422 protein-coding genes, 15 tRNA genes, 3 rRNA genes, 1 other RNA gene and 7 pseudogenes (2 of these 448 cut by a window edge) are annotated in these 459,738 nt (G+C 59.4%); 275 read left to right on the top strand and 173 right to left on the bottom strand.

Annotated elements, in window-relative coordinates; genetic code table 11:
* Positions 1–88, top strand: the 3' end of a protein-coding gene (locus ACLI1O_RS09935) for a DUF4411 family protein (RefSeq protein ID WP_284849509.1). Its footprint begins 398 nt before the window's first position; 88 of the gene's 486 nt are visible here — the last part of the coding sequence; its start codon lies off the left edge, out of view; it ends in the stop codon at positions 86–88.
* On the opposite strand, the gene ACLI1O_RS09930 is transcribed toward ACLI1O_RS09935, so the two are convergent.
* Positions 85–1,071, bottom strand: coding sequence for a GIY-YIG nuclease family protein (locus tag ACLI1O_RS09930; protein ID WP_284849508.1), 987 nt, complete (start codon positions 1,069–1,071; stop codon positions 85–87). The genes ACLI1O_RS09935 and ACLI1O_RS09930 overlap by 4 nt on opposite strands.
* A gap of 155 nt (positions 1,072–1,226) precedes the next feature.
* On the opposite strand from ACLI1O_RS09930, the gene ACLI1O_RS09925 reads away from it, so the two are divergent.
* Positions 1,227–2,435, top strand: a complete 1,209-nt coding sequence (locus ACLI1O_RS09925; RefSeq protein ID WP_349819779.1) for an alpha/beta hydrolase — start codon at positions 1,227–1,229, stop codon at positions 2,433–2,435.
* Here the strand turns inward: ACLI1O_RS09925 and ACLI1O_RS09920 are convergent.
* Positions 2,432–3,439 carry a TDT family transporter gene (locus ACLI1O_RS09920; protein WP_284849506.1) on the bottom strand — a complete coding sequence of 336 codons (1,008 nt, stop codon included), beginning with the start codon at positions 3,437–3,439 and terminating at the stop codon, positions 2,432–2,434. The two genes, ACLI1O_RS09925 and ACLI1O_RS09920, sit on opposite strands and share 4 nt — an antisense overlap.
* A 70-nt stretch (positions 3,440–3,509) precedes the next feature.
* On the opposite strand from ACLI1O_RS09920, the gene ACLI1O_RS09915 reads away from it, so the two are divergent.
* The 3 genes from ACLI1O_RS09915 (at position 3,510) to trhA (ending at position 10,475) form a co-directional block, all read left to right on the top strand.
* Positions 3,510–4,514 (top strand): LysR family transcriptional regulator, encoded by a 1,005-nt coding sequence (locus tag ACLI1O_RS09915; protein WP_411706835.1) that lies wholly within the window; start codon positions 3,510–3,512, stop codon positions 4,512–4,514.
* Positions 4,515–4,669: 155 nt separating this feature from the next.
* Positions 4,670–9,646 carry a DEAD/DEAH box helicase gene (locus ACLI1O_RS09910; protein WP_284849505.1) on the top strand — a complete coding sequence of 1,659 codons (4,977 nt, stop codon included), beginning with the start codon at positions 4,670–4,672 and terminating at the stop codon, positions 9,644–9,646.
* A gap of 169 nt (positions 9,647–9,815) precedes the next feature.
* Positions 9,816–10,475 carry a PAQR family membrane homeostasis protein TrhA gene (gene trhA, locus ACLI1O_RS09905; protein WP_284849537.1) on the top strand — a complete coding sequence of 220 codons (660 nt, stop codon included), beginning with the start codon at positions 9,816–9,818 and terminating at the stop codon, positions 10,473–10,475.
* Positions 10,476–10,734: 259 nt separating this feature from the next.
* Here the strand turns inward: trhA and ACLI1O_RS09900 are convergent, their stop codons facing one another.
* From ACLI1O_RS09900 to ACLI1O_RS09890, 3 genes are all read right to left on the bottom strand, one after another.
* On the bottom strand, positions 10,735–11,340 hold the full coding sequence (locus tag ACLI1O_RS09900; protein ID WP_284849504.1) for a Panacea domain-containing protein: 606 nt from the start codon (positions 11,338–11,340) through the stop codon (positions 10,735–10,737).
* Positions 11,341–11,378: 38 nt separating this feature from the next.
* Positions 11,379–12,617: an asparaginase gene (locus ACLI1O_RS09895; protein WP_411706834.1), complete on the bottom strand. Its 1,239-nt coding sequence runs from the start codon at positions 12,615–12,617 to the stop codon at positions 11,379–11,381.
* Between the two features lie 89 nt (positions 12,618–12,706).
* Positions 12,707–13,717 (bottom strand): acyl-CoA thioesterase, encoded by a 1,011-nt coding sequence (locus ACLI1O_RS09890; protein WP_284849502.1) that lies wholly within the window; start codon positions 13,715–13,717, stop codon positions 12,707–12,709.
* A gap of 33 nt (positions 13,718–13,750) precedes the next feature.
* On the opposite strand from ACLI1O_RS09890, the gene ACLI1O_RS09885 reads away from it, so the two are divergent.
* Genes ACLI1O_RS09885 through purM form a run of 3 tightly spaced genes read left to right on the top strand, consistent with a single transcriptional unit; the run spans position 13,751 to position 16,740 of the window.
* Positions 13,751–14,155, top strand: a complete 405-nt coding sequence (locus ACLI1O_RS09885; protein WP_284849501.1) for a sterol carrier family protein — start codon at positions 13,751–13,753, stop codon at positions 14,153–14,155.
* Between the two features lie 10 nt (positions 14,156–14,165).
* Positions 14,166–15,662, top strand: a complete 1,497-nt coding sequence (gene purF / locus ACLI1O_RS09880) for an amidophosphoribosyltransferase (protein WP_411706833.1) — start codon at positions 14,166–14,168, stop codon at positions 15,660–15,662.
* A gap of 25 nt (positions 15,663–15,687) precedes the next feature.
* Positions 15,688–16,740 (top strand): phosphoribosylformylglycinamidine cyclo-ligase, encoded by a 1,053-nt coding sequence (gene purM / locus ACLI1O_RS09875; protein ID WP_239268332.1) that lies wholly within the window; start codon positions 15,688–15,690, stop codon positions 16,738–16,740.
* 66 nt (positions 16,741–16,806) lie between these two features.
* On the opposite strand, the gene ACLI1O_RS09870 is transcribed toward purM, so the two are convergent.
* On the bottom strand, positions 16,807–17,004 hold the full coding sequence (locus tag ACLI1O_RS09870) for a DUF3073 domain-containing protein (protein WP_023023830.1): 198 nt from the start codon (positions 17,002–17,004) through the stop codon (positions 16,807–16,809).
* A 141-nt stretch (positions 17,005–17,145) separates the two neighbouring features.
* Positions 17,146–18,210 (bottom strand): YgfZ/GcvT domain-containing protein, encoded by a 1,065-nt coding sequence (locus ACLI1O_RS09865; protein ID WP_239268329.1) that lies wholly within the window; start codon positions 18,208–18,210, stop codon positions 17,146–17,148.
* 30 nt (positions 18,211–18,240) lie between these two features.
* Between ACLI1O_RS09865 and ACLI1O_RS09860 the strand changes: the two genes are divergently transcribed.
* Positions 18,241–19,110, top strand: coding sequence for an aminodeoxychorismate lyase (locus tag ACLI1O_RS09860; protein ID WP_239268327.1), 870 nt, complete (start codon positions 18,241–18,243; stop codon positions 19,108–19,110).
* A gap of 8 nt (positions 19,111–19,118) precedes the next feature.
* On the opposite strand, the gene ACLI1O_RS09855 is transcribed toward ACLI1O_RS09860, so the two are convergent.
* A complete protein-coding gene (locus ACLI1O_RS09855; RefSeq protein ID WP_005279614.1) occupies positions 19,119–19,814 on the bottom strand; it encodes an FABP family protein in 696 nt (231 codons plus the stop codon).
* A gap of 65 nt (positions 19,815–19,879) precedes the next feature.
* Between ACLI1O_RS09855 and ACLI1O_RS09850 the strand changes: the two genes are divergently transcribed.
* On the top strand, positions 19,880–20,905 hold the full coding sequence (locus tag ACLI1O_RS09850) for a diacylglycerol/lipid kinase family protein (RefSeq protein WP_255716773.1): 1,026 nt from the start codon (positions 19,880–19,882) through the stop codon (positions 20,903–20,905).
* Here the strand turns inward: ACLI1O_RS09850 and ACLI1O_RS09845 are convergent.
* The gene (locus ACLI1O_RS09845; RefSeq protein WP_411706832.1) at positions 20,902–21,726 is read right to left on the bottom strand and encodes a DUF2993 domain-containing protein; all 825 of its coding nucleotides are present in this window, start codon (positions 21,724–21,726) and stop codon (positions 20,902–20,904) included. The genes ACLI1O_RS09850 and ACLI1O_RS09845 overlap by 4 nt on opposite strands.
* A gap of 33 nt (positions 21,727–21,759) precedes the next feature.
* Between ACLI1O_RS09845 and mshD the strand changes: the two genes are divergently transcribed.
* From mshD to pstB, 5 genes are all read left to right on the top strand, one after another.
* A complete protein-coding gene (gene mshD / locus ACLI1O_RS09840) occupies positions 21,760–22,662 on the top strand; it encodes a mycothiol synthase (protein ID WP_239268323.1) in 903 nt (300 codons plus the stop codon).
* A gap of 226 nt (positions 22,663–22,888) precedes the next feature.
* Complete coding sequence (pstS, locus tag ACLI1O_RS09835; RefSeq protein ID WP_023023815.1) at positions 22,889–23,995, top strand: phosphate ABC transporter substrate-binding protein PstS; 1,107 nt, start codon at positions 22,889–22,891, stop codon at positions 23,993–23,995.
* A 133-nt stretch (positions 23,996–24,128) separates the two neighbouring features.
* Positions 24,129–25,181 carry a phosphate ABC transporter permease subunit PstC gene (pstC, locus tag ACLI1O_RS09830; protein WP_023029516.1) on the top strand — a complete coding sequence of 351 codons (1,053 nt, stop codon included), beginning with the start codon at positions 24,129–24,131 and terminating at the stop codon, positions 25,179–25,181.
* Positions 25,182–25,193: 12 nt separating this feature from the next.
* Positions 25,194–26,108 (top strand): phosphate ABC transporter permease PstA, encoded by a 915-nt coding sequence (pstA, locus tag ACLI1O_RS09825; protein ID WP_005279624.1) that lies wholly within the window; start codon positions 25,194–25,196, stop codon positions 26,106–26,108.
* 51 nt (positions 26,109–26,159) lie between these two features.
* Complete coding sequence (gene pstB / locus ACLI1O_RS09820; RefSeq protein WP_005279626.1) at positions 26,160–26,933, top strand: phosphate ABC transporter ATP-binding protein PstB; 774 nt, start codon at positions 26,160–26,162, stop codon at positions 26,931–26,933.
* A gap of 106 nt (positions 26,934–27,039) precedes the next feature.
* On the opposite strand, the gene phoU is transcribed toward pstB, so the two are convergent.
* The gene (phoU, locus tag ACLI1O_RS09815) at positions 27,040–27,768 is read right to left on the bottom strand and encodes a phosphate signaling complex protein PhoU (protein WP_284849498.1); all 729 of its coding nucleotides are present in this window, start codon (positions 27,766–27,768) and stop codon (positions 27,040–27,042) included.
* Positions 27,769–27,826: 58 nt separating this feature from the next.
* Positions 27,827–28,972: a tRNA dihydrouridine synthase DusB gene (dusB, locus tag ACLI1O_RS09810; RefSeq protein WP_284849497.1), complete on the bottom strand. Its 1,146-nt coding sequence runs from the start codon at positions 28,970–28,972 to the stop codon at positions 27,827–27,829.
* 192 nt (positions 28,973–29,164) lie between these two features.
* Between dusB and ACLI1O_RS09805 the strand changes: the two genes are divergently transcribed.
* On the top strand, positions 29,165–30,667 hold the full coding sequence (locus ACLI1O_RS09805) for an acetyl-CoA hydrolase/transferase family protein (protein ID WP_284849496.1): 1,503 nt from the start codon (positions 29,165–29,167) through the stop codon (positions 30,665–30,667).
* Positions 30,668–30,793: 126 nt separating this feature from the next.
* Positions 30,794–30,866 (top strand) — tRNA-Lys (locus ACLI1O_RS09800).
* 31 nt (positions 30,867–30,897) lie between these two features.
* On the opposite strand, the gene ACLI1O_RS09795 is transcribed toward ACLI1O_RS09800, so the two are convergent.
* Complete coding sequence (locus tag ACLI1O_RS09795) at positions 30,898–31,230, bottom strand: metal-sensitive transcriptional regulator (RefSeq protein ID WP_284849495.1); 333 nt, start codon at positions 31,228–31,230, stop codon at positions 30,898–30,900.
* Positions 31,231–31,312: 82 nt separating this feature from the next.
* Between ACLI1O_RS09795 and ACLI1O_RS09790 the strand changes: the two genes are divergently transcribed.
* The 5 genes from ACLI1O_RS09790 (at position 31,313) to ACLI1O_RS09770 (ending at position 32,193) form a co-directional block, all read left to right on the top strand.
* A tRNA-Glu gene (locus ACLI1O_RS09790) sits at positions 31,313–31,388 on the top strand.
* A 35-nt stretch (positions 31,389–31,423) separates the two neighbouring features.
* Positions 31,424–31,497, top strand: a tRNA-Asp gene (locus tag ACLI1O_RS09785).
* A gap of 192 nt (positions 31,498–31,689) precedes the next feature.
* A tRNA-Asp gene (locus ACLI1O_RS09780) sits at positions 31,690–31,763 on the top strand.
* A gap of 19 nt (positions 31,764–31,782) precedes the next feature.
* A tRNA-Phe gene (locus tag ACLI1O_RS09775) sits at positions 31,783–31,855 on the top strand.
* Positions 31,856–31,911: 56 nt separating this feature from the next.
* A complete protein-coding gene (locus tag ACLI1O_RS09770) occupies positions 31,912–32,193 on the top strand; it encodes a GNAT family N-acetyltransferase (protein WP_284849494.1) in 282 nt (93 codons plus the stop codon).
* Between the two features lie 49 nt (positions 32,194–32,242).
* Here the strand turns inward: ACLI1O_RS09770 and epsC are convergent, their stop codons facing one another.
* Both epsC and cysK read right to left on the bottom strand, forming a co-directional pair.
* Positions 32,243–32,806 (bottom strand): serine O-acetyltransferase EpsC, encoded by a 564-nt coding sequence (gene epsC, locus ACLI1O_RS09765; RefSeq protein WP_284849493.1) that lies wholly within the window; start codon positions 32,804–32,806, stop codon positions 32,243–32,245.
* 85 nt (positions 32,807–32,891) lie between these two features.
* Positions 32,892–33,827, bottom strand: a complete 936-nt coding sequence (cysK, locus tag ACLI1O_RS09760) for a cysteine synthase A (protein WP_284849492.1) — start codon at positions 33,825–33,827, stop codon at positions 32,892–32,894.
* 265 nt (positions 33,828–34,092) lie between these two features.
* On the opposite strand from cysK, the gene ramA reads away from it, so the two are divergent.
* The 6 genes from ramA (at position 34,093) to ACLI1O_RS09730 (ending at position 43,279) form a co-directional block, all read left to right on the top strand.
* The gene (gene ramA / locus ACLI1O_RS09755) at positions 34,093–34,932 is read left to right on the top strand and encodes an acetate metabolism transcriptional regulator RamA (protein ID WP_005279642.1); all 840 of its coding nucleotides are present in this window, start codon (positions 34,093–34,095) and stop codon (positions 34,930–34,932) included.
* A 21-nt stretch (positions 34,933–34,953) separates the two neighbouring features.
* Positions 34,954–36,222, top strand: coding sequence for a UDP-N-acetylglucosamine 1-carboxyvinyltransferase (gene murA / locus ACLI1O_RS09750; protein ID WP_284849491.1), 1,269 nt, complete (start codon positions 34,954–34,956; stop codon positions 36,220–36,222).
* 604 nt (positions 36,223–36,826) lie between these two features.
* Positions 36,827–38,344: ribosomal RNA gene (locus ACLI1O_RS09745) — 16S ribosomal RNA — on the top strand.
* Positions 38,345–38,864: 520 nt separating this feature from the next.
* Positions 38,865–41,937, top strand: a 23S ribosomal RNA gene (locus ACLI1O_RS09740).
* 150 nt (positions 41,938–42,087) lie between these two features.
* Positions 42,088–42,205, top strand: a 5S ribosomal RNA gene (rrf, locus tag ACLI1O_RS09735).
* The 16S, 23S and 5S rRNA genes sit together here, the layout of an rRNA operon.
* 273 nt (positions 42,206–42,478) lie before the next feature.
* Positions 42,479–43,279, top strand: a complete 801-nt coding sequence (locus ACLI1O_RS09730; protein ID WP_349819666.1) for a hypothetical protein — start codon at positions 42,479–42,481, stop codon at positions 43,277–43,279.
* 16 nt (positions 43,280–43,295) lie between these two features.
* On the opposite strand, the pseudogene ACLI1O_RS09725 reads toward ACLI1O_RS09730, so the two are convergent.
* A pseudogene (locus tag ACLI1O_RS09725) lies at positions 43,296–43,505 on the bottom strand (integrase core domain-containing protein); the annotation flags it as partial.
* 48 nt (positions 43,506–43,553) lie between these two features.
* On the opposite strand from ACLI1O_RS09725, the pseudogene ACLI1O_RS09720 reads away from it, so the two are divergent.
* Together ACLI1O_RS09720 and ACLI1O_RS09715 are read left to right on the top strand one after the other, a co-directional pair.
* A pseudogene (locus ACLI1O_RS09720) lies at positions 43,554–44,780 on the top strand (IS3 family transposase).
* A complete protein-coding gene (locus ACLI1O_RS09715; protein WP_255342555.1) occupies positions 44,749–45,084 on the top strand; it encodes a recombinase family protein in 336 nt (111 codons plus the stop codon). The pseudogene ACLI1O_RS09720 and the gene ACLI1O_RS09715 overlap by 32 nt, the downstream one beginning before the upstream one ends.
* Positions 45,085–45,453: 369 nt before the next feature.
* Here the strand turns inward: ACLI1O_RS09715 and ACLI1O_RS09710 are convergent, their stop codons facing one another.
* Positions 45,454–46,488, bottom strand: a complete 1,035-nt coding sequence (locus tag ACLI1O_RS09710; protein ID WP_005277667.1) for a YeiH family protein — start codon at positions 46,486–46,488, stop codon at positions 45,454–45,456.
* A 70-nt stretch (positions 46,489–46,558) separates the two neighbouring features.
* Here ACLI1O_RS09710 and ACLI1O_RS09705 point away from each other — a divergent pair, with 70 nt between their 5' ends.
* Entirely contained in the window at positions 46,559–47,455 is an 897-nt protein-coding gene (locus ACLI1O_RS09705) for a LysR family transcriptional regulator (RefSeq protein ID WP_034654218.1), read from the top strand.
* 255 nt (positions 47,456–47,710) lie between these two features.
* Here the strand turns inward: ACLI1O_RS09705 and ACLI1O_RS09700 are convergent, their stop codons facing one another.
* Positions 47,711–47,872: a zinc-binding dehydrogenase gene (locus ACLI1O_RS09700; protein ID WP_284849560.1), complete on the bottom strand. Its 162-nt coding sequence runs from the start codon at positions 47,870–47,872 to the stop codon at positions 47,711–47,713.
* A gap of 110 nt (positions 47,873–47,982) precedes the next feature.
* Positions 47,983–48,270, bottom strand: a pseudogene (locus tag ACLI1O_RS09695) (zinc-binding dehydrogenase); the annotation flags it as partial.
* 106 nt (positions 48,271–48,376) lie between these two features.
* Here ACLI1O_RS09695 and ACLI1O_RS09690 point away from each other — a divergent pair.
* On the top strand, positions 48,377–49,105 hold the full coding sequence (locus ACLI1O_RS09690) for an ABC transporter ATP-binding protein (protein WP_023023749.1): 729 nt from the start codon (positions 48,377–48,379) through the stop codon (positions 49,103–49,105).
* Positions 49,106–51,649, top strand: a complete 2,544-nt coding sequence (locus ACLI1O_RS09685; RefSeq protein WP_284640208.1) for an ABC transporter permease — start codon at positions 49,106–49,108, stop codon at positions 51,647–51,649.
* 3 nt (positions 51,650–51,652) lie between these two features.
* Here the strand turns inward: ACLI1O_RS09685 and ACLI1O_RS09680 are convergent, their stop codons facing one another.
* From ACLI1O_RS09680 to ACLI1O_RS09670, 3 genes are read right to left on the bottom strand one after another with little or no spacing between them, the layout of a single operon-like run.
* A complete protein-coding gene (locus ACLI1O_RS09680; protein WP_005284578.1) occupies positions 51,653–51,775 on the bottom strand; it encodes a hypothetical protein in 123 nt (40 codons plus the stop codon).
* A gap of 53 nt (positions 51,776–51,828) precedes the next feature.
* Positions 51,829–52,188, bottom strand: a complete 360-nt coding sequence (locus ACLI1O_RS09675) for a FluC/FEX family fluoride channel (protein WP_005284575.1) — start codon at positions 52,186–52,188, stop codon at positions 51,829–51,831.
* Entirely contained in the window at positions 52,185–52,499 is a 315-nt protein-coding gene (locus ACLI1O_RS09670; RefSeq protein WP_411706831.1) for a fluoride efflux transporter family protein, read from the bottom strand. The genes ACLI1O_RS09675 and ACLI1O_RS09670 overlap by 4 nt, the downstream gene beginning before the upstream one ends.
* A 74-nt stretch (positions 52,500–52,573) precedes the next feature.
* Here ACLI1O_RS09670 and ACLI1O_RS09665 point away from each other — a divergent pair, with 74 nt between their 5' ends.
* The 3 genes from ACLI1O_RS09665 (at position 52,574) to ACLI1O_RS09655 (ending at position 53,948) form a co-directional block, all read left to right on the top strand.
* A complete protein-coding gene (locus ACLI1O_RS09665; RefSeq protein ID WP_284849541.1) occupies positions 52,574–53,020 on the top strand; it encodes a MauE/DoxX family redox-associated membrane protein in 447 nt (148 codons plus the stop codon).
* A gap of 53 nt (positions 53,021–53,073) precedes the next feature.
* Positions 53,074–53,799: a DsbA family protein gene (locus ACLI1O_RS09660; RefSeq protein WP_284637717.1), complete on the top strand. Its 726-nt coding sequence runs from the start codon at positions 53,074–53,076 to the stop codon at positions 53,797–53,799.
* 76 nt (positions 53,800–53,875) lie between these two features.
* Positions 53,876–53,948, top strand: a tRNA-Ala gene (locus ACLI1O_RS09655).
* 49 nt (positions 53,949–53,997) lie between these two features.
* Here ACLI1O_RS09655 and ACLI1O_RS09650 read toward each other — a convergent pair.
* Positions 53,998–54,795, bottom strand: coding sequence for a GDSL-type esterase/lipase family protein (locus ACLI1O_RS09650; protein ID WP_411706830.1), 798 nt, complete (start codon positions 54,793–54,795; stop codon positions 53,998–54,000).
* Between the two features lie 114 nt (positions 54,796–54,909).
* On the opposite strand from ACLI1O_RS09650, the gene ACLI1O_RS09645 reads away from it, so the two are divergent.
* Positions 54,910–55,647, top strand: a complete 738-nt coding sequence (locus ACLI1O_RS09645; protein WP_023030293.1) for a fructosamine kinase family protein — start codon at positions 54,910–54,912, stop codon at positions 55,645–55,647.
* On the opposite strand, the gene nadE is transcribed toward ACLI1O_RS09645, so the two are convergent.
* Positions 55,644–56,465 (bottom strand): ammonia-dependent NAD(+) synthetase, encoded by an 822-nt coding sequence (gene nadE / locus ACLI1O_RS09640; RefSeq protein ID WP_411706829.1) that lies wholly within the window; start codon positions 56,463–56,465, stop codon positions 55,644–55,646. The two genes, ACLI1O_RS09645 and nadE, sit on opposite strands and share 4 nt — an antisense overlap.
* 27 nt (positions 56,466–56,492) lie before the next feature.
* On the opposite strand from nadE, the gene ACLI1O_RS09635 reads away from it, so the two are divergent.
* From ACLI1O_RS09635 to nrdE, 5 genes are all read left to right on the top strand, one after another.
* On the top strand, positions 56,493–57,842 hold the full coding sequence (locus ACLI1O_RS09635) for a sugar porter family MFS transporter (protein ID WP_023016965.1): 1,350 nt from the start codon (positions 56,493–56,495) through the stop codon (positions 57,840–57,842).
* A 127-nt stretch (positions 57,843–57,969) separates the two neighbouring features.
* Entirely contained in the window at positions 57,970–58,092 is a 123-nt protein-coding gene (gene ykgO / locus ACLI1O_RS09630) for a type B 50S ribosomal protein L36 (protein WP_003847162.1), read from the top strand.
* A gap of 369 nt (positions 58,093–58,461) precedes the next feature.
* The gene (gene nrdH, locus ACLI1O_RS09625) at positions 58,462–58,701 is read left to right on the top strand and encodes a glutaredoxin-like protein NrdH (RefSeq protein ID WP_284771043.1); all 240 of its coding nucleotides are present in this window, start codon (positions 58,462–58,464) and stop codon (positions 58,699–58,701) included.
* A gap of 24 nt (positions 58,702–58,725) precedes the next feature.
* A complete protein-coding gene (gene nrdI, locus ACLI1O_RS09620) occupies positions 58,726–59,157 on the top strand; it encodes a class Ib ribonucleoside-diphosphate reductase assembly flavoprotein NrdI (RefSeq protein WP_284771044.1) in 432 nt (143 codons plus the stop codon).
* 54 nt (positions 59,158–59,211) lie between these two features.
* Positions 59,212–61,374, top strand: a complete 2,163-nt coding sequence (nrdE, locus tag ACLI1O_RS09615) for a class 1b ribonucleoside-diphosphate reductase subunit alpha (RefSeq protein WP_284771045.1) — start codon at positions 59,212–59,214, stop codon at positions 61,372–61,374.
* On the opposite strand, the gene ACLI1O_RS09610 is transcribed toward nrdE, so the two are convergent.
* Positions 61,371–62,057: a FadR/GntR family transcriptional regulator gene (locus ACLI1O_RS09610; protein ID WP_411706827.1), complete on the bottom strand. Its 687-nt coding sequence runs from the start codon at positions 62,055–62,057 to the stop codon at positions 61,371–61,373. The two genes, nrdE and ACLI1O_RS09610, sit on opposite strands and share 4 nt — an antisense overlap.
* A 130-nt stretch (positions 62,058–62,187) precedes the next feature.
* Between ACLI1O_RS09610 and nrdF the strand changes: the two genes are divergently transcribed.
* From nrdF to ACLI1O_RS09590, 4 genes are all read left to right on the top strand, one after another.
* Complete coding sequence (gene nrdF / locus ACLI1O_RS09605; RefSeq protein ID WP_239269910.1) at positions 62,188–63,177, top strand: class 1b ribonucleoside-diphosphate reductase subunit beta; 990 nt, start codon at positions 62,188–62,190, stop codon at positions 63,175–63,177.
* A 329-nt stretch (positions 63,178–63,506) separates the two neighbouring features.
* Entirely contained in the window at positions 63,507–65,201 is a 1,695-nt protein-coding gene (gene ctaD / locus ACLI1O_RS09600) for a cytochrome c oxidase subunit I (RefSeq protein ID WP_284771047.1), read from the top strand.
* An 81-nt stretch (positions 65,202–65,282) separates the two neighbouring features.
* Positions 65,283–66,404 (top strand): phosphoserine phosphatase SerB, encoded by a 1,122-nt coding sequence (serB, locus tag ACLI1O_RS09595; RefSeq protein WP_284771048.1) that lies wholly within the window; start codon positions 65,283–65,285, stop codon positions 66,402–66,404.
* Complete coding sequence (locus ACLI1O_RS09590; protein WP_284783334.1) at positions 66,397–67,119, top strand: peptidyl-tRNA hydrolase; 723 nt, start codon at positions 66,397–66,399, stop codon at positions 67,117–67,119. The genes serB and ACLI1O_RS09590 overlap by 8 nt, the downstream gene beginning before the upstream one ends.
* Here the strand turns inward: ACLI1O_RS09590 and ACLI1O_RS09585 are convergent.
* Both ACLI1O_RS09585 and ACLI1O_RS09580 read right to left on the bottom strand, forming a co-directional pair.
* Entirely contained in the window at positions 67,085–69,049 is a 1,965-nt protein-coding gene (locus ACLI1O_RS09585) for an ATP-dependent DNA helicase (RefSeq protein WP_411706826.1), read from the bottom strand. The genes ACLI1O_RS09590 and ACLI1O_RS09585 overlap by 35 nt on opposite strands.
* 18 nt (positions 69,050–69,067) lie before the next feature.
* Positions 69,068–70,396 carry a nicotinate phosphoribosyltransferase gene (locus ACLI1O_RS09580; RefSeq protein ID WP_239269905.1) on the bottom strand — a complete coding sequence of 443 codons (1,329 nt, stop codon included), beginning with the start codon at positions 70,394–70,396 and terminating at the stop codon, positions 69,068–69,070.
* Positions 70,397–70,513: 117 nt separating this feature from the next.
* Here ACLI1O_RS09580 and clpS point away from each other — a divergent pair, with 117 nt between their 5' ends.
* The 8 genes from clpS (at position 70,514) to rdgB (ending at position 75,895) form a co-directional block, all read left to right on the top strand.
* Positions 70,514–70,840: an ATP-dependent Clp protease adapter ClpS gene (clpS, locus tag ACLI1O_RS09575; RefSeq protein WP_239269904.1), complete on the top strand. Its 327-nt coding sequence runs from the start codon at positions 70,514–70,516 to the stop codon at positions 70,838–70,840.
* A gap of 4 nt (positions 70,841–70,844) precedes the next feature.
* On the top strand, positions 70,845–71,381 hold the full coding sequence (locus ACLI1O_RS09570; protein ID WP_023029180.1) for a DUF2017 domain-containing protein: 537 nt from the start codon (positions 70,845–70,847) through the stop codon (positions 71,379–71,381).
* A complete protein-coding gene (locus ACLI1O_RS09565) occupies positions 71,381–72,295 on the top strand; it encodes a P1 family peptidase (RefSeq protein ID WP_239269903.1) in 915 nt (304 codons plus the stop codon). The genes ACLI1O_RS09570 and ACLI1O_RS09565 overlap by 1 nt, the downstream gene beginning before the upstream one ends.
* 13 nt (positions 72,296–72,308) lie before the next feature.
* A complete protein-coding gene (locus ACLI1O_RS09560; protein ID WP_239269902.1) occupies positions 72,309–72,941 on the top strand; it encodes a rhomboid family intramembrane serine protease in 633 nt (210 codons plus the stop codon).
* Positions 72,941–73,720: a glutamate racemase gene (murI, locus tag ACLI1O_RS09555; RefSeq protein WP_239269901.1), complete on the top strand. Its 780-nt coding sequence runs from the start codon at positions 72,941–72,943 to the stop codon at positions 73,718–73,720. The genes ACLI1O_RS09560 and murI overlap by 1 nt, the downstream gene beginning before the upstream one ends.
* Positions 73,721–73,793: 73 nt before the next feature.
* Positions 73,794–74,555, top strand: coding sequence for an MBL fold metallo-hydrolase (locus ACLI1O_RS09550; protein WP_239269900.1), 762 nt, complete (start codon positions 73,794–73,796; stop codon positions 74,553–74,555).
* 15 nt (positions 74,556–74,570) lie between these two features.
* The gene (gene rph / locus ACLI1O_RS09545) at positions 74,571–75,299 is read left to right on the top strand and encodes a ribonuclease PH (protein ID WP_005277773.1); all 729 of its coding nucleotides are present in this window, start codon (positions 74,571–74,573) and stop codon (positions 75,297–75,299) included.
* Positions 75,293–75,895 carry an RdgB/HAM1 family non-canonical purine NTP pyrophosphatase gene (gene rdgB / locus ACLI1O_RS09540; protein ID WP_239269899.1) on the top strand — a complete coding sequence of 201 codons (603 nt, stop codon included), beginning with the start codon at positions 75,293–75,295 and terminating at the stop codon, positions 75,893–75,895. The genes rph and rdgB overlap by 7 nt, the downstream gene beginning before the upstream one ends.
* On the opposite strand, the gene ACLI1O_RS09535 is transcribed toward rdgB, so the two are convergent.
* Both ACLI1O_RS09535 and ACLI1O_RS09530 read right to left on the bottom strand, forming a co-directional pair.
* Positions 75,896–76,246: a DUF3817 domain-containing protein gene (locus ACLI1O_RS09535; protein WP_005277777.1), complete on the bottom strand. Its 351-nt coding sequence runs from the start codon at positions 76,244–76,246 to the stop codon at positions 75,896–75,898.
* Between the two features lie 3 nt (positions 76,247–76,249).
* Positions 76,250–76,750 carry a hypothetical protein gene (locus tag ACLI1O_RS09530; RefSeq protein ID WP_239269898.1) on the bottom strand — a complete coding sequence of 167 codons (501 nt, stop codon included), beginning with the start codon at positions 76,748–76,750 and terminating at the stop codon, positions 76,250–76,252.
* 96 nt (positions 76,751–76,846) lie between these two features.
* Between ACLI1O_RS09530 and ACLI1O_RS09525 the strand changes: the two genes are divergently transcribed.
* Positions 76,847–76,928 (top strand) — tRNA-Leu (locus ACLI1O_RS09525).
* Between the two features lie 52 nt (positions 76,929–76,980).
* Here the strand turns inward: ACLI1O_RS09525 and ACLI1O_RS09520 are convergent.
* A complete protein-coding gene (locus tag ACLI1O_RS09520; protein ID WP_411706825.1) occupies positions 76,981–78,888 on the bottom strand; it encodes a solute carrier family 23 protein in 1,908 nt (635 codons plus the stop codon).
* Between the two features lie 311 nt (positions 78,889–79,199).
* Between ACLI1O_RS09520 and pflB the strand changes: the two genes are divergently transcribed.
* The 5 genes from pflB to ACLI1O_RS09495 are packed head-to-tail and all read left to right on the top strand — an operon-like array spanning position 79,200 to position 84,646.
* Positions 79,200–81,287, top strand: coding sequence for a formate C-acetyltransferase (gene pflB / locus ACLI1O_RS09515; protein WP_255716699.1), 2,088 nt, complete (start codon positions 79,200–79,202; stop codon positions 81,285–81,287).
* A 23-nt stretch (positions 81,288–81,310) separates the two neighbouring features.
* Positions 81,311–81,562 (top strand): autonomous glycyl radical cofactor GrcA2, encoded by a 252-nt coding sequence (gene grcA2, locus ACLI1O_RS09510; protein WP_255716700.1) that lies wholly within the window; start codon positions 81,311–81,313, stop codon positions 81,560–81,562.
* A gap of 2 nt (positions 81,563–81,564) precedes the next feature.
* A complete protein-coding gene (pflA, locus tag ACLI1O_RS09505) occupies positions 81,565–82,434 on the top strand; it encodes a pyruvate formate-lyase-activating protein (protein WP_284849544.1) in 870 nt (289 codons plus the stop codon).
* An 11-nt stretch (positions 82,435–82,445) separates the two neighbouring features.
* Positions 82,446–83,684: an alpha/beta fold hydrolase gene (locus ACLI1O_RS09500; protein ID WP_239269896.1), complete on the top strand. Its 1,239-nt coding sequence runs from the start codon at positions 82,446–82,448 to the stop codon at positions 83,682–83,684.
* A 56-nt stretch (positions 83,685–83,740) separates the two neighbouring features.
* Positions 83,741–84,646, top strand: coding sequence for an SPFH domain-containing protein (locus tag ACLI1O_RS09495; protein ID WP_239269895.1), 906 nt, complete (start codon positions 83,741–83,743; stop codon positions 84,644–84,646).
* Between the two features lie 4 nt (positions 84,647–84,650).
* On the opposite strand, the gene ACLI1O_RS09490 is transcribed toward ACLI1O_RS09495, so the two are convergent.
* Entirely contained in the window at positions 84,651–86,045 is a 1,395-nt protein-coding gene (locus ACLI1O_RS09490; RefSeq protein ID WP_284849545.1) for a peptide MFS transporter, read from the bottom strand.
* A gap of 41 nt (positions 86,046–86,086) precedes the next feature.
* On the opposite strand from ACLI1O_RS09490, the gene ACLI1O_RS09485 reads away from it, so the two are divergent.
* Positions 86,087–87,361: an adenosylmethionine--8-amino-7-oxononanoate transaminase gene (locus tag ACLI1O_RS09485; RefSeq protein WP_239269919.1), complete on the top strand. Its 1,275-nt coding sequence runs from the start codon at positions 86,087–86,089 to the stop codon at positions 87,359–87,361.
* Positions 87,358–88,032: a dethiobiotin synthase gene (bioD, locus tag ACLI1O_RS09480; RefSeq protein ID WP_284849546.1), complete on the top strand. Its 675-nt coding sequence runs from the start codon at positions 87,358–87,360 to the stop codon at positions 88,030–88,032. Before ACLI1O_RS09485 ends, bioD begins: the two co-directional genes overlap by 4 nt.
* 21 nt (positions 88,033–88,053) lie before the next feature.
* Here bioD and ACLI1O_RS09475 read toward each other — a convergent pair whose 3' ends face one another.
* From ACLI1O_RS09475 to bcp, 3 genes are all read right to left on the bottom strand, one after another.
* Positions 88,054–89,040 (bottom strand): HNH endonuclease signature motif containing protein, encoded by a 987-nt coding sequence (locus ACLI1O_RS09475; RefSeq protein ID WP_239269892.1) that lies wholly within the window; start codon positions 89,038–89,040, stop codon positions 88,054–88,056.
* Between the two features lie 84 nt (positions 89,041–89,124).
* On the bottom strand, positions 89,125–89,742 hold the full coding sequence (locus ACLI1O_RS09470) for a TetR/AcrR family transcriptional regulator (protein ID WP_239269891.1): 618 nt from the start codon (positions 89,740–89,742) through the stop codon (positions 89,125–89,127).
* A gap of 4 nt (positions 89,743–89,746) precedes the next feature.
* Entirely contained in the window at positions 89,747–90,214 is a 468-nt protein-coding gene (gene bcp / locus ACLI1O_RS09465) for a thioredoxin-dependent thiol peroxidase (protein WP_239269890.1), read from the bottom strand.
* Between the two features lie 97 nt (positions 90,215–90,311).
* On the opposite strand from bcp, the gene ACLI1O_RS09460 reads away from it, so the two are divergent.
* From ACLI1O_RS09460 to ACLI1O_RS09440, 5 genes are all read left to right on the top strand, one after another.
* Positions 90,312–90,590 carry a DUF3618 domain-containing protein gene (locus tag ACLI1O_RS09460; RefSeq protein WP_239269889.1) on the top strand — a complete coding sequence of 93 codons (279 nt, stop codon included), beginning with the start codon at positions 90,312–90,314 and terminating at the stop codon, positions 90,588–90,590.
* A gap of 58 nt (positions 90,591–90,648) precedes the next feature.
* Entirely contained in the window at positions 90,649–91,926 is a 1,278-nt protein-coding gene (locus ACLI1O_RS09455) for a glutaminase (RefSeq protein WP_239269888.1), read from the top strand.
* A gap of 83 nt (positions 91,927–92,009) precedes the next feature.
* Entirely contained in the window at positions 92,010–93,179 is a 1,170-nt protein-coding gene (locus tag ACLI1O_RS09450; protein WP_239269887.1) for an ABC transporter substrate-binding protein, read from the top strand.
* Positions 93,179–94,234 (top strand): FecCD family ABC transporter permease, encoded by a 1,056-nt coding sequence (locus ACLI1O_RS09445; RefSeq protein WP_239269886.1) that lies wholly within the window; start codon positions 93,179–93,181, stop codon positions 94,232–94,234. The genes ACLI1O_RS09450 and ACLI1O_RS09445 overlap by 1 nt, the downstream gene beginning before the upstream one ends.
* Positions 94,225–94,986, top strand: coding sequence for an ABC transporter ATP-binding protein (locus ACLI1O_RS09440; protein ID WP_239269885.1), 762 nt, complete (start codon positions 94,225–94,227; stop codon positions 94,984–94,986). The genes ACLI1O_RS09445 and ACLI1O_RS09440 overlap by 10 nt, the downstream gene beginning before the upstream one ends.
* A 100-nt stretch (positions 94,987–95,086) precedes the next feature.
* Here ACLI1O_RS09440 and ACLI1O_RS09435 read toward each other — a convergent pair.
* Positions 95,087–95,159 (bottom strand) — tRNA-Lys (locus ACLI1O_RS09435).
* A gap of 209 nt (positions 95,160–95,368) precedes the next feature.
* Here ACLI1O_RS09435 and ACLI1O_RS09430 point away from each other — a divergent pair.
* Positions 95,369–96,574, top strand: a complete 1,206-nt coding sequence (locus ACLI1O_RS09430; RefSeq protein ID WP_239269884.1) for an Ig-like domain-containing protein — start codon at positions 95,369–95,371, stop codon at positions 96,572–96,574.
* A 20-nt stretch (positions 96,575–96,594) separates the two neighbouring features.
* Positions 96,595–97,539: an MsnO8 family LLM class oxidoreductase gene (locus ACLI1O_RS09425; RefSeq protein WP_370658450.1), complete on the top strand. Its 945-nt coding sequence runs from the start codon at positions 96,595–96,597 to the stop codon at positions 97,537–97,539.
* Positions 97,540–97,567: 28 nt separating this feature from the next.
* Here the strand turns inward: ACLI1O_RS09425 and ACLI1O_RS09420 are convergent.
* Both ACLI1O_RS09420 and orn read right to left on the bottom strand, forming a co-directional pair.
* Positions 97,568–97,643 (bottom strand) — tRNA-His (locus ACLI1O_RS09420).
* Positions 97,644–97,692: 49 nt separating this feature from the next.
* Positions 97,693–98,334, bottom strand: a complete 642-nt coding sequence (orn, locus tag ACLI1O_RS09415; protein ID WP_411706824.1) for an oligoribonuclease — start codon at positions 98,332–98,334, stop codon at positions 97,693–97,695.
* Between the two features lie 160 nt (positions 98,335–98,494).
* Here orn and ACLI1O_RS09410 point away from each other — a divergent pair, with 160 nt between their 5' ends.
* Complete coding sequence (locus tag ACLI1O_RS09410) at positions 98,495–100,039, top strand: alanine/glycine:cation symporter family protein (protein ID WP_239268767.1); 1,545 nt, start codon at positions 98,495–98,497, stop codon at positions 100,037–100,039.
* On the opposite strand, the gene cmrA is transcribed toward ACLI1O_RS09410, so the two are convergent.
* The 3 genes from cmrA to ACLI1O_RS09395 all read right to left on the bottom strand — a co-directional run bounded on the left by cmrA (position 100,036) and on the right by ACLI1O_RS09395 (position 101,998).
* Entirely contained in the window at positions 100,036–100,836 is an 801-nt protein-coding gene (cmrA, locus tag ACLI1O_RS09405; protein ID WP_239268765.1) for a mycolate reductase, read from the bottom strand. The genes ACLI1O_RS09410 and cmrA overlap by 4 nt on opposite strands.
* Before the next feature lie 124 nt (positions 100,837–100,960).
* Positions 100,961–101,034, bottom strand: a tRNA-Arg gene (locus tag ACLI1O_RS09400).
* 40 nt (positions 101,035–101,074) lie between these two features.
* Positions 101,075–101,998 (bottom strand): LysR family transcriptional regulator, encoded by a 924-nt coding sequence (locus tag ACLI1O_RS09395; protein WP_239268763.1) that lies wholly within the window; start codon positions 101,996–101,998, stop codon positions 101,075–101,077.
* A gap of 66 nt (positions 101,999–102,064) precedes the next feature.
* On the opposite strand from ACLI1O_RS09395, the gene ACLI1O_RS09390 reads away from it, so the two are divergent.
* From ACLI1O_RS09390 to ald, 6 genes are all read left to right on the top strand, one after another.
* Complete coding sequence (locus tag ACLI1O_RS09390; protein WP_370658451.1) at positions 102,065–104,116, top strand: cytochrome c oxidase assembly protein; 2,052 nt, start codon at positions 102,065–102,067, stop codon at positions 104,114–104,116.
* Positions 104,117–104,308: 192 nt separating this feature from the next.
* Positions 104,309–104,905 carry a single-stranded DNA-binding protein gene (locus tag ACLI1O_RS09385; protein WP_239268759.1) on the top strand — a complete coding sequence of 199 codons (597 nt, stop codon included), beginning with the start codon at positions 104,309–104,311 and terminating at the stop codon, positions 104,903–104,905.
* 110 nt (positions 104,906–105,015) lie between these two features.
* The gene (gene ettA, locus ACLI1O_RS09380) at positions 105,016–106,686 is read left to right on the top strand and encodes an energy-dependent translational throttle protein EttA (RefSeq protein ID WP_005277855.1); all 1,671 of its coding nucleotides are present in this window, start codon (positions 105,016–105,018) and stop codon (positions 106,684–106,686) included.
* A gap of 12 nt (positions 106,687–106,698) precedes the next feature.
* Positions 106,699–107,112: an acyl-CoA thioesterase gene (locus ACLI1O_RS09375; protein ID WP_239268757.1), complete on the top strand. Its 414-nt coding sequence runs from the start codon at positions 106,699–106,701 to the stop codon at positions 107,110–107,112.
* A 42-nt stretch (positions 107,113–107,154) separates the two neighbouring features.
* Entirely contained in the window at positions 107,155–107,793 is a 639-nt protein-coding gene (locus ACLI1O_RS09370) for a hypothetical protein (RefSeq protein ID WP_284849548.1), read from the top strand.
* A 259-nt stretch (positions 107,794–108,052) separates the two neighbouring features.
* Positions 108,053–109,144: an alanine dehydrogenase gene (gene ald / locus ACLI1O_RS09365; RefSeq protein ID WP_284849549.1), complete on the top strand. Its 1,092-nt coding sequence runs from the start codon at positions 108,053–108,055 to the stop codon at positions 109,142–109,144.
* A gap of 131 nt (positions 109,145–109,275) precedes the next feature.
* On the opposite strand, the gene ACLI1O_RS09360 is transcribed toward ald, so the two are convergent.
* Complete coding sequence (locus tag ACLI1O_RS09360) at positions 109,276–109,659, bottom strand: globin (RefSeq protein ID WP_284849550.1); 384 nt, start codon at positions 109,657–109,659, stop codon at positions 109,276–109,278.
* Complete coding sequence (locus ACLI1O_RS09355; RefSeq protein ID WP_034659037.1) at positions 109,660–110,664, bottom strand: mechanosensitive ion channel family protein; 1,005 nt, start codon at positions 110,662–110,664, stop codon at positions 109,660–109,662.
* 155 nt (positions 110,665–110,819) lie between these two features.
* Between ACLI1O_RS09355 and ACLI1O_RS09350 the strand changes: the two genes are divergently transcribed.
* The gene (locus tag ACLI1O_RS09350; RefSeq protein ID WP_034658136.1) at positions 110,820–111,977 is read left to right on the top strand and encodes a cystathionine gamma-synthase; all 1,158 of its coding nucleotides are present in this window, start codon (positions 110,820–110,822) and stop codon (positions 111,975–111,977) included.
* 26 nt (positions 111,978–112,003) lie between these two features.
* Here the strand turns inward: ACLI1O_RS09350 and ACLI1O_RS09345 are convergent, their stop codons facing one another.
* Positions 112,004–113,875 (bottom strand): FAD/NAD(P)-binding protein, encoded by a 1,872-nt coding sequence (locus tag ACLI1O_RS09345; RefSeq protein WP_411706823.1) that lies wholly within the window; start codon positions 113,873–113,875, stop codon positions 112,004–112,006.
* Between the two features lie 79 nt (positions 113,876–113,954).
* Between ACLI1O_RS09345 and ACLI1O_RS09340 the strand changes: the two genes are divergently transcribed.
* Positions 113,955–114,644, top strand: coding sequence for an SDR family oxidoreductase (locus tag ACLI1O_RS09340; RefSeq protein WP_239268745.1), 690 nt, complete (start codon positions 113,955–113,957; stop codon positions 114,642–114,644).
* A 3-nt stretch (positions 114,645–114,647) separates the two neighbouring features.
* Here the strand turns inward: ACLI1O_RS09340 and pepN are convergent, their stop codons facing one another.
* Positions 114,648–117,164: an aminopeptidase N gene (gene pepN / locus ACLI1O_RS09335; RefSeq protein WP_239268743.1), complete on the bottom strand. Its 2,517-nt coding sequence runs from the start codon at positions 117,162–117,164 to the stop codon at positions 114,648–114,650.
* A 98-nt stretch (positions 117,165–117,262) separates the two neighbouring features.
* Between pepN and ACLI1O_RS09330 the strand changes: the two genes are divergently transcribed.
* The gene (locus ACLI1O_RS09330; protein WP_239268741.1) at positions 117,263–117,886 is read left to right on the top strand and encodes a disulfide bond formation protein DsbA; all 624 of its coding nucleotides are present in this window, start codon (positions 117,263–117,265) and stop codon (positions 117,884–117,886) included.
* On the opposite strand, the gene ACLI1O_RS09325 is transcribed toward ACLI1O_RS09330, so the two are convergent.
* Entirely contained in the window at positions 117,887–118,288 is a 402-nt protein-coding gene (locus ACLI1O_RS09325) for a hypothetical protein (RefSeq protein WP_239268739.1), read from the bottom strand. It abuts the gene before it with no gap.
* Between the two features lie 119 nt (positions 118,289–118,407).
* Here ACLI1O_RS09325 and ACLI1O_RS09320 point away from each other — a divergent pair, with 119 nt between their 5' ends.
* Complete coding sequence (locus tag ACLI1O_RS09320; RefSeq protein WP_005277878.1) at positions 118,408–118,887, top strand: ribose-5-phosphate isomerase; 480 nt, start codon at positions 118,408–118,410, stop codon at positions 118,885–118,887.
* Positions 118,888–118,976: 89 nt separating this feature from the next.
* Here the strand turns inward: ACLI1O_RS09320 and ACLI1O_RS09315 are convergent, their stop codons facing one another.
* The 4 genes from ACLI1O_RS09315 to ACLI1O_RS09300 all read right to left on the bottom strand — a co-directional run bounded on the left by ACLI1O_RS09315 (position 118,977) and on the right by ACLI1O_RS09300 (position 120,869).
* A complete protein-coding gene (locus tag ACLI1O_RS09315; protein ID WP_239268737.1) occupies positions 118,977–119,810 on the bottom strand; it encodes an aldo/keto reductase in 834 nt (277 codons plus the stop codon).
* A 139-nt stretch (positions 119,811–119,949) separates the two neighbouring features.
* Positions 119,950–120,177 (bottom strand): hypothetical protein, encoded by a 228-nt coding sequence (locus tag ACLI1O_RS09310; protein WP_237799855.1) that lies wholly within the window; start codon positions 120,175–120,177, stop codon positions 119,950–119,952.
* On the bottom strand, positions 120,167–120,331 hold the full coding sequence (locus tag ACLI1O_RS09305; protein WP_237799856.1) for a hypothetical protein: 165 nt from the start codon (positions 120,329–120,331) through the stop codon (positions 120,167–120,169). The genes ACLI1O_RS09310 and ACLI1O_RS09305 overlap by 11 nt, the downstream gene beginning before the upstream one ends.
* Positions 120,332–120,794: 463 nt before the next feature.
* Positions 120,795–120,869 (bottom strand) — tRNA-Gly (locus tag ACLI1O_RS09300).
* Between the two features lie 121 nt (positions 120,870–120,990).
* Between ACLI1O_RS09300 and ACLI1O_RS09295 the strand changes: the two genes are divergently transcribed.
* From ACLI1O_RS09295 to ACLI1O_RS09255, 9 genes are all read left to right on the top strand, one after another.
* Positions 120,991–121,845, top strand: a complete 855-nt coding sequence (locus tag ACLI1O_RS09295; RefSeq protein WP_239268735.1) for a DUF1542 domain-containing protein — start codon at positions 120,991–120,993, stop codon at positions 121,843–121,845.
* Positions 121,846–121,979: 134 nt separating this feature from the next.
* A tRNA-Pro gene (locus ACLI1O_RS09290) sits at positions 121,980–122,053 on the top strand.
* Between the two features lie 94 nt (positions 122,054–122,147).
* A complete protein-coding gene (gene tig, locus ACLI1O_RS09285; RefSeq protein ID WP_411706822.1) occupies positions 122,148–123,503 on the top strand; it encodes a trigger factor in 1,356 nt (451 codons plus the stop codon).
* A 191-nt stretch (positions 123,504–123,694) separates the two neighbouring features.
* On the top strand, positions 123,695–124,306 hold the full coding sequence (locus ACLI1O_RS09280; RefSeq protein ID WP_023023580.1) for an ATP-dependent Clp protease proteolytic subunit: 612 nt from the start codon (positions 123,695–123,697) through the stop codon (positions 124,304–124,306).
* Positions 124,307–124,326: 20 nt separating this feature from the next.
* Positions 124,327–124,950 carry an ATP-dependent Clp protease proteolytic subunit gene (locus tag ACLI1O_RS09275; RefSeq protein ID WP_239268731.1) on the top strand — a complete coding sequence of 208 codons (624 nt, stop codon included), beginning with the start codon at positions 124,327–124,329 and terminating at the stop codon, positions 124,948–124,950.
* Between the two features lie 272 nt (positions 124,951–125,222).
* Entirely contained in the window at positions 125,223–126,725 is a 1,503-nt protein-coding gene (locus ACLI1O_RS09270) for a peptide MFS transporter (protein WP_239268729.1), read from the top strand.
* A 322-nt stretch (positions 126,726–127,047) separates the two neighbouring features.
* On the top strand, positions 127,048–128,352 hold the full coding sequence (locus ACLI1O_RS09265) for an anion permease (RefSeq protein WP_411706821.1): 1,305 nt from the start codon (positions 127,048–127,050) through the stop codon (positions 128,350–128,352).
* A gap of 3 nt (positions 128,353–128,355) precedes the next feature.
* Positions 128,356–128,646 (top strand): hypothetical protein, encoded by a 291-nt coding sequence (locus ACLI1O_RS09260; protein WP_023023571.1) that lies wholly within the window; start codon positions 128,356–128,358, stop codon positions 128,644–128,646.
* Between the two features lie 163 nt (positions 128,647–128,809).
* A complete protein-coding gene (locus ACLI1O_RS09255) occupies positions 128,810–129,064 on the top strand; it encodes a hypothetical protein (protein WP_239268725.1) in 255 nt (84 codons plus the stop codon).
* Between the two features lie 82 nt (positions 129,065–129,146).
* On the opposite strand, the gene fabG is transcribed toward ACLI1O_RS09255, so the two are convergent.
* Complete coding sequence (gene fabG / locus ACLI1O_RS09250; RefSeq protein WP_239268723.1) at positions 129,147–129,911, bottom strand: 3-oxoacyl-ACP reductase FabG; 765 nt, start codon at positions 129,909–129,911, stop codon at positions 129,147–129,149.
* 231 nt (positions 129,912–130,142) lie between these two features.
* On the opposite strand from fabG, the gene clpX reads away from it, so the two are divergent.
* A complete protein-coding gene (clpX, locus tag ACLI1O_RS09245) occupies positions 130,143–131,438 on the top strand; it encodes an ATP-dependent Clp protease ATP-binding subunit ClpX (RefSeq protein WP_239268721.1) in 1,296 nt (431 codons plus the stop codon).
* Between the two features lie 39 nt (positions 131,439–131,477).
* On the opposite strand, the gene ACLI1O_RS09240 is transcribed toward clpX, so the two are convergent.
* On the bottom strand, positions 131,478–132,236 hold the full coding sequence (locus tag ACLI1O_RS09240) for a TetR/AcrR family transcriptional regulator (RefSeq protein ID WP_239268719.1): 759 nt from the start codon (positions 132,234–132,236) through the stop codon (positions 131,478–131,480).
* A gap of 408 nt (positions 132,237–132,644) precedes the next feature.
* Here ACLI1O_RS09240 and ACLI1O_RS09235 point away from each other — a divergent pair, with 408 nt between their 5' ends.
* On the top strand, positions 132,645–133,607 hold the full coding sequence (locus ACLI1O_RS09235) for a malate dehydrogenase (RefSeq protein WP_239268717.1): 963 nt from the start codon (positions 132,645–132,647) through the stop codon (positions 133,605–133,607).
* On the opposite strand, the gene panC is transcribed toward ACLI1O_RS09235, so the two are convergent.
* Together panC and panB are read right to left on the bottom strand one after the other, a co-directional pair.
* Positions 133,604–134,425 carry a pantoate--beta-alanine ligase gene (panC, locus tag ACLI1O_RS09230; protein ID WP_411706820.1) on the bottom strand — a complete coding sequence of 274 codons (822 nt, stop codon included), beginning with the start codon at positions 134,423–134,425 and terminating at the stop codon, positions 133,604–133,606. The two genes, ACLI1O_RS09235 and panC, sit on opposite strands and share 4 nt — an antisense overlap.
* 10 nt (positions 134,426–134,435) lie before the next feature.
* The gene (gene panB / locus ACLI1O_RS09225; RefSeq protein ID WP_239268713.1) at positions 134,436–135,257 is read right to left on the bottom strand and encodes a 3-methyl-2-oxobutanoate hydroxymethyltransferase; all 822 of its coding nucleotides are present in this window, start codon (positions 135,255–135,257) and stop codon (positions 134,436–134,438) included.
* A gap of 57 nt (positions 135,258–135,314) precedes the next feature.
* Here panB and ACLI1O_RS09220 point away from each other — a divergent pair, with 57 nt between their 5' ends.
* From ACLI1O_RS09220 to ndk, 5 genes are all read left to right on the top strand, one after another.
* Entirely contained in the window at positions 135,315–138,047 is a 2,733-nt protein-coding gene (locus ACLI1O_RS09220) for a valine--tRNA ligase (RefSeq protein ID WP_239268711.1), read from the top strand.
* The gene (folC, locus tag ACLI1O_RS09215) at positions 138,047–139,618 is read left to right on the top strand and encodes a bifunctional tetrahydrofolate synthase/dihydrofolate synthase (protein WP_370658452.1); all 1,572 of its coding nucleotides are present in this window, start codon (positions 138,047–138,049) and stop codon (positions 139,616–139,618) included. The genes ACLI1O_RS09220 and folC overlap by 1 nt, the downstream gene beginning before the upstream one ends.
* Positions 139,615–140,100, top strand: a complete 486-nt coding sequence (locus tag ACLI1O_RS09210) for a DUF4233 domain-containing protein (protein ID WP_239268709.1) — start codon at positions 139,615–139,617, stop codon at positions 140,098–140,100. The genes folC and ACLI1O_RS09210 overlap by 4 nt, the downstream gene beginning before the upstream one ends.
* Positions 140,101–140,105: 5 nt before the next feature.
* Entirely contained in the window at positions 140,106–140,417 is a 312-nt protein-coding gene (locus ACLI1O_RS09205) for a hypothetical protein (protein WP_239268707.1), read from the top strand.
* Between the two features lie 86 nt (positions 140,418–140,503).
* Positions 140,504–140,914: a nucleoside-diphosphate kinase gene (gene ndk, locus ACLI1O_RS09200; protein ID WP_005277934.1), complete on the top strand. Its 411-nt coding sequence runs from the start codon at positions 140,504–140,506 to the stop codon at positions 140,912–140,914.
* Positions 140,915–141,061: 147 nt separating this feature from the next.
* On the opposite strand, the gene ACLI1O_RS09195 is transcribed toward ndk, so the two are convergent.
* Complete coding sequence (locus tag ACLI1O_RS09195; protein WP_239268705.1) at positions 141,062–141,412, bottom strand: ArsR/SmtB family transcription factor; 351 nt, start codon at positions 141,410–141,412, stop codon at positions 141,062–141,064.
* A gap of 109 nt (positions 141,413–141,521) precedes the next feature.
* Here ACLI1O_RS09195 and arsB point away from each other — a divergent pair, with 109 nt between their 5' ends.
* On the top strand, positions 141,522–142,586 hold the full coding sequence (gene arsB, locus ACLI1O_RS09190) for an ACR3 family arsenite efflux transporter (protein WP_239268703.1): 1,065 nt from the start codon (positions 141,522–141,524) through the stop codon (positions 142,584–142,586).
* On the opposite strand, the gene ACLI1O_RS09185 is transcribed toward arsB, so the two are convergent.
* Positions 142,583–143,350 (bottom strand): hypothetical protein, encoded by a 768-nt coding sequence (locus ACLI1O_RS09185; protein WP_239268701.1) that lies wholly within the window; start codon positions 143,348–143,350, stop codon positions 142,583–142,585. The genes arsB and ACLI1O_RS09185 overlap by 4 nt on opposite strands.
* Positions 143,351–143,571: 221 nt before the next feature.
* Between ACLI1O_RS09185 and ACLI1O_RS09180 the strand changes: the two genes are divergently transcribed.
* The 7 genes from ACLI1O_RS09180 to ACLI1O_RS09150 all read left to right on the top strand — a co-directional run bounded on the left by ACLI1O_RS09180 (position 143,572) and on the right by ACLI1O_RS09150 (position 153,127).
* On the top strand, positions 143,572–147,399 hold the full coding sequence (locus ACLI1O_RS09180; protein ID WP_239268699.1) for a translation initiation factor IF-2 N-terminal domain-containing protein: 3,828 nt from the start codon (positions 143,572–143,574) through the stop codon (positions 147,397–147,399).
* Positions 147,400–147,623: 224 nt separating this feature from the next.
* Positions 147,624–147,929 carry a 50S ribosomal protein L21 gene (gene rplU, locus ACLI1O_RS09175; RefSeq protein ID WP_023023542.1) on the top strand — a complete coding sequence of 102 codons (306 nt, stop codon included), beginning with the start codon at positions 147,624–147,626 and terminating at the stop codon, positions 147,927–147,929.
* Positions 147,930–147,972: 43 nt separating this feature from the next.
* Positions 147,973–148,251 carry a 50S ribosomal protein L27 gene (rpmA, locus tag ACLI1O_RS09170; protein ID WP_005277951.1) on the top strand — a complete coding sequence of 93 codons (279 nt, stop codon included), beginning with the start codon at positions 147,973–147,975 and terminating at the stop codon, positions 148,249–148,251.
* Positions 148,252–148,423: 172 nt separating this feature from the next.
* A complete protein-coding gene (gene obgE, locus ACLI1O_RS09165; protein WP_023023539.1) occupies positions 148,424–149,956 on the top strand; it encodes a GTPase ObgE in 1,533 nt (510 codons plus the stop codon).
* Between the two features lie 140 nt (positions 149,957–150,096).
* On the top strand, positions 150,097–151,329 hold the full coding sequence (proB, locus tag ACLI1O_RS09160; protein WP_023023537.1) for a glutamate 5-kinase: 1,233 nt from the start codon (positions 150,097–150,099) through the stop codon (positions 151,327–151,329).
* A 22-nt stretch (positions 151,330–151,351) separates the two neighbouring features.
* A complete protein-coding gene (locus ACLI1O_RS09155) occupies positions 151,352–152,281 on the top strand; it encodes a D-isomer specific 2-hydroxyacid dehydrogenase family protein (protein WP_239268697.1) in 930 nt (309 codons plus the stop codon).
* Between the two features lie 171 nt (positions 152,282–152,452).
* Entirely contained in the window at positions 152,453–153,127 is a 675-nt protein-coding gene (locus ACLI1O_RS09150; RefSeq protein ID WP_034659051.1) for a metal-dependent transcriptional regulator, read from the top strand.
* 59 nt (positions 153,128–153,186) lie between these two features.
* On the opposite strand, the gene ACLI1O_RS09145 is transcribed toward ACLI1O_RS09150, so the two are convergent.
* The 4 genes from ACLI1O_RS09145 to ACLI1O_RS09130 are packed head-to-tail and all read right to left on the bottom strand — an operon-like array spanning position 153,187 to position 156,567.
* Positions 153,187–153,969 (bottom strand): metal ABC transporter permease, encoded by a 783-nt coding sequence (locus tag ACLI1O_RS09145; protein WP_411696971.1) that lies wholly within the window; start codon positions 153,967–153,969, stop codon positions 153,187–153,189.
* A 2-nt stretch (positions 153,970–153,971) separates the two neighbouring features.
* The gene (locus ACLI1O_RS09140; protein ID WP_237800918.1) at positions 153,972–154,796 is read right to left on the bottom strand and encodes a metal ABC transporter permease; all 825 of its coding nucleotides are present in this window, start codon (positions 154,794–154,796) and stop codon (positions 153,972–153,974) included.
* Positions 154,793–155,491, bottom strand: coding sequence for a metal ABC transporter ATP-binding protein (locus ACLI1O_RS09135; RefSeq protein ID WP_239268695.1), 699 nt, complete (start codon positions 155,489–155,491; stop codon positions 154,793–154,795). The genes ACLI1O_RS09140 and ACLI1O_RS09135 overlap by 4 nt, the downstream gene beginning before the upstream one ends.
* Positions 155,488–156,567 carry a metal ABC transporter substrate-binding protein gene (locus ACLI1O_RS09130; protein ID WP_239268693.1) on the bottom strand — a complete coding sequence of 360 codons (1,080 nt, stop codon included), beginning with the start codon at positions 156,565–156,567 and terminating at the stop codon, positions 155,488–155,490. Before ACLI1O_RS09130 ends, ACLI1O_RS09135 begins: the two co-directional genes overlap by 4 nt.
* A gap of 224 nt (positions 156,568–156,791) precedes the next feature.
* On the opposite strand from ACLI1O_RS09130, the gene ACLI1O_RS09125 reads away from it, so the two are divergent.
* From ACLI1O_RS09125 to ACLI1O_RS09075, 11 genes are all read left to right on the top strand, one after another.
* Complete coding sequence (locus ACLI1O_RS09125) at positions 156,792–158,060, top strand: glutamate-5-semialdehyde dehydrogenase (RefSeq protein ID WP_239268691.1); 1,269 nt, start codon at positions 156,792–156,794, stop codon at positions 158,058–158,060.
* A 75-nt stretch (positions 158,061–158,135) separates the two neighbouring features.
* Positions 158,136–158,993, top strand: a complete 858-nt coding sequence (locus ACLI1O_RS09120) for a cutinase family protein (RefSeq protein ID WP_239275181.1) — start codon at positions 158,136–158,138, stop codon at positions 158,991–158,993.
* A gap of 18 nt (positions 158,994–159,011) precedes the next feature.
* Positions 159,012–159,629 (top strand): nicotinate-nucleotide adenylyltransferase, encoded by a 618-nt coding sequence (gene nadD, locus ACLI1O_RS09115; RefSeq protein WP_411706819.1) that lies wholly within the window; start codon positions 159,012–159,014, stop codon positions 159,627–159,629.
* A gap of 117 nt (positions 159,630–159,746) precedes the next feature.
* Positions 159,747–160,190, top strand: a complete 444-nt coding sequence (gene rsfS, locus ACLI1O_RS09110; protein ID WP_198010486.1) for a ribosome silencing factor — start codon at positions 159,747–159,749, stop codon at positions 160,188–160,190.
* 7 nt (positions 160,191–160,197) lie between these two features.
* The gene (locus ACLI1O_RS09105) at positions 160,198–160,896 is read left to right on the top strand and encodes a histidine phosphatase family protein (RefSeq protein WP_005277992.1); all 699 of its coding nucleotides are present in this window, start codon (positions 160,198–160,200) and stop codon (positions 160,894–160,896) included.
* Positions 160,896–161,693 carry a DegV family protein gene (locus ACLI1O_RS09100; protein ID WP_239268687.1) on the top strand — a complete coding sequence of 266 codons (798 nt, stop codon included), beginning with the start codon at positions 160,896–160,898 and terminating at the stop codon, positions 161,691–161,693. The genes ACLI1O_RS09105 and ACLI1O_RS09100 overlap by 1 nt, the downstream gene beginning before the upstream one ends.
* Before the next feature lie 158 nt (positions 161,694–161,851).
* Positions 161,852–162,529 carry a ComEA family DNA-binding protein gene (locus tag ACLI1O_RS09095; RefSeq protein ID WP_239268685.1) on the top strand — a complete coding sequence of 226 codons (678 nt, stop codon included), beginning with the start codon at positions 161,852–161,854 and terminating at the stop codon, positions 162,527–162,529.
* A gap of 20 nt (positions 162,530–162,549) precedes the next feature.
* On the top strand, positions 162,550–163,962 hold the full coding sequence (locus ACLI1O_RS09090; protein ID WP_284771600.1) for a ComEC/Rec2 family competence protein: 1,413 nt from the start codon (positions 162,550–162,552) through the stop codon (positions 163,960–163,962).
* A gap of 7 nt (positions 163,963–163,969) precedes the next feature.
* Positions 163,970–164,938, top strand: a complete 969-nt coding sequence (gene holA / locus ACLI1O_RS09085) for a DNA polymerase III subunit delta (RefSeq protein ID WP_239268681.1) — start codon at positions 163,970–163,972, stop codon at positions 164,936–164,938.
* A 10-nt stretch (positions 164,939–164,948) separates the two neighbouring features.
* Positions 164,949–165,338 carry an ankyrin repeat domain-containing protein gene (locus tag ACLI1O_RS09080; protein ID WP_034659054.1) on the top strand — a complete coding sequence of 130 codons (390 nt, stop codon included), beginning with the start codon at positions 164,949–164,951 and terminating at the stop codon, positions 165,336–165,338.
* Positions 165,335–165,982, top strand: a complete 648-nt coding sequence (locus ACLI1O_RS09075) for a LysE family translocator (protein ID WP_239268680.1) — start codon at positions 165,335–165,337, stop codon at positions 165,980–165,982. The genes ACLI1O_RS09080 and ACLI1O_RS09075 overlap by 4 nt, the downstream gene beginning before the upstream one ends.
* Here ACLI1O_RS09075 and ACLI1O_RS09070 read toward each other — a convergent pair.
* Together ACLI1O_RS09070 and ACLI1O_RS09065 are read right to left on the bottom strand one after the other, a co-directional pair.
* Complete coding sequence (locus ACLI1O_RS09070; RefSeq protein ID WP_239268678.1) at positions 165,979–167,340, bottom strand: type II restriction enzyme; 1,362 nt, start codon at positions 167,338–167,340, stop codon at positions 165,979–165,981. The two genes, ACLI1O_RS09075 and ACLI1O_RS09070, sit on opposite strands and share 4 nt — an antisense overlap.
* Complete coding sequence (locus ACLI1O_RS09065; RefSeq protein WP_239268676.1) at positions 167,333–168,175, bottom strand: DNA adenine methylase; 843 nt, start codon at positions 168,173–168,175, stop codon at positions 167,333–167,335. The genes ACLI1O_RS09070 and ACLI1O_RS09065 overlap by 8 nt, the downstream gene beginning before the upstream one ends.
* A gap of 342 nt (positions 168,176–168,517) precedes the next feature.
* On the opposite strand from ACLI1O_RS09065, the gene ACLI1O_RS09060 reads away from it, so the two are divergent.
* Complete coding sequence (locus ACLI1O_RS09060; RefSeq protein ID WP_239268674.1) at positions 168,518–169,096, top strand: TetR/AcrR family transcriptional regulator; 579 nt, start codon at positions 168,518–168,520, stop codon at positions 169,094–169,096.
* An 85-nt stretch (positions 169,097–169,181) separates the two neighbouring features.
* On the opposite strand, the gene rpsT is transcribed toward ACLI1O_RS09060, so the two are convergent.
* Both rpsT and ACLI1O_RS09050 read right to left on the bottom strand, forming a co-directional pair.
* Positions 169,182–169,445, bottom strand: coding sequence for a 30S ribosomal protein S20 (rpsT, locus tag ACLI1O_RS09055; protein ID WP_023023493.1), 264 nt, complete (start codon positions 169,443–169,445; stop codon positions 169,182–169,184).
* A gap of 221 nt (positions 169,446–169,666) precedes the next feature.
* Positions 169,667–170,203 (bottom strand): type II toxin-antitoxin system PemK/MazF family toxin, encoded by a 537-nt coding sequence (locus ACLI1O_RS09050; RefSeq protein WP_239268672.1) that lies wholly within the window; start codon positions 170,201–170,203, stop codon positions 169,667–169,669.
* A gap of 18 nt (positions 170,204–170,221) precedes the next feature.
* Between ACLI1O_RS09050 and lepA the strand changes: the two genes are divergently transcribed.
* The 4 genes from lepA (at position 170,222) to efeB (ending at position 176,575) form a co-directional block, all read left to right on the top strand.
* A complete protein-coding gene (gene lepA / locus ACLI1O_RS09045; protein WP_239268670.1) occupies positions 170,222–172,072 on the top strand; it encodes a translation elongation factor 4 in 1,851 nt (616 codons plus the stop codon).
* A 250-nt stretch (positions 172,073–172,322) separates the two neighbouring features.
* Entirely contained in the window at positions 172,323–174,224 is a 1,902-nt protein-coding gene (locus ACLI1O_RS09040; RefSeq protein WP_239268668.1) for a phospholipase C, read from the top strand.
* Positions 174,225–174,227: 3 nt separating this feature from the next.
* Positions 174,228–175,349, top strand: a complete 1,122-nt coding sequence (locus ACLI1O_RS09035; RefSeq protein ID WP_411706818.1) for an EfeM/EfeO family lipoprotein — start codon at positions 174,228–174,230, stop codon at positions 175,347–175,349.
* Positions 175,349–176,575, top strand: coding sequence for an iron uptake transporter deferrochelatase/peroxidase subunit (efeB, locus tag ACLI1O_RS09030; protein WP_239268664.1), 1,227 nt, complete (start codon positions 175,349–175,351; stop codon positions 176,573–176,575). The genes ACLI1O_RS09035 and efeB overlap by 1 nt, the downstream gene beginning before the upstream one ends.
* A 403-nt stretch (positions 176,576–176,978) precedes the next feature.
* On the opposite strand, the gene ACLI1O_RS09025 is transcribed toward efeB, so the two are convergent.
* Positions 176,979–177,968: an HNH endonuclease signature motif containing protein gene (locus ACLI1O_RS09025; protein WP_239268662.1), complete on the bottom strand. Its 990-nt coding sequence runs from the start codon at positions 177,966–177,968 to the stop codon at positions 176,979–176,981.
* Between the two features lie 156 nt (positions 177,969–178,124).
* On the opposite strand from ACLI1O_RS09025, the gene ACLI1O_RS09020 reads away from it, so the two are divergent.
* Positions 178,125–179,501, top strand: a complete 1,377-nt coding sequence (locus ACLI1O_RS09020) for a M20 family metallopeptidase (RefSeq protein ID WP_239268660.1) — start codon at positions 178,125–178,127, stop codon at positions 179,499–179,501.
* A 67-nt stretch (positions 179,502–179,568) separates the two neighbouring features.
* Here the strand turns inward: ACLI1O_RS09020 and ACLI1O_RS09015 are convergent, their stop codons facing one another.
* The 11 genes from ACLI1O_RS09015 to ACLI1O_RS08965 all read right to left on the bottom strand — a co-directional run bounded on the left by ACLI1O_RS09015 (position 179,569) and on the right by ACLI1O_RS08965 (position 194,487).
* Complete coding sequence (locus tag ACLI1O_RS09015; protein ID WP_239268659.1) at positions 179,569–179,949, bottom strand: hypothetical protein; 381 nt, start codon at positions 179,947–179,949, stop codon at positions 179,569–179,571.
* Complete coding sequence (locus ACLI1O_RS09010; RefSeq protein WP_239268771.1) at positions 179,949–181,748, bottom strand: BCCT family transporter; 1,800 nt, start codon at positions 181,746–181,748, stop codon at positions 179,949–179,951. Before ACLI1O_RS09010 ends, ACLI1O_RS09015 begins: the two co-directional genes overlap by 1 nt.
* Positions 181,749–181,892: 144 nt before the next feature.
* Positions 181,893–183,584 (bottom strand): FUSC family protein, encoded by a 1,692-nt coding sequence (locus ACLI1O_RS09005; RefSeq protein WP_284771597.1) that lies wholly within the window; start codon positions 183,582–183,584, stop codon positions 181,893–181,895.
* Between the two features lie 60 nt (positions 183,585–183,644).
* Positions 183,645–185,093, bottom strand: coding sequence for an ATP-binding cassette domain-containing protein (locus ACLI1O_RS09000; RefSeq protein WP_239268655.1), 1,449 nt, complete (start codon positions 185,091–185,093; stop codon positions 183,645–183,647).
* Complete coding sequence (locus ACLI1O_RS08995) at positions 185,090–185,911, bottom strand: ABC transporter permease (RefSeq protein ID WP_239268653.1); 822 nt, start codon at positions 185,909–185,911, stop codon at positions 185,090–185,092. Before ACLI1O_RS08995 ends, ACLI1O_RS09000 begins: the two co-directional genes overlap by 4 nt.
* Positions 185,908–186,873 (bottom strand): ABC transporter permease, encoded by a 966-nt coding sequence (locus tag ACLI1O_RS08990; protein ID WP_023023469.1) that lies wholly within the window; start codon positions 186,871–186,873, stop codon positions 185,908–185,910. Before ACLI1O_RS08990 ends, ACLI1O_RS08995 begins: the two co-directional genes overlap by 4 nt.
* Entirely contained in the window at positions 186,870–188,390 is a 1,521-nt protein-coding gene (locus ACLI1O_RS08985) for an ABC transporter substrate-binding protein (RefSeq protein ID WP_284849554.1), read from the bottom strand. The genes ACLI1O_RS08990 and ACLI1O_RS08985 overlap by 4 nt, the downstream gene beginning before the upstream one ends.
* Positions 188,391–188,578: 188 nt before the next feature.
* Positions 188,579–189,598, bottom strand: a complete 1,020-nt coding sequence (locus tag ACLI1O_RS08980; RefSeq protein WP_239268649.1) for an LLM class flavin-dependent oxidoreductase — start codon at positions 189,596–189,598, stop codon at positions 188,579–188,581.
* Positions 189,599–189,786: 188 nt separating this feature from the next.
* Positions 189,787–191,214: a branched-chain amino acid transport system II carrier protein gene (gene brnQ, locus ACLI1O_RS08975; RefSeq protein WP_284771595.1), complete on the bottom strand. Its 1,428-nt coding sequence runs from the start codon at positions 191,212–191,214 to the stop codon at positions 189,787–189,789.
* A gap of 213 nt (positions 191,215–191,427) precedes the next feature.
* Positions 191,428–192,558, bottom strand: coding sequence for a MalY/PatB family protein (locus tag ACLI1O_RS08970; protein ID WP_239268645.1), 1,131 nt, complete (start codon positions 192,556–192,558; stop codon positions 191,428–191,430).
* Positions 192,559–192,600: 42 nt separating this feature from the next.
* On the bottom strand, positions 192,601–194,487 hold the full coding sequence (locus tag ACLI1O_RS08965) for an ABC transporter ATP-binding protein (protein WP_239268643.1): 1,887 nt from the start codon (positions 194,485–194,487) through the stop codon (positions 192,601–192,603).
* A gap of 169 nt (positions 194,488–194,656) precedes the next feature.
* Here ACLI1O_RS08965 and ACLI1O_RS08960 point away from each other — a divergent pair, with 169 nt between their 5' ends.
* Together ACLI1O_RS08960 and idi are read left to right on the top strand one after the other, a co-directional pair.
* Positions 194,657–195,205, top strand: coding sequence for a hypothetical protein (locus ACLI1O_RS08960; protein WP_239268641.1), 549 nt, complete (start codon positions 194,657–194,659; stop codon positions 195,203–195,205).
* Positions 195,202–195,753: an isopentenyl-diphosphate Delta-isomerase gene (gene idi, locus ACLI1O_RS08955; RefSeq protein ID WP_239268639.1), complete on the top strand. Its 552-nt coding sequence runs from the start codon at positions 195,202–195,204 to the stop codon at positions 195,751–195,753. Before ACLI1O_RS08960 ends, idi begins: the two co-directional genes overlap by 4 nt.
* A 3-nt stretch (positions 195,754–195,756) precedes the next feature.
* On the opposite strand, the gene ACLI1O_RS08950 is transcribed toward idi, so the two are convergent.
* Positions 195,757–197,019, bottom strand: coding sequence for a carboxylesterase family protein (locus tag ACLI1O_RS08950; RefSeq protein ID WP_239268638.1), 1,263 nt, complete (start codon positions 197,017–197,019; stop codon positions 195,757–195,759).
* Positions 197,020–197,057: 38 nt separating this feature from the next.
* Here ACLI1O_RS08950 and ACLI1O_RS08945 point away from each other — a divergent pair, with 38 nt between their 5' ends.
* From ACLI1O_RS08945 to ACLI1O_RS08930, 4 genes are all read left to right on the top strand, one after another.
* Positions 197,058–197,261, top strand: a complete 204-nt coding sequence (locus ACLI1O_RS08945) for a hypothetical protein (RefSeq protein WP_005278067.1) — start codon at positions 197,058–197,060, stop codon at positions 197,259–197,261.
* Positions 197,254–197,529 carry a hypothetical protein gene (locus tag ACLI1O_RS08940; RefSeq protein WP_239268636.1) on the top strand — a complete coding sequence of 92 codons (276 nt, stop codon included), beginning with the start codon at positions 197,254–197,256 and terminating at the stop codon, positions 197,527–197,529. The genes ACLI1O_RS08945 and ACLI1O_RS08940 overlap by 8 nt, the downstream gene beginning before the upstream one ends.
* A gap of 151 nt (positions 197,530–197,680) precedes the next feature.
* Entirely contained in the window at positions 197,681–199,513 is a 1,833-nt protein-coding gene (locus ACLI1O_RS08935) for an AMP-dependent synthetase/ligase (RefSeq protein WP_239268634.1), read from the top strand.
* 224 nt (positions 199,514–199,737) lie between these two features.
* Positions 199,738–200,418, top strand: coding sequence for a hypothetical protein (locus ACLI1O_RS08930; protein ID WP_239268632.1), 681 nt, complete (start codon positions 199,738–199,740; stop codon positions 200,416–200,418).
* A gap of 139 nt (positions 200,419–200,557) precedes the next feature.
* Here ACLI1O_RS08930 and ACLI1O_RS08925 read toward each other — a convergent pair whose 3' ends face one another.
* The 4 genes from ACLI1O_RS08925 to ACLI1O_RS08910 all read right to left on the bottom strand — a co-directional run bounded on the left by ACLI1O_RS08925 (position 200,558) and on the right by ACLI1O_RS08910 (position 205,384).
* On the bottom strand, positions 200,558–201,508 hold the full coding sequence (locus ACLI1O_RS08925; RefSeq protein WP_239268630.1) for a hypothetical protein: 951 nt from the start codon (positions 201,506–201,508) through the stop codon (positions 200,558–200,560).
* Positions 201,509–201,672: 164 nt separating this feature from the next.
* Positions 201,673–202,827 carry an ATP-binding protein gene (locus ACLI1O_RS08920; protein WP_239268629.1) on the bottom strand — a complete coding sequence of 385 codons (1,155 nt, stop codon included), beginning with the start codon at positions 202,825–202,827 and terminating at the stop codon, positions 201,673–201,675.
* A gap of 110 nt (positions 202,828–202,937) precedes the next feature.
* The gene (locus ACLI1O_RS08915) at positions 202,938–203,996 is read right to left on the bottom strand and encodes a CNNM domain-containing protein (protein ID WP_239268627.1); all 1,059 of its coding nucleotides are present in this window, start codon (positions 203,994–203,996) and stop codon (positions 202,938–202,940) included.
* The gene (locus ACLI1O_RS08910) at positions 203,996–205,384 is read right to left on the bottom strand and encodes a hemolysin family protein (protein ID WP_239268625.1); all 1,389 of its coding nucleotides are present in this window, start codon (positions 205,382–205,384) and stop codon (positions 203,996–203,998) included. The genes ACLI1O_RS08915 and ACLI1O_RS08910 overlap by 1 nt, the downstream gene beginning before the upstream one ends.
* A 149-nt stretch (positions 205,385–205,533) precedes the next feature.
* Between ACLI1O_RS08910 and hemW the strand changes: the two genes are divergently transcribed.
* From hemW to ACLI1O_RS08850, 12 genes are all read left to right on the top strand, one after another.
* Positions 205,534–206,673, top strand: coding sequence for a radical SAM family heme chaperone HemW (gene hemW / locus ACLI1O_RS08905; protein WP_239275175.1), 1,140 nt, complete (start codon positions 205,534–205,536; stop codon positions 206,671–206,673).
* Between the two features lie 109 nt (positions 206,674–206,782).
* Positions 206,783–207,955 carry an ATP-binding protein gene (locus ACLI1O_RS08900; RefSeq protein WP_239268621.1) on the top strand — a complete coding sequence of 391 codons (1,173 nt, stop codon included), beginning with the start codon at positions 206,783–206,785 and terminating at the stop codon, positions 207,953–207,955.
* Between the two features lie 12 nt (positions 207,956–207,967).
* Entirely contained in the window at positions 207,968–209,008 is a 1,041-nt protein-coding gene (hrcA, locus tag ACLI1O_RS08895; RefSeq protein WP_239268619.1) for a heat-inducible transcriptional repressor HrcA, read from the top strand.
* Between the two features lie 80 nt (positions 209,009–209,088).
* Positions 209,089–210,234, top strand: a complete 1,146-nt coding sequence (gene dnaJ, locus ACLI1O_RS08890) for a molecular chaperone DnaJ (protein WP_239268618.1) — start codon at positions 209,089–209,091, stop codon at positions 210,232–210,234.
* Positions 210,234–210,977 (top strand): 16S rRNA (uracil(1498)-N(3))-methyltransferase, encoded by a 744-nt coding sequence (locus ACLI1O_RS08885; protein WP_239268617.1) that lies wholly within the window; start codon positions 210,234–210,236, stop codon positions 210,975–210,977. The genes dnaJ and ACLI1O_RS08885 overlap by 1 nt, the downstream gene beginning before the upstream one ends.
* Positions 210,978–210,987: 10 nt before the next feature.
* Positions 210,988–211,965: a PhoH family protein gene (locus ACLI1O_RS08880; RefSeq protein WP_005284200.1), complete on the top strand. Its 978-nt coding sequence runs from the start codon at positions 210,988–210,990 to the stop codon at positions 211,963–211,965.
* Complete coding sequence (ybeY, locus tag ACLI1O_RS08875; RefSeq protein WP_239268616.1) at positions 211,966–212,586, top strand: rRNA maturation RNase YbeY; 621 nt, start codon at positions 211,966–211,968, stop codon at positions 212,584–212,586.
* 51 nt (positions 212,587–212,637) lie between these two features.
* Positions 212,638–213,486, top strand: coding sequence for a pyridoxal kinase PdxY (pdxY, locus tag ACLI1O_RS08870; RefSeq protein WP_284771590.1), 849 nt, complete (start codon positions 212,638–212,640; stop codon positions 213,484–213,486).
* Positions 213,487–213,613: 127 nt separating this feature from the next.
* The gene (locus ACLI1O_RS08865) at positions 213,614–214,633 is read left to right on the top strand and encodes a formamidase (RefSeq protein WP_023023423.1); all 1,020 of its coding nucleotides are present in this window, start codon (positions 213,614–213,616) and stop codon (positions 214,631–214,633) included.
* A gap of 913 nt (positions 214,634–215,546) precedes the next feature.
* Positions 215,547–216,584 carry a GTPase Era gene (gene era, locus ACLI1O_RS08860; RefSeq protein ID WP_023023416.1) on the top strand — a complete coding sequence of 346 codons (1,038 nt, stop codon included), beginning with the start codon at positions 215,547–215,549 and terminating at the stop codon, positions 216,582–216,584.
* A 6-nt stretch (positions 216,585–216,590) separates the two neighbouring features.
* Entirely contained in the window at positions 216,591–217,307 is a 717-nt protein-coding gene (recO, locus tag ACLI1O_RS08855; RefSeq protein WP_239268613.1) for a DNA repair protein RecO, read from the top strand.
* Positions 217,308–217,317: 10 nt separating this feature from the next.
* Positions 217,318–218,070: an isoprenyl transferase gene (locus ACLI1O_RS08850; protein WP_239268611.1), complete on the top strand. Its 753-nt coding sequence runs from the start codon at positions 217,318–217,320 to the stop codon at positions 218,068–218,070.
* A gap of 31 nt (positions 218,071–218,101) precedes the next feature.
* On the opposite strand, the gene ACLI1O_RS08845 is transcribed toward ACLI1O_RS08850, so the two are convergent.
* Positions 218,102–218,521 carry a Fur family transcriptional regulator gene (locus tag ACLI1O_RS08845; protein ID WP_370657781.1) on the bottom strand — a complete coding sequence of 140 codons (420 nt, stop codon included), beginning with the start codon at positions 218,519–218,521 and terminating at the stop codon, positions 218,102–218,104.
* A gap of 68 nt (positions 218,522–218,589) precedes the next feature.
* Positions 218,590–218,880: pseudogene (locus ACLI1O_RS08840) on the bottom strand (ArsR/SmtB family transcription factor).
* Between the two features lie 189 nt (positions 218,881–219,069).
* Here ACLI1O_RS08840 and ACLI1O_RS08835 point away from each other — a divergent pair.
* The 3 genes from ACLI1O_RS08835 to ACLI1O_RS08825 are packed head-to-tail and all read left to right on the top strand — an operon-like array spanning position 219,070 to position 221,490.
* Positions 219,070–220,449: a glycine--tRNA ligase gene (locus tag ACLI1O_RS08835; RefSeq protein ID WP_239268607.1), complete on the top strand. Its 1,380-nt coding sequence runs from the start codon at positions 219,070–219,072 to the stop codon at positions 220,447–220,449.
* A 4-nt stretch (positions 220,450–220,453) separates the two neighbouring features.
* Positions 220,454–220,963: a hypothetical protein gene (locus tag ACLI1O_RS08830; protein WP_239268605.1), complete on the top strand. Its 510-nt coding sequence runs from the start codon at positions 220,454–220,456 to the stop codon at positions 220,961–220,963.
* Positions 220,963–221,490, top strand: a complete 528-nt coding sequence (locus tag ACLI1O_RS08825; protein ID WP_411706817.1) for a hypothetical protein — start codon at positions 220,963–220,965, stop codon at positions 221,488–221,490. The genes ACLI1O_RS08830 and ACLI1O_RS08825 overlap by 1 nt, the downstream gene beginning before the upstream one ends.
* A gap of 47 nt (positions 221,491–221,537) precedes the next feature.
* Here the strand turns inward: ACLI1O_RS08825 and ACLI1O_RS08820 are convergent, their stop codons facing one another.
* On the bottom strand, positions 221,538–223,556 hold the full coding sequence (locus ACLI1O_RS08820; protein ID WP_239268601.1) for a TPM domain-containing protein: 2,019 nt from the start codon (positions 223,554–223,556) through the stop codon (positions 221,538–221,540).
* A 71-nt stretch (positions 223,557–223,627) separates the two neighbouring features.
* On the opposite strand from ACLI1O_RS08820, the gene ACLI1O_RS08815 reads away from it, so the two are divergent.
* A complete protein-coding gene (locus ACLI1O_RS08815; protein ID WP_239268599.1) occupies positions 223,628–224,215 on the top strand; it encodes a YdcF family protein in 588 nt (195 codons plus the stop codon).
* Positions 224,216–224,226: 11 nt separating this feature from the next.
* Positions 224,227–225,519 carry a deoxyguanosinetriphosphate triphosphohydrolase gene (locus ACLI1O_RS08810; protein WP_239268597.1) on the top strand — a complete coding sequence of 431 codons (1,293 nt, stop codon included), beginning with the start codon at positions 224,227–224,229 and terminating at the stop codon, positions 225,517–225,519.
* Between the two features lie 173 nt (positions 225,520–225,692).
* Here the strand turns inward: ACLI1O_RS08810 and ACLI1O_RS08805 are convergent, their stop codons facing one another.
* Together ACLI1O_RS08805 and ACLI1O_RS08800 are read right to left on the bottom strand one after the other, a co-directional pair.
* Positions 225,693–225,926, bottom strand: a complete 234-nt coding sequence (locus ACLI1O_RS08805) for a hypothetical protein (protein ID WP_005284161.1) — start codon at positions 225,924–225,926, stop codon at positions 225,693–225,695.
* Between the two features lie 2 nt (positions 225,927–225,928).
* Complete coding sequence (locus tag ACLI1O_RS08800) at positions 225,929–226,351, bottom strand: ribonuclease domain-containing protein (protein ID WP_239268595.1); 423 nt, start codon at positions 226,349–226,351, stop codon at positions 225,929–225,931.
* Positions 226,352–226,576: 225 nt separating this feature from the next.
* On the opposite strand from ACLI1O_RS08800, the gene dnaG reads away from it, so the two are divergent.
* The gene (gene dnaG, locus ACLI1O_RS08795; protein ID WP_239268593.1) at positions 226,577–228,496 is read left to right on the top strand and encodes a DNA primase; all 1,920 of its coding nucleotides are present in this window, start codon (positions 226,577–226,579) and stop codon (positions 228,494–228,496) included.
* A gap of 67 nt (positions 228,497–228,563) precedes the next feature.
* Here the strand turns inward: dnaG and ACLI1O_RS08790 are convergent, their stop codons facing one another.
* The gene (locus ACLI1O_RS08790) at positions 228,564–228,845 is read right to left on the bottom strand and encodes a hypothetical protein (protein WP_023023385.1); all 282 of its coding nucleotides are present in this window, start codon (positions 228,843–228,845) and stop codon (positions 228,564–228,566) included.
* Between the two features lie 138 nt (positions 228,846–228,983).
* Between ACLI1O_RS08790 and ACLI1O_RS08785 the strand changes: the two genes are divergently transcribed.
* Together ACLI1O_RS08785 and ACLI1O_RS08780 are read left to right on the top strand one after the other, a co-directional pair.
* Positions 228,984–229,109 (top strand): hypothetical protein, encoded by a 126-nt coding sequence (locus ACLI1O_RS08785; RefSeq protein WP_255716704.1) that lies wholly within the window; start codon positions 228,984–228,986, stop codon positions 229,107–229,109.
* A 144-nt stretch (positions 229,110–229,253) separates the two neighbouring features.
* Entirely contained in the window at positions 229,254–230,540 is a 1,287-nt protein-coding gene (locus tag ACLI1O_RS08780; RefSeq protein WP_239275171.1) for an acid phosphatase, read from the top strand.
* Between the two features lie 44 nt (positions 230,541–230,584).
* Here ACLI1O_RS08780 and ACLI1O_RS08775 read toward each other — a convergent pair whose 3' ends face one another.
* Together ACLI1O_RS08775 and ACLI1O_RS08770 are read right to left on the bottom strand one after the other, a co-directional pair.
* Positions 230,585–231,802, bottom strand: a complete 1,218-nt coding sequence (locus ACLI1O_RS08775) for an acetyl-CoA C-acetyltransferase (protein ID WP_239268589.1) — start codon at positions 231,800–231,802, stop codon at positions 230,585–230,587.
* 9 nt (positions 231,803–231,811) lie between these two features.
* Positions 231,812–232,585 (bottom strand): IclR family transcriptional regulator C-terminal domain-containing protein, encoded by a 774-nt coding sequence (locus ACLI1O_RS08770; RefSeq protein WP_023029078.1) that lies wholly within the window; start codon positions 232,583–232,585, stop codon positions 231,812–231,814.
* Positions 232,586–232,701: 116 nt separating this feature from the next.
* Between ACLI1O_RS08770 and ACLI1O_RS08765 the strand changes: the two genes are divergently transcribed.
* A complete protein-coding gene (locus ACLI1O_RS08765; protein WP_239268587.1) occupies positions 232,702–233,445 on the top strand; it encodes a CoA transferase subunit A in 744 nt (247 codons plus the stop codon).
* Complete coding sequence (locus ACLI1O_RS08760; RefSeq protein ID WP_005278126.1) at positions 233,445–234,086, top strand: 3-oxoacid CoA-transferase subunit B; 642 nt, start codon at positions 233,445–233,447, stop codon at positions 234,084–234,086. The genes ACLI1O_RS08765 and ACLI1O_RS08760 overlap by 1 nt, the downstream gene beginning before the upstream one ends.
* A 73-nt stretch (positions 234,087–234,159) precedes the next feature.
* Here the strand turns inward: ACLI1O_RS08760 and ACLI1O_RS08755 are convergent, their stop codons facing one another.
* A complete protein-coding gene (locus ACLI1O_RS08755) occupies positions 234,160–235,506 on the bottom strand; it encodes an MFS transporter (protein WP_239275169.1) in 1,347 nt (448 codons plus the stop codon).
* Between the two features lie 425 nt (positions 235,507–235,931).
* Between ACLI1O_RS08755 and ACLI1O_RS08750 the strand changes: the two genes are divergently transcribed.
* The 4 genes from ACLI1O_RS08750 to ACLI1O_RS08735 all read left to right on the top strand — a co-directional run bounded on the left by ACLI1O_RS08750 (position 235,932) and on the right by ACLI1O_RS08735 (position 240,511).
* Positions 235,932–237,488, top strand: coding sequence for a pyruvate carboxylase (locus ACLI1O_RS08750; protein WP_239268583.1), 1,557 nt, complete (start codon positions 235,932–235,934; stop codon positions 237,486–237,488).
* A gap of 2 nt (positions 237,489–237,490) precedes the next feature.
* Entirely contained in the window at positions 237,491–238,048 is a 558-nt protein-coding gene (gene accB, locus ACLI1O_RS08745; protein ID WP_239275167.1) for an acetyl-CoA carboxylase biotin carboxyl carrier protein, read from the top strand.
* Between the two features lie 17 nt (positions 238,049–238,065).
* Entirely contained in the window at positions 238,066–239,442 is a 1,377-nt protein-coding gene (accC, locus tag ACLI1O_RS08740; RefSeq protein ID WP_005284133.1) for an acetyl-CoA carboxylase biotin carboxylase subunit, read from the top strand.
* Positions 239,443–239,587: 145 nt separating this feature from the next.
* Positions 239,588–240,511: a DMT family transporter gene (locus ACLI1O_RS08735; RefSeq protein WP_239268579.1), complete on the top strand. Its 924-nt coding sequence runs from the start codon at positions 239,588–239,590 to the stop codon at positions 240,509–240,511.
* 73 nt (positions 240,512–240,584) lie between these two features.
* Here ACLI1O_RS08735 and ACLI1O_RS08730 read toward each other — a convergent pair whose 3' ends face one another.
* A complete protein-coding gene (locus ACLI1O_RS08730) occupies positions 240,585–241,637 on the bottom strand; it encodes a PDR/VanB family oxidoreductase (protein WP_239268577.1) in 1,053 nt (350 codons plus the stop codon).
* A 404-nt stretch (positions 241,638–242,041) separates the two neighbouring features.
* Here ACLI1O_RS08730 and ACLI1O_RS08725 point away from each other — a divergent pair, with 404 nt between their 5' ends.
* From ACLI1O_RS08725 to ACLI1O_RS08710, 4 genes are all read left to right on the top strand, one after another.
* Positions 242,042–243,400, top strand: coding sequence for an oxygenase MpaB family protein (locus ACLI1O_RS08725; protein ID WP_239268575.1), 1,359 nt, complete (start codon positions 242,042–242,044; stop codon positions 243,398–243,400).
* Positions 243,401–243,458: 58 nt separating this feature from the next.
* Positions 243,459–244,835: an oxygenase MpaB family protein gene (locus ACLI1O_RS08720; protein WP_239268573.1), complete on the top strand. Its 1,377-nt coding sequence runs from the start codon at positions 243,459–243,461 to the stop codon at positions 244,833–244,835.
* Positions 244,836–244,869: 34 nt separating this feature from the next.
* Positions 244,870–246,075: an oxygenase MpaB family protein gene (locus tag ACLI1O_RS08715; RefSeq protein WP_239275161.1), complete on the top strand. Its 1,206-nt coding sequence runs from the start codon at positions 244,870–244,872 to the stop codon at positions 246,073–246,075.
* 124 nt (positions 246,076–246,199) lie between these two features.
* On the top strand, positions 246,200–247,573 hold the full coding sequence (locus tag ACLI1O_RS08710) for an NAD-dependent succinate-semialdehyde dehydrogenase (RefSeq protein ID WP_239268569.1): 1,374 nt from the start codon (positions 246,200–246,202) through the stop codon (positions 247,571–247,573).
* A 315-nt stretch (positions 247,574–247,888) separates the two neighbouring features.
* On the opposite strand, the gene ACLI1O_RS08705 is transcribed toward ACLI1O_RS08710, so the two are convergent.
* The 7 genes from ACLI1O_RS08705 to ACLI1O_RS08675 form a co-directional block, all read right to left on the bottom strand.
* Positions 247,889–248,686, bottom strand: coding sequence for an ATP-binding protein (locus ACLI1O_RS08705; RefSeq protein ID WP_349837246.1), 798 nt, complete (start codon positions 248,684–248,686; stop codon positions 247,889–247,891).
* A 2-nt stretch (positions 248,687–248,688) separates the two neighbouring features.
* Positions 248,689–250,323 (bottom strand): IS21 family transposase, encoded by a 1,635-nt coding sequence (istA, locus tag ACLI1O_RS08700; protein WP_239275901.1) that lies wholly within the window; start codon positions 250,321–250,323, stop codon positions 248,689–248,691.
* Positions 250,324–250,642: 319 nt separating this feature from the next.
* The gene (locus tag ACLI1O_RS08695) at positions 250,643–251,611 is read right to left on the bottom strand and encodes a tyrosine-type recombinase/integrase (RefSeq protein WP_411706816.1); all 969 of its coding nucleotides are present in this window, start codon (positions 251,609–251,611) and stop codon (positions 250,643–250,645) included.
* Positions 251,612–251,699: 88 nt separating this feature from the next.
* Entirely contained in the window at positions 251,700–252,653 is a 954-nt protein-coding gene (locus ACLI1O_RS08690) for a P63C domain-containing protein (protein WP_239268565.1), read from the bottom strand.
* A 768-nt stretch (positions 252,654–253,421) separates the two neighbouring features.
* Positions 253,422–253,793, bottom strand: a complete 372-nt coding sequence (locus ACLI1O_RS08685; protein WP_255716714.1) for an ImmA/IrrE family metallo-endopeptidase — start codon at positions 253,791–253,793, stop codon at positions 253,422–253,424.
* The gene (locus tag ACLI1O_RS08680) at positions 253,793–254,737 is read right to left on the bottom strand and encodes a DUF3800 domain-containing protein (protein WP_411706815.1); all 945 of its coding nucleotides are present in this window, start codon (positions 254,735–254,737) and stop codon (positions 253,793–253,795) included. The genes ACLI1O_RS08685 and ACLI1O_RS08680 overlap by 1 nt, the downstream gene beginning before the upstream one ends.
* A 134-nt stretch (positions 254,738–254,871) precedes the next feature.
* The gene (locus ACLI1O_RS08675) at positions 254,872–255,408 is read right to left on the bottom strand and encodes a hypothetical protein (protein WP_239275159.1); all 537 of its coding nucleotides are present in this window, start codon (positions 255,406–255,408) and stop codon (positions 254,872–254,874) included.
* A gap of 108 nt (positions 255,409–255,516) precedes the next feature.
* On the opposite strand from ACLI1O_RS08675, the gene ACLI1O_RS08670 reads away from it, so the two are divergent.
* Entirely contained in the window at positions 255,517–255,786 is a 270-nt protein-coding gene (locus ACLI1O_RS08670; RefSeq protein WP_239275157.1) for an XRE family transcriptional regulator, read from the top strand.
* A 64-nt stretch (positions 255,787–255,850) separates the two neighbouring features.
* On the top strand, positions 255,851–256,615 hold the full coding sequence (locus ACLI1O_RS08665) for a phage antirepressor N-terminal domain-containing protein (protein WP_239275155.1): 765 nt from the start codon (positions 255,851–255,853) through the stop codon (positions 256,613–256,615).
* Positions 256,616–256,755: 140 nt separating this feature from the next.
* Here ACLI1O_RS08665 and ACLI1O_RS08660 read toward each other — a convergent pair whose 3' ends face one another.
* Together ACLI1O_RS08660 and ACLI1O_RS08655 are read right to left on the bottom strand one after the other, a co-directional pair.
* The gene (locus tag ACLI1O_RS08660; protein ID WP_284772326.1) at positions 256,756–257,415 is read right to left on the bottom strand and encodes a hypothetical protein; all 660 of its coding nucleotides are present in this window, start codon (positions 257,413–257,415) and stop codon (positions 256,756–256,758) included.
* Between the two features lie 28 nt (positions 257,416–257,443).
* Entirely contained in the window at positions 257,444–258,028 is a 585-nt protein-coding gene (locus ACLI1O_RS08655; protein WP_239270146.1) for a hypothetical protein, read from the bottom strand.
* Between the two features lie 470 nt (positions 258,029–258,498).
* Here ACLI1O_RS08655 and ACLI1O_RS08650 point away from each other — a divergent pair.
* A protein-coding gene (locus ACLI1O_RS08650) for an IS3 family transposase (RefSeq protein WP_232208497.1) occupies positions 258,499–259,712 on the top strand; the annotation gives its coding sequence in 2 pieces (ribosomal slippage) (positions 258,499–258,772 and positions 258,772–259,712; 1,215 coding nt in all).
* Between the two features lie 83 nt (positions 259,713–259,795).
* On the opposite strand, the gene ACLI1O_RS08645 is transcribed toward ACLI1O_RS08650, so the two are convergent.
* Entirely contained in the window at positions 259,796–260,290 is a 495-nt protein-coding gene (locus ACLI1O_RS08645; protein ID WP_239270147.1) for a hypothetical protein, read from the bottom strand.
* A gap of 343 nt (positions 260,291–260,633) precedes the next feature.
* Between ACLI1O_RS08645 and ACLI1O_RS08640 the strand changes: the two genes are divergently transcribed.
* Positions 260,634–260,810 carry an excisionase family DNA-binding protein gene (locus ACLI1O_RS08640; protein WP_349819955.1) on the top strand — a complete coding sequence of 59 codons (177 nt, stop codon included), beginning with the start codon at positions 260,634–260,636 and terminating at the stop codon, positions 260,808–260,810.
* A 419-nt stretch (positions 260,811–261,229) separates the two neighbouring features.
* On the opposite strand, the gene ACLI1O_RS08635 is transcribed toward ACLI1O_RS08640, so the two are convergent.
* A protein-coding gene (locus tag ACLI1O_RS08635) for an IS3 family transposase (RefSeq protein ID WP_232208497.1) occupies positions 261,230–262,443 on the bottom strand; the annotation gives its coding sequence in 2 pieces (ribosomal slippage) (positions 261,230–262,170 and positions 262,170–262,443; 1,215 coding nt in all).
* Between the two features lie 166 nt (positions 262,444–262,609).
* On the opposite strand from ACLI1O_RS08635, the gene ACLI1O_RS08630 reads away from it, so the two are divergent.
* From ACLI1O_RS08630 to ACLI1O_RS08610, 5 genes are all read left to right on the top strand, one after another.
* Positions 262,610–262,852: a hypothetical protein gene (locus ACLI1O_RS08630; protein WP_239270148.1), complete on the top strand. Its 243-nt coding sequence runs from the start codon at positions 262,610–262,612 to the stop codon at positions 262,850–262,852.
* Entirely contained in the window at positions 262,839–263,750 is a 912-nt protein-coding gene (locus ACLI1O_RS08625) for a YqaJ viral recombinase family protein (protein WP_239270149.1), read from the top strand. Before ACLI1O_RS08630 ends, ACLI1O_RS08625 begins: the two co-directional genes overlap by 14 nt.
* A 172-nt stretch (positions 263,751–263,922) precedes the next feature.
* Entirely contained in the window at positions 263,923–264,129 is a 207-nt protein-coding gene (locus ACLI1O_RS08620) for a hypothetical protein (protein WP_411706814.1), read from the top strand.
* Positions 264,130–264,131: 2 nt separating this feature from the next.
* Positions 264,132–264,938 (top strand): hypothetical protein, encoded by an 807-nt coding sequence (locus ACLI1O_RS08615; RefSeq protein ID WP_239270151.1) that lies wholly within the window; start codon positions 264,132–264,134, stop codon positions 264,936–264,938.
* Positions 264,938–265,423, top strand: a complete 486-nt coding sequence (locus ACLI1O_RS08610) for a single-stranded DNA-binding protein (RefSeq protein WP_239270152.1) — start codon at positions 264,938–264,940, stop codon at positions 265,421–265,423. The genes ACLI1O_RS08615 and ACLI1O_RS08610 overlap by 1 nt, the downstream gene beginning before the upstream one ends.
* Before the next feature lie 494 nt (positions 265,424–265,917).
* Here ACLI1O_RS08610 and ACLI1O_RS08605 read toward each other — a convergent pair.
* The 11 genes from ACLI1O_RS08605 to ACLI1O_RS08555 all read right to left on the bottom strand — a co-directional run bounded on the left by ACLI1O_RS08605 (position 265,918) and on the right by ACLI1O_RS08555 (position 274,475).
* A protein-coding gene (locus tag ACLI1O_RS08605; protein WP_349819951.1) for an IS3 family transposase occupies positions 265,918–267,110 on the bottom strand; the annotation gives its coding sequence in 2 pieces (ribosomal slippage) (positions 265,918–266,831 and positions 266,831–267,110; 1,194 coding nt in all).
* Between the two features lie 135 nt (positions 267,111–267,245).
* A complete protein-coding gene (locus tag ACLI1O_RS08600; RefSeq protein ID WP_411706813.1) occupies positions 267,246–267,629 on the bottom strand; it encodes a phage head-tail connector protein in 384 nt (127 codons plus the stop codon).
* Positions 267,630–267,647: 18 nt separating this feature from the next.
* On the bottom strand, positions 267,648–268,706 hold the full coding sequence (locus tag ACLI1O_RS08595; RefSeq protein WP_239269781.1) for a major capsid protein: 1,059 nt from the start codon (positions 268,704–268,706) through the stop codon (positions 267,648–267,650).
* A 2-nt stretch (positions 268,707–268,708) separates the two neighbouring features.
* Positions 268,709–269,134 carry a hypothetical protein gene (locus tag ACLI1O_RS08590; protein ID WP_239269780.1) on the bottom strand — a complete coding sequence of 142 codons (426 nt, stop codon included), beginning with the start codon at positions 269,132–269,134 and terminating at the stop codon, positions 268,709–268,711.
* 30 nt (positions 269,135–269,164) lie between these two features.
* Positions 269,165–269,701: a hypothetical protein gene (locus ACLI1O_RS08585; protein WP_239269778.1), complete on the bottom strand. Its 537-nt coding sequence runs from the start codon at positions 269,699–269,701 to the stop codon at positions 269,165–269,167.
* A 92-nt stretch (positions 269,702–269,793) separates the two neighbouring features.
* Complete coding sequence (locus ACLI1O_RS08580) at positions 269,794–270,519, bottom strand: hypothetical protein (protein WP_239269777.1); 726 nt, start codon at positions 270,517–270,519, stop codon at positions 269,794–269,796.
* Positions 270,520–271,209, bottom strand: a complete 690-nt coding sequence (locus tag ACLI1O_RS08575; protein ID WP_411706812.1) for a hypothetical protein — start codon at positions 271,207–271,209, stop codon at positions 270,520–270,522.
* 45 nt (positions 271,210–271,254) lie between these two features.
* Complete coding sequence (locus ACLI1O_RS08570) at positions 271,255–271,701, bottom strand: hypothetical protein (protein ID WP_411706811.1); 447 nt, start codon at positions 271,699–271,701, stop codon at positions 271,255–271,257.
* Positions 271,702–271,991: 290 nt separating this feature from the next.
* Positions 271,992–273,608, bottom strand: coding sequence for a hypothetical protein (locus ACLI1O_RS08565; protein WP_239269774.1), 1,617 nt, complete (start codon positions 273,606–273,608; stop codon positions 271,992–271,994).
* Positions 273,609–273,612: 4 nt separating this feature from the next.
* Complete coding sequence (locus ACLI1O_RS08560; RefSeq protein WP_411706810.1) at positions 273,613–274,077, bottom strand: hypothetical protein; 465 nt, start codon at positions 274,075–274,077, stop codon at positions 273,613–273,615.
* Between the two features lie 325 nt (positions 274,078–274,402).
* Positions 274,403–274,475 (bottom strand) — tRNA-Asn (locus ACLI1O_RS08555).
* Between the two features lie 254 nt (positions 274,476–274,729).
* On the opposite strand from ACLI1O_RS08555, the gene ACLI1O_RS08550 reads away from it, so the two are divergent.
* From ACLI1O_RS08550 to ACLI1O_RS08540, 3 genes are all read left to right on the top strand, one after another.
* A complete protein-coding gene (locus tag ACLI1O_RS08550; protein ID WP_239269772.1) occupies positions 274,730–275,446 on the top strand; it encodes a 6-carboxyhexanoate--CoA ligase in 717 nt (238 codons plus the stop codon).
* Entirely contained in the window at positions 275,443–276,612 is a 1,170-nt protein-coding gene (locus ACLI1O_RS08545) for an aminotransferase class I/II-fold pyridoxal phosphate-dependent enzyme (protein ID WP_239269771.1), read from the top strand. The genes ACLI1O_RS08550 and ACLI1O_RS08545 overlap by 4 nt, the downstream gene beginning before the upstream one ends.
* A gap of 61 nt (positions 276,613–276,673) precedes the next feature.
* Positions 276,674–277,057, top strand: coding sequence for a hypothetical protein (locus tag ACLI1O_RS08540; protein WP_239269770.1), 384 nt, complete (start codon positions 276,674–276,676; stop codon positions 277,055–277,057).
* A 785-nt stretch (positions 277,058–277,842) separates the two neighbouring features.
* Here the strand turns inward: ACLI1O_RS08540 and ACLI1O_RS08535 are convergent.
* The 8 genes from ACLI1O_RS08535 to ACLI1O_RS08500 form a co-directional block, all read right to left on the bottom strand.
* On the bottom strand, positions 277,843–278,979 hold the full coding sequence (locus tag ACLI1O_RS08535) for a DUF3322 domain-containing protein (RefSeq protein WP_411706809.1): 1,137 nt from the start codon (positions 278,977–278,979) through the stop codon (positions 277,843–277,845).
* Positions 278,972–282,343 carry an ATP-binding protein gene (locus ACLI1O_RS08530; RefSeq protein WP_239269767.1) on the bottom strand — a complete coding sequence of 1,124 codons (3,372 nt, stop codon included), beginning with the start codon at positions 282,341–282,343 and terminating at the stop codon, positions 278,972–278,974. Before ACLI1O_RS08530 ends, ACLI1O_RS08535 begins: the two co-directional genes overlap by 8 nt.
* Positions 282,336–282,986 (bottom strand): DUF4194 domain-containing protein, encoded by a 651-nt coding sequence (locus tag ACLI1O_RS08525; protein WP_239269766.1) that lies wholly within the window; start codon positions 282,984–282,986, stop codon positions 282,336–282,338. The genes ACLI1O_RS08530 and ACLI1O_RS08525 overlap by 8 nt, the downstream gene beginning before the upstream one ends.
* Positions 282,986–284,455 (bottom strand): DUF3375 domain-containing protein, encoded by a 1,470-nt coding sequence (locus ACLI1O_RS08520; RefSeq protein WP_284849762.1) that lies wholly within the window; start codon positions 284,453–284,455, stop codon positions 282,986–282,988. The genes ACLI1O_RS08525 and ACLI1O_RS08520 overlap by 1 nt, the downstream gene beginning before the upstream one ends.
* Positions 284,456–284,590: 135 nt before the next feature.
* Entirely contained in the window at positions 284,591–285,010 is a 420-nt protein-coding gene (locus ACLI1O_RS08515) for an organic hydroperoxide resistance protein (RefSeq protein WP_239269763.1), read from the bottom strand.
* A 153-nt stretch (positions 285,011–285,163) separates the two neighbouring features.
* Positions 285,164–286,753: a PTS ascorbate transporter subunit IIC gene (locus ACLI1O_RS08510; protein WP_239269762.1), complete on the bottom strand. Its 1,590-nt coding sequence runs from the start codon at positions 286,751–286,753 to the stop codon at positions 285,164–285,166.
* 10 nt (positions 286,754–286,763) lie between these two features.
* Positions 286,764–287,579 (bottom strand): PTS sugar transporter subunit IIA, encoded by an 816-nt coding sequence (locus ACLI1O_RS08505; RefSeq protein WP_239269761.1) that lies wholly within the window; start codon positions 287,577–287,579, stop codon positions 286,764–286,766.
* Between the two features lie 457 nt (positions 287,580–288,036).
* Positions 288,037–288,978: a DUF5067 domain-containing protein gene (locus ACLI1O_RS08500; protein WP_239269760.1), complete on the bottom strand. Its 942-nt coding sequence runs from the start codon at positions 288,976–288,978 to the stop codon at positions 288,037–288,039.
* Between the two features lie 95 nt (positions 288,979–289,073).
* On the opposite strand from ACLI1O_RS08500, the gene ACLI1O_RS08495 reads away from it, so the two are divergent.
* Positions 289,074–289,147, top strand: a tRNA-Ile gene (locus ACLI1O_RS08495).
* Positions 289,148–289,189: 42 nt separating this feature from the next.
* Here the strand turns inward: ACLI1O_RS08495 and ACLI1O_RS08490 are convergent.
* Positions 289,190–289,795 (bottom strand): hypothetical protein, encoded by a 606-nt coding sequence (locus ACLI1O_RS08490; RefSeq protein WP_239275814.1) that lies wholly within the window; start codon positions 289,793–289,795, stop codon positions 289,190–289,192.
* A gap of 30 nt (positions 289,796–289,825) precedes the next feature.
* Between ACLI1O_RS08490 and ACLI1O_RS08485 the strand changes: the two genes are divergently transcribed.
* Both ACLI1O_RS08485 and ACLI1O_RS08480 read left to right on the top strand, forming a co-directional pair.
* A complete protein-coding gene (locus tag ACLI1O_RS08485) occupies positions 289,826–290,881 on the top strand; it encodes a trimeric intracellular cation channel family protein (protein WP_039886008.1) in 1,056 nt (351 codons plus the stop codon).
* Positions 290,882–290,988: 107 nt separating this feature from the next.
* Positions 290,989–292,587, top strand: coding sequence for a mechanosensitive ion channel family protein (locus tag ACLI1O_RS08480; RefSeq protein WP_239269756.1), 1,599 nt, complete (start codon positions 290,989–290,991; stop codon positions 292,585–292,587).
* A gap of 3 nt (positions 292,588–292,590) precedes the next feature.
* Here ACLI1O_RS08480 and ACLI1O_RS08475 read toward each other — a convergent pair whose 3' ends face one another.
* Positions 292,591–293,178, bottom strand: coding sequence for a hypothetical protein (locus tag ACLI1O_RS08475; RefSeq protein ID WP_239269755.1), 588 nt, complete (start codon positions 293,176–293,178; stop codon positions 292,591–292,593).
* Between the two features lie 155 nt (positions 293,179–293,333).
* Here ACLI1O_RS08475 and ACLI1O_RS08470 point away from each other — a divergent pair, with 155 nt between their 5' ends.
* On the top strand, positions 293,334–294,422 hold the full coding sequence (locus ACLI1O_RS08470) for an alkene reductase (protein WP_239269754.1): 1,089 nt from the start codon (positions 293,334–293,336) through the stop codon (positions 294,420–294,422).
* A 126-nt stretch (positions 294,423–294,548) separates the two neighbouring features.
* On the opposite strand, the gene ACLI1O_RS08465 is transcribed toward ACLI1O_RS08470, so the two are convergent.
* On the bottom strand, positions 294,549–296,249 hold the full coding sequence (locus ACLI1O_RS08465) for an alkaline phosphatase D family protein (protein WP_411706808.1): 1,701 nt from the start codon (positions 296,247–296,249) through the stop codon (positions 294,549–294,551).
* Positions 296,250–296,394: 145 nt separating this feature from the next.
* Between ACLI1O_RS08465 and ACLI1O_RS08460 the strand changes: the two genes are divergently transcribed.
* From ACLI1O_RS08460 to ACLI1O_RS08450, 3 genes and pseudogenes are all read left to right on the top strand, one after another.
* Positions 296,395–297,189 carry a serine hydrolase domain-containing protein gene (locus ACLI1O_RS08460; protein ID WP_239269752.1) on the top strand — a complete coding sequence of 265 codons (795 nt, stop codon included), beginning with the start codon at positions 296,395–296,397 and terminating at the stop codon, positions 297,187–297,189.
* 796 nt (positions 297,190–297,985) lie between these two features.
* Positions 297,986–298,399, top strand: a complete 414-nt coding sequence (locus ACLI1O_RS08455) for a hypothetical protein (protein ID WP_239269751.1) — start codon at positions 297,986–297,988, stop codon at positions 298,397–298,399.
* Between the two features lie 247 nt (positions 298,400–298,646).
* A pseudogene (locus ACLI1O_RS08450) lies at positions 298,647–300,126 on the top strand (IS1634 family transposase).
* A 38-nt stretch (positions 300,127–300,164) separates the two neighbouring features.
* Here the strand turns inward: ACLI1O_RS08450 and ACLI1O_RS08445 are convergent.
* Positions 300,165–300,305, bottom strand: coding sequence for a hypothetical protein (locus tag ACLI1O_RS08445; protein WP_239269708.1), 141 nt, complete (start codon positions 300,303–300,305; stop codon positions 300,165–300,167).
* Between the two features lie 316 nt (positions 300,306–300,621).
* Between ACLI1O_RS08445 and ACLI1O_RS08440 the strand changes: the two genes are divergently transcribed.
* Complete coding sequence (locus tag ACLI1O_RS08440; RefSeq protein ID WP_239269709.1) at positions 300,622–301,059, top strand: hypothetical protein; 438 nt, start codon at positions 300,622–300,624, stop codon at positions 301,057–301,059.
* Positions 301,060–301,111: 52 nt separating this feature from the next.
* Here ACLI1O_RS08440 and ACLI1O_RS08435 read toward each other — a convergent pair whose 3' ends face one another.
* Together ACLI1O_RS08435 and ACLI1O_RS08430 are read right to left on the bottom strand one after the other, a co-directional pair.
* Entirely contained in the window at positions 301,112–301,471 is a 360-nt protein-coding gene (locus ACLI1O_RS08435) for a hypothetical protein (RefSeq protein WP_411706807.1), read from the bottom strand.
* Between the two features lie 134 nt (positions 301,472–301,605).
* Entirely contained in the window at positions 301,606–301,812 is a 207-nt protein-coding gene (locus tag ACLI1O_RS08430) for a PadR family transcriptional regulator (RefSeq protein ID WP_349819893.1), read from the bottom strand.
* Positions 301,813–301,841: 29 nt separating this feature from the next.
* Between ACLI1O_RS08430 and ACLI1O_RS08425 the strand changes: the two are divergent.
* Positions 301,842–303,059: pseudogene (locus ACLI1O_RS08425) on the top strand (IS3 family transposase).
* 3 nt (positions 303,060–303,062) lie between these two features.
* Here ACLI1O_RS08425 and ACLI1O_RS08420 read toward each other — a convergent pair.
* The 4 genes from ACLI1O_RS08420 to aceE all read right to left on the bottom strand — a co-directional run bounded on the left by ACLI1O_RS08420 (position 303,063) and on the right by aceE (position 307,731).
* Positions 303,063–303,503 carry a hypothetical protein gene (locus tag ACLI1O_RS08420; protein WP_284772322.1) on the bottom strand — a complete coding sequence of 147 codons (441 nt, stop codon included), beginning with the start codon at positions 303,501–303,503 and terminating at the stop codon, positions 303,063–303,065.
* 245 nt (positions 303,504–303,748) lie between these two features.
* Positions 303,749–304,537: an HAD-IIA family hydrolase gene (locus ACLI1O_RS08415; protein ID WP_239269712.1), complete on the bottom strand. Its 789-nt coding sequence runs from the start codon at positions 304,535–304,537 to the stop codon at positions 303,749–303,751.
* The gene (locus tag ACLI1O_RS08410; RefSeq protein WP_239269713.1) at positions 304,534–304,833 is read right to left on the bottom strand and encodes an acyl carrier protein; all 300 of its coding nucleotides are present in this window, start codon (positions 304,831–304,833) and stop codon (positions 304,534–304,536) included. The genes ACLI1O_RS08415 and ACLI1O_RS08410 overlap by 4 nt, the downstream gene beginning before the upstream one ends.
* Positions 304,834–304,986: 153 nt before the next feature.
* On the bottom strand, positions 304,987–307,731 hold the full coding sequence (gene aceE, locus ACLI1O_RS08405; RefSeq protein ID WP_239269714.1) for a pyruvate dehydrogenase (acetyl-transferring), homodimeric type: 2,745 nt from the start codon (positions 307,729–307,731) through the stop codon (positions 304,987–304,989).
* Positions 307,732–308,089: 358 nt separating this feature from the next.
* Between aceE and ACLI1O_RS08400 the strand changes: the two genes are divergently transcribed.
* The 4 genes from ACLI1O_RS08400 to ACLI1O_RS08385 all read left to right on the top strand — a co-directional run bounded on the left by ACLI1O_RS08400 (position 308,090) and on the right by ACLI1O_RS08385 (position 309,735).
* Entirely contained in the window at positions 308,090–308,488 is a 399-nt protein-coding gene (locus ACLI1O_RS08400) for a DUF3052 domain-containing protein (RefSeq protein WP_005278208.1), read from the top strand.
* A 67-nt stretch (positions 308,489–308,555) separates the two neighbouring features.
* A tRNA-Val gene (locus ACLI1O_RS08395) sits at positions 308,556–308,631 on the top strand.
* A gap of 310 nt (positions 308,632–308,941) precedes the next feature.
* Positions 308,942–309,271, top strand: a complete 330-nt coding sequence (locus ACLI1O_RS08390) for a hypothetical protein (RefSeq protein ID WP_237791676.1) — start codon at positions 308,942–308,944, stop codon at positions 309,269–309,271.
* A gap of 104 nt (positions 309,272–309,375) precedes the next feature.
* Complete coding sequence (locus ACLI1O_RS08385; protein WP_411706806.1) at positions 309,376–309,735, top strand: hypothetical protein; 360 nt, start codon at positions 309,376–309,378, stop codon at positions 309,733–309,735.
* On the opposite strand, the gene ACLI1O_RS08380 is transcribed toward ACLI1O_RS08385, so the two are convergent.
* Positions 309,732–310,679 (bottom strand): SURF1 family protein, encoded by a 948-nt coding sequence (locus ACLI1O_RS08380; protein ID WP_411706805.1) that lies wholly within the window; start codon positions 310,677–310,679, stop codon positions 309,732–309,734. The two genes, ACLI1O_RS08385 and ACLI1O_RS08380, sit on opposite strands and share 4 nt — an antisense overlap.
* A gap of 10 nt (positions 310,680–310,689) precedes the next feature.
* Complete coding sequence (locus ACLI1O_RS08375) at positions 310,690–311,181, bottom strand: low molecular weight protein-tyrosine-phosphatase (protein ID WP_005285561.1); 492 nt, start codon at positions 311,179–311,181, stop codon at positions 310,690–310,692.
* Positions 311,182–311,274: 93 nt separating this feature from the next.
* On the opposite strand from ACLI1O_RS08375, the gene ACLI1O_RS08370 reads away from it, so the two are divergent.
* The 4 genes from ACLI1O_RS08370 (at position 311,275) to rnpB (ending at position 314,763) form a co-directional block, all read left to right on the top strand.
* Positions 311,275–312,417: a Nif3-like dinuclear metal center hexameric protein gene (locus ACLI1O_RS08370; protein ID WP_239269717.1), complete on the top strand. Its 1,143-nt coding sequence runs from the start codon at positions 311,275–311,277 to the stop codon at positions 312,415–312,417.
* Positions 312,418–313,137 (top strand): zinc ribbon domain-containing protein, encoded by a 720-nt coding sequence (locus ACLI1O_RS08365; RefSeq protein ID WP_239269718.1) that lies wholly within the window; start codon positions 312,418–312,420, stop codon positions 313,135–313,137.
* A complete protein-coding gene (locus ACLI1O_RS08360) occupies positions 313,134–314,294 on the top strand; it encodes a bifunctional RNase H/acid phosphatase (protein WP_239269750.1) in 1,161 nt (386 codons plus the stop codon). The genes ACLI1O_RS08365 and ACLI1O_RS08360 overlap by 4 nt, the downstream gene beginning before the upstream one ends.
* A gap of 15 nt (positions 314,295–314,309) precedes the next feature.
* Positions 314,310–314,763: RNase P RNA component class A (gene rnpB, locus ACLI1O_RS08355), an RNA gene on the top strand.
* A 3-nt stretch (positions 314,764–314,766) separates the two neighbouring features.
* On the opposite strand, the gene ACLI1O_RS08350 is transcribed toward rnpB, so the two are convergent.
* On the bottom strand, positions 314,767–316,041 hold the full coding sequence (locus ACLI1O_RS08350) for a galactokinase family protein (protein ID WP_239269719.1): 1,275 nt from the start codon (positions 316,039–316,041) through the stop codon (positions 314,767–314,769).
* A gap of 251 nt (positions 316,042–316,292) precedes the next feature.
* Here ACLI1O_RS08350 and ACLI1O_RS08345 point away from each other — a divergent pair, with 251 nt between their 5' ends.
* Entirely contained in the window at positions 316,293–316,487 is a 195-nt protein-coding gene (locus tag ACLI1O_RS08345; protein WP_023023202.1) for a hypothetical protein, read from the top strand.
* A 62-nt stretch (positions 316,488–316,549) separates the two neighbouring features.
* Here ACLI1O_RS08345 and ACLI1O_RS08340 read toward each other — a convergent pair whose 3' ends face one another.
* Together ACLI1O_RS08340 and ACLI1O_RS08335 are read right to left on the bottom strand one after the other, a co-directional pair.
* Complete coding sequence (locus ACLI1O_RS08340) at positions 316,550–318,307, bottom strand: CYTH and CHAD domain-containing protein (protein ID WP_239269720.1); 1,758 nt, start codon at positions 318,305–318,307, stop codon at positions 316,550–316,552.
* Positions 318,308–318,481: 174 nt separating this feature from the next.
* Positions 318,482–319,522 carry a DUF2786 domain-containing protein gene (locus ACLI1O_RS08335; RefSeq protein WP_411706804.1) on the bottom strand — a complete coding sequence of 347 codons (1,041 nt, stop codon included), beginning with the start codon at positions 319,520–319,522 and terminating at the stop codon, positions 318,482–318,484.
* A gap of 195 nt (positions 319,523–319,717) precedes the next feature.
* Here ACLI1O_RS08335 and ACLI1O_RS08330 point away from each other — a divergent pair, with 195 nt between their 5' ends.
* The 5 genes from ACLI1O_RS08330 to ACLI1O_RS08310 all read left to right on the top strand — a co-directional run bounded on the left by ACLI1O_RS08330 (position 319,718) and on the right by ACLI1O_RS08310 (position 326,276).
* Complete coding sequence (locus ACLI1O_RS08330) at positions 319,718–321,055, top strand: glutamine synthetase family protein (protein WP_239269722.1); 1,338 nt, start codon at positions 319,718–319,720, stop codon at positions 321,053–321,055.
* A 7-nt stretch (positions 321,056–321,062) separates the two neighbouring features.
* Positions 321,063–324,122 carry a bifunctional [glutamine synthetase] adenylyltransferase/[glutamine synthetase]-adenylyl-L-tyrosine phosphorylase gene (locus tag ACLI1O_RS08325; protein ID WP_239269723.1) on the top strand — a complete coding sequence of 1,020 codons (3,060 nt, stop codon included), beginning with the start codon at positions 321,063–321,065 and terminating at the stop codon, positions 324,120–324,122.
* Between the two features lie 97 nt (positions 324,123–324,219).
* The gene (locus ACLI1O_RS08320) at positions 324,220–324,591 is read left to right on the top strand and encodes a hypothetical protein (protein WP_239269724.1); all 372 of its coding nucleotides are present in this window, start codon (positions 324,220–324,222) and stop codon (positions 324,589–324,591) included.
* The gene (locus ACLI1O_RS08315; protein WP_034659092.1) at positions 324,584–325,051 is read left to right on the top strand and encodes a hypothetical protein; all 468 of its coding nucleotides are present in this window, start codon (positions 324,584–324,586) and stop codon (positions 325,049–325,051) included. Before ACLI1O_RS08320 ends, ACLI1O_RS08315 begins: the two co-directional genes overlap by 8 nt.
* Before the next feature lie 448 nt (positions 325,052–325,499).
* Positions 325,500–326,276 (top strand): AAA family ATPase, encoded by a 777-nt coding sequence (locus ACLI1O_RS08310; RefSeq protein WP_239269725.1) that lies wholly within the window; start codon positions 325,500–325,502, stop codon positions 326,274–326,276.
* A gap of 6 nt (positions 326,277–326,282) precedes the next feature.
* On the opposite strand, the gene ACLI1O_RS08305 is transcribed toward ACLI1O_RS08310, so the two are convergent.
* Complete coding sequence (locus ACLI1O_RS08305; protein ID WP_239269726.1) at positions 326,283–327,590, bottom strand: MFS transporter; 1,308 nt, start codon at positions 327,588–327,590, stop codon at positions 326,283–326,285.
* A 38-nt stretch (positions 327,591–327,628) separates the two neighbouring features.
* Here ACLI1O_RS08305 and thrC point away from each other — a divergent pair, with 38 nt between their 5' ends.
* From thrC to ACLI1O_RS08285, 4 genes are read left to right on the top strand one after another with little or no spacing between them, the layout of a single operon-like run.
* Complete coding sequence (gene thrC / locus ACLI1O_RS08300; RefSeq protein WP_239269727.1) at positions 327,629–329,071, top strand: threonine synthase; 1,443 nt, start codon at positions 327,629–327,631, stop codon at positions 329,069–329,071.
* 7 nt (positions 329,072–329,078) lie between these two features.
* Positions 329,079–329,225, top strand: a complete 147-nt coding sequence (locus tag ACLI1O_RS08295; RefSeq protein WP_005278279.1) for a hypothetical protein — start codon at positions 329,079–329,081, stop codon at positions 329,223–329,225.
* A gap of 25 nt (positions 329,226–329,250) precedes the next feature.
* Positions 329,251–330,045 carry a trypsin-like serine protease gene (locus ACLI1O_RS08290; protein ID WP_284849667.1) on the top strand — a complete coding sequence of 265 codons (795 nt, stop codon included), beginning with the start codon at positions 329,251–329,253 and terminating at the stop codon, positions 330,043–330,045.
* 30 nt (positions 330,046–330,075) lie between these two features.
* Positions 330,076–330,621, top strand: coding sequence for an NUDIX hydrolase (locus ACLI1O_RS08285; RefSeq protein ID WP_239269729.1), 546 nt, complete (start codon positions 330,076–330,078; stop codon positions 330,619–330,621).
* Here the strand turns inward: ACLI1O_RS08285 and ACLI1O_RS08280 are convergent.
* From ACLI1O_RS08280 to glnA, 3 genes are all read right to left on the bottom strand, one after another.
* Entirely contained in the window at positions 330,618–330,992 is a 375-nt protein-coding gene (locus tag ACLI1O_RS08280) for a hypothetical protein (protein ID WP_239269730.1), read from the bottom strand. The genes ACLI1O_RS08285 and ACLI1O_RS08280 overlap by 4 nt on opposite strands.
* A gap of 30 nt (positions 330,993–331,022) precedes the next feature.
* Complete coding sequence (locus tag ACLI1O_RS08275) at positions 331,023–331,967, bottom strand: hypothetical protein (protein WP_239269731.1); 945 nt, start codon at positions 331,965–331,967, stop codon at positions 331,023–331,025.
* A 233-nt stretch (positions 331,968–332,200) separates the two neighbouring features.
* Positions 332,201–333,634, bottom strand: coding sequence for a type I glutamate--ammonia ligase (gene glnA, locus ACLI1O_RS08270; RefSeq protein WP_239269732.1), 1,434 nt, complete (start codon positions 333,632–333,634; stop codon positions 332,201–332,203).
* A gap of 118 nt (positions 333,635–333,752) precedes the next feature.
* On the opposite strand from glnA, the gene ACLI1O_RS08265 reads away from it, so the two are divergent.
* Positions 333,753–334,226: an RDD family protein gene (locus tag ACLI1O_RS08265; RefSeq protein ID WP_239269733.1), complete on the top strand. Its 474-nt coding sequence runs from the start codon at positions 333,753–333,755 to the stop codon at positions 334,224–334,226.
* 153 nt (positions 334,227–334,379) lie between these two features.
* Here ACLI1O_RS08265 and ACLI1O_RS08260 read toward each other — a convergent pair whose 3' ends face one another.
* The 7 genes from ACLI1O_RS08260 to sucB all read right to left on the bottom strand — a co-directional run bounded on the left by ACLI1O_RS08260 (position 334,380) and on the right by sucB (position 344,158).
* Complete coding sequence (locus tag ACLI1O_RS08260) at positions 334,380–335,165, bottom strand: DUF4191 domain-containing protein (protein WP_284772035.1); 786 nt, start codon at positions 335,163–335,165, stop codon at positions 334,380–334,382.
* A gap of 82 nt (positions 335,166–335,247) precedes the next feature.
* Positions 335,248–336,312: a lipoyl synthase gene (gene lipA / locus ACLI1O_RS08255; protein WP_005278301.1), complete on the bottom strand. Its 1,065-nt coding sequence runs from the start codon at positions 336,310–336,312 to the stop codon at positions 335,248–335,250.
* 136 nt (positions 336,313–336,448) lie between these two features.
* A complete protein-coding gene (gene lipB, locus ACLI1O_RS08250) occupies positions 336,449–337,252 on the bottom strand; it encodes a lipoyl(octanoyl) transferase LipB (protein ID WP_411706803.1) in 804 nt (267 codons plus the stop codon).
* A 118-nt stretch (positions 337,253–337,370) separates the two neighbouring features.
* Positions 337,371–337,763 (bottom strand): glycine cleavage system protein GcvH, encoded by a 393-nt coding sequence (gcvH, locus tag ACLI1O_RS08245; protein ID WP_239269736.1) that lies wholly within the window; start codon positions 337,761–337,763, stop codon positions 337,371–337,373.
* 45 nt (positions 337,764–337,808) lie between these two features.
* Complete coding sequence (gcvT, locus tag ACLI1O_RS08240; protein ID WP_239269737.1) at positions 337,809–338,921, bottom strand: glycine cleavage system aminomethyltransferase GcvT; 1,113 nt, start codon at positions 338,919–338,921, stop codon at positions 337,809–337,811.
* 2 nt (positions 338,922–338,923) lie between these two features.
* Positions 338,924–341,767, bottom strand: coding sequence for an aminomethyl-transferring glycine dehydrogenase (gcvP, locus tag ACLI1O_RS08235; protein WP_239269738.1), 2,844 nt, complete (start codon positions 341,765–341,767; stop codon positions 338,924–338,926).
* Positions 341,768–342,064: 297 nt separating this feature from the next.
* Positions 342,065–344,158, bottom strand: a complete 2,094-nt coding sequence (gene sucB / locus ACLI1O_RS08230; RefSeq protein WP_284849666.1) for a 2-oxoglutarate dehydrogenase, E2 component, dihydrolipoamide succinyltransferase — start codon at positions 344,156–344,158, stop codon at positions 342,065–342,067.
* Positions 344,159–344,283: 125 nt separating this feature from the next.
* Here sucB and ACLI1O_RS08225 point away from each other — a divergent pair, with 125 nt between their 5' ends.
* Positions 344,284–344,694: a hypothetical protein gene (locus tag ACLI1O_RS08225; protein ID WP_005283964.1), complete on the top strand. Its 411-nt coding sequence runs from the start codon at positions 344,284–344,286 to the stop codon at positions 344,692–344,694.
* Between the two features lie 5 nt (positions 344,695–344,699).
* Here ACLI1O_RS08225 and ACLI1O_RS08220 read toward each other — a convergent pair whose 3' ends face one another.
* Together ACLI1O_RS08220 and ACLI1O_RS08215 are read right to left on the bottom strand one after the other, a co-directional pair.
* Positions 344,700–345,236, bottom strand: a complete 537-nt coding sequence (locus ACLI1O_RS08220; protein ID WP_239269740.1) for an isochorismatase family protein — start codon at positions 345,234–345,236, stop codon at positions 344,700–344,702.
* 38 nt (positions 345,237–345,274) lie between these two features.
* Entirely contained in the window at positions 345,275–346,771 is a 1,497-nt protein-coding gene (locus tag ACLI1O_RS08215) for a leucyl aminopeptidase (RefSeq protein WP_239269741.1), read from the bottom strand.
* A 105-nt stretch (positions 346,772–346,876) separates the two neighbouring features.
* Between ACLI1O_RS08215 and ACLI1O_RS08210 the strand changes: the two genes are divergently transcribed.
* On the top strand, positions 346,877–347,971 hold the full coding sequence (locus ACLI1O_RS08210) for a branched-chain amino acid aminotransferase (RefSeq protein ID WP_239269742.1): 1,095 nt from the start codon (positions 346,877–346,879) through the stop codon (positions 347,969–347,971).
* Positions 347,972–348,016: 45 nt separating this feature from the next.
* On the opposite strand, the gene ACLI1O_RS08205 is transcribed toward ACLI1O_RS08210, so the two are convergent.
* A complete protein-coding gene (locus tag ACLI1O_RS08205) occupies positions 348,017–348,793 on the bottom strand; it encodes a nicotinate-nucleotide--dimethylbenzimidazole phosphoribosyltransferase (protein ID WP_239269743.1) in 777 nt (258 codons plus the stop codon).
* 12 nt (positions 348,794–348,805) lie between these two features.
* Positions 348,806–349,486: a DUF3043 domain-containing protein gene (locus ACLI1O_RS08200; RefSeq protein ID WP_239269744.1), complete on the bottom strand. Its 681-nt coding sequence runs from the start codon at positions 349,484–349,486 to the stop codon at positions 348,806–348,808.
* 142 nt (positions 349,487–349,628) lie between these two features.
* On the opposite strand from ACLI1O_RS08200, the gene ACLI1O_RS08195 reads away from it, so the two are divergent.
* Positions 349,629–349,973, top strand: a complete 345-nt coding sequence (locus ACLI1O_RS08195) for a HesB/IscA family protein (protein ID WP_005283948.1) — start codon at positions 349,629–349,631, stop codon at positions 349,971–349,973.
* Between the two features lie 92 nt (positions 349,974–350,065).
* On the opposite strand, the gene asnB is transcribed toward ACLI1O_RS08195, so the two are convergent.
* Positions 350,066–351,988 carry an asparagine synthase (glutamine-hydrolyzing) gene (asnB, locus tag ACLI1O_RS08190; RefSeq protein ID WP_284772037.1) on the bottom strand — a complete coding sequence of 641 codons (1,923 nt, stop codon included), beginning with the start codon at positions 351,986–351,988 and terminating at the stop codon, positions 350,066–350,068.
* Between the two features lie 388 nt (positions 351,989–352,376).
* Between asnB and ACLI1O_RS08185 the strand changes: the two genes are divergently transcribed.
* The 12 genes from ACLI1O_RS08185 to ACLI1O_RS08130 all read left to right on the top strand — a co-directional run bounded on the left by ACLI1O_RS08185 (position 352,377) and on the right by ACLI1O_RS08130 (position 366,258).
* Positions 352,377–353,450: a cytochrome c oxidase subunit II gene (locus ACLI1O_RS08185; RefSeq protein ID WP_239269746.1), complete on the top strand. Its 1,074-nt coding sequence runs from the start codon at positions 352,377–352,379 to the stop codon at positions 353,448–353,450.
* Positions 353,451–353,469: 19 nt separating this feature from the next.
* Positions 353,470–353,901, top strand: a complete 432-nt coding sequence (locus tag ACLI1O_RS08180) for a cytochrome c oxidase subunit 4 (RefSeq protein ID WP_023023132.1) — start codon at positions 353,470–353,472, stop codon at positions 353,899–353,901.
* A 566-nt stretch (positions 353,902–354,467) separates the two neighbouring features.
* Positions 354,468–355,052 (top strand): heme-copper oxidase subunit III, encoded by a 585-nt coding sequence (locus ACLI1O_RS08175; protein WP_197719670.1) that lies wholly within the window; start codon positions 354,468–354,470, stop codon positions 355,050–355,052.
* A 56-nt stretch (positions 355,053–355,108) separates the two neighbouring features.
* The gene (locus tag ACLI1O_RS08170; RefSeq protein ID WP_239269747.1) at positions 355,109–355,996 is read left to right on the top strand and encodes a c-type cytochrome; all 888 of its coding nucleotides are present in this window, start codon (positions 355,109–355,111) and stop codon (positions 355,994–355,996) included.
* Positions 355,993–357,213 (top strand): ubiquinol-cytochrome c reductase iron-sulfur subunit, encoded by a 1,221-nt coding sequence (locus ACLI1O_RS08165; protein ID WP_239269748.1) that lies wholly within the window; start codon positions 355,993–355,995, stop codon positions 357,211–357,213. Before ACLI1O_RS08170 ends, ACLI1O_RS08165 begins: the two co-directional genes overlap by 4 nt.
* Complete coding sequence (locus tag ACLI1O_RS08160) at positions 357,213–358,835, top strand: cytochrome b (RefSeq protein WP_005278357.1); 1,623 nt, start codon at positions 357,213–357,215, stop codon at positions 358,833–358,835. Before ACLI1O_RS08165 ends, ACLI1O_RS08160 begins: the two co-directional genes overlap by 1 nt.
* Before the next feature lie 1,632 nt (positions 358,836–360,467).
* Entirely contained in the window at positions 360,468–361,097 is a 630-nt protein-coding gene (locus tag ACLI1O_RS08155) for a C40 family peptidase (RefSeq protein ID WP_239269954.1), read from the top strand.
* A 121-nt stretch (positions 361,098–361,218) separates the two neighbouring features.
* Positions 361,219–362,262 carry a C40 family peptidase gene (locus ACLI1O_RS08150; protein WP_239269953.1) on the top strand — a complete coding sequence of 348 codons (1,044 nt, stop codon included), beginning with the start codon at positions 361,219–361,221 and terminating at the stop codon, positions 362,260–362,262.
* Positions 362,263–363,366 (top strand): glycosyltransferase family 4 protein, encoded by a 1,104-nt coding sequence (locus ACLI1O_RS08145; RefSeq protein ID WP_239269952.1) that lies wholly within the window; start codon positions 362,263–362,265, stop codon positions 363,364–363,366.
* 38 nt (positions 363,367–363,404) lie between these two features.
* Positions 363,405–364,337 carry an ROK family protein gene (locus ACLI1O_RS08140; protein WP_239269951.1) on the top strand — a complete coding sequence of 311 codons (933 nt, stop codon included), beginning with the start codon at positions 363,405–363,407 and terminating at the stop codon, positions 364,335–364,337.
* Positions 364,338–364,360: 23 nt separating this feature from the next.
* A complete protein-coding gene (locus ACLI1O_RS08135; RefSeq protein ID WP_239269950.1) occupies positions 364,361–365,101 on the top strand; it encodes a lysophospholipid acyltransferase family protein in 741 nt (246 codons plus the stop codon).
* A gap of 62 nt (positions 365,102–365,163) precedes the next feature.
* Positions 365,164–366,258 carry an acyltransferase family protein gene (locus tag ACLI1O_RS08130; protein ID WP_239269949.1) on the top strand — a complete coding sequence of 365 codons (1,095 nt, stop codon included), beginning with the start codon at positions 365,164–365,166 and terminating at the stop codon, positions 366,256–366,258.
* On the opposite strand, the gene ACLI1O_RS08125 is transcribed toward ACLI1O_RS08130, so the two are convergent.
* Positions 366,164–367,351, bottom strand: a complete 1,188-nt coding sequence (locus tag ACLI1O_RS08125) for a glycosyltransferase 87 family protein (RefSeq protein WP_239269948.1) — start codon at positions 367,349–367,351, stop codon at positions 366,164–366,166. The genes ACLI1O_RS08130 and ACLI1O_RS08125 overlap by 95 nt on opposite strands.
* A 75-nt stretch (positions 367,352–367,426) precedes the next feature.
* On the opposite strand from ACLI1O_RS08125, the gene ACLI1O_RS08120 reads away from it, so the two are divergent.
* On the top strand, positions 367,427–367,936 hold the full coding sequence (locus tag ACLI1O_RS08120) for a polyadenylate-specific 3'-exoribonuclease AS (RefSeq protein ID WP_239269947.1): 510 nt from the start codon (positions 367,427–367,429) through the stop codon (positions 367,934–367,936).
* 44 nt (positions 367,937–367,980) lie between these two features.
* Positions 367,981–369,369 (top strand): class II 3-deoxy-7-phosphoheptulonate synthase, encoded by a 1,389-nt coding sequence (locus ACLI1O_RS08115; protein ID WP_239269946.1) that lies wholly within the window; start codon positions 367,981–367,983, stop codon positions 369,367–369,369.
* An 8-nt stretch (positions 369,370–369,377) separates the two neighbouring features.
* On the opposite strand, the gene ACLI1O_RS08110 is transcribed toward ACLI1O_RS08115, so the two are convergent.
* A complete protein-coding gene (locus tag ACLI1O_RS08110) occupies positions 369,378–370,733 on the bottom strand; it encodes a protein kinase domain-containing protein (RefSeq protein WP_284772039.1) in 1,356 nt (451 codons plus the stop codon).
* A 10-nt stretch (positions 370,734–370,743) separates the two neighbouring features.
* On the opposite strand from ACLI1O_RS08110, the gene ACLI1O_RS08105 reads away from it, so the two are divergent.
* Positions 370,744–371,148 (top strand): Rv2175c family DNA-binding protein, encoded by a 405-nt coding sequence (locus ACLI1O_RS08105; protein ID WP_284772040.1) that lies wholly within the window; start codon positions 370,744–370,746, stop codon positions 371,146–371,148.
* Here the strand turns inward: ACLI1O_RS08105 and ACLI1O_RS08100 are convergent.
* The 3 genes from ACLI1O_RS08100 to ACLI1O_RS08090 are packed head-to-tail and all read right to left on the bottom strand — an operon-like array spanning position 371,117 to position 374,334.
* The gene (locus ACLI1O_RS08100) at positions 371,117–372,640 is read right to left on the bottom strand and encodes an alpha-(1->6)-mannopyranosyltransferase A (RefSeq protein ID WP_239269943.1); all 1,524 of its coding nucleotides are present in this window, start codon (positions 372,638–372,640) and stop codon (positions 371,117–371,119) included. The two genes, ACLI1O_RS08105 and ACLI1O_RS08100, sit on opposite strands and share 32 nt — an antisense overlap.
* Before the next feature lie 8 nt (positions 372,641–372,648).
* Positions 372,649–373,728 (bottom strand): polyprenyl synthetase family protein, encoded by a 1,080-nt coding sequence (locus ACLI1O_RS08095; protein ID WP_411706802.1) that lies wholly within the window; start codon positions 373,726–373,728, stop codon positions 372,649–372,651.
* 51 nt (positions 373,729–373,779) lie between these two features.
* Positions 373,780–374,334, bottom strand: coding sequence for a GNAT family N-acetyltransferase (locus tag ACLI1O_RS08090; RefSeq protein ID WP_239269941.1), 555 nt, complete (start codon positions 374,332–374,334; stop codon positions 373,780–373,782).
* Between the two features lie 235 nt (positions 374,335–374,569).
* Here ACLI1O_RS08090 and ACLI1O_RS08085 point away from each other — a divergent pair, with 235 nt between their 5' ends.
* From ACLI1O_RS08085 to ACLI1O_RS07985, 21 genes are all read left to right on the top strand, one after another.
* A complete protein-coding gene (locus ACLI1O_RS08085) occupies positions 374,570–375,013 on the top strand; it encodes an SAV_6107 family HEPN domain-containing protein (protein WP_239269940.1) in 444 nt (147 codons plus the stop codon).
* A gap of 130 nt (positions 375,014–375,143) precedes the next feature.
* Positions 375,144–375,545, top strand: a complete 402-nt coding sequence (locus ACLI1O_RS08080) for a DUF3040 domain-containing protein (protein ID WP_239269939.1) — start codon at positions 375,144–375,146, stop codon at positions 375,543–375,545.
* 440 nt (positions 375,546–375,985) lie between these two features.
* Complete coding sequence (mraZ, locus tag ACLI1O_RS08075; RefSeq protein ID WP_034654127.1) at positions 375,986–376,420, top strand: division/cell wall cluster transcriptional repressor MraZ; 435 nt, start codon at positions 375,986–375,988, stop codon at positions 376,418–376,420.
* A gap of 168 nt (positions 376,421–376,588) precedes the next feature.
* On the top strand, positions 376,589–377,629 hold the full coding sequence (rsmH, locus tag ACLI1O_RS08070; RefSeq protein ID WP_239269938.1) for a 16S rRNA (cytosine(1402)-N(4))-methyltransferase RsmH: 1,041 nt from the start codon (positions 376,589–376,591) through the stop codon (positions 377,627–377,629).
* Complete coding sequence (locus tag ACLI1O_RS08065) at positions 377,626–378,456, top strand: hypothetical protein (RefSeq protein ID WP_239269937.1); 831 nt, start codon at positions 377,626–377,628, stop codon at positions 378,454–378,456. Before rsmH ends, ACLI1O_RS08065 begins: the two co-directional genes overlap by 4 nt.
* 211 nt (positions 378,457–378,667) lie before the next feature.
* Positions 378,668–380,536, top strand: a complete 1,869-nt coding sequence (locus ACLI1O_RS08060; protein WP_239269955.1) for a peptidoglycan D,D-transpeptidase FtsI family protein — start codon at positions 378,668–378,670, stop codon at positions 380,534–380,536.
* A 9-nt stretch (positions 380,537–380,545) separates the two neighbouring features.
* On the top strand, positions 380,546–382,081 hold the full coding sequence (locus tag ACLI1O_RS08055; RefSeq protein WP_239269936.1) for a UDP-N-acetylmuramoyl-L-alanyl-D-glutamate--2,6-diaminopimelate ligase: 1,536 nt from the start codon (positions 380,546–380,548) through the stop codon (positions 382,079–382,081).
* Positions 382,082–382,083: 2 nt separating this feature from the next.
* Entirely contained in the window at positions 382,084–383,613 is a 1,530-nt protein-coding gene (locus ACLI1O_RS08050; protein ID WP_239269935.1) for a UDP-N-acetylmuramoyl-tripeptide--D-alanyl-D-alanine ligase, read from the top strand.
* 30 nt (positions 383,614–383,643) lie between these two features.
* Complete coding sequence (gene mraY / locus ACLI1O_RS08045) at positions 383,644–384,756, top strand: phospho-N-acetylmuramoyl-pentapeptide-transferase (protein ID WP_239269934.1); 1,113 nt, start codon at positions 383,644–383,646, stop codon at positions 384,754–384,756.
* 39 nt (positions 384,757–384,795) lie between these two features.
* Positions 384,796–386,193, top strand: coding sequence for a UDP-N-acetylmuramoyl-L-alanine--D-glutamate ligase (murD, locus tag ACLI1O_RS08040; RefSeq protein ID WP_284849663.1), 1,398 nt, complete (start codon positions 384,796–384,798; stop codon positions 386,191–386,193).
* 24 nt (positions 386,194–386,217) lie between these two features.
* Positions 386,218–387,621 carry an FtsW/RodA/SpoVE family cell cycle protein gene (locus ACLI1O_RS08035; RefSeq protein WP_239269932.1) on the top strand — a complete coding sequence of 468 codons (1,404 nt, stop codon included), beginning with the start codon at positions 386,218–386,220 and terminating at the stop codon, positions 387,619–387,621.
* 20 nt (positions 387,622–387,641) lie between these two features.
* Positions 387,642–388,751 carry an undecaprenyldiphospho-muramoylpentapeptide beta-N-acetylglucosaminyltransferase gene (gene murG, locus ACLI1O_RS08030; RefSeq protein ID WP_239269931.1) on the top strand — a complete coding sequence of 370 codons (1,110 nt, stop codon included), beginning with the start codon at positions 387,642–387,644 and terminating at the stop codon, positions 388,749–388,751.
* A complete protein-coding gene (murC, locus tag ACLI1O_RS08025) occupies positions 388,752–390,215 on the top strand; it encodes a UDP-N-acetylmuramate--L-alanine ligase (RefSeq protein WP_284869840.1) in 1,464 nt (487 codons plus the stop codon). It begins immediately after the preceding gene.
* Positions 390,215–390,886: a cell division protein FtsQ/DivIB gene (locus ACLI1O_RS08020; protein WP_349819903.1), complete on the top strand. Its 672-nt coding sequence runs from the start codon at positions 390,215–390,217 to the stop codon at positions 390,884–390,886. Before murC ends, ACLI1O_RS08020 begins: the two co-directional genes overlap by 1 nt.
* A gap of 310 nt (positions 390,887–391,196) precedes the next feature.
* Positions 391,197–392,549, top strand: coding sequence for a cell division protein FtsZ (gene ftsZ / locus ACLI1O_RS08015; protein WP_239269928.1), 1,353 nt, complete (start codon positions 391,197–391,199; stop codon positions 392,547–392,549).
* A 24-nt stretch (positions 392,550–392,573) separates the two neighbouring features.
* The gene (gene pgeF / locus ACLI1O_RS08010; protein ID WP_239269927.1) at positions 392,574–393,311 is read left to right on the top strand and encodes a peptidoglycan editing factor PgeF; all 738 of its coding nucleotides are present in this window, start codon (positions 392,574–392,576) and stop codon (positions 393,309–393,311) included.
* Complete coding sequence (locus tag ACLI1O_RS08005) at positions 393,304–394,002, top strand: YggS family pyridoxal phosphate-dependent enzyme (protein WP_239269926.1); 699 nt, start codon at positions 393,304–393,306, stop codon at positions 394,000–394,002. Before pgeF ends, ACLI1O_RS08005 begins: the two co-directional genes overlap by 8 nt.
* A 102-nt stretch (positions 394,003–394,104) precedes the next feature.
* Positions 394,105–394,578 carry a cell division protein SepF gene (locus ACLI1O_RS08000; protein ID WP_239269925.1) on the top strand — a complete coding sequence of 158 codons (474 nt, stop codon included), beginning with the start codon at positions 394,105–394,107 and terminating at the stop codon, positions 394,576–394,578.
* A gap of 94 nt (positions 394,579–394,672) precedes the next feature.
* On the top strand, positions 394,673–394,963 hold the full coding sequence (locus ACLI1O_RS07995; RefSeq protein ID WP_005278444.1) for a YggT family protein: 291 nt from the start codon (positions 394,673–394,675) through the stop codon (positions 394,961–394,963).
* Positions 394,964–395,171: 208 nt separating this feature from the next.
* Complete coding sequence (locus ACLI1O_RS07990; RefSeq protein WP_239269924.1) at positions 395,172–396,368, top strand: DivIVA domain-containing protein; 1,197 nt, start codon at positions 395,172–395,174, stop codon at positions 396,366–396,368.
* Positions 396,369–396,507: 139 nt separating this feature from the next.
* A complete protein-coding gene (locus tag ACLI1O_RS07985) occupies positions 396,508–396,714 on the top strand; it encodes a hypothetical protein (protein ID WP_005278448.1) in 207 nt (68 codons plus the stop codon).
* Positions 396,715–397,050: 336 nt separating this feature from the next.
* Here ACLI1O_RS07985 and ACLI1O_RS07980 read toward each other — a convergent pair whose 3' ends face one another.
* Positions 397,051–398,049: an HNH endonuclease signature motif containing protein gene (locus ACLI1O_RS07980; protein ID WP_239269923.1), complete on the bottom strand. Its 999-nt coding sequence runs from the start codon at positions 398,047–398,049 to the stop codon at positions 397,051–397,053.
* A 285-nt stretch (positions 398,050–398,334) separates the two neighbouring features.
* On the opposite strand from ACLI1O_RS07980, the gene ileS reads away from it, so the two are divergent.
* On the top strand, positions 398,335–401,499 hold the full coding sequence (ileS, locus tag ACLI1O_RS07975; RefSeq protein WP_239269922.1) for an isoleucine--tRNA ligase: 3,165 nt from the start codon (positions 398,335–398,337) through the stop codon (positions 401,497–401,499).
* Positions 401,500–401,691: 192 nt separating this feature from the next.
* On the opposite strand, the gene ACLI1O_RS07970 is transcribed toward ileS, so the two are convergent.
* From ACLI1O_RS07970 to ACLI1O_RS07955, 4 genes are all read right to left on the bottom strand, one after another.
* A complete protein-coding gene (locus ACLI1O_RS07970; protein WP_349837246.1) occupies positions 401,692–402,489 on the bottom strand; it encodes an ATP-binding protein in 798 nt (265 codons plus the stop codon).
* Between the two features lie 2 nt (positions 402,490–402,491).
* Positions 402,492–404,126: an IS21 family transposase gene (gene istA, locus ACLI1O_RS07965; protein ID WP_239270169.1), complete on the bottom strand. Its 1,635-nt coding sequence runs from the start codon at positions 404,124–404,126 to the stop codon at positions 402,492–402,494.
* A gap of 143 nt (positions 404,127–404,269) precedes the next feature.
* Positions 404,270–405,487, bottom strand: coding sequence for an MFS transporter (locus tag ACLI1O_RS07960; RefSeq protein ID WP_239269956.1), 1,218 nt, complete (start codon positions 405,485–405,487; stop codon positions 404,270–404,272).
* Complete coding sequence (locus ACLI1O_RS07955; RefSeq protein ID WP_239269957.1) at positions 405,484–406,128, bottom strand: GntR family transcriptional regulator; 645 nt, start codon at positions 406,126–406,128, stop codon at positions 405,484–405,486. The genes ACLI1O_RS07960 and ACLI1O_RS07955 overlap by 4 nt, the downstream gene beginning before the upstream one ends.
* A 79-nt stretch (positions 406,129–406,207) precedes the next feature.
* On the opposite strand from ACLI1O_RS07955, the gene ACLI1O_RS07950 reads away from it, so the two are divergent.
* On the top strand, positions 406,208–407,593 hold the full coding sequence (locus tag ACLI1O_RS07950) for a DNA polymerase IV (RefSeq protein ID WP_239269958.1): 1,386 nt from the start codon (positions 406,208–406,210) through the stop codon (positions 407,591–407,593).
* Here ACLI1O_RS07950 and ACLI1O_RS07945 read toward each other — a convergent pair.
* Entirely contained in the window at positions 407,590–408,504 is a 915-nt protein-coding gene (locus tag ACLI1O_RS07945; protein WP_239269959.1) for an asparaginase, read from the bottom strand. The two genes, ACLI1O_RS07950 and ACLI1O_RS07945, sit on opposite strands and share 4 nt — an antisense overlap.
* 107 nt (positions 408,505–408,611) lie before the next feature.
* On the opposite strand from ACLI1O_RS07945, the gene ACLI1O_RS07940 reads away from it, so the two are divergent.
* A complete protein-coding gene (locus ACLI1O_RS07940; RefSeq protein ID WP_239269960.1) occupies positions 408,612–409,247 on the top strand; it encodes a hypothetical protein in 636 nt (211 codons plus the stop codon).
* Between the two features lie 6 nt (positions 409,248–409,253).
* On the opposite strand, the gene ACLI1O_RS07935 is transcribed toward ACLI1O_RS07940, so the two are convergent.
* Positions 409,254–410,198: a hypothetical protein gene (locus ACLI1O_RS07935; protein WP_239269961.1), complete on the bottom strand. Its 945-nt coding sequence runs from the start codon at positions 410,196–410,198 to the stop codon at positions 409,254–409,256.
* A gap of 32 nt (positions 410,199–410,230) precedes the next feature.
* Between ACLI1O_RS07935 and lspA the strand changes: the two genes are divergently transcribed.
* The 4 genes from lspA to ACLI1O_RS07915 are packed head-to-tail and all read left to right on the top strand — an operon-like array spanning position 410,231 to position 413,269.
* On the top strand, positions 410,231–410,731 hold the full coding sequence (lspA, locus tag ACLI1O_RS07930) for a signal peptidase II (RefSeq protein ID WP_411706801.1): 501 nt from the start codon (positions 410,231–410,233) through the stop codon (positions 410,729–410,731).
* Positions 410,724–411,650 (top strand): RluA family pseudouridine synthase, encoded by a 927-nt coding sequence (locus ACLI1O_RS07925; RefSeq protein ID WP_284769533.1) that lies wholly within the window; start codon positions 410,724–410,726, stop codon positions 411,648–411,650. The genes lspA and ACLI1O_RS07925 overlap by 8 nt, the downstream gene beginning before the upstream one ends.
* Positions 411,647–412,186, top strand: coding sequence for a hypothetical protein (locus ACLI1O_RS07920; RefSeq protein ID WP_284769534.1), 540 nt, complete (start codon positions 411,647–411,649; stop codon positions 412,184–412,186). The genes ACLI1O_RS07925 and ACLI1O_RS07920 overlap by 4 nt, the downstream gene beginning before the upstream one ends.
* A 60-nt stretch (positions 412,187–412,246) precedes the next feature.
* Positions 412,247–413,269 (top strand): HNH endonuclease signature motif containing protein, encoded by a 1,023-nt coding sequence (locus ACLI1O_RS07915; protein WP_411706800.1) that lies wholly within the window; start codon positions 412,247–412,249, stop codon positions 413,267–413,269.
* On the opposite strand, the pseudogene rarD reads toward ACLI1O_RS07915, so the two are convergent.
* A pseudogene (rarD, locus tag ACLI1O_RS07910) lies at positions 413,266–414,224 on the bottom strand (EamA family transporter RarD). The gene ACLI1O_RS07915 and the pseudogene rarD overlap by 4 nt on opposite strands.
* Before the next feature lie 45 nt (positions 414,225–414,269).
* On the opposite strand from rarD, the gene dnaE reads away from it, so the two are divergent.
* Positions 414,270–417,842, top strand: coding sequence for a DNA polymerase III subunit alpha (dnaE, locus tag ACLI1O_RS07905; protein ID WP_239269964.1), 3,573 nt, complete (start codon positions 414,270–414,272; stop codon positions 417,840–417,842).
* Between the two features lie 450 nt (positions 417,843–418,292).
* Here the strand turns inward: dnaE and ACLI1O_RS07900 are convergent.
* Positions 418,293–419,530 (bottom strand): IS3 family transposase gene (locus ACLI1O_RS07900; RefSeq protein WP_411701846.1). Its coding sequence is split into 2 segments (ribosomal slippage): positions 418,293–419,203 and positions 419,203–419,530, totalling 1,239 coding nucleotides; the frame shifts between segments, so codons are not numbered across the junction.
* A gap of 62 nt (positions 419,531–419,592) precedes the next feature.
* Entirely contained in the window at positions 419,593–421,335 is a 1,743-nt protein-coding gene (locus ACLI1O_RS07895) for a choice-of-anchor I family protein (RefSeq protein ID WP_411706799.1), read from the bottom strand.
* Positions 421,336–421,457: 122 nt separating this feature from the next.
* On the opposite strand from ACLI1O_RS07895, the gene ilvA reads away from it, so the two are divergent.
* Genes ilvA through ACLI1O_RS07875 form a run of 4 tightly spaced genes read left to right on the top strand, consistent with a single transcriptional unit; the run spans position 421,458 to position 423,995 of the window.
* Positions 421,458–422,726: a threonine ammonia-lyase IlvA gene (gene ilvA / locus ACLI1O_RS07890; protein WP_239269966.1), complete on the top strand. Its 1,269-nt coding sequence runs from the start codon at positions 421,458–421,460 to the stop codon at positions 422,724–422,726.
* Positions 422,726–423,370, top strand: coding sequence for a YigZ family protein (locus ACLI1O_RS07885; RefSeq protein ID WP_239269967.1), 645 nt, complete (start codon positions 422,726–422,728; stop codon positions 423,368–423,370). The genes ilvA and ACLI1O_RS07885 overlap by 1 nt, the downstream gene beginning before the upstream one ends.
* Complete coding sequence (locus ACLI1O_RS07880; RefSeq protein WP_005278507.1) at positions 423,367–423,606, top strand: hypothetical protein; 240 nt, start codon at positions 423,367–423,369, stop codon at positions 423,604–423,606. Before ACLI1O_RS07885 ends, ACLI1O_RS07880 begins: the two co-directional genes overlap by 4 nt.
* On the top strand, positions 423,606–423,995 hold the full coding sequence (locus ACLI1O_RS07875; protein WP_005283779.1) for an RNA-binding S4 domain-containing protein: 390 nt from the start codon (positions 423,606–423,608) through the stop codon (positions 423,993–423,995). Before ACLI1O_RS07880 ends, ACLI1O_RS07875 begins: the two co-directional genes overlap by 1 nt.
* Here the strand turns inward: ACLI1O_RS07875 and ACLI1O_RS07870 are convergent.
* The 4 genes from ACLI1O_RS07870 to ACLI1O_RS07855 all read right to left on the bottom strand — a co-directional run bounded on the left by ACLI1O_RS07870 (position 423,992) and on the right by ACLI1O_RS07855 (position 427,679).
* The gene (locus ACLI1O_RS07870) at positions 423,992–424,990 is read right to left on the bottom strand and encodes a GTP pyrophosphokinase family protein (RefSeq protein ID WP_239269968.1); all 999 of its coding nucleotides are present in this window, start codon (positions 424,988–424,990) and stop codon (positions 423,992–423,994) included. The genes ACLI1O_RS07875 and ACLI1O_RS07870 overlap by 4 nt on opposite strands.
* Before the next feature lie 10 nt (positions 424,991–425,000).
* Positions 425,001–425,618, bottom strand: a complete 618-nt coding sequence (locus tag ACLI1O_RS07865; RefSeq protein ID WP_239269969.1) for a hypothetical protein — start codon at positions 425,616–425,618, stop codon at positions 425,001–425,003.
* 72 nt (positions 425,619–425,690) lie between these two features.
* On the bottom strand, positions 425,691–427,043 hold the full coding sequence (locus ACLI1O_RS07860) for an exonuclease domain-containing protein (protein WP_239269970.1): 1,353 nt from the start codon (positions 427,041–427,043) through the stop codon (positions 425,691–425,693).
* Between the two features lie 102 nt (positions 427,044–427,145).
* Positions 427,146–427,679, bottom strand: coding sequence for a TetR family transcriptional regulator (locus tag ACLI1O_RS07855; protein ID WP_239269971.1), 534 nt, complete (start codon positions 427,677–427,679; stop codon positions 427,146–427,148).
* A 161-nt stretch (positions 427,680–427,840) separates the two neighbouring features.
* Between ACLI1O_RS07855 and ACLI1O_RS07850 the strand changes: the two genes are divergently transcribed.
* A complete protein-coding gene (locus tag ACLI1O_RS07850; RefSeq protein ID WP_239269972.1) occupies positions 427,841–428,611 on the top strand; it encodes a hypothetical protein in 771 nt (256 codons plus the stop codon).
* A 106-nt stretch (positions 428,612–428,717) separates the two neighbouring features.
* The gene (locus tag ACLI1O_RS07845) at positions 428,718–429,149 is read left to right on the top strand and encodes a hypothetical protein (protein ID WP_411706798.1); all 432 of its coding nucleotides are present in this window, start codon (positions 428,718–428,720) and stop codon (positions 429,147–429,149) included.
* Here the strand turns inward: ACLI1O_RS07845 and ACLI1O_RS07840 are convergent.
* The gene (locus ACLI1O_RS07840) at positions 429,136–430,035 is read right to left on the bottom strand and encodes a YbjN domain-containing protein (RefSeq protein WP_239269974.1); all 900 of its coding nucleotides are present in this window, start codon (positions 430,033–430,035) and stop codon (positions 429,136–429,138) included. The two genes, ACLI1O_RS07845 and ACLI1O_RS07840, sit on opposite strands and share 14 nt — an antisense overlap.
* 138 nt (positions 430,036–430,173) lie before the next feature.
* Between ACLI1O_RS07840 and hisD the strand changes: the two genes are divergently transcribed.
* The 14 genes from hisD (at position 430,174) to pyk (ending at position 442,111) form a co-directional block, all read left to right on the top strand.
* The gene (gene hisD / locus ACLI1O_RS07835; RefSeq protein WP_239269975.1) at positions 430,174–431,484 is read left to right on the top strand and encodes a histidinol dehydrogenase; all 1,311 of its coding nucleotides are present in this window, start codon (positions 430,174–430,176) and stop codon (positions 431,482–431,484) included.
* Positions 431,485–432,597, top strand: coding sequence for a histidinol-phosphate transaminase (locus tag ACLI1O_RS07830; RefSeq protein ID WP_239269976.1), 1,113 nt, complete (start codon positions 431,485–431,487; stop codon positions 432,595–432,597).
* Positions 432,598–432,600: 3 nt separating this feature from the next.
* Positions 432,601–433,203, top strand: a complete 603-nt coding sequence (gene hisB / locus ACLI1O_RS07825; protein ID WP_239269977.1) for an imidazoleglycerol-phosphate dehydratase HisB — start codon at positions 432,601–432,603, stop codon at positions 433,201–433,203.
* A 3-nt stretch (positions 433,204–433,206) separates the two neighbouring features.
* On the top strand, positions 433,207–433,374 hold the full coding sequence (locus tag ACLI1O_RS07820; RefSeq protein WP_172596685.1) for a hypothetical protein: 168 nt from the start codon (positions 433,207–433,209) through the stop codon (positions 433,372–433,374).
* On the top strand, positions 433,371–434,621 hold the full coding sequence (locus ACLI1O_RS07815; protein ID WP_284849578.1) for an MFS transporter: 1,251 nt from the start codon (positions 433,371–433,373) through the stop codon (positions 434,619–434,621). The genes ACLI1O_RS07820 and ACLI1O_RS07815 overlap by 4 nt, the downstream gene beginning before the upstream one ends.
* A 3-nt stretch (positions 434,622–434,624) precedes the next feature.
* The gene (gene hisH, locus ACLI1O_RS07810; protein WP_411706797.1) at positions 434,625–435,257 is read left to right on the top strand and encodes an imidazole glycerol phosphate synthase subunit HisH; all 633 of its coding nucleotides are present in this window, start codon (positions 434,625–434,627) and stop codon (positions 435,255–435,257) included.
* A 13-nt stretch (positions 435,258–435,270) separates the two neighbouring features.
* Positions 435,271–436,059 (top strand): bifunctional 1-(5-phosphoribosyl)-5-((5-phosphoribosylamino)methylideneamino)imidazole-4-carboxamide isomerase/phosphoribosylanthranilate isomerase PriA, encoded by a 789-nt coding sequence (gene priA / locus ACLI1O_RS07805; RefSeq protein WP_239269980.1) that lies wholly within the window; start codon positions 435,271–435,273, stop codon positions 436,057–436,059.
* Positions 436,060–436,062: 3 nt separating this feature from the next.
* Positions 436,063–436,833, top strand: a complete 771-nt coding sequence (locus ACLI1O_RS07800; RefSeq protein WP_239269981.1) for an inositol monophosphatase family protein — start codon at positions 436,063–436,065, stop codon at positions 436,831–436,833.
* Between the two features lie 32 nt (positions 436,834–436,865).
* Entirely contained in the window at positions 436,866–437,636 is a 771-nt protein-coding gene (hisF, locus tag ACLI1O_RS07795; protein WP_239269982.1) for an imidazole glycerol phosphate synthase subunit HisF, read from the top strand.
* On the top strand, positions 437,633–437,995 hold the full coding sequence (gene hisI / locus ACLI1O_RS07790; protein ID WP_023022973.1) for a phosphoribosyl-AMP cyclohydrolase: 363 nt from the start codon (positions 437,633–437,635) through the stop codon (positions 437,993–437,995). Before hisF ends, hisI begins: the two co-directional genes overlap by 4 nt.
* Positions 437,995–438,630, top strand: a complete 636-nt coding sequence (locus ACLI1O_RS07785; RefSeq protein ID WP_239269983.1) for a TIGR02234 family membrane protein — start codon at positions 437,995–437,997, stop codon at positions 438,628–438,630. Before hisI ends, ACLI1O_RS07785 begins: the two co-directional genes overlap by 1 nt.
* Positions 438,631–438,716: 86 nt before the next feature.
* Complete coding sequence (locus ACLI1O_RS07780; protein ID WP_239269984.1) at positions 438,717–439,547, top strand: indole-3-glycerol phosphate synthase TrpC; 831 nt, start codon at positions 438,717–438,719, stop codon at positions 439,545–439,547.
* Between the two features lie 52 nt (positions 439,548–439,599).
* Entirely contained in the window at positions 439,600–440,571 is a 972-nt protein-coding gene (lgt, locus tag ACLI1O_RS07775; protein ID WP_239269985.1) for a prolipoprotein diacylglyceryl transferase, read from the top strand.
* Positions 440,572–440,692: 121 nt separating this feature from the next.
* Positions 440,693–442,111 (top strand): pyruvate kinase, encoded by a 1,419-nt coding sequence (pyk, locus tag ACLI1O_RS07770; RefSeq protein ID WP_175279200.1) that lies wholly within the window; start codon positions 440,693–440,695, stop codon positions 442,109–442,111.
* An 82-nt stretch (positions 442,112–442,193) separates the two neighbouring features.
* On the opposite strand, the gene ACLI1O_RS07765 is transcribed toward pyk, so the two are convergent.
* Positions 442,194–443,396 (bottom strand): amidohydrolase, encoded by a 1,203-nt coding sequence (locus ACLI1O_RS07765; protein ID WP_239269986.1) that lies wholly within the window; start codon positions 443,394–443,396, stop codon positions 442,194–442,196.
* A gap of 36 nt (positions 443,397–443,432) precedes the next feature.
* Here ACLI1O_RS07765 and ACLI1O_RS07760 point away from each other — a divergent pair, with 36 nt between their 5' ends.
* A complete protein-coding gene (locus ACLI1O_RS07760) occupies positions 443,433–443,831 on the top strand; it encodes a hypothetical protein (protein WP_239269987.1) in 399 nt (132 codons plus the stop codon).
* Here ACLI1O_RS07760 and ACLI1O_RS07755 read toward each other — a convergent pair.
* Complete coding sequence (locus tag ACLI1O_RS07755; RefSeq protein WP_239269988.1) at positions 443,828–444,913, bottom strand: glycerate kinase; 1,086 nt, start codon at positions 444,911–444,913, stop codon at positions 443,828–443,830. The two genes, ACLI1O_RS07760 and ACLI1O_RS07755, sit on opposite strands and share 4 nt — an antisense overlap.
* Before the next feature lie 201 nt (positions 444,914–445,114).
* Here ACLI1O_RS07755 and gdhA point away from each other — a divergent pair, with 201 nt between their 5' ends.
* The gene (gene gdhA / locus ACLI1O_RS07750; RefSeq protein ID WP_239269989.1) at positions 445,115–446,461 is read left to right on the top strand and encodes an NADP-specific glutamate dehydrogenase; all 1,347 of its coding nucleotides are present in this window, start codon (positions 445,115–445,117) and stop codon (positions 446,459–446,461) included.
* Positions 446,462–446,702: 241 nt separating this feature from the next.
* Positions 446,703–447,470: a DivIVA domain-containing protein gene (locus tag ACLI1O_RS07745; RefSeq protein WP_239269449.1), complete on the top strand. Its 768-nt coding sequence runs from the start codon at positions 446,703–446,705 to the stop codon at positions 447,468–447,470.
* Positions 447,471–447,571: 101 nt separating this feature from the next.
* Here the strand turns inward: ACLI1O_RS07745 and ACLI1O_RS07740 are convergent, their stop codons facing one another.
* Positions 447,572–448,189 (bottom strand): hypothetical protein, encoded by a 618-nt coding sequence (locus ACLI1O_RS07740; RefSeq protein ID WP_239269450.1) that lies wholly within the window; start codon positions 448,187–448,189, stop codon positions 447,572–447,574.
* A gap of 150 nt (positions 448,190–448,339) precedes the next feature.
* Here ACLI1O_RS07740 and ACLI1O_RS07735 point away from each other — a divergent pair, with 150 nt between their 5' ends.
* The 8 genes from ACLI1O_RS07735 to ACLI1O_RS07700 all read left to right on the top strand — a co-directional run.
* Positions 448,340–448,888 (top strand): YceD family protein, encoded by a 549-nt coding sequence (locus tag ACLI1O_RS07735; protein ID WP_239275467.1) that lies wholly within the window; start codon positions 448,340–448,342, stop codon positions 448,886–448,888.
* The gene (gene rnc / locus ACLI1O_RS07730; protein ID WP_239269452.1) at positions 448,885–449,655 is read left to right on the top strand and encodes a ribonuclease III; all 771 of its coding nucleotides are present in this window, start codon (positions 448,885–448,887) and stop codon (positions 449,653–449,655) included. The genes ACLI1O_RS07735 and rnc overlap by 4 nt, the downstream gene beginning before the upstream one ends.
* A 3-nt stretch (positions 449,656–449,658) precedes the next feature.
* Positions 449,659–450,474 carry a bifunctional DNA-formamidopyrimidine glycosylase/DNA-(apurinic or apyrimidinic site) lyase gene (gene mutM / locus ACLI1O_RS07725; RefSeq protein WP_239269453.1) on the top strand — a complete coding sequence of 272 codons (816 nt, stop codon included), beginning with the start codon at positions 449,659–449,661 and terminating at the stop codon, positions 450,472–450,474.
* 53 nt (positions 450,475–450,527) lie between these two features.
* Positions 450,528–452,030, top strand: coding sequence for an alanine/glycine:cation symporter family protein (locus ACLI1O_RS07720; protein ID WP_239269454.1), 1,503 nt, complete (start codon positions 450,528–450,530; stop codon positions 452,028–452,030).
* An 18-nt stretch (positions 452,031–452,048) separates the two neighbouring features.
* Positions 452,049–452,327, top strand: a complete 279-nt coding sequence (locus ACLI1O_RS07715) for an acylphosphatase (protein WP_239269455.1) — start codon at positions 452,049–452,051, stop codon at positions 452,325–452,327.
* Positions 452,328–452,384: 57 nt separating this feature from the next.
* Positions 452,385–455,897: a chromosome segregation protein SMC gene (gene smc / locus ACLI1O_RS07710; RefSeq protein WP_411706796.1), complete on the top strand. Its 3,513-nt coding sequence runs from the start codon at positions 452,385–452,387 to the stop codon at positions 455,895–455,897.
* Between the two features lie 54 nt (positions 455,898–455,951).
* Entirely contained in the window at positions 455,952–457,979 is a 2,028-nt protein-coding gene (gene ftsY, locus ACLI1O_RS07705) for a signal recognition particle-docking protein FtsY (protein WP_239269457.1), read from the top strand.
* Positions 457,980–458,228: 249 nt separating this feature from the next.
* On the top strand, positions 458,229–459,738 hold the 5' portion of the coding sequence (locus tag ACLI1O_RS07700; protein ID WP_239269458.1) for a DUF4040 family protein. Its footprint extends 1,466 nt past the window's final position; 1,510 of the gene's 2,976 nt are visible here — the first part of the coding sequence; its start codon is at positions 458,229–458,231; the stop codon falls past the right edge of the window.

Below are 459,738 nucleotides of genomic sequence, written 5' to 3'. Positions count from 1 at the left end.
AGTGAAGATTCCGGATGTAGCACAGTACTTTGGCGTCGAGTGTTTGGGTGGTATTGATTTCTTAAGAAAACTTAATATCAGTATTTAGTCTCCTGTATGTGGTATAGAACTTTGTGGAGCTAAAACCGCGTGTATGTAGGTGAATATCTCGTCCGCGAGAGCGTCGCTATGGTACTTCGAAAACATCGTCGTGCCCTTTCGCATTTGGCCGAGCGCCAATTCACGAGCAGCAAGCAGGATCGAATCTTCCATCAAAAGCTCATCGATTGCGAAGTCTCCGGGATACAGGATGGTCTTAACAGGGCCTGCTGAACGATAACTACTTCTGAACGTGTAGCCGCGCATATACGCCGGCGGCTCGTAGGTATCAGCGATATTTAATGTCGTGCAGGGCTTCCAAGTTCCGCCTTTGGAATTGCGACTAATTCTTAGGAAGAGCATTTCCACGTTGTTAATGCTCAAAGTGGCCACGCGGCGATCGATAGCGGACCTGTTTGTAGAGGGCATCGCCGTGACGGTCCAGATTTTCTTCTCCGTCAGATGTGGATAGGGGATGACATATGCCACGTAAGCGGACAGCGACCTTAAAATGTCCTCCCATCCAGGCTGCTTTCTAAGCTCCTCGAACTTTTTATTTGAAAGGTTTCGCTTTTTAGCGGTAACGGCTCGGTCGCCGATTTCGACCTCTCCTTCATCGGTAGCTTCTACGTCGAGCCATTTGGCTTGGACTTGCTGATCTATGAGCGCATCGAGTGGGGAATCGCCCAAAGGCTGTGCGAGGAGTGTCTTATTGCGCAGTAGAATTCCTGCTTTTCGGCGGCGTTGAATCTCGCCATATTCTGCCATGTTGAGGTCCCTCGCAGGAACCGGACAGAAATTTACGGCAACGATGTCAGGGTAGGTTCGCCGGTGGTCCGCTAGGCGCGAGGGAAAATTCACTGACTGACCCACGTATTGCTCGCCATTGGAAAACTCAAGCACATAGATGCCGCATGGATTTTTCAGCGTCAAGACTGCCGAGGGAGCCACATCGGAGGTGTAGTCCCACCTTTTGAATCGGAGATTACTCATTGCTTTCCCACTTTATTCGTCTGGTTCAAGTTAATCAGGCTGTGGTCGTGACTTCCTCGTAAAAGCGCGGAAACACTTGCGAGTGACTCCGGTTCTCTTACTGAAAGCAGAATCTCCACCATGCATTTCCGGAAACGAGGACTAACGTTGCCGGTATGAAGATCGTTGCCCGGTTGCTGTCCGTCCCGCTTGCGCTTGTAGCTTTCCTCTCGCTGTGGCTTGCGGTGGCGCCGTTTACGCCGCATATCCCGTACTGGGGCGCCGGTGCGCTTATTGGCCCGCAGTACGTAGGGCCGGTGATTATCTTTTCCCTTATTCTCTTGCTGCTTGCGGTGCTAGGAAGGTTCGCCTCCCGCAGCTTTTACGTGCCAGGCGCGTTCGCGGCGGTTGCGCTCATTGCAGGAATAGCGCTTTTTGGGACGCAGATTCATGCTGCGAAGGAGCAGGGGACCGACGTAGATATTCGCGCCGCGTTGAGCTGGGCCGGTGTGGAAAGCACCGATGAAGGCCCCGATCACACGGTGGCCTACGATTTCTTCCATGGCGAGGACCTAGACATGGATATTTATACGCCCAATGATGGCGGCACCCACCCGGTGATGATGTATGTCCACGGCGGCGGCTGGGATCAGATGAACAAGCACTCCCAGGCGTTCAATATGCGGCAGATGGCGCAGCGCGGCTACCTCGTATTATCCATCGATTACACGCTGTCCAGCTGGGATCAGCCCACGTGGAAGGTGGTAGCGGGGCAGGTGGGCTGCGCGATGAACTGGGTCAACGCCCATGCCGCAGATTATGACGGCGACCCAGGGCGTTTCTTTACATACGGCGAATCCGCCGGCGGCCAGTTGGTGCTGAATGCGACTGCCGATGCCGCCGCGCACCCCAACCACTTACCTTCCGCCGATTGTCCCGGCACGCCGGCCGTTCCCCGCGCCGTGTATGCGGACTCACCGGCCCTCGATGTCCGCCACATCTATGATTCTGACGATCCTTATGCCGCGCAGGGTTCCCGCGATACCGTGCAGAAATACCTGGGTGGAACGCCCGAGGAATATCCCGACCGTGCAGATTTCGTCACCTCAGCTACGCACCTCACCAAGGACATGCCACCCATCAAGATTGTCCGCAGTGACCACGACCGCCTTGTTCCACCGGAAAGCTATGATGATTTCCGCCGCTTAGCGCACCAGAAAGGCATCGAGCTTAGCGAGTATGTGCGTCCGCACGCCGATCATGCTTCCGCCCTTAGCGCGCACGGGGTGTGGAACCAACATCTTCTCCAGGCGATGCCCGCGTTTTTCAGCGAGCACGACCCGAAGAAACAATGGTTGGTTGGTAAACCTTGGTTTCGTGTTTAGGCCGCCTGAAGGAAAGAGTGCCCGTGGTTCAGATTGCTGACCTTGATGGCTCCAAAAGCTGCCCAGGTGACGTGGAGGAGGAGCAGAATTAGCAGGGCGGCGCTGACGGTATTCATCCACCTCATACCCCACTCGAGCGCGGCGGGTTGCGTGGATAAGGTCTGTGTGCCGAGGCAGCAGGTGCCCACGGGGAAGGTGCTGGCCCACCACGTGGGGTTATAGGACATTGGGGTGTTACTAAGGGCTGTTCCCCAATGCTTGATAATTGCATAGATCGATAGAGGGACACCGACGCTGAGCATCGCGACACCGTAGACCATGGCGCGGAAGTGCCATTGGTCGCCGGCGAGTAGTTGTGCTGCCGCGGTGGATTGGCCGACAAGACCCAGTGGGATCCAGGTGGTGGCAACCAAGCTGGTGGGAACCGTGGAAAAGACTCGCCGATAAACGAGGACGAACATGGGCAGTCCTGTGACCAAAGCCAGGAAAAAGCAGAACACGCCAATACCGTGGACAATCGAACCCCACTCGCCTGCTTGCGGTGCCAGCTGCGCCGAGGAAGTTGCAGTAACCATGGGCGCTACTAGTGGCAGTCCCCAGGTAAAGGCCGGAGAGTCGGGGCGTTTGAGGACAAGGAACTTTAGATACTTTATACAGGTAATTACGCTTAAAACGCCTCCTATTGCCCAACACACTGTGTGGATCAGCCAGGCATCCAAGATGAGAGAGTAGGCACTACCCAAAGCTAGGATGCCCATGGAGACCATGCCCCACGCAGGCATGGCTTTGGCGTTAAACCCTGGCTTACGGTACTTAATGAAACTTATTGAGAGCGCTAGGGCGACAAGCGTTGCGACGCTGAGCATGATTTCTGCGGGAAGGTGGCCCAGGGTTGGGCTCAGGTGAGCATCGATGAGAGACGAGGAGATTCCGAGCCCCATTACCGCTCCGGCCCAGCCAGGACCCAGCGGAGGAAGTTCTATCTCATTGCGAACCTTTAACATATTTTTCAGGTTAGGCACTGCTTGATGTGCGCGGGAGAGCGCATAATCCGAACGGGGTTACAATAAATGAATGTACCCCTCACGAGAAGATGGTAACGATGGATTCTCTCCCGTTCGACGCAGCTACGTTCCCGATGCTTTGACGGTTGATGCCGTCCTTGCTGTAGCTCGATATGGGGGTATGAACCAGGCTGCGAAACACCTGAATGTCTCCCAACAAACGGTTAGTACGCGCATCGCCAAGTTTGAAAAACGCCTCAATAATCGCATTTTTTGGCGCGGAGCCGCGGGTAGTTCCGTCACAGAAGTAGGCAGCCAAGTCGTCCGTGTGCTCGAGGGGTTAGAAGGCGCCTTGAACGAATGCGCGCGTGGCCTCGAAACAGCCGTTGGGGTTGGGGCCACCGAGGATATTAACTTGGTGGTTTCTCATACTGTGGCCGAAGTGGACTACCCCCGCTGGGCCGCGGCCTACCAACGCGCTCACCCACACGCTTATCTGCACATGCGCCAGCTCAATAGTCGAGAGGCGCAGCGCCACGTGGTTCAAGGGCAGGCAGAATTAGCGATTGTTGAGGGCCACTGGGTGGCCCACGAACTGCACGAGCGTGTGGTCGGACACGATGAACTCGTGGTTGTTGTCCCCGCAGAACACCGCTGGGCAAAGCCACACAATCACAATCAGCCAGCGATCCCCTCAGCGTCAGCATCGGAAACGAGGGTAGCTCCAGTGACGAAGGAGGAGCTGCAATCCACGCCCTTGGTGCTGCGTGAACAGGGAAGCGGCACACGAGAGGTGGTGGCGGATATTCTGGGAATGCTCGCCCCGCCGGCAGGGGAGTTCAGGTCTCTGGGAGCTCAACGTACTGCGATAGGCGCTCTGGGTGCGCCGGGGATTATCGCACGGCGAGCGGTGGAGCCACAGCTAGCCACAGGTGAATACGTAGAGGTTCCGGTGGTGGGAATCAGCTTTGACCGGCCGCTACGGGTGGTGTGGAGTGCGCAGAATCGCCTTTCTGATCCGGCCCAACAGTTTGTGCGCTTCCTTGTGGACTATGCGGGTGGGTGCGGAGACTAAAACACCCAAAGATTCAAAATATATCCAGCTCTGCGTAATCAGTCTCCGTACACAAACGGGCTGAAGCACTTGAGCCAGTCATTTCATCGGGATACAGCTAGCGAAATGCAGCAATAGCGAAGGAAACCTGAAGCACCGTCAGGCATAATACTTCTATGTCAAAGTTCTCTGAGGTCCTTGAACAGCTGCGCGAAAACCAACCACAGGCGAAGTACGGCATCGCCTTTGAAAAGCTCATGGTGAATTTTTTCCGTACCGATCCGACTTTGAGAACGCAATTTGATGAGGTCAGCCGCTGGGTTGATTGGCGCTATAACGGCGGCAAGGCGGATACGGGAATTGACTTGGTTGCCCGCCGGGTGGATGACGGCACGTGGATGGCCATCCAGTGCAAGTTCTACGCTTCCAATGCGCGCATCCAGAAATCTCATCTCGATTCTTTCTTTGAGGCCTCAGGGCATTCCTTTGAGACCGAAAACGGCAGCGAATACTTTGGCAGCCGCATGATTATCTCCACCACGGATCATTGGTCTTCACATGCGGAAACGGCGTTGGCCAACCAGATGATTCCCACCAGCCGCATCGGCCTTTCGACCATTGCAGAGTCCCCGATCAACTGGGATGTGGCCTTTCCCGGCTCTGAGGTGCAGGATAAAAATATCCAGATTAACCTCTCCCAGCGCGAAACTTTCGAACCGCGCCCGCACCAGCAAACGGCCATTGATAAGGCCATCGAGGGATTTAATACCCATGACCGCGGCAAGCTCATCATGGCCTGCGGTACTGGTAAGACGTTTACCGCGCTGCGCCTGGCGGAGCGCGTCGCAGAAGAGAATGGTGGCAAAGCCCGCATTCTGTTCCTCGTTCCTTCCATCTCCTTGTTGTCGCAGACACTAAAGGAGTGGACTGCTCAAGGCCGCCTAGACATGCGTGCCTTCGCGGTGTGCTCGGATTCGAAGGTTTCGAAGAAGGCGGAAGACATTGCGGTCTATGACCTCGAGGTTCCTGTATCTACGGACGGTGAGGAGATTACGCAGCGCTTTGCTTCTGGCAAGCGCGCCAAGGGCCTCAATATCGTCTTTTCTACCTATCAGTCCCTGCCGGCGGTCCATGAAGCGCAGCAGCAGGGCCTAGATGATTTTGATCTGGTCATTTGCGATGAGGCCCACCGCACCACAGGCATTACCTTGGCTGGGGAGGACTCCAGCAACTTCGTGCGCGTGCACGATTCGGATTACATCAAGGCTGCTAAGCGCTTGTATATGACTGCAACGCCACGGCTTTTCGATGACGCTGTTAAAGGCAAAGCCGCAGAGCACTCGGCGGAGCTGACCTCCATGGATGATGAGGGAATCTATGGACCGGAGTTCTATCGTTTGGGCTTCGGCGAGGCCGTGGACAAGGGCTTGCTTACGGACTACAAGGTCCTCGTGATGACCGTCGATGAATCCGTGGCAGCTAACGCCATGGCTCATAGTGAAAACAACCAGATCAACCTGACGCTGGCTTCTGCGATGATCGGTGCGTGGAATGGCCTGGCTAAACGCTCGGGTGAGTTGCAGGGAAAGAAGGGCGGTTTCGACGAAAACGCGCAGCCCATGCAGCGCGCGGTGGCCTTTGCCAAGGATATTAAGACTTCTGAGCAAATTGCGGAGAGCTTTCCTTCCCTGATTAGGACTCATCAAGAGTTGCTCAAGGACAAAGCGGCGCTTAGTGATGTCTCCTTAACCAACGTCGACCTGAACATTTCCGCTCAGCACGTCGATGGTGGCATGAACGCCATGGAGCGCGGGACGAAGTTGTCCTGGATTGAATCGCCCGCGGCCGAAAATGAAGCCCGGATACTTACCAATGCGCGCTGTCTTTCGGAGGGCGTGGATGTACCGGCGCTGGACTCGGTCATCTTCTTCAACCCCCGCAATTCCATGGTGGATGTGGTCCAGTCCGTGGGTCGCGTGATGCGTAAATCGGCGGGCAAGGATTACGGCTACATCATCTTGCCGGTCGCTGTCGCACAGGACGTGTCACCCTCGCAAGCCCTGAATGACAACCAACGCTTCAAGGTGGTCTGGCAGATTCTCAACGCACTGCGTGCACACGATGATCGCTTCAATGCCAAGATCAATTCCATTGCGCTCAATGGTGCAAACGCGCAAGATGAATTGCCTATTGACGTCAACCATGTTGGCGGTGACGAGGAGAAAAGCGATAAAGAAAAGCTTGCTGAGGCAGATCGCACCAAGTCCCCTGAGGCTTTTGAAGATTCCTCGGCCATGACGCAGCAGATTGCGTTATTCTCTCTGGAGCAATGGCAAGAGGCCATTTACACCAAGCTAGTGGATAAGGTCGGTACCCGCACCTACTGGGAAGACTGGGCCGATGACGTGGCCACCATCGCAGAAAACCAAGTCACCCGTATTACCGCGCTGGTAGACAACGCCGATGAGGATCTGCGCCAAGAATTCGATGAGTTTGTCGAGGGCCTGCGCAATAACTTGAACGATGGCATCACCGCTGATGATGCCATCTCCATGCTCTCGCAACACCTAATTACTGCACCGGTGTTCAATGCGCTATTTGAAAACCATGACTTCATTACGCACAACCCCGTAGCCCAAGTCATGGAGAAAATGGTTGCGGCTCTATCCCGGGCGAACCTTGATACAGAAACCGAATCGCTGGAAAAGTTCTACGAGTCCGTGCGCGTGCGTGCGTCCGAGGTAACCTCTGCTTCCGGTAAACAGCAGGTGATTAAGGAACTGTATGAGCGTTTCTTCCGCAAGGCCTTTAAGAAGCAAGCAGAAGCCCTTGGCATTGTTTATACCCCAGTGGAAATCGTGGACTTTATCCTGCGCGCTGCCGATGAGGTCTCCCGCAAGCACTTCGGCAAGGGGCTTAGCGATGAGGGCGTGAGCATCCTCGATCCTTTCGCTGGGACCTCGACGTTTATGGTGCGCTTGTTGCAGTCTGGGCTGATTAAGCCAGAAGACATGGCACGCAAATATGCCAACGAGCTATTCGCCACCGAGATTATGTTGCTGGCGTACTACGTCTCCACCGTCAATATCGAGACCACCTACAACGCCCTGCGTGAGGAAGCCGCGCAGCGCAATGGTGAACCAACACCGGACTACGTGCCGTTTACGAATATTGCCTTGGCGGATACCTTCCAAGTCCACGAAGATGGCGATATTCCAGACCTCAACATTTTCCGCGAGAACAACGCCACCATCGAGCGTCAAAAGAACGCGCCCATCAACGTGGTCATTGGTAATCCGCCATACTCCGCCGGCCAAAAGTCCGCGAACGACCTCAACGCTAACCAGAAGTATCCCAGCCTGGATAAGCGTATCGCTGATACCTACGCGGCCAAATCCACGGCACAGTTAAAGAATTCACTTTATGATTCTTATCTGCGCGCTTTCCGATGGGCTACCGACCGCATCGGTGACCAGGGCGTCGTAGCATTTGTCTCGAACGGCGGGTGGATCGACGGCAATACGGGTGACGGCGTGCGCTTGTCGATGGCCGAGGACTTCACCGATCTTTATATTTTTAACTTACGCGGCAACCAGCGCACTGCTGGTGAACAGTCACGAAAGGAAGGCGGAAAAATCTTCGGTTCTGGTTCTCGTAGCACTGTAGCCATCACCATCGGCATCAAAGATCCCACAAAGTCTGGTTTCCAGCTGCACTACCGAGACATCGGTGACTACCTCACCGCTGAAGAAAAACTAAGTATCGTCGATTCCTCCTCGATAGAAACCATTGACTGGCAATCTATCAAACCGAACAAAGAAGGCGACTGGTTGAACCAACGCTCTGAAGAGTTCGAGACTTGGCCCGCTATAGGTAGTAAAGGTGAGGTGGCCCAGAAGATCTTCGGAAAACTTTCATCGGGCGTCGCAACTAGCCGTGACGCATGGGTGTATTCATTGTCGATGAAACACTTGCGAGACAATATGCAGGTTTTTCTCGATAATTATTCAAAGGCGACAAAATCTTACAATAGCGAAGAAAGCTCAGTTCCCTTTAAGGATTGGTTGAAAGAAAATGACCAATTCTTAAACGGAATTAAGTGGACTGACATTCTTCAAAAGCGGGCTCAGAAGAACGAAAAAATCGAGCTAGATATGAGGGTTACAGCAAATGCTTATTATCGACCGTTCTTCCCTCAAAGGTTGTATCGAGACCCGAGATTGATGCACCGCCAGTATCAACTCCCCTCAATGTTCCCGACTCCAGAGCACTCCAATGTTGGGTATCTGCAACCCACGGTTGGTGCAAGCAAGCCGTACACCATGCTCGCGGTGGACCAGATTCCAGATCTCAATTTCTATGGTTCTGAAGGATCGCAATTCTTTACCCGCTTTACCTGGTCGCCGGTCGATGCGGAAGACGGTGGCCTGTTCGGTAAAGGAGGCATCGTTAAGCAGGGCGAAGCCAGTACGTACGGCCAGGTCGGTGAGGTTGTTGATGGGTATGTGCGGGTAGACAACATCACGGATGAGATTAAGCAGATTTACCGGGATGCGTTGGGCGGTGATGTCTCGGGTGATGACATCTTCCACTTTGTGTATGGAAAGTTGCATGACCCGGCCTATCGCACGCAGTATGCGGCGGATTTGAAGAAGATGTTGCCGCATATTGAAACGCCAAGCTCGCGTGCGGAGTTCGATAAGTTTGTCGCGGCGGGTAAGGAACTCATGGCGTTGCACGTGGATTATGAGTCTGTGGAACCGTGGCCGCTGGATATCCAGGTCAAGGGTGATGAGTCCAACCGTGAGACTTGGCGCGTGCAGAAGATGAAGTGGGCCAAGCGCAAGGACCCGGAAACGGGCAAGAACGTCAACGATGTGACGAAGCTGATCTACAACAAGCAGGTGACCATCTCCGGTATTCCGGCAGAGGCGGATCAGTACATGCTGGGCTCGCGCTCAGCGGTGGCGTGGTTGATTGACCGGTATCAGGTGAAGAAGGACAAGGCCTCCGGGATTGTGAATGACCCGAACGATTGGGCCGATGAGGTGGGCAACCCGCGCTACATCGTGGACCTGATTGGCAAGGTTACTCGCGTGGCGATGGAGACCGTGCGGATCGTGGATGACTTGGATTCTGATACAGGTGCATAGTTGTGGTTTGCACCCTTGAAGCTTCCCGCCTACGCCCGTAGACTTACGGTATCGTAACTTAGCTTTAGTGGGAGAAAGAAGTATCGCTGTGGCTCAGATACATACTGAAGGCAGTCAAGAAGCGGGGAAGTATTCCTTTAAGGAAGGCTTGGTGCAGCGCACCTATTGGATGGCGGACCGCGGCGAGCGGCCGCTGACCCGTGGCTGGGGTCATGCGCTGGCGGCGTTGCTTTCTGTCATTGCCTCCACCGTGCTTATTACGTATGCGTGGATGACGCTGCAGTGGTGGCAGGGACTAGGCGTTACTGTCTACGGCTTGGGCTTGGTGGGCCTTTTTGGTGTATCCGCGCTCTACCACCGCTACCCGTGGGCTAGTCCCCGGGCGGTGCAGTGGTGGCGCCGAGCGGATCACGCCACGATTGCGGTGTTCATTGCCGCGACCTACACACCGTTGTGCTTGATTGCGTTATCCCCAGGCCAGGCTGCCTGGATGCTAGCCACTGCGTGGGCGGGTGCGATTTTGGGCGTGATATTGAGCCTGGTGTGGATTGAGCACCCGAGATGGTTGGACGTTGTGGTCTATTTGGCGCTGGGCTGGCTGGTGCTACCGCTATTGCCCACGCTGTGGAGCCAGGCTGGTCCGGCGGTGGTCTGGCTGCTGCTGGCCGGCGGGGTGGTCTACTCCGTGGGTGCGCTGGTCTATGGCTTTAAGTGGCCAGGGCGCAACGCGCGTTATTACGGCTATCACGAGCACTTCCACACCGCGACCATCGCGGCGGCGGTGGTGCACCTCGTGGCGGTGTGGCAGGTTGTCGTAGGGGCTAGCTAAACCACGTTCTTCATCGTAATCCGAAGTGCCTGGGTGAGCGCGTATACGAATCTCTTACTTAAGCAACACTAAGCCGGTACCGTCCATTTTCTGAAAATAGCGCTGGCTCGTAATACGAGGTTGTCAAGATCGTCTTCAGAAGCGGTTATAGAAGTAACTAAATCTGCCCCAGCTTCTGCATTTTGCATGCGACACGGACGAGGAAGTTGGCGACCTTTTCCTCGTCCGTTGGTACTTCTTCATTAGATGGCATGCCTGTTTAGCGGTTCGCCAAAATCCGGAAAGTTTCCCGCCAGTCGTGTTCGACTTGCTTGGCTTGTGGTGAAGCTAAAATCTGCTCCACGTCCTCGTCGAGTTCGACATTGGGTAAGAGAACTTCTGGTGATTGAAGCGGAGATTGAGGAGTGGGCTTGCGCGAGTCTAATGCTTGGGAAAACTCTTGAAGTATTGCCGTAGCTTGGAGAACCTCGTTCGATTTTTGATCTTTCGCAATGCCACGACGGGCCTTGTTCCAGGCAAGTCCATGACTCAAATCAGACAGCTCGGTGGAGTCAACGCCACCGTAGAAAGTAATAATGCTATCTACTACTTCGCGCTCGTATGCACTTAGATTTTCGCTAAGGCCCCCAGGCACGCAAGGAACCGGCCAAGGACGGTGGGAGCCCGCTACCTGCCATGTCCGAGCGTGTAGCTCACGGGAGACGGGGCCATGCCGCCAAGCCTGAAACTCTTCGCAAAACATTGGCCGCCCTGTCCACGCGAAATGCCAGCCTTGGGAAAAGTAGCACAGCTTGTACAGCTTAAGCTTATCTACATTGGGAATACGTTCAGTGATGTATTGTCCCGCATCTACAATGCTAGCCATGCTCTCCTCCTTTCAGTGCTGCGACAAATTATACGGCCTCATCCGTTAGCAGGAAAGAGCGCTTGTGCATCGGTTCCGGTGGCCACGGCGGCAGCCAGCAGCATGCGGGATTGCGGCGCGCGGAGATCGCCGGAGGTGATAACACCGGCATCGGCAAGCGTGGCGCCGCCACCGGCACCGCCGTAAATACCGGCGACGGGGCCGTGATCCACGCGGGTGGTAAGTACAACCGGAACGGTCTTGGCGGCTTCCATGGCGGCGTTGGCCAGATCCGGGCCGATGTTGCCGGAACCCATGCCCTCAATCACGATGGCCTGTGCGCCTTTGGCCAGGGACTGCTCAATCAGATCGGCGGGCGCGTCGGGGTAGGCGGCGATGATGTCGACGCGAACATCGCGAAGAGGCGAGTAGTCGAGGGCTGCTGGGCGCTCGGGGAACTTCTCTTCGCTATTGGTGGCAAAGCCGTCGGCCTTTTCCGTATCGGATTTGAATGCGCCGCGGGCGGGGATGACCTTACCGCCAAAGGCGATGAACGTCCCGTGGCCCGCGTAATCAGGGTTCGTGACGGTCTCTACTGCGGTGGCGAGGTTTTCTGGCCCATCTGGGTCGGAGTCATCGAAGGGGCGCATCGCGCCGGTGAGCACCACGGGCTTGTCGCTGTCGTGGAAGGTATCGAGCGCGATGGCGGTTTCTTCCATGGAGTCCGTGCCGTGGGTGACGATGATGCCATCGACGTCATCGCGCTGCAGCTGTTCGTGCACGGCGGTGATGATCTTATCGGTATCAGCCAAGTTCATCGCGGAAGAATCGAGATTAGCGATGTCTTTGACCTCAAGATCGAGCTTGTCTTTATCGAATTCGCCATACAGTGGCTCTACCAGGTCAGAGCCGGTGACGGTGGGAACCACCGCGCCCTTGTCATCATGGGTGCTGGCGATGGTGCCGCCGGTGGAAAGAACCACGACGTGGCCTTCAATGGCGGAGCGCTCCTTGGCCGCTGCGCCAGCCGCCTTGGAGGAGGTGGCGCTGCTGGAGCTCGAACTCGTAGCGGAGCTGCTGGCGCTACTGGAGCTGGTCGCGGAGTTGGAGCTCGACGCCGTGGTGGATGACTCCGAGGTTTCTTCCGTGGTGGACGCAGACGAGCTGGTCGTCTGCGTGGCGGAGGCATCATCCTTGTCTGTCTGGTTGGCCGGGTTCTGACAGGAGGCCAACAATAATGCGGAGGCAACTAATGCGGCGGAGTTCTGCACCCTGCGGCGCAGGCGTGGGTTAGACATATCAGCTCATTTCTCTAGCGTGGTTTCTGTTACCTATTTAATACCACGCTAGGGTATAAGCGCCGCGCCATAGAAAATGTATTGAAAATTTAATCCACGTGTTGGTGATGCGGCGCCACAATGAGCGGCTTAGGGGAGTACTCGCCGCGCAGTTCGCGCAAGATATTGGCGTGTTCGGCCAAGCGGATGTCCTCCTCCGTCTGCGGGGTGAAGGTGCGCGCGGTCATCGGCTGCCCATCGCGGTCCATGCCAATATAGGCCACGGTGGCGTGGATGGCGGTCTTTAAATTGTCGCGGCCGCCGCGGGGATCGTCGGCGCGGACGTGGATGGACATCTGCATGGAGCGGGTATCGGTGCGCATCATGCGGGCATCGACCTCAATGAGATCCCCGATGGAAATGGGCCGATAAAAGCGGATACCGCCGGCATAGACGGCCACGGTGCGCTCGCCGGACCACTCCATGGTGCAGGCCGTGCCGGCCTCATCGATCCACTGCATCGCGGTGCCACCGTGTACCTTGCCGCCCCAGTTGACGTCGGTGGGCTTGGCTAAAAAGCGGTTGACCATGCGCGGGGCATCGGATGGCCCATCGTAGGTCTGCTTGTCCATTTCCTGCTCAATGGCCTTGCGCAGCTCGATGCGGGATTTCGCGGCCTCGGCCACGCGCAGGTGCTCATCGGAATCCGGCACGAAGGTGGGCACCGGGGTGGTCTTATTGCTCTCGGGGTCCTTGGCTACGAAGATCACCAAGCAGTCGCAGGCGCGGGTGAAAATGCCTTCGCGGGGATCAGCAGAAAGCACCTCGTTGATGATGTGCATGGAAGACCGGCCGGTCATCGCAATGCGCGAGCGCACCTCTACGATGTGCCCGGAGGGAATGGGGCGGGTGAAGTGGATATGGCCCACATATGCGGTCACGCAGTATTGGCCGGACCACTGCACGGCGCAGGCATAGGCTGCCTTATCGATCCATTCCAGCACGCGCCCGCCATTGATGCCGGGGGCGCCGGCCATGGTGACATCGGTAGGCGATGCCATAAAGCGCAGCGTGAGAGCAGGGGACTTTGGGGAATCCGCAGCGGAGTCAGTAGATGACATAAACAACAAGATAACAGTCGCTATGCTGTGGCTATGCATAAACCCGTTGATCCCGCCGCCACGCGCGCGGCCGTCATCGCCATCAAGGACTGGATTCAGGACCCGGACGGGCAACAAAAGCCAGGCAGGGCCCTGCTTGCCGATGCCGTCCGTCGCACCGCCCGCACCCTCGAGGCCGACGCGCCGGGGCATTCGGTGGAGCTGCGCGTACCCCCATTTGTTGCGGTGCAGTGCATTGAAGGCCCCCGTCACACGCGCGGCACCCCACCCAATGTGGTGGAAATGGATGCGGAGACCTGGCTGCGTTTGGCCACCGGTGTCACGGACTGGGACGAGGTCAAAAACACAGGTCGCGTTGATGCTTCCGGGTCGCGTTCAGGGGAGATTGCACAGTGGCTGCCGATTATTCCGTTAGTTTTCGACGGCCCAACGCGCTAATATAAACGCCGTGGTAGAAGTACATACTCCTAGTATCACTGACCTTGACGATCGTAACGAGGAGGAACCCCGCGAAGAGTGTGGCGTCTTTGGCGTCTGGGCTCCCGGGGAGGAAGTCTCCAAACTTACCTACTTTGGCCTTTTTGCTCTCCAGCACCGCGGCCAAGAAGCCGCCGGCATTGCGGTGGGCGATGATGACCGCATCGTCGTCTTCAAAGACATGGGCCTAGTGGCCAATATTTTCGATGAATCGACCCTTTCTGCCTTAAACGGCAATGTGGCGGTGGGCCATACGCGCTATTCCACGGCCGGTGGCAAGGAATGGTCCAACGTGCAGCCAATGTTTTCCACCTCCTCTACGGGCGTGGATATTGCCTTGGGCCACAACGGCAACCTGGTCAATTACCTCGAGCTGCGCGCAGAGGCCGTCGAGCGCGGCCTGATTAAGCCGCACGAGGAATCGGTTTCTGACTCGATGTGCTTGTCCATGCTGCTTGCCGATGGCGTCGATGACACCACCTCCGTCTTCGACTCCGCCCGCGAGCTCCTGCCGCGGGTGAAGGGCGCATTCTGCTTGACCTTTACCGATGGCCATACCATGTACGCCGCGCGCGACCCGCAGGGCGTGCGCCCGCTCGTCTTGGGCCGTCTGGCCAAAGGTTGGGTCGTCGCCTCCGAGACCTGCGCGTTGGATATCTGCGGTGCGCAGTTTATTCGCGAGATCGAGCCGGGCGAGCTCGTTGCCATCGATGAGGCGGGCATTCGCTCTGAAAATTTCGCGCCCGTCAAGCGCAGCGGCTGCGTTTTCGAGTACGTGTACTTGGCCCGCCCGGATAGCGATATCAACGGCCGCTCCGTCAATGCCTCCCGCGTGGAGATCGGCCGCCGCCTGGCCCGCGAATACCCGGTTGAGGATGCAGACCTGGTCATCCCCGTACCGGAATCCGGCAACCCGGCCGCGGTGGGCTACGCCCGCGAATCCGGCATCACCTTTGCACATGGCTTGGTAAAAAATGCGTACGTGGGCCGCACCTTTATTCAGCCCACGCAGACCCTGCGCCAGCTGGGTATCCGGCTAAAGCTCAACCCGTTGCGCGAGGTCATCGACGGCAAGAAGCTCGTCGTGGTGGATGATTCCATCGTGCGAGGCAATACCCAGCACGCGCTTATCCGCATGCTGCGCGAGGCCGGCGCCGCCGAGGTCCACGTGCGGATTGCCTCCCCGCCGGTGAAGTGGCCGTGTTTTTATGGCATTGACTTCGCCTCGCCCGGCGAGCTCATTGCCAACGCCAGTCCGTCCGATGACCCGGAAGAGATTTGCTCCACCATCTGCGAGACCATCGGCGCTGACTCTTTGGGCTTTGTCTCCATCGATGAAATGGTCGCCGCCACAGAGCAGCCTCGCTCCGAGCTGTGCACCGCCTGCTTCTCCGGCGATTACCCCCTTGGCCTTCCCGCCGGAAACCCCAATGCCGATGCCATGCGCACCCTGCTCGGAACCCAATAAAAACACTTAAGGAACTTTCAAAAACATGAGTGACAACACCTACGCCGCAGCCGGCGTCAATATCGAAGAAGGCGACCGCGCGGTAAGCCTATTTGCCCCACACGCCAAGCGCGTCACCCGCCCGGAGGTCATGGGCGGCCTCGGCGGCTTTGCGGGGCTCTTCAAGCTGGGCGATTACAAGGAACCCATCCTCGCCGCTGGCTCCGATGGCGTGGGCACCAAGCTCGCCGTTGCGCAGGCCATGGATAAGCACGACACCATCGGCATCGATCTGGTGGCCATGTGCGTCGATGACCTAGTCGTCTGCGGCGCCGAGCCACTATTCCTGCAGGACTACATCGCCGTGGGCAAGGTCGTGCCGGAAAAGGTAGCCGAGGTAGTTAAGGGCATTGCCGAGGGCTGCGTGCAGGCAGGCGCTGCGCTGCTCGGCGGCGAGACCGCCGAACACCCAGGCATGATGGGGGAGAACGAATACGACGTCTCCGCTACCGCCGTCGGCGTGGTTGAGGCCGATGGCGTGTTGGGCCCAGACAACGTGCGCGAGGGCGATGTACTCATCGCCATGGGCTCGTCTGGGCTGCACTCCAATGGCTACTCGCTCGCGCGCCACGTCTTGCTGGAGCAGGCGGGCATGCCGCTAGACGGGTACGTGGAAGAGCTCGGCCGCCCGCTAGGGGAGGAGCTTTTGGAACCCACTCGCATCTACGCCAAGGAATGCCTGGCGCTGGCGCAGGAATGCTCCGTATCCACCTTCTGCCACGTCACCGGCGGCGGGTTGGCCGGCAATCTGGAGCGCGTTATTCCAGAGGGCCTGAGCGCTGAGGTCAACCGCTCCACGTGGAATCCGGGCCAGATCTTTAAGCTCATCTCGTCCATGGGCAAGGTCGAGCTGGCGGAGATGGAAAAGACCTTCAACATGGGCGTGGGCATGATTGCCGTGGTCAATCCGGAGGACCGTGACCGCGCCTTGGCCATGCTCACCGCCCGCCACATCGACGCGTGGGAGCTGGGCAGCGTCCGCGAAGCAGACGGCGAAGAACCGCGCGTTATCATGCAGGGCGAACACTCAAACTTCTAGGTACAAGAGGAAGGCCTTAGGTTAAAAACCTAAGGCCTTTTGTGGATTTATCCGGCGAGCGGAAGATTAGCGCTCGTCGTCGTTGTCCTCATCCCATTCGTCGACATACTCGGCGTAGGGATCATCCTCTTCGTAGTCGTGGGAGTCACCCTCCTGCTGAGCAGCGAGTTCCCGCTGAAGGGACTCGATATCCATCTCGGGTGAGTTGTACTTGAGCTGGCGTGCAACTTTGGTCTGCTTTGCCTTAGCGCGTCCGCGTCCCATGTGCATGACCCCCTTGGGCTAGTAGGGCGCTCCAGGGATTCTTGGGCGCCCCATCGGCTTGTCAATTGTGTATCTTCCTGTAAGACACAATAGCGCGTGTGACGAAAAAATTCCGCACCGGCCCCCCGATGAGTGGAAAATCTACCGCCCGCGCAGCCGGTTTACCGCCTCGCGCCCGGCCTTTGGGCCCTCATCTTCGGGGATGGAGGACGCATCGATCGACGCCGCGGTATCGCCGATATCCAATGTGCCTGCATCTAGCGCAGAACGCTTGACTAGCCCTAAGGCAATGGGGCCGAAATCGCAGTCATCCACGATGGTGCCGATGCGACCTACCTTACGTCCATTAAATGAAATGTCATCGCCCACATTCGGCCGTTCCGGCGCGGATCCGTCGAGGTGGAGGAGCACCAAGAGGCGGGGAGAACGGCCCAGGTTCTCCACGCGCGCCACGGTTTCTTGGCCGCGGTAGCAGCCCTTATTCAGGTGCACGTGGGCGGGATTGGCATCGCTGCGGCTAATCCACTGCGGAACCTCGTGCGGGATGGATTTATTGTCCAAGTCGGCGGCAAGTTCCGGCTCGCGGGCGCGCACGCGCTCGGCGGTAAAGGCCATGAGCCCGGCCAGCCGCGCGCCCTCGGCCTCCAGGGCAGCCATGGATTCCACCAACTTTTCGCGCGGAACGGCGAGGTCAACCCGCTTGATTCCCGGCCACTGCACCTCGCGGGAAAAGACCACGGTGGGTGGGGTAGGAATATCGGCTTCACCCAGCAACGTCACGATGGCGATATCGGCTTCCTCGACCGTGACCTCAGACCAAAAGACCATCTTGGTCAAAAAGTCCTGGGCGGATTCGAACTGCGCGGCGGGCAGATCGAGGTAAAGGTCCTCGCCCGCGCGGGTGATATCCATGTGGTGCAAAATGTGGCCCTGGATATCTAGGTCGAGGGCGCCGGCGGAGAAGCCGGAGGGGGCATCGTCAAGCTTCTGCGAGAGCAGATTATTAAGAAAACCCGGTGCATCCGCACCGCTGACGCGCAGCACGCGGCGCTGCGAGCGGTCGATGGCGATGGTCCCGGTCTCGGCCGCACGCTGTTCCCCGAGGGGGTTGCCATAGTGCCAGGCCACACCTTGGGCATCGAGTACAGTCGCGTCCTGGTGCTCGGCGGCACCGGCGCGTTGAAGAAGTGGCGAAGAATAACTCACATCTACCGATGGTAGGGCATAATCGAGTCTATGAAACCCTCCCCGCGAAAAGAGCCGGTCATCTACGTCGTGGAACCCTTTGGTGGGTCGGTGCGCAAGCATTCGCCCTCCCTGCCGCTGGTTTATGCCGATGACGCCGCCGTGACCCGCGGCGATGGCATCTTTGAATCGCTCCTGGTCCGCGGCGGTAAGGCAGCTAACCTCGCCCGCCACGCGCAGCGCTTTCGCGATTCGGCGCGGGCGCTCGATTTGCCGGAACCGCCGATGCACAAGTGGGAGGAGGCGACCCGGCTGGCGATCGCGGATTATTGCGGTACCGATGCCGATCATCCCGATGCCAAATGCACCTGGACCTATACCCGCGGCCGGGCTTCGACCGGCGTGCCCACCGCGTGGGTGACGGTGCAGCCGCTTGGCGATGCCCCTCTTCGCCAACGCACCACCGGCGTCACCGTCCTGACGAGCCCGCGCTTGTGGCACGTGGCCGAAGAGCTACCGGCCAAGACACTCAACTACGCCGCGACGATGGCGATGCTGCGCATGGCCAAGGACAAGGGCTACGACGATCTCATCCTCACGGATCCAGATACCGGCGAAATCTTAGAGGGCGCTACCTCTACCGTCGTGGCGGTGCGGGGAAAGAAGCTGCGCACCGCCGCCGGCCGCGGCATTTTGCCCGGCACCACGCAGGCCGCGCTCTTTGATTACGCCCAGGATCGCGGCTACCGCTGCAAGGCCAAGCCGCTGACGGTGGAGTACTTGGAAAAGTCCGATTCGGTGTGGCTGGTCTCTTCCGTGCGCGTGGCGGTGCGGGTGACCAAGCTGAATGAAAAAACGTTAAAAGCCCCGGATAACGAGGAAGAAATCCGGGGGCTTATCGATGCCGCGCTAGGGGCCTAGCCAGCTTTTTAGCCGGCGATGCGGGTGAGCTCGGCGGACATGTAGGGGCGCATTTCGCCATCGACCATGCGCTCGTCTACCCAGCCCAGGTTGTTATTGGGCATGAGTCCGTACATGCGCTTGCCGGGGCCCAGGTTCTTCGGGCCGGTCTCGGTGACCATGGTGGAGGCGGATTCGAGCTGCCAAGCGCGCTCGTTGAAGGGCTCGCCGTAGAAGATTTCCACGATGCCGGTTGAAGAGGTGTAGGTGACCTCGATTTCATCCTTGGCGGAGATGCGCCAGAAACCGGTCTCGCGGGTAGACGGGCCCTGCGGCTTGCCCTCGGTATCGATCTTCCAGGTGCGCGAGCTAAAGGTCAGGTAATTCTCGCCGTCGTGGGCGACGACCAGCTGCTGGCCAAAGGTGTATTCGCTGCCATCGGTGTCGTGGGCCTGGCCCTCGCCCTGCCAGACGCCGACGAGGGGGAGGAGTCCTAGCAATCCATCGTGTAGCGACGGGCCCTGGCGCAGGTTGGCGGTATCGGCGGGAACGGGGGCATCGCCAAGCTCGATGGCGGGGATATTGTGGCTGGCCGCATCCTTCCATTGCTCGGCGGCCTGGTTGACCGCGTCATTGCCATTGAGCGCGCCGGAGGTGTTTTCCGGGTGGGACGCGGCGGCGGTCTCGACGTTCGGGGTATTGGTGTTCTCGGTATTTTCGCTCATGGGCGTCCAGCCTAGTCGTGCCGGGGCCGCTTTAACTACTAGACTGGTCCTTTGTGCATGCACTGATGATTTCCAATCCCAATTCGACCTCGCAATCCAACGGGCTCTTTCGCCAAATCGTGCCCGCCCTGCGGGCCGTAGAAGGCATGCACCTATTGGTGAAATTCACCCATTACCCAGGGCATGCAGAAGACATCGTCCGGGGGCTTACCAGGGATGATTATGATGTCATCATTGCTGTGGGCGGCGATGGCACCGTCAATGAGATTGTCAACGGCCTGCTGGGGCCGGCCGGTGGAGATCTCCCCAGCCCGCACGATGTGCCGGCGCTCGCCGTCATTCCCACCGGATCCGCGAACGTCTTCGTCCGCGCCCTTGGCTTCCCCAATACTCCGGTTGAGGCCATCCACGTTCTGGCTCGCATGCTAGAGCGCGATCTGCGCCGCACCATTTACCTGGGCACCTGGAACGAACGCTGGTTTGCCGTCAACGCCGGTTTTGGCATGGATGCGGACGTCCTCGCGCGCGTGGACCGCGCCCGTGAACAAGGCTTTTCCGCCACCCCGCTGCGCTACCTCAACGTGGCCATTCGGGCTTGGTTGCGGGCTCGCCGCAACCCGCCACAGATCACGGTGCACGCGGAATCCCGCTTGGGGCAGACGCTTCATAAGAAGGATTTCCCACTCTTGTTTACGTCTAATACCAACCCCTGGACTTTCTTGGGCCCCTTGCCGGTGGTGACCAACCCGCGCAATTCCTTTGATGAGGGGCTGGCGCTTTTCGGCCTGGAAAAGCTCAGTGGCGTGCGTGGGGTTATCGGCCTGCTGCACCTCTTTGGTGCCGATAAGCACGGCTGGCTCAAGCGGCTGGTGAAGGAGAAGACCCTAGGCTTTGATGATGCCAAGCGCGTCGAACTCGATTGCCACTCCCCGCAGCGCTTCCAGGCCGATGGCGAATCCGAGGGGACCTTCCGCCACGTGACGCTGACCTCTGTGGCCGATGCCATCGAGGTCTACGCGCCGCAAGACAGGCGGCAGGTGGCCCAGCGCTCCGTGCAGGAAGTGCTGCGGGACTTTATTCGCCTTCGTTAGGATTCCTCCTCATCTGGGGCAGGACCTACCTTATTGGCGGTATCGGCCGCCTTCTTTTCGGCCTCTTCAACGGCCCGTTGCTCCGAACCCTCGATTTCCAGCGGGGATAGCTGAGCCATCTGGACCTTGATATTGCGGCGCTGGACCTCAAAGTAAAGGGTTCCGCCCTGCAGCCTTACCATCGTGGCCTGCGCCGGCAGCGGGAGCTCGCGCGTATCGAAGTTGAGGGAAAACGCCTCCTTGAGGCGCGGATCATCGGTGCCGTAGACCTCCATGCGAAACTCCGGGCCCACTAGCCGCAGCGTGACCATCGCGGTGGACTTTTCCTTATCGCCGGGCAGGGTGCCGGTAAGCTCTGCCTCGGCAGAAACGCCGCCGGAGGGCGAAATATCATCCGGGTTGGCAATGGAGAGATCGGTAATGCCCAGAAGGCGCCCTAACGCCACGCCGTCCAGGGAAATGCCGCGCGAATATGTGGATACGGGCGCGCCTTCAATATCGCCGTTTACTACCTGCTCAGGGGTAACGGTGATATCGCGCAGCACGGTCGAGGCATTGACCATGCCCAGCTTGGGAACCTCCACGTCGAGCGCCTTGACCTGCAAGTAGGGGATTTCTTTAGAGCCTGCCGCCAACAGGTACGGGGTGCCGCCGATATACACCTGGGGGGAGTTTTCCAGCCGCGAGTTCTCCTTTACCTCCTGGGCAATCTTGTGCTCAGAATGCATGGCCACGCAGGCATCGGCCACCCATGCGGCAAAGACCACGCCCACCAGGATGAGGACGTGGACAATGCGCCGGTCGACTTTGACTACACTCACGCCTTCAAATTTAGCCTACGTATTATGGACACCATGAATATCACCGAAGAAAACCTCCCCGCCTCCCCAGAGCTGGCGGGCAGCCTGGAAGAACTAGCAGCGCACGCAGAAAAAGCCGACGGCATCGCCCCGCTGTCGGAGCAATTCCTCAACGGCCTGCGCGATGAGCGCCTGCACCACAAGCATTTGGTGGCTTGGCTGGACGGCGAGCCCATCGGCGTATCCAGCTGCGAGGATTCCACCGCGGAGCTTTTTATCGCCCCCGATTATCGCGGCAAGGGCTATGGCACCGCGCTTTACGATGCCACCGCTAACGCCACCACCAACCTCGAGACCTGGGCGCATGGCAACGGCAAGCCGGCTCAGGCCCTGGCTAATTCCCGCGATCTGAAGGTCACCCGCACCCTCGTGGTCATGGGCATCGAGGGCGGCGATCTGGATAGTGCAGCCCAAGTAGGCGAGCTTCCGCTGCAGGCCGCCAATTACAGCGAAGCGGTGGACAAGTGGGGCAAGGACACCGTGGAAAACGAGTGGCTGCGCGTGAATAATGAGGCCTTTAATTGGCACCCAGAACAAGGCGGCTGGGATTTAGAGCGCCTGCACCGCGGCATGGAGGCCGAATGGTTCGATCCTAAGGACGTTTTGTTCTTCTGGGACGAAAAAGAACAGGGGCACCCGACCCTGGCCGGTTTCCACTGGACCAAGTGGCACGAGGAGGAAGATCCCGGTTTTGGCGAGGTCTACGTGGTGGGCCTTGCGGAGGCGTACCGCGGCCAAAAATTAGGCGGACCATTGCTGCAGATTGGCCTGCGCCGCATGGTAGAAAAGGGAGCTCAGCGGGTTATTTTGTACGTGGAAGCGGACAATGAACCGGCACTGAAGGCCTACAAGCGCCTAGGCTTTTCCGTTGATGAAGAGCATGTCGTCTGGGGCTAGTGTGATTAAGGTCATGTCAACTTTCTAGCTTGTTCATTAATTGTTTACCTCACGGCACCCTGCTGGTTAATTCCTCCGGTTAGCTTTACTGATTGTGAGAAAGCCGCACCTGCGCACCTGCACCCCGCTTCCGAAGAGCGGACGTGGGATGTAGGTTCCCCTTTTTTATGGGGATGCGGTTTCCTCGGACAATCAATCTCTGATCTGCACCGGAAAGGGTTTTCCCGTGATTCGCAACTTCAAGCGCTCTGCCGCTATCTTCGGCCTCGTGGTCGCTACCTCTACCGCTCTCGTAGCTTGTTCTGAGGACACCTCCTCTGACTCCTCGGGTTCCTCCGACGGCAGCGGCGTCGCTGGCGAGCTTGTTGGTGAGGGCGCATCCTCCCAGCAGAACGCAATGTCCTACTTCGGCACCGCCTTCGCAGAGGACAACCCAGACGCAAACCTGTCCTACACCGCTTCCGGTTCCGGTAAGGGTGTTGAGGCTTTCATCAACGGCCAGGCAGACTTCGCTGGTTCTGACTCCCCGTTGAAGGAAGACGACGGCCAGATTGAGGCCGCCAAGGAGCGTTGCGACGGCAACGACGCATGGCACCTGCCTTCCACCATCGGCCCGGTTGCCATTGCTTATAACCTGGGTGACCAAGAGATCAACCTCTCCACCGATACCATTGCCAAGATCTTCAAGGGCGAGATCAAGAAGTGGAACGACGAGGCCATCGCCGCTGATAACGAGGGCGCAGACCTGCCGGACACCGACATCCACGTCATCTTCCGCTCTGACGAGTCCGGTACCTCCGATAACTTCCAGAAGTTCCTGAACGCCTCCACCGGTAACTGGGACGGCGAAGGCAAGCAGTTCCCTGACGCTGTAGGTGAGGGCGCAAACGGTTCCTCCGGCGTTGCTGACCAAGTAGCAAACATCGAGGGTGCCATCACCTACGTTGAGGCCGGCTTCGCTGACCAGAAGGAAGCTGACGGCGTCAAGAAGGCCAAGATCGACTTTGGCAACGGCCCGGTTGAGCTGAATGACGACACCGTCAACAAGGCACTGGAGAACCTGGAGTTCAAGGACACCGCTTCTGAGAACGACATGGTCGTTGACTCCAAGGCTCTCTTCGCTTCCGATGTTGAGGGTGCATACCCGCTCATCCTGACCACCTACAACATCGTCTGCTCCGCTGGCTACGATGACGAGACCGCTGAACTGGTCAAGACCTTCTTCAACGACGTTCTGGATCACCAGGATGACCAGTTGGCAGAGCAGGGCTTCATCCCAGTTAAGGGTGACCACCTTGACCGCCTGAAGAGCGCCGTTGACGCACTACAGTAAGGCGTAAACCGCGCTTTACCTCGCGAAATAACGTTCCGCCCGCCCCCACTGCCGCCCTCGAGACGCGCTTTGGGGGCGCAGGCATGTAACGCATGACCCTTTGTTCCACTTTAAATAAGGATTAGTACGTCTCATGGCAGACAATAATCTCACCAAGGCATCGACCTCGGAGACCCTCCCCGTCTCTGGCGTTGAACAGCCTCATACCCGTGGCGATAACGAGAATGACTTGGCTACCTCCAGCTCCGGTAGCTCCGTCAAGCGCCCCGGTGACCGCATTTTCGAATTCCTCTCCACGGCCTCTGCCACGCTGATTACCGTGATGATCGCGGCGATTGCCGCCTTCCTCATCTGGCGCGCCGTCCCGGCACTCAGCGTGAACGAGAACGGCCTGCTGGGCTTTTTCACCCACGGTGAGCGGTGGGAGACCACCGATACCTCCGCGATGAAGTTCGGTATCCCGACCATGTTCGGCACCACCGTCCTCATCTCGGTCTTCGCCCTGATCCTGGCCATGCCAGTGGCGCTTGCGATTGCCATCTTCTTGTCCAACTACGCCCCTGCACGCTTGGTTAAGCCGCTGGGTTTCTTGGTGGATATGCTGGCCGCCGTGCCGTCCATCGTTTACGGCCTGTGGGGTTGGCAGGTCCTCGGCCCGGCCCTGTCCAGCTTCTATACCTGGCTGGAATCCTGGGCCGGCGGGTTCTTCCTGTTTACCCATTACGATAATTCGCCCGCCTTTGCTACCGGCCGCAACCTCTTTACCGGTGGCATCGTGCTCGCCGTGATGATCCTGCCAATTATCGCCGCCACCGCCCGCGAGGTCTTCGTGCAAACCCCTCCCGGCCAGATCGAGTCCGCCCTGGCACTGGGCGCTACGCGCTGGGAAGTCATCCGCATGACCGTCCTGCCCTTCGGTATGTCCGGCTACGTCGCCGGCTCCATGCTGGGCTTGGGCCGCGCTTTGGGTGAAACCATGGCGCTGTACATGGTGGTCTCGCCGCTGGTGGACTTCCGCTTCTCGCTTTTCGATGGCGGCACTACCTTCGCCACGGCCATCGCCCTCGCAGCTGCCGAGTTCGGTAACGAGACGCGCGCCGGTGCATATATCGCTGCCGGTTTGATGCTGTTCTTGCTGACGTTCGTGGTCAACGCCATTGCCCGCGCCATCGTGAAAAGCAAGTAAGGAAGGACAACAATGACTACTACGACAAATAACAAGCCCGCCTCCGCCGGTGGGGCAACCTTCCTGGAAATCTCCGGTTCCCGCAAGGCGGCCAATAGTATTGCCACCGTCGTTGTATGGGCCGCTATGGCCTTGGCGATGGTCCCTTTGATCTGGGTCCTCTGGGAGCTGATCTCGCGCGGTAGCGGCGTGATTTTCTCCGCTGACTGGTGGACGCTGTCCCAGCGCGGCGTGATGAATAGCGCCGAAGGTGGCGGTGCCGCCCACGCCATCGTCGGTACCTTTGTCCAGACCGCCCTAGCATCCATCCTATCCATCCCGATCGGCATCTTTACCGCCATCTACCTGGTGGAATACTCCAAGGGTGGCTGGCTGGGCCGCACCACCACCTTCATGGTGGACATCCTGTCCGGTGTGCCCTCCATCGTCGCGGCGCTGTTTATCTTCGCCATGTGGATCACGCTCTTTGGCTTTGGCCGCTCCGGCTTTGCCGTCGCCCTGTCCCTGGTCCTGTTGATGATTCCCATCGTGGTGCGCAATACCGAAGAGATGCTGCGCGTGGTTCCCATGGACTTGCGCGAGGCTTCCTATGCGCTCGGCGTGCCCAAGTGGAAAACCATCGCACGCATCGTGCTGCCAACCGCCCTGTCCGGCATTGTGACCGGCATCATGCTGGCCATTGCCCGCGTGATGGGTGAATCCTCCCCAGTGCTGGTCTTGGTTGGTTCCTCCTCGGTCATCAACTGGGACGCGTTTAAGGGCTCGCAGTCTTCGCTGCCGCTGATGATGCTTGATATGTACAAGGCCGGCGCGCAGCCTGCCGTGCTGGATAAGCTGTGGGGCGCAGCGCTGACGCTGGTTATCCTCATCGCCATCCTCAATATTGCGGCGCGCGTAATTTCCGCGAAGTTCTCGGTCAAGAAATAGCCGCACTCGATTCCGCCACTTTTACACCCCTTAAGAGGAGAAACCTCCACAATGTCTAAGCTCGAGCTCAATGACGTCGATATTTTCTACGGCGATTTTCACGCCGTGCAGAACGTAAATATGCAGATCCCAGCGCAGGCCGTGACCGCCTTCATCGGTCCCTCCGGCTGCGGTAAGTCCACCGTGCTACGCACCTTGAACCGCATGCACGAGGTCATCCCTGGCGCATCCGTCAAGGGCGAGATCCTGCTCGATGGCACCAATATCTACGGCCCCAAGGTGGACCCCGTATCCGTGCGCAATACCATCGGTATGGTCTTCCAGAAGGCCAACCCATTTCCCACCATGTCCATTGAAGACAACGTGGTTGCCGGCCTGAAGCTATCCGGCGAAAAGAATAAGAAGAAGCTCAAGGAAGTCGCCGAACAGTCCCTGCGCGGCGCCAACCTCTGGGACGAGGTCAAGGACCGCCTGGATAAGCCGGGCGGCGGCCTCTCCGGTGGTCAGCAACAGCGCCTGTGCATCGCCCGCGCGATTGCCGTGGAGCCGGAAGTTCTGCTGATGGACGAGCCCTGCTCCGCACTGGACCCAATTTCTACCTTGGCTGTGGAGGACCTCATCCACGAGCTGAAGGAAAACTTCACCATCGTCATCGTGACCCACAACATGCAGCAGGCCGCCCGCGTGTCCGATAAGACCGGCTTCTTCTCCTTGGAAGCTACCGGTAAGCCGGGCCACCTGGTGGAATTCGATGAAACCACCCGCATCTTTGAGAACCCTTCCCAGAAGGAGACCGAAGACTACATTTCCGGTCGCTTCGGCTAATACGTAGCCTCTGATTGTCCGACAAGGGCGGTACCTCCAGCGCAGGGAGGTACCGCCCTTGTGGCAGTTTTAGTCCTATGGTCCTAGCGGCTTTAGGTCTATGGTCCTAGCGGCGGAATTGGCGTTCCAATTCGCTCATGCGGGCCTCGAACTCGGCATCCTTTTGGTCCTCTTGGAGCTTCTTTTCAAACTCTTCCGGCAATAGGCCGGTGGCAAAGTAAATGATGCGGCCAGCCACGGAGACGCAGTGATCCGCGTAGCGCTCGTAGTAGCGGGTAATCTGCGCCGTCTCTACGGCCTCGCGCACCGTTCCCTCCCAGTCGCGCTGGGTGAGAATGCGCAGCAGGTGGTGGTTAATATCGTCTACCGCATCATCATCGGAACGCAGGTTAACGGATAGCTCGGCATCTGGGGTGACCAAAATATCGTGTACCACCGAGCCCATTTCCTGGGTCAGGCGAAACATTTCCTCCATGAACCCGAGGTATTCAGCGGGTACGACGGCATCTGGGTGGCGGCGGCGCGCGGCATCGGCAATGTGCTGGGCCAGCTGGCCCATGCGGAAGAGGTCTTCGACAATGTAGATGGAAGAGACCACTTGGCGCAGATCCTGGGCCATGGGATTTTCCAGCGCCAAAAGCTTTACCGCGCGTTCGGAGCAGCGTGAGCGGATGTCATCGAGCTCCTCGGTGAGGCTGAGCGCATCCTCCGCGGGTTCCAAGGCGCGTTCGAGCAGCGCCTGGGAGGCCTTATCCATGATGGTGCGGACGGTATCGCACATGACAATGAGGTCGTGCGAGAAGTTGTCCAGATGCTCACGGTAGGCAGTACGCATGCAGAAAATGATAGCTCAGAAACCGCGCAAATGCTTGCTGAGTCACACCGGCGCGATTTTAGCCGCCGGAGTTATAAATATCGGCGCCGACCGGAACGAATTCATCCTCGGGGTCATCAAGCCAGCCATCGGGAAGCGCGACCTTGGAGGGCGAGCCCTGGCGCCCGCGCGCACCATCGGCATCGGCAGCCAAAGCATCAGAATCCGCCCAAGGGGCCAGCAATTCGCGCAGGCTCTCTAAGGAATCTACCTTGGCTAGGCCGGCGCGCACCTGCCCGCCGACGGGGAAGCCGCGCAGGTACCAGCCAATGTGCTTGCGGATGTCCCTGGATGCGTGATCCTCGCCCTCGTGCTGTGCGAGCAGCTCCGCATGGCGCAGGATTACCTGGGTGACCTCGCCTAAGGTGGGCTCGGCGGGGATAGACTCGCCGCGCAGGGCAGCGCCCAGCTCTGCGAAAAGCCACGGCCGGCCCAGGCAACCTCGGCCCACCTGCACGCCATCGCAGCCGGTGGCCTCCATCATGCGGCGGGCGTCATCGGCGCGGAAAATATCGCCATTGCCCAGTACCGGAATACCGGTATCCGCGAGGTGTTCCTTGAGCCGGGCGATCTCATCCCACCGGGCATCGCCGGAATAGCGCTGTGCGGCCGTGCGACCGTGCAGGGTTACGGCGGCGGCGCCGGAATCCACGGCAATGCGCCCTGCATCGAGGTGCGTATGGTGCTCGTCATCGATGCCTACGCGCATCTTCACCGTGACGGGGATATTCGTGCCCTCGGTGGCCTTGACTGCAGCGGAGACGATATTGCCAAAGAGGCGGCGCTTATAGGGCAGGGCAGAGCCGCCGCCACGCCTGGTTACCTTGGGAACGGGGCAGCCAAAGTTCATGTCGATGTGGTCCGCCAAATTCTCATCCACGATGATCTTGGCTGCTTTATAGGTATATTCCGGATCCACCGTATAAATCTGCAGGGAACGCGGATCTTCATTCGGGGCAAAGGTGGTCATGTGCATGGTTTTCTCGTTGCGCTCCACCAGGGCCCGCGCGGTGACCATCTCGCAGACATACAAGCCCGACACCGTCCCGGTGCGGGCCAGCTCCTGTTCCCTGCACAACGTGCGGAAGGCAACGTTGGTTACCCCCGCCATGGGGGCGAGGATGACGGGGGAGGAGAGATCATAGTTTCCAATGCGCAAATTCACGCCCTAATTGTGCTCGTTAACCGCAGAATTTAGCAACTGAAACGAAGGTGGCGGTTACTGAGGAATCCCATTATTGGGGTGAACGTCACAAAATGATGGTGGCGAAAACGTTAATTTTCGCTACTGTGGTCTGTGTAACTAAATTGGGTTGGCCGTAACAGCGGTCTACTCGTATATGAAGGAGGATGACAGTTGTCCGATAGAATCGCATACGCCCCGTTTGAGAAGCTCGTAGTTTCTGCAGAGGAGGCTGCGAAGTACGTCAACAATGGTGACCGCGTAGGAATCTCCGGCTTCACCGGTGCCGGTTACCCTAAGGGCTTGCCTACCGCCATTGCAGATAAGGCGAAGGCGCTGCACGAAAAGGGCGAAGAGTTCAAGATCGACCTCTTCTCCGGTGCTTCTACCGCCCCTGACTGTGACGGTGTTTTGGCAGAGGCAGAGGCCATTAACTTCCGCTCCCCATACAACTCTGACCCGCTGCTGCGTAAGCAGTTCAACGACGGCACCGCGCTTTACCAAGATATTCACCTGTCCCACTTGGGCCAGCAGGTAGAAGAGGGCTTCTACGGTGACTTCCAGGTAGCCATTATCGAGGCCGTACGCATTACCGAGGAAGGCAATATCGTGCCGTCCTCCGCAGTGGGCAATAACCTCGAATTCGTCGAGGCTGCAGACAAGATCATCATTGAGATCAACGAGTGGCAGTCCGAGAACCTTGAGGGCATGCACGACATCTACCGCATCGACAAGCTGCCTAACCGCCAGCCCATCCCGATTAACAAGCCTGGCGACCGTATCGGTACCACCTACATGGAGATCCCGGAGGAGAAGGTCGTTGCAGTTGTCAAGACCAACTCGGCAGACCGCAACGCTCCATTCCGCGAGCCAGACGAGACTTCTGAGAAGATCGCCGCTAACTTCATCGAGTTCTTGGAGGGCGAGGTTGCTGCAGGCCGCCTCGAGTACGACAAGTTCATCATGCAGTCCGGTGTGGGTAACGTGCCGAACGCCGTGATGGCAGGCCTTTTGGACTCCAAGTTCGAAAACATTCAGGCATACACCGAGGTTATCCAGGACGGCATGCTGGACCTTATCGATGCCGGCAAGATGACCGTGGCCTCTGCAACCTCCTTCGCGCTGTCGCCGGAGTACGCAGAAAAGATGAACGCGGAGGCAGACCGCTACCGCAACCACATCATCCTGCGCCCGCAGCAGATTTCCAACCACCCTGAGGTCATCCGCCGCGTCGGCCTGATTTCTTCCAACGGCATGATCGAGGGAGATATCTACGGCAATATCAACTCCACCAACGTGTCCGGTTCCCGCATCATGAACGGCACCGGTGGCTCTGGTGACTTCACCCGTAACGCGTACATCTCCACCTTCGTGTCCCCGTCCATCGCGAAGGATGGTGCCATCTCCGCTCTGGTTCCGTTCGTGTCCCACACGGACCACACCGAGCACGACACCATGGTCATCATCACCGAATACGGTGTGGCTGACCTGCGTGGCTTGGCTCCAAAGCAGCGCGTAGAGAAGATCATCGCCGTGGCTCACCCAGACTACCGTCCGCTGTTGGAGGAGTACTACGAGCGTGCGAAGCAAAACAAGTTCCAGCACACCCCGCACGACTTGAAGACTGCCTTCGATTTCCAGGTTAACTTCATGGAAAAGGGTGACATGCGCGGTTAATCCCCACCGCCACGGCAAAGGAGGGCCTCCCAGCTGGGAAGCCCTCCTTCTGCTTTGTGTGGATACTCTCAGGCGAGGGGTTAATTAGGAGATCTAAAAGTCAACACGCTAATATAGAGCGACGTTGGGCCTTTAGCTCAGTTGGTAGAGCTACGGACTTTTAATCCGCAGGTCGTGGGTTCGATCCCCACAGGGCCCACATCAGGAGCCGCCTTCGGGCGGCTCCTTTTCTAGTTTTTCACGAGCTTCTTAATGGCGTGCATAGCCTCCGCTAGCTTCTCCTTAGCCACCTCGCCGTCCTCGGCCGCCGCGCCGGCCACGCAGTGCTCTATGTGGTCTTCTAGGAGCGCCAGAGAGACGTTTTCTAGCGCTGATGTCACCGCGGAGATTTGGGTGATGATATCGATGCAGTACTGGTCCTCATCGACCATCCGGTGAATCCCGCGCGTTTGGCCTTCGATGCGCTTTAAGCGCGCCAGATAACGCGCTTTGCTCTTACTATCGGCGTTGTATCCGTGTACATCTGGTTCGTGGCACGAACAGGTTTTCTGCTGCTCAGACATGGTTAAAACTCCTTCTGGGGGAGCGATTTTGTTTCTTGGTGATGTCTCCAGTATATTTCTAGAAGTCGCCAAGAAGCGACTGGCCCCCATCGTCTAGCGGCCTAGGACACTGCCCTTTCACGGCAGCGGCACGGGTTCGAATCCCGTTGGGGGTACCAACACCCTTGTGTTGGTACGAAATAATTTTTCGTTTGGCCTTGTGGCGCAGTTGGTTAGCGCGCCGCCCTGTCACGGCGGAGGTCGCGGGTTCAAGTCCCGTCAAGGTCGCATTCTGAACAGTACACGCTTCGGCGGGTACTGTTCTTTTTTGGTTTTGGACGGTTGCTTGCAGGTGCCACACCGCTAACGGGGCATCGGCAAGCGCAGCGGAAAAATAGGCATTGTAGTGCTGATTTGTGTTGTTTCCTGACGCCTGTGTAAAGTAACTACCCGTGCCCAAGGGGCACAAAAACTGAAAATGGCCTTGTGGCGCAGTTGGTTAGCGCGCCGCCCTGTCACGGCGGAGGTCGCGGGTTCAAGTCCCGTCAAGGTCGCGGAAACCTTCGGGTTTCTGGCCAGATAGCTCAGTCGGTAGAGCACACGCCTGAAAAGTGTGGGGTCGCCAGTTCGATCCTGGCTCTGGCCACAACTATGGTCCTTCCTTATTATCAAGGAGGGGCCATTTTTGGTTTAATGGGGGACATGGAAAAAGCAATTTCTCATCAGACCGATCTGTCCCGTTTCGTGCTTACCGTTGATGGTGTGGAAGCGGGGATCTGCGAGTATGTAGATTCCGGTGATACCCGCGAGTTCAACCACACGGTCATCGGGGATGACTTCCGTGGACAGGGCTTGTCCTCACCGCTGATTAAGGCTGCCCTGGATAAAACCCGGGAGTCCGGCATGAAGGTCATCGCCACCTGCTCTGCTGTGGCGCACTTTATGGAAAAGAACCCCGAATACCAAGATCTGCTGCGCGGTTAAGCACAGCAAAAAGCGGCCCACACAGGACTGTGGGCCGCTTTTAGTCTATTTAGATGTAATAGTCCGGATCCACGAGCTTGACCCGCTCATGCCTATTTGAAGGCCGATTCTTGGCGGGGATGCCCACCGCGATGTGATCTGCCGGTACGTCCTTCGTCACAACGGCGTTGGCCCCGATGGCGGAACCGGCCCCGATGGTGATGGGGCCTAAGACCTTGGCGCCCGCGCCGATGGTGACGTTATCTTCCACCGTGGGGTGGCGTTTGGTCTGGGTGAGCACCTGACCGCCCAGCGTCACGCCGTGGTAGAGCATGACGCCATCGCCAATTTCCGCGGTTTCGCCGATGACAATGCCCATCCCGTGGTCGATAAAGAAGCGGCGCCCGATGGTGGCGCCTGGGTGGATCTCAATGCCGGTAAAAAAGCGGTTAATTTGGGCCAGGATGCGCGCAGGACCCCGCAGGCTACGCTTCCACAGCCAGTGAGATACGCGGTGCGACCAGATGGCGTGCAGGCCTGAATAGACGATCGCGTTCTCAACGTCGCCGCGGGCGGCCGGGTCGTGGTCGCGGGCATTGGCTAAATCTTCGCGGATATATTTAATAATGCTCATGCGGACTATAGTACTGATCACAAAAAGGCACCCGCCAAGATTGGCGGGTGCCTTTTATTCACGGACTAGGCTGGGGGGGGGCTAATTATGCCTCGCGGATGTCCTCGAAAAGAACGGTGGAAACGTAGCGCTCACCAAAGTCCGGCAGGACAACGACGATGGTCTTGCCCTCGAACTCGGGGCGCTCAGCCAGCTTCAGTGCGGCCGAGAGGTTTGCACCGGCGGAAATACCAACAAGCAGGCCCTCCTCGGTAGCAAGGGCGCGGGAGAGCTTGATGGACTCCTCGAGGGAGGCGGTCAGAACCTCATCCAGCTGCTCGCGGTCGAGCACGTCCGGTACGAAGTTGGCGCCCAGGCCCTGGATCTTGTGCGGACCAGCCTGGCCTTCAGACAGCACAGGGGAGTCAGCCGGCTCAACAGCAGCGAGGTGGACGTCTGGGTTCTTGGACTTCAGGTAGCGGCCTGCACCGGTGACGGTGCCGCCGGTGCCGACGCCTGCGACGAAGGCATCGACATTGCCCTCGGCGTCTTCCCAGATCTCCGGGCCGGTGGTGTCCTCGTGGATCTTGGGGTTGGCCTCGTTAGCGAACTGGGAAGCCAAGATGGCGTTGTCGCGCTCGGCGACGATTTCGTTGGCCTTATCAACCGCACCCTGCATACCGGCAGCGCCCGGCGTCAAGATGATTTCTGCACCGTAAGCGCGAAGCAGGACCTTGCGCTCATTGGACATGGTCTCTGGCATGGTGAGGACAACGTCGTAGCCCAAGGTGGCGCCGGCCAGAGCCAAGGCAATACCGGTATTACCGGAGGTGGCCTCAACGATGGTGCCGCCTGGCTTCAGGTCGCCGGACTCCTCGGCGGCCTTGATGATGGCCAGACCGATGCGGTCCTTAACGGAGTTACCAGGGTTAAAGGACTCCACCTTGGCCAGCACGGTGGCACCCTTGCCCTCTGCCAAGCGGTTAATGCGGATGAGGGGGGTACCGCCGATGGTCTCTAGGACATTGTTGTAAATAGCCATTTATTAGGACTCCTTTGGGAATCATATTCGTGGTCAAATCAGGTACAAGCGTAAGGATACACTATTTAAGTAGACAGAGTGGTATATTTATTACAGACAACCTATTCGGGCATGAAATGTGGGATTCGCAGCCGCGGAGGCAAAGGGACGATTTCGAATTACCCCCACTTGCTGTCTATAATTCCACGTAGTTACCCGCTGGTCCCCAAGTTTTCGGGGATATCGGGTGCACCTACTTGGTTACCCCCGACGAGGAAAGAGTCTCATGGAGTCGCATCGCCTCAAAGATGATGAAGAATCCGTACGCGCGGCACTGTCGTCTCTCAAAACCGCCACCGGAATCCCAGTGACGATGTACGCAACATTATTGGCGGATAATCGCCTACAAATTACCCAGTGGGTGGGCCTGCGTACACCGGCGCTGCAGAATCTGCTTATCGATGCCGGCGTGGGCGTCGGCGGGCGCGTCATCACCACCCGCCGCGCGGTGGGCGTTTCGGACTACACGCGTGCCACCACCATTTCCCACGAGAACGACAGCGTAATCCAAGACGAAGGCCTGCACTCGATTGTTGCGGTACCGGTTACCGTGCAGCGTGAAATCCGCGGAGTGCTTTACGTTGGCGTGCACTCCCCAGTGCGCTTGGGGGATAAGGTCATCGAGGAAGTTACGATGACGGCGCGGACCCTGGAGCAAGACCTCGCGGTCAATTCCGCGATGCGCCGCGCCGATGGTGGAAAGGGGGGCGCCTCCCGCGGCCATGCCATGAACGGTGCGGAATGGGAACAGGTTCGTTCCACCCACTCCAAGCTGCGCATGCTGGCCAACCGCGTCGAGGACGAGGAGTTGCGCAAGGAACTTGAGGCACTCTGCGATCAGATGGTCTCCCCCGTGCGCGTGAAGCAATCGACCAAGCTTTCCGCCCGCGAACTCGACGTCCTCTCTTGCGTGGCACTCGGCCACACCAACGTGGAAGCGGCGGAAGAAATGGGCATCGGCGCCGAAACCGTCAAATCCTACCTGCGCTCTGTAATGCGCAAGTTGGGGGCGCACACTCGCTATGAAGCCGTCAATGCCGCCCGCCGGATCGGCGCGTTGCCCTGATAACCGGTAGCGTAGAAAGCTGTGAAAGATCAGTTTATTGTTTCCGGCGGTGCCCGCCTTGCAGGCACCGTCAAAGTAGATGGCGCCAAAAACAGCGTCCTTAAGCTCATGGCCGCCGCATTGCTGGCGGAGGGGACGACGACGCTGACCAATTGCCCAGAGATTCTGGACGTACCTTTGATGAAGAAGGTGCTCGAGGGCTTGGGCTGTGAGGTGACAATTGATGGCAGTACCGTCCGCATCACCACCCCCGCGACGCCGCAATCGAACGCGGACTTTGATGCGGTCCGCCAATTTAGGGCATCGGTATGCGTCCTAGGCCCACTGACCTCGCGCTGCGGGCATGCGAAGGTTGCGTTGCCCGGCGGTGATGCGATTGGCTCGCGCCCGCTCGATATGCACCAGACCGGCCTAGAAAAACTCGGCGCCACCACCCGCATTGAACACGGCGCTGTGGTTGCTGAGGCCTCCGAGCTTCGCGGTTCCACAATCCGTTTGGACTTTCCGTCCGTTGGCGCGACCGAAAACATCTTGACCGCCGCCGTCTTGGCCGAAGGCACCACCGTCCTCCACAATGCCGCCCGCGAGCCCGAGATTGTGGACCTGTGCGAGATGATGAAATCCATGGGCGCCAATATCGAAGGCGCAGGTACCTCCGAGGTCACCATCCACGGCGTGGACCGGCTTAACCCCACGGAGCACGAGGTCATCGGTGACCGCATCGTGGCCGGCACTTGGGCTTATGCCGCCGCCATGACGCAAGGCGATATCACCGTCGGCGGCATTGCCCCGCGCCACCTGCACCTTCCGCTGGAAAAGCTGAAGTCCGCCGGTGCGGATATTGAAACCTATGAAAACGGCTTCCGCGTGCGCATGGAAAAGCGCCCCACCGCGGTGGATTACCAGACGTTGCCTTTCCCAGGCTTTCCGACGGACCTCCAACCCATGGCCATCGGCATTTCCGCCATCGCCGAAGGAACCACCGTGATCACGGAGAACGTCTTTGAATCCCGGTTCCGCTTCGTTGACGAGATGCTGCGCCTGGGTGCCGATGCCCAAGTTGATGGCCATCACGTGGTGGTGCGAGGTAAGGAGCATCTTTCCTCTACGCATGTATGGAGTTCCGATATCCGCGCCGGCGCTGGCCTGGTTCTTTCTGCACTGTGTGCCGACGAAGCCACGACCGTTCACGATGTCTTCCATATCGACCGCGGCTATCCCCACTTTGTGGAGAACCTTTCGCGGCTTGGAGCCACCATCGAAAGGACGCAGGAAGAAGAAATCTTCTAATTAACCTCTCCCCAGTACGCATTTTCACGGTGTGTACTGGGGATTTGTGTGTTTTCTGGAGTGGGGTGTAACTTTATCGAAGTCGCCGAGAGGTAGCCGGTTGGTTACTTTTGAGTGACTTTTTGTACTGACTTGGTTCGAGGATTTGACTTGGTTCAGGTTGTTGGGTAAGTTGGTACGAGCCGCCGATGAGAGGTTAACGTTTGGTTAATTTTCTTGTGGTGTGTGGATGTTGTTTGAGAACTCAATAGTGTGCCAATGTACTTATTTTTTATTTTTGTGTGCATGGTTGTGTGTTGATTGGTCTGTTGGCCAGCGAATCTTGTGTGGTTTGTTGGTTGGTGTGTGCCGGTAAGGTGTTGGAATACGCATCTTTTTGAATACTGTTTAGTGTTTCGGCTGCATTGATGGATTGGTTGGCATGTGATTGTGTTCAACTTTTTGTCTCCCTTTTTTGCCCCGTCGGGTTGGGGAGGCAATGATTTTTCTTTGTAGTAATTTTTGGACGCCAGCATGGGCCTGCTTTTGTGTGGTTTGTGGTGGTTTGTTCTTTTGGTTAGGTTTGGGCTTTTCACGGCCTTTTCAGTGTTTTGCTGAAATTCTTTTTGTGGAGAGTTTGATCCTGGCTCAGGACGAACGCTGGCGGCGTGCTTAACACATGCAAGTCGAACGGAAAGGCCCTGCTTGCAGGGTACTCGAGTGGCGAACGGGTGAGTAACACGTGGGTGATCTGCCCTGCACTTCGGGATAAGCTTGGGAAACTGGGTCTAATACCGGATAGGAGCCATCTTTAGTGTGGTGGTTGGAAAGTTTTTTCGGTGTAGGATGAGCTCGCGGCCTATCAGCTTGTTGGTGGGGTAATGGCCTACCAAGGCGGCGACGGGTAGCCGGCCTGAGAGGGTGTACGGCCACATTGGGACTGAGATACGGCCCAGACTCCTACGGGAGGCAGCAGTGGGGAATATTGCACAATGGGCGCAAGCCTGATGCAGCGACGCCGCGTGGGGGATGAAGGCCTTCGGGTTGTAAACTCCTTTCGCTAGGGACGAAGCTTTGTGTGACGGTACCTAGATAAGAAGCACCGGCTAACTACGTGCCAGCAGCCGCGGTAATACGTAGGGTGCGAGCGTTGTCCGGAATTACTGGGCGTAAAGGGCTCGTAGGTGGTTTGTCGCGTCGTCTGTGAAATTCTGGGGCTTAACTCCGGGCGTGCAGGCGATACGGGCATAACTTGAGTGCTGTAGGGGTAACTGGAATTCCTGGTGTAGCGGTGAAATGCGCAGATATCAGGAGGAACACCGATGGCGAAGGCAGGTTACTGGGCAGTTACTGACGCTGAGGAGCGAAAGCATGGGTAGCGAACAGGATTAGATACCCTGGTAGTCCATGCCGTAAACGGTGGGCGCTAGGTGTGAGGGTCTTTCTACGACTTTCGTGCCGTAGCTAACGCATTAAGCGCCCCGCCTGGGGAGTACGGCCGCAAGGCTAAAACTCAAAGGAATTGACGGGGGCCCGCACAAGCGGCGGAGCATGTGGATTAATTCGATGCAACGCGAAGAACCTTACCTGGGCTTGACATACACTAGATCGCTGCAGAGATGTAGTTTCCCTTTGTGGTTGGTGTACAGGTGGTGCATGGTTGTCGTCAGCTCGTGTCGTGAGATGTTGGGTTAAGTCCCGCAACGAGCGCAACCCTTGTCTTATGTTGCCAGCATTTGGTTGGGGACTCATGAGAGACTGCCGGGGTTAACTCGGAGGAAGGTGGGGATGACGTCAAATCATCATGCCCCTTATGTCCAGGGCTTCACACATGCTACAATGGTCGGTACAATGCGCTGCGACACTGTGAGGTGGAGCGAATCGCTGAAAGCCGGCCTTAGTTCGGATTGGGGTCTGCAACTCGACCCCATGAAGTCGGAGTCGCTAGTAATCGCAGATCAGCAATGCTGCGGTGAATACGTTCCCGGGCCTTGTACACACCGCCCGTCACGTCATGAAAGTTGGTAACACCCGAAGCCGGTGGCCTAAACGTGTTAGGGAGCCGTCGAAGGTGGGATCGGCGATTGGGACGAAGTCGTAACAAGGTACCCGTACCGGAAGGTGCGGGTGGATCACCTCCTTTCTAAGGAGCTTTTTATTGGGCTGCAGTTGCAGCCAATGGCCCACTGTTTGTGGGTTGCCCACTGTTGTTTGATGGTGGGTTGGTGGTTGAGTAGGCGAGTGTTCTGCTGCCACCGCATTATGGAAATTCCGGGTAGGACATACACCTTAATCAGCAGGACCGAGTGTTGAGACAGTGCTTTGTGACATGCGTAAAAGTGTCCATGCATACAAAAATGAGTGTTTAGTGGTAAGTCGTTGGTGCATTGTTGGGTGTCTGGGGCATTATCCCCTTTTTTGTGTGCCTGACTGGTTGATGGATGCTGCCTTTGTTGGTGGTGTTGGTTGCTGGTTCGGGGTGTTGTGTGAGAACTGTATAGTGGACGCGAGCATCTGCATGGTGCCACTTGCTTTGTGTGGGTGGTGTTTCATGTGTGTGATGTGATTTTTCTTTTTGTTTATTTTGTCAAGTTCACTTGTTGCTACCGCACGTGGGCTGCGTGACCTTTTGTTGGTTGTGTGGTTTGTGTGTGGTGGTTGGTGTGTTCGTTATTTAGGGCGCATGGTGGATGCCTTGGCATGCTGAGCCGATGAAGGACGTGTAAGGCTGCGTTAAGCCTCGGGGAGTTGTCAATAAAGCGTTGATCCGAGGATGTCCGAATGGGGAAACCTGGCCCTGGTTATGTGGGGTTACCCTTCAGTGAATTCATAGCTGTTGTGGGGGTTACGCGGGGAAGTGAAACATCTCAGTACCCGTAGGAGGAGAAAATAATAATGATTCTGCTAGTAGTGGCGAACGAACGTGGATGAGGCTAAACCGTGTGCATGTGATACCTGGTAGGGGTTGTGTGTGCGGTGTTGTGGGGCCTGATTTTGTGTCATCTACCAGTGGCACGCCCTGTGCATTGTTGTTAGGTGAAGTGGTTTGGAATGATCTACCGGAGTAGGTGAGAGTCCTGTAGCTGAAGATGATGATGTGGGGGTTGTTGGGTTCCCGAGTAGCAACGGGCTCGTGGAATCTGTTGTGAATCTGCCGGGACCACCCGGTAAGCCTAAATACTCAGTGTGACCGATAGTGGATAGTACCGTGAGGGAATGGTGAAAAGTACCCCGGGAGGGGAGTGAAATAGTTCCTGAAACCATGTGCTTACAATCCGTCAGAGCACCTTGTGTGTGTGATGGCGTGCCTTTTGAAGAATGAGCCTGCGAGTCAGCGGCATGTCGCGAGGTTAACCCGTGTGGGGTAGTCGTAGGGAAACCGAATCCTAATGGGGTGGTTAGTGGCATGTCCTGGACCCGAAGCGGGGTGATCTACCCATGGCCAGTGTGAAGCAGCTGTAAGAGGTTGTGGAGGCGCGAACCCACGTAGGTTGAAAACTGCGGGGATGAGCTGTGGGTAGGGGTGAAAGGCCAATCAAACTCCGTGATAGCTGGTTCTCCCCGAAATGCATTTAGGTGCAGCGTCGTATGAGCTTGGTGGAGGTAGAGCGACTGGTTGGTTGAGCGGGACTACAATCTTAGCAATGTCAGCCAAACTCCGAATGCCATCAATTGTGTTGTGCGGCAGTGAGACTGTGGGGGATAAGCTTCATAGTCGAGAGGGAAACAGCCCAGATCGCCGGTTAAGGCCCCTAAGGGTGTACTAAGTGGAAAAGGATGTGGGATCGCGAAGACAGCCAGGAGGTTGGCTTAGAAGCAGCCATCCTTGAAAGAGTGCGTAATAGCTCACTGGTCGAGTGGTTCTGCGCCGACAATGTAGTGGGGCTCAAGTACACCGCCGAAGCCGCGGCAAGCAACAGTTTTTGTTGTTTGGGTAGGGGAGCGTCGTGCATGGGTGGAAGCGTTACCGTGAGGAGGCGTGGACTGTGTGCGAGTGAGAATGCAGGCATGAGTAACGAATTGTAAGGTGAGAATCCTTACCGCCGGATGACTAAGGGTTCCTGGGTCAAGTTCGTCTTCCCAGGGTGAGTCGGGACCTAAGGCGAGGCCGACAGGCGTAGTCGATGGATAACCAGTTGATATTCTGGTACCCGTACATGTGCGCCCATGATGAAGCACTGATACTAACCACTGCGGATACGCTACCTAGCATTCTTTGAGTGTTGGTGGTGTTGATGTCGTGGGGCCTGATGTGTGGTTCAAGTGATGGGGTGACGCAGTGAGGTAGCCGCGCCACTTAGTGGATTGGTGGTGTAAGCGTGTAGGCCGTGTGGTAGGTAAATCCGCTACACATGTGGTTGAGGCGTGATGCGTAGACCCTAAAGGGGTTGATGGTGGTGATCCTGTACTGTCGAGAAAAGCCTCTAGCGAGTGTGTGTATGGCCCGTACCCTAAACCGACACAGGTGGTCAGGTTGAAGATACTAAGGCGTTCGGGTGAACTGTGGTTAAGGAATTCGGCAAAATGCCCCCGTAACTTCGGGAGAAGGGGGGCCCTGTGATGTGAAGACCCTTGCGGTTGGAGTGTTGTGGGGTCGCAGAGAATAGAGGGAAGCGACTGTTTATCAAAAACACAGGTCCATGCGAAGACGTTAAGTTGATGTATATGGACTGACGCCTGCCCGGTGCTGGAAGGTTAAGAGGACCGGTTAGTGACTTTTTTGTTGCGAAGCTGAGAATTTAAGCCCCAGTAAACGGCGGTGGTAACTATAACCATCCTAAGGTAGCGAAATTCCTTGTCGGGTAAGTTCCGACCTGCACGAATGGCGTAACGACTTCTCTGCTGTCTCGACCACAGGCCCGGTGAAATTGCATTACGAGTAAAGATGCTCGTTACGCGCGGCAGGACGAAAAGACCCCGGGACCTTCACTATAGCTTGGTATTGGTGTTTGGTTCGGTTTGTGTAGGATAGGTGGGAGACTGTGAAGCTATCACGCTAGTGGTGGTGGAGTCGTTGTTGAAATACCACTCTGATCGGATTGAGCATCTAACCTTGGCCCATGATCTGGGTTGGGGACAGTGCCTGGTGGGCAGTTTAACTGGGGCGGTTGCCTCCCAAAATGTAACGGAGGCGCCCAAAGGTTCCCTCAGCCTGGTTGGCAATCAGGTGGTGAGTGTAAGTGCACAAGGGAGCTTGACTGTGAGACAGACATGTCGAGCAGGGACGAAAGTCGGGACTAGTGATCCGGCACCTACTTGTGGATGTGGTGTCGCTCAACGGATAAAAGGTACCCCGGGGATAACAGGCTGATCTTCCCCAAGAGTCCATATCGACGGGATGGTTTGGCACCTCGATGTCGGCTCGTCGCATCCTGGGGCTGGAGTAGGTCCCAAGGGTTGGGCTGTTCGCCCATTAAAGCGGCACGCGAGCTGGGTTCAGAACGTCGTGAGACAGTTCGGTCTCTATCCGCCGCGCGCGTTGAAACTTGAAGAAGGCTGTCCCTAGTACGAGAGGACCGGGACGGACGTACCTCTAGTGTGCCAGTTATCCCGCCAGGGGTATCGCTGGTTGGCTACGTACGGAAGGGATAACCGCTGAAAGCATCTAAGCGGGAAGCCTGTTTTAAGATGAGGTTTCTTTTGAGGTCCCCTAAAGACTATGGGGTAGATAGGCCAGACTTGGAAGCACTGTAAGGTGTGAAGGCTACTGGTACTAATTGACCAAAACAAACACACCACAACAACCCAAACAATGTTTGGATATGTTGGGTGGACTTGTGAAGCGAGTAAACAAATAAATGAACACATTATTGTGTGTCGCGTCCACTATGCAGTATCTGACACAACACCCGCACACAGTGTGGTGGGTAGTGTTCTTTTAGGTTTGTCGGTGGTTTATAGCTACAGGGAAACGCCCGGTCCCATTCCGAACCCGGAAGCTAAGCCTGTACGCGCTGATGGTACTGCAACCGGGAGGTTGTGGGAGAGTAAGTCACCGCCGACACCAAACAACAAACAACAAAATAGTGTTTATACGGTAGTCCCCGAAAGACCACCACCCCGAATAATTGTGGGTGGTTGGTGTTTCGGGGACTACTTGTCGTTTCACCCCTGCTTGTATTTGCGACGTGTACTCTGTCGAGCAGGGGGAATGTGTGGTGGGGTGTCGTGGTTTTACCCCCTAGTGTCAGGTGTGGTGGGTAGGGTGAATCCCTGTTAGACGAAAACACATTCGACATTTATGAGGGTGTAGTACACCCCGGGGGATACGACCACGATGACAAGTAGCACACCACCACCCACCACGACAGACCACGAGCTAGTAGGCGAGTCCATGACGGCAGATACCCGTAAAGCCGGCGCGCCACTGGACTACGACACCAACACTGATCCTGATTACGACTCTGATGGTGAGGCTGAGGGGGAGGTACCGGTAGTCTTTTATGCCACCAACACACCCGGCAACCCTATTGCCGCAGCTGGAGCACACGCCCGAAAAAACTCCTGGTTTTTCTACCAATCACTTTTGCCAGACCTCGACGACGACGTGGACTTGACACTGACCAGCCTGGCTAAAGACCTAGGCCTAACCTATAGCACCCTGTCGGGGATTATCAGGGCACACTTCCGCATGCAAGAACTACCGCTAGTGGCAGCCACGAATTCTGAGCAGTGGATCCTGGATACACCACGCCTGAGGGTTATCGACAGGGAAATAGAACGTATAGGCGACAACCACGACCACATAGGCCTAGTCGATGCCGCCCTAGCAGACTTCCTCACCCCGACAGCACCGTGCCAGCATGTACCCACAGTGGCAGAAATCCGCCGGTTTATCCGCGACTTCATCGACACCCACAATCTCACAGACGAAGACACCGACGAGGTCGAGCCCACCCTTAACGTGTCAGTGCATAACAACCGCGCCACTATCAGTCTGACGTGTGATAAAGCTACGGCCGCTATTATCGCCCGCCACATCGATTCCCAAGCCGACAATAATCAGTGTGGTGCCGGTGAGGCGCTTATCCAACTCATCCTGGATGACACGCATACGGGCCTGACCCCCGGAAAGTAGACACGACGCGGGTTAGCTATGCTGCTTGGGTCAGTGTAGCTGATGTGAGTGCTTCGAAGTCATCGGGGGCTAGAAGGTTGCACCAGGAATGCCGTCTGCGGGTGTTGTAGCGCATGCACCATCGAAAGACTTCCTGCCGGCAGATAATGGGATTATCAAAGACTTTCCGATCACGCAGAACTTCACGCTTTAAGGTGGCGTTAAATGACTCTGCCAGGGCATTATTGAAGCGTCCTGGGTTTAGTTCCTACCTCAGCTAAGGAAGGATTGAACTATGCCTAGAAAGTATTCCGTCGAGTTCAAGGAGAAGGCGGTCCATCAGATCATCGAAATGGTCCGCCTGGAGTCTTGCTCACTGCAACGCGCCTACACGGAGGTCGGTGAGCTGCTTGGAGTATCTCACCACACGTTGCGGGCTTGGTACCGTGACAGCGCTTCAGTACGTGATGACTCTGACGCTTCAGGCGGCGAAACAATGGAAGAAGAGCTCAAGCGTCTGCGCCGAGAAAACCGCGAACTGAAACGAGCAAACGGGATTCTTAAGACTGCTTCGGCTTTTTTCGCAGCGGAACTCGACCGACCCACGACCAAATGATCTCTTACATCGACGCGTATAAAGATCAGTTTGGGGCCCGGGTCCATCTGCAGAGTCCTTAAACAAGCAGATCGTGGATTCATCACCTCACGCGGCTACCGCAAAGCCACCACACGTGTTCCCAGCGCAAGAGCCTTAAGCGATAGCCTGCTCATCCCAGAGATACAGCGTGTGCATGCGGAAAACTTCTCGGTCTACGGCATCCGCAAAATGTGGCACGCCATGAACCGTGAAGGCTTTCATATCGGCCGCGACAAGACCGCACGTCTGATGAAACTCGCAGGTGTTTCCGGCCGCCGACGTGGACGAACCCCTGTGACAACGATTAGCCCGAAGGCACCGGATCATCGCCCAGACCTAGTGCGCCGAAACTTCCGTGCGCAGGCACCAGGCAGGCTTTGGGTTGCCGACATTACCTACGTTCGCACCCTGTCAGGATTCGCCTACACCGCGTTTGTCGTGGATGTCTTCAGCCGAAAAATTGTTGGTGTTGCTACACGCTCGACAATGCGCACCGACGCGCTGCCCATGGAGGCATTGGAACATGCGTTAACGACTGCAGGACGAATCCATGGAAACCAACTAATTCACCACAGCGATCGGGGCAGCCAGTACGTGTCACTGAAGTATTCCACCGCGCTAGCTGAGTCAGGAATCCGCCCGAGTGTGGGAACAATCGGCGATTCTTACGACAATGCACTAGCCGAAACAGTCAACGGTCTCTACAAGGCTGAACTGATTCATGTCCAAGGCCCGTGGACGTCGGTCGGAGAAGTCGAACTGGCCACCTTGCGGTGGGTGCATTGGTGGAACACCAAGCGGCTTCATGAAGCTTTGGACTACGCCACCCCACAGGAAGTAGAAACCGAGTACTATCTCACCCAGCCCATCAACACAGGGCCGTAAAAGAAGCGGAACTAAACCCAGGACGCTTCATGCGAAAGACACCACAGATCCACGCGCGGATTTAATGCTAGGCATTTTAGGTTCGTTTGCGGAGTTTGAGCGGGCCATTATCCGCGAACGCCAAGCAGAGGGGATTGCGCTGGCGAAAAAGGCAGGAAAGTACAAAGGCCGCAAGCCTGCTCTTAGCCCGCAGCAAGTAGCGGAGATTAAGCAGCGCACAATGGCAGGGGAGTCGAAAGCAGCCTTGGCACGGGAATTCGGAGTCACTCGCCCTACTGTGTATCGGGCGTTGAAGAACGCATAGATGCGGCGATGGGGGCGGGTGAATATACGCCCCACGGCGCTTGCCACATGGCAGGACATTTACGGTTCCAGGCACGCCTACAGGTAGCCTTACGCACATTTCCCCTCGTGGGCGGCTTTTACAAGGGCTGGCGAAGGCACGCCCCCAGGTCTCGCTAGCGTGTGGTTTTACCTGCACTTTCTCCGCCTGGGCAACGTTCACCGAATAAAGAGAAAGGGCGCCCCCACCTTGAAGAATCGGAGCTGTCGACGCCGACGATAATCGGAGCTGGACCGGTGAGAAATGTCAAGTCAGGTTCCTTCCTAAAAGGTCATGTGGTGGGCGGACGAGGTATCAGCTTGGGCGGAGACTGCAGGATGTGGTTCCCTATCAGAGGTGGACGAGTTCGATGCCTGCAAGTGCGATGCCTGTGACGAGAATGGTTGAGGCTGCGGCCAGGATGAAGGGTCGGGCTCCGACCCGGATGAGGTTGCGGATCTTCACCCCACATCCCAGTCCAAACATTGCGGCGGACAACAAAGCCGTTTGCGCGAGGCTTCCTGCGTGGATGAGGCCCTCGGGCAGGTCCAGTGTGGAACGGAGCACGATCATGACCAGGAAGCCAATGATGAACAGTGGGACGATCGCAGGACGCTTTTCATCGGGTTTGACGTTTCCTGACCGGCGTTGGCGAATGCTCAAAATCGCGACGATCGGGGCGAGCAGCAGGACGCGGGCGAGTTTGACGATGACGGCGACAGCCAGCGCCCCGCCGCCGATTATTCCTCCGGCGGCGACAACCTGAGCGATCTCGTGGATGGAGCCACCGGCCCACATGCCGTTGAGTTCAGGCTCCATGCCCAGCAGCTGGCCGAGCAAGGGAATCGCCGGAATCATGAGTGTGCCGAAGATGACCACCAAGGCCACGGCGGTGACCACGTCCTCTTCGTCTGAGTCGGTGACCCCTTCGACTCCGGCCACAGCGGCGGCGCCGCAAATAGAGAAACCACATGCTATGAGCAGAACCTGGGCGGAACGCATCTTCATCAGCCGCCCGATCAGGATGGTTCCGAAAATGCCTCCGGCCACGATGCACACGATGACCACGAGCATGGGCGCACCGAGGGAGACAATGTCTGAGAGCACCAGTTGCAGGCCCAGGAAGACGATTCCCAATCGGAGCAGCTTCTTGGAAGCCAGCGTCAGTCCCGGTGCCGTGGACTCGGGTAGGCGAACCACGTTGGTCAGGGCGATGCCGAGCACGATCGCGACGATCAGTGGGCTGACACCGGGAAGGAAGACGTTAACGGTCATCGCGATTGCCACAGCGACCGCACACAAAAGCAACCCGGGGGAATATTTTTTCAGTGCGTAGGAGCCGCGGCGGGCTGTTATGGGATCTGTCTGTTGTATTTGCGTTGACATACTTCCATACTTCACTGATCCCCGTCAGCCCGCTAGACGGCAATTTCGCATCATGGTATATGCTTTTGATATGAGCGAAGCTTGGCCGAACCTTCAAGTACTGGAACTCTTCGTTGCCGTGGTGGACGAAGGCAGCGTGGGGGCAGGCGCACGGAAAGTGGGGATGGCGCAGCCCAACGCAAGCCGAGCCATCGCGGAGCTGGAGACGGGGATGAAAACGGCTTTGCTTGAGCGCAGCCCCCGCGGTTCGGAACCGACGGCACTGGGGTTGTTGCTGGCTGTTCAAGCCCGTGAACTACTTGATGCCGGGCAACGCTTCAACGATTGGTCACGGTCTAGCCGCAGCAACGAAACGTTGGAACTTCGTGTGGGGGCCAGCATGACCATCGCAGAAACCCTGCTACCGGTCTGGCTGACAGAGTTGAAACGTCGATTGCCGCCGGTCCGCATCGAGGTGCAGGTGCTGAATTCGGCGCAGGTTCTCCAAGAAGTGCAAAGGGGCATTCTTCAACTGGGTTTCGTTGAGACCCCGAACGTTCCCATGCGGTTGAATGCCCGGGTCGTCCAAGAGGATGAGTTGCTGGTAGTTGTCGCTCCCAACCATGAATGGGCGAACCGTACGAGCAGGATCGGTTTGCAAGAGCTGGCGGAAACCCCCTTGGTTGTCAGGGAGCCTGGCTCAGGTACCCGCGAGGCGCTGCAAGAGGTGTTGGCTGGGGCCGTCACTGTCGAGCCGATGCAGGTGCTTGCCAGCAACGCCGCGGTGCGCGTTGCTGTTGCTTCCGGGGCGGGTCCTGCTGTCCTGAGCGAACTCGCCCTTCGTAGCCAGCTCGAGAGCGGGGACCTGTTGCGCGTTCCCTTTGAGGGTCAAGGGATCAGCCGCCCCCTGACGGCCGTCTGGTCAGGACCTCGACGATTGACAGGAGTCGCGGCCGAACTGGTCGCTGTGGCCGCTGCCAAACCGTAGCCGGTGGCAGCAAGTCCCGTCTTCGAAGAAGTCATCAGCATCCGTACAAGATGCTCCCCCTGTAGTCCCGAGCCCCAAGCAGTGCCCGTGCCTTGGGCGGTCTGACATGCCAACCCTTCCGGCTCAACATCGTCCGCCTCTTACCCGCAAGCCATGAATTAAATACGGGGTAGAGAGTTGTAAATAACCCGGACCGGCTGAGAATTCGGCAAGGCAGCACCTTCTTGAATCCGCATGGTTCCTCGGCCATGTGCTTTACTCTCGTCTGAGCGCGAGTTTGCCTCGAGCCCTCCGGGTCTGTACTTTCGCCAGGGCAGCCAGGGCATCTGCAAACGGATAAACCTGCTCAAGCTCCAAATGAATCTCCCCTGCGGCGATCTGCTCCATGAGTTGCACCAAATCATCGAGAACGTCCATTTGATAGGGGACCCCGTTATGTGTATGCCACGTTCGGAGATGTGTGCATCTCCGGAGATCGACACCAATGTTCCACCGTCCTTCACGACGGGCAAACTTTCCGCCGAGGTGCCCGGTTGCACCGCCAAGACAGCGTCGACGCCATTGGGCATCCACTCCAGGATCTGCTCGCGCCAATGGGGGTTGCCGTAGTCAACTACCTTGTGCGCGCCGAGCGAAAGCATGTAGTCGTGATTGGGTTTCGACGCGGATGCGGCAACGTGCCATCCGCGTTGGCGTGCAAGTTGGATGGCGACCGTGCCGATCGCCCCCGAGCCACCAGCAATGAAGAGCGACCCGTCAACGGGCGCTGAACTGCAGGTTTGGCTTCCAAACGAAAAGGACGCCCCACCCGCCAAAAAATTGAACTGGCCCCCAAATCAGCCCATGGGATGATGGGACACTGCGACCAGGCGGGTTACTATGTAGAAAGGTAATTTCCCATTTACAAGGAGAACACGCTTTATGACTGATGCCGCGGCGCGCGCCGTTGACTTGTTTAAGCAATACGGAAGCGATGATACGGCGGTTATCGCCCTTGATCACGTTTCCATTGAGTTTGGAAAGAACCAATTCACGGCCATTATGGGCCCTTCGGGCTCGGGCAAGTCCACGTTGATGCACACGATGGCAGGGTTGGACTCTGCTAGCTCTGGTTCGGCGTTTATCGGTGATACCGATATGTCGCACCTCAATGACAAGGAAATTACGGCGTTGCGTCGTGACCGCTTAGGATTTATTTTCCAGTCCTTCAACTTGGTCCCTACCTTGACGGCTGCGGAAAACATCACGCTGCCGACTGATATCGCGGGCAAGGACGTCGACAAGCAATGGTTTGAAGAAGTCACCCGTCGCCTGGGGCTGGCGGAGCGTTTGGAGCACCGCCCGGCTGAGCTGTCTGGTGGTCAGCAGCAGCGTGTCGCCTGTGCTCGCGCCTTAGTGTCGCGGCCGGAGATTATTTTTGGCGATGAGCCTACGGGTAACTTGGATTCCAATTCTTCGGCCGAGGTATTGGATATTCTGCGCACTGCGGTGGACCAGGATAACCAGACTGTGGTCATTGTGACGCACGATGCTAAGGCGGCGTCGTACGCCGATCGTGTTGTTTTCCTTGCTGATGGCAAGCTCGTTAATGAACTGCAGGATCCAACGATGGAGGCCATTCACAATGTAATGGCAGAGATTGAGGGTTAAATGGCACGCGGAAACGCAATGCGCAGGGTATCCGTGCGCAATATTTTGGCGCATAAATTGCGCCTTGGCCTGACAATTTTGGCGGTGGTCTTGGGCACCGCCTTTATTGCAGGCTCTTTCATGTTCACTAACTCATTGAAGGCCACTTTTGATTCTGCGGTGGATAACCAGTTCCGCGGGGTAGACGCGGTGGTTAGTGAGAACGATGACAGCGACCAGAAGCTGGATGAAGGGCTGCGCAAGCAGCTGCTTGATGATGACGACGTTAAAAACATCAACGTCGCTGACTCGCAGACTGTGGTTGTAGCCGATGAAAACTCGGAGGCTTTCCAAACCCAAAGCGGTACTGCGAGCCTCGTGCCATACTATCCCGCGGATAAAACGGTCGGTGGCGCGAGCGAACTCACTGAAGGCGATGAGCCAAAGGCCAAAGATGAGGTGACGATCAATTCTTCTGCAGCGGAGAAATACGATATCTCCGTTGGCCAGAAGCTTCTGGTAGTCCATTCGGATAGCCAGGATGAGGTTAAGGTCACGGGCATCGTGGAGCCGCCGGTGGAGCAGGGCGATAGCATCGAGCTGCGCATGGACGAGTCGGATTACCTGGAGCGCTTTGGTGATCCTTCCCAGCTGAAGGTCTCTGCCGCCGATGGCGTGGATGCGAATGCGCTTGTCGATGACCTGAATGACAAATTCGACATCAAAGCAGAGTCCGGCGAACGCCTTGCAGAGCAGACCAGTGAGGCAATGACCGAGGCGTTGAAGTTTGTGAACTACTTCCTCGTTGCCTTTGGTCTAATCGCCTTGTTGGTGGGCACCTTTATTATTGCCAATACCTTCTCCATGATCGTGGCCCAGCGCATTAAGGAGTTCGCGCTCTTGCGTGCATTGGGTGCGTCGCGCCGCCAGATCACCAATTCCGTTGTGGTGGAATCCGTCATCGTGGGCGTGCTGGGGTCCATCGTCGGCGTTGTTGCCGGCGTGGGATTGGTCGCCGTAATCAAGGCGGTGATGGGCGCCAACGGTATGGACATTGGCGGCGGTCTGGGACTGAGCGTTTCCGCCGTGGTAGTTCCGATCATTTTGGGCACGATTGTCACCGTGGTCTCTGCGTGGGCCCCGGCGCGGCGCGCGGGTGCCGTGGAGCCGGTCGAAGCGATGCGCACGACGGAATCGGCCTCCGGTTCTTCGCTGAAGGTCCGGACGATTTTCGGTGCGATCCTCATGATCGGCGGCATTATTGCGGCGTTTGCGGGCGTGCTTAGCGATGCCGAAACGAACGTCCGCGCCATCCTCGTCGGCCTCGGCGCCGTCGGGGTGATTATCGGTTTCTTCTTGGCAGGACCGGCGCTCTCTTTGCCGCTAGTACCAACGCTGGGCAAGGCTATTGGAGCGCCTTTCGGGTCCATCGGCAAGCTGGCTGCTACCAACTCGCGGCGTAACCCGCGCCGCACTGCCGCCACGGCCTTTGCCCTGACCTTGGGCGTGGCATTGGTCACGAGCATCGGCATGCTGGGCCAGACGATGAAGGCCTCCATCTCGGATACGGTGGACCAAACTATTACGTCGGACTACATTTTGTCCGGCCCGAGCTCCGGAAACTTCCCGACGCCGAAGGAAACCGGCGAGCGTGCCGCAGAGGCAGACGGTGTGGATAAGGTCATTACCGTTGGCTCGGCCCCGGTTGCCGTGGACGGTCAGGCCTCCTTGGACTTTGGCGCCGGCGGGTTGTTCACCGTGACGGTGGATGCTGACCCCACCTCGATGCTGGCGATGAACATGGTGGAAGGCGATGCCAATATTGAAGGCGGCTTTGCCGCCACGGAAGACTTCGCCAAAGAAAATGGCTGGAAGGTAGGAGAGACCTACGAGGTCACCGGCAGCAAGCCGGGCAAGACTGCGGAAGCCAAACTGGTCGGCACCTTTGAGCCCATCGAGACCATTCAAAATATGGTGGTTTCGCAGGACGTGGCAGAAGAAGTCGCCGCTGACGGAGAATTCTCTGTGCAGATGGTGGGCGTATTAGGTAAAGAAGGCTACGACAAGGAAGAGCTACGCCAGAACCTCGAGGATGCCGTCAAGGATCTCGTGGTGGTGCAGGTCAACACCGGTAAGGAATATGCGGGTCAGGCCGCTGGCTTCATCGACCAGATGCTGGCCATTCTCTACGGTCTTCTCGCACTCGCCGTGATCATTGCCGTGCTGGGCATTGTCAATACCTTGACCTTGGGTGTTATCGAGCGCCGCCAGGAGATTGGCATGTTGCGTGCGGTGGGTACGCAGCGCCGCCAAATCCGCCGGATGATCACGCTGGAGTCGGTGCAGATTTCGCTCTTTGGCGCAATCATGGGCATCCTCATCGGCCTCGGCTTGGGCTGGTCCTTCATCGAGATCCTGAATGACCAAGGCCTTGGCGGTGCCGAGGTTCCGTGGGGCATGCTGGTGATCATGCTGCTGGGATCCGCGGTTGTGGGCGTCATCGCAGCGGTATGGCCATCGCAACGCGCGGCAAAGACGCCGCCGCTGGAGGCGATTGCGGATTAAGGCTTAGGCATCTAGGCCTTGACTGATATTAAGAAGTTTCAGCTCGTCGTCGTAGCACAGGAACCATGGGTGCGCTTCGGGCTGGAACTTCTTTGCCGCCGGATCCAAGTACAGGAAGAAGTGCACGCAGAGAAATCGTAGGGGTCACTGTAGCTAGGAGCGAGCTGGGAATTGTGTACTTAGATTCCGTGATAGATAAGTTCGGCCCACATCACCCCGCGCCAGGCTAGGACCACGCCGATCCCGATGGTCCAAAATAGGTACTTACACAGCGGCCACCAGTGCCGCTGCTTGACCATTTCCCCTAGCTCTTTCGCCATGGTGGACCAGGTGGATAGGCCACCGGCGAGGCCGAGGGCGAAGAGGGGATGGGCGAAGGGGGCATCGGCAAGCTGCGCAAAGCCCACCGCCAGGCCGAAGATCAAGGAACCCAGGATATTGGATGCGAAGGTGCAATACGGCGAGGGCAACAGGCGGGTAAAGCCGTAGCGCGCCGCGCCGCCGAAAAAGCCGCCGATAAGGACGAAGAGCAGGTTCATCGCAGCTTATCCCCAGCAAGGTAGGCGGCGGTGCAGCCCACGAGCGTGGCCGCGACATAGGCCAGGGCGATGCTCCAGTGGGACTCCGCGGTGAAGAAAGCAAAGCTGGCGAAGCTGGTAAACCCACCCAAGAATCCGGTTCCCCAGAAGGGGCCGGGGCGGGTATATCCCATCAGCGCGCTGCCGACGATATTAAGGATGAGGAGCGGGAGCATTCCGCCGCCGAGAGCGATGGTTAAGAGGTAGCGGGCACCGGCGCCGAGTGCGGCACCGGAACCGAAGATGAGGGAGTGCGGCATGGGGTACATCATAGTGGGCGAAGTCTCAGGAAAAAGCACAGGGGTTTGTATCCGAAAAGGGGAGGTTAAACGCTAAACTAATCGGCGTGAATAACGCGTTTGATGTGGTGAGCTTTATCGCCCGCTTTGGCATGGCCGTGGTGTGGATCATCGCCGGTGTAGAAAAGATGGCGCACCCGCTGGATACCATGCAATCCATCAAGGCCTATGAGATTTTCACGCCGGAATGGTCTGGGTATCTGGCCCAGCTCATTGGGCCGCTGGAGCTAGTGGGTGGAATGCTGCTCTTGCTGGGGATTTTCCTTCGCGAGTCTTCCAAGGTAGCGGCCGTGGTCATGGTGCTTTTCATGGTCGGCATCCTGCAGGCATGGCTGCGTGGGCTGGATATCGATTGCGGGTGCTTTGGTGCTGGTGACGCTACTGCGGAGCCGGGCATGAACTATGGGCTGACGCTGCTTCGCGATGCCGCCTTCCTCGCCCTTACCGCATGGATCATCAAACGCCCGTTCACGAAATTTGCGCTCCACCCGTAGCGGTGGGCACAGTAGGTTGCAAGAGTCCGAAAGTATCAACAGGCAAGGTTTAAATGAGCAAAGTAAGTGACCCGAATGCCAAGTCTGGCAATGGTTTCATCTGGGGCGTCGGCGTCCTACTCGTCATTATCGCCGTGGTCATTGGCTACATCGTGTGGAATGGCAAGCAGGCCAATGAAATCGAGGTGCAAGACGTCAACATGTCCATGGACTATAAGGACAACGCGATTACCCTGAAGTCCGATGCGGCCGATGACGATACTCCAGAGGTTGACCTGTACGAAGACTTCTCCTGCCCCCACTGCGCGGACCTGGCGAAAAGCACCGATGAGGAGATGAAGCAGGCAATTGAGGATGGCAAGCTGGTCGTCCACGTGCGCACGCTGAACTTCCTAGACGGCGAGGATGTCGAAAACGAGGACGGTTACTCCACCAAGGCCGTCGCAGCCATGTCAGAGCTGGCTAAGTCTGGCGACGTAAAGACCTACTGGAATTTGCGCGACTACATGATGAAGAACCAGCAGAGCATCGCCACTAAGTGGGATATGGAGGACATCGCTGACCAAGCCAAGGAACTCGGCGCCGAGGATGACGTGGTTGATTCCATCAAGAACGTGGATATCAAGCAGGGCAATAAGGTGGCCAAGGCCAACTACGATAAGCTGAATAAGGCAACCGGCTCGGTTTCCTCGCCGCGCATTGTCCAGGATGGCAAGGATATTCCGGACCGTGAATCCGGCGAGTCCTTGAATGACTGGGTAGACATCGCCACCAAGTAGCAGGCGATTTGGTGAGTTAAATACTTGCCATGTATATTCATACGAGTTGCGGCCCACAGGGTTGCACCTCGTATATGGGGCTATGGCGCAGCTGGTAGCGCACCACACTGGCAGTGTGGGGGTCACGGGTTCGAATCCCGTTAGCTCCACAAATTAAGAGTCTCGAGAGGCTAGATAGCTTCTCGAGACTCTTTTTTCTTACTTCAGCGAGTGGCCGATGAGCTCGCCCAGCGCGTGGGTGCCGTTGGCGTTAAGGTGCAGCGGCAGGTTGCCTGGCGCCGGTGGAAGCGGGTCTACTAGGTTGATCCACCAGCGGTCAGGAGAGCAGTTATCGTGGCCCGTGGATATCGGGTGGGCGTCCAAGAAGGAAGCACCGTTCTGCTCAGCTACCTCGCGCAGGGTGTTTTGCAGGCGCTCTTCGGTAGAAGCAACCCTGCTAGCCGGAATCGGGATGGTGGCAGAGGTCAGGCACGCGGAGTTGTTATTGGAGACCCGCGGGTATCCCACGATGGTTACCTTCGCATTTGGCGCAAAGTGGTGGGCGACATCGATGGCGCTGCGCATGCCGGTGCGCAGGAAGTGCTCGGAAGCCGCGATATTGTCCTTGTGCGGGTAGGTGTCATTGGCGCCGGCATGGATGACAACATTGCGGGTCTCGGGATTGAGATCGCCGTTGCGGGCGGCCGTGCGCAGGGTGTCATCGATGTGCTGGCCGCCGGTGCCGAAGGACGCACCAGCGCACTGGTACTGATCCACATGCGCACCGGATACCCGCGTCATTTCGTTGGCGATGGAGTTATCGGTAATGCAACCGACCTTGGTGTTTGCTTTTATACCGGCGCGGTTTTGCGCGTAATCAAGGAAATTAGGGTTGGCGACGACGCTATCGCCAGTCAGGACCGTATTGCCAGGCACGGCCGCGGTAGCGACGGTGCTACCTCCCACGAGTGCGGCAGTGCAAGCGGCAATCGCGGCAAGTTTACTGAAGTTTTTCATGGTGTACCTCAAGGCTTCCGCAGGGACGGAAGCCACACTGATAGGGGATGATTAAGGCCACGATGATCCTAAAGGTTTTCTGAGACAAGCAAAAATGGAGTAGCGAAAATCGTTATGCTGGCGGGTATGCAGACTTTCTCGAAGCGAGTACGCGATGAAGATCAAGCAGGCGCCGAAGCCGCCGGATTGCGGTGGCTGGCGGAAGCCACGGATGCGGTAGTCACCGTCGTGCGCGCGGACGGGAAGGAAATCGTAACCAAGCGCATTGACGAGGTAGCGCCCACCCCAGAGGCCGCGCGGAAGTTTGGTGCGGAGCTCGCGCGCATGCACCGCGCCGGGGCCGCGGCTTTTGGCAGCGCGCCGGAGGGATGGGAAGGCAAAAACTTCATCGGCACCATTGAACAGGAGTGCACGCCCACCGATGACTGGGGTGAATTTTATACCCAGCAGCGCGTGCTGCCCTTTGCGGAGCCGGCCGGAATCAGCACCGCGCAGCGGGACCTGGTCAAGCGGGCCTGCGATGCCATTGCCGCCCGTAGCTGGGACGTGGCGCCCGCGCGCATCCACGGTGACCTGTGGGCGGGCAACCTGCTTTTCGATGCCCAGGGTGGCATCATGATCGATCCCGCCGCCCACGGCGGGCACCCGCACACTGATTTGGGCATGCTGGCCCTATTCGGCGCGCCCTATATAGAAGAAATCTTCCGCGGCTATGGGGCGCCGAAAGATATTGAAACCTGGATTCCCATGCACCAACTGCACCCGCTGGCCGTGCACGCGCTGACCCACGGCTCGGCGTATAACCGGCCGCTGGAGCGCGCGGCTCTTGCCACGCTGGAGGCGCTGGCCTAGGCGGTTGGCCCTTGCGGCATCTGGCGCTTGTGGATGCCGCGGTGCCACAGGGTCTCGATGCGCTCGCGGGCGGCATCGGGAACCGCCTTGCCCTCTAAGTAGTCATCGATGTGGGCGTAGGTGACGCCGAGCGCCTCTTCATCGGGAAGCTGCGGCTTATCGTCTTCCAAATCCGCGGTAGGGACCTTGGACCAGGTGGACTCTGGCGCGCCCAGGTGCTTGAGCAATGCCGCGCCTTGGCGCTTATTCAGCCCGGCCAGGGGGAGTAGGTCTGCCGCGTCATCGCCCCACTTGGTGTAGAACGCGGTGACGTTTTCGGCGGCGTGATCCGTGCCCACAACGAGCGCGCCCACCTCGCCGGCGATGGCATATTGCGCGGTCATGCGCAAGCGCGCCTTGGCATTGCCGCGGTTGAAATCGTTCAAGGAATCTTGGCCTACCGCACGGGCGACCTCGTGGCTTAGCGCCGCGGTGGCCGGTTGAATATCAACGGTGAGCCGGTGATCGGGCTGGATGAAATCGAGGGCGATTTGGGCATCATCCTCATCCGCCTGCGTGCCGTGGGGCAGGCGCACGGCCCAAAATTCGGCGCCTTCTACCCGCTCTACTGCTAGCTGGGTGAGTTTTCCCGCCAAGGTGGAATCCTGGCCGCCGGAAATGCCTAGCACGTAGCCTTTGGCATGGGTCATTTCCAAGTATTCCACGAGGAAATCCACGCGACGGGCAATTTCCTCTTCTGGATCGATAAAGGGGCGTACATCCAGCTGTTTTATGATGGATTGTTGCAAGTTTTCGGCATCGGGTGACATGACGTTCATCGTAGTCTCCTGACACAATTGCGTGCTGTGAATAAAGAAAGTTATGTCAAGGTAGTTGCAGGAATTGCCGCCCTTGGCGGTTTATTATTTGGATACGACACCGGCGTGATGTCCGGTGCTTTGCTGTATATCACCCCGGAATTTAATATGACCGCCCACCAAGAGGGCTGGGTGACCTCCATGCTGCTGGTGGGTGCCGCGGTGGGCGCGTTGACCGCAGGCCGCATCGCGGACCGTTTTGGCCGCCGCTTTACGCTGATTGCCGGCGGCATCATTTTCGTTTTGGGCTCCATCTGGTGCGCGCTGGCTGGATCGGTGACCATGCTGGCCACGGCCCGTACCTTCTTGGGCTTTGCCGTCGGTGCGGTATCCATTGTCTCGCCCATGTATATCTCAGAGATGGTGCCGGCCAAGATCCGCGGGCGCATGGTCTCCCTGAATACCTTGCTGATCGTGGTGGGCCAGCTCTTGGCCTACCTTGTAAATTCTGCCCTCGCGCCCACGGAAAGCTGGGAATGGATGCTGGGGCTTGCGGCCGTACCGGGCGCGGCCCTCGCCGTGGGCATGCTCTTCTTGCCAGAGACCCCAGTCTGGCTGGCCACGCACGACAAGATGTCGCGGGCCCGTGAGGTTGCAGGCCGCGCCGGGATGGATCTGGCAGAGCTTACCTCCCAAGAAACGGCGCGCCGTTCCAGCGGCTCCGAGTGGAAGGCACTGAAGGCCAATCGCTGGATGCAGGTGACGGTATTGCTCGCCATGCTGATGGGCCTGACCCAGCAGATTACCGGCGTTAATGCCATCGTCTACTTCGCGCCCACCATGATGAGCCAGGTAGGAATTTCCACCACCAACTCGGTCTATACCTCGATTGTCATTGGTGTGGTCTCCGTCATCGCCTGCTGGGTGGGCCTCAAGGTGGTCGACCGTATTGGCCGCAAGCGCCTGCTGCTTATCGGCCTGACCGGCAACGTGATTTCGCTATTCATCTTGTCCGTGGCGTACTCGCACGCAGCCGATTCCACCACGATGGCGATGGTCTCACTGGTATTCATGGCCTCGTTCATTGCCTTCCAGCAAGCAGCGGTCTCGCCGACGACCTGGCTGCTCATCTCGGAGCTCGTGCCCCTGCAGGTACGCGGCTTGGGCATGGGCATCGCCGGGCTCTCGCTGTGGGCCACCAACTGGGCCGTGGCCCAGTACTTCCTGCCGCTGGTGGAGTGGCTCACCGGCCCGGTGGCCTTTGGAGTCTTTGGCGTGCTGGGGCTCATCGCCATCGGCTACACCCGCATTTTGGTACCAGAGACCATGGGACGTAGCCTGGATGAGGTAGGCGAGGAGATGAAATCCCGCTACTCGCGGGAATCCGCACCCCATTAAGTCCTAGTGTTTTGGTCTTAATGGCCGCGTGAGGTAAAATTATTCCTCGTGTCATGGCTGGGGATTCCCAGTCCGTGCTTTATTTACTCAACCGCATGTAGATTGCGCATAACGAAAGGAGCGCCCGATGAAGGTCCGTAAGTCCCTTCGGTCGCTGAAGAAGAAGCCGGGCGCCCAGGTTATTCGCCGCCACGGTAAGGTCTTCGTGATCAACAAGAAGGATCCCCGTTTCAAGGCCCGTCAGGGCTAATTGAAACTTAAGAAAGTCCGCCTCCTCCGAGAATTTGGAGCGGGGCGGATTTTTTATTTCTACGCTTCGACGCCAGAATGTGAACTTTGCCACATGTTTAGGTGAATAGAAGGTAAACCCGCAGGAATGTCAGGCGTGTAGTTTCACGGTTGGGTGCCGGGGCGGTCAACATGTGGGGTCTCGCTCCTGGCCCTCCTGGGAATATCATGGGTGTAACTACTATATGTTGTGTTAGTTGCGGTCAATTCCCCCAAAGTATAGTGTCGTTGGTGTCGCTCAGAGCGGTGCAGGAAGTGGCCTGAAAAGGGGTCAGAACCTCCGCTTTCTACGAGCAAAAGCTATCTCGCAAAAGGATTTTAGGGAGTTATTATGTCTATCACCGTCTACACCAAGCCTGCTTGCGTTCAGTGCAATGCCACCAAGAAGGCCCTTGACCGCGCGGGTCTGGATTACAACGTGGTAGATGTCACCGTGGACGATGAGGCCCGTGACTACATTATGGCTCTGGGCTACGTCCAAGCACCCGTCGTAGAAGCCAACGGCGGGCACTGGTCCGGCTTCCGCCCCGACCGCATCAAGAACCTTGCCGAGCTAGCCGCCTCTGCGTAAGTAGCCGAGGAGGGAGGTGCCGTCATGTTGGTCGTGTATTTTTCCTCTACTACGGAAAATACGCACCGGTTCGTGCAGAAGCTAGGTTTCCCTAGCGCGCGAATCCCCCTGCGCCGCACCGATGAGCCGCTAGTGGTCAACGAGCCTTTCGTCTTGGTGTGTCCCACCTACGGCGGAGGAGCTTCCATTAGCCACCAAAACTCCCGGCCCGTACCGGTGCAGGTAATTAGATTCCTTAATAATGAGCACAACCGCAGTTTTATTCGGGCGGTTATCGCCGGAGGAAATAGCAACTTCGGCGCCGATTTTGGCAAGGCTGGTGACGTCATCAGCGCCAAATGTAAGGTGCCCTATGTATATCGTTTCGAATTGCTCGGAAACGATGAAGATATAAAAATTTGTCGCGAAGGCCTGCTGGCTAATGCTTCCCAGTTGGGACTGGATGGGGCAGCCTAGCCGCGGTGCGACACACCTAATAGAATCCTGATTTTAAGAAAGGTCGCGTCAGCTGTGAGTACGCAATTGGGAAAGACCGTAGCAGAGCCAGTATCGCAGGAAGAGCAGCTGGATTACCACGCGCTCAACGCAATGCTGAATCTCTACGACGGAGACGGCAAGATTCAATTTGATAAGGACCGCGAGGCCGCCAATCAGTTCTTCTTGCAGCACGTTAATCAGAACACGGTCTACTTCCACGACTTGGAAGAGAAGATCGATTACCTGGTGCGCAATAAGTACTATGACCCAGCGGTCATTGAGGCTTATGACTTCGAGTTCATCAAGTCCCTATTCAAGCGCGCCTACTCTTATAAGTTCCGCTTCAAGTCCTTCCTTGGCGCCTATAAGTACTACACCAGCTATACGCTGAAGACCTTCGACGGCCGCCGGTACCTGGAGCGCTTTGAGGACCGCGTCTCCATGACGGCGCTTTTCCTTGGTGATGGCGATGGTGAGCTGGCAGAGCGCCTCGTCGATGAGATCATGACCGGCCGCTTCCAGCCGGCTACGCCAACCTTCCTGAATGCCGGCAAGCAGCAGCGCGGCGAATTGGTTTCCTGCTTCCTGCTCCGCATCGAAGACAATATGGAATCCATCGGTCGTTCCATCAACTCCGCGCTGCAACTGTCCAAGCGCGGCGGCGGCGTGGCCCTGCTGCTGTCCAATATCCGCGAATCCGGCGCGCCGATTAAGCACATTGAGAACCAGTCTTCTGGCGTCATCCCTGTGATGAAGATGCTGGAGGATGCATTCTCCTACGCTAACCAGCTCGGTGCGCGCCAGGGTGCGGGCGCGGTGTACCTCAACGCCCACCACCCGGACATCATGAACTTCCTCGACACCAAGCGCGAGAACGCGGATGAAAAGATCCGCATTAAGACCCTGTCCTTGGGCGTGGTGATCCCGGATATCACCTTCGAGCTGGCCAAGAACAACGACGACATGTACCTGTTCTCGCCGTACGACGTCGAGCGCGTCTACGGCAAGGCCTTCGGCGATATCTCCGTTACCGAGCATTACGAAGAAATGGTGGAGGATCCGCGCATCCGGAAGAAGAAGATCAACGCGCGCCACTTCTTCCAAACCGTGGCGGAGCTGCAGTTCGAGTCCGGCTACCCGTACATCATGTATGAAGATACGGTAAACCGCGCCAACCCGGTCAAGACCTCCCGCATCAATATGTCCAACCTGTGCTCGGAGATATTGCAGGTCAACTCCGCTTCCGAGCTCAACGCGGATCTTTCTTATGACCAGGTGGGCAACGATATTTCCTGCAACCTGGGTTCGCTGAATATCGCCATGACCATGGACTCGCCGGACTTCTCCCAAACGGTGGAGACCGCGATTCGGGGGCTGACCTCGGTGGCGGATAAGACCTCCATCGATTCCGTTCCATCCGTGCGCAAGGGCAACGATGACTCACACGCCATCGGCTTGGGCCAGATGAACCTGCACGGTTACTTGGGTCGCGAGAACATCGAGTACGGATCCGAGGAGGGGTTGGACTTCACCAACGCCTACTTCGCCGCCATCATGTACGCAGCCCTGCGCGCCTCCAATAAGATTGCCCGCGAGCGCGGCACGACCTTTACCGAGTTCCCCGAATCCGATTACGCCAGTGGCGAGTTCTTTGACTCCTACGATCCGGCGGAGTTCCAGCCGCGCACGGAGAAGGTCAAGGCTCTTTTCGATGCCTCCTCCATCTACACTCCCACCGCAGAGGACTGGGCGGAGTTGAAGGAGGACGTTGCCAAGCACGGCCTCTACAACCGCAACCTGCAGGCGGTGCCGCCGACGGGCTCGATTTCCTATATCAACAATTCCACCTCGTCCATTCACCCGATTGCCTCCAAGATTGAAATCCGCAAGGAAGGCAAGATCGGCCGCGTATACTACCCGGCTGCGCATATGGATAACGACAACTTGGAGTACTTCAAGGACTCGTACGAAATTGGTTACGAGAAGATCGTTGATACCTATGCTGAGGCCACCAAGTACGTGGACCAGGGGCTATCGCTGACGCTGTTCTTCAAGGACACCGCTACCACCCGCGATGTGAATAAGGCGCAGATTTACGCTTGGCGCAAGGGCATTAAGACCTTGTACTACATCCGCGTGCGCCAGATGGCGCTGGAAGGCACCGAGATCGAGGGCTGCGTTTCCTGCATGCTCTAAGCGCGGGCGCGGTCCAGGATAGCGCGGGAGGTGCGCTCGGCGGCTTCGGCCTCGCCGGCGTCAATCTCCCGCGCTAAATCCATATGTAGCTGAGTGGTGCCGCGAATTGGATCCCGTTTGCGGGAGCCAAAAACGGATTTGCCCTTCAAGATAGTCAGCAACGCCGGTGCCAGCGCCGCGATCATCTCATTGCCGGAGGCCTCCAAGATAAGGGTATGAAATTGCAGGTCGGTTTCGAGTTCTTCGCCTACCCGGGGGGAAGGGGTGGTCTCGAGCTCGCTGAGCCGGCCCGCCAGTCGCAGCAATTCGCGGCGCTGCTGTGGGCTGGCATTGCGCGCGGCAAGCTGCGCCGCCACCGGCTCGATACCAAGGCGCAGCTCGTTGAGTCGCGCCACCTGTTCCGCGCGCGTCTTATCGTGCGCCAGCCGCCACGAAATAACGGCGGGATCATAGACCGCCCAACTGCTGCGCGGCAGCACCTTGAGCCCCACTCGGCGCCCAGAAGAAACCATCCCTAAGTGCTCGAGGGTGCGCATGGCCTCGCGCGCCACGGTGCGGGAGATGCCAAAGCGCTTTTCGATGTCCCCAAGGCGAAACCGCGTGCCTTCCGCCATGTCCCCGCTGACGATATCCGTGCCCAGCTGGTCTACTACAGGGCCTAAAAGGGGAGTGGTTTCTGCCATGGCGCGGGCGTCCTTTCCTGGCTGTGTACTGCGCTTTTATTATAGGTGCGGTGCGGCGGGATGATGCGGGTTGGCATTGGGTATGCTGGGACTCGAAATTCTACACAGTGAAGCATTGGAGTGACATCGCGTGTCGCACGAATACGATGACTACGTTGCTAGTCATGACAGCCCGGTAAAAGCTATCAACTGGAATACCATCCCCGATGACAAAGACCTCGAGGTATGGGAGCGGTTGACCGGTAACTTCTGGCTCCCGGAAAAGGTCCCAGTCTCTAATGATCTCCCCAGCTGGAAGACGCTGACGGAAAAGGAAAAAGAAACCACCATGCGGGTCTTTACTGGCCTGACGTTGCTGGATACCATCCAGGGCACGGTCGGTGCGATCTCCCTGCTTCCGGATTCGCAGACCCTGCACGAGGAGGCGGTGTATACCAATATCGCCTTCATGGAGTCGGTGCACGCCAAGTCCTATTCCAATATCTTTATGACCTTGGCTTCCACCCCGATGATCAATGATGCCTTCCGCTGGTCCGAGGAAAACGAGAACCTGCAGAAGAAGGCGAAGATCATCTTGGCCTACTACAACGGTGATGATCCGTTGAAGAAGAAGGTGGCCTCTACGCTGCTGGAGTCCTTCTTGTTCTACTCCGGCTTCTATCTGCCGATGTACTTCTCTTCCCGGGCGAAGCTGACCAATACTGCCGATATCATCCGCCTGATCATCCGCGATGAGGCCGTGCACGGGTATTACATTGGCTATAAGTTCCAGCAGGAATACAAGAAGCTGGATGAAAAGCGCCAGGAAGAATTGAAGGACTACACCTTTGATCTGGCCTTTGAGCTCTATGACAACGAGATCGACTACACCGAGGACCTCTACGACGAGCTGGGCTGGACCGAAGACGTCAAGCGCTTCTTGCGCTATAACGCCAATAAGGCCCTGAATAACTTGGGCTTTGAGGGCCTCTTCCCAGCCGATGAGACCCGCGTCTCGCCGGCTATCCTGTCCTCTCTTTCTCCCAACGCCGACGAGAACCACGACTTCTTCTCGGGCTCGGGTTCGTCCTATGTCATTGGCAAGGCCGAGGACACCACGGACGATGACTGGGACTTCTAGCCGTTCTTAGTCCCCGCGCACCTTCGCTTCGGACTCAACCGAAAGGTTGATAACGAGCGGGGGTGCGTTTTCCGGTTTTTGACCTGCATATCTCGCAACCGCTGTGACATGCGACACCCATACCTAGCCCAAAGAATGTAAACCTTAAATGATGCCCGCCCCACGTGCAGGGGGTATGTGACGGTTGTGGTTATTGAGGGAATACCCCCAAGCTGGAGGACCATTAAGAGAAGCTGGCAAGAACGGGGGAAAATGTCCTAATATAATCGAAGTAAACCTAGGTGTAGGTGGACCCAGTCCGCTGACACTCTGTTATTCAGGAGGATTCTATGACCGCTGTGGCGCCACGGGTCGACGATTACGTCGCTCCCACACGTCCAGAGCCAACCGGTAGGGAAAAGACCGGTTCAAAGGCTTGGGTATTTTTAACCACCACCGACCACAAGCAGCTCGGCATCATGTACTTGATCATGGCCTTCAGCTTCTTCTTCCTTGGTGGCTTTATGGCATTGCTGATCCGTGCGGAGCTTTTCACCCCGGGTCTGCAGTTCCTGTCCAATGAGCAGTTCAACCAGCTGTTCACTATGCACGGCACCGTGATGCTGCTGCTGTTCGCTACGCCAGTTGTTTGGGGCTTTGGTAACTACATCCTGCCTCTGCAGATCGGCGCGCCGGACGTGGCCTTCCCACGTCTGAACTCCTTTGGTTTCTGGGTAACCCTGCTCGGCGGTGTCGTCATGCTGCTGGGCTTTATCACTCCTGGTGGTGCGGCTGACTTCGGCTGGACCATGTACATGCCGCTTGCCGATGGCGTACACACCCCCGGCATCGGCGCCGATATGTGGATCGTCGGTGTGGGCGCTACCGGTGTCGGTACCATTGCCTCCGCCATCAACATGATCACCACCATCTTGACCCTGCGCGCACCGGGCATGACCATGTTCCGCATGCCGGTCTTCTGCTGGGGCATCTTCACCGCCTCCGCCATCGTGCTGATGATCTTCCCGCTGCTGACCGCAGCCGCCTTGGGCGTGCTGTATGACCGCAAGCTGGGCGGCCACATCTACGATTCAGCTAACGGCGGTGCCATCCTGTGGCAGCACCTGTTTTGGTTCTTCGGCCACCCTGAGGTCTACGTCCTCGCACTGCCGTTCTTCGGCGTTGTCTCCGAAATCGTTCCGGTCTTCTCCCGCAAGCCGGTCTTCGGCTACATCGGCTTGGTCTTCGCCATTCTGGCCATCGGCTCGCTGTCCATGGCCGTGTGGGCACACCACCTGTTCGTCACCGGCGCCATCCTGCTGCCGTTCTTCTCGTTCATGACGTTCCTTATTGCGGTGCCTACCGGTGTGAAGTTCTTCAACTGGGTCGGCACCATGTGGAAGGGCCACATCACCTGGGATACCCCGATGATTTGGGTCATGGGCTTCATGGCTACCTTCCTTTTCGGTGGTATGACCGGTGTTATGCTCGCTTCTCCGGCGCTGGACTTCCACTTGGCTGAGTCCTACTTCCTGATTGCGCACTTCCACTACACCCTGTTCGGTACGGTTGTGTTCTCCGCCTTCGGTGGCCTGTACTTCTGGTTCCCGAAGATGACCGGCCGCATGCTGGACGAGCGCTTGGGCAAGATTCACTTCTGGCTGACCTTCATCGGCTTCCACGGCACCTTCCTGATTCAGCACTGGGTCGGCAACATGGGTATGCCGCGTCGCTACGCCGACTACCTGGAGTCCGATGGCTTCACGGTCTTCAACCAGATTTCCACCATCTTCTCCTTCGTCCTCGGCGCTTCCGTTATCCCGCTGGTCTGGAACGTCTTCAAGTCCTGGCGCTACGGTGAGGTCGTTACCGTGGATGACCCATGGGGCTACGGCAACTCTCTGGAGTGGGCAACCTCCTGCCCGCCTCCGGGCCACAACTTCACCTCCTTGCCACGCATCCGTTCCGAGCGTCCGGCATTCGAGCTGCACTACCCGCACATGGTTGAGCGCATGCGCGAGGAAGCTCACGTGGGCAAGCACTAAGGCCGCACTTTAACTCCTGACTACAGCCGCCTTCCCCAGCCTCTTAGAGGTAGGGAGGGCGGCTTTGGCGCGTGTGGGATAATGGTCGTTGTGAATACTCAAGCTGACACCACGACCATTACTAGTCTCGGACCAGACGCTCCCGGAGCGGCCGCCGCTTTCTTTACTGCGTTGGCTGATTTTCCCGTCCCGCTTGCCGATGTCCACCTCGCCACCGCCTCCAACCACCTCGCCCTCACCGCGCAGTGCGATCTGTCCAGCACCGATACCGCAGCACTAGGGGATCGCGTGCGCGAGGCCATGGCGCCGTTCGAGCATGAGGTGTCTATTGCACAAAGCTATGCTGTTGCCATTATTGGTGAGGAGATAAACGCGGGGGATATTAGCGCGGTGCAGAGCGCCGTGAATGGGGAGACGGTCCGCATGCGCCGGATAGCGCTGGATTCCCTTTTCGCCGTGGAACTTACCGTGGCACTAGAAGATGCCGCCGCGGCGCGGCGGGCTCTGCGGGAGATTGCCGCTGAACGCGGTATCGATATCTCCCTCGAGGGCCTAGGCCATCGCGGCAAGCGTTTGGTGTGCTTCGACTGCGATTCGACCCTGATTGAAGGTGAGGTCATCGAGATGCTCGCCGCCCACGCAGGCAAGGAAGCAGAAGTGGCCGCCGTAACCGAGCGCGCCATGCGCGGCGAATTGGACTTTGAGGAGTCCCTGCGCGAGCGCGTCGCGGTGCTGGAGGGCCTGGATGCCTCGATTATCGATGAGGTCGCCCGCGATATCGAGCTGACACCCGGCGCTAAGGAAGCGATCGGAACCCTCCACCGTCTGGGCCACCGCACCGCCGTGGTCTCGGGTGGCTTTATTCAGGTGCTCGAGGGCTTGGCCACAGACCTCCAGCTCGACTACGTGCGGGCCAATACTCTGGAAATCCGCGATGGCAAGCTGACCGGTAAGGTCATTGGGAAGGTGGTCGACCGCCAGGCCAAGGAAGACTTTCTGCGCGAATTCGCCGCGGATTCCGGAATCGGGATGGAGTCCACCGTTGCGGTGGGCGATGGCGCCAATGACATCGCCATGGTCACCGCCGCCGGGCTGGGCGTCGCTTTTGATGCGAAGCCGGCGCTGCGCGAGGCCGCCGATGCCTGCATCACACCGCGCCGCCTCGACGCCGTCCTACCGATGTTGGGAATTGCCAATGTCTAAGTTCGAGATAGCGCACCAACGCCTCGTTGCCGCCTGTACCGCTCGGGATTCCCACGAGGACCCCGCGGATCCGTCGACCGTGCAGGCGATGCAGATAGCCCTCCACCTCCCCAAGCAGGATCCCCCGGCGCGCAGCGAGGTGCTTACCGCGGCCGCCCGCGCCGTGGTGGCCGCCTGTCTAGATGACCGCGCCGGCGAGGACGGTGCCTTCGCCGCGGCGCTCGCGCAGTGGTACGGCCACCGCATCCGCAAGATTGCCCGCCGGGCGCGCAATAAGGCGTGGCGCGATGTGCAGCTGCTGCCTGGTGTCACCGTGGATGACCGCGCGCGTGCCTTTGCACCTTCAGCGGTGGGGGAGGTGGACCCGCTCATTAGCAAGCTGCAGATCGGCCACACCGACCTCGCGATGGACGAGTCAGGGCCTCCGCTTGCCGATGCCCCCATTATCTACGTCGACCGCAGCCTCGCCATGACCGCGGGCAAGGCCGCCGCCCAAGTGGGCCACGGCTCGATGATGCTCGCCGCCGCCATGAGCCAAGAGGAGGCTGCGGCTTGGGCGGCAGAAGGTTTTCCGCTCTCTGTCCGCGAGGCGGACGCAGAGACATTTCGCACCGCCTGCGCGCAGGAGGACGCGGTAGTCATCATCGATGCCGGGTTTACTGAGATCGCCCCGGATTCGGCTACCGTGTGTGCGCTGCGGCGACCAATCGCTTAAGGGCACCGCGCACCGTTTCTGGGTTCGTGGTTTGCCAGAACCGCGGCATGGATGCCTTGAGGAATGCGCCGTAGCGCTTGTATTCCAGCCGGTTATCCAGCACGGCGACGACCCCACGGTCCGTTACGTGGCGCAAAAGCCGCCCGGATCCCTGCGCCATGAGGAGCGCCGCGTGATTGGCGGAGACCTCCATGAACCCGGAGCGGCCGGCGGCGTCGGCTGCCTGGGAGCGGGCCTGCAGCAGTGGGTTATCGGGTCGCGGAAAGGGGATGCGGTCAATGAGGACTAGCGAGCACGATGGCCCCGGCACATCCACGCCTTGCCAAAGCGTCAAGGTGCCAAAGAGACAGGAGTTCTCCTTCGTGGAGAACTTATCTACCAGCGTGCCGATGGCATCTTCGCCCTGCACATACAGGTCAAACGGCAAACGCGGCGCCAGGGCCTCCGCGGCCTCTTCCGCCGCCCGGCGCGAGGAGAATAACCCCAGCGTGCGCCCGCCGGCGGCCATGATGAGCTCGTATATTTCTTCCAAGGTTTCGGAGGACAGGCCATCGCGCCCCGGTGCCGGGAGGTGTTTGGCGGTATATAAGATGCCGGATTTTGCCGGTTCAAAGGGCGTTCCCGCATCGAGAGTGTCATACGTGCCGGACGGTAGGCCCCATTGTGCTGCCATGGCGTCGAATCGCCCGCCTAGGGCCAGCGTGGCCGAGGTAAGCACCACCGTTTGCTCCCCAAATAGGTTCTCGCGCAGCATATGCGCGATAGACAGCGGCGCGACGGCGAGCGTATCGGTGCCCTCCAGCCACACGACATCGTCCTGTGCGGCGGGATCGTCGGTGGCGAAGACCTCCAAGATCCTCCCGATCGCCTCGGCCAGGTCCGTGAGGTGATTACTTAAGTTTTGGCGCTCGGCATTCTTTTCGGGGTCATCGTTGGCCTCGCCTTCTGGGGCGCGGGAGATGAGGGATTTGACGCGCAGGAACTCGTCGGCAAGCGCGCGCAAATGCGCCTGCGACGTCTCATCCAAATCCGTCCACCTGCCGGGCTCCTGCACGCGCAGCAGATCATCGAATTCATCCGCCAACTCCGCCAGGTTGCCGGCATTGCCCAGTGACTTTGCCCGGTTCGCCGCCATCTTAATGGAGCGGGAAGTAATCTCCGCCGTGGACACGGAGGTAATGCGCCCATCGAGCTCGTGGGCCTCATCGATGATCGCCACATCGTGGTCGGGCAGGATATTGGCCTCAGAGATAGCGTCGATGGCGAGCATGGCGTGGTTGGTGACGATGATATCGACATCGGCAGCCGCCCGGCGGGCCTCTTCGGCGAAGCAATCCGCACCGTGCGGGCAGCGCCCAGCCCCCAAGCACTCATTCGAGGTCACCGATACCGCCCGCCACACCAAATCCGGCACGCCGAAGTCTAAATCGTCCCGGTCACCGGTTTCGGTCTCCTGCGCCCAGTCGTGGATGCGGCGCACGGCCTTGCCGCGGTAGGAGATATCGGACTCATCGATAAGAGCCTCCGGATCATCCGGGGTGGCCGCGATCTTATTCAGGCATACGTAATTATTGCGGCCCTTCATGATGGCGAAGGTGGGGGTGCGCTCCATGACATCGGCTAGCGCCTCCGTCAGCCGCGGGAGGTCGCGCTCCACCAACTGGCGCTGCAAGGCCAGCGTGGCGGTGGAGACGACGACGGTGGAACCCGAGTTCATTGCATGCCGGATAGCCGGAACCAGGTAGGCCAGGGATTTACCCGTTCCCGTGCCCGCCTGGACGGCGAGGTGGCGCTCGGATTCCAAGGCCTTGGATACCGCGTTTGCCATGCGAACCTGGCCGGCGCGGCGGGAGCCGCCGAGCGCATCCACCGCCGCGCCGAGCAGCGTTTCCGTGTCGTGGTTTAGGGGATCATCTGCGGGGTCACTCACCCCACACAGTCTAGCGACCTAGTCCTTAAAGCCCACCATTCGCGTGGGCACGGCGGCGTCGTCGCGCGAGAGCGCCAGGCCCTCCCATGGCAGGGTCTTGCGGGCCTCGTCCAGGTAGGTGCGGGAGGCCTCAAGATCGGGCAGGTCCTCCACGATGTGCCCATCGCGCATCAAGGGAATGGTCAACTCGCGGGTGGTCAGCTGGCCCGTATCCGGCGCGTCTGCGGCGAAGGGGTAGACCACCTCTTCTACCGCCACGCCGGAAGACCGGTAGGTGCGCAGCGCGCGCTTGGCTCCGCCCACCGATTGCTTGGACGACGAGCGCTTGGCCACCGGGACCCCGTCGACCTCGACGACCTTGTAGACCATGCCCGCGGTCGGGGCACCGGAGCCGGTGACCACGGAGGTGCCCACGCCGTAGACATCGACGGGATCGCCGCGCAGACCCGCGATGGCAAACTCGTCCAAATCGGAGGAAACAACGATATTGGTATTGTGATTGCCTAGCTCATCGAGCTGCTTGCGCACGCGGCGGGTCACCGCGCCCAAGTCACCGGAATCGATGCGCACCCCGCCAAGCTCCGGGCCACCGACCTTGACCGCGGTCTCGACGCCCTTGGTGATGTCATACGTATCCACCAGCAGGGTGGTATCGATGCCCAGGGTATCGATTTGCGCGCGGAAGGCCGCCTCCTCATTGCTCGTGCCATCCGGGTTCGTATGCGCCAAGGTCCAGGCATGGGCGGCGGTGCCAGATACCGGGATGCCGTAGCGGAAGCCGGCCTCCAGGTTGGAGGTGGCGGTAAACCCGGCGAGGTAAGCGGCACGGGCGGCGGTCACGGCCGCGTACTCGTGGGTGCGGCGGCTGCCCATCTCCAGAATGGGGCGGCCATCGGCGGCGGTGACCATGCGGGATGCGGCAGAGGCGACGGCGGAATCGGCGTTGAGGATAGAAAGCACGATGGTTTCGAGCACCACGCACTCGCCAAAGGTGCCGCGCACCGTCAAGATAGGAGAGTTGGGAAAATACAGCTCGCCTTCGCGGTAGCCGTCGATCTGCCCGGAAAAACGCCAGTCGCGCAGGTACTTGCGGGTATCTTCATCCAGGAAATCCATCTGTTCCAGCTGCTCGGGGGAGAAGCGGAAGTCTTCCACCGCGCGCAGCACGCGGTCGGTGCCGGCGACGACGCCGTAGCGACGCTCATTGGGCAGGCGGCGGGAAAAGACCTCGCAGGTCACGTTGCGGTGGGCGGTGCCATCGCGAAGCGCGGCTTGCAGCATGGTGAGCTCGTATTTATCCGTGAGCAAAGCGGTGGAGCGATCGATAGGGCGTGCTATGTCATTCATGAGCCTGATACTACTCACAGGTTAAGAAGCTTTCAGCATACCCGGGCCACCACCCTAGTGAGCTGTGGGGAGACCCAATGCCCAAAATGCCAGCGAAAAATGATTAGGCTATAAGGCATGAAGCCGCAAAACCCCGAAGTCCGTATGAGCTCTCCCATGGCCACGCCCGACTTGGATGAAGGAATCGAAGTTGATGTGGCCGCGAGCGAGAACCTGCCGTGGATGTGCATCGTCTGGGACGATCCCGTCAACTTGATGAGCTACGTGTCCTACGTATTCCAAACCGTTTTGGGCTACGACAAAAAGCGGGCCAACGAGCTGATGATGCAGGTCCACACGGAGGGCAAGGCCGCCGTGTCCAGCGGCGAGAAGGACAAGGTTGAGGCGGACGTTAAAAAGCTCCAGATCGCGGGTCTGTGGGCGACAATGCAACAGGCAGGGTAGATAGATGCAACCGTGGAAAAAGAAGAAATCGCTCATGCGCGGGTCCAAAATCACGGCGGTATTCGAGCCCATGGAGCGCGAAGTCATCGGCAACCTCACCGCCACCGTCTCTGAGGCGATCATCGGCCGCGCCCAGTCCGCGCCGAAGGATGAGCTCGCGGAAATGCTGGACATGCCCACCGGCCATACCGAGGCCCCCGAGGATCCCTCCCTGGCGCGGCTGTTCCCGGACTTCCAAAAGCCCGGCGATGAGGAATACGACGGCGACGCCTCCCTCTTGCGCTCGCTGCACGAAAACGACATCGCGCGGGCGAAGCTGCAGAACCTGCAGGTCATCGGCAATGCGCTGGGCCCCACCGGCGGGGTAGAGGTCTCCATTTCGGAGCAGGAAGCCCAAGCCTTCGTGGCGGGGCTCAATGATCTGCGCTTATACGTCGCGGCTGGGGACGCGACCGACGAAAACCTCATGACGGACCGCGATACCTTGGTGGAATGGCTGGCCTATTGCCAGGATTCCCTGCTGGAAGTGTTGATGGATTAATGATTGACGGCATTAGCATTGGCCATTTTTCCGCCGAGGACACTGGTGCCACCGTGCTCTACTGCGGCCCGAAGGGCGCGCTAGCCAGCGTGGATGTGCGCGGCGGCGGGCCCGGTACGCGCGAGACCGATCTGTTGCAGCCGCACAATACCGTCGAGCGCGTCCATGCGATCGTGCTTGCGGGTGGGTCCGCCTTTGGCTTGGCCGCCGCGGATGGCGTCATGCGCGAATTGGAAGCGCACGGGGTGGGTTTCCCCGTCTTTGGCGAGGACAAGCCCGGCCCGCGCGTGCCCATTGTGCCGGCGGCGGTGATTTTCGATCTGCTGGCGGGCCCTTCTCGCCCTGGGCCGGAGGATGGCGCGGCGGCGCTGCGGGCGGCAATGGCCGGCCACGACGACACGGTGGGCACGGTCGGCGCGGGCGTGGGCGCTACGGCGGGCAAGCTGCGCGGCGGCTTCGGCCTGGCCACCCGCAAGGTGGGAAACTACGAGGTCAGCGCCGCGATGGTGGCCAATCCCGTGGGCGAGGTCATCGACCCGCACTCCGGCCGCCTCTACGGCGCGCCGGGCCGCACGCCGGTCAACGCGGACGCCTACCGCGACCTGCCGCACGCTGCCGCGAAGCTGAATACGACGATTGGCGCGGTGCTTACCGATGCCCCCGTTACCACCGCCCAAGCCCAACGCCTCGCCATGACGGCCCACGACGGGATTGCGCGCGCCGTTCGGCCCGCGCATTCGCCGCTGGACGGAGATACCATTTTCGCCTTGTCGACGGCGCAGGAACCCGCCGAGGTGGACAAGATCCAGCTGTGCGCTGCGGCAGCCGACGTGGTGGAGGAGGCCATCGTCACCGCGGTCACCGCCGCACGCCCTGGCCTGGGGCTTCGCGCGTATCGCGACTTGCTCGGCTAAGATATTGCCCATTATGACTATGGGTGGAACTTCACGTAATCAGCTGGCGTCGACCAGCACGAACAACCGCGGCCGTGGCCGCATCAGCACCGGCCTATCCTTGGCCCTGGGGTTCCTCGCAGTGGAGTGGTCGGTCCACCTCATCAACGCCGTCGTCTTCGGCGGCGGGCTGTCCAATTACGGCATCCGCCCGCTCGACGTGGATGGCCTGTGGGGCATTATCACGGCGCCGCTCTTGCACGGCAGCCTGGAGCACTTGATGTCCAACTCGTTGCCGGGTGCCCTGTTTTGCTTCCTCATTGGCTTGTCCGGGCGCAGGGTGTGGTGGGAGGTCACCTTGATCACCACCGTGGTAGCGGGCCTTGGAACGTGGTTCTTGGGCGGGGCCGGTACCTCGCATATCGGCGCGTCCGGGCTGGTCTATGGTTGGCTGGCCTACCTCGTGGTGCGCGGCGTCTTCAATCGCTCCCTGCTGCAGATCATTTTGGGCATTATCCTGGGCTTTTCCTATTCCGGACTGATTTGGGGCGTGCTGCCCGTCGCCGAGGGTATTAGCTGGCAAGGCCACCTCTTCGGCGCCCTGGGCGGCGTACTGGCCGGTATGTTCATCACCTCCGATGATCCGGCAAAGGCAGGGAGGAAATAATGCCTAACGCATCGTCTCCCATCGGCATCTTTGACTCGGGCGTCGGCGGGCTGACCGTGGCCCGCGCGGTGATGGAGCAGCTGCCGCAAGAATCCGTTATTTATATGGGCGATACCGCCCACGGCCCCTACGGGCCGCGGCCCATCTCGCAGGTGCGGGCCTTTTCCCAGGATATTGCCGATAAGCTGGTAGAGCGTGGCTGCAAGATGCTCGTCATAGCCTGCAATACCGCCACCGCAGCCTTCCTGCACGATGCCCGCGAGCGCTACGATATCCCCATCGTGGAGGTCATCCACCCGGCCGTGCGCCGCGCCATGTCCACCACGCGCAATGGCAAGATTGGCGTTATCGGCACTGAGGGCACCATCAAATCCGGCGCGTACCAGGACCTTTTCGCGGTTAACCCCAATGTTGAGGCGGTAGCCGCCGCCTGTCCGGACTTCGTGCCCTTTGTCGAGCGCGGGATTACGGCAGGCCGCCAAATCCTCGGCGTCGCCGAGGGGTACCTTGCGCCCCTGCAGGCCCAGGGCGTGGACACCTTGGTGCTGGGATGCACGCACTACCCGCTGCTTACCGGTATCATCCAGCTCGCCATGGGCGAAAACGTGTCCCTGGTGGCCTCCTCAGAGGAGACCACGAAGGACGTCATGCGCCTTCTTACGGAAACGGACATGCTCGCCCCCGAGGGCAACCAGCCGGTCCATTCCTTCGAATCCACCGGCGATCCAGAGGTCTTCGCCCAGCTGGCCACGCGCTTTTTGGGCCCGCAGATCGGCTAAGACAGCCGAATTTCCTCCCCCTTTTTGCGCGCGGTACCAGCATTCGGTCCGGATTCATGGAACTATTGGTTCCATGAAGCTGACCATCCTAGGCTGCTCCGGTAGCGTACCCACCGCAGACAATCCTGCCTCCGGCTATGTCGTGTCCTTCGACAATGCACCGTCCATCATCCTGGATATGGGCTCGGGCACGCTGGGCCAGCTAGCTCAACTGCAGGATCCGTGCGATGCCCACGTAGCCTTTAGCCACCTGCACGCGGATCACTGCGCGGATTTTCCCTCCCTCATGGTGTGGCGCCGCTTCCATCCCACCGCCCCGGCAGCCTCGCGCAACTTCTGCTTCGGCCCGTCTGCCACGCCGACGCACTTGGGCCGCCTGTCCTCCGACGAGGTAAATGGGATCGACGATATGTCCGATACCTTGGCGTTTAGCCCGTGGGTGGCGGGGGAGCGCCAGCTTGTCGATGACGTCTTTATCACCCCCTTCCCCGTCAACCACCCGGTAGAGGCCTATGCGCTGCGCATCGAGCACGCCAAGACCGGCCAGACCATTACCTATTCCGGCGATACGTCTTATACGCCTGCGCTTGTCGATGCCGCCCGGGGCGCCGATCTCTTCCTCTGCGAGGCCACCTGGGGTGCTTCCTCCGAGGGCATGGCACCCGGCATGCACATGTCGGGCGCGGAAGCGGGGCGCGCGGCGCGGGAAGCGGGCGTTGGCACGCTGGTGTTGATCCACATCCAGCCCTGGGGCGATGCTAAGGCCACCGTGGCGGCGGCGCGGGAGGAATTCGACGGCGAGATCGTGCTGGGTACTGCGGGCATGCAGTTCTAAGTTACGCTGGAGGGCATGACTGAATTTACTCGTGCCGATGGGCGCGCGCTCGACCAAATGCGCAGCGTCCGCATTACCCGCAATTTCACCACCAACCCGGCCGGATCCGTCTTGGTGGAATTTGGCAATACCCGCGTGATGTGCACCGCCTCCGTCGAACTCGGGGTGCCGCGTTTCAAGCGCGATTCCGGCGAGGGCTGGCTAACCGCCGAGTACGCCATGCTGCCATCCGCCACCCACGACCGTATGCCGCGCGAGTCCATGCGCGGCAAGGTCAAGGGCCGCACCCACGAGATTTCCCGCCTAGTCGGCCGCTCCCTGCGCGCCGCCGTGGACTTGGAGGAGCTGGGCGAAAACACCATCCAGCTCGACTGCGACGTGCTGCAGGCCGATGGCGGCACCCGCACCGCCTCCATCACGGGCGCCTACGTTGCGCTTGCCGATGCCATCGCCCACCTCAAGTCCGAAGGCGTCGTCCCCGGCGAGCCGCTGCTCGATCCCATCGCCGCGGTGTCCGTGGGCATCATCGACGGCGAAATCTGTCTGGATTTGCCCTATGAGGAAGATTCCCGCGCCGAGGTGGACCTCAACGTGGTGATGCAGGAATCCGGCGACTTTGTAGAAATCCAGGGCACCGGCGAGCACGGCCTCTTTGGCCGCGAGCAGCTCAACGGCATGCTGGATGTGGCCCAGAAGGGCTGCAGCGAGCTCATCGCGGCGCAGAAAGCGGCGCTGGGATGGTAATCCTCGTCGCATCCGGCAATCCGAAGAAGCTGGCCGAGCTCGATCGCATCCTGTCCGAGGCCGGCATCGAGGGCGTGGAGCTGCGCCTGCTTTCCGAGGTCGAACCCTACCCAGAGCCCGTCGAGGACGGCCGCACCTTTGCCGATAACGCGCTCATCAAGGCCCGTGCCGGCGCCTCCGCCACGGGTCTGGTGACCATCGCGGATGATTCTGGGCTGGCCATCGAGGAACTCAACGGCATGCCCGGCGTGCTCTCGGCCCGCTGGTCCGGCGAACACGGCAACGACCAGGCTAATAATGACCTAGTCTTGGCGCAGATGGCGGATGTGCCGGATGATCGGCGCGCCGCTGCCTTCGTCTCCGTGTGCGCCCTCGTGACCCCCGAAGGCACAGAGCGCGTGGCCGAGGGCCGCTGGGAGGGCAAGCTTTTGCGCGAGCCGCGCGGCGCTAATGGTTTTGGCTACGACCCACTCTTCCAACCAGAAGGCGAGTCGCGTTCTGCGGCGGAAATGTCGCCTGCGGAAAAGAACGCGGTCTCGCACCGCGGCCGCGCCCTTTCCCAGCTAGCCCCGTTCATCGCGGAGCTGGCCGGCTAATTAGGCGTTGAGCTGGAATTGCTCCTCGATTTCCTTGCGGCGCTTGTGCTCCATCCAGAAGGACAGGAAGGGCACCACGCCGGCGAGCGCGGTGGTAATCAGCTTGCCGGCGGGCCACAGCGCGCGCGGGCCCAGAATCAGGATGGACAGCAGGTAGGTCATGTACGCGATGCCGTGCACGATGGCGATATAGGTCGCCCATTCCGGGATCTCTGCTCCCATGACGTATTGGAAGAACATGCGGATGACCAGGATGATCAGGAAGATACCGGTCACCGTGGCCGCGATGGAAAAGAACTTCAGCGGGCCGCGGATGCGCGCCTTGCGGTCTGGGTGTACCTGGTTTGTCATGATTTACTTTCTCCTTTTATCTGTTGTGCCTTCGTCGCGTCCCTCTGCGGGGGAACCGCGGCGGCGCCGAGGCTGATTCAACGCATTAAACTCTTCCACATTCAGCTGCGGGCGCTGCGGCAAGAAATCCTCATCGATGGCGGTTTTCTCCGCCGAGTCCCTCACCTCAGAACCATCGGTCGAATTTGTTATTCCGTCGGCGGTTTCGCCGACATTTTCAGAGGCGTTTCCTGAGGCCTGCAGCGAATCCATCTCGCGGGCTTCGTTTTCCGCGGCGAGGCGCTCATTTTCATAGCGCAGCGTGGTGCGATAAGCATAGATCACGAACACGGCAAAAAGCGGCCACTGGAAGGCGTAGCCCAAGTTTTGGAAGGTGCCCGAGCCGGAGCGGAAGCGCGTCCACTGCCAATAGGCGAGGAAGAGGAAAAGCACCACGAAAAATATGACGAGGGCGATGTGCCACCACCGCACCTTCACGCGCCGTTTCTTCTGATCCTCGTGCATACTCACCCCACCCAGCCTACCTATCCACCGCCGCAATACGGAATGCCCCTGGTTTCTTGTTTATCAGCCCGCCGTGTACACTATTCAACGTTGCTCGCGCCCGTGGCGGAATTGGCAGACGCGCTAGATTTAGGTTCTAGTGTCTTATGACGTGTGAGTTCAAGTCTCACCGGGCGCACAAGAAAAGCACCGCAGTACTTGCTTGAAGAACTGCGGTGCTTTTGCGGATCTTAGTCCACCTCGGTGAACTTGCGGTCCCAGGAGGAGCGGACGGGGTTGGCATCGGCAAGCAGGATATCGAAGCGGTCATTAGCGATCTCAACGATTTCGCTGAGAGCAATGCGGTATTCCTGCGCATCGGAATTGGCCAGGCGCCGCACGCCGGCATCGATGACGCGCTCCACCGTGTCATTGGTATCCAAATAAGCCACAAACGGCATGCCAAAGCGCTCGCGGTAGGCGGCGGACAGCTCGGTAATGCGCTCGGTTTGCACGTCGTCAAGCTCGCTGAGTCCCAGCGAGCCGCGGTCGGCGGAAATATTCGCCGCCTCATCGGCCGAGGCCAAAAGCAGCTCGTCCATCGCGGGGTAGTCGTGGATGAGCGCATCGCGGCGTTCAGCATCCGCGGTCAGCACGGCAACCTGGATGGCGGCGCGCAGCTCGTTGACATCGCTAAACGGCCGGGACTGCCAGGCCAGATCCAGCGGCCAGGTCTCATTATTAAAGAGCGGGCGCAGCGCGGCGGTGAACTCCTCGCGCGAGGCCTCGTTCAGCTCGTTGAGGCTCACGCCCTTGCCATCGGCGCGCGAGACCTGTGCGCTCGCGCTGCCGGTGTGGAAGAACAACAAGTTGAGCAGGATGGCGGTAATCGCGCCGATGGACATGCCAGAAGAGACGAAGGTCTGCGCCCACTCCGGGAAGGCAGTGGCAACCTCCGGCTTGAAGGTCACCAGCATGGCCAGGCCCAGGGCGGAGGTGACGATGACGGAGTTGCGGCCATCGCTGAGATCCGACTTTGCGATGGTCTGCAGGCCCACCCACGCCACGTTGGCAAAAAGCGCGAGCGATGCGCCGCCGAGCACCGGCGACGGAATCGCGGCAACCACCGCGCCGGCCTTCGGCAACAGGCCCAGCACGATCATGAACCCCGCAGCCGCTACGGCCACCCAGCGCGATTTCACATTGGTCAGGCGCACCAGGCCCACGTTTTGCGCAAAGCAGGTATAGGGGAAGGAATTCATGACGCCGCCCACTAGGGTGGAAACGCCATCGGCGCGGATGGCGCGCACCACGTCATCGCGGTGGATGCGCTTTTTGACGATTTCACCGGTGGCAAACACATCGCCGGTCGTTTCCACCATCGTGATGATCATGACGATAATCAGCGAGAAGATCGCCACGAGGTCAAATTGCGGCATGCCGAAATAAAACGGCGTCGTAATGCCGAGGGCGGGGGAGGAGGAGACTTCGCTAAAGGAGGCATCGCCAAGCGCGAGCGCCACGCCCGTGCCCAGGACCAAGCCGATGAGCACCGCCAACGTGCCCACGAAGCCGGAGGAAAAACGCTGCACCATAATGATGACCGCGAGCGTGCCAAAGCCATAGAGCAAATCGCGCGTGGCCGGCACACCCTCGGCATAATTGACAAAGTCATTGGCCGATACCGCCAGCAGTGAGGTACCCATCACCAGCAGCACTGAACCGGTAACCACCGGCGGGAAGAAGCGCAGCACCTTGCCAAAGACCGGCGCGGCGAAGAAGGTAAAAAGGCCCGCGACGATGATGGCGCCGTAAATCGTGGGCAGCGATGCCACCCCGCCCTCGCCGTCGGTGGCACCCAGCCCAATCGCGATGATGGGCGATACCGCCGTCGTCGTCACGCCCTGCACGATGGGCAGGCGCACGCCAATATGCTTGCCGATGCCCACCGACTGAATGATCGTTGCAATGCCGCAGGTCAAAAGGTCTGCATTGATGAGGTGGATGGTAGTTTCCGCGTCCAGGTTTAACGAGCTGGCGATGAGCAGCGGGACGATGACCGCCCCGGCATAAAACGCGAGGACGTGCTGCAGCCCAAGGGCGGCGAGTTTCGGCGCGGGGGGAACGATGTCTACGGGGTGCTTGGGCTGGGACGCCACGAAGTCCTCCTTGTTACGGAAGCGAAGCTGACCGCCTTAACAGTAGAGGTACACGCAGGTCGGCGCCAAAGTGTACGTGAGCAAAGCCACGATCGGGGCTAGATTGCCCCCGAACAAAAACGTACGGGTGGTTTATATGAATCGGGTAACCAGCAAAGTATGACGACCGGTTTATAACTGGTGCTCAAAGGGAAGTTTACGGTTGTTAATTTCGCGAATCGAGCCGACAATTAAGAGGTGACGGGGCTTGATGCTGCGGGAAGAAAAAGGCGGCATGCGCCCCGGGAAATTTGACCCAGAAGAAGGGAATTATGACTACCGCAACTAAGCCCCAGCAGTATCAAGGGTGGGAAGGTTTTGCGCCCGGCCCTTGGACCGAGGGCATCAACGTCCGCGATTTCATCCAGCGCAATTACACGCCTTATAACGGCGACTCCAGCTTCCTCGCTGGCCCCACCGATAAGACGCTACGCGTGTGGGACACCCTGGAAAAGGACTACCTGTCAGTCGAGCGCGAAAAGCGCATTTACGATGTCGATACGCACACCCCGACCGATATCGATGCCTTCCCGGCCGGTTACATCTCAGAAGACGATGACGTCATCGTCGGCCTGCAAACCGATACACCGCTCAAGCGCGCCATGATGCCGTTCGGCGGCTGGCGCATGGTGAAGCAGGCCATCGGCGAGGCGGGCAAAGAGGTTGATCCCGAGGTGGAGAAGATCTTCACCCGCTACCGCAAGACCCACAATGATGCGGTCTTCGATATCTACACCCCGCGCATCCGCGCCGCCCGTTCATCACACATCATCACCGGCCTGCCCGATGCCTATGGCCGCGGCCGCATCATCGGCGATTACCGCCGCGTGGCGCTGTACGGCGTGGACTATCTCATCCAGGAAAAGATTGAGGCCCGCGATGCCATTGCCGATGCCGGCTTTTCCGAGCACTGGGCCCGCTACCGCGAGGAGCACTCCGAGCAGATCAAGGCCCTGAAGAAGCTCAAGGCGATGGCCGAGTCCTACGGTTTTGACATCTCCGAGCCGGCGCGCACCGCCCACGAGGCCGTGCAGTGGACCTACTTTGGCTACCTCGCCTCCATCAAGTCCCAGGACGGCGCAGCCATGTCCATCGGCCGCCTGTCCGCATTCTTCGACTGCTACTTCGAGCGCGATTTGGCCGCTGGCATCATCACCGAGGAACAGGCACAGGAAATCATCGACGCGCTCGTGCTGAAGCTGCGCATCGTCCGCTTCCTGCGCACCATCGACTATGACCAGATTTTCTCCGGCGATCCGTACTGGGCCACCTGGTCCGATGCCGGCTTCGGCAGCGACGGCCGCCACATGGTCACCAAGACCTCCTTCCGCCTCCTGCAGACCCTGATCAACCTGGGTCCATCACCGGAGCCGAATATCACCATTTTCTGGGATCCGGAGCTGCCTGCAGGCTACAAGGAATTCTGCGCGCACATCTCCATTGAAACCTCCTCCATCCAGTACGAGTCTGATCGCCAGATTCGCGACGAGTGGGGCGATGACGCTGCGATTGCCTGCTGCGTGTCCCCGATGGAAGTGGGCAAGCAGATGCAGTTCTTCGGCGCCCGAGTCAATGCCGCCAAGGCCCTGCTCTACGCCATGAACGGCGGCCGGGATGAGGTCTCCGGCAAGCAAGTCGTTGAAGGCTACGAGCCGATTCAAGGCGATGGCCCGTTGGATTTCGACGAGGTCTGGCAAAAGTACGAGGAGATGCTGGACTGGGTGGTTGGCACCTACGTCGAGGCGCTAAACATCATCCACTACTCGCACGATAAGTACGCCTACGAGGCCGTGGAAATGGCGCTGCATGATTCCAATATCATCCGCTCCATGGGCTGCGGCATCGCGGGGCTTTCCATCGTCGCCGATTCGCTATCCGCCATCAAGTACGCCAAGGTCACCCCGGTCCGGGATGAGACCGGCCTGATTACGGATTACATCACCGAAGGCGAATTCCCGTTCTACGGCAACGACGACGACCGCGCTGATGACATCGCCGCCACCATCGTGCACACCGTGATGGAGAAAATTAAGGCCATCCCGATGTACCGCAATGCCATCCCCACCCAGTCCGTGCTGACCATTACCTCCAACGTGGTCTACGGCAAGGCAACAGGCTCCTTCCCGTCGGGCCACAAGGCCGGCACCCCCTTCTCCCCGGGCGCTAACCCCGAAAACGGCGCGGATAACCACGGCATGGTTGCCTCCATGCTGTCGGTGGGCAAGTTGGATTACAAGGATGCCCTGGACGGCATCTCGCTGACCAATACCATCACCCCGTCCGGTTTGGGCCGCACCCCAGAAGAGCGCATCACCAACTTGGTGGGCGTGCTGGATGCCGGCTTCATCATGGAACAATAAGAATCACGACAAGGAGAACCATCATGGCAACCCCAACCTTTGCAGAACGCCTTTCAGACATGAAGGCCAGCCGCGACGAGCACAAGATGAACTCTGGCCTGTACCACGCCAATATCAACGTGCTGGACAAGTCCACGCTGGAAGATGCCGTCGAGCACCCAGAGAAATACCCGAACCTCACCGTTCGCGTCTCTGGCTATGCGGTCAACTTCGTCAAGCTCACCAAGGAGCAGCAGCTTGACGTCATCTCCCGCACCTTCCACCAGGGTTCATAATCATGGCTGATGGCATTACTGGTGTGGTCACCCTGTCGCCGGAATCCGGCGAGCGCGTTCGCGGTGTTGCCGCGGGCCTGGGAACCGACCACGAACTCGATGAGATTACCCGCCCCGAGCTAATGGAGGCGCGCCGCACCGGCGATATCGCCCTCGTGCACTCTTGGGAGCTGGTAACCGCCGTCGACGGCCCGGGCACCCGCATGACCATGTTCATGTCCGGCTGCCCCCTGCGCTGCCAGTATTGCCATAACCCGGACACCATGGAGATGAAGACCGGCACCTTGGAGCGGGTCGACGATGTGGTCAAACGCATCAAGCGCTATAAGCCCATCTTCCAAGCTTCCGGTGGCGGCCTGACCATCTCCGGTGGTGAGCCCCTCTTCCAAATTGCGTTTACCCGGCGTGTGCTCAAGGAAGTCCACGACGCCGGCATCCACACCACAATCGATACCTCTGGGTTCTTGGGCTCGCGCCTGCGCGATGAGGACCTAGACAATATCGACCTGGTCCTGCTGGACGTGAAGTCGGGCGACGAGGAAACCTATCAGCGCGTAACGAGGCGCCAGCTGCAGCCCACGCTCGATTTTGGCGACCGCCTCAACGCGATAGGCAAGCCGGTGTGGATTCGCTTCGTCGTCGTGCCGGGCCTGACGGATTCGGCCGAGAACGTCGAAAACGTCGCCTCCATCGTGGCGCGGTGGAAGTCCAATGTGGAGCGCGTCGAGGTCTTGCCCTTCCACAATATGGGTAAGGACAAGTGGGAGGGGCTCGATATGACCTACCACTTGGCAGATACCAAGCCGCCAAAGCCGGAAGACGTGGAAAAAGTCCGCGACGTTTTCCACGCGAAGGGTCTGGAGGTTTACTAACCTGGGTGGGCATGACTCACTACCGCCGCTTCGGCCACGATATTATTGAACACACCCTGGAAGTCCCGTGGGATTATGACAATCCGCGCGGGACTTTTGCTCTCTATGCCCGCGAAATCATCCCGCCAGGCGGCGAGGACTTGCCGGCGCTGCTGTACCTGCAGGGAGGCCCAGGTTTTCCGGCCCCGCGGCCGGTGAAACCGACGGGGCTTATCGGCAAGGCGCTCGAGCGCTACCGCGTCATCCTCCTCGATCAGCGCGGCACGGGGCGCTCGCACCGCATCGATAGGCTAAGCCCCGCAGAAGAGCGCAGCGCCGAGCACCTGGCCTTATTGCACCAGGACAGTATCGTGCGCGATGCCGAGCGCCTCCGCGAACACCTGGGGCTTGAGACCTGGTCCCTGTTCGGCCAATCCTTCGGCGGCTTTTGCATCACTGCGTACCTGTCTCAGGCTCCTGAGTCCGTCAAGCACGCGTTTTTCACCGGTGGCATCCCCACGCTGCAGGGCGCGGATCACCTTTACCGCGCGACTTTTAGCAAGCTCAAGGCCCGCCAGGAGCGCTTCTACCGAGAGTTCCCCTGGGTGCAGCGCCGCATCGAGGAAATCATCGCCCACCTCGATAATTCCGACGAGCGCCTGCACACCGGCGAGCGGCTGTCCTCGCTGCGTTTTCGCACCATCGGCACCGATCTGGGGCGGGGCACCGGCTTCGACGGCCTGGCTTACCTCCTGGAAGAGCCCTTCCGCACCGTGCGGGGAGAGAAGGTGCTGCGGGATGATTTCCTGTGGGGCATCGGCGAGCGCGTGAGCTTTGCGGAGGCGCCGCTTTATGCGGCGATCCACGAGTCCATTTATGCCGGCAGCGGCGGGCAGGCGTCGACGCAGTGGTCGGCGCACCGCGTGCGCGAGGAGTTCCCGGAGTTTGCCGAGTCCGGCACCTGGCTGACCGGCGAGCATATTTCCCCGTGGCAGTTCGACGAGGACCCGGCGCTGCAGGCCTTCAAGGAGGGTGCGCACGGCTTGGCGGAGCGGGAATTTAGTGCGCCTTATGCGCTTGCCGATGCCCCCACCACCGCCGCCGCCATCTACCTCGACGATATCTTCGTTCCCCTGGAGGAATCTTTGGCCACCGCCGCGCACTTGGGCGATCTGCGGCCGTGGGTGACGAATGAGTACCAGCACAATGGCATCGGCGAGAACGGCGCGGAGGTGATGGGCAAGCTCTTTGCGCTTATCGATGACCACTAGCGAACGCTTTCCGCCTGTGCGAAAATTAATTTCACATACGTAGTTAGGGAGAGGAAATGTTGAGCTTAATCATCATCGGTATCATCATCTTGCTGATTCTCGCCACCGTATTTGATGGCTATTACATCGTGCGTACCCGCGAGGCGGCCATCTTGGAGCGTTTGGGTAAATTCCAGACGGTCGCCCACGCGGGCTTGCACTTCAAGATGCCCTGGATCGACCGCGTGCGCGATAAGATTTCGCTGCAGGTGCGCCAGCTAGACGTGATGGTAGAAACCAAGACGAAGGATAATGTCTTCGTCCAAATCCCGGTCGCGGTGCAGTACGAGGTCGTAGAGGGCCGCGAGCGCGAGGCCTTTTATATGCTCTCCAACCACGAGCAGCAGATCGTGGCCTATGTGCAAGATAATGTGCGCTCGTCGGTGGCGAATATGGGCTTGGACGAGTCTTTTTCCTCCAAGGACACCATCGCGCAGAACGTGGCGGCCTCGCTGCGGGATAATATGGCCGAATACGGCTGGAACTTCGTCAATACGCTGGTAACCGATATTCGCCCGGATTCCCGCGTGCGCGAGTCCATGAACTCCATTAACGCGGCGCAGCGCGAGCGCGAGGCGGCCATCGCCCAGGCGGAGGCGGAAAAAATCCGCGTGGTCAAAGAAGCCGAGGGTGCCGCGGAGGCAAAGAAGCTGCAGGGTAGGGGTGTTGCCGAGCAGCGCAAGGAGATTGTAGAGGGCATCGCCCAGCAGTACGAGCTACTGCGCGATGCCGGGGTCCAGGAATCCCCCGAGGTCCTCATGCTGGTATCGCAGTACCTCGACGCGATGGTCGATGTCTCGAATAACGGCCGAGCCTCCGTGCTCTACATGCCGTCCAATCCGCAGGGCATGGGCGACCTGTTCAGCGGCATGCGCGACGTGCTCATGGCGGACCGCGCCCTGGATGAGTCAGCCGGGCGATAGGAGCCTACCTGCGCCGCAGGAGGAGGACCAGCCCCAGGAGGACGGGGACGCCGCCTATGATGATGAGGTAGGTCGTTTCGGCAGATGCCGAGGTAGGGTCGTACAGCTGCGACATCGAACCAGCCAGCGAGGTGCCGATGGCCATGGTGAGGAAGTACAGCGCGGAAAAGCGGGTGGCATATGCCCGCGGGGCGTGGGCGGCGGATGCGGCCATGCCCACCGGGCCGATGAAGAGCTCGCCGAGCGACATGAACAAGATGGTGCCCGCTAGCACCAGGAACGGCGTGGAATTTTCCCCGCCTCCCACAAAGGGCAGTAGGAGGAACATGCCTGCGCCGGCGAAGATGATGCCGCAACCCATGAGCGCGCGCCGCGAGTTGGCCCAGCGCGTCATGCCCGCGGCCAAGGGTAGCGAGAGCAGGAGGATGAATAGCGGGTTGAGCGATTGCGTCCACGCCGGCGGGATTTCGAATCCCCCGATGGATCGGTTGAGGCGCTGATCCGAGTAGACCGCGAGGACTCCGTAGATTTGCGGTTGCAGGGTCCAGTAGGCCGTTGAGCAAGCGAAAAGCGGAATAAAATCCAGGATGCGGCGTCGCTCGTCTGCGCTAATCTGCGGGGATCGCAGCATGCTGGCAAAAAGCCCCGCCGCGGCCGCCACCGTGGCGATAAGAAGCAGCACCGTCAGCGTTGCTGGAGAAACGGTGATAATGAGCAGCACGCCGGCTAGGAGCGCCGCCAGCGCGACCAGCCCCGCCTTGCCTGGGGCCTGGGTGGGGTGAGGCGGGCGCGATGGCACATCTATCTTTTTCCGCAGCGCGCCGTAGGTGGCACACCCGCAGCACATGAGCACCGCTGCGGCGAAGAATCCGGCGTGGTAGCCGTATTCCTCGGCTAGCCAGCCTGTCAACATGGGGCCAAAAAGCGCGCCGACATTGATGCCGAGGTAGAAAATCTGAAAGGCCCCGTCGCGCGCGCCGGCCTCGGCGGGGAAGGCGGCGCCCAGAATCGTTATCGCGGCGGTCTTGAGCAGCCCCGAGCCAAGCGCGAGCGGCAAGAGCCCGATGATGAGCCCAGCGGTGCCGGGGATAAACGAAAGGGCAAAGTGTCCGCACACCAACAGCCCAGCGCCGGTAAGCAAGGTGCGCTCGGCGCCCAAGAGGCGGTCGCTGACCCAGCCGCCCACAAACGTGAAAAGATAGAGCAGGCTGCCGTAGGCGCCGACGAGCGCGGTGGCCTGCGTTTGCTCCATGCCGAGCCCGCCGGAGGTGGAGTAGAGGTAGTACGCGAGGATGGCTTGCATGCCATAAAAGCTGAAGCGCTCCCACATTTCGATGCCCGCAACCGCCGGCAAAACCACGGGTACGCGGCGAATTGAACGCCGTTCAAGAACTTTCATAAAAAGGACTATAGCGGCCGACAGTGTGTGCTAGATCTAATTTGGTGGATATTTCTACTAACGACATAGCTACAATCGATGCCCACCACATCTGGCACCCCTACGCCGAGCCCGGCGCGCCCACGCGCGTCGTGGAGTCGGCTGCGGGAGTCCACCTCACGCTTGCCGATGGCCCCCACCTCATCGACGCCATGTCCTCCTGGTGGGCCGCCGCCCACGGCCACAGCCATCCGCGGCTCACCGCTGCCGCCAAGGAGCAGATCGATCGCATGAGCCACGTGATGTTCGGCGGGCTCACGCACGAGCCGGCGGCGCGGCTGACGGCCAATCTCATGGAGCTTACGTGTCACGACTTCGCGCAGGTCTTTTATGCGGACTCGGGATCGGTCTCGGTAGAGGTCGCCATCAAGATGGCTCTGCAATACCAGCAGGGGATCGGCCACCCGGAGCGCACCAAGATGCTGACCTGGCGCTCGGGTTATCACGGCGATACCTTTGCCGCGATGAGCGTGTGCGATCCCGATGGCGGCATGCACTCGATGTGGACCGGCACCCTGGCGCAGCAGGTTTTCGCCCCAGCACCGCCCACGCGCGGGGCGAGCGAGAAGGCGCGCGCGGATTACCTACGCGAGCTGGAAGGCTGCATTACGAACGAAGTCGCAGCCTTGATCATCGAGCCCGTCGTCCAAGGCGCCGGCGGCATGCGCTTCCACGACCACGAGCTGGTGCGCGGGGCGCGCGAAATCTGCGACCGCCACGGAATCGTGCTGATCGCGGATGAAATAGCCACGGGTTTTGGGCGCACCGGGGACCTCTTTACCACCCAGGCGGCGGGAGTGGTGCCGGATATCATGTGCGTGGGTAAGGCGATGACCGGCGGTTTCATGACGATGGCCGCCACGCTCGCCACCGCCCGGGTTGCCGAGGGTATGCACCCACGCGCGCTGATGCACGGCCCGACCTTTATGGCCAACCCGCTGGCCTGCGCGGTATCTGCCGAGGCGACCTCCATGATCCTGGAGGGAAGGTGGCGGGGGCAGGTTGCGGGCATCGAGAAGCAGCTGCGCGCCGGGCTTTCCGGGCTAGAGGACGAGCCGGGCGTGGCGGACGTGCGGGTGCTGGGGGCTATCGGCGTGGTGGAGATGGAGCGCGACGTCGATATGTCAGGTGCTACGGACGCGGCGGTGGACCAAGGCGTGTGGCTGCGCCCGTTCGGCCGCCTTATCTACACCATGCCGCCTTTTATCAGTACCGAAGACGAGGTCGCGCAGATTTGCCGCGGTGTGCGCGCTGCGGTAGGAGGAGGAAAGCGATGATTATCTTTGTCACCGGCACCAATACCGACGTGGGAAAGACGGTGGCCACGGCGGTGCTCGCCAGCGCCCTTGCCCAGAGTGGGCGCGAGGTCGTCTATGCCAAGCCCCTGCAGACCGGCGAGCCGGGCAATAGCGGCGATGCGGCGACGGTGCGGGCCCTGGCCGGGGTCGAGGTCACGGAGATGGTGCGTTTTCCCGAGCCGCTGGCACCGAACCTTTCGGCGCGCCGGGCCCGCATGACTCCGCCGAGCAAAGAGGAACTCTGGGACTGGATCGCAGGGTTGGACGCACCAGGCCGGGTGGTGCTGGTGGAAGGTGCCGGCGGCCTGCTGGTGCGTTTGGCAGACGACTACACGCTTGCCGATGTCGCCACCAACCTCCTCATTGTCACCTCCCTCGGTCTTGGCAGCCTCAACGCCGCCGAGCTCACCGTCCGCGAGGCGCAGCGGCGCAGGATTAACGTGATGGGGCTTATCGGCGGCAGTTTGCCCGCGAGGCCGGATCTGGCGACGCGGTTGAACGTGGACGAGCTTCCTGCGGTCACGGGCTGCCGGTTGTGGGGCAGCGTGCAGGAGGGGGCCGGAGCGCTGGGCCGGGAGGACTTCGCCCGGATGACCCGAGAGCTCTTTCCCGGTGATGTGTGTGCGGAGTTGCTTGCGCACGCCGAGTAGCGCTACCTCGATGAGGCAGCGCTAGCGGACCCAGCGGACCTTGCCGTTTACCCGGGCAAGGCGGCCGCGCAGGGGAGGGGCGTTCGGATCGTCTTGGTTCACCCCGTTGTGGTACGGGCAGCACACGGTGAGGTTGTCCGCGTTGGTCATCCCGCCGTGCTTCCACGCCTGCAGGTGGTGGATTTGAGACTTATCCGCCGGGTGATTGCACGGCGGCCACGGGCAGGTGGGGTTTTCGGCGGCGGCCATCAGCCGCTGTTTTTCCGAGGCGAACCGCGAGGTCCGATACAGGTTGACCGGGCCCTTCACTGGGTGGATAAGCGTGGCTAGCCCGTGTTCGCTAAAGGTGCGCTCGACGAGCTGCGCGCCGGTAATGGTCGAGCCGTTGGTGAGCCGAAGCGTGACCTCGTCGCCATCGCCTTCCAGTATTTGATCCAGTGCGTTGAGCGGGATAATCACGTTCGTCGTGGTCTGTACCGTGGCAGCGCCCTCGCCGCGGAGGAGTTCGCGGAAGGATGCGAGTGGGTTATCGGGGTCGAGGGCGGAATCGAGATCCGCGAGGAAGGACGAGGGCGCAGTAATGCGCATCGTCCACGGGCCATCCGGGCGGCGCAGGAGTTGTACGCCCTCGCGCGGCGGCCGGCGGCGCGGGCGCCATTCGCGCAGGCGTTTTTTAGCGAGCTGGGCAATCTCGGAGGCCGGTCCGTGTTGCCGGCACAGCTCTACGCGCAGGTTCCACGCGGCGCGCTTGGTGGCAGCACGGGTGGCGTACTTCTCGATGAGCTTCAGGGTCACCAAATCGTGGTGGCGCGCGCCCGCGGCGGCAAGGCGCTGCTTGCGGCTAAAGGAAGTGGTGCCGAAATAAACCTCTGCCAGCGCGAGCAGCTCGCGGGCCTCGACATCCGGCAATCCGAGCTCGATGAGGTCGCTCTCAGGCATGCCGTGGGCCTCGGCGAGGATATCCATCGCCGAGGAAATCTGGGTGGCATAGGCCTGCAGTGCGTTCATGCCTGCAAATCTAGGCGCGCGCTACCGCAGTACCAATCGGGCGCGGCGCCCACCTGTGGATAACTTGTATAAACGTCTACAAAGTTATCCCGCGGCCACCGCAAAAAGATACGAAATCAACATGCGCTTTAGCTCCATGACCACGGAATCGAACTTGTCTGGTTCGCCCGAAATAGCGTAATTGAGCAGAGAAACCACGGTGTGGATAAGGAAGCGCGCCAGCTCAATGCGTTGCGCATCGCTGTGCTCGGTGGCCAGCGGGCGGAGGATCTCGGCGAGCGGCTCCAAGAGCTGCAGCTCGGTATCGGCGGCCGTAGCCCGTGTCGCCGGGGTGGATTGGATGGCGTGCCAAACGGCGCGCCGGGAAGGATCCTCGCGCCACATCCGCGCCAAGTGGTCGATGAATTCATCCAAGACATCCGGCCACTGCGGGGCCGGCACGAGGCGCGAAAAGCGCTCGATTTCGGCCAGGCTGGTGGCAGTATCTTGCCGGTCGAGCTCGCAGATGAGCACGTATTTATTGGCAAAGAACTGATACAGCGTGCCGATCGGGACCCCAGCACGGTGGGCGACTTCATCGAAGGTGAAGGATTCAAAGCCGACATCGACAAGCACGGCGCGCGCCGCCTGCACGATGCGAGCAAAGCGCTCCCGGCTGCGCGCCTGCGCTGGCCGGCGCCGCGGGACGAGGATTTCCTCCACCGGCTTACTCGAGGCCCTTCATCACGCGCGCGACGTGCCCGGTGGCCTTCACGTTGTAGTGGGTCTGGCCGATGGTGCCATCCGGCTCCACGAGGAAGGTAGAACGGATAACGCCCTGGACCACCTTGCCGTAGTTCTTCTTCTCCCCGAAGGCGCCATACGCAGTCATGACGGACTTATCTGGATCAGAAAGCAGCGGGAAGTTGAGATCGTGGTCATCGCGGAACTTCGCCAGCGCCTCGGGCTTATCGGGGGAGATGCCCACCACCGCGATATTGAGCTCATTGAGTTCTTCTAGTGAATCGCGAAAATCGCAGGCTTCCTTGGTGCAGCCTGGGGTATTGGCGCGCGGGTAGAAGTACACCAGCACGCGCTGGCCTGCGTAATCGGAAAGGGAAACGGTGTTGCCGGTGGCATCGGCAAGCGAAAAAGCGGGGGCGGTATCTCCTACGTTCAAACGAGTTTCAGTCATGGACCCCACTTTACGTGCTCCCCAGCCTGCGCGGTGGAGACCCTGCACGGTAAGATAAGCTCGTTAAGAGCGAAACTTAAGCTAAGAGGAGAATTCCGTGGCACGCAATATTGAAGATATTCAACGCGATATCGAACGCACCCGGCGCCAGCTGGCTAGCACCCTGGATGAAATTGCGGATCGCAGCAAGCCGCAAAACCTCGTCGATGACGCCAAGGATGCCGCCACCGAAAAGTTGCAGGACCGCAACGTGCAGCTGGTACTCGGTGGCGTCGGCGCCGCCGTCGTTGGGCTGATTGCCTTTTCCGTGTTCCGCTCGCGTCGCCGCAAGAGCGACCTGAAGGAATTGCAGCGCCTGCTGTCTGAGCGCCACTAATTTTCCCCGCCTTACCCCCACGCGCGCCGTGGGGGCTTTTTTCGTATGCTAGGTCGCGATGAAAACTCCAATTCCTTTTTATTTGCAGGAAATTTTGACTCGGGTGCGAGGAAATCGCAGCGGCGCGGTGGCGGACTATATTCCCGAGCTCGCGAAGGCGGAACCGGACTACCTCGGCGTGGCCATCTGCACCACGACGGGGCATGTGTATTCCGCCGGCGATGCTGAGGTGGAATTCACCCTGCAGTCCGTGTCGAAGCCTTTTGCGTATGCCCTAGCGCTGCAGGAGCTCGGTTTGGATGCGGTGCGCGAGATCGTCGGCATGGAACCGTCCGGCGAGGCCTTCAATGAGCTTTCGCTCAACCGCGATGATCACCGGCCGGTGAATCCGATGATTAATGCGGGCGCGATCGCGGTAACGCAGCTAATTAATGGCGTGGATTCGGATCCGGCCGAGCGCGTGGAACAGCTGCGCACCTACTTTTCGCGGCTGGCGGGCCGCGAGCTGAAACTCGATGAAAAGGTGCGCGATTCCGAGCTGCAGGTCTCTGATAGGAACCTGTCTTTGGCGCACATGCTGCGCAATTACGACATCATCCAGGACGAGGCCCACGATGCGGTTTCGACCTACGTGGAGCAGTGCTCGATTAAGGTCACGGTGCGCGACCTCGCCGTGATGTCTGCCACCTTGGCCAATGGTGGCACGCAGCCGGTGACGGGGGAGAAGATCCTCGATGCCGATGTCTGCCGCCTGACGCTTTCTGTCATGAGCTCTGCGGGCATGTACGACGGCGCTGGGCGATGGATGGCCGAGGTCGGAATCCCAGCGAAATCCGGCGTTTCGGGCGGCCTGCTGGGAACCCTGCCCGGCCAATTGGGGGTCGCGACCTTCTCGCCGCGGCTTAATAAGGAGGGCAATTCCGTCCGCGGAGTGGATGCCTTGACCTTGCTGTCGAAGGATATGGGGCTGCACTTGATGTCCACGGATGAGCGCTACGGCGTGCACCCCGTGCGCAGGATGGAGACCGAGGACGACCTCACGGTGATCTTCCTGCAGGGCCTTATCAACTTCAACGCGGCGGAGACCATCTTGCATCAGCTCACCGAATGCGAATTTGGTGAGGGCACGGTGGTGCTGGAGCTATCCCATATCACCGGATCCAACCGGATGGGCCGGCGCATGCTGAAGGAAGGCCTCCGGCGCATCCGCGAGGCTGGTTTCGATATCGCCATCGTGGATCCGGACGGCGAATTGGAGGACCGTACCATGGCGGACGGCACTGAGGTGCCCAAGGGTGAGCCGGAAGATTACGCAATCGCCGAGGAGGTAGTTTAGGTTTGGTTCACCTTACTTGGTTAAGCTAGGATAAGCTCGCACTTATCCTCAATTCGAGGAATCCGACTAACCAAGGACTCAAGATGGCATATAGATTCCCCAAGGTAATGGCCGTGGTGGCGGCCTCCGCCACCGCACTTGTAGGCTGCAGCACCGACGAAGAAACAACCAACAACGGCGGCGGCAGCGACGATGCTGCCCTGTCCTTCACCGACCTCGCGGGCCGCGACGTAGAACTCGACAAGGCCCCCGAGCGCGTCCTGTTAGGCGAGGGCCGCTCCATCTTCGCCACCGGCATCCTCAATACCGAGGATCCGCTGGATAAGGTCGTAGGCATCGGATCCGACCTGAAGAAGAACGTGCCGGACTACTACAACGTCTTGGAAGAAAAGCTGCCCAAGGTCAATGAATTGCCGGAAATCGGCGGGTTCACCAAGGGCGATGTCACCGTGGAAAACCTGGTGAGCTTGGATCCAGACCTCATCGTGTTGTCCAAGGACCAGTACGACGCCTCGCAAGAGGCAGGCCTGACAGAGAAGATGGATCAGGCAGGCCTCAAGTACGCCGTGACCGATTTCCGCGCCAAGCCGCTGGAAAACACCACCAAGTCCATGGATATTTTCGGTGAGATCTTCGGTAAAGAAGAGCGCGCCAAGGAATTCAACGAAGAGTGGCAAGAAACCGTGGACCTGGTCAAGGAGCGTGCGGACAAGGTAAAGGACAAGCCCAAGACCTTCGTTTGGCGCGCGGCCGGTGTCTCGGACTGCTGTGGCTCGTGGAATGACTCCAATATCTCGCAGCTGGTCAACGTCGCCGGCGGCGAAAACGTGGCCGACGGCATCATCCCAGGCGAATCCGGTGCCCTGACCCCAGAAAAGGTCCTCGAGACTGACCCAGACATGGTGATTGCCACCGGCGGCGATTGGTCCGAAATGAAAGACGATGAGGGCAACCCCGTGGGCTACGCCGCGGTGGGCTATGGCATCGGTGAAGATGAGGCGGAGTCGAGCGTTACCAAGCTGCCGAGCCACCAGCCCGGTTTTGAGAACCTGCGCGCGGTCAAGGAACACAAACTGCACAGCATGTGGCACCAGTTCTACAACTCGCCGTTCAACTACCTGGCGCTGCTGCAGATCGCGGAATGGATCAACCCGGAGGCGTATGAGGATATGGACATCGACAAGCAGTGGATGCAAGCGCAAGAAAAGTACTCGCCGGTTGCTGGCGAGGGAACCTTCTTTAGCACGAATTAATGGTGAGTGCGGAGGTAGCTGCCCTTACGCAGCAACACAAGAAGCTCACCTGGCAGCGCATCAGCATCGTCGCGGGCCTGTGCCTCATTGCGGCGGTGGCGTTTGTGGTCAGCAACTTCGTCGGCGCCATCGACATCAGCCCCGGCGAGGTCATCAGGGGCATCGTGAATCCCTCGAGCCTGGATGACCAGACGCATACGGTGCTGTGGAAGCTGCGCTTGCCGATGGCCGTTATGGCCCTGCTCATCGGCGTCAGCCTCTCGCTGGCCGGCGCGGAGATGCAGACCATCTTGAATAACCCGCTGGCGGAGCCGTTTACCCTCGGTATTTCCGCCGCGGCGGCCTTCGGCGGCGCTAGTTCCATCGTGCTCAAGTGGCAGCTGCTAACCCAGCCGCAGTTCAACCTGGCGCTGGTGGCGTGGTTGTCTGCGGCGGTGGCGACGGCGATCATCGTCGTGGCGGCCATTATCCGGGGTGCGAAAGCGGAGACCATGGTGCTGCTGGGCATTGGTTTGGTCTTTTTCTTCCAGGCCATGCTCGCGCTTATCCAGTACCAGTCTTCGGCCGAGGCGCTCCAGCAGATCGTCTTTTGGTCCATGGGGTCGCTCACGCGTGCGAACTGGGCCGCCAACGGCGTGCTGGCGGGTGTGCTGCTGGTTGCCCTGCCCATTTTGTGGGCGCTGTCGTGGCGGCTTACGGCCTTGCGGCTTGGCGATGCCCGCGCTGCCGCCATGGGCATTAATACCGCGCGGCTACGCGTGGTGGTGCTCATCGTGGTCTCCCTCGTGGCGGCAACGACGGTGGCCTTCGCCGGCATCATCGGCTTTATCGGCCTCGTGGGCCCGCACATCGCTCGTATGCTGGTGGGCGAGGACCAGCGCTATTTCGTGCCCGCCTCCATGGCCGCCGGTGCGGCCGTGATGTGCGCGGCGCACGCGGCGAGTCTGATGATTAAGCCGGGTCTGGCCATTCCGATTGGCATCGTGACCTCGCTTTTGGGCGTGCCGTTCTTTATCGCCATCGTGATGACTCGAAGGAGGGCGCTGTGGACGTAGAACTTACCCTGCGCGGTATAAGCGCGGCCTACGGCAAGCACACCGTGCTCGAAGCGGTAGACGTGGATACGCTGCAAGGCGGTCAACTGGTCGGCCTCTTAGGTCCCAACGCGTCCGGTAAAACCACGCTGATCAAGTCCCTTGCCGGCGTGCACCGCGGGTACAAGGGCGAGGTGGATTTCCTGGTGGAAGGAGAAAGCCCGCGGGGCAAGCGCCGCCGCCAGCTGATTGGCTACGTCCCGCAGGATTTGCCCAGCACCGCGGCGCTGCGGGCGTTTGAGACGGTGCTGATCGCGGCGCGTCGGGAAGCGTGCGAGGACCCTATTACCCGCACCGGCGAGGTGCTGAACGCGATGGGGCTGGACGCCATTGCCTCGCGCTACCTCAACGAGCTATCTGGCGGCCAGCGTCAGCTCGTCGCCGTGGCGCAGATGCTGGTGGGAAATCCCGGCCTGATGCTCTTGGACGAGCCGACGTCCGCGCTCGACCTGCATCGCCAGTTCTTCGTCCTCGAGGAGGTGCGCGAGAAGGCTAGGCGCGAAGGCAGCCTGGGGCTGGTGGCCATCCATGACATCAACCTGGCCGCGCGCATGTGTGACCAGCTGGTGGTACTCAAATCCGGCCGTATTCGTGCCCAGGGCACGCCTGGAGACGTGCTCACGCGCGAACTGGTGGAAAGTGTTTATGGGGTAGAGGCGGACATCGTGGAGCACCGCGGTGTTCCCGTCGTCGCGCCCCAACGCGTGAAATAAGCAAAGGCCGAGCGAGATGCTCGGCCTTTTTGCTAGCCTTGAACTGCTAGCTTTGAAAACGAAAAAATCGCGAGGTACTTGCCTCGCGATTTTGCTGTTGTGCGCCATCAGGGAATCGAACCCCGAACCCACTGATTAAGAGTCAGTTGCTCTGCCAATTGAGCTAATGGCGCAGTGTCGACGTCCTGCCGTGTGGCTCTCTGTGCAACGAGTAGAAACTTTAGCACTCCGGTTGAAAAACTGTAAAATCGCCAGCTCATAGTACATTTCTGGGGGAATATAACAGTTTGGATAATGGTGCGCTTGTTTCTGGTATTTGGGGTGGCAAGGCGATAGTCTGGATTGGTCTTGAAAGAACTACTGTATTTCTAAGGTCTACTTAGTGATTATTTCCCTCCCTAAACCCCGCCGCATTGCTGCTGCGAGCATTGCGTGCATTTCCCTGGTAGTAGCCTCGTGCTCCGTTAATTCCGCCGCTGAAAACCGCTCGGGGGACCAGGAATCTACCTCGAGCTCAGCAGAGAAGTCTGAGCAGAAAGAAAAGTCGAAGCTTTCGGCCTCCGTGAAGGATGGGGCAGAAGACGTCGATCCATCCAAGCCCGTCACCGTGGAATCCACCACCGAGCTCAAGAGCGTGACCATGACCAATGAGCTGGGCGTGGAAGTTGAAGAAAAACTCTCTGAGGACGGCAAGAAGTGGACTACGGCGGAGGATCTTGGCTATAACCACACTTATTCCATCGTGGCCACTGACAAGGATGGCAATAAGAAGAACCTGAGCTTTTCCACCTCCCAGGCGGCGGGCGTCGCCCAGGTGGCGATGACGCCTATCCCCGGCTCTGAGGTGGGTGTGGGCCAGGTTATCGGCGTCAATTTCGGCACCTATATCACCGACCGCAAGGCGGCAGAGGACACGATTACGGTTAAGACCAACCCAGAGGTGGAAGGCGCGTTCTACTGGGTGAATAACCAAGAGGTGCGCTGGCGCCCCAAGGAGTATTGGGAGCCGGGCACCAAGGTTGAGGTCAAGGTCGATCAATACGGCAAGGACCTCGGTGGCGGCATCTACGGCGGGGAAAATACCGGGACGGATTTCACCATCGGGGATCGCACCGTCACGCTGGTGGATAATGCCACCAAGACCATGAAGGTCTACAAGAACAAGGAGCTCTTGCGCACCATTCCGGTATCGCTGGGTCGCGATTATCAATATGACACCCCGAATGGGCGCTATGTCATTGGCGATCAGCACCAGTCGCTGCTGATGGATTCTGAGACCTTCGGGCTTGCGCACGATGCGGGCGGCTACAGCACCGAGGTGGACTGGGCTACCCAGATGTCCTATTCCGGCATTTACGTGCACTCCGCACCGTGGTCCGTGTGGGCGCAGGGTAATTCCAATACCTCTCACGGCTGCATCAACGTCACGCCAGAGGCCGCGCAGTGGTTCCAGAACACCGTCAAGCGCGGCGATATCGTCCACGTAATCAATACTTATGGTGGGACGCTTAACCCCTTGGACGGCTTGGGCGATTGGAATATGCCCTGGGAGGAATGGTCCAAGGGCAACGCGGACGCTAATCAATAATCCGCACAATTTTTAGGCGCATGGCTACAGTGGTGGCCATGCGCTTTTCTATTTTGGACCGCGGGGCGGCAGGCAGACTCGATGGGATAGCCGAGCATGCGCAGCATGTGGAGCGGCTGGGTTTTCGCAGGTTTTTCCTCGCCGAGCACCACGGGGTGCCGGGCATCCCAGCGGGCCAGCCGGGCATGTTGGCTTCGCACGTGGCGGCGCGCACGCAGCGCATTCGCGTGGGTACCGCAGGAATTATGGTGCTCAACCACCCGCCGTTTCTAGTCGCGGAACAGATTAACCTCTTGGAGGCGCTGTACCCCGGCAGGATCGATATTGGGTTGGGCTCCTCGGTGGGCTTTACGGCGCCAGTGCGCAAGGCGCTGCGCCAGGGCGATCCGCTGGAGCTCAAGCCGCAGTTCGAGAACGAGGTCGAGGCCCTGTTGCGCTACCTGCGCGGAGAGGCGGCGGTGACGGTGCGGCCCGAGTATGCGGGCACGCCCATCTATATCCTCGCCGGCTTCCGGTCGGTCAGGGTGGCCGCGCGGCTGGGATTGGGTGTCATCCTGGGCGGGCCCGTAGAAATGCAGGAAAAGGCGGCGCGGCTCTACCGCGAGCATGCGCTTGCCGATGCCCCACCTATCATCTCCTCCCTCAATATCGCCGTGGCCGATACCGCGGACCAAGCGCGGGACCTTTTGCTGCCGGAGTCCTATGCAAAGGTCATGGCCCAGTCCACCGGGGAATTCGCGCCGCTGCGCCCAGCCCGCGAATTGGATCTGGAGGGGCTAACGAGCCAGCAACAGCGCCGCATCGACGAGTCCCTGGGCCACGACGTCTGGGGGACGGTGGGGGAAGTGGGGGAGGAACTAAGGGGCATCGGCAAGCAGCTGGGCGTCGATGAGTTCCTGATTACCGGAGACATGCCGGATCTCGCGGGGAGGGCCCGCTCGGAGGAAATGGTGGTGGAGATATAAAAAATCCCGAGCACGGGGCTCGGGAGATTGGGGTGGCTGACGGGACTCGAACCCGCGACAACCAGGATCACAACCTGGTGCTCTACCAGCTGAACTACAGCCACCATCGTTGCGCGAAAGCAACGAGATATAGGTTAACTCACGCCGCGTAAATTACAAAAACGCCTGGTAATCGGCGGTGGTTTCGGCCTTGAGCTCCTTGGCTTCGGTAGAAGTTGGGCCCTCATCGGTGCGAAAGACGCTGCGGCGATAGAAATCGAGCTCGCGGATGGACTCGATGATGTCCTGCAGCGCGCGGTGGGCCATGCCCTTATCGGGCTGGTTGTAGTAGGCCCGCGGGTGCCAGCGCCGGGCGAGCTCCTTGATGGTTGAGACATCGATCATGCGGTAGTGCAGCGCCTCATCTAGCCGCGGCATATAGGTGCGGATGAAGGTGCGGTCGGTGGCGATGGAATTGCCGGCTAGGGGAGCCGGGTGCTCGCAGTGCTCGTTGATGAGCGCCAGTACCGCGTCCTCGGCCTCGCGGATGGTCGTGGTGGACTGGCGGATTTCCTTATCGAGGCCGGAGTTTGCGTGCATTTCGGTGACGAAGGAATCCATCTGGGATAGTTCCTCTTCGGTGGCGTGGACGACGAGATCGATGCCCTTGCCAAGGATGTTGAGGTTGCCGTCCGTGATGACTGCGGCCACCTCGACGATGACGTGGCGTTCCGGGTCGAGGCCGGTCATTTCCAGGTCGATCCACACGAGGCGATCATATTTTGCGGCGATTTCGGGAGAAGACATGCGTTCCATTCTAACCCCGACTGACGGGGCCCTCCGCGCGCCCCGATCTGCACCCCGAAAAGCAAAAGAAAAATTTACCTATCGTTTTACCGACACGGGGGAGTGATTTACGGCATACTTTCTATATCGTGCTTCACAAGGGAGGTGCGAATGACTAAGGAGTTTCTCGATGGCAAACTTTCTCGATGCCCTCAATTCCATAATTTGGTCGCCCGCCCTCGTGTTTTTGTGCTTGGGTGCGGGTGTTTATTTCACCGTGATAACGCGGGGCCTGCAGGTCCGTTGCCTACCGGATATGCTGCGGCAAATTTCCAAGGGCGAAAAATCTGACGACGGTGTTTCTTCCTTCCAATCGCTGATGGTCTCTCTATCCGGCCGCGTGGGCGTGGGTAATATCGCCGGCGTGTCCACGGCCATTGCCTTCGGTGGCCCGGGTGCGGTGTTCTGGATGTGGGCTGTGGCGCTTTTGGGCTCGTCCACCTCCTTCATCGAGTGCACCCTGGCGCAGATTTATAAAGAAAAGGACCAGGACACCGGCGAGTACCGCGGTGGCCCGGCTTATTACATCGAAAAGGCGTATAAGCACACCAAGGCTGCGCCGTTCATGATGGTCTATGGCATCCTCTTTGCCATCGCCATGATTTTGGCCACCAGCTACTTCCTGCCGGGCATTCAGGCCAATGCTGTGGCCGCAGCGGCCGATACCGCGTGGGGTATCAATTCCACCTGGGCCGCGGTAGTCCTGGCCGGCATTTTGGCCACCATCATTATCGGTGGCGTCAAGCGCATCGCTAACTTCGCCACCCTAGTCGTGCCGTTTATGGCTGCGATCTACATCGGCATCTCCATCGTCGTGATGCTCATCAACTACTCGCAGATCCCAGAGGTCTTTGGCCTTATCTTTAAGTCTGCCTTTAACCTCGAGGCCGGGTTCTCCGGCATGCTGGGTGTGGCCATCATGTGGGGCGTTAAGCGCGGTATTTACTCCAACGAGGCTGGCCAGGGCACCGGCCCGCAGTCCGCTGCCGCCGCGGAGGTCTCCCACCCGGCCAAGCAAGGCTTCGTGCAGTCCTTCGCCGTGTACATCGACACCCTCTTCGTGTGCTCCGCAACGGCGTTTATGATCATCTCCACGGATATGTACACCGTCTTCCGCGGCGAATCCGAGGATGGCGAGGTTGTCTACCAAGGCTCGCTTCCCGATGACGTCGCAGTCGGCCCCGGCTTCGTCCAATCCGGCCTCGATAGCGTCTTTGCTGGCTGGGGCCCGACGTTTATCGCCGTGTCCATTGCCTTCTTCGCCTTTACCACCGTGCTGGCGTACTACTACATGTCCGAGGTCAACCTGACCTACTTCAACCGTTGGGTCAAGTCCCGCGCGGTTCGTCGCGGCCTAGTATGGGCGCTGCGCATCCTGATTATCGTCTCGGTCATCGTGGGTGCTACCACGACTCCGGGCTCGGCCTGGGCGCTGGGCGATATCGGCGTGGGCACCACCGCATGGCTAAATATCATCGCCGTCCTCTTCCTGCAGGTGCCGGCGCTCAAGGTCCTGAAGGACTACGAGAAACAAAAGAAGGCGGGCAAGGATCCGGAATTCGACCCAGAGGCGGTGGGCATCAAGAATGCCGATTTCTGGGTGGACCGCAAAAACGCCCGTGCGGCGGCACAAGCGGCCAGCAAGCAAGCCGCCGGCGAGAATGCGGAACGCTAGCTCATCTGGGAATAAAACCGCCCAATGAGCGGCGCGATGACTGGGGTCGGCAGCACCTTGCTGACCACGTTCATCGCCTTTGACAAGGGGCCAGGGACCACGCGTCGCTGGCCTTTTTGCATGGCCGCGATGGTCTCTTTGGAGCAGGACTCATACGTGGTCCACAGCGCATCGGGCACGACCTTATCCACGATGGTCTGGTCCTCTTCGGCGATGGTCGCCTCACGTACCGGCCCAGGAGCTAGCAGGGTACAGCTGATGCCAGAGCCCTTGAGCTCATAGTGCAGCGCCTCCGTAAACGCATTCACCCCGGCCTTGGTAAAGACGTAGGTCGCGTTATTGGGGATGGGGATATTGCCGGCCGTTGAGCCCACATTGCAGATGGCGCCCGCACGCCGCGGGAGCATGTGTTCCAGCGCGGCGCGGGTCAGGCGGTGCACGGCGGTGCCGTTTAAGGCGAATTGGGAGGTCTCGTAGCCCCAGTCCTGGTCCATGAAGGGCCCGAAGCTGGCGATGCCGGCGGAATTGACCAAGATGGAGACTTTCTTGGAGGAGATGGTGTCAATGACCGCCTCGACGCCCTCATCGGTGGCCAAATCCGCGGGTAGGGCACTGGCCTCAATGTGGTGGCGGCGCTGAAGTTCTGTGGCTAAATCTTCCAAGATTTCGCCGCGCCGGGCAACGAGGATGACGTTATAGCCCATCGCCGCGAAATCGTGGGCCATCGCCTTGCCGATGCCCTGGCTAGCGCCCGTAACTAGGGCGTAGGAGGTACGAGATGGTGCCGGAAGTGACATTGTCGAGCCTTTCGAGGGGGGGGCTAGGTTCTAAAGACCCCAGCGTAGACAAAAAGCCGGCACGCTGCGAAAAAGTCTCGAGGCATCGTAGCTTTAAGAAACGATGCCTCGAGACTTCAGACGGTGCCCCCAGCAGGACTCGAACCCGCGACACATGGGGTAGAAACCCACTGCTCTAATCCGCTGAGCTATGGGGGCTGGACAGCACACTCATATTAGCCCACAGCCACGGCGATTCCTAAGCCAGGGGGCGGGCGGAATCGTGCGCGCGCAGAATTTCGATCAATTCTTGGGCGGCAGGGGTCAGTTCGCGGTCGGAGCGATACGCCAAGATGGCATGGAATCGTGGAAGATCCTCTTTGACCGTTAGTTTAGCGATGCCCTGCGGATGCAGTGCGGGGGCGCATCGCGGCATGAAGCTGATGCCAAAGCCGCTGGAAATCATCGGGATGGCGGCATGCAGCGATGCGACGTCTTGAATGTGATCCGGCTTGTAGGAGGGGTGGTGTTCCCACAGTTCATCGTAAAGCTCCGCCATGCCGGGAAGCTCGCGGCAGTGGGGAGGAACCAGCCAGGTTTCCTCGCGCAAGTCCTGCAAGGAGACGGGGGAAGGAAGATCTGCCATGCTCTCTGGCACCGCAAGGGAGTAGTCGAATTCGGCGACGTCGTGGACGGTGAGCTCGGGGGAGTAGCGGCGGATGAAGGCTTTGGGGTCGGACGTCGGCAAGAGCGCGAGGTCCACCTGGCCCTCCAAGAGCCGCTTGATGGCGGTGGCGGCGGTGGAATCATCCAGGCTGATGCGAGCTGAGGGGTGGATTTCGGTGAGCTCGGAGAGGATGGAGGGGGTAAATTCCCAGTTCAAAATGGGACACGACGTCAGGGAGACGGTATTGGCGTTATCGCCGGTGATTTCGCTGATGTGGCGCTGGGCATCGGCCAGCAGGGCATCGACCTTAAGGGCGGTGTCATAGACATAATCACCTGCCTCCGTGGTGGTTACGCCCGAACGACCCCGGGACAGCAACTGGGTATTGAGCTCCTTTTCCAATTTGCGGATGGAAAGGCTCAGGGAGGGCTGGGTCATTTCGAGGGCTGCGGCGGCATGGGTAAAGGACCCATTGTCTACAACGGCACGGAAATAAAGAAGTTGACGGGTGTCCATAAGTCCTATCATGGCACATCCAGGGAGAAAATATGCGTTCGCTTTGCATTAGGGTGGCCCTATAGAATGCGAGCTATGGTCAATAAGCTGGTCAAAGGCACGCAGTCTGGAACGCAAAAACCCCGTCCTTCCTGGGGGATTTTTATTGCAGCAATGCTTTTTGCTGGCTTGCTCGCCGGGTTCATTTCCTTGTTCTTATTGGCGGATTCCTTGGCCGCCTTGGGCATTCCGGACCCAGGACGGATTACCACCTTCGGCCTGCCGCTGTTCCGTGGGCTGGCGTGGCTATTGATGGCGCTATCCGTGGGGTCCTTTTTGGCCTCGTCGTTTCTCATCGCCCCGCGCGGGGAGAACGATTCCCTCATCGAGGCGCCTTTATCGGTCGACGGCCATATCGCCGCCCGCACTGGCACGTGGTCGGCCTTCGGTGCTGCGGCCGTGGGGCTGGTAGAAATCCCGATGATCATGTCGGACCTGACCGGCACGCCGTTTTTTAAGGTCTTCAACCTGACCATTTTGAAAATGGCCTTTACGGAAATTTCCTCCACCATCGTGTGGGGCATTGCGGTGCTCATCGCCCTTACCGTGGGAATTATTGGCAGCCTCAGCCGCACCTGGGCCATGCAGCCGGTGCTGCTTTTGCTGTCCATCCTGCAAGTAGTCCCCATCGGCCTTGAAGGCCACTCTGCGACCGGTGGCGATCACGATTACGGCACGAACTCGCTGCTGTGGCACCTGGTATTTGTGATGCTGTGGGTGGGCGGCCTCATGGCGCTCATCGCGCATGGCCGGCGCCTGGGCCCGAACCTCCCCTTCGCGGTCAAGCGATATTCCGCCATCGCTTTCATGGCCATCGTCGTGCTGGCGGTATCCGGCCTAATCAATACGCTCATCCGGATGGATATTTCGGACCTGCCGCAATCGCCTTACGGCATTATCCTGATCACCAAGTTCGTGCTCACCATCCTGCTGGGCATTTTGGGGCTTATCCACCGCGAACTCACCATCCCGCAGTTAGATAAAAACCCGCGGCTCTTTATCCGCATCGCCATCGTGGAGCTCGCGGTCATGGCGGGCACGATTGGCGTAGCCATCACCCTGGGGCGCACCGTGCCGCCGCCACCGCGGGATCCGAACTTGAGCTCCATGCAGATCCTCATGGGCTATAACCTGCATGAGGCGCCCACGGTATTCAATATCTGGACGATGTTCCGCTTTGACATCATGTTTGGCACGATTGGCCTGCTCATGGCCGCGGCATATGGCTACTGCGTTTACCGCGTGCACAAGCGCGGGTTGAGCTGGGACAAGGGACGCACCGCGTGGTTTATGGTCGGCTCGCTGGGCCTTACGCTTGTCATGTCCACCGGCCTCGGCCTGTACATGCCCGCAATGTATTCCATCCACATGCTGGTGCACATGATTTTGTCCATGACCATTCCGCTGCTCATGGTGCTAGGCGCGCCCGTCACCTTGGTCATGGAGGCCTACGAGCCGGGTCCAAAGGGGCAGCCGAGCCCGCACGATTATGCCTTGGCGCTGACCCAATCTAAGTTCGTGCGGGTCATTACCAATCCCTTCGTGAACTTGGCGCAGTACCTCTTTTTCCTCTACGTGCTCTATCTTTTCCCGAGCCTGTACGAATTCGCCATTTCGGAGCACGCCGGCCATCTCATCATGAACTACGTGTTCCTCATTTCCGGCTACTTCTACTTCTGGGAGGTCATTGGCCCAGATCCCTTGCCTAAGCGCCATTCCACGCCCTTCCGGCTTGGCATGCTTTTCTTGTCGATGCCCTTCCACCTCTTCGCCGGGGTCTACCTGATGCAGCTGCAAACGGTGCTTGGCCTCGACTTCTATCAGTATCTCGAGCTGCCTTGGGATCAGGACTTGCTGCAGGATCAGCGCGTGGGCGGGGGTATTGCCTGGGGCTTTGGCCAATTCCCCTTGGTCATTGTCTTTGGCAAGCTCTTTTTGGATTGGCTGCGCGATGACCGCGCGACCGCACGGCGCCACGATGTGCAGGCGGAGGCGGACGACGATGCTGAGCTCGCCCGCTATAACGCGATGCTGGAGGACATGAGCCACGGCGATGAAAGCGGCTTCCGCGGGCACTAATTTATTGCCCACCTGTGGATAACCCGCCCGAAAGTGACCATCCTGGGGCCGCTTTGTTGAGGGGAACAACAAGTTATCCACAGCGCTGGGCGGCATGGCATGGTGCGGTTTGCGCTGCGGCAGCAGGATGTGAAGGCGAGCGAGGGACATACCACTCGCGAACTCACAACCTAGTAAAGGAATTTCAGCACCATGTCTCAATACCCAGTAATGTTAACCGGCCGCCTTACCCAAGATCCCATCCTGACCAAGACCTCGACCGGCGCATATAAAACCAAGCTGCGCATCGCATCCTCCCGGCGCGTTCCTGATCGCCCCGCCGATACCGGTACCGACGCCGAAAACCAACGCGGCCAGCAGCAGTGGCGCGATGTAGACCACCTCTTTATTGACGTGGAGATGTGGAACCAATTTGCCATCAACGTCAAGAAATCCCTGGCCAAGGGCATGCCGCTATTGGTCTGCGGCTCGATCGTCTCTGATCAGTGGCGCGATGATGAGGGCAAGGACCATTACCGCACCTTTATCAAGGCGCAGTATGTGGGCCTAGACCTAAACCGCCACGTCATCGGCGCAAAGCGCTTGGCGCCGCAGTATAACCAGGAAAACATCGCCATCCCTGAGCTTGGCGATAATGAGGTGGAACCGGACGTAGATAACTCCGCGCCGGGCGATACCGCCGCTGATACCGCTGCAGACCGCATCCAAGCGGGAAATAGTGCAGCAGCCCAGGACGGCGAGCAAGTAGCAACGCAAGAAGAGGAGGCCGCCGAAACCGTGCATGCATAGCGCCTGCCATCCGCCTCGGGTTCGCCCGACCCGAGGCACCTAGGCGCGCATTCTGATGTAGTGTTTGTGTAGATAAATACGTCTCCCAAATTTTTGCAAAGGGGTAAAAAGTGGGCGAATTCATCTACACGATGAAAAACGTGCGCAAGGCAATTGGCGATAAGGTCATCCTTGATGATGTCACGATGGCGTTCTACCCGGGCGCCAAGATTGGTGTGGTCGGCCCCAACGGTGCCGGTAAGTCCTCCATTCTGAAGATTATGGCCGGTTTGGATCAGCCTTCTAACGGTGAGGCATTCCTCGATCCGGGTGCCACCGTGGGCATCCTGCAGCAGGAGCCGCCGCTGAATGAAGAAAAGACCGTGCGCGGCAACGTCGAGGAGGGCCTCGGCGATATCTTTGAAAAGAAGCAGCGCTTCGAGGAAATCGCCGAAGAGATGGCGACCAATTACAGCGATGAGCTCATGGCGGAAATGGGCAAGCTGCAAGAGGACTTGGATGCCGCCGATGCATGGGAGGTTGATTCCAAGATCGAGCAGGCGATGGAGGCATTGCGCTGCCCGCCTTCCGATGCCCCGGTGACCAACCTCTCCGGTGGTGAGCGCCGCCGCGTGGCCCTGGCCAAGCTCCTGTTGACGGAGCCGGACCTGCTACTTTTGGACGAGCCCACCAACCACTTGGACGCCGAGTCCGTGGAATGGCTGGAAAAGCACTTGGCGGATTACCCAGGTGCCGTCCTAGCCGTCACCCACGACCGTTACTTCCTAGATCACGTGGCCGGCTGGATCTGTGAGGTGGACCGCGGCAAGCTGTACCCGTACGAGGGTAATTACTCCACCTACCTGGATAAGAAGCAAGAGCGCCTCCAGGTCGCCGGCAAGAAGGACGCCAAGCTGCGCAAGCGCTTGAAGGACGAGCTGGAATGGGTACGCTCCGGCGCCAAGGCTCGCCAGGCCAAGAACAAGGCTCGTTTGGAGCGCTACGAAGAGATGGCTGCAGAGGCGGAGAAGTATAAGAAGCTGGACTTCGAGGAAATCCAGATTCCTACGCCGCCACGCTTGGGCAATAAGGTCGTCGAGGCAAAGAACCTGGTCAAGGGCTTCGATGATCGCACCCTGATTAAGGACTTGTCCTTCACCCTGCCGCGCAATGGCATCGTCGGTGTTATCGGCCCGAACGGTGTGGGTAAGACCACGCTGTTTAAGACCATCGTTGGTTTGGAAGAACCGGATGATGGCTCCGTTGAGGTCGGCGAGACCGTCAAGCTGTCCTACGTGGACCAGAATCGCGAGAATATCGACCCAGAGGCTACGGTGTGGGAGGTCGTCTCCGGCGGGCTGGATTATATTCACGTTGGCCAAAATGAGATGCCATCGCGCGCGTACCTTTCCGCCTTCGGTTTTAAGGGCCCGGATCAGCAAAAGCCGTCGAAGGTGCTCTCCGGCGGTGAGCGCAACCGCTTGAACTTGGCGCTGACCTTGAAAGAGGGCGGCAACCTTATCCTTCTTGACGAGCCAACCAACGACTTGGACGTCGAAACCCTGGGTTCGCTAGAAAACGCCTTGGAGAAATTCCCGGGCTGCGCCGTTGTTATTTCCCACGACCGCTGGTTCTTGGACCGTACCTGTACCCACATTCTGGCGTGGGAAGGAAACGTTGCCGAGGGGCAATGGTTCTGGTTTGAGGGTAACTTTGGTGACTATGAGAAGAACAAGGTGGAGCGTCTGGGAGAAGACGCCGCCCGTCCTTCTCGCGTCACTCACCGCAAGCTCACCCGATAATCCCTGAGGAGAATGATGGCGACCGATAACGCGCATACCCACCAAGTGCCCACCCGCTGGGGCGATTTCGATATGTACGGCCACATGATGAACGCCAACTATATCGAGGTTGCCCAGGAGGCACGCTTGGCTTTTGCCAAGGAGAATATCTATGCCAAGGGCATCGATTTCATGGCCTTGGTGCGTCATCTCGACGTGGACTATATGCGGCCCATTCCCTTTGAGGGCAATGCCCACGTCATCGTGGAAACCTCCGTTTCCCAGATCGGTTCGTCATCCTTTACCACGACCCAGCATGTCAAGACCGCTGCTGGGGAGGTAGCGGCCACGGTGAACTGTGTGCAGGTTGTCATTGACAAGAAGAAGCACACCCCGCGCCCGTTGACGGATGAGGAAAAGGATATTCTGCAGATGAGCGCCTCTTAAACGGCGCACTGTGCACACATAGAAAGGTAGGGCCCGCAAGCCATGGTCACCGAGTCGCTTGAAGTTCGCAGCGGAGGACCTGGCTTACGGGCCCTTCTTGCGCGCGCAGTCGGGGTAGACGCGAATGCATCGGTGCGCCTGCGCCAGCTTGCCGATGACGTCGTTGATGCCTTCGTTACCACCCCCTTCGAGGTTGTCGCCTCCCGGCGGGTGCAGGGGAAAGCCTCTCGCGATGGGGCAGTGGGGTCCGCTGGGACGCTGGAGCAACAGCTAGCGGAACACGATGGCACCGGCATTATGGAACTCGGCCCAGCCCGTGATGTGTCGTGGCCGGGCGCATTGCCGCCGGCCACCGGTTTTAGCGTGGTGGATACCCTGCCGGTGACGGTGGTTCGCGAGCTTTCAGATCAAGGCCAGAAGCTGACCCGGGAGTTTTCTGGACCCATGGGCCCGCCACCCAGCCTGCTTAATCAAACCGTGGTCACGGTTGAAGGCAATGGACAGACGGTGGAAATCCCGATGCGGATGATCTTCGCCTGTACCAATCTAGGCCTCATTCCGGGGTTTTCTGCCTCTATGGATATTCCGCGGCACCTGCGAGTATCGAGCCTAGGTCGGTGGGTGCGCCTTGATGCGCCGTTTGGCAGCATCTACCGTTCCACGCGGCTATCGGTTCTGTAGTTACTCCCCGAATCTGGGATCTCACCGTCTAAAAACAGACAGTGAATAATACCTATAACCCAATAGTCGGGGGTAGTGGGTATTTTCCGAGTGTGCATTTTTAACCCCATACACTGCGGTATCGAGTAAAGCGCGATTATTATTGTCACCCCCGTTCGTGAAATACGCACAAACTTATATTCTCCTTCGCATTCTGCGTTAGCCTGACAGCTAGAAATAATTTTTCGCCGCTGTAGCCAACACATGAAGGAGAACCTCCGTGCGCATTTCTGTACCCAAAGAAATCATGAATAATGAAAGCCGCGTCGCCCTCACCCCAACCGAGGTGCGGACCTTGGTTACTGATGGGCACGAGCTTTTCATCGAATCGGGCGCGGGCGTAGGCGCGTCCTTTCCCGACGAGAAATACGTAGAGGCTGGTGCCACCATCGTCGATTCTGCGGACGAGACGTGGGCCAAGGCCGAGCTCCTGCTGAAGGTAAAGGAGCCGCTGGAATCCGAGTACCAGTACCTTCGCTCGGATCTCACCGTCTTTACCTACCTGCACTTAGCGGCGGATCGCCCGCTGACGGAGGCGCTGACGGAATCGAAGACGACCTCGATTGCCTATGAAACCGTTACGGACCGCCGCGGCACCCTGCCGCTTTTGACCCCTATGTCCCAGGTTGCTGGGCGCTTGGCCGTTATCGAGGGCTCGCACCACCTTTTGTCCACCCAGGGCGGCCGCGGCCTCTTGGTTTCTGGCATCCCGGGCACCCAGCCTGCGCGCGTGGTGGTCATCGGCGGCGGCCAGGTAGGTGCGTCCGCCGTGGCCATGGCGCACGGTCTGCGCGCAGAAGTCACGGTCCTGGACGTGGATCCACACGTCCTGCAGCGCTTTGATGACCAGTACGCCGGCGGCGTGCGTACCCTGATCTCTGACCCATCCACTCTGGATAAGGAGCTGGAGGAGGCCGATCTCGTCATTGGCGCCGTCCTGATTCCAGGCGCTGCGGCACCGAAGCTGGTGCGCGAGGAGACCGTGAAGAAGATGAAGGAGGGTGCGGTGCTTGTCGATGTCGCCATCGACCAAGGCGGCTGCTTCGAGAACTCGCGCAAGACCTCCCATGACGAACCGACCTTCAAGGTGCACGACACCCTCTTCTACTGCGTGGCCAATATGCCCGGTGCGGTGGCCAATACTTCGGCCCGCGCCTTGGCCTCGGCGACGCTGCCGTATATCCGCGCGGTGGCTAACGACGACCTGGATGCCGCGATCGAGCGCTTCCCAGGTCTGCGCTCAGGCGTGATGACCCGCGGGGGCAAGCTGGTATCTGAGCCGGTACGCCAGGCTTTCGACTGGAAAGACTAAGCATCCGGCAGCGCTAACTTGGCGCTAGCGCACAGTAAAAGAGGCCCGCGCACTACCTAATGTGAAAGTGCGCGGGCCTCTTTGTACAGCTTGCAACGCTTGCACAGGCAGCGCTACAAGCAGTTGAAAAATTAAGGCGCTCTGTTGATGAGCATGGCGGCGACGCGCTGCATGTGATCCCAAAGCATGGTGCGATACGCCGGCGGGATGGTGTCTTCCTCGATGCTATCGAGGGATTTTCCCATCAGCTCGAGCCAGCGGTCGTGAGCTTCCATATCAATGGGAAAGGTTGCATGCCGCATGCGCAGGCGCGGGTGGCCGCGGTTTTCGGAGAAGTGTTGGGGACCGCCCCAGTACTGAATCAGGAACCAGGTAAGGCGCTGTTCCGCGCCTTCCCAATCCTGATCCGGGTACATGGGGCCAATCACGTCGTCTTCTTTGACCTGGTCATAAAAGCCATGCACGAGGCGCTCAAAGGTAGGGGTGCCACCGATGGCTTCATAGACGGAATTCATTTAGGCATCGTCTCCCTTATGCGGATTGGCAATGCCGATGCCGTGTGGGTACGGGGTGGTAATGCCCTCTGCGTGCATGACGTTGAGGACGCGGGACTGGACAAAGCGCTGGACATCCCACTGGCGGCCCGGCAGCGTCTTGGTGGACACGCGGAAGGATACGTAATCCGGCTCGAACTTGGACATGCCGTCGATGCGCGGGGTGCTGAGCACCATCTTGCGGATCTTTTCGTCCTTGACGGCATCCTTGACGGCCTTGTCGATGACCTCGCCGGCAACCTCTGGGTCATTGGATAGCCCGACGGGGATTTGGATGCGGGCAACGGAGTACTCATCGGAGTGGTTAGCCACCTGCAGGATTTCGCCATTGCGGACGTACCACAGGGCACCGTCGATATCGCGGACGGTGGTAATGCGCAGGGAAATGGACTCGACGTCACCGAAGACGCCGTTGCCCAGGTCAATGACATCGCCAATGCCGTATTGATCCTCAATGAGCATGAAAATACCGGAGAGGAAGTCTCGGACCAGTTCCTGCGCACCGAAGCCGAGGGCAACACCGATAACACCGGCTGAGGCGATCAGCGGGGCGACGTTGACTTCCAACTCGTCCAGGATGGCAATGCCGGCAGAAACCCAGACCACGATGGCGACCGCCGAGCGCCCTACGCCGGCGAGGGTCTTAATGCGCGAGGCGCGGCGCGCCTCCCTGGTTTCTCGCAGGGTGTCATCCGGTTGGCCGTCCTCCGCAGACCTGCTGCGGCTGCGGCTGGGCTTTTTGAGGGTGGAGGCCTTAATGCTGTTTTTCGCCAGCCGGTTGATGAGGTGGCGCAGCGCCCAGTGCGCAATGAAGGCCAAAATGATAATGAGGCCGATGCGGATGGGTCGCTCGATAAGCCAAAGTTGAACGTTCTCGTCGTTCCAGAAGCTCGATACGGACTCTACTGCATCGTCTTTTTTCTCTGCAGCGCCCTGAGCCATGGTAAATAGGTTCGTACTCATCATTCTTTCTTGATCGTGGACACAAACTAACCGCACCCATTCTAGAGAAAATCCTGAAATCTCACTGATGGCGCCGAATCGGCAACGCGTGGAGAGGGCAGAATATAAATTGCCGAATGGCCGGTGTGGATGAACCGCTTAGTCTACGATTGGGAGGCATGACTGAACACAGCGCGCATAACTTGGCAAAAGGATTTTCATCCCGATCCATTCACGCTGGATATCACCCGGATCCGCACATGGGATCCATCAACGTGCCGATCTACGCTTCGACCACGTTCGCCCAGGATGGCCTCGCGCAACTGCGCGGCGGCTTTGAATACGGGCGTGTGGCCAACCCGACGGTGCGCTCCCTCGAGAAGACCTTGGCTGCACTGGAGGGCGCGGATTACGCCCGCGTCTTTGCCACCGGCATGGCAGCCGCCGATACGATGGTGCGCATCTTGGTGCGCCCCGGCGATCACGTCATTTTGGGCAATGATTCCTACGGCGGTTCTTATCGCCTGCTTAATGATTTCACGGAGTGGGGCGTGGAGATGTCCATTATCAACACCTGTGATGTCGATGCCGTCGCCGCTGCGGTAAAGGACAATACTAAGCTCATCTGGCTGGAAACCCCGACCAACCCGGCGCTGAATATCACCGATATTGCGGCGGTGGCTAAGGTCAAGGGCAATGCGCAGGTGTTGGTGGATAATACCTTCGCCACGCCGTACCTGCAGAACCCGCTCGCGCTCGGTGCAGACCACGTCCTGCACTCCACCACGAAGTACTTGGGCGGGCATTCCGATGTCCTCGGTGGCGCCGTAGTTACCAATGACCCCGAGGTGGATGAGCAGCTGCTGTATTTCCAGGGCAACGTGGGCGCGGTCGCCTCGCCTTTCGATGCCTACCTGACTGCGCGTGGCATTAAGACCCTTGGCGTGCGCATGGATCGCCACTGCGCCAATGCGCAAAAGGTGGCGGAATTCTTACAGGCCCGCCCAGAGGTTAAGCAGGTGCGCTACCCGGGATTGGCAGAGCACCCGGGCCACGAACTGGCGGCGCAGCAGATGCGCGGGTTCGGCGGCATGATGTCCGTGCGCTTCCACGACCCAGAGCACGCCAAGCAGATTTGTTTGAATACGCGCCTTATTTGCCTGGCGGAATCGCTGGGCGGGGTGGAATCGCTCATCGAGCACCCGCAGAACATGACCCACGTTTCGGCCGAAGGATCGGAACTGGTGCCACCGGAAGACATGGTGCGCATCTCCATCGGCATCGAGGACATCGATGACCTGCTAGCGGATCTGCAGCAGGCGCTCGACGCCCTTTAAATCGCGCTCACAGCGCAACCGCGAGTTTACCGGCCGCCGGCAACCTTGAGCAGGGAGCCGGCGGTCTTATCGGTTTCCTGCAGCATGAGTGGATCCGTGCCCGGCATGGGGGAAATCGTTGTATCCGGCCACTGCGCATAGGTGGGAATGCCCACGATATGCAGGCGCTCATCCAGGCTGCCATCTGGGTGGACGGTGCGCCGCGTGGCACCATCGGTTTCGGGGGAGCCGGTGTCCTGCCCGTGATCAGCAAACGGGCGCACCCGGCCACCCTCGGCCAATCCGCGGGTGAGCGGATCGCCGGCGACGCGGATATCGGGCTTGTGCATGAAGGCATCGACAAGCGTGGGCGACGATGCCGAGCGCGGGCCAGAAGTCAGGGTGTAATGGTCTGACTCGATCGCGAGGGTGGGGTGATCACCAAGGAAATGGACCAGGTGGGCATCGACAAGCGCGAGCAGCTGGCGCACGCGGAACAGCGGAGGGCCCGAGCCCACCATCTGCCCAAAGGACATGAATTGCGCGTAGCGGCCTGTGCGGGACTCGCGGGTATAGCGGCCTTCTGCACCCAGGATGGAGGAGGGCTTGCGCGACTGGGACAGTGACCACAGCGCGGCCTTCATGGGCGAATCATACCCGGCGGCCGCCTCCTGGATATCGCCCGCCAGGGAATCCGCAATGTGGGCGGTGAGCGCCGAAATATCGCCGGTAAATCCAGCAACTTGGTACATAAGGTCTGTCATATCCCACGGCTGGGTGACTAGGGGAGCAAGGGCGGTGCCGAGATCGTAAGGCGCGGTGGCATCGATGACCGTGAGGATCTCTTCGCGCGGGCGAAGGAGAGCTGCCGGATTCACTCGTTCCAGCGTGGTGATATACGCCTCGTAGCTATCGCGCGCGATGGCGGGCCAAACCTGGGCGTCGAAGTCGATGTCCTCGGCGCCCTTGAGCTTTCCGATGACCCCATGCAACCGCCGCCGCGGCATCGTGGGCGGCAGCTCGTTGTACTCGGACTTGGGATGGAAGGGATAACCGCGGCCGGAGGCGACGATGAAATGTGGTTCCTTCCCGCTCGCCTCGTAGCGCAGGCCAGAGCGAGTGGTGGCATCCTCGACGAATTTGCCACCGCGTTCAATGGTGGTTAGCGCCATGATGTCATAAAAACCCATGCCAAGCCCGCGTACCAGCACGTCTTCGCCGGCGGGAATGGCTTTATAGTCTTGTTCCACGGGATTGCCCGGCGCGATCCAGTGCAGCCCGGATTCCGCCAAGTGCTGCTCCTCGTCATTAAAGCGCGGCGCCATCCAGCCATAGGCTAGGACCGAGGCATCGGCGTGCACCTGCGAGCCATCGTCCAGGTGCAGGATATCGGCTGAGCCATCCGTGGTGATGGTCTCCACGCGGTGGTGGTGGCTCACCGTGGAAATGCTCTCCGGCAGGCGCGCCAGCACCACGTCATAGACCCAGCGCAGGTACTCGCCGTATAAAGCGCGCGTGGGATTGGACTCTGGGCGGGTGGCGGCCAGCTCCGCGCGGTACTCGGTGGCAATGTGTGGGGCGGGAGGGTGCTGTGCATAAAGCTCGCGCTTGGCAGGAGCTACCTTATCGCCCTCACCGCGCAGCAGCTGGATCCACTCGTATTGCGTTGGCCCCTCGAGCACCGGGGCGTTCACCGTCGCGCCGGGCTCGGTAAAAAGCGTGACGGCGCCAGCGCGCGTATTCATGCACAGGGTCTTGGTTTGGGCGGTGTCCCAGACCCGGCCGGCGCCGTGCTGGGCCTCGTCGATGAGGTGGACGGTGACGGGGGAGCTGGAATCATCCATGCGAGCGGCGAGGCGTTCCAAGATAGAGATGCCGCGCGGGCCCATGCCGACGATCGCGATTGCAGGAGTAGCCATAGCCCCTATCGTTCCACATCGCGGAACGGGGACGAACGCCGCGCACCGCTAGCATCCATTTTCCCTATGATGGGGTGGCATGACTGATACCACGAATGTGCCAGAGAAAATCGCCGTCGTTACCGGTGCCACCGGTGGCATGGGGCGCGAGATCATCAAGGATCTCGCCCGCGATCACCACGTGTATGCGCTGGGCCGCAGAGCCGATGAGCTGCCGAAAGCCGCAAATATCACGCCGGTTGCCAGCGACTTGGTAGCCGGGCTGGATGAGGGCATGCAGCTGCCCGAGCTAGAGCGGGTCGATGTGCTCGTGCACGGCGCGGCACGCGCCACGAAGTTCTCGGTGGAAGAGGCCACCCCGCACGATTGGCGCGCCCACATGGACTTAAACGTTCACGCGCCAGCGGAGGTTACTCGCGCGCTCTTGCCGCAGCTGCGCAAGGCGGAGGGCACCGTCGTCTTCATCAACTCGGGGGCGGGGCGCAAGAGCTACGGCGATAACGTGGTTTATGCCGCGACGAAGCACGCGCTGTATGCGCTTGCCGATGCCCTGCGTATCTCCGAACCCGGCATCCGCGTCTCCACCGTGGCGCCGGGGCCCACCGATACCCCGATGCTGGAGGGCCTGCAGGACTACAACCCGAACGAGGTTATTGCGCCCGTGGAGGTGGCGCGCGCCATCCGCACCGTCGTGGAGGCTGGGCCCACCACCCAGCTCACGGAGATTCAGGTGCGCCCGCGCATCGAACTGAACCTCCGCAAGAACTAAGCATTAAGCGGCGTCGACCTCGCGGTTGCGCAGGGCGCGGGCCACGCGGTCGCGCTGCTCGGTAATCGTGCGGCGCAGGCCGCCTGCCAGATCCTTCTGCAGGAAGGCATCGGCGCGATCGAGGCCATCTTGGCTGATATCCCAGGACGGGAATAGCCCGGTAACGGTGGTCAGGCCCACCTCGGAGGACTGGGAGTCCCAGATCTTTTCGGCCACCTCGAAGAATTCCGCGGTGGGTAAGAGATCATCGGAGTGCGGGTAGTTTAAGCCCTCCAGCTTCGAGGTGAGCTCGCGGTTGGTGAGATCCCCGGCTACGATTTCTTCCCATACCGCGCGCTTATTATCCGCGGTGGCAATCGCGGCGTGGGCGCGCAGGGAAGAGTAGTAGCCGGTAGCGGAATTATCGCGCTTGAGCTGGGCGGCGATGGCGGCCTCGGCATCGGCAAGCGCACCCGCGGCAGCGAGCGCTGCGACGGCGGACCAGCGCAGCCCGGCATCATCGGAATCCGCGAGGAGATCGTGCAGGTAGTCGCGGGCCGGCTGGTGCAGCCGAATCCTAGACAGCGCCTGCGTGCAGATGATGGAACGCTGCGCATCGGTGCTCCGGGCGCCATCGACAAGCGCCTGCGCCAAAACCGTGCTGTCTTTCGCCCACGCCGGATCGGCGTAGTTCTTCAGTGCGGTAGAGGCCTGCGAGACGATGCGCTCGAGGACGGCGAGCTCGGTCTCCGCCTTCATACCGCGGGCCACCAAGCGGATAAAGTCGCGGGCGCGCATGGTGCCGGCGCGGGTCATCTCCCAGGCGGTGGACCAGCACAGGGTGCGCGCCATGGGGTCATCAAATTTCTCGATATTATCCAGCAGAAATTGCAGGGATCCTGCATCCAAATCGATGAGGCAGTAGGTCAGATCGTCATCGTTGGGCAGGATGAAGTCGATGTCCTTCAGGTTGCGGCCGACCAGCTCTGGGATCTCGGTGGATTCGCCATCCACGTCCATCTCGAGGCGCTCGGTGCGCACAACCTTGCCGTCCTGCGTGCTGTACAGGCCCACTGCAACGCGGTGGGTGCGCAGGGTATCGCCGCGCTGGGTGAGCTGCGCCTGGGTGATGGTGCCGTCATCATCGGCCCCCGTGGCAACCGCCAGGGTATTAATACCGGTGGTCTTCAGCCACTGCTGTGCCCAGAAGGAGAGATCGCGCCCGGAGGCCTCCTCGAGGTGGCGGAGCAGATCGTCGAAGGTGGCATTGCCCCACGCGTGAGCGGCGAAGTGACGGCGCACGCCGGCGAGGAAGTTCTCGCGGCCAACGTAGGCCTGCAGCTGCTTGAGCACCGAGGCGCCCTTGGCGTAGGTAATACCGTCGAAGTTTTGCTCCACGGTTTCGATATCGCTGGCATCGGTGGAAATGGGGTGGGTGGTAGGCAGCTGATCCTGCTGGTAGGCCCAGGACTTTTCCACGTTGGCAAAGGTGACCCAGGCGGTATCGTATTCGGTTTCTTCCGCCTGCGAGATGGCCGCGGACCAGGTGGCGAAGGACTCGTTGAGCCATAGGTCATTCCACCACTGCATGGTCACGAGGTCACCGAACCACATGTGGGCGAGCTCGTGCAGGACGGTATCGGCGCGGCGCTCGTACTTGTAGTGCGTGGCCTGCGAGGTAAAGACGTATTCATCGCGGAGGGTTACGCAACCGGCGTTTTCCATCGCGCCGGCGTTGAACTCTGGGACGAAAATCTGGTCGTACTTGCCAAAGGGGTAGGGGAAGCCGAAGTTGCGGTGGTAAAAGTCGAAACCCTGCTTGGTCTCAGTAAAAAGGCGCTCGGCATCGAGGGAATCTGCCAGCGAGGCGCGGCAGTAAATACCGAGCGGGACCTCGAGCTTTTGCGCCGGCTTGCCTTCGGGGTGCTCGGTCAGCTCGCCGCGCCAAGTATCGGTGACCTCGTGGTAGGGGCCTGCGCACAGGGCAACCAGGTAGGTCGATAGCGGGTAGTCGATCTCAGAATGGGAGGTATCGCCCTCGCGGGTGACCGGGCCATTGGTGATAATGGTCCACTCCTCTGGGGCCTTAAAGTGCAGGGAGTAGGTGGCCTTCAGATCCGGCTGGTCGAAGCAGGCAAAGACGCGTTTGGCATCGGCGGTTTCAAACTGGGTGTAGAGGTAGACCTCGTTATCGGCAGGGTCCACGAAGCGGTGCAGGCCTTCGCCGGTGCGGGAGAAGGGGATCTCCGCGGTGACCTTGAGCGTGTAATCCGCTACCTGCAGCCCGGAGAGGGGAATGCCGTAGGTGGGGTCATAGGACTGCGTGGGCAGCGGGTTTCCGTTCAGGCGCACCTCGTGCAGCTTGTCCGCGCGCAGATCGATGAAGGTAGAACCGGCCTCCTGGGTGCTAAAGCGCACCGTGGTGGTGGACAGGAAGTGGGTATCGGAATGCTTAAGGTCTAAAGCGACATCGTAATGCTCAACCTTGAGCATCTGGGAGCGATTTTTTGCTTCCTCCCACGTGAGGTTTACAGAGGTCATTGCCTAGATTCTCCTTTGCTAACGAAAATAGTGATGCATCAAGGTTAGCAGCGCGTTTACAGTGGTGGGGCAAACTGCACTTATTTCAAGGAGGAATAATGACCACCCCAGTTAAGTTTTGGTTCGACGCTTCCTGCCCCTTCGCATGGGCAACGTCCCGCTGGATCAAAGAGGTAGAAAAGGTCCGCGATATTACGGTGGAATTCGAGCCGATGTCCCTGTCGGTGCTGAATGATGGCCGCGATCTCGATCCCGAATACATGGAGATGATGGAGGCCAACTGGGGCCCTGCCCGCGTATTTGCCAAGGTAAAGACCGAGCAGCCAGAAAAGGTAGACGAGCTCTATACCGCCATGGGCACCCTGATTCACGCCAAGGGCAATGGCGGAAAGAAGGGGGATGGCGGCTATGACGAGATCATCGCCCAGGCATTAGAGCAGGTTGGCCTCCCCGCAGACTTTGCGGAGGTGGCACGCACCGAGGAGTACGACGAGAAGCTGCGCGAATACCACCACAACGGCATTTCTTCCGTGGGCGATGAGGTAGGAACCCCGGTTATTAAGTTGGGCGATACCGCCTTCTTCGGCCCGGTTATTACCCGCGTTCCCACGGGTGAGGAAGCCGGTGAGCTTTTCGATGCCTCCGTGCGCCTAGCCCAGTTCCCTTACTTCTTCGAACTCAAGCGCTCTCGCACAGAGATGCCACAGGTAGAAGAGGACTAGTTATGAGCGCTGCTGGCCTTGCTTGCGGCGCACGGCGGCGGCCAGGCAGCACACCGCGATGACCGGCGTGAGTAAAAACGCCGGCACCCCGGCGATATTGATAATGGGCAGGGCCGTCTGGGCTTGAAATTCTGACCAAGCGGCGGCCACCCACGTAGCCCATGAGGCCGCGGTAAGCAGGGATAACACCCCAATCACCGCGGCTAAACCGCCGAGGCGATTTTTCTTTAGTACCCTCTGATTCAGCCACCACAGCCCAAGAACAAGGTGGGCGACAGTGAAAAGTACGGTATGAATAAGCGGCACGAGGTAGTTCTTATTGGTTAAGAAGATATTCGCCGCAAATAACAGCACCGCGATAGCAAGGATGCTGCCGTAGAGTGCGAGGACGCGAGGGGCCATGCTTTAGCCTTTCTATGCAGCACGTAATCTGCGCTTTAGCTTAACAGCACCGGACGATGAACGAAATAGGTTGTAGAAAGTGGTGCCCAGAAGGCGGCGGTGCCGGTACTGTAGGGGCTATGCGCGTATATCTTGGAGCTGACCACGCAGGTTTTGAGACCAAAAACCTGATTTCTGAACACCTCACCAAACAAGGCCATGACGTCATCGATTGCGGCGCTCATACCTATGACGCCGAGGATGACTACCCCGCATTCTGCATTGAAGCGGCCCTATGCACCGTCAACGATCCAGGTTCCCTGGGAATCGTGCTAGGTGGATCCGGAAATGGCGAGCAGATTGCCGCCAATAAGGTCAAGGGCGCGCGCTGTGCGCTGGCATGGTCGCCAGAAACGGCACGCCTAGCCCGCGAGCACAATAATGCGCAGCTCATCGGCATCGGCGGGCGCATGCACTCGCAGGAAGAGGCCCTAGAAATCGTGGATGCTTTCTTGGATCAAGAATGGTCCCGCGCCGAGCGTCACCAGCGCCGCATCGATATCCTCGCAGAATACGAGCGCACCAATATCCCACCCGAGCTGCCCAAGGACCCGCGCTAAAACCGCCAGGTTCCTTAAATAGACATAAATGAACGCCGCGGGCCCTTTGTGCCACGCGGCGTTTCTATGTGGTGGTTACACCAAGCGCATTAGGCGTCGTTCATGTCATTGGGGTGGTGCCCACCGCGGCCGTCTTCGCCTTCCTCCAAAGAGGTAATGGCGGCCATCTCTGCATCAGTGAGCTCGAAGCCGAAGACATCGAAGTTTTCTGCAATGCGCGATGGCGTCGAGGACTTGGGGAAGAGGATGACCCCATTTTGCAGGTGCCAGCGAATAATGGCCTGGGCTGGGGAAACACCGTGCGCCTCGGCGGCTTCAGTAACCTCTGGTGCCTCCAAGATATCGCTCTTGCCCTGACCCAGCGGGCCCCATGCCTCAATGGCGATGCCGTGGGCGCGGCCAGCGTCCAGTTCGCGCCAGCGCTGCAGGTAAGGGTGCAGCTCCACTTGGTTAATCGCGGGGACGACGTCCGTGTGTGACTCCAACTGATCTAAGTGCTCCGGCTCAAAGTTGGACACGCCGATGGACTTCGCCTTGCCTTCTTTACGCAGTTCAATGAGCTGCTTCCAAGCCTCCACGTACGTGCCCTTGGCTGGGGTAGGCCAGTGGATGAGGTACAGGTCTACGTAGTCAAGGCCCAGCTTCTGCAGGGATTCATCCAGCGCTGCAGCGGCATCGGTGTGGCGGTCGTTCCACAGTTTGGTGGTAATGAAGAGTTCCTCGCGCGGGATGCCGGAGTTGGCAATGGCCTTGCCCACGCCTTCTTCATTGCCGTAGATGGCTGCGGTATCGATGTGGCGGTAGCCCACGCGCAGCGCCTCAGCTACGTATTCCTCGGTCTTTTCCGGGTCCATTTGGAAGACGCCAAAGCCCAGCTGGGGGATTGTATTTCCATCGTTCAAAGTAATATTAGGTACGGTCATGGACACCAGATTACGCTTTTCTGGCTACCGCCCCAATGTGATGTATTTATAGCCGCGCTTGGCGGGAGATGGGCGGCGGGATGGAGGGAGGCATCGGCAAGCAGGGACCTCGATAAAGCTAAGGAACCAGCAAGGAGGCCTAACGGCGGAGCTGGCTGGGTGACCCCGGCCGGGACGCGTGCCAGCGCTTAATATCCTCAGCAAGCCACAGTCGCGTGCGGCCCAAAATCGTGGCCACATGCTCAGGGGTGCGGTGATTAGCTGAGTAATTGCGCCAGGTTGCGTAGCTCACGCCGATATGGGCGGCGCAATCCGAGCCAGTCCACAATTCATCGCCGGTATCGACATCGATGATTTTAGGCTGCACGGTTTTTCCTCCCTTGGTTAGTGGCTGTAGCTAGGTTGTAGCCGGATAGTGCCGCTAAGGCTATGACAATAAGCCAGATGGGCGAATCGGCAATTATCGAGTAGGCGGCGGCGACTACGATGCCTGAGACGGCGGAGGCCTGTTTCAATGTCACTGTAATGTGTCCTTTCGGTATATTGGGAGGTGTGCCCCTAGAGGCTATTTGCGATGCCTACCCGATTTTGGTGGGTGGTCGTTGCGGTGCTGCTTTATCTGAATAGCTAGGCTACACAGTGAAATAATTAGCGCCGCGACCTCCATCACCTCTTCAGTTTTGTAAGTGCCTTGCAGCCTTACATTCACTAGTATAACACAGTAATGCGTTATTGGTAAACTGGAAGAACGAACATTTTAAGAATATTTCCCAAAAACAACCCAAACCCACACCACACGAGCCGGATGGGGGCGCCCGCCGTGCCCGCACTCTGGAAGAAACTCTAACCAAAGCTAAAAATATTCAAACCCCCACAGAATATACAATCTGTGAGGGTTTAAACACGCCAACCAAAATGGTTCTACCAATGGTTCCACTTACCGCTAACAACCAGCTGCAATAGTCAATTATTGCAGTACAAACATGGAGGGAATGACGGGAATCGAACCCGCGTCTTCAGCTTGGAAGGCTGAGGTATTAGCCACTATACGACATTCCCACAGCGTTACCTTGAACGCTGTCGGCTACTTTAGCGCATGAGCGCCCCAAAATGAAAATAGGGAACACGCGCAGTGGGTAGGCCGTTAAAATAGGTAGGACCAATTCCAGTAAAGAAAGCGATGATTGTTGTGGAACTTCTACTTCTTGTAGTCGTACTCGGTGGCGGCGCGTGGTATCTATCCTCGCGCAGCTCAAAAAAGAGCCGGGAGGAGCGAGAGGCGCAGCAGTTAGCGGATGCCCAGGCGGATGCGCGCCGCTGGATTGAGCGCCTGGGTGGCCAGGTCATGCAGATTTCCGGTACGGATACCGCCTCGCAGCAGGCGATGGCGGACGCATCAGAGCGCTTTACTGCGGCTAACTCCGCTATTTCAAGGGCCACCACGGTCAAGCAGGCCAATTTGGCCCGCGAATCGGCGCTTGAGGGCATGCATTACGTCAATGCCGCCCGCGAGATTATGGACATGAACCCAGGGCCGGAATTGCCGCCGCTGGAGGGGCAGCGCGCCGCCGGTAAGGTCACCGAGAAGCGCACGGTGGATGCCAATGGGCAGGAATTGACTGCCTCCCCCTACGCCTCTGAGGAAACCCCGAACTATTACCCAGGCGGAACCGTGGCCGGCCGTCCCGTTCCGGCCGGTTGGTACTCCCGCCCTTGGTGGGAAGATGCCCTGCAAACGGGCGTGTGGATGATGGGTTATTCCATGATGTTTAACGCCATGTTTGCCGGCATGTCCGGCGTGGGCTATTCCGCAGCCGCCGCAGAAAACGGCGACTGGGGCGGCGCCGAAGGCGGCGGCATAGACGGAGCCGACGGCGGCGCAGACGTAGGAGATGCCGGAGACGCCGGTGACCCCGGTGATATGGGCGGCGATGCCGGAGGGGGAGACGCCGGTGACGGTGGCGGATTCTTCGATGGATTATCTGACGGCGATGGCGGCGGCTTCTTTGACGGTATGTTTGATTTCGATTTCTAAGTCAAGCGGCCAGAAATTATGCCGTTAACCTGCGTCTACGCCCTTAACAGGGGGTTGATTTAGGAGATTTAAAACCAACACGCTAAACTGTCTCAGGTATGCAACGCAGCCAAGGCAACTTGGTGGCCTACATACGGGGCGTGGCGCAGTTTGGTAGCGCACCTGCTTTGGGAGCAGGGGGTCGCAGGTTCAAATCCTGTCGCCCCGACGTATGGGGGTCTGAAAATGCCCTAATAAGGTTTTTCAGACCCCCTTTAATTTTTATGTACGTAGAAAAACAATGAAGCCAGGGAGATTCACTCGTGAAGACCACCGTAGACAAGCTGAGCGATACCCGCGTTAAGCTCACCGTCAACGTTCCGTTTGCGGAGCTAGACCAGGAAATCGATCAAGCTTACGCGGCAATCGCGCAGCAGGTTTCTATTCCAGGTTTCCGTAAGGGCAAGGCCCCGCGCCAGCTGATCGACGCTCGCTTCGGCCGCGGCCCGATTCTGGAGCAGGTTGTCAATGACATGCTGCCTTCCCGCTATGAGCAGGCCGTTCAGTCCGAGGACCTGAAGGTCATCGGCCAGCCGGACGTAGACATTTCCAAGATCGAGGACAAGGACTTCGTCGAGTTTACCGCCGAGGTTGACATTCGCCCTGAGTTCGAGGTTCCGGACTTCTCCGAAATCTCCGTCATCGTCCCGGCCATCAAGGCCGGCGAGGAAGACGTGGACAAGGTCCTCGAGGATCTTGCAGAGCGCTTCGGTGAACTGAAGGACACCAAGCGCAAGATGAAGACCGGTGACTACGCCATCATCGACATCACCGCAGAGGTGGACGGCGAGAAGATCGAGGAGGCTTCCACCGAGGGCCTGTCTTACTCCATTGGTGATGACAACCTCATCAAGGGGCTGGACACCGCACTGCGCGGCATGAAGACCGGCGAGGATAACGAGTTCACCTCCACCATCCAGTCCGGCGAGCACAAGGACGAAGAGGCTACCTTCAAGGTCCACGTGCAGCAGACCAAGGAGCGCAAGCTGCCGGATATGGACGATGAGTTTGCCCAGATGGCCTCCGAGTACGACACCATCGAGGAGCTGCGCGAAGCCACCAAGACCGAGGTTGAGGAGTCCAAGAAGGCTGAGCAGGCCGGCCAGATCCGCGATGAGGTTCTGAAGGCTGCGCTTGCCGATGTCGACTTTGAGCTGCCCCAGTCCGTAGTCGACGAGCAGGCTCACGCCCAGCTGCACCAGATCCTGGGCCAGCTCGCACACGATGAGAAGGCACTGGCACAGCTGCTCGAGGCACAGGGCACCTCCCGCGAAGAGTTTGATAAGCAGACCCGCGAGCAGGCCGAAGAGTCCGTGCGCACGCAGATCTTCTTGGATGCCGTGGCAGAAAAGGAAGAGCCGGAAGTTTCCCAGCAGGAGCTCTCGGACCACATCCTGTTCACCGCGCAGTCCTACGGCATGGACCCGAACCAGTTCATCCAGCAGCTGCAGTCCAACGGCCAGATTGCCAACCTGTTCTCTGACGTACGCCGCGGCAAGGCACTGGCTGCCGCCATTTGCCGTACCACCGTAAAGGACGAAGAAGGCAACGACGTTGACGTTGAGCAGTACTTCGGTGAAGTAGAAGAAGATGAGAACGAAGCTACCGACGCGGAGTAAATCTTCTCCTTAAAAGCCCAGCTTGGCCCCTCGCACCAGCGAGGAAGTCTGGCTGGGCTTTTCTCATCGCCGGGTCGAAAAAGCAGACAAAGATCGGTGCAAACGCTGATAGCGAACAGACCCCACAATTATCGCCACATTAAGTAGTGTGGTGGCATTAGAGATTAACCGTCCTCAAGGAGACTTTTCGAATGTCTAAGAAATCTGACCAGCTTCAGATGACCACCCCAGCAGGCTCCGGCCTGAACTTGGGTGACAGCGTCTATGAGCGCCTGTTGCACGAGCGCATTATCTTTTTGGGCACCCAGGTAGACGATGAAATTGCCAATAAGCTGTGCGCACAGATCCTGCTGCTTTCCGCAGAGGATCCCACGCGCGATATTTCGCTCTACATCAACTCCCCGGGTGGCTCCGTGACCGCGGGCATGGCCATTTATGACACGATGAAGTACTCGCCCTGCGATATCTCCACCTACGGCATGGGCTTGGCCGCTTCTATGGGCCAGTTCCTGCTCTCTGGTGGTACGAAGGGCAAGCGCTATGCACTGCCGCACGCTCGCATCATGATGCACCAGCCTTCCGCTGGCGTGGGCGGTACCGCTGCCGATATCGCCATCCAGGCGGAGCAATTCGCACAGACCAAGCGCGAGATGGCCGAGCTCATTGCAGAGCACACCGGCCAAACCTTCGAGCAGATCACCAAGGACTCTGACCGTGACCGCTGGATGACTGCGCAGCAAGCCAAGGATTACGGCATTGTTGACCACGTAATCGAGTCTGTAAACGGCCCGCTGAGCAACTAGGGAATAAGGAGAAAATCACTATGAATAAGTCGCAGATGCCAAGTTCCCGTTACGTACTGCCTTCTTTTATTGAGCAGTCCGCTCAGGGGACGAAGGAAACCAACCCGTACTCTAAGCTCTTTGAAGAGCGCATCATCTTCTTGGGTACCCAGGTCGATGACACCTCTGCCAATGACATCATGGCCCAGCTGCTGGTTCTTGAAAGCCAGGATCCGGACCGTGACATCACCATGTATATCAACTCGCCCGGTGGCTCCTTTACTGCCCTGATGGCAATTTATGACACCATGCGCTACGTGCGCCCTGATGTGCAGACCGTGTGCCTGGGCCAGGCGGCTTCTGCTGCTGCAGTGCTGTTGGCCGCTGGTGCTCCGGGCAAGCGTGCGGCGCTGCCGAACTCGCGCGTATTGATCCACCAGCCTGCAACCCAGGGCACCCAGGGTCAGGTCTCGGACTTGGAGATCCAGGCCGCAGAGATCGAGCGTATGCGCACCTTGATGGAAAACACCTTGGCGGAGCACACCGGCCGTACGTCCGAGCAAATCCGCATCGACACCGACCGCGATAAGATCCTGACTGCGGAAGACGCTGTGGAATACGGAATCATCGATACCGTCTTTGAGTACCGCAAGCTCAATTCTTAATTCGGTCCTGATGGACTGAATCCATCAGCGGAGGCCCTGTGAGACCGCTTCGAGAGAAGCCCTCGCAGGGCTTTTATTATTTGCGTATAAGCGACTGCGGTATATGCCTATGAGAAGGTGCGCTGGGCGAGTAACGGTGCACGCACATCTACCCCAAACGGGGTGAATCTTTCAGAGAAATATCTGCAGGTCGTTAGGCAGATTATTTAGTGCGATGTTTCACGTATAATGGCCGATTTGTGAATTAGGCCTCTGAGTGGTCGTATTATGTTATGACAAATAAGGAACCAGAAGCGGAGGATCGAACCTCCGCACCCGCTGCTTCGAGCGGGGAGCGCACATTTTTCGGCCACCCGTGGGGGCTGGCTAACCTGTTCGGCGTGGAGATGTGGGAGCGCTTCAGCTTCTACGGCATGCAGTCCATCGTGCTGCTGTATATGTACTACGCCACCACCGATGGCGGCCTAGGCCTCGACCGTGGCGACGCGACGTCGATCGTCGGTGCCTACGGCGGCTTGGTGTACATGGCATGCCTGTTGGCATCGTTGGTAGCTGACCGCATCCTCGGTGCGGAGCGCACCCTGTTCTACTCCGCACTCATGGTGATGGCTGGTCACCTCGTCTTGGCCTTCATTCCTGCCGTAACCGGCCTGGCTATCGGCCTGATCCTCATCGCCGTTGGTTCCGGCGGTGTAAAGACTACCGCTTCGGTGGTGCTGGGCTCGCTGTATAGCCGCGACGATCCTCGCCGTGACGGCGGCTTCTCCGTCTTCTACATGGGCGTTAATATTGGTGCCCTCTTCGGACCGCTTCTTACCACCGCAATGTGGGGCTGGAAGGGCTTCCACTGGGGCTTCGGCATCGCTGCCGTCGGTATGGCCCTAGGCCTTATCCAGTATACTGCCATGCGTAAGACCACGATTAAGGACGCTGGTCACGAAATTCCTAATCCTGCAGATTTTAAACAGCGCATGCTGGGCTTGGGCGCGATTGTCGTCGCTGTCCTCGTCATGGTTATCGGCCTGGGTACTGGGATCATCAAGGTAGAGTGGCTGTCTAATATCGTCACCGCCGTTGCCCTGATCGCCGCCGTGTACTTCTGGATTCAGATGTACACCTCTGATTTGGTGACCCGGAAAGAAAAGAACCGCCTCTTGGGCTTTATTCCAATGTTCATCTCCGGTGTGCTGTTCTTCGGTATCTTCCAGCAGCAATTTACCGTGATGACCATTTACGCCGATGTGCGCCTGGACCGCCACATCTTTGGTATCGAGATTCCGCCGTCATTGGTGCAGTCCATTAACCCGATTTTCATCGTTATCTTCTCTGCAATCTTCGCGGCTATGTGGACGAAGCTCGGTGACCGTCAGTGGTCCACGCCGGTGAAGTTCGGCGTGGCCAATATCATCATCGGTATCTCGCTGTTCTTCTTCCTGCCATTCTCCGGCTCGGGCGCAAACTCCACGCCAATGTATGTCATTATCTGGATCCTCTTCCTATTCACCATGGGTGAGCTGATGTTGTCCCCAGTGGGCAACTCTCTGGCCACCAAGGTGGCACCTGAGGCGTTCCCATCGCGCATGATGGCCGTGTGGATGATGGCCGTGGCCATGGGTACCGCACTTGCCGGTTCGCTGGCTAGCTTCTACAACCCAGAGGATGCGGGTGCGGAAAACACCTTCTTTATTTCCTTAGGTGTCGTCTCCATCGCACTGGGCATCGTCCTACTCGTGCTGAGCCGCTGGGTGGTCAAGAAGTTTGCTACCTTCCGCTAAAAAGGGAAGCTAAAACCTTTATTTCGAGAGGTGTGTTGGTGTTAAGCCGGCGCACCTCTCTAAGTGTTTTCTGCCACGCTATTAAAGGGTGAAAATAGATTAGGTGTCTTAAAAATTGCTGGTAAACCGCAGATCTTTGGCAGGTGCCTAGCGCTCAGGCATATGTGGAAGGTTAACACTAGGCAAAGTGCAGTTTACTTCTTAGAAAAGCTATTGGCTCAACTTATTGTTGCGGAGTACGCTGCACTTCGTACGCGACGCGTGATGGCGCCGCAATAACACTTTCTTCTCATTTGTTAATTGCTTACAAGGGGCCAATGCTGTGACAGCGACTCTGATTATCTTGGGCATTGTGGTGTTTACCGCCTTAGCCTTCGACTTCACCAATGGTTTTCACGACACAGCCAATGCGATGGCAACCTCCATTGCTACTGGCGCGCTGAAGCCATTTACTGCGGTGGCGATTTCTGCCGTACTTAACCTCGTTGGCGCATTCTTGTCCGTGAATGTCGCGGCAACGGTGGCCAAAGGCATCGTCAACCTCGATTCCTATGACCTTTCGGGTGCAGCCGCCGACTCGGATGGCCAAGCCCTGTTGATGGTGGTCTTTACCGGTCTTATCGGCGGTATTCTGTGGAACCTTTTCACCTGGTTGCTCGGGCTACCGTCCAGCTCTTCCCACGCCCTTTTCGGTGGCCTTATCGGCGCTGGTTTCGCCGCCATGGGCACTGGGGGAGTGGAGTGGACCTCCATTATGGCCAAGATCATCATTCCGGCGGTGGCGTCCCCGATTATCGCCGCCTTGGTATCTGCGTGCGCCACCTTCCTCGTTTATTGGGTGACCAACACCATTCCGAAAAAGGAAAAGAACGAGCACTTCCGCCATGGCCAGATTGTGACCGCCTGCTTGGTATCGCTGGCACACGGCGCCGGTGACGCTCAGAAAACCATGGGCGTTATCTTCCTCGCCCTCGTGGCTTCGGGCCACGCGGCTGCCGATGCCCGCATTCCAACCTGGGTCATCTTCGGCTGTGCGATTGCCATTGCGGCCGGTACCTTGTCCGGCGGTTGGCGCGTTATCCGCACCCTGGGTAAGGGCTTGGTGGAGATCGAATCCCCGCAAGGTATGGCAGCCGAGGCTACCTCCGCGGCCATCATCCTGACTTCCTCAGCCGGTGGTATGGCTCTGTCTACGACCCACGTGTCCACCGGCTCTATCCTTGGTACTGGTTTGGGCCGCCGTGGCGCGGAAGTGCGCTGGGGTGTTGCAATGCGCATGGTGGCTGCCTGGCTCATTACGCTGCCCTGTGCCGCCTTTGTTGGCTTCGCATCGTGGTGGTTGGTGCACGGCGTCTCTTCCGCTACCAATGTGGCAACCGGCGCTATCGTGGACTTCGTTCTACTCTTGGCCATGACGGCGCTCATCGTCATCCGCTCCCGTATGAACCCAGTTGATGCATCCAACGTTAATAATGACTGGGATGAGAACGCTGAGTCCGTGGATTCGTCCTTGGAGCCACGCGTTGGTGCGAAAGAGTCTGTCGCAGCTTCAGGGGGCATGACCCCGGTAGCGGCGGTCAACGGGGACAACGACTCCACCTCATCTACTCCACAAGAGGAGCGCTAGAACATGACTGTTGCAGAAATCTTCGAATCTATACTCCGCGTCGCTGGCCTGGCCCTTGTCTTCGGTGCTGGTATCCCCTTGCTCTTCGCCTTGGGCATGCGTTCCATGACAGGTGATCCCATTCGGGATGACAATGGTGTGGTGGTAGGAGATACTCCCGCTAGCCGCCAAATGAAGCTGCTGGGTTGGACCGTTTATGCCGTACTGGGTGTCGTTATCGTGGTGGCAATCGCGTGGATCGCGCGCGATTCCCTAGACCACTACTTTGGTTTCGCACCATTTGGCGACCTTTAAGAGTAACCCGCGGACTATATAGCAAGCCCGTGACCATGTAATATGCCTCATAGCCATTTAATGTTAACAAAAGATTAACTTTAAATGGCTTAGGGGTTGCTTAGTGGGTAAGTACCAAGTATATTTGTACCTATCAACAGAGCAACATTGAGAGGTGAGAGAGATGAACACGATGCGGACCTTCATTGGTGGCATTAGCGATATGTTCAAGGACTCCACCACGGGTACGGGTTTGGATACCGTGTCTCAGGCACCGGTTTCTGCCCGCGTAGCGGAAAATCTCGTTGACGCGGGGCTTACCCCCGCGACGACCAAGGACGTCGCTGAGTCCTTCGCATTCGTTGTCGGCCATGCACCAGATGAGCTGGAAATGCTCGATGTTGAGGCATTCTTGCTCGAATTCGGCTGGCTGCAATAAAAGCCGCACTAGATAACCCGCCAGGCACCATCCTAGGTGCCTGGCGGGTTATCTGCGTTATAGGGCTGGGCATCGGCAAGCGCTAGCGCGGCGGCAGGATGGCCTCCGGGGTTTCGGGCAGGAGCTGGCCGCCATCAATAATCAGCGTTTGGCCGGTGATATATCCGGCCTCGGTGGAGGCGAGGAAGGCCGCGGCGTTGCCAATATCGCGGGGGCTGCCAAGCCGGTGCAGCGGGATGGAGCGCGTCATCTCATCGAGGTACTCTTGGCCCTGTGCCTCGAGGCCCTCGGTGAGGATATTTCCGGGCAATACGCCATTGATGGTGATGCCATCGCGGGCGATTTCTAGCGCAGCGGAGCGGATAAAGCCCTGTTGGGCCGCCTTGGAGGCGCCGTAATGCGCCCAGCCAGGAAAGCCGGTGTGTGAGCCGGTAATGGAGGTGGTGATGACGATGCGCCCGTAGCCGCGCTCCTTCATATACGGCAGGGCTTCTTGCACGACCTTGAACGTGCCGTGGGTATTGATGTCAAACATGGTCTCCCACTGCTTATCGGTCATCTCTTCCAGCGGGCAGTTGGGAAAGACCCCGGCATTGGAGCAGACGATGTCGATCGCCCCGTGCGCGGCGTGGACCTTGGCAAACATTTCTTTGATGGAGGCCCTATCGGTGACATCGACGGGGTAGGCGGTCGCGCCGAGCTCTGCGGCGGTTGCTTCGGCCTTGTCGGCATCGATATCGGCAATGACGATGCTGGCGCCGGCTTCGCGCAGGCAGGCAACGATGCCCTTGCCGATGCCCGCAGCTCCGCCCGTGACAATCGCGGTACGGTTGGTGAGGTCAAACATGAAATGGCTCCTTCGGCGGTGGTGGAGGAAGTGGAGGATCCAATCCCAAGTTTAGTGGTGTGGGCGGATAAAGATCTGCGAATTTCGCCACGCGGAGGGAATGAATAAGAGCCGTGTCGGGTTGATTTACTAAGGTAGATTTTTGAACAACCAACCGCGGGGATGGAAGTAAGCGAGCCTTCCGCCCCACCTTTAAAAAGCGGTAAACAAGAGCGAGTGTGAAAGTACTGAATGGCACGTATGCAAGAAAGCGCTGATCTCCTGAAGTGTTCCTTCTGCGGAAAGAGCCAAAAGCAGGTGAAAAAGCTCATCGCCGGCGGCGGGGTCTACATCTGCGATGAGTGCATCGAGCTCTGCAATGAGATTATTGAAGAAGAGCTCGGCCACGAGCAGGCCGAGGAATCTTCCGAAGCGGAGGTGCGCCTGCCTAAGCCTTCGCAGATTTCTTCCTTTTTGGATAAGTACGTCATTGGCCAAGACAAGGCCAAGCGCGTGCTGTCGGTAGCGGTGTATAACCACTACAAGCGCATTAAGGCCGAAGAATCCGCCGCGCTAGATGCGCGCCGTAAGAAGGCCGAAGGCGAAGAGGTAGAGATCTCCAAGTCCAATATTTTGATGCTGGGGCCCACCGGTTCAGGTAAGACCTACCTGGCCCAGACCTTGGCGCGCCTGCTGGATGTGCCTTTCGCCATCGCGGATGCCACCAGCCTGACGGAGGCCGGTTATGTCGGTGAGGACGTAGAAAACATCCTCTTGAAGTTGCTGCAGGCGGCGGACTTTGACGTGGAGCGCGCCCAGCGCGGCATCATCTACGTCGACGAGGTGGATAAGATTTCCCGCAAGTCTGAAAACCCCTCCATTACCCGCGATGTCTCCGGCGAGGGCGTGCAACAGGCGCTGCTGAAGATCCTAGAGGGAACCGTGGCCGCCATCCCACCGCAGGGCGGGCGCAAGCACCCGAACCAGGAATTTATCCAGCTAGATACCTCCAATATCCTCTTCATCGTCGCCGGCGCGTTTGCGGGCCTTGACCAGGTGATCGCGGATCGCGTGGGCAAGAAGGGCGTTGGCTTTGGCGCGAAGCTCGGCACCGAAGACGAGCGGGAAAAGGTGGACCTATTCTCCCAGGTGCGCCCGGAAGACCTCGTGAAGTTCGGCTTGATCCCAGAATTTATCGGCCGCCTGCCCGTGGTGGCGACGGTGGATAACTTGGACCGCGAGGCCCTGGTTAAGGTGCTCACTGAGCCCAAGAACTCGCTGCTCAAGCAGTACAGCCGCCTATTTGAGATGGATGATTGCGAGCTGCACATGGATGACGGGGCGCTGGATGCCATCGCAGAGCTCGCCCTCGAGCGCAAAACCGGCGCGCGCGGCCTGCGCGCGATCCTTGAAGAACTGCTCGTTCCAGTGATGTTTGAGCTGCCGGACCGGGAAGATATTTCCGCCGTGCACATCACCGCGGGCTGCGTCACCCAGGGCGCAGAGCCCGAATTCACCTACAAGGATGAGGCGAAGGAATCGGCTTAGTTAGAAGGGGGCATCGGCAAGCAGCCGGTGCCCCTACTTTTATGCCTCGCCGTAGATATCTTGCGGGGAGGCCTCATCGCCCTCGTCGGCATCAGAAGGCACCAAATAAGACTCGTGGCCGGAATCGGGGATATTGGCGGTGAGGAATGCCAGCACGGTATCGACGGTAAGCCGGTGCATGCCGTCGGTATTTGCCTGGCTGGACATATCCACGCCCAATAGGTTGTCCATCATCGCCCGGTTGGTCACGCGGTACGAGGTGAGCGAGGCGATGATGGTGAAAATATCGTTGGTGGAAATGCCCGGGCGGAAGGCACCGGCGTCCTGGCCCAGCATGAGCAGGCGGTCGAGGTGGAGGGCGACGCCGCTGAAATCCGCCACGGGATTGGTGGAAGAGCCCACGATGGACTGGGCGGTTTCCCAGGTCATCATGCGAATGGCCTCGGGGTGGTTGACGTATTGCCAGAAGATCCAGTCCACCAGCTTGCGCACGCCCTCGACCGGGACCGCGGAATCGAGCTCCAAGTCCTCTTCATTGGGGCGGAGGCGCTCGGCGGCGGTGCTTAGAGCGCTCAAATACAGGCCCTGCTTATCGCCAAAGTGGTAGTGAATCATGCGCTTGGACATGCCGGATTCCGCGGCAATGGTGTCCAGCTTGGTTTCAGAAAAACCCCACGCGGAAAACTGGGAAATGGCGATATCCACCACGGCATCGGTGCTGATGGAATCCGCAGCGTGAGCGTCGGAGTCCTCCGCCTGCTCCGCAGCGTGCAGCGGTTCGGTGTGCTCAGTGCTCATAGCATGTGTCCTATCTCTGCTTCGCGGCGCCGATGTGGCGATGGTGGGTAGTGTCTCGGGAACTGCACGATCGGCCTCATGCTGGTTCGATGCGGCAGTGGTTGGCCACCGTGCAGCCGCCCACAGGCGGTGAATGCATCCCTGCAAGCGCGCTCCCAAGTGGGGTCTGTGCCGCTTCCATCATGCCCGATTAACCCCACCCCGCGGGAGGAATGTGCCCATTGGGGGCGTTAATTTGGAGGTAAATGGGGGTAATATCCGGAAATTTGGCGGCGTTTTCCCTCCGAAAGAGGGGGATTTATTTCACAACACGCTACCTCCGTATAGCGCTAAGCTCGGGGGTGGATACATCCCGTGGAGGGTGGCGTGCATGAGGGACGCTTACATCTCCACGACATTTGAGGAGGAATGAGCATGACCCAGCCAGTAAAAGTAACCGTTACCGGTGCCGCCGGAAATATCGCCTACTCCCTGCTGTGGCGGATTGCCGCGGGCGACGTATTTGGCAAGGACACCCCGGTTGACCTTGCCCTGTTGGAAATCCCCGCGGTAGTAGAAAAGGCCGAGGGCGTGGCCATGGAACTGCGCGACTCCGCCCTGCCGCTGGTGAACTCGATTACGGTGACCGATGACCTCAAGGTCGCTTTCGAGGATGCCTCCGCCGCATTCCTTGTGGGCTCCCGCCCGCGCAGCAAGGGCATGGAGCGCGCTGACCTGCTCGAGGCCAATGGCGCCATCTTTACCGAGCAGGGCAAGGCCATCAATGACTACGCGGCGCGTGATGTTCGCGTGCTGGTGGTGGGCAACCCAGCCAATACCAACGCGCTGATTGCCGCGCATAGCGCGCCGGATCTGGATAGCTCCCAGTTCAACGCGCTCATGCGTCTGGATCACAACCGCACCTTGGGCCAGTTGGCGGCCAAGACGGGCAAGGCCACCAAGGACTTTTCCAAGATTGCGGTCTGGGGCAACCACTCCGCCACCCAGTTCCCGGACCTGACCTACTCCAACGCTGAGGTAGATGAGACTTGGTACAAGGAGGAGATGATTCCTAAGGTGGCCAAGCGCGGCGCCGAGATCATCGCCGTGCGCGGCCGCTCCTCGGCAGCCTCCGCAGCCTCCGCCGCGGTGGATCACATGCACGATTGGATCCACGGCACTGAGGATTGGCGCACCGCCGCTATCGTTTCGGATGGCTTCTATGGTGTGGACGAGGGCCTCGTCGCAGGTTTCCCCACGGTCTCCCGCGACGGCAAGTGGGAAATCGTCCAGGGCCTCGAGCTCAGCGATTTCCAGAAGGAGCGCATCGAGGCCTCCGTGCAGGAGCTGCGTGAGGAGCGCGAGGCCGTAGCCCACCTGCTGAAGGGCTAAGCCTCCAGCACCAAGTTATCGATGAGCCGCACCGGCCCCACCTGCGCTGCAACCAGCGCCAAGGCGGGCCGGTGTTGTGCATCTACGGGCTCGAGCGTGGCCGGGTCCACCACGGTGAGGTAATCCACCGTCACGCCGGGGGAGGAAGCGAGCTGGGCCTCAGCTTCTTCACGTGAGGCGCCATCCTGCAGCGCGAAGAGTGCCTGGGATAAGGCGACCGCCTGCTCACGCTCGGCGGCACTGAGGCGCGCATTGCGGCTGGACTCGGCCACGCCGTCCGTTGCACGCACGATGGGCACGCTGATGATGTCCAGCGGCACATCGAGGTCAGCCACCAGGCGGCGGATGATGGCTACCTGCTGGGCATCCTTTTGCCCAAAATAAGCGCGGTCTGGTGCAACAAGGTGAAACAGCTTGCTCACTACGGTGGCTACGCCGTCGAAGTGACCGGGGCGCGAAGCGCCTTCCAAGACCGAGCCCATCTCACCCGTGCGCACCCACACCCGCGGGGTACCACCCGGGTACATCTCCTCCACGCTGGGGGCGAAGACCGCATCGACTCCCACCGAGTCCAGCACCGCGGCATCCGCGTCGAGAGTGCGCGGGTAGGCGCGGTAGTCTTCGCAATCGCCCAGTTCTGTGAACTGGAGGGGATTGACAAAGACCGAGCACACCACGGTGTCGTTGTCTTCGCGGGCGCGGCGAATGAGGGAAGCGTGGCCGTCGTGAAGCGCGCCCATCGTGGGCACCAAGCCCACGGAGCCGGACGCTGCCGCGCGGAAGGCACGGAGTTCAGATTTAGTTTTCAGGATCTGCATGGCCAAAACCTTAGTCCTCGAAGGACTCCTCGGCGTTGGGGAAGGAGCGTTCGTTCACATCGGACACGTAATCCTTCGCGCCCTCCAGCAGCGCGCCGCGCAGATCCGCGTAGCGGCGCACAAAACGCGGCGCCTTGGGCCCGCCTAGGCCGAAGGCATCGGTCCACACCAGAATCTGGCCGTCGGTCTGCGCGCCGGCGCCGATGCCGATGGTGGGGATGGGCAGCTCCTTGGTCACCTGCTCAGCAAGGGCTGCTGGGACCATCTCCAGCACCACGGCGAAGGCGCCGGCCTCGGCGAGGGCGCGGGCGTCGTCGTGAAGCTTCTCCGCGCCGGCACCGCGGCCTTGGACTACGAAGCCGCCTAAGGCGTGGACCTGCTGGGGTGTAAAGCCAATGTGGGCGCAGACTGGGATGCCGGCGGCGGCAAGCGCGGCAACAATCGGTGCGCGCTCCGCACCACCCTCTAGCTTCACGGCCTGCGCACCGGTTTCCTTCATGACGCGCACAGCGGTCTCGAGCGCCTGGGCGGGGCCGGCTTCGTAGGAACCAAAGGGCAGATCCACCACCACGAAGGCGCGGGAGGTCGATGCAACCACCGCGCGGGCAAGGGGGATCATTTCATCCAGTGTGAGCGAGAGCGTGGTTTCGCGGCCCAGGACTACATTGGCCAGGGAATCGCCCACGAGCAGGAGATCCACCCCGGCTTCATCGAAGATCTCGGCGGTCATGCAGTCATAACTCGTCAGGCACGCGAAGGCCTGAGAGTTATCTTTGGCTTGGGCGAAGTAACGGGTGCGGAGACGGGCACGGTGGCCAGGGTTGTGAGACATGCCCTTACTTTAGACAGGGCGCTGGTGCCAGTTGACGCACAGGGTAGAGTTGGCCAGGTGACTGATCAGAATAAAGAGCAACTCGTTGGCACCAATCGCGCGGACCAGCTTCCCAAGTCCTGGGAGCCGCAGGCGGTAGAAAAAGACCTCTATGAAGGTTGGGTCGACCGCGGCTACTTCACCCCGGATGCGAATTCGGAGGCGGAGGGCTTTTCCATCGTGCTGCCACCGCCGAATGTGACCGGCCAGCTGCACATGGGCCACGCTTTAGATCACACGCTGATTGACTCCATCATTCGCCGCAAGCGCATGCAGGGCTATTCCACTTTGTGGCTGCCCGGTGCGGATCACGCGGGCATTGCCACCCAGACCAAGGTTGAGGCCAAGCTCAAGGAGACCGAGGGCAAAAAGCGCTGGGATTATGAGCGCGAGGAGTTCATCGACAAGGTCTGGGAATGGAAGGAAGAATTCGGTGGCACCATCCAGAACCAGATGCGCGCCATCGGTGACTCCGTGGACTGGACCCGCGAGCGCTTTACCCTGGATGAGGGCCTGTCGCGTGCGGTACAGACCATCTTTAAGAACCTCTACGATGAGGGCATGATTTACCGGGCCAACCGCCTGGTCAATTGGTCGCCGGTGCTGGAGACCGCCGTTTCCGATATCGAGGTCGTCTACAAGGACGTCGAGGGCGAGCTGGTCTCCATCCGCTATGGCTCGCTCAATGACGATGAGCCGCACCTCATTGTTGCCACCACGCGTGTGGAAACCATGCTTGGCGATGTCGCCATTGCCGTCCACCCCGACGATGAGCGCTACGCCCACCTCGTGGGCCAGGAATTGGAACACCCCTTCCGCGATGACTTGAAGCTGAAGATCATCGCTGATGATTACGTGGACATGGAGTTTGGTACCGGTGCGGTAAAGATCACCCCGGCCCACGATCCCAATGACTACGCCATGGGCACCCGCCATAACTTGGATATGCCGACGGTGATGGATACCACCGGCCACATCGCGCATACCGGCACCCGTTTTGATGGCATGACGCGCGAAGAAGCGCGCGTGGAAATTCGGGAGGCGCTGCGGGAGCAGGGGCGCATCGTCAAAGAAATCCGCCCCAATGTCCACTCCGTGGGCCACTCGGAGCGCTCCGGCGAGCCCATCGAGCCGCGCCTGTCACTGCAGTGGTTCGTCGATGTCGCGCAGATGGCGAAGGCCTCTGGCGATGCCGTGCGCGAGGGCGATACCGTCTTGCACCCGCAGTCGCTGGAGCCGCGCTATTTTGAGTGGGTCGATGACATGCACGATTGGTGCATCTCCCGCCAGCTGTGGTGGGGCCACCGCATCCCCATTTGGTACGGCCCGGAGCGCACGAACGAGTCCGGTGAGATCGAGCGTGACATCGTGTGCGTCGGCCCCGATGAGGAGCCGCCGGCAGGATACGAGCAGGATCCGGACGTCCTCGATACCTGGTTCTCTTCGGCGCTGTGGCCATTTTCCACCCTGGGCTGGCCCGATAAGACCCCGGATCTGGAGAAGTTCTATCCCACCAACGTGCTGGTCACAGCCTATGACATCTTGTTCTTCTGGGTCGCGCGCATGATAATGTTCGGCACCTTCGCCGGCACCAAGACCCCAGAGCTTTTGGGTAAGGGCACCGATGGCCGCCCGCAGATTCCTTTCAAAGACCTTTACCTGCACGGCCTTGTGCGCGATGAGCAGGGCCGCAAGATGTCCAAGTCCCTGGGCAATGGCATTGACCCGATGGACTGGGTGCGCGATTACGGCGCCGATGCGCTGCGCTTTACCCTTGCCCGCGGCGCCAACCCGGGCGTGGATTTGCCGCTGGGCTCTGATGCCGCCGCGGCATCGCGCAATTTCGCTACCAAGCTCTTTAATGCCACCAAGTTTGCGCTGATGAACGGCGCCGGCGTGGCACCTTTGCCTAGCCGCACGGAGCTTTCGGATGCCGACCGCTGGATCCTTGACCGCGCCGAAGAGGTGCGCACCCAGGTCGATGCCTACTTGGACGATTATCAATTTGCCAAGGCCAACGAGCTGCTCTACCACTTCACCTGGGATGAGCTCTGTGACTGGTACCTGGAGATTGCCAAGACGCAGATCCCGAGCGATGGCGAAACGGTAGAAGGCCGCAATACCCAGATCGTCTTGGGCCGCGTCATCGACGTGGTGCTGCGCCTATTGCACCCCACCATGCCGTATGTGACCGAGGTGCTGTGGAAGGCATTGACCGGCGGGGAATCCATCGTCATCGCCCCGTGGCCCACAGTGGCCGATACCAACGGCGGCGCCACCAAGGACGCGGTGGCCGCCCGCCGCATCGATGATGCCGATAAGCTCATTACCGAGCTGCGCCGCTTCCGCTCCGATCAGGGCGTTAAGCCTTCGCAAAAGGTGCCGGGCCGCCTCGACTTCGCCGCGGCAGACCTGCAGGGCCAAGAGGAATTGGTCCGCAACCTGGCCAATACCACCGCGCCGGGCGAGGACTTTAACCCCTCGGCCTCCATTGAGGTGCGCCTGTCCCAGGCCACCGTGGAGGTAACGCTGGATACCCACGGCGCGGTCGACGTTGAAGCCGAGCGCAAGCGCCTGGAAAAGGATCTGGCCAAGGCCAATAAGGAACTGGAACAGACCGGCAAGAAGCTGGGCAATGAGAACTTCCTGGCCAAGGCGCCGGAAGAGGTGGTCAATAAGATTCGGGCGCGCCAAGACATCGCACGCGAGGAAGTCGAGCGCATTACCAGCCGTTTGGAGGGCCTTAAGTAGTGACAGATCAGCGCTTCAATCACGACGCCAACGGGAACGGCGAGGTCGCCGGGGGAGAGGACGATTTTGAAATCGTCGATGCCCTCAAGGAAGGCACCGATGGCACCCCGGTGGAGATCACGGAATCGGGCCTGACCCTGAACCTCGGCATGGGCGAAGACGAAGAATATAACGACGCCGCGCCCCAAGAGGTATCCCCGGAGGAGCTGCAGGCGCTCGGTGAGGTGGAAGACGAGCTCAACCAGCGCTGGCCGGAGACTAAGATCGAGCCCACCCTGGAGCGCATCGAGATGCTCATGGATTTGCTCGGTCACCCCGAACAGTCCTTTGATGTCATCCACATTGCGGGCACCAATGGTAAGTCTTCTACCGCGCGCATGGTCGATTCGCTGCTGCGTTCCTTCCACCGCCGCGTGGGCCTGGTCACCAGCCCGCACCTGCAGCGGGTCACCGAGCGCATCGGCATCGATGGCCGGCCCATCCACCCGCGCGACTACGTGCGCCTGTGGCACGAAATCAAGCCGTACGTGGAGATGGTGGATGCGCGCTCTGAGGTCCCCATGTCCAAGTTCGAGGTCTTGGTGGGCCTATCCTATGCAGCGTTTGCCGATGCCCCCGTTGACGTCGCCGTCGTCGAGGTCGGCCTCGGTGGGACGTGGGATGCCACGAACGTGGTCAATGCGGACGTTTCCGTGATTACCCCGGTGGGCCTAGACCACACGGATTACCTGGGCAGCGATATTCGGGAGATTGCGGGGGAGAAGGCGGGTATCATCAAGCGCCGCGCCGATGCCGAAGACCCGCTGACCCCGAATGAAAACATCGCCATTATTGCCGAGCAAGACCCTGAGGCCATGCAGGTCATCCTGCAGCGCGCGGTGGATATGGATGCCGGCGTGGCCCGCTCCGGAGCGGAATTCGCGGCCTTAGAATCCCGCATTGCGGTCGGTGGCCAGCAGGTTAATATCCAGGGCCTCGGCGGCATGTACGAGGATATTTTCTTGCCGTTGCACGGCGAGCACCAGGCCAAGAATGCGGCCGTTGCCCTTGCAGCGGTCGAAGCCTTCTTCGGTGCCTCTTCCGGGCATCCTCTGGATATTGCCTCCGTGCGCAACGGTTTTGCCAAGACGATTTCGCCCGGCCGCCTCGAGCGAGTGCGCACCTCGCCCACGACGTTTATCGATGCCGCCCACAATCCCCACGGCGCCAAGGCGCTTGGCGCGGCGCTCGACCGCGATTTCGATTTTGCGCGGCTCATCGGCGTGCTCTCCATCTTTGGCGATAAGGATGCCCAAGGCATCCTCGCCGCGCTGGAGCCGTACTTGAGCGAGGTGGTAATCTCCCAGAACTCCTCGCCGCGCGCGATCGATGCCTATGAATTGGCGGAAACGGCCCGCGATATTTATGGCGAAGAGCGCGTCTATGTGGCCGATGATCTGCCCGGTGCCTACGCGCAAGCCGTGGAGCTGGCGGAGGAATCTGAGGTGCAATCCGGCTCCGGTATTGTCATTACCGGTTCGGTGGTTACCGCCGGCGAAGCCCGCGCTATGTTTGGAAAGGAGCCCGCATGACCAGCCCCAATCCTAGGTCCCGCCTGCCTCGTCAGCCGCGCCGCGGCGACGACATAGCGGACAATGAAATCGGCCCATTGGGCCTAGGGCAGGATCCCGTTAAGGATCCGCTCAAGAGCTTTAATGGCATGGTCATCGCCAGCTCGCTCATCATGGAGTCGATCACGCTCGTTTTGGCGCTGCCGCTGTTGTACAAGCTGTATGACGGTACGCTGTGGACGCCGTTTAACTACGGCGTAGTCATAGGTGCCCTGATATTCCACTTGGGCATGATCGCGTTTATGAATAAGAAGTGGGCGCTGACCGTCATCGTGTGGGCGCAGCTATTGGGCCTTATCCTGGGTTTTATGGCGCACTGGTCCATCGCCGCGATCTTCATCATCTTTGGCATGGAGTGGCTCCTTGCGGCGTATTTGCGCAGTAACTTAATCGCCCGCATGAAGCGCGGTTACTTAACTACCCAGCACCTCAACCAGAAGTAGTGGCCATGCGCACCGTCTATCTCGTCCTCGCGGCCCTAGCCTGCATTGCCGCGGTCGCTGCCCGCGCGGCCACGGGCGCGCCGTGGCTGCCGCTGGTAGCACTCATCATTGCCGCCGTATTTTTGGCCCTTGCCCTGCGCGCTAATTTTCAGCGGGCAGAAGAAGCCACCCTTGATGATTTGGATAAAGAGCAGCGAGCAGAGATTAAGCGTTTGCTGGGCAACGGCCAGTTTGGCACGGCGGTTAACCAAGTGCGCCTGTGGTTTCGGGGTACCTCCCACGAGCGCGCGACGGAGATAGTCCAGCAGCTTACTTAATGCTTATTAAATGCCGCCCACTACGCTGCCCCCGCTTATGGCCCTCGGTCGTGGACGAGTTGTGGGTATTCGGTACAGTATGGGGCATGACTGAACGTACATTGATCCTCATTAAGCCGGACGGCGTAAAGAACGGCCACGTGGGCGAGATCATCGCCCGCATCGAGCGCAAGGGCCTCAAGCTGGCTGAGTTGGACCTGCGCGTGGCTGACCGCGAGACCGCAGAAAAGCACTACGAAGAGCACAAGGACAAGCCATTCTTTGGCGAGCTCGTGGACTTCATCACCTCCGCACCGCTGATTGCCGGCGTTGTTGAAGGCGAGCGCGCCATCGAGGCATGGCGCCAGCTGGCCGGCGGCACCGACCCAGTCTCCAAGGCCGCACCCGGTTCCATCCGCGGTGACTTCGCACTCAGCGTGGGCGAGAACATCGTGCACGGCTCCGACTCCCCAGAGTCCGCTGAGCGCGAGATTGGAATTTGGTTCCCCAACCTCTAAGCACTGAATCTACCTAGATTTCAAGGAGACCCGAGCGTTAAGCTCGGGCCTTTTCCTTTAAGAGGGGGTTTATTGCGGGGCGAAATACTTTGATTGGCTCACAGTGTTGCAAACATATAAGGCCAAGATTTCATTGTTAGTGGCTGTTTAGTCGAAAGAGAGTAGTTCGCGCAGTGCAGTGAAAGCTTGTTTTTGCACTTCATGGGTGACGGTGCGGCCAGTCTGTCGTTTGGCTAAGAGGTCAGCATCCCGCATTTTTGCAAGATGGTGAGACACCGTCGGCTGACTCAGACCGGATAATGCGGTCAGTTCTGAGACGCTCATCGGGCCGCAGCCTTCATCGCACAAAATGGACAAAAGGCGAAGGCGCGCGGGATCTGCAAGTACCTTGAACTGCTGGGCAAAGTGCACGGCATTGTCTTGATCTAGGGGGCCGTTGCTAAGCGAACAGCATTCGTTGATGTAGGGATTTTTGGTCATGCCGTGCGAAGAAACCATGCATTCAGTATATGGGCGTTTTCCCACCCATTCATATTGACAGGTATCGATATGAATGGGTACAGTGCAGCACGGTACGGTGCGACTTGGGTCAATGAAGGAGACAGGTATGGCTACCTCACAGCAGCCGCGATTGGCTTTTCTCGATCGCTTTCTTCCCGTGTGGATCATCATCGCTATGGTCCTTGGCCTGCTTATAGGTCATTTTCTTCCAGGAATTGGAAAAGCGCTCTCAGCTTTAGAAGTTGGGGGTATTTCCCTTCCAATTGCTTTAGGGCTGTTGGTGATGATGTATCCACCGCTTGCTAAAGTGCGCTATGAAAAGACCCGGGAGATTGCCACTGACAGACGGCTGATGACCGTGTCAATCGTTTTGAATTGGCTTGTGGGGCCAGCATTCATGTTCGCACTGGCCTGGCTATTCTTGGCGGATCAACCCGAGCTGCGCACGGGTCTTATCATTGTCGGCCTTGCCCGCTGCATCGCCATGGTCTTGGTGTGGTCAGACCTATCCTGCGGCGACCGAGAAGCCACGGCAGTATTAGTAGCAATCAACTCCGTCTTCCAAGTTGCGATGTTCGGTGTCCTGGGTTGGTTCTACCTGCAGATACTGCCGGGATGGCTGGGTCTTGATACCACCTCTGTCGAATTCTCTTTCTGGTCCATTGTTACTTCAGTGCTCGTATTCTTAGGCATCCCGCTTTTGCTCGGGGTTATCTCCCGAGTATGGGCAGAGAAAACTAAAGGGCGTGAGTGGTTCGAAAACCGTTACCTTCCTGCGGTGTCTCCTTTGGCAATGATCGGTTTGCTGTATACAATCGTCTTACTGTTCTCCCTGCAAGGAGAACAGCTAGTGGAGCAGCCGGTAGCAGTGGTTAGGGTAGCGGTGCCTCTGATGTTGTACTTTGTCGGGATGTTCTTTCTGGCTTTGGGCGTAGCTAAAGTTGCCGGAATGAATTATGCACAGTCTGCCTCAGTGGCCTTTACCGCAGCGGGAAATAATTTTGAGTTAGCCATCGCGGTGTCCATCGGTACCTTTGGTGCCACCTCTGCTCAAGCGTTAGCCGGTACCATTGGGCCTCTTGTTGAAATTCCGGTTTTGGTTGGTTTGGTATACGTAATGCTCTGGATTGGTCCTAAGTTATTTCCAGGAGACCCGAGTCTGCCGAATTAGCGTCTGCCAAGTTGATACAGGCACCGCACTCCAGTAGGGGTGAGGGTGATGCGCCAGCTTTCTACTTTGGAGCGCAGTCCAATATCTTCTACCTTCACGAGCCCATGCTTTTTTAGTTCCTGAAGAGCATCCGGCAGGGTATCTAGTTCCACCTGCATCAGGCGGGACAAGGCCTTGGTGGTGGTCGTATTGCCCTGGACGGCCCCGGCGGTGACGAGGGCGGTGAGGATATTTAGGTGGGCATCGGCAAGCTGCATGGCATGATCTGTGACCCCTTCTAAGGGATCTTCAGCCACGATGCGCTGCATGCGGCGGCGGCCAATGCGAAAGGACTGGGAAAGCATGGCCCACAAGCCCAGCGGGAGTGCGAACGCCGACACCGCTCCGGTTAAGATGCCTTCCACGGGCGGGGCCAGCGAGATGTTTGGCAACCAGCCAGCCGCGGACAGCGGGGCCATGGCCAGCGGTAGAGCAAGTGGTATCACTGGCGCCCAATAAGCAATGGCGGGGTAATCGCCCTCGAGGTAGACATCCTGGCTAGCCCCAATAGAGCGGGGATAATGGCGGATGAGGTGCACCAATCCAATGACCGCGAAGACCGCAAAAACGCCGGCGCCCATCAGCATGTAGCTGGCCTCCGTTTGGGCAAACCCGAGGGCAAAACCGGCCGGAACGCCGAATAAGCACGCCTCTTTCGGCGTAATCTCATTACGCTGCCGGTACTGCGATAATGTTCGGGCGGGACGTGGTGCCAGTTCTGCCATAAGTTCAAACGTATCATCGCCCACAGCCTGCTCGCCCCGCCAAGATTCTGTGACACAATGGAACTCACGCGCAGCGCGCGCATAATTTCATAACCCATAAGCTTTAACGCAGTGCGTTTTCGTTGCTATTCGTGCGGCAGCGGCGCGGTCCTTTTTGGGCTGTGCCTGCGCCCGAATAGCCGGCGCACCATACAATCGAAGTACAGGAGTAAGCCCAACTAATGGCGGCACAGAACTCTCAAGAAACAACTGAAAACCTCCAGGCAGCCGCGGCTTTGGCCCAGCGGATAGACCCGAGCGAGCTCAAAGATAAAACCCGCGTGTATGCCTTGGCCCAAAAGCTCGGCCTATCCTCGCGCCAGCTGGTGGCCCAGCTCAAGGACATGGGCCTGAACAAGACCGCGCAGAGCTCCATTACCCGCGCAGAAGCAGGCGACCTCTTCGCTGCTCTAGCCCGCCATGCAGGGGGCGCGGATGCGGAGCAGCCTGCAACCGTGGACGAGAGCCCAGCGGAAGCAAAGCCCGAGGGCAAGGCCAAGACCACCAAGCGCGCTCGGCGCACCCGCAAAGCCACGAAGAAGTCTGCGCCTGCGGCAAAGAAAGGGCCAGTACAAGCTGATGATGGGGAAGAAGATGGCGCTCCCACTGAAAACACCGCCGCCGATGCGGAAGAAGAAAAGAACCTGCGCTACCGCGTGCGCAAGAACGTGGACAATGAAATCTCCCAGATTGAGGAAAAGGTCGATGCTTCGCTGGTAAAGAGCGCACTGCCGGATCCTGAGCCGTCGAACGCGCCCGCGCGCGCTGAAGATGATGCCGATGCTAATGCCACCGACGCTGCCGCTGCCGGAGCTGGCGAAGCGACTGGGACCGTGGATCCGGCCAAGCTGCATGAGGTGCTGGCAGAGGCCGGCGAGGACTTCGACGATGATTACTATGCCCCGCGCATAGTCCCGCGCGCGGAGACGGACGACGATTCCGCTGCGTATGACTTCGCGCCGCTGTTTATGCCGCCGCAGCAGCAGGACGCCGCCGAGCTTGGTGAGGATGAGGCCGCGGACATGGCGGCGATCGCTGAAGCCGCTGATGCGGCGGAACCTGGCGACGACGCAGAGCCGGACGAGGCCGAGGTAGACAATAAGGCGTCGCGCGGGGGTTCTGACAAGCGTCGCCGCGGCCGCCGTGGTACCTCCCGTGGGCGCGGCGTGCACGAGAACGCCAAGAAGGATGTGGCGGATAAGGAGCCGGAGCTTATCGATGAGCCCAAGGCCATCCGTGGCTCCACCCGCATCGAGGCACAGAAGCGCCGCCGCGCAGAATTGCGCGAGAAGGGCCGCGAGCGCCAGCACATCGTGTCCCAGGCGGAATTTTTGGCGCGGCGCGAGGCCGTGGAACGCACCATGGTGGTGCGCGATAAGCAGCGCGAGGACGGCGCGGGCATCGTCACGCAGGTGGGCGTGCTTGAAGATGACCTCTTGGTCGAGCACTTCGTTACCACCGAGGCCCAAGCCTCCCTCATTGGCAATATTTACTTAGGCCGCGTGCAAAACGTCTTGCCGTCCATGGAGGCGGCATTCGTGGACATCGGCCAGGGCCGCAACGGTGTGCTTTATGCCGGCGAGATTGACTGGCGCAAGACCAAATTGCACGGGCGTTCCCGCAAGGTTGAAAATACCCTGAAATCCGGCGACCAAATCTTGGTGCAGGTGGCAAAGGACCCGATTGGCCACAAGGGTGCGCGCCTGACCACCCGGATTTCCTTGGCCGGGCGCTACCTCGTCTACGTACCAGGCGGCCGCAGTGCTGGAATTTCGCGCAAGCTGCCGGCACCGGAGCGCAAGCGCTTAAAGGACATCTTGGGCCGCGTGGTGCCAGGCGATGGCGGCGCCATCATCCGTACCGCTGCCGAAAACGTTCCCGAGGAGGCCATTGCAGCAGATGTGCAGCGCCTGCATAACCGGTGGGAAGATATTTCCACCCAAGCTAAGAAGGAAAAATCCTCCAAGGGTGCTAAGCCGGTCACGCTCTATGAAGAGCCGAATATGCTCATCAAGGTCGTCCGGGATCTCTTCAACGAAGACTTCCATCGCCTGATCGTGGACGGGAAGCGTTCCTTTAATACGGTCAATGCCTACGTGGAATCCATGGCCCCGGACCTTGCAGACCGCGTGGTGCGCTATAAGCCCAAGGACCACGGCGGCCAGGATGCCTTTGCCGCCTACCGCATTGATGAGCAGCTGCATAAGGCGCTCTCGCGCAAGGTATGGCTGCCATCTGGCGGCACCTTGGTCATCGATCGTACCGAGGCCATGACCGTCATCGATGTCAACACCGGCAAGTTCACCGGCTCCGGCGGCAACCTGGAAGAGACCGTGACCCGCAATAACCTGGAGGCGGCCGAAGAAATCGTGCGCCAGATGCGCCTGCGCGATCTGGGCGGCATGATCGTGGTGGACTTTATTGACATGGTCTTGCCGGAAAACCAGGACCTGGTTTTGCGCCGCCTGAAGGAGGCCCTGGGTCGCGACCGCACGCGCCACCAGGTATCCGAGGTTACCTCCCTGGGCTTGGTGCAAATGACGCGCAAGCGCTTGGGCACTGGCTTGGTAGAGACCTTTTCTACCGAGTGTGAGCACTGCCATGGCCGCGGCATCATCATCCACGAGTACCCGGTCGATGAAGCTGAAGACAACCACTCCGGCCAGCATTCGCACGGTTCCTCCAAGTCGCACAAGAAGCCAGACCACGATCCCCAGCAGCACCCGGCTGCCGTGGCCATGCACGAGCATGACGATGAAGACGAGCGCGCGGAGAAGAAGGGCCAGAAGCACCACAAGGGGCATAAGGCCGCTAACCAGCCGCAGAAGTACCAAAAGACCAACGCTCCCCTCTACAGCAGCGAGGACGAGCAGTCACCGTCGCTGGAGGAGCTCGTGGCCAATGTCGTCGTAGACGATGAGACCGCCGACTCCACACAGAAGGCCCCACAGAAGCGAGCCGACAACGCCCGCGGACACCGTGACGAGCGCAGCCGTGGCCGCAGCGAAGACAAGCAGAAGAAGCGCCGCCGAGTGCAGAAGAAGTCCGAGGTCTCTGAAATCGAGGCCATCGCCTATGCTGCGGCAGAAAACGCCGCCGAAAGCGATGAGGTACAGGAATTTAATTCCTATGTGCCCGATGGCCAAGAATCACCGGCGAAGGAGAAGAAGCGCACCCAGCGGGGCAAGAAGCCGCGCCGGGCAACGCGGACCTCGCCAGCTTCCCGCCGCGTGCAGGAGCAGCAGAAACAGCGCCAGCAGGCGGCTGAAGAGAAGAAGGCGGTAGCTACCGATGCCCCGGAGAAGACCTACGAGGAGGCAGTAGCCGAGTTTGAGGCTTCTCCGCGCCGGAAGCGGCGCACGCGCGGAAATTCGCGTTCCGATAATCGCCCGCGCCCAGAGGCTTTTGCCCAGCCACAAAAAGAGGAATCCACGGGTTCCGCCGAGAAGTCACGCGGTGACGGTGCGGCACAGCAGGACGCCGAGCAGCAAAAGCCTCGCAGCAAGTCACGCGGGCGTGGTCGGCGTCGCAGTGTTCGCACCCAGCCAAATTCCCGCCGGGCAAATGTGCGGGCCTCGCACCGGGCAAACGCGCAGGATGTAAAGCAGGACGACAAGCGCGGGGACACCTCGCGAACTGCGGAGCAGCGTCACGAGAATATCAGTGGCGGGAAGAATAAATCCTCGGTACAGGGAGGCCGTCGCGGCAAGCGCCGGGTGGTGCGTACGAACCCGAGGGATAAGGCCACCTCGCACAATGCGGGTGGCCCAACGGCTACACCTGTTCAAGGGGAGAAGGATTCCCAGAAGGCTAGTGCTCCGCAGACTGAAACCAAGGTCATTCGCCGCGGGAAGAAGCGCGCGGTGAAAAAGACCGGGGCGCCGGCAGCGGCCGCGCGGCAGGAACGTACTGGGGAAAAGGCGTCCACTAACGCGCCGGAGACCCCGCAGACTGGTGCTAAGGACGCGGGCCGGCGGCGGCGCCGCGTAGCACGGCGAGCTACTTCCTAGGGCATCGCCACGCGGGTGCGAAGTGCGTGGTTTGTATTTTGTACCCGCGGCGGGGTAGTCTTTGACAGTCGCTGTTTAGAACTCTCGGCGCTGGATCAGCCCACAATTGCCGCCCGGTGATTGCGGACATGTTCGCGCGGGGTCTGAACGCAATATGTAAGTGTCCATTCGGATAACGGCCTGGATGCCGTGTCCGAGCGAGTTTAGATAAGGGGTAACCCTCTATGTACGCGATCGTCAAGACCGGCGGCAAGCAGTACAAGGTTGCTGAAGGTGACCTCGTCAAGGTCGAGAAGATCGAGGGTGAGCCAGGCTCTGCCGTGGCTCTCACCCCGGTTCTGCTCGTCGATGGCGCCGCTGTGAAGTCCAAGGCTTCCGACTTGGAGAAGGTTTCCGTTGCTGCGGAAATCGTTGAACAGGGTAAAGGTCCAAAGATTGATATCTTGAAGTACAAGAACAAGACTGGTTACAAGAGGCGTTTGGGTCACCGCCAGCCTCAGACCACCTTGAAGATCACCGGTATCAAGTAAGCCTTAACCGGGCTGCAAATCATCCCCGAAGGAGGGAAACGACATGGCACACAAGAAGGGTGCTTCCAGCTCCAGCAACGGTCGCGATTCCGAGTCCAAGCGCCTCGGCGTCAAGCGCTTCGGTGGTCAGCAGGTTAACGCCGGCGAGATCATCGTGCGTCAGCGCGGCACCAAGTTCCACCCAGGTGAGAACGTTGGTCGCGGCGGCGATGACACCTTGTTCGCACTTGCTGCTGGCTCCGTGAAGTTCGGCATCAAGCGCGGCCGCCGGATGGTAAACATCATCCCGGCTGAAGAGGTTGCTGCAGAAGCTACTGCTTAAGCACGACCGCAGCGGTCAATCCTCGGGCAGCTTTCACTACGGGTGAGGGCAGCTCGAGGATTTTCTCGTTTTACCTCCCACTGTGCTGGCAGGGCATGGGTTGGAGTCCGAGCTTGGCTACGCATTACACTGGCTAAGACAATAGATTTAAATAAGAAGGGTGTGGCACATCATGGCACGATTTATTGACCGCGTCGTCTTGCACTTGCAGGCTGGCGACGGTGGGCATGGCTGTGTGTCTGTCCACCGCGAGAAATTCAAGCCATTGGGCGGACCGGATGGCGGCAATGGCGGCCACGGTGGCGACATCGTTTTGGAAGTTTCAGAGCAGATCCATACTTTGATGGACTTCCACTACCGCCCGCATATTAAGGCCGAACGAGGCGGCAACGGTGCCGGCGATATGCGCAATGGCGCGCGCGGTGAGGACCTGATTCTGGAGGTTCCCGCGGGTACGGTTGTGCGCACGGAAAAGGGTGAGACCCTGGCGGATCTTACTGTGCCGGGCACGCGTTTCGTCGCGGCTGAGGGCGGTTTCGGTGGCTTGGGCAACGCGGCGTTGGCGTCTAAGAACCGGAAGGCACCGGGCTTTGCGCTGCAGGGCGAGCCGGGCCAAGCTCATGATTTGGTGCTCGAGCTGAAATCCATGGCGGATGTGGGGCTTGTGGGCTTTCCTTCGGCGGGTAAGTCCTCGTTGATCTCTGTGCTCTCTGCAGCCAAGCCGAAGATTGGTGACTACCCGTTTACCACCCTGCAGCCCAACTTGGGTGTGGTGGATATGGGCGATAGCTCCTTTACCATTGCCGATGTCCCTGGCCTTATCCCTGGCGCCGCCGATGGCAAGGGCCTAGGCCTAGACTTCCTGCGCCACATCGAGCGCACGGCCGTGCTGGCCCACGTCGTTGATACCGCATCCATCGAGCCTGGCCGCGATCCGGAATCCGATATTGAGGCGCTGGAAAATGAGCTGGCTAAGTACCAGGAGGCGCTAGAAAGCGATACCGGTTTGGGTGACCTGCGCGAGCGCCCGCGCGTCATTATTTTGAATAAGGCCGATGTGCCGGAGGCGGAAGAGCTTGCGGAGTTCGTCAAGGATGACCTGAAGGAAAAGTTTGGCTGGCCGGTGTTCATCATTTCTGCGGCAGCACGCAAGGGCTTGGACCCGCTGAAATTCAAGCTCATGGAAATGGTCACCGAGCATCACAAGGCACAGCCTAAGCCGAAGCGGGATCCTTCCCATACCGTTATTCACCCCAAGGCCCAAGCGCATAAGAAAAACACCGGCAGCTTCGCAGACTTTAGCGTGCGACCGGACCCAGAAGTGCAGGGCGGATTCATTGTGGAAGGCGAAAAGATCGAGCGCTGGATTACCCAGACCGACTTTGAAAACGATGAGGCCGTGGGTTACTTGGCGGACCGCCTGGCCAAGGCCGGCGTGGAAGACGAGCTGCACAAGCAGGGCGCGGTGGAAGGCTGTCCCGTGACCATCGGCGGCATTACATTCGAATGGGAGCCGATGACCGGCGGCGATCCAACTATGGCCAGCCGCGGCGAGGATGCCCGCCTGAAGGGCACCAACCGCGTGTCGGCAGCGGAGCGCAAGCGTGCCTCCCAAGCCCGGCGTGGCTTGGTCGATGAGCTCGACTACGGAGATGAGGAAGAGATCACCCGCGAAGGCGCTAACCGTGACCGGTGGCAGGGTTAGTTGTTAACTTCTGGCGAAGGGAAGTGGGGGCAATTCCACCGGACGATTGCCCCCAGTTCAGACACATTATGCTGCGCACATGGGGGAAATGTGCCCCAATGAAGGGGGCGGGAGGCATAAGCTTTGTACACTATTGAGTTATGTCTTCTGATCAACAGAAAGAGCCCATTCTTCCGCTCCCCGTAGAGCCGTTTGATGGCCCTACCGCTGATACTCCGTTCCCCGAAGCCCTTGATGAAAACCCGATAGCCTCCGGGTTTGAATCCGAATTGCGCAACTCTATCGCTGAGGCCAAGCGCGTCGTTGTAAAGATTGGTTCCTCGTCGCTGACGGATGAGAATTTCCGCGTGGCGCAGGAAAAGATCGATCACATCGTTGATGCTGTCCACGCACGCATGGGACGCTCCGATGTCATCATCGTTTCCTCCGGTGCGGTTGCTGCCGGTATGGGCCCGCTCGGCCTGCACCAGCGCCCCACCGACCTGGCTACGAAGCAGGCTTCGGCGTCTGTGGGCCAGGTACACCTCGCCTATGAGTGGGGCCGTTCCTTTGCGCGTTATCAGCGCACCATCGGTCAGGTGCTGCTTACGGCCTCCGATGCCGGACACCGCGACCGCGCCCGCAACGCGCAGCGCACCATTGATCGTCTGCGCCAGCTGCGCACCATTCCCATCGTGAACGAAAACGACGCCGTTGCTACCTCTGAGATGCACTTCGGCGATAACGACCGCCTGTCGGCCTTGGTCGCCAACTTGGTGGGCGCAGACGCGCTCTTCCTGTTCTCTGATGTCGATGGCCTCTATGACAAGAACCCGGCCGAGCCGGATGCGAAGTTCATCGATGAGGTGCGCACCGGTAAGGATCTCAAGGGCGTTGTTGCCGGCGATGGCGGCAAGGTCGGCACCGGCGGCATGGCCACGAAGGTCTCCGCCGCCCGCCTGGCCACCCGCGGCGGCATTCCTGTGCTGTTGACCTCTACCGATAATATTGGCCCCGCGCTTTCCGATGCCTCCGTGGGCACCGTCTTCCACACCCGCGAGGAACGCCAGCTTTCGGCTTGGAAGTTCTGGGCGCTCTACTGCGCCGATACCGGCGGAGCCGTCCGCCTGGACGAGGGCGCCAAGGAGGCCGTGACCAAGGGCGGTACCTCCTTGCTCGCCGTGGGTATTACCGATGTCCGCGGTGAATTCAACAAGGGCGAGATCATCGATATCTTGGGCCCGAAGGGCGAGGTTATCGGCCGCGGTGAGGTCCGCTTCGATTCCGAGGAATTGAACGCCATCAAGGGCATGCAGATGAGTGAGCTGCCAGAAGATAAGCGCCGCTCCGTCGTGCACGCGGATTACCTGTCCAACTTCGCCTCTCGCATCTAGCTAAGTGCCGTACGCTGGTCCCATGAAGTATTTTATGGGACCAGAAACGTGGCAGCCGATGGTCGATGACTTAAGCGCTGCCGGCCACGAACGCGTAGAAAACCTCGAAGACGCAGAGGTTTATGTCAATAACACACCCAGCCCACGCCGCATCCCAGAGATGCCGGACAATATCGGCTGGGTGCAGCATTGTTTTACCGGTGTAAACCAACTCATTGATGCTGGATTGATTACCCCTGAGGGCTTGCCGTGGTGCAATTCCGCCGGCGCCTTTGCCAAGCCGGTGGCCGAATGCGCCTTGGGCCTACTGCTCTCCCAAGCTCATCAGCACAAGGCCTTTGTGCAGGCCGGCACCTGGTCGGTGGCCAAGGAGCTGGATGAAGCGCAGGAGTGGATCTATGACCAGCAGGGGCCGAAGAAGGTAGCGATTTTGGGTGCTGGTGGCATCGGCAAGCAGCTCATTGCCCTGCTCAAGCCCTTTGGGGTGTACATCACCGCCGTGAATCGCTCTGGGCGCCCCGTGGAGGGCGCCGATGAGGTGGTTGCCATGGCTGATGCCGCACACGTGTGGGGCGAGGCCGATGTTATTTTCTGCATCCTGCCCGCCACGCAGGAAACGGAGGGGCTAATCGATGCCGCAAAGTTCCGCGCCATGAAACCGTCCTCGCTGTTTATCAACGTCGGGCGCGGCAGCACCGTGGTTACCGATGACCTCGTGGATGCCCTGCGCGAGGGTGAAATCGCCGGGGCCGGCTTGGAAGTTGTGGACCCAGAGCCGCTTCCCGATGGCCACCCGTTGCTCTCCCTGCCCAATTGCACCATGACCCCGCACATCGGGGCAACAAAGCACGTGGCGCAGTACCACATGGGCGATATTTTTAATGCCAATGCCGTCGCGTGGGATAAGGGTGAGCCCATGCCCACCCAGGTAGATCCGGAGGCGGGATACTAGAAAGCTTAAGAGCAACGGACAGCGAAGCCTGGGTGCGTCGTGTGTGTACCGAAGAAAGGACGTACCGCCCACTGTCCGTGGCAAGTGAAATTAAAAGTTCAATGTGTTGAACTACTGCTAATTTAACACTTATCCAAGGGCAACACAAGCACGATTATTAAGATGGTGGACATGCACCTAGAAGAACTCCCTACCCGCAGCCAGGACTACCTCAAAGTTCTGTGGGACTTATCGGAGCATTCCGGCGGCGCCCCAGTGGGGCTGAAGGATGTGGCGGGGCGCCTGGATCAAAAGGTGCCTACTGCCTCAGAGGCGATTAAAAAGCTCGCCGCTCAAGGGCTGGTGGAGCATGAGCGCTATCAGGGCGTCTCATTGAGCCCTGCGGGCCGCGAGCTGGCGATGCAGATGGTGCGCCGCCACCGGCTTTTAGAAACCTTCTTGGTAGAGACCCTGGACTATTCCTGGGACGAGGTGCACGAGGACGCTGATCGCCTCGAGCACGCCTGCTCCGATCGCTTTATTGGCCGCATCGATGCGCTGCTGGGATCCCCCGACCGCGATCCGCACGGCGATCCCATTCCCGATATTGGCGGCGGGATCGAGGATCTTGGCACGCTCACGCTCGCCAGCGCCCCGCTCGATGCGCCCGTGACCGTGGAGCGCGTCTGCGATGAGGATCCTGGCCTATTGCGCTACCTCGACCGCTTTGGGGTGGAGCTGGGCAATGAGCTGCGCGTAAGCGATAGCGTGGCCGGCTTATTGACGGTGCAGACCAAAGGCGGCGAGATGTCGCTGGCGGAGGTGGCCGCCCGCGAGATCACAGTCCGCCTGTCCTCGTCTAATTAACGCGCGGCGCAGCAACGCAGTGCTGCGCCGCGCCGTGCGACGCCATGCTGCGCCGCACGTTAGGAGACCGCCTTATAGGCCGTCATGCTGGCGAGGTAGAACACGCCGGCCACAATGGCGATGGTGCCGCCGGCCGAAAGGCTCAAGTGCGCAGCGATAAAAAGCCCGGCCACCGCGATGGTGATGCCGATGATGCCCGCCCCGATAAGCAGCGCCTCCGGGCGCGATACCCACGGGCGCAGGCCCGCGGCTGGAGCCACGAGCAAGGCGATGGACAAGATGGTGCCGACGGCGGGGATGACGGCGGCCATCGTCAAGCAGATAAGGCCGAGCGTCAGGGCATCGTAAAGCCCGCTATGCGGGGACGTGGTGGGGTCGAAATACGCCTGGAAGAGGCGGCGCCGGCAGGCTAGTACCGCCAGTAGGCAGATAATGACCAGGCCGGCTGCGACGGCGACATCGCGGTGGTTGACCGTGGTAAGCGAGCCCACCAGGAAGCTATCGACGTGCAGCGGCAGCGGCTGGAACCAGCGCAGCAACAAGATACCCATCGCAAACCCCAGAGTGAGCGTGGTGCCCGCCGCAGCGGTGGAGGAGACGCCGTGCACCTTGCCCAGGTAATGCATGAAAATCGCCAGCGGAATGCAGACCGCCACGGAGCCGAGCATGAGCCCATCGCTCAAGTTGGCACCCAGCGCATTGGCCACGACGACGCCGAGGACCGCGCCGGGAAAGGTGCCGTGGGAGAGGCTCTCAGCAAAAAAGACGCGATTGCCCAACACCATGAGCGTACCTACCAGCCCGGAGAGGCAGCCTACCGCGATGGCTTCGAAGAATGGCAAAGTTAAGACACCCATATGCGCCTGCCTAAAAGTGCGAGCGGAACGGTCAGGGACAGCGACAGCGCGACGATGGCTTGCGGGGAAATCTGGTGGGAGGTCACCGAAAGCATGAGCCACAGGCCCACGCATACGGCGACTACCGCGCCCACCAGCGCCCACAGGAGCATCTGCAGTGGGGTGCTAGCCAGGACGCGCCCGACCAGGCCCGGGACCACCACGAAACCCAAAACGAGCAATACGCCGATGGCGGAGCTCGCGGCGACGACGATAAGGCCCACCGCTACGTTGGCAGTGACATCGATTAGCCCCACGCGGATGCCGGTGGCGCGCGCGGATTCGCGGTCAAAGGCGACGGCTACTTGCGAGCGCCAGGTGGCCAGAATGAGCAGGGCGGCAACCACGCACAAGATGATCGAGGGGATCATGCGGTCAGTGGTGATATCGAGCAAGCGGCCAAACATAAGGGCCTCCAGCTGGCCGGAGCGATCCCCCACGGCGAGGCTGATGACCACGCCGATGCCATACATCAAGGTCAGTACCACCGCGGTGCCGGATTCATGGTCGTGGCCATCGCTGCCGGAATTCAGGCGCGCCAAAATGAGCACGGCGACACCCGCGGCGACGGCGGCACCGGGCAAGATGCCGGGAAAGCCCGCCACGGCCAGGCCGATGACGATGCCCGGGAATACCGAGTGGACCAGCGCCTCAACGCTAAATTCCATGCGGCGCAGGTTGACCACCACGCTGACCACCGCGCCGGTTAAGGCCACGCACAGCAAGAACAGGGCGGCGCGCTGCATGTAGGGAGCAGTAAGCAGAAGCGTCACATGTCCCCCTGTAATACCGACGTGGCCTCCAGGTAGCGCTCGACTGCATCCTCGGTATCGAGGACCTCGCTGTGGCCGTCCACGATGAGCATTCCAGCATCGCAAGCGCGCTGCGCCAAAATGGGATCGTGGGTAGAAATGAGCAGGGCAACCCCGCTTTCCTTAAGCTTGGCGATGATCCCTAAAAGCACCTGCCTGCTGTCTTGGTCCAGGCCATTGAAGGGCTCGTCCATGAGCACCAAGTCCGGGTGCGCGGCGAGCGCGCGGGCGATAAAGATGCGCTGGCGCTGCCCACCCGATAGCTTATCCCAGCGGGTCTTCGCCTTATCCGCCATGCCGACGAGCTCTAGCGCTTGGTCGATCTGCGGGCGCAGGCGGCGCATGCTGCCCATGCGCTCCCACCACGAGGCCTTATTGAGCAGGCCCATTTCCACGACCCGGCCGGCGGTGACGGGAAAGGTGGGATCGCAGGTGTGGTGCTGGGGAACATAGCCCAGCGTCGCCGTGCGCTGATGCTCGCCGCGCAGCGTAGCAAGGCCGGCGATGGCCTTTAAGAGAGTGGATTTACCAGCACCATTAGCCCCCAGCAGCGCGATGGCCTCACCTTCGTGGATGGTCAAGGAGACATCGTCCACGATGGTGGTGGTGCCATAGCCGCAGGAGGCATGGGAAAGTTCTAAAAGCGGTGCATTCATCGTGCGTTATCCAGGCTTTCTGGCAGATCGGCCGCTTCACCGTCCCAGGCATCTACCAAGGTGGTGACGTTGTGGATGATGGAGCCGATGTAGGTGGCGCCGTCGCTATTCGGCACGCCCAAGGAGTCGCCGTACAGGGCGTCGTCATCCATAATGGCCTTGACGCCTGCGGCGCGGGCGATGGCCTCGATGGACTTAGAGTTATTGGAGTTTTCCGCGAAGATGGCCTTGGCGCCGGAATCGCGAACCTCCTTAGCGGCATCCTCGATGTGCGAGGAGGTGGCGTCCTGCTGGTTATTGAAGTCCGTGAGCGCGGAGCCGATGAACTTCACGTCATAATCGTTAGAGAAGTAGCCAAAGGCATCGTGCGAAGTAAACAGCATGCGGTCCTGCTCGGGGACGGTCTCCAGGGACTCGGTGACCCACTTATCCAGCTCGTCGAGCTGCTTGGTGTACTTTTCGCCGACTTCCTTCACGGATGGCTCCTTATCGGCCAAGGCATCGACGATGTTTTCTACCTGGATCTTGGCGTTCTTGGGGGAGGTCCATACGTGCGGGTCGTGGGTGAATTCTGGTTCCTCGCCGTCCTCACCGGGGAAAGGCCACTCGCGCAGGTCTACCTTGTGCTTGGAGTTGTCATCGCCGGCGGTGACGATGGTCTCGCCGTCAAAGCCGGAAGACTCCACGGCGTTATCGAGGAAGTGCTCGAGATCGACGCCGTTTTTAAAGAGGAAGTCCGCATCTGCCATGGCACTCATCTGCTGCGGGGTCATCTCGTGCTCGTGCGCGCTGGCATTCGGCGCCAACAGGCAGGTGAGATCGAGGGTGGTATCGCCATCGCCCTCGGTGGTTTCCTTGCCGCTGGAATCCACCTTGTGGAGCGTCATGCCACCCTGGGCAATCTGGGTGAGGTAATCGCAGATCTGCGTGGTGGTGGCAACAGCCTTGATGGTCTGATCGTCGCCCGAACCGGAGCCCGCGTTGGCACCGTTGCCTCCGTCATTCGTGCTGCAGGCGGCGAGGGCGAGCCCGCTCAGGGTCAACATCAGGCCCAGCTTGGCCACGTTCTTTTTCATGAGTGCTCCTTTTTCAGGCTGAAACTTATCAAACAAAGAATAAACATACCCAATTAAAAGTTTCAAGGTATTGAACAATAAGATTTGGTATTGTGAGGTTCACTGCACTTTCGGGCTAGGGTAGGGAAGTGGTTTTCTCTGCGTGGCCTGTCCAATTCAGGCAAAGCGTGAGGTTCACGGCGGGCGGCTGAAAAACTCGGGCGGGTACGTTACTCTGGTATGACATGAGCAACACTGAACGCGAAGAAGTTCTGTCCAAAGCCCGTGCTGCAAAGGACGTTGCGCCCGTCGTGGCGCAGCTGTCCACGCCGCGCAAGAATGAAATCTTGCAGCGCGCAGCCGAAAATCTCATTGCCCACACCGATGACATCCTTGCTGCCAACCAGCAGGACATTGAGGCAGGCCGCGAACGCGGCATGTCCGATTCCCTGATTGACCGCCTGACCTTGGACGCTGCCCGCGTCGAGGGCATTGCCGATGGCCTGCGCCAAGTCGCTGGCCTGCAAGACCCGGTAGGCGAGATCCTGCAGGGCCGCACCATGGATAACGGCATCCAGATGAAGCAGGTGCGCGTCCCGCTCGGTGTGATGGGCATGGTCTACGAGGCCCGCCCGAATGTCACCGTGGATGCCTTCGGCCTCGCTTTGAAATCCGGCAACGTGCCGCTGCTGCGCGGTTCCAAGTCCGCGCGCAACTCCAATACCAAGCTGGTGGAGCTCCTGCAGGACACCCTTGCAGAGTTTGATCTGCCGCGCGAGGTAGTCCAGCTCCTGCCCTGTGAGACCCACGATTCCGTCCAGGACTTGATTACCGCCCGCGGCTTGGTGGACCTAGTCATTCCCCGTGGCGGTGCCAAGCTCATCGAGGCTGTAGTTACCGGCGCTACCGTTCCGGCCATCGAGACCGGTACCGGCAACTGCCACTTCTACATCGATGCTTCGGCCGATATGGACAAGGCCATCGACATGGTCATCAACGGCAAGACCCGCCGCACCTCTGTCTGCAACTCCACCGAGTGCGTGCTTATTGATGCCGCGCTTGATGATGCCACCAAGCTGCGTATCGTCCGCGCCCTCCAGGACGCAGACGTCACCGTCCACGGTGATGTAGACGAGCTCGAGGGCTTCGGCGCCACGGACGTTGTTCAGGCTACCGAGGAGGACTGGCGCGAAGAGTCGCTGTCCATGGATATCTGTGCGAAGGTGGTCGACGGCGTTGACGCTGCCATCGCCCACATCGCGGAATTTACCACCGGCCATACCGAGGGCATCGCCGCCCAGGATGCGGACGTCTTGGTCAAGTTCGGCAACGAGGTTGATGCCGCAGCCGTCATGCTGAATGCCTCCACTGCCTTCACCGATGGCGAGGTCTACGGCATGGGTGCAGAAATCGGTATTTCCACCCAGAAGCTGCACGCTCGTGGCCCAATGGCCCTGCCGGAGCTGACCTCCTCCAAGTGGGTCCTCCAAGGCACCGGTCACGTACGCCCATAAGAACGTGCGCCTTTTTCCTCTCTCTCTCGCGCCGCCGCTGGCTTTGTAGCTATCTCCGCCACGGCGGCGCTTGGCATGTCTGTGCTCACACCTGTCGCGGCAGCGGGGGAGACTCATCCGCCGGCCGAGACCTGCCCCGACTATGTATTCCTTGCCGCGCGCGGCTCGGACCAAAATGAGGAACACGGGGAGTACTTCGGCCCGCAGCGCTATTCGGACCAGGGCGCGGAATCCAATGGCTATGAAGGTCCCAACCTCGCAGCGCTCTTCCACCTGGTAGAACAACGCCACCCCGGAACCATGGATAATGCCTACGTGCTGGCGTTGGATGCGGATGCATATCCGGCCTCTATGAACCTTCCACCGTTGGCCCAAGAGGGCGAAAACCTGGGCCCGCTGCAGCTGATGCGCCGCTTGGGCGGGGTGCTGCTGGAACATCCCTTGCATGAGCTGGTCTATCAGGTCACCGTTGGCTTTGTGCAGAGCCTGCGCAGCGGTATGAACAACGCGCCGCGCGTGGTGGAGAAGTACGAAGAGGAAACCGGCTGCAGCCCGCGCTATATCACCGCTGGGTATTCGCAAGGAGCCATTATCGCCACCAGCGCGGAGCGCTACCTCGCGTCCCAGGACAAGCTCGCCGGGGCGATCTACCTGGGCAATCCCTTGCGGCGTCCCGGCGGCATGGCCGGGCCGATTCCGCGATATCTCATTCCTCACAGCGCCGCACTGCAGGCCGATCGCCGGATCGATTACTGCCTTGCCGGCGACTTCGTCTGCGACCTCAACCTGCGCAATGCCAAAGACACCCTGGCCACCAAGGCCGCCCACCACGCCTCATATTTCCGCGATAGCGAAGGCGATGCGGCAGTGGAACAGGACAATGCCCGCGTGGCCGATACCGTGGCTGGCTGGCTTAACTCCCCAGCAGGGTAGCGGCTATACTCTCCAGCCATGACTAATTCCCAGCGCATTGGGATCATGGGCGGCACCTTTGATCCAATCCACAATGGCCACTTGGTCGCCGCCAGCGAGGCGGCGCACCGCTTTGCCCTCGATACCGTAGTCTTTGTGCCCACCGGCAAACCGTGGCAGAAGGCCTCCCGCGAGGTCACCGGCGCGGAGCACCGGTATTTGATGACGATGGTGGCAACTGCCTCCAACCCGCGCTTTACCGTCTCCCGCGTGGACATCGACCGCAAGGGCCCTACCTATACCATCGATACCCTGCGGGATCTGCGCGAGCTTTTTCCGGACGCCGAGTTTTACTTCATCACCGGTGCGGATTCCCTGCAATCCATTATGAGCTGGCATAACTGGGAAGAGATGCTGGAAATGGCGCACTTCGTGGGCGTCACGCGCCCGGGCTACGAGCTGAGTACGGACATGCTGCCCGCCGGTTCGCGGGAGGATATCAACCTTATCGATATCCCGGCCATGGCCATTTCTTCCACGGATTGCCGCGAGCGGGCCGCCCAAAACCGCCCGGTGTGGTACCTGGTTCCGGATGGGGTGGTGCAATACATCACCAAAAATAACCTCTACTCGGCGCAGCCGGATAAACCTTTATAGTTCAAGTTTGGGCACAATCGCGCCGAACGTGCAAGAATAGACAGCTAAAAGACACTTCCTCACCAGACGCGAAAAGGGAATTTTTATACATTGTCTATTTCTGATCTCGCCCGCCGCATGGCGGCAACCGCGGCGCATGCCGCACAGGACAAGCTGGCAAGCAATATCGCTGCAATCGATGTCTCCGATGTCCTCGCCATCACCGAGGTTTTTGTGCTGGCTTCTGCCGATAATGAGCGCCAGGTCGGCTCCATCGTGGATGAGGTGGAGGACCAGATGACGGCTCAGGGCTTCGAGCCGCAGCGCCGCGAGGGCAACCGCGAAAACCGCTGGGTGCTGTTGGATTATGGCAATATCGTCATCCACGTGCAGCGCACGGACCAGCGGGAGCACTATGGGCTCGACCGCCTCTACCACGATTGCCCTTTGGTGGACATTGAGGGCATTGAGCCACCCGAGCGCCCCGGCGATTGGACCAACGGCATCAATCCGCGCACCGTGGATTCCATTGATGAGCTGCCATTGGCGCAAAAGGCCCCTGGCGAGGACGAGGAGCTTTAACCCCACCATGAGCCGCCGCCTGATTCTGATCCGCCACGGACAAACCACCTACAATGCCTCCGGCCGCATGCAGGGCCACTTGGATACTGAGCTTTCCGATGTCGGCTACGAACAGGCCCGCGCCGCTGCGCGCCTGCTCCGGGATCAGGGCGTGGTAAAAATCGTCGCCTCCGATTTGCAGCGCGCTCGGGAAACCGCGCGGGTAGTGGCAGAATCACTCGGCTTGGACTTTTCTACGGACCCTCGCCTGCGCGAGACCAATCTAGGGCAGTGGCAGGGAAAGAGCTCTGCCGAAGTGGATGCGGAATTCCCCGGCGCCCGCGCCATCTGGCGCCACGATCCCACCTGGGCCCCGCCAGAGGGCGAGTCCCGCGTGGACGTGGCACGGCGCGCCCGCCCGGTCATTGACGAGCTCATGCAGGAATTTTCCGGTTGGGATGACGGCGCCGTACTCATCGTCGCCCACGGTGGCGCAATCTCCGCGCTCACGTGCCACCTGTTGGGCTTGGATCACGGCCAGTACGGAATTTTATCCGGTCTGAAAAATACCCACTGGTCGCAGCTGACCGCCCGCCCGGATTTCAATCCAGAAACCCCCGTGACCTCCCTGGAATTTACGCCGGAGACGGTGGCGAGCGCACAATGGTACTTCGACGGCTGGAATATGGGTGGCGAGGTCACCGGTGATGGAGGGGCAGATACCTAGTGACCGTTCGCGTCATTACTGACTCCGCGGCCAGCCTGCCCCCAGAGATCGCTGAAGAACTCGATATCACCGTCATTGACCTACACGTGATGGATAGCGAGGATAAGGGCGGAAAGCTGCGCACCACCTCGGGCCTGTCTTCCCTCGAATTGGCCGCCGCCTACGGCCGGGAAATGGAAAAGGCGCAGGATGATGGCGTGATCGCCATCCACCTGTCCAAGGAGCTTTCGTCCACGTGGTCGGCGGCGGTGGCCGCAGCTGGGGTTTTTCCCGATACGGTGCGCGTTATCGATTCCGGCTCGGCCGGCATGGTCATGGGCGCGGCGGCGATGGCGGCTGCTACCAAGGCGGCACAGGGCGCGGCGCTGGAAGAATGCCACGCGGCGGCGCTAGACAGCATCGAACGCGCGGCTACCTGGGTGTACCTGCATTCCACGGAGGATATGCGCCGCTCGGGCCGCATGTCCGCGGCCACCGCCATGTTGTCCACCGCGCTTTTAGCCACCAAGCCGATTATGTCCATCGTAGATGGCAAGCTGGAGTTGGTGGGAAAAACCCGCACGCAGACCAAGGCCTTTACCAAGGTGGTAGAGATCATCGCCGCCCGCGCCGCCGGGGAGCCCGCCTTCATCGCCATTCAGCATAACCAGGCCGGCGAAGCGGCGGACAAGCTGCAGGGCCTCTTGCGCGATGCCCTACCAGAAGGCACGTCCTTTATCACCACGCCCCTAACCGAGGTGCTCGCCGTGCACGCTGGACCCTCCGCCATTGGGGTATCTGCGGTATTTAGCTCCTAGGCCCTCGCACGCACGGGCGAAGCCCGACGGCCTGTGCGCCCCCGATTGTGGATAACCACCCCGCCAGGACCCGTTTGGTTGCTTCCTACAACGACTTATCCACAGCGCCTCCGCCCACGTTCTCGCACCGCACGCGGCGGCTTCCTAGCCTGTGGGCTATGGCGGCACCCAAAATCAGCGAACGACTCCGCGAATTTACCCAACCCACCGGCGAGGAAGAACTCCTCCACGTCGATTACCCGCGCCCGCGCGTGCGCATCAGCCGCTGGCAGGCCTGCGCGGTAGCCATCATTGTGGTGGTGGGCGTCATTATCTGGCTGGGCCTTAGTACCCGCAATTCGGATGAGTCCGGCATGCCCGAACCCGCGGCGATGGGCAGTACCACCGCCGAGCCTAGCGCGGAGGCGAGCGAAATCGTCGTATCCGTCGTCGGCGAAGTTGCAGCGCCCGGCCTGAAGACCCTCGAGCCTGGTGCCCGCGTCGCCGATGCCCTCGCGGCCGCCACGCCCTTGCCGGAGGCGGAGACCATGACGCTCAACCAAGCGCAGCGGCTTGCCGATGGCCAGCAGCTCCGCATCCTGCCCCAAGGTGCTCCGCCCGACCCCGCGCTTGCCGATGCCCCCACCGCCGCACCCGCCGGCGGCGATAAAGTCAGCCTCAATTCCGCGACCGCCGCCGAACTCATGGATCTCAACGGGGTAGGGGAGGTCACCGCGGAAGCCATCGTCTCCTTCCGCGAAGAGCGCGGGGGTTTTAAGGACGTCGAGGAACTCCTCGAGGTCAGTGGGATTGGCCCTGCCAAGTTTGCCAAGCTCAAAGATAACGTGCAGCTGTAGACGTAAGAGGCCACGCCGAGATGAAAGAACTCCGTCTGCTTCCCGGCGCCCTGACCGCGTGGGTGGCGGTCATCGCGGTGCTGGTTTTCGGGCAGGGGTGGGCCGTGGCGTGCATCGGCAGTGTCGTAGGGATATGCCTGCTCGCCCGGCACTGGGGCCAAGCCATTTTTTGCGGCGTACTCGCCAGCGCCGCCGCCTTCGTAGCCGCCGTGCGGCAGGCGCGAGCGGCCGCCTTCGAGTTCGGCCGCGAGATCACCGGCCGGGTGGTCACCGCGCCGACCCAAACGAGCACCGGCGGCTGGCTCATCCGGCTCGATGTCCCGGGCTATCCCGCGCAGCTTCCGGTCTTTAGCCCCGAACCACTGAGCGCACCCGCCGGAACGCAGGTCACGGTAGCGGTACAGCTTTCCGAGTCCGACCAACCCGGAGTCGGGACCGTGATAGCAAACGCCTCCCACCTGAGCATCTCTGCGCCACCTTCGGGCCTGGCCGGCTGGGCCGCACGGGTGGCCGATAACTTCCGCGCGGTCGTACTAGAGACAGTAGGCCCGAGCAGCCAGGGGCTTATCCCAGGCATGGTGCTTGGCGATACCTCCCTGCAAAGCCCCGCGGACCGCGAACTCTACATCGATACCGGGCTATCGCACCTCAGCGCTGTATCCGGTGCCAATGTGGCCATCGTCTGTTCCTTTGCCGCCATCGTCTGCGCCGCGTGCGCCGCCGGTCCACGCACCAGAGTGGCGGTGTCCTTGGCCGCGCTAGCCATCTATGTCGTCTTGGTGGGCCTTGAACCGTCGGTGCAGCGCGCGGCCGTCGCCGGGGTAGTAGGCCTGCTCGCGGTGCTGCACTCGTCCACTATGGAACCCATCCACGCGCTCAGCCTCGGCATCCTCACCCTGCTTTTCGTGGATTCGGACCTCGCGGTGCACTTTGGTTTTGCATTATCGTGTGCGGCGACCTTCGGCATCGTCATGCTGAGCCCGCTTATCTATTCGCAGCTCGCGGTCACCGGCTGGCCCGCCATCTTCCTGCGCGCTGTCGCCGTGGCGATTGCCGCCGATATCCTCACCCTGCCGCTTATCGCCCTCATGTCCGGCGAGGTATCCGTCGTCTCGGTCCTCGCCAATGTCTTGGTAGCACCCGCCACCGCCCCCATTACTGTGGTGGGGTTGCTCGCGGCCATCGCCGCGCAGCTAGGCCCCTTAAGCATCGTCGCCGCGGGATTATTGAAACTCATCGAACCCGCAGCGTGGTGGATCAATACCATCGCCCACGGCGTGGCTAGCCTGCCCGTGGTCACCATCACCGCCCACCCGCTGTTTACGCTCCTTGCGTACGGATGGGTCATCGCCGGGCTGCTGTATCACCGGCCATGGCTGACCTTGGCAGGGGTTATCGCGGGCATCGTTTGTCTGGGTGCGTTTGCCGCCTAGCGCTAAAATGATGGGCATGCCTCCCGTACACCTCATTCTCGGCGACGATGAATTCCTCACCGAACGCGCCCGCCACACCATCCACAAGGCAGCGGCCGAAGGCGAGGCCACTCGCCCCGAATTGATGACGCTCAAGGCCTCCGAGGTTTCCGAGGGCGAAATCCTGGAGGCCACCAGCCCGTCGCTGTTTGGCGATAACCGCGTCATCGTCATCACGGACTGCGAACGCGCCGGGAAAGAGGTAGTCGATATCATCCTGCGCGCCTGCGTTAATCCCGCGCCGGGCATGACCATGGTGGTGGTTTATTCCGTGGCCGCGAAGACACTGAAGAAAAAGAAGAAGGCGCCCGAGCTGGTGGCGAAGCTGCGCAAGATTGCGGAGGTGCACGAAGTCTTTTCGCTCTACCCCAATGAGCTGGGCCAGTGGGCCACCCGCGAGTTCGCCTCCCACGGCGTTCGCCCCACCCCGGATGTCGTGCACGCGGTACTCGACGGCGTCGGCTCCGACCTCCGCGAGCTTGCCTCCGCCATCTCCCAGCTCGTGGCCGATACTGGTGGAAACGTGACGCAGGAAGCGGTGCGTAATTATTACGTCGGCGTGGCCGAGGTAGCCAATTGGGACATTGCCGATGCCGCCGTCGCCGGCCGCGTTGAGGCCGCCGTCTCTACCTGCCGGCGCGCCCTCCAACTCGGCGCCAGCCCCGTGGCCATCGCCGCGGCCTTGGCCAATAAGGTGGGTGCCATCGCGCGCCTGTATTCCGCCCGCGGGGACCAGTACACACTTGCCAGCCAAACCGGGCTTGCCCCGTACGTTGTAAAAATGACCCAACCGGTAGCCAGGCGCTGGACTGCCGATGACATCACCGCCGCCGTCATCCTCGTCTCTGAACTGGATGCCGCCGTTAAAGGCCAAGGTGGCGAGCCCGAATTCGCCGTTGAGGCGGCCGTAAAACGAATCGCGGAATTGGCACGTTAAGCTAGAGTCCATGTCTGAGGAACAAGTGCAAGAATTCGCCGGCCGGCTCTTTGACATGGCGCGGGAAGGAAACCCGGATCTCCTGAACTATATTGACCAGGGCGTCAATATCAATCTGGTCAACCAAGAAGGCCAGTCTTTTCTCATGCTTGCCGCCTACCACGGCCACGCGGAACTCGTCACCGCGCTAGCGAAGGCCGGCGCCGACGTGAACTTGCTCAATGATCGCGGCCAGTCACCCCTGGCAGGTGCGATCTTCAAAAAAGAAGACGCGGTTGTCGATGCCCTCCTAAACGCCGGCGCCTCCGCTACCGCCGGCCAACCAACCGCCATCGATTCGGCCCGCATGTTTGGCCGCGAGGATCTGCTCGGCCGCCTGGAAGGCGAGTCCGCGCAGTGAGCTGGACTTCATTTTTCACCATCCTCCTGATGAACCTGGTGGGTGTGGCCTCGCCAGGCCCGGATATCATCCTGGTCACCCGCTACGCCACCAAGTCGCGCCGCCATGCCATCGCCGCGGCCGCGGGCATTCAAATCGGCGTGTTGTTCTGGTGCGGCGCCACGGTCTTTGGTGCGGCCGCCCTCCTGACCGCTTTCCCCGGAATCTTAGGCGCGGTCCAGGCAATCGGCGGCAGTTTCCTCGTTTTCATGGGATGGCGGGCGCTGCGCAGCGGCCTCGAACAGCGCACCAACCCGCCCGTTGATCTGGAGGACGCCGAGGCCAAGCTGGGCCGGCTGCGCCATTCCTTCAAGATGGGGCTGGCAACGAACCTGTCCAACCCGAAGATCGTATTGTTCCTCGCCGCCATGATCGCCCCGCAGCTGCCGGCATCCCCGCCGTTGTGGCTGGCCATCGCCTTAACCCTGGCGCTGGCGCTATCGGCCTTCGCCTTCTTCCTCGTGGTGGCCACGGTGATTTCCACGAATGCGGTGCGCCGCAAGCTCATCGCCGCGGGCCCGTGGATCGATATCGGATCGGGCCTGTTCTTCATCATCGCCGGCCTCGCGCTCGTGGTCGCTGGTGTACAGCAGCTCGTGGCTTAAAGCCCGGGCAGGGTTTCAGGTTCGCCCTCTGCCACCACATCCAGCGCCCACTGGATCCACCGCGCCACCGTCGAGGCCCGCCGCCTCGCCGTGCCAGCGCCCAAGCCGAGTCCTTCTATCGCCGCCGCTATCTCGTGCGCCTCGGCCACCTTCCCACGCCGCAGGCTCACCTCTAGCGCCTGCCGGAATACCTGCCGCGCCGCCAACGCGCGCAGCAGGGCAGCGTTGCGCCCATCGCGCCGCGGCTGTGCGATGGCCTTTTCGCCGCGAGGGGTGAGCTGATAGTGACCATCGGCAAGCGCCAGCAGCCCGAGGTAGCAGGCCGCATTGGCGTAATAGTCCGCCTGGCGCAGATGGAAATCGTACTGCTCGGCGATGTCCTCCTTGCTCATCGGCTGCTGCGCGATGAGCTCCACCAGGTTGACCACGCGCTCGAAGCTATTGGCCTGTGGGAAGGGAATCCCCGCCGGCTCCGGCTCGGCCTCGACGGAGCCAATGATGCCCAGCGCATCCTCCACGTTGAGGTGCGAAGCGCTCAGGGCGTAGCGAGCGTGGTCTACCAGCGCGATGCTGCGAAAATCCGCGGGATCGCTGAAGTCGTACCGATACAGGTGGAAAATCCCATTCGAGTAGACCAAAAAGACCGGCACCACGGCCTTGGATAGCCATTGCTGGAAACGCCGGTACGGAAAATACAATTGCCGGATATTGAAGTCTTCGGAGATGTGATTTTTCGCCTCCACCAGCACCAAATGCTCGAGGGATTCGAAGCCGCCGTCGATTTCCATCTGCGCGCGGTCGACCTTGACTTTCAGCCCAAGATCCGGCACCGGAATGGTCATCTCCAGCGACGACATGCGCCCAGCGACGGTGGCCTGCAATGGTTCGCATCCCAAGAAGTGCTCAAGCATGCCGCTTGCCGATGCCACATTCAACGCCATCGATTCCGAGTTCACGCTTTCGATATCGAGGGTGTCAAGGCCCGCGGGCATGTCCAGCGTGCGCACGGAACCCGCCCCGGCGTGGGTGGGCTCCGGGAACTGTTCATACAGGTCCAATGGCCCGACAAAGTATTCGCTGCGGCTAACCGGGAGAATCCCAAGCCCCAATTCCTTGAAAATCCACGGCCGAGAGGTGGAAAAGTCGTGTTTGGCCATCAGCCGCGGCTCCCGGCCGGAGAGCTCCTTTAGCTCTTTGGCCGTGAGGTAGAAGTATCCTTTTTCTTCTAGCTGCTCGCCACACCCCGAGGCCACGATGCGCAGCCAGCCCCAATCATCGAGGCCAAGCTTTTCGCCCTCTGGGACACCGAACAGCGTGCGAAGCTCCCGCTGTTCTTGGGCGCTCGGTACTTTACTCATGGCCCACCTCGTAGTTACGCACGAGCACTTCATCTACCTTGCCGCGGCGCGATCCCACGGAGTTGATGGCGCGGGTGGCCGCAACGGTGTCGATGGAAAAATCCGCGTAGAGGTCGCGGATGAACTCCGTGGCGGAATTAGAGAGGAGGAACTTCACCCCGCGGGCATCGAGGTCATCGCACACCGCCTTCAATCGCTCTTGTTCCGCGCGGTCAAAACCGCCCTTTTGATAACCGGTAAAGGAACTGGTGACGTTGACCGGGTCATAGGGCGGATCGAAATAGACAAAGTCTCCCTCACCAGCACCTGCCACCGCCGCAGCGAAATCGCCCTGCGTGAAGGTAACGTCATTGTCCCGAAAATACCGGTGGACCCCGCGCAGCGTATCCGCATCACAGATAGTGGGGTTTTTATAGCGTCCAAAAGGCGCATTGAATTGCCCCGCGGAATTTACCCGGTACAGGCCGTTATAGCAGGTCTTATTCAGATACAGCGTCCGCGCGGCGCGCTCGGTGGCAGAAAGCGCCGCGAATCGTTCCGCATCCCGGTCCACCGCGCGCAGCTGGTAGAAAAAGTCCGCGTCGTTCGGATACGTCGATACCAAGCCGATGAGCTCGTCGACACCTTCGCGCACTACCTCATATAAATTAATCAGCTCCGAGTTGAGGTCATTGACCCGCGCTGAGGCCGGGGTGAGCGAAAATAAAACCGCTCCGCCGCCGATGAAGGGTTCATAATAACGCCGCGGCGTCCCAGCGGGCAGGGCGGCGTGAATATGCGGCAAGAGCTGGCGTTTTCCGCCGGCCCATTTCACCAGAGGCTTGACGTTGTTCATTGGTGACTTATCTTAGCCGCCCCCGCAGACACGAACACCATCACCCTTTCGAACGTATAAGCCCATAAACTGGTTGCTACAGCGTAAAATGTCCCGGCGATCAAGCGCCTGCTTCAGTAGCTGTCTTAGCGTTTGAGTAGGCGCCTGCTTTGCCGTCGTGGGCTGGGAACGTCGTATTGACATGCTGTAACTTCGGTGATTTAAGACGGTTAGGCAAGCCTACCAAGGGTCGGTTTTTCGTGGTGGGCAGAAAGACTATAAGGTGAAGAAAAATACCATATTTATGGGGTTGAATAGTTGGGTTTCCACGGGTTGAATATCGTGAGGAAGAGGGGAGAGAGTATGCCGCGCATTTCAGAAATCCGCGTCGCAGCACTGCGGCTCGTCATTGACCACGGATATGACGGGTTCACCATGGAAGAGCTTGCACAAGACGTAGGGATATCGCGGCGCACCCTTTTTAACTACGTCAAGGATAAGGAATCGGCGGTTCTGGGCCCAGAGGTTTCGGAAAAGTTCGACCAGCAATTGCAGAACTTCGCCGCAGGCCTGCCCACGGGTAGCCTGCGGGAGGATTCTGCCATCATGGCGAATGCGGAATTTGATCACGCCGTGGGTAACGATCATTTCCCGGAGATTTCCCAATTAACCGCCCAGGCGCTTTCCCAAGACGGGAAGTTATTGTCCATGTATTGGCGCCGAAACGAACGCGTCATGATGCACATCCGCCGGGCATTGCAAGCGCGCGAAGGGTGGAAGGCCTCGGATCTGAGGCTCATTCCGACGGTCAATATCATCCACACGCAGTTTCAAACCGCCATCCAGACTTTCGTCGAAACCCATGGCCGTACATCTTTGTCGGTGGCCTATGCGGATGCAGGCAAGATCTTCGAGGCCTACTTCGATGATGACCTAGCCTAGGTCCACCTCGGCGCAATAAAAATCCCCCGAACAAGCCGCTGCACACAGGCAGCGCTTTGCTCGGGGGAGACAAGAAGGCTAGTTACTAGTCCATCTTGTTGAAGGCGGTGGCCAAACCGGACTTCTTGTTGGCAGCAGCGTTGCGGTGGAAGACGCCCTTGGAAACGGACTTATCCAGCGCACGGGAAGCGACGCGCAGCTGCTTTTCAGCTGCAGCCTTGTCACCAGTCTCTACGGCTGCGTGGAACTTGCGGATCTCGGTGCGAACCGCGGAACGTACGCTCTTGTTGCGCTGACGAGACTTCTCGTTGGTCAGAACGCGCTTCTGCTTGGACTTGATATTAGCCATGAAAATACCTCTTGATAATCGAAGATGATTGATTCAGAAACAAACCCGCCGGACGTGTCCCGTGATCCCCACTAAGCGTGGAGAAGCGCTCGGCGTTGGTATTCGAAGAGCGAACCCAAGGTCCTGCCCGCCCCGACCAACGCGCCCGGAAAGTAAGTAACTTGCACATAGTAGCAGCGCAACCGCGCATCAGCCAAGTCTGCCGCCGCCACGCCGCTGAGCTACGCCCAGTGATAGCGCGAGCGCAAGCGGTTCGCAATCCGTTCGAACCTGCGTTCTGGAAAAAGGATGCCCTGGCGGCGCACCTGCTCCTCGGAAACCTCCAATAAACGGTCCAAGCGCACCCAACAATTGCGCCCGGAGGCGTCCCATTCGCCGCTGCCGATTTCGAGCCAGGCATCGTCAAGCGCATGCTCCGGGTTGGCGGAAATGAGCAGGCCCGTCACGGTGGTGCGGGTGCGCCCGATCACCAAGATGGCGCGCTCGCGGGGAGGCGACTGCTTGCCTTCCGATGGCGTCCACACCCATACCACCTCGCCGGAATCGGCCTGGCCATCCATATCGGGGGAGAAGAAGATGGAGCGGGGGTGCGCCGCGGTGGCCTCGACCTGGATGGAGGCGGCCTTGCGCGGCTCGTGGTTGTGGGTGGACCTATCCAGCCCTAACTGGGAGTTGATGCGGTTGAGGCCGGAGTCCACGGGCTCGCGCTCGCTGATTCCGAGCGCCTCGCGCAGACGGGTGAGCATGCCGGAATTCATGTCGACTATTGTAGACGTATGTCTGAAAACTTTGCGGCCACGACGTTTACGGATCCCTCCCGGATCCGTAATTTCTGCATTATTGCTCACATCGACCACGGAAAGTCGACGCTGGCAGACCGCATCCTGCAGCTATCTAAGGTGGTTGCGGAGCGCGATATGCGTGACCAGTTCCTCGATAACATGGATATCGAGCGCGAACGCGGCATTACTATTAAGGCGCAGAACGTGCGCCTGCCGTGGGTGCCGCAATCTGGGGCATCGGCAGGCGAGCAGATCGTCATGCAGATGATCGACACGCCCGGCCACGTGGACTTTACGTACGAAGTCTCCCGTGCGCTCGAGGCGTGTGAAGGCGCCATTCTGCTTGTCGATGCCGCCCAGGGCATCGAAGCCCAAACCCTCGCCAACCTGTACCTGGCGATGGAAAATGACCTGGAAATCATCCCAGTGCTCAATAAGATCGACCTGCCTGCGGCGGATCCGGAAAAGTACGCGCTGGAAATCGCCAATATCATCGGCTGCGAGCCCGAGGAAGTGCTGAAGGTATCGGGCAAGACCGGCGAGGGCGTGGTCGAGCTGCTCGATAAGGTCTGCGAGTTGGTGCCGCCGCCCTCCTCGGAGCACACTCCCGATGCCCCCGCGCGCGCGATGATTTTTGACTCCGTCTATGACACCTACCGCGGCGTGGTGACCTATATCCGCATGGTGGACGGCAAGCTCACCCCGCGCCAGAAGGTGACGATGATGTCCACCAACGCCAACCACGAGCTGCTGGAAATCGGCATCGTCTCGCCCACGATGCAAAAGTGTGAGGGATTGGGCCCTGGCGAGGTGGGCTACCTGATTACCGGCGTGAAGGACGTGCGCGAGACCAAGGTGGGCGATACCGTTACCTGGTCCCACGGCGGCGCCGAGACCCCGCTGAAGGGCTACAAGGACCCTGACCCGATGGTCTATTCCGGGCTTTTCCCCATCTCCCAGGCCGATTTCCCCGACCTGCGCGATGCGCTGGAAAAGCTGCAGCTTAACGATGCCTCCTTGACATTCGAACCCGAGACCTCCGTCGCCCTAGGCTTTGGCTTCCGCTGCGGTTTCTTGGGCCTGCTGCACATGGAAATCACCCGCGACCGCCTGGAGCGCGAGTTCGGACTCGACCTGATTTCTACCGCCCCGTCCGTGACCTACCGCGTGGTGGCAGAAGACGGCGAGGAAAGCTGGGTTCACAACCCTTCAGATTGGCCGGAAGGCAAGCTCAATGAGGTCTACGAGCCCATTGTTTCCATGACCGTCATCGTGCCCGAGCAGTTCGTCGGCCCGACGATGGAGCTATGCCAATCCAAGCGTGGCCAGATGGGCGGGATGGATTACCTGTCCGAAGACCGCGTGGAGCTGCGCTACACCATGCCCTTGGGCGAAATCATCTTTGATTTCTTCGACATGTTGAAATCCCGCACCAAGGGCTACGCCTCGCTCAACTATGAGGAGGCCGGTGAGCAGCAATCGGACCTCGTTAAGGTGGATATCCTCCTCAACGGCGACCCGGTGGATGCCTTCTCCGCCATCATCCACCGCGATTCCGCCCAGTGGTACGGCAATAAGATGACCAAGAAGCTCAAAGAGCTCATCCCGCGCCAGCAATTCGAGGTCCCCGTCCAGGCGGCTATTGGCACCAAGGTCATCGCCCGCGAAAACATCCGCGCCATGCGCAAGGACGTGCTGGCCAAGTGCTACGGCGGCGATATTTCGCGTAAGCGCAAGCTGCTGGAAAAGCAGAAGGCGGGTAAAAAGCGCATGAAGACCTTGGGCTCCGTGTCGGTGCCGCAGGAGGCCTTTGTGGCGGCACTGTCGACCGACGGGGACGACTAGGCACTGGAAAGCGCAGCGTAATAGTACCTTAACTTTCAGTTAACAATCTCCGCGGTGGCCGCCGCCTAAAAGCGAGGCTGAGCTGCACCTATAGGGCATTCCTGAGACTGGGAATGCCCATTTTGAGTGTTTGCGGTTTATGGTTTCGCGGCGTTTAATTTCGATTCGAAAGCGACCGATGACTCTTCGGCGAGCCACAGCCACTTTCTCCCTCTTTGTTTCACTCGTTTAACTTAAGGCGGAAAATAAGATGAAGCTTCGCTCTCGCGCTGTGGCAGTGTGCGCCGCAGCCGCTGCCACAACTTTCTTGGCCCCCGGTATCGCACAGGCCGAAACCAAGACCCCCATCGATCACGTCGTGGTCATTTACTCCGAAAACATTTCCTTCGACCACTACTTCGGCACCTACCCCCACGCCGCAAATAACGACGACGAGAAACTCCAGGGCAGCGAGAAGCCCGCCCCCAAATTCACCGCCAAGGACGACACCCCTCGGGCAGAAAACCTCGAAAATACTGACCTGCTGGGGGAGAAGAACCCCAACTCCATCAAGCCCTTCCGCATCGCTCCCGAACACGCCGTGACCACGGACCAGAACCACCATTACGCCGATGAGCAGGAAGCCTACAACGGCGGCAAGATGGACAAGTTCCCGGAGACGGTGTCCACGGACATCGATAAGTATGGCGAAGGCTCGTACGCCACCCCCGGCATGACCATGGGATACTACGACGGCAATACCGTGACCGGCATGTGGAACTACGCGCAGAACTTCGCGCTGAATGACAACAGCTTTTCCACCATCTTCGGCCCCTCCACCCCGGGAGCGCTGAACCTGATTTCCGGCACCGTCGCGGATGCCACCATGCACGACCCAGCCACGGGTGACCAGCAGAAAATCGAAGATGGCAAGAACCACGCCCTGGCCGGCGTATCCGAGGACGGCAGCACTGCCACCGTGGTGGGCGACCCGGACCCGCTTTTCGATGACTGCTCCAATAAGTCCTCCGCCGGTACCAACCAGGTCACCGCGATGCACTCCAAGAACATCGGTGACCAGCTCAACGATAAGGACGTCACCTGGGGCTGGTTCCAAGGCGGATTCCGCCCCACCGATGAGGCGACGAAGGACTCTCGCGCCCGCTGCGGTTCTTCGCACACCACGCTGACCGGTCAGAACCAGACGGATTACAACCCGCACCACGAGCCGTTCCAGTACTACGCCTCTACCGCCAACCCGCACCACCTGGCCCCGTCCAGCGATGACATGATTGGCAAGACCGACCAGGCAAACCACCAGTACGACCTCGCGGACTTCGATACCGCCATCGAGCAGGGCAACCTGCCCTCCGTGTCCTTCCTCAAGGCCGCCAACTACCAGGATGGCCACGCCGGCTACTCCAACCCACTGGATGAGCAGGCGTTTATCACCCACTACATCAACGAGCTGCAAAACTCCCCGGAGTGGGATTCCACCGCCGTCGTCATCGCTTACGACGATTCCGATGGCTGGTACGACCACAAGGCGCCGGAAATCCTCAATGGCTCCGCCGACCCGCACCAGGATAAGGAAATCTGCACCGCCGCTGCCGCAAAGGTAGGCATCAAGGGCGATAAGAACGGCCAGTGCGGACCCGGCACCCGCCAGCCGCTGCTGGTTGTATCCCCCTACGCCAAGACCAACCACATCGATTCCACCTATACCGAGCAGACCTCGGTAACCCAGTTCATCCAGGACAACTGGGGCCTCGGCCGCTTGGGCGGCGATTCCTTCGATGACCGCGCAGGTGCGCTCACCGGCATGTTCGACTTTGCGGCTGCAGATAAGGCTCCGAAGCTCTTCCTCAATGAAACCGATGGCACTGTCGCAGAAGATTATGACTCCGTAGAGCGCGTGGATGACACCTCACGCGCTGGCACCAATCTGAAGCCGGTTGTCGATGGCATGAATGACACCAAGGTCACCGAGCAGGGCGTTCCCGCCGTGACCACGCTGGATAAGGCCCAGCAGCCGGACACCAACCACGCCGCTTCCGGGTCCTCCAAGGCAGGCATCATCGGCATCCTCGCCGCACTGGGCATCGCCGCCGGCATCATCGGCTGGTTCATGAGCGGTCACCCCGGCCTAGATTTGAAGAACCTGCCGTTCTAAGTTATGAAGATTTCCCGTTTCGCCATTGCATTCGCGCTCGCCGTTGGGCTTTCCATCCCGCAAACGGCTGCCCAGGCGAGGCTCGGCGGGCACAGCGACGAGCAACCCATGCGCGAGCTCGCCGTGCGCGATGTGTATTCCTGCCCGGTGCCTGAGGACGTGCAGGGCGAGGCGAAATGGAAGATCAATAACACCACCGGGCTTGCCCTCACGGTCTATGTTTCAGATGACAAGGGTAATGCCTACCAGGTCCTCGAGCGTATCGGTACCCCCGCCATCCGCGAGTGGAACCCCCAGCTGGAGGATGGAACCTACCACCTGACCTGTGTATTTCACAACGATTCCGCGGTGGAGTCGGATGATTTCACGGTGGCGGGCTCTACCGTGGCTGATGCTCCCAAGATGGTTCCCATTACGGATCACGAGGTCGCCGCGGTGTCCATCAAGCAGGCAGAAAACCAGAAAAAGCGCGTGCCGGAGCTGCAAAAGCGTGCGCATGCGCTTGCCGATGCCACCTCCTCCTCCCGCTCCGCCGCCCGAGCCGCCTACCTCGACTACTTGGAGTATTACCGTTCCTTCGACGATTCCAGCGCGGAGTGGCCGGGCCCGGATTTTGAGGGCTACGAAGACATCGAGCGCATCCTGTGGTCCAACCGCCCGCCCAGCGATGCCACCCTGCCCGCCACCGCGCTTGCCGATGCCACCGACAAAACCGCCCACGCCCTCGATACCTCCCATTTCGCCATCCCCGCCCCGGATTATGGGCTGCGCGCGCATGAGGTGATGGAGGAGTTCGAGCGCTTTGACCTGCGCGGCGAGTGCGATTTCGGCGCCCATGCCCTTCCTTCCGCCCTGCGCGGGGTTATTACATCGACGCGGGTGACGTTGGATCCCGTGCGCTCTTTGGTCGAGGATCGCGGCTTAGACACCGAGCCCATCTACGACCAGCTCGCGGACTTGGACGCTCTTGCTGAGGAATTCGACGATAAATACGGTGGTGCGCCTAGCGTCGCTTTTGCGGACTGGCCGCAGGAGGACCGCTTGCGTTTGCAGGCGGGCGTCGCCAAGGCGAATGAGCTGCTCGCCCCGGTTGCCACCATGACCGTTATCCGGAGGATGAACTAGTGCCGTGCCCGTTTAACTTTTCCCGCCGCTCCTTTTTATCTGGCCTCGCCGCCTCCGCGGCCGTCGGCGCAGCCCCGGGAGCAGAAGCTGAGTCCCCCTCGCTTCCGTTGGAATCCACCGACTCCTTGGATCAGCCGGGCGCGCTGGATTTTCACGGCGAACACCAGCAAGGCATCATCAATCCCCCGCAGAAATACTCGGAAATAGTGGCGCTGGACGTGCAGGTGAAGACAAAAGCCCGTTTGGACAAGCTCCTGCGCACGCTAAGTGAAAGGGCGCGCATCTTAACCGCAGGTGGCACGCTCGCCCCCGACGGAATTGCCTATCCGGCGATGGATTCGGGCGAGTTGGGCCCAGAGCTGCCGGCCGATCACTTATCCATCACCCTCGCGGTGGGCGATTCGCTTTTCGATGACCGCTTCAGCCTTGCCGCCCACAAGCCCGCGCACTTGAGCGCGATGGAATCGTTTGCCGATGACACCCTGCAAGAAGAAATGTGCCACGGTGACTTAGCCTTGCAGATTTGCGCCGATGAACGCGATACCGTTCTCCACGCCCTGCGCGATATATTGCGACATACGCGCGGCGATGTGGCGGTGCGCTGGCGGCAAAATGGTTATATGAACTCGCCGCGGCCATCGGGTACGCAGCGCAATCACCTGGGGTTTAAGGATGGCATCGTCAATCCTGGCCCCGATGACTACGATTCGCTCGTGTGGGCCGGTTCGGATGAGCCTGCCTGGGCCACGGGCGGCAGCTATATGGCGGTGCGGCTTATTGCCATGTACACCGAGTTTTGGGATCGCATTTCCATTGCTGAGCAGGAGCAAATCTTCGGCCGCGACCGCGCAACGGGCGGCCCGTTATCGGGCGGCGACGAGCACGCCGAGCCGGATTACCTCGACGACGCCACCGGCGATGTCATTCCCACCGATGCCCACATCCGCCTGGCCAACCCCCGCACCCCAGAAACCGCTGACCAACTTATGTTGCGCCGCGCTTATAATTACGACAACGGCGTGCGCGATAACGGCACCCTCGACGTGGGGCTGGTCTTCATCTCCTTCCAGCAGGACCTGGAACGACAGTTCATTACGGTGCAAAAACGCCTCGAAGGCGAACCGCTGGCTGACTATATCCGCCCCTACGGCGGCGGCTACTTCTACGCGCTTCCCGGCATTGCCGATGAATCCGATTATTTCGGCCGCAGCCTCCTCGAAGCATAAAGCCTCCTACCCAGCTAACCACTGGTCGCTCGCGAACATCTACCACCGCGCCAAGGCCGTGACTTAGCCACCACCCAGCGTTGAGGACACACCACAGCGCACCGGCGGCACAAAGATGCTACGGCGGCCGGACCCCAGGGCGTCCTGTCTCTTGGCATACGGTTCCCATGGCGCGCGAGCCTTACGGCGCACGGGTCTCATGGCACACGGTTCCCACGGTGCACGGGTCTCACAGCATACGCTCCGCAGGGTAGAAGGCTTATGGCATGCCAAACCGGCAACCGCTAAACCAGCGGTTGCTATCGGCGGCAATGAGAAGAGCAACGGTAGGAAAAGGAGCCACTTACTTAGGAACCGCAGAACTTCTCGGGCCCGGCTCAATCGAATCAAGTAAAGGCGGCACTTAGCTGGGCGGCGAGGCCCAGGGCGGAAGCCATTCGATGCGGCCGCGATGGCGATGCAGGCGGCCGCGCACCGGTGGGGCGTGCGGGTCATCGTCATTGACGCCGTTGTGATAGGGGCAAGAAATGGTCAAGTTGTCCATATTCGTCTCGCCGCCGTGCTTCCACGCCTGGAGATGGTGGACTTGGCATTTATCGGCCGGATAATTGCACTCCGTCCACGGGCAGGAGGGGTTTTCAGCGGCGGCCATCAGCCGCTGCTTTTCGGAGGCGAACCGCGAGGTTCTATAGAGGTTGACTGGGCCCTCGAAGGGGTGAATGAGGGTGACAAGGCCGACCTCGGCAAGCTTTTTCTCCACCAACTTGGCCCCGGAAATCTCGGCGCCATTGGTCATCTGCAGCGTGACCTCTTCGCCGCCACCGCTTAAGATCTTGTCCATCTCATCGAGGTGGATGACGATATTGGTGCTAGCCACCGGGCGCGTGGCGCCACCGCGGAAGAAGATGCGATCGACGGCCTCGAGCGGGGAATCCTCCCCAATGGTGGAATGCAGGTCGGCGATGAAATCGGAATCGCCGGTAATCGACAGCGTGGAGGGCCCGCCCTTTCGCCGGGTCATGCGCACCCCGCGCTGGGGCTGGCGGGGAGGATACATCTCCTTGAGGCGGGTGCGCGCCAGCTTGTCAATGTCCCCCGAAGTCCCACACAACTCTGCCCGCAGCGCCCAAGCATCCCTCTTCGTGTTGGTGCGGGAGACGTATTTTTCAATCAACTTGAGCGTGGTTAAGCAGTGCTTCGTCGCCCGGCACGTGCGCTGGCGGCGGGTGAAGGAGGTGGGGCCGAAGTAGGTATCGGCAAGCAGCAGCAATTCGCGCGATTCCTGCCGGGAAATGCCAGTCCGGCGCAGGTCCGCCTCGGCAAGGACGAAGACCTCGCCGAGAAGCTCCATCGGCGAGGTTAATTGGCGGGCGTAGTCCTGCAAGCGGGTCATGCCTGCGAGGTTAATCCACCGGCCACCCGCGGGAAAGCCCGCGCCGCCCCGCCTGTGGATAACTCGCCCCACGCGTCACACCTGATGCCTCGCCGCCATTCACCCTGTGGATAACCTGCGGTATTGTCGAATACGACAGCGAGTAAAGGAGCCCACATGACTGATCCCACGAAAATTGTTCGCCCCAACCACCCCGGCCGTAAGTCCGTCCCGCGCCAGGCGCAGGAGTTGCCGCCGCTGCCGGTGACAAGGGCGCGCATTGGCAAGCAGCCGGCGACGGAGATTTTTCAGGACATGGGCGAATCCATGGTGGAGGACCTGCAGGACATTCGGCGCGATTTGCACCGCCACCCGGAAATCGGGCTGCACCTGCCGCGCACCCAGAAAAAGGTCCTTGAAGCACTCGAGGGCCTGCCGCTGGAGATTCATGTGGGGCAGGACCTCAGCTCCGTAGTGGCGGTGCTGCGCGGCGGCAAGCGCGGCGAGCGGCCGGTTTCGGTGCTGCTGCGCGCGGACATGGACGCCCTGGAGGTGCATGAGCAGACCGGCAGCCCCTTTGCGTCGATCAATGAATACATGCACGCCTGTGGCCACGACCTGCATACCGCGGGGCTGATTGGGGCGGCGCGCATGCTGTGCGAGCACCGCGAGGAGTTGCATGGCGATGTCACCTTTATGTTCCAGCCCGGCGAGGAAGGCCCCGGCGGCGCGCAGCTGATGATCGAGGAGGGCGTGCTCGATGCCGCTGGCCGACGCCCAATCGCCGCCTACGGCCTGCACGTCGGCCCGCAGGATCGGGGCACGTTCCACTATGTTCCCGGGCCGATGATGGCAAGCTCGTCCAACCTAACCATTACGGTGCTGGGCAAGGGCGGGCACGGGTCCCGCCCGCACGATGCCATCGATCCCGTCGCGGCGCTGGCGGAAATCCAGATGGCGCTGCAGACCGCGCTCACGCGCCGCTTCGACGCGCTGGAGCCCATCGTGATCACCGTGACCAACCTATGGGCGGGCAATGGTGCGTATAACGCCATTCCGGATCGCGCGGCGCTGGGGGCGACGGTGCGCGTGCTTCGCGACGAAAAGATCGACGCCGTCCGCCAAATGATTACCGAGGTCTCCAGCTCGGTGGCCGCCTCGCACCGGTGCACCGCGCAGGTGGATTTCGAGGTGTTGTATCCCACGACGAAGACAAACCCGCGGGAGAATCAATTCGCCGCTACGCTGTGGGGGCAGATGTTTGGCGCGGAAAACATGCAGCCTTTCGAGGCCCCGATGATGGCCTCCGAGGACTTCGGCTATGTCCTTTCGCAGGTGCCGGGCACGTTTATGTGGATGGGTACGGCCAACCCTTCGACACCCGAAAACCAGCGCGAGTGGAACCACTCGCCGATGATGCGTTTCGACGACTCCGTGCTCGGTATGCAGGCGGCAGCGCTCGCCGCCGTGGCTTTCGAGCGCCTAGCCACCGAAAACGAGCACCCTTCCGCGCAGACCAAGGCCATGCGCGAGGCCGCCGGCGTGCAGAAGTAATTCATCCCTGTGAACTGCGCGTGCGCCAGAGTAGTGGGCAGGTCGCTGGAGGTGCCGTGCTCGGCGGCTAAGGCCGTCGGATAAAGGCAGAGGCAAGGCCGATGAGCGCGATGGCGCCGACAATGACCGAGGCCACCGGCCAGTATTGCGGGAAGTACTTGAGTGTATAGCCAAAGACCTGACCGTCATCGAAGTGCCGTGCCAAAGCGAAAGGCATCCACCACAGCTTGCTCACCGTGAGCACCGCGCCCGGTACACCAGCGATGACCCGCCCGCGCCCGCGCAGGAATAAGCTGGCGGCGACGAGCGCGATGCCGGCGATGGTGAGCGCGAAGAGCAGGGGAGTGTTGGTGCTAAGCGGCGAGCCGCGCAATAAGAATTCGTGGTCAATCTCGTGTTGCTCGATGAGGGTGTAGCCATCGAGGACAACCTCGCTGGGAAGACCCATTACTTCTCCTCCTCTGGGTCGTAGCCGTCGGACCATTCGCCGGTTTCGAAGTCGTAGTCGACGTTTCGACCTTCTTCGTCCGTGCGCTGGTACCACTCGGTGTAGCGGTCCGCGGCGGAATCGAAGTCATGGCCGGCCCCGCGGTCGTCTTCGGCGTGCTGGACGGAGAACTCGAACTCATCGCCATGCTCCGCGATGCCGCGCATGACCGCATTGTCCATCGCCGAACGGGCATAGGTGCGGCGGATAAACATTGGATCAGAGCGCAGATCCTTGATGAACGCCACCATCATAGTTAGCAGCACGAGGCAGAAGGGCAGGGCGGCCAGGATGGTGAGGTTTTGCAGGCCGGTGAGCACGTCTTCGCCACCGGTCAGCAGCATGACGATGGCGATGCCCATCATGCACAGGCCCCAAAAGATGACGATGAGCTTATTGGGGGTTGGGTCGCCCTTGGAGGACATGGTGCCCATGACCACAGAGGCAGAGTCAGCCGAGGTGACAAAGAAGACCGCGAGGATAACCAAAAGGATAAACGGGGTGATGGTGCCGAGGGGGAGATCTTGGAACATCGAAAAGAGCACCTGCTCATTGGAGGATTCACCGTCGAAACCCGCTACGCCATCCTGATTGAAGGAAATGGCGGTGCCACCAAAGATGGTAAAAGCCAGCGCCAAAATGGCGGTGGGCGCGAAGATGGTGACGGCGGCGAATTCGCGGATGGTGCGGCCGCGGGAGATGCGGGCGACGAACATGCCCACAAACGGCGTCCATGCAATCCACCAGGCCCAGTAGAACGCCGTCCAGTAGGACTGGAATTCAATGGTTTCATCGCCCCACGACAGCCCCTTGGCCATCATGGGCAGGAATTGATCGATATAGACCACGATGCCCGAAGGAATGAGGTTTAGCAGCAATAGGGTGGGCCCGACCAAGAAGACGAAGGCAATTAGCCCCAAGGTCAAGGTGATATTGAAGTTGGACAGGTAGCGCACGCCGCGCGCGACGCCAGAGACTGCGGAGACGATAAACGCGCAGCCCAAAACGGCGATGACGATGATGAGCGCGGAATTGGTCATGGGGCCTGCGCCGCGAATGATGCTGACACCTTCGCCGATTTGAATCGCAGAAAGCCCCAGGGTAGCGGCGGTGCCGAAGAGGGTGGCGATAAGCGCCATGACATCGATAAGCTTGCCCAGCGGACCATCCGTGGCGCGGGAGCCGAAGAGCGGCTGGAAGATGGAAGAGATGAGGGGAACGCGCCCGCGCCGGTAGGAGGAATAGGCAATCGCCGCGCCAACCAAAGCATAGGCCGCCCACGGGGAAATGCCCCAGTGGAAGTGCGATTGGGCCATGGCTTGGTGCAATGCCTCGACGGAGCTGCCGTTATCCACGGTGTGCGGGGGAGGGCTGAGGTAGTGCGATAGCGGCTCGGAGGGCCCATAGAAGAAGATCCCGACGCCGATGCCGGCACCAAACATCATCGCTACCCAGCTAAAGTAGCTGAATTCGGGCTTTTCTGTATCCGTGCCGAGCTTGATGCGGCCGAGGCGGGAGAACCCGATATAGGCCATGGTCACGGTGGCCAGCAGCATGGTGATGTTCAGCAGCCATCCGGTATTGGTAATGGCCCAGTTAAAGGCGGTGGAGGAGGCGGCGGCCAGGTTATCGGGCATGGTAATGCCCCAAATGATGAAGGCTACGATGAGGACGGCGGTGATGGAAAATAGCGATTTATCCAGGCCGAAGCGGTTGCGTTGGTCCTCAACGCTGATGCCGGGCACCAGCCCGGGGTGCATATTGTGCGGGTAGAGCCCGACGGCGCTGCCCTTATCGTGCGGTTCGAGGGAGCGCTTATAGGCGCGGGAGGAAGAAGTCACGGTGTCCTTAGCTCGGCGGGAGTCGTGGCTTCAATTGTTCAGCACCGCAGCGCATTCCACAAGCTAGCGCGGTTGGGCATGCGCGGCGTGAATCTGCTTGACGATGCCATCTAGCTCCTCCCTGCTCGCCATCCTGAACGGGTGCGTGGAGCAATAATCGAGCAGGAAATAGCCCGCGTGCTGGATGGCGATGTGCCGTTGCCACAATTCGCGAGCGGTGGCGGGGTTATCGGCGGCGAGGGATTGGATGGCGCGGCGCTCGGATAACAACTCGTATTGCAGGTCGCGGCGGCTGGCTAGGACCTCTTCGGGGGTATTGATAAACAGCAACCCGAGCAGGGTGGACATGGATTCCATGGCGCGGGTTTGCAAGCGGTGCTGGTTGCGGACGGGCGCGGAGCGCTGCCAGAACCACAGCACGATGGTGGCCACGATGATGGAGATGAGGACCTCGCTGATGCGCGCCTGGATGGTGGGCCAGAGGGGGCGCTGCGCGGAATTGCCCATGAGCAGTGCGAGCGGGGTGGAGAAGATGACGCAGATGGCGTAGTTCTTGGCCACGAAAATCTCTGCGCAGAATTGGCAGGCGGCGAGGGCTAAGAGCAAGCTCCACCCGGATACGCCGAAGTAGTGGAAGATAGAAAACAGCATGACGCCGACGATGGATCCGAGCATGCGGTGGATGCCGCGGACGGTGCCGGCGACGTGGTCCGGTCCCCACTGCAGCATGAGGAAGGCGGAGACCACGCCCCAGTCCGGGCGGTCAAAGCCTAAAGACAGGCTGACCACCGTTGTGATGGCGGCGGAGACCACGATCTTTTGCGTGGTCACCATGGCATGCGAATCCCGCACCGCGGCGCGGTAGATGCGGTAGCGGCCGGTGGGGTGGGTGTGCGGGATGGCGGTGCGGTGCGGATCCACATCGGTAGCGTGATCGGTGAGCAGGTCCGAAGAGGATCCCAGATCCAGCGCGCGGTTATGCGCGACGATGCGCCCTTGGGCCTGCAAGGTGCGATCCACCAAGCCCGCGGCGGCGGTATTGATGATGCGGCCGCCGCGGATGATGCCGGCATCGGCAAGCGCTTGCCAGGCCGTCGACAACGCCGTCTGGGCCTGGTGGTGGCGGGCGAGGGAATCATCTTCACCGGAGACAAACGCGGCGGTGGCCTTTTCCAAGGCTGCGACGGCGCGGCGTTCGGGGCCGTGCACATCAATGAGCGCGGGCGCCATGCCCAAAAGCAGGCTGGCCAGCACGCCGGTCAGGGACCAGAGGAACAGCTGGCTAACACTGGTATCCGTCCGCGCCAACATCACCGAACCGCCGCCGACCAAGACGAGGAAGAAGGCGCCCGGCGGCGGCAGGCGCAGCGCGTTCTGGGTGAAGCCACAAAGCGCGGCGAGCAGGAGGGAATAAAGACCGGCGAGCAGCAGCCACCAGTGCCCGTGCCCGGGGACGAAAATGAGGTGGCCGACCAGCACGCCCACGGTCGCCACGGTGGTCAGGGCTAAGCCAGCGGTGAGGATGACGCGGGGCCGGGTGCGAAAGGGATGGCCTTCGCCGAAAATCACGGCGAAGGCGCCGGTGGCCAGCAGCAGGATGGCGTAGTCGTGGCCGGTGAGCAGGGCGAAGGTGCCGGGAATCAGCAGTGCCAGGGCCGCGCGCAGGGCACCGGGCCAGCGCACGGAGGCGGTATTAAAGGCGGTCAGCAACTGGGTGGTGCTGGGGCGTTGCGGGATAGGGTGGTCGATGCTCACGAGCCTGTGGGACTCCTTTCGCTAAAAACGTCTACCGCAACCACCTTACGCCGTGGGAATTTATTGCCCTGCGGCGGCGATGAGCCGGCGGGTGTAGTCGCTCTCGGGCTTCGACCACACGCGCTCGGTGGGACCGTGTTCGACCAGTTCGCCGCGGTTGAGCACGGCGACCCTATCGCAGAGCCCGCGCACCACGGAGAGATCGTGGGTGACAAATAGCAGGGTCAGCCCGCGATCCTCAATGAGGCGGGCGAGCAATTCCAGCACCTGGGCTTGCACGGACATATCGAGGGCGGAGACGGCTTCATCGGCAAGTAGAATATCCGGTTCGCCGCACAGCGCGCGGGCGATGGAGATGCGTTGGCGTTGCCCGCCGGAAAACTCGTGGGGATAGCGGTCGAGCGCTTTGCCGGAAATTCCCACTTCTTCCAGTGCGGCGGCGGCGCGCTCGCGCTGCTCGGCCTTGGATAGGCGCCCGGGCATGGCCTCGGCGATGGATTTCCAGATCTTCAGCCGCGGGTTCAGTGAACCTTGCGGGTCTTGGAAAACCATCTGCACGCGCCCGTCCACGGTGCTGGTTCCAGAGGTCGGGGCATCCAGGCCCGCCACAATCTTCAGCAGGCTGGTCTTGCCGGAACCGGAGCCACCGACAATGCCGAGCCGCTCGCCGCGGCGCACGCGGAGATCGATCCCCGCCAGCGCGGCCTGGGAGCCATGCTGCTTGCCGATGCCCTCCAATACCACCACATCCTTCCCCTCGCCCGCCGGGGTGAGGGCGAAGTCGGGCGGCTGCGAGGCCGAGACCAGCTCTTGGGTATAAGCGTGGCGGGGCTTAGTAAGCACGCGCTCGGTGCGGCCTTCTTCCACGATGTAGCCATCGCGCATGACCAACACCCGCGGGCACATGCGCTGGATGACATTGAGGTCGTGGGTGATAAAAAGCAGTGCGGTGCCGCGTTGTTCGGTAACGCGCTCGATGACGCGGAGGACACCGTCCTGCGTGGTGGCATCGAGGGCGGTGGTGGGCTCGTCGCAGATGAGCACGTCGGGGCTGCCCGCCATGGCCATGGCTAAGAGGACGCGCTGGCGCTGCCCGCCGGATAGCTGGTGGGGAAAGCGCGAGGCGAGGTCGGCGTCGAGGTCGACTTCCTCTAGGGCCGCGGCGGTATCGTGTGCGCCGGCGTGGGTGAGCTGGGCACTAATGCGCATTAAGGGATCCAGCGCGCTCATGGGCTCTTGAAAGACCATGGCCATGGTCTTGCCGCGCAGCGGGCGGATAGCGGAATCCCGCGCGCCGATGATCTGGTGATCGGCCACTGTGACCTCGCCGGTGGCGGAAATGCCCGTGGACAGCAAGCCCATGATGGACAGCGCGGTCAGTGATTTACCAGAGCCGGATTCGCCGATGATGCCGAGCTTTTCGCCCGCCTCGAGCTCGAAGTTAAGAGGCCCGACGAGGGAGGATTCGGAGGCACTGAGGCTGAGATCGCGCACGCTTAAAAGGCTCATCGCGTGGCTCCTTTCATGCGGGGGTCGAGGGCATCACGGAGGGCATCGCCAAGCAGGTTAAAGCCCAAGACCGTGGCGGCGATGGCAAGGCCTGGCCAGAGGGCCTGGAGGGGATCGGTGCTCAGCAGCGATTGGGAGTCCTGCAGCATGCGGCCCCACGAGGCGGCCGGGGGAGGCGTCCCCAAACCGAGGTAGGACAGGCCCGCCTCTGCGAGGATGGCGAGGGCAAAATACACCGACGCCTGGACGATGATAAGGCCCGCGATATTCGGGAGGACATGGCGCACCGCCACCTTCCATCCCGGCACGGCGGAGATGCGGGCGGAGGCGATATAGTCCTGCGTGACCACCTGCAGCGTGCCTGAACGCGCCACGCGGGCAAAGGACGGGATGCCGGAAATACCGATGGCAATCATGGCCGTAAGCGTCGATGGGCCCCAGACCGCGCCGGCGATAATGGCTAGCAAAAGCGCCGGGAAGGCGATTACGACGTCGGCGCCGCGCATGACCAGCGCTTCTACCCAGGTGCCGCGGCGCATGCCCGCGAGGATCCCCAGCGGGATGCCGATAAGCCCTGCGATGCCGACGGCGATAAGCCCCACGAAGACCGTGATTTTCGCGCCCGCCATGATGCGCGAGGCGGTATCGCGCCCGAAGCGGTCCGTGCCCAAGAGATGATCTGCGGTGGGGCCGGACAGGCGGCTGCCCGGTTGCGCGAGGGTGGGATCGTACGGCGTCCACACCAGCGATACGAGGGCGACTACTACGACCGCGCCGACGAGCACGGCGCCTAGCCAACCAGAAAAACGCATTTTCATCGTGCGTCACCTGCCTTGATTCGGGGATCGATGAGGCGGTAGGCGACATCGGTAAGCATGTTTACTGCCAGCGCGAAGGTGACCAGCAGCATGACAAGCGTCTGCACCGTGGTCAGATCGCGCACGGAGACTGCATCGAGCAGCATGGAACCTACGCCGGGGATGACGAAGACGGATTCAATGACCACGGCGCCTACCACCATCGAGGTCAATTGCAGGCCAGAAACAGTCAGTACCGGCAGCGCGGCATTGCGCAGCCCGTGGCGGTGCAGGGCCTCCCGCGGGGAATCGCCCAGGGCGCGCGCGGTACGGATATAGTCTTGGTCCATAACGTCGAGCACCGAGGAGCGCATATAGCGCGTGAGCATCGCACCCTGGACCAGGGCCAAGGCGATGACCGGCAGGATGAGGTGGCGCAGGAAATCGCCTACGCCGCGGTTAGGTGGCACCCAACCATTGGCCGGCAGCCAGCCCAGGTGGACCGCGAAGATGGCCACTAAGATGATGCCGACCAAGAAGCTTGGTACGGCGATGCCCAGCTGCGTTCCCGCAGAGACCAAGCCGGCAACCCGCGAATTGCGGTTGTGCGCCAACCACATACCGATGGGAATCGCGCAGGCCAGCGCCAAGGCCATGGCCAGGCCGATGAGGATGAGCGTGACCTGCAGGCGGTCAAGGACGAGCGGGGTGATGTCCTGCTGCGAGGACAGCGACTTGCCGAAATCGCCGGTGGCCAGGCCCTTTACCCACTCGACATACTGTGCGAGCAGCGGCCGGTCCAGGCCGAGTTCCGCGCTGAGCTCGGCGATGGCATCATCAGTGGCATTAACCCCCAACGCGACGCGCGCCGGGTTGCCGGGCACGGCGCGCATGAGCGCGAAAATGATGAGGGAGGCGAGAAAAAGCGTGAGCACAAAGCGCAGCAGCGGCCGGATTAAGGCCTGGGCTCGAGAGGTACTCATTGGTCCTCCTTGTCGTCGGTGAGATCGCGCAAGACTATCGCGTCGGTGACCTGATCTGTGTGCAAGCCGCTAATGCCGTGGCGCGTTAAAACGACATTCGGCATATTCATCACGGTCAGCGCGCCGGCATCGGCCATGATTTGGTCCACCACCTGCGTCATGCGGCGGGGATAGTCTTCAGGCGCTGCGGTATCGGCCTTATCGAGCAGCTCGCGCGTGCGGGCGGAATCGTAATTCAGGTAGTAATCCGGGTTGCCAAAAAGCGCCGGAATATCGCGGGCCTCCACGTGGGAGATAATCGACATCTGGTAGTCCTTGGCGCCGTGAACCTGGCCCAGCCACACGGCGGGGAACTCGGCGGTTTCGAGGGTGACATCAAAACCGACATCGGAAAGCTGCGAGTACAGCAGCTCGGAAATGGCCTGGGCGTAGTAGAGCGTGGGCACGGTGATGGTGAGTGGGGTGCCCTCGGCGCCGGCATCGGCAAGCAGCGAGCGGGCTTTATCCGGGTTGAAGTCGTAATAGTTCTTGCCCTCGAACCAAGGATCGGTGGGCGGCATGGGCGCGCCGCCGGTATCGGTGGCCATGCCGGACCACACGATGTCATTGGCCGCCTCGCGGTCGACGGCGTAGGCCACGGCCTGCCGCACGCGCGGATCGTCGAAGGGGGCGCGGTCATTATTCATCGATAACAGGACCTCACCATTGGTGGTGCCTACGTTGGTATCGATGGAATCATCCAGGGAATCGAGGATTTCGGGATTACCCACGCCCCAGACGACGTCCACTCCGCCCGAACGCAGCGCGGTGACCGAGGAAATGGCATCGGGGAAGTAGCGCACCGTGACATCGTGCTCAGACGGTGTGCCCCAGTAATCATCGCGCTTGTGCAAGGAGACGAATTCTGCGGGGGAAAATCCCGCCACCTCGTAGGGGCCGGTGCCGATAGGCTTCGCTGCGAGGTCATCCATGCCCTTAGGTGACATCATTGCGCCGATGGTGGTGCCCATGGACCACAGCCAGCCATTGGAGGGCTTTTCTAGGCGCACCTTGAGGGTGTGGTCATCTACTGCGGTGGCGCTTTCGACCGGGTCCATGGCAGCGGAAATGCCGTTGGCCCAGTCATTTTTTACGTAATTAATGGAAAAGGCTGCGGTCTGCGCGGTAAAGGGGTCGCCATTGGAAAAGGTCACGCCATCGCGCAGGTGGAAAGTATAGGTCTTCGCATCCTCACTGATGTCCCAGTCCTTGGCTAAGCCCGGGGTGATGGAGCCGTCTTCATCGATGCGCACCAAGGTTTCATAGACATTATCCATAAGCGCCGAGGGCGCGGCGGCCCCACCGGTAGTGGTGAAATCGAGCGAGGTGGCCCCAGAACTAGACGCCACCGTTAGGACGGCGTCGTCGCCGGTGGTATCTACCACCGCGGTATGGCCCGCTGAACAAGCTGTTACCGCGCCCAGCGCTGTCACCATCGCGAGACAGCCCAGCGCTGAGCGCGCGCGCAAAATTTTCATAAATGAAGAATAACGTGTGTGTTACTCAACACATAAACGCTCTAAAACCATTCGGGGGGAGGCATATATTGCCATTAATTAGGGCAATCTCAGCGGCTGTTGTGTGGCGAGCCTCGGTGGCACCGAGCGGCCAGCGTTGAGGCCGAGGGCGGCCCAACGCGGCGCTTTGTAGCGCAGTGAGGCGGGGTTTAGCGCGGGGTACCCGCTACGTTGGCTGGATCGAGCTGCCAGCCCTCAGCAAGCACGTGCATATTCTTGATGACGTTCTCGTGCGAGCTGGACTGCAGGGAAATCATAAGCTCGTCGGCCTTGGCGTGCTCTTGGAACTTCTCTAAGTATTCGGTGACTTCCTTGGTGGTACCCACCGCGGAGTAGCGCAGCATGTCCAGGATTTGCTGGCCCTGGTAGGACTCGATGATCTGCTCTACCTGCTGATCGGTCAGGTACTTGCCGCGGCCGGCGAAAGACTTCACGCGGTTGAAGCACACGCGCTCGTACTCGGCTTCTGCCTCTTGCATAGTATCGGCGGCTGTGACGTTTACCCCGGCGATGACGTAGGGCTTGGTAAACCGCTCGGAAGGCTGGAAGTTTTCCCGGTAGTAGGTGGTTGCTTCCTCGAGGTGCTGCGGGGCGAAGTGGGAGGCAAAGGCGTAGGGGAGGCCGAGCTTTGCCGCGAGCGAAGCGCCGAACATGGACGAGCCCAGAATATAGATAGGAACGTTCGTATTAGCTCCGGGAATCGCGCTAACTCCAGGGATATAGGCCTTGCCCTCGAGGTACGCATTGAGCTCTTTGACGTCTTCTGGAAAACGCTCGGCAGACTGCCCATCGCGGCGCAGCGCACGGCCCAAGGTATTCATGTCCGTGCCGGGGGCGCGGCCGACGCCCAAGTCGATGCGGTTCGGGTACATCTCTTCCAGGGTGCCGAATTGCTCGGCGATGACGTACGGCGAGTGGTTGGGCAGCATCACGCCGCCGGAGCCTAACCGGATGCGCTCCGTCTTGGCGCCGATGTGCGCGATGAGGACGGCGGGCGCGGAGGACATAATGGACTTCATATTGTGGTGCTCGGTGTACCACATGCGGGAATACCCCAGCTTTTCGGCTTCTTGGGCCAATTCCACCGACCGGTTAATGGATTGGGCAGGGGTTTCACCGTCATAGATGGTGCAAAAGTCCAATACGGAAAGCGGCGCCTGATCAGTCATGGGAAAATAATCCTTTTTCTCGCGGGGATAGTACCTATAGTGCAACGGTACGTGGGGCGGGGCTATTCCGTACTTTTTCGCGCGACCATGCGCATCCCGGCGTCCCTAGCTGAGTTGAAATCGCAGACAAAACCCCGCCGCGGAGCCCGAGGAATGCGGGCCCACGGCGGGGTGTGGAAGGAGAGAGCTTAGCTCTTTGGCGATGCCGCGGCATCGAGCGGCGAGTCAACGACGGCCTCGTCATCAGCATCGGCCGCCGCGGTCACGGAGTTGGAGTGCTTCTCCCCGGCCTTGGTGGAGATATCCACAATCAGGCCAATAACTGCCGCGATGACGGTCGGCACGATCCAGCCAAGATCCACCGCTTGGCCCGGCGACAGCGACAAGACGGGATCCAGGGCGGTGGTGCCCCAACCCTGCGCGGAAATGACGGTCAGGGCGGACCAGATGACCGATACCCACAGGGCCAGGCGGTAGGTCCAGTAGAACACGACGGACTTCTTTACCGCCGGCTGGATAAGCGTGAGCAGGATAAGGGAAATGGCCGGTGGGTACAGGAAGGTAATAAACGGCACCGCAATGGATAGCACGGTGTCGAGGCCTTGGAAGGCGAAGAGGATAGACATCGCGGTAAAGATGCAGGCCCACAGGTGGTAGGTCGTCTTCGGCACCAGCATCTCGAAGAACGCGGAGGTGGCGGTAATAAGGCCCACCGCGGTGGTCAGGCAAGCGAGGACGACGATGGCGGAGAAGAGGGCCTGGCCGAAGGTGCCCATGGTGAGATTGGCGGCCTCGGCAAGCAGCGGCGCACCTGAATCATAGGACTGGCCATCGGGCAAGGTCTGGCCTACCCAGGCAAGGCCCAGGTAGATGGCGGCAAGCAGGGCGCCGGCGACGAGCGCCGCGGTGATGGTGCCCTTCACCAGGGACTTTTGGGTCTTAAAGCCCTTAGAGCGCAGGGAACCCACGATGACGATGGAAAAGGCCAGGCCGGCGATGGCGTCCATGGTGTTATAGCCCTCGAAAAGGCCGGTGACCATGGGGGAAGAAACGTAATCTTCAGTGGGCATCTGGGGATCGCGCGGGTGATTCAGCGCGGCCAAGGTAATGAGGATGACCAGCAGCGCAACCAGGGCTGGGGTGAGGAATTTGCCCAGGGTATCGATGATGGAATTGGGCTTCCACGCCAGGCCGAGCGCGATGAGGAAGAAGATGGTATTGAATAAACCGCTAGCCAGGGTGCCTTCCCAGCCCAAAAGGGGAGTAATCGCCGTTTCCATGGAGACCGCGCCGGTGCGCGGGAGCGCGTAGAAAGCGCCGATGGACAGGTAGGCCATGGCGGAAAAGACGACGCCGAAGATAGCGCCGCCATTCGCGCCCAGGTCGCGCACGGAGCGGCCGGAAATGGCGACCGCGATGATGGCCAGGACGGGCAAGAGTACGCCGGCAGCGAGGAAGCCCAGCACCGCGGGCCAGAAGTTGGTACCGGCGGATACGCCCACCATGGGCGGGAAAATGAGGTTGCCGGCGCCGAAGAACATCGAAAAGAGCATGAGCGAAGCAATGACAACGGTGGCCTTGCTCTTGGGGGTGCCTGAGGCGGTGGTGGTAGCCATCCTGGCTCCTTAACATTGCGTACTAAAACCATCGGCCGCGCCGAGAGCCGTGGTGGCGGGGCGCGAACGAGAATGCGAATTCTGTAGCCCTATAGGGGCTATTCGTGTAATGAGATATTACTGCCCACCTGTTGAGAAATCAAAGCATGGTGAAAATGCAATAAAAGCCCCATCGCGCGTGCGATGGGGCGAGGAGAAAGGATGGCGGGGGAGCTAGTCGAGCTCGGCGAAGGCCTTTTCCATGCGGTCGAGTGCCTCGCCCAAGATCTCGCGGGAAGTGGCGAAGTTCAACCGCGCGTGGCCGGGGCCGCCGGTGCCGAAGGTATCGCCCTCGTTGAGGGCGACGCGGGCGTTTTCGCGCAGCCACTTGGCGGGCTGGGGATTGCCAGCGAGGGCGGTATCGGAAAAGTCTAGCCACAACAGGTAGGTGGCTTGGGGCTGCGAGGTCTTTAGCCCAGGGATGCGCTGCGGGAGTTCTTTCACCAACCAGTCGCGTGTCTCGCGCAGGTACTCGATTCCCTCGTCTAAGAAGCCCCCGCCGTGGCGGTAAGCGGCCTCGGCGGCAAGCACGCCCAAGGTGCCGGTCCCGTCTTTGGCTACGCCGGTCAGACCGTTCCACTTTTGGGCATCGGCGGCATTGGAAAAGATGATCTGCGCGCACTTGAGTCCCGCGGTATTAAAGGCCTTGGAAGTGGCGGTGACGGTGATGGTGCGCTGCGCTGCTTCCTCGCTTAGCGATGCCACCGGGATATGCTTTCCTTCATAAACCAGCGGGGCATGGATCTCATCGGCCAAGATGCGGGCATCGTATTTCTCCGCCAACTCCACCAGCCCGCGGAGGTAGTCCTCCGACAAGACGTGGCCGTGCGGGTTATACGGATTGGCCAAGAGAATAGAACCGGCGCCGTCCTTGAAGGCCTGCTCGATTTCCTCTAGCTCGAGGCTAGTTTCTATCTTTTCGCGCCCAGCCGTGCGGGGGAGCTCTAGCAGCGGTGGGTAGGAGGGCACGGGCACGATGACGGGGGAATCATTGCGGGTGAAGTACTGCACGCCGAGCAAGAGGCCGCGGACGACATCGCCTATCCAGAAGATGTGATCGGCATTGGGGCGCCAGTCGTAGCGTTCCGCATAGAAATCGGCGACTGCCTCGCGCAGCCCCGAGGCCTTGGGGGAGGGGGTATAGCCGAAGGTTTCATTATCCACCATCTCCTGCAGCGCCTTTTTGACGGCGGGGGCGGTGGGAAAATCGGACTCCGCGATCCACAGCGGGAGGACGTCCTCATCAAAGACGGTCCACTTGCGGGTTCCGCGGGCTTGCAACTCTTCTAGGCTAGGAAACTGCATGCACACAAGCTTAACGCTTTAAGCGCAGCAGTCCCAGTGGATTTATTCACTTTCTTCGCCGTGCTCGCTGCGGGAATTGGTCCCGGTGACAAAGCCGTACTTTTTCAGCCGGCGGCGGTCCGCGGCGGAGCTGGATTGGGTGAGCTTGAGCAGCTCGGCATAAATACCACCGGATTGCGCGAGCTCGGCAGGCGAGCCCATTTCATCAATTCGCCCTGCCTCTAGGGTGATGATGGTATCGACATCCGCGATGGTGGATAGGCGGTGCGCGATAATAAGCGTGGTCCGGTCCTTCATCAGCTCGTCTAGGCCAGCCTGGACCGCGCGCTCGGCCTTGGTATCCAGCGCGGAGGTGGCCTCATCGAGCACCAGGATGGGCGCATCCTTTAACATGGCGCGCGCGACGGACACGCGCTGCTTCTGCCCACCGGAAAGCTTCAACCCGCGCTCGCCGATGACCGTGTCATAACCATCCGGGAAGGCCTCAATGAAGTCATGGGCATTGGCGCGCTTGGCCACATCCACGATTTCTTCCTCAGTAGCCCCCGGCTTGCCATAGGCAATATTGTCGCGGATGGTGCCCGAAAAGAGGTAGGACTCTTGGAAGACCACGCCGACGGACGCGCGCAGGCGTGAAGCGGTGAGGTCATCGACGCGGTGGCCCAGCACGTCGAGGTGGCCAGCCGAGGGGTGATACAGGCCCAGCAGCAGGTTGACCAGGGTGGATTTACCGCCGCCCGATTCACCCACGAGCGCGACCTTCTGGCCCTCGTGCGCGCTAAAGGAGATATTTGTAACGACGGGTTTTCCTTCTTCATAAGCGAAGGAAACATCATCAAAGGCAAAGACCGGCGCGCCGGGCGTGGGCTCCAATGGGGTAATAGGGGTGAGGTTCAGATCGGGGGTGCCGGAGTCTGTGATGGCGGCGACCAGCTCGCGCGAGGCGGTGGGCTCCAGGTCTTCTTCCATGACCTTGAAGTAGTCGCGTGAGCCGGCGATAGCGCGCTGGGCCGTATCGATCATCCAGCTCATCATGAAGACGGGTTGCTTGGCCATGGTGACCATCTGCAAGAGCATGACCATATCGCCGATGGAGAAGTGGCCTTCAAGGGTGCGCCAAAAGATGACCGCATAGATGCCTAAAAAGATTACGGCCATGGCGATGCCGCGGAAGGTATCCATCATGTGCCACCAGCGGGACTGCGGCCGCGTGGTATCGACTACGGTGCCATAGCGCTGGGCAAAGTGGTCCAACTCGCGGGATTCGGCGACGAAGGACTTGGTGACCTTGACCTGGCCTATGACCTCGGCGAAGCGGCCATTGGCTTGGTCGATGTTTTCGTTTTTAATGGCTTCAAATTTTTGCCAGCGCTTCGAGGTCAGCGCGGTCAGCCACATATAAATGGGGAAAAGCAGCGCCAATAAGATGGTCAGCGGCCAGTAGTACCAGGCGGTAATGGCCAATACCGCGATGGTCTGAATGATCATCGTGAAGAAATTATTGGCAAAGGACTGGATAAACTGCGTGATATTCGCGATGGAGCGATCCAGTCGGGCGATGATCGTGCCGGTGACCTGATTATCGTAATAGCCCTGCGGCAGCGCCAAGAGCTTGGCAAAGTAGCGGTTGGATAAAATCTGGCGCAGGCGCGAGACCATGACATCGCCGATGTAGCTGCCGATATTGCGGAATAGGGCATTGGCGGCATCAGCCAGGAAGAGGGCGAGGGCTAGGAAAAGGACGGAACGAAGGGCATCGCCAAGCGGCTCGCTTGTTTGGAGGGCCTCAACGATGATGTCGGTGGCTTCCCTGGTGAAAAAGGGTGAAATCAACGCAAGGACGGCGGTGACCGTCGCTGCGAGCAACACGCCGAGATAATAGGGCCACAGGGCAGAAGCGCTGCGGGTAATGCGTACGAGGGATTTCATGGAGGGATGCTCAATTCAAAGACGCGTAGGGAAGTAGAGTACCTAAAAGAGACAGTCCAGTATGCCACACGCCACGGCGCGCAGCCCAGATGCATACCTTGGGCGGGCTTTCGGCTAAGGTATCTGTGCAGAAATAAAGTTATCTTCGCGTGCAAAGGATCCATCCACGGTGAAAATTTCTCACACTTTAGGCGCAGGCGTGGTCAGCCTTCTCGCCGTGACCCTGGCCGGATGCAGCATTCTCCAGCCGGAAGAGACCGGGCTGGGGGACAATATCACCGTCTCCAGCTCAGAAGAAGCGCCTTATCAAGCGGAAGACACCGACGATAAGGAAGTCACTTCCAACCTAGCGAGCCCGGTCAAAGATGCCGGCCTCGGTGTCAGCTGGGAGCTGCAAGGAGTGTATACGGACAATAATTCCGGCGGCTCCGTGGTAACCATTTTGCTCAAGAACGAAAACGAAATGGCCCTGCCCACCGATGCCTTCGATGACCCCGTCCTTGAGCGCGCCGACGGGAATGGCGGCTGGTCTAAGGTAAAAGCCCTGCCGTATGACGAGAACTCCGCGCCTGACGTGGAACCCCCGGGCCTCGATCACCCGCTGGGCGCGGGCGCCGCGGTCAACCTCCAATACCGTTACGATGTCGCGCCGGGTAACCTCTGGAATGCCCGCCTGCACATTGGAAACGTCACGTGGGTGGGGGATCTGAACCTATGACGGAACGGGTAGTCCTGGCGGGTGCTGATGGAAAAGCCATTGGTACTGCGCTCAAATCCGAGGTGCATACCACCGACACCGCCTTGCACTTTGCCTTTTCCGCGTGGGTTACCTGCCACGGAAAGGTGCTCATCACCCGCCGGGCGCTGGGCAAGCAAACCTGGCCCGGCGTGTGGACCAATTCCTTCTGCGGGCATCCTGGTCCGGGGGAGGCGACTGCCGATGCCGTTACTCGCCGCGCCGAATTCGAGCTAGGCATTCCCGCGGATGCGTTATCCAACTTGCGCGTGGTGCTGCCCACCTTTTCCTACCGTGCGGTGGATTCTTCCGGCTTGGTGGAAAACGAAATCTGCCCCGTCTACTGCGTAGAGCTCGACTCCCAAGCGCAGTGGCAGCCGAACCCGGACGAGGTCGACTCCTGGGAATGGGTCGAGCCCGCCCGGCTTATCGCCGCGGCCGATGCCGTGCCGGCGGTATTTAGCCCGTGGATGTGCGAGGAACTGGCGGAAGCCGAATTGCGCGCGGCGCTTCAGTCTTTGGCGCAGTAGCAGTTAGTCTTCCTCATAAAACGCCGCCGCCACGTAATCAAGGGTGGCATAGGCGATGCGCCTATCCCCGGTATCCAAATCAAATTCGAGCACGCGGTGGTCGCTGCCATAGTTGGGGAAGCCCGGCTCGCCGGTGGTGGCGAAGTGGCAGAGCCACTCGTTCAGCTCGCAGTCGGTGCCGAAGAGCGGGTAGAGCTCATCGCAGTGCAGCGCTGGCTTAAGCTTCCTCGTAAACTCCATCATCCAGGTTGGCCCCGGTGCGCCGGAGGCCACCTGCGCCGTCCAGCGGCGAACGAGGGAATCGCCGATCATCCGGCCCATCAGGCGGTCCGGGTCCACGTACTGCGCGAGCTGGCGCCATTGCGTGTAGCGGCCGTGCGGGAAGCCGAAGCGCTGGGACAGGTAGTTACAAATAAACTTGCCCAGGGCCATATTATCGATGCGCTTGCCGGCCGGGAGATCGTAAAACTCATCCCGGGTGGAGCTCACCACGATGGGGATATCCGCCAGTTCGGATGCCTGCATCGGCGCCGGGCCGAGGGCCAAGTCATAGCGGTGCTTCTTGCGGAACTTTTTATAGCCCTTTTCCAATGCCTCGGGCGAGAGCGATTCCAGGGCGCTGCGCTCAATAGGTACCGAGAGGTACCTGTGCAATCCCGCCACGCGGTGCTCAAAGGTATCGCGGGGGTAGGCGGGCGAGAGGGCGAGGACGCGCCGGAAAGCGCCGCGATAGTGATCGCGCCGGGCAAGCCACAGGCTAATCGCCGCGCCGGCGGATTGTCCTACCAGGGTGATATTCGTTTTATCCCCGCCAAAGGATTCGATATTGTCCTGTAGCCACTCCAACGCCAGCACGCAGTCATCGATGCCCCGGTAGCGGTCCGCTTCATCGTCGGCAAAGCGGGCGAAACCAGCCAGGCCCACGCGGTAGCCCACCCGGACTTGGATGATGCCCTTGCGGGCCGTTACCGTGCCTGGCACCCGCTCGTCCTCATGCGAGCCGCCTTCAAAACTTCCCCCGTGGATATAGACCACCACGGGGCAATCCGTCGCGTTTTCCGGGGCAGTAATACTGAGCGCTACCTCATCCGGTTGCGGTGTGCGCGCATCTTGGTCGAGGGGCTCATCCAGCGGCCGCGCCGTGGAAAAGCGGCTAGGGATTTCGCAAAAGCGCAGCGAATGAAAGTAGGAGAGGCCATCGCGGCTAAAGCCGGTGATGCGTCCAGATGGGGTGGCAATGGTAACGGGTATCTGTGCGCTCGACATACCTGCCAGATTACCGTGGGGCAGTAATATAAGGACCCATGGAGTGGTTGACTGACGTGAGCAGCGCATTTTCGCAGTTCTTGGTGCAGGCGCCCGTGTGGGTACAGATGATCATCGTGGTCATCATCGTGGTGCCCATCATGATTGGGCTGGCCTGGTGCCTGATGTGGGCCGTGGACCGCAGCGCCGTCCTAATTTCCCAGTTTCGCAATCGCGGCACTACAGTAAAAGACCATGGCTGAACAACATTCGGAGGGCGCGGGCGATAACGCAGCGAGCGGCGACGTGCCCAGCGCCAGCTCGGATAGGATCCAGCCGGTCGATCCCCGCGAAGGCCTGTGGGATCCAGAGCGCAAAAAGGATGAGCGCGCTGCAAACCCGCTGGTTGCTGGCACCTCTCAGCCCGTTCGCCGCAAGCGCTCTCTGCCTAAATCCCGGGTCTCGCTCACGCTGTGGTCCATGATTGCGTTAGTTCTCATCGTTGCGCTTATCGGCAGCCTGTGGCCCTAGGACAAACTGGTGGACTGCTCCAATAAATGGACCACTCTGGTGTTATAAGCCGTGAATAATTACAGCTTCGATCGTGGGTGAAACGCGTTGATACGCCAACCGGTTGGTACAGTAGGCACAGATTATTATTAGCTGTGCGAAAGGACATCGCGTGACCCTGCAACAAGTGCACACTCCGGCGGATTTTACCATTGAGCCGGGGGAGACCTGCCTCACCGCCCTGATGGATACCGCGAAGAAGCGCCCGCACGGCGTCATGTTTACCCGCCCAGCTAATTACGAGTGGGTCAATGTCACCGGTAAAGAGTTTATCGATGAGGTCTTTGAAGTAGCCCAAGGCTTAATCGCGCTAGGCGTCGAGCAGGGCGATCGCATCGCTCTGATTTCTGCTACCCGCTACGAATGGTCCCTGCTGGACTACGCCATCTGGGCCGCCGGTGCGGCATCGGTTCCGGTTTATCCTTCCTCGTCCGCCTCCCAGGTGCGCTGGATTATCGAGGACTCCGGCGCGGTGCTGGCGATTACCGAAACCCGCGAGCACTCCGAATTAGTTGAAAACCTGGTCCTACAAGACGATGGGGAACCGAATTTGAAGGGCTCGCCATCGCAGCTGCGGCGCGTTTTAGAGATTAATTCCTCTGCCATCGATACCTTGAAATTCGAAGGCCGCAGCGTTGGCACCGACGAGGTGTCTGCCCGCATCGCCGCCACCAATACCGATGATCTGGCCTCTTTGGTTTATACCTCCGGCACCACCGGCCGCCCGAAGGGCTGCATCCTGACGCACCGGAACTGGCTCTCGGAGGCTAGGGCGCTGACCACCAACCCCATCGGTGTCTTCGCCGTGCCGGGCAGCCATACGCTGACATTTTTGCCTTTGGCACATGTCTTTTCCCGCGCCGTATCGATTGCCGTGGCCATTCGCGGTGCCTCGCAGAACCACTGGTCCGATTTTTCCACCATCTCCATCGAGTTCGCCCGCTCTCGCCCCAACGTCATTTTGGGCGTGCCGCGCGTATTTGAAAAGGTTCGCAACTCCGCGGCCTCGAAGGCGGCGGATTCTGGCATCAAGAGCTTTCTTTTTGAACAGTCCGAAAAGATCGCCATCGAATACTCGAAGGCACTCGATACGCCGGACGGCCCAGACCGGCTGCTGAAAATTAAGCACAAGCTCTTTGACAAGCTGGTCTATTCCACCATTCGCCAGGGCGTAGGCGGCAATGTTCGGTACTGCATTACCGGCGGCTCCGCGATGGGCCACGATCTGTTGCACTGGTTCCGCGGCATCGGCGTGCCCATCTATGAGGGCTACGGCCTGACCGAGACCGCCGCGGCCGCTGCCGTGGACTACGTGGACCAATCCATTGGTACCGTCGGCCCGCCTCTCGGCGGGGTTACCCTCCGCATCAACGATGACGGCGAAGTCTGCATCAAGGGCGGCATGGTATTCGAAGGGTATTGGAATAACCCCGAGGCCACGGAGGAAGCCTTTGAGGACGGCTGGTACAACACCGGTGACTTGGGGGAAATCGACGATGATGGCAAGCTCACCATCACCGGGCGCAAGAAGGACCTGATTGTTACCGCGGGTGGCAAGAACGTCTCGCCTGGCCCGATGGAGGACATCCTGCGCGGCCACCCGCTGATTTCGCAGGCCATGGTCGTAGGCGATGGCAAGCCGTTCGTGGGAGCGCTTATCACCCTGGACCCGGACATCCTCAAGCGGTGGAAGCTGGACCACAATATCCCAGAAAACCGCTCTATGGACGATATCGCTACCGATGCCACCCTGCGCGCCGAAGTGCAAGACGCCGTCAACAAGGTCAACTCCACGGTGTCCCATGCGGAAGGCATTAAGAAGTTCTACATCCTAGAAAGCGACCTTACCGAGGATGAAAATGAGCTTACGCCAACGATGAAGGTCAAGCGCAACGTGGTGGCGCAACGCTACGCCAGCGCCATCGAGCACATTTACAAGCGCTAGAAAGGCGTGAAACGGGTACACCCGAGGATTTTATTCCTCGGGTGTTTTCCTTCTTGCAGGTCACCATGGGCGAAGCGCGAACCTGCCATAAACCTGTGAAACGCTTCGGAGTGTCGCACTCTCGCGGTAGACGATCTGGCATAGAGTCATGAGTCGTCGCCGAAAACCTCAACCTCTACTAGAGGTTAGAAAATGAAAACCGCGGAAGGAGTGGCTCGAAGCCTATGCAGAAGATCGCCGCCGAGCTGCGTCACCGCGAGCTCACCCAGGAGATTTACAATATCGGCGACGAAGTCGCGGAATACCTCGAGCACCTCATTGAAGCAATCGAGGATTGGGATGAGGAACTGTCCATGGATTGTTTGGCGGAACTCGGCGATATCGTCGACGACGCCCGCGTGGACTCGGGGCGCTGCGTGGGTGAGCTAATTGGGCTTCGCCAAGCGCTCGTGTCCGGCGTGCGTTCGGGAACCATTTCTGCCGCTCCCTCCGGCGCGAATGATGCGGAGGAGCCGGAGCAGCTCACCCCGCGCCTGTTGGATGAGCGCTATCCCATTGCCAAGCCCATCGTTGTGCATGAATTGGCAGAAGCGCTGCGCCAGCGCACACAGGCGGTAGCAGATTACCTGCGTGAGGTCGTGGAATACGTGCTGGAGCAAACGGATGCCGTCGCCCGCAACCTCGACATGGTCTCCCTACCGCACCTGTATAAGTGTACCGGGGAATCCGCGCTCATCGCCGTGCAGGCGTGGAAGCACACCGTGCTCGATACGCACCCGGCGTACGTGCGCTCCATGCGCGGGCATAACCCGCCGCAATTCCTAGAAGAACGCGCCCGCATTGCCGTGGTCGTAGAAAAAGTCCGCGCCAAGCGCGAGGCAGCCCGCCGGGCCACAACTGCATAGTTCCTTTAGACTTCCTTGCTTAAGGCAAGGGGAATTTAGCGGCCACCGAGATTCCCTCTCTCGGTGGCCGTCGCATTTTTAGATGGACACCCTGCGTGGACTAGAACCTTGCGTGGCTTCATCTTTAGCGTTGAATGGCTCAGTTGTGGGACTGCTGGGAGCGTATAGCGTTCTGGCGCGCGGAGATAGTGGCCGTGACCTCAGAGATAAAGCGCTCCGGGTGCTGAACTAACTGCTGCGGGGAGCACCGTATGACGATAAAGCCAGCATCGCGCAGGCGCTTGTCGCGGGACCGCTCAGCGTGGTCCCGCGGCTTCGTTGGTGCCGCGGTGGATGGGGCATCGGCAAGCGGCTGTATGGAGGTGGTAGTGTCATCGCCTGGTTCGGTGATGTCGATGACGTAGGTCTTATTGATGCAGAGCTCCGCGGTGATGCCGGGCAGGGCGGTGTAGTGGACCTCGAAAAACATCGGCCAGGGAAAATCCGCCTGGATGAGCAGGGCACGGGCAAAGGAAGCATAGGGGGAAGGGGAGGCGGCGCAGCTGTGGTGGATAGCTTCTCGCACGACGGCACTATTGCGTACCCTGCCCATCTGGGCGAATTCCTGACTAAGAGCTTTCTTCGTAATTCCTGCGCGCAGGGCAGAATCGGCGGCAATGAGGCCCTCGCGAAAACCGTGGAACCGGGCAATATCGATTACCGCCCGAGCCGGAGAAACGGTACGGGCGCCGTGTACCAGCATCGGTTCGGGTAATTTCGTTTTGCGGTAAATGCGTTCTGGATTGCGCCGGTCCTTATTAGGCAAAGAGTTATGGGGAAGGGCCATTTCCACCTTTTCTTCGGCGGAGGCAAGCACCCATAGCCCGTGGACGCGGGCGGCGGATTTGGAAATGAGCACCGCGGTATAGGCGCTGCGGGCGGCGGCAATGGCGCGCAGGCGCAGCTGAGAGGACAGGTTCAGGCTGTGGTAATGTTCGCGGTGCACCGCGATGCGGGGTGCGAGTTTGAGGTAGGTGCCGTTATCGAGTTCGTGCCAGAAGGTGGGATGGTTGTGCCGGATGGACGGAATATTAGTTAATGCTTGGTTCATGCCCTCGAGCACATACGAGGAGCATGATGCCCGCTACCCGAATGCGCGCAGGCTGTGGAGTTCTCGTTGAATCTTCACTAAGTGTTAATCATGATTCCCCAGTGGCGCCACGAGCTCAAGTTATCCACACCTGCGATAACAATGGGTTGCGTGACTGAGTTCGATTAGTACGAATCGATGACCAAGCTAGCTGCATGCTCGCGCAAGTAGTCCCGAAGGTAGGGCAGGGCAAAGTCTACTTGGCCACTGGCTGGTATTTCGATTAGTTCCGAGTCAAGCAAGCGGCGCCGGTAATTGGATGCATATTGCGAACTTTTTCCTAGGCGGGCCGTGATATCACTCATGGATGAGGGGCCATTGTCTTGAGCCATGTGGAGCAGGAATGTCCGATCGATGGGGGAAAGCTCCGCTAGGGCGGGCTCATGGACTAGCTGCCCTAGCTTTCGTCGCGCTTTGGAAATGCCTTCCTGCGCAGCTTCCACCGAAATCGTATTGTCTGTTCGGTGGCGGAAAGCCCATAGGCCGACGAGCTGAATCATAAAGGGATATCCCTGGCAAGCGGTTACGGCAGAATTCAGTGCGTCCTTGTCCCAATTAACCTCTGTTTCTTCTACGGGAGCATTGAGTGCCTTCCGGACGTCCGTATCCGGCACTCGGTCCAATTCAATGCGGTTCGCACGGCGAAGAAAAGTGACAGGATTAGAGTCATCTTGGCTAGCCAAAAGCGGTTTAATTGAGGATGGGATTCCTGCCATGACTACAGCAATATTTTCCCCTTCTCGCACGAGGTGCTGGATGGTAGCTCCAAAATCGATGACCTCATCACTGCGCTGGTGGTGCATTTCATCCAAAGTAATGAGCACCCCAGTGGGCTCGCTGTGGGAAATCCGGTCTAGTTCCCGCTGCGCATGGAGGAGGTCTTTCAAGGCCCTTCTTAAGGGGTAGGTTTCCGCGGATAATGTTCTTGAATCCCATTCCATGCCGATGCCCAATTGGAAAAGGTGCAGGTTGAAACCTTTTAGCGCTGCCCGGTTGAGGTGAAGGGTATTAATAATTTCAGCACGGAGCCGTTCCGCAAAACCGGCAGATGCCGTGTCATTAAGGATGCGCCACCCGCGATCTGACGCGGTGTCTTCGAAGGCATTGAGCAATACCGTCTTGCCGATACCGCGCGGACCCACGACGAGGGAAATGCGTTCATGGGATCCGGGGCCATCGTCCAAGGCATAAGCAAACTCCTCGATGGAGTCTTTACGGCCAGCCAGGTAGGGAGGCGTGGCCCCAAGCGTGGCGGTAAACGGATTCTTCCGGGTGGTCATAGTCCAAGTGTAAAACACTGCGCTTGTGTACGCTTGTTTATCTTTTGAATTTTGTTTATAAAACTATTAGGCATCGAAACCAACGGGGACGGTTGGTTTCGATGAGGACGCTATACCGCTGGGGGAGGGGTGACCTTGTCCAGCTGCTCGGTAATCTGCGGCCACAGCTGGCCCATGATGTCATCCCAGGTAAGGATCCACACGGCCTTGTCCTTATCTGCCTTGCCCACGACGACGAGCTGCTCATTGCGGGAGCGCATGTGATCCAGCGTCTTTTGCACGGTGGTGGCAGAAGAGACAGAAATCGGGGCGCGGGAGAATTCGAGGACTGGGGTATCGGGATCCGCCATGAGGGTATCGCGCACGTGCACCACGCGGGGGACGCGGGAATCCTTGGGGAAGACGAGCACGCGCATGATGTTCTTGCGCAGGACGAGCTCTTGGAGCTGTTCCACGGTGGCATCGGAAGGCAGGGGCACGACCTCTGAGCCGTGGGCGCGCGCCATGGCACCCACCGTGGAGTTCTCGAGCTCGATGACATCGGAAATTTGGTTGGCGGAATTATCGTCGAGCGCGCCGGTCTCGCGGGAGTGCTCGACCAAGGTGCGTAGCGTCTCGGCATCGTAGCCGGCGGCGCCGGCGCGGTCGACCGGTTCCTCGCCGGTCATGGCCACCAATTTATTGGCCATCGTGTTAATCCACTTCAGCAGCGGGCGGAAGACCCACACGAACCCGCGGGCGGGAATGGCAATGACCTGCAGGGCGGATTCTGGGTGGGCGATGGCCCAAGACTTAGGCGCCATTTCACCCAGCACCAGGTGCAGGAAGGTGACGATGAACAGCGCGAGGATGAAGCTGGCGACATCGGCAATGCCCAGCGGCAGGCCAAGGGCCTCTAGCGGGGTCATCAGAAGGTGATGGACCCACGGTTTGGTCACGGCACCGAGCACGAAGGTGGCGGCGGTAATGCCCAACTGCGCGCCAGCCAGCATGATGGTCAGCTCATTGAGCGAGCGCAGACCGGCGCGGGCGGTGCGCGAAGACTCCGCGTTTTCTTCGAGCCGGTTGCGGCGCGAACCCATGAGGGAGAACTCGATGACCACGAAGAAGCCGGATGCGGCGATGATGAGCAGCGTGACGATGAGGTTGAACCACCACGTATCGGTCATTATGCCTCCTCCTCTTCGTCATCGCTGTCGTGGACATAGTCCTCAATGAGCTCGATGGCCAGGGAGGATGGCACGTGGCGGTCCACGTCATCCACGCGCATGCGGATGGAGCGGGTGGGTGCTTCATCCTGATCCACCCAGTCATCCGGCTCTGCCTCCAAGGCGATGGTGTGGATTTCGCCCACCTCAGGCAGGGCACCGGCGTGCGCGATGAGCAGGCCGGCGATGGTTTCGAAATCGCCCTCTGGAAGATCGTGGCCAATGGCGCGCTCGATTTCATCCAGCGGGGTATCGCCATCGACCAGCCAGTGGGATTCGTCCTGCTCGGTAATTTCTTCGGTTTCCTCGATATCGTGCTCATCGGTGACATCGCCAAGAATCTCCTCGGCCAGGTCCTCCATGGTGACGATGCCGACGAATCCGCCGTACTCGTCGATGACGCAGGCCAGCTTTTGTTCTTCGCCGCGCAGTTCATCGACGACATCGGGAAGCGGCATAAGCTCCGGAACCACCAGGGGCTCGCGCATGATGGCGGTGGCGCTGGTGGCGGCAGGGAGATCGGAGCCCAGGACATCGAAAAGATGCACCACGCCGATGGGATTGTGCTCATCATCGATGACGGGGTAGCGCGTATGGTTCTCAGACATCAATTCGCGCACCTCGCCCAGGGTGGTGCCAGGATCAATGACGTCCACGCGGGAGCGGGGGATCATGGCGTGCTCGACGTCGTGCTCGGGAAAGTCGAGCAAACGGTCCAAAACCATGTACGTGTCCTCATCCAAGACGCCGGTTTCGTGCGAGGAATCCACGATGGATTCGAGGTCATCGGCAGTAGCGGAAGAGTCGACGTCTTCTACCGGCTCGATGCGAAAGAGCTTCAAAATCGCATTGGAGGAATACTCGAAAAAGCGGATGAGCCAGCCGAAAATGCGCAGGTACCACTGCGTGGACGCGGCCAGGCGCAGCGCCGTTTTCATGGGCGCGGCGATGGTGTAGTTCTTAGGAAAAAGCTCCGCAAAGAGCATCGTGGCGATGGTGGAAATAAATAGCGCCGCGATGGTGCCGATAGCCACGGACACGCCGGTGGGAATTCCCACTCCGCCAAGCAGCACGCCAAGGCCCTGGCCCACCAGGGGCTCTGCCACATAACCAATAAGCAGGCCGGTAATGGTAATGCCGAGCTGCGCACCCGAAAGCATGAAGGAGGTGCGCTTGGTGATGTCCAGCGCGCGCTGGGCGGATTTATCACCTTCAGCGGCCATGGACCGCAATTGGGTGCGGTCCACGGACATGAATGAAAACTCTTGTGCCACGAAATAAGCGTTCGCGACGATGATGAGCCCGATGACGATAAAGCCTGCCAGGATCATCATAATAGCCGATAACATGAGTTACTCCCCACCGCCTATAAGGTGGCGGGGACATCGACTGGGAGGCTCCACTGAAGGTACCTTTCTATACGCGGGAAGTTGGCAATATACTACATGTTTAACACCCATTTCGGCCATTTTGTTCCCTGCCTATTAGAGTTTGATTCATGACTGAACCATTCGGGCTGTATATCCACGTTCCCTTTTGCGCCACCCGCTGCGGTTATTGCGATTTTAATACTTATACCCCCGGCGAGTTGGGCAGCCCGCGCGATCTCACCGGCCCTTACCTCGATGCCTTGAACAAGGAGCTGGAGATGGCGGCCACCCGCGTGGGGCGCACCGCGGATACGGTCTTCATCGGCGGCGGCACGCCCTCACTCCTGGGCGGGCAGGGCCTGAGCCGCATCCTGGATACGGTGCGCTCTACCTTTGGGCTTAGCCCAGGCGCCGAGGTCACCACCGAGTCCAACCCGGAGTCCACCTCGCCGGAGTACTTTGCCGCGCTTGCCGATGCCGGCTTTAACCGCATCAGCCTCGGCATGCAGTCCGCCTCGCACAGCGTGCTCCAAGTGCTCGAGCGCGCCCACACCCCCGGACGCGCCTTCGCCGCCGCGCGCGAGGCCCGGGAGGCAGGCTTCCAGCACGTCAACCTCGACATGATCTATGGCACGCCCACCGAAACCGACGATAACGTCCGCGAGACCTTGGACCGCGTGCTGGAGACCGGCGTCGACCACGTCAGCGCGTACTCGCTCATCGTAGAAGACGGCACGCGTATGGCCCGCAAGGTGAATAAGGGGCTGCTGCCCGCCCCGGATGAAGACGTGCTGGCCCGGCGCTATGAAATGATTTCTTCCACCCTCGAAGACGCCGGCTTCGAGTGGTACGAGGTCTCCAATTGGTCGCTGCCCGGCGGCGAATGCGAGCACAACCGCATCTATTGGGTGGACGGCAACTGGTGGGGCGCAGGTCCTGGTGCGCACTCCCACCTAGGCGACGAGCGCTTTTATAACGTCAAGCACCCTAGCCGCTATATCCAAACGCTAGGAAACGGCGAGCTGCCCATCAAAGACAGCGAAACCCTAACGGGTGCCGATCGCCACATGGAAAAGGTGATGCTGGGCCTGCGCCTGCGCGAGGGCATCCCAGAATCCTGGCTCGATGCCCACGCTGCCCCGGCATTGGAGGACTTCATCGACCGCGGCCTGCTCGAGCGCGCCGGCCAGCGCGTGCGAGTGACCAAGCCTGGGCGCCTGCTTGCCGATGGTATCGTCTCCGACCTCCTCATCGCCGAAGAGTCCTAGCCGCCGTCAGAAATTCCTTATATTTGCCCCTGAACCACCAAAACCCCTTATATTTGTCCCTGAACCACCAAAACCCCTTATTCGGCCTTATTCTTGTTAGACTTTGGGCATGGACGACGCACTCAACCCCTATACCCCAGGCTCTGGGCTTGCGCCGACGGTTCTTACGGGGCGAGACAAGGATTTACAAGCCTTCGATAACCTCATCAAGCGCGCGGAAAACGATCTTTTGGGACGCCCAATGCTGCTCATTGGTTTAAGGGGCGTGGGAAAAACAGTTTTATTGAATCAGCTTAAAACTCGTGCGGATCAAAACGACTGGCTGACGGTTAAAGTCGAGGCTTCCCAGGGAACACGAGGTCACGAAAGCGTCCGTAGAGCGATTGCGGATGGGCTGGCAAAAGCATCTCTTCGTTTTCGTGCGAAAATCAAAGTTAAAGAAAGCGCAGCGGCATTAACGCGGGCAGTTGCGGCTTTTAATGTTTCATTAGGGGCTGGCACGATTGATTTGGGTGTGGAGCCGAAAGAATTTCCACCTTTAACAGGAAATCTGGAACTTGATCTACAAGATGTGGTCTCTGCAACTGCGGAAGCATTGCGGAAAGAGAAAAGAGCGGTGGCGCTGTTCATTGATGAAATGCAAGATCTCGATGAAGAGATGCTCGAGGCCTTGATTTCTGCGCAGCACGAGGCAGGTCAAAATAGGCTCCCGTTTTATATCATCGGGGCTGGACTGCCGAGCCTTCCAGGAAAGGTGGCGCGTTCACGCTCTTACGCAGAGCGAATGTTTGAAATTCACAATATTGACCGTCTAGGAATGATGCCGGCACGGCTCGCTTTATCTGAACCTGCGGAACGCCAAGACGTGGAATTTCAGGATGATGCATTGGATCATCTCGTAGAAGTTAGCGGCCAGTATCCTTACTTTCTGCAAGAATTCGGTTCGCAGATTTGGAGAGTGGGACAGAGTTCTCCATTTTCGCTCAATCATGCGCAGCAGGCAGCACGGTTGGGCATCAACCAACTAGATTCTGGGTTCTTTCAAGCTCAGTGGGACCGGGCTACCCCTGCTGAAAGGGAATACCTGATCGCTATGGCGGAAATCGGGGGTGAATCCGCTGAGACCAAGGATATTGCTGAATTTTTGGATAAGGAAACCAGTAAATTGGGTCCAGTTCGAGCAAACCTTATTAATAAGGGGCTGATTTATTCACCCGAACATGGCAAGGTGCGATATACCGTCCCCAATTTTCAAGAATTTATTAAACGCCGTAGAGAATAGGAGCGCTGAGAAGTGTCTACCTCAACTGATGCCCGCCGCAAGGAGGTCCTGCGGGCCATCGTTGCGGATTACATTGCCTCCCAGGAACCCGTGGGCTCTAAAACGCTGGTAGAGCGCTACCGGCTGGGCGTTTCTTCCGCGACCATCCGCAATGACATGGCCGTGCTGGAATCGCAGGGGCTGATTTCGCAGCAGCATGCCAGTTCTGGGCGCGTTCCCACGCAGCAGGGGTACCGGCAGTTCGTTGATTCCCTGCACGAGGTCAAGCCGCTTTCTACCCCAGAGCGCAAAGCGATGCTGAGCTTCTTGGAAGGCGGGGTAGACCTCGAAGATGTCCTGCGCCGCTCCGTGCAGCTTTTGGCCCAGGTCACTGAGCAGGCGGCCGTGGTGCAGCTGCCCAATTTGAAGGTCTCGCGCGTCAAGCACTGCGAGGTCGTCACGTTGTCCCCGGTGCGGGTGCTGCTGGTGCTGATTACGGATAACGGCCGCGTGGATCAGCGCAACGTGGAACTAGATGAGGTCATCGACCAGGATCAGACGTATCGCCTGCGGGACATCGTCAATAATGCGCTGGTGGGCAAGACGCTTACTGATGCCTCCGTGGAGCTCGCCCACCTCGTCGATGACGCCCCGCTGGATATTCGCCACCACGTGCTCAAGGTGGCGACCACGCTCATTGAAACCTTGGTGGAACAGCCTTCCGATCGCTTGATTTTGGCGGGTACCTCGAACCTCACCCGCGTCGCGCGCGAATTTCCGGAAGGACTGCCCAAAATTATCGAAGCCCTGGAAGAACAGGTCGTCGTGTTGAAATTGCTGGCACGCGTGCCGGACTTAGGCAATGTTTCCGTGGTGATCGGGGACGAAAACGAAGAGGATCAACTGCGCGATGCCTCCGTCGTTGCCGCCGGGTATGGTTTTGGAACCGGGGGACAGGCGGCGACGCTAGGTGGCCTTGGAGTGGTGGGGCCGACGTTTATGGACTATTCGGGAACAATCTCTAAAGTCTCTGCTGTTGCACAATACGTGAGTGAAATTTTGGCCGGCGAGTAGTGCGAGTAGACTAGCCGGTCGCTACATAAATTTTTGCAAGGTAATACCAACAAAACGATCGAGAAGGAATATCTCTAACAGTGGCTCGTGACTATTACGGCATCCTCGGTGTTGATAAGGACGCAACGGACCAGGAAATTAAGAAGGCGTACCGCAAGCTGGCCCGCAAGTATCACCCGGATGTGAACCCGGATGATGAGGCAGCGGCGGAGAAATTCCGCGAGGCTTCGGTTGCCCAAGAAGTTTTGCTGGATCCACAAAAGCGCCAGATCGTCGACATGGGCGGCGACCCCATGGAGCAAGGCGCCGGTGCCGGCGGATTTAGCGGCTTTGGCGGCGGTGGCTTGGGCGATATCTTCGCCGAGTTCTTCGGCGGTGGCGCCGGCGGCGGATCCCGCGGGCCTAAGTCGCGTGTGCAGCCCGGCAACGATGCCCTCCTGCGCACCCGGATTACCCTGGAAGAAGCCTATACGGGCCTGAAGAAGAAGGTCACCGTCGATACCGCGGTGCTGTGTGACTCCTGCGGCGGCACCGGCTCGAACTCCAAGTCCAAGCCCGTTACCTGTGATAACTGCAACGGCATGGGTGAAATTCAGGAGATGCAGCGCAGCTTCTTGGGCAATGTGATGACCACCCGCCCGTGCCCGAAGTGCCAGGGCTTTGGCGAAATCATTGAGGATCCCTGCAACCAGTGCGCCGGCGATGGCCGCGTGAAAAAGCGCCGCGACCTTACGGTCTCCATCCCGGCTGGTATCAACGATGGCATGCGCATCCGTATGGCCTCCCAGGGCGAGGTCGGCCACGGCGGTGGCCCTGCCGGTGACCTCTACGTGGAGGTGCACACGCAAGAACATGAGGTCTTCCAGCGCAATGCGGATGACCTGAACGTCACCGTGCACGTGCCGATGATCGATGCTGCGCTGGGCACCAACTTCACCATCGATCAGCTCAACGGCGAGGAGCTCACCATCGATATCGAGCCGGGCACCCAGCCGGGCGAGTCCATCAAGGTGGAAGGCGCAGGCATGCCACGCCTGCGCACCGACGGTTACGGTAGCCTCTTTGCCCACGTGGACGTGGTCGTGCCCAAGGATCTGGACCGCAAGAGCCGCGAGGCGCTGGAAAAGATCCGCAATACCCGCGATGAGGGTGCCCGCGTGCGCACCGCCAGCGACGGGCAGGAAGACTCCTTCTTTACCCGCCTGCGCGATAAGTTCCGCCGCTAATGTCGTTGCCAGTCTTCATCCACCCAGATCTCTCCGCCGCCCAGGCCGGAGACAGCATCACGCTGTCTGGGCCCGAGGCGCGCCACGCCGTGACGGTCAAGCGAATGCAGCAGGGGGAGAAGCTGGCGCTTATCGATGGCACCGGTATCCGCCTCACCCTCACCGTCACCGAGACCTCGGGCAAGGATCACTTGACCGGCACCATCGAGTCCGTTACCCAGCTTCCGGAGCCGAATCCGCGGGTAACCGTGGTGCAGGCGATCCCCAAATCCGAGCGCGCCGAGCTAGCCGTTGACCTGGCTACACAGGCCGGGGCGGATGAGATCATCGCCTGGCAGGCGGATCGCTGCGTGGCCAAGTGGGACGGGAAGAAGGCGCCGAAGGCCGTCGTCAAATGGAAGGCCGCGGCCGAAGCGGCCGCAAAGCAATCCCGGCGAGACCGTATCCCGCAGGTTCGCGGCCCGCTGACTACCCGCCAATTGGTTGCGGAGCTGGCAGAGCACGCAGAATCCGCGAGCGTGTTAGTCCTGCACGAGGAAGCCACCGACTCTATCCGCGAGGTGGACTTGCGCGGCGAGGTCTTCCTCTTAGTCGGACCTGAGGGCGGCATCGGGGAAGAAGAGCTGACAACGCTGAGCGAGGTAGGAGCCGTGCCCATCAAATTAGGCCCGGAGGTTCTGCGCACCGCCAGCGCGGCGATGGTGGCCTTGGCGGCTATCGGCATGCGGACTGAGCGCTGGTAGCCTATTAGACGTGCCTATCATCACCAAGAAATGTGAGATCGATTCCGCGTATGTCAGCAGCGTTTTGGGCAGCGCGGACGATAACCTCCGCGTGCTCAATGACCGCCTCGATGCGGACCTTTTTGCCCGCGGCAATATTGTCACCGTCACCGGTCCCGATTACGAGGTAGCCCGCGCCGCGAAGATCCTCGATGAGCTCGAGGCCATCGCCAGGCGCGGCCATGCCGTATCTACCGATACGGTCAAGCACACCATGGACATGGTGGCCGTAGAGGCGCCGCAGTCGGTGGCAGCGGCGATGGCGGCGGACATCGTCAAGCGCCGCGGCAAGTCCATCCGCCCTAAGACCGTGGGGCAATCCGAATACGTGCAGGCCATCGACAATAATACGGTGGTCTTTGGCATTGGCCCGGCCGGTTCCGGCAAGACCTACCTGGCGGTGGCGAAGGCCGTCCAGGCGCTGCAAAATAAGCAGGTCTCGCGCATCATTCTTACCCGTCCGGCGGTTGAGGCGGGCGAAAACCTCGGCTTTTTGCCAGGCACGCTCAATGACAAGATCGACCCGTACCTGCGCCCGCTCTATGATGCGCTGCGGGACATGCTCGATCCGGAGATGATTCCCAAGCTGATGGATGCCGGCATCATCGAGGTTGCCCCGCTGGCGTATATGCGCGGGCGCACGCTCAATGATGCTTTTGTCATCCTCGATGAGGCGCAAAACACCACCCCGGCGCAGATGAAGATGTTTTTGACCCGCCTGGGCTTTGGCTCCACCATTGTGGTCACCGGCGATATCTCCCAGGTAGATCTGCCACGCGGGCAGGTATCTGGCCTGCGTATTGTGCGGCGAATTCTCAATAACGTGGACGATATCCACTTTGCGGATCTCAGCGCCCAGGACGTGGTGCGCCATCAGCTGGTGGGCCGCATCGTGGATGCCTATGATTCCTTTGACAATAAGCAGGCTGCGGAAAACGAGGGGAAATAAGTGAGTATCGAGTTTCTCAATGAGTCGGGTTTTGATGGCGTCAACGAGGAGATGCTGATCGATGTCGCCTCCTATTCCTTCGGCGCAATGGACATCAACCCCGATGCGGAATGCACCATTACCTGCGTGGACCTGAAGTCCATCGAGGATCTGCACATCCGCTGGATGGACTTGGAAGGCCCTACCGATGTAATGAGCTTTCCCATGGATGAACTTACCCCCGGTGCCACTTCTGGTGGCGGGCGCCCCGATGCCGCCGATCCGGGGCCTGCAATGCTTGGCGATATCGTCTTATGCCCCGAGTTCGCCCTCCGCCAGGCCGATGCCGCCGGGCATTCGCTCGGCCACGAGCTCGCGCTGTTGACGGTGCACGGCTGCTTGCACTTGCTGGGCTACGATCACGCCACCGCGGCGGAAGAAAAGGAAATGTTTGCCCGGCAGAATGAACTGCTGGCGGATTGGTACGATGACCTCGCCGCACGCGGGAAGAGCTACCAGCCAAAGCCCTCGGGCCCGAAGGCCTTCCCAGACGCTGCCGAGCGAGCACGCCTTGATGAGCAGGTACCGGGCGGCGGCATTCCCGCGATTGGGGAACCACGCGACGAGGAACCCCGAGAATAATTTCGCCCCTTCCTTTGTCTCTGTGCACAGTCAGTAGCACAATGGATAGCTATGACTATCCTTTCCATCCAGTCTCATGTCACCTACGGCCATGTGGGAAATTCCGCGGCCGTCTTTCCCCTCCAGCGCGCCGGCCACGAGGTGTGGCCCGTGCATACGGTGAATTTTTCCAACCACACCGGATACGGTGACTGGGGCGGGCCGATGATTCCAGCCAGTGATGTCACGTCGATCATCGATGGCATCGAAAAGCGCGGTGCTTTTGAAAACATCGACGCCATCCTTTCCGGCTACCAGGGCGGCTCCGACATTGCCGATGCCATCGTGGATACCGTCCGCCGCATCAAGGCCGTCAACCCCAAGGCGCTCTACGCCTGCGACCCCGTGATGGGTAATGCGAAGTCGGGCTGCTTCGTTTCCGATGACATCCCGCCGCTGCTACGTGACCGCGTAGTACCCGTTGCCGATATCATCACTCCCAACCAATTCGAGCTGGGCTACCTCACCGATACCGAGGTCAGCACCTTGGACCAGACCTTGGCGGCGGTGAAGAAGGCGCAGGAAATGGGGCCGAAGACGGTACTGGTTACCTCCGTCAAGCGCCCGGAAACCCCTGCGGATCAGATCGAGATGCTCGCCGTGGACGGTGAGCGCGCATTCTTGCTCTCGACCCCGCTGTTGCCGTTTAAGCGCAACGGTTCCGGCGACGTGACCGCCGCGCTGTTTACCGGCCACTACGTTGAAACCCATGACGTGAAAGAAGCGCTGCGCCGCACCGCATCTTCCGTCTACGAGCTTCTGCGTACGACGTATGAAGCGGAATCCACTGAGCTGCAGCTTATTCAAGCTCAGGACGCCTTCGCCCACCCGAGTATGCAATTCCAGGCGGAGGAGCTCTAAAGCTGCACTGGTGGAGTGGTGTGGTCTGCAATCCGAGACAAGTAATCCGCTGTTTTGGTGCATAACTTGCTGAATACCTATAAAGTGATAGGTGTAACGTAATCAACGACGTGATTGGAGTCCCGTCTTGTCCAGCACCGGAAGTATCAGCGCATCCCCCGACGGCCTGTTGATGGCCCTTATTCAATACCCAGTTCCCGTAGTCAATTCCCCGGAAGACGTTCAAGCAAACGTCGATGAAATCTGCCGCATGGTGGCCTCGACCAAGGCTGGCTACCCAGACCTAGATCTCATCGTCTTTCCGGAATACTCCTCTTCGGGCCTGAACACCAAGATTTGGTCCTACGATGAATTCCTCATCGGCCTCGATGACCCCAAGGTGGACCAGTACAAGCAGGCTTGTAAGGATAACGACGTCTGGGGCGTCTTCTCCATCATGGAACCCAACCACGAAGAGGGGAAGCCCCCGTTCAACACGGCGATTATCATCAACTCCGATGGCGAGATTGCGCTGCACTACCGCAAGCTGCAGCCATGGACCCCCATCGAGCCGTGGTACCCGGGCGACTTGGGGATGCCGGTATGCGATGGCCCGAAGGGGTCCAAGCTCGCGGTCAATATTTGCCACGACGGCATGTTCCCTGAGCTCGCCCGCGAAGCCGCCTATAAGGGCGCCAATGTCTACATCCGCATCTCGGGCTATTCCACCCAAACCCAAGACCAGTGGATCATGACCAACAAGACCAACGCCTTCCAGAACCTCATGTACACGGCATCGGTGAACTTGGCGGGCTATGACCAAGTCTTCTACTACTTCGGTGAAGGCAATGTCTGCAACTATGACGGCCACATGATTTCTGAGGGCCACCGCAACCCGGGCGAAATCGTTACTGCAGAGGTATTCCCAGCGCTGGCTGATAAGGCGCGCATCAACTGGGGCCTCGAAAACAACATCTTCAACCTGGGCAATCGCGGCTACGTTGGCTACCCAGGCGGAAAGACCGAAAACTACCTCACCTGGGTAGAAGACCTTGCCAAGGGCGAGTACAAACTACCGTGGTCCGATGATGTCCGCATCAAGGACGGCTGGAAGTACTACCCGGACGGACCGCAGCTTGGCCCGCTTCCGGATGAATTCAAGAAATAGACACCCGGCTAAATCTCTTAGCTATTGAAGGCCCCGCACCCTCGTTTATTTTGAGGGTGCGGGGCCTTCGGGCTGGTGTTGGCCTAGAGGGAAAATCAAAAGGTCAGGGTCCTCGGGTATATCTGAGCGCGATTTGCTACATTTCAGGCGCGAATATGCTCAGTTGTTGCAGTGGACCTGTAGCATCTGCGAAAAGGTAGACGGGATACAGGTTCGAGGCACCGCTCTAGAGGCCTTCCCCTTGTGTTTCCGAGGGCGTTCCCGCGAGAGAATCTTCGTCATAGAATTCTGACGAGGCTCCACCCTGCGGCGGTCCCGAATATGGAGCGCCGCCGTTGCAAAGTTCTGGCCACTCGTCTGGATAAAGCAAGTATCCATTAAGGCCACCGCATACTCCTTCTGCGCTCACGGAACGCTGGAGTGCAGGGGTATTGCACAGTTCAGTTTGGTGCGAAGAGCCATCAGAAAATCTCCCGACTGCGCCAAGGCCCATTTCGCAGTACAACAGCTCTGGCTCAGCGGCTGCCGCTTGTGGTTGTGCGCCTGACTCCTCAGTTGCTACTTGGGCTTCTGGCTCTGCTGGGGTTTCGGAGGTGGGCTCTTGAGTAGTGGATTGTGCAACGTTGCTCGAAGAGGACGCACTAGATGAGCTGGATGATGAACTAGTAGAAGTACTTGTGGATTCCTCTTCGGAAGGCGAAGGGCCAGCATCAGGGGATGAACAGGCACTAATGGAAATGGTGAGAAGAGCGCCCAGGAGCAGTAGGGGAAACTCGGTTGGCATGGCGGAGTGCCTTTCAGGAAGCGGTGAGAAATACACCGAGGAGGAGAGAACGGTCTTAGCTTAGCCTGCAGATTTGTTAGCGCGTGAAACAATCGGAGATTTTGGTGCGGTGGGTTATCATTGCAGGTAATGAGTTCTGACATTGATACACAGTTTGATGCGGCATTCGAGGGCCTGCCAGATGACCCCGATGATGCTGCTCCGGAAGCCGCCGGGGAGAAGGCAGCTCCGTTAGATTATTCGCAGTACACGGATACCCCAGAAGGATTCCGCTCTGGATTCGTATCCTTTGTGGGCCGCCCGAATACGGGTAAATCCACGCTGACCAACGCGCTGGTGGGCCAAAAGATCGCCATTACCGCGGACCAGCCGGAAACGACCCGCCACACCATCCGCGGTCTGGTTCACCGCGAGGACGCACAGGTCGTCGTGGTGGATACACCGGGTCTGCACCGCCCCCGCACCTTGTTGGGCGAGCGGCTTAATGAAGTGGTTAAAGAAACGTATGCGGATGTGGATGTCATCGGCTTGACCATTCCTGCTGATGAGAAGATCGGTCCGGGTGACCGGTGGATCCTGGATAATGTGCGCTCGATTGCGCCGAAGACCCCCATCATCGGCATCGTGACCAAGCTGGATAAAGCCTCTAAGGACCAGGTGGGCGCGCAGCTTTTGGCCTTGCACGAGCTCTTGGCGCAAGAAGATCCGGAGGCCGTGGTGATTCCGGTTTCTAGTAAAAAGGGCGTGCAACTGGATGACTTGGTGCAGGTCATCGTGGAGCACTTGCCGGAGGGCCCGAAGTTCTACCCGGATGATCACATCACGGATGAGGGGCAAGAAAAGCGCATCGAAGAACTCATCCGTGAGGCTGCGCTCTCTGGCCTGAAGGCAGAGCTACCACACTCGGTTGCGGTGCAGATTGATGAAATGCTGCCTTCGCGCACGCGTGAGGGAGTGCTGGATATTCACGCCATCATGTACTTGGAGCGTCAAGGGCAAAAGCGGATCATCGAGGGTAAAGATGGCCTGCGTTTCCGCCGCATCGTGGGCAATGCCCGCAAGGAAATCATGGAGCTACTGGGCCAGAACGTGTACCTGGATCTGCGCATCAAGGTGCTGAAGAACTGGCAATCTGATGCCAAGTCGCTGGGCAGGCTCGGGTTCTAAAAGGCCATGCGCGAAAATTATCGCGACCGCGCCGTGGTCATTCGCTCCTATGATTTTGGGGAAGCCGACTGCGTCATCGTACTGCTCACCCAAAACCATGGGTTGGTGCGTGCGGTGGCCAAGGGCGTGCGCCGGGCAAAATCCCGCTTTGGATCGCGGCTGCAGCTCTTCGTCAATTTGGATGTTCAGCTGTATGTGGGAAAGAACCTGGCCACGATTTCCCAGGCAGATACGGTAAATTATTTTGGCGCGCGCCTCATTGAAGACTACGAGCGCTATACGGCCGCCTGCGCGGTCTTGGAATCGGCGGAGCGGCTCATCTACGCGGATGGCGACGGCGACCCGTACCTCTACAACGCAGGCGTAGCTGCGCTCGAGCAATTGCAAACCGATGAGCCGACACAAACGCTTGATGCGTTCTTATTGCAGGCCATGGCGCATGCCGGATGGGCGCCGAGCCTCTTTGATTGCGCCCAGTGCCAGCGCCCCGGCCCGCACCACGCCTTTCACCCGGCCGTCGGCGGCGCCGCTTGCCACGAATGCCGGCCGCCAGGTGCTGCGGAGGTGGATCCGGAAACCCTGCACCACTTGTGGCTTTTGGCACACGGCTACCCGACGGACCCGACGAATGCGCAGCGGCAGGAGGGGCATCGGCTAGCGCGGGCGCACCTGCAGTGGCACATGGAGCGAAATGTGTCCGCATTACAGGTGATGGAACAGTAAACTGTAGTCCGTGATTACCCCAGATCCTTCTCGCCGCCTGACCCCGCCGACTATCCCGGAAGAGCTGCTGCCGCGCCATATTGCGTTGGTGATGGACGGCAATGGCCGCTGGGCCCAGGAAAAGGGCATGAAACGCACGGAAGGCCACCGCAGGGGAGAGGCGGTGCTTCTCGATGTCGTCGATGCCTGCCTCGCCGCCGGTGTCCCGTACCTTTCGGCCTATGCGTTTTCTACTGAAAATTGGCGGCGCAGCCCGGAAGAGGTGCGCTTTTTGATGGGCTTTAACCGCGATGTGCTGCGTCGGCAGCGAGAGTGGCTCAATGAGCGTGGCGTACGCGTGGTGTGGGTGGGCCGACGCCCGCGCCTGTGGCGTTCGGTAATTAAAGAGCTCGAGACCGCCGAAGAATTGACCAAAAATAATACGAAAATGACGCTGGCCATGTGCGTGAATTACGGCGGCCGGGCGGAAATGGTCGATGGCGTGCGCCAGATTGCGGAAAAGGTCGCCGCTGGTGAGATTCGCCCGCGCGATATTAAAGAAAGCACCGTCGCAGAGCATCTTTATGATCCCGGTATGCCGGACGTGGACCTATTCTTGCGGCCTTCCGGTGAGAAGCGCACTTCGAACTTCCTATTGTGGCAGTCTGCCTACGCTGAGATGATTTATCAGGACAAGCTATTTCCTGATTTCACCCCAGAGGATCTCTTTGCCGCTATTGAGGAATATGCCCGCCGCGATCGCCGCTTCGGTGCCGTGAAGTAGGGAAATAGGGGATTAAAAACAGCGCGCGTGATTATTGTGCGGCGGCGCACTGCGAGCACACGCCGAAGATCTCCGCGTCGTGGCCGGTAAGCTCGAAGTTGTACTCGGTAGCTACGGCCGAAGCCCACTTTTCAATGGGGCCACCATCGATTTCTTCGGTGCGGCCGCATTTGGTGCATACCAAGTGGTGGTGGTGCGCGTCGGTTTCGCAATGGCGGTACAGGGTCTCGCCATTGGGCATGTGTAGCGCATCTACGGCATCAATATCGGACAGAGACTGTAGGGTGCGGTAGACGGTGGTGAGGCCGACCTTTTCTTGCCGCTCTTGGAGCTGGTGATAAATTTCCTTGGCGGAGGCGAACTTGTCGATGTCCCGCAGGACCTCAACAACCGCGGTGCGCTGTTTAGTATTGCGCGAGCCGAGCTTGGGGATACTCTCATGAATGGACATGACATTCATATTATCAACTCTTTTTCAACAAGCGCTATAATAAATCGTCTTTATATGCAGACCTGTTATTAAGAGGCGATTTTCGCCGCGTCTTCCAAAAGGGTTAAAACCTCCGGTGCGACCAGAGAGTAGGTCACCTCGCGCCCATTGCGTTCAGAGCTGACAATCCCTGCCTACTTAAGTACTCGCAGGTGCTGGCTAATCAGTGGCTGAGACTTGCCAGTGGCTTTTACCAGCTCGTGTACGTAATGGTCGCGCTCCGCTAGGCGGGTAATAATGGAAATGCGCAGCGGGGAATCGAGGGCCGCGATAACGCTTGCGGCCGCAGAGTTATTAAATGCTAATTGAACGGTCGTCATAGGGAGTGGGCACCTTCAATACGGTATCTATTATCTGTCGACCACTACTATATTACCTCAAGTTGGTCATTACCTGTACATTAACCGATTTAAATTTGCACCCCCCTGATCGCACTACGGATGGGCGAAAAGGGTTAAACTGAATGAGATTGTCACGACTGTCCCCTACCAGAGGAGTCCTTTACAACCATGGCATCCCTTATCGATACCGTTGTTAATCTGTGTAAACGCCGCGGCTTGGTCTACCAGGCGGGTGAGATTTACGGCGGTTCCCGCTCCGCATGGGACTATGGTCCTCTCGGTGTGGAGTTGAAGGAAAACATCAAGCGCCAGTGGTGGCGCCACATGGTCCAATCTCGCCCCGACGTCGTGGGTGTGGATACCTCCGTCATCCAGCCGCGCCAGGTGTGGGTCTCCTCCGGCCACGTGGAGGTCTTTACTGATCCCCTGGTGGAATCCCGCCACACTGGTAAGCGCTACCGCGCCGACCACTTGATCGAGGCCTACGAGGAAAAGCACGGCCACGAGCCAGAAAACGGCCTAGCGGATATCAACGATCCGGAAACCGGCCAGCCGGGTGACTGGACCGAGCCGAAGGCCTTTTCTGGCCTGCTGAAGACCTTCCTGGGGCCAGTCGATGACGAGCAGGGCCTGCACTACTTGCGCCCGGAGACCGCACAGGGCATTTTCATCAACTTCAAGAACGTGATGACCTCCTCGCGCATGAAGCCGCCATTCGGCATTGCCAATATTGGTAAGTCCTTCCGCAACGAGATCACCCCTGGTAACTTCATCTTCCGCACCCGCGAGTTCGAGCAGATGGAGATGGAGTTCTTCGTCAAGCCGGGCGAGGACGAAGAATGGCACCAGTACTGGATCGATGACCGCTACAAGTGGTACACCGACCTGGGCATCAAGGAAGAAAACCTGCGCCTGTACGAGCACCCCAAGGAAAAGCTCTCGCACTACTCCAAGCGCACCGTGGATGTGGAGTACGCCTTCGGCTTCAAGGGCTCCAAGTGGGGCGAGCTGGAAGGTGTGGCCAACCGCACCGACTATGACCTGTCCGTCCACGATAAGGGCTCTGGCGAGGACCTGTCCTACTATGACCAGGCCAATGACGAGCGCTGGATTCCGTACGTCATCGAGCCGGCCGCCGGCCTGGGCCGTTCCATGATGGCGTTCCTGGTAGATGCCTACGACGAGGAAGAGGCGCCGAACGCTAAGGGCGGCACCGACAAGCGCGTGGTTCTGCGCTTGGACCGCCGCTTGGCGCCCATCAAGGTCGCCGTCCTGCCGTTGTCCAAGAAGGAGGAGCTGTCCACCCCGGCCCGCGAGCTCGCGGATAAGCTGCGCGCCTACTGGAACGTGGACTTTGACGTCTCCGGCGCCATCGGCCGCCGCTACCGCCGCCAAGACGAGGTCGGTACGCCATTCTGCGTCACCTTCGACTTCGATTCGCTCGAGGATAACGCCGTGACCGTGCGCGAGCGCGACACCATGGAGCAAGAGCGCGTAAAGATTGAGGATCTTGAGTCCTACCTCTCCGCGCGCCTGATTGGATGCTAAGCAGATGCACTACACCAGCTGGGATCGCTCCGACCGCGAAAAGCCCGTCCTCCTCGCTGAGGAAGGGCCGGAGCGCCTAGGCGTCTTTGCGGAGCATTCCGCCGAGGTGGACGGCAATTTTTGGCGCGTTGAGGTCAGCGATCTGGGCGCTTCGGTCACGCTTGATGATGGCTCCGTCTACCGCCTCGCCGGCCGCCTCGGCCGCGATAAGCGGCTGGAGGCCTCGCTCAATGGCCGCACCTTTCATTACGTCAATGAAAATAGCGGCGATTGGATCATTGATGACGTCGATGACAACAAGGTGGCACAGTTTTCCGCCAAGAATTCTGGTGTGCGCAAGGCCATCTTGGAATTCGAAGACGATGCGGAGGGTCTAAGCACCGCCGAGATCGCCGGCCTGAGCTGGTTCACCCGCGCAATTTTGGAAAAGAACACCAAAAATTCCGCGTTGGTATGGATCATCACGCTGGTGTTGGCCTCCATCGTTGCCCTGCTGGCGGTGCTCATCTTCTAATGGCGGGAACGATGCCGTGGCAGTGGAACGGAAATACCCTGCGCGACGTACGCGGAACCGACATCGCCTGGGTGCGAGATGGAGTACTGACCATTGCCGGCGCGCCTTCCGGGGATCCCGCACGCCCCGATATGCTTTTTGACGTGGAGACGTCTTTGGACGGTGCAACCGCCTCCCCGCGTTTTTTCCTGCGGGCCCGGCCGCGTGCCAGCCGCGGCGCGGATTCCGGTGCCGTGAAGCATAGTGAAGTCTCGCAGGCGGGATTGACCGTCACGCGCCTGCGCGCGACCTGCGGAGATGCCCACTACCTTTTGGAGCGCTCCGCCATCTTTGGCAAGCAGCGCCGCATCGTGGCCCTTGCCGAAGATGGTAGCGCGGAGGGCACCGAAGTTGCGCGCCTTACCCCGCGGGGCAATGGCCTGGAAGTCGCGGCCTCTGATAACAATGGCCTTCCGGACGTGGATGCGGTGGTGCTGAGCTATAGCTGCCTGCTTGTCGATGCCACACCGCGCATCGTGCGCGGCTAAGCGCCAACAAAGCAGGCCTTCTGCGCCGCGGTTAAGGGGAGCCCCGCTTAGAAGGAGCCGCCGCGGAAACCGCCTCCGCCACCGCCGCCGGAGAATCCTCCTCCGCCGCCACCGAAGCTGCCGCCGCCTCCGCTGAAACCACCGCCGAAGCCGCGGCCACCGCCGCCCAAGATTTGGCCTAAGACCATACCGGTGATGATATTGCCGGCCGCAGAACTCGTCTGCTGGCGTTGTTGCTGGCGGCGGTACTCATCGGAATCATCCTTGGCCCGTTGCAAGGCGGCTTGCGCTGCGGCAACGGCTTCGCGGGAGGATTGCAGAGCGCCGCGGATATCGCTGCGCTGGGTGTGCAGGGCTTGGGCGTGGAGACGCTTGGCATCGGCAAGCGCGGTGCGGGCGCCGGAACCAACGATGCGCCCGCGCGAGGAAATGAGATCCTCGGCGGCCTGAATATTGGATTCCGCCACCGACATTTGCTGGTGGAAAAGCTCGAGCTGGCGCGCGTGAGTGGAGGTCTTTTCCCGCACGCGGTCGAGGCCCTCATCAAGCTCGGTATCGATGCTCATAAGGGCGGTGTGCTGGCCCAAGGGATCCGTATCGCCCTGTTGCTTGGCGTCAGTGACCGCGGCAGAGGCGCGCTTAAGCAGCTCCTCGAGGGCCTCCCAATCCGCCTGGGTTCCCTGGGATTTGCCTTGGCGCTCCAGTTCGCGGGCTTCCTCGGCTTCGCCCTCGACCTCGGTAATGAGCGCGCCCAGATTGCGGCGCGCGGAGGAAATATTCTCCTCGGCGTGCTCTACACCGGTCAGGAGCCTATCGGTGACCTCCGTGGCATGCTCGATATCGCGGATAAGCCCCACGAGCGAACCCTGTTGGCCGGCAGGCTGACCTTGCACCTCGCGGGCTTGGTCCAGGAGCTTTTCCGCCTCATCGAGGGAGGCGCTCGCCAATTCTGGGTTATCCGCAATGGAGGATAGGACCTCTGCGGAGTAGTCCTCTTGGAGCTTTTTCAGGGTACCTTCGGCGCCCGGCAGGCGGGTGCGCAGCCCGACGGTGCGCTGGGTGAGCTCGTCTAACTTAGAGTCGCTTTGCAGCAGCAGGTCTCGCATCCGGGCAAACTCTTCTGCCTGGCTATCTAGGGCGTCATCGGCTTGGCCGCAGGTAGAGACGATTTCTACCAACATTTGCCGGCGCTCGGCCTGGGACTCCGGAACTGCATCATCGAGGCGCTGGCGAATCTTGAAGGCCTTTTGCAGGGTAGAGGTGGAATGATTCATCGCCTTGGTAAACGGGCGGGTGCGCTCGGGCCCGAATTCAGACAGGGCGATATTGAGCTCTTCCTTGCCGCGGCGGATGGATTCATCCGTGGAGACCAACTCTTCCTGGGCCAATTTATCCAAGGTATCTAGCGGTAGCCGGTTTAATTGATCGGTATCTTCTGGCGCAATTTCGCGGGCGGACTCTAATGTCTTAGCCTGATTCTTCTTCGTGCTGCGGCGCGAGTAGTACCAAATGCCACCGCCTGCAGCGACGATGGCGGCGGCGCCACCGCCCAGCCAGGCCATGCCAGAAGAATCGGAGGAGCTGGAGTTACCAAGGGCGGCATCGGCGAGTGCGATCGCAGAAGCGCCGTATTCCTCGGCGGAGAGCTTGCTATAGGCGGCATCGTACATCTGATCCAGGCGGCCTTCGGGCCATTGATCGCCGGTCTGCACGCCCACCTGGCGCTCGTTCACACCAACGACATAGGCCGCGGAATTCGGGCCCTTCTCGTTGACGATGTTGCGCGCATAGCTCTCCGGATCAGTGCCTAGATCGTTTGCGAAGACAACGAAGATGATGAGCGACTGGTCTTTTTGTAGCTGGGTAATCTTCTCATTGATCTCCCTAATTTCCTCGGTGTTTAAGACCCCTGCCTCATCATTTACCCTATCCGTCACCGCCGCCGTATCCGGGGCTTGGGCGATGGTAGTGGTCTCCGCGGCTAAGGCCTGGCCTGCGCCAATGGAGGTGCAGCCGAGCAAAAATGCCGCGATGGTAGCGCGGCCGATTCGTGCACTAAGATTCATGCCCACAACTCTACCTGCCCGAACGCCCAATCCGGAGAACCTCCTTCGCAGGAAGTAGGGTGGGAAGTATTGTGAAATATGTCGTTGTTTTAGGCACCGCGCAATACGATGGCCGCCCCTCCCGCATCCTAACCGGGCGTCTGCGCCATGCCGGGGAGCTGGCCACCTCCCGCGGCCTGCCCGTTATAACCGTCGGCGGCCAGCTGCCCGGGGATCGATTTACCGAGGCCGGGGTCGCGCGCGATTACCTGCGCGAGAACTTCCCTGGGCTGCAGGTATCCGCCGTGGAGGAAGGACTCGATACGCGCGAGTCCTTAGCAGCAGTTATCGATGCCCACGGCATTGCCGATGCCATCATCGTCACCGATCCCTTGCACAGGTTGCGCACGTGGGTCATCGCCAAGCAGGAAGGGCTCAACGCTCAAGTTTCTGGCACACCCTATTATCCCGCTCGGCGCTTGTCCAAGCCTTGGTGGCGCTACCTCGCACACGAATGCGGCGGGCTGTTTTATATTGGGCTCGCCAGCAGTGTTTCTCCCCAGTGCGCGCGTGCCTGGAAAAGGCGCCTGTACCGCATCGAGCTGATGCTGCGGCCGAATCAGAAGCTGCGGCACGAAACGATGCAAAATAAAGACGCAGACCGCACGCAGGGGGAATAGACTAAAACGCCGTGTCTTACTCTTATGCTGCAGCTGATTTTGCCCGGCTGGCCGAAGAACGGCCCAAGGGATCCACGATTAGCGATATTGAAGAACACCGCGGGGTATTCTCCCGCGACCGCGCCCGCGTTTTGCACTCGGCTGCTCTGCGGCGATTGGCGGATAAAACTCAGGTCGTAGGCCCACGCGATGGCGATACCCCGCGCACCCGGCTTACCCACTCGCTCGAGGTCGGCCAGATCGCCCGCGGCATCGGCGCAGGCCTCGGACTCGATCCGGATCTCTGTGACATGGCCGGGCTCACCCACGATATCGGCCACCCGCCCTATGGCCACAACGGCGAAAATGCCCTTAATGAGGTCGCGCAGGGCGGTTTCGAGGGAAATGCGCAAACCCTGCGCATCCTCACGCGGCTCGAACCCAAGGTCTTAGTCGAGGACGCCGATGGCACCGCCTACAGCTTTGGCCTCAACCTCACCCGGGCCGCGCTCGATGGTGCGTGCAAATATCCCTGGACCAAGACCAATCCGGATGGCACCATCAACCGCAAATACGGCGCTTATGATGAGGACGCTGACCTTTTAGCGTGGCTGCGCGAAGGCCATAGCGATAAGCGAAAGTGCATCGAAGCCCAGGTCATGGACTGGTCCGATGATATTGCCTATTCCGTGCACGATGTGGAAGACGGCATCATCTCCCAGCGCATTTCCTTGAACGTGCTGTGGGATTTGGTGGAGCTAGCCCACCTTGCAGAAAAGGGCGCCGAGGCCTTTGGCGGAACTGCCGATGAGCTCTTGGAAGCCGCCGATAGCCTGCGCAACCTCGATGTCATCAACGCTCTTGGGAATTTCGACTACACCCTGCGCGATTATGCCAAGCTGAAAAAGATGACCTCTGAGCTGGTGGGACGCTATGTGGGCGCCACCATCGGTGCCACCTCGGAGGCGAATGCCGAACTTATCAGTGCCAATACGCTCGGCCGCATGCACGGTGACCTGCACGTTCCGCCCTTGGCGCAGGCAGAGGTCAAGCTCCTCAAGACGATTGCTGTGCTTTATGTAATGGATGAACCAGCGCACCTAGCGCGCCAAGACCGCCAGCGCGAACGCATCTACCGCGTCTACGACTACCTCGTTGCCGGTGCGCCCGGTTCGCTCGATGCCACTTTCCGCCTGTGGTGGGAGCAGGCCGATACCGACGCCGCTCGCGACCGCGCCATCATTGATCAGATCGCTTCCATGACCGAATCCCGCCTCGAGCGGCTTGCCCGCCGAAGCGCTGACCTTTCGGGGTTCTTGGACTAGTAGCTATGCAGGCCGTGGGGCTCCTTCGGAGGAACTTCGGCGCTGGTGTTCGCGAAAAGTGCAACCTCTGCTGCTATTTTTGAGGCGGAAAAGTGATATCTGAGGGCGCGCAATGCTCAGTTATTGCAGTGGACCTATAGCATCGCGGAATGTCAGCATCTGCAGAGTAGCTATTAGCGTGCGAGCCTAACGCCTTCATCCTGGGCGATGGCCGCGATGGCCGCGAAGTCATCCAATTCCATTTCCATGTTGGCTGCGACGATGGTGGAGACCTCATTCTCGCGTAGGAATTTAGCTAGATCCTCTAGGCTGCGCGGGCCACAATCCACGCAACCATGGGTGCGTCCTAAGGCATTGAAGAAATCCGTACGGGTACGGATGGGTTCCGTAATTAAAATGCGGTGCACTATTAGTCCTCTGCGTCCGGGATAGAACAGAATGTTTGGTAATGGTCGTCGGTGTAGTACCACACATCGGGGTCGGTTTCGGTGCCGCCGCCGGTGACGATGCGCCTCGAACCGCGATGGTTACTGCCAGGGGTTTCTACCGTGTACTCGCGGTAGTAGTCCTGCGCCTGCTTGGGGAGGACGCCTTCATAATTGCCAAAATGGGAATTGTCATTGTCGGGGTAGTCATAGGGGCCACCGGCGAGAATATCGCCTGCGGTTTCTTCGGCCTCGCTGGGAAGGGAAGAAATAGCGCAGGTCTCATCCGTCGACGTTGCATCCTCATCACCGCCGAGGTCGAAGCCGAAGTAGCTAGCACCTGCGACGATGGCGAGTCCACCAAGGGCCACTGGAAGCGATTTCTTAGACGCTTTGGACTTGGACATGCTCCCTATTGTTGCAGGAAATATCTCGAAAACATAAACGTCCACCGTGTCAAGGCCAATATTCAAAATTGCCCCGTCACGGGGGTGGGAATACCCGGGGAGAGGCCGCCACACATGTGGGTAAAACACGGTGATTCTGTGTACTTGTTGAGTGGCACCGCCCAATGCGACCATCCTGGCTTTGGCAGTTAAGCATCCGATAAATGGGCGGGGTAGTCTGTAGCCATGGCAAAGGGCAGAATTCCGGACAGTGATATCCAAGCTATCCGTGAACGCGCGCCTTTAGAAGAAATTGTAGGCGAATATGTGCAGCTCAAACCAGCAGGGCATGATTCTTTGAAGGGCTTGAGCCCTTTCAAGGATGAAAAGACACCGTCCTTCCACGTCCGCCCGCAGCGCGGTTATTATCACTGTTTTTCCACCGGAAAAGGCGGCGATGTATTCAGCTTCCTAATGGAAATGGAACAGGTCTCTTTTCCGGAGGCCGTGGAAGCCGTAGCGCAGAAGATCGGCTACCACATTAATTACCAGGGCGGCTCGACCGGTGCCCGCAATGAGAAGCCGGGTACTCGGCAGCGGCTAATCGCTGCGAATAAGGCGGTGCACGAGTTCTACCGGAAGCAGCTGGAAACCCCGGAGGCGGCAACGGCGCGCAATTTTTTGCTGGACCGCGGGTTTAGCCGCGAGGTTATTTATGATTTCGAGTGCGGATACGCCCCAGAAGGTTGGGACACCGCCACAAAGCACCTGTTGCGCATGGGGTTTTCCTTTGAAGAGCTAGAGGCGGCCGGCATTTCCAAGATGGGCAAGCGCGGTCCCATTGACCGTTTTCACCGCCGGTTGCTGTGGCCCATTAAGGATCTTTCCGGCAACGTCATTGGCTTTGGCGCGCGCAAGCTCTTTGATGATGACAAGCTGGGCAAGTACATGAATACGTCCGAGACCATGCTTTATCACAAGTCCAAGGTGCTCTTTGGGCTGGATTTGGCCAAGCGCAATATCGCAGAAGGACACCAAGCTGTGGTGGTGGAAGGCTATACGGATGTGATGGCCATGTACGCGGCAGGCATTAAGACTGCCGTGGCCTCATGCGGTACGGCCTTTGGTGGGGAGCACCTGCAGGTGCTGCGCCGGCTCATGCTGGATGATTCCTATTTCCACGGCGAGCTCATCTACACCTTCGATGGTGATGAGGCGGGACAGAAGGCCGCGATGCGTGCCTTTGACGGGGAGCAGAAATTTACCGGACAATCCTTCGTCTCTGTGGCGCCAGACGGCATGGACCCGTGCGATCTGCGCCTTGAAAAGGGCGATGCCGCGGTGCGCGATCTGGTGGCAGACCGCATCCCCATGTTTGAATTCGTCATTCAGTCGGTTATTGCTGATTTCCGGATTGATACTGCCGAAGGCCGCTTGCAGGCTTTGCGGCGGGCGGTGCCCATCGTCGCGCAAATCCGGGACCAGCCCCTGCAGCGCGAGTACGCCCGCCGGCTTGCCGGCTGGGTGGGCTGGAACGATCCGGAAGAGGTGCTCCGCCAAGTGCGCGCGGAGGCGAAGAAACCGAAGAAGGCGGATAAGCCGACGATACGCCGCTTTGATAATGCACAGCCGCAGCCGGCGCAGCAGGATGTGCCCATGATCCATCCGCCCAGCCCGAAGGAGACCCATCTGTGGCCGCAGCGGGAGGCGCTAAAGTTGGCCTTGCAGATGCCGGAGGTAGTTGGCTCGTACTTTGATGGCATTACTGCCGATGCCTACACCAACGACGCCTACCGCATTGTCCGGCAGGCGATTTCCGCAGTGGGCGGGGCAGACAAGGGCGCCACTATGTCCGGGGTGGATTGGATTGCCGCCGTTGCTGGGGAAATGCAGGATCTGACGGGAAGGAATTTCGTCTCCGAGCTGGCAGTCGAGGCCATCCTGCCCACGGACGTAGGCGCAGAAAAATATGCGGATTCCGTACTCTCGCGGCTGCAGGAAACCGTCGTGGGCGATCAGATTGCACAGCTGAAAGCCCAGTTGGGCCGGATGCGGCCTACCGATGATGAGGCCGGCTATAACTCCCTGTTCGCGGACCTCATTGCCTTGGAGCAGGCCCGCCGCGAGTTAAATGACCGCGCCTTTCGCGGTACGCCAGGTATATAAAATCCCCGGGCAGGCACTCGAGCGCTAGTTCAGGTGCTGCGCGGGGAAGGGCTAACGGGGAAAGGTTTTAATCCTCATCGGGTTCATAAATCCGGTCTGCCTGTGGAGCCTGGTTCCCGCGAGCCTTGCCTTTGCCCCGGCGCTTTTCGGAAAGGTCGTGGATTTCGCGCATGCGTGGCTCGGGATCCAGGCGGTTGGCTACCATCTTGCGCGCGGAACGCACCGCGGATTTGGTGGCGGGGGAGTTGACGGTCTTTTGGTAGGCGCTTTTCATTTGGTGGTAGCGCTTGCGGCCCGCTTTGGTGCCAAATACGTACCCTGCGGCGGCGCCGAAGACGAATTGGATCATTATTGACTAATTCCCCTTTATCCTATGCGAGCAAAAGTTCCTCTCTAGCTTACCGCGTAAGTACGGTTTCGCGCCGAAACCGCCCGCTGGAAGTGCCTTCCTGTTTTCATCGGCGCCCATTCGCGCTAGATTGAGTTAATGATTCTTCATCAGCAGCGAGATTCGGCCATGGCCGCCGCGGTGGCATTTGCTGCACTCGCCACGGCGGGCTTGTCCGCGTCTGGTGCCGAACCGTCCGAGGAAACATGGTTCTGGGTGGAGTAGGCAGGGAGGCATCGATTAGCTTGAGCGGTCATATAACTATTTGTTTAAAAAAGCGCTGAGAAAGGTTAGCGCGCAGTTCATATTTCCTTAACGTTAGCTGGTTAGTGTGCAGAGGAAATCACTTCTAGCTGAAAGTTGCGTTATATGACCCGTATTTTCAATCGTGGTGTTTCGCGTCGAGTACTTGCTCTCGGAGCGGCCGCCAGCTTCACCGTTGCTTCCTTTGCACCCGCTGCGCAGGCGGGTGAGCTTTCGTCCAAGGTGCCGCAGGTACAGGGATCTAGCAGTGGATCCAGTATCGGCCCCTCTCCAGTGCAGCACCCAGGCGCGCCGGTTCCTCAGCCCTTTGGTGTGGACTATCTGGCAGGCTTTGAATCCGATATTTCGTCCTACCAATTTGGCAACTATTGGCAGGTTGTCCGCGAGTTTGACCAGATTAAGCACCAGCCTGAGGTCCTTGAAGAAAACATGGATAAGGTAGTGGCCATTAACAATGCGGCTGCCGATGACCCTGAGCTGATCGCCCGTGCGCAATCCGATGCCAAGGCAAGCTCCGGTGGGATGCTCGAGGCCATTTCTGACTCCATGGGGGAGAGCCTAGGCGGCGCATTCCGCGAGGCCTTGGCAGAGCATCGACTGCCAAAGACTCAGTACCTGCTGGGCAATGGCTACGCCGCCCGTGCTGGTGGACTGGCTAGCTCCACCTTCGCAGAAAAGTACTACTTCCGCTATGACCGCCCATTCGTGCAGGCACCCGATGCTATTAACCGCTACGAAGACGAGTCGAAGGATCTCTATTCCACTTCGCCGGCTTTCCCTTCTGGGCACACTAACCAGGCAACGTGGATCACCACTTTGATGGCTTCTATGCTTCCGGAGGTAGGCCCGCAACTAATGCTGCGCGGCGCCGAAGCAGGAAACCACCGCGTCGTACTGGGTGTGCACTACCCATTGGACGTCATTGGTGGACGCATGACCGGTCAAGCTGCGGCGGCGGATCGCTTGAACGATGACCGCATGCGCGATGCATTGCAGCAGGCTGCGCAGGAAATTCGTGAAGAGATTCAGTGGCGTACGGGCAAATCTGTAGAAGAACTCGTCGCACAAGATAGGGCCGATGGTAAGGAATACCGATCCACTACAGATGCTGTAGACGAATACACGGATTTCTTGGATTATGATTTCACTCCAAGCAATCCGACGGATGCGTCGATGGTTGTGCCGCAGGCCGCCCCGGTACTCCTCGCCGCTTCCCACCCGGACCTGACTCCGGAACAGCGCGCCGAGGTGCTACGCCAGACCGCACGCCCTGCCGGCAATCCATTGGATTGGCAAGGCAAGGACGGCTCCTGGCAGCGGCTTAACGTTGCCCGTGCCATGGCGGCGCAAGTCAACGTCAATGCAGATGGCAGCGTGAGCGTCCAAGGCTAGCTTGGTCGCCCGCCCCGAAACCGCCTAGGCCCTCACTGCGAGGACTAGGCGGTTTCGATTATGGCGGCAAGGCCCTGGCCGCCGCCGATGCACATCGTAACCAGCGCGCGCTTGCCGCCGGTGCGGCGCAGGTGGTGCGCGGCGGTAACCACGATGCGGGCACCGGTCGCTCCCACTGGGTGGCCCAGCGAGATGCCGGAGCCATTGGGGTTCAAGCGAGGATCTTCGGGGGAAATACCCCACTGATCTAGTACCGCGAGGGCTTGGGCGGCAAAGGCCTCATTGAGCTCGATGAGATCGAGGTCATCGAAGGTGAGATCGAGGCGGTCCATGACCTTGCGGGTTGCCTCAACCGGTGCGATGCCCATGCGCTCTGGCTCCACGCCGGCAAGCGCCCAACCCTTCAAGACCACCATCGGCTCGAGACCAAGCTCGTCGGCCTTGTCACGGGTGGTAACGAGGACGGCGGCGGCGCCGTCGTTTTGACCGGAGGCGTTACCCGCGGTCACCGTGGCCTCGTCGTCCTGCTTGCCCATCACCGGGCGGAGCTTGGATAGCTTTTCCACGCTGGAATCAGCGCGCACGTGTTCATCCTTGTCCACGATGATGGGATCACCCTTGCGCTGGGGGACGGAGACGGGGACGATTTCGGTATCGAAAAGCGCCTGCTCCTGCGCGCGGGCAGCGTTGTGGTGGGAACGCACCGCAAGCTCATCCTGATCCTTGCGCGACAGGGAACGCTCGCGGCGGAGGTTTTCGGCGGTTTCGATCATGCCGCTGGGGATGGGGTGGTTTTTACCACCGGCGGTTTCGCGGGCCTCCTGGAGGCGATCGCGAAAGACCATGTTTCCGCCCTTCGCACCCCAGCGAATATCGCCGTCCACGGTGTACTCGGTGCGCGACATGGATTCGGCACCGCCGGCGATGACCACCTCGGCCGCGCCGGTGGCGACGTGGGCGGCGGCGGTGACGATGGCTTGCAGGCCGGAGCCGCAGCGGCGGTCGAGCTGCATGCCGGTCACGGAGACGGGGAGGCCGGCATCGAGGGCGGCGACTCGGCCCAAGGCAGGCGCAGCGCCGTTCGGGGAGGCTTGGCCGAGAATGATGTCATCGATGATGTTCGGGTCGATGCCGGATTCTTCCACGATGGTGGATACCACCAGGCTGGCCAGATCCTGGACGGGGACGGATTTGAGCGCGCCGCCGTAGCGGCCGACTGGGGTGCGCTTGGGGTAGCACAGGACAACGTCTTGAGTATGCATGGATTCTCCTTAGGAAATTTCGGTGGTAGTGAGATCGTGGGAAATGGCCGCGCAGGTAGTGAGGAGCTCGGGGAGGAGCTGCGCGGTGAGATCTTGGGTGGAATACACGGAGGTCTGGGTGGAAATATTGATGGCCGCCACAGCGCGCCCGGTGCGATCCCGGATGGGAACGGCGATGGAGCGCAGGCCTATTTCTAGCTCTTGGTCCACGATGACCCAGCCGCGCCGTCGGACCTCGCCGAGGCGGGCCCGCAGTGCATCCTGGGATACCAGGGTATGCGGGGTGACCTGCTCGAGCGGAGCGGTGGTGGCGAAGTACTCATCCAGCTCCGCCGGCGTTAAATCGGCGAGCAGCACCTGGCCCATGGACGTGGCGTGCGCCGGGAAGCGCGTACCGATGGTGATATTGGTGGACATAATGCGGTGAGCGGCGGCGCGGGCGATATAGACCACGGTGTCGCGGTCGAGCACGCTCACGGAGCAGGACTCATCGAGTTTGGTGGATAACTCCCTCAAATGGGGCTGGGAAATATCCGGCAGTCCCAAGCTCGATAGATAGGAGTAGCCCAGTTCCAAAACGCGCGGGGTGAGCCAAAAATCCGAGCCATCGGTGCGGGCGTATCCTTCCGCGACAAGCGTGTGTAAAAAGCGACGTGCGGTGGCGCGCGCTAGGCCTGTGACCTCGGCAACCTGGGCCAGTGTTTGCCGCGGGCGTTCGCCATTAAACGAGTGAATGACATTGAGTCCGCGGGCTAATGATTGCACTACGGGGGTATCTGCCACGGTGTGTCCTCCAAGCTATTTTTAGGGTTAAGTGTCCCAGGTCTCTTCAGTGTACCCGATCGTGTTCGCATTCTGAACCCTTGTGCTGTCTGTGAACCGCACGTAGTCTAAGGCCCATGTTGAATAAAGTCATAGCCTCAGTAGAGGAGGCCGTCGCGGATATCCCGGACGGTTCCTCCATCGCGGTGGGCGGATTCGGCCTTGTGGGTATTCCAGCGCAACTCATTGCCGCGCTGCGTTCCCAAGGCGCGAGCGAGCTCACCATCATTTCCAATAACCTCGGTACGGATGATTTCGGCCTTGGCCTACTACTCAAGGATCACCGCATCGCCCGCTCCATTGGTTCCTACCTGGGAACCAATAAGGAATACGCGCGCCAGTACCTCGAGGGCGAGCTTACCGTCGAATTTACCCCGCAGGGCACCCTGGCAGAGCGCATGCGCGCCGGTGGCGCGGGCATTCCGGCCTTCTACACCAAGGCTGGCGTGGGCACGCCGCTTGCCGATGGCGATATCCCCACCCGCTACAACCCCGACGGCACCATCGCGGAGACCTCCGCACCGAAGGAAACCCGCGAGTTCAACGGCGAGCTCTACGTCATGGAAGAAGCCCTTACCCCGGACTTCGCCTTCGTCCATGCCGCCCGCGCGGACCGCTTTGGCAACCTTGCCTTTAATAAGACCGCGCAGAACTTCAACCCCGATGCGGCCAAGTCCGCCGATGTCACCATCGTGCAAGCGGAGCAGCTGGTTGAAGCGGTTCCGCCCGCAGAGGTGGATGTGCCCGGAATCTACGTGGACCGCGTAGTGGAAGTGGGCAAACAAGAAACCGGAATCGAATTCAGGACGGTGAGCAAGTAATGACCTGGTCACGCGAAGAAATGGCGGCACGCGCCGCACAAGAACTGGACAATGGTGACTACGTCAACCTGGGCATCGGCATGCCGACGCTCATCCCGGGCTACCTGCCAGAGGGCCGCGAGGTGGTCCTGCATTCTGAGAACGGAATCCTGGGCGTTGGTGCCTACCCTGAAGAGGACAAGGTTGATCCGGAGCTCATCAATGCCGGTAAAGAAACCATTACCGAGGCCCCAGGTGCATCCTTCTTCTCCTCGTCCGAGTCCTTTGCCATGATCCGCTCCCGCGCCATTGACGTCGCGGTGCTCGGTGCCATGGAGGTATCCCAGTTCGGCGACCTGGCCAACTGGATGATTCCCGGCAAGATGGTCAAGGGCATGGGCGGTGCGATGGATTTGGTGCACGGCGCCAAGCGCATCGTGGTGATGATGCAGCACGTATCCAAGCACGGCGATTCCAAGATTCTGGCAGAGTGCCAGCTGCCGCTGACCGGCGCTCGCTGTGTGGATCTGATTATCACCGACCGCGCTGTATTCACCGTGGACGAGCTGGAGGGCCTGACGCTTATCGAGGTCGCCGAGGGTGAAACCGAGGAGTCCATCCGTGAGGTCACGGACGCACCCTTTAAGGTAGCGCTCGATTAATTAGTTGTGGACGTGAAAATCGCCGCTTCCCGGGAGAGACTGGGAAGCGGCGATTTAGTGTTTCGCGGGTGGATTAGACATCGCGCAGGTCCACGCCCTTGGTTTCAGGCAGAATGTACATGCTGATAAGCGTCAGGATGCACAGTGCGACGACGTAGAAGCCAGAAGCCCAGGTAAGGCCGTGGGCTACGAACCACTGGTAGATATACGGTGCGGTACCGCCGAAGACGGCAACGGACAGCGAATAGGCCAGGCCGATGCTGCGGGTGCGCTGGGCGGTGGGGAAGACCTCGGACATGATGGAGGACAACAGCGCGCCGCCGGCGGCAACGATGACCACACCGACGGTGGAGGCCACCAGCAGGGTCCATGGGCGATCATCGATGAAGTTCATCAGTGGGATCTGCAGGATGGCTAGGCCGATGGCGCAGATGTAGATCACTGGCTTGCGGCCGATTTTATCGGACAGGCTGCCCCACAGCGGTAGGGCAATGAGACCGGCGGTCTGTGCGGCCACGGTGACCCAATAAGCACCCTGAATGGACATCCCCTCGTGGCTAATGGCGTAGGTGGAAACATAGGAGGTCCACGTGTAGTGCGAGGCCGTAACGCCGGAGACCATACCCACGACGAGCAAGATATTCTGCCACGCCGGGCGGACAACAGAGGCAGGCTTTTCCGAGTTCACGGACTTCTTGGTGCGCTTCGGAGCCTCAACGGTGGGCTCGGCGCTATCGATTTCCTGGAAGTGATCCGATTCCTTCATGTGGCGGCACAGGTACAACGCAACCAACGCTGCGGCGGCACCCAGGAGGAACGGAATGCGCCAGCCCCAAGCGCCAATCTGCTCGTCCGTCAGGACCAGTGAAATGCCGCCACCCAAGACGTAGGCGATGACCGAGCCGCCGAAGATGGAGACATAGACCATGGAACCCCAGCGGCCGCGGTGGGCGTTCGGGGCGATCTCAGGGATGTAGCTATTGGCAGCTGCGGATTCACCACCGTGTGCAAACCCCTGTAGCACGCGGATGAAGAGCAGGCCGACGGAGGCCCAGATACCAATGGATTCGTAGGTGGGCAGCAAGCCGATGAGGACCGAGGCGCTAGCCATCATGATGATGGTGGTCATCAAGACGGTCTTGCGGCCGCGCTGGTCGGCGATGTGGCCAAAGACGATGCCGCCCAGCGGGCGGACCAAGAAGCCGACGGCGAAGACACCGAAGGTGGCAAGCAGTGCGGAGGCGTTATCGCCCTTGTCGAACATCGCCGCGGCGATGAACGGGGCGAAGACCGCATAGGAGCTCCACTCGTACCATTCCAGGACCTGGCCGGTCAGGCTGGCTGCGAGGGATTTGCGGTCTGTTTTTGTCGCGCCCGATGACTTAGTGGGCGTGGGGCTCGGCGGGGCGGTAGAAGTCATTGTTCCTCCTAGGTATGGGTCCGAAATGTTGAGAAGGATATTACGCACATCACACTTCGCTTAGACCGCGATGTAGGCCACGAAAGCGGCAGCGCTACAGGGGCTGATTTGGTTACCGACTAGAAAGTGCATGTCGTCCACCACTTTTCAGGGGGAATGCCCATAAAAACTCGCTGTTCACTAAGTGAACGGTAGTGCGCACTGTGACCCCGTATAGGGGTATTTGTATAAATTCTTTGCCGTGACGAGCTTGGAATTCGTAGGAAAAGGTCATTTTTGGCCGGAATTCCGGCGCTGAAAATTTAGGTGTGGTGTAGCGTGTGAGCCACGACACGGAAGGTTCTCGAAGAGTCTTGAACCACCAAAGTGAACCATCACTGTGAACCAACCGAGTCTTTCCGGAGCCACACCCTAAGGAGGGATTTATGACTGCTCTTAGTCCCGAGGAACTAAGCACAGAAGGCCTCGCCGAAATCATGGCCGCGGGCGGACGCCCGGCCGATAGCGAGCGCAAGATCAACATCATCGATACCACCCTGCGTGATGCGCACCAGAGCATCTGGGCCACCCGCATGACCACGAGTCACATCCTGTCGCTGTTGGATGACATCACCAACGCCGGTTTCGAGCACGTGGACTTGGTAGCGCCCATCCAGTTCGACGTGTCCGTGCGCTACCTCAAGGAAGACCCGTGGGAGCGCGTTCGCCTCGTACACGAGAACGCCGCGCCGGGCACCAAGTTCCGCGCCCTGATTCGTTCCAAGAACCTGGCCTCCTTTGACTTCCTGCCGGATGACGCCATCTTGAACTGGACCGAGCGTCTCTACGCCAATGGCTTCCGTGTGATCGGTTCCTTCGATGGCTTGAATGACATCGACAACATCGACCAGGGCCTCAAGCTGGCTAAGGAACTCGGTGCCGAAACCTTCGGCGCATTGTCCTACTGCTTGAGCCCCGTACACACCGATGACCTGTACAAGCGAAAGGCCACGGAGCTGCTCGAGCGCACCGATGTGGACCGCATCATGCTAAAAGACGCCGGCGGCCTGCTTACTCCGGATCGTTTGAAGACCCTCATCCCGGCGATCCGCAGCTCCATCGGTGACGTCCCGCTCGAGGTACACACCCACTCGCTGACCGGACTGTCCCCGCTGACCTACCTCTACGCTGCAGAATTGGGCGTGGACTCCATCCACACCTCCATCGCCCCGCTGGCCAATGGCCCGGGACAGCCGGCCACCCAGGCCGTAGTGCGCGATCTTCGCGCACTGGGCTACACGGTGGACGTTGACGATGAGCGCATCGATTCCGCCAGCGAGCGCATTCAGGAAATCGCCGATACGGAAGATAAGCCAGTTGGCGTTCCGCGCGCATTCGATGGCCTGCACTACATGCACCAGCTGCCCGGCGGCATGCTCACCAACTTCGAATCCCAGCTGGAAACCGCTGGGTTGGGTGACCGCTTCGAAGAGCTGCTGTACGAGGTCGCACGCGTGCGCGAAGAGCTCGCATACCCCATTATGATTACGCCGTTCGCCCAGTTCGTAGGAACCCAGGCCGTCATGAATGTGACGACGGGTGACCGATACTCCGTGGTCCCGAACGAGATTAAAAAGTACGCCTTGGGCTACTATGGCGAGCCGCTCGCCCCGCTGGACCCAGACGTGCTGGAGAAGATTATGGCCAACGGTTCCTCCGAAATTACGGAGGAAATCCCAGAGCTCAAGCCGGTTCTGCCGGACCTGAAGAAGGCCCACCCGGACGAGGACATCGACACCCTGTTGCTGCGCGTGATGTTCGCCGGCAGCCAGGTCGATGAAATGAAGCGCTTCGTGGCCGAAGGCCGCGGCGGCGAGGGCGAAGGCGTCAAGGGCGGCGTCCTTACCTCCCTGGTACAGCAAATCTACGACTCTTCCGATACCACCGACTTCCACCTCAAGACTTCCGATTTGGAAATCAACCTCACCAAAGGAGAAAAGTAACCATGACTGATTCCACCAACTTGCACGACCTGAAGTCCCTGCTGAAGTGGGCCAACCTGTCTGATGACATCCAAGAGCTGCAGATCAAGTACGGCGACGTCGAGCTCGCGATGTCCCGCACCCCAGGCGGCCTGAACCGCCCGGCACCGGCTCCGGAAGCCGCTCCGGCCGCAGCTCCAGCTGCCGCACCAGCACAGGACGCAGCCCCAGAGGCCGCCCCAGCCCCAGCCGCTGAGCCAGAGTCCAAGCCTGCTCCGGCGCAGGAGGAAGCTCCGAAGGAAGAGGCAAAGGCCTCCGGTTCCGGTGAGCCGTCCGCAGAAGGCGAGACCGTGAAGGCTCCCATGGTCGGTACCTTCTACGCCGCTCCGAAGCCTGGCGCAGATCCGTTCGTCAAGGTGGGCGACGAGGTTGAGGTTGGCCAGGTGCTGTGCATCGTCGAGGTTATGAAGCTGATGAACAACATCGAGTCCAAGGTTGCTGGCACCGTGAAGGAAATCCTTGTAGATAACGAGGACGCCGTGGAGCACGGCCAGCCCATCATGGTCATCCAGCCGAAGTAATCGACCTGGAGGAAAATATGTCAGATCTACTAGGTAGCGTGCTCATCGCTAACCGCGGTGAGATTGCGCTTCGCATCATTCGCGCCTGCAAGGAATTGGGCATCAAGTCCATCCTTACTTATTCCGAAGGCGATAAGGACTCCTTGCCGGTAAAACTCGCTGATCAAGCAGTGTGCATCGGCCCGGCGAATGTTTCCAAGAGCTACAACAGTCCCGAGCTGGTCATCTCCGCAGCCATGGCGTACAAGGCAGATGCCATTCACCCGGGCTACGGCTTCTTGTCCGAAAAGCCGGACTTTGTCCGCATGGTGGAAGAAGAAGAGATCGGCTTTGTTGGCCCTTCGGCTGAGCACATTGGCTTGATGGGTGACAAGATCGCGGCTAAGCGCATCGCCAAGTCCGCCGGTGTTCCCACCGTTCCGGGCTCCGACGGCGTGGTCACCGAGTTCGACGAAGCGCTTGAGGTTGCCCATAACACCGGCTTCCCGCTGCTGATTAAGGCGGCCGCCGGTGGTGGTGGACGCGGTATGCGCGTCGTGGAATCCGAGGACACGCTGGAAAAGGACCTCAACGAGATCATGAATGAGGCTGAGTCCGCGTTCAATGACCCGTCGGTCTACATCGAGCGTTTCTTGACGGATATCCGCCACATTGAGATCCAGGTGCTGGCCGATGGCGAAAACGCCGTCGCCCTGGGCGAGCGCGACTGCACCTCGCAGCGCCGCAACCAGAAGCTCATTGAGGAAGGCCCTTCGCCGGTGTTGACCGATGAGCTGCGCCAGGAGATGCAGGAAGCCGCGATTAACCTGTGTAAAGAGGTGAAGTACAAGAACGCCGGAACCATCGAGTTCGTCTTCGATAACACCGAAGATAAGTTCTACTTCATCGAGATGAACACCCGCATCCAGGTGGAGCACCCGGTTACGGAGATGATCACCGGTGTGGACCTCATCAAGGAGCAGCTGCGCATTGCCTCCGGGCAGAAGCTATCCATCACCCAGGATGATGTGGAGATTCGTGGCCACGCCATCGAGTGCCGCATCAACGCCGAGGATCCGAACCAGAACTTCGCGCCGCGGCCGGGCAAGATCGAGCACTACCGCGTGCCAGGTGGCTTCGGTGTGCGCATGGATACCCACATCGAAACGGGCTACACCATCCCGCCGTTCTATGACTCCATGGTGGGCAAGCTCATCGTATGGGCAGAAGACCGTGATGAGGCCATTACCCGCATGCTGCGCGCCATCGACGAGCTGCAGGTAGAAGGCGTTGTTACCACGGCGCCATTCCAGGCCATGCTGTTGGACAGTGAAAAGTTCCGCAGTGGCGAGTTCAACACTGGTTACGTTGCCAAGTTGCTGGAAGGCACCGACTCGATCCCTACGGATGACTAAACTCGGCTCCTTCTAGCGAGAGAGTGCAGGTTCCGCTTTTGCCGGCCTGCACTTTTTTGCATTTTAAGCCTCTAAAATTACATCTCTATTTAACGCCTGGTTCCAGGCTTTGCTTAGACCTAAACCTGTGGGGGAAGGAAAAACAATGTTGGTTATTGCCGCCATGCTGGTCGGCGCCATCGTGCCGGCGCAAACGGCCATTAATACACGACTGCGCGAGTCCGTGGGCTCGCCCATCGCCGCCGGGTTCTTCTCCTTCATTATCGGCTTTGCCGTCTCCGCCATCCTTGCGCTGATAGTCACCGGTGACGCGATACCGGACCTGGCGCTGGCGGCCGCGCAACCGTGGTGGGTGTGGCTCGGCGGCTTTATGGGCGTGGCCTTCATCGTGGGAAATATCCTGCTCTTCCCGCGCATCGGCAGCGTAGAAACCGTCATCCTTCCCATCCTGGGACAGGTGACGATGGGCCTTATTTATGATCTGACCGGCCTTTTCGAATCCCCCTTGGTTCCCGTCGGCCCGCTGCGCATCCTCGGCGCCCTCATCGTGGTGGGCGGCATCGCCTTGGTGCTAGAAATCGGCCGGGGCGCTGCCACCACGCGCGCGCAAGCCACCGGGCTTTCGCTGTGGCTGTGGCGGGTCTTCGGCGTGCTCATCGGCATGGGCTCTGCCACCCAAACCGCCGTCAACGGCTACCTGGGAGGCGCGTTGCACAGCCCCATGCCCGCCAGCGTCATTTCCCTGGGCGTCGGCGTGATCCTGTTGGCCCTGCTCACCCTGGGCTGGAAGGCACCCCGCCGTGCCCTTTTGAGCGGTATCGCCCCTGGGCCCTGGTGGATGTGGCTCGGCGGTGTGCTCGGCGCGCTTTTTGTGGTTGGTGGAGCGACGCTTTCGCCCATGATCGGCACTGGCACGACGGTCATCGGCTCGCTGGTGGGCTCAATCATTTGCGGCCAGGTCATTGAATCGCTGGGCTGGGGCAATGCCAAGCGCGGCCTGCCGCCGGTCCACCGCATCATCGGCCTGGTCTTGGTCATCATCGGCGTGATTATGGTGCGCGCCCTTTAGGGCTGTGCCGCGCTTGCCGATACCCCCTTTATTCCCCTTCGCTCCCACTCCCGGCTGGGACCGGAGCGAAGGGTTATTGCCGCCAGCGCTCTAAGGTGAGCTTGGGGCTTAGTGCTCGGGAGACGCATGGCGCGAAGGCGCCCTCGGCATACATTTGCGCGTCATAGACGGAATCCCGGTGGTCTGGCTCGCCGTCAACCACGCGCATCAGGCAGGTGCTGCACGTTCCTTCCAGGCAGCGCGATTTTACGGGCAGATCGAGATCCTCGAGGACCTCTAGGACCGTCTTATTCTCTGGGATTTCTACCGTCTCTCCGCAAAATTCTACTTCGAACGGACCGTCGCCGGCCCCGGCGTTTTTCTCACCGGATAGCGCTTGTAGATCGGGGTGGAAGTTCTCCCAGTGAAAGGCGTGCTCGGGCAGGTAGTCGAGTGCGATTTCTTTGGCGGAATCCATAAATCCTTGCGGACCGCAGACATAAAAGGCCGTCTCCTTTGGCGCCTGGCCCAGCAGGTGCCGGTAGATATCTGCTTGCTTCTCGCGCGGGCGGCCAAAGACCTCGATGAGTTTATCGCCGCAGGTTTCGCGCAATTGCTCGAGCAGCACCGCGTGGTGGCTATCGCGCGCGAAAAAGAGCACTATATACGGTTTGTTCTCGCGCTCGAGGGATTGGGCCATAGAGAGCATAGGGGTAATGCCCACTCCGGCGCCGACCAAGACGTAGTAGCCGGCGTCTGCCACGAGCTCGAAGTTATTAAATGCCTGCGAGATCTTAAAACTATCCCCGTGGCGCAGTTTGAGCATCGCAATCGAGCCACCCGTGGAGTTTTCCTCGCGCTTTACCGCGACGCCATACGTTGGCCGTTCCTGTTGGCCGGCAGGAGGGGAGGAGATGCCGGTCAGCTCAAAAACCGAGTACTGGCGGGTAAGCATCTCACCGTTGGCTCCCGGGAGGGTGATATCGACGTGGCAGCCGGGGGAGTAATCCGCGAGCGGAGCATCACCGTCCAGTGAAAACGCGATGACCGAAAGGTCATCGGCTACGGCGGTGACGTTGTGCACCGTGGCGGTGGTGGAGGGGACATCGGCAAGCTGGGGCGCGGGTTGAGAAGGAGAAGTAGGCATAGGGGTGAATAGACCTCACTTTCGTGACTGTAGTTCAGTGCCAATTCACTGCATGTAATGCACATCATGGTACAGCCTGGAGCGAGATACAGGTTACAAATGCGTTCGCATAGCGGACAGATGTACGGCTGGTACACCTATATGGGGTGAGCAGGCAGAAGGTTTGCAAAATCTGCCAAGATGGCCATTTTTGCTATTTGCGCAGGAGGGGATAGGTGCTGTGAAGGCGGGCGTAGTAGCGGCGTTGGCGGCCAGAAATTTCCCAGAAAATTGGATTCAAAATTCATTGCGGTCGCGAGCAAAGTCTCTATAGGCTTACGGGCACAGCTAAATGGTGAACTACGCCACATAAACAGGAAACGTGTGTGGTGTGGCACCAAGATTGGAAAGGTTGTTTACTCCCCATGACTGCTCCTACTGATACTCGGACTGAACCTAAGGTTCTGCCCATGTCCGATAATCCCTATGAGGATTTCCGCTACTTCTACCGCGATGGCATGGACCTGCGCCCGGCGCCGAAGCGCCGCGTGGACAAACCCGGCTGGTCCACCCTGCGCCACAATATTTTTGACCACTGGCACACCGTTCATGACGAGTGGGAAGGCTACGACACCCAGCAGACTCGTTTGCTCGATGATCACATGTGGCAAACTGATGAACTGGGTGCCGCGTTAGCAGAATCTTTCCGCCGCGATGGTGCCAAGGAATCGCGCACAAAGTTCGAGCAGGCGCTGAATGGAGGAATCGAGACCGTCGAGGACCCATCGCCGGAATTGGTGGCTTTCTTCGAGCAGGTCGATAACATCCCAGACTGGATCGACCTTGAAGCCGCCGAGCGCGGGCGCGTTGCCTACTACAACGCCACCCCGAGCGCGGACCTTCTCACCTTCAACTTTGGCTATTGGGCCACCACCATGGAAGACCGCACCTCTGCGGCCACCGGTGAGACGGGCATGTTTGAGTTCAAGGCCATGCAGCGCGCGCTGGAGACCTCCAAGTTCTTCGTGGACTTGGGCAAACAGGACGTATTCGACCGCTTTGGCGAAGGCCGCAAGGCCGCAGTCCACGTCCGCCTGCTGCACGCCCAGGCTAACCGCGGGCTGGAAAAGCTTTGGGGCAAGGAGCACTACAACGAATTCGGCCGGCCGATTGGCTCTAGCTTTTTGGTCTCCGGTGAAGGCTGGTTCGCGCTCATGCCGCTGGCCATCGACGAGCTTTTCGGGCGCCCGCACTCCGGCCAGGACTGGGACGATGTCGCCCAATACTGGGCATATGTGCTGTACATGATGGGCGGCGAAGAACGCATCATCCCCAAGACCGGCGATGAAATGCGCAAGATGACCGATTTCATTTACGCAAACGGCGGGCGCTCTTCCACGTACCACCAGCGGGTGGCCACGGCACTGATGTCCATCGTGGAGCAGATGAACCCGGACCTTCCGCTGGAAATGTTGGGTTCGCTGGCAACGCTAGTGGGAGAAGAAGACACCAAGTTCATGGTGGAAGGAACCCGCTGGGCCGATATGGACTTTTCTCAGGCAGCCAAAGACTTTGAGGCCAAGGCGCGCGCAGAGGCAAAGGAAGCCCGCGAAGCCGATGAAAAGCCGGGCGCGGAGGAATACAAGAAGCACAACGCCGCGCAAGGGCGCCCGCTGTGGATCAATGCCTTGGAGGAAGTGCAAGAGCACATCAACAACCATGAGCCAGACGTCAAGGCCGAGTGGACCCTGCACGATGACTCCAAGGAAGCCCGCCGGAACTAGCCGCTGCGCCCCACAGCTAGTTATCAAGGCCTAATAATAAGGAAGGGAATGAAATACAATGACTGCTCCCACAGATACGTCTGAGGCTGCCAACACGTCGCAGGTGGAACCAAAGGTTCTGCCTATGTCCGATAATCCCTATGAGGATTTCCGCTACTTCTACCGCGATGGCATGGACCTGCGCCCGGCGCCGAAGCGTCGCACCGCGGCCCCAGGCTGGTCCGAGCTGCGACACAATATCTTCGATTCCTGGCACACCGTAGAAGATGAATGGTCTGGCTACGATAGCCTGCAAACCAAGCTTCTTGATGACCACATGTGGCAGACCGATGAGACCGGTGAAAAGCTGGCGCAGGCCTTCCGCCGTGATGGCGCCAAGGAATCGCGCGCCAAGTTTGAGCAGGCGCTTAACCACGGCATCGAGACGGTAGAAGACCCCGCGTCGGAGCTGGTGGACTTCTTCAAAGAGGTAGACCGCATTCCGGAGTGGCTGGATCTTGAGGCCGCAGAGCGCGGCCGTGTGGCCTATTACAACGTCACGCGCACCTCAGAGGTTCTGGCCATCGCCTTCGCATACTGGGCCACCACGATGGAGGACCGCACATCGGCGGCCACGGGCGAGACCGGCATGTTCGAGTTCAAGGCCATGCAGCGCTCCATTGAAACGGCGCAATTCTTCACTGACTTGGGCAAAAAGGACGTCTTTGACCGCTTCGGCGAAGGTCGCAAGGCCGCCGTGCGCGTGCGCTTGCTGCATTCCCAGGCCAATCGTGGCCTAGAAAAGATGTGGGGCAAGGAGCACTACAACGAATTCGGACGGCCGATTGGCTCCAGCTTCCTGGTCTCCGGTGAGGGCTGGTTCGGGATGATGCCGTTGGCCATCGACGAGCGCTTTGGCCGCCCGCACTCCGGCCAGGATTGGGACGATGTGGCCCAGTACTGGGGATACATCCTTTATATGATGGGCGCCGAAGAGCGCCTCATCCCCAAGACTGGCGATGAAATGCGCAAGATGACGGATTATATCTACGCCAATGGCGGGTATTCCTCCACCTATCACGAGCGCGTGGCCACCGCCTTAATGAGCATTCTAGAAACCATCCACCCGCTGGTTCCCAAGATGGCGCTTGGTGCGCTGACCACCATTTGCGGCGTGGAAGATACCAAGTTCATGGTTAAGGGCACGCGCTGGGAAAAGGTGAACTACAAGCCGTGGGCCATCCTGTATCGGGGTGCCGCGCGCGCAGAAGCCAAGGTTGCGCGCCTGCGGGACAAGCTGCCGGGTGCGCAAAAGGCAAAGATTAAGCGCGCCAATAAGAATAAGCCGCCATGGTCCGATGTCACCGCGGTGATCAAGGCACACATCGCGAAAAACGAGCCCGAGACCAAATCCGATTACACGCTGCACGATGACTCTAAAGAAGCTCGCAGCTAACCCATCCCCCATAACATTCTCAGAGGAGAACACCATGACTAACACTATGTCCCTAGGTACCGTCGGCGAGTGGCCTGCTGGCCGCGGCGATAAGGATGAATTCATCGCCACCTTTGGCCAAGAGCGCGCAGACCGCTACCACGAGGCTTTCTGGAAGATGGACCCGGTGGCTGATGCGCTGTTTACCAGCGGCCACACCGTCAAGGAAATCATGCCTAACCTGCGCGATGCCCTCGCGCGCGGCACCGCCAACGAGGACACCTTCCCCGAGGTTGCCGCCCTTATTGAGGACATGACCAAGGCACTTGACGGCATCGACGCCGAAAAGCTGGAGCGCGGCCGCCGCGTCTACCTGTCCATCCCGCCGCTTAGCCACGGCCTGGCGCTGGGCCCGGGCTCGCTGGTCCACACCTATTCCACCCCAGCGATCGCGGACTTGCTGGTCAACACCGGTGAGCTTACCGATGGCGCCGTCAAGCGCCTTGCCTACACCACCAACTGGACCTATTCGCTCTACCTGCCGAATGCGCTGCAACCCGGCGGCGAAGGCTTCATTCACACCGGCATGGTGCGCGCCATCCACGCCCACGTGCGGCGTGTGCACACCCGCAAGGAGCTGGATTACTCCCACTACGGTGCTCCGATCAGCGAGTTCGACATGCTGCGCACCTGGTTTGATTTCACCTACATTCCATACGCTGGCCTGCGCAACATGGGCTGGAAGCTTACCGCAGAAGAAGAAAAAGACGCGTTCTACCTGTGGAAGATTGCCGGGCGCATGCTGGGCATTTCCGCGGACCTTTTCGAAGGCGAAGATGGGGTAGAGGCCTCCCAGGAGACCATGGATGCCATCCACACCGTCGACGGCGAGATCAACGAATCGGCCCGCAAGCTTGTTGATGCCCTCATGGACGGCTTCGTCGTCAACGCCAAGGAGCTCACGGGCATGCCCGATGACACCTTGGCGGACTGGACCGCCGCGCACGTGCGCATCATTCACGGCGATGAGGTCGCCGATGCCTGTGGCGTGGCCGACTCCGTCATGCGCCCCATCCTGCAAATGGAGGCACCGCTGGTGCAGGAGCGCTTTGACCTCCTCCGCCAAGACTCGGAAGCGCTCGAAGCGGAAATCCAGAAGAACGAGGAGGCGGTGCGCCAGATGCTCACCCGCGATGCCACCTATATGAAGCAGGATGAGGGCATCAAGATGAAGGATGGCTCGGTCGTCGCGGCCTCCTAAAACAAATTACCCACTTTCATGGGTGACACGTCACTAGAACTTTAAGTACTCTTGTGGCAGGCGCACACAGACTGTGTTCGTCGCCACATTAGTTCCAAGAATCCAATTAGAAAGGGATCCAATAATGTCCAAGGATTTTGCGGTAACTAACCCCGCTACCAATGAAGTAGTAGAGAAATTCGACACCTTTAGCGATGAGCAGATCCAAGAGGTTCTGGCTAAGTCCAACGAGGCTTTCCAGACCTGGCGCGAGACCCCAATTGAGGAGCGCGCCAAGATTGTGTCCCGCGCCGCGGAACTGCTCAAGGAGCGCAAGGGCGAGCTATCCAAGATTGCCGCACAGGAGATGGGTAAGTCCACCCCAGAAGGCGAGTGGGAAATTAACTTCTCCGGCGACATCCTGCAGTTCTATGCAGACAACGCCCCAGAGCACAACAAGGACCAGCCGGTTGACGTGCCAGGCGGCAAGGCCACCCTCCGCCGCCTGCCCATTGGTACCCTGCTGGGCATCATGCCGTGGAACTACCCCTTCTACCAGGTCGCCCGCTTCGCCGGCCCGAACCTGATGAACGGCAACTGCATCATCTTGAAGCACGCCGAAATTACCCCGAAGTCCGCTGCAGCCATCGAGGAGATCTTCCGCGAGGCTGGCCTGCCAGAGGGCGTGTACATCAACGTGTACGCCGACCACAAGCAGATTGAAGAGATCATCGGGGACAAGCGCGTCCAGGGCGTATCCCTGACCGGTTCCGAGCGCGCCGGTGCCGCCGTGGCCGAGATCGCTGGCCGCAACCTGAAGAAGGTTGTGCTGGAGCTTGGCAGCACCGACCCCTACATCATCCTGGATGCAGCCGATATCACCAAGGCTGCCGAGGACGCTTGGGTCAAGCGCATCGAAAACGTTGGCCAGGCTTGCACCTCCAACAAGCGCATCATCGTCATGGAAGACATCTACGACGAGTTCGTCGATGAAATGGTCCGCATTGCTGAGGGCATGAAGCAGGCTGACCCAACCCAGCCGGGCGAGAACCAGTACTACCCAATGTCCTCCCGCGAAGCAGCAGAGAACTTGGACAAGCAGGTCAAGACCGCTGTGGACAACGGCGCTAAGGTTCGCACCGGCGGTAACCTGCACGAGACCGCTGCGTACTACGAGCCGACCGTGCTTACCGATGTCCCCGTCGGTTCCGACTCCTACTACGAAGAGTTCTTCGGCCCAGTAGCAGAGATCTACAAGGTTTCCTCCGAGAAGGAAGCCGTAGAGCTGGCCAACAACTCCAACTACGGCCTGGGCGGTGCCGTCTTCTCCGATGATACCGAGCGCGCCACCAAGGTTGCTGACCAGATCGAAACCGGCATGATTCACGTCAACCTGGGCCAGTACTTCTCCCCAGTACTGCCATTCGGTGGCGTTAAGAACTCCGGCTTCGGCCGCGAGCTCTCCGTCTTCGCACTGGACGAGTTCGTGAACAAGCAGTACCTCTACATCAACGACTAATTACTCGTTGACGCTCGCTCAGCGCTCCCTGAGCCTGCGGCGAGCGCATAGAGTGCAGTAGGGAAGGGGCCTAGCCTTGATTGGCTAGGCCCCTTTTCCTGTCCCCGTTGTGCTTAACCTGTATCTTCCGCAACCCTCTGAACTCGAGCTGTGTGGCGTATACGAAAAATCCCGCTCAGCGCAATGCTGGGCGGGATGTAGTCTGCTCCTCCAACTGGGGTCGAACCAGCTGACGCGGGCTTGTTTTAGGGACCGGTAAGGCGGTACCAGGTACCGGGGTGGCGGTAGCCGCCCGGTAGCCGGTTTTACCCCCGCTTATCGTTTGGACCGTTGACGTTGCTTGAGCTGTTTGCTAAGTGTTCCCCTTTCTTCTTGGAAGTCGTCACGGGTGCGCATGTCTTCACCGATGAGGGTGAGTTTGCTGCCGTTGTTTGCAAGTCGGGATAGGACAGCGTCGGCGATCGCGTTTTCACTAAAGACGCTGTACCAGTATTCCGGCTCGTGCTGGCTGACGATGACGGTTGAGGAATGCTCCCGCTTGACCAGGAGGTTGAATACCTGGGCTAAGGCGAAGGCAGATACGTCCGTGGCCAGGAAGTCGTCGATGACCAACACAGCCGGCTTTGTCAGTTCCTCAAGGAGGGCTTTGCGCTCATAGGCAGCGTCGGCTGTGGCGTCGAACTCGTCGGCTAAGTCGGCGAGTCTAAAGTAGCGTGCGGTTAGTTTATGCCGGCACGCAGCCACGGCTAGGCCTTGGGCGAGGAAGCTTTTGCCGGTGCCGGTAGCTCCCACGATGGTTAGATCTCTGCCGTAGGTAATCCAGTCGCAGGTAGCTAACCGCTCAATACGGTCTGGAGTGATCCCTCGGTTGCTGTGTGCTTCAAAGCGTTCCAAAGCCGCAAGCGCGTTGGGTAGCTTGGCGGCTTTGACGAGTTTTTCGATTACTTTCGAATCACGTGCAGCTACCTGAGCATCGAGAGCTTCTTTGATCTTGTCTTCAAAGGAGTCCAAGTCACGACTGGGATCGTTGACGATCTCCTGCAGCGTCGTGGCAAACACACGCATCCCGCGAAGAGAACCGAGCAGTTCGAAGTCTTCATCGGTAAGAGCCATGGCTATACCTTCCATTCTTTATCAGTGAAGGCAAACGCCCCGGCCCCGCGTACATGCGACACAGAGTCCGGCGTGTCCGCCGTGGGCTGTTGGCGGTGCGCACGCGTAGTGTCGATGGCCGTCGACAGTGGTACATCGGTGGGCAAATACGCCTGTGCTGCGGCCTGTTTTAGATCCTTGAGCTCTTGGGCTACTTTGTTGACGCTGGGGACTGCTTTGCGCGATAACAGCTGACCACAGGCTTGTTCGAGTTCGATTCGGGAGTAATCCTTCGATAGGTTCAGTACGCCCAGAACGCTAGAATATGCTTGGGCTTCGACTTTACGAGCGTTAAACATCTGGCCGATGAGCTGTGCTGTCGCGGTCCCAATACTTTTCGCCCAGTCTTCCAAGCGTTGCCGGTTCCACTGGGTGTTTAAGTCCTTATGGTTGTCGGGGACATGCTCATCCAAGGTGGAGTAGCCATAATTAGCAGGGGCAATACGATGTGAAGCAACAATCTCACCGTCGTAGAAGACATCCAGATAGTCATCAAAAAGTTGCACGTCGACGAACTTGCCCGCTAGCTTCCACGGCACTGAATACCAGTGATTGGCGATCCGGATGTGGTAGTTCATTGCGACCTTGGACTTCTTCCACCGCGACCACGACCACCGCCGGTCGGGCAATGGGCGCAGCAGCTGTTGCTCATGGTCTTCAAACAACTGGCGACGAGAGATATCCTGCCCGCGGAAGGGACGGCGATCGTTGATGAAATCGCTTTGGTCCTCGAGGGCCTTATTGAGCATGTCGAAACTGTAGAACTCCTGGTCGTCGAGGTATTCCACGCACCATTGCTGGGCAATATCCACGGCCTTTTCAACATTCGCCTTATACCGCGGCCGGTAGCCTTTCGCCGCAGTAATACCTATCTGATAGAAATCGGCAAATGTAGAATACTCCGCAACCGGGATACGCCCCCGCAGCCCACAGGAAATCTGTTGCGTGGCTGTGAGCGCGTTATCCGGGATCAACCGCAGCGGACAACCACCGAAATACTCCAAAGCCGCACGGTGGGCTAAAAGCCACGACCGCATTTTTTGATCCGGCCACGCCGATACATGCATCATCCCTGAGTGCGGCAATGAAGCTACAAACAAGTGCGCGGTAACCCGCTGGCCTGAGACAGGATCCACAACGACCATTCCATCGCCCGACCAGTCCACCATGAGCTCGTCACCGGGATCGTGATTCAGTTGCGCTGACAGCTGATGAACATCGACATAATGCTCAAACAGCGAACAGTACTGTCGATACGAATAATGACGCTGACCAGTACCAACAGGGAACTCCAGGTACTTGGCGTGCGCGACTTTCAACGTCACGCGCTTGCCAGAGACCATCCGCTCAGCAACCTTTTTGAAATCCGGTGCGAGGAACTCCGCATCGTTGCGACGCCGGTTATCCGGAAATAGCTCCTCTAACTGGGCATTCGACAATCCAGCAATCCCACGAGCATCGAGTCGATGGTCCCTTACAACGCGACTGGCCTTATCAATCGTCGACTTCGAGACCCCTAAATCGGCTCGAATCTGGTTCCAGGAACGATTCCCGGCAACCAAGGCAAACATGATGGCACGGTAATCCGTCACCACCATCACTCCTTCCACGTGAACGCGACCCACGCGTACACACTGCGTGGGCCGTCCACTAAAGAGTGCCTAAAAACTACCCCCGGTACCCGATATCCGCACCGGTCGGTACTCGATACCGCTCTACCGGTACTAAATAGCGTCGCGCGTCACCAGCCACCTAAACCCCATTTAACCTGCATAAACACCCTTTTTAAGCCCTACGTGACGACAATTTGACGACATCTGAAATCTTTTCATCCACAGCACTGCCCACCGCCTCCAAATCCTCATCAAACAATTCAGCGTAAATATCAAGGGTCATCGCAGCCGAAGAATGCCCGAGTTACCTTTGCACAACCTTCACATTCGCCCCGGCGGAAATCATCAATCCCGCCGCCACATGCCTAAGCCCGTGCGGGGTGACTCGCGGAAAATCCGGGTACTTATCCATGCACCTATCCAGTGCGTTGTAGTACCACTTGCCATGCGTAGGCGGCTTCATCGGAGTGCCGTCACGACGCGGCCACAGCAACTCATCCGGCCCCTTACTCTCCATCACAGGGACCAGCATCCGCATCACGGACACGGGCACAGACACTTCCCGCACTTCATGGGTTTTAGGCGTACCAATAATCACCTCACTGCCCACGGTGACCGCATTACGCTCCACGTTGATGCGATTCCGTAGCACGTTCACATCTCGTACCCTGAGTGCTGCGGCTTCACCCCAACGCAGGCCCACGGTGCCAAGCAGCCAGACCAACTCCTGATAGCGTGTGCATTCACTCACCAATAGGCTTAGCTGTTCCGCTGTGAGATACACTTTCCGCGCCGCACCCTTACGCGGTAGTTTCACGCCCCGCGCTGGGTTCTCCCGCACCGCCTTATCCATCACCGCCAGGTCAAGAATCTGCGCCAGCACCGCATGGGCCTGCCTAACCAACGACGCCGACCTATCCAGGCTGGACACCCATGCTTGTACCTCCGAGGGTTTAATGCCGGCCACCTGACGCCCGCCCCACTTTGGTTCCACGTGGTTACGCCACACCGCAAGCATGTCATGCCGCGTCTTAGGCTTCAGGTGAGTCAGGTTCGCCTCCCACGGCACAGCAACCTCACCAATAGTCACTTTGCCGGCGTTGGGGTCTATCCAGTTTTGCTCGTTCATGTGGACGGCGTTTTTGTCAGCCCAGGCTTGTGCTTCATTTTTAGTGCGGAATCCACGCTTGGTGCGATTCCGCCCATCGGGGGAGCGGTACTGCACGCGCCAAGCTTTACCCTTGGCGGTCTTGTATTGCTTGATTGATGCCATAAGACAGACCTGTTCTGTTCTTTAATCGGATGGGGTGATACCCGTCCCGGCACGCGAATTTCACATCTGTAGCGCCAGGGCGGGGTTCTTAAATGTCGAGCATTTGCTGAACTGGAAGATTTCTTGAGTGAACGCGCTCAAAAAGATTCTCAAACTGAACTTTGTCATCGGATGCTTGCATCAGCGTGACTACCTGGTTAATCTGGCGCTCTAAGTGGTTGACCCCAATGTCATCAGTTAAATGCTGATGATGCTTCCGCGGCCGGTTACCCTGCTCATTTTTAGGGTTTAGATCTTTAAGACGGTCTAGGATGCCAGTCGGCATTGGCGTATAGATGTACTTGTTGATGAACTTTCCGACGTACTGCGGGTGGTGATGGTTGCCGGGGACGAATTTCCAGCCCTGCAAGCGGTATATTTCCTTGAAAAACGCCTCGGGAAAAGTGCGAACCCAGGGGCGGAATTCTTCTGCAATGTAGGCATCAAGGAGTCGTTGCAGTTCGTCTTTGGCGCGAGTTTCCTGGTAGCCAGTTGCCTCATCGACTAGAGCGGTGATTCCTACCAGTGCTAGGGCTTTGATGATTCTGCGGGCGGTTTTGGCGATTGGTTTTTGTGTGGTTGTAAGCACGCCGGCTTCTTCTGCGTCGAGGTAGACGTTGCAAATTCTGGGGAGGATTTCGGCGTTGTGTCCGTTGATGACGTTCGGGTTATCCCCGACGCGATAGTCGATTCCAGCGACTGCTTTTTGGAGCTCGGGTGAGATGAATGCGGCTAGGTTGTTTGCTTCTAAGAAGGGTGGTCGATTGTCGTGGCTTGCGCGTCGTCCGCGAGGGGTACGTCCCATGGCGTTCATGATTGAGGATTGGCTGATTACCCGGCGTCCGTCTTCGAGTACGTAGCAGGATAGGTCTGTTCCGGCTATGTTTAGGGTTCCTTGGTGGGTTGCTCGTTCGATTTTTCGTCCCCATCGGGTGTCGGCTGCTTTTTGTCCGGCTATTTTTCGGTAGTTTGGGCGGGGTAGTTTCCCGCTGTGCGTTTCCATAATCGCATATTATCATGCTGGATTTTGTACTGCTTTGGTCATGCTTGTGAAATGATGTTTTGTTGGAAAGTCCCAGTTGGGTTTCTGAGTTTGATCTCGATGCGTTTTTTAGTTCGCATTGCCGATTGTTGGGCCCTCAACCCCCTTGGTGTTCATTTCAGTGAGCACCGGGGGCGGGGATTGCGTTGAAAGCGCATGGCTCCTAATAGATAGAGCCGTTTGGGTCCGCAGCCCGGACAGCGCCCTCTGCTTGAGAGCACAAAGCAGGGTCGTTGATGTATCCGTCTTGGCAGCCGTGATAGGTCTGGATTTCACCCGAAGTCGGATTTCGGGCGCCGTTGGCTGCGGTGCCGTATCCGCATTCTGCCGCCGGCCCTACGCATTCTCCGTTTTCTACTAGACCGGCTTGGCTTTCATTCTCGAGGTACTGCTGTCCTCCGCGGTTGTCAAAACACCATTGGGAGAAGGAGACAGTGCCGTCTGACCATCGAGCGGGCCCAGGGGTGCCTTGGAGGCACTCGACTACGGTCGGTTGTGCCATTTGCGGATTCGCCTCGGGTAAGGCGCTATTGGCAGCAGCAGGTTCCTGTGTTGTGGTTAGGGGTGTGTTGGAGGGGTCCGCGGTTTTGGTCGAGCTGCTGCGTTTGGTACTCGAGGTGCTGAATGTGCTTGAGGTGTTTGAGGACGGCTTATCGGTTGCCGTGGGTTCCTCGTTGGAGGTGCAGCTCGCTAGTGCGAGGACTGCGATGAGAAGAATTGAGAGCTTTTTCATACTGCTGTCTTTTCGTAGATGTTTTGCCAAGTTTTGAGGACTTTGACCGTCACCCCGAGTTCGTTGGCGAGGGTGGCCGGGTGTGGTCCGTAGATTGCTTCTGTGGTGGCGTATTCGGTGGGGGAGACCAGGAGGCGGGCGGCGAACCTGTCGGCGCGTATTTCGTGGGCGCCGTGGTGGCCGGGCGGGTCACCATAATGCGCGTGGCCTAGTTCGTGGGCTAGGGAGCACAGGGTAGTTGTGTCATCCATGCCTACGCGGAGGGTGATGGTGGACCGGTGGGGGAGCCATGCTGCTTTTGGGCCGCCGCGGTGCCAGCGGATTCTATAACCCCGGGCCTCAGCGGATTGTATAAGAGATTCAATCATCAACGATTGCCTCTGATTTGTTCCAGTTTCTTCTGAAGCTCCGGCGAACTAGCGTCAAGCATATTCTGCATCATTTGGTTATTTCTTTGATTTTGCCGGTTTTTCTTAGCTTCGGCTCTAGCTTCAGACTGCCAAAATTTGGTGGTTTTCACTAACTGGTTTGGAAAGCATCGAGAGTCTTTGCTGGGGGAGTTAGACCAGATAATTGAATTGTTAGTCGTTTGGCATAGTGGTGCGAGGTTTTGCTCCATGTCTACGGCCCAACCAAAGGCGGAAGTTTCTGCAAAATGATAGTCCGTTAGTCGGCCAAGTATCGCGCATATCCAATCTGCCAATTGGATTGTTCCGTATAGTCTGCTATCGGCCTGAACAGGTATCTCAATGATGCTTCTATTTTCCTTGTTCTGGCGATAATATATCGTTTTCCCTAAAGTGGCGACGGCCCGTTCACGGTTGTCTGTGTCGGTGGCATCCATGATGACCATTAGTTTTTGGTTTGCTTTAGAAGCGAAGGTTCCGAGTCGGTTTATTGATTGAATGAGACAATGCTCTTCGCGGGCTTGGGAAGTCTCATTGGTTTCTTTGACTGTTCCGATGGGTTTTTGTTGACCGAAGAAGAATATCCTTCCGTCTAATTCTCCTAGCTTTCGGAATATACGGTTCATCGCGGGGTTTATTTCCTCGCCATAATTCTCGATGTTTGTTGTGGTGAGAAGTTTTGAGCCTTTCTTCTCCCATCGTTTCGGGTGAACCTTCAAGCGTTCGATTTCCCAGGCAAGTAGGTGCTCTTTTACATATTCGAAGTAGCCACCCATCTGGCGTACATTTTCGGCGGGGAGTATGTATCCGGCGTAACCGAATACGGGGTGTGTGTTGAATTTAGGGTGGTCGTGTCTGATGTAGGGGCCTTGGTGGCCGAATTCATCCAAGTAAGCAATAAGCATAACGTCCTTGAAATGACTCAGCGGCTAGAACATTAAATGCTCTAGCCGCCGGAATGAGCGCGGTACATGTATTTCAATGCCGCCACTGTGTTTACTGATTGTAGCTGACTCCGGCGTTTTTCGCTAACTATGTGTTAGTCAATCAAATCTTCACCTCGTTTTTCGCGTTCTTCTTGTTCGTTTATTGATGAGTCTGCGGCGTATTCGTCGGGGGAGTAGTCAAATTCGCGGACAATGCCGTCATCATCATCTGGCATTGAACCATCCGCGTCGGACACGGGGGCACCCGCACGACGAGCAGCCAGGTCATCGCGTTCGAGCAGGGCACGTGCTGCACCGCCTAGTTCTATCTTGTCGGCGTTGCTTAGGGTGTCTTCGGCCAGGCGATAGACGAGTTCTTCAATGCTGGCTAGCGATAGGAGTTTGGCGCCGCCGTCCAAGAAATCAAAGACTTCATCGCGGGTCAGATTCCCCAGTTCTACTAGAGCTTCGACGGGATTGATGTTTAACCCACGGGATATGGCGATTATGTCCTCCGCTACCAATCCATTTTTCAATCGAAGGTTCACGGTATTTCGTGAGGTTTCGAGAATATCTGCCATGTCTTGGGCGGTGACGCGGTGTCCGGCGAGGCTGGCGAATACGTCTTTTACGTCTGCTGGGGTTGTCATGACTTAAACCCTAGTGCATAAAAATCTTGTCGGCAAGTGGGGGTGTAGCTGGGGAAAGACAAAATGGGTTCCCCCGTGTGAATTGCAACCTTGTCAATCTGGTCAAGAATGACATACTATGTTGTCACACCCGATAAACAGGAGAAAGAAAAGACAATGTTTCTTATCAGTCTTGACGAGTTGGACCGGGTAAAGCGTATTAACCACCTATCAACCGCAGTAGACCTAGCAAACCGCACGGGCCTATCGCGAAACACGTGGAACAGTGCAATCAAGAACCGCCGCCCAACTCCACAAGTGCTCAACGCACTAGCAGAACTAGGAGCGGCACCAGACCGCATCCTCGTCAAACACGACCCAGAAGAACTAGCCGCATAAGAAATGGCCCGGTGCTGGAGCACCGAGCCAAAAAGCAAAGAAACCTATTTAGGAGAGTAACACAATGGATAACGAACTGGTGACTATCCCGGTTCCCGGAACTTCTAACCCCATCATGGCTGTGCAGCACGATGGCACTGAATGGGCAGCAGCAAACCATGTTTGCGACGCCCTCGGAATCAACTGGGAACCACAGCACCGAAAGCTCAAGGACAAGAACTGGGCAACCATGATCATCATGACCACGGTTGGCGCGGACGGCAAACAGCGCCAAATGAGCATGGTTGATCGTCGTACTCTCACGATGTGGCTGGCCACCATCGACACTAACCGCGTCTCCGAAGCGGCCCGCCCAACGCTTGAGGCCTATCAGCTTGAAGCTGCTAACGCCTTGGACGCTTACTTCCATAAGGGTGGTGCTATTAATCCTCGCGCCGAGGAGCACCAGTTGAATGCTTTGGTGCGTGAGTCGCAGATGCGGATGGAGTTGTGTCAGGCGGCTAAGGGTTTGATTCATCCTGACCATTTGGAGGCGAAGGCGCGGATTGTTTTGGCGCGTGGTTTGGGTGAGGTGCCGGAGTTGGATCCGGAGACGCGGCCACTGTATACGGCGGATTTTTTGAAGTCGAAGAACCTCTCTAGCAAGAAGATGAAGTCCGTAGCCCCGATGTTCGGCAAGCGCATGAAAGCACTGTACACGCTGGAAAAGGGACGCGAACCAGAAAAGTACGACCTTACCTTGCCTAATGGTCAGGTTCGCCAAGTCAATGGCTATACCGAAGCCGACCGGCCACTCATGCAGCAAGTGTGGGATGAGTACTACGCCTAGGTGTGAGGAAAGCCCCGCGTGTGGGCGGGGCTTGTCGGACATATTCGACGGTGTCGAGTGTATCAGATTATTCAGGTTTATTCCGGGTTTATTCGGTTTAGGAAAAGGTGTTGTTGATGTCTCGGGAGTTGTGGGATTTGTCAGTCGATGAGACTGAACGTGTGGCTGGGGTCTTGGAAGACTCTCTCGTGTTGTGTACCGAGTGGGGTGTGCCATTGGATGGTGACTGTGACATCGAAGGTGAGGGGGATGTAGATGGGGTTGACCTCAAGGAAGGGGGTGTTGAGGGTGGTGCTTTTGGTGTTGTGGGCTTGTCTTCTGGTTTCGAAGTTCCTTTGTTCGGTTCGGAATTCTTCAGCGTGGTTGCGGACTTGGTTGAGAAGTTTCGGAAGCGTGATGTTGATTCCGTGGCCTGGTTTGATGTCAGTCCTGGGGTGAGACATGCTTTCCCCATTTACGGTGACGGTGATGTGGGTGTTGAGGGCTTTATCTTGTCCAGTGTTGATGATGTTGCAGGTCGTCGTGTTTTTCCAGTGGTAGTTCCAGCTGACGTAGTTGAGTTCAGTGTCTCGCTTTTCGGCCCTGCGGCTAATCGTGTTCGCTTCCTTTGCGAGCTCGCGGGCATCTATGGCGATGCTGTTCGATTGTTGGGCGAGGGTGATGGATTCCGCGGCTCGCTTGTGGCTTCTTTGCGCAATGTTGTTGGCGTTTTTCGAGTCGAGTTTGGCGAATATTGCGATAAGCATGCTGATGATGCCGGTGGTGGCGCTGATGCTTGTCAGTAGGGTGTCGAGGTTCATGTTTCGTTTAAAGGAGTGTTGTTGATGTTTACCAGTCTATGGTCTTGGCTGCGGGGCCGTGGGGCCAGCCGGGGAAGTTCTGTTGGTCGGTTGGGGGATTATGAATTGCCTTCCACTTTCCGAGTGGCGAGTGCCGGCGCCGATGGAGGTGTTCGAATGGACGCCATCGCCATTGTTGAGCCTCTTGAGCCAGGTTCATCCGGAGTGCTTGATACCGAATCTTGTTTTTCAGAATGGCAGGATGTGGAGTCTGCCATGCGACATGTAGGTGTACTTTATCCAGGTCGCTACACGGTATTTTTAGAACCTTCGGGCCGAATTTTTCTCCAGGCTGAAGATGGGGCTCGGGGTAGAGGTCCCAGTGTTCGCCATTGTCCCAGAGGAGGGACATCTTTACTCCGTGGAGGGGTTGGAAGCCCTGGTAGTGGAGTTGTATTTCGATTTCGTCAATGGGTTCTTTCATTCCTGAGGTGACGGTGGGGGTTCCGTAGTTGCTGAAGCCCATTGCTATTTGGTGTGCGCCGTCGTATTGGCGGGCGTGTTGGAATTGTTTGATTCCTAGTAGTAGTGCGGCAAGTCCGGTTATTGCGCTTATGAGTGCGGTTATTGCCATGTGTGTATTTTAGCCCGACTTAGCAGGCGGGGGAGTGCGAGCCTCCCCGCGGGCACTGGGGGCAGTCATGTCCCAAAATTTCGACACAGTGACAATAACCCCAAGGGGTATTGGTTGGGTCGAAACGCTGTACAGAGAACTGAATTAGTGAATTGTCCTGATAGAAGATACCGGGCCAAGAACCACGTTGACATGTCCGTGAAGCATTGGCCAAGCCGACAGGCAGGAACCCCGCCGTAAGCGGGAGGGAACCACCAAGGACGTAAAACACCAGGCCGTGAATTAGTTACTCCCCGGGTGCGAGTCCCGGGCGCGGCACTGGCCTCACAGTGTGTGAGGCGGATAGTTGAGTGTAGAGGGGAGGTGTTTCGGTATGGTTGCTCCGATTGTTATTTCGGTGTGCGCCTTGGTGAGGTTACCCTCGTTTAGTGGACACCCTATTAGTACGGATCTTGTGTCCGTAGGAGAGGATGTTCATTGTGAGTTCGTCAAGGAAGAAGTACACCCCGGAGTACCGGCAGGAGGCCGCCAGACTGGTCATTGAGTCTGGGCGCCCAATCGCTCATGTGGCTAAGGAAATTAGCGTATCAGCCACAATTTTAGGCAGGTGGGTCAAACTTGAGCGGGAACGCCAAGGCTCGGTAGATGGCCGCAGTGATGCCGATATACGAGCCGAAAACGCTCGCCTGCGTCGTGAGTTAGCTGAGGCCAAGATGGATAATGAGTTCTTGTCAAAAGCCACCGCCTTCTTCGCTGCGAAGCAACGCGATCGGAAAAATTTGAGCTAATGCAGCAGGAGAAGGCGAACTACAGCATCAAACGAATGAGCAGGTTATTAGAGGTTTCTCGTTCTGGCTACTATAAATGGCAAAAGGCTCAAGCAGTACGGCTTCGTGGTGAAAATCAGCGTCAGAGATTCCTCGACCAGTTAGACAGGAAAATTCATGACATCTGGGAAGATTCTGACGAAGTCTACGGTGCCCCACGGATTACTGCAGAACTCGCCGAGGGTGGGGTCTATGTGAATCGCAAAACCGTGGCCAAACGCATGCGGATGATGGGTATTGAAGGCATCTCACCCAGGGCGTTTGTTCCCGTAACGACGATTCAATCCAAGCGGAAGTCAACGCTTCCAGACCTAGTGAAACGCCTATTTGATCAAGGGCAGCTTAATCGAGTGTGGATGTCGGATATTACCTATCTACGCACGAATGAGGGCTGGCTGTACCTATGCGTTATCCGCGATGGACACTCCCGCCGAGTCCTAGGCTGGTCCATGGATAGTGTGCAGGATTCTTACCTAGTTGAACGTGCACTGCGCATGGCTTACACCCTGCGTGGTGAAGTACCCGACGGCGTGGTCTTCCACGCCGATCGTGGTACCCAGTTCACCAGCGAACAGCTGTGGCAGGTCTGTCAAGAACTAGGGATTGCACAATCGGTCGGCCGTACTGGTGTCTGCTTTGACAATGCGATGGCCGAGTCGTTCTGGTCGACATTGAAGACCGAATTTTACGATCGGAAGGAATGGCGAACCCGCAACGAAGCCCGGAAGGCGGTGGCTCGCTGGATTGAGATTGTCTACAACCGGCGCCGTCGCCACTCGTCCATCGGGATGGTAAGCCCCGTCGATTTCGAAGCCCAGCTCGCTGATCAAAATGGTAATAAGAAGGCCGCTGCTTAACCCCTAAGCAGCTTAACTACGTGTCCACGATTTGCGGGCAACCCTATTGGTTTCTGTGGGGTGCGCTATTTATGTCAGCTACATCAATCGGCATTAGCGGTTGTTGTCTTTTGTTGTTCTTCTCCGTCGCTGTCTGTCCAGCATAGGATGTATTGCCCGCGGTAGCCGAGGAGCGCTTCGAGGGAGTCGCCGTGGTGGAGCGTGGTGGCGGGTTCGGCGTGCATGTGGGCTGCTTGGTCGTCTCTGGTTGCGTTGATGCTGACGTTGGTGATGGTTTCGCCGGTTTCGTTGGCGATGACGTAGAGCTGTTTGCTCTCGTGGCGCAGGGTGACGTTTCGTCGGTTTGCTGCGGCGAGTTTCTGCGTGTATGCGGAGATTGTTGCTTGTGCTTCGGCGATTTTTCGTTGTTCTTCTGCGGCCTTTTCGGCGCTGCGGGCGGCTCGGTCGGAGCTTTCTGCGGCTTCGGCTTGTGCAGCCTCTGCTGATTTGCGTGATTTGGTTGCTTCTGTTGCCTGCCAGATTGCGATTATGGCGGAGATTACGGCGATGACTGTGGAGGTGATTTCGAAAGCGGTCATTCTTTTATTCTATCGAGCGTCTCCGACGGTTTTGGAGGCGTTGTTGAGCGCAGAGTAGTACATGTTTCGCTTTCATTTTTACCTACTACCGGTGGGTTAGTGATTGTGTGATTTTCAAAAGCTACCAGGGTGCAACTCCCTGGCTGCGCACTAGGGGTTGTCAACGGCGGGTTGGACACTGACCGTCTTAAGGGCAGCATCCCAGGCTTTTGGTGGTTGAGCACTTGCCGCTGCTGCGCTCTGCTGTCCTGCAGCTCCTTTATTTTTACGTGAAAAGAGGGAAAGCCTGGCGGTGTTTATCCGGGCTTTCCCTCTTCAATCTTCTCACCTCTGAAAGGACGATATGAATACTAGCACATCGTGGCTGACTGCTAAAGAGGCGGCTGACTATATGAGCGTGCATCCGGAGACGTTGTATGTGCATTTGCAGCGTGGGGAGCTTCGTTCGGTGAAGGTTGGTCGGCGTTATCGGTTGAAACCTGAGTGGTGCGATGAGTTTTTGAGAGGAGATGCTTTGTGAGGTTTTTGAGGCAGATTTTTTGTTGTGGGCGGCGTCGGCGTCGTCAGTTCAATGTTTTCACGATGATGTGGAGGTAAGACCGTAGTGTTTGAGATTAGTCATGACCATGCGGTTCGGACTTTGAAGGATATTGAGGGCCGGTATATCGCTTTGTATCGGTATGCGCGTGTTCCGGAGAAGATTCGTCGTCAGATTAAGGATAGTGCGCAGCAGGCGCATGTGATTGCTTCGTTGGTTGAGTCGTATGACAGGAGGGTTCGTAATGTGCACCCGGAACACAAGTAAGGTGCCGGCGCGGGGTACGCGGGAGTTGCGTGAGTTGCATTATTGGAAGGATGCGGCTGCTAAGCGTTTTCGGTTGTGTTGGGCGACTTAGGGTTGCCCGCAAATCGTGGACACGTAGTTAAGCTGCTTAGGGGTTAAGCAGCGGCCTTCTTATTACCATTTTGATCAGCGAGCTGGGCTTCGAAATCGACGGGGCTTACCATCCCGATGGACGAGTGGCGACGGCGCCGGTTGTAGACAATCTCAATCCAGCGAGCCACCGCCTTCCGGGCTTCGTTGCGGGTTCGCCATTCCTTCCGATCGTAAAATTCGGTCTTCAATGTCGACCAGAACGACTCGGCCATCGCATTGTCAAAGCAGACACCAGTACGGCCGACCGATTGTGCAATCCCTAGTTCTTGACAGACCTGCCACAGCTGTTCGCTGGTGAACTGGGTACCACGATCGGCGTGGAAGACCACGCCGTCGGGTACTTCACCACGCAGGGTGTAAGCCATGCGCAGTGCACGTTCAACTAGGTAAGAATCCTGCACACTATCCATGGACCAGCCTAGGACTCGGCGGGAGTGTCCATCGCGGATAACGCATAGGTACAGCCAGCCCTCATTCGTGCGTAGATAGGTAATATCCGACATCCACACTCGATTAAGCTGCCCTTGATCAAATAGGCGTTTCACTAGGTCTGGAAGCGTTGACTTCCGCTTGGATTGAATCGTCGTTACGGGAACAAACGCCCTGGGTGAGATGCCTTCAATACCCATCATCCGCATGCGTTTGGCCACGGTTTTGCGATTCACATAGACCCCACCCTCGGCGAGTTCTGCAGTAATCCGTGGGGCACCGTAGACTTCGTCAGAATCTTCCCAGATGTCATGAATTTTCCTGTCTAACTGGTCGAGGAATCTCTGACGCTGATTTTCACCACGAAGCCGTACTGCTTGAGCCTTTTGCCATTTATAGTAGCCAGAACGAGAAACCTCTAATAACCTGCTCATTCGTTTGATGCTGTAGTTCGCCTTCTCCTGCTGCATTAGCTCAAATTTTTCCGATCGCGTTGCTTCGCAGCGAAGAAGGCGGTGGCTTTTGACAAGAACTCATTATCCATCTTGGCCTCAGCTAACTCACGACGCAGGCGAGCGTTTTCGGCTCGTATATCGGCATCACTGCGGCCATCTACCGAGCCTTGGCGTTCCCGCTCAAGTTTGACCCACCTGCCTAAAATTGTGGCTGATACGCTAATTTCCTTAGCCACATGAGCGATTGGGCGCCCAGACTCAATGACCAGTCTGGCGGCCTCCTGCCGGTACTCCGGGGTGTACTTCTTCCTTGACGAACTCACAATGAACATCCTCTCCTACGGACACAAGATCCGTACTAATAGGGTGTCCACTAAACGAGGGTAACCTCAGACTGGGGCGTTGGGTGGTGTTGCTGGGTTTGTTTTCCATTGGGTTATTTCGGTGCCGCCTGTATGGATGTAGGCCATGGTTCGGAGGGGATTGAGCCTGTTGAGCATGGTGGTCGGTTTTGGGTGGAGTTTGATGGGCGTCTTATTTCTTTTTTGTCTGAGTATGATGCTTGGAATTTTTTGGGTCGGGTGTTTGATTTGCCCGGCCCTTGTTTATTTGAGGGCTGTCATGTCCCAGGTGGGGAGATTGATGGTTTGGGCGTTGGTTTTCGGTTTTGTTCGTGGCATGCGCCTGTGGCGCGGCGTGTGCTTTGGCGTAGGAGAAGGAGGAAGAAATGAAGCTTTTTAAGACGAAGGATGATGATGAGTGGTTTAAGTATCGACGCCAGCATTTAACGTCGACGGAGTTGGCATCGCTGCACCTGATTCATACCGCTAGGAATTGGCAAGAGTTACGTAGGCAGAAGGAATCGGGGGAGCGTTGGGGTGGTAATCAGTATACGGAGTGGGGGAAGGCCCGTGAACTGAAGTTGGCCCCGCTGTTTGCGGATATTGATAGCCGCTTGAACTACAACGAGGACCCTCAGACCATCATCATCAACGAGGCTGATGAGCGCTTGTGTGGCACCCCGGATTTGTTCAGTGAGGACGGGGCAGTGATTGGTGAGATTAAGACCGCGAATCACGAGTTTACGGGCGGAATGTTCCATGATTGGTGCCCTGACCAGTATTACCTGCAGGTGCAGGCGAACATGTGGCACGCAGGTGCTGAAGCGTGTGTCCTGCTCGTTGAGTACTACCGGGAGGAAGACGGCCAGTTCACCCCATTCGAGTGCGAGACTCGAGTGATTGAATACGACCCCGAAACGGTAGAGACCATGCGCCAGACCGCTGCCGAGTGGTTTGCGTGGCTTGATGGGCAGACTCCGGAGTGGATGGTTGAACTATCCAGTTTGGACGATGTGGACGAGCTCGAGGACTTGGTTGCTCAGTATGCGGATGCGGACGCTAAAGCTAAATCCTGGGCGGAGTTGAAGGAACAATATCGCACAGAGATTTTGGCCAAGGTTGGGCGAGACTACGCCGGTCAGCATGGTGGCTTTAAAGTCAGTGTTTCTACAGCTGCTGACAGTATGGCGTTCGATTCGACCAAGTTTAAGAAGACTCATCCTGACTTGTACCGCGAGTATGCGACGAAGAAGCGTCGTGGTGCGACGCGGCTGATACTTACGAGGGTAAAAGAGTGATGCGACTGATGTATGAGCCTGAATATCCCAGTAGGCAGGCCCGCAAAATTGCGTATGCCCGCCTCGAAATAGAGGTCATGGATTGGGTGAGGGACCACAGTGACCTTTCACCAGAATTGCGGGATTTATGCCTCCAGATTGAGCAGCAGATAGACAGAGAGCGAGCGAACCTATGAATCCTATTCCGAGTGATATGCCGCGGCGTCGACTCGAGGTCGCACGCACTTCGATGGAGGAAAACTATGCGGCGTTGACTGCTTTTGCAGACCAGGCGCATTACCTCACAGAGTACTTCACCGTCCGCGGCCATGATGAGGAAACCGCCCTCACACTCACAGAAATCACCCTCGACCGATTCGACGACGAAAGGAACATCTAACAGTGAATAATCAACTTGATACTGTCAACGCTTCTATGCCTGAGCTCAGCGATAATGGGCTCAGCGGTCTCATGCGCCAAGCTGAGGCTATGGATGCCGCGCATAAGCTGGCGACGGTGTTGTGCAATACCCAGATGGTGCCGCAGACTTTTCGCGGTAAGCCTGATGATGGCGCCGCCGCCATCCTCTATGGTGCTGAGCTTGGATTGAAGCCTCAGCAGGCACTGCAGCAAGTATTCGTCATTCATGGGCAGCCAGCTATTTACGCTCGAACTATGGTGGCTTTGCTTAAGGGCAAGGGCTATAAGTTCGAGACCGTGGAGTCCAGTGATGAGTCTGTAACGGTGCGTGGCGTGGCGCCGAGCGGGGAGCAGGAGTCTTCCACGTGGACTATCGACCGCGCTAAGAAGGCTAACTATACCTCTAATAAGAAATATCAGACTGACCCGCAGGCCATGTTGTACGCTAAGGCTGCTTCGGAAGTGTCTCGCCGCCTTGCCCCTAACGTTCTTCTGGGCATTAAGTACGCTGCAGAGGACCTGGAGTTGGAACCGGTGAATATGAGCGCCTCTCGTCAGGATGTTGCTGCGCAGGCGTTGGCTGCTCCTGTGCCGGCGGTGAGGGAGTCGCAGCAAGATGGGCAGTCGGACCAGTTTGTGGAGGACGTCAAGCAGGCTTTGGCTGAGCTCACTACTGCTGATGAGGTCACGAGTTTCATGCAGGAAATCCGCAATGACGGTGATGTTCCCGAAGAGGTCATTGACCTTGGGCGCCGGCGTTGGAATGAGCTGCAGGGGGAGAAGAATTAATGATTGATGTCATCACTCTCACCGGAGGCTTGCCGCGGGATGCGGAGTTACGATACACGCCGCAGGGCGCTGCGGTTGCGAATTTCACGTTGGCGAATTCGGATAATCGTTATGACGAGAGTCAGAATCAGTGGGTTAAGACTCGCAGCATGTACCTGGACGTCACCATCTGGAACGAGCAAGGCAATAAGCAGAATCCTACGCCGTGGGCGCAAATGGCTGCTGATTTGAAAAAGGGCGACCAGGTTGCGGTGACTGGCAAGCTTGTGACGCGTTCGTGGGAGACGAAGGATGGTGAAAAGCGCAGCAAGGTTGAGTTCAGTGCTATGCGTTTTTACCAGCTTCCTGCCGCGCCGCAGCAGCAGCCGAGCCAGGCGCAGCAATCGTGGGATACTGCCGTCCAGCAGGGGCAAACCGCGGCTAGTGGGGCGTGGTCTCAGCCGCCGGCGCAAGCAGGGCAGCAAGACCAGGCACCACCATTTTGATGGGCTACGTCAAGATTCAAGCCGCCGACCTTCCCCAGTACAAGGGCAGGAGAGTAGTTCTTTTCCCGGCCGCGTTTGACCCGGAGAAGATTGCTGACCGTGTCACTTTTGCTGCTCGTGTCGGCGATGTGGTGCATGGCGCCACTAGAGACGGACGATTTGCCCTCAACGCGACATCAATCGTCCTTGTAGACCCAACCACTTAACCCCGCCAGTCAGGACCTCCATAGTCCACAGGGGTTAAATTATTGCTATCTAGCTGAGATGCTTATATCATGTTCCATGTAGTGATTGTATGGGTATACAACACCACATCGCCTTGAGCCGCTGTCATTCTTTGACGGCGGCTTTCGTGCATCTTAAGGCCAAATTCTAATTTGTCCAGCTTCTCTTATCGTTCTGATTCGATTCCACATATCATTCTGGAGGCGTACAGCCTTGGGATTTGTAGACGGTGGGCCTGGCCCCCAGAAAGTGGACACGTCGGGGGTTAGTTATGCTGCTTGGGTCAGTGTAGCTGAATTAAGCGCTTCGAAGTCATCGGGGGCTAGAAGGCTGCACCAGGAGTGCCGCCTGCGCGTGTTGTAGCGCATGCACCACCGGAAGATTTCCTGGCGGCAGCTGATTGGACTTTCAAAGAGTTTCCTATCACGCAGTACTTCACGCTTTAAGGTGGCGTTAAAGGATTCTGCTAAGGCGTTATCAGCACTCGTTCCCACTGCTCCCATGGATTGACGCACATCAAGCTGGGCGCAGTGGTCCCCAAACGCCTGTGAGGTGTACACACTGCCATGATCAGAATGGAAAGTTGCCCCTTTAAGGCTTCCGCGGACCTTTCTGGCATGAGACAAAGCCTCGATAACCAGCGATACCCGCATGTGATCCGCGAGTGCATGACCGACAAGTTTGCGAGAGTAGACGTCGATGACCGTGGCAAGGTACATGTTCTTGCCACCCTTACACGGCAGGTACGTAATGTCGCCAACATAGACGTGGTTTGGTCTATCAGCTGTGAATTTACGGCCTACTAAGTCCGGCATGACACGGTGGCCAGGCTTGCGCCTGGTAGTGACACATCGGCGGCGCTTGGTAAAGCCTTTAAGTCCCATGGCTTTCATGATGCGGGCGACCTTCTTGTGATTTATCGGGCCGAAGTCCGTATCGGCTTTAAGGCTTGCAGCGATGCGTTTAGCACCATAAAGCCCGTGCTCATCATCAAAAGTGGTCTTGATTTTTGCACCAATAGCGGCATCGGAATACATTTTTAACCTGCGCTTTTCGCGGGTTTGCACCCATTTATAAAACGAGGAACGATTCAGCTTTAACACGTGACACATCCGCTTGACCGAATACTCGGTTCGGTGGTCATAGACAAACTGGAAGCGGATCACCAGTGAGTCTCTTCGGCAAAATATTTCGCGGCCTTGCGCAGGATATCGCGTTCTTCGCGTAGCTTAGAGACCTCTTTTTCTAGTTGGCGGATCCGTTCGGAATTATTCGCCGTTTGGGCTTTATCATGCACAGCTTTAATGCGCGCACGCTTTCCGGTGCCGTACTTCTTGACCCAAGAATGCAGCGAGGCACGGTTGATACCGAGCTCTGCTGATGCTGCGTTGAGCGAGAGGTCCTCATTGTTCTCATAGAGGGCCACAGCATCGCGTTTGAACTGTTCGGAGTACCTGGACATGGTGGTAGATTACCTTTCTTCCCAGCCCGACTGGGCTGGATATCAGGTGTCCACCAAAAAGGGGTCAGGTCCGAATCCTCACCCGAATCCTCACGCCGACGAACCCGCACATCGTAGGGGAGTGGGTACCCCGACTTAGTAGAGTGAGACCGTGAACGCGCCACGCCGACCACCCCCAACCGAGCGCAACATACGCTTATCCTCAGCCGTCAAGAACACACCGCCAGCATTCGAATTCGACCCGAAACTCTGACTCGTCGAAAACGGGCCAGCAGTAAACGACTGAGACTCAGCACCCACAGGAGCCGACGACAAACCACGAGAGACAGCGCGGGCAGCCACACGGGCACACACCACACGAACCGCCGCCGGAACTGACTCATCAAAATGCTTACCCAAATAAGCATCAATAGCGACCGTAGCCTCATCAACCATCGCCACAATAAGGCTCTTATCGTCCTCATCCGGCTCAATAGTCAAACGGTCAGTAACGTCAAGAATCGTGCAATATGTGTCCACGTGAACCCCCCAACAGGACTACTTAGCGCTACGGCCAGCCTTCTTCGCCGGACCAGGCTTCACCACGTGAGCAACCATGGCCATATTCGGATTCGTCAGAATCGGCTGCACAGCACAGTTAGCACGCACCCAATACGCCATCGGGTCGTTCTCACGCCAAGCACCGACCGCAATCTGACCAGCACCAGACAGGTTATACTCCGGAGAATTCATCTCCACCGTCTGACCCCACACCGTATAGCCCAGCAGGCCAGACTGAGTCTCCGGCGGCAGGAAGTACAACGTATTCTCATCCAGAATCCGGCGCGCAGCCTTACCATCACGCACCGAACGAGAATACGACGTAATCCCCGGAAGCCCCTGGTCCTGCAGCACAGCGTTAATAGCGCCAGAGGAGACACGAGCCAGCTCGCCGGTGGTATTCGCCGCATCACGGAACTGCTTATTCGTCTGCAGCTTCTGGATGACCTTAGGCGAAGCAATAATCGTACCCGGCTTAGTACCGTTGGCATCCTCGTAGGCCATAGCCCACGAGATGATGTCTTCCAGGGCGCCGGAATCCTGGTCATCCCAGTGCTTCTTCGGGGTGACCTCGAATTCCTCATCGCGGCCAATGCCGGCGTCGACGATGGCGCCGTTTTCCGAATAGCGGACACGGCCGGTGGTGAGGACGTCGCCGCGGGCTACCTCGACGCGGTTGGCGACTGCGCGGACGACCGTCTCGGTGGCCTTGGTCATGTCGTCTTCCTGGAAGCGGGAATCACCCTGGTGGAAGCTGCGCAGCTGGTCCATCTCGTTGATGCGGACCTTCTGACCAATCAGAGGCATCTGCATCATGGCCTTCTGGCCGCCGCCCATGGAGCCAATCGGCGTCTCAGCGTCTGCAGAGCGCACCTCAGCCAGGCGTCCGGTGTCTTGCTCGGTCATCCAGCTGAAGAACACGTCGTTAATTAGCTGGTCTGGGAAGTAAGCAGACAGGGAGCCACCGGCGGCCTGCAGGTCGTTTAGATAGTGGTTTGCGTAGATAGTCAGGTCCTCAGGTGAGAGGACCTCGTTCCAAATTTGCGTCGAACCCATGATTAATCCTCCCGTACGTCGCCGATGGCATCGAAGTTGGTGGAGCCATCCTCATTCCACAAAGAACCGTGCGGTTCGTGCACGAACGTGAATTCTGCGTGGTCGCATTCTGCGATGTTCACGCGATTGTTGGAATCCGGAAGGCGGTCAACGCGAACACGGCCGTGCCAGACAATCGGCACAACCTCGCCTGGGTTATTGTCCTGGTCCGTCAGCAGGAACCCGTCCACGGACTGAGTCTTGGACGTGACTGGCACCCAGTAGTCGCCTTCGCGGTGCAAGGCGGTGCCAGAGGGTAGGACGGACGTGCGAATATGGGTAGTCTTTTCGCCCAGCGTGCCGGTTTCGGCGTTGTCTACTGCGTGGCGAGAGCCCAGCCACGACAGGTCGCTGGGAGAGTAACGGTCAAATTCTGGCCGAAAGTGCATAATATCCCCCGATGATGTGATGAATGCGGACTACGCCCCCTGGCGCTTCTTACGCCTCTGCCACAGCTCCTCACCCCGAGAAATACCCTGATTCGGTGATTCCCAGGTAAGCCGCGACGATGCAGGGGCGGCGGGGGAGTGCTTGCCGATGAGGTCTTTAAGCGTGGATTCAAAATCGTCATCGTCAGCGTCGAGCTTATCAATGGCTGCGCAGAAGCTTTTCGAATCGAATAGTTGCTCTACGTCGCCGCCGAGCCCCGCGATGTGGATAATTAAATCCCGATTATGCTGAGCATCTTCAACCTGACTATGGGCCGTCGAAAGCTCAGCCTGAAGGTCTTTAATCGTGGATTCGAGTTTCTCTTTGTCCGCGGTAAGCTGCTCAACGTCTGCTAGCGATTTTTCTGCCCGGTTTTCCCACGTGCGAGAGTGGGCCCGCATGTCCTCGTACTTTTTACGGTAGTCAGTTGATGCGGTTTCGGTTTCCGCCTTTGCGGCGTTGGTTGCAGTATCCCCGCTGGTGGTTTCCTTTTCGGAATTGTCAGCGTTTGCGTCCTCGTGCGACACAGCGTCCCCCTAAATGTTCAGTTTGTGGACTACGGCCTCATTCATCCCTTCCGGATACAAACCGTAACCACCCCAAAGAATAGCACACCTGTTCATTTCCTAAGGTCACCCACCTGACGCATCGCCTGCAACAACACATCGGGGTCCGTGCTATCAACTTCTTCTTGAGCCTTCTTATAAATCTTTTGCGCTCTAATCGTCGATTCTGGAAGCTCAACATGGCCGCGCTTACGGCAAATCACAAGGCACCGGCAATGGTCATGAAAATGCGCCCCCGAATACCCACCACCAGCAGTCGACTGAGACGAATAATCAAACCCTCGAGACGCCAACAACGTACAAAACGCACACGCCCCAGGATGAGCAACACGAGCCCACGACCCACCGCCTTTCCACGCCGTATGCTCAGTGTTTTTACGCTGCCTGGAATACAACTCATCAGCGACGATGAACCCCATCGAATTCAACGTGCGATTATAACCTTGCTCTTCAAAGAATAACGGTGCGAAATCCTTCGCCATTCGAGCCTCAACCTGCTCGGAATCCACCCGGCGTGGCTTCCATTCCACCGGCCGCATCTCCATGTAGTCTTCTTGTTCTTCTAGCCACGCCATCGTGGCATCAGAAACGGCTGTGCCGTAGGAGTCGATGGCTTCGCGCACCATTTGCCGAAGAAGTTCTTTCTGGCGGTAGGGGTCGGCGGTGATGTCCGGGATGATGAGGGCGCGTGAATTGAGGTCCGTAACGGCTTGGCGAGCTATGGAATCAACGACGGGTGTGATTGAAGCCCAAGGGCGTTGTGGGTCTACCGCGTTCATCTAGCGTGCCTCCTTGGCGTCGTCGCTGGCGTTTTCACGCGGTGACGGTGCCACCCGGTCGGGGGTTTGGTGTGACGATTCGGTATTTTCTTGGTCTTGTGGTGTCGAAGCTTGGAGTACCTTTGCCAACTGGGAGAGGCGTTTACTGCGGTTTTCCTGCTCGATTTGGAGCCGGTCGGCGGCTGAAAAGTGCAGGTTTTTCAGTAGTACCTCGGAATCGGGGGCGAGCACACCGGAAGTAAGCAGCTTTAGCGCCCAGTCGGCGTCGGCGGCCTTGGACGCGGTGGCGGGGTCGCGCCAATCCACTTCGAGCCCGTCGACGAGGCTTTCAACATCGACGTCATTGTCGAAGTCGGAAAGCTGCACGAGTACGCGAGCCAGCTCCAACAGGTCTGGATTCATCAACTCCGTCTTAATCTCTGATGCGCGAATCAATTGCTCTTTCCACACGCGAATCGAGTCACCCGAGGGCGGATTTTCCGTCATGAAACCAAAATACTGGGCCGGAATCTTTGACTCAGAAGCAATCAACTGAGAGTAGGCGCGTACCTGCTCGATAAATGGGGTAGGAGGAGACGATGCGAATTGTCCGACGCTGGGCTGCTTGGGGTCGTCCTCATCGCCGTTGAGGACAAGCATCTTGCCGATAGAAGTCCGCCAGCCCATCTCTACGCGGTCGAACTCCGTCATGCCCTCTGGGTCGTAGCCGAAATCCTCAGGTGAGGCGCCGGTAGCTCATCGCTGTGGGGAGGCATAAAACTCAGAGTTATACTCCATGTTCTCTAACGTGCGGGCAGCTGCATCTGTCAGATACCGCACGGCCGGGGTGATTTCTGACTGACCCGACCAGTGCGATGTGCGCAGGCGATTGCGCAGCCGGAACATAGGGAATCCGCCGCCAGGAACGTCGAATCGCTCCACTGAGCGCACCGTACCCACGTCGGTTGAGTCTTTGGAAATGACAATGACCTCGCCCTGCAGGTAGAGCACCTCGCGGTACACGCCCTCCGAATTAACTCCCGAGCGGCGATACCCGGCCACTGGACCGTTGGTGGCGTCATCCCACAATAGTGAGCCAGACAAAGGCGATACTGACCGCAAGCGGAATACGCCGTGCGGGTCGGGCTCTACAGCTAATAGGCCCAGGCCGAAAATCAGCATGTCCAAAATGGCTTCAGACACTCGAAGCGGAACATTAAACCGACGCGTGACTAGCCGCATCTCCTCGCCATAGTCCGGTGATATGAACCCATCCATGCGTAGCAAATCACCGTAGGTATCTACCACAGTTGCCGGCCATCCGGAAACAACCCCAATATCCGACAATGAGTTCGGCACCGCAACGCCAATGCGCTGCACTCGATGCGTCCCGTCATAGTATGACGCCAGCTGCTTATTACCCTGCCGGTGTCCTGTGACCTCAGTTGTTAATACACTTAGAATATCTTCTTCATTTTGCGTTAGCCCCCGAATCATAAAATGAACGACCCCCTCTTTTTCTTCTTTTTCGTCACCCCGTGCGAGACAGCATCCAAGTAGCACTTATAGGCCATGACTGCGGCATACGCTGCGTCAATTTTATCAGCAGACTCTGGAGACGACTTATAAAGCAAATATCCAGTACGTGTCTCCCTGCGCTTCGCGTTCAAAAGATGTGCGCGCAGGTACGGTCCGCCGTCGTAAGTAATGTCGCGGTTGACTACTGCCTGCCTAAACTCGCTTAGCGATTGGTATACCGCGGCACTTTTGCCCCTCGGCCACGCCATCAACGGATGCGACGAGGTGGCCCGCACCTTAAGCTTCGGGGCGAATTCCGCTTCCCACGCGGAAACATGCTCCGTCCAGCCGGACGGGTCGCAGTACATGCCCACGACACGGTAACGAGAAAAGCAGTCACGCACGACGGCATCAACCTGGCGTGTGTCCGGTTCCCAGACCGGGTCGCGGGGCGTCTTCGACTGCCACACCGCAATCTCGAACAAATGCCCATCTGTCACACGCATGCCAATCAGCGCGGTCGCATCCGCGTTACCACGCACACGGCCTCTTGAGCCGTCAAAGCCCAATACAATCTTGTCGCCTGGCTGGATAGCCTTATCCCTGTCCTCAATGGCATCTACCTCGAGGTGGGAGAGGAAGGAATCGGACGAAGAGACAATCTGATTGAGGTAGAACTGTCGCGCATCAGAAGGGTCAGTCGACGGGTCCCAAATCTCGGTAATGATGCGCTCAATATCCACCCAGCCACCATTATCTCTAGCGGAATCGCCATAAGCATGAACCAGTCCGTGGTAAAGGGAATCATGGTCAGCTAAGTCCGTATCCTCTGGCGCTTCACGGTGGTCCACCAGAATCGTCTCTCGCTTAAGTCGCCCCTGCTTTTGCAGTTCGAGGGCCTTAAACGTTTCCTCAGCAACCGAACCACTGCCTGGTCTATAGGCGTTAGGAGTCTCGATAGAATGACCGCCTAGCTTGCCTGTGTTGCGACGTAGCACTGCAGCTAGCTTCACGCCACCGTTGCTCTGGGTCCACGCTTCGGTCTGGTCGGCAGAAAACCATACAGGCCTGCCGCCTTCTTTTGACAATGCTCCCGCGGTAATGAATTCGATGCGGCCTTTGGGGAGAGCGACAAACGTCTCCATTGGGTCAATGTCGTAGTTTCGCATAGCTGGGCCGTCTCGCAGCATCTCTAGCAGTGGTCCATAGGCATTCTTGGATTGGTCCTCGTTGACCGCGGCAAACTGTACTTTCGGTGTGGTGAATTCAGACCATGGAACCCCCACAGGCTGCCCTGATGCGTCCCACCCGCCGAAGCACACTGGTCCTAGTGCTTCTAGGGCGCCAATAGCTCCCATGATTGGTGACTTACCCCAGCCTTTGGGGCGGGAGAGAATGCCGCGTGTATAGACACGCTGCCCAGTCTCAGGGTCGAGTTTGTAGTAGCGAAGAATAAAGCGAGCTTGTTCAGGCGTGAGTACTAGAGGTTGGTATTCGGCGCAGTCTGGCTGGGCGAGGTTTTCTTCAATCCAGGCGAGGCATTCCCAGCCGAGTGAGGGGAATTCCCCGGGCTCTCGGGGTTTGAATGCCATCGGTTTAATCCACCGCCTTCAGGCTGCGGTAGCGGCCGCGTACGTCGGCTGCGGCACGAGAGGCGCGGCGCTTGTCCTCAGCTTCGTCTGCCGTCGCCATGGTGATGCGGTGGCGAGCAAGACTGTCAGGCGTGATGCCGTATTGGGCGAGCTGTAGGCGGCGTTCTGGTCCTAGTTTCGTGTCTCCGCGATTGTAGGCGTCGTCGAGAATCATGGTGCGTGCTAAATCGAGCCACTGGGTTTCTTGGAGGCCTTGGGTTTTCAGCGGCGGGAATTCTGCGAGGGTGTCCCAAAAACGTAGGGTCTGGTTGGTCCAGGCCTCGTCTGTGGCCGGGTTGGTGGGGCCGTAGATATCGGTGAGTTTGGGCTGCGGTACGAAAGTGACAACGATTTCGCGTTGCTCGATGATTTGTTGGTTCCTTCTCGCACGTGATTTTGGATTCTTCGGTGCGGGACCGCGTCCTGCCATTGCTTCCCCCAGATTTTTCGTGTGCTGTTAGCTGTCCAGTTCTAGTATAGTGTGCTATGATGTTTGGTGGCAGCTGCCGTTCGGGGGAGATGGCTCCGGGTCGATGTTTCGTCGGCTCGGAGTCATTTTTATGTCCTGGGGCAGGTGCTGGTTTGGGTGGTTTTAGCAGCAGATTTTGGGGTGAAAACGTGACGACATTTTGACGACATTTTGACGACAAGAACCACTGGAAACGGCTGGAAACCACTGGAAACGACTGGAAACGAAAAACTAAGAAACCCCCTCCCACCAGCATTTTTACTGGTAAAAGGGGGTAGATACAATGCTCCTCCAACTGGGCTCGAACCAGTGACCCTTCGATTAACAGTCGAATGCTCTGCCAACTGAGCTATGGAGGAATATCCATGTTGTACTTCGAACGTGCCGTTCTCCGTGCAACGAGAATTAACTATATAGGCTAACGCCGTTTTCACACAAATCGCCTGGTTAGCCGGAAAAATTTAGGGGCGTAGGACGTAGGGTGAGACGGGAAGCATCGGAAAGCGTAGGGCCTGTGTATTCCTGTGTGGGAAGCGCCGCCTGGAGCCTGGTCGAGGCTGGCCAATTTTCTCTTTTCCTGAACACCGTTCAATACGTCCGGTACCCTCAGATTATGACTTATTTCTCAGTGCGAATGCGGTCTGATTCCGCAGGCCAGCACATTTCGGGAGCAGAGCGAATCGTCAGGGAACACGAGGTTCCGGCGGTCTGTGCGGCGCTATCCGAGCGTGCTTTGGCGCACCCGAAGGGAATGGCGGAAAATACCTTCATCACCGTGGAGGCTTTGGCCGAGTCCGATATTCTGCACGTCCCTTCCGTAGGAGTAAAAGAAGAAGCGGTGCAATCGCCCTCGCAGGCTAGGGACGTCATCGAGGAACTATTGCGCTCAATGACCGCTCATTCCCAAGTAGTCATTGAAGAGACGTTTACCGCTAGGAATATGCGCGGTGCGATGCTCATTGCGGCCGATACTGGCACGCGCTGCGAGCCAGACGCACAGCGCGGCGTCCGTGTGAGCCACATGGACGCGCACAACGCTCAAGACGCGGAATTCAAAGGCAAGGACGCGGCCCGTGAAGCCATTGTTCTGGCGAGCAAGGTCGCCGCGCATCCTGACGTTCTAGCAGAAGTCTGTGTGTCTGATGATCCGGCCTATACCACCGGTTACGTCTGCATAGATGGCACGTACCACCGTCTTCCACACATTAAAGAGCCTGGGTCGGATGAGGGGGCGCGGGCATTCATTATCAAACCAGGTGCCGATATCGAAGCGTTGATTGATTATTTGGAAAGCCGCGCCGTACTCGTGGATTTTGGGGCAGAAAAGTGAACGAGAGCCTAGAACAAGTCGCATCTGCGCGCCTGGATAAGTGGAGAGAAGACGGCCTATGGCGCAGCCCTTCGGTCTTTGGAAGTGGGCAAGTCCCGGAAAGCTCCTTGCGGACGGCCACCGGGAAGACGGCCAAAGACGCGGTGCTCTTTAGCTCGTCGAATTACCTGGGCCTGGCAGAGCATCCGGAGATTAAAAACGCCGTAAAGGACAGCGTTGATCACTACGGCGCAGGCTCAGGCGGCTCGCGTTTGACCACCGGCACGTCTGAATTACACGTTGCGGTAGAAGCCGCTGCGGCCCAGCTGACTGGGTATCCAGACTCGGTATTCTTTGCCACCGGGTACCAAGCCAATCTATCGACGTTGCAGGCGTTGGCCTCGCCCGAGCTCACCATTGTTTCCGATGCGCGCAACCACGCCAGTATCATCGATGGCTGCCGGCTCGCAAAGGCGAGTGGCGCCTCCCTCGTCGTTACGGCGCACCGCGATACCCGCGCTGTAGAAAACGCTTTGGTCACCAGGACCACCAAGTATGCCTTGGTTATTACCGATGGCCTCTTTTCCATGGACGGGGTGCTTGCACCCTTGCCTGAGCTATCGCGGCTGGCACGCGAACACGGCGCTTGGCTTATGGTCGATGATGCCCATTCGTTTGGCACCGTCGGCAACCGCGGCCTTGGCCTCCCAGAATATTTCGGCGTCCAGCCCGATATTCAGCTTATTACCGCTAGCAAGGCGCTTGGCGCCGAAGGCGGCCTCGTGGCAACGAGCAAGCCGGTTGCCCAGCTATTGCGGCAACAAGCCCGGTCCTTCGTATTTTCTACCTCTCCCACGCCAGCAACATCGGCCGCCGTGCTCGCGGCGTTAAAGCTCATTGAGTCTGATCCCAGTCTGGTTAGCCAACTGCAAGGCAATATTGCTTATTGGCACAGCACACGCGGGACTACGCCACAGCAAGGGCCGATTATCCCCGTGCACGTGGGCGATGAGGCCGCCGCAATGGACGCTAGCGCTGCACTGCTTGACCATGGATTTATCGTCCCGGCAATCCGGTGGCCCACTGTTGCACGTGGCGCTGCGATACTCCGCGTTACCCTCATGGCAACCCATACGCGCGCACAAATCGATGCCCTCTGCACAGAACTTGAACAGCTGGGTTTATAAGCAAAACGCTCGGTGAGTGCGTTCAGAGAGTAGGCTCTCGTCGCATACACTGGCAGGCATTATGAGCAGCTTTATCATTGACTATTCGTGGCTCCACGAGCTGGTGCTGTACGGGCGTGACGCCGAGCTGTCCGCTGCAATTACCGGCAACTGGGACATTATTGAAGCTATCTGGGACTTGGAGGAAAAGCACGCTATAGAAGAGGACTCCAGTTTCTTTGGCGGCGAAAATTGGACCGCGCGCTTTGTGTCCGGCCTCGATGATGGCGGCCCCTTGGACGTGGGGCTATTGGACGAAGAAGATACTTCAGTGATGCTCGAGCTCTCCGTTACCGGCGACGATGAAGAGACAATGGAGCACGCGCTTATCGATGCCACCGAGACCATCACCTGGCATTTCTCCGACTGGGGCTTCGAAGACATAGAGTGGACTGCGATGCCTTGATAGGTGAGGCGAGCATGGCGGATTAAGGCGTTGCGAGTAACGACCACTGCGCCAGATGATTTCTGCAGCGATTTTTGTGCCACCGGACCACGACTAGGGGAAATCCGACGAATGTTGCTGTTGAAATCTGTCAGCCTAAACGGTTAAACAAGTGGTACGACGAGCCGGTTACCGGAACGTTGTCGCCTGGAGCCGCGTAGGCTCCAGAGCTTTATTTAGGGATTCCACTTACGCTCATGAATTAGTGCTGGCCCCAACGCTTTGACTAGACGTTTAGTTGCTCGCTTCACAGACTTGCTGCTGTGGTTTTCTTCCCTGTTGCGGCGCAAAATTCATTGACTCGTTCTAAGAGATGTCGCAAGGTGATTTCGTGTGGGCTTTGTGGATAGCGATATCGCGAGTGCAGACGCCTTATATCCACGCCCTCCAGAAATACCAGGGCACCGGAATTTTGGACCGAGTGCATTACCGATTGATATATGGAGATACAGGCACCAAAGCGCTCGCGCAGGTCAACCCAGTCTTCAAAGGCCGTTCATTAGCGCATGCCCATGAAATTCTGGCGAGTACTTCCAATGATTTCGCATTTGAGCTTGGTATGCCAGATAGTCCAAGCGGTCGGTTAAAACCCTCTCTTGACGTTCGTTTACTAATACTCCGGCAACGTAATAATGATCGCGCCGGTAGGACTCGTCGATGAAAAGTTTAAACAACTCTATTCCTTTTGAAGGAGACTATTCCGTTGAATGTAGCGGTTATGGGAAGGACGGAACTAGACTGCACTACTAAACCTTATGACCTCCGAATATAAATTGAATCGCGTCAGTGGCATGCGCGAACGGAATCCGTTCCTGTTCGATGCGTAGCTTGCCTTCGGTGAAAAGGTGGCGATAGGCGCGCTGCTCTTCGGTGGTGAGGTGGCTAAGTGCTGCGGAGCCGTCGCCGGGATCGGGGACCGCGAGGTGGCGGAACGCGGTGACGGTGGCGGTATCCATGAGCAGGGACTCCGTGTGGGGAAAGTGGGCGCGCACGCCGTTGAGGATGCTGAAGCCGGCGGCGTCAAGGTCGCCCCAGTAGGTGATTTCGGCATCGTGGAGCCAGGCAAGGGCGTGAAGTTGGCGGGCGGCATGGCCGGCGCCGAGGATGGCGATGGTGGGTGGGGCGGCATCGGAAAGCAGGGGCAGGGCTAGGAAGGTCTGCTTGTTTTCTACGATGAGAACGCGCGGGGGAGCGGCGGGAAAGAGCTGTGCAGCCTGGGAAAGGGGAACCTCGATATCGGACAGCGCTGGGGCGTGGTTGAGGTAGCGCAGGCGCAGGCGGGCATCGGTGCGGCGCAGTCCCAAATCCGTGATGCCAAAGGGCGAAAGCAGGGCGAGCAGCAGGCGGCGGTGGGTGCCTATCCATTTGCCGTCTACTCCTTCAACTGGGACGGCGCGCTCCCACTCGCCGGAGTCCGGGTGGGCGCGCAGCCAAGTCAAGCATGGTGTCAAGCAGCGCAGATCGTATGCGTTTAGCTCCTTCCACTGGGCATAGGTGCGGTACACGGCGTCGGCGAATGCAGGGGAGTCGGGGAAGATCGCGGCGATGTCGTGTGCGCGCTGTTGCGCACGGGAGTATTCGGCGCTGAGGCCTGCGGCCGCGGCGATGCGGGGCGCACCGGTAAGGACTGCGCGGGTGGGAACGGAATTGGTGCCTAGGCCCGTGCGGGACCAATTGCGCGGTTCGTAGTGGATCTCTTCTTGGTGCGGCCAGCGCTGCCAGGCGCGGATGAACTCCTGGGTGGCGGGGACATCGCGCGCGGCGTTGGCGGCCGTTGGCGGGTGCAGCGGCCAATCGATACTCAGCGAATCGGGAGTCGACAAAGCCTCCGCAAAGTGGTTGCGCAGGTATTTTGCCGCATGGGTGTGCAGGTCATTAGGCATCCGCATCGGTGGACTCCGGGGATTCCTGGGAGTAGGAGGTGGCATCGATAAGCGAATAGCCCGTACGCGCCTGCGGGCGGCCTTGGATAATGGGCTCGTCGTAATTGACCACGATGGTGCCATCCACGTACGGCGATAGCGTCTGAATGAGTTTGAATGGCGTTGCCAAAATCATGTGGAAACCAAAGGACGCAAACACGGACATGGCGGTGCGCGTAAAGGCCGGGTCGGCGCGGTCGAAGGCCTCATCCAAAATGATGGAACCGTAGGTAGGAACGTCCTGATCCGGCTCCGCCAGGCGGAAGCGCAGCGCCGCAGCCAAGCAGAAGAACACCAGCTTTTGGGCCTGGCCGCCGGAAAGAGAGGCGGAATCCTGATACGTATTGGCGGTCGTGCCATCGGGGTAGCACTCGCGGCCGATGAAGCTGACGTGCTTGCGGGTATCCAGAACCAGGTTTCGCCACCGAATATCCTCCGGCTCAGACGAGCCCAAGCGGCTGAGAATCTTGTCCAGGGCGTGGTAGCGCGCTACCGCAGCTTCGGGCTCATCGGCGCTAATCTCCGCCAGGCTATGGGACGTTGCGGCATCGAGATCCCGCTGGAAGTCTTGCACCACCTGGCCCCGGGCATCTTTTACATCAATGCGCAGGGTGCGGTCCCCATTGAAGGGCGTGCGCTCCAGGGACTTATTAATAAACTCCATGCGCTGTTCGATATCGCTACGGGCATGGCGAAGGGAGGAGGCGAGGTGCGATAGGTTTTGCACCGTCGTGCCATTGAGCAGCTCCAAGAACTGAGCGCGAAAATCCGCCAAGCGGTCCGCGCGCAGGAATTTCAGCTTCTCCATGCCTTCGCCGGCGAAGCTGGCCTGTGGCTCCAAATCCGCCGCTTCCGCCGGCCACTGCGATAGGTACTTGTGCAGGACGGAGACAATCTTGGCATTCGTCTCCTCGATGCGGCGCGCGGCCCTGCGCGCGGTTTCTTGCAGGCTGGCCTGTACTTCATCGCGCCGGGCATCGATGTCATCGATGGTGAGTTTTCTTCTGCCCTTGTGCAGAGCCTCTTCGACCGCCTTGGCGATGCCCTGATCCGCCACCGTGGGCACTGTTCCGATGCTCTGGCGCCGCTGGGTGGAGCGGTTTAGCTCGCCTTCCACGTTGCCGAGGTGTTTTTGTGCTTCGTTCAGTTGGGCGCGGGCGGCGGTGAGCTTTTCCTTGGCCTGCTCGTGTGCTGTGGCCAATGCCTGCGCCTCTGGGGAGGAAGCCAAAGAATCATACTGTTCTTGCAAATCGCGTTTGCGCGCCTCCGCAGAAGCGGTATCAATATCCTGGAACTTAGTCTCCAGTACGCGCTGCGCTTTATCGCGCTGCGTGCGCAGGATATCCATCTTCCGGTTGAGCTCGTGGACCTGTTTAGCCATGGCACGAGCAGTGGCTTTCGCTTCCGCCAATTGGGAACGCAGGAGCTCAATCTTGGCAGTATTGGTGGAACCTACTCGGTACCACCGCGTGCCTGTAAAGCGCGTGCGATCATCCTTGATAAAGCGCGTCGAGCCATCCTTGTCCTTAGGCCGGCTTTCCAAGCCATCGCGTGTGACGGCCGGGGTCTTGGTTACCTGTTCGAGCGCCGCCACCGAGTTGACGCATTCGTAGTTAAAACGGCTCGAAATATGGTGGCGCACCCACTGCGCCATGGGGTGATCCTGGAACTCCAATTTGTGGATGAGCTGTTGCGGGCTGCGCGCGGGCGCAGGCGCCGGTGCAAACTCCGGGATAGTGCGGTACTCGAGCCGGGTACCCACATTGCGAGAATTGACCCACTGGTTAATGGCTTCCCGCGCGGTTTCCGGAACGAGCAGGGTGGCGGCGAATCCGTGCAGCAATTTTTGGATCACCGGTTCCCACTCCGCCTGCTGCGGGGCAATATCCAGTAGCTCGCCAGCGAAGGGAAGCTCCGATTCGGCATAGCCAGTATCCCGCGCGAGTTGGGTGCGCAGCTCTACCAGGGCCTTATCGATATTGGTGCGCCGCGAGCTAAATGAGTGCAGCTCACTTTCTAAGGACGCGGATGCTGTCGCTGCATCGCGGGCGGCCACGCCGGCTTCTTGCTGCTGCTCAGTAAGCTGGGCCGAGTCAGCCTCGAAGTCCGCGATGCGCAGGTGGGCATTTGCCTGCAGTTCGGCGAAGCCGTGCGGGTTGAGCTCAAAGTGGTCGGTCCACTGGTCGGCGGCAGCGGCAAGGTGGTGAAACTCCTTGGAGCGGTGCTCAATTTCCTTCTCCGCGGTTTCAATTTTGGCTTCTAGGGCGGCCAGCTCGCCGGCACTGAGTTGGGAGACGGCTACGGCGGCGCGTCGCTCGGCATCGTCAAGGTGCGTGACCTCCGCCTCGAGCGCCTCGGCCGCAGAGTGTGCCTCTGCTTGCTGGGCGGTCAGCGCGCGGATGCGATAATCCAGTTCTTCTGCCACCAAGCGGGCGCGCACCGCCGGCAGCGCCTCATTCATCGCCTCGGCCTTGTGCTTATCCGCCTCCGCGGTGGTGCGCTGGGAGTGCAATTGGGGGAGTGGAGCCAGCGTCTCAATCTGGGCCTTGACGTCCTCTACCCGCAGGTATGCCTGGCGCAGATCTTCAAATTGCTCCACCGACTCCTCCGCCCGCTCGAAGGTAGACGGCGTATCGAGCATATAGTCCCGGAAGAGCTGGTCCAGGCTGGATAGAGATTTGGCGGACTGCGTGCGGTGCAGCAGGACCTGCCCCTGCTCGCTCTTTATGCCCAGGCGTTTGCGGAAGCGATCCGCAAACGTGGTGTACGTCGGCGTAAATGACGCACCAGGCCCCTTGTACATGGCCTTAATCTTGCGGGTATCCAGGCTGCGGGTGAGTAGGGGGCTGAGCTTATCGATGTCCTCATCTCCCTGCACCACCCCATAGAGGCGTTTAATTTGGCTCACCGAATTTTCACCGCCGTTGAGGCGGAAGATGGCGATGAGGGTGTGCTGCGTGCCAGCCCCATTATCGTAGGTCAACGCCACCACCGAGTTAGTTGCGCCTTCACGCAAATACTCCGGGGCGATTTCACCCGTGTGCGCATTTTCTTGCTGCCGCCACGCCCCGCGAATATAGGAAACGAGGGTGCGCCCATTATGCCGCCCGAGGTCTTGCTGCGATGCCGCATTGAACTTGAGGTCCTTTTGCGGCACCAATACTGCAGACATCGCATCAAGCAGCGTGGACTTACCCGAACCGGATCCGCCGGTGATGAGGAAGCCCTTGCGGGCTACCGGGATGGAAAAGTAGCCGTGAAAAGTACCCCAGTTAATAAGCTGGATACGACTGATGCGGAATTGGCCTGGATACAGGTTAGTCATCGGAAGCTTCCTCCTGGTCGCCCTCGGCTTCTGCGAGGCGGGCGTATTCATCCCGGATGGCGGTGACCGTGGCGGCATCGAAAAGCTGGCGCAAGACGGGTGAAACCTCGTAGCGCCCCTCTGTCTCGGTGGCGCTGAGCAGCGAGTATTCATTGCGGATGCGTTTAATCGCCGCATTGAAGCGGTTATTGAACCCGGCTTCATCGCGGTTATCAACCGCGCGGACGTAGCCAATGCCCTCCCGGAGATCTTCTACATCCACAATCACGCGTTCACCGGGCAGCGCCAGACCAAGTTCTTGGCGCAGGTTCAGCAGGATGGCGGTATCGATGTGCTTGAGCTTATCCGTGCGCAGTACCTGCGGAATGGGCAGAGTTTCCTCTTCTACCATCCGGGTAAACGCAAACCCTTCCGCTTCATCGACGACCAGCTCGAGGAATACCTCATGCAAGCGGGCACGCAGGTTGTCTTCGTCCGAGATGATGGCGGACCATAAGATAGGTTCCTTGTGCGCACGCACCAGCGGACCTTTCAAAAGCTGCACCAAGGCGCGGCGCGAGTTATAGGTCAGCGATCCTTTATCGCTTTCCCACAGCGGGGGCTCATGCGCCGAATCGACGCGGTGATTATCAGTAGCGCTCACTACAACTCCTCAACGGTGGTGCTATCGAAATACATAGTAGGGATATACGCCGCGCGAATGGTCCCATCTTCCTCAGTCCAGGTGACCTTCTCGTGCGCATCATGCAAAGCCGGTAGCGGGTGCTGGTCCGCAATATGTACCAATCCCACGACGCTGGCCAGGCCCTGCGTGGGTGGGTACGCCTGCAATACTTGGCCAATCGTGCACGGACCCGCCTTGCCGACGGCCCCGCGAATCGCCGCATGCAGTTCCTCAAAGTCAATCTCTGACTCGCGCACTAACTCGTACAACGCCTCCGCGTTCTCCTGGCCTGGCTGGAAGGCTTCCGGTGCTTCTTCCACGACCTCGCGTCCTGGGTTGGCTAGTTGGATGCGCGAGACGGAGTGAATGGACATACCGATGCGCTGCAAGGGCGTTTCCATGCGGTGAAAGGCTTTTAACTCCGATGCCTGTGCTGCATCAATGGCCATGCCCCGTGCCTCACGCAGTAGCTCAATCATGCGCCGGTCTTCTGCGAATTGTTCCGAAGAGACATAGTTGCGCAAGCTGCGCGCCAGGCCAGTCATCGTTTGATTGACCTCGAAGCTCGTTTCTTCCATATCGCGGAAGAGATTCCGCAGCTGACGACGGTTTTCTGGCGCCAGCTCTTGGCCGACCTCGCTTTCTAAAACTTGCTTAATCCACTGATCTAGCCACGCACTGCGTTCTCTATCCATGAGGTAGGAATAGAATCCGCGGAAGCTGCGCCCAGCGTCCGATTCCGCGATGTGGTCTACACCGCTGAAAATTTCCTCGAGCACTTCGCCGCGGTAACCTTCTGGATCCAAAAGCTGGCGACGCAACCGGTGATTGAGGGCTTCGAGTTCGTGGCGCACCCTAGCGAAATCGCTTGGCACCGCCATGGCCATGTTCAGCACGTCTTGGACGCGCTCCTGCGTCTCTGCCGCAGTCAGCCTTTCAAACTGCCCTAAATGAGCCTTTTCAATTTCGCGCTCAATGCGGTCTCGCTCCGCCTCTAAGCTGGCGACGCGGCTCGAAATATCCTCATTTGTATCTCGCGCCAAGCGTTGTAGCGCCGAGCCTATAGATTCCACACGCGATGCCGTGACCGTAGTAACCGGCGTTTCCCAACGCTCAACGGCCTCGAGCGCGGACAGCGCTTCCTCGCTCGGTTCCAAGGTTTCACCGCGCGAGCTCTTGCCAGATTTACGGACTAGCCAACCAGCTTTTACCCAGTCATTGCAATAACTTTGCGGTGTGCGCGGCATTGAGAATTCACTGGCGAGCACCTCAAAATCGGTGACCATCAGCTCATATACTTCTGCCGCCGGCCGCGCGCGAGTGCCGCGGGGAAAATACTCAGCAATCAGCGCCAAAATCACCGGGGCATTATCGGCCGCCAGCAGCCGCACTGCCGCGGAATCATGTAATAACCGCCGCAGTGAAAGGGCGCGAGCTTCAACAGACATGATTCGATTTTGCCAGCTATGCCGGACACATGCAGCGTAGTTTGACTCACTTATTCGAATCAGTGGATCCGCCCGCGCATGGTGGCCCTTGCGGGCCGAGGACTAAGAGACTGTATTAGTCCTTATTAGTCCTGCTTAGTCCTGCGCAACGGTGACGTTGACGTCAATATTGCCGCGGGTGGCATTGGAGTAGGGGCAGACCTGGTGGGCGGCATCGGCAAGCGCTTGTGCCTTGTCGTGCTCTTGGGCGGGAATGATGACCTCGAGCTCAACGGCGAGCTTGAAGCCTTCGCCCTCCTTGCCAATGGACACGCGGGCACCGACGGAAGAATCGCCCAACTCAGCCTTCTCGCTGCGAGCCACCGCCTGCAGGGCAGAGTGGAAGCAAGCGGCATAGCCAGCAGCGAAGAGCTGCTCCGGGTTGGCGCCGTTGCCATCGCCGCCCATTTCCTTTGGGGTGGCCATCTTGAAGTCAAGGTCCGAATTTTGCACTACGGCGCGGCCGTCGCGGCCTGCCCCGGTAGCGAGTGCTTCAGTGGTGTAGAGGGTATCCATGATTACTCCTTTTCTAAAGTGATTTTCGTACTAGCGGTGAGTACAGCCGCCTATTGTACTCAGAATTCCTAACGGTGTTTTTCCAGTTCAGCGACCTAAGAAGTGAAAGGACGCGCTAGGAAAGGTGGTACGGCTCAAGTGTGCGGCGCAGGCCTACTCAACCCGCGCCGGGGGAGTGGGTGCTCCTTCGGGCGGAAGTACCTTGGGGTAGCGCTTGGATTGGCTTGATTTCCCAGCACTCTCGGCGGCACCGCCCGTGGTGGGCGCAGCGGCGCCGACTACTTCGGCCGTCTTTGCCGGAGAAGGTCGATGGGGTGCGGGGTCCCAGTGGGTATCGACAAGCTTGCGCTGGCACACCCAACCCACCGCGAGGATGGCCAGGCCAATCACTGCGATGAGAATGCCGCTCCATACACCGCCAGCTTGGATGGACCAGCCGAGCAGCAGGCCAAGCCAGCCAAAATCGGCGTCGCCAAAGGTGGTATGGGCGTCGCCGAAAGATCCCAGCACGCTAAGCAGGAAGGCGGGCAGGAAAGTAATGAGCAGGCCATTGGCAAAGGAACCCAAAGCCGCTCCACGGCGCCCGCCGGTGGCATTGCCGTACACACCGGCCGCGCCGCCGGTGAAAAAGTGTGGCACGAGGCCGGGCAAAATGAGGGCAACGCCAAAAGCCGGGTTGAGCCATAGTGATAGCACAGCCAAGCCGACGAGTCCGCCGGTGAAGGAGAAAATGAAACCAATGAGCACCGCATTTTGAGCGTAAGGGAAGACAATCGGGGCATCGAGCGCTGGGATCGCGCCGGGAACCACCTTTGCCGCAATACCTTGGAAGGCGGGGACAAGCTCGCCCAAAATGGTGCGGACACCGAAAAGGATGACGGCAACGGCCACGCCAAACTGTAGGCCCTGCGTTATGGATTGCATGAGGTAATTGCCCACATCGGTGGCGCCATCCGGGAAGGCGGTGAAAGCCTCATCGGACCCTGCACGCGCAATAAATAATACCGCGAGCACAAGGTACATCAGTGCCATAGAAAGAGCCGTCGCCACCATCGAATCGCGCAGGAAGCGTAAGCCCTCTGGGAGTTTCAGGTCCTCAGATGAAGGCGACATTTTATCGCCCTTACCGCCTACGGCCTTGCCGACGCCACCTGCGACCAAGTACCCAGCCGTGCCAAAATGCCCAATTGCCACGGAATCATCGCCGGTAATGCGGCGGGTAAAGGGGTGGGCTATAGCGGGCAAAGACACCATCAAAATGCCAAGCAGTCCCGCACCAAAGGCGACGATGACCCACGAAGGATATCCAGTGGCAACGAGCACCATCGTCAGCAATGTGGCCATGAAAAGTACGTGGTGGCCAGTGAGGAAGACATAACTAAGCGGTGTAATACGGGCCAAGATGAGGGAGACAACAAACCCCAAAATCATGATCCAAGCGACTTGGCTGCCGAACTGGTCTTGCGCGATACCGACAATGGCTTCATTAGTCGGCACCACTCCCTGTGCACCCGTCGCGCCGGTGATCATGGCACCCAGTGGTTCTAGCGAATCGGATACTAGGCCAGCACCGGCGCCGATAAGGAGGAAACCCAGCGTGGCTTTAATCGCGCCGCCGATGGTCTTGCCGACGCCGCGCCCCATGGCACCTAGGCCGACGGCGGTGATGATGCCGATGAGAAAAGCAGGTACAGCGAGGATTTCGTTGACGAGAAAGTTGGCTATGGCCAGAAGAATATCCATGCGTTATTCCTTAAATGTCATAGAGCTCGCGAAGAGCCGCATCTAGTTCGGAAGTGGAAGTGAAATTTTGGATGACGTATACGGGAACGCCGACATCGCCCAGCGTGGCAGCGATTTCGCCGGAGGTGAGAAGGAAATCCGCCTCGCTCGCCCGACCCTTGGCTGAGATCGTGTCGGTGGCTTCCACGGTCAGGTATGACCCCCAGCCCCATTCATCAAGTACCTGTTCCAGGGTGTTCTTAAGGAATAAAGACGTGCCTAGGCCGTTGCCGCATACCGTGAGGATTTTTCCCTTGGACGCGACAGAATCTGCGGCCGTTTGCTTTGCTGGACGAGCCGTTGACTCCGCCGGTGCTGCGGAAGTTGTGCGCTTCTTACTCGAAGTCGATGCCGTGAGGATTGCGCGGAGCTCTTTTTCGGATTCTGCACGATTAAGTTCATCACGCTTGGTGGCTAGCAGCTTTGCTAGCTGTTTCATCGCCTGCAGGTGTTCGGAGTCGCTCCGTGCGGCAAATGCCACGACGAGGTCAACAGGGTCATTGGAATCGTGCCCGAATTCCACCGGCTTATCCAGATGGACCCACGATAAAGAAGTTTCCTTTACCGCCTCCGAAGGCCGTGCGTGCGCAAAAGCGAAACCAGGTGACACCACAATGTATGGGCCCGTTTCTTCTACAGATTGCACCATTGCTTCCGTGTAGTCTGCGGTGATCGTGCCCGCTTCTTCCAGCAGTGATCCTGCCAGTCGGATGGCTGCTCTCCAGTCCTTGGCGGTGCCATGTATCTCCACGGCGCCGGGCACCAAGAGGGAATCTAGTGTGACCATGTGTATCTCCCATCACAGAAATAGTGGCATCAGGGTGAATGTCACTCATGATTCTAGGGCGCAGCGAAATAGGAGGTGAAAGCAGGGGGTAACGTATGCACGGGGTGGTTGGAGCCGCTCAAAGGGTGGTCGGATTGGCTCTATAGTCCTTTGGATTGGTCGCAATACAAGGGGAAGCCGTGTGCTTTCGGAAAGGCCGGACCTAGAAATGGACCCGTGCTAAGGGAGCGGAAATGAGAAATCCCCGCTGGCGCGGGGAGAAACACAGCGAAAATGCTGCTTTGAGCACTACCACAGGCCCCTCCCGTTGTATACGGGAGGGAGCTGGTTTTGCCTGTCAAGTTTTGCCCGCCCCAGTGAGAAATAGGCTCGATTTTCTTTCGGGCTTTGCATCTCGGCGGGCTTCGCTTCCTGTAGTGGCTAGAACGGAAGATTTACGCGCGTTGTATCCGGGCAGTTAATCGAGCTCGAAAGTTTGGCGGCCAATTTCATCTTGGCTAAAGGACCTAGATGCAACAAGGTCCACAGGTGTCGTTAGATCATCGAGCTCGTAGGCGATTGTTCCGGCGACAGTGCCTCCCTTTTTAATCTGTTCAAGCTGAGTATCGGAAGTTTCAGGATCAATATAGGAACCGACGTCGAGCTCGTTTACCTTATTCGGATCATTGTCTTGGATGGCGGTGAAGTACGCGACAAAGTCGGTGGTAGTCAGGGTTTCATCCGTTTTATTCGTTACGTCATAGCTAAAGACGAGAAGTGGCTTTTCACCTGTTTCATTGCCAGGCTCACCGGGCTTGATAACGCGGTGATCGGTTATTTTGAACTTGGCGGCTGGAACATCCAAGACTCCATCTTCAAAGGTTTGGCTAAAATCTGTGCTCTTTAGCTCATTAACGGTTGTCGGATCATCCTTCACCTTCTTCATATGTGTGGTGAATTCCTTATCCTCAATCGCGACCTTGAAAGTTAAGGTGTTGTCATCGATAGAGAAATCTTTCTTGTCTGACGAAGCGGCCATCCACTCAGAGGCGGTGGCAACTGTATCGCGGTTTGAGGTAACGGTCTCACCGGATGCAGCGGCTTGGGCATCAAAAGTGCCAATCCAGTAGATCATGCGATTTTCGCCGTTGTCCATGACCCATTCGATGGTGATGACGTCATCAGTGATGCTGGCCTCTATCCAGCCATCGTCAGAAGCGCTGTCCTCTTGCTTCCACGTTCCAATTACGGACTTCGCATCAACCTGTGCATCGGACGCGGAATTACTGGAGTCGCTTGTCTTTGAGCTCTCACTACCGCTATCCGAGCAGGAGGAAAGCGTAAGTGCAGAGACGAGAATGAGAGAAGAGAGTAGTTGCGCATAATTAACTTCTACCCTCAGGGGGTAGGAAGCGTACAAATACTCAATAGCGAAGGGGGCAAATTGGTCTTTGGCCGCTCTTTGACTAATCTTTTGAGGGCAGATAATCGCCCAAATAGGCGTGCAATCTGCGTGGGGCTATAGCTCAGTCGGTTAGAGCTCCGGACTCATAATCCGTCGGTCCCGGGTTCGAGCCCCGGTGGCCCCACGGTAGAAGGAGGCGTCGGCAAGCAATGCTGGCGCCTCCTTCTTAGTATTCGGTGTGCACGCGCTCGGAGAAAATCGGCCTGGCGGTCAGCTCGATGCGGGTGCCGATATTTTCGTCTTCTTGGGAGCTGCAATGGACGGATTTTTGATTCGTGGCCATGATGCAGTGGAGATCGTAGCTCTCACCAGAGCTCGGGTTCTTTACAGCAATGTCGCTCTGCCAGGCTGCAGTAACGGTTGGATCAGGGGTTTCGAGCCTGTATGGGGCATCCATTGCGTGCTTATAAATGTCTAGGGCAAAGGCGCAGTCGGTGGCATCATCGGCGATGATTTGTGCGTAATCGCGGATGCCACAAATACCGCCTACCTGCGCAGCGAGTGCGGAATCATCGTCTTTCTCCGCTTTCTGCAGCTTGGAAGGCTTGGCAGGCGCGGCATCGGCAAGCGCATCACTGTCTGAACTGGCGCTGTGTGGGCTGGTACCGGTGAAATTGGGCTCCTCGTCAGCGGGGGTGGACGAGCACCCAACCAGCAGGAGTGCAGGAAAGAGCGCGAGAATCTTTTTTATGCGGAATGCCGGGAGAGATAGAAGGGGCAGTAGAACAGGAAAAGTGTAGCACCGCAGAGCATGTGGGCAGGCGAATTGCACGTGGGTGAGCAGTGCAGTCTAATAAACGGCATGACAGAAGTAGATCCGCTCATTGAATCCCTCTATCGCTGGTCCGATGTCAGCGGTGTATTGCTGATGGGAATTATCGGCGGCACCATTGCGCGCAAGCGCGGGTATGACATCATCGGGTTTTTCTTCATCGCGATGTTTTCTTCCCTGGGCGGGGGCATGGTGCGCGACGTACTTATTAATCGCGGCACCGTGGCGGCGATGAGCGAGCCGGAGTACCTGTACCTGGCGTTTACGGGTGCGTTGATTGCGCGCTTTGTCTACTTTAAGGGCAAGACCTGGGATTATATCCAGGCGCATGGCGATGCCGTCGTTTCCGGCCTATGGGCCGGCACCGGCGCCGTGAAGGCCATTACCTATGGGCTGCCGCCAATTCCGTGCATCATGATGGGCGTGTTTACCGCTACCGGCGGTTCCATGATTCGCGATATCGCCATGGGGCGCGAGCCCGCCGTCTTTGGCGATAATCAGCCCACGGTGATCCCAGCCATCGCCTGTGCGGTAATCGTGCTGGTGGGAAACCACTTCGATATGTTGGCCGTTGGCATGATCGTGGGGCCATTGGTCTCTATTTTCTTGGCGCTGCTGGGAATTTGGGCCGGGTGGCGCGTGCCCGCGAATCAGGAGTGGGCGCCGATTAATGATACGGCTGCGCAGGTCAAGGTGCTGGCGAAAAAGGCAGAGAACAAGAGCCGCGCGGTCGGGCGCAAGCTGGAGCCACACCGCGTGCGCTCGTGGCGCCACCGGCAGATGGAAGAGGCGCTGCAACGGCGCATCGAAAAGCAAGTGCGTTCCGGCAAGCGCCGACAGGATGCGGCGGAGGAGGCCAGCGAGTTTCTGCAGTCCTTCGAATCAGACGTCGATCAGTTCAGCACGGCGCCAGCGGAGTCTGAGGATATGGACTTTGGCGTGGACTTTAGCGGCGATTCCTATGAGGAAGAGGAGCAGACCTCCAGCGAGGAATCCCAGCGGCTGCTCGATACGATTTTGGAAGATGACAAGCTTACTGATGAGCTGATTGATCGCCTGATGGACCGCTACCAATCGCGCGACTAGGCCCCGGGGCATCTGCTTGCCGATGCCCCCATCTTCCCACTCCTGCCTTCTTACTTCTGGCAGAAAACTGGCATCAATTTCTCAGCTAGGTGCCATATCCTTGAACCATGAACTTGAGGTATTTCTTTTTTGAGCTGTGGGGCCTCATTGTTGACCATGGCTTGCCGCTCATCGCATTTGTGATAATCGGCATTCTTCTGCCCCGCATGGGCCGCCTAGCCATCCGGATCATTGAACATAATTTGGATGAGCAAGAAGAGTCCACGAAGGCACGGCTGGCGCTGACCGGAGCATTGGTCTACATCGTCCAGGCGGTTGCGTACTTCCTATTGGTCGCCGCCGCGCTGACTAACCTCGGCGTTCCGGCGCTGGGCGCTGCGGTGCCTGCGACGATAGTTTCCGCCGCAGTTGGTTTCGGCGCCCAGTCCGTGATTTCGGATTTCCTCTCCGGATTTTTCATCCTCACGGAAAAGCAATTCGGCGTGGGTGACTACGTCTCCTTTGCTGGCATTCCTGGGGTGGAAGGCGATGTGGTGACGCTGACCCTGCGCACCACGAAGGTGCGCACCCCAACTGGTGAGCTGGTGACCATCCCCAATAGTTCTGCCGGTGTGGTGACCAACTATTCCAAGGAATGGTCCCGTGCGGTGGTTAATATCAACGTCCCCGTGCACGAGGGCGAATCTTTGCCGGAGATTACGAGCCGTGTCAAAGAGATTTCTGAGCACGCTATTGAAGCCCCAGATATCTCTGTCGATGTCGCCGGCGAGCTCACGGTTCTTCCCGCTACGCAATTGGTCAGCCCGCAGGTTGCCGGTCAGCCGTGGCAGGTGGGCTACCGCATCATGGTGACTGTGAATCCCGCCCGCCAGTGGTCCGTGGAGCGCGCTATCCGCTCGGCGTTGCTTTCGGAATTCTGGGACCACTACGGTTCCGCCATCGACTTTGATGAGCTGCAGGAACAGAAAAAGAAGCATTCGGCAGAACCAAAGCATGCCGCGGCGCAATCGGCCAAGGACGCCTTGGATGCCGGGGAAGGATCCCGCCCCAATACGCCAGTGGATGACCCCACGGTGGAAGAGGAACTGGCCCCAGAGGAAGTTGAGCTTGCTGAGACCAAGCTCGATGAGCAGGCAGTCACGGATGAAGCGGGCGAAGATGCCGCAGAAGACGAGGCGACATCGCGCCGGAAGATCTGGCGCTCGATTCAGACAAATACGCGATTCCAGAAGATCGCCACCATCGGCGGGCGCGTGCGCGCCTCCACCACAGGCCTTGTGGCGGCCCTTCTCGTCGTTGGGCTGCTCATCCTCGCGGCAAGCAACCCAGAGGACGCGGATGCAGGTTGGCTATCGCCAGAGTATTGGAAGGAAAGGGATACGCAATCTTCTTCCGAGGCGCCGACGGAATCTGAAGAGAATCTGCCCTCGGAAAAACCTGTTACTACCGGCACCCCAACCGAGCCGACGGATGCTGAGTCAACACCGACGACCACCAATACGCCGACCGTTCCTAGCTACCCCAGCCAGGACCCCAATTCGACTCCTAATTCCGGAGACGGGCACGGCAGCAATCAAGACGGGCCGGCTGACTCGAACGGCGATTCTGGCGATGGCGAAGGGAATGGAGACGGAGACTCGGGCGCAGACGGAAATAGCGGGGCCGCAAATAGCCAACAGACCGCGATTCCTTCAGAACCCCACTAGTCGCTAGTGCAAACCGCCGTATACCTCGAGGCGGTCGGGCCAACGGCGATCGTTCTTCTCGTCTTGGTAGGTGACTCTTAAGCTATTGTCTCCGTCTTTTCCGCATATGAGTGCGCGACCATCTGATCCAATAAAACAGTGAAGATCATAGGTCTTACCGGTGGTGGGGCTGGCGACGGAAATCTCGGAGCTATACGCGCCGTTGGCCTTCGGATCGGACTGCCGGAATGGATAGGAGTGCTTGATCGCTTCATCGAAAATAGCACCGGTAAATTCGCAGGATGTATGCTCGCCGGCTTCGATGGTGTCTCCCTGGTTGGTATATCCGCAGTCGCCGCCAATTTTCCCAGCGTAAAGCGTGTGATTTCCAGCTGGGGGAGCGTCATCATTCGAGCCGGCATCGCCATGTTCGGCGCCTTCTTTATCGCCTTTTTCCGCGGTGGAGTCTGGAGAATTCTCCATGGTTTCCGTCACGGTCGTAGGGGCCGTGGAAGCCTCGCTGGGCACAAAAGCAGGTTCGGGTTCGGCAGAATCGGAATCATCGGAGGTACCGCAGGCGCTCAGCATGGTAAGGGACAAGGCGGCAAGCATTAAGGAAGTGTGGCGTTTCAACATCATAAGAACGGGTAAAAATCGGCGGTGTGAACGGTGAAAACTTTAGCACTTAAACCAGCATCTAGCTGTGGATTTATAGAAAGCAGGCCACAGGGTGGAACAAATTTGATACCCGGGCTGTTTCAGTAGACATGACATCATTATTTACACCTTTGGAACTTGGCCGTTATACGTTGAATAACCGCGTGACCATGGCACCGCTGACTCGTCAGCGTGCAGGTCACAGCGGTGTGCCCGGCGAGTTGCACAAAAAGTATTATTCCCAGCGCGCTAGCGCTGGTCTCGTGGTGACGGAGGGAACCTTCCCCGCATGGACCAACCGCGCGTTCCCGGGTCAGGCGGGAATCGTCGATGATGAGCAGGCGGCCGGTTGGCGCGAGGTAGCCAACGAAGTGCACGACAAGGGCGGCGTCTTGTTCATGCAGATCATGCACGGCGGCCGCACCAGCCACCCGGATCTTATTGATGGCGCCCAAGCAGAAGCCCCCAGCGCGCTGGATTGGGACGGCCAGGTTCGCGGCTTTGCCGGCAAGATGGATGCACCGGTACCGCGCGCACTAGAAGCCGATGAGCTCCCGCGCATCGTTGAGGAATTCCGGGCCGCCGCACGCCGGGCCGTCGACGCGGGCGTTGATGGTGTAGAGATTCACAACGCGAATGGCTACCTGCTGCACGAATTCATGGCACCGTCTGCCAACCAGCGCGACGATGAATTTGGTGGCAGCCCAGAAAACCGGTGGCGCCTGCCAGAGATGGTCATTCGTGCTGTCGTAGATGAAATTGGTGCTGACCGCGTGGGCGTGCGTTTCTCCCCGGCCCACGTTGTACAAGGCATTGTTGAAGATGACGAGGCGGATATGTTGGCCACCTACGGCGGACTTTTGGACGCCATTGCCCCGCTGAACCTGGCTTATGTCTCCTTCCTGCACGCCGAGCCGGAAGGCGAGCTCATCTCGGCCTTGGCAAAGAAGGCTCGTGCCAATGGCGAAACCAAGGTCCTGATGAATGATGGTTTCGGCACTGTCACCACCAAGGAAGATGCCGAGCGCGAGCTGAAGTTGGACCACGTGGATGCCGTTGTCGTGGGCCGTCAGCTCATTGCTAACCCGGACTTGGTACGCCGGTGGGAAGAAGGCCTGGCCCTTAATGAGCCAGATCAGGCCACGTTCTACGTCGGCGGCGAGCGCGGCTACATTGATTATGAAACTGCCGCGGACTAACGCGTAGTCCGCGGCAGGTAGGGGGGAGAGAGCGCGAGTGATAGAGAGTGAAATATCCCAGAGAGGATCTTTCACTCTCTATATCGAACGTGAACCTAGCGAGCGTTAACAACTGCCCGCTTAATATTAAGAACTAAATCCCTCATCCGGGCGCCATGTCAGCGTGACGGCTTCGTTTACTGCTGCGGTGGGGTTGAGTAGATCCTCAACGCGCAGCCAGTGCATTTCCGCAGAATCCGGGCGGATGGTGACATAGCTATATCCGTGGTGATCGAGGTTTACGTGGCGTGTATGGGGGTTTGCCTCCAAAAGGTAGCGCTCTGCCAACTTGGAAAGCTCGTTGTCCTCGGGAAGATGGAGCTGTTCGTTGACATTGGGGGCGGAGACAGAGGAGCACACCATTTCGGCTCCGAAGATGCGCCCATCCTTGCTGATATTGTGTGCCCATTCGGAGTGAATATCCCCGGTAACAAAGAGGGCGTGGGAGTCGTGCTTGGCAAGGGCATCGATAAGCATCCGGCGTTCTGCCGAATAGCCATCCCATTGGTCGCCGTTGACGGGAATGCCGGTGATATTGGATGACAGTGAGGACGATACGGGTGCCAGTTTGTCGTCGCGCTGCAGGGTAGCCAGGTTCATGGGGGAGAACATGACGGAGTTGCCCAGCATATTCCACGCGGCGGCGGAGGTGTCGATCTTGTTGACCAGCCAGTCGTACTGCTCCGAACCGAGCATGCTTCGCCCCTCGGCGGCCATCCTGGCAGGGCCAAAGAGAATTTGCTTATCGCGGTATGTGCGCAGATCCATCATGGTCAGTTCCACGAGATCGCCAAAGGTCAAACACCGGTAGAGATGGCCATTATCGGATGGATTGCTTGCCCGTACCGGCATCCATTCAAAGTAGGCCTGCATCGCGGCATTGCGGCGATCGATCCAAGCGCCTTCCTTTCCCTCCGTGTGGTTATGGGCGCCGTCCCTCCAAGAATTGTCTGCGGTTTCGTGGTCGTCCCAGACCGCGATCCACGGCAGGGCAGCATGTGCTGCTTGGAGATTTTCATCGGTGCGGTAGCGGCCGAGGCGCGTGCGATAATCTTCCAGTGTCGTAATCTCGTGCGCGGGGTGGTGCAGGCGTACTGGACCGAAACCGGCGTACTCGCGCTGTGGGTATTCGTAAATATAGTCTCCCAGAAAGACCATATAATCTAGTTGCCCGGCTCGTCCGCGCTGTGCGATATCGCCATAGGCTTGAAAGAAGCCGGACTCCCAGTTGGCACAGCTGGCTACACCGAAGGTTAGTTCTTCTGGGGATGCCGTAACCGCCGGTGCGGTTTTGGTACGACCCACGGGGGAGATTCTATCTTGGGCACGAAAGCGGAAGTAATACACGGTTTCTGGTTCGAGGCCGTGAGGATCCACGTGGACCGTGTGGTCTTGTGCGGGATTGGTGGTGACTTCGCCGCGCTTGACGATGTCCCTAAACTCCTCATCCCGCGCAATCTCCCATTCCACGGTGGTAGGCGCGCCTGCACCGGAGCCAGGCATCGCATCTGCATCTGGGGTCACGCGCGTCCACAAGACAACAGAATCTTGAATGGGATCTCCCGAGGCTACCCCGTGCAGGAAGAGGCGTTCACCGAGTGTGGGCTCTACCATGTGCGGTTCTGGGCGCGAGGAGAGGCTGCTTTGTGCATGAGCAGTGCTGGCGTTGGCCGTGCTGGCAGTGGTGGTCAGCGCCAAGGCTGCGCCGACTGTGCCGCTGGTTTGGAGGAATTTGCGGCGGTTGACATGAGACATCTCTGATTGCGTGCTGTGGTTTCTGCTTGTCATATTCATAAGTTTTCTAAGATTGAAAGGGCCTGCAACCGCTCAGACCGCATTACACCAAAAATTCCTTTATCAGTAACCACGGGTTTACCTCCGTACCGATCGGCACGCCTTATTCAGAGGTCGAGAGCACAGTAGGCTGGAAGATATGAGCGAGTTGCAGCAGATAAGTCAATGGCCCGTAGATACCGTGGCCGGAGCATTGATCCACAGCGGTGAGGTGATAGACACGGTAGGCGATACATCGCGCCAATTTCCGGTTGCCTCCGTTACCAAGCTGGTGTCGGCATACGCGGTGATGATGGCCGTGGAGGAAGGCGCGGTGGATTTGAAGCAGCCCGCCGGTCCGGAGGGTTCGACCCTCGAGCATCTGCTCGCGCACGCCTCGGGCGTGAAGTTCGATTCGCGTGAACAACAAAAACCAGTGGGCGAGCGGCGCATCTATTCCTCTGCCGGTTATGAGTGGGCTGCAGAGATCGTTGAAGATGCCACTGGCATCGAATTTGCAGAGTACCTGCGTGAAGGTGCGTGTGAGCCGCTGGGCATGTCCTACACCCACTTAGAGGGTTCGGCTGGGCACGGCTTGGTTTCTACCGCGCAGGATCTCGCGGCATTTGCAGCCGAGATCCAAAACCCGCAGATCTTGCATGTCAGCACTGTGGCCGATATGCGCCGCGTTCACTTTCCTGGTTTGCGCGGCATTGTGCCCGGGTATGGGAGCTTTAAGGATTGCACCTGGGGACTTGGATTTGAGATCCGCGGTGAGAAAGACCACTGGATGGGAGCCCTGCCTGCCGATGCCACCGGGCACTTCGGCATGTCCGGAACCTACCTCTGGCTGGCCGGCGACTACGCCATGGTGGCATTGACAGACCGAGATTTTGGTGATTGGGCAAAGCCACTGTGGAATGAAACCAATACAAAGATCTGGAAGGCGCTGTAAGGGGCTCCGTCGCAGATTTTCCTTAATAGGAAAAACGAGAAAAGCTCCCCATTCCAGTGGAGTGGGGAGCTTAAAGCTGCTCTTTTTAGAACACCTGCAGACCGAGGCCTTCGAGGAACATGGCGAACTGGGTGAAGATGCCGTCAACGAGGGAGAGAATCTGGAATCCGAGAGCAGAAGAAAGATCAAACATAGGGGGTTCCTTTCAATAGGGAGAATTCAAACGGGATTGTTTGAATTTATCTCAGCATAAGCAGAGTGCGTGGATCGTGTCAAACTGTTTTTTAACACAAAATAAATGAATATCGACCGCTCTACTGATGGGGGCGTGCGTCTCTTTTTCAAATCAGGGGATGAGAGTGGGGTTGGCGCCTGGCTACCCCCGCCGTGGGTTTACCACTTGGGACTTTTTGGAGAGCTTAGCCCCTAGGGGGACTGGGGTAGTTTTCGGCCGGGGCCCTAGGGGTGAGCGCTATTGGGCAAGTGTTTCCGCAGCTAACTGCCTTGTGAGCGACTCGTACCGGGACGTTGTTTTAGGGAAAGCGGTTCAAGGGGCAAATTTCACTGTTGTAACTTCAATTTCTTTAGTCACTTTAATCACAGTCTGGACTTTGTGTTGAGGTTTAGATCTTGGGGGTTGAAGTGAAAGTTGAGGGTTGTAGAGGGTGGTGTGGCGCAGGAAAATTGGGTGCAGACGCAAAAGACAGTTCGTTGGGGAAGACGAAGCTCGTCTTGCACTGCGCCGCACGCCACGCGTGTGGATAGCAGTGGTGATTTGTCGAGGGAGATATCGGCTATGAATACTTGCGTCAATCCAGTGCCGGTTGATCAACCGGCCTCCAACTACACGTGGCCCAGCCGCAATGGTGCGGCCGTCGTGGTCACTGGTGTGCTGAAAATTTCTGGGATGCCGCGTGCGTTGCGCCCAGAGGTAGAACGCGCCATGGATCGGTGCATTCGCACCGAATCGGAGTTCATCGTCCCAGGCGATGACCCGCTGACCGCCCAGTGGTGTACTCGGTGGTACCGCGACGAGATCTCTATGGAGGCGCTCGTATATGGTGAAGCCGCGGGCGTGGGTGCGGAAAGCGTTGGCATCGGCTGCCGTCAGGTCCTTACTGGAACTGAGGTGGAGCTTGCGGCGTTGGACAGCGCGGTAGGCTACCTTGCCCGGCGCTATGGGTTTAGTGCCACCGTGTGTTCTAGCTAAAACGTACGAGTTAGTTGGCTCGAATGGAATCGGCTCGAGCGAATCCGCACGTGCTCCGGCCGCACGACTTACCCGACTTGGGCCTTTTTGCTGTGAGGTATTGCATATTGACACGTAGACCAGCAGATTCATGGCTACTACGGGTGGAAAGTGTGCGCTAAGGGGGTGGGTTTCGGGGTGGGCGGTTAGATTGATTTTCATGAGCCCGTATATCCGCACCGTGCGCACCGCCTTCGGGTCGACTGCCGTGCAGGTCGTGTACTCGCAGAAACGCGGCGCCAAGACCATGAAACATCTCGGTTCGGCGCACACTGACGAAGATCTTGCACTGCTTTAGGCCTAGGACCAGTGTCTTCTTGACGGCGACCAGGTGAGCCTGGATCTTGGTGTGGACACCACACCCGCCGGCAGCGGATCCGCCGATGCGCCGGTGCCGATTACCTCCGAGCGCGCCGGCCGCCTCCTCGAGGTCATCCGTGCCGCGTACAGCGAGCTGGGTTTCGATGAGGCCACCAGGGATGATCAGGTGTTTTTGACCTCGTCACCGCCCGGATCGTGCAGGCAGGATCGAAGGTCGACAGCATTGAGACACTGGCGGAACTCGGTGTGGCCTTCGCCAGCTACCGCACCATCCAACGACACCTGCCGGCCTACGCCACCGACGACTTCCGCGACCGGCTTACCCAGGCTTGCGCGAACCATGCCGGGATCGGACCCGGTGTCCTGGTTCTTTACGACGTGACTACCGTGTACTTTGAAACCGATGAGGGCGATAAGTTCCGCAAGCCGGGCTTTTCCAAAAACGCAGGCTCGAGCCGCAGATCACCGTCGGCCTGCTGGCGGATGCCCGGGGCTTCCCGCTGGCCGTGGGTGCGTTTGAGGGGAACATGGCTCAAACACGCACCATGTTTCCTATGATCAGAAACGTCCAGGACGCCTACGGCGTGGAAGAGGTCACCGTTGTCGTCGACGCCGGGATGTTCTCTGCCGGCAACAAGGCCTCGATCATCGAGGCCGGCCTGCACTGCATCCTCGGAGTGAAATTCAACGACATCCCCTATCCGGTGGCGCAGTGGCGCAAGAACAACCCCGGCCAGGACTATGAGGACCAGCAGATCTGGACGTGAGCCGACCGGACGGGCCGTGGCCCAGGCGGTGTGCCGCATTCGGTCACCTACTACCGGTACTCCTGGGACAGAGCACGCCGCACGTTGAAGGGTATTGATGAGCAGGTCGCCAAAGCGGAGAAGGCCGTGGCCGGGAAGTTGCCGGTCAAGCGCAACCGGTTCGTGGATCTCAAGGCGCCGAATAAGCAGGTCAACTGGGCGTTGGTGACCAAGAACAAGGCCCTGGCCGAGCTCAAGGGGTACCAGACGTCCCGGGTGGATCTGCCTGCCGAACAGGTGATCCACGCCTACCGGCAGTTGTTGAAGATTTAAGAAGGCGTTTCGGATGTCGAAGTCCGATCTCGAGGCCTGGCCGATCTACCACCACAAGCGGGAATCCATCGAGGCGCACCTAAGTGTGGTGATGGCGGCGATGGCTGTGGGGCATCTGCTGGAGGAGCGCTCGGGGTTGTCGTTGAAGCGGCTGGTGCGGACGTTGCGGAGGTACCGGACCTTCCAGGGCAGGTGGCGGGGCAGACGATCCATGCTGCTTCACCGGTACCTGATGACGTCACGGAACTGCTGGGACGGCTGAGTTCAGGGAACCAAGGTGTGCACTAATATGGCCTAAGTCGGGGTTGAGCAAGCTCCGTGTCTTTTTATTGCTGGGATTTCGCCATTGCTTGTGCAGTGGTGGCCTTAGTTTTGCGGATCCACTTGTGCAGTGTGGCTGGATTGATATCGAATATCCCGCCGATCTTTTGGCGTGCACCGGACTTCGTGGCACCATCTTCGGCCACAGCCTCGCAGTACAAGCCTAACGCGCGCTCACAGGTATCCTGATCGTACTTCGCAACAGTTATGGGCCAAGTATCTCCTATGTAAGTCCATGCCCGTCACAAACCCAGTACCCCTCAGAAAGTGCTTCACACCCATGAAATGGCCGGTTGTACAGCCGACCGCCGTAGAAATCAACCGAATCTCCCCTAAGTGATACCTTCGTATCCTTCACAGAACTAAACATTCTTAAATGACCGCTTCTGTAATAACTTTCCTCAGGGGGCCTTATGGCGAAAGCCCTGATTTCATTGCAAACCGAATCCCAGAAAGTTATCTATGTCACTTCAGAAGTTTTACCGCAAGTCAATCGCAGGTGCCCTAACTGCTTCACTCATCTTCGCTGTTCCGGTGGTTGCTTCAGCCCAGGAGTCCATCTCCACGGCCTCCGTGTCCAACGCGACGGAAACGCGGGAGCGCCCATCACGCACTAATTCCATCGAACGAGTTCCGGTTGAGCAAGTTCAGATCAAGCAGAATTCGGGCACTCCCGAAGCCGAGGAACAGGGAAAGATATCAGCAATAATCAAGGCTGCTCTTGCGGCCCTCAAGAAGATCAATAAAGGGTGGTACAACAAAGTCGTATCTAAAGCCAAAGAAGGAAAGGACGCATTCGTTAATTGGTGGGATGCATCAGTTCCAGCATGGATTAAGAACTTGTTCAGTGGCATAGCTGCGTCTGCTATTTGGGAGTTTATTTCCACCTATATTCTGTAACGGAAACCTTTATGGCCGGGCGCCATGGAAGGCTACCCGGTCATGCTCTTAATTATCGAGTAAAATCAACCAGCATCCCGAGCGGGATGGCAAGCAGAGGAGTGAATTTCCATAGGGCTTCCATTGTCTCTTGCATACCCTGATTGTGGAAATATACATGTAACATAGCGAATCCTGCGGCTCCCAAAATAAGTCCCACCAATGTGAATAGGTAGTACTTCTGCTGCTCTCGGTCCGGGTAGAGGGCTCGAACGTATGTCTCGGGAGTTCCAAATTCTTCAACCGGTGTTGAGCCTGAATGTTCTAAAGTTTCTTGAACTCTTGCTAGTGTATGCTGCATCTCCGAGGTTGAAACGCTATGCCTTTTCAACTCTTTTGACAATTTCGCCAGATATACGTCGTTTTCGTTCATGCTCTCATCCTTTTCTAAAGTACTTTCATCAGAATCAGTAAGCGTTCTAGTTTTTCTAGCTCTGTTTGGAGAGTTTTTTCTCCTGACATCGTTAAGGAATACACCTTTCTCGCAGCGCCTCTATCGGGAATATCCTACTTGAAAGAGATTAGATTAGCTTCTTCCATGCGTTTCAGCAGTGGATAAATGGTTCCACCCTTGAAGTCACCAAACCCACTTTCACTGAGACGCCTCCGTATTTCATACCCATGCGCAGGCGATGTGCCGACACACGCTAAGACAAATACCGGAAGAAAGGCGCTTACGGTATTGAGGTTACCCTCGTTTAGTGGACACCCGATTAGTGCGGATTTTGTGTCCGTAAGAGAGGATGTTCATTGTGAGTCAACAACGTCAGAAATACACGCCGGAGTACCGGCGTGAAGCCGCGAACCTGGTAATCGAGTCAGAACGCCCGATTGCTCATGTGGCTAAGGAGATTGGTGTCGCACCTGGCCTTTTAGGTCGGTGGGTGAAAAATGAGCGTCAACGCCGAGGATCCTCCGATGGGCTAAGTGAGGCGGATCTTCGTGCTGAGAACGCTCGTCTGCGTCGTGAGCTGGCAGAAGCCAAGATGGATAACGAGTTTTTGTCAAAAGCGACAGCCTTCTTCGCCGCACAGCAACGCGATCAGAAAAGTTCGAATTGATGCAGCAGGAGAAGGCGAATTTCAGTATCAAGCGCATGGCGCGCTTGTTGAAGGTGTCTCGGTCTGGATATTACAAATGGGCCCATATACAGCAGAAACGCTTATCCGGTAATGATGATCGGACATCTTTTTACGATGATGTTGATCGCAAGATTCATCAGATCTGGAAAGACTCCGACGAGGTCTATGGTGCCCCGCGGATTACCGCAGAACTCGCCGAGCGCTACCAGATCAGTGTAAATCGTAAGACTGTGGCCAAGCGGATGCGTCTGATGGGAATTGAAGGGATTTCACCGCGTGCTTTTGTGCCCGTGACAACGATTCAATCTAAACGTAAGTCAAGTCTTCCTGACCTGGTCAAGCGCATGTTTGATGCTGGTGAGCTTAACCGGGTGTGGATGTCAGATATTACTTACCTGCGCACCGGCGAGGGCTGGTTGTACTTATGTGCGGTCCGCGATGGTCATTCCCGCAGGGTACTGGGCTGGGCTATGGATAGCGTGCAAGATACTTCCCTGGTCGAAAGGGCCCTACGGATGGCGCATACACTTCCGCGGTGACGTTCCTGACGGGCTGGTGTTTCACGCCGACCGTGGGACGCAATTTACCAGCGAGAAGCTCTGGGAGGTGTGCCGCAACCTGGGCATTGCTCAATCTGTAGGGCGTACCGGGGTGTGCTTCGATAACGCGATGGCCGAGTCGTTCTGGTCGACGCTGAAAACCGAGTTCTACGACCGGAAGCGCTGGCCAACCCGCGATGCTGCCCGCAAGGCCGTTGCCTACTGGATTGAAGTCGTCTACAACCGTCGACGCCGGCATTCCGCTCTCGGGATGGTCAGCCCCGTCGACTTCGAAAACCACACCAGCCTAACCACCAGCAGAAAAGAAATCGCTGCCTAACCACTAGGTAGCTCCACTACGTGTCCACGATTTGCGGGCAACCCCAGACTTACGCGGTCGTTTACGTGCATTGATGTCAGCGACGCCAGCCTCGTGCAACCATTGTGCGATTAAAGCTCGTGACGGTGGTTGGTCGTAGCCGAGTTCGTCGATGAAGAAGTAGAAGATTGACCATGGGCCGCAGTCTTGGCCGCGGGCTTGTAACGTACCGCGAGCTTGCAGGACCTGTTGTCGAATCTTGTCATCGTAGACCCGTCGCGGGTTCAGCGGTGCCGTGCTGTCCGGCACGATGCCAGCCCGCCCGCGTTCGGCGATACGTGCTTTGATGTTGTAGTACGTCTGCTTCGATACGCCGATGTTCTTGCAGAACTGCTGGACCGTGATGCCCTCACGGATGGGGTCGAAATCCGCTATCTTCTTGCGGAGAGTAATGGGAATTGCCATCCCCACATTGTCAAGAAGCCAGAGTCCAAAAAGTCGTTAGACATCCTGTCCATAAACTTCCTGGACGCCGCGTCAAAAACTAACTGGACTCCGAGTCCAAAAAGTCAATGGACTCCGAGTCCAAAAAGTCACTAGACATCACAGTTCTAGCTAAAACGTACGAGTTAGTTGGCTCGAATGGAATCGGCTCGAGCGAATCCACATGTGCCCCGCCGCACGACTTAGGTAGCGCGGCGGGGCATCGCTTAAGATTCCTCGTCGGCGAAGGGATCCATGATCTTATCGGGAATATCTGCAACCGACTTAAACACGGCGGTTGGGCGGTAAGGATAGCGGGAGATTTCGCGGTCATCGGAAATGCCGGAGCGCACCAAAATGGAGCGCATACCTGCTTCTAAGCCCGCCTTCACATCGGTATCCATGCGGTCACCAATCATGATGGTGTTCTCAGAGTGCGCGCCTATGTGGTTGAGCGCTGAGCGCATCATGACAGGATTAGGCTTTCCCACGTAGTAGGGCTCGCGGTGGGTAGCGGCGGTGATCAATGCGGCCACCGCGCCGGTTGCTGGGAGCACGCCCTCGGGAGCAGGACCCGTAACGTCTGGGTTCGTGGCGATGAAGCGGGCGCCATTACGGATGAGGTTGATAGCGGTGGTAATCGCCTCAAAGGAGTAGGTGCGGGTTTCACCAAGGACCACAAAATCGGCGTCATCGTTGGTGAGGATCCAACCGGCCTCGTGCAGCGCAGTAGTCAGACCGGACTCTCCCACGACGTAGGCCTTGCTGGAGCTGGCCTGGGTGGCCAAGAAGTTTGCCGTCGCAGTGGCGGAGGTCCAGATACGCTCGGCCGGAATATCAAGTCCGGTATTGCGTAGCCGTGCCGCCAAGTCGCGCGGGGTGGACATGGAATTATTGGTGAGCACCATGTACTCAATGTCGTTATCTTTCAGCGTTTGAATGAATTTATCAGCGCCGGGGATCATTTCCCCTTCCTTGATGAGTACGCCGTCCATATCGGATAGGTAAGAAATCATTGGTGGTCCTCCAAATAGTCAGCGATATCGCCGATGGTCTCGCAGTTAAGCATTGTTTCCTCAGTAAGCCGTACCTTAAAGAGCTCTTCGGCACGCACGGTGAGCTCTATAAGCTCGAGGGATTCCACGCCGACATCGGAAAGCGCGGTGTCCCTGCCAAGTTCGGCCTCGGTTCCGGTGACTTTGACGATGAGGGCGATGAGCTCGCTCAACGTATCACGAGCCTGGTTTTGGTTCTTATCCGGAGCAGAACCCTGAAACTTTGCCTGCAATTGGGCACTGAGGTCATTTGCCATAGTGACCAGTGTAGTAGCGATTGGTGCGTGACATAGGAGAAATAGGCTCACGCGGTACTGGTTAGGGGGATTGGGTGAAAAATAATTCAGGCGCTTCCAGCATTAAGCCGGAAGCGCCTGAGCTACATCTCCATGGCGGAGGTGCGGGCGATATTACTCGCCGCTATTAGGTGCAGTTGGATCATCCAACTGCAGCTCGGAGGCCGCCTTTTCTACGACGGAGCGCTCAATCTTGCCGTCGCGGGCAAGGCCATCGAGCACGGCGACGACGATGGATTCCGCGTCGTTGTTGAAGAAGCGGCGGGCACCCTCGCGCGTATCGGAGAAGCCGAAGCCGTCTGTGCCCAAGGTGATGTAGGTACCTGGGACGTAGGGGCGAATTTGTTCCTGCAGCTCGGTGGTGAAGTCCGAGACACCAACGAATGGGCCCTCGAAGTCCTTGAGCTGGGAGGTAGCGAATGCCTCGGAAGGCTCCTCGCCCTTGCGCAGCGCTTCCTTATTGCGGCGAGCACCGTCGCGGGCCAGCTCGTTCCAGGAGGTCACGGAGAACAGCGATGCCTTGACATCGTAGTCCTCAGCCAGCATCTTCTGTGCGCGAAGAGCTTCGTGCACGCCAACGCCCGAGGCCAGGATATTGGCCGGGGTGGAACCCTTTTCGGCGGTATTGAAGTGGTAGATGCCCTTGTGCAGACCCTCCACGTCCAAGTTCTCCGGCTCGGCCGGCTGGTGTACCGGCTCGTTGTACACGGTGAGGTAGTACATGACCGGCTCGTTGTCCTCGCCGTACATGCGCTCGATACCGCGGGCTACCAGGTGGGCAACCTCGAAGCCGAAGGCTGGGTCATAAGAAATGACCGCCGGGTTGGTGGCTGCTAAGACAGGGGAGTGGCCATCCATGTGCTGCAGGCCCTCACCGGTCAGGGTGGTGCGGCCGGCGGTAGCACCGATGATAAAGCCGCGGCCCATTTGGTCGCCGGCGGCCCAGAAGGCATCGCCAGTGCGCTGGAAGCCGAACATCGAGTAGAAGATGTACAGCGGGATCATGGCCTCGCCCTGGGTGGCATACGAGGTAGCGGCGGCGGTAAAGGATGCTGCCGCACCGGCCTCAGAAATGCCCTCGTGCATAATTTGGCCATCGGTGGCCTCGCGGTAGGACAACATTAGGTCGTGGTCCACCGGCACGTAGTTCTGGCCGCGCGGGTTCCAGATCTTCATGGTGGGGAACCAAGAGTCCATGCCGAAGGTACGGGCCTCATCCGGGATGATGGGCACGATGCGCTTGCCCAGTTCCTTATTGCGCATGACCTCCTTGAAGGTGCGCACCAAGGCCATGGTGGTAGCGACTTCTTGCTTGCCAGAGCCCTTGCGCACGGAGCGCAGCTTGTCCAAGGAAGGTGCTTCCAATGGGGTGAAGTCCGTGCGACGCTCAGGCAGGAAGCCGCCGAGTTCTTTACGGCGCTCCAACATGTACTTGATCTCCGGGGAGTCCTTGCCCGGGTGGTAGTACGGCGGCAGGTAAGGATCCTTTTCCAGCTCTTCATCGGAGAAGGGAATCTCCTGCTTATCGCGGAAGTTCTTGAGATCCTCCAGCGTCAGCTTCTTCATCTGGTGGGTAGCGTTGCGGCCCTCGAAGTTGTGGCCCAAGCCGTAGCCCTTAATGGTGTGGGCCAAGATGACGGTCGGCTTGCCGGAGCCCTTGTTCTCCAGGGCGCGGGCATACGCTGCGTAGACCTTGCGGTAGTCGTGGCCGCCGCGGCGCAGCGCCCAGATTTCCTCATCGGAGACGTCCTCTACCAGCTTTGCGGTGCGCTCATCGCGGCCGAAGAAGTGCTCGCGCACATAAGCGCCGTCGTTAGCCTTGAAGGTCTGGTAGTCACCGTCAGAGGTGGTGTTCATGACGTTGACGAGGGCACCTTCGGTGTCCTTGTCCAGCAGCTTGTCCCAGCCGCGGCCCCAGATGACCTTGATGACGTCCCAGCCGGCGCCGCGGAAGAAGGACTCCAGCTCTTGGATGATCTGGGTATTACCGCGCACTGGGCCGTCGAGGCGCTGCAGGTTGCAGTTAATCACGAAGGTGAGGTTATCCAGCTCGTACAGCGCAGCGGTTTGCAGCAGGCCGCGGGATTCTGGCTCGTCCATCTCGCCATCGCCCAAGAAGGCCCAGACGTGCTGCTTGGAGGTGTCCTTGATGCCGCGGGTTTCCAGGTACTTATTAAAGCGTGCCTGGTAAATGGCGTTCATCGGGCCAATGCCCATGGACACGGTGGGGAACTCCCAGAACCATGGCATCAGGCGCGGGTGCGGGTAGGAGGGCAGACCCTTGCCTTCACCGAGGGAGACTTCCTGGCGGAAGCCGTCGAGGTCTTCCTCAGAGAGGCGACCTTCCATGTAGGCGCGGGCGTACATGCCCGGGGAGGCGTGACCTTGGAAGAAGACCTGGTCGCCGCCTGAAGGATCGTCCTTGCCCTTGAAGAAGTGGTTGAGGCCAACCTCGTACAGCGGGGCGGCACCCGCGTAGGTGGAGATGTGGCCGCCGACGCCGATGCCGGGGCGCTGTGCGCGGTGCACCATGATGGCAGCGTTCCAGCGGATCCAGCGGCGGTAGCGCTTTTCTAGTTCTTCATCGCCAGGAAATTCCGGCTCCATGTTGGTGGGGATGGTGTTGACGAAGTCCGTCGACGTCAACGAGGGAAGCTCCACGCGCTTGGCGGTGGCGCGCTCCAGAAGGCGCAGCATCAGGTAACGCGCGCGCTCTTGGTCAGAATGGTCCAGCAGACCATCGAGGGAATCCATCCACTCGCGAGTTTCTTCTGGGTCGCTGTCGTGAAGGTACGATGCAACACCATCGCGGATAAGCGGGAAGTTGGAATCGCCCTTGGCGGGGTCCTTCTCGGCCATGTAAACCTCCTAATAAAGGGTCTGCAGAGTTTATCTCCTACGATACGCGTTCCCAGATCACGAGTGGGAGTCTATCCCGGATAAAACGCCGTGCTTGCCGATGCACCCCCTACCACCTGCGGTTTGCTTCCCTCACCCGGTGTGCAAACGTGGGTAGTAGGCCCCTAAACGGCGCTAGTTCTCCCACAAAACAGACGTCGGTGTGAGCAGAAAAGGGCCTGCAAATTGGGGGAAAGGGGTGCTATAGCAAGTAAAAGACGCCCTGGGACGTTAAACTACATGTAATAACACACGCCCTCCGCGTTAAGCGCGGGCCGGGCGTGAGTAAGAATTCACCGGATAAGGAAGGAAATGCATAGTGGCTGACGCTGCAGTCAAGCTCGGAATCAAGGAAGGGCAAATCGCTCTAGAGCTTGGTTGGGACGAGGATTGTGACAACACAATCTCTGAATCGATCGAAGCCGTACTCGGTGAGGATTTCCTCGAAGAGGAAAATGATGAGCTGTGCGATGTAGTCCTTCTCTGGTGGCGCGAGGAAGACGGTGACCTCGTGGACGGCTTGGTGGATGCCAGTCGGCCGCTTGCAGACAATGGCTCCGTCTGGTTGCTGACTCCGGGTGCCGGCAAGCCGGGCACCGTCGAGCCTGGTCTCATCTCCGAATCGGCGCAGCTAGCCGGTTTGGTGCAGACCAAAGCTGAGCGCTTTGGCGAGTGGCAGGGTTCCTGCCTGGTACAGCGCGGCTACACCAAAAAATAGCCTTCACCAGCTGATTTGTGTAGCTTCACAATCCTGCGCTACTGTACATAACAGCGCAAGGGCGCATGCGGCTTTAGCTCAGCTGGAAGAGCAATTGGTTTACACCCAATAGGTCGGGGGTTCGATCCCCTCAGGCCGCACCAAATTAGACCCCGCTTTTCGAGAAATCGAAGAGGGGGTCTTTAACATTTTTACTACAACCATGCGGCATCCGGCCTAAATGACATTTTGTGTTGGTGGGGTGTGTGGTTTAGAGCATGTGACCTTTGTATATTCCCATAGAGTGGTTGTAGCTAGAGTCGATGCCGCTGTTGAAACATGCTGGTCGGTCGTCTCCACGGCCGTTGGTGGCTTGTGCTGCTTGGTGTGTCCACTTTCCGGGGTCAGGACCGTATGATCGCGTTTAGGAAATAATTACTGTTTCACAGGATAATAAGGCGGTGAAACGGAAACGTGGCGGAAAGTATAGCTTTTGTTACTGATGCTCGGCTGGCTAGAGTAATTAAGATTCTCGATACAGCTGGAGAGTGCCTTAACCTAAAATCTGATGATGATTCCCAGGAAACTTACAGATTTAACACTCCTAGTGGTGCTTATGTAACTGCTTTTTGGGATTTGAAACCAGATATCGACGAATATGAAACGGTTGTCGATGTTTATGAACAAACTGATACTGGAGCGGCTGCGCGACTTTTTGAAGTAGTTGCTAGCTCCATAGAACAAAGAATTGTTTTGTTTGGTCCCGATTCTGATGAAGTAGTTGCCGAGTCAAATGTTTACTAACGGAAGGTCCCTGTTCGGCTTATCTCCTTATGCAGGTTGGGAACCTACACACAAACCATTAGACACTCTCAAACTCGGGGCACTTCAATTTTGGTATGGAATGGTTGGCCATCGCACTGGGTATTCTTTCCACCTCATTGCTCACGGCAGGCCTAGCTGCGGTGATCGGTACCGCAGGTGTGGGAATTGGCGAGGTGCTGACTATCTTCCTTGACAACCCACTCTCAGGCCTAGCCACCGGACCATGGTTGCTCTCTGCTGGCTGGGTTACCTTGGGGCAGTGGATGCCCATTGGCGCTACGGGGTACCTCGTTCGTTCCTTGTCCTATTTTGATGGCCAAGGCGCAGGACACGCGTGGTGGGTATTCGCGGCCTGGATAGCAGTAGGCTTCGCATTACTCATGTGGGACCGGTCTGCCAGCGATACAGAATCGAGTGCGGGCCAGGTGAGCTCGGAAAGTTAGTAGCGCTCGCGGCGGCGCTTTTTCAGCTTGGCGTAGTGGTCCGGCTTGGAATCGCCGTAGCGGGAGCGGTTGCGCAGCTCGGTGGCGAGAGGTGCCGGATCGGTGTTGGTATCGGCAGCGGCAGTGGCAGCGGTGCCAGGTTCGCCGTTGGAGGTTGGGGCATCGGCAAGCGATTCTGCATCCGCGTCGAGGGCCTGCATGGCGGCTTCTTCTTCGCGCAGGCGGCGGCGCTCGCGAATCTCGGACCAAATAAAGTAGCCCAAACCCAGCGGGGCCATGATGCCAAAGGCAATCCACTGGTAGCCGTAGGAGAGGTGGTTGCCGCGGTCGAGCTGCGGGATGGGCATGGCGTTGAGGACTCCCGGCTGGTCCTCGGAGAGCTGGATATAGTCTTGGCCTAAGTCAGCACCGATAAGCGAGCCCACCTGCTCGGTGCGGATGGAATAGACCTGCTGGTAGCCCTCCTGCGTGATGGGCGCGGTTTTGTGCTCGGCCTCATTCGAGCGCACCATGCCGGTAATCGTTACCTCCTCGGAGGGGGCGGGCGGAATATCCGGCACCGCATTGCCCTCCTCAGCGCTGACCCAACCGCGGTTAACCAGCATGGTCAGGCCCGCATCGGTGCGGAAAGGAACCAAGGACTGATAGGACGGGCCGGAACCGGCGGGGCGCAGGCGAAGCAGCACCTCATCCTCGGGCAGGTAGTGGCCCTTCAGAGTGGCGCGGGACCATTCATCGCCGGAGATGGCCCCGTCAGCGTCCACGACCTGGTCAATCGGCTGCGGATCGGCCTCGTAGGCGTGGGTGATGTTTTCATTGCGCTCCACAATGTCATCGTCCTTTCCCAGTTGCCACGGGGCAAGGACACTAAAGGCCAGGTAGGAAAATGCCACCACGAAAAGCAGCATGAGCACCCAGCCAGGCTTGAGGAACGTCTTTAGCATGCCCCCAAGTCTAGTCGTGGTTCTCGCGAATCCAATCCAGCAGGCCGGGGACGGCGGCTTCGATATTCTTGCGCGCGGTTTCGAAGTCTTCTTCGGTACCGTAGTAGGGGTCTGCGACCTCGGCGCCTTCCGGGGAATTGGGATCGAAGCTGCGCATCAGGCGGACCTTGGCGGGCTCGATACCTAAATCGATGAGCGAATCATAGTGCCCGGAATCCATCGCGATGAAGAGATCGGCGTCCATGTGCTCTTCGCCCAATTTGGATGCGCGGTGGGAGGCGCCATCGTGTCCGGCGCGGCGTAGCTCCGCCACGGCCCGCTCATCCGCGCCTTGCCCCACGTGCCAGCCGCCGAGCCCGCAGGAATCCACCGTGGCGAGGAGATCCAGCATGTCATCTTCCATTTCATCGCGCACGATGATTTCGGCCATGGGCGAGCGGCAAATATTGCCGGTGCACACAAAGACGAGGTAGAGACCCGAGTGAGAAGAAGATTCAGTCATGCGAAAACCCTTTGCGCAGATAGTACTGTAGTGCGGGAGACAGGATATAGCACTAGCGTAATTTACAAGAATCGAGCATAAAGGAGTATCCCCATGTCTGCTGTGCGAGTGGGCGATGTGCGCCGCGTTTTGGACCAGGCCTATCCGCCCCATTTGGCCGAAAAGTGGGATGCCGTAGGCCTTATTTGCGGCGATCCCGCAGACGAGGTGCGCACCGTCGCCTTTGCTTTGGACTGCACCCAAGAGGTTGCGGACCGCGCGGTTGAGCTCGGCGCGGATATGTTGGTAGTCCACCACCCACTGCTACTGCGCGGCGTGGAATCCGTGGCGGCCGACACGCCCAAGGGCAAGGCCGTACACACCCTGATTAAAAATGGCGTGGCGCTTTTTGCCGCCCACACCAACGCCGATAAGGCCCGTCCAGGGGTTAACGATAAGCTCGCGGAACTCGTGGGCATTACTCCGGGGCGGCCCATCGTGCCGGAGGCCCCAGAGACCATCGATAAGTGGGGAGTGCATATTCCTACCGGCAGTGCGGAGCAGGTAAAGCAGGCGCTTTTCGATGCCGGCGCAGGTCACATCGGCGCCTATTCTCACTGCTCCTTCGATATCGCAGGCAAAGGCCAATTCCAGCCGGAGGAGGGCGCGGACCCGGTAGAAGGGGACATCGGCAAGCTGCACCGCGGCGAAGAGATACGGGTGGAGTTTGTGGCTCCCGCCTCGTTGCGGGCCACGCTGATTGCGGCGCTGCACGAGGCGCACCCGTATGAGGTGCCCGCCTATGACATCGTGGAAACGGCCGGAAACGGCGACCTTGATACCGCGCTGGGCCTGGGGCGCGTGGGCGAACTGCCCCGCGAGATGACGCTGCGGGAGTTTACGCAGCAGGTGGCCAACGCCCTGCCAGAGACCGCGTGGGGCATCCGGGCTGCCGGCGACCCGGAGCAGACCGTGCGCACCGTGGCGGTTTCGTCTGGCGCCGGGGATTCCTTCCTGGCAGCTGCGTCAAAGCTGGGCGTCGATGTCTATGTCACCTCCGATCTGCGCCACCACCCGGTGGACGAGCATCTGCGCGCCGGGGGACCAGCCGTCATCGATACGGCCCACTGGGCCAGCGAATTTCCCTGGACGGCCCAAGCAAGCGATATCGTAGAAGCAGCATTAGAACTAGATACGGAAATTATTAGCCTGCGCACTGATCCGTGGACTATCTCCGCGCACCCAAAGGAGTCATAAGTGAAACTATCGCAAGAACTACAGCCGGTACTGCTGGAATTGGCCAACCTGGAACGCTCGCAAGGCATTGGCGGGGAAAAAGAGCTGCCAGAAAAGGTTGAGTACGACAAGGCGCAGCAGGAACACAAGCGCCTGCTCGATGCTTCCGGCTCCGCGCAGATGGCAGTCGATGACATGGAAAATGAAATCCTGCGCATCCAGGCCGATGAGCGCAAGCTGCGCCGGCGCGAACGCGATGACAAGGGCCAGCTCGGTGCCGAATTGGATACCGAAAAGCGCAAGGACATCGAGCACGATCTCTACGCCACCAAGTCCCGCATCGCAGATCTAATGAGTGAGCTGCAAGAAGCCCACAACGAGATCCACGCGCTGCGCTCCAACTTGGACGTCCACGGCGCGCGTGTCTCGGATTCCGAGCGCAAGCTAGAAATGCTGCGCCGCGCCGCCGACGCCGCCCAAGAGGCCGCGGATAACCAGCCCGATCCCGCCGTGCGCATCGCGGATTTGCGCGAACAGCTGCCCTCCGATGTCCTGGAGGAATACGACGCGCAGCGGCAAGAAAACGGCGTTGGCGCCGCGCAGTTTAAGGCCAACCGGGCCTGCGGCGGCTGCTTCATCGTCTTGCCACCCGCCGATAAAAACGCCGTGCGCAATGCGCCTGCCGATGAGCTGCCGCAATGCAGCGACTGCGGCTCCTACCTGGTGCGCCTGGCATCATGAAGGTCATCATCTACGCAGATGGCGGCTCGCGCGGCAATCCCGGAGTAGCCGGTTCAGGCACCGTCGTTTATGCCGCGGATGGCACAACCACCCTGCGCGAAATCGTCTATGTGGTAGGTACTAAGGCCACCAATAATGTGGCGGAGTACCACGGCTTATTGCGCGGACTCGAGGCCGCCTCTGAGCTCGGTACCAGCGAGGTGGAGTTCTATATGGATTCCAAGCTCGTCGTGGAACAGATCAACGGGCGCTGGAAAATCAAGCACCCCGATATGCAAAAACTGGCCCTTAAGGCTCGCACGCTTATCGGCGGCTTTTCTTCCTTCAGTCTCGAGTGGGTCCCGCGCGCGAAAAACAAGGTGGCGGATGCGCTATCCAATGACGCGATGGATGCGGCCGCGGCGGGGCACAAGGTGGGCATCGTCAAGAGCGAGACCGACGAGCCTGCCGCCGAATCCTCGTCCGATGCCGAGCCAGCTAAGGGCGAGCAGGAGTGGGATACCTCCGCGCCGCATCCCTCCGACTGGTTGGGCGAGCGCGGCGATACAACCCGGTTTATTTTGCTGCGCCATGGCCAAACCGAAATGTCTGCCGCCAAGCAATACTCTGGCCGCGCCAATCCGGAGCTTACGGAATTGGGCAAAAAGCAGGCGCTCGCCGCCGCGCAGGCCCTTGCCGGTACCACCATCGACGCTATCGTGTGCTCGCCGCTGAAGCGCTGCCAAGAAACGGCTGCCGCCGTCGCGCATGGCCGCGATATCGAGGTAGTGACCGAAGAGGGCCTGAGCGAGGTGGACTTTGGCGAGTGGGAAGGAAAGACCGCGGCCGAAGCGCACCAGCGCGATCCTGAGATCCACGAGCAATGGCTCCACGATGCCGCCACACCGTGCCCCGGCGGGGAGTCGCTGCAGGCCGTCAACCGCCGCGTGCGGGCTGTCCGCAAGGAATTGCAGCGGCGCTATAGCGGCAAGACGGTGCTGATTGTCAGCCACGTCAACCCCATCAAATCCTTCCTCTGCCAGGCCCTGAACGCAGGTCCTGCCACCTTCCAACACCTGTTTTTGGATCTGGCGGCGCTATCGGACGTTGAGTTCTGGGACGGCGGCTCTATGGTGCATGGATTCAACGATGTGGGACACCTGGAGGGGCTGCGCTAGACTAAAGAGCGCGAATGAGCCGGCCGGGCGATCGCGTCGCCGCAAACGGGCAGCGTTGGTGCTGCTACGTGGGCGCCGAGGAAAGTCCGGACTCCACAGAGCACGGTGGTTGCTAACGGCAACCCGGGGCGACCCGCGGGCAAGTGCAACAGAAAGTAGACCGCCTTGTGCCTCCACTTGCGCTTCGGCCCAAGTTGGGGGCACAAGGTAAGGGTGAAACGGTGCGTTAAGAGCGCACCAGCACCGTCAGCGATGGCGGTGGCTGGGTAAACCCCACCGGGAGCAAGGCATCACGGCCCTGCCACGTTGCAGAGCCCGATCAGGCGTTTTAAGGCTGCTCGCTCGAGCCTGAAGGTAGCTGCTGGAACCAACCGGCAACGGTTGGTCTAGATGGATGTTCGCCGCGCGGCGTTCTGTTTAATGGGGCGCCGCGGTTAGACAGAATCCGGCTTATAGGCCGGCTCATTCGCCCTTAATCTTCTACCTTGGCTGGCTCGCCTGCGGCCAGATTCACCAGCAGGAAACCGTCTTCTGCCAGATCCGCCGCGAAGTTTTCCGCGCGGTTGCTGGGGACATAAGCAATAACGGCGCTAGATAACCCCGCATGCGCCGAGCGCGCGGCCACCGCCCCGCGGACCGTGACCAGCTCCGCGAGTTTTTCTGCGGAATCGAAGCCATAGATATTGGTCAGCGAGGCCTGCGATTGCAGCACAATGGGGAAAAGCTCATTGCGGCGGTGCGAGCGCAGGTAGCGCACGAAGTGCTCCACGCGGGAGGTCTCTTCCTCATAAAATGCCATCCACTCGGTAGCCGCATTGATGCTGGGGCGGCCCTCCTCGCCGTAGACCTTGTGCACCGCCTGGAGCCACTCCACCACGCGCTGTTGAGCATCGGGCAATAAGCGCAGCGACTCTGTGCCGAAAGAATGGCAGGCATCATCGACAAACTGCTGGCGCTGGCGGATGGAGTCAATTGCCTGTGACTGTTCTTCCGCAGTGTTCCCGGGCACCGCCACGGCGAAGGCCACCACGTCTTGGTCCACGACGTGGGGCGCGTGGGTGACCGAGCCATCGGCATAGTCGATGATGCACACACCGTCGCCACTGCTGCGCAGCGCGGCGGTGTGGCGCGCGCGAAGGGCGGGCTTATGGGCAAAGGTGGTCACCGCCTGCGTGCAGACATCCGCAACGCGCACGCGCAAGGGCGCGTCGAGGTTATCTGTTGGGCCCATTAAGGCAAGCGCTACGGCAACATCCGCCGCCGATGCGGCGCCTAAGCCGATATCGTTGGGGATATCGCTCACGATGGTGATATCCGCCCCAGCCGTCTCCCTGGACAGTAACTGGCGGTTGACCATGGTGTGTACGATGCCGCCGATGCGCGCGGCCAGCCCACCTTCTGGTGCGGGCGGAATGACCGGTTGCCCCTCCGAATCCGTCGTGGGCTGTTGCGCCGCAGCGAGCGCAGCCACCTCCTTCAGGCCAATGGAATCGTGCGCAGGCTCCCCAATTGCCGGCACGTAGTGGACGGAAACGATGCCATCCGTGCGCGAACTGACGGCCGCCGCTGCGCGGAGATCCGACAGGCTTGCGGCGACGATGCCTCCATAATGATCGATATGCTCACCAATGAGCGGCCAGGTCGCGGGCGCGCTGGCGACATGGGTGGGCTCCGTTCCCACGATAGAAGCGTGTTGTTGTGCAACGCGCTCAGCGATAGGGGACTTAGGCGTCGACCACAGTGGCATGAAGGCAAAAGCTCCTTTTCCAATTCGGCGGATAAAAATCACGCGGCTACGTGGCGCGGTCAAGCGCCATGGACAAAGTAGCCGGTAAAGCGGCTCCCTTGCTCTGCTTGACGGTGCAAGGGAGGCATGAAAAGTAATACTGCCCTCATATTCTAGCGGGCGCGTGTTTTCATGCATGGGTAGTGTGGGCACCAACCACAGGCGGGCAGCGCACACGTGCTGTCCAAAGTATATAGACGAAAGGGACTACCGTGGCGACTACAGCAGATGAGAAGTGGTATTACGACCCTTCCACCAAGGAAGTTAGCAAAGGCAAAGTGTCCGGCTGGGAAAACCGCATGGGGCCTTATGACACCCGCGAAGAGGCCGAGCACGCCATAGAAATCGCGCGCGCTCGCACCAAGGCCGCCGATGCTGCAGATAAAGAAGATGATGGCTGGGACTAGTTAACTTCCCAACCATCATCTAGCAGCTACCAATGCGGCACGGCTGGTGCCGCTGCCGCGCGCTACTTCTTCAGCTTCTTGCGCAGCGGCTTAAATGCGGCCTTGATGTCCTTGAAAGACTCGTTGTAATCATCCAAGGCGGCCAGGCCGATGGCGCGTTCGCGCTGGTACAGCAGGCCGTAACCAAAGGTATCTTCCCCGCGGCGGTGCGAAGCGTGGGCCAGTTCTAGCAATTTATCCCGTGAGGTAACCGAGTCTTGGAAATCCCCCAAGACCGATTGCATCTTCTTGCAGGCCTTGTATAGGCGCTTGGTCTTTAGCTTCGTTGCGGAACCGGCTGCTTCTGCTGCGTAACGCAGTTTCTTGGCAGCCTTGCGCATATCGTGGAAATAATCCTCGCGCTCGTGCAGCGAAAGCTCCGCGTTATCCCAATTGTCCACGGCCTTCTTATGCCGCTTGACTAGCTTCTTATAGGCCTTTTCCAAGTGGCGTGCCATGACGGCATCGACGTCCTCGGCTTCCGCATCGCCGGTGGAAGGTGACTTTTCCGTCTTCTTTTCAGCGGCCGATTCTTCCTCTGCGGGGTGCGTTTCCGCAGATTCATCGGTTGAACTTTCGGCTGCATCCTCAGACGTATCCCCGTCCGCGTCCACGGTAGCGGAATCGTCCTCGCCGTCGGCATCTTCTGCAGATTGGGCACCGGCCGTTGGGGGATCCGCCAAGAGGCGGTCGAGGGACTCGAGCAATTCGAGGTATTCCTCAGAATTTAGCGCGGCGACAACCCTGCGGTGCGCCCGGCGGTAGGCGGTACCCATGTCGCGGGAGATGTGTTCGCGGGTGGCGGCATCCAAGGTATCGGAGTCCTCGGACTCCAAGAGCTCTTGCCAGCGCTCTTCCACGACCTCTGCATCGCGGGCTACGCCCAAAATGCCGGCGAGTTCTTTGAGGTCGGCTTCGATCTTCTCAATCTGTGGGCCGACGACAATGCCGTGAAAAGTCTGCAGGTGGCTGCGCAGCTCGCGGGTGGCCACGCGCATCTGGTGCACCGAGTCCCACTCATCGCGGCGAACGCGCGGATCGTAATCAATGAGCTTGTCCCGGTTGGCTTGCAGCGCTGTAATAACTGCGGCTGCCGGGGAATCCTCGTCAACATCCGGGGTTACGAGTGCTGGCGGTAGGGGAGCATTGTTGTAGGAATCTCCCAGGGCTGACTTCAACTTAGACGGGGAGGAGGAAACGCGAGCCCCAGCGCCGATGAGAAGGGAAGTGGCGCGGCGAATGAAGTGGCTTCCTTCTTCGGTGCCTGGAAGCTCACCGGCAAGCTCCACTTCCCATTCGCGCCAGGATTGCTGCTGCCCGCCGGGCAGGAAGGAAAAGGCGGTGACGTGGTCATCGCAAAATTCCGCGACAGGATTATTGTGCTCATCCGCAAGCAGCATCTCGGTGCGGTTATTATCCACCTGCGCGATGGGGTTTAACTCGTTGTGGCGAACGATGGAACGCACCTGCCGTACCAGCTCTTGGGGTACCTCGTACTTGCCGTCTACCGGTTCTCCCAGCTCGGCATGGAGCTCGGTCCGGCCACCCTCGCTGGGGATCTTGATGTGCCAGCCATCGTCATTGCCGCCGGTGCGGCGGCGCAAGGTGATTTTGGCGTGCGTTAGGCGCAAATCTTCTGTGTCGTAATAGATGGCGGATAGAGCGTGGTGGCGCGTTTCTGCAATATGGTCAACGGATTCGAGTCGAGTGAGTTCAGGCAGTTGAGTCGATTCTGCTACGGCGAATTTCGCTTCTACTTCCAGGAAAGTCTGTGTTGACATTCACATACCCTTAAGCTTTTACAACAATTAATTTCACCTGTGATCCTACCCGTGACGAGCAGCACGCGCCTGAAAAATTTCGCAGCGTTTGCTGTGCGCACAGGTAGAAATGCGCAGCCGGCACCATGGGCTGAAAGCGGGCAGAAGAAGCCGCGGGGTGAGGGGCCGTCGGTATTAAGAATCGATGCCAGTGGCAGGCCCACCCAAGTGAGACTTATCCGCAGCCGTGATGCCATCAGTGATGCCATGCAGGCTATTCATGGATAGCGAGGATGTGGTCAGATTGGGAAATAGGCGGTCTCGGGTTTCCACAGCATGATCGGTGCGCGCCTGGAGCGCAGGTAGCGTCTGGGTGGCGGTGAGCTCTGCGTGGTGGCTGCAATAGGGAGATTCATCGAGTTTTTCTTCGATGCCCTCTTCATTGGCCAACTCCAGCAGCTCCCCGATCCGGGCGGCATAGGAAAGCCGGAAGCTCCGGCGATAGGACGCGGTGGTCTGTGTCGCGCGTGCAAACTCGGCACCCTCGCTATTGCGCATGTACCAATCGCATTGGCGGTTCAGCGAGGAGAACAGATCGGCGCAGTGGGCGGCGTCTTCGGGCGCGCCGATGATGCAGGCAAGACCCTTTTCGTGGATGAGGAGGGTGGTGCATCCATTGGCATTGGCGATGGTGCCTAACAATGTGACCTGGTGCTTGATATATGGCGGGTGAACGTGCACGCGGTGGGAAATGAGGCGGGGCTGGTCCACGGTTAAGAGATCTTCGATGCGGTATTTCTGCTGCAGCGACTGGGCCTTAGAAATAAGCACCTCTGCCTCTTCTGCAAAGGATGTGGACTCGGCCTTGCGCAATAGCCCCAAGACCTTTTGTCGGATTTTATCCTGCTTGTCGCTAGAGCCATCGGCCTGGCTGAGTTCGCCGCCGGACAAAAGCTCGGTATCGCGCAGACGCGGCAGGTGCACCAGCTCTTTCATGATGGCGCGCATCTTATCGCGGGGAATGAAATTTTCTTGCGGTGCTTCTAATTGCAGCCACGCTTTGCGTAGCGCGGGTGAGGTGATGCGGGCAGGTACGTGCGGGCTAGCGCGGTAGATGAGGGGATAGGAATAAGCGCCCAGGACGTGGCACAAATCGTCCGGGGACCACCCGTATTGGGCGGCAGTAACTACGGCATCGATAACGCTGGCAGAAAGTTCATCAACGTGGGAGGTCATACTAGTTTCTTCCTTTAGAAAGGTTGTACAGGTGTTCGCTTGCCCCACTAGCAAAGCACGTCCACGAAGCCGTACCTGCTGCATTAACCCCCGCTTGCTACCCCCTGAATACTCTGCCGACCTGCGAATCTGACCATGTGGAAATTGACTAATGAACTGCACACTGGCTAGCGGTGAGCCGGTAAGGTTTAGGGCATGAATAGCCAACACGAATTCGTCTTACGCACCGTTGAGGAACGCGATATCCGCTTTATCCGCTTGTGGTTCACGGATATCATGGGCGCCCTCAAATCCGTAGTGATGAGCCCCTCCGAACTCGAATCCGCCTTTGAGGAGGGGATTGGCTTTGATGGCTCGTCGGTAGAGGGGTTTTCCCGCATCTCGGAATCAGACACCATTGCGCTGCCGGATCCCTCCACCTTCCAAATCCTGCCCTTTGATGACAACGAACCGGACCTGCAAACGGCGCGCATGTTCTGCGATATTGCGCAGCCAGACGGCCAGCCCTCTGTGGTAGATCCGCGCCATATCCTGCGCCGCCAGGTCACCGAGGCCGCCAATGATGGATTTACCTGCATGGCCTCGCCAGAAATTGAGTTCTACCTGCTGGAACACAGCAAGGAACTGACAGACTTGGTCCCCACCGATAATGGCGGGTATTTCGACCAAGCGACGCACGATACCGCGCCGCTATTTCGCCGCCGCGCCATGCTTGCGCTGGAATCACTCGGCATCGCCACCGAATTTAGCCACCACGAAACCGCGCCGGGCCAGCAGGAAATCGATCTCCGCCACGCCGATGTGCTGACCATGGCGGATAATATTATGACCTTCCGGCGGGTTATTAAGCAGGTGGCCACGGATTCCGATGTGCGGGCAACGTTTATGCCCAAACCCTTTGAGGACCTTCCGGGCTCAGGAATGCACACGCACTTTAGCCTGTTTGAAGGCCAGTCCAATGCCTTCCACGATCCGGACGATGAATTTTCGCTCTCACACACCGCTAAGCAATTCATCGCCGGGATTTTGGAGCACTCTACGGAGATGAGCCCCATTATCAACCAGTGGCCCAACTCCTATAAGCGGCTGATGTTTGGCAATGAGGCGCCGGGCTCGGCCACGTGGGGTGTGCAGAACCGTTCCGCCCTAGTGCGCGTGCCTACGTACCGCCTGACCAAGGAAGAATCGCGCCGGGTGGAAATCCGCTCCATCGATGCCTCCATGAACCCATACCTGGGCTATGCCGTCATCCTCGCCGCAGGGCTGCGGGGCATCCGGGAGGGCTACGAATTAGACGATCCCGCAGAAGACGATGTCCACCAGCTCACCCACCGGGAACGCCGGGCCATGGGGTATAAGGATCTTCCCTCCAGCATGGATCAGGCCCTGCGCGAGTTCGAAAAGTCCGAATTTATGGCAGAGGTCTTGGGCGAGCACGTCTTCGAGTTCTTCTTGCGCGCCAAATGGGAAGAATGGCGCGATTACCAGCGCCAAATTACGACAGTCGAGCTGCGCAACAACCTGAACTTCTAGGAGAATAATGCGTCCTGCCACGGTGCCGTCGCCGGCGTCGCTGGGCCTTAGCCGGTCCCATGCCGCACAAGACTTAGAACAACTGGGATGGAATAACCCGGAGTCCGTTGACCTCTTATGGACGCTGGCTGCGGTCGGTGATCCAGATTTAGCGCTTAATAACCTCGTGCGCATTTACGAGCAGGCCCCGGAGCTCGATGCGGAAATCCGCAGCAATGAGCAAGTGCGGGTGCGCCTTCTTTCGCTCTTGGGTGCGTCGACGGCGTTCGGGGATCACCTCGCCGCCCACCCGGAGCTGTGGGAGGAGCTGAAAAAGCCCCTTCCGGAGCCAGAAGAGATGCTTACTAGCCTGCTTGAAGTGGTCGGCGCGCAGCCGGCAACGTTCGCTGCGGAGCTCGATGCTCCCGATCCGGCGAGGGAGGATCTCAGCGCGCCGGGTACGTACCGCGCGAGCGAGGGCGAGCATAAAAAAGAGATGCGGACCCAGTACCGCACGCTGATGATGCGGCTTGCCGCGCACGATGTGGCGGGTACCTTCCACTCCCGCAAGGGGCAATCCCGACCGCAGCCGGAGGTAAGCTTCCGGCAAGTCACCACGCTGACTACGGCGCTTGCCGATGCCGCCCTCACGGCCTCCCTTGCCGTTGCGGTGCGCAAGATCTACGGCGACGATCCGCTCGATGCACAGCTTGCGGTCATGGCGATGGGCAAGTGCGGTGCCGGGGAGCTGAACTATATCTCCGACGTGGACGTCATCTTCGTCGGCAGCGAGGCAACTCCCAAGGCCACCCGGCTCGCCGCGGAGTTTAACCGGATCGGGTCGACGACATTTTTTGATGTCGATGCGAACCTGCGGCCAGAGGGTAAGTCTGGGGCGCTGGTGCGCACGTTGGATTCACACGTGACCTACTACCGCCGGTGGGCAGAAACCTGGGAATTCCAGGCGCTGCTCAAGGCGCGGGCGATGACCGGTTACCTGCCGCTGGGAGAGGATTACTTGGAGCAAATCCGGCCGATGGTCTGGACGGCCTCGCAGCGCGATTCCTTCGTGGAAGACGTCCAAGCCATGCGCCGACGCGTATTGGATAATGTGCCAGATGAGCTCAAACACCGCGAGCTCAAGTTGGGCGTCGGCGGGCTGCGCGATATCGAATTCGCGGTGCAATTGCTGCAATTGGTGCACGGGCGTTCTGATGAATCCCTGCGCGCGCTGTCGACGGTACATGCCCTCGACGCGCTTATCTCTGCAGGCTACGTGGGTCGCGAAGACGGCACGCAGCTCATTGAGGCTTATGAATTCTTGCGCCTTTTAGAACACCGCCTGCAATTGGAGCGCTTCCGCCGTACGCACACCCTGCCAGCAGACGATGATGAAGCGGGCTTGAACTGGCTCGCGGTGATTTCTGGATTCTCCCCGCAGGGCACTAAGTCTGCGGTGCAGGGCATGCTCGCGCATTTGCGGCGCATCAGGATGCGCATTTCTGAGTTGCACTCGCGCCTGTTTTATCGCCCGCTGCTCAATTCCGTGGTGACCATGTCCGCCGATGAGCTCAAACTTTCGCCGGAGGCGGCAAAGCTGCAGCTTGCGGCATTGGGCTATAGCTCGCCGGATCGCGCATTCGAGCACCTGACCTCTTTGGCATCCGGTACGTCCCGCAAGGCACGCATTCAAGCCATCTTGCTGCCGACCTTGATGGAATGGCTGGCAGACACCGCCGATCCAGATATGGGGTTGCTCAATTACCGCAAGTTATCTGAGGCCGCCCGGGATAGGTCGTGGTTCCTGCGCATCCTGCGGGATGAGGGGATAGTCGGCCAGCGCTTGATGCATATTCTGGGAACCTCGCCATTTACCGCGGACCTTATCATCAGCGCCCCGGATTCGGTGAAGCAGCTTTCCGATGGCGCGACCGGCCCCAAGCTGCTCGAAACCAAGCCGGAGCAGGTGTCTAAGGCGCTGGTCAATTCCAGCAAGCGCCATGCGCACCCGGATAAGGCGGTGGCGGTCGCGCGTTCGCTGCGCAGGGTGGAGTTGGCGCGCATCGCCAGTGGCGATCTCTTAGGGATTATCCCCGTTGAGCAGGTGTGCCAAGAGCTGTCGACCATCTGGAACGCGGTATTGGAAGCCGCCCTCCGCGCGGAGGTGCGGGCCTGGCGGAACGACCACGAGGATGCGGAACCGCCGGCGCGCATTGCGGTGATTGGAATGGGCCGGCTCGGCGGCCGTGAGCTTGGGTTCGGTTCCGATGCGGATGTCCTTTTCGTGGCAGAGCCTGAGGCTGCGGACGATGAAGGCGAGGCCATGCGGTGGGCCATCGGGATCGTCGATAAGCTGCGACGCCGCCTTGCCAAGCCCTCTGGGGATCCGCCCTTGGACGTCGACCTGGGCCTGCGCCCGGAAGGGCGATCTGGTGCGGTGGTGCGCAGCATTGCCTCCTACAAGCGCTATTACCGCGAGTGGGGCGAGGCCTGGGAAATGCAGGCGCTGCTGCGCGCGGCCTTCATCGCTGGGGACGAGGAAGTGGGCCAGCGCTTTATGGAGATGATCGATGAATACCGCTACCCGGATAGCGGCGCGAGCCAGTCCACCATTCGCGCCATCCGACGCATGAAGGCTCGGGTGGATAACGAGCGCTTGCCGCGGGGAGCTGACCGCACCACTCACACGAAGTTGGGGCGTGGCGCCCTGACCGATATTGAGTGGACGGTGCAGCTGCTGATTATGATGCACGGGCACGAACATCCCAAGCTGCGGCAGCCAGGGACCTTGCCGGTATTGGATGCGCTGGAAGAAAGCGGCATATTAAGCGCCGATCAAACCGGTGACCTGCGAGATGCGTGGTTGATGGCAACGGATGCCCGCAATGCGTTGGTGCTGGTGCGCGGCAAGCGCGTGGATCAATTGCCTGGGCCCGGACCACAACTGGCACAGGTGGCCGGTGCGGCCGGCTGGACGCCGGAGAATAACCAGGATTTCTTAGATACGTACCTGAAATTGACCCGGCACGCGCGCAAGGTGGTCGATGAAGTCTTTTGGGGAGAGGAGGAATCCTTCGAGCATTCTTAAAGTTGCCGCATAACTTGGTCTATGCAGCGCTAATTCCCTTAACTTTTAAAGTATCGGACTCTAAAGTAGGAACAAGTTAGAGAAAGGATCTTTGGTTATGTCATTTCAGCTGCAGCTCGATGTGGACTCCGCCACGGTTGGAGAATTGGCCGCGTTGCTTTCTGCCGCTCGCGCGGCTGGGGTCCGTGATGATGACGTCCTAGAATTAGATGGCACCACCTTGACCATCGCGGTCTCGGCCCCGCAGACGGGCGCGTCCCGCGCCGGGCAGAACGTCGATGCGCCGCAGCGCGCAGACGACTTCGAACGCGAGGGCAGTGCGGACTCCCGCTCCCGCGGGCGCGGCGACCGCATTGGGGAGGCCACGATCCGCTCGCTTATCGATATCTTGAATGAACGCGGCACTGGCAATTCCTCGCGCGGTAATGGATACGGATTCTTCGGGGGAAGTTCGGATTACCATGGCTAAATCACCGGGGGCCCACCGCAGAAAGCTTATCTACCTCTGGGGCTGTATCGCCGTGGCGGCCATAATCGCCGTCGTCGTTGGCACGTGGGCAACCAACCGCCATCACCCGCCTAAAGGGACGATGACCGTGGGCGATGCCGTAGCCGGGGGCGTGGTGCAGGAAGAAGCGCCCGCCCAGGTTAATGGTGCAGTGGGAGGCGATGCGTCTTCAGAGGCCAATCGCGTGATGTCGCTGGCGAAGGCGTTGGGTATTCCGTTGGAATCGGTGCCGCGCGATATTACCCAGAATAAATCCGGAAAGTCTGATGTCCGGCAGTATCTAGAGCGCGAGTTAAAGAGCGCCGTGGCCTCTGGTGAGCTGGATGAAGACGATGAAAAGGCCATCATCGGTGCCTTTGAAAAGGGGATTGTCATCCCAGCCAGCGATGGCATCGTGGCTGAAAGCGCCCCGGCTAATTAGGTCAGTACCAGTCTCTGCTTAGCCCCCGACTCGTGCTTCGGCTGGGGCAGCCGCTTGAGCGCCTTCCAGTCGAGGAATGCCCAAGAAGTTTCAGGAAACCGGCAGACTGGGGGCATGGCTTTAACAGCTCGTCTCCCTAGAGTTATCCCATAACGAAACGGTAACGAAGCAAGCTGAGCGTTACCGAGGGACTGGAGGAGACGATGACAATCAAGAATAAGTTATCCACAACCGCGGCGGTGGCCGCAGCCATAGTCTTTCCTATTAGCGGGGGATTAGGTATTGCCTTTGCGGTAAACGCGGTTCCAGCAGAGACCATAGCCCAAGCAGCAACCGGGGACCCATTACTCCTGCACCTCAAGTCCGCATTCGATCTAGCAACTGCAATAGCGCGGCGATGACGTGAATACCCCATCCGCGCACCGCCGCAGCTGCTAAAGTGCCAGGCATGTTGGTTGATGCCGTTCGCCTGAAATCCATGCCGCGGGATTATCGCCGTAGCCTGCCTGTCTTTGATTACCTGGCAGATTTAAGGCGCTTTTCCTTTACCCGCCCGGTGACGATTTTCGTCGGTGATAACGGCATAGGAAAATCCAGCCTGCTGGCCGCCATGGCAACGGATCTTGGGTGTTCTCCCAAGGGCGGCCGGATGGGGGATCCGGAAGCAATCTTGCCGTTAAGCCCGGTGGTCTGCGAGGGCACGGGACTCATTCAGCGGGCCTATTTTTTGCGCGCGGAAACCCATGAATACCTCCTTTCGCGCGAGCAATCCCCCGAGGAATCCGGCGGGCGTTCCATCCTGCCCTCCCAGGTGGACGTGCAGGCCCGCTCGCACGGCGAGTCCGTTTTCGATGTGCTCTATGAGCGCGTCGATGGCGCGGGGGTATATATCTTTGACGAACCAGAATCGGGCTTATCCGTTGTCCGGCAACTGGCGCTGATCGCTGAAATCGCCCAAGCCGTTGACCGCGGTGCACAGGTATTTATCGCCACGCATTCACCGATCTTGCTGGGCTGCCCCAATGCCGATATCGTGGAATTAAATGACACCGGCTTCCAGCGCATTTCCTTTGATGAGGCCGAAGCCGTGGCAGCGACCAAGGAGTTCCTCGCGGATCCAGAGGGAACCATCAACTTTATCTTGGATCCAAAGGCAGAAGAAGCGGAAGAAGAGACGGAAGCCACGGAGATAGCGGCTGTCGATGAGGCCGAAAGGACCGAATAAGCAGCGTTAGGTTACCTCCACGATCCTCACGGAGGGCCCCGCGTAGCCACCGCGTCGGCGCAGGATGTGGGTGATGACGACTCCGACCATGCCGCACAACCATACGGCCAAGACAGCGAGGGAGGCGGAGGTGAAATCGGGCATGGAGTAATTGGGGGCATCGGCAGAGTGGTCCAATACCATGCCGAATAATTGCGCGCCCAACATGCCGGAGGTAAACCCGCCCATATTGCCCAAGCCGGTTGCGGTAGCGACGACAGAGCGGTCCATGTTCTCGCGGACGATGTCGAAGCCATAATTCGACGTCGGCGTGCACAGCGCCAGGATGAAGGAGACCGCGGTGATGGCAGCGAGGCCCCCGCCGGTGCCGAAGGCGAAGAATAGCACCCAAGTCAGCACGTGCAGGCTGACGAACCCGAGCGCGACCCAGGGGCGGATATTCTGCGCGCGGGAAGAAATCCGGCCGTGCAGGGGCCCGACCAGAACCAAAAACACGGCCAAGAGGGTCAGTACGAGGCTGGCCTTGCCCTTGGACAACTCCATGCCTTGGGTCATCATGGGCATGCCCCACAGCATGACAAAGACAATCAGCGGCAACATGCCGCTGTAGTGGATAAAGTATGCCTGCCAGGCAATAGGCGAGGTAAAGACCGCCTTCAAGCGCGCACCGATGCTGCTGCCCTGGGAGTTTGGTGGTTCCTTCTCCAGCGGAATAACCCCGAGCTTTTCTGGGGAGTCAGCGACCGCGACTGCGGCGGCAATGGCGACGAGGATGCCCACTGCACCCAAGGTCACGAATGCCGCGGTCCATCCGGCTGTTCCTAGTAACCAGAGGAACGGGACGGCGGAAATGAATTGACCCATCTGGCCAATGGAGGAGGTCACCTGGGTAAACATCGGTGTGCGGTGCAGCGGGAACCAGTAGGGCAGGATGCGCATTACCGATAAGAATCCCGTGGCATCGCCGGCGCCGATGAGCACGCGCGCGAAGATGGCTACCCCGTAATTGCTGGTAAAGCCGAGTATGACCTGGCCGACGCCCATAATGACCGCGCCCACGACGAGCAGGATGCGGGGGCCAAATTTATCGATCAGCATGCCGGTGGGGATTTGTGCGATGGCATAGACGCCCAATTGCACGGAGGTAAATACCGCGATGCGCCCGGCATCGACGCCGAAGCGCTCGATGGCATCGAGGCCGGCTACGCCGAAGGAAGACCGCCCGGTAATGGCTACGAGATAGACCGCCATGGCCGCGACCCAAATCATTAACGCCTGGGTTGTGATAACTTCTCTTGGATTTGGCTGCGACATGGCTGATACCTTACGCGTTAACTACTAGGATTCATCTTGTGAAGTATATTTCGACCCGTGATACCACCGGCCAGCCCGCATCCTTTACGGATATCCTCTTAGGAGGGCTAGCGCCCGATGGTGGCCTATACCTGCCTGAAACCTACCCGCAACTGGACTCCGCCACGCTGGATACGTGGCGCACAGTGGTCAAAACTGACGGCTATGCCGCCCTTGCGGCTGAGGTAATCAAGCTGTTTATCGATGATATTCCAGAGGAAGATCTGGATAAAATCGCCGCCCGAGCATATACCAGCCCGAAGTTTGCCTCCCCTGAGATCGTCCCGGTCACTGAGCTTGGCGATGACCTCTTTATAGGCCACCTTTCCGAGGGCCCCACCGCTGCATTTAAAGACATGGCCATGCAGCTTTTGGGCGAGCTTTTTGAATACGAGCTCGCCCGCCGCGGGGAGACGCTGAATATTTTGGGCGCTACCTCTGGCGATACCGGCTCTTCTGCTGAGTACGCCATGCGCGGGCGCGATGGCATCCGCGTTTTCATGTTGACTCCGGCTGGGCGCATGACCGCCTTCCAACAGGCGCAAATGTTCGGCTTGGATGATCCGAATATTTTCAATATCGCCCTCGATGGTGTCTTTGATGATTGCCAGGACGTGGTAAAGGCCGTCTCCAGCGATGCGGAATTTAAAGCCAACTACCGCATCGGTGCGGTCAACTCCATTAACTGGGCCCGCCTGTTGGCCCAAGTGGTTTACTATATTTCCTGCTGGATCAAGGTCACCGATAATAACGAACAAAAGGTATCCTTTAGCGTTCCCACCGGTAACTTTGGCGATATCTGCGCCGGGCATATCGCCCGCAGCATGGGCCTTCCCATCGATCGCCTCATCGTGGCGACGAACGAGAATAACGTATTGGATGAGTTCTTCCGCACCGGCAACTACCGCCCGCGTCCGGCCGCGGAAACCATGGCCACCTCGTCGCCGTCTATGGATATTTCCCGCGCCTCCAACTTCGAGCGCTTCGCCTTTGATCTTTTAGGCCGCGATGTCACCCGCGTTGCGGATCTCTTTGGCACCAAGGTCAAAGAAGGCGGGTTTAACCTTGAAGAAGATCTCATTACGGCCGCGCGTGAAGACTACGGTTTCTTGTCCGGTTCCTCCACCCATGAAGACCGCCTCGCCACCATCAAGGACGTGAACGAGCGTTATGGTTACCTGGCGGATCCGCACACGGCCGATGGCATCAAGGTGGCGCGTGCGGCCCAAAAAGAGGGCGTGACGACGCCTATCGTCTGCTTGGAGACGGCACTGCCGGTAAAGTTCAGCGAAACCATCACCGAGGCCATCGGGAGCGCGCCGCAGCCACCGGAGCGGTTTGCTGACATCTTGAACGCGGAGCGCCACGTGGCGGATCTGCCCAACGATGCCGCAGCGGTCAAGGACTTTATTACCTCGAGCATCAAGAACACGGAGGTGTAGCAAACACATGGCATTAGAAAACTTCGCAGGGCCGGAGCACTATACCGAATTCGATCCGGAAAAATTCATCCGCGACTTAAAAGCACAAGCAGAGGCGGATAAGGAAGAACAGGACAAGGACTCTGCAGGTGACGCGGGTACGGATAGCCAGTAGTCTGCTGGCAGCAGCAGGGCTGTTTATGGTGGCATCGTGTAGCACCGATGCCACCCAGCAGCAGGATGGGGTGGTTGCGCAATCCACCGACACGCCACCGCCGGCGCCGCCGAACGAGTTTTATGAGCCCGCGGTGGTGCCGGTGCCCCCAGGCGCCGCGCTGAACTTAACCACGAGCGACCCACAGCCGGGCGAGTACTTTAACTTCCAGTCCTGCACGGCGGCGTGGTCCTTCGCGCTTGCCGATGGCCGCACCATCGCCGTGACGGCCTCCCATTGCGGCAAACCTGGCGATAAGGTCTGGGCCGGAACCCAAGAGGGCGATTTTGTATACCCAGCCGATCCGGTAGGCGAGGTGATCTATTCGGATTTCTTTGCCGAGGAGACTAATCACTTGGACGTTGCCTTCATCGAGCTGTACCGCGACGCGGACTACTACACCCCAGGCGAGGTAGCCACCACCGTAGCGACGCAGCTGGACAAGCTGCCGGATGCGGTATGCAAGCTGGGCAGTTCCACCATTGTGACCTGTGGGAACGTGAAAAACGCGGTGGATTCCACACAACTAAATTACCAGGGTCTAGAACATGATTCCAATGCGGCCCTGGCGGAGATGTGCAGCGCGGTCGGGGATTCCGGCGGGCCCGTCTACGGCGATGTAGACGGCCGGCAGACCATCGTGGGGCTGGTCTCTGGAATCACCGAGCCCTTGGACGAGGGGCATAGCTGTGAAGACACGCAACAAAACATCGACGTGGCCTTTACCACCGCACCGGATATCCAGGAACTGGCGCTGAAGGTCCTCGGCCCCGTGGCATAAGACCAGCCAAGATTGGCTACGCTAGGTGGTATGCCAACGCCTGATTATATTGTGAAGCTGCGTGAATCTATCGGCCACGATCAGCTCTTCGTCCCCGCGTGCAGCGCCATCATTCTCCGCGATGTACCAACCGGTGCGGCCCTGTGGGAGGTGCCGTCCGTACTTCTGGTCAAGCGCGCGGATAATGCCGTGTGGACCCCTGTGGAAGGCATTTGTGAGCCTGGCGAGGAGATTACGACCACCGCCTTGCGCGAGGTCAAGGAAGAGGTAGGCCTCGATGCCAAGGTGGAAGCGCTCCTTGGCGTTGGCCAGTCCGGCCCAGTGACCTATCCTAATGGCGATGAATGCATGTTCATGGGCACCGCGCTGCGCCTATCTGTCGCCGACGGCGCTGAGCCCGTCATTAGCGATGAAGAAAACACCGAAGCGCAGTGGTTCTCGGTGGCCCACCTTCCGGATAGCTTGTCGCGCCGCCATCGCCTGATGGTCGCGGATGCCGTGGCGCACCTCAAGCACCCGCAGGGGTTTTCTCCCCGCATGGGCTGGATGAAGCGCAGCGAGCAGCCCGGGCTCTAGCGCGTTTCCTCCGCGCCGATGAGTAGTTGCTTGAGCTCATCCGCGCTCTTCGCTACGACCAGCTCTTGAGCGATACATTTTTGAGCCTCCGCCGCGTCTTTATCGGATCCGCAGCAGATGACCGTGGCACCGATAGTCATCAGCAGCTTTCCCCGCCGCGCGAGCTCAAAAAATAGCTCGCAATCTTCTGGACCCCATTCCCAGGCGGTGCCATAGAAATCCTGGGCGCCATCGCCAAGCCAGGAGGTTTCAAGAACCAGGCCTGCTCGGCACAAAAAGACCCCGTCGCGCCGCAGACCGGCGAGCACTTCCCTCACCCCGGTAAGGTCCGCAGCATCCCAGGCGATGAAGGTAATAGGCGAAGAGCTCATAGCCCGATGATAGACGAGGAAAGACACCTCCTAGTGAGTCAGTTCTTTGCGCGTGCGGCCCTCCCAGAGCCAGCCTAAGAAACGCGCCGAGCACAGGCACCAGTGCGCGATAAGGAGCAGGGGAATGCTCAGCGCGATAACGTCAAGCCATTCTGAACCATTGACCAATGCTGTCTGGTGCCCGCCCATGCTCACGGTGCCAGGCGGGAAGGTGCAGGCCCACCACGCAGGGGAGTAGGGAACCCAGCGGGCTGCTTGCGGATAGAAAGTCACCATCGCATAAAGCGATAGCGGGATGGCAATAGCAAGGGCAATAAGACCGTAGTACACGGAGATACTGCCGGGGTAGAGGATCTGCATTGCGGTGGTAGATTGCCCAACCACGCCTAGCGGCACCCACGCGGTGGCGGATTTACCACCACTAAAATCCACCGTGCCGTGCCAGGCCGCCCAGTAGACGTAGGCAAATACCGGGACTGCCGTCAGCAAGGACATGGCGAAGAGCGCGGTGCCCATGATGTGGTAAATCTGCCCATAATCGCGGGCCAGCCACCCGGCTACCGATGCCGAAATCATCGGCCCTACTAAGGGAAGGCCCCAGGTAAAACGCGGCTCTCCATCGAAGCGGGTGAGCTGAATGCCCCACGTGATAACGGTGACGGGGCCACCGATCCAAAAGCCGACGAGGCGGAATACTCCAATGCCCGTCAACCCGGATAGTGCCGCCCCAAGCGCGAGGACGCCGATGAAAAACATGGACCATTCCGCCATGGTGGTCCGCTCAAACCGCGGACTGCGGTAGAGGGCGTAACCGGCAGTCAGCACGACGAAGATGGCGCATGCGAGTGCCGCAAATACACCTGCGGCAACGAGCATGTCTTCTTCAACCAACATGCGCGAGACGATGGAGGTGCCCATGAGGCTGCCGGCCCAGGCAGGACCAGGAGGGGGAAGTTGGCGGAATTTATCAGTCACTACCTAGATTCTAATTTCATCTAGAGCTTCTTACTTAGACTGAGCCGCTTTTAATTTGGTGAAAACCCTCATGCGTGCGCTGGAGAGCGTCCATCCTCAAAGTGGGCAGCGATTATGGCGAAGCTCTCGGATATACCTAGCAGTGCCACCGCAAGCAAAAGAAAGCAGCCACCTAAGCATTGGTTAGGTGGCTGCTTTGTAGAAAATGCAAGCTGAGAACTTGCAGTGACGGCTTAGCAGTCGAAGTAGAGCTCGAACTCCTGCGGGGTGGGACGCAGGCGCGCGGGGTTGATCTCGTTTTCGTACTTGTAGTTGATGTAGGTCTCGAGGAGATCCTCGGTAAAGACATCGCCCTCGGTCAGGAAGTCCATGTCTTCCTTCAGCGCCTCCAGGGAAGCCTCCAGGGAGGTTGGTGCCTGCGGGATGGACTCAGCCTCTGCTGGCGGCAGCTCGTAGAGGTCCTTATCCACCGGGGCGTGCGGCTCAATGCGGTTCTTCACACCATCCACACCGGCCATCATCATGGCGGCAAAGGCCAGGTATGGGTTGCTGGATGGGTCCGGGGCGCGGAACTCGATGCGCTTAGCCTTCGGGTTGGAACCGGTAATCGGGATGCGGATCGCAGCCGAACGGTTGCGCTGGGAGTACACCAGGTTGATCGGCGCCTCGAAGCCAGGAACCAGGCGGTGGTAGGAGTTCAGCGTTGGGTTGGTAAAGGCGAGCACGGCGCCGGCGTGGTGGAGGATGCCGCCGATGAAGTAGCGGGCGATATCGGAAAGCCCGGCGTAGCCAGCCTCATCGTGGAAGAGGGGCTCGCCGTCCTTCCACAAGGACATGTGGGCGTGCATGCCAGAACCATTATCGCCAGCCAGCGGCTTAGGCATGAAGGTCGCGGTCTTGCCCCACTCCTGGGCGGTGCGCTTGACCACGTACTTGAAGGTCTGGATGTCATCGCCGGCGTGCAGCAGCGAGTTGAAGCGATAGTTGATCTCGTTTTGGGCCGCGCCCACCTCATGGTGGAAACGCTCGATCTGGAAGCCGACCTCTTGCAGGTTGGCCACGATGTCATCGCGGACCTCGCTGTGCTTATCGTACGGCGGGGTGGGAAAGTAGCCGCCCTTTACGCGGGTCTTGTAACCGGTATTGGGGGTGCCGTCCAAGTTGGTCTCGTTATCGCGGTTCCACCAGCCTTCGTTCGAGTCCACCTCATAGAAACCGTGTTGCATATCGGTGCCATAGCGCACGGAATCGAAGAGGTAGAACTCGGCCTCGGCGCCAAAGTTACAGGTATCGGCGATGCCCGTGGACTGCAAGTATTCCTCGGCCTTGCGGGCAATATTGCGCGAGTCACGGGTAAAAGGCTCAAAGGTAAAGGGATCGTGGACGAAGAACTTGATATTCAGGGTCTTCGCCGAACGGAAGGGATCGATATGCGCGGTGGCCGGATCCGGCAGCAGCGTCATATCGGATTCTTCAATGGTGGTAAACCCACGAATGGAAGAACCATCAAAGGCCAAGCCATTTTCGGCATCTTCTTCAGTAAATTCGCTGGCAGGGATGGAAAAGTGGTGCTCGGTGCCGGGGACGTCCGTAAAGCGGACATCCACGAACTTTACGTCCTCATCCTGAATATATTGGACGATGTCCTGCACTGTCTCGAAAGACAAGATTGCCTCCTGTTTGTTGGCCGATGAATTATCTGCCTATAGCCTACTAGTTTTATCCACCCAGCATGGCCATTGGCCTCGTTTCACTTCTGGGTGAGGGGCAACTAAATTGGTGAGCATGGCAGACAAGCGCACGTGGCTCGACGGGCCCAATATTCCGGGCGAATATGACGATGCAGGAACCCCCAGCCGGTGGCCCGGTGAAAACTTGGGCTTGCCGGAATCCGGACCTGGGTCCATGGCGTCGGTAGGCCGCCGCGCAGGCGCCGTAGCCATTGACTGGATCATTTGCATGCTGCTGGCCAACGTCATCCACATGGTCACCACGCAGCTCGGCGGCGTGTCCTTTTTGGGCTATGCGCTCTGGGCATTAATGGGCATCGTATGTGGCTGGTTATTCGCACGCACCCCGGGCATGCTCATCCTTGGCATGGGCGTGGCCCGCTTGGATGTGCCTGGCGCGCAGGTGGGTTTCTGGCGCGCGGCAGTGCGCACGCTGCTTACCGGCGTCATCTTCCCAGCCGCCATGGTGGACGCGGACGGGCGCGGCATGCACGACCGGGCGACGGGCACCGTCGTTATCAATTCTTAGCGGCGCGCGGGGATAAGTCCCGCGCACCGTAAAACTACGAAAACCACGACAGTCCCTGCAACCTTTCCCAATCGGGCGGTTGCAGGGACTGTTTGTGTTGTAGAGCAAGGCGAGAGCCGAAAGCCTAGCCAAGGCGAGTGGCTAACGGTGCGTTTAGCCCTTGCCCTTGCGCTGTTGCGCGCGGCGCATGCGGCGGTTCATGCCGGACATGTTCTGCGCCTGCTGCGGCATTGGGCCCTTGGGCATGCCCGGCATCGTCCCAGGCATGGAGTCCATGGCCTCAATGCGGCGGATATTGTCGTAGGTGGCGTTCTTATTGTAGTTGCGAGGCAGCTTCATGAGGTGGTTGCGCAGCTTGGATACCGGCACCTCGTCTTCGCCGGTGCCGACGTAGACCTCATAGACCGGCACGCCGCCGGCAATCTTGTCCACGCGCTTTTTTAGCTGGTTAAGGGTGGGGCGAAGGCGGTTCTTATTGCCCTCGCACACGAAGATGACGCCCGCATTGCCGATGACCCGGTGGATTAGGTCCTGCTGGCGGGTGGCGGCGATGCCGGATTTTACGGACCATACAATGCCGACGGTATTGCGCAGCTGCTGCTCCAAGGCCCAACCGGCGGCGCCGGGTTGGTCTTCGACGCGCTTGTACATATCGCGTTCCAAGCGGCGGGTAAACAGGAACATCGCCAAAAGCGCGCCCAGGCCCAAGCCGATAATCAGCATGAACCACTGGCCATTAAAGAGCATGCCAATGAGGAAGAACAGAAGGCCGACGCCGAGGAAGGCGGCCAGCATGATAGGGATGAGGGCCTTATCCTGCTTGCGCTGCAAATTGAATGCCTGCCACAACTGTGACCAGGTTTGCTTACGCTTTTGGCGCTTAGCCGCGCGTTCTTGCTTCTTGGCAGCTTTCAGGGCTGCTTTGTCATCTTTCGCCATGGTTCCTACTTTAAAGGTCAGGTGGCATAAATGTTAAACGGCCCCCGCAGATGGCGAGGGCCGAGTAAGAATATTCCGCGGTTTAGCGCACGGTTGCCGCGACCGAATTAGCATTGGCCGGAGTCTTGGCCATGCGGGTGGTCACCGGGGTTTCTTTCGAGGGACCGTACTTATCCAGCAAGGTGGATGCCTCCTGGGCGGTAGCGCCCTGGGACGTTTCCTTCAGGTGCTGGAGGTTTTCCGGCAATTCCAAGCCGCGCTTTTCCATGGCCTGCACGTACAGGCGGCCGGCGCGGTAGGAGGAGCGAACCAACGGGCCGGACATGACGCCGCCGAAGCCCAGCTCCTTGGCCAGCTTGGAGTGGGCCACGAATTCCTCCGGGCGCACCCAGCGCTCGATGGGGTGGAAGCGCGGGCCGGGGCGCAGGTACTGGGTGATGGTGATGATGTCACAGCCAGCCTCGCGCAGGTCGCGCAATGCTTCCTCAACCTCGTCCTCGGTCTCGCCCATGCCCAAAATCAGGTTGGACTTGGTAATAAGGCCGTAGTCGTGGGCCTGGCGGATGACATCGAGGGAGCGCTCGTAGCGGAAGGCCGGGCGGATGCGCTTGAAAATGCGCGGCACGGTCTCCAGGTTGTGGGCGAAGACCTCCGGTTGTGCCTCAAAGACCTCTTCGAGCAGGTCCGGCTTGCCAGAGAAATCCGGGGTGAGGTTCTCCACGCCGGTGTGTGGGTTGAGCTCGTGGATCTTGCGCACGATCTCCGCATACAGCCACGCGCCCTCATCCGGGAGGTCATCGCGGGTTACACCGGTAATGGTGGTGTAGTTGAGGTCCATTTCCTGGATGTTTTCGGCCACGCGGCGCGGCTCGTCGCGGTCGAGCGGCTCCGGCTTGCCGGTAGCAATATCGCAGAAGTCGCAACGACGGGTGCACTTATCGCCGCCGATGAGGAAGGTTGCCTCGCGGGATTCCCAGCATTCGTGGATATTCGGACAACCGGCTTCTTGGCAGACGGTGTGCAGGGAGGCGCCGGCCACGCGGGACTTCATGTCCTCATAGCCCGGTCCGGTGCGTACCTGGTTGCGGATCCACCGCGGCTTTTGTTCGATGGGCGACTCCGCATTTTTCTTCTCAATGCGGAGCATCTTGCGTCCTTCAGGCTTTACAGTCACAAATACTCACTTTATCGATCAAAGATGGTGATGGCTAATAGCTCTTCTAGCTTCAAGGCGCGCGGGCACACAACTATTCCACGCTAGCCCCAAACTAGGGCCACGGGGCTTAAGCCTGCGCTTGCCGACGCCGCTCCCGCGCCTTCTCATTCGCAATCTTTGTGGGATCGGGTGCGGAACCGAAACTGTGATCGGCGACGATGAGGCGGCCGGAGAGGGCATCATCAAGCGCCCGTAATAGCGGCTGTGAGGCTTCTTCCATCGTGACCTCGCGGCCGAGTTCCAGCGAAAGCGTGGTGATATCAGCATCATCGATGCCACAGGCCACGATGTGGTCGTAGTACTCCAGCGTATTGCTGCAGTTAAGCGCTAGGCCGTGCATGGTCACCCCGCGGGTGATGCGGATCCCCAGCGCGGCAATCTTGCGATCGCGCTGCGAGGCGGAAGGATCTTTGGCCTGGGTGGTAGAGGGAACCCATACCCCAGAGCGACCATCGATGCGGCCTGCGGTAGTCACGCCCAGCTCGCGCACCGCCTGGATGGTGGCCTCCTCGAGGCGGCGGACATAATCGACGACATCGACAGGCTCCGCCAGCTTGATGATGGGGTAGAGCACCAACTGCCCTTCCCCGTGCCAGGTGATGCGCCCGCCGCGGTCCACGGTGATAACCAGCAGATCGTTATCCGGCATATCCTCCGGCTGCGTGCGCTTGCCCGCAGTATAGATATTGGGGTGTTCGACCACTAAGACCACATCGTCCTGCGTGCCCTGCGCGCGCGCCGCCGCCACCTCCGCCTGATAATCCCACGCCTCTTGGTAATCCATGCGGCCCAAGTGGCGTATTTCAAGGGGATTGTCCGAGGCGCGAATGGAGCGTTCAGCGGGAAAGAAAGGATCGCGTGGTGCAGTCATAATCTCTAGTGTCGTCTTCTTTGGTAGGGAAAAGCAAAGCGAGGAAAAGCAAAGCGGGAGAATGCCATGGCATCCTCCCGCCTATTTTTCTGTTCGAGTGGGTCGAACGAACCGTCTTTTAGTCCAGGCCGTTCGCGGAGGCGTATTCGTCAGCCTCCATGAGCTCGCCTGCTTCATCCACCTCGACCTCGAAGAGCCAGCCTTCACCGAAGGGATCGTTGTTGATGACGGCGTAGTCATCGTGCACGGCATCGTTGACGGCCTTCACGGTGCCGGTGACCGGGGAGAACAGGTCAGATACGGACTTGGTGGATTCGACCTCGCCACAGGAATCGCCGGCGGTGATGGTATCGCCAACCTCAGGCAGCTCTGCGAAGACGACCTCCCCCAGGCGGTCTGCGGCCACGGAGGTGATACCGATGCGAACGGTCTTGCCTTCTACGGCGTCCTTGGCGGCGTTTACCCATTCGTGGTCTTCGGAGTAGGAAAAGTCTTGGGGCAGGTTAGACATAGTATGTAGTCCTTTCGGGCTGAATATTTAGGGTGTGCGGATGGTTTACTTATCGCGCTTGTAGAACGGCAACGCGGTTACCTCAAAAGGATAACGCTTGCCGCGGATTTCTACCTCGACTGCGGTGCCCGGTTCGAGATCCGCGCTGGTATCGAGCAGCGCGATCGCCACCGGGTGGCCGAGCGTGGGGGAGGGCTGGCCAGAGGTGACGGTGCCGACCTTGGTGTCATTGAGGAAAACCTCGGCGCCGGCGCGCGCGGCGCGGCGCTGATCCGAGGTGAGCCCGGAGATAACGACCTGTGGGCCCTCCTCGGCGCGCTTGCGGATGACCTCTGCGCCGACGAAGTCCGCTTCCTTCTTAGCAAAGGCGCGCGACATGCCCGCCTCTACCGGGGTGATATCGCGGGAGAGCTCGTTGCCGTAGAGCGGCATGCCAGCCTCCAATCGCAGCGAATCGCGCGCGGCTAGGCCGCACGGCTTGATGTCATATTCCGCGCCCGCCTTGAGCAATTCTTCCCACAGCTGCGGGGCATCGGAGTTATAGACGATGAGCTCGAAGCCGTCCTCACCGGTATAACCGGTGCGCGCGATGATGGCGAAGGTGCGCGCCACCTTGCCCATCGTGGCGGCGTAGTAGCCCAGCTCGTAGACGGTGTCTTGCTTATTGTCCTCTACCAGCGGGACGAGGATTTCCGCGGCCTTGGGGCCCTGCACGGCGATCATGGCGACGTCGCGGGACTCGTTTTTGAGCTCAACGTCAAAACCCTCGGCACGCTTATTGAGCTCGTCCCAGACGGTATCGGCATTGCCAGCATTGGGCACAACGAGGAACTTTTTCTCCTCGAAGCGATAGGAAATCAGGTCATCGATGATACCGCCGTCTTCAGCGGTGATCATGGAGTACTTGGCCTTGCCCACCTTCAGCGAATCTAGATTAGAGATGAAGGAGTAGGACAAGAACTTGCCGGCATCGGGTCCATTGACCCAGATTTCTCCCATATGGGAGAGATCAAACAGGCCGGCGCTGGTGCGAACGGCGCGGTGTTCTTCCAGTTCGCTGTTGTACTTCAGCGGCATATTCCACGGCCCAAAGGCCGTGAAGGTAGCGCCGAGTTCCTCGTGCTTGGCATTGAGCGGGGAGGTTAGAAGTTCGGTCATTGTTACTCCTCGGAATCGTCGATCTCGAATGCTTCTGGCGGCGGGCAGCTGCACACCAGGTTGCGGTCACCGTAAGCCTCATCGAGGCGGCGAACCGGTGGGAAATACTTGTAGCTATGCAATAGGGACTTGACTGGCCACGCGGCCTTGTCGCGGCCGAAGGAGTACTCCCAGTTATCGGTTGCTACCGACTCAGCCGTAAACGGTGCGTGGTGGATAACGGAGTCCTCGTAGGCCACCTCACCGTCGATGATCTCCTGGATTTCGGCGCGGATGGTGCGCATGGCTTCGACGAAGCGATCCAGCTCGCCCTTGTCTTCAGACTCGGTGGGCTCAATCATCAAGGTGCCGGCCACAGGGAAGGCCAGGGTGGGGGCGTGGAAGCCGAAGTCGATGAGGCGCTTGGCCACATCGGCGGCGGTGACCCCGGAGGCATCGGTAAGCTCGCGCAAATCGATGATGCACTCGTGCGCCACCAAGCCCTCGTTGCCGGTGTAGAGGACGGGGAAGTACTCGTTGAGCGAGGCTGCCAGGTAGTTAGCGCCCAATACGGCGTGGCCGGATGCGGCGGCAAGGCCCTCGGCGCCAGTCATGGCCAGGTAGGCCCACGAAATGGGAAGGACGCCGGCGGAGCCGTACTTGCTACCGGTAATGGGAACGCCCTGGCTCACCGGGGTTTCCGCGGTGGCGTCCAGCTCAGGGGATGCGGCATCGCTGGGCAGGAACGGGATGAGGTGCTCTGCCACCGCTACCGGGCCAACGCCCGGGCCGCCGCCACCGTGGGGAATGGTGAAGGTCTTGTGCAGGTTGAGGTGGGAGACATCGCCGCCGAAATCGCCCGGGCGTGCCCAGCCGGTCAGCGCGTTCATGTTGGCACCATCGATGTAGACTTGGCCGCCGACCGCGTGCACCTTATCGCAGACATCGCGCACCTCGGGGTCGAAGACGCCGTGGGTGGAGGGGTAGGTGACCATGATGCCGGCGATGTGGTTGCCGTGCTTTTCGATCTTTTCTTCCAGGTCCGCGACGTCAATGGAGCCGTCCTCGGCGGTCTTGACTACGGCGACGCGCAGGTTTGCGAGGGTCGCAGAGGCAGCGTTGGTGCCGTGCGCGGAGGCCGGGATGAGCACGACATCGCGCTCATTATCGCCATTGGCCACGTGGTAGCGGCGGATGGCCAGCAAGCCCGCCAACTCGCCCTGGGAGCCGGCATTGGGCTGGATGGAGACCTTGGCATAGCCGGTAAGCTCGGCGAGCCAGCCTTCGATTTCTTCCACCAGTGCGCGCCAGCCCGTCGTGGTTTCTTCCGGGGCATATGGGTGGATGCCGGCAAATTCTGGCCAGGAGATGGGCTCCATAGCCGCGGTGGGGTTGAGCTTCATGGTGCACGAACCCAGCGGAATCATGGAGCGGTCCAGCGCCAAGTCCTTGTCCGCGAGCTTGCGCAGGTAGCGCAGCATCTGGGTCTCAGAATGGATGGAGTGGAAAATCTCGTGCTCCAGCGGTTCCTCGGCGCGCTGCAGATTCTCCGGCAGGTCAAAGTTCGCTTCAGCCGGGCTGGCGCCGAAGGCCTCTGCCAGGTGCGCGACATCGCGCTGCGTGGCGGATTCACCGAAGGATACGGATACCTTGTCGGTGCCAATTGCGCGCACCAAGTAGCCCGCATCCTGCAGTTCGGCCTTGATCTTCTGCGCGTCGACACCGCTAACGGTGACGGTATCGAAGAAGCTCTGCGATGTAACCTCCAGGCCAGCATCCACGATGGACTGGGCGAAGGAGGAGGCCAAGCCGTGCACGCGCTCGGCGATGTCCTTCAGGCCCTTTGGCCCGTGGTAGACGGCGTACATCGAGGCGACATTGGCCAAAAGGGCCTGGGCAGTACAGATATTGGAGGTCGCGCGCTCGCGGCGGATGTGCTGCTCGCGGGTCTGCAGCGCCAAGCGGTAGGCCGGGCGGCCATCGGCATCCTTGGAGACGCCGACGATGCGGCCCGGCATCTGGCGCTTGAGCTTATCCGTTACCGCCATGTAGGCAGCGTGTGGGCCGCCGAAGAAGAGGGGCACACCAAAGCGCTGGGACGAGCCCAAGACGATATCGGCACCCAAGTTTCCGGGGCCTTCCAGAAGCAGCAGGGACAGCGGGTCAGTGACCACGGAGGCCAGCGCGCCGCGGGTGTGCAGCTCTTCAATCAGGGCAGAGGGATCTAAAATCTCGCCTTCGGTGCCGGTGTAGGCGATGACAGCACCGATGAGGTCTTCGCCCACCAAGCCCTCGCGCACGTCCACGATCTCTACTTCGAGGTCAATGGCGCGGGCGCGCTCAGCGGCAACGGTAAGCACCTGCGGGTGGAGGCGGGAGTCCAGCACGACGCGGCGGCCCTTCTTTACCGCGCGCGACATCAAACCGACCGCCTCGGCGGTGGCGGAAGCCTCATCCAATAAGGAAGCATTCGCGATGGGCAGCCCCGTCAAAGACTCGATCATGGTCTGGAAGTTGAGCAAGGCCTCCAAGCGGCCCTGGGAAATCTCGGGCTGGTAGGGGGTATACGCGGTATACCAGCCGGCATCCTCAAGCAGGCCGCGGCGGATGACGGCCGGGGTCAGGGTGTCCGAGTAGCCCTGGCCATAGAAGGGCTTCAGTACAGTGTTTTGGTTGGCGAACTCCCGCAAAGCGGCCTGTGCCCCGTCTTCAGAGAGCGCTTCTGGCAGGTGGGGAAGTTCCTTAGCGCGGATCTTGGGTGGAATGGCGGCATCGACAAGCGCTTGCACGCTGTCGTAGCCCACCGTCCCGAGCATGGCGGACTGCTCGGCAGAATCCGGCCCTAGGTGGCGGGAGATGTAATCCATCTGTGAGGTCTCCTTCATCGGGTGCAATGGTCTTAACCGCCCCTAAGTATATGTTTAATAACCGGTAAAAACAGCGCCCTTGACAAACTTTTATGCAGTAACTCACCGATGAAAATGTGTTGTAGCCTGCTTACCTCCCACTTAGTGAAATATGTCCTGTAGTGCCGGGATAAAACTCCTCTGATATTTGTGCCGGAAGTTCTCCCGCTACACCCCCGCGGAGTACCCCAGGCACGACAAAACCTCCCGTCCCCTTCGCGTGGAAGGAGCGGGAGGTATGCCAGTTAGCTAACTGCTTTAGATATCGAGGTCAGCCTCGAAGTCTGCAGTCTCCAGGCGGTCCTTGATGGTGGTGATGAAGCGACCAGCGTCTGCACCATCGATGACCTGGTGGTCGTAGGTGAATGGCAGGAAGCACATCTGGCGGATGGCGATGGCATCCTGGCCGTTCTCGTTGACCACGACGGCGCGCTTCTGGATAGCCGCGGTACCCAGGATTCCGGCCTGTGGCGGAACCAGGATCGGGGTATCGAGCAGGGCGCCCTCGGAACCGATATTGGTCACGGTGAAGGTGGCACCGGTCAGGTCATTCGGCTTCAGCTTGTTATTGCGGGCCTTATCAGCCAGCTCCGCAATCTGCTGCGCGATTTCCGGCAAGGACAGGTTCTGTGCCTTGTGGATGACCGGGGTGAGCAGACCCTTCGGGGTGTCTACGGCGATGGCGACGTTGACATCCTCGTGGTAGGTCATCTCCTTGGTCTCTGGGTCATAGGAGGCGTTGACGTTCGGGTGGGAAACCAGAGCCTCAGTGGTGGCCTTCACAATGAACGGCAGGAAGGACAGGTTGGCGCCGTACTTATCAATGAACGCCTGCTTGCTCTTCTTGCGCATATCCCAGATAGGAGTCATGTCGACTTCCTGCACGTGGGTAAGCTGTGCGGAAATCTGCAGCGCTTCCACCATCTTGGTAGCGGTGATTTCGCGGATGCGATTGACCTTCTTGGTGGTGCCGATAAGCTCCTGCTTTTCCGGATCTACGGACTTGGTGGACCAGCGTGCGCGTGGGGAGTCAGCAGCCTTCTTATCGTCGCCTTCCGATGCCTTCGCATCGCCCTCGCCAGCAGCGGCCAAGACGTCCTGCTTGCGGATGCGTCCGCCTACACCGGTGCCCTCAATGGAGTTGAGGTCCACGCCGTGCTTATCAGCCAGCTTGCGCACCAACGGGGTGACGTATGGAACGTTATCGCCGTTGTTGACCTTGGCGGAGGTGTTCAGGGAAGAATCCTGCTTCGGCTCTTCCTTCTTCTCGTCAGACTTGGACTCTTCCTTCTTGTCCTCGGACTTGGTTTCTTCCTTGTCTTCGGACTTGTCATCGTCGGAGTCGTCAGAGTCGTCGGAGGATGGTGCGGCGTTTTCGTCGCCGACGCGGGCGATGGCTTCGCCGACCTCGATGGTTTCGTCTTCTTCGGCGAGGATTTCTACCAGGGTGCCGGCAACGGGGGAAGGAATTTCGGTGTCGACCTTGTCGGTGGAGACTTCGAGTAGTGGTTCGTCTACCTCGACGGTGTCGCCGACGGACTTGAGCCACTGGGTGATGGTGCCTTCGGTGACGGATTCGCCGAGCTCTGGCATTTCGACATCGGTGGTCTCGCCGGAAGCCTTGGAGCTGGAGCCGGACTTCTTCTCGTCCTTGTCTTCCTTCTCCTCGGACTTGGATTCTTCCTTGTCTTCGGACTTGTCATCGTCGGAGTCGTCAGAGTCGTCGGAGGATGGTGCGGCGTTTTCGTCGCCGACGCGGGCGATGGCTTCGCCGACCTCGATGGTTTCGTCTTCTTCGGCGAGGATTTCTACCAGGGTGCCGGCAACGGGGGAAGGAATTTCGGTGTCGACCTTGTCGGTGGAGACTTCGAGTAGTGGTTCGTCTACCTCGACGGTGTCGCCGACGGACTTGAGCCACTGGGTGATGGTGCCTTCGGTGACGGATTCGCCGAGCTCTGGCATTTCGACATCGGTGGTCTCGCCGGAAGCCTTGGAGCTGGAGCCGGACTTCTTCTCGTCCTTGTCTTCCTTCTCCTCGGACTTGGATTCTTCCTTGTCCTCAGATTTGTCATCGTCGGAGTCGTCAGAGTCATCGGAAGAGGAATCAGCCTCGTCTTCATCACCGATGAGTGCGATGACCTCGCCGACCTCGATGGTGTCGTCTTCTTCGGCCTTGATTTCTAGGATGGTGCCTGCAACGGGGGAGGGGATTTCGGTGTCGACCTTGTCGGTGGAGACCTCGAGCAAAGGCTCGTCCACCTCGACGGTGTCGCCGACGGACTTAAGCCACTGGGTAATGGTGCCTTCGGTTACGGACTCGCCCAGCTCGGGCATCTCAACGGAGTTCGCCATGAGTTTTAAGACTCCTCGAAAAGTTGGAAGTATTCTATCGCTACCGCACAATCTTACAGCGTGATGACCGTCATCGTGCAGTAGTGGGGTTAGTAATACCCTCCATGCGGGTAAACTAGTGGGTTATGTTCAACCTCTTCCGCCGCAATAAGTCCCGATCGCCACTGCGACCGCCCCGCGGTCCGGGAGAAACTATCCGCCCAGAAGACGAACAAGAACTCAAAATGTGGGCCGCCGATAAGGCTTTTATTGAGGCATTTATCGAGCCAGAGACCGTGGTCAATGAAATGTCCGTGGTCGTTGTGGATGAAAAGGGTGAGTTTATTCGCCGACGCATCGGCGGGCCGAAGGGGATTGACGCGGTAGGAAAACTATTGCAGTGCGACGTTTTTGATGTCGAAGAAACCGGGTACCCCCAACGCATGCGCGAGCGCATGGAACGCCAACGTATCTTGCGTAAAAGGGAAGAACAGCGCCTTCGCCGCGCGCGCTTTGAGCGCGGCGAAAACCCTGATTCGGGGCAGGACTTAAGTTAATCGGCCTAGACGATGGTGGCGCCGGCCTTTTCTAACTTAGCCAAGGCGGCATCCCCGCGGTCCGGATCAACGGGAGAGCAATACTCGCTTAAGACGCGGACGGAAAAGCCTTCCTTTAAAGCATCCGCCGCGGTTGCCTGCACGCAGTGATCCGTGGCAATGCCGACGATATCTACTGCGTCGATATCGTGCTCGCGCAGCCACTCCGCCAGCAAAACGCCGTGTGCCGCGCCCTCGAATCCGGAATACGCGGCGGTGTATTCGCCCTTTCGGAAATATGCTTGCGCAGGACCGATCGTCTCGTGCATCTGCGCCCCATAGGAATCGGCGACGCAGTGCACCGGCCAAGAATCGATAAAATCCGGGTCCTTAGCAAAGTGGGAACCCGGATCGATGTGCCAGTCCTGCGTGGCAACGACGGTGTCATACTCGGTCTGCAAAGAAGAGATCTTCTCTGCAACCTCGTTGCCGCGATCGGTGCCAAGCGCGCCGCCTGGGCAAAAATCGTGTTGGACATCAACGATGATTAAAGCAGTGTTCATAACTCCGCCATTTTATGCTCAGGCGGCTGCGCGGGGTATTACTTTGATTCAGCAATCTCGCGCAGGGCAGCAATGACGGTGCGGGTGGGAACGCCCGTACCCATCTTTGGCGTATAGCCATAAGCGCCGGTGGTATTGAAGGAAGGCCCAGCGACATCGATATGTGCCCATTCGATGCCCTCGCCCACGAACTGCTTTAAGTAGGTGCCGGCGTATTCCATGCCTCCCTCGCGCTTGGCGTTGATATTGCGGATATCGGCGCTGGCGGATTTCACGGATTCTTCGTGCTCTTCCAATAGCGGCATGGCCCAGGCATTTTCGCCGACCTCGCGGCCGATGCCCGCCATCCGGTCGCGGAAGTCTTCTGAACCCATGACGCCGGCGGTGCGCTCGCCTAGGGCGACCATCTGGGCGCCGGTTAGCGTGGCGGTTTCGATGAGGAAGTCGGGCTTATCCTCGCTGGCGCGCGCGATGGCATCGGCAAGCACGAGGCGGCCCTCCGCATCGGTATTGAGAACCTCAGAGGTGATGCCGCCGTAGTGGGTGATGACATCGCCCGGGCGGGTGGCGTTATCGCCCGGCATGTTTTCTGCCAGCGGCAGGGTAGCGGTGATCTTCACCGGCAGGTTGAGCTTGGCCGCAGCGATGATGGAGGCGGCCATGGCGGCGGAACCGCCCATATCGGAAATCATGTCCCACATGCCAGAACCCGGCTTCAAGGAAATGCCGCCGGTATCGAAGGTAATGCCCTTGCCCACGAGCGCCACGTGCTTCTTCGCTTTCTTCGGGTTCCAGCTCAGGCGCACCAGGCGCGGCGGGCGAGCGGAACCGCGGCCAACGGCGGTAATGCCGCCAAAGCCCTGCTTCTGCAGCGCCTTTTCATCCAGGATTTCTACCTCGAGGCCAACCTCTTTAGCCTGGTCGGAGAGGAAGTCTGCATAAGACTCTGGGTACAGCAGGTTGGACGGGGTATTGACCAGATCGCGGGCAATCACCACGGACTCCGCTGTGATCTTGGCCGCCTCGAACTCCTCGCGGGCGGACTTTTCTGCCACCACGGTAAAGGCGGCGGGCTGCTCGGAATCCTTGCCGGACTTAGAACGAAGCCCCTTGAACTTGTAGCCGCCCAAGGTAAGGCCCTCTACCGTGGGTGCGATGCCAAAATCGCCCAAGGAGGTGGCCACCTTTTCCAGCTTGGAAATCGAACGTGCGGCGCTGCCGGCGGCGCGGCGCAAGGTTTCTGCATCGAGGTCCTCGGCATCGCCTAGGCCGACGGCGATGATGGAATCGACCTCTGCCTTCTCAGGCGCCGGGATGCGGGTGACCTCATTGGCCTTACCGGTTGCCCCCACGGCAATGAAGGACTCGTATGCTTCGCGCAGCGCGGCCGGCTTGAGCAGCGAAGTCCCTGGAAGTTCAATGTTGTCTTCACCTTCGAATGCCGCGATGAGTAGCGCCTGGGCATTCTTCGGGGCCTTCTTTTCTAGCTTAAGTTCCGGAAACGCCCCACGTGCGGGTCCATCGTGCTGAGACATAAAATCCTCCTTTTTAATTGGTACTAATGAAACTTCTGCCCATGATACCGCGCTAAAGTGAACATATTCCTACCCAGCTATAGATAAAAGGAGTAGATTGTGGTCATGCTTGATTACACGATTACCCGTACGAATCAACCAACGGCGGCAGCAGATTTAGATAAAATCCTGGCCAATCCCGGCTTTGGCCAGCACTTTACGGACCACATGGTTACCATTGATTGGTCCACGGACAAGGGCTGGCACGACGCGCAAGTCCGCCCCTACGGCCCACTCACGATGGACCCGGCGAGCAACGTCTTCCACTACGGCCAGGCCGTATTCGAGGGCATTAAGGCCTACCGCCAGCCCGATGACTCCATCGTGACCTTCCGCCCCGATCAAAACGCGCAACGCTTTATTAATTCGGCGCAGCGCTTGGCGATGCCCGAGCTACCGCAAGAAGAGTTCATCGAGGCGCTGCGCCAGCTGGTGGACATCGATAAGAGCTGGGTTCCAGAGGCCGGCGGGGAAGCATCGCTCTACCTGCGCCCCTTTATGATTTCTACCGAGGTATCACTAGGAGTTCACCCGGCTAATGCGTATCGTTTCATTCTCTTGGCCTCGCCCGCCGGTGCGTATTTCAGTGGCGGCATTAAGCCTGTTTCGGTGTGGCTGTCTACCGACTATGTCCGCTCCGCGCCGGGCGGAACCGGTGCCGCGAAATTCGCTGGCAATTACGCCGGCTCTTTATTGGCGCAGGCCCAGGCCGAAGAAAAGGGCTGTGACCAAGTGGTCTGGCTGGATGCCATCGAACGCCGCTACATCGAAGAGATGGGCGGGATGAACCTCATGTTCGTCTACGGCACCGGCGACGACGCCGAGATCGTTACCCCGGCGCTGTCCGGCTCCCTTTTGCCCGGCATTACCCGCCAGTCCCTGCTGCAGGTCGCCGAAGACATGGGGTACAAGGTAATCGAGCGGCGCATCACCGCCGAAGAATGGCAGCGAGATGTGGAATCAGGGAAGATGACCGAGGCCTTTGCCTGCGGTACCGCCGCAGTCATTACGCCGGTGGGGCGCGTGCTTGGTGAGGATATCGACTTCAGTGTCAATAATAACGAGGCCGGCGAGGTCTCCATGGCCTTGCGCGAGCGCCTGACCGGTATCCAGCGCGGTGCTGTGGAGGATGCCCACGGCTGGTTGCAGACTTTGGTCTAGCACGCCACGGTGTAACGCGGCGCGAGGAGGACCTGCGCCGCGCAGTTAGGCCTCTGCCTGCGCGGCGTCCGCAGTAATTTCTACGCCCAGCAATAAAAGGGGTAGGGCAGCCAAGGCGCCAAGCGCCGGCACCGGCTCCATCTGCAGATCCAGCAGGGGATCCAGCCGCAGCTTCTTTAAGGCCAACCGGTGAGCCGGCTGCGGCGAGATGTTGGTAGCTAGGAGCCAGTCATGGATCCGCGTGTCTGCGGCGGCGGATACGGCGGCGGTGGCGGTTAAGGGGGCATCGACAAGCAGGGGCGTGCGCCGCCTAGCCGCCTGGGACATAAAGCCCACCAGCGCGGCCAATACGGGGGAGCCGCAGGCCTTAATGAGCTCCCGCCCAGTCAGATCGCGCATCCGAAACATGGAATCGCGAATGGCCGCAACCTTCGTCTTCCAGTCCTCGACGCTCGGCTGCTTGCCGACGACCACCACCGGCTCCTCCTGAGCCAAGACACCCATGACGGCTGCGGCAACCTGCGTGCTGTCGATGCCGCCCGGAATAAGCAGATCCGCACCGCCATCGATTTCCGCATCCGCCGCCTGCACTCCTAAGTCATAGGCGGTGGAGCAATCCGTCACCGTGACAGAATTAATGCTGGCCCCAACCCGCCGCGCCGCGGTCTCCGTGGCCAGGGGGATCCCTTCACCGTCCTCGGCGAAAATTACGGCCCGCACCCGCTGTGGCTCGGAAGCGGGGGATCGATCTTGGCAGGCGGCGAGCCACTGTGCGGCATCGCTTAGCCGGCCATAGGGATAAAGCTGCAGGGAATCAGCCATCAGTGTGCTTCCTTAAACGTCGGCCCCGCGCTCTACGCGCGGGCGAGGAATGCGCCACTTGCGGGGCTGGCTGGCGCGGGAAAACGCGTAGAATCCCAGGCCAAAACCGGTGGCGGTGGTTCCGGGGAACTTCTTGCGGACAGCATTATTAGCGCGGCGACCCAGCCAGATGCCGTCGATGGCGAAGATGAGGATAACCACCATGGCAATAGCATTGATGAGGCCGGCGATGCTTGGAGCTGCATAGGTCACAAAGACCACGACGATAAGGGCAAGCGCCATCGGCATTACCCATTCCGAAAGCGTACGGCGGGCATCGATCCAATCGCGCACGTAGGCGCGCTCTTCGCCCTGATCGCGGGCTGGGAGGAAGCGTGGATCGCCTTCGGCCATGCGCTCTTGGCTTTCGCGGTTGCGCTGGTTGCGCTCCTTGCGCTCTTGCTTTTTATATTCTTTCCATTCGTCCTTGCTCATGGACTTTTTGAGTTCCTTGCGGCGCTTATAGCGCTGCGCATCGGATACCCCATGTGGATCGCGCTTCACACCGCGCGCGATTTCTTGTTCCTGGCGCTTTGGCGTGGGACGACCCTTCGGCGGGGTATACCCCTTGCGGTGGGTATTTTCCTGAACTTCTTCCTGCACGGGAGCGGGTTCAGGGGAGGTCTTGTCATCTTTTTGCCACGGAAGTTTCACGCTGATCAGACTACAAGGTTTCGGCCCCAAGAGGGGAATAGGCCCGCCCACGGCGTTGTTATTACTATGGGCTACCTTTTCCCTCCTTGTAGATGCGGGTAGGGTAGTGGCTACGCAACCAAGACACATTTGAGGAGAAGTGATGACCGCTCCAGTTTCCGAAACCGGCGTCATTCTGACCGAGGCCGCAGCCGCAAAGGCAAAGGGCCTGCTTGATCAGGAAGGCCGCGACGATCTATCCCTGCGCATCGCAGTACAGCCCGGCGGCTGCGCTGGCCTGCGCTACCAGCTCTACTTCGATGACCGCAGCCTTGATGGCGACAAGGTCGACGAGGTGGGTGGCATCAAGCTCGTCGTGGACAAGATGTCCGTGCCATACCTTACCGGCGCCAAGATCGACTTTGCTGACACCATCGAGTCTCAGGGATTTACCATCGATAACCCGAACGCTACCGGCTCCTGCGCGTGTGGCGATTCCTTCAACTAAACAGAAGGATAAAGAAAGAGGGTGAGCGCTTCGCGGCGCTCACCCTCTTTTTATGTCTTTAAAGCTCAGCGTGGAACTTTGCCCAGTTCGGCTTAAAGCTTGACCGGGTAGTCGCGCTGCTCGATCTGCGGGTCGATGCGCTTTTCCACAAAGATACCGTGCCAGATCATAACTGAAAGCACGGTCCATAGGCGGCGGGAGTGATCGGAGACGCCATCGCGGTGCTCCTTGAGCATCTCCAGGACTTCCTTCTTATTGAAGATGTCCTCGGTCTGGGAATCCTTGATGGTGTCTTGTGCCCAGCCGTAGAGCTCGTCGCCGGCCAGCCAGTGGCGCATGGGAACCGGAAAGCCCAGCTTCTTGCGGTTGAGCACGTGCGCGGGAACGATCTGTTCCATGGCCTTGCGCAGCGCATACTTAGTGGTGCCGTGGGAGATTTTCAGGTTATGCGGGATGGATTCTGCGACCTTGAATACTTCCTTATCTAGGAATGGCACGCGCAGCTCCAAGGAGTTGGCCATGTTGATCTTATCGGCCTTGACTAGGATGTCACCGCGCATCCAGGTAAATAGGTCAAGGTGCTGCATGCGGGCTACTGGGTCAAAGTCTTCCGACTGCGCATAGATGGGCGCGGTGACCTCGCGGTGATCCCATTCGCGCTTGGCCCATGGGATAACGCGCTGCATCTGTTCAAAGTTAAAGGAGCGTGCGTTGCCGTAGTAGCGCTCCTCCATGGTCATGGAGCCGCGGTTAAGCAGGGACTTACCCTTCATACCATCCGGCAGCACGCGGGAGAGCTTGCCCAGGCCTTGGCGCAGGGGAGAAGGGATCTTCTCAAATGGCGCGAGGGACAGCGGTTCCTTATAGATGGTGTAGCCACCGAAGAGCTCATCGGCACCCTCACCGGACAAGACCACCTTGACGTGCTTGCGGGCTTCTTGGGCCACGAAGTACAGCGGCACGAGGGAAGGATCGGCCACCGGGTTATCCAGGTACCACATGATTTTAGGAATCGACTCGGCGTATTCTTCCGGCGAGACGATCTTGACGATGTGCTCCACGCCGATGGCGGCCGCCGATTCCGCGGCCACGTCCACCTCGGAATAGCCTTCGCGCTCGAAGCCAGTAGTAAAGGTCAGCAGATCTGGGTTGTGGCGCTTGGCCAGGGTAGCGATGGCGGTGGAGTCGATGCCACCAGAGAGGAAGGAACCCACGGTGACATCGGCACGCATGTGCTTAGCGACGGAATCCTCCAGCGCTTCTGCAATCCGGTCAAAGAGCTGTTGTTCCTCGCCTTCTGGAACCTGCTGGACCGGGAAACGCGGCTTGAAGTAGCGCTCGGATACGACCTCCTCGCCCGGCTTCAAGGTCACCGTGCAGCCGGATTCCACGCGCCGAATATTGGCGTGCAAAGATTCCGGTTCCGGCACGTATTGCAGGTCCACGTAGTGCTCGATGGCGCGGCGGTCAAGGTTGAGTTCTAGACCAATGTCCTCGGCCATGTCCAAGATGCACTTCATCTCGGAGGCAAAGACCGTGCCGGCGTCCGTGGTGGCATAGTAAAGCGGCTTGATGCCAAAATGGTCGCGCGCGGCAAACATGGTCTTGGTCTTGGTATCCCAAATGACGATGCCAAACATGCCGCGGAGGTGCTCGACAACGTCCTTGCCCCAGTGGTGGTAGCCCACCGCAATGGGTTCGCCATCGCCTTCCGTATAGAAGGTATAGCCCAAGGCCTTGAGTTCTTCGCGGAGCTCAACGTAGTTGTAGATCTCGCCGTTAAAGGTAAGGGCATACCGCTCTGGCTCGTCCTCAGGGCCCCAGCGCAGGGGCTGGTGGGAATGTTCCAAGTCAATAATGGACAGGCGGTTAAAGCCGAAGGCGGCGTCGCCATCATGCCAAGTACCGGCTGCGTCCGGTCCGCGGTGGTGCATGCAAGGAAGCGACCGCTCCAACGCGTCGACATATTTGTCCACGTCACCGGTGGCCGCGAGCATGCCAAGAAGTCCGCACATGTAAAGATAGCTCCTTTTAATTAAGCGACTGGTGCTCGTTGTTCTACTTTACGGTGCGTGGGGTGGAAACCAGAAAGCGCCACGGCTTGGAGGAAGCTGCAGAAAAGCTTAAATTAAGCTTCCCCGTAAGGGTGCGAACTTTCGTATGATGGTCGGAATAGTTCCTTGTGAGTTAAGGCACATGGTGAAAGCGCAGACTGGGGGTACGGTTGGAACATTGTGCAGGTGGGGCGGTAACCTACTGAAACGTGGATATAAATTGAGCGCGCTGGGTTTCTTTTAAAGTTTCAAAATGGCTGGGAACCAAGCATTTATCCATTATTCTGATTGGGTAAGGGTGCTCTGTGAGTATTCGAGAAGTTTGTGTGGACAGAAAGGCAGAACACACGTGGGACAGCGTAATAAGCGCACCTTCGCCCGTAAGGCGGGCGTAGCTGGCGCACTTGCCCTAGGCGGTCTCGCCCTGGCTGGTTGTGACGTTCAGGCGCCAACTGCTGTAGAGAACCTCCTGGGATTCGGTTGGCCAAAGGGTGTTACCCCTGAGGCTGAAGCAATGTACAACTTCTGGATCTGGGTCTGGGTTGCAGCTTGGATTGTCGGCTTCATCATGTGGGGCCTATTCCTTACTGCAATTTTCCGCTGGAGCGCGAAGAAGGCAAAGCGTGATGGAAAGGGTGAATTCCCGCGCCAGACGCAGTACAACGTGCCATTGGAAATGGTATTGACCATCGTTCCAATCCTGATCATCATGACCTTGTTCTTCTTCACGGTGCAGACCCAGCAGAAGGTCACCGCATTGGATAAGGATCCAAAGGTCACCGTTGATGTCACGGCATTCCAGTGGAACTGGAAGTTCGGCTACGCCGAGAACCACGTCAACGGTGAGAACTACAACGGTGCGGACGAAGCACGTCAGGCTGAAGCGGAAAAGACCGCCCATGACCCTGAGGGTGTGGACAATCCCAACCCAATTCACGGTAAGTCCAAGGGTGACCTTTCCTACCTCAACTACAACAAGATTGAGACCGTAGGCTCCACCGAAGAGGTTCCGGTTCTGGTACTTCCTTCCGATACCGCAATCGAGTTCCGTTTGGCTTCCGCTGACGTTTCTCACGCGTTCTGGGTGCCGGAGTTCTTGTTCAAGCGCGACGTCTATGCACACCCTGAGGCCAACGCCCAGGAACGCAGCTTCCAGATCGAATCGATTGATAAGCAAGGCGCCTTTGTCGGCCGCTGTGCTGAGATGTGCGGTACCTACCACTCCATGATGAACTTCGAGGTTCGCGTTGTGTCCCCAGAGGACTTCAATGCCTACATGGACTTCCGTGAGAAGAACCCGAACGCCACCAACGCCGAGGCGCTGAAGGAAATCGGCCAGGATCCGTACGCAGTTACCACCCACCCGTTCTCCGGTGAGCGTGACACCGCCGATGGTGACAACTACGTTAAGACCGCGGCATAAGAGATAAGGACATTACACAATGCGTGCAACATCGAAAGTCTTTTACTCAATCGCGACCTACCTTTTCGTCTCGCTGATTGTTTATATCTTTGGCGTCACCCTCGTGAAGGATGATGGTTACCTCTACGGCGCCGAGTGGGTGGGCATCGTGGGTATGTTTCTCTCCGTCGTGCTCTGCCTCATGCTGGGCGGCTACCTGCACTTCACCGATAACCGCAGCGACGTTCTGCCGGAAGACTGGGAAGAAGCAGAGACCGAGGACTCCGCCGGTATCTTGGGCTTCTTCTCCCCAAGCTCCATCTGGCCACTGGCCATGGCAGGCTCCATCGGCTTCTTGGGCCTCGGCGTCATCTTCCTGTACTACTGGCTCATCGCCTTGGGTGCCGTGTGCTTGATTGCTGCCTGCGCCGGCCTGTCCTTGCAATACGGTCTGCCTAAGGAAAAGCACTAGAAATCATCTAGTCGCAGCCACTGCCTAAACTTCTCAGCCCTCCTCACCATTCCTCGGTGGGGAGGGCTTTGGCGATCTGCGTCGGAAATCGACGGGCAAAGTTCCCGCGGTGCCCAATTTTTTTAGAGGAGGGGGAGAGGGGTTGTGCCCAGGTTTTAAGTGGGCAGCAAAAGTGCATACCAGCACGTAAACGGCTATTTCTGTGGGGGTCAACCGAAAGTTGCAAATGGGCCATTTTTCCCGAAAACCACCATGTGATTTATCTCTCTAAGAAAATTGCCGAAACCGGTTGCGGACGAGAGCTGAACCGTCGCGGCCGAGACGGCTACAGCGGAGTGGATTGTGACAGAACTTCAAGTTTGCAGGCGTCACCTGCATTGATGTCTCGTCGGATGAGAATAGAAAAAGTTCCCAGGTAATTATTAATAGCGAGTTCCACACGCTTCCTTATTGGTGGCTGGCAATTCGGTAAAAAACGATTAGCGAAGGCGGGGGGAATTGAAGTGACTTTAGGGTCCGGAACGGCCATAATTACCACTGTGACGAGCGTAGTTTCTAACCAAGGTATGACAGCACCACGTGTTGCCTCGCTGAACCGACCCAATATGGTCAGCGTGGGCACCATCGTGTTCCTGTCTCAGGAATTGATGTTCTTTGCCGGACTGTTCGCGATGTGGTTCACCTCGCGAGCGAACGGCCAGGAAGGCGATTGGGCGGAGCACACTGCCCATATCAACCTGCCAATGGGTTTTCTCATTACTGCAGTGTTGATTTCTTCCTCCGTGACCTCGCAGTTCGGCGTGTTTGCCGCAGAAAGGGGTGACGTTTACAAGCTTCGACTCTGGTACACCATCACGCTGGTATTGGGTGTTGTCTTCTTGGGCATCATGGCGTTTGAGTGGGCTGAGTTGATTCACGCAGGCGTGACGGTACAGTCCAGCGTCTTTGGTTCGGTGTTCTACATCATCACCGGCTTCCACGCTGCGCACGTAACCGCCGGTTTGATTTCCTTTGCAATCATCCTGGCCCGTATCGCTAAATCTAAATTCACGCCGGCACAGGCAACTGCCGCCATGGCAGTGTCCTACTACTGGCACTTCGTTGACGTTGTGTGGATCGGTGTGTTCACCGTTATCTACTTGATTCAGTAGTGTCGGCGAACCTCTCCCCAAAACAGTCCTCCCGTGTTCGAGTTATCTAAAGGAAAATGATGGATAACAATTCGCAGTCCGAGTCAGTGGAGCAGACCACTGTCGCGGCTAAGAAGACCCGCCGTCGCCGCAAGGCGAAGCGCACCCTTGCAGGTGGCTTTGCTTTGGCCATCGGTTTGACTGGCGCTGGCGTCTTGGCCTCTGCCTTGACGCCCGACGCTCAGGTCGCTACGGCGGAAAAAGATGATCAAGCCCTCGTGCAAGAGGGTAAGGACATCTACGACACCGCTTGTATCACCTGCCACGGTGCCAATCTGCAGGGCATCGAAGGCCGTGGCCCCTCTCTCGTAGGTATCGGAGCCGGCTCTGTGTACTTCCAAGTTCACTCTGGGCGTATGCCGATGATGTCCAACGACGCTCAGGCAGAGCGCAAGGCTCCTCGTTACACCGAGCAGCAGACCTTGGCGCTGGCCGCTTATGTTGCAGCTAACGGCGGCGGCTCGGACATCGTCTACAACGATGATGGAAGCATTGCTCAGGAATCCCTTCGTGGCGCTAACTACAATGGTCAGATTCAGGCCGAAGACGTTGCTAAGGGCTCCGAGCTGTTCCGCATGAACTGTGCATCCTGCCACAACTTCACCGGCCAGGGCGGCGCGCTGTCCTCCGGTAAATACGCTCCTGAGCTCGCGCCCGCTAACGAGCAGGAGATCTACCAGGCAATGTTGACCGGTCCGCAGAACATGCCAAAGTTCTCTGACCGCCAGCTGACTGCAGACGAAAAGAAGGACATCATCGCCTACTTGAAGTCTGCGGAAGAGACTCCGTCTCCTGCCGGTTGGGATCTTGGCGGTCTCGGCCCAGTGGCTGAAGGCCTGGCAATGTGGATTATCGGTATCAGCGCCCTGTGCGCCGCTGCTATGTGGATTGGATCGCGCTCATGAGCAATGTGAAAAAGAATTACACTGACGCAGAGCTCGATAAGATGAGCAATGATGAACTTGCTGCACTTGGTACCGAGCTCGATGATGTCACCGTAGCGTTCCGCAAGGAGCGCTACCCGGTTGAAGGTGACCCCGCAGATAAGCGCGCGGGGCGCAATGTCGCCATCTGGTTGGCAATCTCCGCTATCGGCGGATTGGGCTTCTTGGCTGTTTACCTCTTCTGGCCTTGGCAGTACAAGCAGCTAGGGGAGGACGGCCTTGTTTGGCATACTCTCTACACCCCGCTGCTTGGCATTACCGCCGCACTGTCCATTTTTGGACTCGGCTTTGCCATCGTGCAGTACGTCAAAAAGATTCTGCCGGAAGAGATTTCCGTGCAGCGTCGCCACGATGGCCCTTCGGAAGAAGTTGACCGTCGTACTCTTACCGCTCTCTTGAACGACTCGTGGAAGACCTCCACTCTTGGCCGCCGTAAGACCATCCAAGGTCTGCTCGGTGGTGCGGGCGTACTCTTCGGCTTGACTGTTATTGCTCCGCTGGGCGGCGCAATCCGTAATCCATGGAAGGTTCGCCACGAGGTGAACTACGCCGGTGACGGCACGCTGTGGACCTCCGGTTGGACCATGTACGAGAAGGGCGTAAAGCTTTACCTCGCTCGTGACACCGGCACCATCGCTGAGAAGCACTCTGGTGAGTCCGGAGAGCACTACACCACCGAAGGCGTTACCCGCCTTGTGCGCGTTCGCCCTGAGGACTTGGCCGCCGGTGGCATGGAGACCGTCTTCCCGCTTGCGGAAGAAGACGTCAACGACGGTGACCAGTACGACGCTAAGCGCGACGTGTACGAACACCACATGCACTCCATCCACGGCAACCGCAACGCGGTGATGTTGATTCGTCTGCGCCACTCCGATGCGCAGAAGGCAATCGAGCGTGAGGGACAGGAAGACTTCCACCACGGCGATTACTACGCCTACTCCAAGATTTGTACTCACATTGGTTGCCCAACTTCCTTGTACGAGGCACAAACCAACCGAATCCTGTGCCCCTGCCACCAGTCGCAGTTCGACGCATTGCACTACGGTAAGCCGGTCTTCGGCCCGGCCGCCCGTGCTCTGCCACAGCTGCCTATCACGGTGGACGATGAGGGCTACCTTGTTGCAGAGGGCAACTTCATTGAGCCTGTCGGTCCGGCATTCTGGGAGCGTAAGTCATAATGAGCAATAAACTCGCCCAAATGGGCAACAACATGGACGAGCGCTACAGCGCCGCCGGCGTGCTAAGGACGCAGCTAAACAAGGTCTTTCCGACCCACTGGTCCTTCATGCTCGGTGAGATGGCGCTGTACAGCTTCATCATTCTTCTACTAACCGGTACATACCTAGCGCTTTTCTTCGATCCTTCCATTACGAAGGTCATCTACGACGGCACCTACGCACCGCTGAACGGTGTTGAGATGTCGCGCGCCTATGCAACCGCACTCGATATTTCCTTCGAGGTGCGTGGCGGTCTCTTTGTTCGCCAGATGCACCACTGGGCAGCCCTGCTGTTCATGATGTCGATGGTTGCGCACATGCTGCGCATCTTCTTCACCGGTGCTTTCCGTCGCCCGCGCGAAGCCAACTGGATTATTGGTTGCACCCTTATCCTGCTGGGCATGATCGAGGGCTTCCTCGGTTACTCCCTGCCGGATGACCTGCTTTCCGGTGTCGGTCTGCGCATTATGTCCGCCATCATCCTGGGTCTGCCGATTATCGGTACCTGGCTGCACTGGGCCATCTTCAACGGCGACTTCCCGTCCGACCTGATGCTGGACCGCTTCTACATCCTCCACGTTCTGGTTATCCCAGGCATCATCCTGGGCCTCATTGCAGCCCACTTGATCATGGTTTGGTTCCAGAAGCACACCCAGTTCCCTGGACCGGGTCGCGCAGAGAATAACGTTGTCGGCGTCCGCATTATGCCGGTCTTCGCCACCAAGGCAATTGGTATGGGCATGATGGTCGCTGGTGTCCTGGCTCTGATGTCCGGTGTGCTGACCATCAACGCCATCTGGTTGCTTGGTCCGTACAACCCATCTCAGGTTTCTGCAGGTTCTCAGCCCGATATCTACATGCTCTGGACAGACGGTGTGGCTCGTGTCATGCCTGCTTGGGAGCTGTACCTGGGTAACTACACGATTCCTTCCGCCTTCTGGGTCGCGCTGTTGTGTGGCCTGATGGTCGTGCTGCTTATCACCTACCCGTTCCTGGAGAAGAAGTTCACTGGTGACGATGCGCACCACAACCTTCTGCAGCGACCGCGTGACGTTCCTACGCGTTCTGCAATCGGTGCAGCAGCAATCGTGTTCTTCCTGCTGGTTACTCTCTCCGGTGGTAACGACCACGTTGCGCACTTCTTCCAGATTTCGTTGAATGCGATGACCTGGGTCGGACGTATCGGCCTGATTGTCCTGCCGCCGATTGCTTACTTTATGACCTACCGCATTTGCGTTGGTCTCCAGCGCTCTGACCGCGAGGTGCTCGAGCACGGTATTGCTACCGGTGTCATCAAGCAGCTGCCTAACGGTGCCTTCATTGAGGTCCACCAGCCGCTCGGCCCGGTTGATGAGCACGGCCACGCAGTACCGCTTGAGTACGCAGGCGCTCAGGTGCCGAAGCAGCTTAACCACCTCGGTTACGCTGACTCCGAGATTCAGGGCACCTTCAGCCCGGACGATCCGGAACTCATGCGCCGCGTTCACGAGATTCACGAGGAGAACCACGAAGAGGAAGCGGAGATGTTCCGTCGCCTCAACGAGGCCAACCGCCGTGATGACGAGGAAAACGGTCGCATCTAACCTTTCCTTGGGTTAGCTCGATACACGCTCACTAAACGAGCCCGCTAAGCCACCAATACTTGGTGGTAAGCGGGCTCGTTTCAGTTTTGGGACCGTCGCTTTTTAAGGAATCGCGGCTTACTGTTGCTGGGCTATCGAGCTAGGAGTCGGCACATAATGCAGACATCCTGGGACTGTCTCTTTTGGGCGAAAACCGGATATTTGCCTGAAATAACTTGGTAGATGGCCTCGCACAAACGCGGGGTCAACCTAGGAGGTAAGAACTTCGTCGTCCTTCACATACGGGAATGGAAGTACCGACAAACGCCGGCTCACGCGGAAACGCCTTGTCTAGCGGTGGGCAATAGCGCCAGCCCTGTTAGTTAGCAGTAGGGTAGCCGTCCTAGGAGCATGAGGTTGCCACTGAGCCTGGGATGGAAGATTTCCGTAATGAGGGCCTTCAAACGAGTCCATAGCCGGCATTTGCCTTTAAACGTGGTCTTCAGGGCTTCGGAATAGCTATTGCACACCCTCCAGCCCTCATGTGTTCTTTTCCCGTTGCTTCACTTTTGGACACAGTTAGCACAGTTCTTATTGGCAGCTTTTCTGCTGTAGTCATCACCACTAGAAGCGTGAGACTTACCTAGGTCCTTTGCTACAGCTTTTTGCCGATGCCAGGACTCTTCGAGCGTATCGTCTCCATGAGCAGTCGCAGGATCCACGTTCGTATCCTCTTCGCCATTTCGCCTGGGTAATTTAAGAGCACCGTGCTCTGTGCAGACACTTGGCTTGAGACTCGTCGGGAGCCGGCAGGCGACCGTTCCTCGGAGCGCGAAGAGTAGGCGTTATTCTCCGCCCTTAGATACTGCAGTGAGGTTTTCGTTCGTGCCGGACCTTTAAAACAAGTATTGCCGGCCGCTGCAATGACTAGGCGGACCAAGGCCTTTCTATAGGGGCGCACGCCGTAAAGCGAGGGACCGGGCTAGACTCATCCTCCTTTGCCCGGTGGGTAGTGGAAGCGGCGTTACCTAACAGGGCCCAGTGCTTGGCAACAAGCCGGGGGATGGGCCCCTAGGTTTAACGCGCAATAGGCTCGCGGGTTCAGTAAAACCCCGGAGGGGGTACCGCTGCATAGGGCGGCCGGTTTTACGCGATCAGAGGGCGTTAAAGGACGGGGCTGATGGTACGAAAGTGATTGTCACACATAGTATGTGTCTAAAGTCACCAAATATAATTTTTGAACTTGTTGAAGCCCTCGTTTATGGAACGAGTAACCGCCGGAGGTGGGGTACGCCTAGGCTATTGTCCCAGTGTAGGGGCCTTAAAAATCAGTAATAGCTTTATTGAATCTTCGACAGGTCCGGTTTGTCTCGGCTTGGTCAAAATAAGATAACGAACGTGTAACAAAGCTAGATCCGGGGTAGTGAATGGACATTGATTGTGATGATTTCGTAACCTATTCGAGACATTGAGTTACCGCCCGAAAGGTGCTCAATAGGAAATGAAAATTTAAAGCGTCGCATCTGGCTCCTCCTAGTGAGGGGCCGAGTGGAGGAAGGCCTAAAGGAACGGTCTTCTAATGAACACTAGGCCCTAGGGTCAGAGCTTTTCTACAAGGAAAGTAGACGCGTAGGAAGATTTGGAGTTTTTCTCGTGGCAAAGCACCGTCGTCAGGGCACTGTAAATACCCGTCGTATCGCATCTACTGCAGCTATCGCTGCAACCGCAGCTGTCGCCGCCCCGGGCGTCGCTCAGGCTGCCGAGGTCGTTGTTCCTAATACCGACTACCGTTTCGAGGTTGCCGGTCTGGAAAACGTCCCGAACATTGACCAGGTCCCAAACATTGACAAGTACGTCCCGTCCTTGGGCCAGGTTTCCAACCAGGGTGGCGACGACTTCGTCGCTGCTGCAGAGCAGCAGGCTGCTCCGGCCCCGTCCACCGTTGGTCAGAAGGCTCTGGAAGCTGCACGCTCCGTCCTTGGCTCGCCGTACGTTTATGGCGCTGCTGGCCCGAACGCTTTCGACTGCTCCGGTTTGACCAGCTGGGCTTACTCCCAGGCTGGCGTTCAGATTCCGCGTACCTCCCAGGCTCAGGCTGCTGGCGGTACCCCTGTTTCCTTGGACCAGCTCCAGCCTGGTGACATCATTTCCTACTACGGTGGCGCTTCCCACGTCGGTATCTACACCGGCAACGGGACCATCATTGACGCGCTTAACTCCGGCACCCCTGTGCAGGAGCGCGACTTGAACTACATGCCGATTAACAATGCCGTGCGCTTCTAATTGGCAGTGATATGACATGCCCTTCCCTTTGTGAAAAAGGGAAGGGTTTTGTTGTGCAACGGCGGCTAAAACCCGCTATAGTAAATTTGATTTTTGAAAATTTTGAGTTGAAGGTCTTTTCGTGTCTAAACGTGTGCTCCCAGCTGCCGCATTAACCGCAGTCCTCGCTGTCACTTCACTTTCTGGCCTCCCGCAAGTTATTGCGCAGGAGGCGGAACCGAACCAAGAGTCTGCTTCTGAAAACGTCGATGATCTGGTCGATCGCGTCGGAGAGGTTGCTCGAAAGGTCTCGGCGAAGAATGAGGAAGTCAAAGAGCTAGAAGATAAGCTCGCGGCCAAGGAAGAAGAGGTCGCTCAAGCGGAGCAAGACTCCGCAGAGGCCCAAAAACGCGTACATGACGCGCAGGGCGATGTCTCCACGCAGCAAGGCCGCGTGGACGACTTGGCACAGTCTCGCTACCGGGGAGACTCCCGTTCCGCCGTTTCGGGTGCGCTGGCTGCGGAAGACCCAGCAGACGCCGTAGAGCGCATGGGATACTTGGGCGCGCTTTCGCGCAAGGCGCAACGCACCCTCGATGCCAAGGCAGATGCAGCCTCAATGGCTGAAGCGGTTCAGCAAGAAGCCGCTGACGCTGCGAAAAAGGTGCGCGAGGAAAAGAAGGACCTCGAAAAGCAGCGCGATGAACTGGTAAAGCAAAAGGATGCGCTGGAAGAGCAGCAGGCAGATATCGAAGCTCAGGTGGATGCGCTGAGCGATGAGCAGCGCGAAGCTTGGGAAGGACAATTCGGCGGCACGGATAAGCTGGATTTCGACTTGGGAGAGATCGCCGATGGCGCTAGCTCTGCGGCTCTGTCCAAGTTGGGTTCGCCCTACGGCTGGGGTTCTGCCGGTCCGAACCAGTTCGACTGCTCTGGCCTGATGTACTGGGCATACCAGCAGATTGGAAAGACCATTCCGCGTACCTCGCAAGCACAAATTGCAGGTGGCACGTCCGTGCCGGTGGATCAGCTGCAGCCCGGCGATATCGTGGGCTACTACCCAGGAGTTACCCACGTCGGAATGTACATTGGCAACGGCCAGGTAGTACACGCCTCGACCTATGGCGTGCCAGTTCAGGTCGTGCCACTCAACTCGATGCCTATTTCGGGGACTGCGCGATTCTAAGTGGCCCGCATACTGCTGGTAACGAATGACTTTCCTCCCAAAGTCGGAGGAATCCAGTCCTACCTGCGGGACTACCTAGAAGCGCTCAACCCAGACGATGTCGTAGTATTCGCTTCGACCCAAGAGCCACCTGAGGACTATGACGCCTCTGTCGCCTACAAAGTCATTCGGTGGCCACACCGCGTGATGCTGCCCACCCCGGCCACCATGCGCCGCATGCAGGAAATCATCCGGCAAGAGGCCATTGAGGTTGTGTGGTTTGGTGCAGCGGCACCGCTGGCGCTGATGGGAAAAGCCGCGCGGCAGGCGGGGGCGCGCCGCGTGGTGGCAACGACGCATGGCCACGAGGTGGGGTGGTCTATGGTTCCACTGGCCCGGCAATGCCTGCGGCTGATTGGCAATAACGCCGATGTCATTACGTATATCTCGGATTACACTCTACGGCGCCTGCGCGGGCCGTTTGGTCCGCACCCGGAGTGGGCTCACCTGCCTTCTGGGGTCAGCCTAGATTCACTTTCCCCCGCAACCCCTGCGCAGCGCGCGGCCGCGAAAGCGGAGTTCGAGGTGAGCGGGCCAACCATCGTCTGTATTTCCAGATTGGTCCCGCGCAAGGGGCAAGACCAATTATTGCGGGCGATGCCGCAGGTCAGAGAAGAATTCCCCGATGCGCAGCTAATGTTGATTGGTCGCGGGCGCTATCACGACGTACTGCAAGAATTGGCAGAGGTGTACTGTCCCGATGCAGTGATTCAGCCTGCCCCCAGCATTGAGACCGCGCTTCATGCCGCAGATATTTTTGCCATGCCGGCCCGCACCCGGGGCGGCGGCTTGGATGTGGAAGGCCTGGGCATCGTCTATCTGGAAGCACAAGCCTGCGGGCTGCCGGTCGTTGCCGGTGATTCTGGGGGAGCGCCGGAGACCATTACGGAAGAGACGGGGATCGTCGTCAAGGGCGCGTCCGTCGATGAGCTCGTGGAGGCCTTGAAGCAGCTCTTGCGCTCGCCAGAAATGCGTGATCGTATGGGGCAGGCGGGGCGCAGGGACGTTGAAAAGCACTGGAGCTGGGAGATCATGGGGCAGCGGCTGAGAAAGCTTATGGCTTGATGTGACCCTGGCCCGGTTGTCGGTATATTCTGATATCCATGCTTGAAAACAACTCCGCCGATCTTACTATCGGCTTCGATGTCGGTGGCACCAATGTGCGCGGTGGAGTAATCACTCGAGACGGGGAAATCCTTGCGAGTCGCACCATGCCAACCTCGGGGGATCCGCGCCAGCTTAATGATGACCTGGTAGCGATCGTCGAGGAGCTGCGCGCGGACTACCCCGTGGGCGCGGTGGGCCTTGCCGTGGCGGGATTTTTAGACCCAGAGTGTGAGACAGTCCGCTTCGCCCCGCACCTGCCGTGGCGGAATGCCCCGGTCCGGAGAAACCTCGCGGAACGCTTGGGGCTGCATGTCCGGCTGGAGCATGATGCCAACTCCGCTGCTTGGGGAGAATGGCGCTTTGGCGCGGGGCGCGGCGCGAAGGATTGGGTGTTTTTTGCCGTTGGCACCGGCATTGGCGCTACCTTGATGACTCACGACACCATCTACCGAGGCGCCTTTGGCACTGCTCCGGAATTTGGTCATATCGTCGTGGTGCCGAATGGCAGGCAGTGCTCGTGCGGCAAACGAGGCTGCTTGGAGCGCTATGCCTCAGGCACGGCCCTGCCGGATACCGCGCGCGAACTGCGGCCAGACTATGAGACCTCCTTGCCGCCGTATCCCACCGGTGAGCAGGTTGCACGCGCGGCACGTGGGGGAGACCCACTCGGTATTGCGGTAATGGAGAACTTTGGACAGTGGTTGGGCCAAGGCTTATCCATCGTGTCTGATGTGCTCGATCCGGAGCTCATTGTCATTGGCGGCGGGGTGTCCCAAGATGCGGATATGTACTTAGAGGAAGCCACCGCTGCCATGGGCCGGGATATAGTCGGCGCTGGACATCGCCCCCTTGCTCGCGTTGCAACCGCGGAATTGGGTTCGGCAGCAGGTATGATTGGCGTAGCTGACCTGGCCCGCCGCGGCCACTAGAATGAGCGAAGGACGAGCTGGAGATGAAAAACAAATGGTACTGGGCGTTTAAGCACATCTTTTTCGGGCCCGCCCTGCGTGTATGGAACCGCCCTTGGTCAGAAGGAATGGAAAAAATCCCTGCTGAAGGTCCCGCGATTTTGGTATCCAACCATCAAGCGGTGATGGATTCCTTCTTCTTCCCCCTGCTGTGCCCGCGCCAAATTACTTTTTTGGCCAAGTCAGAGTACTTCACCACCCCCGGCCTCGTGGGCGGCATGCAGAAATGGTTTTTTAGCTCCGTCGGGCAAGTTCCCATTGAACGGGATCATGAATCAGCCAGCCAGGCCATGCTCGAGACCGCGCGAAAGATTTTGGGGCGCGGTGATCTCTTTGGTATCTACCCAGAGGGCACTCGGTCCCCAGATGGACGTGTGTACAAGGGGCGTACCGGGATGGGGCGCATTGCCATGGAGACCAATCAGCCGGTCTATCCCATCGCTATGATCAATTCCCGCAAGGCTAACCCGATCGGTTCGTGGATTGTCCGCCCCGCCAAGGTGGGAGTGCGAGTGGGAGACCCCATTTACCCGCATGACTGGGCGCGCGAACACGGCCTGGATCCGCAGCAGCACGAGACCATACGCGCGTTCACGGACATGGTCATGGGGACATTAGCCGAGCTCTCCGGCAACCCCTATGTGGATGTCTATGCGGCTGATGTAAAGGAATCATTAAAGGCCGGCCACGGGTACCCCGCCGGTGCGGAGATTAAAGGGAGGTAATTACAATTCCTCAGGCCCGCTTAGCGTGGCCGGATACCGCAAAAGGAATTTCTATCATCGGCGTGGTGCTCCTACACATCACGCTGAAGGTGCCAGGAGCCGAACAAACGTGGCTAGCAAGTCTCAATACCTATCTCGACCCCCTGCGCCTTCCCCTGTTCTTTCTGGTCTCCGGCTACTTCTCTTATAAAGTCTTTCGTTACAGTTTCGCGGAGTTATTTACCCGCCGGCTCTGGTTTTTCCTCATTCCTTATTTGGTGTGGATGTCCGTGGAGCATATGACCAAACAGCTGGAATACCAGTGGGTTTTCGGTGACTCCTCCATGGGTATGACCGAGATGCTGCAAAATCTTTTACTTGGCCATACGATGGCGTGGTTTATCCACGCGCTCATTTTGTTCAACCTATTTCTGTGGTGCGTGCGCAAATTGCCTGCGTGGGCGGGCATCGGGCTGAGCTTTACCCCCGTTATTTTTATTGCCTGGCAGGAACAGTTTCAGTTTATTGGCAAGGCCATTATGTTCCTTCCCATCTTTGTAGGCGCCGCCTACCTTCGCGAACCGATTACCCGTTTTGCGGCCGCGGCAGAAGAAGTATTCCACGGCTCGTGGACCGTGCGCAGTGTTGGAGCGTATGCCGCGGCCATCGGCGCTTATTGTGCAGGCCTGGCCCTGCGCCACGCGTGGGACGGCAACGAAGCAGACATTGCTTTTAACTGGCCCCTGCTGGGCGCGGACTTTTTGGGTTGGGGAGATATAAACCTATTAGTGCGCTTTGTGGAACAGGTGCTAGAGGTGCCCGCGGGCATTATTGGGGCCGTGCTCATTAGCCACATTCCGTGGATTGCAGAAGGCGTGAAGTTCGTCGGCCGGCACACGCTGCCGATTTATCTCTCGCACCCCATCGGCTTGACCGTGGGCTATGGGTACTACATGGCGCATCATGACTATGCTGTGTCTTTGGCCGGGTCGTGGCCGCTGGAAAATACGTGGTTCTGGATCGCCATGTGCTTTATCTTTACGGCCATTTCTTCCCTGGCGCTGTGGGCGCTGGGGAAGGTCCCTATCCTTGGCTGGACGCTGGTTCCGCCGCGGATCGGTAGGCGCCGCCCCGCCGTAGAGCCAATGGTAGCGAACAAGCAACCAACAACACGGTGATGATGACGTAGTCATTGCCAACGATGTGCTGCCACCACGTCCAATCCAGCTCTTGGTCCTCGGTATGCGGAACCTGCCAGTGGCCGCGGGCGAAAAGCGCCAGCCAGGTGAGAGCGGCGAGAATCCAGCGGCGGCTGGCCACTAGGTAGATGCCCACTAAAACCAGCCAGGTGAAGTGGTGCGACCACGATACGGGGGAGCACAGCAGCGATACGGAGGCTGCCAGGAGCATGAGCACAACCTGGTTACCGTGAGACAGGCGCTCCATGGCAAACCACACGATCGCGATGACGACGATGACGCCAACGAGCCACAGGGTTTCTGCGTTATTGGGGCTGAGGCGGGTAAACAAGCCGCGCAAGGATTGGTTGGCGCTATAGGCTAGGCCGCCGATGCGCTCGGAATCGCGCAGGGTAGAGGTCCAATACTCAATCGAGCTATGCGGATTGGCAACAAAGGCGATGAGGCCGGCGGCCACGAAGGAACCCAGGGTGGTAAAGAAGGCCTTCCATTCGCGTCGGACGAAGAAGACAGCCAAAAAGACCGCCGGGGTGAGCTTGATGGCGATGGCGATGCCGGTCAGGATGCCGCGGGTCTTTTTCACCCATAGCAAATCAATGACCACGAGTGCGGTGAGCAGGATATTGATTTGGCCAAAGCTAAAGGTCTGCGTAATTGGCTCGGCCAGCATGGCGGCAAAAAGCCACCACGCCGCCCATTGTTGGCAGTTGAGGGTACGCAATACCAGCGCAATGCAGACCCACAAGGCGAGCACGGAGAGGACCGTGATCACCACGGCGGCAGCGGTGAGGGGGATCCACTGGAGCGGGGCGAAGAGCAGGGCCGCAAACGGTGGGTAGGTAAATGGGAGAGAGACGTTGCGGTCGGTGCCTACGAAATAGTCGCGGTTATAAAGGTCGCTGCCGAATCCGGCCCCGCCTTCGCGGTAAACATCGAGGTCAATGTGGTAAAAGGCGCGAAAATCACCGGAGAATAAGGCAGGAATATCGATAATCCACCACAGGGCGGCAAGCGCTGACAGGATTAGGGGGAGGGCGGTGGTCCACAGGGATTTATTATCGGTTCGGCTCACCTGCAAAATTTTACAGCGGCGCGATCGTGGGGCCAATTTCCCGCGCCCATCGCCGCAGCGCTAGGCTTGTACAACGTGCGTTACTTCTATGACACCGAATTTATCGAGGATGGCAAGACCATTGAATTGGTCTCCATCGGCATCGTCGGTGAGAACGGAAGTGAATATTATGCCGTATCCACGGATTTTGACCCGTCCAAGGCCAACTCTTGGGTTAAGGAAAACGTCTTGGCCAAACTGCCCAGTCCCCAGGATTCCGCATGGAAGCCGGCGAGCACCATCCGCACGGAAATCCTGGAGTTTCTAACGCGCAGCTCTACGCCCATTGAATTGTGGGCGTGGGTCGGCGCGTATGACCACGTGGTATTGGCGCAGCTGTGGGGCGACATGGCGAGTTTTCCCAAGCGCCTGCCGCGCTATACTCGCGAGCTAAAGCAGCTGTGGGAGTTCGCCGGGCGTCCTAGCTTGCCGGCCGTGCCTAAGGGCAACCACGATGCGCTTGTCGATGCCCGCCATAACCTCGTCAAATTCCGCGCCTGCACCGAGGTCTTGCCCTTGTCCAAGGGTAATAGAATCAATTTCTAGCAGTTAACTACCAAGCGACAGGCATTAAATGGTTAAATGGAAGAGTGAGTTGGACAGTAGATATTCCCCAAAGTGTTCTGCCTGATCTTCCGCCCTTGCCTGAGGGCATTGAGGAGGTCTTCCAGGACGTCATCAAGCGCGATGCAAAGCAACAGCCCAGTTGGGATCCCACCCAAGCCGATAACGTGCGCAAGATTCTCGAGTCGGTGCCACCCATCGTGGTTGCCCCAGAGATTGAGAAGCTCAAGCTGCAGCTTGCCGATGTCGCACTAGGCAACGCCTTCCTGTTGCAAGGCGGCGATTGCGCCGAGACCTTTGAATCGAATACCGAACCGCATATTCGCGGCAACGTTAAGACCCTGCTGCAGATGGCCGTCGTATTGACCTATGGCGCGTCCGTTCCAGTGGTGAAGCTGGGGCGCATTGCTGGGCAGTACGCCAAGCCGCGTTCCTCGGATACGGACGCGAATGGCCTGTTGAATTACCGCGGGGACATCGTCAATGGCGTGGACCCCACCGATGAGGATCGCCGCCACGATCCTGCCCGCATGATCCGTGCTTACGCTAACTCTTCTGCCGCCATGAACTTGGTGCGCTCTTTGACCTCCTCCGGCACCGCGGATCTCTACCGCCTGCACGAATGGAACCGCGAGTTCGTCCGGAAATCGCGCGCCGGTGCCCGCTACCAAGACTTGGCCCGCGAGATTGAAAATGGCTTGAAGTTCATGAATGCGTGCGGCGTGCAGGACTCCACCCTGCACTCGGCGGATATTTACTGCTCGCACGAGGCGCTGCTCAAGGATTATGAGCGTTCCATGCTGCGCTTGGGCCAAGATGATAATGGCGATACCAAGCTCTATGACCTCTCCGCGCACCAGGTGTGGATTGGTGAGCGCACCCGTGGGCTGGATGACTTCCACGTTAATTTCGCCGCCATGATCGGCAACCCAGTGGGCATCAAGCTCGGACCTGGAGCCACGCCTGAGCAGGCCGTGGAATACGCCGAAAAGCTAGATCCCAACCGCGAGCCTGGCCGCCTGACCATCATCTCCCGCATGGGCCACGACAAGGTTCGTAGCGTCTTGCCGCCCATCATCAAGGCCGTCGAAGATTCTGGGCACACCGTGGTCTGGCAGTCCGACCCCATGCACGGCAATACCTTTACCTCGTCCAACGGGTACAAGACCCGCCACTTCGACAAGATCGTCGACGAGGTGCAGGGCTTTTTCGAGGTACACCGCGATTTGGGCACCCACCCGGGCGGCGTGCACCTCGAGTTCACCGGCGAAGACGTGACGGAATGCCTCGGTGGCGCCGAGGACATCACCGACCTGGACCTGCCGGGCCGCTATGAATCCGCCGTGGATCCGCGCCTGAATACGCAGCAGTCCCTCGAGCTCTCGTTCCTCATCGCTGAGATGCTGCGGAACTAGGGCACCACCTAGACCCAGAGGGAAGGGGTTCCTTCGTAGTAGGAGGAACCAAACCACCACCCGCTGATAGCGACCGCACCGGTAGCCACCGCCACTGCGAGGAGAAAGACCAGCAGTGAGGCGGGATGGCGATTGGTCAGGGGCCGCTCGGCGGGTTCTTCTTCTGCCGCCTGTGCCGGCGGCTGCGCGGGAGAATGTGCTGCTGCACCCACGCCCGCAGCGGGTGCTGGGGCGGGGACAGGAGCCGGGGCCGGCGCTGGTGCTGGAGCAGGAGCCAGCGGCGGCTCGGGGGAATCGTCGGCGGGCGCCTGGGGGACATCGAGGCGCGTTTCAAAGTCTGGCTGCGGCGGATCCGGCTCGGGCTCAGGGGGAATGACCTCGGTGGGCCCGCCGTCTAAATGCTCGGTAGCGCCTTGCGGGATGGTCCGCGTGGGCTCAAATACATCCGTGGCGCCGATGCCGGAATAATCCGTCGGCGTTTGCGCGGTGCGCGCGGCGGCCGCATTGCGGGGAACCGGGATGGTCACCGTGGGCAGATCCAACTCCCGGCAAATATCTTCGATGGCATCGAGGAACTCCCCGGCATCGGCAAAGCGCTCGCGGGGATCGCGGGCGGTGGCGGTGGCCACGAGGGCATCGACAAGCTTGGGCACGCCCTCAGCGCGCGTGGATGGGGCGGGAACATCATCGTAGAGGCGCGCGGTGGCGTGCGCGATCGGGGTATCCCCGGAGAAGGGCACGGTTCCGGTCAGGAGCTCAAAAAGCACGATGCCGGCCGAATACACGTCGGTAGCGGGGGTTATATCCTCGCCGGTGACCTGTTCCGGTGCCAAGTACGAGACGGTGCCGACGATCATATTCGAGGTGGCCTGCGCATTCGTCGCACGGACCAAGCCGAAATCGCCCAATTTCACCCGGTGATGCGAGGTAATGAGCACGTTATCCGGCTTAATATCGCGGTGGATAAGCCCCGTGGAGTGCACCTCGGTTAAGCCTTGGAGCACGCTGCGCAGCGTCGATAATGCGGCAGGAACGGTAAGCGGGCCGCCTTCGGCAAGCAGCTCCCGCAAAGTGCCGCCATCGATAAGCTCCATGATGAGGTAAATGGGCTCGCCATCGGCGGAAAAATCATGAATGGCCACGAGGTTGGGGTGCTGCAAACGCGCCATCGCGCGGGCCTCGCGGGAAAAACGCTTGATAAAAACCGGGTCATCGTCATAGCGCTCATCCATGACCTTTGCGGCCACTTGGCGGCCCAAGCGCATATCCACGCAGCGATAGACGGTAGACATACCGCCGCGGGCGATGGGGCGATCGATGCGGTAACGGTCTTCCAACACGTCACCAATTTCCAACCTAGTCATACCTCCCAGTATGGCCGATCCCCTAGGCCGCGTTAAAGTAGGTGGCGTGACTAACGCAGAAAACTCCCTGAATTCCTTATTGGCCGGCGAAGAGCTGCTCAGCATGCAGCAGGTGGCAGACAAGCTAGGCCTTCCCATCACGCGCGCCTATGACCTGCTCCAGGACCGCAAATTCATTGTCTGGGACTCGCCCGAAGGCAAGCGCGTGCCGCTCGCATTTTTCAATGACAAGGGGAGCATCGCCAAGCATATCACTGGCGTTATCACCGTGCTTACCGATGGCGGCTATGACGACGAAGAAATCCTGCGCCACCTTTTTACCGCAGATGATTCCCTGCCTGGCCGGCCAATCGACGCCCTGCACGGGCACCTGGCGCGCGAGGTCATTCGGCGGGCTCAGGCGTCTGCTTTTTAGCCCAGCGCTTGGGGAGTTGAGGGCCTTTTTGGCTCACGCCATCGAACATCCACTGCGTTGCGGACCAGGACAAAACGATGACGCCAATGACCCAGAACCAGTTATAGAGCTGGTGGTTGCCATCGCCGGAAAAGCTCAAGCTGATAAATAGCGCTACGCCAGAGGTAAACTTCAGCAGCCACAGCGGCGGGCGGAAGGTGCCCATGAGCGTAAAGATGGAGGCGTAGTACCACGGCAGGGTCACCGAGTTGAAGACGAAGGCAACCTGGTAGGCCGCCGCGGTGCCCATAATCGCATCGCGGGCCGTGTGCCGGCTTAGCCACCACACGATGACCAGCCCGATGAGCATGCACACCATCGCGATGGTGCGCAGGACGCCCAGGATGGCGTTATAGGATGCGTCCGGGTCAAAAATGTGGACCGCTGGGACGATGATGTCTGCGGCCAATGTCGGGCCCGCCAAGGGGTTAATCACCTTAGAATTTCCGCTGACCTGGGATAGCCAGCCCCATGAGGTGCCGGAGGCCCAGGTAATAAGCGCCACGGAGGCGATGATTTCCACGGCAGCGATGAGCCCTGAGCAGACGAAAACTACCGCCGTGCGCGCCGCGGTAGAACCCTTGGGCGCGTAGCGGTGCAGCATCAGCCAGACGATGAAGGGGGCTGCAAAGATCGCGGTAGCCTTCATCGCCACCGCCGTGCCGACTAGCAGTAGCGCGGCGTGGAAGCGCTGGTGCAGCGCGGCCAAAAGCCCCAAGGACACCAGGCCGACCATGAGGGATTCATTATGCATGCCGCCAATGAGGTGCAAGATGATGACCGGGTTGGCAACGCCAATCCACAGCGCGACCGCCGGGTCCGCGCCGAGCTTTCTGGCGATGCGCGGGACCGTCCACGCAATGAGGACAAAGCCCGAGAGCGAAAGCAGCTTATAGATGATGATCCCGGCGGTGACGTTATCGCCCACAACGGTGGTCACGATCTTGCCTATCCACAGGTGCAGCGGACCGTACGGGGTGGTGGTATTGCGCCAGTCTTGGGAGACCTCCAGCAGGAAGGGGCCGGGGTTGATGGCGGCGCCCTCGGTATAAGGGTCGAACCCATCGCGGACCATGGCGCCCTGCATGAGGTAGGAATACACGTCCCTAGAAGCCATGGGGCCGGCGAAAAGCAGTGGGGTGACCCAAGCGATAAGGATGCGTCGTAGCTCGCGCACCCCTCCCTCTGGGCGCGGGTTTTTAAGCTGCCGGCGGATAATCATGCGCCCGGCAAGCACCCAGGCGGCGGCGAGGAGGAAAATGCCCACCCAATACAGCACCAACCCAAGGTTGCGCCCGTGACCATAGGAGAAGAAGCCGATATTGAGCGCTTCGAGCACGCCGCCGCGATTGCGGGTCGAGCCGCCGGAAAAGGACGAGAAAAGGAGCACACACGAGGCCACGAGGCCCAGCGGGAGCGCGCGGGGGACTGGCAAGGAGTAGGTTTTGGCCACGGTGATACCTACTTTTGGCGCGTCGTCGCCTGAATGGCCAAGTGCTCTAGCGTTTCCGTGATCTGCGGATCCACGTTCGCCGCACGCAGATGGGCTAACCCGGATTCCGTCAACGCGGTAATGCGGCGCTCAATCTCATCCGGGGCGCCGGAATCCGCAATGATTTGGGACAGGCGCAGCAAGTCCTGCGTATCGGAGGTGCGGCCGATGAATTTCCGCAGGGTAGCGGCGGCACTGGGGTCGCGTTCATCGGCGCGCTGTAGCGCTAAGGCAAGAAGCTCCGTGCGCTTGCCCTCTCGCAGATCGTCGCCGGCGGGCTTGCCCGTAATTTCGGGGTCCCCAAAGACCCCCAGTTGGTCATCGCGGAGCTGATACGCGATGCCGATATCGTGCCCATAGCCGCGGAAAGCCGAGATTAATTCTTCGCTTGCTCCCGCGATGGCAGCGCCCAAATGCAGGGGCCGCTCGATGGTATAGGCGGCGGTTTTATAGCGATTGACGGAATTGCTCAGCTCCACCGATTCCGAACCGGCTGCCTCGAGGGAAATATCGAGCAATTGGCCGCCCAAAACCTCGGTGCGCATTCCCCGCCAGGGCTCGCGCGCACGCTGCAAAGCCTCTGGGCTGAGCCCAGAATCCTGAAACATATCCTCGGCGTAGACCAGCGCAAAATCGCCCACCAAGATGGCCACGGACGTGCCAAAGAATTCCGGATCCCCTAAGAAATCGGACTCCCGGTGAAGGCGCTCTGCTTCCCGATGCACCGTCGGTTTCCCGCGCCTCGTATTCGACGCGTCAATGATGTCATCGTGGATAAGCGCGCAGGCTTGGATGAACTCCAGCGAGGATGCCGCGCGCAGCATCGCCTCTGGGGATTCCGAACCGCGCCCGGCGGCAAGGTAACCCGCCCACGCGTACATGGGGCGCACCCTTTTCCCGCCATCGAGGACGAATGATTCCAAAAAGCTCATGGCGGTACTGACCGGGGCACCGATTTCTGCCACGTGTTCCCGGCGCTGATCCAAGAAGATGGCCAGTTTTTCGCGCACCGCGCCGGGGATATCCGCAAGCTCAGGAATATTCGTCATAGTCACACTTTCACACGATACCGCCTAGAGCCGAGAAGAAATAACGCAGGTTTATAGCGGCAGGCCCACTCCTAAAATGGCAAAGGGCCGGGGATCCGCCGGGTAGCGATGGTGGCGCACGACATCAAAGAAGCCCACAGACCGGTAGAGGCGAAAAGCCCCGTTGGCTTCCCGTGGCGATTCCGGCGTTGATAATAAAGCATATTGGGCAGGGATATTCCACAGCAGCCCTTTTAGTAGCTGCCTGCCTAAACCGTGTCCTTGAAAGGAAGGCAGCACGTGTACTTCGGCCACCTCAAAGTAGCTGCGCAGCATGCCCCATTCGGACTCAGTTATCCCGCCATTGCGGCGCAGGGCGCGGCGCAGTTCGGAATCCCACCAAGTATCTGGTGAGCCTAAAAATCCATAGGCCACTCCCACGACGCCGTTGTCATGCGCAGCGATAAGCGCTGTAAACCCGGGCCGCATGGAATCCGACTGCCAATTGTCCACGCTGCGCGAAAACGTGACCGGGTCATATCCCATGGCCTCGATGTAGATCTCCACGAGTTGGGGAGCCAGCATAGAGAACTCTTGCGGGGTTAAGCGGCGGATTTCGAAACTCACGGTATCTATCACACCAGATACGTGTGGCTACCGGCGGACGAGGGTGGGGGCGGGGTTATTCAGTCGAACAAAGAAAACTATCGAACGTTGTTCGATATGCATCGATTTATGGCTGGTAAAACTCTTGAGTAATTCGAACAGGTGAACTAGAATAGGGGGTAGATGTCCGGTTGGCTACTTAAAGTCAACGGCAATCGAACACGGTTAGTTATTAGCGCAGTACAGGAGAAAAACAATGGCACAGATTATTTCGGCAACGCAGTCCCGCTCTACCGGTCGCTTCGCTGGCAAGCAGGGCGCAAAGCGGGCCCACTTTCTTTTCCAGGCCCGCGAGCTTCTAGATCAGGCCAGAAGCTACGCGGCGGATGGTCGCTTTGACCAAGCGCTAGAGGTGGCTTATCAGTCCGCATTGCGTACGGCGGGTGCGCGAGTAGCCGTGTCGGTGGTCTCTCGCCGCCGGCGCCTGCCAACGAGCGCGTGGGACCGCTTGGCTCTGGTCGGGGCCGAAGAAAAGCAGTGGGCGGAAGCTTTTAAGACCTATTCTCGTACTCGCGCCCGGGTGGGATCTGGCTTGGATGCAACTCCGGATGAGGAGTATGTCTACGGGCTAATGGAGCAGGCGGCGCAATTTTTAGATGAGAGTGAAACCGAGACGATTCTGGGATCCTTTGCGGCATAGCAGCAGCATTGCGGCGCCATAATCACTGTTGAGGGGAATAACTACCTTTTGGGGAACATACTGGTTACTCTGGGCGTTAGTATTGGTAGAAGATATATCGGCCGAAGCCCAGTCCCTAGTTGGAGGAAAAGTGTCTCTTTCTGAGCAGGAGCAACGCACGCTCCGTGAAATAGAGGAATCGTTATTAGCGGACGATCCTAAATTTGGCGCTTCTGTGTCTGAATCTACCTCGATCGGCGGATCCGGCGGCGCAGTTACCCTACGTGGGGTCGCGCTCATCGTGGTTGGTTTGTGCATGCTTGTTGGCGGCGTGGCCTTGGCGCAGCAAAGCTTGTGGTTTATTGCGCTCTCCATCGCCGGATTCCTCGTCATGTTCGCCGCTGGCGTGTGGATGCTCCGCGGCGACCAGCCCGCTAGTGCAGGAAAGAAAAAGTCCACCAATGGGCGGTCAAAGAAAGCAGCCTCGTCTCGTAACAGTGGGGTAGGCAGCAAGTTGGAAGAAAACTTCCGTCGGCGCTTTGAGGAAAGCTAGCTGCGAACTCTTCATTTCCCCAGTCACCAAGAAGGGTGGCTGGGGATTTTTTACGCCTTACCAAAATTTCCCACTTTGCCCCACCTTCTGACCAAAACCGCGGCGCGGTGGGGGCTTGTGGGTGGCAGAGGGTGGTAGCAGGTCGGATATGCAGGCATTGCGCTGTAAGTGGTGTATGAGGTGGGGCGATCTCGATGTTGTAAATGGGGCTAAAGGGGTGGATTTTCGGGGTTGTCAAGGTGGGGCGCGGGATTTCTCCCCACCGTAAAAATACCCTTTTAACTGCACATATTTTTTGAGTTATTAAGAATATGGCGATTTAAGTGGGGTATGTGGGGGAACGTGGGGTAGAGTGGGGCGCAGCGGAGGAATGGGGTTGAAAAACTCTCTTCTGACGTGAGGGAATCCGGAGTTGTCGAGTGAGGAAGGTGGACGCCGGGATGTTTCTCGGAACCTACACTCCGAAGCTTGATGACAAAGGGCGCTTAACGCTTCCTGCAAAATTTCGCGACGAGCTCGCCGGTGGCCTGATGGTTACCAAGGGGCAGGACCATTCTTTGGCCGTGTACCCGCGCGAAGAGTTCGCCGAACGCGCACGGAAGGCTGCGGCGGTTTCTCGAACCAACCCGGAAGCGCGCGCTTTCATTCGTAACTTGGCGGCAAGTGCGGACGAACAGCGGCCCGACGGGCATGGTCGCATCACCTTGTCCGCAGGCCACCGTGAGTACGCGGGCTTGTCCAAAGAGTGCGTGGTGGTTGGCTCAGTAGATTTCCTCGAAATTTGGGATGCAGCCGCGTGGGCTGAGTATCAATCGCAAACTGAAGATGCTTATTCGGCAGCAGATGCCGATGACGTACTTGCGGGCTTGCTGTAAAAGTCCGCATCTCGAGTGCGTGTAAGGACTCTGTCCGAGGCGGATGATTCTGGTGTACTTCCCCGATATCAGAAACCTGCCTCGGACAGGGCCCTATATGCACTCGTCGTGCTTTCCACGATAGGAAGTCCTGCACAGCGGAAATAAGAAAGGGGGACGCGGGGAGTAATGGCTACAACTGACCTTAATTACAATGTGGCGGATAACCACGGCCATGTGCCGGTCATGCGCGAGCGCATGGCAGAGCTCCTGCGCCCCGGAGTGGAGGCTGCGGGCTCGCAGGCTGTGCTTGTCGATGCCACCTTGGGTGCCGGCGGCCACAGCGAGTACTTCCTCCAGACCTTCCCGCAGGCACGCGTTATCGGTGTGGACCGCGATGAGCAGGCATTGCGCAATGCTTCGGCCAGGCTAGAGCCCTTCGGCCCGCGTTTTTGCGCGGTTAATGCTCGCTTCGATGAGTTGGGTACCGCCATTGCCCAGGGCGAGGGTGATATCTTTGATGCTGCCCGCGCCCACGGAATCGCGGGAGCCCTCTTCGATTTGGGCGTTTCTTCCATGCAGCTGGATCAGGCAGAGCGCGGCTTTGCCTATAAGACGGACGCACCGCTGGATATGCGGATGGATCCGAGCCACGGGCTTACCGCCGCTGACGTGCTCAATACGTATTCGCACGGGGACCTGGCGCGGATTCTCAAGACCTATGGTGACGAGCGCTTTGCGGGCAAGATTGCCTCCGCTGTGCTCAAGGAGCGCGAGAAGGAACCGTTTAGCACCTCGGGCCGCTTGGTTGAGCTTCTATACTCGACCATCCCTGCGGCAACGCGCCGCACGGGTGGGCATCCCGCAAAGCGCACGTTCCAGGCGCTGCGAGTAGAGGTCAACCGCGAGTTGGAGGCCATTGAAAATGTGCTTCCCGTAATCACCAGTGCGCTTTCCATTGGGGCGCGCGCGGTCTTTATGAGCTACCAGTCCTTAGAGGACCGCCTCGTAAAGGCAGCATTCAAGGAGCTATCTACGTCCACCACGCCTGTCGGTCTACCGATGGACCTGCCGGGCACCGCACCGGAATTCGCCACGGTTACCCGTGGGGCCGAAAAAGCATCTGCGGCGGAAGTAGAAGAAAATTCCCGCGCCGCGTCGGTGCGCGTGCGGGCTCTAGAACGGCTCGAAGGCACGCCAGAATTTTTACCCCCGGGAGGCAAGAAATGAGCACCATCCCACGCCGAAACCAGCACTTGACGGACAGCCGCGACAGAGAGGCCACTCGCAGCATGGGCGCCAGCCGAGACTTCACCACCGGAATCGACACCGGAGTGCCTACCGCTGTGCGCGAGCGCACCGCCCCTAGGGTTACCGGGAAAACGGCGCGCCGGACGGCTCCTAGCCGTACCCGGGTTCCGCACCGCGGGGCGAAGCGGCTTGGTTCGAAGCAGGTCGTCAGCTTCCGCGGCCGGCGGGTGCAACAGCAGACGAAGCAGAATAATGCTTTTACCCGCGTTGCTGTCTTAGCCGTTACCTTGCTGATTGGCGGGGTAGTGCTGGCCATGTGGCTATCTGGTTTGTCCACCTCGCAGACGTTTAAGATCCAGCAGCTAACGGTGCAGGAATCGCAGTTGGATAATCAGATTGAGTCGCTGAACCGTGATGCAGAGAACTTAAGCTCCTCGGCGGATATTGCCCGCCGCGCGGATGAGCTGGGCTTGGCCGTACCCAAGCAACCCGGCGTGACTGAGGTCGGCGGGGATGGCGAGATCATCGCCAAGCGCGAAGGCACTCCTGATACGGAAAAGCTTATCGATGTTAACGGTGAACCCATCCGCCCGGGCCAAGCCTCGAGCGACCCGAAGGATACGGAGGGAATGTCTGATTCCCTTAACGCTGTGCCGCGCGGGCAGCAGCAACATGCGCGCGGTAATGATGCGGACGAGGATCGGGATGAGCACCGCGGCAGCGATAACGACGATAATCGCGATGACGCCAGCGATAATCGCCCCAACCTTCCCGCCCGCGCGCCGTACACCAGCCAGGCCGATTAAACGGACAGAATAAGTGGTGAAATTCTCTGTGCTCGCGCGTGGTAGCGCGGGCACTGCCCATCTTGTAGGGCACAATCGATACACGCAAGAACCTGTGGCGGCGAAGGGAAGGTGACTGAGCACCGTGACTGCACCGAATAATGGTGGCAACCGTGGATACCGTCCGCGGCCGCGCCGCACCGCTAGCTCTGTTGTGCCCCAAAAAGCGATCATGCGCCAGCGCCTGCGCATCATTTTGACCTGTGTTGTCGTCGCCACCGTCGCCTTGGGCGGGCGCCTTGCGTGGGTCCAATTGGTCTGGGGCCCAGATCTTGCGGCAAAGGCTGTTACCCAGCGCGAACGCGTCTATATCGACCCGGCCCGCCGGGGAGAGATCCTGGACCGGGATGGCCAGCGTTTGGCCTATACAATGAAGTCTCGTTCCTTGACTGTCTCTCCCACGCGCCTGCGCGATGAGCTCAAAGAGCAGGCCAAGATGGAAGCCACCTCCGAGGGAAAACTCGAGGGCATGGATGAGGGCAAGAAGGACGAGTACCTCACCAAACAAATGGAAGACAAGCTCAAGGAGATGGCTGAGGGCATCCCGAAGATGATTGAGGATTCGGGTGCCTCTGCCTCCAAGGTTGATGCGAGCGATATTAAAAACAAGCTCAAGGCCGATACCCAGTACGAGGTCTTGGTCCGCAATGTGGACCCAGATGTCGCCGTAGAGATTTCCAATAAGTACCACGGCGTGGCGGCCGACCGGCAAGATATCCGCCAGTACCCAAATGGGGCGATTGCAGAAAACGCTGTGGGCAAGGTCTCTATGGATGGCCACGGCCAATTCGGCTTTGAGGCGGCCCGCGATACCGAGCTGACCGGCATTGATGGGCAGTCAACGGAGGATGTCTCCGCCGATGGGCAGGTCATCCCCGGCACGCTGCGCGATGTTGTGGATGCCGTCGATGGTCGCGATGTCACCCTCACCCTGGATTTGGACCTGCAGACTTACGTCCAGCAAAAGCTGGAAAAGGCCAAGGCCAATTCCCAGGCGGAGGGTGCCGAGGCCGTTGTGCTTGATGCCGCGACGGGCCAGGTGCTCGCCATGGCTAATACCGACACGGTGGATCCGAATAAGAATATCGAAGACCAGCTTAAAGAGGGCAAGGACTTCGAGAACCGTAGCATCTCCCACCCCTATGAGCCGGGTTCCGTTGCCAAGATAGTGACGGCGGCAGCCGCATTGCAGGAGGGTATTACCACTCCGGATGAGGTGCACCAGGTTCCGGGCTCCATCGACATGGCTGGCGTGACCGTCAACGATGCCTGGAATCACGGCACCGAGCCGTATACCACCACCGGCATCTTTGGTAAGTCCTCCAACGTGGGCACCTTGATGATCGCGGATAAGCTTGGCCCCGAGAAATATGCCGAGTACCTGAAGAAGTTTGGCTTGGGCGCTAACACGGGCGTTGAGCTTCCGAATGAATCCGCCGGCACGGTGCCAGACCAAGAGCAATGGTCCGGCGGCACCTTTGCCAACTTGCCCATCGGCCAGGGCCAGGCGTGGACGACGCTGCAGATGGCTAGCGTGTATCAAGCATTGGCCAACGGCGGCGAGCGCATCGAACCGCGCATCATCGACGAGATCAAAGACCCCGATGGCGAGACGGAAAAGCTACCCGAGCCTAAGAAGACCCAGGTAGTGGACAAGGAAACCGCCAAGACTGCGGTGGATATGTTCCGCGCCGTCTTCCAAGATGACGATGCCGGGGTGCAAAACGGTACGGCCGCCAACGCCCAATTGGATGGCTACCAGCTCTCCGGTAAGACCGGTACCGCGCAGAAGGTGGACCCGAATTCCGGGGCGTATTCTAATTCTGCCTACTGGATCACCTTTGCGGGCATTGCGCCTGCCGATGACCCACGATTCGTCGTCGCAGTCATGCTCGATGAGCCCAAATCCGGCGTGGAAGACAATGGCGGCGGCGGCCAGTCTGCGGCCCCAATCTTCCGGGATATCTCTTCCTGGCTGCTTAACCGCGATAATATTCCTACCTCGACACCAGCGCCGCGGATGACCCTGCGGGAACAATAGGAGCTTGAAATGTCTGTTTCCTTAGAAAAACTTGCGCAGCTTTCGCACGGACGCGTCATCGGTGATGGCACCGTTGAGGTCAGCGCGTGCGGCTTGGATTCCGCGAGCCTTCCCGAAGGCGCATTATTTGCCGCCCTTCCGGGCACGCGCGTGCACGGCGCCCAGTTCGTCGGCGATACCAAGGCGGGCGCGGTGCTTACCGATGCCCCCGGGCTCGATCACCTTCGCCAGGCTAACGAAACCCGGCCGATCATCGTGGTAGAAGATATCCGCGCAGTCCTAGGTCCGATTGCAGCAGAAATCTACGGACACCCCACCCGCGATCTCACGGTCTTGGGTATTACCGGCACCTCCGGCAAGACCACGACTAGTTACTTGCTGGAGGCTGGCCTCTTGCAGGCCGGGCACTCCGTCGGCCTTATCGGAACCACCGGCACCCGCATCAATCGCACGCCGGTGCCCACCTCTTTGACCACGCCGGAAGCCCCACGGCTGCAAGAACTTTTCGCCCGCATGAAGGACGAGGGCGTGACTCACGTGGTCATGGAGGTCTCCTCCCATGCTTTGGAGCTCGGCCGCGTGCGCGGAACCAACTTTGCTGTGGCCGGGTTCAGCAACCTCAGCCAAGACCACTTGGATTTCCATCCCACGATGGAGGAGTACTTTTCGGCCAAGTCCCGGCTATTCCTAGGGGAGCAGGCCGCCCAGCGCGCGGTCATCTGTGTTGATGATGAGTGGGGCGAGCGCCTCCGCGGAAAGATAGAAGACGCCGGTTCTCCGGTTACGACGGTGGCAACGCGTACAGGCGATGCCACGATCTCCGCCCGGCAGACGGCTACCGAGGCGACCGGTGCACAGGAGGTTGACCTCAACCTAGACGGCACCGACTATTCCTTCCGGCTACCGCTGCCCGGCGAATTCAATATCGCCAATGCTGCGCTCGCCCTAGGGATGGCTACTGCGGTGGGCGAAGACCCGCAGGTCTTTTTGACCGGCGTGGAAAACGTCGCCGTTCCGGGGCGCATGGAAAGGATCGACCGCGGTCAGGACTTCGTGGCCGTGGTGGATTATGCCCACAAGCCCGCGGCCATCGCGGCGGTGCTCGATACCCTGCGCCTGCAATTGGAGGGCACTACCGGTCGCGTCGGCGTCGTCGTGGGCGCCGGCGGTGACCGCGATAGCACCAAGCGCCCGATTATGGGAGAGGCTGCGGCCACCCGGGCGGATCTCACGGTGGTGACCGATGATAATCCGCGCACCGAGGACCCAGCCGCGATTCGCGCAGCGGTCATTGAGGGCGCTCGCCAGGCCGCACCGGACGCCGATATTCGGGAGCAGGGCTCGCGCGCACACGCCATCGATGAAGTGGTGGATTGGGCGGAGCCGGGCGATGCCATCATCGTCGTCGGCAAGGGCCATGAGGTAGGCCAGCTCGTCGGCGAGCGCACGCTGCACTTTGATGACCGAGAGGAAATGGCGCGCGCCATTGAGGAAAAGCTGGCAGGAACGGCGCATCGCGATACTCTTAGGGATACGAAGGAGTAGTAATGATTCCACTTTCTATTGGAGATATCGCCGCGATAACCGGCGGTAGCCTGGATGGCGTTGATGATCCCGATGAACGCGTGACCGGCTTCGTGGAGTTTGATTCGCGCAAGGTCACCACCGGCAGCTTGTTCGTAGCCCTGCCCGGTGCCCGCGTCGATGGCCATGATTTTGCAGAAAAAGCCATAGAGCAAGGCGCCGTGGCCGTGCTGGCCGCTCGGCCGGTGGGGGTACCGGCGATCATCGTCAAGCCCCAAGGCCGCGTGACCGGTAACGCCGCCAATGCCGATATTTATGCCAACGATGAGGATGGCTCCGCCGCCGCTGTGATCGGGGCATTATCCGATCTCGCGCGCGAGGTGACCTCCCGCCTCGCCGCGGAACAGGGCTTGGATATCGTCGGCGTTACTGGCTCTGCGGGCAAGACTTCTACCAAGGATTTGCTGGCTACCATTTTCCGCGCCGAGGGCGAAACCGTCGCCCCGCCCGGCTCCTTCAATAACGAGGTAGGCCTTCCCTATACCGCCCTGCGCTGCGATGAGCACACCCGCTTCCTCGTGGCGGAAATGTCCGCGCGCGGCATCGGCCATATTCGCCACCTGACCGAGATCACGGCCCCGACGGTGGGCGTGGTGCTCAACGTGGGCACCGCCCACCTAGGCGAGTTTGGCTCGCGGGAGAATATCGCCCAGGCCAAGGGCGAGCTTATCGAGTCCCTGCCCGCCGCGGCAGACGGCGGGGTAGCGGTCCTGAATGCGGACGATCCCTTCGTCGCCTCGATGGCACCGCGCACGCAGGCCAAGGTGGTCTATTATTCCGCCAACCGCCCGCAGGCCGCGGATGCGCAGTACTATGCCACCGATATTGAGCTTGACGATGTCGCCCGCCCGTCCTTTACCTTCCACGCCCCCGGCGTCGAGCCGATGAGCATTAAGCTACAGGTCTTTGGCAAGCACCAGGTCTCTAATGCCCTGGCCGCGGCCGCAGCGGCCATCGAATCGGGCGTGGAACCCGCCGTTGCCGCGCGGGCGCTCAGCGGACACCAGACGAGCTCGGCGCACCGCATGGACGTGCGCACCCGCCGCGATGGCGTCACCGTCATCGATGACTCCTATAATGCCAACCCGGATTCGATGCACGCGGCGATTGCCGCCTTGGCCTATACCTCCGCGGCCCGCCCGGATGCCCGCTCCATCGCGGTGCTGGGGGAGATGGGCGAGCTTGGCGGCGAAGCCGTCGAAGCTCACCGCATCCTAGGATCGGTGCTCTCGAAATACCACGTGGATCACCTCGTTGCGGTAGGAGAAGGCGCGCATACCGTAGCCATGGTGGAGGCCGCGCACGCGCACGGCATCCAGACCGAACTTTGCCCCGATATTGAGGCCGCGACGACGGCCGTAGAAAATATCCTGCGGGTAGCCCCTGCCGGGGTGGAGGACTGGTCCACGCGCGCGGCCAAGGACGTCGTCCTCGTGAAATCCTCGAATGCCCAGCGCTTGTGGCGCGTGGCAGAACAGCTCAATCGCCGTTAGTCCCTATCTCAAGGAGAAAGATCTCTAGCAATGACTCAGATCATTATCGCGGGCGTCGTTAGTTTCCTCGTCGCGATTTTTACCACCCCAGTTTTGGTTCGGTATTTTTCTGGCGTCGGAAAAGGCCAAGAAATCCGCGAAGACGGCCCGCAGCTTCACCTGCGCAAGCGGGGCACCCCGACGATGGGCGGTCTGGCGATCTTGCTGGCCATCACGGTGGCCTACCTCATCGTGGGCATCTATGCCCGCGCAACCGGCAACGGTGGATTTAGCCCCTCGGGGTTATTGGTCTACTTCTTGACCATGGGACTCGGCGGCCTGGGTTTTGCCGATGACTTCATCAAGCTGTTCAAAAAGCGCAACCTCGGCCTTAATAAAACAGCCAAGCTGGTAGGCCAGCTGGCCATCGCGCTCATCTTCGGCATCCTCGCCCTACAATTCCCGGATGCCAATGGGCTAACCCCTGCCTCGACCAACCTGTCCTTCGTCCGCGATTTCGATACGTTCGATATCGCCGTTGGCGGCGCCGTGATTGGCACGATCATTTTCTTGGTCTTTTTATACCTGCTCATCGCCGCGTGGTCGAATGCGGTCAACCTGACCGATGGGCTGGACGGCCTCGCCGCCGGTACCACCGCCATGGTGATGGGTGCCTATACGCTCATTAGCTTCTGGCAGTTCCGCAACTCGTGCTCGATTTCCCCGGCCGCCGGCTGCTACGAGGTCCGCGATCCCTTGGATCTCGCAGTGCTCGCAGCCGCGGGCCTGGGCGGCTGCCTCGGCTTCCTGTGGTGGAATGCCGCACCGGCGAAGATCTTCATGGGCGATACCGGATCGCTCGCGCTTGGCGGCCTCGTCGCCGGCCTTTCTGTGACCACCCGCACCGAGCTGCTGATGATCGTCATCGGCGCCATCTTCGTCATTGAAACGGTCTCCGTGGTCATCCAGATCGTGGTCTTCCGCACGACGGGCAAGCGCTTTTTCCGCATGGCGCCCATCCACCACCACTTTGAAAACGGCGGCTGGGCCGAAACCGCGGTTGTCACGCGTTTCTGGCTATTAAGCGCGATGGCCGCGATGGCGGGCATCTGCATCTTCTACGGCGATTGGCTCTCTGCAGCCAGCTTTGGAAACCTGCAATAAAGTTTTGGCACTAGATACTTAAGGATTGAGGCACTCATCATGGCTGAGCTACCACCTTTTCTGCGCGGGCGCGTCCTCGTCGCAGGAGCCGGCGTCTCTGGCCGCGGGTGCGTGGCGATGCTCGCGCGCCTCGGCGTGGATACCACCGTCGCCGATTCCAACGCCGCGGCCCTAGCGGCCCTGGCGGAAGAGTTCGGCGTGGCGACGGTTTCGACAGACGACCCAGCACCGGGCGAGTATGACCTGGTGGTGACCTCGCCGGGGTGGCGGCCCAATTCCGCCCTCTTAGATTCCTTCCAGGCCGCCGGCGTGGAGGTCATCGGCGATGTCGAGCTGGCCTATCGCCTCGACCGCGCCGAGGTCTTCGGCCCGCAGCGGACTTGGCTGGTTGTCACCGGCACGAACGGTAAGACCACCACCACGGGAATGCTGACCAAAATCATGCAGGCCGATACCGCTCGCAGCGGTCTGCGCGCGCAAGCCGTGGGCAATATTGGCGTCTCGCTATTTGATGCCCTGACCGCCTCCCCGCGGGTCGACGTCCTGTGCGCCGAACTCTCGTCCTTCCAATTGCACTGGTCCAGCGAGCTTCGCCCCGATGTAGGCGTGCTGCTCAACGTGGCCGAAGACCACCTGGATTGGCACGGTTCCTTTGACGCTTATGCCCGCGCCAAGGCCAAGGCCCTGCACGGCACGCGCGCCGTGGTGGGCAAGGACGATGCCGCGGCGGGCTGCTACGCTGAGGGAATCGACGGCGTGTATGGCTTTACCGCCGGCGAGCCGGCCACTGGTGAGGTAGGGGTGAGCGCCGGGCGCTTGGTCTCCAGGCTGGACGGGGAGGACGCCATAGATCTCGCCCCCGCCGAGGGCATCGAGCCGGCGGGCCTTGCGGGAGTCCTCGACGCGGCGGCGGCCGCGAGCGTGGCCCGCTTGGCAGGTGCCAGCCCCGCCGCCATACAGGAAGGCCTAGCCGCCTACGCGGTGGCCGGTCACCGCGGCGCCGTGGTGCACGAGCACGGCGGGATTTCCTATATCGATAACTCCAAGGCCACCAACCCGCACGCGGCCGATGCCGCTCTAGAAGGCTTCGATTCGGTGGTCTGGGTCGCCGGCGGCCAGCTCAAGGGAGCGGACGTGGATGAGCTCATCGCCACCCACGCCGCGCGGTTGAAGGCGGCGGTGCTGGTGGGCATCGACAAGAGCATCATCGCCGAAGCCTTGGCCCGCCGCGCCCCGCAAACCCCGGTTGAGCTCATCGAGGATACCGACCCACAGGTGGCGATGGACGCTGCAGTGCGCACCGCCGTGCAACACGCCGAAGCGGGCGATACCGTCCTCTTGGCACCGGCTGCGGCATCGTTGGATATGTACACCGGAATGGCCCAACGCGGCGACCTTTTTGCCGCGGCGGCGCGGGATATCGCCCGCGCGCATTAGACCTTTTTCAATCTAGGAGACTTCATGACGGCCACCTCCCCGCAGCGCCCCCGCGCAAAGAGCATGCGCGAGCGCATTCGTGATGTGCGCGAACAAGCCCGCCAGCAAGCCGGGCTAGATTATCAGCTGCTGCGCCTGATTATCTTCTCGCTCATTGGTATTGGCGTGGTCATGGTCTTTTCCTCGTCCATGGCTACGTCGCTGACAGAAGATGGTGGCGTGTGGAATCAGGCGCTGCGGCAAACCGCGATGGTTATTATCGGCTTGGGTGCATTCTGGCTCGGCCTCAAAGTTTCCCCGCACACGCTGCGCAAATTCATCCCGTGGCTATTGGCCCTTTCCATTTTGCTGTTGATCGCGGTGCTCATCCCCGGCATCGGTACCGGCCGCGAGGAGGTGGGCTCCCAGTCGTGGATCTACATTGGCCCGATTTCCCTGCAGCCTTCCGAGCTAGCACGCATCACGGTGGGCATGTTCGGTGCCTCGGTGCTCGCGGATAAGGAACACCATTCCCTCAAGCTCTCGGACCCGTTCATGATGTACTCGCTCATCGCGGGCCTCATGTTCCTGCTCATCGTGGGGCAGGGTGACTTGGGCATGGCCCTGTCCTTTGCCCTCGTTGTGGTCTTCACGCTCTTTTTCGCCGGCGTTAACAGGCGCGTGCCCATCATCATCGGCATCCTCTGTGCGCTGGGCCTGGTCGCTGTCTTCCTCATCGGCGGCTTCCGCTCCCACCGTTTCCACACCTATTTCGATGCCCTCTTTGGCAATATCTCCGATACCCAGGGCACGGGTTTCCAGTCTTACCAGGGCTTTCTCTCGCTTGCCGATGGCGGCTTCTGGGGCGTTGGCCTCGGCCAATCGCGTGCCAAGTGGTTCTACCTGCCAGAAGCCAAGAATGACTTCATCTTCGCCATCGTGGGTGAGGAGCTCGGCCTGTGGGGCGGCGCGCTGGTGATTTTCCTGTTTGCAGCCTTGGGCTATGTGGGGCTGCGCACCGCAACCCGCGCGCAGAACCAGTACCAATCCCTGCTGGCCGCGACGCTGACCATTGGCGTGGTGACCCAGGCGTTTATCAATATCGCCTATGTCGTCGGCTTGCTGCCGGTGACCGGTATTCAGCTGCCGATGATTTCCGCGGGTGGTACGGCCGCGATTATTACGATTGGCTCGATGGGCATTTTGTGCAACGTGGCCCGCCACGAGCCGATGCAGATTTCTGCCATGCAGAACTTTGGGCGCCCGCTATTTGATCGCCTCTTTTTCATTGGCGAGCCGCAACCGCTGACGGCGAGGAAGCAGAAAAAGCGGGGCCGGCACGCCCAGCCGCAGGAGACCCGTCCGCGGGTGCGCGACGAGCGCTACGGCCGGCCGGTGACCGGAAGTGGGCGGAGGTATCCGCGCGCCGAGCACCGCCCGAGGCGGTAGGCGCTGGTAGCCTTTAGGCTATGAATTCCACGCCATTTTCCGTCGTCCTTGCAGGTGGCGGCACTGCAGGACATATTGAGCCCGCCCTTGCCGTCGGTGAAGCTTTACGCGAGCGCTACGGCGCCAGGATTACCGCATTAGGGACCGAAAAGGGGCTGGAAAGCGATATTATTCCCGCCCGCGGCGTGGACCTGCGCCTAATTACGCCCGTGCCGATTCCCCGCAAGGTGAGCACCAACCTGGCCAAGTTACCCGTCAAGCTTGCGCGGTCCGTCCGCCAGGCGCGGAAGGTCTTAAAGGACGTGGAGGCCGATGTCGTCTTCGGCACCGGCGGATACGTCTCTGGGCCCGCCTATATAGCGGCGAAGACCTTAGGTATTCCGTTTTACGTCCTCGAGACCAATGCCTTGGCAGGTATGGCCAATAAGCTGGGCGTGAAGCTCGGCGGCATCGGCCTTAATGCCCACGCCAATTCCGGCATGGAGGGCGAGGTCATCGGCATCCCAGTGCGCCCCAGCCTGGCCGCGGCTGCCGGGGATAAGGACGGGAATACCGCTGCGGATGCCCGCACGAAGTGGGATTTAGCGCAGCTGCCCACCATCCTCATTACCGGCGGCTCCCAAGGAGCGGCCAGCATCAACGGCGCCGTAGCGGGCGCAGCGGAGGACCTCACTAAGGACTTCCAGCTCTTGCACGCCTATGGCAAGAAAAACGATTCGCCCAAGCCGTATCCCAACTACGCCGCTCTGCCGTATATCGACGACATGGCCGGTGCGCTCGCCGCGGCGGACCTCGTGGTGTGCCGTTCGGGCGCGATGACGGTGGCAGAGGTTTCCGCCGCGGGCCTTCCCGCCATCTACGTCCCGTTGCCACACGGCAATGGCGAGCAAGCGCTGAACTCGCGCGAATTGGTAGAAGCCGGTGCTGCGGTGCAGATTCCCGATGCCGAATTGGGCTCCGATCGCCTCATCGAAGAGGTCCGCGCCATTCTTGATGATCCAGAGCGCCTGAAATCCATGACGCAGGCCGCCGCCCAGTCTAAGGCGGGGGATGCGGCGAATATCATCGCTGACCGCATCGCCACCCGCGTGCAGGACGCAGAATTGCAGGCCGGAAAGAAGGATAAGTAAATGACCGATCCCGCACAGTACGATCTCAGCCGCGTCCACCTCATTGGCATCGGTGGTTCCGGGATGTCGGGTCTTGCCCGCATCCTCGCCGCACGCGGCGCCGTCGTTACCGGCTCCGATGTGAAGGACTCCACCCCGGTGGAGGTTTTGCGCTCGATGGGTGCCAAGGTGGCCATCGGCCACGCTGCGGACAACCTCAAGCTTTCCGGCGAGCTGCCCACCACCGTCGTCACCTCCTTCGCGGCGATTCCGCAAGATAACCCGGAGCTCGTCGCCGCGCGGGAGAATAATATTCCGCTCATTCGCCGCTCGGATCTGCTCGCCGCGCTGATGGAGGGCCACACCCAGGTGCTGCTGGCGGGCACGCACGGCAAGACCTCGACAACCTCGATGGCCGTGAGCGCCATGCAGCACGCAGGCCTGGATCCCTCCTTTGCCATCGGCGGCCAACTCAACCGCGCCGGCACCAACGCGCATGGCGGCACCGGTGAGGCCTTCGTTGCCGAGGCCGATGAGTCCGATGCCTCGCTCTTGCGCTATAGCCCCGATATCGCCGTCATCACCAACGCGGAGCCGGACCACCTTGACTATTTCCACTCCGCGGACGCCTACTTCAAGGTCTTTGCGGACTTCGCGGACCTGGTCACCCCGGATACCGGCTACCTCGTTGTGTGCGCGGAGGACGAGCACGCGGCTGAGATCGGTGAGCAGGCGCTCAGCCGCGGCATCAACGTCATCGGCTATGGCGGCGCAGAGAAGGCCCGCACCACCTCCGTTCCGCTCGCCGCGACGCTGACCGCGGAGGAGACCACCGCCGCTGGCATGGCGTGTACCGTGCAGCTGTCCCTGCCCGGCGTGGAGGAATCCGTGAGCTACCAGCTGCAGATTCCCGGCCACCACATGGTGCTCAACTCCATGGCGGCGCTAATCGCCGGCGTGCTATCGGGCGGCGATCCCAGCACCATCGCGGAGGGCCTTGCGGATTTCAGCGGCGTGCGCCGCCGCTTTGAGTACCGGGGCAGCGTGGACTGGCAGGGCGGCAGCGTCCGTGTCTTCGACGATTATGCCCACCATCCCACCGAGGTCGCCGCGGTGCTGCGGGCCGCGCGCGCCAAGGTTGCTGCCGAAGGCAATGGCGGGCGTGTTATCGCCTGTTTCCAGCCGCACCTGTACTCGCGCACCATGGAATTCGACGCCGAGTTCGCGCAGGCGCTTGCGCTTGCCGATGCCGCCGTTGTACTCGACATCTACGGTGCCCGCGAGCAACCCGTGGAAGGCATTACCTCCCGCATTATCACCAATAAGATGCCGGAGGAGATGGAGGTTATCTTTGAACCAGACTTTTCCGCCGCGGCCAAGGACGTGGTCTCCATTGCACAGCCGGGCGATATCATCTTGACCATCGGCGCCGGTTCCATCACCCTTGTTGCCGCGGAAATCCTCGATGAATTGCGGGCCCACTAGTGCGGGTGTCGAAGAAGCTCATTTTCGGCATCGTTGGCGGCCTGCTCGCCCTCGTGCTGGTGGTGGGCGCCGCGGTATGGGCGTTGCCCATTTTCAAGGTGAAAAACTTTGAGGTCGAGGGCGTGCACCAGCTCGATTCCGCCCAGGTCCAGGAGGCCGCGGGCGTGCCCGAGGGCGAAAACCTCTTGCGGGTGGATGCACACGAGGCCGCCAGTGGCGTTGCCAGCCTGGACTGGGCGGATTCGGTGACGGTTTCGCGCGACCTGCCATCGACCTTGACCATCTCTGTGCAGGAACATAAACCCGTCGCCTTCGTGAAGCGAGATGACACCACCTACCTCATCGATGACAAGGGCGAGGAATTTACCTCCGCCGAGCCGCCCGAAGGTGCGGTGGAACTTACCGGGGACATCGACAGTGGCTCCACCGAGGCCCAAGACGCGGTAGCTGCCATCGCCGCGCTTTCCGATGACGTGCGCCACCAAGTCGCCACCCTCGAAGTCACCGATTCCTACTCACTGCAGTTCACCATGAAGGATGATCGCCGCATTTTCTGGGGTGCGAGCGATAAAAATAACGACGATAAGGCCCGCGCCTTCGCCACCGTGCTGAAGATGGAGGGCCGAGAATGGAATATCTCTAACCCCGAACTGGTCACTACCCGCGGATAGGGTAGATACCTAGGCGGAGGCCTCGATAGACCCGAAAAATCCCCTGCCGCGCCGCGCCCGAAGCGTATGCGCTGCAGGGTCTTTTATTTTCTCTTTTAGGTGGTGTCAATGGTGTGGAAGTGGCGGACAAAACCGCAGGCCAACAACCCTAAAGTGGTACTTGAGAGTCCCGACACGCGTAAAATGAGCATGAAAATTACAGGTGTGTCGTTAAAGATGGAGGGGAACGCGATTCACGCTCGTGAAGCGCATACAATCCTCGTTTAATGCACGTGCAGACTTAAAGTAGCGAAAGGTGAGACCTGCTCACATGATCTCTTCCAACAACAATCTCGCGGATATCAAGGTCGTCGGCGTCGGCGGTGGCGGCGTCAACGCCGTGAACCGCATGATCGAAGAAGGCTTAAAGGGCGTCCAATTCGTCGCCATAAACACCGACTCCCAGGCGCTGATTTTCTCCGATGCCGATACCAAGCTCGACATCGGCCGCGAGGCCACCCGCGGATTGGGCGCAGGCGCTAACCCTGAGGTGGGCAAGACCTCCGCGGAAGACCACAAGTCCGAAATCGAGGACGCCTTGCAGGGCTCCGATATGGTCTTCGTTACCGCCGGCGAGGGCGGCGGCACCGGTACGGGCGCTGCACCCGTAGTCGCTTCCATCGCGAAGAAGATGGGCGCGCTGACCGTGGGCGTTGTCACCCGCCCCTTCAAGTTCGAGGGCGCGCGCCGTACCCGCCAGGCCATGGCCGGCATCGAGGAGCTGCGCGAGGTTTGCGATACCCTCATCGTTATTCCAAATGACCGCCTGATGCAGCTCGGTGGGGAAGAGCTTTCCATCGTGGAAGCCTTCCGCGCGGCCGATGAGGTTCTGCACAATGGTGTCCAGGGTATTACCAACCTGATCACCATCCCGGGCATGATCAACGTCGACTTTGCTGACGTTCGCTCCGTCATGTCTGATGCCGGCTCCGCCCTGATGGGCATCGGCTCCGCACGGGGCGATAACCGCGCCATGACTGCCGCCGAGCAGGCCATCAATTCGCCGCTATTGGAATCCACGATGGAAGGCGCCAAGGGCGTGCTGCTGTCCATCGCCGGCGGCTCTGACCTGGGCCTGCACGAGGTTAACTCCGCGGCCTCCATGGTCGAAGAGCGTGCCGACGAAGACGTCAACCTCATCTTCGGCACCATCATCGATGACACCTTGGGCGATGAAATCCGCATCACCATCATCGCCACCGGTTTCGATGCCGAGGCCAATGCCGCCCAGGCAGCATCTTCACAGCGTGCTCCCGAGCAGCGCAAGCCCGGCTCGCTCTTTGATAACCGCGACCGCGAGTCCGGCAACTCCGCCACCCCGGCACCTACCCAACCCGCCGCCGATGACTACGCACCGCGCCACTCCTATGAGCCGCGCGCCGGCCAGGACCGTGGCGTAGAAGAACGCCGCGCTGATGAGCGCCGCGTGGACGATCGCCGCTACGACGACCGCCGCGTGGAAGAACGCCGCCCCGAGGAGCGCCGCAGCGAGTCTGGCGGCCTGTTCACCAACTCCGATCGCTTCCGCGAGGAGCGTCGCGAAGACTACCGCCTGTCTCGGCCAAGTCAGCGCCGCGATGATGATGGCGATGATGATCTCGATGTGCCGTCCTTCATGCGCTAAGCGCAAACCGCTACGCTGGTGTGCATGCCAGTAAACGAGGAACATCGCACCAGCCGCCCCGTCCGCATGGTTTTTACCAGCCGTGCAGGCGGGGCGTCTGCATATCCATATGAGTCTTTCAATCTTGGCGGGCACGTCGGCGACGAACCAGCCAACGTCGCGGCCAACCGCGAGCGCCTCCTGCGCGTGACCGGGCTCGAGAATATCGTGTGGATGGAACAGCTCCACACCAATACGGTCACCGTCATCGACGGCCCGCGCGATACCCCGGTTCCAGCCACGGATGCGGTGGTGACCACGCAGCGCCGGCTTGGCCTCGGCGTCCTCGTCGCCGATTGCACGCCCGTGCTGCTTGTCGATGTCCCCGCCGGCGTCATCGCCGCCGTGCACGCCGGCCGGCTCGGCGCCCGCAACGGCATCGTGGTCAATACCGTGCGCGAGATGCAGAAACTAGGCGCTCAGCCGGAGCGAATCCAGGTGGTCATGGGCCCGGCCGCATCTGGGAAAAGCTACGAGGTTCCGGAAGAAATGGCCAACGATGTCGAACGGCGCCTTCCCGGCTCGAAGTGCAAGACCTCGAAAGGGACGTGGGGCATCGACGTGCGCGCTGGGCTTATCCGCCAATTGATGGGCCTGGGCATTACCAATATCGATTCTGATCCGCGCTGCACCATTGAGGACACGGATTTCTTTTCTTATCGCCGCGAAGGAACCACTGGCCGCCAGGCCGGTGTGATTTGGTTGGAGGCTAATCATGAGTAACCGGAAACAAGAACTGGCAGATAACCTCGCCGCAACAAAGGAACACATTAGCGCCATCGCCGCCGAGCATGAGCGCCCGGCACCGCAATTGCTGGTCGTGACCAAGTTCCATCCCGCAGAGGACATCGCCCTTTTGGCTGAGCTCGGGGTGGAAGACGTCGCGGAAAACCGCGAGCAAGAAGCCCGGGCAAAGGCACAGGAGCTAGAGCAGCTGCGCTTTCACATGATTGGCCAGATTCAAACCAAGAAGGCCAACCACGTCGCGCGGTGGGCTACTAGTGTGCATTCGGTGGATTCGGTGAAGCTGGCCAACGCGCTGGACCGCGGCGTGAGCCTGGCAAAAGAACGCGGCCAGCGAGAGAACAACCTCCCAATATTCATTCAGGTTTCTGCCGATGGCGATACGTCGCGCGGGGGAGTAATCCGCGAGGAATTGGATGAGGTGATCGAGTCCGTCGAGGCGGCGGAGCACCTAGAATTCGCCGGGCTCATGGTGGTTCCTCCTCTCGATGCCGATGCGCGGGAAGTATTTTCCACGGTGCGCGCAGACGTGGATCGCCTGTCCGAACGCCTTGGCCGGCAGCTCAAACTATCAGCCGGGATGAGTGCAGATATGGATGCGGCGATTGCTGCGGGCACCGATATTGTGCGTGTCGGAACCAGCATCATGGGAAAGCGCCCAGTAGGTTAAAAATATCGCAAAAGCGCATTTCACAGCGTAAATCACATGAGTCACATCATTCACATTTGCGCGCTTGAACTTGAACAAATTTAGGTCAGAGGGAGACCCAAAATGTCATTCATTGATAGGACGAAGAATTTCTTCGGGCTTGGTCCGATGGATTTCGAAGAAGACGACGCCTACTACAACGACGAGCCGCGTTACGCGGGCAACGGAGCTGCCACTTCTGCGGCCTACGCCCCACGCCGCGCCCCGCAGGCCTATGAGCCAACCCCAGCGCCTGCGCCCGTCGAGGAGAAGTTCGTTCCGACTATCGTGGCAATCTCCTTGACCTCGTTCAACGATGCCGCCAAGGTGGGCGAACCCTTCCGCGATGGCGATGCAGTGGTCTTTGAGCTTACCGATGCCGAGCGCGGAACCGCCAAGCGCTTCATCGACTTCGCCGCAGGCCTCTGCTTCGGCCTGGAAGGCCGCATGCTCAACCTGTCGAAGGGCATGGACACCCAGCGCAAGGTATTCGCCGTCGTGCCTAAGTCCGCTGATATTGCCAAGCCTGAACTAGAGCGCGCCGCCGGTCTGCGCTAGGTTCGCGGGCTAGGTAAAACGACGCACATCCCATTAACCCCCGTACGGTGCGCAATGCGCACGTGCGGGGGACTATTCGATAGGCTGAGTAATCGTGACTGAAATTGGAATTATTCTCATCTTCTTGGTGAGGGTTTATACATGGGTATTGATCGCCCGGATTATTATTGAGATGATTCAATCTTTCTCGCGGCAATTCAACCCGCCGCGCTGGTTCATGATCATCGCTGAGCCCCTTTTCGCCATCACGGATCCGCCGGTCAAGGCGCTGCGCCGGGTCATTCCTCCGCTGCAGATGGGTGGAATCGCGCTAGATGTTTCCGTCTTAGTGCTGTTTTTCATCCTGTCGTTCCTGACGCTTTTCCTGCAGGTAATTTTCTTGTAGGACGACCCCGCATCACCCCGTAACCTGTGGTAGACATTGAGAGTCAGCGTTACGTCCATTATTGTGGACTTTCGGTTACAATAAAATGCGATAATCCGTATCATGAACCACATATAACTTTGTGGGGAAGGTTTAGATAAACTGGAACCGCAGCTCCTAAGGCCCTGGAACCTCCGGGGTTCTATCAACTCGAAGGGGAAGACAAGTCATGCCACTGTCACCAGCTGATGTACACAACGTCGCGTTCAGCAAGCCGCCGATTGGCAAGCGTGGCTACAACGAGGATGAGGTAGATCAGTTCCTCGACCTCGTTGAGGACGCCCTTGCCCAACTGCAGGATGAGAACGAAGACCTGCAGGCGCAGGTGAGCGATCTTAGCTCAGGCGCCAAGGCCGGCGGAGCAGGGGCTGGTGCCGCAGCCGCCGCAACCTCCGGTGCAGATGAAGAAGCTCTGCGCAAGGAGATTGAGGCCAAGCTGCGTGCTGAATATGAAACCAAGTTGGCAGATTCCAAGTCCGAGGTCTCTCGCGCTAAGGAAGAAACCAAGAAGGCCCAGGAGCAGGTAAAGGCCGCCCAGGCCGAGGCCGCAAAGGTCAAGGAAAGCGGTGCCGATGCCACCGCAGCGGGTGCTACCGCCGCCGCTAATACCGCCGAGCTTAAGGCTGCTCGCGACGAGGCAGCAAAGGCCAAGAAGGAAGCCGAGGAGGCTCGCGCAGAGGCTAAGCAGGCCAAGGAGAAGCTGGAGTCTTCCCAGCGCGAGAATGAGAACCTGAAGAAGTCCGCTTCTGCCGCTGGTTCCTCCAACTCGGCCGCCTCCAGCGCCGCAGCGGCCGCCGCAGGTGCTGGTGCAGCACAGGGTGCAGACGGCCTGGCTACCCCTGATACCCACATGCAGGCAGCGCGTGTGCTGGGCTTGGCCCAGGAGATGGCGGATCGCCTGACCTCTGAGGCTCGCGCCGAGTCTGAGTCCATGCTGACCGAGGCCCGCACGGCCGCAGAAAAGCAGCTTTCTGATGCCGACTCTCGTTCTAAGGCACAGCTTGCCGAGGCGCAGAAGAAGTACGACGCTCAGGTGCAGGATGCAGAAACCCGCTCCAAGAAGCTGGTTTCTGAGGCAGAGGAGAAGGCTCAGCAGACCGAGTCCGATGCTTCCTCCCGCGCCGAGGCGCAGATTCGCCAGGCGGAGGAGAAGGCCGCATCGCTGCAGGCCGATGCCGAGAAGAAGCACACCGAAGTCATGAACACCGTCAAGCAGCAGCAGACCGCCTTGGAGGCGCGCATCTCCGAGCTGCGCACCTTCGAGCGCGAGTACCGTACCCGCTTGAAGACCCTCCTCGAGTCCCAGCTGGAAGAGCTCGAGACCCGCGGAACCGCCGCACCAAACGGCGATGCCGGCAAGAACTAAGTAGCCGGTTGGCAGTAACTAAGCCAAAATAGTTACCCGTAGCGCCCACGCCTCTAGGGGAGTGGGCGCTATTGTGGTTTTATCCACCTCGCTATGATTGTTCCCATAGCTACTTTTACCCCCTCTGAGAGGAACTGACATGCTCGTTGCTGCCCTCGTCCTTGCCCTTGTGGCCTTCGTGGCTTTGGTGATGTATGTCTTAAACACCGCCGATTGGGCGTTGTACCTTGTCTTCATCGCAGCGGGCTCCGGCATCGTGTTGTTTATTATCGACTGGGCGCGCAAGTACCGTGCGGATAATAACGCCCTTGAAGAAGACCTGTCCCAAGGCTGGAAACAGAACTAGGCCCAGAGCCGTCCAGGATCGCTCAGCCTTGATCCGGCTGGGTCAGGCTGGGGTAGATTCGGCCATGTTCCGTCAGAAGTATCAGCTCCCGCCATTGCGGCATGCCAAATTAGGCGCACGGCGGCGCCTCGTCTAGCCGGTGGGGTCCAACGCCAGTGCCAGCCGCACTAACCGCACCACCCCAACTGCCCGCACCGCCCGCAATCATCCGCACCATCTGCGGTTTACCGGATCGCGGTTTCCTCGGATCCCTCGGAACCCGCGTCCGGTTCCTGAATCCCGTTCCTGCGGCGGTCCCCTCCGGGGACCCGCCACGAACCCCCGTAAAAGATCTAACTAATCTGGGGGCTCCCACCTGATCGTCCCATTCCGGCGAACGAGGTGCCCGCGCAGTGGCGGGGCATTGGGGTCATCGTCGTTGACCCCGTTGTGGTAGGCGCAGGCTGTGGATAAGTTACCTATGTTGGTCAACCCACCGTGCAACCACGGCTCCAAATGATGAATCTGACATTCGTCTGCGGGCTTGTTGCACCGCGGCCACGGGCAGATTGGGTTTTCTGCCGCGGCCATCAGGCGTTGTTTCGCATTGGCGAAGCGCTCCGTGCGGTACAGGTTCACCGCTCCCTCATAGGGACTAATGAGGGTAATCAGCCCGCGTTCCTTCAGCGCGCGCTCGAGGTACTCGGCGCCGGTAAGAGTAGCGCCATTGGTCATTTGGAGCTGGATTTCCTCGCCATCGCCGTTGATGATGCGCACGTAGTCATCCAGGTTGACCAGGACATTGGTCATCACCGTGGTCTTTACGGCGGAGCCGCCGCCGAAAAAGGTCTGTTCCACTGCCTCGAGCGGCTCCTTGCCGCTCTCTTTTAGCGCGGCATGAAGATCCGCAATAAGCGAGGAACGCGCATCGATGGCCAGGGTCCACGGCGCGTTCTTGCGGCGAATGATGCGCACCCCAGGCTTAACCTTCTTCTTTTTCGCAGGTAGCTTGGATTTTGCCAGTTTTTCTAGATCCGCCGTGCCGGCGTTGGTGGTGCAGAGCTGCTCGCGGAGAAGCCAGGCATCGAAAAGCGTGGGCATCTTGCGGGCATACTTTTCGATGATGGACAACGCCACGATGGAATGGCCATTGCGCCGGGCACCGTCCATGGCTCGCCGGCGCCGGCCGGTGAATTTGGTGTTTCCGCAATAAGCCTCTTTGAGCAGGATAAGCTCCCGCGCCGTGTGCTCCGGCGCGCCATGCGCCCGCAGATCGTCCTCAGACAGGCCAGTGCACCCGGCGACAATATCCATCCCCGGGGCCATAGCTGCTAAGTAATTCTCGAGCGCGGTCATGCTTCATAATCTATGGCCACGCACAACCGCGTACAACAGGAAAATTTCTACCTGTGGATAACTTTTGTGCACAGCGTTCGTGTGGCGCTATACTGGCGGGCACATGCGATGATCCGGCCATCACCGGGGGAGCAATTCAGAAGAACGGTCATAAGGCTCAGTAGAACTGAACGGGTGGGACCGTTATCTCCTTCACCGAAATGAAGCGGAGCTTTCAGCTCAAGCAGGGTGGTACCGCGAGCCACTGGCCCGTCCCTGCATCAAGTTATAGCGTGAAGGAAGACAATGGTGAAAAAGATTTACCCCAAGGTCGATATGACCGGCGGCTCGAGCCGCTTCCCGGACATGGAAGAAGAAGTCCAGAAGTACTGGAAGCAGGACGATACGTTCCAGGCTTCTTTGGAAAAGACCAAGGACTGCCCCGAATACATCTTTTATGACGGCCCTCCCTTTGCCAATGGCCTGCCGCACTACGGCCACCTGTTGACCGGATACGTGAAGGATATCGTGCCGCGTTACCGCACGATGGCCGGAAATTACGTCCCCCGCGTCTTCGGCTGGGATACCCACGGCTTGCCCGCGGAGCTGGAGGCAGAAAAGCAGCTCGGGATCACCGATAAAGCCCAGATCGAGGACATGGGCCTGGACAAGTTCAACGAGTACTGCGCTAAGTCGGTGCTGGAATACACCGATGAGTGGGAAGATTACGTTAACCGCCAGGCGCGCTGGGTGGACTTTGATAATGGCTACAAGACCATGGATATCAACTTCATGGAATCGGTCATGTGGGCCTTCAAGGAGCTGTATGACAAGGGCCTAATCTACAAGGGCTTCCGCGTTCTGCCTTACTCTTGGGCGGAGCATACCTCCTTGTCCAACCAGGAAACGCGCTTGGATGATTCCTATAAGATGCGCCAGGATCCCACCTTGACTGTGACTTTCCCGGTCGCAGGTGCTCGCGAGGGCACCGCGGCGGAGAAGACATTGGCGGATTACCCCGCGCTTGCCGATGCCTCCTTCCTCGCCTGGACCACCACCCCCTGGACCCTGCCGTCCAACGAGGCGCTGGCGGTTCACCCGGAGGTCTCTTACGCACTATTTAAGGCCACCGACGGCGAATTCGCTGGCCGCACGTTCATCATGGCTGAAAACCTGCTGGGTACCCTGGAAAAGGAGCTGGGTGAGGCGCAGGTGCTGGGCACCTTCACCGGCGCGCAGCTTGAGGGCTTTAAGTACGAGCCGATCTTCGGATTTTTCCCAGACCTGCGCAATGCCTACCAGGTACTGTTGGCGGACTACGTCACCACCGAAGACGGTACGGGTGTTGTCCACCAGTCGCCCGCCTTTGGTGAAGACGATATGAATACCACCAACGAGTACGACATCGAGTTGGTGGTCCCAGTGGATGAGGACGGTAAGTTCACCTCCCAGGTGCCGCCGTACGAGGGTCAGCTGGTCTTCGATGCGAATAAGTCCATCATCAAGGACCTCAAGGCCGCTGGGCGAGTGGTGCGCCACGTCACCATCGAGCACTCCTACCCGCACTCTTGGCGCTCGGGCGAGCCGCTTATCTACATGGCGCTGCCCGCATGGTTTGTGAAGGTCACCGAATTCCGCGATCGCATGGTGGAGCTTAACCACAACAAGATCGAGTGGCTGCCGGAGCACATCCGCGATGGCCAATTTGGCAAGTGGCTGGAAGGCGCCCGCGACTGGAATATCTCCCGCACCCGCTACTGGGGCGCGCCCATCCCAGTGTGGATGTCCGATAATGACGAGTACCCGCGCATGGACGTCTACGGCTCTTTGGATGAGCTGGAGAGGGACTTCGGCAAGCGCCCGGAGTCGCTGCACCGCCCGCACATCGATGAGCTGACCCGCCCCAACCCGGATGATCCCACCGGTAAGTCCACGATGCGCCGCGTGCCGGACGTGCTGGACTGCTGGTTCGAATCCGGCTCCATGCCGTTTGCGCAAAAGCACTACCCGTTTGAAAATAAGGAGTGGTTTGAAACCCACTCGCCGGCGGACTTCATCGTGGAGTACTCCGGGCAAACCCGCGGTTGGTTCTACCTGCTGCACGTGCTGTCCACTGCGCTCTTTGATCGCCCGGCATTCAAGAAGGTCGTGGCCCACGGCATCGTCTTGGGCAATGACGGGCTTAAGATGTCCAAGTCCAAGGGCAACTACCCGGATGTCAACGAGGTCTTTGACCGCGATGGTTCCGATGCCATGCGCTGGTTCCTGATGTCCTCGCCCATCCTGCGCGGCGGCAACCTCATCGTTACCGAGCAGGGTATCCGCGAGGGCGTGCGCCAGGCGCTGCTTCCCATCTGGAATGCGTACACCTTCCTGCAGCTCTACGCCGAGCAGGAGGCGAAGTTCGATACGAGCTCCACGCACGTGCTCGACCGCTACATCCTGGCTAAGACCCACGACCTTGTGGCCAACGTCGATGCAGCGCTGGCGGGGACCGATATCGCCACCGCCACCGAAGAGGTGCGCCTTTTCGCTGACGTGCTGACCAACTGGTACGTCCGCCGCTCCCGCGATCGCTTCTGGGGCGGCGAGGATGCCAACCCGGAGGCCTTCAATACCCTCTACACCGTGTTGGAGACCACCACGTGCGTGGTTGCCCCGTTGCTTCCGCACGTCGCCGAGGTCATCTACCGCGGCCTGACCGGTGAGCGCTCCGTCCACCTGGCTGATTTCCCCAAGGCCGAGGACTACCCCGCGGATGCGGACCTGGTGTCTGCCATGGACGCTACCCGCGCGGTGGCATCGGCTGCGTCCTCGGTGCGCAAGGCCAATAAGCTGCGCAACCGCCTGCCGCTGCCGAAGCTCACCGTGGCCTTCGCGGGTTCGCAGAGCCTAGCGGACTTCGCCGACATCATCCGCGACGAGGTCAATGTCAAAGAGGTTGAGCTTACTGACGATGTCGATTCCGTCGGTACCTTCCAGGTGGTCTGCAACGCCAAGGTTGCCGGCCCGCGCTTGGGCAAGGATGTCCAGCGGGCCATCAAGAATCTTAAGGCGGGCAACTACGAGCGTCGCGGCGATGAGGTCGTGGTTGACGGGGACATCGTCTTGAGCCCTGAGGAATACACCGAGCGTTTGCAGGCGGCGAACCCGGACTCCACGGCCCGCATCGAGGGCCTGGATGGCCTCGTCGTCCTGGATACCGAGGTTACCGAAGAGCTCGAGGCCGAAGGCTGGGCCGCCGATGTCATCCGTGGCTTGCAGGATGCCCGCAAGAACTCCGGCTTCGACGTATCTGACCGCATCTCCGTGGTCCTTTCCGTGCCCGAAGAAAAGAAGGAGTGGGCGCTGCGTCACGCTGACACCATCGCTGGCGAGGTGCTGGCTACGGAGTTCTCCGTAGTCACCGAGCAGCTTGCCGATGCCCACGATATCCTCACCGGAGTCACCGCCACCGTAGCCAAGAACTAAGAGCACACAGGCTAAACGTTAAGCGGCCCGGCCGGATGCTATCTACAGCGTTCGACTGGGCCGCTTTGCGCACTTATCAATCGGTGGGTTCAATATGCGTAAGAATTTGACGCGGGCTTGTTTTAGGGACCGGTAAGGCGGTACCAGGTACCGGGGTGGCGGTAGCCGCCCGGTAGCCGGTTTTACCCCCGCTTATCGTTTGGACCGTTGACGTTGCTTGAGCTGTTTGCTAAGTGTTCCCCTTTCTTCTTGGAAGTCGTCACGGGTGCGCATGTCTTCACCGATGAGGGTGAGTTTGCTGCCGTTGTTTGCAAGTCGGGATAGGACAGCGTCGGCGATCGCGTTTTCACTAAAGACGCTGTACCAGTATTCCGGCTCGTGCTGGCTGACGATGACGGTTGAGGAATGCTCCCGCTTGACCAGGAGGTTGAATACCTGGGCTAAGGCGAAGGCAGATACGTCCGTGGCCAGGAAGTCGTCGATGACCAACACAGCCGGCTTTGTCAGTTCCTCAAGGAGGGCTTTGCGCTCATAGGCAGCGTCGGCTGTGGCGTCGAACTCGTCGGCTAAGTCGGCGAGTCTAAAGTAGCGTGCGGTTAGTTTATGCCGGCACGCAGCCACGGCTAGGCCTTGGGCGAGGAAGCTTTTGCCGGTGCCGGTAGCTCCCACGATGGTTAGATCTCTGCCGTAGGTAATCCAGTCGCAGGTAGCTAACCGCTCAATACGGTCTGGAGTGATCCCTCGGTTGCTGTGTGCTTCAAAGCGTTCCAAAGCCGCAAGCGCGTTGGGTAGCTTGGCGGCTTTGACGAGTTTTTCGATTACTTTCGAATCACGTGCAGCTACCTGAGCATCGAGAGCTTCTTTGATCTTGTCTTCAAAGGAGTCCAAGTCACGACTGGGATCGTTGACGATCTCCTGCAGCGTCGTGGCAAACACACGCATCCCGCGAAGAGAACCGAGCAGTTCGAAGTCTTCATCGGTAAGAGCCATGGCTATACCTTCCATTCTTTATCAGTGAAGGCAAACGCCCCGGCCCCGCGTACATGCGACACAGAGTCCGGCGTGTCCGCCGTGGGCTGTTGGCGGTGCGCACGCGTAGTGTCGATGGCCGTCGACAGTGGTACATCGGTGGGCAAATACGCCTGTGCTGCGGCCTGTTTTAGATCCTTGAGCTCTTGGGCTACTTTGTTGACGCTGGGGACTGCTTTGCGCGATAACAGCTGACCACAGGCTTGTTCGAGTTCGATTCGGGAGTAATCCTTCGATAGGTTCAGTACGCCCAGAACGCTAGAATATGCTTGGGCTTCGACTTTACGAGCGTTAAACATCTGGCCGATGAGCTGTGCTGTCGCGGTCCCAATACTTTTCGCCCAGTCTTCCAAGCGTTGCCGGTTCCACTGGGTGTTTAAGTCCTTATGGTTGTCGGGGACATGCTCATCCAAGGTGGAGTAGCCATAATTAGCAGGGGCAATACGATGTGAAGCAACAATCTCACCGTCGTAGAAGACATCCAGATAGTCATCAAAAAGTTGCACGTCGACGAACTTGCCCGCTAGCTTCCACGGCACTGAATACCAGTGATTGGCGATCCGGATGTGGTAGTTCATTGCGACCTTGGACTTCTTCCACCGCGACCACGACCACCGCCGGTCGGGCAATGGGCGCAGCAGCTGTTGCTCATGGTCTTCAAACAACTGGCGACGAGAGATATCCTGCCCGCGGAAGGGACGGCGATCGTTGATGAAATCGCTTTGGTCCTCGAGGGCCTTATTGAGCATGTCGAAACTGTAGAACTCCTGGTCGTCGAGGTATTCCACGCACCATTGCTGGGCAATATCCACGGCCTTTTCAACATTCGCCTTATACCGCGGCCGGTAGCCTTTCGCCGCAGTAATACCTATCTGATAGAAATCGGCAAATGTAGAATACTCCGCAACCGGGATACGCCCCCGCAGCCCACAGGAAATCTGTTGCGTGGCTGTGAGCGCGTTATCCGGGATCAACCGCAGCGGACAACCACCGAAATACTCCAAAGCCGCACGGTGGGCTAAAAGCCACGACCGCATTTTTTGATCCGGCCACGCCGATACATGCATCATCCCTGAGTGCGGCAATGAAGCTACAAACAAGTGCGCGGTAACCCGCTGGCCTGAGACAGGATCCACAACGACCATTCCATCGCCCGACCAGTCCACCATGAGCTCGTCACCGGGATCGTGATTCAGTGGCGCTGACAGCTGATGAACATCGACATAATGCTCAAACAGCGAACAGTACTGTCGATACGAATAATGACGCTGACCAGTACCAACAGGGAACTCCAGGTACTTGGCGTGCGCGACTTTCAACGTCACGCGCTTGCCAGAGACCATCCGCTCAGCAACCTTTTTGAAATCCGGTGCGAGGAACTCCGCATCGTTGCGACGCCGGTTATCCGGAAATAGCTCCTCTAACTGGGCATTCGACAATCCAGCAATCCCACGAGCATCGAGTCGATGGTCCCTTACAACGCGACTGGCCTTATCAATCGTCGACTTCGAGACCCCTAAATCGGCTCGAATCTGGTTCCAGGAACGATTCCCGGCAACCAAGGCAAACATGATGGCACGGTAATCCGTCACCACCATCACTCCTTCCACGTGAACGCGACCCACGCGTACACACTGCGTGGGCCGTCCACTAAAGAGTGCCTAAAAACTACCCCCGGTACCCGATATCCGCACCGGTCGGTACTCGATACCGCCCTACCGGTACTAAATAGCGTCGCGCGTCACAGGTGGGCGCGCCAGCCGTGAATCACGTTGATGAGGCAGCATGCGGCGAGAAGGGAGCCGATGAGGAATAGCGCCGTGAAGCCAATGTAGGGGGCTAGGGCGCTGAAGGCCATGGGAATAAAGAAGCCGGTATAGGACACGGAATAGAACACGGCGGTAAGGCCGGCGAGGTCATCTTTTCCGGCGATGCGCTGGACCTCGGAAAGGCCGGCGACAAGTGCTAGGCCGTAGCCGGCGCCCATGACGGCGGCGCTGGTGATACCGAGCGGGAGGGAAAGCGTGCGCGCGGCGATGGCGCCGAAGATGGTGCCGGCGGTAATGACGGCCATGGCAACGGCGGAGGCCCGGGCGGAGCGGTGGGTATCGATGACCTTGCCAAACATTTGGATGCCGACGCCGCAGCCCAGCGTAATGACGGTCATGAGGCCGGAAAAGGCGATGGGGGCATCGCCGGCGGAATCGGAAAGCAGCTGGGGCAAGAGGGCATAGGCAGCACCCGCGCAGCCGAATACCCAGGGGGCTACGGGAAGGACGATGCGGGAAAAACGGCGGTGCGCGGCAGAAGGAATGTGCAGCATGTGCAACATATCGCGGATGCTTAAATCCAGGAACGTGTCCTTGACGGTTGCGCCGCGGGGCGGGCGGGTCTCAGGGGTCTTCAACAGCCACACCGCGGTAATAACGGTGAGCAGGATGTGCAAGACATAGGCCAAGTGGGTGGGCCACGGGCCCCATTGCGCCAACACCGAGGCCAGGGCGGCGCCGATAAGGAAGCCCACGGTAAGGCACATCGATGCCTTTCGGGGACCTGCGGCGGGGTCACCGCCGGAGCGGGTGATGAGCTCGGAAATCCAGGTGGAGCCGACCGCCATGACGATGCCCAGCGCCAGGCCACACAGCACGCGGCCGGCGGCGATGATGAGGGGTTCTTCGGGCGCGATGGACAGCAGGAACGACCCGGCCAGGGAGAGCGGTGCGGCGGGCAGCATCGTGGGGCGGCGGCCGATATAGTCCGACAGTGGCCCGGAGATAAGCAGTGCGGGCACGATGCCGATGACGTAGGCCGCCAGGAGGCCGTTGACGGTGACCTGCGAGAAGTGGGATTGCTCGCGGTACATCACGAGCAGGGGAGTAAATTCATTGCCACCCCAGGCAACGGCCACCATGCTGCCTGCAACGGGTAACCAGTCGCGATTGGCGGGGTCTTGACTCATAGTTGATCCTTCGAATTTTTCAGGTGCGAGCGGAGTGCAGAAAGGTAGGCGGGCAGGTTGGCGGTGCGGAGGGCATCGGCAAGCACGCGGTGCTGATCGACGAACGCGCGGGCCCGCGCCACATTGCGCCCGATGGCGGTGGCGGTAAAGCGCTGCTGGCGCTCGCGCAGCTGGTAGCCAACATTGGCCAGCAGGCTATTGCCGGCGCTATCCATGATGATTTGGTGGAATTGGGCATCCAGGCGCGTGTATTCGCGGAGATCCTCGGCATCCAAAGCGGCGTCTTGGGCCGCAATGTTTTCTTGCAGGCGCTTGGCGATGCCCCCACGTTCTGCCTCGCCTAGCTCGCAGATCTTTTCGGCACTGTGGGCATCGACAAGCAGGCGAGCCTCGTAGACCTCCCGGATTTCTTGGGGGCTAATTGGCACAACCAGCGCGCCGCGCTTGGGATAAAGCTGCAAAAAGCCCTCGAGCTCCAGGCGCAGGAAAGCCTCGTGAGCCGGGGTCCGGCTGACTCCTACCTCGGCCGCGAGCGCGGCTTCTGACAGCATTTGCGTGGAATCGATGGTGCCGTCGATGATCCTTTCTTTAACCAATTCATAAACCCGCTCCGCGGCAGGCTGCATGCTTGTATCGCTCATGCATACATCTTGCATACAAGTTAGTTTAAGCGTCAACCTATTCCCAATTCCGGGGTTGGCGTGGCTTAGACTGGAGGGCATGCAACGTTGGGTCTTACACATCGATATGGATGCGTTTTTCGCCTCCGTCGAGCAACTGACCCGACCGACTTTGCAGGGCCGGCCGGTGCTCGTCGGTGGGGTTGGCGGCCGCGGGGTCGTCGCCGGCGCGTCCTATGAGGCGCGCGAGTACGGCGCGCACTCGGCGATGCCGATGTATCGCGCCCAGCAATTGGTGGGCCTGCGCGCGGTGGTGGTCAGCCCGCGCCGGGCGGTGTATTCGGCGGCCTCGCGCCGGGTATTTGAGATCATTTCTCAGCACGTCGAGGTCATCGAGCAGCTATCCATCGATGAGGCCTTTATGGAGCCAGAGGCGCTGGTGGGTGCGACGGCGGACGAGGTACAACAGTGGGCGGACGGCCTGCGCGCGCTCATCCGCGAGGAAACGGGCCTGCCGTGTTCCATCGGTGCGGGCTCCGGCAAGCAATTTGCCAAGATCGGCTCCGGTGAAGCCAAACCCGATGGCACCTATGTCATCCCAGCGGAAAAGCAGCTGGAGATGCTCCATCCGCTCGCGGTGGGGAAGCTGTGGGGCGTCGGGCCGGTTACGGAGGCCAAGCTCAAGGGCATCGGGGTGGAGACCATCGGCGCGCTGGCCGCCATGACCCAAAAGGAGGTGGAAATCTCCATCGGCAGCGTCGTCGGATTGCAGCTGTGGCAGCTGGCGCAAGGCATCGACGATAGGGAAGTGGCACCGCGCGCGATTTCCAAGCAGATCTCCACGGAGCATACCTATTCCAAGGACCTGCTGACGGTACCGGATGTGGATGCGGCGATTACCCGCGCGGCCGAGGGCGCGCATCGCCGCCTGCTTAAAGATGGCCGCGGCGCGCGAACCGTGACGGTCAAGCTGCGAATGGCAGATTTCCACATCGAATCGCGCTCGACCACCCTGGCCTATGCCACCGATGACCTAGAGGTATTGACTGCCGCCGCCTTCAAGCTGGCCCGCTACCCGGATGAGCTGGGCCCCATCCGCCTGGTGGGGGTGAGCTATTCCGGGCTGGAAGCCGCGCGCCAAGACGTACTGTTTCCGGAGCTCGACCGCGAAATCGTGCGGCCCGTGCTGCCGGATAGCGACTATGAAACGGGCGTGAGCGATGACTCCCCGCCACCGGCGCCGACCACCGTCGTGGTCGAAGACGATGTGGAGGATCAGTGGCGCGCCACCCAAGACGTCTACCACCCGGATTTTGGCCACGGGTGGATCCAGGGCACCGGGCACGGGGTGGTCAGCGTGCGTTTTGAAACCCGTTCGACCGGGCCTGGCCGCACTAAATCCTTCGCCGCTAGCGACCCAGAGTTGGTGCCGGCCGACCCGCTCGATTCCTTAGACTGGCAGGACTGGCTGGAAACCCAAGACTAGATAGCAACATAGCGCTTGGGATCAGGGTTTTGCCGGAATACCTCGGCAGGATTCGTGCCTGTGGCCAGCGCTGCGGCCAAAAGAATACGCGCCTGGCTGGGCCTGAAGGCCCCCGCGTTGATCGCGCCCAGGCTGCGCAGGCTCGCGCCGCCGCCATCGCCGCCATAGGACATCGCGGTCGCGCCGTACGGGGTGCGGGTGGAAATGACGACGGGGAGGTCGTCGCTGAGGGCATCGGCAAGCGCGCGGCCCATATCCCCACTCATATTGCCCGCGCCCATGGCCTCGATGACGAGGCCGGCGGCGGAAGTGCGGGCGGCATCGACAAGCACGCGCCCCGCGCCGGGGTAGGCAGGGATGATTTCTACCGGGTGCGGCGCCAAGGGCTGCGGCTGCAGCCGCGGGGTGGCATCCGGGACCCGCAGGGACTCAAAAGCGCGCAGGTCGAAGGTGTGCTGCTTGCGGGCCCCGCGCGCCGGGATGGTCATGCCGCCAAAGCGGATGAAGACGCCGGGCTGCCCGCTGCGGGCGAGCTCGCGCGCATCGTGGAGATTGCGCGGGCCATCCGGGTGCGGGTGATCGTAGGAGCGCTGCGCGCCGGTGAGCACGATGGGCGTATCGTCGGCGCAAAAAATTTCCAGCGCCATCGCCGTCTCCTCCATGGAATCGGTGCCGTGGGTGATGATGACGCCGTCGATGTCCGCGCGGGCGGTCTGCTCGTTGACTACCGCGATGAGCTCGTCGAGGTCCGCGAGCGTAATAGAAGAGGAATCGAGCTGGCGAAATTCCACCACTTCGGCGTCGATATCGGCCGCGAGCTGCGCGCCGGTGACGGTGGGGACGAGGGAACCATCCCACACAGTGGTGCAGGCAATCGTGCCGCCGGTGGCGATGAGGGCGAGGTTAGTCATGCTTCCCAGAATAAAAGAAGACGCGCCGAGGCGGCAGGCGCGGACCAGAAAAGCTGGTGCAAATGTAAACTGATGGGAGTTTATACCCCAGACGTGAGGAGTGAGAAGTGAAATTCCGCAAATTTGGTGCCGCGTGCCTCGCATTGAGCGCGGCGGCCGCCCTGTCCGCCTGCTCTTCTGATGACGAGCAAGAAGACACCACCAAGAACAGTGAATCCAGCGAATCCGCGTCCGCTGACGGCGACTCCGCGGCCCCCGCACGGCCAACCGCCGCCGATTTGAACGCCATCCTGGCAAAGGCCACGGATCCGGAGGCATCGCAGGAAGAAAAGACCGCCACCGTGGAAGGCGGCGAATCCGCCCCGGAGATCTTTGACACCATGGCGCGCTCTAAGGAGGAATCCGGCGCGGAGTTCGCGGTCGTGGATCCGGTTTTGCCCGGCTATGACCCGCAGTCCGTGCTGACCACGGTGAATTTCTCCACGGCCGATGGCCAGGAGCAGACCGCGGACCAGGTGGAGTTCATTTATCAGGACGGCACCTGGAAGCTATCGAAGACCTGGGCCTGCACGCTGATCCAAAACACGGTGCCGCCTGAGCAGGTGCCGGAGATGTGCGCCGATACCGGTGCGGGCGCGCTGCCTGCCGATGAGGGCGACGGCGCACCAGCCCAGGGCGATGCCCCCGCGGCCGGCGCAGAACAGGCGCCTGCCGAAGCTCCCGTAGAGGCCCCCGCCGAGTAAGTCCTGTTACTCGGAAAACGCCAGCTCCGTCAGGCTTGATTGCACGACGCGCAGGTCTGAATCGGCGGTGCCGTAGGTTACCTTCGTATCGAAGGAGACGTCACCGCCCACGGGGAGCGGTTTCGTTAGATCTACCGTGATGCTGCCCGAGGAGTTGGTGGAAGAATCCAGCACGTCGAGTTCCTTATCTTCTAACTCCGTGCCCTCGGCCTGACCTTCGAAGGATAATGCGCCCAGGGTGGGGCGTTGTTCCACCTCGACGGATAGCGTGACGCGGTCACCATCGATGGACTTGACCGTATAGCGGGTCGTCTGCAAGAGCGTGGATTCCCCTGTCACGCGCGAATCTACCGTCCACGTCGCGCCGGTGCCCACCTCTTCTTCCGGAAAGACGATGGGCAGCGCGGTCAGCTTCATGATCGCCTGTTCGACGGTGCCGCGCGCCTCATCGCTCGCCTCCTGCGGGGCGGCCAAGCGCAGGGAATTCATCTGGCCGTTGTCTTGGCCGCGCCAGCCAAATTGGAACCCGTCAGCGGAAGAGACATCGGTATCGCCGGAGTATTCCGGATCCCCTGCGGTGACAAACGCGTTGCGCGAGGCCGGCAATTGGTCCTCGACGTCCTCGGTGGCTTTATCCACGGAAGCTGAAAGCGGCAGGGTAGTGGTCTCCTTATCCACGTCGGCGGCCTGGAAATCGGCCGCGGCGGATTTATTCAGCAAATCCTGCGAAAATCCCTCCGTGGCGCGGTAGGTTACCTCCTGCGAGGAATCGATGTCGTGATATTCCAGCAATTTCTTCTCACCGGTTCCGGCCTCTTCGACGGTCAGGCGCGGGGCATCGATAGTCAGGCCGACGGGCTGTTCCACGGCGGGGCCGGGGGTCTCATAAGAACAGGCGCTTAGCGCTACGGCGACGGCGGAAAGGGCTGTAAAAACTTTGACTCGAAACACGCTTACCAAAATACCGGACGCTCCTGATTAGAATGATGTGGGTGAGCCAAAAACGAAGGAGTCAGACAGGTCTTATCGCCGCGGTGGTCATCGCCGTGGCGGTTGTGGATCAAGCCGTAAAACAACTTATGCTGACCGTCCTGACGGAGGGTGTGCCGCACTATGTCATCGGGGACTGGTTCAGGTTTACCCTGCTCTTTAACCCGGGCGCGGCGTTTTCCATCGGTGGCGAGGGATCGACCTGGCTGTTTACCACCATTCAATTGGCGTTCGTCTTAGGCGTTGCCATAGCCGCCCCGCGCATCCACAATACGGGCCAGGCGCTGGGGTTGGCGCTCATTGCCGGCGGGGCATTGGGCAATTTTGCAGACCGCATCTTCCGCGAACCCGGCTTTTGGTTCGGTCACGTCGTGGACTACATCTCGGTCGGCTCGTTCGCGGTCTTTAATATCGCAGATGCGGCCATTACCTGCGGCGTCGTCATCTTCATCGGCGCCATGCTAATTGCGGAACGGAGGGCGGAAAATGAATAGGCAATTGCGCAGTTTCCCCATTCCAGAAGGCTTGGAGGGCATGCGTGCCGATGCCGCGCTTGCCAAGCTCCTCGGCCTCTCCCGCTCGGCCACTGCCCAGCTGTGCGCCGAGGGCGGGGTCACCGTGGATTCGCAGGAGCTGGGTAAATCCGAACGCCTTGCTTCTGGCCAGGTGGTCTCGGTCCTGCTCCCAGAGCCGGAAAAGCCCTTGCTGCCGCGCGAGGAGCTGGTGGAGGGCATGGACGTTTTATATAGCGACGCCGATATCATCTGCGTGCACAAACCCGTGGGCGTCGCCGCGCACCCGAGCGTGGGCTGGGATGGGCCGACGGTCATCGGCGGGCTGCGCGCGGCAGGGTACAACGTGGCCTCGCTAGGCCCCACCGAGCGGCAGGGCATCGTCCACCGCCTGGATGTGGGCACCTCCGGGGTCATGGTGGTGGCTTCCTCAGGGCGCGCCTACTCGGCGCTCAAGCAGGCATTTAAGTCCCGCACCGTGAAAAAGACCTATCACGCGGTGGTCCAGGGCCTGCCCGATCCGATCGAAGGCACCATCGATGCTCCCATCGGCAGGCACCCGAAATCGGGCTGGAAATTCGCCGTGCTTGACGATGGCAAGGCCGCGGTCACCCATTACCGCCTCATCGAGGCCTTTCGCGAGGCCAGCCTCATCGAGGTGCACTTGGAAACCGGCCGCACCCACCAGATCCGCGTCCACATGTCCGCCACCGGGCATCCCTGCGTCGGCGATCCCATGTACGGCTCGAATCCGCAGCTTTCTGCCCGCCTGGGCTTGGAGCGCCAGTGGCTGCATGCGGTGCAGCTAGGTTTTACCCACCCCGGCACCGGGAAGTGGTTCGAGGCCCGCGCGCCCTACCCCGATGACCTGCAGCATGCCCTGGAGCGACTGCAGGGATGAGAAAGTTTTATTGGCGGCGCCGCCTAGCGGCACTGGTGCTGGTGCTGGTGGCGGGCGTGGTGGCTCTGGTGCTTTTTGGCACGCTGGGCACGCAGGCATCCACGCGCGTGCAAGGCGACCAGCTGGGCCCGGACGGGGAATCGCGCGCGGAGTATATTAAGCGCGTTAATTCCATGGACATCGATCCGGATGCCGCCACGTATGCACTGGTCACCTTCGATACCGAGCTGCCCCCTGTCGCCGTCGCCGCCGCGCTGACTGATATTCCGCGCATGGACGCCATCCTGATGGGCTCGACCGCGCCTATCGCGGTGCCGGAGCCCGTCGCCGGCGAGGATCGCGCCGCGGTGATTAACCGCACCTTCGACCGCATAGGTGCGTCCTACGGCCAGCGCCCCAGCGCGGTCAGCGCCGCCGTGGTGTGGGGCACGGGCACCCAGCTTGCCGATGTCGCCTCCCTCCCCGCCGTCGCCGCCGTCGAGCCCGCGCCTGCCGATGCCGCCTGGGGTAGCTTCGCCGTGCGCCCACCCAGCTAAAATTGCCATCCTGAACGCTTCGCCGCGCGGGGTGTGGGGTGGCGGCTTAGCATCGGGGACATGGAACACATTCGGGCATATATTGCGGCTTTAAACTCGGCGATGGATATCCTCGCCGAGGCCGCTGATATGCCCGCCTCCGAGCTGACCGCCGCCGGCATGCCGGATGCCGCCGCCGAGTCGATAGCCCACCTTGCCCAGATTTATTTCGGGCCGACCAGCTTTACGCGCCGCCAGCGCCGGGCGGTCGAGGGAGCGCGGTGCAATGGGCATTCGCTGCCGACGTTGGAGGTCATCGAAAAGCACGCCCGCCGCGCGCCCACCCAAGCTCGGGCCTGGGCCCTGCGCGCTGAACTTGCCCAGGTATCCGCCGATACCCAGGCGATGGACAAGCTCGCCCGCAAGAAGGTGCGCGCGCTGCGCCCGCCGCGCGAACCCAAACCAGGGGTGAGGCTGCGCCGCCGCGCCGCGGGCAAACCATGGACGCTAACGATTACAGGTAGCTCCAGCCTCGTCGCGGAGCTGCATAACCAAGCAGCCACGCTTGCCGATGTCGCCGCCCTCTTCCACTCCGGCGCCTCCACTTCCACCGTGCGCACCAACGTGGTAATCCCGCTGGATAAGTTGAGCGCCATCGCGCAGGGCGATAAAGACGTCACGGTCACCATGACCAACGGCGCGCAGATAAGCGGCGCCGAGCTGGCCCAGCGCGCAATGGCGGAGGAAGGTTTTATTACCCTTCTCCACCCCGTGGAGGGGCCGGTGAACCTGTACCGCATGCGGCGCGGGGCAACGTGGAAGCAATTTATGATGGCCGCCGCCGAAAACCCCGTCTGCCCGGCGCGCGGGTGCCACCGCCCAGCCGATGAGTGCCAAGTCCACCACATCTATAGCTGGGCCGGCGGCGGGTGGACCAATGCCAAGAACCTCACCGTCGCGTGCCCGCATCACAACGGCCGCAATGACGACGACCGCGCCGCCCGCCCCCGCAATGGCCGCTTCGAACGCGTGCACGGCGGCGTGCGGTGGATTAAACCCTGGCAGCCGCCACCGCCGGACCTTGTTGATACTGGCCCCAGTTAACCCGCGGCTTTGGGCCCAAGGCCCGCCCCTCGGCGGCGACCATTACGCGCCGTTTTCCTGCGCGCGCAACCATTTCGCATTCTCCCGCGCCGCGCACTCTTGCGCGGCGCGCTTTGGCGAACGCGAATGAGATCCGCAATGTAGATGCTGACCGCTACGCCGATGATGCCGAAACCAATCCACCGGTGCGTGGAGAAGTGCTCTTGGGTGACAAAGAGCGCCCACAGCATCTGCATGATGGGGGTGAGGTATTGGAGCATGCCGATCGTCGACAAGCGCAGCGTCCGCGCGCCTTGGGCAAAGCACAATAGTGGCAGCGCGGTGATCAGGCCGGCGCTGATTAAGAGCAGCATGTGTGGCGTGCCTTCCGAAGTGAACGTGCCGTGGCCCGCCTGCTCGATCCACACGATATAGGCGATGGCAACGGGGAGACCACCAAAGCCTCCGCCGCGACCGAGACCGCTGCCGATACCCGCACCTGCTTCTTGATAAGCCCGTAGATGCCAAACGATGCCGCCAACAGCAGCGAGATATACGGCGCCTGGCCGGTAAAGAAGGTCAGATACAGCACCGGGATTGCCGCCACGGCGACGGTGGTCGCCTGCCATGGGCGCAGCTGCTCCTTTAAGAAGATCATGCCGAGCGCCACCGATACCAGGGGATTGATGAAATAGCCTAAAGCGGCATCGGCCACGTGATCGGTATTAATCGCCAGCACATAGGTGCCCCAGTTGACCGTGATAAATACGCCCCCGGCGGCAAGCCAGCCCCACGTGCGCTTGTCCATGCGGACCAATTCGCGCCAGCCACCGCTGAATACTAAAAATGCCGTGACGATAACCGCGGTCCACAACACGCGGTGGGCGAGGATTTTTAGCGGCGTGGCCGGCAGCAGGAGCGGGAAGAACGCGGGGAAGAACCCCCACATGATGTATGCGGCAAGCGTGTAGATCATCACCGCATAATATCGTCATCTTGACCGCCCCGCTAAGATGACCGCATGGCCAAAAACTCCTCCTTCGTCCACCTGCATAACCATACCGAGTTCTCCATGCTGGACGGCATGGCCAAGGTCGATATGTTGGCTGATGAGGTGGTCAAGCAAAACATGCCCGCCGTGGGCATGACAGACCACGGCAATATGTATGGATCCGATGCCTTTTATAAGCGCATGACCAGCGCCGGGGTTAAACCCATCATCGGCATCGAGGCCTACATGGCCCCGGAATCGCGCTTTAATAAAAAGCGCGTGCTGTGGGGCACCCCCGACCAAAAGCGCGACGATGTCTCCGCCTCGGGCGCGTACTTGCACCAGACGATGATCGCGGAAAACGCCACCGGGCTGCGCAACCTGTTCACCTTGTCCTCGCTCGCCTCCTACGAAGGCCAGCTGGGAAAGTGGCCGCGCATGGATGCAGAGCTCATCGCCGAGCATGCCGATGGCATCATCGCCACCACCGGCTGCCCATCCGGCGATGTGCAGACCCGCCTGCGCCTCGGTCAATTCAACGAGGCCCTCGAGGCCGCGGCGATGTGGCAAGACATCTATGGCAAGGACAACTTCTTCTTGGAGTTGATGGACCATGGGCTGGACATCGAAAAGCGCACGCGCGATGGGCTGCTCGAAATCGGCCGCAAGCTGGACCTGCCGCCGCTGGTGACCAATGACTGCCACTACGTGTTGGAGTCCCAGGCGCCGGCGCACGAGGCCATGCTGTGCGTGCAGACCGGTAAGACGTTCATGGACCCGGACCGCTTCAAGTTCGGCGGTACCGGCTACTACATCAAGTCCGCCGCGCAGATGCGCGATACCTGGGATGACCTGATTCCCGATGGCTGCGATAACACCCTGTGGATTGCCGAGCGCGTGCAAGACTACAGCGAGGTGTGGGAGGAACACACCCACGACCGCATGCCCATTGCCGATGTCCCCGAGGGCCACACCCCCACCTCCTGGCTGACCCACGAGGTGATGGAGGGGCTGCAGCGGCGGTTCCCCGGGCGCGATGTGCCGGAGGAGTATATCGAGCGCGCCAAGTACGAGATTTCCGTGATTGAGATGAAGGGCTACCCGTCCTACTTCCTCATCGTGGCGGAGCTTATTAAGTATGCGCGTTCGGTGGGCATTCGTGTTGGGCCCGGCCGTGGTTCTGCGGCGGGTGCGCTCGTGGCTTATGCACTGACCATTACCAATATCGATCCGCTGGAACATGACCTGCTCTTCGAGCGCTTTTTGAACCCCGAGCGCCCGTCCGCGCCCGATATCGATATCGACTTCGACGATCGCCGCCGCGGCGAGATGATTACCTATGCCGCCGAGCGCTGGGGCGAGGACAAGGTTGCCCAGGTCATTACCTTCGGCACGGTGAAAACCAAGCAGGCCATCAAGGACTCCGCCAAGGTGCACTTTGGCCAGCCCGGCTTCCAGATGGCTGACCGCATCAACGGCGCACTGCCGCCGGCGATTATGGCGAAGGATATTCCGTTGCGGGGCATTACTGACCCCGACCACGAGCGCTATTCCGAGGCCGCCGAGGTCCGCCAGATGGTGGAATCCGACCCGGATGTGAAAAAGATTTATGACACCGCGCGCGGCTTGGAGGGCGTTGTTCGCCAGGCTGGTGTGCACGCCTGTGCTGTGATTATGGCCTCGGTGCGGTTGATGGACCACATCCCGATGTGGAAGCGGCCTGCCGATGGCGCCTATATCACCGGCTGGGATTACCCCGCCTGCGAGGCCATTGGCCTGCTGAAGATGGACTTTCTGGGCCTGCGCAACCTCACCGTTATCGGCGATGCCATCGAAAACATCAAGCGCAACCGTGGCGAAGAAGTGCAGCTCGAGCAGCTGCATGCCGATGACCCCAAGGTCTCCAAGGTCTATGACCTGCTCTCGCGCGGGGATACCTTGGGCGTGTTCCAGCTGGACTCCGGCGGTATGCAGGAGTTGCTCAAGCGCATGAAGCCTACCGGCTTCAAAGACATCGTGGCCTCCTTGGCCCTGTACCGTCCTGGCCCGATGGGCGTCAACGCCCACTGGGATTATGCCGACCGCAAGAACGGGCGTAAGGAAATCACCCCGATCCACCCTGAACTCGAGGAACCGCTGAAGGAAATCCTGGATGAGACGTATGGTCTCATCGTCTACCAGGAGCAGATCATGCGTATCTCGCAGAAGGTGGCGAACTACACCGCCGGCGAGGCAGATGGCTTCCGTAAGGCGATGGGTAAGAAAAAGCCCGAGGTCCTGGCCCAGCAATACGATAAATTCTGGGGCGGCATGCAAGAAAATGGCTACTCTAAATCCGCCATGGATGCGCTGTGGGGGACCATCGAGCCCTTCGCGTCGTACGCGTTTAACAAGTCCCACGCCGCAGGCTACGGGTTGGTCTCGTTCTGGACGGCCTACCTCAAGGCCTACTACGCGCCGGAATATATGGCTGCGCTGTTGACCTCTGTGGGCGATAAGAAGGATAAGTCCGCCATCTACTTGTCGGACTGCCGCCACTTGGGCATTAACGTTTTGCCGCCCTCGGTCAATGAGTCCGAGGAGGACTTCCAAGCTGTGGGCGAGGATATTCGCTTCGGCATGGGCGCTATCCGCAACGTGGGCTCTGAAGTGGTCGAATCCATCATTGCCTCGCGCAAGGCAAAGGGGGCGTTTACGTCCTTTAGCGATTACCTCGACAAGATCGATTTGGCAGCGTGTTCCAAGCGCGTGACCGAGGCGCTGATCAAGGCCGGTGCCTTTGATGATTTCCAGCAGCCGCGCAAGGGGCTGATGCTTATTCACGAGGACGCCGTTGATGCCGTGCAGACCACCAAGAAGGCGGCGGATAAGGGGCAATTCGACCTCTTTGCCGGATTCGGCGGTGGCGACGATGCCTCCTCTGAAGGCGCCTTTGCCATTGATGTTCCGGACGACTCGTGGGATCGCAAGCACGAGTTGGCACTCGAGCGAGAGATGCTGGGTCTCTACGTTTCTGGCCACCCACTTGATGGTTTCGAAGAGGCCCTAGCTGCGCAGACCAATACTCCGCTGACCAAGATCCTCAACGACGAGGTACACAATGGCCAAGAACTCATCATCGGCGGCATCATCTCCGGTGTGGACCGCCGCTTTTCTAAGCGCGATGGTTCCCCGTGGGCGATTGTCACGGTAGAAGACCACAACGGCGCGCAGGTAGAGATCTTGGTGTTCAATAAGGTCTATTCGCTGGCGGCGCCGCATATTGTGGAAGACAACATTATCTTGGCGCGCGTCAACGTGAAGGTGCGCGATGAGCGCCGGTCGCTGTTTTGTTCCGATATTCGCGTTCCCGAGCTGGGTCCAGGCGGTGGCGCGAGCCTGCCGCTGCGCCTGACCATGCGCACGGACCAGTGCACGATGGAAAATATCGCCCGACTCAAGCAGGTCTTGGTTAAAAACCACGGTGAGTCCGATGTCTATCTTGAGCTTGTCGAGGGCGACCAATCCACCACCATGGTCCTCGGTGAGCACCTCCGCGTGGAACGATCGGGCAACCTCATGGGAGACCTGAAGGCCACGATGGGTGCAGGTATTTTGGGATAGAAACTCTCCTGCACCTTCTATGGACACTGTTACCGCCGCTCAGAGAAAGCAATTTCGCTGCACCTGCGGTAACGGTGGGCCAATTGTGAAGACCGCTCGCGTGCAGAGGAATAATTGCGTTTGTCTCAGAAGTTGGCGTGCCGTCCACGACTCGGATTTGTGAAATCGCACAAGCTCCCGCGCGATTACCGCTGGCAATGCAGTACAAGCGGAGCAAGTAGGCGGTGGCTGAAGAGCTGATCGCGCGCCCCAACCGCCACCGCTTTAATACCGAAATCTACGGAAGTAGCTGGCGGACCGGTTCTGGAAGCATCTTATAGAACTGATCGGCTACCTGCGGCATGAAGTGTAGAACACCACTCAACATGGCGCCGAGGGCAATGACGCCAGCGATGATTCCAACGCCCTTCGCGAGGGCCCGAACCCCGGAAAGTGGACACGGGGATTTAATCAAGATGCGATAGTAAGTGTAGCTGATCCGGCGGCTTCGAAGGCGTTCGGCGAGCGATAGCCGCACCACGAGTGCAAGCGCTTGGTGTTGTAGTGCGTGCACCACCGGAACACGTCCCGACGACATACGATCTGACTTGGGAAAACGGACTCGTCCTGGAGGACTTCCCGTTTCAGCGTGGCGTTGAACGACTCCGCCAACGAGTTGTCCGCGCTCGTCCCGATTGCTCCCATCGACTGGGTGACACCGAATCGTTCACACAGCTTCCGGTATTGCCCAGAGGTATAGACGCTGCCATGATCGGAGTGGAAAATCGCCCCGTCAAGGTTGCCTCGGACCCCGTGGGCCATCGTGAGAGCTTCTTCGACCAACTCCGTGCGCATGTGGTCGGCGATCGCGAAACCGGTCAACTGCCGCGAATAGCAGTCGATGACGGTGGCCAGGTACATATTCGACCCGTCCGCGATCGGCAGGTACGTGATATCGCCGACGTAGATGGTGTTCGGTTTCTCCGCGGTGAACCGGCGTTTCAGCAGGTCGGGCAACTTCGGAGCCCGTTTCGCAGACACGGTGGTCTTCACCCGGCGTTTTTTGGTGTAGCCGAACAGGCCCATCTGGCGCATCAACCTGGCGGTGCGCTTGTGATTGAAAAGGTCGTCGTTGGCTGGATCGGAATTGATGGCCGCCGTCACGCGTTTCGCCCCGTAACAACCGTTCTCGGCCGTGAACACGGCCTTGATCCTCGCTCCCAGCACCGCGTCGTCAAGGACGCGTCGCCGGCGGGCAGGAGCAGCTGATTTCCATTTGTAATACGAGGACCGGTTGATCTTCAAAACCTCACATAACCGCTTGACCTCGTAGAGGCCTCGGTTGTCATCAACGAACCGGAAGCGGTTCACCAGTTCGTCTCTTCCGCGAAATATTTGGCCGCCTTGCGGAGAATCTCTCGTTCCTCCCGGAGCTTGGCGTTTTCGCGTTCCAGCACGCGGATGCGTTCGGCGTCGGAGAGTCCTTCAGCAGGCGTGCGTGCGCTGTTGGCTGCGGCAATGGGGCTGGCGACTTTTTCACCGTTGGCGTTGGTTTTGGTGCCGGTGCCGAAGGCGTCGAGCCAGGTGCGCAGGGAGTTGCGGTTGACCCCGAGATCGGAGGCGATCGCGTTGAGCGTTGCTCCGGGGGTCGACTCGTACAACGAGACTGCGTCGCGCTTGAACTGCTCGGTGTAGGTCTTGCGTGGCATGGTGGAAAGGTACCTCACTTCCCCAGCGAGATGCTGGTTTCAAGGTGTCCACCATCTGGGGGTCAGGTCCCGATGCTGCTGGAGCCGTCACCAGGCAGCCATGCCCCGGGGGCATCGTCAGGAGCGTCGCCGTCTTCATCTTGGGAGCCACCGACGAGATCGGCGACAGAAAAGATAGTAGTGGTCCCGGACACCTCGTTGCCGGCGATAAGGAGGGCATCGTCAGTAGGCGAGTCTTCCTTGCTAACGAACGCCAACCCCTCTGGGCCCAAGTCGCCGGCCAAGCTGGTGACGGCAACATTGTCCTCGTCATAGTCCACGGCGAAATCGCGATTGTTGGTATAGGTGACGAACTCGGCATGAGCGGGGTCGGTGACGTCGTAGACGAAAATGCCGCCCACGCGCTCCATGCCGATGAAGGCATAGGTGCGATCGCCAACTGTTCCAATCGTCAGGGCTTCCGGTTCGGGGCCTTTATTATTGGAGCGATCGTCAAAGTCGGGGTCTTCGTTATCGGCATTGAAGTTAAGTCCCTCGATGTCCTTGGTGATTTCCTCGAAGTCGGAACCGGAATCGAAGACGACGTTGCCCTCGGCATCGTAAATGCTAAAGGAGCGGGACCCGAAGGAATACAGGCCATCGAAGCAGCCCTGTTCCTCATTCCACCCAGAGGCATTGCTCAACTTGAGGTTGCCGGCGTATTTCTTGTCCTCGATGCCTTCTGGCAGGTCGACGGAATCACAGACCTGGCCCTCTTCAACAAGATCTTTTAGCTTGACCTCATCGGTGTAGCCGCCCCAATCGCGGGCATCGCCCTCATTGGCGGTGGCGAAGTAGGTCTGGCCGTTGGTTTGAAAGGCACCAATCGAATCCGGCATGGATAGCCCTTGCACAGGGATCGTGCGCAGCTTTGCCGCGCCGTCCTTATTGGAGGGATCGATGGGGACAACGGAGTGGTCCGCGATGTGGGCGGGCAGCACCTTTTCTACGGTGGCGGAGGCGATATCGACCACGCCGATGGCGTTGTTTTCTTGCAAGGTGACATAGGCCTTGCCATCGGCGGAGGAAATATACTCCGGCTCGAAGTCGAGCGAAGGCTTATTGTGGTGGTTTTCTGGGCCGAAGACGCGAATGGACGGGTCGAGTTCTGCATCTGAGCCGTCGAAGGCGCGGAAATCAGCGGTGCGGACATCCGCAGCGGAGGGGGCCTGGACGCCGTCTGGCAGGGAGATGACCGATACAGTACCTTCTGGATCTTTTGTGTATTCGGTGCCGTCGGCGGTGAGCTCATCGGAGGGCTCGCCCTCATTCGCGGTCAAGGCATAGGCGCCGTCATTAGTGATGTGCACGTTATCCGGCAGCGCGCCGAGCGGCACGCGACCGAGCTCGTCGCCGGAGGCGGCATCGAAAATCAGGGCCTCGCCGTTTTCGGTTTTGTCTCCCTGCTGCACGGCGGCGATGGCGAGGCCATCGGGGCGCACGGCCACGGAGTTGATTTCCTTATCGCCGCCGGCGGAAACCTCGGCCGCCTTGGTGGGGTTGGCGGGATCGGAAGCATCCAGGATATCCACCTTGCCCGATTGCGCGTTCACCGTGAGAATGCGCTGGGAGGCGGCGTGGTAGGCCACGATTTCCGCTGCTGATTTGCCCATGACCCCGGCTTCATACGAGCCGATGGGGCTTAGTTTTACCGCAGCATCGTCGGCGGAGCGTTCTAAAACATTATCGACGATATGCGCGTTGGCGGCCGGGGCGCAGCTGAGCGCAAGGCAGGCAGCCACGCCGATAGAGGTGCGCTTAAACATAGAGAGAGTCCTTTCGTGTGGAGCACTCCATTGTCTCCAAACCACGTAACAGTCACGCTAAACCGGAATGAAATCTAGGTGAATCGGTCGAGCACTAGGTAGGACGAGTAGACTCTGCAATCATGACTGAATCGACCATCCACGCATCCGATATCCAGCAGGCACAGGCACGTATCAGTTCCGAAATCGCGCCGACGCCGCTGCAGTATTGCCCCCGGCTTTCTGCGGAAACGGGCTGTGAGGTCTATTTAAAGCGCGAGGATCTCCAGGACGTGCGCTCGTATAAGATACGCGGCGCGCTCAATAGCATCTCCAGCTTGTCGCAGGAGGAGCGGGAGCGGGGCATCGTGACGGCATCGGCAGGCAACCATGCACAAGGCGTGGCCTATGCGTGCCGCACCATGGGGATTCCGGGCAAGATTTTCGTCCCGGAGCCCACGCCCATGCAAAAGCGCGACCGCATCCACGTGCACGGCGGAGACCAAGTGGAACTCGTAGTAGTGGGTGCCAACTTTGACGAGGCCGCGGCCGCCGCGCATGCCGATGCCGCCGAGCGCCACGCCACCTTCATCGAGCCCTTCGATGCCCGCGATACGATCATCGGCCAGGGCACCGTGGCCGCGGAGGTCTTGGCGCAGCTTTCGGCCAAGGGCGCCTCGGTCGATACCATCGTCGTGCCCGTCGGCGGCGGTGGGCTGATTTCTGGCATCACCTCCTATATGGCGGATATGGCACCGCACGCGAAGGTGGTGGGTGTGGAGCCGGAAGGGGCGGCATCGCTAAGAGCAGCCTTCCGCAATGGCGGGCCGGTGGCGCTAGAGAGCGTGGATCCGTTTGTCGACGGCGCGGCGGTCAAGCGCCTGGGCTCGCTGCCGTATGAGATTTTGGAGGCCAACCAATCGCGCCTGCACTGGGACACGGTCTCTGAGGGGGCGGTGTGCACGGACCTGCTCAACCTGTATCAAAATGAGGGTATTATCGCCGAGCCCGCCGGTGCGCTGTCCGTGGCCGGGCTGCAGCGGGTGCCGCTAGAACCGGGTTCGACGGTGGTCTGCGTGATTTCTGGGGGAAATAATGACGTGCTGCGCTACGCCGAAATCATGGAGCGCTCCCTGGTGCACCGCGGCCTGAAGCACTACTTCTTGGTCAATTTCCCGCAGGAACCGGGCCAGCTGCGCCACTTCCTATCTGAAATCCTGGGCCCCAGCGATGACATCACTCTTTTTGAGTACCTCAAGCGCAATAACCGCGAGACCGGTGCCGCGCTGGTGGGCATACAGCTAAGCCGCGCCGAGGACCTGGCGGGGCTGAAGGAGCGGATGGCCGAGTCCAAGATCTCGGTGCAGCACCTGCAGCCGAATACCCCCGAGTACGATTTCCTGGTGGCCTAATGCGCGATACGTATCGGCGCCCCACCGGCCAGGTGGAACACGAAAATGAGATCAAACGCTCGCGGTTTATTGCCCTGATCGGCCGGGTCACAAACGAGGAAGAAGCGCGGGCGTTTATCGATGCCGCCCGCCAGCGCTTTCCCGATGCCCGCCACCATTGCTCCGCCTATGTCTACCACGTCGACGACGCGAACCCAGTGGAACGTTCCTCCGATGATGGCGAGCCTTCCGGGACGGCCGGAAAACCCATGTTGGATGTGGTGAAAGGCTCTGGAATGCTTGATATTTGCGCGGTGGTCGTGCGCTACTTCGGCGGCATCAAGCTGGGCGCGGGCGGCCTCGTGCATGCCTATGGCGGGGCGGTCAGCGAGGCCATGGAGAAGGTCGAGGCGGTCACTCGGGCGCGCCGGGAGCTTTATACGGTGGAATGCCCGCACGCCACGGCCGGGCGCCTCGAAGCGGATTTGCGCGGGCGCGGCATCGATATCACCGATACCGAGTACGGTGCAGCCGTAACCTTTACCGTCGCCGTGCGCCCGGGTGGGCTCGATGCGCTCCAGGCGATGCTCGCCGCGCTTTCCCAAGGTGAAATCAGCGCGCGCGAAGCAGGTTCTGCTTGGGTTGAGGTAGGATCTGGGTCATGACTATGCAGCAGCGACCGAATAACCCCATTGCGCAGCGCAAGCAGCAGGTGCGCAAGCACTCCCGCAACGCCGTTATTTCCGTTGCCGGTGGCCTCGGCGCAGGAGTTGTTTTAGGTGTGCTATCTGCTAATTTGGCCGCTTGGATGGTTTTGGGCCTTATCATCGCCGTGGTGGGCGGCGGGTATAACTGGTTGAAGATCCGCAAAATCGTCAACGAGAACCACAATAATTATTAATGCCTACCCCGCAGCCAAGCGGCCGCCCCGTCCGCATTGATGCTTGGGTATGGGCGGTGCGCATGTTCAAAACCCGATCCGCCGCGGCCACCGCGGTGCGCGCCGGGCACGTGAAAATCAACGGTGAAGCGGTCAAACCCGCGCAACAAGTCGTGCCAGGCGATAGGGTGCGCGTGTGGCGCAACCACCACGAGCACGATTTGGAGGTGCTGGCTACCGTCGCCAAGCGCGTGGGCGCGCCGGTGGCGCGCACCTGCTATACCGATCACGCGCCTCCGCCACCGCCCAAGGAGTTCATGCCGTCCGTGCCGGTGCGCCCCCGCGGTGCGGGCCGGCCGACGAAGAAGGAACGCCGCGATATGGAAAAATTCCGCGGCGGGTTCCGCTAGGAATTAGCGCGCAGCGCCTTAAGGCGCGCGTTCAGGCGGCGCCGGCGGCCGGCGCGGTCGCCGGATTCAGCGGTGGCCTCGATATGCTGTTTGCCAAATTTATTGAGCAAGAGGTCATCGATAAGGCGCACTTGGCCGGGCCGAAAGCGATAGTGCATGGTGTCGTGGACGTGGGCAATGGCGTCATCGTCAAGCAGCTGCTCGAGCTGGTCCAAGGACCGGATATCGTTTTCCTCCAAGATTTCCGCGAGGAAGCGGTAGTGCTCCGAGCGCGAAAGTGGGAAGCGGTTGCCCAAAATGATGGCTAGGACGCCAGGCAGGGTTTCCGGAGTAAGCTCCACGTCCGTGTCCGTCTCCGTGCGCGGGGCCTTGAGCGCGGCGATTTCATCGAATTGCTGATCGGCTAGTTCGATGAGGCCGGCGGCCAGCGTAAAAAGGCGGTCGACCTCGGGCGAGGGCGGGGTAGGGCCCTGCTTATAGCGGATATCGTGCTCGAATTCCGCCCACGCGTGCTGCAGCACGGTGCGGATTTGCACCTCAAAGGTCCAACCCACGAAATCGGCGAGCTCTTCCATGGCCGCCGCGCTATCGTCCGTCACGGTGAGCACCAGGTGGTGGGAACCGTAGCCAAAACCGCCGGAAATGCGGGTCTCGGCCGCCTTATCTACAGAGCGCACGACCTTGAAGGACTCGCCCAGCACGTCTAGCGCATTGGGAATGGTGGTGGAGTGGTACAGCGTAACGCGCACGCCCATGACATCGTGGATATCGTCCCACGGGGTGGGGTAGATGAAATCGCCGCCCTCGCCCCGCTTCTTGGCCTTGCGTTTGAGCGAAGACCACGCCTTGACGCGCGTGGATACCCGGTCAAAGATGATGCCGGCGTCATTGAGTAGATCCTCGATGGCGGTGCGAAAATCCTCCGCCGCCGTGGGGTGGCTGCGGGTCCAGGCGTGGTACTGATTGCTCAGCCTCGACATCCTGCTTTCCGCCATGGTGCTCCTCTCATAATTCGCGGGGAAATCCGTTAGACCATACTAGCGGGCGCGAATGTAAAACGGTGCGATGGCGGGGAAGTTGTTCGGCGGCGGCGCGGGCGAGGTCGCGGGCATACTCATCGGGTAAGTGGGCGAAGACAAAAACCGTCGCGGAATCAGGCACCAGGTAGGTTAAAGAATGCGAGCGCATGAGGCGGCGCATGTGCTTATCCAGCACGGTGAAGGTTTCTGGGTGGGCCAACCACGAGGAAACCGGGGCGCCGTGGGAGCGAACTTGCAGGCCGCCATAGGGCGCTGCGGCCGGCAGGGCGCAGTGGGCCGGGCGCGTCCAAAAGCGCAGGCCCTGCGAGTCGAGCGCGGCGCGCTGCAGGTTATGCGAGGCGCAATTCCACGCCTGTCGGGCCGAAACATCGAGGTCCGCGAGGCCGCGGTGGCTAAGCCTGCGAAAAGTGCGCTGCCCGGGAAAGACCAGCGCCATCGACAAGTTGGGCGAAAGCTGGATGGTGGCAAGGGAGTCGCAAAAGCCGTCATCGGAAAGCCGCTGGTGCTTAATCCACGACCGAGCGAAGAGCGCCGGCAGCAAATTAGCGGTGGTGGGGCGGGGAGCGTCGAGCGTAAGGGTCATGGTGATTTCTCCAGGGTCGTGAGTATCCGCCCCTATTGGACTGGAGAAATGGCCGGGTGGTTCCCTGCGGGCTTAAAAAGGCGGCTCGGCGTCGAGCTCGAGTTCAGAAAAGAGCTGGGCACCGGACCACATGGTGATGTCCTGACCCTTTTTCTGCAGCTCTTCGGCGCGCTTTTCCTTGGAGGTCTTCTTCGCCCATTCGCCGACGACAAGCAGCGTGGTCTTCTTGGTGACGTTTTTGCCCACTTGCCCGCCGCGCTTGGCGATGCCCTGCCACAGCAGCCCCTTATCGTACGGCTCGAAATCGCCGGTCAGGGTGACGTGCTGGCCGTAGAGCGCGCCCTTTGGATCGGCATCGGGATTGGGATCTGGGATGGTATCCGGGGTGGCCACGGCCTGCCACGGCGCCCGGCCAGAAGACGAGGGCTTCTTGTTGGTTCCGGCGGAGCGAGTGGAATCGCGGAAATCGGTACCGGCGCCCAGATCGTCGCCGGAGGTGGGCGCGGTATGCGCGCGCAGGACCGGCAGGATGGCCGCGGACTCGAGCCGGCCGAGGCTAAACTCGCGGCTGGTGAAGAGATCGGTGATGCTTCCGGTATGCACGAAGCGCTGGGCCAACCCGGTGATGATGGTGCCGGCGGCACGGGCGTCCTCTGTGGCATCGTGGTGGGTAAAAGAGTCGCCGCCGAGGTGTTTCACCACGGTGGGAAGCTTGTGGTTGGCTACCGAGATAATACCTTGCTTGGACGCATCGCGGGACAAAGCGAGCGAGCAGGCCAACGGGACGGTGGGGACATCGGCGCCGGCGGCCAGCAATCCGGAGCGCAGCGCGGAAGAGTCGAACTGGACATTGTGCGCGACGATGACATCGCTGCCGATGAAATCAAAGAGCTCTGCGGCCGCTGTGGCAAAGGGCGTGGCCCCCTCGACATCGGCGGCGGTAATCCCATGGATGGAGATATTGATTTCTGCAAAGTGCTCCAAGCCTGGGGGAGGGGTGCACAGCCACGACTGGGACGCGGTTTCCTCGCCATCGCGGTAACGCACGGCACCGATCTGGCAGATGGAACCCCAATTATCATTGGCGGTTTCTACATCAACCGCGACGAAATCAAGCCCTGGGGTTTCCTCGTTAGTGGATGGGGTTGGGGCTTCCGCGGGTGTGTCGCCCTGTTGCGCCGCCTTAATGGCGCGCGCCACGCTGTGGGGATCTTGGTGCGGCGCGAAGGCAATGCTGCCGGCGCTGCCTAAGGACAAGGAACCAAAACCGGTGGCGGTGGGTCCGTGGACGCGCAGGTCATCGATGGTATCGAGCGCGATTTCTGCGGTGGCAGGAGCGCCTAAGCTGCGGGAGAGCAGGCTGCGGTGAAGCACGACTTTTTCCGCAGTGACATCGATGGATACGCCATGCGCGGGATACGACACGAAAATGGCCTTTCTTCTGAGGTGAGAATCTAAGGGGGAGGTGCTGCACAGAGATCGTACTCGCTTGTGCTTAGCAGAAATCCGCCGCGGGGGTGAAGCGTTTTAATCCGTCCCGCTGTGCTGCAATCCGGCATTGATAATACGCACGCCACGCACCAAATCGGCGCGGTAGTCCGCCGGGGTAGCTCCGCCGGTGGTTTCTAAAAGCTGGCGCTGGGATTGCTCGAGCAGCGTGGCGCCTAGGACGAGGTGCACGGCGGAAAGGGCGGCGGCCTTGCGGGCAGTATCATCGAAATCGGGGCAGGTGGCGGAGCTAAACTGTGCGACGAGGTGATCCCACGCCGTGGAATCCGGCTGGGAGAGGCCGGCGATGGCAACTTCCGCGCCATCGCGCCGGGCCAGGAGCAATTTGCGCAGGTGCAGGCTAATTTCTTCCAGCGTGGAACCGGCGACGGGGGCGATAATATCTTCGGCAAGAGCGGCGATGAGCGCCTGCTTATTGGCGATGTGCCAATACAGTGCGCCCGGGGCAACGCCGAGGGAGGAGGCGACGCGGCGCATGGTGACATCGGCAAGCCCATACGTATTCAATAGGGTCGTGGCGGCGTCGATGATGGCCTCGCGATGTAGTTGCACAGTGGAAATTGTACGTGTTTCGCCGCGCCAAGGAATAGCTCACAGGTACTTTTCAGACTGCAATAATGTCCCTTGCAAACTTGCATTGTTAAGATTGCGGGGACATAAGAACCCGTCGTGAGGCGGCTTCGCATTCGAAAGATTGATTCAGGAGCTCTCCCTTGTCCTTTTTGACCCCTGCTAAGAAGTCCCTTTTTGCGGTCGCTATGGTTGCCCCGCTTGCCTTAGCTGCATGCAGCTCAAATGACGAGGACGATTCGACGAAGACCACGTCGTCTTCGTCTGCTTCCTCGTCCTCTGAGACCTCCGCGAAGGAATCGGCGAAAAAGTCTGAGGACAAAGACGCAGATAAGGATAAAAAGAAGGAAAAGGAAGAAAAGGACAAGAAAAAGGCCGCCGAGGAGCCTAAGGAGAAGGGCGAAGAAGGCGGCAATGAGGGCACCAACGCGAACCCCATTGAGAATGAGGACGATCCCTTCGCCAACGCCCAGGACATCAAGCCCATTGAAGGTGGGCAAGAAGCAAGCGATGGCGATAAGCAGGCCATTGAGCAGTTGGTGCGCGGGCAGCATGAGATTGACAATGTTAAGGACTACTTTGGATACATGCCTGCCCACGCCTGCAAGGCCGTGCGCGAAGGCGAGTCCGGGGATTTCCAGCAGTACCTCAACTACGTCGATAGCCTGCCCAACCAGTCCTTTGCGGAATACGCAAACTCCATGCGCCAGCAAAGCCAGGGCAATGCCAAGATCAACGAGTTCGCCGACCAGCTAGAGGCCATCCCTACCTCCACCAAGCTGGAATCGATCAATGACGTTGTGGTCAATGGCGATGATGCCTCTGCTACCGTGAGCGTGTCGAACTCGGACGGTACCGATACCTCCACCGTTCGTTTCCGCCGCGAGGACGGTAACTGGACCTTCTGTAACTAAAATGTCTTCCCGCCAAGCTCGCTTGCCCCGCACACTCGGTTTCGGTGCGGGGCTCCTCGCGTGTTCCCTGTTCGTTTTCGGCATCTGTGGCGCGCTCTGGGGGTTTATGCGCCCTACGATGACCGGCCATGCTGTCGACGGTGGCGGCTACGCCATTGAAGCCGCGGGCAACGCGCAATTCGTCGCATTTATGACCTTTGCACTCGTCACGGGTTTCTTGGGGCTGTGCCTCGGACTGGCCGCATTCGCGCAGCGTCGCGGGCGTGGTCTCACGATGCTGCTGTGGGTAGGGCTGTGCGCGCTTACCGGTGCCGCTTCCTTCTACGTCTTTGGTGGCATCACCGCAACGCACCCGCCGGAGAACCCCGGGGACGTCGTGGAATTTGCGCCGAACTTTTCTCCCGCCGTGGCCTGGGTGGTAGCCCCATTTTTGGCCATGTTTTCCTATTGGTGCACCGCGTTTATTAGCTCCGACGCGGACTGGGAGACGGCTGGCAAAGAGGCCAGTGCGCAAAGGGAAGTAGTTACGCCCACTTGACCGGGGAGCTGCCACAGAATTCCCGCGCGATGTCATCGATTGCGTGCAGGATCGCATCGAGGCTCTGGCTTAAAACCCGCAGCAGCTGGCCTTGGTGAAGGCCCGCCCCGGTCAGGGTCGGCACATCGACGTGGACGTGGAGGCCGTCGTCGCTGGCGCGGCAGTAGGCCGTGGCGCTGTGGTTTGCCCGGTTCCAGTCATTGCAGATCAAAAACAAACGGGTGAATTCGTCCTCATCCGCATTCAGGTCCCACCGGCCTGTGATGATGAGGCTTGGCCCAGAGTCGAGGGTGAAGGTGCAGGCGATGGAGTTGACGAGGGCAAATAGGCAGATTTCACCATCGCTATGGAAGCGGTCGATCCCTATCTGCGGCAGAGCGGTCGCGAGGAAATCCAGGGTGACCGCGGGCGGGGAAGCGGCATCGTCTTGAGCTAGCAACAGCTCTGGTTCTTGGGCCAGGGCCGGAAATTCGCGCGTCGCCACGCTAATGAGCACCTCTGCGCCGCGGAGCGCGGCGGGCACAAAAGCGGCCAATTGATCGTGCGTTGGTGCAGTTCCAGTGCTGAAGTGGCTCTGCCCACACAGCACCAGCGACCCCTCCTCGTCATAGTCCAGCACGGCGGTGGGGTAGAGGCAATCGGCATTCCAACTGGTGATAAATCGGGACAGCGCGGCGGCCTCGCCCAAGTCAACCGCGCCGCGCAGAGTGGTGTGCAGGTGGACAACCACATCGTCGGTCTGCGACACAAAGACCAGCGTGGACCCCGCCTGCCCATGGGAAATGACGAGTTCTCCAGTTGATAGCGCCCAATAGGAAAAATCAAGCTTGCGGACGATGGCGCGCAGGTGCCGCTCAAGACTGGTGGATTCAAATTCGATCATCATGCACCGCACACTCGCCTTCGCTGGAAGTTGATTTTGAGTCTATCGCCCAAGAGGGTGTCCCCGCGGCGCTTTGGGCGATAGTATATTGGTTTGTCTACAGATATAGCCCACGGTGATCAACCAGAAAGTGAGCCAGGAATGCTTCGAACCATCGATCTCCGCGGTCAACAGCTTCGCCCCGCCACGCTGCGCCGCGTCCTTCCGCGCGGCGGCACCGATGTGAATTCCGTCATGGGGACCGTCGTGCCGATGGTCAATAAGGTGCGCGACGAAGGCGTCCAGGCGGCGTTGGATTATGGGGAGCAATTCGATGGGGTGCGCCCGCCGTCCCTGCGCGTCCACCAGGCCGAACTGCAGCGGGCCGCCGACGAGCTTGATCCCCAGGTGCGCGCGGCCATCGAGGCCTCCATTGAAAGGGTGCGCCGCGTGCATGCGGACCAAAAGCCGGAGTCGCACACCACGCAGCTGGCCGCCGGCGCCACCGTGACCGAGGTATTCCGCCCCATCGAGCGTGTTGGCCTCTACGTGCCCGGCGGCAAGGCGGTCTACCCGTCTTCTGTCATCATGAATACCGTGCCCGCGCAAGAGGCCGGCGCCTCCAGCCTGGTGGTTGCCTCCCCGCCGCAAAAGGAGCACGGCGGCCTGCCACACCCTACGGTCTTGGCAACGTGCCACATGCTGGGCGTGGAGGAAGTCTGGGCCGTCGGCGGGGGTCAGGCGGTAGCGCTTTTGGCCTACGGAGATGCGGAAGAAGGCGTAGAGCCCGTGGACATGATTACCGGGCCGGGCAATATCTTTGTCGCCGCGGCCAAAAGGGCGGTGCGCGGGGTGGTAGGCACCGATGCGGAGGCCGGCCCGACCGAAATCGCCATCTTGGCGGATGAGACCGCGAACCCCGTCTACGTGGCCTACGATCTCATCTCCCAGGCAGAGCATGATCCGATGGCGGCAAGTGTGTTAATTACGGCATCGGAAAGCGTGGCCCAGCAGGTGCAGCAGGAGGTCGAGCGCCGCTATACGGCAACGGAGAACTCCGCCCGCGCCGCCGAGGCACTTACCGGCGAGCAATCCGGCATCGTTCTGGTGGATTCCGTGGACGCTGGCATCGCCGTGGCGAATGCGTATGCCGCCGAGCACCTAGAAATCCACACCGCGGATGCGCGCGCCGTGGCAGAGCGCATCAACCACGCCGGAGCCATTTTCGTCGGCGCGTATTCCCCGGTGCCCTTGGGGGACTATTCGGCCGGTTCCAACCACGTGCTGCCCACCTCGGGCACGGCGCGGTTTTCCGCGGGGCTTTCCACCCACACCTTCCTCCGGCCGGTCAACCTCATCGATTATGACCGCGGCGCCCTGGAAGAAATCGCCCCCAACGTCATCGCCTTTGCCAATGCCGAGCGCCTTCCCGCCCACGGGGAGGCCATCCGCGCCCGATTCGAGGAGAAATAAATGGCCCAGCTACATGACCTACCGCTGCGCGAGGAATTGCGCGGCGAGACCGCTTATGGCGCCCCGCAGCTGCGGGTGGCCTACCAGCTCAATACCAACGAAAATCCTTTCCCGCCTTCGCCCGCGCTTGTCGATGCCCTCGTGGACGAGGTCCGCCGCTGCGCCAGCTCGCTCAACCGCTACCCAGAGCGCGATGCGGTCGAGCTGCGCACCGAACTAGCGCGCTACGTTTCGCAGCAAACCGGCGTGGATGTCACCTACGAGCAGGTCTGGGCAGCCAACGGCTCCAATGAGATCCTGCAGCAGCTGTTGCAGGCCTTCGGCGGGCCCGGGCGCAGCGTGCTGGGATTTACGCCGTCGTATTCCATGCACCCGATCCTGTCAGCCGGAACCCACACCCGGTTTATCGAGTGCCCGCGCGATGAGAACTTCGCCATCGATATGGACCGCGCCTTAGCGGCGGTGGCCGAGCACCAGCCCGACGTCATCTTTGTTACTACCCCGAATAACCCCACCGGCGGGGTAACCAGCTTGGAGGATATCGCCGCGCTTATCGATGCCGCCCCCGGCATCGTCATCGTCGACGAAGCCTACGCCGAGTTTTCTGACTCGCCGTCCGCGACGAGCCTTTTGGAAAAATACCCCACCAAGCTCGTGGTTTCGCGCACGATGTCGAAGGCCTTCGACTTTGCCGGCGGGCGGCTCGGCTACTTCGTGGCGGATCCGGCCTTCGTGGAGGCCATCATGCTGGTGCGCCTGCCATATCACCTATCCGTCTTATCCCAGGCCGCGGCCACTGTGGCCCTGCGCCACAGCGCAGATACCCTCGCCACCGTGGAAACCATCGCCGCCGAACGCGACATGGTGGCAGGTCGCCTGCGCGAGATGGGCTATACCGTCATGCCGAGCGAATCGAATTTCCTTTTCTTTGGCAATTTTGCGGATCAACACCGCGTGTGGGAGCAGTTCCTGGATGAAGAGGTGCTCATCCGCGATGTAGGGATCGACGGGTATTTGCGCGTGACCATCGGCCTGCCAGAAGAAAATGCGGCCTTTCTGGCTGCGGCGGAAAAGCTAGCGACTACAGTAGGAGCGGATACTTCAAAGGAGTGATTTATGACAAACCGTGTGGGGCGTGCCCAAAGAGCTACATCGGAATCGGACATCACCGTTTCCATCGACCTTGACGGCACTGGGAAAAGCGACATTTCCACTGGACTGCCGTTCTTTGACCATATGCTTACCGCATTTGCCACACACGGGCTCTTTGACCTGCAGGTTAAGGCCACCGGTGACGTGGAGGTAGACGCCCACCACACCGTGGAAGATACCGCCATCGTATTAGGCCAGGCCCTGCGGGAAGCAGTGGGGGATAAGGCCGGGATCCGCCGCTTCGGCTCCCAATTGCTGCCCATGGATGAAGCACTGGTAGAGGCGGTAGTGGACTTTTCGGGCCGCGCGTACTTTGTGATGAATGGCGAACCGGAACACCTGCAGTGGCAGGTCATCGGCGGGCACTATGCCACGGTGATTAACCGCCACTTCTTCGAATCCTTGGCCACGCACGCAGCCATTACCCTGCACGTCAACGTACGCTACGGCCGCGATCCGCACCATGTGACCGAGGCGGAATACAAGGCGGTAGCCCGCGCGCTGCGCGCTGCCGTGGACCACGATCCGCGCCAGACCGGCATCCCTTCAACGAAGGGAGCCCTGTAGCCCGTGCAGTTTATGATCCTCATCCTGTTTTTGGTGGCAGGCCTCTTGGTAGGAGGAGCCTGGTCCGCGTATCAGCAGGACTCGAAGTTTTTTACGGTCGTCGCCGCGCTTTTAGCCGTTATCACCGCGGCCGCGGCCATTGCCTGGATGGTTGGAGGCTTTAGTAAATGAGCGAATCTCAAGAGACCAATATTTGGAAGGTCCCCGGCTATACGCCGACGATGGTAGCCATCGCCGCCGCCTTTGGCGCCTGGTCCATCCTGCTTCCCGTGGTGCCGCTTGCCGTCATTGACTCCGGCGGTTCCGCGACCCTGGCTGGTGGATCCACTGGTATCTTCATGGCCTTTACGGTTGCCACGCAGATCGTATCGCCGTGGCTATTGCGCCGCTGGGGCTACAGGCGCGTGATGGCGCTGTCCGCGTTTACCTTGGGTGTGCCGGCCTTCGGCCACCTGCTGGGCACCGACGCCTGGATCGTCTTGCTATTTTCCGCCCTGCGCGGGGTGGGCTTTGGTGCCCTCACCGTGTCCGAATCCGCGCTCATTGCAGAGCTCTCCCCGGTGCGCCTGCTGGGCAAGGCCACCGGTATGATTGGTGTATTTACAGGCTTGGGGCAGATGATCTTCTTGCCGCTCGGCCTGTTCATGGCCGATTCGCTAGGATACGCCTCTACTTATATCACCGCCGGTCTGATCGGCTTCTTGGGTTTTGCTATGTGTCTGCGCATTCCCAAGATCAAGGTCACCTTGGCCGAGGATAACGATGAAGAAGTCAATATCATCCGTGTTCCTACCTGGAAGCTGGTGCTGGTCCCGGCCTTGGCCTTGACCACGTTTTCTATGAGCTACGGTGCCATTTCCTCGTTCTTGTCCCCTGCGATGCAGGAGCTCGATGCCGCAAGGGGTGCCAGCCTCGCCGGCATCATGCTGTCCATCGTGGGCGGCGCGGCGATGATCTTCCGGTACTTCGCCGGCGTGGTGGCAGACCGCACTGGGACCCCAGGCAGCTTGTACATTCCGAGCCAGATCATGGCGATCATCGGCGTCGGGACGATTTCGCTCACCCTATTTATGGAAAGCTCCATCTGGTGGCTGGTGCTCGGCGCGGTTCTATTCGGCGGTGCCTTCGGTATCGCGCAAAACGAGGCCTTGCTATCCATGTTTGACCGGTTGCCCCGCGAGCGGGTCTCGGAGGCCTCGGCCATTTGGAATATTTTCTACGATAGCGGCACCGGTCTGGGCTCGACCCTGCTCGGCGCCATGGTGGCGGGCTACGGCTACGACGGCGCCTTCGGAGCTGGGGTTGCGATCCTCATCGCCGGTTTGCTGCTCACCACGGCGGACTTCATCTTGGGCCGGACCCGCGTGAGCGAGACCAACGATATCCGCACCCGTTTGCGTCGAATGCGTAAGGTATAGCCCATGACAAAATCTGTGGTGTTATTGGACTACGGCGCGGGCAATATTCGCTCCGCCCAGCGTGCCCTCGAGCGCGTCGGGGCGGAGGTCACCGTCACGGCGGATCCTTATCAGGCCCTCGAGGCAGACGGGCTGCTGGTTCCCGGCGTGGGCGCGTTCGATGCCTGCATGGCAGGGCTGAAGGCCGTGAATGGGCCGAGGGTCATCGGCCAGCGCCTGGCAGGAGAGCGGCCGGTCATGGGTATTTGTGTGGGAATGCAGGTGCTTTTCGATGCCGGCGTTGAGCACGGCATCCACTCCACAGGCTGCGGCGAATGGCCGGGTACGGTCGAACGCCTGCAGTCCGACGTGTTGCCGCATATGGGCTGGTATACCGTTGAGATGCCGGATGGCAGCGCCATGTTTGCCGGGCTTAACGCCGATGAGCGGTTTTATTTCGTGCATTCCTACGGCGTTCGCCGCTGGGAATTGGAAACCGTCATTACCCGCCCGCCGCTGGTGAGCTGGTCCACGCACGCTGGTGATTCTTTCGTGGCGGCGGTGGAAAATGGCGCGCTGTGGGCCACGCAATTCCACCCCGAAAAATCCGGGGATGCGGGCGCGCAGCTATTGGAAAACTGGATGCACACGCTCTAGGTAGGATGAGACCATGACTTTTACGCTTTTGCCCGCAGTCGATGTCGCCGGCGGCAAGGCCGTGCGCTTGGATCAGGGAGAGGCCGGCACCGAAAAGGTCTACGGCGCCCCGCGGGATGCAGCCCTTGAATGGCAGCGCCAGGGCGCCCAGTGGCTGCACTTTGTTGACCTCGATGCCGCCTTTAATCGCGGTTCCAACCACGAGCAGATGGCGGGGATTACCCAAGAACTTGGCATTAATGTCGAGCTGACCGGTGGCATTCGCGATGATGCCGGGGTAGAGCGCGCGCTGGCTACCGGCGCGAATCGCATCAATATTGGCACCGCCGCCTTAGAAAACCCAGAGTGGATAGAAAAAATCCTTGGGCACTACGGCGAAAAGGTCGCCGTGGATTTGGCGGTGCGCTTAGAAGATGGTGAATGGCGCACGAAGGGCAACGGCTGGGTCTCCGACGGCGGGGATCTCTGGGAGGAGCTCGAGCGCCTCGATGCCGCAGGGTGCCAGCGCTTCGTGGTTACGGACGTGTCCAAGGACGGGACGCTGACCGGGCCCAATGTGGAATTATTGCGCGAGGTAGCAATGGCAACCGATGCCAAGGTGACCGCCTCCGGTGGCATTTCCTCCCTGGCGGATCTCACCGAGCTGGCCCGGTATCAAAATGAGGGCATCGATTCGGCGATCATCGGCAAGGCGCTGTATGAGGGAAATTTCAGCCTGGAGGAGGCGCTAGCTGCGGTGGCAGAGGTAGATCCGCTGCCCGCAGAGGTGCCCATCGATCCTTATGACCCCGAGGAAGAGTAAGCGATGATGGATCCGCGCGAGTTGGTGGCCTTCGCGGAGGCGGCCGTTGACCAGGTCGAGCCCATCTTTCGGTCCGGCATCGGGGCGCCGCCGGCCCACTTTAAAAGCCGGGGCGATTTCGCCACAGAGGTGGACTTGGCCATCGAAAAGCAGCTGCGCGATATCTTGCAGCAGATGACCGGCATCCCGGTGTACGGGGAAGAATCCGGCGGTAGTATCCACGACACCGTGTGGGTTGTCGATCCGATCGATGGGACCGCAAATTATTCCGCGGGCAATCCCATGGCCGGCATCTTGGTGGCCTTGGTCCACGAGGGCCAGACTGTTGCGGCCATCTCAGATTTTCCCCTCTTGGGCAGGCGCTTGGTGGCCAGCGACGGCTCGCCGCTGCGCTCTGTGGGTGGGCCGTCCGGCGGTTTCGGTGGCGGGGAAGAGTCCCCAGAATTCGATGATGCCCGTGGGCACGTGGGGTGTTTTTCCAACCTTCCCACTGCGGCATTCCACGAACTGCGAGAATCCGGCTTGCGCCCGCGCATCACAGGCTCGGTGGGACTAGATAATGCCTTCGTGGCCCAGGGCGTCTTTGACGGTGCCGTGAATTTCTCGCCGCACCCGTGGGATAACGCGGCGGGAGCGCTCCTTATCAAGGCGGCCGGGGGCATCGTCACGGATCCGGAGGGTAATCCGTGGACCGTGCAGTCGCGGGGTATGGTCTCTGGTACCCCGCAGGTGCACGAGACAATCCTGGAAATCCTATCTCACCACTCAAATTAACCCTGACCGACTTGTGAAGGAGTAAGCCCCGCATGGCTGTAGCCGTACGCATAATCCCGTGCCTTGATGTGGATCAAGGCCGCGTAGTCAAGGGCGTGAATTTTGCGCACCTGCGCGATGCAGGAGACCCAGTGGAATTGGCCGCGCGCTATGAGGAATTGGGCGCAGACGAACTGACTTTCCTCGATGTCTCCGCGTCCAAGCATGGCCGGTCCACCATGCTCGATGTGGTACGCCGCACCGCCGATCAAGTCTTTATTCCGCTGACCGTGGGCGGGGGAGTGCGCAGCGTTGACGATGTCCGCGAGCTCCTGCGCACCGGCGCGGATAAGGTATCGGTCAATACCGCCGCGATAGGCAATCCCGGCCTGCTGCGCGAATTGGCGGAAGTCTTTGGCTCGCAGTGTATCGTCTTATCCGTGGACGCGCGGCGCACCGACGCGGCGCACGCACCGTCGGGGTTCGAAGTTACGACACACGGCGGGACGACATCGGCTGGCATCGATGCAGTGGAATGGGCCCGGACTGGCGCCGAGCTGGGTGTGGGGGAGATCCTTTTAAACTCCATGGATGCAGATGGCACGAAGGCCGGATTCGACCTCGAACTTCTGCGCGCGGTGCGGGAAACGGTGAATATTCCCGTCATTGCCTCCGGCGGAGCGGGCGCAGCAGCGGACTTTCCACCCGCCGTTGAAGCAGGTGCCGATGCTGTCCTAGCAGCCAGCATTTTCCACTTTGGGGAGGTAGAAATTGGCGAGGTTAAAAAGGTCTTGGCAGATGCCGGAAACGAGGTGCGCCGATGAGCAATCCCGCAGACTATGAGCTAGACCCACAGATTGCTGCGCTACTCAAGCGCAATGAGCAAGGGCTCGTGCCAGCTATTGCCCAGGCCGATTCCGGCGAAGTGCTGATGCTTGCCTGGATGGATGACCATGCGCTTGCCCACACGCTGGCCACGCGCAAGGGAACCTACTTTTCGCGCTCGCGCGGCGAGTATTGGATTAAGGGCGAGACCTCAGGACATACGCAGGAGGTACTCGGTGTGCGCCTTGATTGCGATGGCGATACCATCTTGCTGACCGTGCGGCAGCGCGGCGCCGCGTGCCACACCGGTGACCGGACATGCTTCGATGCGAAAGTTCTTTTAGGGGATGATTCCTAATGACGAGGCGACTTGGCCCGCTTTTTATTGCGGTGGGCACGGCGGTGCTGTGGTTTTCTTCCCGTAGCACTTGGGTAAAAGCGGTAAGCGAGGACGATAAATCGGGCTCGGCAACCAATGAGATCGTGGGTTCCGCGTGGTCCCTAGAACTGATGGCATTGACGCTGGTCCTCCTCGCCGGGGTGCTCGCGGGCCTAGCGCTGCGCCGAACAGGGCGGCGCATCGTGGCCATTGTGTGCGCCCTCGCCGCGGCAGGCGCCGCGTGGAGCCCTATTAGTTTGCTGACCAGCGGCGCTGATGCCGAGCGCGCGCAAAAAATATTGCAGGGCGCGTCCGCAAATGAAAACGCGGTGGATTCTGCCGCAATTTCTGATTGGGCTACCGTCATTTCCACGGAGGCCACCAAGCTGGGCCCCATTGTCGCCATTATCGGGGCCGCGCTGGCATTTTTCGGCGCCGTACTCTTGGCCCAGAACCCGGGCAAGGACAAGGTCAAGGCGTCGAGCAAATACGAAACCCCTGCCGCCCGCCAAGAAAAGCTGGCGGAAGATTTGGAGACCTCATCCGATTCCGGCCGCGTGATGTGGGATGCGCTCGATAGCGATATCGACCCGACCGATGTGGGCCGTAAATAGCCCCGTTCGCGCAGCACAATTTCCGGAAACGCCCCGAATAGCGTTAATCTAAGTGTGATTTTAATCGCGCTTGGAGGGAGGTGCTCATGCCCACACCCATAGCCGTCGATCACCTGGTCGCTGGGGTGCTAGAGGATGTCGCCGCGCGCGAAGCACGCGTTTCCTTCCAAGATATCAAGGCGCGCTCCCGGGACATGGAGCCTCCCCGCGATGCCCGCGCGGCGCTTTTAAAACCAGGTTGTTCGGTCATTACGGAGCTGAAGCGCGCCGTTCCTTATACCGGGGAAATCGCCCACGTGGGCTCGGCCGAGCAGATGGCCGAATGGGCGCGCACCTTTGAGGACTGCGGCGTGCATTTGATGGCCTGCCAGACGGATACGCGGCGCTTTAACGGATCGCTTGAGGATATGGCGGCCGCGCGCGCTGCCATCGATATCCCGATGATGGCGCGCGACCTTATCGTGGACCCGTACCAGATTCATGAGGCTCGCTGTTTTGGCGCCGATGCGATCCCACTGCAGGTCGAGCTTTTAGAGCAAGCCCGATTGGAAGCCCTCTTGGACCGGGCGGAATCATTAGGGATGACCGCCATCGTGGAGGTGCGAACCTGCGGGGAGGTCAACCGCGCCATCAAAGCCGGCAGCAGCGTCATTGCGATCAATGCGTGGTCCCTTGCCTCCGATGAGATCAACCGGGAGGCCTTCAATGATATTGCCCCGGGCCTGCCGGAATCCCTCCTGCGCATCGCCGTGGGTGGGGTGAATAATGCCCGCAATCTCTTCCACTATGCCTCCCGCGGGGCGGATGCGGTATTGGTCGGTGAATCCGTCATGGCGGCTCAGGATCCAACCGCCTTGGCACGCTCCCTGGTGGCCGCGGGCCAGCACCCGGCGTGCCCGTCGCGTAAAAGTTCCTAGGAAAGTGACCCCAAACTAGCTCAAGGGTACGCCGATAAGGCACACTATCAACGTGCATACTCAGAATCTTGCAAATATCCCCTCCCCGCCGCAGGGCGTGGTGTGGCATCTTGGCTCCATTCCAATCCATGCGTATGCGCTGTGCATCATCGCCGGCATCCTCGTGGGCATGTGGATGACGCTGCGGCGATACACAGCCCGGGGCGGCAATCCCGATACGGTGTGGGATGCGACCATCGTCGTCATCCCCGCCGGTATCGTGGGCGGCCGACTCTATCACGTCATCACGGATCATCAGAAGTACTTCTGTGATACCTGCAACCCAGCCGACGCCCTCAAGGTCACCAATGGCGGCCTTGGCATCTGGGGTGCGGTTGCCTTAAGCGCCGTAGCGCTGTGGGTGATGTTTCGAATCAAGAAGATTCCGCTTGCACCGTTCGCGGACGCGGTGGCGCCTGGCCTCATCCTTGCCCAGGGCATCGGCCGGTTGGGAAACTGGTTTAATCAGGAGCTCTACGGCCGGCCGACCGACGTTCCGTGGGCGCTGGATATTTACTACCGCGTCGATGAGGCCGGGGAGTACGCGCCGGTTTCCGGGCATTCTACTGGCGAGGTCATCGCTTCGGTGCACCCGACGTATTTATATGAGCTCATCTGGAACGTGCTGGTGTGCCTGTTCCTTCTGTGGGCGCACAAGGCATGGAAGCTGGGGCGCGGCCGGGTATTTGCCCTCTACGTCGTGGGCTACACCCTGGGCCGCTTCTTCATCGAAGGCATGCGTTCAGACGAAGCCACCCATATCTTCGGCGTCCGCGTAAACCTCATCGTCTCCGCCGTTGTCTTTATCGCAGGTCTCATCGTCTTTTTCTTGCTGGACAGGCAGCGCAAGGGCCCCGAAACGCCAGAGGAAGTTGACCCGCGTTACTACCGCGAGCAGGCGGAAAACGGCGGCGAGGGTGACGAGAAACGCGTGGCAGCCACGCATGCTAACGGCACCTCGGGCACTGCTACCGGCCGGAAATGACCGGTTATGTGTGTTCGTGTCCGATTGCCGTAGTTAAGGCGCCAAAAAATTGTGGCCTGTCGGCGCGCGAGGGAGTAGGTTGGGGGTTGTTCAATTTCCCCGATGGAATAGGCCAATAATGCTGGATAGAAGAACCAAAATTGTCTGTACTCTCGGCCCTGCGGTAGCTAGTGGGGACGGAATTTTGCGCCTTGTAGAAGACGGCATGAACGTCGCGCGCCTCAACATGTCGCACGGCGAGCATGCGGACCACGAGGCCAATTACAAGTGGGTCCGCGAAGCCACCGAAAAGACCGGCCGGAACGTCGGTATCCTGGCCGATCTTCAGGGCCCCAAGATCCGTCTCGGCCGGTTTAAGAACGGCGAAGAGCAGTGGGATAACGGCGAGATCGTCCGCATCACCGTGGACGATGTCGAAGGCACCCACGACCGCGTATCCACCACCTACAAGGGCTTGGCACAAGATGCGAAGCCCGGCGATCGCTTGCTTATCGATGACGGCAAGGTCGCCGTCGTCTGCAAGGAAGTAGACGGCAATGACGTGGTGTGCGAGGTTACCGAGGGCGGCCCCGTATCCAATAACAAGGGCGTCTCCCTGCCCGGCATGAGCATTTCTGTGCCGGCCCTGTCTGAGAAGGACATCGAAGACCTGCGCTTTGCCCTGCAGCTCGGCGTGGACTACATCGCACTGTCCTTCGTGCGTTCGCCTGCCGATGTCGACAAGGTCCACGAGATCATGGACGAGGAAGGTCGCCGCGTGCCGGTCATCGCTAAGCTGGAAAAGCCCGAGGCCGTCGATGCCCTCGAGTCCATCATCTTGGCCTTCGACGCCGTGATGATTGCCCGCGGTGACTTGGGCGTTGAGGTTCCGCTGGAAGAGGTGCCACTCTTCCAGAAGCGTGCTATCCAGATTTCCCGCGAGAACGCCAAGCCGGTCATCGTGGCCACCCAGATGCTGGATTCCATGATCGAAAACTCCCGCCCGACCCGCGCGGAGGCGTCCGACGTGGCCAACGCCGTGCTCGACGGTGCCGATGCGGTGATGCTGTCTGGCGAGACCTCCGTGGGTGCGGATCCGCACAACGTGGTGCGGACCATGTCGCGCATCGTCAAGCGCTCCGAGACCGATGGCCAGGTCCCGCCGCTGGCGCACGTCCCGCGCACCAAGCGCGGCGTGATGTCCTATTCCGCCCGCGATATTGCAGAGCGCCTGAACGCGAAGGCTATCGTTGCCTTCACCTCCTCCGGTGATACCGCAAAGCGCGTCGCCCGCCTGCACTCTGACCTGCCGCTTCTGGTATTTACCCCGGACCAGGACGTGCGCGCCCAGCTGGCGCTTACCTGGGGTGCAGAGACCTTCTTGAGCCCCGACGTCAAGTCCACGGATGAGATGATGGAGGCCATCGATAAGTACCTGCTGGACTTGGACGAGTACGACGAGAATGACTTGGTCGTCGTCGTTGCAGGCACCCCTCCGGGAATCTCCGGCAATACCAACATGATTCAGTGCCACATTTTGGGAGAGACCATCAAGGACTAGCGCACTGAAAAATCCGCCGCGCCTCCACACTCCATTGAGCAAAGGGGGACGCGGCGGATTTTTATGCCAAGATGAGCCGGGGTTAAGCGCCCAGGTACGCCAGCACCGCCGCTTGGGCGGCCTGGGTGGAGGCCTTGACCGTCGGCTCATACTCCGGCAGGAAGTTGGCCTGGTGATTGACCGGGGGATCGGCCAACTCGGCATCTGGGGTGCACCCTACGTGCCAAAAGACGTACGGCACGCCCCATGCCTGCGGCAGGTAACAAAAATCTTCGGAAGCGGTCGAGGGCGAGGCCGTAACGGATGCTTCCCCGAAGGTGGCCGCAAAGACCTCGTCGATGGGCGAATACGCGGCGGCGTCATTATCGGTGACCTCGCCGTGCGCGTAGTACTCGAAGGTGGGCTCCTTCTCGCAGCCGGAGGCCATGCATTCTGCCTTCACCATGCGCTCTAGGGAGGCGTAGACCTTTTCCGCCAGGGCTGGATCATAAAAGCGCGTATTGAGCACGAGCTCGGCGGAATCCGGGATGATGTTGTTTTTATCGCCGGAATGCAGCTCGCCCACGGAGATGACGAAAAATTCGTGCGGGGCTACCTCGCGGCCCACGATGGCCTGGAGCCGGGTAACGATCATCGCCGCGGTATAAGTCGGGTCGATGGAATTATGCGGCATGGAGGCGTGGGCGGACTTGCCAAAGATGCGTATGCGCAGGGAATCGCAGCCGGCCATGATGGGGCCTGCGGTATGGCGAACGGTGCCGGCGCGGCCAGGCATGATGTGTTGGCCTAAGCAAATATCGGGGCGCGGCACGCGCTCGGTAAGGTTATCGGCGATCATGTATTTCGCGCCCATGGATGATTCCTCCGCTGGCTGGAACAGGGCGAGGAAGGTGCCGGACCAGGTATCGCGGGAGGCATCGAGAAGCGCACAGGCACCGAGTAGGGCCGTGGTGTGCATATCGTGCCCGCAGGCGTGCATGTAGTCATTGGTCGAGGAATACGCCACGCCGGTGGCCTCCTTGACCGGCAGGGCATCGAAATCGGCGCGCATGAGCGCGGTGGGGCCATCGCCATTGCGGAAAATGGCGACCATGCCATGCCCGCCAATGTTTTCTTCTACCTCGCAATCAAACTCCGCTAACTTGGCGCGGATGCGCGCCGCGGTGCGTTCCTCCTCGTGGGAAAGCTCGGGGTGGCGGTGCAGATCTTCGTAAAAATCCCGCTGCCACGCCAGGTCAGTATCCGCAGAGTGGACCATGGAAGCGATGTTTGTGGAATAAGACATAGTTTTCATCCCTTTGGTTAGGGTAGGGTCAGCTATATGCCGACTATTCAATTCGATGTATTGGTTCCAGATGAGCAAGCGGACCGCGTGGAGGAAATTTTCACCACTGCCACCGATAAGCTGGTAGCGGGCGGATCGCTTACCTCCGCCGAGGTTACTCGCCCGGCAGATCCCCAGTTCCCTGAGGGCTTGGAGGAGCAGCTGCAGCAAAATTACCGTGATGAACATGAAGAGCGCGATTTAGAAGGCGCCCACGCCCATCGCTATAACATCGCGGTGGAGGGGGCAACCGGCTCCGTGAACCAGCTGGCTATGGTGCTGTCGCGTTTGCTCACGCCGCACGCCGTATTGCCCAAGGATCACGTGCTGCTGGAGGATGAGTTGGCGCATGAACGCCCCGCCATCTTTCCGTGGACGGTCGAGATTCGCCCTTAGCCCAGCTGCTTGACGATGTCCCGGGCAGCCCTAGCCAGCTGCTCCGGCATCCCACCTTCTTGATCTAGCTCCGCGGTGACGTGCTCGGTGTCCTGGTTGATGGCCCCGGCAACGATGCCGACGGGGGTAGAAGACTCCGCCGCCAGGTCCGCGACGGTGCCGACGACCTTGCCGGTTAAGGATTGCTCGTCAAATGCGCCTTCGCCGGTGATGACGAGGTCAGCCTGAGAAATGGCCTCGGCGAGTCCGAGGGCCTTGGCCACATGTGCCCCGCCAGAGACGACGCGGGCGTGCTCATCGGTGCCCCATAGGGTGCGCGAAAGCCAGGTAAGGCCGATGGGGATGCCGCCTGCCGCACCGGTAAATTCCGCCTCCGGATCCGTGCCGGTGACCTTGCACAATTGGAGGAGGGCGCCTGCAAGCAAGGCAATCTGTTCGCCCTCTGCGCCTTTTTGAGGTCCGTACATGGTGGCTGCCTGCATAGCCTTAGCCCGGGTATCGGCCAAGAGCGTGAAATCAACCATGCCCGCTTTGATATTTAATTGCGCGGTATCGATGGAATCGAGCTGCACCAATGGGGCGCCGCCCTTGGGCAGGGCATAGCCGCGTGCATCGTGGGCGGCGGCGCCGAGGGCCGCAAGGATGCCCATGCCACCGTCGATGCTGGCCGTGCCACCAAGGCCGAGCACGATGGAGGTGGCGCCGCGGGATTGGGCATCGGCAAGCAGCACGCCCGTGCCATAAGAATCCGCGTGGAGGGGATCGAGCGCGTCGCGGACCGCGGGCAGCCCGGTGGCGGCGGCGACGTCGATGAAGGCCGTGTGCCCAGCGAGGAAATACTGCGCCTCGGTCAAACGCCCCACCGCATCCGTGGTGGGAAGGGTAATGGTCTGGGTTTCTTGCCCGCCCGCCGCGGCGGCCTGGGCCAACACCTGGGCGGTGCCTTCGCCGCCATCGGCCATGGGCAAGGTGGTGACGGTGGCGGTGGGGTAGTGCTGGCGAATTCCGTTGGCGATTCCGGCTGCGGCTTCCGTGGCAGAAGCGGTACCTTTAAAAGAGTCAGGCGCGACGACAATATGCATGCCCGCGATTATAAAGCCCGCGACCCGCACTGCGGCTTTCTGCTAGGAATCCGAACGCTCTACAGAAAATATTTATCTTTATTGTCGCAGGTGAACGTGGGTAATTGGGGGACTGAGAAATAATTGTACTTGCATTATCGGTAGATTGATAGGAAACTAGTTCCTGCTAGTCAAACTCCACGAGAATGGGATTTATACACTATGTCTGTTGATAGCCAGATTTCTGAGTACTACAACAAGCTACTCAAGCGTAACGCCGGTGAACCGGAATTCCACCAGGCGGTGTCCGAGGTGCTGGATTCGCTCAAGATCGTCCTGGATAAGGACCCACACTACGCAGACTACGGTCTGGTTGAGCGCCTGTGCGAACCGGAGCGCCAGCTCATCTTCCGCGTCCCATGGGTTGATGACAACGGCGAGGTGCAGGTCAACCGCGGCTTCCGTGTGCAGTTCAACTCCGCGCTCGGACCGTACAAGGGTGGCCTGCGTTTCCACCCCTCGGTAAACCTGGGCATTATTAAGTTCTTGGGCTTTGAGCAGATCTTTAAAAACTCCCTGACCGGCCTGCCCATCGGTGGCGGCAAGGGTGGCTCCGACTTTGACCCGAAGGGCAAGTCCGAGCAGGAAGTTATGCGCTTCTGCCAGTCCTTCATGACCGAGCTGCACCGCCACATCGGCGAGTACCGCGACGTTCCTGCCGGCGATATCGGCGTCGGCGGCCGCGAAATCGGCTTCCTCTTCGGCCAGTTCCGCCGCCTGACCACCCAGCACGAGTCCGGCGTCCTGACCGGCAAGGGCCTGACCTGGGGCGGTTCCTTGGTACGTACCGAGGCCACCGGTTTCGGTGCCGTTTACATCACCGAAGAAATGATGAAGACCCACGGCGAGTCCTTCGACGGCGCCAAGGTCATCGTGTCCGGCTCCGGTAACGTTGCCATCTACGCCGCCGCAAAGGCACAGGAACTCGGCGCTACCGTGGTTGCCATGTCTGACTCCTCCGGCTACATCACCACCCCGAACGGCGTGGACGTTGACCTGCTTCGCGATGTCAAGGAAGTGCGCCGCGAGCGCATCTCCACCTACGCCAAGGAAGCTGGCAACGGCGTGGAGTTCCACGAGGGCGGCAATATCTGGGATGTCCAGGCTGATGTTGCACTGCCGTGTGCAACCCAGAACGAGCTCGACGGCGAATCCGCCAAGAAGCTCGTCGAGGGCGGCGTGCGCTACGTTGCAGAGGGCGCTAACATGCCGTCTACCCCGGATGCGGTGCACGTATTCCAGGACTCCAAGATCAACTTCGCACCCGGCAAGGCTGCCAACGCCGGTGGTGTGGCAACCTCCGCACTGGAGATGCAGCAGAACGCATCCCGCGACTCCTGGTCCTTCGAGTACACCGATGACCGCCTGCGCGGCATCATGAGCAACATCTTCAAGAACATCGACAACACGGCCAAGGAATACGACCGTGAAGGCGACTACGTGGCTGGCTCCAATATCGCCGGCTTCAAGAAGGTGGCTGACGCCATGCTGGCACAGGGCGTTATCTAAACTCCCCTTCATTCACGGCTCCCCATTTCCCCGCACCCGCGGGGAGACGGGGAGCTTTTGCATTGCTGCGATGGCACGGCAGCTGTATGCGCCAGTGCCGCAGGTATGTGGAGGGAAAATGGGTTAATCGCACACGGGAAGCGAATTGAACTCGGAGAGCTTTAGCCTTCGTTGCATCGGCCTGAGGATCCAAGGCGCGCCCTCCACACAATGCGGGGTGGCGCGTTGTAGAATTCCCAGCATGTACCGTGTCTTTGAATCCCTTGATGAATTAGTTCAGCATTTGGAGCAGGCTTCTGGCTTTCCCATGACCTCCAATTGCTTGGTCCCCCGCCATGAGATGCTGGCGCTTCTCGATGACCTGCGCAACGCGCTGCCCGTAGAAATCGACGATGCGCAGGACGTTTTAGACAAGCAAGACGAGATTATCCGCGGCGCCGAAGAGCGTGCGGATAACACCATTAATGAGGCGTCTGCGGAGGCCACCGACATGGTGAGCCAGGCGCGCCAAGAGGCCGATACCACGGTTGCGCAGGCAGAAGAACATGCGCAGCGGCTAGTGGCCGATGCCGAGGCACGCGCTCAAAACACTGTTGAGCAAGCCCGCGCAGATGCGGACCGCACCATTGCTCAGGCCAATGAGGAATACGAGCGCTCGGTGGCTGAGGGCCGCCAGGAACAAGAGCGTTTGGTTTCCGAATCTGAAGTTGTGCGCCGCGCCAACGAAGAAGCCAACCGGATCGTGGAGACCGCATACACCGAATCCAACCGGCTGCGCACGGAGTGCGATGACTTTGTAGATAGCAAGCTCAGCGAATTTGAAAGCTCCCTCAGTGGCCTCTTGCGCACCGTAAACTCCGATCGTTCCGCCCTGCGCGGTGGGGCCGGCGTGCGCTCTCGCGGCGGCGACTACCTGCCGTCCACGAACGCCGGTTCTTCCCGCGGTGGTGCTAGCACCCCGCGCTACGGTGAGGGCGACGGCTACGAGCGCCGTTACACCGAGCGCTAAAGGCGTAAGTTACAAGGCACGACGCTTAAAAAGTCCTGCTGCACGGGTGATTTGCGAAAATCGCGTCACCGTGTAGCAGGACTTATTGTGCTTGTGGGAGGCTAGACCGAGCTGCGAGAGTTGGAGTAGCGCGGCGTGGGGGACGATGAGGGGGCATCGGCAAGCGCGGCGTCAGCAGTATTCGTAGCAGGGTGAGGGCGCTGGCTCTGGACCGCTACGAAGGCTACAATCCCCGCGCTGACCAGGCCGGGTAAGAGGAAGGTGACCAGGGCCGTGGTGAAGTAGGAGGTGAGCGAGGTCATCGAGCCGCTCATAAAGTCTTGGGGGAAGAACATCGCGCTAAGACTAATAACCGCGCCTGCGGTCAGGAACATGGCGCCGACGCAAAGCAGCGCGCAGGCAAGGGCTTCGCGCGAGAGCCACGTAATGGCGGCGGCGCTGGCGGAAAATACAAGGGCGCCGGTAAGCACCGTGAGGTCGAGGCCGGAGGGAATGACCAAAATCGCGCCGGAGATAAGCCCCGCACACATGCTGAGGATGAGGGCGGAGGAAAGGCGCAGGCCCTTGTCGCCGTAGATGCCAGAGTGGTCAGCCTTGGGCAGGCGATGGAGGACTAACCCAGAGATGACCAAGAAGGTGGCGGGAAGGCAGCACAACACTCCGAATCTAGGAGCGATAGCGCTCAAATCTCCTGAGGCCGCGGCCAAGTGGTAAGTCATGCTTTCAGGCTAAGGCCGCCGCGGCCTGCAGGAAAGGGAAAACCGGCAAGCCATAGCGCTTTATGCCCAAACCTTCAGTTTCTTGCCAGAAAATGCGGTCGTGCCAGCAACTACGCGGAGTTTGCGAGGCAGGGTAGACTACCAACTGTTATGACATCTCCATTGAAGTTCGATGTGGGCGAATTATTAAACGCCCAAGGCGCTGACGTAATGCCGGAACAACGCACCCAGACGGGCCCTGCACCGGAAAGGATCGGCGTGGAAATGATCGCCATCCCCAAAGGCGAAGATCTCACCGTTGCCGCGACCCTGACCCCGCTGGGTTCAGGCGTTCTGGTTGATGCAGATATCTCGGGTGTTCTCACGGGCGAGTGTGCGCGCTGCTTAAAAGAGCTACACCCGCAGCTGGATTTGCACGTGACCCAGGTTTTTGCCGCCGATGAATCCTTTGTCAGCGGCGATGACGCCGATTCTGACGATGCCGGTTCGGGCGATGAAATCCCCGAAATCCAAGACGATGAGCTGGATCTACTCCAGGCGGTGATTGATGAAGTCGGCCTGAACCTTCCCTTCGCCCCCGTCTGCGAAGACGGCTGCGATATTCAGACCCCAGAGGGTGTGACCACCGGAATCTCCGGGGAAGAAGAGGAAGAGGAGAAGATAGACCCGCGCTGGGCAGGTCTGGAGAAGTTCCTATGAGCCGCAAGAAGAAGCTGACCGGGCACGAGGCATGGGAGGCCGCCTTTGCGGCGGTGGACCACAGCTCGCTCTTGGAATCGCTCGGCGTTGCCCTGGAACCGGACAGTCTGCGCTTGGCGCTCACACACCGTTCCTTTGCCAATGAAAACGGCCACCTGCCTAATAACGAGCGCCTTGAGTTCTTGGGCGATGCCGTCTTAGGGCTATCGGTGGCCGCGAAGCTGTACGTGACGTATCCATCGCGCCCGGAATCCGATATCTCTAAGATGCGCGCCTCCATTGTCTCGCGCTATGGGCTTTCCGATATCGCGCGTGAGATTAACCTGGGTCCGCATATCTTATTGGGCAAGGGCGAGCAGTCCACCGGTGGGCGGGATAAGGATTCCATCCTTGCGGATACCACCGAGGCGATTTTTGGTGCCATTTACCGCGAGCACGGCTTTGAAACCGCCCGCGATGTCATCCTGCGCCTCTTTGCGGAAAAGATCGATAATGCCTCCGTCAGCGGGCGCCACTTGGACTGGAAGACCACCTTGCAAGAGCTGTGTGCTGAGTTGAAAGCACCCATGCCGGTCTATTCGGCTACCGCTACCGGCCCAGAACACGATCAAACCTTCAGCGCGGTTGCCACCGTCGCCGGGCTGACCGTGGGAAATGGGCAGGGCCACAATAAGAAATTAGCGGAGCAGCAGGCCGCGCAAGAAGCATGCCAAACCCTGCGCGAAACCCCGTTGCTGGTGCAAGGGACCGCCCATAAAGAAGGCTAAATAATGCCAGAGTTGCCCGAAGTAGAATCGGTGCGCCGCGGGGTGGAAACCTACGTCGTGGGCAAAGAAATTACGGCGGTAGACATTGCGCACCCGCGGGCGAACCGCGGCCAAGATGAACCGCTGGCGGGCCTTGTCGTGGGCAAGGAAATCGCCGCGGTGGCCCGCCGCGGCAAATTCATGTGGCTGGAATTCGTGGGGGAGGACCCGATGGATAGCCACCGCGACGTGCTTTTTATTCACTTAGGCATGTCGGGTCAGTTGCGCATCGGCCCTACCGATTCGCCGCACCGCCGCATCACGGTAGGGCTCAGCGATGGCACCGACCTGCACTTTGTGGACCAGCGCACCTTTGGATACTGGCTATATGCGCCGTGGTCCAAGATCTCCCATATCGGCTTGGATCCCCTGGAACCCGATTTTGATATCGCTAGCGCTGCGCGCCGCCTGCGGCAGAAGAAAACCGCGGCAAAAACGGCGCTATTGGATCAATCGCTGGTATCTGGCATTGGCAATATCTACGCAGATGAAGCGCTGTGGGCAGCACGCATTTCACCGCGCAAGAAAGCTTCTGCGCTGCGGCAAAAAGACGCCGTGGCGCTATTAAGCGCGGCGCAGACCGTGATGTCTGCCGCCCTCAAAGCGGGGGGAACGAGCTTTGATTCTTTGTACGTTAACGTCAATGGTGAATCCGGCTATTTCGCGCGCTCGCTTGCAGCTTATGGCCGCGCTGGCCAGCCATGTTCCCGCTGCGGCACGCCCATTGAGCGGTGTGTTATCGGGGGACGCTCGAGCCATTATTGCCCCCACTGCCAATAATCTCGCACCCGTGAGGTTCACGTTGTGCACCTTCAGGCAGTAAATTAATTCGCATGGAATTTCTCGAAAATGTCGTCACGACATTTAACGATGGCGTGTGGACATACATCCTGCCCTGGCTGCTTATCGGTGCAGGCCTGTTATTTGGCGCTCGTACCGCGGTGGTGCAGATTCGCAAAGTACCCGATATGCTGCGCGCCGTGGTCGAGCGACCCAACAGCGATGATGAGGATGAGGGCGCAGGAAGCGGGGGAATCTCCGCATTTAAGGCATTTACCATCTCCGCAGCATCGCGCGTGGGCACCGGCAACGTTGCCGGCGTCGCGGTGGCCATCTCCGTAGGCGGACCTGGCGCCGTCTTCTGGATGTGGATCATCGCCCTCCTTGGTGGTGCGACCGCCTTCGTGGAATCCACCCTGGCGCAGCTGTGGAAGGTCCGCAATGGCGATACGTACCGCGGCGGGCCGGCCTACTACATGAAGCGTGGCCTGGGCTGGGGCCCGCTCGGCGTTCTTTTCTCTATTGCTATCGTCTTTACCTTTGGCTTGGTCTATAACTCCTTCCAGACCAACGCCATTGTAGAGGCCGTGGCCTTTTCCTTCGGCCGCGAAGACGATGCCACCTTTGGCTCCATCATTGGCATCATCATCGCGATTGCCGCGGGCCTCATCATTTTTGGCGGCGTGAAGCGCATTGCCAATATCACCCAGGTAGTCGTTCCGTTTATGGCCCTGGCGTACCTGCTCATAGGTGGCTTCGTGGTCATTACGAACTTTGACAAGGTCCCGGGCATGCTGGGCGATATCATCGGCCACGCGCTTGGCTTTAAGGAAATCGCCGGTGCGGGCATCAGCACCGCTATGATGAAGGGCATCCAGCGTGGCCTGTTTTCCAATGAGGCCGGCGAAGGTTCTGCTCCTAACGCGGCGGCGACCGCCACCGTCTCCCACCCGGTAAAGCAGGGCCTGGTGCAGACCTTGGGCGTGTACTTCGACACCATCGTGGTCTGTACCATTACCGCCTTCCTGATCCTGCTTGGCCCGGAAGTTGCCTACGGTGAAGAGGCCGAGGGCGTTTCCCTTACCCAGGCGGCCTTGTCCGCCGAGGTTGGCCACTGGGGCATTCACTTCGTCAGCTTCATCCTGTTCTTCCTGGCTTTTTCTTCCATCTTGGGCAATTACTATTTGGCAGAAGCCAACCTGGAATACCTCACCACCAATAAGACGGTGCTCAATACCTTCCGCCTCGTGGTGCTGTTCTTTGTCTGGTTCGGTGCCGTCGGGTCCCTGCCATTGGTCTTCGCCCTGGCGGATACCGGTGCGGCGACGATGGTGATCCTGAATATCATCGCCATTGTTCCGTTATCCGGCGTGGCCATTCAATTGCTGAAGAACTTCAACGAGCAGCGCAGTAAGGGAGTCGATCCGGTCTTCCACCGCGATATGCTTCCGGGTGTGCCCGGCGTGGAGTGCTGGGACGGTTCTGACCCAGTGACCCGCCGCAGCGCTGCGGACCGTAAAATCTTGCGCGATCGCGGCGAGGCCGATCGCTACTAATGAGGATGGTGCAGTGACATGGAAAGAATGACGGCTTTTGTGCACGGCAACGTGCAAGGAGTGGGCTTTCGCTGGTGGACGCGGTCGCGCGCACTGGAATTAGGCCTTTCTGGGCATGCGACCAACCTGGCAGACGGCCGCGTGCAGGTTGTTGCTGAGGGCCCGCGCACAGACTGCGAGAAGCTCTTGGAACTATTGCAGGAGCAACCGAGCACCACCCGCCGCCCCGGCAGCGTCGATTTAGTGGTCGAGCAGTGGGCTGCTGCGAAGGGCGAAAGCGGCTTTGTCGAGCGCTAATAGCCAACCCAATGCTTGCTGCAACTCGTGTCTTAAAGGCTTGCTACACTATCCCAAATGCACCTGAAATCGCTGACGCTCAAAGGCTTTAAGTCATTCGCGTCGGCGACGTCTCTCAAATTTGAGCCGGGCATCTGCGCTGTTGTCGGCCCGAACGGTTCCGGCAAATCCAACGTGGTCGATGCCCTTGCCTGGGTCATGGGAGAGGCTAGCGCAAAGACCCTGCGCGGCGGCAAGATGCAAGACGTCATCTTCGCCGGGGCAGGCGACCGCAAGCAACTGGGCCGAGCCGAGGTCACGCTCACCATCGATAATGCCGATGGTGCGCTGCCCATCGAGTACTCCGAGGTATCTGTTACCCGCCGCATGTTCCGCGACGGCGCGAGCGAATACGAAATCAATGGGGCAAAGGCCCGGTTGATGGATATCCAGGAGCTGCTTTCTGATTCCGGCATTGGCCGAGAGATGCACATCATCGTGGGGCAGGGCAAGCTTTCTGAAATTCTAGAATCGCGCCCCGAGGATCGCCGCTCCTATATCGAGGAAGCCGCAGGTGTCCTCAAACACCGCCGCCGCAAAGAAAAAGCCCAGCGCAAACTCACGGGCATGCAGGCCAATTTGGACCGCCTGCAGGATTTGACTGATGAGCTGGGAAAACAACTCAAGCCCTTGGCGCGGCAGGCAGAAGCTGCCCAGCGCGCGGCCACGGTGCAGGCTGATGTGCGCGATGCGCGCCTGCGCCTGGCCGGAGGCCGCATCGTCGGCCTGCGGCAGAAGCTTTCCGCTGCCGAGCAGACCGCGACGGTCTTATCTACCCAGGTGGAAGAGACCACGGCGCAGCTCGAAGAAGCGACCGAGCACCAAATGGAGCTGGAAACCCAGCTGGAGGAGGTCAATCCGCAAGCGGAAGCGGCCCAAAAACTGTGGTTTGATCTCTCGACCTTGTCCGAGCGCATTGCGGCGACCCAGCGCATCGCAGAGGAGCGGGCGGATAATGCCGGGTCCCAGGTCGCCTATGCCGGCCAGGATCCGGATGATCTTGAGGCCAAGGCGACGCGCGCGGACGAGGAACACGAGGAGCTCGTGGTAGCGGCAGAAGAAGCTGCGGAGCGGTTAGAAAGCATTCGGGAGGAAGTGGCGGAGCGTCGGCAAGCATTCGAGGCCGCCGAGCACGAACATATGGCACAGGTGCGCGCCATTGCGGACCGCCGCGAGGGAGTTGTGCGCCTTTTTGCCGCCGAAGAAAAGGCGGCGGGGCAGGTAGCCAGCGCGGAAGAAGAGCTGGCGCGGCAGGAAGAGGCCGTGGCTTCGCTGCAGCGCCGCACCCAGAATGCGCAGGCAGAAGCCGCTGAGGTAGCGCAGAAGTTGGATAATTATGCCGCGGAGCGCCAGCCTTTGGAGGAGGCGCATACGCGGGCTGCCAGCGAGTCCGGTGCTGCCGATAAGCGCTTGGATCAGCTCCGCGATGCCCAGCGCGAGCGCGAGCGCAGTGTCTATACGTTGCGGTCCCGCATCGATACGCTGTCCCAGACCATCCCCGAGTCGGTCGAGGTGGGCGAAGAATTCCAGCCATTGGCCGCGTATATTTCCACCACCTATGAATCGGCGGTTGCGGCCGCGTTGGGCACCTTCGCAGAGGCGCAGGCGGGGCAGTTGACCGAGGGCTTGATTGCGGATCTGGAGAAGGGCCCGCGCTCGGCGCTGCTAGATGCGGCGGCTTCAGCGCCCGCGAGTTCGTGGCGCGTCGATGCCGATCTGCCGCCGCAAGCTTCCTGGTTGCTGGATCACGTCACGGTGCAACCTGAGGTTTCGGTGGCGTTGCACCGGCTGCTTGCCGATGTCGCCCTCGTCCCCGATATTGCCCACGGCCGGCGCCTCGTGGCCGATGATCCGCGCCTGCGCGCCGTGACCGCGTCCGGGGTTGTCATCGGCGAAGGGTGGGTCGAGGTCGGCACCGGTTCCTCGTCCACCGTGGAGGTCACCGCCCGCATCGCGGAGGCTGAAGAGGAGTTAGAGCAGGCAAATCAAGCCCTGCACGAGCTTTCTGGCACCTTGAAGGGGGCAAAGATTGCCGCCGAGGATGCCCGCGTGACGGCCGCATCCGCCAAGGCAGCATTGCGGGAGCACGATACCGAGGTTGATGCCTGGAAGCGCGATCATCACCGCCTGGAGAAGCAGTACGAGGCAAATAAGGCGGAGCTGGAAAAGTCCGCGCAGCGCGCCACCGAGATCGAGATCCGGTTGCAGAAAGCCAACCAGGAGCTTGCCGATGCCCGCGATAGGCTCGCCCGCGTCGATGCCGACGATCAACCAGACGAGCCCTCGTCCGCCGATAGGGATGCCGCCTCGGCCGCGCTGGAAGAGGTAAAATCCATGGAAATGGAGGCCCAAGTCGCGGCCCGCTCGGCGCAAGAGCGCGTGGGTCAAGTTGCCGGCAAGGCCGATAATTTGCGGCGCCAGGTCCAACACGAGCGCCAAGCGAAGGCCCGCCATGAACAGGCCATGGCCCGCCGCAAGGCGCAGGGGCAATTGGCATCAGCGGTGGCACGGCACGCACAGGACTTGGCAGCCCGGGCAAACCAGCTTTTAAGCCGCGCCACCTCCGAGCGCGATGAGTTTGTCCACGAGCGCAACTCCTTAAATTCCCAATTGCAGCAGGCCAAGCAGGCGGTATCGGCCGCACGTCAAAATAGCGACCGGCTAACAGCACGGGCGCATGAAGCAGAGCTAGCTCGTTCGCAGGCGCAGGTGCGCCTAGATGAAGCCGAAAAAAAGATTGGCGAACAACTGGGCATCGCTATCGCTGACCTTTTGCGCGATTTCACCCCGGGCGAAGACTTCGACCGCAGCGCGGAAAAGTCGCGACTGCAGCAGGCGGAAAAGGATTTGAACTCCTTGGGCAAGGTCAACCCCTTGGCCTTGGAGGAATATAAGGCGCTGGAAGAGCGCTACAGCTACCTTTCTACGCAGCTAGACGATGTCATCCAAGCCCGCCAGGATCTCGCCGGGGTGATTTCGGACGTGGATAAGCAGATCCTGCAGCTGTTTACCGATGCCTGGCGGGATGTGGAAGCAGAGTTTCCCAAGGTATTCAATACCCTCTTCCCGGGTGGAGAGGGCCGGTTAATCCTTACCGAGCCAGAAGACATGCTCACCACCGGCATCGAGGTCGAAGCCCGGCCGCCAGGCAAGAAGGTCAAGCGCCTGTCGCTGCTTTCCGGCGGCGAGAAATCCCTTACCGCGCTGGCCATGCTCGTGGCGATCTTCCGTGCGCGCCCCAGCCCGTTCTACGTCATGGATGAGGTCGAGGCAGCGCTTGATGATGTCAACCTGCGCCGGCTCATCGCCTTATTCGAGGAACTGCGGAAAGATTCCCAGCTCATTGTCATCACGCACCAAAAGCCGACCATGGATGTGGCCAATGTCCTCTATGGCGTGACCATGCGCGGCGATGGCATCACCCGGGTCATCTCCCAGCGCATGAATCCAGCCGGACTCGCGCCGGGAGCCGAGCAAGCGAGCCAGGATGCGACGCGGCTTGGAGTTGATGCACCGCAATCAACGGAATAGAAGATTTCGCCGCCCTTATGTGCCGCAAGCCCGAAAGGCTGGCACTATAGAGGCATGAATTCTTTATGGTTATGGATCGGCATAGCAGTCGTTGTCATTGTGCTGATTGTCGTCTTCATTGCAATCGGCAAAAAGCGCGGTGAATCCAAGAAGGTTTCTTTCGAAAAACCCAAGGAAGAGCCCAAACAGCTAACCCAGGAGCAAAAGTCCGGCAATTACCAGGCGAAGTCTGGCTTCAACTTTGCCCCAGCAGGCTCAAAAGAACCCGAAAAGGTAGCGCAGGAGAAGCCGCAGCAGACTCAACCGCAGCAGGCTAAGCAGCCGCAGCAGCCGGAATCTTCGGAGCAGTCAGAGCCCAGCGCCACCGATATCGCGAATGCCCAGCTCAACGGTGAAGAGCCGCCGGCGGCCAAGCGACCTGAACCGGCTAAGGATAAGAACGCTGCCCCCGATAAGGCGGCCAAGGAGGAAGAACCGCAGCGCCAAGAATCTGCATCTGACGAGCAGTCAAAGAAGTCCGCAGAACCTGAGCAACCTGCAGCGGACGGCGATGGCGATAAAGCTAAGGCCGAGTCCGATCCTGCCACCACTCCGGAACCGGAACCCAAGCCTGCGGCGGATAAGCCTGAAGGCAAAGGCGCTGCCGGTACTGCGGCTGCCGCTGGGGCCGCAGCTGGGGGAGTCGGCGCCGCTGCTGCAGCCTCTGGTGACCGCCAGGAATCCGCCGCAGATGAGGCAAAGGATCATTCTGACAAGCCGGATTCCGCGCAAGCTTCCGCACCTGCTTCCGCAAAGGCGGAAGCAAAGGATAAAGAAGTAGAGGACAGCGAGCACTCCGCCCCAGCCGCCGCCGAGAAACCTGCGGCAGAAAGTGCGAACGACTACCACCGCGGCGAGCCAGACCATGAAGAAAAAGACCCGGAAGACGTTGTATCCGTCGAGGCCGCCGAGGTAGAGGATGAATCCCCGGTCTTCGATGAGGTGGTAGATGATAAAGACGCAGACCACATCGAAGAACGCGTCGATAACCACGAGGAAGCAGAAGAAGCTGCGGCTGCAGCCGATGCACAAACGGATGCTGCGGAAGCAGCCAAGGAACAAACTCCGGTGCCAGAAGGCGAACCTGCTGCGGCGGCCCAGCCCACCGAGGACATCGCTCCGGCGGGAGGCCGCCTCGGCCGTCTGCGCGGGCGCCTCTCTCGTTCCCAGAACGCCATCGGCCAAGGCTTGATGGGAATTCTTTCCGCCGGCGATCTGGACGAAGACGCCTGGGAGGAAATCGAAGATACCCTCATCATGGCGGATCTGGGCACCAAGTCCACGATGAAGGTCACCGATTCCTTGCGCGACAAGATTGCTGAGCGTGGCGTGTCGAGCGAGGAAGAGGCCCGCGCCATGCTGCGTGAATGCCTCATCGAGGCGTGCCACCCAGAAATGGATCGCTCCATTCGCGCGATGCCCAATGACGGAAAGCCCGCCATTGTCATGGTCGTAGGCGTCAACGGCACCGGTAAGACCACCACCACCGGTAAGCTCGCCCGCGTTCTCGTATCGATGGATCACAGCGTCCTGTTGGGTGCGGCAGATACCTTCCGTGCTGCGGCTGCAGACCAGCTAGAAACGTGGGGACGCCGCGTGGGCGCCGAAACCGTGCGTGGCAAGGAAGGCGCAGACCCAGCCTCCGTGGCCTTTGATGCCGTGGCCACCGGTGTGGAACAGCAGGTCGATGTCGTCTTGGTCGATACGGCCGGCCGCCTGCACACCTCGACTGACCTGATGGATCAGCTGGGCAAGGTCAAGCGCGTCGTAGAAAAGAAGACCGAGGTTGATGAGGTCCTCTTGGTCCTCGATGCCACGGTGGGCCAAAACGGCCTGGCACAGGCTCGCATTTTCCGCGAGGTCGTGGATATTTCCGGCGTGGTGCTCACCAAGTTGGATGGCACGGCGAAGGGCGGCATCGTCTTCCAAGTGCAAGAGGAGTTGGGCGTTCCAGTCAAGCTTGTGGGCTTGGGCGAGGGTGCCGATGACCTTGCGCCATTCGAAGTCGAAGGATTCGTCGATGCCTTGCTAGGTGAGAAATAGGGTCTTCTCCCTCAACCGTTTTAGATAACTCCCCAGTACCTGGCTGCTCATTAAATGAAGTAGTCGCGGGTGCTGGGGAGTTTTTCGCGCCTATGTGCCTTGCAGGTATGTCCTGCGAGCATGGGGAGCCCTGGATTGCTGTGATCTGCATTGAGCTGGTGAGCAATGGTAATCTGGTAGGGCTGTATTTAGTGATTCGGTGCGAAATTCGCACCAATCCAAGACCAAGGTTCGTGAGGCAAGTATTTCGTGACGCTACTTTTTGCTGTCCTCCTCGCAGCATTGGCAGTGATCTTGGCACCGGTGACCGTAAAGGTCATGGACCGACAGGCGGGCTATCCATTAGCCGTCCTCTTTCTCATCGCAGCGGTGCTCATTGCTAAGGATTTTTCTGCCATTGCAGCGGGGCAGGAACTCAGTTTCCAAGCCACCTGGGTACGCGATTTTATTGCACCGGGGGTTGATGTAAGTTTCGCTCTGCGTGGAGATGCATTGAGCATCTTCTTCGCCATGTTGGCTCTTGTCATTGGCGCTGTCGTGCTGACGTACTCGGCAGCGTATCTCCCGAAAAATGAGGGAAATACGAGCTTTTATACATTGATGACGGCGTTCACGCTGTCCATCTTGTTGCTGGTTCTGGCCAATGACGTTGTTGTCCTATTCCTCGCCTGGGAGCTTGTCTCCTTGGCTTCCTTCATGCTCATTGCGCGTTCTGGCTCCGGGGGAGAGGCAGGTTCGCAGCGCACCTTAATCCTGACCTTTATCGGTGGCCTTACGCTATTGACGGCATTGGGCATCGCCGCAGTGACCACCGGTTCGACCACCATTTCTGAGATCCTCGCATCCTCGGTATGGGATGAGCGCCCCGGCGTGACCGCGAGCGTTGCCGTGCTTATCGCGGCTTCTGCTTTTACCAAGTCCGCTCAATTCCCATTCCACTTCTGGCTGCCAGAAGCCATGGCCGCCGCTACGCCTGTCTCGGCGTTCCTGCACGCCGCGGCCGTGGTCAAGGCGGGTATTTACCTGCTCATTCGCTTCTCCACGGTCTTCTACGATGTCGCGGTGTGGAACTGGGTGCTCATCGTCGTCGGTATGGGCACGGCGGTTATGTCCGCGGTATTCGCGGTGCAAAAGACGGACCTGAAGAAGCTGACCGCATATTCCACCGTGTCTCACCTGGGTTGGATTGTGGCCACCATCGGTGTCGGTACCCCGTTCGCTATTGGGGCAGCACTGGTGCACACCTTGGCCCACGCGCTCTTTAAGTCCTCGCTGTTCATGCTCATCGGCGTCATTGACCATGAAGCGGGTTCGCGCGATATCCGTCGCCTTGGCCCGCTGTGGAATAAGATGCCGTGGACGTTTGGCTCTGTCGTCATCGGCGCCGCCTCCATGGCTGCGGTTCCTCCGCTGCTGGGCTTCGTGTCCAAGGAAGGAATGCTCACCGCCTTTGAGGACGCCCCCATTGGCGGCGCAGGGCAAGCAATCTTGCTTGCCGTGGCAGGTATCGGTGCCTTCTTTACCTTCACCTACTCGGCGAAGATCGTCTTCGGTGCATTCTTCGATGGGCCGCGCTCTATGGACGATGTCCACGAAGCCCCAGTTGCCCTGTGGCTTCCCGCGGCGCTGCCGGGCTTTATGTCCCTGCCGCTCGTCTTCGTCTTGGGTATTTTCGATGAGCCTTTGGAGCATGCCGTTGGCGCCGTGGGCATGGAAACGCATTCTCACCTTGCGGTATGGCATGGAATCAACGTTCCAT

The sequence above is a fragment of the Corynebacterium sp. LaCa78 genome (assembly GCF_046717505.1).
Lineage (GTDB): Bacteria > Actinomycetota > Actinomycetes > Mycobacteriales > Mycobacteriaceae > Corynebacterium.
This window is presented reverse-complemented; position numbering and strand designations above follow the sequence as displayed.

Coding starts and splice junctions, on each gene's coding strand:
- holA (WP_239268681.1), top strand. CDS start 163,970: ATGATGGGCATGCCTCCCGTACACCTCATTCTCGGCGACGATGAATTC.
- ACLI1O_RS09550 (WP_239269900.1), top strand. CDS start 73,794: ATGAAGCTGACCATCCTAGGCTGCTCCGGTAGCGTACCCACCGCAGAC.
- ACLI1O_RS08575 (WP_411706812.1), bottom strand. CDS start 271,209: ATGACGGAGTTCGACCGCGTAGAGATGGGCTGGCGGACTTCTATCGGC.
- ACLI1O_RS08925 (WP_239268630.1), bottom strand. CDS start 201,508: ATGAACCAAGCATTAACTAATATTCCGTCCATCCGGCACAACCATCCC.
- ACLI1O_RS08085 (WP_239269940.1), top strand. CDS start 374,570: ATGGCACAGATTATTTCGGCAACGCAGTCCCGCTCTACCGGTCGCTTC.
- ACLI1O_RS07780 (WP_239269984.1), top strand. CDS start 438,717: ATGCCCACACCCATAGCCGTCGATCACCTGGTCGCTGGGGTGCTAGAG.
- ACLI1O_RS09645 (WP_023030293.1), top strand. CDS start 54,910: ATGCTGGCGGGTATGCAGACTTTCTCGAAGCGAGTACGCGATGAAGAT.
- ACLI1O_RS07760 (WP_239269987.1), top strand. CDS start 443,433: ATGCCGACTATTCAATTCGATGTATTGGTTCCAGATGAGCAAGCGGAC.
- ACLI1O_RS08210 (WP_239269742.1), top strand. CDS start 346,877: ATGCTTGATTACACGATTACCCGTACGAATCAACCAACGGCGGCAGCA.
- ACLI1O_RS08660 (WP_284772326.1), bottom strand. CDS start 257,415: ATGAACCTCGACACCCTACTGACAAGCATCAGCGCCACCACCGGCATC.
- ACLI1O_RS08105 (WP_284772040.1), top strand. CDS start 370,744: ATGGCCGATCCCCTAGGCCGCGTTAAAGTAGGTGGCGTGACTAACGCA.
- ACLI1O_RS09025 (WP_239268662.1), bottom strand. CDS start 177,968: ATGACCCGCTTGCAGGACTACGCCCGCCAATTAACCTCGCCGATGGAG.
- ACLI1O_RS08035 (WP_239269932.1), top strand. CDS start 386,218: ATGACGGCCACCTCCCCGCAGCGCCCCCGCGCAAAGAGCATGCGCGAG.
- ACLI1O_RS08785 (WP_255716704.1), top strand. CDS start 228,984: ATGATTCTTCATCAGCAGCGAGATTCGGCCATGGCCGCCGCGGTGGCA.
- ACLI1O_RS08595 (WP_239269781.1), bottom strand. CDS start 268,706: ATGGGTTCGACGCAAATTTGGAACGAGGTCCTCTCACCTGAGGACCTG.
- ACLI1O_RS08215 (WP_239269741.1), bottom strand. CDS start 346,771: ATGTCTCAGCACGATGGACCCGCACGTGGGGCGTTTCCGGAACTTAAG.
- ACLI1O_RS09125 (WP_239268691.1), top strand. CDS start 156,792: ATGAGCAACACTGAACGCGAAGAAGTTCTGTCCAAAGCCCGTGCTGCA.
- ACLI1O_RS08900 (WP_239268621.1), top strand. CDS start 206,783: ATGGACGACGCACTCAACCCCTATACCCCAGGCTCTGGGCTTGCGCCG.
- ACLI1O_RS09260 (WP_023023571.1), top strand. CDS start 128,356: ATGACTGTTGCAGAAATCTTCGAATCTATACTCCGCGTCGCTGGCCTG.
- ACLI1O_RS08060 (WP_239269955.1), top strand. CDS start 378,668: ATGCGCCAGCGCCTGCGCATCATTTTGACCTGTGTTGTCGTCGCCACC.
- ctaD (WP_284771047.1), top strand. CDS start 63,507: ATGACCGCTGTGGCGCCACGGGTCGACGATTACGTCGCTCCCACACGT.
- lepA (WP_239268670.1), top strand. CDS start 170,222: ATGTCTGAAAACTTTGCGGCCACGACGTTTACGGATCCCTCCCGGATC.
- ACLI1O_RS08950 (WP_239268638.1), bottom strand. CDS start 197,019: ATGTCGAGCGCACAGATACCCGTTACCATTGCCACCCCATCTGGACGC.
- ACLI1O_RS09150 (WP_034659051.1), top strand. CDS start 152,453: ATGCACCTAGAAGAACTCCCTACCCGCAGCCAGGACTACCTCAAAGTT.
- mraZ (WP_034654127.1), top strand. CDS start 375,986: ATGTTTCTCGGAACCTACACTCCGAAGCTTGATGACAAAGGGCGCTTA.
- ACLI1O_RS09095 (WP_239268685.1), top strand. CDS start 161,852: ATGGCGGCACCCAAAATCAGCGAACGACTCCGCGAATTTACCCAACCC.
- ACLI1O_RS08485 (WP_039886008.1), top strand. CDS start 289,826: ATGACAGAAGTAGATCCGCTCATTGAATCCCTCTATCGCTGGTCCGAT.
- ACLI1O_RS08750 (WP_239268583.1), top strand. CDS start 235,932: ATGACTGCTCTTAGTCCCGAGGAACTAAGCACAGAAGGCCTCGCCGAA.
- rpmA (WP_005277951.1), top strand. CDS start 147,973: ATGGCACACAAGAAGGGTGCTTCCAGCTCCAGCAACGGTCGCGATTCC.
- orn (WP_411706824.1), bottom strand. CDS start 98,334: ATGGAACGCATGTCTTCTCCCGAAATCGCCGCAAAATATGATCGCCTC.
- istA (WP_239270169.1), bottom strand. CDS start 404,126: ATGGTGGTGACGGATTACCGTGCCATCATGTTTGCCTTGGTTGCCGGG.
- ACLI1O_RS09185 (WP_239268701.1), bottom strand. CDS start 143,350: ATGGCAGAACTGGCACCACGTCCCGCCCGAACATTATCGCAGTACCGG.
- hisB (WP_239269977.1), top strand. CDS start 432,601: ATGACAAACCGTGTGGGGCGTGCCCAAAGAGCTACATCGGAATCGGAC.
- nrdH (WP_284771043.1), top strand. CDS start 58,462: ATGTCTATCACCGTCTACACCAAGCCTGCTTGCGTTCAGTGCAATGCC.
- cmrA (WP_239268765.1), bottom strand. CDS start 100,836: ATGTCACTTCCGGCACCATCTCGTACCTCCTACGCCCTAGTTACGGGC.
- ACLI1O_RS08920 (WP_239268629.1), bottom strand. CDS start 202,827: ATGACCACCCGGAAGAATCCGTTTACCGCCACGCTTGGGGCCACGCCT.
- ACLI1O_RS08180 (WP_023023132.1), top strand. CDS start 353,470: ATGCGTGCAACATCGAAAGTCTTTTACTCAATCGCGACCTACCTTTTC.
- bioD (WP_284849546.1), top strand. CDS start 87,358: ATGATTATCTTTGTCACCGGCACCAATACCGACGTGGGAAAGACGGTG.
- ACLI1O_RS09390 (WP_370658451.1), top strand. CDS start 102,065: ATGCGAGCTATGGTCAATAAGCTGGTCAAAGGCACGCAGTCTGGAACG.
- ACLI1O_RS07925 (WP_284769533.1), top strand. CDS start 410,724: ATGAATAGGCAATTGCGCAGTTTCCCCATTCCAGAAGGCTTGGAGGGC.
- ACLI1O_RS08260 (WP_284772035.1), bottom strand. CDS start 335,165: ATGGCGAAAGATGACAAAGCAGCCCTGAAAGCTGCCAAGAAGCAAGAA.
- ACLI1O_RS07745 (WP_239269449.1), top strand. CDS start 446,703: ATGTACCGTGTCTTTGAATCCCTTGATGAATTAGTTCAGCATTTGGAG.
- ACLI1O_RS08915 (WP_239268627.1), bottom strand. CDS start 203,996: ATGACCGATACGTGGTGGTTCAACCTCATCGTCACGCTGCTCATCATC.
- pstC (WP_023029516.1), top strand. CDS start 24,129: ATGGCAGACAATAATCTCACCAAGGCATCGACCTCGGAGACCCTCCCC.
- ACLI1O_RS09925 (WP_349819779.1), top strand. CDS start 1,227: ATGAAGATCGTTGCCCGGTTGCTGTCCGTCCCGCTTGCGCTTGTAGCT.
- ACLI1O_RS09015 (WP_239268659.1), bottom strand. CDS start 179,949: ATGGGTCTTCCCAGCGAGGTTGTCCTCGATGGCTACACCCTCATCGAG.
- ACLI1O_RS09850 (WP_255716773.1), top strand. CDS start 19,880: ATGATTTCCAATCCCAATTCGACCTCGCAATCCAACGGGCTCTTTCGC.
- ACLI1O_RS09580 (WP_239269905.1), bottom strand. CDS start 70,396: ATGAATGACATAGCACGCCCTATCGATCGCTCCACCGCTTTGCTCACG.
- ACLI1O_RS07945 (WP_239269959.1), bottom strand. CDS start 408,504: ATGACTAACCTCGCCCTCATCGCCACCGGCGGCACGATTGCCTGCACC.
- ACLI1O_RS09020 (WP_239268660.1), top strand. CDS start 178,125: ATGACTGATCCCACGAAAATTGTTCGCCCCAACCACCCCGGCCGTAAG.
- ACLI1O_RS08830 (WP_239268605.1), top strand. CDS start 220,454: ATGCACTACACCAGCTGGGATCGCTCCGACCGCGAAAAGCCCGTCCTC.
- ACLI1O_RS07815 (WP_284849578.1), top strand. CDS start 433,371: ATGAGCGAATCTCAAGAGACCAATATTTGGAAGGTCCCCGGCTATACG.
- ACLI1O_RS08580 (WP_239269777.1), bottom strand. CDS start 270,519: ATGAACGCGGTAGACCCACAACGCCCTTGGGCTTCAATCACACCCGTC.
- ACLI1O_RS09570 (WP_023029180.1), top strand. CDS start 70,845: ATGCAACCGTGGAAAAAGAAGAAATCGCTCATGCGCGGGTCCAAAATC.
- mshD (WP_239268323.1), top strand. CDS start 21,760: ATGAATATCACCGAAGAAAACCTCCCCGCCTCCCCAGAGCTGGCGGGC.
- ACLI1O_RS09155 (WP_239268697.1), top strand. CDS start 151,352: ATGAAGTATTTTATGGGACCAGAAACGTGGCAGCCGATGGTCGATGAC.
- ACLI1O_RS08995 (WP_239268653.1), bottom strand. CDS start 185,911: ATGAAAATGCGTTTTTCTGGTTGGCTAGGCGCCGTGCTCGTCGGCGCG.
- ACLI1O_RS09325 (WP_239268739.1), bottom strand. CDS start 118,288: ATGGCCCCTCGCGTCCTCGCACTCTACGGCAGCATCCTTGCTATCGCG.
- ACLI1O_RS09235 (WP_239268717.1), top strand. CDS start 132,645: ATGAGCATGACCCAGCCAGTAAAAGTAACCGTTACCGGTGCCGCCGGA.
- ACLI1O_RS08460 (WP_239269752.1), top strand. CDS start 296,395: ATGAGCGAGTTGCAGCAGATAAGTCAATGGCCCGTAGATACCGTGGCC.
- ykgO (WP_003847162.1), top strand. CDS start 57,970: ATGAAGGTCCGTAAGTCCCTTCGGTCGCTGAAGAAGAAGCCGGGCGCC.
- clpS (WP_239269904.1), top strand. CDS start 70,514: ATGAAGCCGCAAAACCCCGAAGTCCGTATGAGCTCTCCCATGGCCACG.
- ACLI1O_RS08930 (WP_239268632.1), top strand. CDS start 199,738: ATGCAGAAGATCGCCGCCGAGCTGCGTCACCGCGAGCTCACCCAGGAG.
- purM (WP_239268332.1), top strand. CDS start 15,688: ATGAGTGACAACACCTACGCCGCAGCCGGCGTCAATATCGAAGAAGGC.
- ACLI1O_RS08140 (WP_239269951.1), top strand. CDS start 363,405: ATGCTTGAAAACAACTCCGCCGATCTTACTATCGGCTTCGATGTCGGT.
- ACLI1O_RS08610 (WP_239270152.1), top strand. CDS start 264,938: ATGATTGATGTCATCACTCTCACCGGAGGCTTGCCGCGGGATGCGGAG.
- ACLI1O_RS08325 (WP_239269723.1), top strand. CDS start 321,063: ATGCGTCCTGCCACGGTGCCGTCGCCGGCGTCGCTGGGCCTTAGCCGG.
- ACLI1O_RS09205 (WP_239268707.1), top strand. CDS start 140,106: ATGCGCACCGTCTATCTCGTCCTCGCGGCCCTAGCCTGCATTGCCGCG.
- ACLI1O_RS07985 (WP_005278448.1), top strand. CDS start 396,508: ATGCTCGTTGCTGCCCTCGTCCTTGCCCTTGTGGCCTTCGTGGCTTTG.
- ACLI1O_RS07880 (WP_005278507.1), top strand. CDS start 423,367: ATGACTATGCAGCAGCGACCGAATAACCCCATTGCGCAGCGCAAGCAG.
- ACLI1O_RS08715 (WP_239275161.1), top strand. CDS start 244,870: ATGACTAACACTATGTCCCTAGGTACCGTCGGCGAGTGGCCTGCTGGC.
- ACLI1O_RS09425 (WP_370658450.1), top strand. CDS start 96,595: ATGGCTACAGTGGTGGCCATGCGCTTTTCTATTTTGGACCGCGGGGCG.
- ACLI1O_RS09130 (WP_239268693.1), bottom strand. CDS start 156,567: ATGAAAAAGAACGTGGCCAAGCTGGGCCTGATGTTGACCCTGAGCGGG.
- ACLI1O_RS08765 (WP_239268587.1), top strand. CDS start 232,702: ATGTTGAATAAAGTCATAGCCTCAGTAGAGGAGGCCGTCGCGGATATC.
- ACLI1O_RS08110 (WP_284772039.1), bottom strand. CDS start 370,733: ATGACTAGGTTGGAAATTGGTGACGTGTTGGAAGACCGTTACCGCATC.
- ACLI1O_RS09330 (WP_239268741.1), top strand. CDS start 117,263: ATGACCACCCCAGTTAAGTTTTGGTTCGACGCTTCCTGCCCCTTCGCA.
- ACLI1O_RS08095 (WP_411706802.1), bottom strand. CDS start 373,728: ATGACGAATATTCCTGAGCTTGCGGATATCCCCGGCGCGGTGCGCGAA.
- ACLI1O_RS07735 (WP_239275467.1), top strand. CDS start 448,340: ATGACATCTCCATTGAAGTTCGATGTGGGCGAATTATTAAACGCCCAA.
- pepN (WP_239268743.1), bottom strand. CDS start 117,164: ATGACCTCTGTAAACCTCACGTGGGAGGAAGCAAAAAATCGCTCCCAG.
- idi (WP_239268639.1), top strand. CDS start 195,202: ATGACGGAACGGGTAGTCCTGGCGGGTGCTGATGGAAAAGCCATTGGT.
- ACLI1O_RS09050 (WP_239268672.1), bottom strand. CDS start 170,203: ATGAATTCCGGCATGCTCACCCGTCTGCGCGAGGCGCTCGGAATCAGC.
- ACLI1O_RS08280 (WP_239269730.1), bottom strand. CDS start 330,992: ATGAGCTCTTCGCCTATTACCTTCATCGCCTGGGATGCTGCGGACCTT.
- ACLI1O_RS09240 (WP_239268719.1), bottom strand. CDS start 132,236: ATGAGCACTGAGCACACCGAACCGCTGCACGCTGCGGAGCAGGCGGAG.
- ACLI1O_RS08675 (WP_239275159.1), bottom strand. CDS start 255,408: ATGACAACCCCAGCAGACGTAAAAGACGTATTCGCCAGCCTCGCCGGA.
- ACLI1O_RS07915 (WP_411706800.1), top strand. CDS start 412,247: ATGGAACACATTCGGGCATATATTGCGGCTTTAAACTCGGCGATGGAT.
- ACLI1O_RS09010 (WP_239268771.1), bottom strand. CDS start 181,748: ATGCACCCCGGGCTGGTGCCCGGCATCAGCGTTGAGGACCAACGCAAC.
- ACLI1O_RS08775 (WP_239268589.1), bottom strand. CDS start 231,802: ATGCATACTCAAGACGTTGTCCTGTGCTACCCCAAGCGCACCCCAGTC.
- ACLI1O_RS08540 (WP_239269770.1), top strand. CDS start 276,674: ATGAGCAGCTTTATCATTGACTATTCGTGGCTCCACGAGCTGGTGCTG.
- ACLI1O_RS08415 (WP_239269712.1), bottom strand. CDS start 304,537: ATGATTTCTTACCTATCCGATATGGACGGCGTACTCATCAAGGAAGGG.
- proB (WP_023023537.1), top strand. CDS start 150,097: ATGTCTTCTGATCAACAGAAAGAGCCCATTCTTCCGCTCCCCGTAGAG.
- ACLI1O_RS09475 (WP_239269892.1), bottom strand. CDS start 89,040: ATGAACGCACTGCAGGCCTATGCCACCCAGATTTCCTCGGCGATGGAT.
- asnB (WP_284772037.1), bottom strand. CDS start 351,988: ATGTGCGGACTTCTTGGCATGCTCGCGGCCACCGGTGACGTGGACAAA.
- ACLI1O_RS08790 (WP_023023385.1), bottom strand. CDS start 228,845: ATGATCCAATTCGTCTTCGGCGCCGCCGCAGGGTACGTATTTGGCACC.
- ACLI1O_RS09315 (WP_239268737.1), bottom strand. CDS start 119,810: ATGACCGTACCTAATATTACTTTGAACGATGGAAATACAATCCCCCAG.
- ACLI1O_RS09895 (WP_411706834.1), bottom strand. CDS start 12,617: ATGTCTAACCCACGCCTGCGCCGCAGGGTGCAGAACTCCGCCGCATTA.
- ACLI1O_RS08670 (WP_239275157.1), top strand. CDS start 255,517: ATGACATACTATGTTGTCACACCCGATAAACAGGAGAAAGAAAAGACA.
- ACLI1O_RS09890 (WP_284849502.1), bottom strand. CDS start 13,717: ATGTCATCTACTGACTCCGCTGCGGATTCCCCAAAGTCCCCTGCTCTC.
- hisH (WP_411706797.1), top strand. CDS start 434,625: ATGACAAAATCTGTGGTGTTATTGGACTACGGCGCGGGCAATATTCGC.
- lipA (WP_005278301.1), bottom strand. CDS start 336,312: ATGCTCCGCATTGAGAAGAAAAATGCGGAGTCGCCCATCGAACAAAAG.
- ACLI1O_RS07895 (WP_411706799.1), bottom strand. CDS start 421,335: ATGTTTAAGCGCACCTCTATCGGCGTGGCTGCCTGCCTTGCGCTCAGC.
- ACLI1O_RS08735 (WP_239268579.1), top strand. CDS start 239,588: ATGTTGGTTATTGCCGCCATGCTGGTCGGCGCCATCGTGCCGGCGCAA.
- ACLI1O_RS09685 (WP_284640208.1), top strand. CDS start 49,106: ATGGCACGCGGAAACGCAATGCGCAGGGTATCCGTGCGCAATATTTTG.
- ACLI1O_RS08520 (WP_284849762.1), bottom strand. CDS start 284,455: ATGTCTGTTGAAGCTCGCGCCCTTTCACTGCGGCGGTTATTACATGAT.
- ACLI1O_RS09090 (WP_284771600.1), top strand. CDS start 162,550: ATGAAAGAACTCCGTCTGCTTCCCGGCGCCCTGACCGCGTGGGTGGCG.
- ACLI1O_RS08305 (WP_239269726.1), bottom strand. CDS start 327,590: ATGTCGCAGCCAAATCCAAGAGAAGTTATCACAACCCAGGCGTTAATG.
- ACLI1O_RS08410 (WP_239269713.1), bottom strand. CDS start 304,833: ATGGCAAATGACCTCAGTGCCCAATTGCAGGCAAAGTTTCAGGGTTCT.
- ACLI1O_RS08590 (WP_239269780.1), bottom strand. CDS start 269,134: ATGCACTTTCGGCCAGAATTTGACCGTTACTCTCCCAGCGACCTGTCG.
- ACLI1O_RS08755 (WP_239275169.1), bottom strand. CDS start 235,506: ATGACTTCTACCGCCCCGCCGAGCCCCACGCCCACTAAGTCATCGGGC.
- ACLI1O_RS08440 (WP_239269709.1), top strand. CDS start 300,622: ATGTCACTTCAGAAGTTTTACCGCAAGTCAATCGCAGGTGCCCTAACT.
- lipB (WP_411706803.1), bottom strand. CDS start 337,252: ATGACTGCACCACGCGATCCTTTCTTTCCCGCTGAACGCTCCATTCGC.
- ACLI1O_RS08965 (WP_239268643.1), bottom strand. CDS start 194,487: ATGAAATCCCTCGTACGCATTACCCGCAGCGCTTCTGCCCTGTGGCCC.
- ACLI1O_RS09535 (WP_005277777.1), bottom strand. CDS start 76,246: ATGACAAACCAGGTACACCCAGACCGCAAGGCGCGCATCCGCGGCCCG.
- ACLI1O_RS08730 (WP_239268577.1), bottom strand. CDS start 241,637: ATGCCTACTTCTCCTTCTCAACCCGCGCCCCAGCTTGCCGATGTCCCC.
- ACLI1O_RS07955 (WP_239269957.1), bottom strand. CDS start 406,128: ATGAGCGATACAAGCATGCAGCCTGCCGCGGAGCGGGTTTATGAATTG.
- ndk (WP_005277934.1), top strand. CDS start 140,504: ATGACTGAACGTACATTGATCCTCATTAAGCCGGACGGCGTAAAGAAC.
- ACLI1O_RS09195 (WP_239268705.1), bottom strand. CDS start 141,412: ATGGTTTCTTCGCACGGCATGACCAAAAATCCCTACATCAACGAATGC.
- gcvT (WP_239269737.1), bottom strand. CDS start 338,921: ATGACCGAACTTCTAACCTCCCCGCTCAATGCCAAGCACGAGGAACTC.
- ACLI1O_RS08710 (WP_239268569.1), top strand. CDS start 246,200: ATGTCCAAGGATTTTGCGGTAACTAACCCCGCTACCAATGAAGTAGTA.
- pstB (WP_005279626.1), top strand. CDS start 26,160: ATGTCTAAGCTCGAGCTCAATGACGTCGATATTTTCTACGGCGATTTT.
- ACLI1O_RS09650 (WP_411706830.1), bottom strand. CDS start 54,795: ATGAAAAACTTCAGTAAACTTGCCGCGATTGCCGCTTGCACTGCCGCA.
- ACLI1O_RS09590 (WP_284783334.1), top strand. CDS start 66,397: ATGTCTAAGTTCGAGATAGCGCACCAACGCCTCGTTGCCGCCTGTACC.
- ACLI1O_RS08980 (WP_239268649.1), bottom strand. CDS start 189,598: ATGACTGATCAGGCGCCGCTTTCCGTATTGGACTTTTGCACCATCTAT.
- ACLI1O_RS08665 (WP_239275155.1), top strand. CDS start 255,851: ATGGATAACGAACTGGTGACTATCCCGGTTCCCGGAACTTCTAACCCC.
- brnQ (WP_284771595.1), bottom strand. CDS start 191,214: ATGGCTACCACCACCGCCTCAGGCACCCCCAAGAGCAAGGCCACCGTT.
- ACLI1O_RS08945 (WP_005278067.1), top strand. CDS start 197,058: ATGGAGTGGTTGACTGACGTGAGCAGCGCATTTTCGCAGTTCTTGGTG.
- ACLI1O_RS07885 (WP_239269967.1), top strand. CDS start 422,726: ATGCGCGATACGTATCGGCGCCCCACCGGCCAGGTGGAACACGAAAAT.
- ACLI1O_RS09035 (WP_411706818.1), top strand. CDS start 174,228: ATGAAGATTTCCCGTTTCGCCATTGCATTCGCGCTCGCCGTTGGGCTT.
- ACLI1O_RS08800 (WP_239268595.1), bottom strand. CDS start 226,351: ATGTCCAAGTCCAAAGCGTCTAAGAAATCGCTTCCAGTGGCCCTTGGT.
- ACLI1O_RS08195 (WP_005283948.1), top strand. CDS start 349,629: ATGACCGCTCCAGTTTCCGAAACCGGCGTCATTCTGACCGAGGCCGCA.
- clpX (WP_239268721.1), top strand. CDS start 130,143: ATGGCACGTATGCAAGAAAGCGCTGATCTCCTGAAGTGTTCCTTCTGC.
- nrdI (WP_284771044.1), top strand. CDS start 58,726: ATGTTGGTCGTGTATTTTTCCTCTACTACGGAAAATACGCACCGGTTC.
- rsmH (WP_239269938.1), top strand. CDS start 376,589: ATGGCTACAACTGACCTTAATTACAATGTGGCGGATAACCACGGCCAT.
- ACLI1O_RS08970 (WP_239268645.1), bottom strand. CDS start 192,558: ATGCAGTTTCCTAGCCTAGAAGAGTTGCAAGCCCGCGGAACCCGCAAG.
- ACLI1O_RS08380 (WP_411706805.1), bottom strand. CDS start 310,679: ATGCTAAAGACGTTCCTCAAGCCTGGCTGGGTGCTCATGCTGCTTTTC.
- ACLI1O_RS07920 (WP_284769534.1), top strand. CDS start 411,647: ATGAGAAAGTTTTATTGGCGGCGCCGCCTAGCGGCACTGGTGCTGGTG.
- ACLI1O_RS08295 (WP_005278279.1), top strand. CDS start 329,079: ATGGCATTAGAAAACTTCGCAGGGCCGGAGCACTATACCGAATTCGAT.
- rnc (WP_239269452.1), top strand. CDS start 448,885: ATGAGCCGCAAGAAGAAGCTGACCGGGCACGAGGCATGGGAGGCCGCC.
- ACLI1O_RS09135 (WP_239268695.1), bottom strand. CDS start 155,491: ATGAATGCACCGCTTTTAGAACTTTCCCATGCCTCCTGCGGCTATGGC.
- ACLI1O_RS08050 (WP_239269935.1), top strand. CDS start 382,084: ATGATTCCACTTTCTATTGGAGATATCGCCGCGATAACCGGCGGTAGC.
- ACLI1O_RS08475 (WP_239269755.1), bottom strand. CDS start 293,178: ATGCTTGCCGCCTTGTCCCTTACCATGCTGAGCGCCTGCGGTACCTCC.
- ACLI1O_RS09885 (WP_284849501.1), top strand. CDS start 13,751: ATGCATAAACCCGTTGATCCCGCCGCCACGCGCGCGGCCGTCATCGCC.
- ACLI1O_RS09445 (WP_239269886.1), top strand. CDS start 93,179: ATGGTGAGTGCGGAGGTAGCTGCCCTTACGCAGCAACACAAGAAGCTC.
- ACLI1O_RS08135 (WP_239269950.1), top strand. CDS start 364,361: ATGAAAAACAAATGGTACTGGGCGTTTAAGCACATCTTTTTCGGGCCC.
- ACLI1O_RS08685 (WP_255716714.1), bottom strand. CDS start 253,793: ATGATTGAATCTCTTATACAATCCGCTGAGGCCCGGGGTTATAGAATC.
- gcvP (WP_239269738.1), bottom strand. CDS start 341,767: ATGGATTACATCTCCCGCCACCTAGGGCCGGATTCTGCCGAGCAGTCC.
- mutM (WP_239269453.1), top strand. CDS start 449,659: ATGCCAGAGTTGCCCGAAGTAGAATCGGTGCGCCGCGGGGTGGAAACC.
- recO (WP_239268613.1), top strand. CDS start 216,591: ATGCGCGAAAATTATCGCGACCGCGCCGTGGTCATTCGCTCCTATGAT.
- ACLI1O_RS08835 (WP_239268607.1), top strand. CDS start 219,070: ATGGCATCCCTTATCGATACCGTTGTTAATCTGTGTAAACGCCGCGGC.
- istA (WP_239275901.1), bottom strand. CDS start 250,323: ATGGTGGTGACGGATTACCGTGCCATCATGTTTGCCTTGGTTGCCGGG.
- ACLI1O_RS09180 (WP_239268699.1), top strand. CDS start 143,572: ATGGCGGCACAGAACTCTCAAGAAACAACTGAAAACCTCCAGGCAGCC.
- ACLI1O_RS08720 (WP_239268573.1), top strand. CDS start 243,459: ATGACTGCTCCCACAGATACGTCTGAGGCTGCCAACACGTCGCAGGTG.
- arsB (WP_239268703.1), top strand. CDS start 141,522: ATGGCTACCTCACAGCAGCCGCGATTGGCTTTTCTCGATCGCTTTCTT.
- ACLI1O_RS09705 (WP_034654218.1), top strand. CDS start 46,559: ATGAGCGAAGCTTGGCCGAACCTTCAAGTACTGGAACTCTTCGTTGCC.
- ACLI1O_RS07720 (WP_239269454.1), top strand. CDS start 450,528: ATGGAATTTCTCGAAAATGTCGTCACGACATTTAACGATGGCGTGTGG.
- ACLI1O_RS09210 (WP_239268709.1), top strand. CDS start 139,615: ATGACCAGCCCCAATCCTAGGTCCCGCCTGCCTCGTCAGCCGCGCCGC.
- ACLI1O_RS08360 (WP_239269750.1), top strand. CDS start 313,134: ATGAAGGTCATCATCTACGCAGATGGCGGCTCGCGCGGCAATCCCGGA.
- ACLI1O_RS08375 (WP_005285561.1), bottom strand. CDS start 311,181: ATGACTGAATCTTCTTCTCACTCGGGTCTCTACCTCGTCTTTGTGTGC.
- ACLI1O_RS08350 (WP_239269719.1), bottom strand. CDS start 316,041: ATGCCACTGTGGTCGACGCCTAAGTCCCCTATCGCTGAGCGCGTTGCA.
- ACLI1O_RS08330 (WP_239269722.1), top strand. CDS start 319,718: ATGAATAGCCAACACGAATTCGTCTTACGCACCGTTGAGGAACGCGAT.
- ACLI1O_RS08465 (WP_411706808.1), bottom strand. CDS start 296,249: ATGACAAGCAGAAACCACAGCACGCAATCAGAGATGTCTCATGTCAAC.
- ACLI1O_RS08655 (WP_239270146.1), bottom strand. CDS start 258,028: ATGGCAATAACCGCACTCATAAGCGCAATAACCGGACTTGCCGCACTA.
- ACLI1O_RS09375 (WP_239268757.1), top strand. CDS start 106,699: ATGATGGCGACCGATAACGCGCATACCCACCAAGTGCCCACCCGCTGG.
- ACLI1O_RS08340 (WP_239269720.1), bottom strand. CDS start 318,307: ATGTCAACACAGACTTTCCTGGAAGTAGAAGCGAAATTCGCCGTAGCA.
- ACLI1O_RS08315 (WP_034659092.1), top strand. CDS start 324,584: ATGGCTAAATCACCGGGGGCCCACCGCAGAAAGCTTATCTACCTCTGG.
- ACLI1O_RS09915 (WP_411706835.1), top strand. CDS start 3,510: ATGTACCCCTCACGAGAAGATGGTAACGATGGATTCTCTCCCGTTCGA.
- ACLI1O_RS08820 (WP_239268601.1), bottom strand. CDS start 223,556: ATGAATCTTAGTGCACGAATCGGCCGCGCTACCATCGCGGCATTTTTG.
- aceE (WP_239269714.1), bottom strand. CDS start 307,731: ATGGCCGAGAAGGACCCCGCCAAGGGCGATTCCAACTTCCCGCTTATC.
- ACLI1O_RS09080 (WP_034659054.1), top strand. CDS start 164,949: ATGTCTGAGGAACAAGTGCAAGAATTCGCCGGCCGGCTCTTTGACATG.
- ACLI1O_RS09350 (WP_034658136.1), top strand. CDS start 110,820: ATGACTGAACACAGCGCGCATAACTTGGCAAAAGGATTTTCATCCCGA.
- ACLI1O_RS07755 (WP_239269988.1), bottom strand. CDS start 444,913: ATGCATATTGTCGTCGCGCCTGACTCTTTTAAAGGTACCGCTTCTGCC.
- murD (WP_284849663.1), top strand. CDS start 384,796: ATGGCTGAGCTACCACCTTTTCTGCGCGGGCGCGTCCTCGTCGCAGGA.
- ACLI1O_RS08370 (WP_239269717.1), top strand. CDS start 311,275: ATGTCTGCTGTGCGAGTGGGCGATGTGCGCCGCGTTTTGGACCAGGCC.
- ACLI1O_RS08065 (WP_239269937.1), top strand. CDS start 377,626: ATGAGCACCATCCCACGCCGAAACCAGCACTTGACGGACAGCCGCGAC.
- ACLI1O_RS08680 (WP_411706815.1), bottom strand. CDS start 254,737: ATGCTTATTGCTTACTTGGATGAATTCGGCCACCAAGGCCCCTACATC.
- ACLI1O_RS09660 (WP_284637717.1), top strand. CDS start 53,074: ATGAGCAAAGTAAGTGACCCGAATGCCAAGTCTGGCAATGGTTTCATC.
- ACLI1O_RS07970 (WP_349837246.1), bottom strand. CDS start 402,489: ATGGCTCTTACCGATGAAGACTTCGAACTGCTCGGTTCTCTTCGCGGG.
- ACLI1O_RS09410 (WP_239268767.1), top strand. CDS start 98,495: ATGGCAAACTTTCTCGATGCCCTCAATTCCATAATTTGGTCGCCCGCC.
- ACLI1O_RS09070 (WP_239268678.1), bottom strand. CDS start 167,340: ATGAGTAAAGTACCGAGCGCCCAAGAACAGCGGGAGCTTCGCACGCTG.
- murG (WP_239269931.1), top strand. CDS start 387,642: ATGAATTCCACGCCATTTTCCGTCGTCCTTGCAGGTGGCGGCACTGCA.
- ACLI1O_RS09530 (WP_239269898.1), bottom strand. CDS start 76,750: ATGCACGAGGATCAGAAGAAACGGCGCGTGAAGGTGCGGTGGTGGCAC.
- ACLI1O_RS09560 (WP_239269902.1), top strand. CDS start 72,309: ATGACTATGGGTGGAACTTCACGTAATCAGCTGGCGTCGACCAGCACG.
- ACLI1O_RS09455 (WP_239269888.1), top strand. CDS start 90,649: ATGAAAACTCCAATTCCTTTTTATTTGCAGGAAATTTTGACTCGGGTG.
- ACLI1O_RS08310 (WP_239269725.1), top strand. CDS start 325,500: ATGTTGGTTGATGCCGTTCGCCTGAAATCCATGCCGCGGGATTATCGC.
- ACLI1O_RS08985 (WP_284849554.1), bottom strand. CDS start 188,390: ATGAAAATTTTGCGCGCGCGCTCAGCGCTGGGCTGTCTCGCGATGGTG.
- ACLI1O_RS08220 (WP_239269740.1), bottom strand. CDS start 345,236: ATGAACACTGCTTTAATCATCGTTGATGTCCAACACGATTTTTGCCCA.
- ACLI1O_RS08640 (WP_349819955.1), top strand. CDS start 260,634: ATGAATACTAGCACATCGTGGCTGACTGCTAAAGAGGCGGCTGACTAT.
- dnaG (WP_239268593.1), top strand. CDS start 226,577: ATGGCAAAGGGCAGAATTCCGGACAGTGATATCCAAGCTATCCGTGAA.
- ACLI1O_RS08910 (WP_239268625.1), bottom strand. CDS start 205,384: ATGTTATCGGCTATTATGATGATCCTGGCAGGCTTTATCGTCATCGGG.
- hisI (WP_023022973.1), top strand. CDS start 437,633: ATGAGCAATCCCGCAGACTATGAGCTAGACCCACAGATTGCTGCGCTA.
- ACLI1O_RS09870 (WP_023023830.1), bottom strand. CDS start 17,004: ATGGGACGCGGACGCGCTAAGGCAAAGCAGACCAAAGTTGCACGCCAG.
- ACLI1O_RS07865 (WP_239269969.1), bottom strand. CDS start 425,618: ATGACCCTTACGCTCGACGCTCCCCGCCCCACCACCGCTAATTTGCTG.
- murI (WP_239269901.1), top strand. CDS start 72,941: ATGCCTAACGCATCGTCTCCCATCGGCATCTTTGACTCGGGCGTCGGC.
- epsC (WP_284849493.1), bottom strand. CDS start 32,806: ATGAGCATTATTAAATATATCCGCGAAGATTTAGCCAATGCCCGCGAC.
- pdxY (WP_284771590.1), top strand. CDS start 212,638: ATGACTATCCTTTCCATCCAGTCTCATGTCACCTACGGCCATGTGGGA.
- ACLI1O_RS08630 (WP_239270148.1), top strand. CDS start 262,610: ATGGTGGTCGGTTTTGGGTGGAGTTTGATGGGCGTCTTATTTCTTTTT.
- ACLI1O_RS07950 (WP_239269958.1), top strand. CDS start 406,208: ATGCAACGTTGGGTCTTACACATCGATATGGATGCGTTTTTCGCCTCC.
- ACLI1O_RS09700 (WP_284849560.1), bottom strand. CDS start 47,872: ATGGACGTTCTCGATGATTTGGTGCAACTCATGGAGCAGATCGCCGCA.
- ACLI1O_RS08055 (WP_239269936.1), top strand. CDS start 380,546: ATGTCTGTTTCCTTAGAAAAACTTGCGCAGCTTTCGCACGGACGCGTC.
- ACLI1O_RS07870 (WP_239269968.1), bottom strand. CDS start 424,990: ATGGCGGAAAGCAGGATGTCGAGGCTGAGCAATCAGTACCACGCCTGG.
- hemW (WP_239275175.1), top strand. CDS start 205,534: ATGACTGAACCATTCGGGCTGTATATCCACGTTCCCTTTTGCGCCACC.
- hisD (WP_239269975.1), top strand. CDS start 430,174: ATGCTTCGAACCATCGATCTCCGCGGTCAACAGCTTCGCCCCGCCACG.
- ACLI1O_RS09490 (WP_284849545.1), bottom strand. CDS start 86,045: ATGAAAGTTCTTGAACGGCGTTCAATTCGCCGCGTACCCGTGGTTTTG.
- gdhA (WP_239269989.1), top strand. CDS start 445,115: ATGTCTGTTGATAGCCAGATTTCTGAGTACTACAACAAGCTACTCAAG.
- ACLI1O_RS07740 (WP_239269450.1), bottom strand. CDS start 448,189: ATGACTTACCACTTGGCCGCGGCCTCAGGAGATTTGAGCGCTATCGCT.
- ACLI1O_RS08165 (WP_239269748.1), top strand. CDS start 355,993: ATGAGCAATGTGAAAAAGAATTACACTGACGCAGAGCTCGATAAGATG.
- nadD (WP_411706819.1), top strand. CDS start 159,012: ATGACTAATTCCCAGCGCATTGGGATCATGGGCGGCACCTTTGATCCA.
- ACLI1O_RS08265 (WP_239269733.1), top strand. CDS start 333,753: ATGGCAGACAAGCGCACGTGGCTCGACGGGCCCAATATTCCGGGCGAA.
- ACLI1O_RS08225 (WP_005283964.1), top strand. CDS start 344,284: ATGTTCAACCTCTTCCGCCGCAATAAGTCCCGATCGCCACTGCGACCG.
- ACLI1O_RS07800 (WP_239269981.1), top strand. CDS start 436,063: ATGATGGATCCGCGCGAGTTGGTGGCCTTCGCGGAGGCGGCCGTTGAC.
- ACLI1O_RS08760 (WP_005278126.1), top strand. CDS start 233,445: ATGACCTGGTCACGCGAAGAAATGGCGGCACGCGCCGCACAAGAACTG.
- accB (WP_239275167.1), top strand. CDS start 237,491: ATGACTGATTCCACCAACTTGCACGACCTGAAGTCCCTGCTGAAGTGG.
- lspA (WP_411706801.1), top strand. CDS start 410,231: ATGATGTGGGTGAGCCAAAAACGAAGGAGTCAGACAGGTCTTATCGCC.
- ACLI1O_RS08990 (WP_023023469.1), bottom strand. CDS start 186,873: ATGAGTACCTCTCGAGCCCAGGCCTTAATCCGGCCGCTGCTGCGCTTT.
- ACLI1O_RS08550 (WP_239269772.1), top strand. CDS start 274,730: ATGACTTATTTCTCAGTGCGAATGCGGTCTGATTCCGCAGGCCAGCAC.
- nadE (WP_411706829.1), bottom strand. CDS start 56,465: ATGAACGTCATGTCACCCGATGCCGAAAACTTGCAACAATCCATCATA.
- hisF (WP_239269982.1), top strand. CDS start 436,866: ATGGCTGTAGCCGTACGCATAATCCCGTGCCTTGATGTGGATCAAGGC.
- ACLI1O_RS09495 (WP_239269895.1), top strand. CDS start 83,741: ATGTTGAGCTTAATCATCATCGGTATCATCATCTTGCTGATTCTCGCC.
- cysK (WP_284849492.1), bottom strand. CDS start 33,827: ATGGCTATTTACAACAATGTCCTAGAGACCATCGGCGGTACCCCCCTC.
- ACLI1O_RS09105 (WP_005277992.1), top strand. CDS start 160,198: ATGAGCCGCCGCCTGATTCTGATCCGCCACGGACAAACCACCTACAAT.
- ilvA (WP_239269966.1), top strand. CDS start 421,458: ATGACTGAATCGACCATCCACGCATCCGATATCCAGCAGGCACAGGCA.
- ACLI1O_RS07845 (WP_411706798.1), top strand. CDS start 428,718: ATGCGCCCTACGATGACCGGCCATGCTGTCGACGGTGGCGGCTACGCC.
- ACLI1O_RS08845 (WP_370657781.1), bottom strand. CDS start 218,521: ATGTCCATTCATGAGAGTATCCCCAAGCTCGGCTCGCGCAATACTAAA.
- serB (WP_284771048.1), top strand. CDS start 65,283: ATGGTCGTTGTGAATACTCAAGCTGACACCACGACCATTACTAGTCTC.
- rplU (WP_023023542.1), top strand. CDS start 147,624: ATGTACGCGATCGTCAAGACCGGCGGCAAGCAGTACAAGGTTGCTGAA.
- phoU (WP_284849498.1), bottom strand. CDS start 27,768: ATGCGTACTGCCTACCGTGAGCATCTGGACAACTTCTCGCACGACCTC.
- ACLI1O_RS08320 (WP_239269724.1), top strand. CDS start 324,220: ATGTCATTTCAGCTGCAGCTCGATGTGGACTCCGCCACGGTTGGAGAA.
- panB (WP_239268713.1), bottom strand. CDS start 135,257: ATGTCTCACAACCCTGGCCACCGTGCCCGTCTCCGCACCCGTTACTTC.
- ACLI1O_RS08560 (WP_411706810.1), bottom strand. CDS start 274,077: ATGGCAGGACGCGGTCCCGCACCGAAGAATCCAAAATCACGTGCGAGA.
- panC (WP_411706820.1), bottom strand. CDS start 134,425: ATGCAGATCCTGAAAACTAAATCTGAACTCCGTGCCTTCCGCGCGGCA.
- ACLI1O_RS08510 (WP_239269762.1), bottom strand. CDS start 286,753: ATGGATATTCTTCTGGCCATAGCCAACTTTCTCGTCAACGAAATCCTC.
- ACLI1O_RS09930 (WP_284849508.1), bottom strand. CDS start 1,071: ATGAGTAATCTCCGATTCAAAAGGTGGGACTACACCTCCGATGTGGCT.
- ACLI1O_RS07960 (WP_239269956.1), bottom strand. CDS start 405,487: ATGAGTCAAGACCCCGCCAATCGCGACTGGTTACCCGTTGCAGGCAGC.
- ACLI1O_RS08690 (WP_239268565.1), bottom strand. CDS start 252,653: ATGGAAACGCACAGCGGGAAACTACCCCGCCCAAACTACCGAAAAATA.
- ACLI1O_RS09770 (WP_284849494.1), top strand. CDS start 31,912: ATGGAAAAAGCAATTTCTCATCAGACCGATCTGTCCCGTTTCGTGCTT.
- pflA (WP_284849544.1), top strand. CDS start 81,565: ATGGCTGATGGCATTACTGGTGTGGTCACCCTGTCGCCGGAATCCGGC.
- ACLI1O_RS09450 (WP_239269887.1), top strand. CDS start 92,010: ATGGCATATAGATTCCCCAAGGTAATGGCCGTGGTGGCGGCCTCCGCC.
- ACLI1O_RS08535 (WP_411706809.1), bottom strand. CDS start 278,979: ATGCCTAATGACCTGCACACCCATGCGGCAAAATACCTGCGCAACCAC.
- ACLI1O_RS08565 (WP_239269774.1), bottom strand. CDS start 273,608: ATGGCATTCAAACCCCGAGAGCCCGGGGAATTCCCCTCACTCGGCTGG.
- trhA (WP_284849537.1), top strand. CDS start 9,816: ATGGCGGACCGCGGCGAGCGGCCGCTGACCCGTGGCTGGGGTCATGCG.
- ACLI1O_RS08725 (WP_239268575.1), top strand. CDS start 242,042: ATGACTGCTCCTACTGATACTCGGACTGAACCTAAGGTTCTGCCCATG.
- rsfS (WP_198010486.1), top strand. CDS start 159,747: ATGGCGGCAACCGCGGCGCATGCCGCACAGGACAAGCTGGCAAGCAAT.
- ACLI1O_RS08885 (WP_239268617.1), top strand. CDS start 210,234: ATGTCGTTGCCAGTCTTCATCCACCCAGATCTCTCCGCCGCCCAGGCC.
- ACLI1O_RS09710 (WP_005277667.1), bottom strand. CDS start 46,488: ATGTCAACGCAAATACAACAGACAGATCCCATAACAGCCCGCCGCGGC.
- ACLI1O_RS09345 (WP_411706823.1), bottom strand. CDS start 113,875: ATGGCTACTCCTGCAATCGCGATCGTCGGCATGGGCCCGCGCGGCATC.
- ACLI1O_RS08625 (WP_239270149.1), top strand. CDS start 262,839: ATGAAGCTTTTTAAGACGAAGGATGATGATGAGTGGTTTAAGTATCGA.
- ACLI1O_RS09860 (WP_239268327.1), top strand. CDS start 18,241: ATGAAACCCTCCCCGCGAAAAGAGCCGGTCATCTACGTCGTGGAACCC.
- priA (WP_239269980.1), top strand. CDS start 435,271: ATGACTTTTACGCTTTTGCCCGCAGTCGATGTCGCCGGCGGCAAGGCC.
- ACLI1O_RS09370 (WP_284849548.1), top strand. CDS start 107,155: ATGGTCACCGAGTCGCTTGAAGTTCGCAGCGGAGGACCTGGCTTACGG.
- ACLI1O_RS08515 (WP_239269763.1), bottom strand. CDS start 285,010: ATGGATACCCTCTACACCACTGAAGCACTCGCTACCGGGGCAGGCCGC.
- ACLI1O_RS07990 (WP_239269924.1), top strand. CDS start 395,172: ATGCCACTGTCACCAGCTGATGTACACAACGTCGCGTTCAGCAAGCCG.
- pstA (WP_005279624.1), top strand. CDS start 25,194: ATGACTACTACGACAAATAACAAGCCCGCCTCCGCCGGTGGGGCAACC.
- ACLI1O_RS08780 (WP_239275171.1), top strand. CDS start 229,254: ATGACCCGTATTTTCAATCGTGGTGTTTCGCGTCGAGTACTTGCTCTC.
- ACLI1O_RS08940 (WP_239268636.1), top strand. CDS start 197,254: ATGGCTGAACAACATTCGGAGGGCGCGGGCGATAACGCAGCGAGCGGC.
- ACLI1O_RS08825 (WP_411706817.1), top strand. CDS start 220,963: ATGGCGGGAACGATGCCGTGGCAGTGGAACGGAAATACCCTGCGCGAC.
- ACLI1O_RS09270 (WP_239268729.1), top strand. CDS start 125,223: ATGACAAATAAGGAACCAGAAGCGGAGGATCGAACCTCCGCACCCGCT.
- ACLI1O_RS09730 (WP_349819666.1), top strand. CDS start 42,479: ATGACAAGTAGCACACCACCACCCACCACGACAGACCACGAGCTAGTA.
- ACLI1O_RS09670 (WP_411706831.1), bottom strand. CDS start 52,499: ATGATGTACCCCATGCCGCACTCCCTCATCTTCGGTTCCGGTGCCGCA.
- ACLI1O_RS07830 (WP_239269976.1), top strand. CDS start 431,485: ATGGCCCAGCTACATGACCTACCGCTGCGCGAGGAATTGCGCGGCGAG.
- ACLI1O_RS08205 (WP_239269743.1), bottom strand. CDS start 348,793: ATGGCTGATTCCCTGCAGCTTTATCCCTATGGCCGGCTAAGCGATGCC.
- ACLI1O_RS09910 (WP_284849505.1), top strand. CDS start 4,670: ATGTCAAAGTTCTCTGAGGTCCTTGAACAGCTGCGCGAAAACCAACCA.
- ileS (WP_239269922.1), top strand. CDS start 398,335: ATGGTGAAAAAGATTTACCCCAAGGTCGATATGACCGGCGGCTCGAGC.
- ACLI1O_RS08645 (WP_239270147.1), bottom strand. CDS start 260,290: ATGACCGCTTTCGAAATCACCTCCACAGTCATCGCCGTAATCTCCGCC.
- ACLI1O_RS09690 (WP_023023749.1), top strand. CDS start 48,377: ATGACTGATGCCGCGGCGCGCGCCGTTGACTTGTTTAAGCAATACGGA.
- ACLI1O_RS09610 (WP_411706827.1), bottom strand. CDS start 62,057: ATGGCAGAAACCACTCCCCTTTTAGGCCCTGTAGTAGACCAGCTGGGC.
- mraY (WP_239269934.1), top strand. CDS start 383,644: ATGACTCAGATCATTATCGCGGGCGTCGTTAGTTTCCTCGTCGCGATT.
- pgeF (WP_239269927.1), top strand. CDS start 392,574: ATGCCAGTAAACGAGGAACATCGCACCAGCCGCCCCGTCCGCATGGTT.
- ACLI1O_RS09060 (WP_239268674.1), top strand. CDS start 168,518: ATGCCGCGCATTTCAGAAATCCGCGTCGCAGCACTGCGGCTCGTCATT.
- ACLI1O_RS08285 (WP_239269729.1), top strand. CDS start 330,076: ATGCCAACGCCTGATTATATTGTGAAGCTGCGTGAATCTATCGGCCAC.
- ACLI1O_RS09675 (WP_005284575.1), bottom strand. CDS start 52,188: ATGAACCTGCTCTTCGTCCTTATCGGCGGCTTTTTCGGCGGCGCGGCG.
- fabG (WP_239268723.1), bottom strand. CDS start 129,911: ATGTTTGACCTCACCAACCGTACCGCGATTGTCACGGGCGGAGCTGCG.
- ACLI1O_RS07980 (WP_239269923.1), bottom strand. CDS start 398,049: ATGACCGCGCTCGAGAATTACTTAGCAGCTATGGCCCCGGGGATGGAT.
- ACLI1O_RS08175 (WP_197719670.1), top strand. CDS start 354,468: ATGACAGCACCACGTGTTGCCTCGCTGAACCGACCCAATATGGTCAGC.
- rdgB (WP_239269899.1), top strand. CDS start 75,293: ATGGTAATCCTCGTCGCATCCGGCAATCCGAAGAAGCTGGCCGAGCTC.
- ACLI1O_RS08435 (WP_411706807.1), bottom strand. CDS start 301,471: ATGAACGAAAACGACGTATATCTGGCGAAATTGTCAAAAGAGTTGAAA.
- ACLI1O_RS07765 (WP_239269986.1), bottom strand. CDS start 443,396: ATGTCTTATTCCACAAACATCGCTTCCATGGTCCACTCTGCGGATACT.
- gcvH (WP_239269736.1), bottom strand. CDS start 337,763: ATGTCTAACCTGCCCCAAGACTTTTCCTACTCCGAAGACCACGAATGG.
- ACLI1O_RS08620 (WP_411706814.1), top strand. CDS start 263,923: ATGAATCCTATTCCGAGTGATATGCCGCGGCGTCGACTCGAGGTCGCA.
- ACLI1O_RS08335 (WP_411706804.1), bottom strand. CDS start 319,522: ATGACCTCCCACGTTGATGAACTTTCTGCCAGCGTTATCGATGCCGTA.
- ftsZ (WP_239269928.1), top strand. CDS start 391,197: ATGATCTCTTCCAACAACAATCTCGCGGATATCAAGGTCGTCGGCGTC.
- ACLI1O_RS08530 (WP_239269767.1), bottom strand. CDS start 282,343: ATGACTAACCTGTATCCAGGCCAATTCCGCATCAGTCGTATCCAGCTT.
- ACLI1O_RS08160 (WP_005278357.1), top strand. CDS start 357,213: ATGAGCAATAAACTCGCCCAAATGGGCAACAACATGGACGAGCGCTAC.
- ACLI1O_RS09120 (WP_239275181.1), top strand. CDS start 158,136: ATGTCTGTGCTCACACCTGTCGCGGCAGCGGGGGAGACTCATCCGCCG.
- ACLI1O_RS08005 (WP_239269926.1), top strand. CDS start 393,304: ATGAGTAACCGGAAACAAGAACTGGCAGATAACCTCGCCGCAACAAAG.
- pflB (WP_255716699.1), top strand. CDS start 79,200: ATGACTACCGCAACTAAGCCCCAGCAGTATCAAGGGTGGGAAGGTTTT.
- ftsY (WP_239269457.1), top strand. CDS start 455,952: ATGAATTCTTTATGGTTATGGATCGGCATAGCAGTCGTTGTCATTGTG.
- ACLI1O_RS08420 (WP_284772322.1), bottom strand. CDS start 303,503: ATGGCAATTCCCATTACTCTCCGCAAGAAGATAGCGGATTTCGACCCC.
- dnaE (WP_239269964.1), top strand. CDS start 414,270: ATGGCCAAAAACTCCTCCTTCGTCCACCTGCATAACCATACCGAGTTC.
- ACLI1O_RS09360 (WP_284849550.1), bottom strand. CDS start 109,659: ATGAATTCCGTCTATGAAGCCATCGGTGGCACCCCTACCTTTGAGCGC.
- ACLI1O_RS09355 (WP_034659037.1), bottom strand. CDS start 110,664: ATGATGAGTACGAACCTATTTACCATGGCTCAGGGCGCTGCAGAGAAA.
- ACLI1O_RS08480 (WP_239269756.1), top strand. CDS start 290,989: ATGAACTTGAGGTATTTCTTTTTTGAGCTGTGGGGCCTCATTGTTGAC.
- obgE (WP_023023539.1), top strand. CDS start 148,424: ATGGCACGATTTATTGACCGCGTCGTCTTGCACTTGCAGGCTGGCGAC.
- ACLI1O_RS08290 (WP_284849667.1), top strand. CDS start 329,251: ATGGTGGCATCGTGTAGCACCGATGCCACCCAGCAGCAGGATGGGGTG.
- ACLI1O_RS09920 (WP_284849506.1), bottom strand. CDS start 3,439: ATGTTAAAGGTTCGCAATGAGATAGAACTTCCTCCGCTGGGTCCTGGC.
- ACLI1O_RS08695 (WP_411706816.1), bottom strand. CDS start 251,611: ATGGCATCAATCAAGCAATACAAGACCGCCAAGGGTAAAGCTTGGCGC.
- smc (WP_411706796.1), top strand. CDS start 452,385: ATGCACCTGAAATCGCTGACGCTCAAAGGCTTTAAGTCATTCGCGTCG.
- ACLI1O_RS09395 (WP_239268763.1), bottom strand. CDS start 101,998: ATGGACACCCGTCAACTTCTTTATTTCCGTGCCGTTGTAGACAATGGG.
- ACLI1O_RS09280 (WP_023023580.1), top strand. CDS start 123,695: ATGTCTAAGAAATCTGACCAGCTTCAGATGACCACCCCAGCAGGCTCC.
- ACLI1O_RS09255 (WP_239268725.1), top strand. CDS start 128,810: ATGAACACGATGCGGACCTTCATTGGTGGCATTAGCGATATGTTCAAG.
- ACLI1O_RS08000 (WP_239269925.1), top strand. CDS start 394,105: ATGTCATTCATTGATAGGACGAAGAATTTCTTCGGGCTTGGTCCGATG.
- ACLI1O_RS09795 (WP_284849495.1), bottom strand. CDS start 31,230: ATGTCTGAGCAGCAGAAAACCTGTTCGTGCCACGAACCAGATGTACAC.
- murC (WP_284869840.1), top strand. CDS start 388,752: ATGACCGATCCCGCACAGTACGATCTCAGCCGCGTCCACCTCATTGGC.
- ACLI1O_RS07840 (WP_239269974.1), bottom strand. CDS start 430,035: ATGATGATCGAATTTGAATCCACCAGTCTTGAGCGGCACCTGCGCGCC.
- ACLI1O_RS09295 (WP_239268735.1), top strand. CDS start 120,991: ATGATTGTTGTGGAACTTCTACTTCTTGTAGTCGTACTCGGTGGCGGC.
- bcp (WP_239269890.1), bottom strand. CDS start 90,214: ATGACTGAAACTCGTTTGAACGTAGGAGATACCGCCCCCGCTTTTTCG.
- ACLI1O_RS07715 (WP_239269455.1), top strand. CDS start 452,049: ATGGAAAGAATGACGGCTTTTGTGCACGGCAACGTGCAAGGAGTGGGC.
- ACLI1O_RS09000 (WP_239268655.1), bottom strand. CDS start 185,093: ATGAGCCTTTTAAGCGTGCGCGATCTCAGCCTCAGTGCCTCCGAATCC.
- ACLI1O_RS08505 (WP_239269761.1), bottom strand. CDS start 287,579: ATGGTCACACTAGATTCCCTCTTGGTGCCCGGCGCCGTGGAGATACAT.
- ACLI1O_RS09040 (WP_239268668.1), top strand. CDS start 172,323: ATGAAGCTTCGCTCTCGCGCTGTGGCAGTGTGCGCCGCAGCCGCTGCC.
- era (WP_023023416.1), top strand. CDS start 215,547: ATGAGTTCTGACATTGATACACAGTTTGATGCGGCATTCGAGGGCCTG.
- rph (WP_005277773.1), top strand. CDS start 74,571: ATGACTGAATTTACTCGTGCCGATGGGCGCGCGCTCGACCAAATGCGC.
- ACLI1O_RS08170 (WP_239269747.1), top strand. CDS start 355,109: ATGATGGATAACAATTCGCAGTCCGAGTCAGTGGAGCAGACCACTGTC.
- ACLI1O_RS09900 (WP_284849504.1), bottom strand. CDS start 11,340: ATGGCTAGCATTGTAGATGCGGGACAATACATCACTGAACGTATTCCC.
- ACLI1O_RS07785 (WP_239269983.1), top strand. CDS start 437,995: ATGACGAGGCGACTTGGCCCGCTTTTTATTGCGGTGGGCACGGCGGTG.
- ACLI1O_RS09500 (WP_239269896.1), top strand. CDS start 82,446: ATGACTCACTACCGCCGCTTCGGCCACGATATTATTGAACACACCCTG.
- ACLI1O_RS09340 (WP_239268745.1), top strand. CDS start 113,955: ATGACTGATACCACGAATGTGCCAGAGAAAATCGCCGTCGTTACCGGT.
- ACLI1O_RS09320 (WP_005277878.1), top strand. CDS start 118,408: ATGCGCGTATATCTTGGAGCTGACCACGCAGGTTTTGAGACCAAAAAC.
- ACLI1O_RS09855 (WP_005279614.1), bottom strand. CDS start 19,814: ATGAGCGAAAATACCGAGAACACCAATACCCCGAACGTCGAGACCGCC.
- ACLI1O_RS09065 (WP_239268676.1), bottom strand. CDS start 168,175: ATGAACAACGTCAAGCCTCTGGTGAAATGGGCCGGCGGAAAACGCCAG.
- ACLI1O_RS09385 (WP_239268759.1), top strand. CDS start 104,309: ATGTCTCAATACCCAGTAATGTTAACCGGCCGCCTTACCCAAGATCCC.
- accC (WP_005284133.1), top strand. CDS start 238,066: ATGTCAGATCTACTAGGTAGCGTGCTCATCGCTAACCGCGGTGAGATT.
- ACLI1O_RS09565 (WP_239269903.1), top strand. CDS start 71,381: ATGATTGACGGCATTAGCATTGGCCATTTTTCCGCCGAGGACACTGGT.
- ACLI1O_RS08455 (WP_239269751.1), top strand. CDS start 297,986: ATGAATACTTGCGTCAATCCAGTGCCGGTTGATCAACCGGCCTCCAAC.
- ACLI1O_RS08470 (WP_239269754.1), top strand. CDS start 293,334: ATGACATCATTATTTACACCTTTGGAACTTGGCCGTTATACGTTGAAT.
- grcA2 (WP_255716700.1), top strand. CDS start 81,311: ATGGCAACCCCAACCTTTGCAGAACGCCTTTCAGACATGAAGGCCAGC.
- ACLI1O_RS08705 (WP_349837246.1), bottom strand. CDS start 248,686: ATGGCTCTTACCGATGAAGACTTCGAACTGCTCGGTTCTCTTCGCGGG.
- ACLI1O_RS07875 (WP_005283779.1), top strand. CDS start 423,606: ATGCCTACCCCGCAGCCAAGCGGCCGCCCCGTCCGCATTGATGCTTGG.
- ramA (WP_005279642.1), top strand. CDS start 34,093: ATGGAGTCGCATCGCCTCAAAGATGATGAAGAATCCGTACGCGCGGCA.
- rpsT (WP_023023493.1), bottom strand. CDS start 169,445: ATGGCTAATATCAAGTCCAAGCAGAAGCGCGTTCTGACCAACGAGAAG.
- sucB (WP_284849666.1), bottom strand. CDS start 344,158: ATGGCGAACTCCGTTGAGATGCCCGAGCTGGGCGAGTCCGTAACCGAA.
- ACLI1O_RS09275 (WP_239268731.1), top strand. CDS start 124,327: ATGAATAAGTCGCAGATGCCAAGTTCCCGTTACGTACTGCCTTCTTTT.